The sequence below is a fragment of the Pseudaminobacter soli (ex Li et al. 2025) genome (assembly GCF_003012705.1).
Taxonomy (GTDB): Bacteria; Pseudomonadota; Alphaproteobacteria; order Rhizobiales; family Rhizobiaceae; genus Pseudaminobacter; species Pseudaminobacter soli.
Genome location: NZ_PXYL01000005.1, coordinates 1 through 355,009, shown reverse-complemented (window position 1 = coordinate 355,009; position 355,009 = coordinate 1). Strand labels below are relative to the sequence as shown.

Sequence of the window (355,009 nt, the reverse complement as noted above, 5' to 3'; positions counted from 1 at the left end):
GACCGACGAACAGATCCATGGGCATGGCTCCTTGACCAGTTAAGCTTGAGGAGCCTGCCCGCAGATTGAAATCCTGTCACCCCCGCAGCGGGAGCGCCACGGGAGCCCCAATCATCCGATCTTTTTTATGAGGTTAGTTGAAGCTTGGCGGCTTTGAGAGGTCGCTGCTCGGTGCGGGCGGGTCGATGAGCGGCGCCAACCCGGGTGCAGTGCCCTCTCCGGGCGCGCCGAGCGGCAAGCCGAGGCCGCCTCCGCCAAGGCCGGGCAAGGCCGGCATCTCGATCTTGACGTCGTCCGGGTTAATCGTCGGCCCCTTGTAGTGCATGACCATCTGCGGGAAGCTGATGACCAGGGCGACCATAAGAACCTGAATGCCCACGAAGGGAACCGCGCCCCAATATATCTGGCCCGTGGTGACCGGCTCCATGCGTCTGCCGGTGATCTTGTCGAGATAGGGCACGCGCGCCGCCACCGAGCGCAGGTAGAAGAGCGCGAAGCCGAAGGGCGGATGCATGAAGCTCGTCTGCATGTTGACGCCGAGCAGCACGCCGAACCAGATCAGGTCGATGCCAAGCTTGTCGGCCGTCGGTGCGAGCAGCGGCACGATGATGAAGGCCAGCTCGAAGAAATCCAGGAAGAAGGCGAGGAAGAAGACCAGAATGTTGACGGCGACGAGGAAGCCGACCTCGCCGCCCGGCAGCGACGTCAGCAGGTGCTCGACCCAGAGATGGCCGTTGACGCCGTAGAAGGTGAGCGAGAAGACACGCGCGCCGATCAGGATGAAGATGACGAAGGACGACAGCCGGGTGGTCGAGGCAAGCGCCTGGCGAGTGATGTCGAGCGTGAGGCGTTTCTTGCCCGCAGCCATGATGAGCGCGCCGACGGCACCCATCGCGCCACCCTCCGTCGGCGTCGCGATGCCGAGGAAGATGGTGCCCAGCACCAGGAAGATCAGCGCCAGCGGCGGGATCAGCACGATGATGACCTGCTGGGCGAGCCGCGACATCATGTTGAGGTTCATCGCCCGATCGATGATCGCAGCCGCGTAGATGATGACGATGCCGACCACGGCGCCCCAGATATCCGCGTCCACGCCGACGCTGGGTGTCAGCAGGACATGGGCCGTGTAGGCTACCGCGACGGCCACGACCAGCGCGACGGCAAGCGATGTGACGCCGTGGCCGAGCGTGCGGGCTTCAGGCGGAAGCGCCGGCATCGACCTGGGCCGGATGATCGACATGACTGCGATGTAGCAGATGTAGATGCCGGTCAGCACCAGGCCCGGTATCATCGCGCCCTTGTACATGTCGCCCACCGAGCGGCCGAGCTGGTCGGCCAGCACGATCAGGACCAGCGAGGGCGGGATGATCTGCGCCAGTGTGCCGGATGCCGCGATGACGCCGGAGGCAAGCCGGCGGTCATAGCCATAGCGCAGCATGATCGGCAGCGAGATCAGCCCCATGGCGATGACGGACGCGGCCACCACGCCGGTCGTTGCGGCCAGAAGCGCGCCGACGAAGATCACTGCATAGGCCAGGCCGCCGCGGATCGGGCCGAACAACTGGCCGATCGTGTCGAGCAGGTCCTCCGCCATGCCGGACCGCTCCAGCACGATGCCCATGAAGGTGAAGAACGGGATGGCCAGCAATGTTTCGTTGGACAACACGCCCCAAAGCCGCTCGGGCATGGCGTAGAGCAGGGGCCAGGACAGGTTGATGCTGTTGCCCGAAAAGGGGGCGAGCTCCACGCCGATGAAGAAGAAAAACAGGCCGTTGGCGGCCAGCGAGAATGCGACGGGATAGCCCAGCAGCAGAAAGACGATGAGCGAGCAGAACATGATCGGCGCCATGTTCTCGGCGATGAGATGCATCATGAGCGCACCTCGTCCGCAAGCGCCTTGCCTTCGAGCTCGGCCTGTTCATGCGCCGAAACGAACGGGTTCGGATCGTCGATGTCGCCGCGCATCACCGCGATCTTCTTAATGATCTCGGAGACGCCCTGGAAACCGAGCTGCACGAAGCCGATGAGCAGCAGCGCCTTGGCCGGCCAGAGGATCAGGCCGCCGGCACTGGAGGACATTTCGCCCGAGCGGACCGAGAGGCTCACATAGGGCACAAAATAGCAGATCATCAGGATGGTGAAGGGCATCAGGAAGAAGATATGCCCGAGCAGGTCGATCCAGTGCTGCACCCGGCGCGAGAACATGCCGTAGACGACGTCGATGCGGATGTGCTCGTTCTGCTTGAGCGTATAGGCGGAGGCGAGCAGAAAGGCTGCGCCGAACAGGTACCATTGCAGTTCCAACCAGGCGTTGGACGAGATGTTGAAAGTCTTGCGGACGACGGCGTTGCCGGCGCTGATCAGTACGGCCAGCAGGATGAGCCAGGCGACCGATCGGCCGATGAATTCATTGACACGATCTATGCATCTGGAAAGAGCAAGTAGCCCTGCCATGCGGTTCCTCCCCGGTGGTGCCGTTTGTTCCCTCCCGACGGCGCCCTTTCCGCATGGGTAAAATGGCCGGTGGCAATGCGTCAACAACGCTATGGCACAGCTGCCGATTGAGTTGTGCCAGCATGGCCGGGAATCCGCCGTTCCCGGTTTTCGTCTGCAACGAAAGTCTTAGAGGCTCTGGCGGTAGGATTGCTGCGTTTCCTGTCCGCCGAACCGCAGCACCAGCATCACCACCAGGAACAGGAATATCCACCCTTCACGCCATTCGATGGGGAAATAGCCGCTCCAGAGGGACTCGGCTATGCCGAAGCAGGCGGCGCCGGCCGCCGCCTGGATGGGGGAGCGATAGCTGCCGACGGCGGTGACGAACAGGATTTTCAGGCCGAACACCAAGCCGCTGCCGAAGCCGATATTGCCGAAGTAGAGCGCGGCGAGGATGCCGGCGAGCGCCGCGCACAGCGTTCCGAGCAAGACCGCGCCGCGAAAGACGAGGCTCGTGTCGATGCCGCACATGGCTGCGGCGGCCGGATCGTCGGACACGGCGCGCAAGTCGCGGCCGAAGCGCGTACGCGCCACCGCCAGGCCCGACGCCGCCAGCGCCGCGACTATCAGGGCGCAGTTCAGCAACTGCATGACGGTGAGCGTGACCTTGTAGCCGTCGCCCTCGGCGAAGACGACCGGGGTGGCGAGCATAGGCGGCAGCCAGAAATCATGCGTCTGGGCCGAGATGCGGGCAAGCTCGGTCAGGAACAGCAACACGCCGAGCGTGGCGACGACGATGGCATTGGGCGAGCTTTTCGCCAGCGGCTCGAATACATTGCGCGACAGCACGATGCCGGTGAGCGCCGCATAGCCGAAGGTCGCGGTTATGGCGACGGCAAGCGTCATCGGCAGCGTCATCCACAGCACCTGCCAGCCGAATACCGCGATGAGGATCATGGTCTGGCCGCTGAAGGCGAAGATCGCGCCATGGGCCAGGTTGGTCCGGTGCAGCACGCCGTTGATCAGCACATAGCCGAAGGCAAGCAGCGCATAGATCGCGCCTATGTGCAGGCCGTTGAGGAACTGCTGGAAGAAATAAAGCATGCCTCGTTCATCCGCCGCGCAGCGATGTGCATGAAATGAAGTTGCGTCCAAAGTTCTAACTTGTCAAAGGCAATTTACTGGTTAGATTTGGCCTATGACTGTTTCTTGGACCCAGCATCGTTTTTCCGGTGGCGTGTTGGCGCTCGATGCCGCCAATACGGTTGTCCTGCGCGGCGATCCGGAGCGCTCCTTCGACCGTTTCGAGTACGCAGCCGAGCTGCCGCGCTTTGCTGCTGCCGCCACGCGTTTTCGCGCGGCAGAGCTCGGCGCGCGGCAGCTTGCCGTCAGCGACGCGGAGGCAATCCTCCCCACCGTGCTCGCCATCCGCGAGACGACCGACCGGCTGTTTCGCAACGCTGTCCGGCAAGGCGGGGTGGCGACGGTGGATGTGCCGGAGTTCCTGCGCGCCTGCGGCGACGGGCTTGCCGGCCACGACGAGCATTTCGGGGCGCCGGAAAAGCCTTTCGGCGATCCCGGCAAGCCGCTGGCGTTGGAGGTGGCGCTGGCCGTTTCGGCGCTGTCGCTGATGACGGCCGACAATCTGCGTCGGCTCAGGATCTGCCCGAACTGCCGCTGGCTGTTCATCGATCGCAGCCGCAACTCGAGCCGCCTGTGGTGCGACATGGCCGTGTGCGGCAACCGCCAGAAGGCCAAACGCCACTATCGCAGGCAAAGGGAGGAGGTTTCCTATGTCTAACGCTACGCATATGCGCCCGTTTCTGGCCGCCCTGCTTGCGGCGCCGCTGCTGCTCGGCGCTTGCCGCGACACCGGCAAGCTGTTCGAGCTTTCCGGGCGGCTGGTGGTGTTCAACTACCGCGTCTCGACAGTGACCTATGTGATGACGCTGAACCCTCTCCAGCCCATCGCCGAGGGGATGATGGCCGTCACCACATTCGAGAACCCGGCCGGCGGCGAGCCGCTGGTGGTGAGCCAAAAGCTGTTTCCCAACAATCAGAAGGTGACGATTCAAAGCCCGCCGCTCGAATGCGTCGTGAAGGATCATCCCTACAAGGTTTCGATCCGCATCGAGAAGGCTGGCGGAGGCGTGCTGCAGGATATCGAGACGACCATGGTGTCGTCGCAGGACGAGAACGTGTTGCCGGACCGACCTCTGACGGTCGGGCCCGGCTACGATCCGAACCCGGAACTGGCGGGGCATCCCGACGGCCGGCTGCCAGGCGGGCGCGGCGTTTCCTGCCCGGCCGGCAGCTGAGCGGCGGTTTCAGAAAGCTGGGGAAATTCCTGACCCGAGAACTGCGCGTTTCGCGCGCTTGTCCAGTCAATCTGCGGCTGTGGTTCTTGCTCTCCGTGAACGGTGACGCTTTTCGTTTGACCTGACCATCAAGTAAAGAAACAGTAACCATGCTGTTTCGATCGCTGCGGTTGCGAGTCGCCCGGTCGCAGAGGAATGCCCCGATGACGCTGCACGACGTTGCCCTCGACGACAAATTCGACCTCGGCAAGGAACGCGTCTTCCTGTCGGGCGCGCAGGCCGTGGTGCGCATGCTTTTGATGCAGCGCGAGCGCGACCGGCTGGCCGGGCTCAATACTGCCGGCTTCGTTTCCGGCTATCGCGGCTCGCCGCTGGGCGGGCTCGATCTGCAGCTCTGGAAGGCCAAGGCGCAGCTCAAGCAATCGAACGTCGTCTTCGAGCCGGGCCTGAACGAGGAGCTGGCCGCGACGGCTTGCTGGGGCTCGCAGCAGGCGGAGATTCTCGGCGAAGGCAAGTATGACGGCGTCTTCACGCTCTGGTACGGAAAGGGGCCGGGCGTCGATCGCTCGGGCGACGTGTTCCGCCACGCCAATCTCGCCGGCTCATCGAAATATGGCGGCGCGCTCGCCCTGATGGGTGACGACCACATGGCCGAATCCTCGACCAATGCGCATGCCACGGAATTCCTGTTCGTCGACACGATGATGCCGATCCTGAACCCGGCGGGCGTTCAGGAACTGATCGACTACGGCCTCTATGGCTATGCCATGTCGCGCTTTTCCGGCACGTGGACGGCGATCAAATGCGTGAAGGACAACATCGAATCGACGGCTTCGGTGGACGCCTCGCTCGACCGGCTGAACATCGTGCTGCCGGAATTCGACATGCCGCCCGGCGGGCTCAACATCCGCAACGAGCTCGACCAGCTTGGCCAGGAAGCGCGCCTGCACGAATATAAGCGCGCGGCGGCCAGCGCCTTCATCCTCGCCAACAAGCTCAACCGCATCGTCTATTCCGGCGGCTCGAAGGCCAAGCTCGGCATCATCACCGTGGGCAAGAGCTATCTCGACGTGCGCCAGGCGCTGGACGATCTCGGCATAGACGAGCGGCGCGCCAACCAACTCGGCGTGCGCCTGTTCAAGGTCGGCGCCCCCTGGCCGCTCGATCTGGAGCACATTGCCGAATTCGTGCGCGGGCTGGAAACGGTCATCGTGGTGGAGGAAAAGCGCTCCCTCATCGAAGTGCAGGTGCGCGAAAACCTCTACAATACGGCCACGCAGCCCATCGTCATCGGCAAGAAGGACGAGCGCGGAAGCTGGCTGTTCCCGGCCAAGGGCGCGCTCGACCCCAACGACATCGCCATTGCGCTGGGCGAGCGCATCCTGAAAGTGATCGGCCCCTCGGAGGAAATTTCGGCCCATGTCAGCCGGCTGCGCCAGTTCCAGGCGATGCTGGCCGATACCAAGGACGTGGGCGCGCGCACGCCCTTCTTCTGCTCGGGCTGTCCGCACAATACCTCGACCAAGGTGCCGGAAGGCTCGATCGCCGCCGCAGGCATCGGCTGCCACTTCATGGCGCTGTGGATGGACCGCTCGACGATCGGCTTTACCGCAATGGGCGGGGAGGGCGTGCAATGGATCGGGCAGGCGCCGTTCTCCAAGCGCGACCACATCTTCCAGAATCTCGGCGACGGCACCTACAATCACTCCGGCACGCTGGCGATCCGCTTTGCGATCGCCGCCGGCACCAACATCACCTACAAGATCCTCTACAACGACGCCGTGGCGATGACCGGCGGCCAGCCGCATGAAGGTGGGCTGACCGTCGATATGATCGCGCGGCAGGTGCGCGCCGAGGGCATCGATCGCATCGCCGTGGTGACTGACGAGCCGGGCAAATATGCCGGCCACGTCGAGTTTCCGGCAGGCGTCACGATCCATCACCGCGACGAGCTCGACCGGGTGCAGCGCGAGCTGCGCGAGGTCAAGGGCGTGTCGATCCTGCTCTACGACCAGACCTGCGCGGCCGAAAAACGCCGCCGCCGCAAGCGGGGCACGTTCCCCGATCCGGACAAGCGTGTCTTCATCAACGAGCTGGTCTGCGAGGGCTGCGGCGATTGCGGCGTGCAATCGAACTGCGTGTCGATCCAGCCGGTGGAGACCGAGTTCGGTCGCAAGCGCAAGATCGACCAGTCGAGCTGCAACAAGGACTTTTCCTGCGTCAACGGCTTTTGTCCGTCCTTCGTGACGGTGCATGGTGCCAAGATCCGCAAGGCGGAAGGCATTGCCGGAAAATCCGACCCGCTGGCCGGCGTGCCGGAGCCAAAGCCGTTCGCGCTCGGCTACGGCTGGTCGTCGATCATCGATGGCGTCGGCGGCACCGGCGTGGTGACCGTCGGTGCCATCCTCGGCATGGCAGCGCATCTGGAAGGCAAGGGCTGCGGCCTCATCGACATGGCGGGCCTGGCGCAAAAGGGTGGCTCGGTATTCACCCATGTGCGCATTGCCGCGACGCCGGAGGACATCCACGCCATTCGCGTCTCGGCCGGCAAGGCCGATCTCATTCTGGGCTGCGACCTCGTCGTTTCCGGCGCCCAGAAGGTGCTGGCCGCAGTGCGCGAGGGGCACACCATCTTCGTCGCCAACACGGCAGAAGTGATGCCCGGCGAGTTCGCGCGTTCGGCCGATTTCTCGCTCCCCACCGAGCGACTGAAGAAGGCTATCCGCGACGCGGCGGGCGACGAGCGCTCGCACTTCTTCGATGCCACGCGCACGGCAACCGCGCTGTTCGGCAATTCGCTCGGTGCCAACATGTTCATGCTTGGCTTTGCCTATCAGCATGGCGGGCTGCCGCTTTCGGCCGAGGCGATCGAGAAGGCAATAGAGCTCAACGGCCAGGCGGTGGCCATGAATGTCGCCGCCTTCCGCTGGGGACGGCGTGCTGCGCATGAGCCGGAATTCGTGCGTGGGTTGATTGCCCAGCCCGGCCGGTCTGCTGGCGAGACGGCGCCGGCGCAGACGCTTGACGAGATCATCGCCCGCCGCGTCGAGTTCCTGACCGCCTATGAGAACGGGACTTACGCCGAGCGCTATCGCCAGCGCATCGAGGCGCTGCGCGCGGCTGAAGCAAAGGCCTCGCCCGGTTCCACCGTCGTGACTGAGGCTGCGGCGAAAAACCTGTTCAAGCTGATGGCGATCAAGGACGAATACGAGGTCGCGCGGCTTTACACCGACGGCTCCTTCGCGCGCCAGCTTGCGGCGCAGTTCGGGAGCTATGAGCGGCTGGAGTTTCACCTGGCGCCGCCGATCCTCGGTCGCCGCGACGCCGACGGCAAGCCGCGCAAATCGAGCTTCGGCCCGTGGATGATGAAAGCTTTTGGTGTTCTTGCGGCTCTCAAGGGCCTGCGCGGCACGGCCTTCGACGTGTTCGGCTACACCGCCGAGCGACGCATGGAACGCGAACTGCTGGTCCAATACGAAGCTGATCTCGACCTGATCGGAGGCTCGCTTTCGGCGGTGAAGATCGAGGCGGCGACAGCCCTGGCGTCGGTGCCGGCGCTCATCCGCGGCTATGGCCACGTCAAGCAGGCGAACGCTGCCAAGGCGAAAGGCGAAAGGACGCGTTTGGTCGAGCGCTTTACCGCTCCGACGGCTGCCGCGTTGCAGGCCGCCGAATGAGCCGGGGGCGCCATCTTCGGCCGTAGGCTGTGCTAAAGTGTTGTTTTCTACGCGTTTCTTTGCGTGTTTGGCCATAAGCCTTTTTTAAGGCGGCTGCAGTATTGCTAGGGTCCCAACGTGGGTTGCAGGCGTGGCAACGGCGAAGAAAAGTGACATTCCGGTCGATCTGTACATTCCGTTCGTGGAAACGCTGTTCCGCGACGGCTTGACACTAGCGGTCGGCTTTTCTGCGCAGATACTACTGATCTGCCTGGTATACTGGAAGACAGAAGATTCAATATATCTCGCACTTGCTGGCGCCATGGGCCTGCTGGCAGTTCTTCGTCTCAGGCATATCAAGAAATATAGAAAGCTACCGAGCCCAAAGGACTATAGCGAAGCGCGTCGCCGCGAGAATGATTATATTTTTTACGCGTCGCTGCATGGATCCCTTCTCGGGTCGTTTTGCTTCCTGGGTATTTACTTCGCCCATGACAATTTTGCCGAGATCGCGTCGGTTTGCGTGACTCTGGCGTCGGCTACTTCGATAGCTGGCCGAAATTACGGGTCTCCGAGGATGGTCATGATCTTCATCATGACGCTTACTTGGCCGATTTCGTTGGGATTTATTTTGCGTGGGGATGTCTATCACATCCTGCTGGGGCTTCTTTCCATTCCCTTCCTGTTTGCCATCAGGCGCTTTGCCGACATGGTTCGCGATGTATTGTTCACCGCCCTGTCGGAGGAGAAGAAGGCAAATCGCCTTGCCCAGCGCTTCAATCGCGCCCTCAACACAATGTCGCATGGCCTCATGATGCTCGGGCCGGATGGTAAGGTCCTTGTGGCGAATGCCGAGGCCGCACACCTCATGTCGGTCAAATCGCCGGATGTACTACTAGGACGATCGATCCATTCGCTACTTAAGCGCGGCGTGGCGGGGGGCATGCTGGCGCCGAGCGACTGCCGATACGTTGAGGCCCAGCTGACGCGGGCGCTTCGCGAGGGGCGGGACCGCAAGGTCCTGGTTTCATTTACGAACGGCCAGCATTACGAATTCTCGGCGCGTGAAGGCGATCAGGAACTCGGCGTCATCACCTTTGAGGATGTTACTCAACGCGTCGAGGCGGAAGAAAAAATCCGCACCATGGCTCGCTACGACAGCCTGACCGACCTGCCGAATCGCGCTTATTTCCACGAGATCGTCGCCGAGTTGATGGCGGCCGGTGACAATGAGCGTCTTTGCGCGCTCGCGGTTTTGGATCTCGACGATTTCAAGAGCGTCAACGACACGCTCGGGCATCCGGTCGGCGACGGACTCATCTATGCAGTGGCTGAGCGACTCGCGACGGTCGCCAACGAGAACATCAAGGTCAGCCGTTTCGGCGGCGACGAATTCATGATCTTCTTCAACCGTGTCGAAGACCCGAACCATCTGGGTACCATGCTCGACACAATTTTCGCCGAACTGCAGGGCGACGTCGATGTGGCCGGCCACGTGCTGCGTATTCAAGCCAGCGGTGGAGCCGTGCTTTCGCGGGTCGCGGATGGCGATGTCGATTCCATGATCGTCAAGGCGGACCTGGCCATGTACAAGGCCAAGGAGCTTGGCAAGAACGGCTGGCGGCTGTTCGAGCTGTCCATGGATGCGGCTTTCCGCGACAAGCAGCTCCTGAAAGCCGATTTGCGTAGCACCGTCGAAGCCAAGGGCCTGCGCGTGGTGTTCCAGCCGATCGTGGCGATGGAAACGATGCGCATCGCCAGTTGCGAGGCGCTGTGCCGCTGGGATCATCCGGACCTCGGTCCCATCTCGCCGGCCGTGTTCATCCCGCTTGCCGAGGAAATGGGCATCATCTCCGAGATCAGCACCTTCGTGCTGCATGCTGCCTGTCAGGAATGCATGAAGTGGCCGGAGCAGATCGGTGTATCGGTCAATCTCTCGGCCAAGGATTTCCGCTCCCGCGAAGTGGTCGAGAAGGTTGCCGCGGCGTTGGCAACGGCAGGTCTGGCGCCGCATCGACTGGAAATCGAGGTCACCGAAACCGTGCTCCTCGACGACAAGTCGCATACGCGGGCGTACATCGAAGAGATCAAGCAGCTTGGCGTGCGGATCGCGCTGGACGATTTCGGTACTGGCTATTCGAGCCTCAGCTATCTGCACAAGCTGCCGCTCGACAAGATCAAGATCGACCGCAGCTTCCTCATCGACGTGACGCGCAACAAGCGCTCGCTGGAACTGCTCAAGGGAATCGTAGACCTCTCGCGCCCTCTGGGGCTGGCCGTCACGGTCGAAGGGGTCGAGACCTTCGAGCAGCTCAAGACGCTCGCTTTGATCGTCAAGCCCGATCTCTTGCAGGGTTTCCTCTTTGGCTCGGCGCTTAGCGCCTCTGGCATCGAGACGATGTCGAGCACGATCTGGCCCTTCGCCAGCGACATGAAGAACAGCGCGCGCGGCTGATTGGTTCGGGCTTTAGCGCCGACCGTCGGGAATCGGTGCGCGGCCCATATGGAGGGCGCATCGTGCGTTCGGGCGCTTGCTCCTTTACCAAAGCTATTAACCTTAACGCTTGGTAAACAATAAGTTTTCCATTTTTACCTTTACATATAGGGAGCCGCGAGTACCCTTCGCGCAGTGCGGGGTATTACGGGGAAATCATGACTGATTATGCGGCGAACGCTGGCACGAGTGCCGGCTCTGGCCAGTCTGTTGGCGCGGAAATTTCAGCTTTTGCGCGCAATGTGTCGGCCCTTCTGGAGCGGACGGAATATCGCCGTTGCGATACGGGCGAAGATCTGGAGGACGCCTATAGGTTGCGATACAAGTCCTATAGGTTGAGCGATATGGTCTCGGAAAACAGCGACCATACGATCCATGACGCTCTCGACGAGACTCCGAATTGCTACAAGTTCGGCATCTACATTGACGGTACGCTGGTCAGCACGCTCCGCATCCATCATGTTACCGCGGAGACGCCGGAATCGCCGTCGACCATGGTTTATGGCGATATCCTTCGGCCGATGTTGGCGAAGGGGGCGAGCTTCATCGATCCGAGCCGCTTTGCAGCCGATCCGGACTGGTCTCGCGTCTATCCTCAGATACCTTATCTCACCCTGCGCCTTGCAGGCATGGCGTGCTTCCACTTCAAAGCCCCGTATTGCCTGTCGACGATCCGGGAAGAGCATGCAGGCTTTTACAAGCGCATCTATTGTTCCGAGCAGATCGGCGAGATGCGGGATTATCCGGGGCTGAACTATCAGGTCGTGCTTTATCGAGCGGATGTAAGCGCGATCCGCGAACGTTCGTTCACGCGCTTTCCGTTCTTTAAATCGACGGCGTTGGAACAGCGGATGCTCTTCCAGAAACCGGGAAAGGGCGAAGTGGCCCCGCTGACGATCCTGCCCACGGCAAAATATCTCAGCGACGCCGCCTAAGGGCGGGGGGCGGCGTGGCGCGAGCTATGCCGCCGGCTAAGTTACTCCCAGCGAAATCAGCGTTGTGGTGAACTCTTTCGCCGCTTCGACGTTTTGGTCCGGGGACGCAAGTTTGCCACTAGCGCTTTTGCACCCTTCGGTTCGGACGTTGCGACGCCGGCCTTGGCCGGCGTCCGTGAAGAGGGAAACCAGATGACCATTTCGTCTTTGGCCATAACGCCACTTGTTTCGCTGATCGCCGGCATCCTCATTTTGGTGATGCCGCGGCTGCTCAACTATATCGTTGCCATCTATCTCATCGTCATCGGCCTCGTCGGCCTGTTTCCGCATTTGGCCGGATAGCCCGCTATGAAGGGCTTACCACCGCTGCGCGTAGCTGGCGCGCAGGGTGCCGCTGGGGCGCTGGGCGGCAAGGTTGTCGATATTGGCGCTGAGATTGACGCCACGCATCACCTTCTGTTCGACGCCGACGCTCGCCTGCCATTCCTGGTCCCTGGTCGAGCGGGTGCTGCGCGCGAACAGCGCTGTTCCCTTGGTCTTGGAAAGGACACGGATGGTCTTGCTGGCGCGGGCGTCGACGCGGCGGTCGCTGGCGGTGCGGTCGTAGTCGAGGCTGTAGAGGTCTTCGATCTGCGCCGCCAGATCGGGCGTCAGGTCCAGCGAGAGTGACTTGCTCAGCCAGACGGACCGCCGGCCGGTGAGGCCGTTCAGCCTGACCTCGATCTGCGCGTCGCCGCCGTCTTTCCTGTTTGATGGCAGTCTCACCGAACTCCAGAATTTCACCGGGTTCGCCGTGCGGGCGGGAGCGAGATCGCTCTGAAAGCCAGTGAAGCTGATCTCCGCGCCGGCGCTGGCCTCCAGCTCCGTCGGCAGATGGCTGCCCATGCGCATGGCATAGGATGAGTCCGATGTCTGGCTCGGCGTCCAGATCAAGGGCGTGTCGGATGCCTGCGCCGCTTGCGCGAGCGGCAGGGTGGCGGAGGCGAGGCACATGGCGCTCGCCAGGGTGCGAAGCTTCGAATGCGTCATGCTCGTTCCAGGTGGCCACACGCTTCCTTCGGGGAGGGCAGGAGCCGATTGGTGAGATTTTCAGGAGGTCTAGCAGCTTGAGCTGGCCGGCCAAAACACGAATGCGCGAGCCGCTGCATTCCCGCTTTGGATGTTGTAGATAACACACGCAATATTTGCCGGTTTTCCTGCCTTCGGCATCGAAACGAGCTGACCGGCGTCGCGTCCGAGCGAATTTATCCGCCAGACCCGTCCTCGGCGGGGCATAGCGACATCACGGCCATTGCCCTAGCCGCCGCTTTTCGGTATGTGCGCAGAAACAGCTTTAGGAGGTTTTTTTATGGCTGACCATTCGCCTGCCGGTCCGGTCGAAACGGGCGCCCAGATGGACTATCACGAACATGAACGCACCTATGCCACGTTCCTGACGATGGCCAAGTACGGCACGCTCGTCTGCGTGGCTCTCATGATTGCGATGGCCTTCGGGTTCTTCACCACTGCCGGCTTCTTCTCCGCGACCGTTCTCTTCATCGTCATCTGTGCCATCGGCGGTTTCATCCTCCGCTAAGCAGCACAGTCTTTCGTCTTGAGGCGCTGGGCCCGGCGCCGTGCCGGGCCGCGCCGGTGGTGTTTTAGCCGAGGGGGCCCGCGCCGTGACGCAGACGATCTTTATTCCGAAGGAAATCGATCCTTCCGAGCCGCGCGTTGCGGCATCTCCTGAAACGGTGAAACGGCTGACCGGCCTTGGCTTCGACGTGATCGTCGAAGCCGCCGCTGGCCTCGGCTCGCGCATCACCGACGCCGATTTCACCACTGCCGGCGCAAAGATCGGCAAGACCGCCGACGCGGCCAAGGCCGACGTCGTGCTGAAAGTGCGCCGCCCGACCGATGCCGAGCTCAAGGGCTACAAATCCGGCGCGGCGGTCATCGCCATCATGGATCCATATGGCAACGACGCGGCGGTCGCCGCGATGGCCAAGGCCGGCATCACCGCCTTCTCCATGGAATTCATGCCGCGCATCACCCGGGCGCAGGTGATGGACGTTCTGTCCTCGCAGGCCAATCTCGCCGGCTATCAGGCGGTGATCGATGCGGCGGCCGAATATGACCGCGCGCTGCCGATGATGATGACGGCGGCCGGCACCGTGCCCGCGGCCAAGGTGTTCATCATGGGCGTCGGCGTTGCCGGCCTGCAGGCCATCGCTACCGCGCGCCGGCTAGGCGCTGTCGTCACCGCCACCGACGTTCGCCCTGCCGCCAAGGAGCAGGTCGCTTCGCTAGGTGCGAAATTCCTCGCCGTCGAGGACGAGGAGTTCAAGGCGGCCGAAACGGCCGGCGGCTACGCCAAGGAAATGTCCAAGGAATACCAGGCAAAGCAGGCCACGCTTACGGCCGAGCACATTGCCAAGCAGGACATCGTCATCACCACCGCGCTGATCCCCGGCCGGCCGGCTCCCAAGCTGGTTTCGGCCGCGATGGTCGCTTCGATGAAGCCGGGTTCGGTGCTGGTCGATCTGGCCGTCGAGCGTGGCGGCAATGTCGAGGGCGCAGTTCCTGGCAAGGTCGTGACTACCGACAATGGCGTCAAGATCGTCGGCCATCTCAACGTGTCGGGCCGTGTCGCGGCATCGGCTTCGCTGCTCTACGCCAAAAACCTCTATGCCTTCCTTGAGACCATGGTCGACAAGGGAACAAAGCAGCTGGCGATCAACCGCGAAGACGAGCTGGTCAAGGCCACCATGCTGACTGACGGTGGCAAGGTCGTACATCCGGCATTTGCCAATGTCGTCGTGGCCGAGCCTGCGGCGAAGGCCGAGCCGGAGAAGGCTGAGCCGGCAAAGCCTAAGGTCGCCAAACCGGCGGCTGCCAAGAAACCGGCGGCGGCCAAAAAACCTGCGGTCAAGAAGTCCAAGGGGGATGCGTGATGGAAAAGACCTCTCTCGAACAGGCGCTCGACCAGCTCGACCAGGCGGTCGCGGCGGTGCGCCTCGGCGTACAGGATCTGGTGCATGGACAGGGCGCGGCGGAGGCAGCCGGCGCTGCCGCGCATGCGGTTTCCGGCGGGGCGATCGATCCGTTCGTCTTCCGCTTCGCCATCTTCGTGCTGGCAATCTTCGTCGGCTACTATGTGGTGTGGTCGGTGACGCCTGCGCTGCACACGCCGCTGATGGCGGTGACCAATGCGATCTCCTCGGTGATCGTGGTGGGCGCGCTTCTGGCCGTCGGCATCGCAGCCTCGGGCCTGGCCACCGGCTTCGGCTTCGTCGCTCTCATGCTGGTTTCGGTCAACATCTTCGGCGGCTTCCTCGTCACCCAGCGCATGCTGGCCATGTACAAGAAGAAGGAAAAGTGACGTGAACGCCAACTTCGCTTCCTTCCTCTATCTCGTCTCCGGCATCCTGTTCATCCTGGCGCTGCGCGGCCTGTCGCATCCGACGACCAGCCGGCAGGGCAATATCTACGGCATGATCGGCATGGCGATCGCCATCGCCACCACGCTGGCGCTAGCCACTCCTTCGTTCGGCGGCTTTGGCCTGATCGTGCTCGGGCTTGTCATCGGTGGCTCCGTGGGCGCGGTGGTGGCCAGGCGCATCGCCATGACCGCGATGCCCCAGCTGGTTGCTGCCTTCCACAGCCTCGTCGGCTTTGCCGCCGTGATGGTGGCCGCGGCTGCGATGTATGCGCCCGAAAGCTTCGGCATCGGTTCGGCCGGTGCCATCCACGGCCAGGCGCTGGTGGAAATGAGCCTTGGCGTCGCCATCGGCGCCATCACCTTCACCGGTTCGGTCATCGCTTTCCTGAAGCTCGATGGCCGCATGTCGGGCAAGCCGATCATGCTGCCGGCGCGCCACCTCATCAATATCGCGCTGGGCGCGGCGCTGGTGGCCCTGATCGTGACGCTGGTGCTGACCCAGAGCCATTTCGTGTTCTGGCTGATCGTGTTGCTTTCGCTGGCGCTGGGCGTGCTGCTCATCATCCCGATCGGCGGCGCCGACATGCCGGTGGTGGTGTCGATGCTCAACTCCTATTCGGGTTGGGCTGCGGCAGCGCTTGGCTTCACGCTGGGCAATCTGGCGCTGATCATCACCGGTGCGCTGGTCGGCTCGTCGGGTGCGATCCTGTCCTACATCATGTGCAAGGGCATGAACCGCTCCTTCATCTCGGTCATCCTCGGCGGCTTCGGCGGCGAGACGGCTGCGGTGGGCGCTGGCGACGGCGTCGAGCGCACTGTCAAGCAGGGCTCGGCCGACGATGCGGCCTATCTGATGATGAATGCGCAGAAGGTCATCATCGTGCCGGGCTACGGCATGGCGGTGGCGCAGGCGCAGCACGCCTTGCGCGAAATGGCCGACAAGCTGAAGGCCAATGGCGTCGAAGTGAAATACGCCATCCACCCGGTCGCCGGCCGCATGCCCGGCCACATGAACGTGCTGCTGGCCGAAGCCAACGTGCCTTACGACGAAGTGTTCGAGCTCGAGGACATCAACTCGGAGTTCGCGCAGGCCGACGTGGCTTACGTTATCGGCGCCAACGACGTGACCAACCCGTCGGCCCGCGACGACAAGTCTTCGCCCATCTACGGCATGCCGATCCTCGACGTCGACAAGGCGCGTACCTGCCTGTTCGTCAAGCGCTCTCTCGGCTCCGGCTATGCCGGCATCGACAATACGCTGTTCTATAAGGACGGCACGATGATGCTTCTTGGCGACGCCAAGAAGATGACCGAAGAAATCGTCAAGGCAATGGACCATTGACGCATCGAGAAATCCTGAAGGGGTCGGCTTAGCCGGCCCCTTTTTCTTGCGCGGCGGCATTTGACAGCTTGCCGGGTCTGGATAGACATGGTTGAAATTGGCCAAGCCGGCACGCAAGACCGGTATCGAGCGTCGGGAACGCAGGCCATGAGCACAAAAATGGGAAATCGAACAATGAAACGGATTGTTGCAGCGGCAGCCGCACTGGGCTGCGTGATGGCGGGTGTCGCTTCGGCTCAGGCCGGCGAGACGCTGGATCGCGTGATGAAGAACAAGGTTCTCCTCGAAGTAACCGACCAGGCCTATCCGCCGTTCTCCTTCATGAACGACAAGGGCGAGATGGACGGCTTCGACATCGACGTGGCCAAGGAATTCGCCAAGCGCCTCGGCGTCGAGTTCAAGGTCGAGACGCCGTCCTGGGCGATCATCACCGCCGGCAACTGGAAGGGCCGCTGGGACATCTGCATCTGCTCGATGACGCCGACTAAGGAGCGCGCCGAAGTGCTCGATTTCACCAACGAGTACTATGCCGCGCCGGCCGTCATCGTCGTCAACAGCGACAACACCGACATCAAGACCGCCGCCGACCTGAACGGCAAGAAGCTCGGCGCCGAAGCCGGAACGACCTATGAGAAATACATCGAAAGGCAGCTGGTCATCGACGTCCCCGGCGTGGACCCGGTGAAGCCGGAGTTCCCCTTCGCCGACGCGACCGCCGTGCCCTACGATTCCGAGGATACCGCGTTCCAGGATCTGGCGCTCGGCAGCGGCAAGCGTCTCGATGCGATCGTCAGCGGCTATCTGACCGCCAAGGAGCGCGTCGAGAAATCCGGCGGCAAGTTCAAGATCGTGGGCGACACGCTCTATGCCGAGCCGATCTGGGTTGCCGTGGACAAGGGCGATCCGGAATGGGACGCCAAGATCAAGGAAATCTTCACGGCCATGGAGGCCGACGGCACGCTGGCCAAGATCTCCGAGAAGTGGGTCGGCAAGGACATCTCCAGCAAGCAGTAATCTGGTGGCAAGCGAGACAATCGAGGCAACCGAGGGCGGGACGCTTCTCCCGCCCAAGGTCACCGACAAGCGAGGCCGGTTCTTTCAGCTCAGGGTGGCTGGCGTCTGGGCGGTGCTGTTAGCGCTGTTCGTGCTGTTCTTCCTGAGCTTCGGTCTCGATTTTCCCTTCATCGTCGACAAGTTCCCGGCAGTCGCCGGCTTCAAGCTGACCAAGGACGGTTTTATCCAGGGCGCGGCGCTGACACTGTTCGTGTGCTTCTTCGCCATAGCGGCGTCGATCGTGCTCGGGCTTCTGTCGTCCTTGGCGCGGCTGTCGAATAGCGCCGTGTTCTACGGTCTGTCGACCTTCTACACGTCGTTCTTCCGCGGCACGCCGCTCCTGGTGCAGATCTTCCTGATCTATCTCGGCCTGCCGCAGATCGGGCCGGTGCCCGCTGCGATTCCGTCGGGCATCATTGCGCTGTCGCTGAACTATGGCGCCTATCTCAGTGAGATTTTCCGCTCGGGCATCCTGTCGGTGCCGCTGGGGCAGCGTGAGGCGGGCGCTTCGCTCGGCCTGCATCGGCTGCAGATCATGTGGAAGATCGTGTTGCCGCAGGCGATGCGCATCGTCATCCCGCCTACGGGCTCGCAGTTCATAGCCATGCTGAAGGATTCGTCCCTGATCTCGGTGATGGGCGTGTGGGAGATCATGTTCCTCGCCCAGTCCTTCGGCCGCGCCAGCTATCGCTATATCGAGATGCTGACGACGGCGGCGCTGATCTACTGGATCCTGTCCTTCATGTTCGAAATGGTGCAGGCCAGGCTCGAGGCGCATTACGGCAAGGGCTACAAGCGCTGACCTTTGACCTTTGCCCGGCCGTCAAGCGACGGCCGGTGCTCCCGGCCGCCTGATCAGGCGGACCGCCGCGCTCACGCCGATCAGCGTCAACGGCACGAAGGCGATGAAAAGCCAGCTCGCCACATGCCGCGCGGTATCGCCTGACAATCCCTCGGCAAAGCCGGCGGCATTGGCGATGATGCCGCTGGAAGCGGCGCCCACCGCATAGCCGATGCGCTGCATGGTCGGCACGGCCGAGGAGGCGACGGTGCTTTCCGCAGGCTTTGCGGCAGCGACGATGACGCGCGTGACGAACGGCCAGGCCATGCCGAAACCTCCGCCTTGCAACAGGGCGCAGAACAGGATCAGCGGGATGGAGCCCGACGGCACCGCGTAGGCGAAGCCCGCGACGCCGGCGGCGATCATGGCTGCGCCCGTCACGATGATTGTCTTCTCGCGATGCACGGGTGCGTTGGCGACGGCGATCGACAGGATGGACCAGGCGATCGACTCGGCGGCGATGATGTAGCCGCTGGTGAGCAGCGAGATGCCGTGCAGGCTGGTGAGCAGCAGAGGGCCGTAGACCGTGAAGGAACAGGTCGCGATCGAGAAGGCGGCCACCATGATCATCCCGCTGCCGACGGGCGTGTGCCAGTCGAAGGGGCGTGAAGGGAAGAGCCGCGACAGGGGCTTGCGCGCATCGAGAGCGAAGAACAGGCCGAGCCCGGCAAGGCCCAGGACGAGCAGCACGGACGAGCGTAGCAATTCGATGCGCACGCCGGCGAGCGCGATCAGCACCACGCTGGCCGCCAGCGTGGCGAGCGCTACGAAGGGGAAGGGCGGCAGCGTGCCGGTGGCGGCCTGACGGCGCGTCGCCGCAGGGCCGCGCAGCACCGCAAAGCAGGCCAGCGCCATGCCGCCGCCGCCGAAGAAGAATATGCCGAAGGCCCAACGCCAGGAAAGCAGCTGGGCGATCACTGCACCGAGCATGGGGCCGCTGAAGGCGGCGACGCCCCAGACCGCCGACATGACGCCAAAAAGCTGCGGCCAGATGTTGCGCGGAAACAGCCGCTCGACCGAAACGAAGGCCAGCGACACCAGCGCACCGCCGCCGAGACCCTCGATCAGCCGGCCGGTCAGGAACACGGGCATGGAAGGCGCCAAGGCACAGACGACGGCGCCGGTTGCGTAAAGCAGTGCCGCGACCACCATGTTGGTGCGCAGCGGCACATAGGTGACCAGGCGCCCGGCGGCAGCACCCGCCACGATGGCGCCGATCTCGTAGATCGCGAGCGACCAGCCGACGAGCTCGACGCCAGAGAGTTCGCCGACCATGGCCGGCATGACGGTCGCCACCATGGTCTCGTTGGTGGCGTGCAGCAGAATGCCAAGCGAGATGAAGACGAAGCGGGCAAGGTCGCCGCTGGCCCACAATGCCCGCCAGTCGACCTGGGTCTTTTCAGTGCTCATGCGTGGTGCCCCTCCGAGGCGGGCTGGATGCGATAGGCGCAGCGGCGCGCGCCTTCGAGGATGTAATCGATGCGTTCGACGCTGACGTCGTCGCCCAGCACCTGCCGGAAGAGGGCAAGCTCGGAGCGGCAGAAATTGCGGCAGCTGCTGGCTGCCGCGCAGATCGGGCAATGGTTTTCCGCAAGCAGCCAGGCACCGCCCGGCAGTTGCTCGGCTTCGGCGAGATAGCCTTCCTGCGAGCGGATTTCGGCCAGCGCCGCCACGCGCTCGCCTATGCCGTGCAGACCTGCAAGTGCGGCATCGTAGCGGCGCAGCATCTGGCGCTCGCGCTCGCCGATCAGCCGGTCGAGCCCATCCTCGCCGAACAGGCCGCGCACCGAATCCAGCATCTCGACGGTGAGGACGGCATGGCTGTCGGGAAAGCGCTTTTGCGCCTCATCGGTCAGCCGCCAGTAGCGCTCGGGCCGGCCGACGCGGCCGGCTCGGTCCTCGAAGGCGACGAGACCGTTTTCGAGCAGGCCGTTGAGATGCTTGCGCGCGCCTGGTGCTGTGATGTCGAGGTGGATGGCGATAGCCGCCGTCGTCTGGTCGCCGCGGAATTTCAGAAGCCGCAGGATGCGGTCTTCACTCGGACTGATGTCTGGCATGACGTCCACTCAATTAAGAAACCATTTGGTTTTTAAATCAGATGGACATTGCGGGCAATGGATGGACGATGCTGGATCAAGCGATCCGGCGTCACTGGTGCAGAGAGGGATAAAGCGCATGGCGGCCGGCTCGCTATGCCGGCCGCCATATCGCCGGATATGGGTTACTGGATGTCGCTGACCAGTTCCAGCTTGGCGGCCGTTGCCGCCGCGTTGACCCCGCTTTGGCCCTGCACGCTCAGTGGTTGCAGGGCAAAGGTGTTCCAAAGTCCGCCGACGAGCAGATTGGCGCCCACGCCTAGGCCGGCGGTCGCCTCGGCATTGGCGCCCACATACCAGCCGGCCAGCCGCCCGGGCAGATAGGCGTCCCATGTCGGGGCGATGACGCACCATACCAGCTTGCCGTAGTCCGTCAGGCCGACATCGATGCCGAGCTTGTCGATACGGCCATGGTAGGTCTCCAGCGGAAAGCTGCTGTCGATGCTCTGGAAGGTGCAGGCGACCGCCTTGCTCGAGCCTATGATGAAGCTCGCGCCGCCGCCGATCGCGCAGGTGAGCGTGCCGACCCTGAAGCCGTTGGCATGCGCCTGGGTGGTAAAAGTCGATGCGGTCACGGAGGCGGCAAGCATTGCCGCCGCAATGAGGGGGGCTTTCATCGATTTGATCCCTTCGCTTGTGAAAATCGCTAATAACAAAACCCCGGCAAATAGCGCCGATTGCGGGGATAACCCGGCAACGGCCTGCAAGGTTCCCGCCGCAAAATTCGTCGCAAACGAAAACACCCGGCAGAGGCTGCCGGGTGTTCGTCAAGGGTGAAGCTAGGGAAGAGGTTAGCCGCGTGTGCGCGCCAGGCCTTCGGTTGCCGGCTTGTAGTTCGGGTCGAGCCTGGCAGCCTGGGCGTAGGAGCGGGCGGCCTTGGCCTTGTCGCCGCGGCGCTCGTAGATCAGCGCCTGGTTGGCCCAGCTTTCGGCGATGTTGCCGTCGAGCTTGATGGCCATGTTGAAATCGGCGAAGGCGTTGTCCTCGTCCTTCATGGCGAGATAGGAGAGGCCGCGTCCGTTGTAGGGTTCGGCGGCGTCCGGTGCCAGCGAGATCGCCTTCGAGAAGTCTTCGATGGCATAGGCGTGCTGACCCTGCAGCTGATAGATCAGGCCGCGATTGTGGTAGGCGCGCGGGTCGGTGGTGTCGAGTTGGATGGCCCGCTGGAAGTCGTTGAAGGCTTCCTGGACGCGCCCGGCCTTGCGGTAGAGATTGCCGCGGCCGATATAGGCTGTGTCATAGTTCGAATTGATCTGCAGCGCCTTGCTGTAGTCGGCAAGTGCTGCGTTCTGGTCGCCGAGCGAACGCTGGATCAGCGCGCGGTTGGCATAGGCCTGGTAGAAATCCGGGCGAAGCTGGATGGCCGTGTCGAAATCCTTCAGCGCCTCACGATATTTGCCGCCGCGACCATAGGCCGAGCCGCGCACATTGTAGGCTTCCGGATCCTGCGGGTTGCGCGCGATCACCGACGATAGCGACGAGATGTTTCCGCTCGATCCCTGTGCGGTGTCGATGCTGCTGATTTCGCCGGCCGGCCCCGATTGACAGGCGGCAAGCGCCAGGCCCGAAAGCATCGTCGCGATCATGGCTGGGCCGCGCCAAATGTTCCTGCGGTCCCCGGTCACTGCTTCCATCGCTGCTTAATCCCTTCCCATTCCGCTGGAACATCACGTTCGCGCCCAGCGGCAGCATAAAGCTCATTTCCCGAACAAAACAAAAAGGTGGCGGTGACTGCGTGTCACCCCACCTTCCGCTATCCTCGGAAAAGGACGAAAACTTGGCGAGATTAACGCGCCGGACGAGCCGCAGCGGCCGGACGCGGCGTCATCGGCAGCAGGCCTTCACGCTGGGCGCGCTTGCGGGCCAGCTTGCGAGCGCGGCGAACGGCCTCAGCCTTCTCGCGAGCACGCTTCTCCGAAGGCTTCTCATAGTGGCCGCGCATCTTCATTTCACGGAAGATACCTTCACGCTGCATCTTCTTCTTGAGGGCGCGAAGCGCCTGATCAACGTTGTTGTCGCGGACGAGTACCTGCACGGGCGATCCTGTCTTTCCGGTTCGAATTCGTTAATGCGGGGCGAAAGGCTACTGCTTTCGCAGTGCTCACCACCGCGAATTGGGGCGGCTGATAGCAGAATCAAGGGGCGCTGTCGAGAGGGGATTGGACAAAAGCCCTGAAAACCCGCTGGAAAAGCACGAGTGTGATCAAACCAGTCGTCGCAACCACTATGATCCCTTCAGGGTGGAGGTCAACCTGAAATCGCTGCGATGGAATCGGGGGAGAGGACTGGCAGGCCTAATGTCGCAGACCTGCTGGCGCAAAGCGGCAAGCGCCGTCGCAAACAGCGCAAAGCTGGTCCTGGCTTTTCGCTAGTGGTACACCTCGCCCGTCTGAATCAGGCACGACTTCTTCCGGCATCCACGAGGCCAAAGCCCATGCGGAAATATTCGGTATTTGCCATCGCCCGCGAAGCCATGCGCGGCCACAAGGGCTGGGAGGAACAATGGTCCTCGCCCGAGCCGAAGGCTGAATACGACGTCATCATCATCGGCGCCGGCGGCCATGGCCTGGCCACTGCCTACTACCTTGCCAAGGAACATGGCATCACCAATGTCGCGGTGCTGGAAAAGGGCTGGCTGGGCGGCGGCAACACCGGCCGCAACACCACCATCATCCGCTCCAACTATCTCTATGACGAGAGCGCGGGCATCTACGACCACGCCGTGAAACTGTGGGACGGTCTCAGCCAGGACCTCAACTACAACGTCATGTATTCGGCGCGCGGCGTGATGATGCTGGCCCACAATGTGCACGACGTGCAGGTGTTCAAGCGCCACATCCATGCCAACCGACTGAACGGCGTCGACAATGAATGGCTGACGCCGGAGCAGGCCAAGGAATACTGCCCGCCGCTCAATATCTCCAAGGATGCGCGCTATCCGGTCGTGGGTGCTGCGCTGCAGCGGCGCGGCGGCACGGCTCGCCACGACGCGGTGGCCTGGGGCTATGCGCGCGGCGCTTCGGCGCGCGGCGTGCACATCATCCAGAACTGCGAAGTCACCGGCATTCGCCGCGCGCCGAACGGTGCCGTCACCGGCGTCGAGACCTCGCGCGGCTTCATCGGCGCCAAGAAGATCGGCGTGGTTGCGGCCGGCCATTCCTCGGTGGTGATGGGCATGGCCGATGTGCGCATGCCGCTGGAAAGCTATCCGCTGCAGGCGCTGGTGTCCGAGCCGGTCAAGCCGGTGTTCCCCTGCGTGGTGATGTCGAACACGGTGCATGCCTATATCTCGCAGTCCGACAAGGGCGAGCTGGTCATCGGCGCCGGCACCGACCAGTATATTTCCTATTCGCAGACTGGTGGGCTCCATATCCTCAACCACACGCTCGACGCCATCTGCGAGATGTTCCCCATGTTCACGCGCATGAAGATGCTGCGTTCGTGGGGCGGCATCGTCGACGTCACGCCGGACCGCTCGCCGATCCTGGCCAAGACGCCGGTGCAGGGGCTCTATGTCAATTGCGGCTGGGGCACGGGCGGCTTCAAGGCGACGCCGGGCTCGGGCCACGTATTTGCCCACACCATCGCGCGCGACGAGCCGCACCCGATCAACGCGCCGTTCACGCTGGAGCGCTTCCGCACCGGCCGCCTGATCGACGAAGCGGCCGCCGCCGCCGTGGCTCACTGATTTTGTTTGAGCATGATCTTTTCCGAAAACCGGTTTCCATTTTTCGGGATCATGCTCTGAGGAAGGGACAAAAATGCTTCTCATCCGCTGCCCCTATTGCGAGGAAGAGCGTCCGGAACTCGAGTTCCGCAATGCCGGCGAGGCGCATATCGCACGCTCGACCAACATTGCCGCCGAGAGCGACGAGGACTTCGAAAAGTTCTTCTTCATCCGCTCAAATCCCAAGGGCATCATTTTCGAGCGCTGGCGCCACATCCATGGCTGCGCGCGCTTCTTCAATGCGGTGCGCGACACCGTCAGCGACAAGTTCGTGATGACCTACAAGGCTGGCGAGCCCAAGCCTGACCTGGCCAAGATCATGAAGACCGACAAGCCGGCGGCCGTGGCCGCCGAGGTCGACCCGCAGGAAGACAAAACCAAGAAGCCGGCCGCCAAGCGCGCCGCACAGAAGGGAGACGCGTGATGGCCGCCACGCACCGCATTGCAGGCCAGGGCCGACTGACCCCGGCAAAGACTCTGCGCTTCACCTTCGACGGCCAGCAGCTGACCGGCCTTGAGGGCGACACGCTTGCTTCGGCACTGCTCGCCAATGGCGTTCATCTGGTCGGCCGCTCGTTCAAGTATCACCGCCCGCGCGGCATTCTCTCGGCAGGCGCCGAGGAGCCGAACGCGCTGGTCGGCGTCGAGCGCGACGCCACCCGCAAGACGCCGAACGTCCGCGCGACCGTTCAGGAGCTCTATGACGGGCTGAAGGCGAATTCGCAGAACCGCTGGCCGTCGCTGTCCTTCGACGTCGGCGCGGTGAACGACCTTGCCTCGCCCATGTTCTCGGCTGGCTTCTACTACAAGACTTTCATGTGGCCGAAGGCGGCCTGGAAGAACTTTTACGAGCCGAAGATCCGCGAAGCGGCGGGCCTTGGCGTGGCGCCGGACCAGCCGGATTCCGACCACTATTCCGCGCGCTACGAACACTGCGACGTGCTGGTGCTGGGCGGCGGTGCCGCCGGCATCGCGGCGGCGCTTGCTGCGGCTGAAACCGGCGCGCGCGTGATCCTCGCCGACGAGCAGGCCGAATTCGGTGGCGCACTGCGCTTCGAAGCAGGTGCTGTGATCGACGGCGCCGATGGCTGGAGCTGGGCGCAGGCAACCGTGGCCAAGCTTGCGGCCATGGACAATGTGCGCCTGCTGTCGCGCACGACCGCCTTCGGCTACTACGCGCAGAACTTCGTCGGTCTCGTCGAGCGCGTGACCGACCATGTGGCAAGCCCCGACCGCGACCTGCCGCGCGAGCGCCTCTGGCAGGTGCGCGCCAAGCGCGTGGTGCTGGCCTCCGGCGCCATCGAGCGCCACATGGTGTTTGCCGATAACGACCGGCCGGGCGTGATGCTGGCCTCGGCCGCACGCACCTATCTCAACCACTACGGCGTCGCCGTCGGCAAAAATGTCGGCGTCTACACCGCCAACGACAGCGCCTATGCGGCGGCGATCGACCTCAAGAAGGCCGGCGTCAACATCGCGGCAATCGTCGACCTGCGCGACAACCCGTCGGGCGAGCTGGTCGAACAGGCGCGCGCGCTCAACATCGAGATCAATCACGGCCGCGCGGTCATCCGCACCGCCGGCCGCCTGCGCATCTCGTCCATGACCATCCAGCCCAAGAACGGCGGCGGCGAGCGCACCATTCCGGTCGACGCGCTCTTGATGTCGGCTGGCTGGACGCCTTCCGTGCATCTGTTCTCGCAGTCGCGCGGCAAGGTGGCTTTTGACGAGGAGACCAAGCGGTTCCTGCCCGGCGCCTATGCGCAAGACTGCGTGTCGGTCGGCGCCTGCAATGGCACCGACGGCCTCTCGGCCAGCGTTGAGGAAGCCTATGCGGCCGGCGCGAAGGCCGCCAAGGAAGCGGGCGTCAAGGCCGGCAAGGGTGCAAAGCCCAAGGTCGAGGCGAGCGAAAGCTGGTCGCGCGGCATGCTGGGCGCTGGCCCCGGCGCCGGCCCGGACACGACCGTAAAGGCTTTCGTCGACTTCCAGAACGACGTGACCGCCAAGGACATTCGTCTGGCCGTGCGCGAGGGCATGCGCTCCATCGAGCACGTCAAGCGCTTCACCACCAACGGCATGGCGACCGACCAGGGCAAGACGTCCAACATGCACGGCCTGGCGATCGCCGCCGAGACGCTGGACAAGCCGATTCCGCAGGTGGGCCTCACCACCTTCCGTGCGCCCTATACGCCGGTGACTTTCGGCTCGATCGTCAACCATGGCCGCGGCGCTCTGTTCGACCCGACCCGCAAGACGGCCATGCATGGCTGGGCCGAGGCGCATGGCGCAGTGTTCGAGGATGTCGGCCAGTGGAAGCGCGCTTGGTATTTCCCGAGGGCGGGCGAAGACATGCACGCGGCCGTCAACCGCGAATGCGTGACGGTTCGCAAGTCGGCCGGTCTGTTCGATGCCTCCACCCTCGGCAAGATCGAGGTGGTCGGCCCGGATGCGGCCAAGTTCATGGAACTGCTCTACACCAATCCGTGGGAGAAGCTGGAGCCCGGCCGCTGCCGCTATGGCATCATGCTGCGCGAAGACGGTTTCATCTATGACGACGGCGTGGTTGGACGCCTGGCCGCTGACCGTTTCCATGTGACGACGACGACGGGCGGCGCCGCCCGCGTCATGAACCATATGGAAGACTATCTGCAGACCGAGTTCCCGCATCTCAATGCCTGGCTGACCTCGGTGTCCGAACAGTGGGCGGTGATTGCCGTGCAGGGCCCGAACTCGCGCAAGATCATCGAGCCGCTGGTCGAGGGCATCGACCTGTCGGACGAGGCGATGCCGCATATGTCGGTGCGCGAAGGCAAGATCTGCGGCGTGCCGACCAGGCTCTTCCGCATGTCGTTTACCGGCGATCGCGGCTTCGAAGTCAACGTCCCGGCCGATTACGGCCAGGCGGTGTGGGAAGCGCTGTGGGCCGAGGGTCAGAAGCACGGCGCCTGCGCCTACGGCACCGAGGCGATGCACGTGCTGCGCGCCGAGAAGGGCTACATCATCGTCGGCCAGGACACTGACGGTACCGTCACCTGCAACGACGCCGGGCTCGACTGGGCAGTGGGCAAGAAGAAGACCGACTTCGTCGGCATTCGCGGCATGATGCGTCCGGACCTGATCGCCAAGGGCCGGAGGCAGCTCGTCGGCCTCAAGACCAAGGACCCGAAGGAGGTGCTGGAGGAGGGCGCACAGATCGTCGCCGATCCGAAGCAGCCGATCCCGATGAAGATGATCGGCCACGTCACCTCCAGCTACTGGTCGGAGAATTGCGGCCGCTCGATTGCGCTGGGACTGGTGGCCGGCGGACGCGACCGCGTGGGCCAGACGCTGTATGTGCCGATGCCCGACCGCACCATCGAAGTGGAAGTGACCGGCACCGTGTTCTTCGACGAGAAGGGAGAGCGCCTCAATGGCTAAGGCTGCAACCACCATCACCGCGGCGCGCGCGCCGGCCCAGGCTGGCCGCGACTTTTCCGCGAAAGGCGTCAAGCTCGCCGTGCTCGCGCCCGCCGAGCGCATCTCGCTGCGCGCGCCGGAAGCATCTATCGCAGCGCTTTCCAAGGCGCTGGGCGTGACGCTGCCGCAGAAGGCGAAGACCTCCGCCACCAAGGACGGCCGCACCGCGCTGCGGCTCGGCCCGGATGAATGGATGGTCATCGACGAGAAAGGCAATGATCCGCTGGCCGATTGCGCTGGCGTGAAACAGTTGCACTCGGCCGTTGGCATCTCGCACCGCAACGTCGCCATCTCGGTGACCGGCCCGGCGGCTGCGGCCTGCATCAATTCCGGTTGCCCGCAGGACCTGTCGCTGGCGGCATTCCCGGTTGGCGCCTGCTCGCGCACCATTCTGGGCAAGTCCGAAATCCTGCTGCTGCGCACGGCGGAAGATGCGTTCCGGGTCGAGTGCTGGCGCTCGTTCTCGGATTACGTCTTCACCTTCCTGGCCCAGGCGGCGACTGACGCGGCGGCCTAGAACCGCAAGGCATTCGCGAGGCAATGCAGCCCGCTCCTCTTTTCGAAGCGGGGCGGGCTTTTCGTTTCGGAACCTTCGATGGAACGCTGGCGTTTGCCTGAGGGAAATCGAGGTAGAACTTATGCCCAGATCATCAGTTCAGCATCCGAGCCACGGCGCGAAGAAATCGCCTGCCGTGCGCTCGCTCGAGCGCGAGCAGCGCTTGCGAGCGAAGAAGAGCAAGGAAGAACAGCTCCAAGAAGGTCTCGAGGATACTTTTCCGGCCAGCGATCCGATTTCGATCATTTCGAGCAGCATTCCCGGCGGCCCGAAGAAGCGCAAGCATTAGACGAAGCGGTTTGGCGTTTCGGACATGCGCCGCCAGAGACAGCGTGAAACAGAAAAACCCCGGCAGGTTGGACCGCCGGGGTTTTCGCTTTCGGCCTTGCTCGGGAAGACTTACTTGATCGCGTTGAGATCGACGCCCTTGGTATCCCGGATGAAGATCATGCCGATGATCAGCGACATCGCCGCGATCACGATCGGGTACCAGAGGCCATAGTAGATATCGCCCTTGAAAGCGCTCATCGCGAACACCGTTGCAGGCAGCAGGCCGCCGAACCAGCCGTTGCCGATGTGGTAGGGCAGCGACATGCCGGTGTAGCGGATGCGGGTGGGGAACATCTCCACCAGGATCGCCGCGATTGGCCCGTACACCATCGTGACGTAGAGCACGAGGATGAACAGGATGAGGATCGTCAGCGGCCAGTTCACCGCAGCGGGATCGGCGATCATCTTGAAGGCGCCGCTGCTGGCGATGGTATAGACCGGCATTTCGGTCGCGCTGCCTGCTTCTTCCGCAGTGATTGCCTTGCTGGCGATCAGGTCGGCCACCGGAACCATGGTCTTTTCGCCGGCGCGGATCGTGGCCGCATCGAGCTTCAGTTCGGGATTGGCGGCGACGAAGGCATCGAGCTTGACGTCGGGAACCTTCGAAGCCTCGCGGACCAGCGGATAGCCGGCGTCGTGCAGCGCGATGTTGACCGACTTGGCGAAGGCCGCCTGCTTGGCCTTGGCCTGGTCGCCCGCGGCGATGGCATCGAAGGATTCGGTGGTCTCGTCACCGATCTTCACCGTTGCCGGGGTGCCGGGCGCGGCAGTCGCCACGATGTCATAGGGCACTGAGTTGTTGGTCAGGAACGCGGTCGCGATATCGCAGGACGTGGTGAACTTCGCCGTTCCGGTCGGGTTGAACTGGAACCTGCAGTCGCCGGGCGCTGCGGTCACCGTTGCGCGGACGTTCTGCTGGGCGGTTGCCAGCGCCGGATTGGCGGCCCAGGTCAGCGCCTTGAACAGCGGGAAGTAGGTCACGACAGCGAGCGCAAGGCCCAGCATGATGATCGGCTTGCGGCCGATCTTGTCGGACAGCCAGCCGAAGACCACGAAGAAGATGGAGCCGATGGCCAGGGCGGTCGCGATCATGACGTTGACCGAATAGGCGTCGACCTTCAGCACGTTCTGCAAGAAGAACAGCGCGTAGAACTGGCCCGAATACCACACCACGGCCTGGCCGGCGGTAAGGCCGAGCAGCGCCAGCAGCGCGATCCTGGCGTTCTTCCACTGGCCGAAGGCTTCCTTCAGCGGTGCCTTGGAGCCCTTGCCCTCTTCCTTCATCTTCTTGAAGGCCGGCGACTCGTTCAGGGTCAGTCGAATCCAAACCGAGATGCCGAGCAGCAGCACCGAGATCAGGAAGGGCACGCGCCAGCCCCATGCCTTGAAGGCGTCGGCGCCGAGCCAGCTCTGGACGACCAGAATGACGACCAGCGACAGGAACAGGCCGAGCGTGGCCGTGGTCTGGATCCACGAGGTGTAGAAGCCGCGGCGGTCGTTGGGCGCATGCTCGGCCACATAGGTGGCGGCACCGCCATATTCACCACCCAGCGCAAGGCCTTGCAGCATGCGCAACACGATCAGGATGATCGGGGCGGCGATGCCGATGGACGCCGAGCCGGGCAGCAGGCCGACCAGGAAGGTGGACGAACCCATGATGAGGATGGTGACGAGGAAAGTGTATTTGCGGCCGACGAGGTCGCCGATGCGGCCGAACACCAGCGCGCCGAAGGGACGTACCAGGAAGCCGGCGGCAAACGCCAAAAGCACGAAGATGTTGCGCGTGGCTTCCGGATATTCGCTGAAGAACGCCGCGCCGATGAAGGCCGCCAGCGAACCGTAGAGATAGAAGTCATACCATTCGAAGACGGTGCCCAGCGAGGAGGCGAAGATGACCTTCTTTTCCTCCCGGGTCATGCTGCGTGGCGCCGAGCCGGCGCTTGCTGCAATTGTCATGTGTTTGTCCTCCCAAACGTTTCACCGCAGCCGCCGACACGCAAGTATTGCGCCCTCAGCCGGCCCATTTCGGTAGCGTTAATTTTACGCTTACGTTTGGAGAGAACCATCAATCCTTTGGTTTTATGACCTTAGTATAATGCCGGCAAAGCGGTTTGCGCCTCAGGCAGCCTCGTCGATCAGCGCAACGGCAAGCTGCGACAGGAGCGTTACTGCCTCGCCGTACGTCCTCGCCTTTTGCGGATTGGAGGCGTTGCCGTCGAGCGCGCGCCTGTAGACGCCCTGGCAGATGGCGGCGAGGCGGAAGAAGGAAAACGCGAGGCAGAAGGTCCAGCCGGGAATGCCGGTGAGTCCGCGACGACGGCAATAGGCGACGACATAGGCCTCCTCGCTCGGCAGGCCAAGGGCGGCGCGGTCGATGCCTCCCAGCCCACGGAAGCCCGAAGCATGCGGCAGGCGCCATTGCATGCACTGATAGGCGATGTCGGCGAAGGGGTGACCGAGCGTCGAGAGCTCCCAGTCGAGCACGGCCACCACCTTCGGCTCGTCTGGCGCGAAGATCATGTTGTCGAGACGGTAGTCGCCATGCACCAGCGCGTGCGCCCCGTCGTCGGCCGGCATGTTCCGCTCCAGCCAGCCGATCAGTGTGTTCATCTCGGTGATGGTTTCGGTTTCCGAGGCCCGGTACTGGGTGGTCCAGCGGGCGAGCTGGCGTTCGAAATAGCTGCCGGGCCTGCCGAAATCGCCGAGTCCGACCGGTTCGACATCGATGTCGTGAAGGGCCGCGAGCGTTGCGTTCATCGCATCGTAGATCGCGGCGCGTTCGGCGTTGGAGGCAATTTCAGGCAGTGCCGGATCCCAGAAGATGCGGCCCTCGACGAACTCCATGACGTAGAACATGCGGCCGATGGGCGATTCCTCGCCCGACAGGTGCAGCACCTTCGGCACCGGCACCGCGCTGCCTGCGAGCGCCCGCATGACGCGGTATTCGCGATCCACCTGATGCGCCGACTTGAGCAAGTGGCCCGGCGGCTTGGCGCGCAGGACGTAGCGGCCGCTTTGCGCCTTCATAAAGTAGGTGGGGTTGGACTGACCGGCACCAAACTTCTCGATTGCCTGGAGACCGTGAAATCCGGGGATTTCAGCCTCCAGATAGAGCGCAAGCGCCTCGGCATCGAGAAGGTTGGGATCGCTCATTCAGACCCCATCTTTGAGGGCTCGACGAACATCAGCGTCAGCCAGCGCGCGGTCAGCGCCGGCTTTATCGAGTTCTCGAGCTCGATCGTCACGTCATGGGTGATCTGGATCCAGCCGGATGGGCGCACCTTCACATCGGCAAGGAAGAAGCGGGTGCGGATGCGCGAACCCGTCTTCACCGGCGCGACGAACTTGATGTTCTCGAAGCCGTGGTTGATGCCCATGTCGCCGCCTTCCAGCGGCGGCACCGTCTCGTAAGCCATGGTCGACAGCAGCGACAGCGTCAGGAAGCCATGCGCGATGGTGCCGCCGAAGGGTGTTTCGGCAGCTGCGCGCTCGGGATCGCAATGGATGAACTGATGATCGTCGGTCGCATCGGCGAACTGGTCGATCATCTTCTGGGTGACGACGCGCCAGGGCGAAACGCCGACCTCGGTGCCGACGCCGGACAGAAGCTGGTCAATGGTTATCGGTTTCAAGCAAGCCGCCTTTTCAAATCATTCCGTGAAGGGCGGCAGGCCGTGCTGGACAGACTGTCCGCCATCAATGGGGAGGATGGCACCGGTGACATAGGCGCCAGCCCGGCTGCACAGATACAGCGTCGCGCCGGCAATGTCATCGGGCGCGCCGATCCTGCCCAGAGGAATGCGCGCGCCCATGCGCTCGGCCTTTTCCTCTGTGCCGACGGCAAAGGCCATCATGCGGCTGGGGAAGGGGCCGGGGGCAAAGGCATTGACGGTGACGCGCCGGCCGGCGAACTCGATCGCCAGCATCCGGGTGAGGTGGTGCACCGCGGCCTTCGACGCAGCGTAGGAATAGGCGCGGTCGGCGAAGGGCTGGGTGCCCATGATCGACCCGAGATTGATGACGCGGGCGGGGTCGGCCTCGCTCGCGGCCGCTTCCATCAGTGGCAGCAGTTCGCGCGTGAGATGGAAGATGGCGGTGAGGTTGACGTTCATCACCCTGGTCCAGGCGGCGTAGGGAAAGGTCTCGTAAGCCTCGCCCCAGGAAACGCCGGCATTATTGATCAGGATGTTCAAGGCCCCGGTACGACTCTTCACTTCCTCGGCAAGCGCCAGAATGCCGTTCTCCGTGCTCACGTCGGCGGCGAAGCCTTCGGCATGGCCGGGCGCGTCGAGCGCATTCAGTTCAGCCGCGACGCTCTCGCAATCGGCGCCTTTGCGCGAAGCGATCAGCGCGCGCGCGCCCGCCCGCACCAGCGCGGTTGCGGCCATGCGCCCGATGCCGGTGGCCGCACCCGTGACCAGCGCCGTCTTGCCCTCGACCGAAAACAGTTCCTCCAGATAGGACATCCGCCTTCCCCTTTGGCGCGCAGGCGCCTGCGTTGACAACCCGCCGGGTAGAATGTTCAGCTTTCGGGTGTCCGTAAAGACCCGGCGCGACGGCAGTGCCTGCGGCAGATGGCGACGCTTGCGGCACTCGGGCCCGGTTCAAGGGGAGGAAACGCGATGTCGGAGATGGCCCTTGGCATGACGGAGCGGCTGAAGCCGATCCACGAGCGCGTGGCACGCATGGTGCGGGACGAGATCATGCCGCTCGACGAAGAGTTCCTGGCCGAGGTCGGCCGCGGCGGCGATCGCTGGGGTTTTACGCCGCGCCAGGCTGAAATACTCGATAGCCTCAAGGCCAGGGCGCGCGAGCGCGGGCTGTGGAACTTCTGGCTGACCGACTCGACGCGCGGCTACGGGCTGACGACCGTGGAATACGCCTATCTCGCGGAGGAGATGGGCAAGGCGCATCTCGGCGCGGAGACGTTCAACTGCTCGGCGCCCGACACCGGCAACATGGAGGTGCTGGAGCGCTACGGCAATGCCGAGCAAAAACAGCGCTGGCTGGCGCCGCTGCTGGAAGGCAAGATTCGCTCGGCCTATCTGATGACCGAGCCGGACGTCGCCTCGTCGGACGCCACCAACATCGCCATGCGCTGCGAACGCGATGGCGGCCACTATGTGCTGAACGGCGAGAAATGGTGGGCGTCGGGCGCGGGCGATCCGCGTTGCAAGATCTACATCGTGATGGTTCGAACCGGCGGTGATGATGTGCCGAAGCATCTCCGGCATTCGATGGTGCTGGTGCCGGCCGACACGCCAGGCATTACCAAGCTTCGGGCCATGCTGGTCTATGGCGATGACGACGCACCGCACGGCCACATGCATCTGAGCTTCCAGAACGTGCGCGTCCCCGCATCGAACTTCATCCTCGGCGAGGGCAGGGGGTTCGAGATCGCGCAGGGCCGGCTCGGGCCGGGGCGTATCCATCACTGCATGCGCGCCATCGGCCAGGCCGAGCGGGCGCTGGAGCTGATGTGCACGCGCGCGCTGCGGCGCGAGGCGTTTGGCCGCAAGCTGGCGGAGCTGGGCGCGAATTTCGACATCATCGCCGAGTGCCGCATGGAGATCGAGATGGCGCGGCTGCTGTGCCTCAAGGCGGCGTGGATGATCGACCAGGGCGACGCACGCGCTGCGGCTCCCTGGATCAGCCAGATCAAGGTCGTCGCCCCACGCATGGCGCTGAAGGTGACCGACGAGGCAGTGCAGCTGTTCGGCGCGCAGGGCATCAGCCAGGATACGCCGCTGGCCCGCGCCTGGACGCATCTGCGGACGCTGCGGCTGGCCGACGGACCCGACGCCGTGCATCGCCGCCAGATCGCGCGGGCGGAACTGCGAAAATACACGCAGGAAAAGCTCTGAGCCTTTTGGAGCGCGGTGCGTTGTAGGGCAAGCTGGTTGGTCCCACAGTCAGACACGGAGTGTTGCCATGACCATTCCCTCGGAAATGAACGCGCTGCTCCTGACCGGCGACGGTTTTGCGGACAAGCCCTCTGGCCCGGTGCTGGAAGCAATGGAGCCCTATGTCGTGCCGGGGCGCATCGGCGTGCCGACGCCGAAACCCACGCAAGTGCTGATCAAGGTCAGCCTTTCGTCGATCAACCCGTCCGATGTGTCGTTCATCAAGGGGCAGTACGGCCAGCCGCGCGTGAAGGGTCAGCCGGCGGGCTTCGAGGGCGTCGGCACGGTGGTGGCGGCCGGCGACGATCCCGCGGCGCAGAAGCTGGTTGGCAAGCGGGTGGCCTTTGCCACCGGCACAAGCAACTGGGGCGCATGGGCTGAATATGCCGTGTCCGAGGCCGCCGCCTGCATCCCGCTGATCGACGGCGTGCGCGACGAGGACGGCGCGGCGATGATCATCAACCCGATCACCGCGCTGGCCATGTTCGATATCGTGCGCGAGGCGGGTGAGAAGGCCTTTGTCCTTACGGCCGGCGCAAGCCAGCTTTCGAAGCTTATGATGGGCGTGGCGCGCGACGAGGGGTTTCGTCCCATCGCCATCGTCCGGCGTGACGAGCAGATCCCGCTGCTCAAGCAGGCCGGCGCCGCCCATGGATTGAATTCCGAGGCGGCGGATTTCGGTAAATCGCTCAAGGAGGTGATGCAGGCGGAAAAGCCGCGCATTTTCCTCGACGCCCTCACCGGGCCCGTGGCCGGTACGATCTTCGATGCCATGCCAAGGCATGCGCGCTGGATCGTCTATGGCCGGATGGATCCGGCGACCACGCCCATCCCACAGCCCGGCCAGCTCATCTTCATGTACAAGCGCATCGAAGGCTTTTGGCTTGTCGAATGGATGCGGAGCACGCCGCCCGAGCGCAAGCTGCAGGCGATCATGGAAGCGCAGAAGCGCTTTGCCGATGGCCGCTGGGTAACCGACATCACTGCCATCGTGCCGCTTTCGGAGGCGATGAAGCGCGTGCCCGAAGAACTCGCCAAGCCGAACGGCAAGGTGCTTATCCGGCCGTGAAAACCCTCCCCCCTTGAGGGGGAGGGAAGGGCGTTACTCCGCTGGCTCAGCGCTGATGTAGGCGGCTTCCTGAAGCTCGCGCTTCAGGCGGGCCTCTTCCTCGATCTTCGGCGTGATGAAGCGGCCGAGCAGGAGGTAGGCGACCGGCGTGAGGAACAGCGTCGAGAGCGTCGCCATGCCGAGACCGCCGACGATCACCCAGCCCAGCGCAACGCGCGCTTCGGCGCCGGCGCCGGAGGCGAGCACCAGCGGCAGGCCGCCGAGCACGGTACAGATCATGGTCATCATCACCGGGCGCAGGCGGATGTTGGCAGCCTCCTCGATGGCCTCGCGCACGCCCATGCCGCGGTCGCGCAGCTGGTTGGCGAACTCGACGATGAGGATGCCGTTCTTGGCCATGATGCCCACCAGCATGACCAGCCCGATCTGGCTGTAGGCGTTGAGGCTGGTGCCGGTGAAGAGCAAGGCGAATACCGCGCAGGCAAGGCCGAGCGGCACCGTGGCCATGATGATGGCGGCGCTGACAAAGCTTTCGAACTGCGCGGCCAGGACCAGCACGATGATGATCAGCGCGAAGCCAAAAACCATCAGCATGCCGCTGTTGCTTTCGTTGAGGGTTGCTGCCTCGGCCAGCGGGATGATGCGGTTGCCGGGCTTCAGCAGCGGCGCCGCGATCTCCTGCGCGCGCTTGAGCGCATCGCCCAGCGCGAAATCGGAGCGCAGGTTGGAGGTGATCGCCACCGAGCGCATCTGCTGCTCGCGCGATAGCGAAGGCGGCACGGCGCGCTCGGTCAGCTTGGCGATGGTCGACATCGGGACGTAGCGGCCGTCGCCGGTGCGCATGAAGATGTTTTCGAGGTCGGTGGGATCGTTGATCGGATTGGTGGTCGACACCAGCTTCACGTCGTAGCTGCGATCGTCGATGAACACCTTGCCGACCTTGTTGCCGTCCAGAACCGCCTGGATGGCTTGCGCCAGGCCGGTGATGTCGATGCCGAGATCGGAGGCGCGCTCGCGGTCGATCTCGACCGAAAGCTGCGGTTGGGTGGCATCGTTGGAAAGCCGCGGTTGCTGGAAGCGCGGATCCTTCTCCATCTCGGCGATGATCTTGTTGGCCGTCTCGCCGAGCTGGGCGTAGTTGTTGCCGATGATGGCGAACTGCAGGCCACTGCCGGCGCCGCGAATGCCGAGGCTGTTGGGCGCGACCGGGAAGACGCGCACGCCGGGCACATTGGTCATCAGGCCGGTGATCTGGTTCATTATCTGCTGCTGGCTGCGGTGGCGCTTCTCCCACGACGCCAGCGACATGACCATGAAGCCCGTGTTGAAGGAGCCGTTCTGGCCGGCGCTGGCGAAGGTGCTTTCGATCTCGCCGGAATCGCGCAGCGGCTGGATCAGCTTCTCGATCTTGCTGATCTGCGCGGTGGTGTAGTCGAGGCTGACGCCCTGGGGCGCCGAAAGGCGCAGCATCACCATGGAGCGGTCTTCGAGCGGCGTCAGCTCCTGTCTGATCAGGCCGAAGGCGCCGTAAGCCACGCCGGCAAATAGCACCGAGACGATGACGACCAGAGCCGGCGCATTGAGGCAGGCCCGCAGGCAGCGCCGGTAGAGGCCGGAAAGCATGCCGCCCACGCGGCCCATGACCCCGGTGTGCTCATGCTCGCCCGAATGTCCGGCAAGCATGCGCGAAGCGAGCATGGGACAGAGCGACAGCGCAACGACGGCCGACAGCGAGACCGAAATCGCGAGCACGAAGCCGAACTCGCGGAACAGGCCGCCGGTCTGGCCGGGCAGGAAGGACAGCGGAACGAACACGGCGGCAAGCGTTGCCGTGGTGGCGATGACGGCAAAGAACACTTCCTGAGTGCCCAGCACCGCGGCCGCGCGTGGGCCCATGCCCTCGTTGCGGCGGCGCACGATGTTTTCCAGCACCACGATGCCGTCGTCCACCACCAGGCCCGTCGCCAGCACGAGCGCCAGCAGGGTCAGGATGTTGACGGAGAAGCCCGCGAGATAGATCGCGGCGATGGTGCCGATCAGCGCCACCGGCATCGCAAGCCCCGGAATGAGCGTTGCGCGCCAGTCGAGCAGGAACAGGTAGATGATCAAGAGCACGATCGACACCGACAGGATCAGCGCGATCTCCACCTCGTGCACCGCGCCCTTGACGAAGGTGGCGTCGTCGCTGGTGACGCGGATGTTCATGCCGGGCGGCAGCGTCTTCTGGATGCTGGCTGCGGCGGCGCGCACGCCTTCCGAGATGTCGAGCGTGTTGGATTGGGCGGCACGGATGATGCCGAGGCCGATGCCGGTCTTGCCATCGGAGCGAAGGGAGGATGCGCCGATATCCGGACCCATTGTCACGCTCGCCACGTCGCCGAGGCGCATGTTGCTGCCGATGATGATGCTTTCGAAGGCTTGCGGCGTCGTCACCTGCGCGGTGGTGCGCACGATGATACTCTGCGCATTCGTGCTCATGGCGCCCGAGGGCGTGTCGAGCGCGATCGAGGCGAGCGAATTACGGATATCGGCGATGGACAGACCGACGCTGGCGAGCTTGGTCTGGTCGACGTCGATGCGGAAGATCTTTTGGCGGTCGCCATAGGCCTGCACGTCGGCCACGCCTGGCACGGCCGAGAGCACGTCGACGATCTGGTCCTGGACCAGCACGGTCATATCCTCGACAGACATGCTGTCGGAGGTCACTGCCAGCCGCATCACCGCGTCGGAATTGGCGTCGGCCTTGACGATGGTTGGCGGGTCGGCGTCCTCGGGCAACTGGTTGGTCACGCGGCCGACCGCGTCGCGCATGTCGGAGGCGGCGACGTCGAGGTCGACGCCGTCGTTGAATTCGACGGTGACGCGGCTGCGCCCGTAGGAGGAACTGGAGGAGATCGACTTGACGCCGCTGACGCGGGAGACCGCACCTTCGAGCGTGGCGGTCAGCTCGCGGTCGATGGTTTCGGCCGCGGCGCCGGTGTAGTTGGTGGTGATGGTGATGACCGGACGGTCGACATCCGGTAGCTCACGCACTTCGACGCCAAAGAAGGCGGCAAGCCCGGCGACAGCGATCAGCGTGTTGATGACGAAGGCGAGAACGGGACGACGCACGAAGAGCGCGGTGCTGCCCCCGTCTTCGCCCCCCTGGTTGATTTCACTCATTCGGCTGCCCCCGCTCACGAGCCGCTGCCGGCAGGCGCGGCCGGAGCCGTGGCGCTGGTGAGAAGCACGTCGCCGCCCTCGCGCACGACATGAATGCCTTCGGTGACGACAAGGTCGCCTTCCGCAAGCTTGGCATCGACCAGAACGGCCTCCGAGTTGCGCTGGACGATCTGGACGGGCGTGCGCTTGGCCTTGCCATCGCGGATGGCCCAGACGAACGGACCCTCAGTGCCCCACTGGACCGCGAGCGGGTCGACCGAGGGATAGGTGTCACCCGGAAAACCCATCACGACCTGGAAGGACATGCCGGCGCGCAGCGTGTCGCCCGGATTGTCGATGCGGGCCTGAACCCGCAAGGTGCGGCTCTTTTCATCGAGGCGATTGTCAACGGCGCTGACCTCGCCCTTAAAACTCTGGCCCGGCCGCGCCACCAGCGAAGCGGTCAGCGGCGCGCCGACCTTGACGGTACCGGCAAAGCGCTCCGGCACCCAGAAATCGACGATGATGGACGAGCGGTCGTCGATGGTGGCAACCGTCGTCTGCGTGGTCACGTAGTTGCCGGCCTCGATCGGCAGGATGCCGATGACGCCTGCGATCGGCGCCAGGATGGAGCGGTGCTCGAGCTGCAATTCGGCGTCGCGCTGGGCGAGCTTGGCATTGTTGAGCGCGACATCGGCATCGGCCAGCTGCACGACGCTTGCCGCATTCGACTGGCGCAACGTCTTGGTGCGTTCGTATTTGCCTTCGGCGTCCGAAACGGCCAGCTTGGCGCGCTCGAGCGCGATCTCCTCGGTCTGCGAATCGAGCTTTGCAATTACCTGGCCGGCCTTCACCAGAGTTCCGGAGGTGACCGTCAGCTCGATCATGCGGCCCGCCTCATAGGGCGTGACAGCCACGGTCGCATTGGCGCGGCCGGTGCCGATCGCCTGCATGCGGTCATTGATGGTTGCGGCCTTGACGGTCGCCGTCACCACGGCGGTCTGCGGGGCGGCGCTGCCGCTGGCGGGCTTGCTGGCCTGGGAGCCCGCGTCTCGCGGCGTTGCCGCATCCGCCCATTCTATGCCCCAGCGGGCAAGGATTTCGGGGGCGCCGGGGAAAAACCGCACCCATGCTGCTGCTGCCACGGCAAGAAGAACAATGGCAAAAACAATTTGTTTCCAGGCAGCCATAGGCACTCCGGGTCTTTCAATACGTTATTTTGCGTTTGCCCCGCTTTCCGCGTCCCGAGGAAGGCCAGGGCTTATCGTCGGTGCGAGGCACCGTAAGGCCAATACAGCGCCTTTATGACGATTTGCCGGCACCCGCGCACCTTAAATATCTGTAACGATTCCCGGCGGGCGAGCTTAACGCTTTGTAAACGAATGATTTTGCCGAGAAGAGCTTGCGGCTAGCGCAATTCTTCCATCTCGCGGATGCGCCTCGCGCTCTCGGCTTCCATTGCGCGGGTCAGCTCGCCAATCAGCGTCTCGGCCATGACGAAAAGGGCGGCAGACGAGTCCCACGACGAGGGAACGGCCGTGCGGCCGGCGATGACGTGACGAGCAAAACGCGCGATCGGCGACAGCCACTGGTCGGTGAACAGGACGATCTCGACCCCGCGCGCATGCGCCTTCTCGGCAAGGCGGATCAGGCTCTCCTGATAGCGGCGAATGTCGAAGATCAGGAGCACGTCGCGCTTGCCCATGTCGATCAGCCGGTCGCGCCAGGTGCTTTCCTGGCCGGTCAGGTGGAAGACATTGGAGCGCACGATGGTGAGATGCGCGGCCATGTAATGGGCGATCGGATCGGTGAAGCGGCCGCCGATCAGGAAGATCTTCGCGCGCGGATTCGCGAGGCGTGCGACGATCTCGCTGATCTGCTTTTCCGAGACATGGCGAAACGTCTCGTGAATGTTGTTGAGCGTGGCTTCCAGCACTGGCGAGGTCTTGCCGCTGTCGGGCGAGGGGGCGGTGACGGTGCGCGTCAGCGGCGATTGCAGCTGTGCGGCCAACTCGTCCTGCAGCGCGGCCTGGAACTCCGGATAATTGTGAAAGCCGAGGCGCGAAACGAAGCGCAATATGGTCGGTGAGCTCACGCCGGCCTGCTGGGAAAAGTCGGCGACGGTCTTGAGGCCGATCACCGGATAGTTGGCAACCAGCGTCTGCGCCGCGCGCCGCTCGCCGGCCGGCATGGCGTCGATGCGTTCCGCAATCAGCTCGGCGATGCTCGATGCCATGGTGCCTCTCCATTTTCTGCCGTGCCGAAGCACAAACTCATTTGACAAAGTTCCGGAATGTGTATGAAATCATCCACGAAGACGCAAAGAAATAAAATTCGTAACATACGGTACGGCGTCTTGGAGGGGGATTTCGAGCAATGGGAACTGCTCAACCCGCACTTGAGGAGGCATTTGCGCCCGTCCGCGTCAGCCGGCGGAGCGGCGCCAGCCCTTATGTGCTTGTCTGCGACCACGCGTCGAATTTCATACCCGATCGGTTCGGCACGCTCGGCCTCGACGGTTCCGAGCTGACGCGTCACATCGCCTGGGACCCCGGCGCGCTGCCGGTGGCGAGCCGCATGGCCGAGGCGCTCGATGCGACGCTGATCGAGTCTTGCGTTTCGCGCCTGATCATCGACTGCAACCGGCCGCTCGATGCGCCCGACCTGATCTCGCCGGTCAGCGAAACGACCGCGGTGCCCGGCAATGCGGACCTTTCCGAAGTTGCCCGGCAGGAGCGCATATCCGCTTCCTGGCAGCCGTTCCACGACGCGATCGCGGATGTGGTCGCCGAGAGGCTGGCCAAGGGGCGCGAGACGCGACTGGTTTCCGTCCACTCCTTTACGCCGGTCTACAAGGGGGTCGACCGCCCCTGGCACATCGGCATCATCCATGACGAGGACGACAGCCTCGCCGGGCCGATGATCACGGCGCTGCAAGGCGTGATCGGCCTGGAGGTCGGCGTCAACCAGCCCTATTCGCCGGCCGACCGCGTCTACTACACGCTCGAGCGGCATGGCCGCGCGCAGGACCTGGCCTGCGCTATGATCGAAATCCGCAACAACGAAATCGCCGACGAGGCCGGCCAGCGCAAATGGGCCGACCTTTTGTCCGCAATCCTGGCCGGCGCGAAACCGGCCAATCGCCGCCAAGCCGGCTCATGAAAACCGCAACGGGAAGGCCTTGAGGGGAAAACGACAGTGCCTGAAGCGTTGAAGTCCTATGTTCGATATGTCGATGCGCTCAACCATCGGGTTGGCCGTGTCGCCATGTATCTGATCTTTCCGATGGCGGGGATCCTGCTCTACGCAACGATCTCGCGCGCTGTCTTCGGCATCCCGGTCAACTGGGTGCTGGAAACGTCCCAGTTCATCCTCTCCGCCTACTATCTGCTCGGCGGGGCCTATTCGATGCAGCTCGACTCGCATGTGCGCATGGACCTGTTCTATGGCCGGCTGTCGCCGCGCAACAAGGCGGTGACGGATGCCTTCACCATCCTGTTCGTGCTGTTCTATCTCGGGGTACTGCTGCTCGGCGGCATTTCCAGCACCAACTACGCCATTACCTTCGGTCAGAAAAACTACTCGGCCTGGGCGCCGCCGCTGTGGCCCATCAAGATCTTCATGACCGCCGGCATCTTCCTGATGCTGCTGCAGAGCATATCCAGCCTGATCAAGGACATCGCCATAGTTCGCGGAAAGCCGATCGCATGAGCTCGGAATTCATCACCCTCTTCATGTTCGGCACCATGATGGTGCTGCTGTTCACCGGCCAGCGCGTGTTCGGTGTCATCGGCTTCGTGGGCGCCGCGGCCGCACTGTGGCTGTGGGGGAAGGGCTCGTTCGAGATGCCCTTCAACGCCAGCTTCCAGGTGCTCAACTGGTACCCGCTGATCACGGTGCCGTTCTTCATCTTCATGGGCTACATGCTGTCGGAGTCCGGCATCGCCGGCGAGCTCTACCGGCTGTTCCATGTCTGGTTCGGGCCGATCCGCGGCGGCCTGGCGCTCGGCACGATCGGCCTGATGGTGCTGATCGCGGCATTGAACGGCCTTTCCGTGGCCGGCATGGCGATCGGTGCCACGATCGCGCTGCCGCAGTTGCTCAGGCATAACTACGACAAGGTCATGGTCACCGGCGTGATCCAGGCCGGCTCTTCGCTCGGCATCCTGATTCCGCCCTCCGTCGTGCTGGTGCTCTACGCCATGATCGCCCGCCAGCCGGTGCTGCAGCTCTGGCTCGCCGGTGTCGGCCCGGGCCTGATGATGGCGGCCATCTTCGCCATCTACATCTACGTCCGCTGCCTCATCAATCCGGAGATCGGCCCGGCATTGCCGGCAGAGGAACGCGCGAGCATCACCTGGGCGGAGAAGTTCTCTCTGCTGCGCAAGGGAATTATCCCGCTCGCCATCTTCGGCATCATGATGGGCCTGTTCCTCACCGGCACCACCAGCCTGGTGGAAAGCTCGGTGGTGGGGGCCGTGCTGGCCACCCTTGCCGCGTGGGTCACCGGCAATCTCAACCGCAACGTGATGGAACTGTGCACGCGCAACACGTTGACCATCAGCTGCATGTTCATGTGGATCATCCTGGCTGCGCTGTGCTTCAGCTCGGTCTATGACGGGCTGGGCGCGGTCAAGGCGGTGAAGACGCTGCTGCTGGAGACCTGGGATCTCAGCCCCTGGGAAATCCTCATCATGATGCTGGTGTCGTTCCTGATCATGGGAACGTTCCTGGACGACACCGCCATGCTGGTGATCGTGGCGCCGCTATACATTCCGCTCATCATCAGCCTGGGCTTCAACCCGATCTGGTTCGGCGTGCTCTACACCATCACGTGCCAGATCGCCTACATCACTCCGCCCTTCGGCTACAACCTGTTCCTGATGCGCGCCATGGCACCGCCCGAGATCACGCTGCTCGACATCTACCGCTCCATCATCCCGTTCTTCTTCCTGATGGTGCTGTCGCTGATCATCATCATGGTGTTCCCGCAGATCGCGCTGTGGCTGCCTGAATATTACACGGCACACTGACGGGAGCGGAACATGAGAGGGGACCCAGACAAGAAGCAGTGAACAGGAGAGGAAAGGCCGTCGGAGGGTTCGGCGCGCTCCGGCCAAGAGGGTGAATAATCAAGCCGAAAGCACAATGGGAGATTGTGAGATGAACGACCGCATAAAGATCAGCAAACGCGACTTCTTCAAGAAGGCGGGTGCCGTGACGGCCGGCGCGGTGGGCGCGTCAACGCTCGCCATGCCGTATGTGCGGGCGCAGAGCCCGATCAAATGGCGGCTCCAGACCTATGCGGGTCCGGCGCTGGCCGAGCATGTGTGCAAGCCCGCCGTGGACGCCTTCAACAAGGCGGCAAATGGCGAGATGGTGATCGAGATGTACACTGCGGACCAGCTGGTGCCGCAGGGCGAACTGTTTCGCGCCGTGCAGGCGGGCACGCTGGACGCCGCCCAGAGCGACGACGACTCGGCGGCAGCACCCGTCGACGTTGCCGTGTTCGGCGCCTACTTCCCCTTCGCCTCGCGCTACAGCCTCGACATCCCGACGCTCTGGGAATGGTACGGCCTCAAGGAGATCTGGCAGGAAGCCTATAGCGAAGTGCAGGGCGTGACCTGGCTGAGCGCCGGTTCGTGGGATCCCTGCAACTTCGCCACCACCAAGCCGATCCGCTCGGTCGAAGACCTCAAGGGCCTGCGCGTCTACATGTTCCCGACCGGCGGCCGCTTCATGCAGCGCTTCGGCGTGGTTCCGGTCTCGCTGCCTTATGAAGACGTGCAGGTGGCGATCCAGACCGGCGAGCTCGACGGCATCTGCTGGTGCGGCATCACCGAGTGCTACACCGTCGGCTGGGCCGACGTGACCAAGTACTACCTCACGAACAACATCTCGGGCGCCTGGGCAGGCTCGTTCTTCGCCAACACCGAGAAGTGGAACGCGGTGCCGGATCATCTGAAGCAGCTGTTCCAGATGGCGATGGACACATCTCACTACTACCGCCAGCACTGGTACTGGTGGGGCGAGGCGCACTACCGCACCACCGGCGGCAAGTACGAACTCACCACCATTCCCGGTGCCGAGTGGAAGACGGTCGAAGACGAAGCGCAGAAGTTCTGGGACGACATCGCATCCCAGAGCCCGCGCTGCGCCAAGGTGGTCAAGATCCTCAAGGATTACCGCGAGACCATGGAAAAGGCCGGCCCGCCCTATCGCTACGCCTGAGCGGCGCCAATCCGCAATGCACTCAGCCCGGCCGCGTCAGTTGGCCGGGCTCACCCGTTGAAGCAAAGATTGTTGAAACACTGATGCGGCCGCGTTGGCGGCGGAGTAGAAAATGGCCGGAAATCTTTCATTCGATCAGTTGAAGAAGGCAGTGGCAGAGAACGAGATCGACACGGTTCTCGCTTGCGCCGTCGATATGCAGGGCCGTCTCATCGGCAAACGCTTCCTGGCCCGATATTTCGTCGATTCCGCGCATGACGAGACGCATGGCTGCAATTACCTCCTGGCCGACGACATCGATATGGAGCCGGTGCCGGGCTACAAGGCGGCCAGCTGGTCGAAGGGCTATGGCGACTTCGTCATGAAGCCGGACCTTGCCACGCTGCGATATGTGCCGTGGCTGGAAAAGACGGCGCTGGTGCTGTGCGACGTGCTCGATCACCACGACCATGCCGACCTGTCGCATTCGCCGCGCGCCATTCTGCGCCGCCAGGTGAAGCGCCTGCAGGAGCGCGGCTATCTCGCTTATTTCGCCTCGGAACTCGAATTCTACCTGTTCAGCGAAACCTATGACAGCGCGCGCGCCAAGCATTGGCAGAGCCTGCAGACCGCCTCTCCCTATATCGGCGACTACCTGATCGGCATCACCACCAAGGAAGAGCCCTATATGCGCAAGCTGCGCAACGACATGGAGGCGGCGGGTATCCCGATCGAGAACTCCAAGGGCGAGTGGGGCCCCGGCCAGGAAGAGATCAACGTCCGCTACGCCGAAGCGCTGGAGATGGCCGACCGCCATGTCATCCTGAAGAACGGTGCCAAGGAAATCGCCGAGGGCATGGGGCAGGCAGTCAGCTTCATGGCCAAGTACAATTACGGCCTTGCCGGCAATTCGAGCCACATCCACAACTCGCTGTGGAGCGCGGACGGCGCAACGCCGCTGTTCTTCGACAGACAAGGCGAGTACGGCATGACCAAGCTCGGCCACCAGTGGGCCGCCGGCCAGCTGAAATATGCCAAGGAATTCACCTGGTTCCTGGCGCCCTACGTCAATTCCTACAAGCGCTTCCAGGCGGGCACCTTTGCGCCGACCAAGATCATGTGGAGCGAGGACAACCGCACCGCCGGCTTCCGCCTCTGCGGCATGGGTTCGAAGGGCGTGCGCATGGAGTGCCGCATCGGCGGCGCCGATCTCAACCCGTATCTCGCCTTTGCGGCGCTGATCGCGGCGGGTCTTGCCGGCATCGACGAGAAGCTCGAGCTGCAGAAGCCTTTCGTGGGCGACGCCTATCAGGCAGCCGAACTGCCCGAAATTCCCAAGACGCTTCGCGGCGCCATCGAGACGCTGGAGAAATCGACAATGCTGCGCGAGGCCTTCGGCGAGGATGTGATCGGCCACTATCTGCACACCGCCCGCTGGGAGCAGCTCGAATATGACCGCCGCATCACCGACTGGGAGCTGCACAGAGGCTTCGAGCGGTACTAATCTCGGCGCCGCCGCGAGCGGCGGCGCCCGTGACCACCCGCATTTCGCATGAAGAAGGACTGAAACCATGACCGAGACGGTCAAGCTCAAATCCCCCATCGACGGCTCGATCTATGCCGAGCGTCCGATTGCCACCGACCAGACGCTCAACGCCGTGGTCGAGCGCGCACGTGCCGCGCAGGTCGCCTGGGCGCAGACGTCCATTGCCGAGCGCGGCAAATACATGCTCGCCTTCCTCGAAGCCCTGGTGGCGATGACCGACGAGATCGTGCCCGAGATCGCCTGGCAGATGGGCCGTCCCACCCGCTATGGCGGCGAGTTCGGCGGCGTGAAGGAACGAACCAACTACATGGTCGAGATCGCCGAGCAGGCGCTGAAGCCGGTCATGGCCTCGAACCCGAAGGACGGTTTTCGCCGCTATGTGAAGCGCGACCCGCTCGGCGTCGTCATGGTAATCGCGCCGTGGAACTATCCCTATCTCACCGCGGTCAACACCATCGTTCCGGCGCTGATGGCCGGCTCCACCGTCATCCTCAAGCATGCGGCGCAGACGCTCGTCGTGGGCGAGCGCTTCCAGCAGGCCTTCGACAAGATCGGCCTGCCCAAGGGCGTGTTCCAGAACGTCGTGCTCAACCATGCGCAGACCGAAAAGCTGCTCGGCTCCGGCAAGATTGACCACGTCAACTTCACCGGCTCGGTGGCGGGCGGCAAGGCGATCGAGCGGGCCGCGGCCGGCACCTTCATGACCATGGGCCTCGAGCTCGGCGGCAAGGACCCGGCCTATGTGCTGCCCGACGCAAAGCTCGACCACGCCATCGCCAATCTGGTGGACGGCGCCTTCTACAATTCGGGCCAGTGCTGCTGCGGTATCGAGCGCGTCTATGTGCATGAGAAGGTCTATGACGATTTCGTCGAAGGCTTCATCTCGGTGACCAAGGACTATGTCGTCGGCAACCCGCTCGACCAGTCGACCACCATGGGGCCAATGGCGCAGGCGCGCTTTGCCGACTTCATTCGCGAGCAGAAGGCCGAAGCGCTGCGCAAGGGCGCGGCCGCGCACGTCAACATGAAGGTCGACCAGGACACCGCCGGCTCGCCCTATCTGGCGCCCGAGGTGCTGACCAATGTCGACCACCAGATGAGCGTCATGCGCGAGGAGAGCTTTGGGCCCATCGTCGGCATCATGAAGGTGCGTAACGACGAGGAAGCCATCGCGCTGATGAACGACAGCCCCTATGGCCTCACCGCCTCGATCTGGACCAGCGATGTCGAGCACGCCGTCTCGCTGGGCGACCGCGTCGAGACCGGTACCGTGTTCATGAACCGCTGCGACTATCTCGATCCGGCACTCGTGTGGACGGGCGTGAAGGACACCGGTAAGGGCGCCGCCCTTTCGGCCATCGGCTACGAGAACCTGACGCGGCCGAAGTCCTTCCACCTGCGCGAACAGATTTGATCCGAAAGAGAATTCGATGTCTAAACTCGTTTCCAAATGGAATTATCCCACCACCGTCCGCTTCGGGGCCGGGCGTATTTCTGAGCTGCCGGACGCGCTGGCCGCGACCGGCATCAAGAAGCCGCTGTTCGTCACTGACCCGGGCCTGGCCAAGCTGCCGGTCGTCGCCTCGACGCTGAAAATCCTCGATGACGCCAAGATCCCTTACGGCGTCTTCTCCGATGTGAAGCCCAACCCGGTGGAATCGAATCTCACTGCCGGCATCGCCGCCTTCAAGGCAGGCAAGCATGACGGCGTCATCGCCTTCGGCGGCGGCTCGGCGCTCGATCTCGGCAAGCTGATCGCCTTCCAGGCCGGTCAGACCCGTCCGGTCTGGGATTTCGAGGATATCGGCGACTGGTGGACCCGCGCCGACGCGGACGCCATCGCCCCGATCATCGCCGTGCCGACGACGGCCGGCACGGGTTCGGAAGTCGGCCGCGCAGGTGTCGTGACCCATGAGGCGACGCACACCAAGAAGGTCATCTTCCATCCGAAGATGCTGCCGGCCATCGTGATCGCCGATCCGGAACTGACCACCGGGATGCCGCCCTTCATCACCGCCGGTACCGGCATGGACGCCTTCGCCCACTGCCTGGAAGCCTATTGCGCGCCCGGCTACCACCCGATGGCCGACGGCATTGCTGTGGAGGGCATGCGTCTCGTGCTCGAGAACCTGCCCAAGGCCTATGCCAACGGCAAGGATCTGACCGCGCGTGCGCACATGATGAGCGCGGCCGCCATGGGCGCCACCGCCTTCCAGAAGGGGCTCGGCGCGATCCATTCCATGTCGCATCCGATCGGCGCGCTCTATGACACCCATCACGGCATGACCAACGCCGTCTTCATGCCCTATGTGCTCGCCTTCAACCGCGAGGCGATCGAGGACCGCATCGTGCGGCTCACCGGCTATCTCGGCATCAAGGGCGGCTTCGACGGGTTTGCCAAGTCGGTGCTCAAGCTGCGCAAGGAACTCAAGGTTCCGCACACCCTGCCTGAGCTCATCAAAGGGCTCGACATGGACAAGAAGCGCAAGACGCTGATTGCCGACATGGCGGTGGTCGATCCGACCGCCGGCGGCAATCCGGTGAAGCTCACCAAGAAGGCGGCGTCGACGCTGCTCGACAACGCTATCGAGGGGACTCTCTAAGCCATAATGCAATAAATGAGGGGAGGGGTAATGCGGGACTGGCAGTCAGAAAAATCATTAGCCGGAAAACAACCGGCGACGATTGCCAGTCCTGCGGAAAAGTAGTTAGATTTTGCTGCTCGGGGGGAGTCCGAGGGGCAGGTTTTCACATAACTGTCATCAAATCGAGATAACCGCATCGCAGGCGTCGCAGGGCGTCAGTCAAACGGAGAGAGATATGTTCAAGTTCACGGGGAAGATCCTTTCCCTCACTGGCGCGGCCCTTATGGTGACCACGGCTATCGGCTCGGCGCAGTCGATGGACGAACTGGTCAAGGCTGCGAAGGAAGAGGGCCAGCTCACCACGATCGCTTTGCCGCATGACTGGTGCGGCTACGGCGAAGTCATCGCCGGCTTCAAGGCCAAGTATCCTGAAATCACCGTCAACGAGCTCAACCCGGATGCCGGCTCGAGCGACGAAGTCGAGGCCATCAAGGCCAACAAGGACAATAAGGGCCCGCAGGCTCCTGACGTCATCGACGTCGGTCTCTCCTATGGCCCGCAGGCCAAGGCCGATGGCCTGATCCAGCCCTACAAGGTGTCGACCTGGGACTCGATCCCTGACAGCGCCAAGGATGCCGACGGCTACTGGTACGGCGACTATTACGGCGTTCTCTCCTTCATGGTGAACAAGGACCTGGTCAAGAACACTCCGGCCGACTGGGCTGACCTGCTGAAGGACGAGTATGCCAACTCGATCGCCCTTGCCGGCGATCCGCGCGCCTCGAACCAGGCCATCCAGGGCGTCTACGCCTCCGGTCTCGCCGCTGGTGGCGCCGATGCTGCCTCGGCTGCCGAGAAGGGCCTCGGCTTCTTCAAGGAACTGAATGCCAAGGGCAACTTCGTGCCGGTCATCGGCAAGCCCGCCACGCTGGCTCAGGGTCAGACGCCTATCCTGATCAACTGGGACTACAACGCGCTTTCCGGCCGTGACAACCTGAACAACAACCCGCCCGTCGAGGTCGTCGTTCCGAAGTCGGGCGTCGTCGCCGGCGTCTACGTGCAGGCGATCAGCGCCTACGCGCCGCACCCGAACGCAGCCAAGCTGTGGATGGAGTATCTCTACTCCGACGAAGGCCAGATCGGCTGGCTGAAGGGCTATTGCCACCCGATCCGCTTCAACGATCTCGCCAAGAACGGCAAGGTCCCGCAGGAACTGCTCGACAAGCTGCCGCCGGCCGCTGCCTATGAGAAGGCCGTGTTCCCGACGCTCGACGACCAGGGCAAGGCCAAGGAAGAGATCACCAAGAACTGGGATTCGGTGGTCGGCGCCAACGTTCAGTAATCAACGCAATTCCGGGCGGCCGTTCAGGCCGTCCGGACCTTTCCGGATATAGCGCCGCATGACAGACGCAACCTTTTCCGATCCGGCCGCTGCCCGGCAATCCGTTCCGCCGGCGCGGGCGGGTGGCTTGAGGCTGCCTCTACAGTGGCTGGGCGTTGCCCCCTTCTTCATCTTCGCATTGATGTTCCTGATCTTCCCGACCTTCTATCTGGTCGTGGGCGCCTTTCAGAACGATCAGGGTGAATTCACGCTTGCGAACATCGCGTCGCTGCTCCAGCCGTCCATTCTGGCGGCCTACTGGATTTCCATCCGCGTGAGCCTGGCGTCGGCCGTGCTCGGCGCGCTGGCGGGCCTCGCCATTTCCATCGCCATCGTCCGCGGCGGCCTGCCGCGCTGGGTCCGCTCCGCCACGATGACGTTCTCGGGCGTTGCTTCGAATTTTGCCGGCGTGCCGCTGGCCTTCGCCTTCCTCGCCACGCTCGGCCGGCTCGGACTGGTCACCGTGCTGCTCAGAACCTGGTTCGACATCAATATCTACGGGCTCGGCTTCAATATTCTGTCCTTCGCGGGACTGACGCTGACCTATCTGTTCTTCCAGATTCCGCTGATGGTGGTCATCATCACGCCCGCCATCGACGGCTTGAAGAAGGAATGGGGCGAGGCCGCCGCCACGCTGGGGGCCACGCAGGTGCAGTTCTGGCGGATGGTGGTGATCCCGGTGCTGTGGCCGAGTTTTCTCGGCACCGTCATCCTGTTGTTCGCCAACGCCTTCGGTGCCATCGCCACGGCCTATGCGCTGACCGGTTCGTCGCTCAACATCGTCCCGATCCTGCTCTATGCGCAGATCCGCGGCGACGTTCTGCACAACCCGCATCTCGGCTATGCGCTGGCCTTCGGTATGATCTTCATCACCGGTCTTGCCAACGTCTTCTACATCTGGTTCCGCACTCGCAGCGAGAGGTGGCTCAAATGAAGCCTAGCCGTTTCTGGGCCTGGCTCACCTTTGCGCTGGGGGCCGCCTATTTCTTCATTCCGTTGATCGCGACGTTCGAATTCTCGCTACGCATGCGCCGCGGCGAGTATTCCTTCGACGCCTATCGCGTTGTGTTCGGCGACGTGCGCTTCCAGGAGACATTCGCCTATTCGACGATCATCGCCTGCTTCACCATCGTCATCGGTGTCCTCCTGGTGGTGCCGACGGCATATTGGATCAGGCTGCGCATGCCACAGATCCGGCCTGTGGTGGAGTTCATCACCTTGTTGCCGCTGATCATCCCGGCCATCGTCATCGTCTTCGGCTATATCCGCATGTACGGCTCCAACTCGCCGCTGCCGTTCCTGGCGACGACACGTGGAACCGACGTCTTGCTGATGATCGGTTATGCCACGCTGGCGCTGCCCTATATGTACCGCGCCGTCGACACCGGCCTGCGCACAATCGACGTGCGTACGCTGACCGAGGCCGCGCAGGTGCATGGCGCCGGCTGGACGACGATCATTGTCCGCATCATCCTGCCCAATGTGCTGATTGCGGTACTGTCGGGCGCGTTCCTGACCTTTGCGATCGTCATCGGCGAATTCACAATGGCCAGCCTGCTCAACCGCCCGGCATTCGGTCCGTATCTGCAGAATATCGGCGCCAATCGCGCCTACGAGCCGGCGGCGCTTGCGGTCATTTCCTTTGCCATCACCTGGGGCTGCATGTCGGTGATCCAGGTTCTCGCACGGTTTGCGCCGAAGTCGGCGAACAACCCAAATTGATCTGAAAGACGAAGATGTCCGAAACATTTCTCAGTATCCAGGGTGTCCGCAAGGCTTTCGGCCAGACGACCGTGGTGAAGGACTTCAACCTCGAAGTGGCCCGCGGCGAATTCGTTTCCTTCCTCGGGCCCTCGGGCTGCGGCAAGACGACGATGCTGCGCATGGTGGCCGGGTTCGAGGAGCCGACGGCCGGCCGTATCATGATCGGTGGCAAGGACGTCACCAACCTCAAGCCTAACCAGCGCAACATCGGCATGGTGTTCCAGGCCTATGCGCTGTTCCCGAACCTGACCGTTTCGCAGAACATCGGCTTCGGCCTCAAGGTGGCCGGTGCGTCGAAGGCCGAAATCACCGACCGCGTGAAGGAGATGCTCAGCATCATCAAGCTCGAAGGCTTCGGCGACCGTTACCCCTACCAGCTGTCCGGCGGCCAGCAGCAGCGCGTGGCCCTGGCCCGCGCGCTGGCGCCCAAGCCAAAAATCCTGCTGCTCGACGAACCGCTCTCGGCGCTCGACGCCAAGGTGCGCATCTCGCTGCGCGAGGAAATCCGCGCCATCCAGAAGAAGCTCGACATCACCACCATCTTCGTCACGCACGACCAGGAAGAGGCGCTGTCGATGTCTGACCGCATCGTGGTGATGTATGACGGCAAGGCCGAGCAGGTCGGCACGCCCTTCGAGATCTACAATCGCCCATCGACCAAGTTCGTGGCCAATTTCGTCGGCACGCTGAATGTGCTCGACGGCACGGTTGTGGACCCGGCGACCGCGACCGTCAGAATCAATGACCGCGACATCTCGCTGAAGAAGGGCCAGCTCAACGGCGCGAAAGCCGGCGATGTGCTGTCGCTGGCGCTGCGCCCCGAGGCCATTGTGCTTGGCAAGCAGGATGGGCGGGACACCAATCTCGGCGGCCAGATATCCGACGTCAGCTTCCTGGGCTCGGTGATCCGCGTTCGCGTCGGCCTCGGCAAGAATGCCGTCTCGCTCGACACGTTCAACTCGCCGGCAAGCCCGCCGCCGGTCGTAGGCGAGCGGACGGAGATCAGCTTCTCCTCGGACGATCTGCTCGTTCTGCACTGACGGCAACCGTGGCGAACCAGAAGGCTCGCCACGTCGCTCATGTCAGCCGATAGGGCGCCGGCTCATCATCGGCGCCGCACTTTCGCCGACACGAAGACCGGTACTTCCAATCACGATTTCGGCTGGCGCTCGCTTAATCTGCCGCTGGCGGCCTTCGGTCCCGTTGAACCCGCTACTGAACATCCAACGCATGGCCGCGATGTGTGGCTCCCACATTGCGGCTCACGCCCGATGCTTGGCAGCGGGCTTTCAGTCGGGGCCGCAGGCGTTGCGAGCGGTGCGGCGCTGCCGGCAAAATCAATGCGCGCCAGTCTGCGCCCGGCCTAGCGGCGTTGCCAGTAACTTGCGGTCACATTGCGGAGATTGCCGCCGCGGCCGTGCCTTGGTCTTCACGGCTTTGCACGAACGTGCCCGTGTCGTCTAGACATTCATGTCTACAATCGGTAGTCTTCGGCGTATCCGGAAAAGGGGCAACCCTGACGCGGCCCCCATCTGGGCATGGGACCGGGCGCGTCGCCCGGGCGGGAAGTGGAGGATTCCGTTGCAACAGGTCGTGATATCGAAAGCCGCGCTCCGGCTTGTGCGGCCATGGTGCATGCCGATGCCCGCATCATGCTGATCGCACGCCAGACAGTTTCCAGGAACGCATATCGATGACCCGCCGCTATTCCGCGCTTTCCTTGTTCAAGGAAGGTCTAGCCGGCCAGAAGGGCTGGGAGCCCGCCTGGCGCTCGCCCGAGCCGAAGAAGACCTATGATGCGATCGTCATCGGCGGCGGCGGCCACGGCTTGGCGACCGCCTATTACCTGGCCAAGAACCACGGCATCACCAATGTGGCCCTGCTCGAAAAGGGCTGGATCGGCGGCGGCAACACCGGCCGCAACACCACCGTGGTGCGCTCCAACTATTATTACCCGGAAAGCGTGGCGATCTACGATCTCGCGCACCGGCTCTATGAGGGCCTGTCCGCGGATCTGAACTACAACGTCATGCTCTCGCAGCGTGGCATGGTGTTTCTGGCGCATAGCATCAACGAGATGGAGATCACCGCGCGGACGGTGAACGCCATGCAGATCAACGGCATCGACGCCGAGATATTCTCGGTCGACGATGTGCGTCGCGTGGCGCCGCTGCTGAATTTCGCGCCCGATGCCCGCTTCCCGATCCTCGGCGGCGGCTGGCAGGGCAGGGCCGGCACCGCGCGGCACGACGCAGTGGCCTGGGGCTATGCGCGCGGCGCAAGCCGGCTTGGCGTCGACATAATCCAGAACTGCGAGATCACGGATTTCATCATCGAAGGCGGGCGCTGCCGCGGTGTGCACACCACGCGTGGCACGATCCGCGCCGACCGTATCGGCATGGCGGTGGCCGGCCATTCCTCGGTGCTTGCCGCCAAGGCCGGTTTCCGGCTGCCGGTCAATTCCTATGCTCTGCAGGCCTGCGTGTCGGAGCCAGTCAAGCCGATCCTCGACACGGTCGTGCTTTCGCCGGGCACCGGGGTCTATGTCAGCCAGTCCGACAAGGGCGAGATCGTGATCGGCGGCGCGCTCGACCGCGTTCCCTCCTATGGCCAGCGCGGCAACCTGCCGGTGCTGGAAGGCGTGATCGCGGGCCTGCTGGAGATGTTCCCGACCTTCGCCCAGCTCAAGCTGATGCGGCAGTGGGCGGGCATCGTGGACGTGGTGCCGGATTCCTCGCCGATCATCGGCGAGTCGCCGCTGCCCAACCTGTTCATCAACTGCGGCTGGGGCACGGGCGGCTTCAAGGCCATCCCGGCGGGCGGCACGCTGCTCGCGCATCTCTTGGCGACCGGCAAGCACCACGACATCAGCCGCCCATTCGACCTCGCCCGCTTCGCCTCCGGGCGGTTGCTGGACGAGGCGGCCGGCTCCGGCATCGCGCACTAGGACCCCAAACCATGCAGCTCTTTACCTGCCCTTTCTGCGGTCCGCGGGACGAGACCGAATTTCATTTTGGCGGCGAAGCCGGCAATCTGAGGCCCGATGGCGCCGATGTGACCGCCGACCGCTGGGCCAGCTACCTCTATATGCGCGACAACCCGAAGGGCGCGACGCGCGAAATCTGGGTTCACATGAATTGCGGCGAGTTCTTCGTGATGGAGCGTGACACCGTCAACCACAAGGTCGAGACGTCGATTGCGCTCGACAGCGCGGAGCATGCCTGATGACCGCCTCGCGTCTTTCCTCCGGCGGCAGCGCCATCGACCGCTCCCGGCCGATTTCCTTCAGCTTCGACGGGCGCACCGTTCAGGGCTTTGAGGGCGACACCATCGCGTCGGCGCTGCTGGCAGCGGACGTCGCGGTTGTCGGCCGCAGCTTCAAATATCATCGGCCGCGCGGCATCTGGGGCGCGGGCGTCGAGGAGCCGAACGCGCTGGTCGATGTGGCTGGCAGCGTTCGCGCCACGCCCAACACGCGCGCCACCACCGAGCCGGCGCTCGCGGGGCTGGTTGCGAAAAGCGTCAATGCCACGCCGAATGCCGCTGCGGACCGCAATGCCTTCATCGACCGTTTTTCGCGCTTCATTCCGGCCGCCTTCTACTACAAGACCTTCATGTGGCCGGATTGGCACCTGTTCGAGCCGCGCATTCGCGCCGTGGCCGGGTTGGGCAAGGTCGACCCGGACTGGAAGTCGCCCGGACCGGCCGACCAGATCAACCGCCATTGCGACGTGCTGGTGGTGGGTGCCGGCCCAGCTGGGCTCGCCGCAGCAAAGCTAGCTGCCGGCGCGGGCAAATCTGTCATCCTGGTGGACGACCAGCCTCTGCTCGGCGGATCGCTGCTCCATCGCGACGCCGAGATCGACGGCAAGCCGGCGGCTGCCTGGGTCGACGGGACGGTTGCAGAAATTGAGGGCGCGGGCCATCTGGTCCTGTCCTCGACCACTGCGTTTGGCATCTATGACCACAATCTGATCGCGCTGAACCAGCGTCATCACGACGGCCGGCCCGACACGCTGTGGCGGGTGAGGCCGCGTCAGATCGTTCTGGCCACCGGCGCCATCGAGCGGCCGCTGCCCTTCGCCAACAATGACCTGCCGCGCATCATGTCGGCGGATGCAGCACTTGCCTATCTGCGCCGCTACGCGGTGCTGATCGGCCGCCGCATCGTGGTCGCTACCAACAATGACAGCGCCTATGAAGTCGCTGGCGCGCTGGCCACGGCGGGTGCGGACGTCACGCTGGTCGAGATGCGCAAGAATGCGCTGCCGGCCGCGCCGTCGGGCGTGAAGCTGCTTGCCGGACGCGCGCTTGTGTCCGCGCGCGGCGGCATGCGCGTGGAGGGCGTGACGCTCGACGACGGCACGTCGCTTGCCGCCGACAGCGTCGTGGTTTCGGGCGGCTGGACCCCCACCGTCCATCTGTTCTGCCAGGCGCGCGGCAAGCTCGCCTGGGACGAGACGCGCGCCGCCTTCCTGCCGGGCGATCCGGTCGAGGGTATTTCGGTCGCGGGCGCGCTGAACGGCGCGGTTGCGCTGTCCGATGTTTTTTCGAGCGCCGCGAAGGCAACGTCGGCTATCGGCGAGACAAAGGCTGTGGCGCCGCGCAGCACCGGCGCGGAAGCGATCGGCGGCGTACTGGCCGCATGGCCGATCCCCAGCGCAAAAGGCCGCGTCTGGATCGACTACCAGAACGACGTGACGGCAAAGGACGTGGAACTTGCCGCGCGCGAAAACTTCGTCTCGGTTGAGCACCTCAAGCGCTACACCACGCTGGGTATGGCGACCGACCAGGGCAAGACCTCGAACCTTGCCGGCCTCGCATTGATGGCGAACATCACCGGCCGCACCGTGCCGGAGGTCGGTACCACCACCTACCGCCCGCCGTTTACGCCGGTGCCGCTGGCGAGCTTTGCCGGCGCGCTCGGCGGCGAACTGATGTCGCCCGTGCGCCGTCTGCCGCTGGAGAATGTGCATCGGGCCAATGGCGCCGTCTTCCAGGAATATGGCGGCTGGCTGCGTCCGGCTCATTATGGCGGCGCAGGGGCCGATGCCGACCGGACGATCCAGGACGAGGCGCGGCGCGCGCGCCAATCGGTGGCGCTGTTCGACGGCTCGACGCTCGGCAAGATCGAGGTGATGGGGCCGAAGGCCGCCGAATTCGTCGACTTCATCTATTACAACACCATGTCGACGCTGAAGCCGGGCCGCTGCCGCTACGGTTTCATGCTGTCGGAAAATGGCGTGGTCTTCGACGACGGCATTCTGGTGCGGCTGGACGAGAACCGCTTCGTCGTCTCCTGCTCCACCTCGCATGTGGCTTCCGTGCATGCGCGGCTGGAGGAATGGCGGCAGGATCGTTTTGGGCGTGGCGCGGTCTACATCCACAACGCCACCTCCGAAATGGCCACGTTGACCGTCTCGGGTCCGAACTCGAAGAAGCTGCTCGAAGCGCTCGATCTCGGTCTTTCGCTGGACGATGCCGAGCTGCCGCATATGGCGATAGGCGAGGGCCGGTTCGGCGAAGATGCCGTGCGCATCGCGCGCGTCAGCTTCACCGGCGACCGCAGCTATGAAGTGTCGATCCGCGCCGACCGGGCCGAGCCGCTCTGGGCGCGCATGCAGGAAACCGGCAAGGCGCTCGACGCGGTGACCATCGGCCTCGAGGCGCTGATGATCCTGCGCGCCGAAAAAGGCTACATCGTCATCGGCAAGGATACCGACGGCACCACCTTGCCGCACGATCTGGGCGTCGACGGACCGCGTACCAAGCGCAAGAACGAATATGTCGGTCGTCGCTCGCTGTTCACGGATGTGGCCATGCAGGAGAGCCGCCTCCAGTTCGTCGGCCTTTCCGTTGCCGAGGGCGAGCCGCCGCTGGCGACCGGCACCCACGCCATTGCGAAAGGCGGCGGCAAGCTCAGGAGCCAGGGTTTTGTTACCTCGAGCTACCACAGCCCGACGCTTGGTCGGCCGATCGCGCTCGCGCTGATCGAGCGCGGTGCTTCGCGTCACGGCGAGACCATCGACCTTCAGCATCTCGGCATGCTTCGGCACGCGACGATCACCGGCCCCTGCGCCTTCGACCCTTCAGGAGAGCGGCTCAATGCGTAATCTTGCGGAAAAATGGGCGGTCGTACCGGACTGGCAGACGGCCGCCATCGAGGTTCCGGGACTTGCGATCCGCTCGTTGGCGGGCCTCAGCCAATATCTCGTCAGCGGAGATTTGGACGCCTGGAGCAAGGTGTCGGGCGCTCCGGCAAAGGGCGTCGGCGCGTTCGGCAAGGCCGAGGGCGAGCGCTATGCGGCGCAGGTCGCGCGCGACCGGATGCTGGTCGTGTCGGCTGCGCCGCTTGGCATCGAGCCCGGCTGGCACGAGGAAGGTTTCGGCGTGACCGTCGTCAGCGCGGGGCTACAGGCCTTCGAGGCGGAAGGCTCCGAGACAGCCGAACTGATCGCGCGCGCGACCACGCTCGATCCGAGCGCCGGCAGTGCATCGGCAGCGCTCTCCTTTGCGGGTGCAAACGCCGTGGTCTACCGCCACGGCGACAAGCTGCGCATCCATGTCGACCGCGGGCTTGCGACCTATCTCTGGACCTGGATGGAAACGGCGGCCAGGAACATCGCGGCTGCCGCGAAGGGCTAGAGCGGCGGCCATCCTGAGGGATGTCCTTATTCCGCTCTATCTTGTTGTTTTAGCCGCATTTGTGCGACGCCAAGCGATTCCGCTTGGCTGCAAAATGCTCTGGTCAGCCCTTCGCTTCGCCTTCGCGGGAGGTGAAGCGGGCGATGAACTCGTCGAACGCGGCGATGTCCTCCGGCCCCGGCTCCTGACCGCTGAAGGCGAGCAGATATGCCGGGACGTGCGAGACCCGGATGTCGAGCGCTTCGTCCAGATCGAGCGTGTAGTGGCCGATCTGCATGAAATACAGCACGCGCGCGCGGATGAACGCGTTTTCCTCGTCATAGCCGTAGCGGCGATACATGGCCGTCAGCGCCTCGACGCGCCGCCTGTCGGCCTCGTCGATTACGGCGCGGATCGAGGGATCGCGCCGCGCCCAGATCCGAACAGCAATGTCCAGCTTCGGGTCGAAGAGCCTGTCGTCGACCCAGCATTGAAAGACGTTCAGGATGGCGCGGTTGATGTTGGGCGCCGGCCGCATGGCATGCTCGACCACGGGGTCGGTGTTCTTGCGCAGCCAGTTCTGCAGGAGCTGGTTGTGCAGATCCTGCAGGCTTTCGAAGAACCAGTAGAAGCTTGAGCGCGAGACGTTCAGCTTCTTGGCCATGACCTGGATTTTCACCTGGTCGATGCCGTCTTCGATCAGCGCTTGGATGGCAAGATTGAGCCAGTCGCTCTTGGTGGTCCTGACGTCATGAGCGCCCTGCGCGGGCGATGCGTTGGATCGCTCCGACGTGTCTTCCGATGACTGCACGATCAACCCCCACCGTTGTCTGCCATCTGTTCCATCCTCCTTATAGGGCAGGTGGTTGGCAGAAGATATTTTCTTAAGCGTCAGGATCCGAGCTGATGCCGACGCCGCAGTCGGTCGAGCGCCGGCTCGCGCAACTTTTAACTCAAAGTCCCTACGTAAACGTACAGACATGTCTAGACAGATCGCGTTTTGATTGTATTTTGTTTCCAAAAATTACCAGCGGCATTCGAGTGAGGGGACATGATGCCTGTTTTGGTGGCCGATGACGGCAAGCGCCTTGCCGTGCTGCAAATGCCGATGGTCCGGTCGGCTGCGGAGCTTTTCTCCTCTCTCTCCCTCAATCCTCGCGTCGCCCGGTAGTGGGGGAGTTCATGGACCGCGATTTCCGCGCCTCGCCCGATTTCGTTGATACGCGTGCCTTTTATTCGGCGCTGCTGGCGCCGGGCGGGCACGTCTATGGCGCCCGCATGCTGTGCGGCCACGAGAATGCTGCCTACCTTCATTTCCTCGGCCTGAGCTTTGAAGGGGCCTTCGAGGAGGGGGTGTCGAGCCGGCTCTATCGCGTTTTGCGCGAAGGCGGTCCGATCCAGCGCCTGAACGACCAGGAGACGCGCCAGATCCGGCTTTCCCCCGATGGCCAGACCCTTGCAGTGGCGAGCGCAGGTGACGAGGCCGGCGTGGACCGGATCGAGACCTGGTCCGACGGACGCCTCGTTGCCACGCAGCCAGTGCCCGGCCGTATCGAACAGATCGACTGGGCGCCGGATGGCACCAAGCTGCTGCTGGTGGTTGCCGGCACGGGCGCCGACCTTGCCGGCATCCATGGCGGCTATACCCAGAAATCCGGTTCGGGCGGACCTGCCTGGCTTCCGGAAATTCGGTCGGATGAGGGCAGCGATCTTTGGCGCACCATCTGGACCTGGGACGGGGAGGGGCTGCCGCAGCGCCTGACCCAGCAGCCGCTCAACGTCTGGGAGGCGAGCTGGTGCGGCAACGGTTCGATCGCCGCGATCGCCAGCGACCATCACAGCGAGGGTGCTTGGTACAAGGCCTATCTGTCGCTGATTGATGCGGTTTCTGGCACCGTGATGAAGGTCTTTCAGCCGGCGGACCAGCTCGGCTCGGTCAGGGGTTCGCCTGATGGCGCGTATGTCGCCTTCGTTCAGGCAATCTGCAGCGACCGCGGACTGGTTGCTGGTTTTCTTTCCATCTTCAATCCGAAAACGGGCGCCATCGAAACGCTCGATACGCCAGGGATCGATATCACCTCCGTGGAATGGCGCTCGCCGATGGTGATCCACTTCACCGGTGAGCGTGGCCACGAAACGGTCGCCGGCGACTACGATCTGGAGCACTCCGGCGCAACGGAAAGCTGGTCTTCCAGCGATCTCACCAATGGAGAGTGGGTGCCCGTCTCCTATCCAATAGGCGATAGCGGCTGCCTGTTCGTTGGCGAATCCTATGCGCGTGCTCCGTTCCTGGCCGAGGCGGCCTCCGGCACTGTGCGCGAAGTCGCATCCCTTGCCGCACCTGCCGCGCAGGAGGCGATGTTGCGCTGTGGTGCGATGGAGCCGTTTGCCTGGACCGCGCCGGATGGGCTGGAAGTCCAGGGTTGGGTCGTGCGGCCGAAAAATGCGGCCGGTCCAACGCCGCTGCTGGTCGACGTACATGGCGGGCCGATCTCGGCGCACCGCAACAGCTGGATGGCGCGGAAACGCTCGGCCCCGATCCTGGCCAGCCGTGGCTGGACGATCTTCTTCCCCAATCCGCGCGGCAGCACTGGCCGCGGCGACGCCTTCGCCCGGGCCGTGAAGGGTGACATGGGCGGCGCTGACACGTTCGACATCATCGCCGGCGTCGACGCACTGATCGCCAAGGGCTGGGTCGACGCCAGGCGGGTTGCGGCTACGGGCACCAGCTACGGCGGCTTCATGTCGGCCTGGCTGCCGTCGCAGACCGACAGGTTTGCCGCCGCCATTCCGATCTCGCCGGTCGGCAACTGGTACAGCCAGCACCGAACCACCCAGATACCCGAGTTCGACGAAATCATGCTGGATGCATCGCCCTGGGCGGAGGGTGGCGCCTATTTCACGCGCAGCCCTGCCTTCTACATGCAGAAGACCAAGGTGCCGACGCTCGTCATGGCGGGCGGGATCGACAGGAGTACGCCTGTCGGCCAGGCCGAGGAATGCCATTTCGCTGCCGTGCGCTCCGGCGCGCCGAGTTCGCTCGTCATCTATCCCAAGGCCGGGCACAGCGTTCGCAGCTACCCGGAATATCTCGACAGCGCCGCCCGCATTCTCTGGTGGCTCGGAAAGTATGTGCAGCCGGCCGAGTAGGCTAGGCGGCGACAAGGAGGAACGACAATGAATTCCACGGCAAAGCCTGGCGAAGCCAGCAAGCGGGTCGTCGTCATCGGCGGCGGCATCATCGGCTGCTGCACCGCGCTTCACCTTCTGAAGTCGGGTGCGGGCCAGGTGACGATCGTCGAGGCGCGCGACCCGGGCACTGCCACCACCGGTGCTGGCGCAGGATTCGTGTCGCACTGGTCGGCCGGCATGATTCCGCTCGGCGAAGAGGGGCGGGTGCTTCAGCAATACGGGCTCGATTTCTACAAGGAGCTTGCGGGGCTCGGGGAAGAGATCGGCTATCGCCCCAACGGCACACTCATCATGGCGCTGACCGAACAGGGCCGCGAGACATTCGTGCGGCCTGTTCTGGAATCGCCCTACGCGCCGGCCGAGATGCAGGACCTCAATGCCGCGCAGATCGGCGAAAAGATGCAGGGCCTGATCGACCCGACGCAGGTGCACTCCGGCGCATACAATCCGCTTGGCATCCAGCTCGACACCAAGATGGCGACCGGAGTGCTGGTGAAGGAGATCGTCAAGCTCGGCGGTGTCTTCCGCAATGGAACCAAGGTCACCGGTATCCAGGATCTCGGCAGCCAGGTGAAGATCGAAACGGACAAGGGCGAGATCGAGGCCGATGGCGTCGTCATCGCCGCCGGTGCCTGGAGTAACGAATTGCTGCGGGATCTCGGCTGGCATCTGCCTTTGCTGCGGGTCTTGGCAACCCGCGTCGTGACCGACGGACGCGGCCTTCCCTCGACGATCCCGACCGTCCAGTGCCGCGAGCTGCGCCTATGGCTGCGCGAAACCTTCGGCGCAATCATGTGGGGCACGGGCGGCCACTATCATTCGTACCACACGCTCGGCGACGACTGGATCGAGCCAGGCCAGCCGCACAAGGCCGACCTCATGCAGGCGATGAATGACGGCGATCTTGCCCGGCTGCAGGAAGTGTTCCCGCCGCTTCGCGGCTCGAAGTTGGCAAGCTGGGCACAGGGCGTGCCCTGCTACACGCCCGACCGCGGTTTGCTGATCGGCCATGTGCCGGGCACGACGAATGTCGTGGTGGCCGGCGGCGACAACGAGAGCGGCGTCAGCCACGGCCCCGGCCTCGGCAAGCTCGCGGCTGAATTCATGCTCGGCCAGTCTCCCTTCGTCGACCCGACCCGTTTCCGCCTCGAGCGGTTCGAACGCGACGCCTATCCCACGGAGGCGGACATCGAAGCTGCTATCCCCGCCTGGACCGGCGATCCGTCGGGGAGCGTGTTCGCATCTCCGCGGCAGGCATAGCCTCGCGGCCATGAGCGTCGATCTTGAGAGGGGCGTGAGCGTCTGATGTCGGCCCAGGAAGAGACAGTTTCCGGCCAGCCCGGAAACCAGATGTCGGCTGCGCGGCGGGGAGCACCAGCGCCGGCCGCCGGCCGAGCTGCCCGGTCGAAGAACTCACTTGGCTATCTGATCGCACGCCGCATGGCTCTCGGCATTGCACTGCTGTTTGCGGCCTCGATGCTGATCTTCGGCGGCGTCGAGGCGTTGCCGGGCGATTTCGCCACCACTTATCTCGGGCAGGAGGCCACGCCGCAGGCCGTGGCAAACATACGGGAGGAACTCGGCCTCGACCGGCCGATGACCGAACGCTATTTGAGCTGGCTGGGCGGCATCCTGCAGGGCGATTTCGGCACCTCGTGGTCGAACCACAATTCGGTCGGCGAGCAGATATGGAAGCGGCTCAGCGATTCGCTGCTGCTGGCGGGGGTCTCAGCGCTGATCTCGATCCCGCTCGCCATCGGCCTCGGCATGATCGCGGTTCTGTACCGCAACCGCATCCCCGACAAGGTCATCAGCATCCTGTCACTTGCGGCGATTTCCCTGCCGGAATTCTTCATCGGCTATCTGCTGATCCAGTTCTTCACCGTCCAACTCGGCATCAGCGAATTTCCGGCGACCGTCTATGACGGCATGAGCCTGGGCGAACGGCTTTCGGCCATTGTCCTGCCCGTGGCCACGCTGGTGACCGTCGTGCTCGCCCATATGATGCGCATGACGCGCTCGGCCATCCTGAACGTCATGTCGTCTGCCTATGTCGAGACAGCCGAACTCAAGGGCCTTTCGGCGCTGCGCATCATTGCCGAGCATGCGGCGCCGAATGCGGTCGCGCCGGTCGTGACCGTCATTGCGCTCAATCTTGCGGCGCTGGTCGTCGGCGTTGTCGTCGTGGAAGTGGTCTTCGTCTATCCGGGCATCGGCCAATACATGGTGGACGCCGTGACGGTGCGCGACATGCCGGTGGTGCAGGGCTGCGGCCTGCTGTTTGCCGCCATCTACATCGTCCTGAACATGGTCGCCGACATCGTGTCGATCCTGGCCAATCCGCGCCTGAGGCATCCGCGATGAGACTGAGATCGATGCCCATCAGCGCGCGGATCGGTCTCGCCGGCATCATGCTGGTGGCCCTGTGCGCCATCTTCGCGCCGCTGATCGCGCCGTATAGCGAGAGCGCAGTGGTCGGCGAGGTCTGGGCGCCCATGGGTGGCGACTTCATCCTTGGCACCGACAATCTCGGCCGCGACCTGCTTTCCCGACTGATCTACGGCGCGCGTGCCACGCTTTTCGTGGCACTGGCGGCGACCCTGCTGTCGTTCTCGATCGGCATGACCCTGAGTTTCACCGCCGTCGTGTCCGGCGGCATCGTCGATCAGGTCCTGTCGCGACTGAACGATCTCCTGATGTCGATCCCGGCGCTGATCCTGGCGCTGATCGTGCTCGCCGTGCTGCCGCAGAACATCGGGATCCTGATCGTCGTCATGGCGGCCATCGACTCGACCCGCGTCTACCGCATCGGCCGTGCCGTCGCGCTCGACGTCAGCGTCATGGACTATGTCGAGGCGGCCTGGCTGCGCGGTGAAGGCAAGCTCTGGATCATTTTTCGCGAGATCCTGCCCAACACGCTGGCCCCTTTGCTGGGCGAATTCGGCCTGCGCTTTGCCTTCTCGATCCTGTTTCTGTCGACGCTTTCGTTCCTAGGCCTCGGCATCCAGCCACCCGTCGCCGACTGGGGCGGCATGGTGAAGGACAACAAGGAAGGCATCATCTTCGGCGTCTCGGCAGCGCTCGCGCCGGGAGCGGCGATCGCGTTCCTCGTCATCTGCGTGAACCTGGTGGTCGACTGGCTGATCAACGCCACCGCCAGCCTGAAAGGGGCGCGCGGCGATGCCTGAGATGCTCTCGGTCAGGAACCTCCGCGTCGAAGTCACCGCGCACCAGCCGGATGGCTCGTCGTCCAGGCTGGTGCTGGTCGACGACGTTTCCTTCGACGTCAGCAAGGGTAAGGTGCTCGGGCTGATCGGCGAATCCGGGGCCGGCAAATCCACCATCGGCCTGACCGCGCTGGCCTACGGGCGGGGCGGCGTGTGCATGACCGGCGGGCAGGTGTTGCTCGACGGCGAGGACATTTCCAAGCTCGACACGCGCGGCATTCGCTCGGTGCGTGGCGCGCGGGTCGCCTATGTGGCGCAATCGGCCGCCGCCGCATTCAACCCCGCGCACAAGCTCGGGCGGCAAGTCATCGAGGCCGCGTTCCGCCATGGCATCATGACGCGGGAAGAAGCTAGGAAGCGCGCGGTCTATCTGTTCGGCGTGCTGGGACTTCCCGACCCTGAGAATTTTGGCGAGCGCTACCCGCATCAGGTTTCCGGCGGCCAATTGCAGCGCGCCATGACCGCGATGGCCCTATGCGCGAACCCGGAGCTCATCGTCTTCGACGAGCCCACGACAGCACTCGACGTGACCACGCAGATCGAGGTCCTTGCTGCGATCAAGCACGCGATCGCCGAGACGAATACCGCGGCGCTGTACATCACCCACGATCTCGCCGTGGTCGCCCAGATTTCCGACGACATCATGGTGCTGCGCCACGGCAAGATGGTCGAGTACGGGCCGACGCGGCAGATCATCGAAGCACCACGCGAGGAATATACCCGGGCGCTGGTCAGCATCCGCCAGACAAGCCGCGAAGCCGCCCGGCCGGACGGCGACGTGTTGCTGAACATCGAAGGGCTGACGGCAGGCTATTCGGACGTGGATGTCCTGCAGGATATCTCGCTGTCCCTGCCCAAGGGCCAGACTTTTGCGGTGGTCGGCGAGTCCGGTTCGGGCAAGTCGACGCTGGCGCGCGTGATCACCGGTCTTCTGCCGCCAAGGACGGGCACGATCGCCTTCAACGGCACGCCGCTGCCGCCGGCGCGCAAGGATCGCTCGCGTGAGCAGCTGCGCCGCATCCAGATGATCTACCAGATGGCGGATACGGCGATGAATCCGCGGCAGAAAATCCGCGACATCATCGGCCGGCCGCTGACGCTCTATTTCGGCACGCGCGGCCAGGCAAAGACCGGTCGGGTCAAGGAACTGCTCGAGCAGATCGAGATGGGGCCGCAGTTTCTCGACCGCTACCCCGCCGAGCTTTCCGGCGGGCAGAAGCAGCGCGTCGCCATTGCCCGCGCGCTGGCGGCGAAGCCAGAGCTGATCCTGTGCGACGAGCCGACCTCGGCACTCGATCCGCTGGTGGCGGAAGGCATATTGAAGCTTCTCCTGCGCCTGCAGGAGGAAACGGCGGTTTCCTACCTCTTCATCACGCACGACATCGCCATCGTGCGCGCAATCGCCGATCGCGTTGCGGTGATGCATCGCGGCCGCGTGGTGCGCCAGGGCGCGAAGACCGCGGTGCTCTCGCCTCCCTTCGACGACTACACCGATCTGCTGCTGCGGTCGGTGCCGGAGATGGAGATCGGCTGGCTGGAGCGCGTCCTGGAAGGACGGCGCGGCAATCAGCGGCAGTCTGCCGCGCCCATAGAGATGGAGAGATCATGAGCGAGACAATCGTCAGCGAACGCGCGCGGAACCTCTATGCCGACGCCCTGGTGTGGGACACCCACTCGGGCTTCATGCCCGATCCGATAGCAGACTTGAACAACCTGCAGATCTGGCGCGACGCCGGGGTCGACTATCTGTCGATCGATGTCGGCTTCGATCTCATGTCGTGGCAGGACACGGTGAAGACCATCGCCGCCTTCCGCCACTGGATCAACGCCCATCCGGATCACTACACGATGGTGACGAGTGCCGACGAGGCGCTGCAGGCGAAAGCCGACGGAAAGCTGGGCATCACCTTCGACATCGAGGGCATGAACGCGCTCGATGGCCGCGTCGAGATGGTCGAATTCTATCACCGGCTTGGCGTGCGCCAGATCCTGTTCGCCTATAACCGCAACAACCTCGCCGGCGGCGGTTGCCATGACGATGACCAGGGACTGACGAGCTTCGGCCGGCAGGTGATCGATGAGATGAACCGGCTCGGCATGTTCGTCGACGTGACCCATTGCGGCCATCGCACCAGCATGGAGGTCATGGAATATTCGAACCGGCCGGTGATCTTCTCGCATTCCAATCCGAAGGCGCTGTGCGGTCACGGCCGCAACATCACCGACGACCAGGTTAGGGTCTGCGCGAAGACGGGCGGCGTCGTCGGGATCGTCGGCATCAACTTCTTCCTCGGCGACGCAGATGCCAGTTCCGAGACGCTCGCCAACCATGTCGACTACCTGCTCGACGTTGCTGGCCCCGAGCATGTCGGCATCGGCCTCGACTATGCCTTTCCCGTGGAAGTTGCGGGCATCGACGAGATCCTCGCGGCCAATCCGCAGTTCTGGCCGAAGAGCGAGGGATATGGCGCCGGACCGAGCGTCTATGCCCGCCCGGCGCAACTGCTCGAAATGACGGAGATATTGCTCCGGCGTGGTCACAAGGACGACACCGTGCGTGGCGTCCTCGGCGGCAATTTCCTGCGCCTCGCAAGAGAGGTCTGGAAATAGCCGCCATGCGGCCGGGCGTGGGGCAGGCCCGGCCGCTCGCAACGTCAATGCAAGTGCAGCCAGGTTCGAACGAGCCAGCGATTGAAGAGGGACGAAAGCAGATGAGGAAGACACTGTTTGGAATGGATCTCGCGGCAAACCGGCGAGAATTCCTCAAGGGAACGGTCGGCGCAGGCATCCTTCTGGTCGGACTGAGCGCCGCGCGGGCGCAGACCGAGCAGGGCGGCACGCCGGTGACGGGCGGACACCTGAAGCTCGGGCTCGATGGCGGCTCGACCACCGACACGCTCGACCCGGCCGGCTATATCAGCGCCTTCGCCTTCGTCCTGGCGCGGAGTTTTGGCGACCATCTGGTCGAGAGCGATCCGGTGACGGGCAAGCCGGTGCCGTCCATCGCCGAGAGTTGGGAGTCGTCCGACAACGCCAAGACCTGGACCTTCAAGATCCGCAACGACGTCGAATTCCACAACGGCAAGAAGCTGACCGTCGATGACGTCGTCAAAACGCTGCAGCGGCACAGCGATGAGAAGTCGCGTTCGGGCGCGCTCGGCTTCCTGAAGGCCATCGCCTCGATCGAAGGCCATGGCAACGAGCTGGTCGTCAAGCTCTCCGAAAGCAATGTCGACCTGCCGCTGATCTTCACCGCCTATCACCTCGTGATCCAGCCGAACGGCGGCTACGACAATCCGTCCGAAGGCATTGGCACCGGGCCCTACAAGCTGGTCAATTTCGAGCCGGGCGTGCGGGCTCTGTTCGAAAAGAACAAGAACGACTGGCGCGAGCGCGGCCATGTCGACAGCTTCGAAATCATCGTCATGAACGATGCGACCGCCCGTACTGCCGCGATCACGGCCGGCAAGGTCCATTTCGTCAACAGCATCGGCGCCAAGACGGTGCCGCTGCTCAAGCGCGTGGCCGGCCTGCAGATCCTCGACACGCCGAGCCGCGGCCACTTCACCATGCCGATGCAGGTGGATAAGGCGCCGTTCGACAATGCCGACCTGCGCCTTGCCCTCAAATACGCCGTCGACCGCGAAGCCATCCTGAAGACCGCGCTTGGCGGCTATGGCACGATCGGCAACGACTTCCCGATCAACGCCACCTATCCCTACTTCCCGGCCGACATCGAACAGCGGGCCTACGATCCGGACAAGGCCGCCTTCCACTTCAAGAAGTCGGGTCATGACGGTCCGGTCGTCCTGCGCACCGCGGATGGCATTTTCTCGGGCGCGGTCGACACCGCCCTGCTGTTCCAGGAAAGCGCCAAGAAGGCCGGCATCAAGGTCGACGTCAAGCGCGAGCCGGCCGATGGCTACTGGACGAATGTGTGGCGTGCGACGCCATTCTGCCTGTCCTACTACGGCAGCCGCCTGACGCAGGACCTGATGTACGCGACCGAGCATCTTTCGGATTCGCCGGCCAACGAGACCAACTTCAACCGGCCGGATTTCGACAAGATCATCAAGGAAGCCCGTTCTGAAGCGGACGACGCCAAGCGTGCGGAACTCTATCACGCGGCAGCGGTCATGGTGCGCGACGAGGGCGGCTCGATCATCCCGGTGTTCAACAACTACCTCAACGCCGCAGGCAAGCGGCTCAAGGGCTACATCCACGACGTCGGCAACGACATGTCGAACGGCTACATCGCCTCGCGCGTCTGGCTGGAAGCCTGAGGCCTCCGGCAGGACTGTAATTCAATAGCCGGCGGTTTCGCCGGCTATTTTCTTTTGGAGCAAGCCTGCGCCGTCGGAGCGTGGGCGCCTCTCTAGGCATGATCTTGTCCGAAAAGTCTGCAACTTTTCGCTGACGCGGTCCTCCGGTTCGGGATCATGCTTTAGCGCTCCATGCTTTGCGCACGCACAGGTTCTTCCAATCTTAGCAAGGCATCGGGGGTCGGTGTTTTCGGCCCGGGTCCTTGGAGCGCGCGCAGCGCGTTGAGGATCACCGCAATATCGATCACTTCCTGCAGCAGGGCGCCGGCGACCGGCGTGATGTAACCGAAGGCGGCGACGATCATGGCGATCCCCGAAAGCGCGAGCCCCACCACGATGCTTTGCAGCGCGATCCTGCGCGTGCGCAGCGAAATGGCAAAGGCGTCGGCGACGCGGTCGACGCGATCGACGAGGATGACGACATCGGCGGCCTCGGAGGAGGCGGTAGCGCCGCGCGCGCCCATGGCGACGCCAACGCTTGCGGCGGCGAGCGCCGGCGCGTCGTTGATGCCGTCGCCGACCATCATCGACGGCTGCCGGGCCTGTTCGGCTTCCACCGCTGCGACTTTCTCGGCCGGCGTCCTGTCGGACAGGACATCGTCCAGCTTCAGCGTGGCGGCGACCACATTCGCAGCTTTGGCATCGTCGCCGGTCACCATGATGATGCGCGAAATGCCTGCTGCGCGAAGGTGCTTGAGGGCGGCCGGCGCATCCTTGCGGATCGCGTCGGCCATCTGGATGAAGGCCGAAAGGCGCCCGTCGATGGAAACGTAGATCGCCAGCGCCGAGTGTTCGGCGGCCGAGGCAACTCCCGCTTTTGCCCAGCCGGGCACCGGCCCATCGCCGAGCACGAGCGTGCGGGAGCCGGCGCGGATGTGCCTTCCGTCAACGACGCCTTCAATGCCGGAGCCGCGAAATTCGCGGACATTGGTGGGGTGCGACAGGGTCAGCCCTTTGCCGCGGACAAGTTCGATCAGCGTTTCGGCCAGCACATGGTGGGAGGCCTGCTCCAGCGAGGCGAGCAGCCGCAGAGCCTCGTCGGGTTCGATATCCGGTACGGTCTCGAAATTGGTGAGCCGCGCTCCGCCTTCGGTCAGCGTGCCGGTCTTGTCGAAGATCGCAGTGCGTATCTGGGCAAGCGCCTCCAGCGCCGCACTGCCCTTCATGAGGATGCCTTCGCGTGCCGCGCGCGAGACGCCGCTGATGAAGGCCACCGGCGCTGCAAGAATGAGCGGGCAGGGGGTAGCGACGACCAGGACCGCCAGCGCCCTGATCTTGTCGCCCGACAGCCACCAGGCCGCGCCGGCGACGATAAGGGTGAAGGGCAGAAGGAAGAGCGCGAAACGGTCGGCGACGCGGATGAACGGAGACTTGGCCGTCTGGGCGGCCTCTACCATCCTGATGATGCCCGCATAGGTGCTCTGGCTTGCGGCCGCGGACGCACGAAAACGAAACGCCTCGCCGGCATTGACCGTGCCGCTGCGCAGCAGGTCGCCGCTGCCGCGCGTGACCGGCAGGGGTTCGCCGGTAACAGTGGATTCGTCGATCGAGGCGTGAGGGTCGAGGAGGTAGCCGTCCACCGGCAGTAGTTCGCCGGCGCGTACAAGCAAGTGATCGCCGATGGCCACATCGTCGACGCCGATATCGACCAGCTCTTCGCCGATCCATTTGTGCGCTACGCGCGGCGTCCGGTCGCGCAGCGATTTCAGGTCGCGTTCGGCCTTGCCGCGGGCGTAGTCCTCGAGAACGTTGCCGCCGGTATACATGATCGCGACGACCACTCCCGCGAGGGGCTGTCCCATGGCAACGGCGGTCGCCATGGATACCAGCGCGATGGCGTCGACGCCGACGCGGCCGATCAAGAAATCGCGAATGATAGACACGGCCAGCGCCACGATAATGGGCACCGTGGCCACGCTCCAGATCAGGTTGGCTTCGGCCTGCCAGTGCAGCAGCGGCGACAGCAGTCCCGCGATCAGGCCGACGATTGCGATTGCCAGGAAGGCCAGGTGAAAGTTGCGTTCGTTCATCTGCTGGAAACCACTTTGTTGCGAGGCTTCACCTCATGGCCTCGCCTTCGTCTTCGATCGGCTTGGCGAATCGGTGCCGCCTGTGCGCCGTGACCAGGGCGTGCGCCTGTCGGGCGATGGTCATTTCCTCGTTGGTGGGAATGACGCGGACCTCGACCGAGCTGTCGGGGCTGCTGATCAGTTCACCGCTGGCCTCATTCTTGTCGAGCTTCACGCCCAGCCATCGCAGCCGGCGGCAGATCTCCTCGCGGATACTGGTGGCATGCTCGCCGACCCCGGCCGTGAACACCAGGGATTCCAGCCCTTCCATCGTGCTTGCCATTGCCGCGATGTCCTGGGCGATGCGGAAGGTGAAAAGGTCGAGCGCCTCGGCGGCATGCGGGTTGTCGCTGGCCAGCAACAGCCGGACATCACCGGAAATGCCGGATACCCCCAACAGGCCGGAGCGATAGTAAAGCATCTGCTCGACATCGCCGGACGACAGGCCGAGCGCCTGTTGCAGATAGAGGATGATGCCCGGGTCGATGGCGCCCGACCGGGTCGCCATCATCAGCCCATCGAGCGCGGTGAAGCCCATGGTGGTGTCGATGCTTTTGCCGTTCTGCATGGCGCACAGGCTGCATCCGGCGCCGAGATGCGCTGCCACAGTCTTCTTCGCGGCAAGCCCTGGCGAGATTTCGGCCAGGCGCGTGGCGATGAATTCGTAGGACAGGCCGTGGAAGCCATAACGGCGGATGCCCATCTGCTCATATTCGCGCGGTATGGCATAGCGGTTGGCCGGCGACTTCAGCGTGCTGTGGAATGCCGTGTCGAAGCAGCCGATCTGGGGGATGTCCGGCCGCAGCGCGAGAAAGGCCTTCACCGGCCGCAGGCTCGCCGGCTGGTGCAGCGGCGCGATGGGCGTCAGCGCTTCGAGCTCTTTCAGGATGTCGTCTGTCAGGCGGGTGGGTTTTACGAAGCGGCTGCCGCCATGAACGATGCGATGCCCCACCGCCTCCAAACGCTCACTGCCGAGGAAGGGATCGAGCACCACGATGAGTTCGCGCAGCAGCGTCTCGGTCGGCGGCGAGACCGCGGTCAGTGATTTGTCGACCAAAAGCTTGCCCGTTGCATCCTTCACGGAAAAGCGCGGCGTGTCCGAGAGGCTCTCGAACACGCCTCTCAGGCGCTGCTCGATCTTGCCATCGGGCTCGACTTGGTAGAGGCCGAATTTCAGGCTCGATGAGCCGGCGTTCAAGGTCAGTATGGCCAATTTGCCGGCTCCCGGATCGCGGGCGGGATGCGCCTCAGCCATAGGGCCAGACCCAGTTGCGCACCTCGGGCATGTCCTGTCCTTCCCTGCAGACATACTGCCGGTGCTCTGCCAGTTTCTCTTCGAAACGCCGCTTGGCGTCCGCCGCCTTTTCGCTCTGCCGGCTCATCCGGTTGATCGCCTCGATGGCAAGGTGATAGCGATCGAGATCGTTCATCACCGCCATGTCGAAGGGCGTCGTCGTGGTGCCTTCCTCCTTGAACCCGCGCACATGGATGTTCGGGTGGTTCCTGCGCCGATAGGTCAGCCGATGGATGAGGAACGGGTAGCCGTGATAGGCGAAGATGACCGGCCTGTCCTTCGTGAACAGCGCATCGAACTCGTCATCGGTCAGTCCGTGCGGGTGCTCGATCTGCGGCTGCAGGGCCATCAGGTCCACCACATTGACCACTCGGATCCTGAGGTCCGGCAGTTCACTGCGCAGCAGGTCGACTGCGGCGAGGGTCTCCAGCGTCGGCACATCGCCTGCGCAGGCCATCACCACATCCGGCTCGGCTTCCTCGCTTTCGGTTCCGGCCCACTTCCAGATGCCCACGCCGGCCTCGCAATGGGCGATGGCTGTGTCCATGTCGAGCCATTGCAGCTGTGGCTGCTTGCCGGCAACGATCACGTTGATGCGGTTGTAGGTCCGCAGGCAGTGGTCGGTGACCCAGAGCAAAGTGTTCGCGTCCGGCGGCAGGTAAACGCGGACGACATCCGCCTTCTTGTTCGTGACAAGGTCGACGAAGCCAGGGTCCTGATGGCTGAAGCCGTTGTGGTCCTGCCGCCAGACATGCGAGGTCAGGAGATAGTTCAGCGAGGCGATCGGCTTGCGCCAGGTAAGCTTGCGCGACGCGTCCAGCCATTTCGCATGCTGGTTGAACATGGCGTCCACGATGTGGATGAAGGCCTCATAGCAGGAGAAGAAGCCGTGGCGGCCGGTGAGCAGGTAGCCCTCCAGCCAGCCCTGGCAAAGGTTCTCGCTCAGCACCTCCATGACGCGCCCCTCATGGGCGAGATGTTCGTCATAGGGCTCGATCTCCTCCATCCAGACGCGGTCGGTGATGTCGAAGACGGCGTCGAGGCGGTTGGAGGCGGTCTCGTCGGGACCCATCAGCCTGAAATTGCGGGCGACGGCATTGAGGCTCATCACCTGTTCGAGCAGCCGGCCCATGACGCGCGTGGATTCGGCTTGCGAGCGGCCCGGCCTGTCGACCTTGACCGCCAGCTTGCGGAAATCCGGCATCTCCAGATCCTGCTTGAGCAGGCCGCCATTGGCATGCGGATTGGCGCCCATGCGGCGCTCGCCCTGGGGCGGCAGCGCCTGCAGATCGTCGATCAGGCGCCCGTTCTTGTCGAACAGTTTTTCCGGCTCATAGCTGCGCATCCATTTCTCAAGGAGGTGCAGGTGCTCTGGGTTGTTGCGCGGGTCGGTGATCGGCACCTGGTGCGAGCGCCAGAAGCCTTCGACCTTCTTGCCATCCACCTCCTTGGGACCGGTCCAGCCCTTGGGACTTCTGAGGACGATCATCGGCCAGCGCGGCGCGCGCGATGCCTTGCCCGGCCCGCGGGCCTCGCGCTGGATCTCCTTGATGCGGGTCAGCACGACGTCCAGCGTCGTGGCCATTTCCAGGTGCATCTCGTTCGGATCTTCGCCCTCGACGAAGAAGGGCTCGTAGCCATAGCCCCACATCAGGCTCTCGAGCTCGTCCTTCGGCATGCGGGCGAGGATCGTGGGGTTGGCGATCTTGTAGCCGTTGAGATGCAGGATTGGCAGCACCGCGCCGTCATGGACCGGGTTGAGGAACTTGTTGGAATGCCAGGAAGCCGCCAGCGTGCCTGTCTCGGCCTCGCCGTCGCCGATCACGCAGGCGACGATCAGGTCGGGATTGTCGAAAGCCGCGCCATAGGCATGGACCAGCGCATAGCCCAGCTCTCCACCTTCATGGATCGAGCCCGGCGTCTCTGGGGCGACATGGCTGGGGATGCCGCCCGGGAAGGAAAACTGCCGGAACAGCTTGCGCATGCCGCCCACGTCGCGGCCGATCTCCGGGTAGATTTCGGTATATGTGCCCTCGAGATAGGTGTTGGCGACCATGCCGGGGCCGCCGTGACCGGGCCCGCAGATATAGATCATGTCGAGATCGCGAGCTCGGATGACCCGGTTGAGGTGCGCGTAAGTGAAATTGAGGCCGGGCGTGGTGCCCCAGTGCCCGAGCAGGCGCGGCTTGATGTGTTCCGGCTTCAGCGGTTCCCGCAGCAACGGATTGCCGAGCAGGTAGATCTGGCCGACCGAAAGGTAGTTGGCCGCCTGCCAGTAGCGCTGAATAAGCTCGAGTTCTTTCGCATCGAGCGCGCCACGCCGGACGTTTGGAGCAAGCTGTCCCATACCGGTGTCCTCCACTTTGACCGAGGTTCTGCGGACAGACTGCTAGAATAGGTCAGCGGACGCTTTGCGCCACATCAAATGCGGTTTTCTTTTTTTCATGCGATCCGAAGGTTTCGGCGCGTTCGCTCGACCGGGGGCTATGATGCCCCGCCGCATCACTTTCCAAAGAGTGAGAAAATCTTCATTCGGGCAGTAGACATCGGACCGCCAATCGCCCAATCTCAGTTCCGGGAACATAACAAAGCGCTGCCATGACAGCGCAGCATGAACTGAATGGGCATGACCAAAGGTTGGAAACTGTACGACCCGCGGCTGGCGTGGATGCTGGTTGCGCCGGTGTTATTGCTGCTTCTTCTGTTCCTGCTGCTACCGATCGCCGTGATGGGGGTCTATACCTTCTTCACCTTCGTTACGGCAGGCGTCGAGACGAGCGCGCTGACCTTTGCCAACTGGAAGGAATTCCTCACCGACAGCTACTATCACGGCTTCCTGCTGAAGACCGTTCGCGTCGGTGCCATGACCGCGATCATCTGCGCGGTTCTCGGCTATTTCCCTGCCTATTTCATCTGGGCGACGACCTTCCGGCATAAATGGCTGCTGCTTCTGCTGCTCATCGTGCCGTTCTGGATCAGTTTCACCATCCGCACCTTCTCGTGGATCCATATCCTGGGCGAGCAGGGGATCATCAACGTCACGCTGCTCAAGCTCGGCCTGATCGACCAGCCGTTGCAGATGCTCTACACCGAGGGCGCGGTGATCATGGGGCTCCTGCATTTCCTGCTGCCCTACATGATCCTCAACGTCTATGTGAGCCTCGAAAGCATCGACCGCACGCTGATTTCCGCAGCTCGGTCCATGGGCTGCACCAGCGCGCAGGCGTTCCGTGAGGTCACGCTGCCGCTGTCGTTGCCTGGGCTCGGAGCCGGCCTGCTGCTCTGCTTCGTGCTCGCTGCCGGCAGCTATGTGACGCCGCAGCTGCTCGGCTCGGGGCGCGATGCGCTGTTCGGCAACCTGATCTACGACACCATCATGGGCCAGCTTAACTGGCCGATGGGCGCCACACTCTCCATTGTGCTGTTCGTCGTGCTCGGCTGCTTTGCGGCCGCCTATACCCGCTACATGGGCATGTCCCAGATTGTGAAGGGGCTCGGAGGATGATCGCGGGGCAACATCAGGACAAGGAAGGGCGATGGGCCTGGCGGCTGACCGGCTTCATCACGCTTTGCGTCTACATCTTCATGTTCGCGCCGATCATCGCCACTGTTGTGCTGTCCTTCAACGCCTCGATGTTCGGCGGCTTCCCGCTCACCGGCTTCAGCCTGCAGTGGTATGCCAAGCTTTTGTCCAACGAGCAGGTGCTTACCGCTTTCAGGACCTCGATGTGGATCGCGTTCGTCACGGCGGCGGTCACGACGCTGCTCGGCATCATCACGGCCTATGCCCTGGTTCGCTTCGAGTTTCCCGGCAAGGCGACCTTCGGCACGCTGGTCATTCTGCCCGCGCTGGTGCCCGAGACGATCCTGGGCGTCGGGCTGCTGGTGCTTATCAAGGCGGTCGATCAGCCGCGCAGCATGGGGCTTTTGCTACTCGGGCATATCCTGCTTGCGTTGCCCTATGTGGTGCTGATCACCCAGGCGCGCATGGTTGGCATCAGGCGTACCTATGAGGAGGCGGCGTTGTCGCTGGGGGCGTCGCGCATCTCGTCGTTCCGCGAGATCACGCTGCCGCTGCTCATCCCGGCGGTCGTCGCCAGCGCGCTCCTGGCCTTCACCATCTCCTTCGACAACACTTCGGCGAGCCTGTTCTGGCGGCCGGCCGGCGTCGAGACGATGCCGACCCAGATCCTGTCGATGCTCAAGATTTCGATAAGCCCGGAGATCAATGCCCTCGGCACGGTCATGATCCTCGTGACCGTCGGCATTCCGCTGGTCGGCGGGCTCATGTTGCAAGGCCTTACCCGGTTGAGAAAACGCGTCGATGCAAAGGGGAACGCATAATGAAAATTTCGACCACGAAGAGACTTGAACGACTGAACGAGCGATATGGGAACGGCGACATCAGCCGCCGCTCCTTCCTGACCCTGACGGCGGCCGCAGCCGCCTCGGTGGGACTTTCCACGCCCTGGATCGGCCGCGCGCTGGCAGCCGCGACCGAGGTGCGCTTCGACGGTTGGGGCGGCGTGGTGCAGGAGGCGATCGATAAATACGCCTTCCAGGCATACACCCAGAAGACCGGCATCAAGGTGGTGCAGGGCACCTTCGGCGACGAGGACGAGATCATCACCAAGATCAAGACCTCGAAGCCGGGCGACTTCCAGGTCATCCATTCTTCGGGCGTGAACTACTACATCAAATACGTGAATGCCGGCGTGAACTCGGAGATCAACGAGGCCAACATTCCCAATATGGCGAATGTTCTGGCGCCGATGATCGAGCCCTTCCGCAAGATCACGCCCAAGATCTCGGCTGTGCCTTACGACTACGGCACCACCGGTATCGCCTATAACAACAAGGTCATCTCGGACGACGAGGCCAAGGAAAAGGGCGTCGGCCTGCTATTCGACAAGAAGTATGCCGGCAAGGTGGGCGGCTATTCCGACATGACCACGCGCGTGTGGTATGCGGCGCTGCAGAGCGGCCAGGACCCCAACAACATCCAGGACATGGATGCCGTCTGGGCGAAGGTGCGCGAGAACCGGGACCTCGCCAAGAAGTTCTGGAGCTCGGGCGCCGAGCTGATGGACCTGCTTTCCAAGGGCGAGATCGTTGTCACGGACGCCTGGTCCGGCCGCGTCGCTGCGCTGCAGCAGCAGGGCCATCCGATCGGCTATATCGACCCGAAGGGCTCCTATGCCTGGATGGAGGATATGCTGGTCCTCAAGGGCTCGCCGATGCCCGAGTGCGAGGAACTGATCAACTTCATGCTCGAGCCCGCCACCTCGATTGCGGTTGCCGAAGGCCAGAACTATCCGCCGTCGCTCGACCCGACCAAGGTCAAGCTCGGCGACAAGATCCCGACGCTGCCCGCCTTCGACCCGACCGGCTCGATGAAGGCGCTGACCTTCGCCGATCCGGTCTACTGGGCAACCAACGAAGACGCTTGGAACAAGCAGTGGGACAGGATTTCGAAAGGTGCATGAGAGCCTGGAAACCTCTGCCCAGACACCCCGGCCGGAAACGGCCGGGGGACTGCCGGCCGGCGCGGCTCGCGACGGCGGGCAACTGGAAAAGCCGGCGGTCGAGTTCCGCAACATCGACATCGCCTATGGCAAGTTCGTTGCGGTGCGCAATTTCTCTCTCGCCATCCGCAAGGGCAGCTTTATCACCCTGCTAGGCCCTTCCGGCTGCGGCAAGACCACAATCCTGCGCTCCATTGCGGGGCTGGTCGATATTTCGGCCGGACAGATTTCGATTGGCGGAAAGCGCGTCGACGACGTGCCGATCTACAAGCGCAATATCGGCCTGGTGTTCCAGAGCTATGCGCTCTTTCCGCACAAGAACGTCTTCGACAATGTCGCCTTCGGGTTGAAGTATCGCAATGTGCCGAAACCGGAGATCGCGCGCCGGGTGAGCAAGGCGCTGGAGATGGTGCGGCTTCCGGGCAGCGAGAAGAAGCTGCCGTCGCAGCTCTCCGGCGGTCAGCAGCAGCGCATCGCGCTGGCGCGCGCCATCGTGTTCGAGCCCGAGGTTCTGCTTCTGGACGAGCCGCTTTCGGCGCTCGACGCCAATATGCGCGAGGAGATGCGTGTCGAGATCAAGAAAATCCAGAAGGAGACGGGCATTACGGCCATCTTCGTGACCCACGATCAGGAAGAGGCACTCTCGATGTCCGACCAGATCGTCGTCATGGATGCAGGCACGATGGAGCAGATCGGCTCGCCCGAACAGGTCTATGAGACGCCGGCAACCGCCTTCGTGGCCGACTTCCTCGGCAAGGCGAACATGCTGCCGGGCGTCGTCTCGTCGGTCGACGGGCATAAGGCAACGATCACGCTTTCGGCCGGGCAGGCCGTCACCGCGGTTTCGCCGAAGGTGCTGACGCCCGGGGCTCGTGTCTCCGTGGTGGTGCGCCCGCAAAAGCTGTCGGTCGGCGCCTCGGTCCCGGCAAACAAGCTGGCGGGGCGCGTGGTCTCGACCTCTTATCTCGGCGGCAGTGCCATCTATGAGATCGACATTGGCGAGCGGACGATCATCCGCGCCAATACGCCGATAGACGGCAAGGTCGCGCGCGAAGGCGAGGCAATCAATGTCGGCTTCGATCCGGCGGGCTGTGTGCTGCTGGATGAAAAAGGCCTACGCATCGCCTGAGACAGGTGATGCGTAGGGGCGCATTGAAGTGCGCCTGGGGCAGTTCGATCAAAGTCAGTAGACGGCGCCCTTGCTTTCGCTGTGCGACGGCTGCTTTTCGGCGCCCGCAAAGCTGGCGCGAAGGTTCGTCGTCGCCGCCACCAGAAGCCCCACATCGCTGCCGACGGCGACGAAACTCGCCCCCAGTTCGACATAGCGGCGGGCGAGCGTCTGGTCGGAGGTCAGGATGCCGGCGGCCTTGCCATGCGAGCGGATGCGGGTGAGGGCGGCTTCAAGTGCTTGTTGCACTTCCGGCGCACCGGGCTTGCCGAGATACCCCATGTCGGCGGCGAGATCAGCAGGGCCAATGAAGACCCCATCGACGCCTTCGGTCGAGGCGATGTCGTCGAGGGCGGCAAGTCCCGCCCGGCTCTCGACCTGCAGCAGCAAGCAGATCTCGTCGTTGGCACTCTGCAGATAATCCGGAATGCGGTTGAAGGCGGAGGCGCGCGCAAGGGCCGCGCCCACGCCGCGCATGCCGTGCGGTGGATAGCGGGTAGCCCGCACCAAGGCGCGCGCCTGCTCGCCGCTTTCGACCATCGGCACCAGTAGCGTCTGGGCGCCGATGTCGAGGATCTGCTTGATCAGCCAAGCTTCGCCGATTGGCGGCCGCACCACCGCGTGGCTGCTCGAGGCGGCCAACGCCTGAAGCTGCGACAGCAGCAAGGGGATGTCGTTGGGTGCGTGTTCGGCGTCGAGGACCAGCCAGTCGAACCCGGCTCCGGCGCAGATTTCGGCAGTGTAGGGGCTGGCGAGCGCAAGCCACATGCCGATCTGCGTCCGGCCGTCCCGAAGCGCCTGTTTGAAACTATTGCGAGGGGCCGGCATTCAGGACCTCATTCGAAGAAGCAGCTGATCGTCCCGTAGGGCCCGAAATCGGCGACGATCGTGTCGCCGTGGCGGGCTTCGACGGGGCGGATGAAGGAGCCGGCAAGTACGATTTGGCCGGCCTCGATGCTCTCGCCATAGGCGGCGAGGCGGTTTGCTAGCCACGCGATACCGCGCGCCGGATGATTGAGGACGCCAGCGCCAAGACCGGTTTCTTCCACCTCGGCATTGCGGGAGACGATGGCGCCCATCCAGCGCATGTCGACCTCCTGCGGGCGCATCGCGCGGCCGCCGATGACGATGCCGGCATTGGCGGCGTTGTCGGAGATGGTGTCGACGATGGTGCGGGCCTTCTTCGTTTCCGGATCGACCCGCAGGATGCGGGTGTCGAGGATTTCGAGCGCGGGCGTGACGTAGTCCGTCGCGTTGAGCACGTCGAAGACGGTGACGTTCGGCCCGCTGAGCGGGGCCTTCATGACAAAGGCGATCTCGGCCTCGATGCGCGGTTGGATGAAGCGCTCCTTCGGGATCGTGGCGCCGTCCTCGAACATCATGTCGTCGAACAGCACGCCGGAATCCGGAATGTCGATGTTCAGCGCATATTGCATCGCCTTGGAGGTGAGGCCGATCTTCCAGCCGATCACCTTGCGGCCGTCGGCGATCTTCTGCTTCACCCAGGCAGACTGGACGGCATAGGCATCGTCCATGGTCATTTCAGGATGTTTCAGGGAAAGCAGGCCCGTCTGGACGCGGCTTCGCTCGGCGTTGTCCAGTGCCTTCACCGCAGTGGTAATTTCGGCGCTTGTCAGCATGGTTCAGACCACCTCGTCAGCAATCGTATTGCGCAGAAGACCGATGCATTCGGCTTCGACTTCCACGACATCGCCGGGCTTCAGCCAGATCGGCGGATCGAAGCGTGCGCCCGCTCCCGTCGGCGTGCCGGTGACGATGACATCGCCCGGCACGAGCGTCGTGAAGGTGGAGATGTAGCTGATGATCTTGCGGAAGGAAAAGATCATCCGGCTGGTGCGGTCCTGCTGGCGCACCTCACCATTGACGCGCGTTTCCAGCTTGATGTCGACGAGTTGCGCCTCGTCGGTGAAGGGTACGAGCCATGGGCCGATGGAACCGCTGCGATCGAAATTCTTGCCCTGCGTGACATTGAACTTGCCGTGCCGCACCCAGTCGCGCAGCGTGCCCTCGTTGCAGAGCGACAGGGCGGCGATGTGGTCGAGCGCGGAGGCTTCGGGAATGCGGCGCCCGCCCTTGCCGACGACGATGACGATCTCGCCCTCATAGTCGAGCTGGGGGCTTTCCGGCGGCCTCACTAAGGCCTGCTTGTGGCCCACGAACGAACGCGGGAAGCGGATGAAGAGCGAGGGGTTGGAAGGGGCGGCCTGGCCGTCCTTGTACTCCTCGTTGCGGTCGGGGAAGTTCACGCCGACGCAGATGATCTTTTCCGGAGCCGGGACAGGAATCTCGTAGCGGATGTCGCCAAGGTCGATATCCGGGGTAAGACCCGCTGCCTCGTCGGCGAGGCGCTGTAGCGCGCCCGCCTCGATGACCTCGCGCAGCGTCGGCCATTGCTTGCCATGCCGCGCCGTGAGGTCGACGACCCCGCAATCGGTGACCAGGCCGTATCTTTGCGCCCCGGCGATGGAGAATGTGGCGAATCTTGCGCGTTCCATGTCAGTCCTTCCGCCCATCTATGCTTACGGTGCCACGATAGGCTGGGCCTTGAGGATCGATTCCCTGGCCTCGGTGCCGGCAAAATTGCTCCCTTCCTCGAACCAGGAACGCGGAGCCGGTGCGCCCCACAAGGTCTGGCGCTGCGGGTCCTTGAGGTCCCATTTGATCGGCTCCAGATCCGGATCGACCGTCTGGTAGTCGGAGCAGTAGATCTCGATGCGATGGCCGTCGGGGTCACGGACATAGAGGAAGAAGGCGTTCGAGATGCCATGGCGGCCGGGGCCGCGCTCGATATTGGCGAGCCAGCCGGAGGTGGACATCAGGTCGAGCAGGTCAATGATGTTCAGCGGCGTCGGCACCCAGAATGCGGTGTGATGCAGGCGCGGGCCGCGGCCGTTGGTAAAGGCGATGTCGTGCACGCCGCCCTTGCGGTGCGTCCAGGCCGCCCAGAGGCGCCCGGTTTCCTCGTCCTCGGTGTACTCAGTCACCCGGAAGCCGATCTCGTTGTAGAAGGCTACCGCCTCGTCGACATTCGGCGAGAAGCAGTTGAAGTGATCGATGCGCAGCGGCTTCACGCCCTTATAGAGCGCGTATTTCTGATGGATCGGCGGCAGGCGGTCCATCTTCGAATAGAATTCGAGTGGAATGCCCTGCGGATCGCGCGTGCGGAAGGTGCGCGACTGGTAGGGCCGCTCGATCCATTCGACCGGCAGGTCCTTCTGCTTGAAGAAATGCGCTGCCTTGTCCAGGTCTTCCTCGCTATAGACCTTGAAGCCGAGGTCCCGCGCCTCTGCCGTGCCCGCCTTCTTCAAGATGATGCAGTGATGGCCGCGTTCTTCCATCGCGCGCAGATAGATCGTGTCGGCCGTCTCGTCGGTGACCTGAAGGCCGAGCACGTCGACGTAGAACGCGCGCGACTTGGCAAGATCGGTGACGGCGAGCTCGATATGGCTCAGCCGCACGATGTTGAAGGGCGGATGAAGGTTCGGTTTGGGCAATGGCATGAGTGTCTCCTCCACGAGCGTTGGGCGCGGCTGTCGCGCGCTCAGACGCCGAGCCTCTGAATGGCATGCGCCGAGCTGACGAACGCCACGTTCTTGGTTTCCATGTAGAAATCGAAGGACCAGTCGCCGCCGTCGCGGCCGATGCCGGAGTTCTTGACGCCGCCGAACGGGGTCGGCAGGTGGCGCACATTCTCCGAATTCACCCAGATCATCCCGGCTTCGAGCTGATCAGTGAAACGGAAGGCGCGCGTGACATCCGACGTCCAGAGATAGCCGGCAAGGCCGTAACGGACGTCATTGGCGAGCGCGAGCGCCTCGGCCTCGTCCTTGAAGGGAATGGCGGTCAGCACAGGGCCAAAAATCTCTTCCTGTGCGATGCGCATGCCGGTGTTGGCGTCGGTGAAGAGCGTGGGTGAAACGTAGCAGCCGCCGCCCGGGCCATCGAACTTCGTGCCGCCGGCGGCGAGGGTGGCGCCTTCCTGCTGGCCGATGCCGATATATTCGAGCACCTTCTTCTCATGCACCGGATGGATGAGCGGGCCGACGACCGTTTCCGGATCTAGCGGATGGCCGATCTTGATGCGCTTGGCCCGCTCGGCGACCTTGGCGGTGAAGCCGTCGTAGATGCTTTCCTCGACCAGCAGTCGTGACGAGGAGGTGCAGCGCTCGCCATTGAGCGAGTAGATCATGAACACGGCGGCATCGGCTGCACGCTCCAGATCGGCGTCGGCGAAGACGATGACGGGGTTCTTTCCGCCGAGCTCGAAGTGGACGCGCTTCAGCGTATCGGCGCCCTGCTTCATGATCATCGAGCCCGTGCGGCTTTCGCCGACGAAGCCGATGGCCTTGATGTCCGGGTGTTCTGTCAGCGCCTTGCCGGCATCCTCGCCGAAGCCGTTGACGAGGTTCCACACGCCCTTGGGCAGCCCTGCCTCCTCGGCGATCTCGATTAGCAGCCGGGCCGTGAGCGGCGAAAACTCGGCAGGCTTGTGGACGACCGTGCAGCCGGCGGCAAGCGCGGGCGCGATCTTCCACGTAGACAGCATGAAAGGCGTGTTCCACGGCGTGATGATGCCGACCGGGCCGATGGGCACGCGCGTGGTCATGTTGATCTGGTTGCCGCCGCGCAGTGTCTTCCCATCGCGCGCCTCAGGCGCGCGGTCCGCGAAGAAGCGGAAGTTCTCGGCGCCGCGCAGGGCGGCCTTGGACATGAACTTGAGCGACTGGCCGGTGTCCATGCACTCGACGAAGGCAATCTCCTCGGCGCGCGCGACGATGGCGTCAGCGATCTTGTGCAGGAGCTTCTTGCGCGCGTCGCCGGGCATCGCCGCCCAGGCCGGGAAGGCTTCCTTGGCTGCCTTTGCGGCGAGATCGACGTCGGCGGCGCGGCCGAGCGCGACCTTTGCAATCGGCTTCAGATCGATGGGCGATATCGTATCGAACGTCTCGCCGCCGACCGCCGGCGCCGATTCACCATTGATGTGGTTGAGCACGCCATGCTGGCGGAAGCGGGCGAGGAAGCCTTCCGCCTTGGCGATATTCTCATCGAGTTTGGACATTTCATTCTCCGATGGTGGCACGCCACCCTTGCGGGCCGCGCTGGAACGTGGGTGCGAACTGGAAGGGGCTATCGCGTGTCGGCGTTGCGGAGCCGGGGATGGATCGCGTTCTTCTTCCAGCTCAGCTGCGGGTCGATCTCACGGATTTCGAGGGTGAGGGCGAAGTGAGGCGTGGCGAACAGATCCTCAAGCTCGCGCGTGACCGTCGCAAAGATGGCCTCGCCCGTCCGCTTCTTCTCGTCCTCGGAGCGGCCGCGACCGATGCGAAACGACATGTCGATGAAACCGTTTTCCGGCAAAAGGTCCGCGACCGCATAATGCTCGCTGCGGATCGTGCGCACGCGCACCGCGCCAAGCTCGAACAGCCCGGTCTGCATGATGGTTTCGTGGACGGAGCGGCAGAGGCGGTCGAAATCAACGCGCGCGTCGAGATTGGCCGAGTACTCGATCGTGAAGTGCGGCATTTTTTGCCCGATCCCCTTCGCTATATATTTAACATGTTAAAAATAATCGGTCCGCTGTCAAGCGGGATTTCAGCCCGTGTCCATGATGGCCCGGCAATTGCGGAAAGGCGAGAAATGCCGCATAGAGCACACATGAGCCGCCAGAAATCCTCAGCCGAACACGGGCAGGACGCCCTTCTTCCCCACAATACGCGCCGCTCGCTGCCGATAGCGCTTTTGAGGGCACGCGAAGCGGTGATGGGGCATTTCCGGCCGATGCTGGCGCAGCACGAGATCACCGAGCAGCAATGGCGGGTGATCCGCATTCTCGCTGAGACCGGCCAGGTCGATGCCACTGAAATGGCCGAGAAGGCCTTCATCCTGGCGCCCAGCCTGACGCGCATCATCCGCTCGCTCGAGGAGCGCGGCCTGATCAGCAAGAGCAAGGACGCCGAAGACGGCCGCAGGGTTCTGCTCGAAATCGCACCGGCGGGCATGAAGGTCATCGCCGAGGTCGGCCCCGAGAGTCGGGCCATCTATGCGACGCTCGAGGCGAAGTACGGCAAGGAGCGTGTCGAAAAACTTCTCGACATGCTGGATGATCTCGCCACGCTCGGCGTCTGATCCGCCCACCACCACCAGCCTCATTTCGGAAGCTCTTCGGCCAGGCGCAGTGCCTCGTCGGCGTAACGCGCCAGCCGCGCCGCCGCATTCGGAAACTCCGGCCGTTCCGCCAGCCAGCCGATATAGGTCACACTTCTCAATGTGAGAAATAGCGGCAGGGTGCAAAGCGCTGCATCGCTCAAATCGCGCTTGCTGCGATATCCCGCGACAAGTGCGGTCTCCAGTTGCTTGTAATGAGGTTCGATGCGGTTCTTGAGCAGGGCCGTCGCGATATCGAACATGCGATAGCCGAAGCCCGCATCGTCGAAGTCGATGAAGCCGACAGAGTTTCCGTCGATCAGCATATTCTCACGCACGAGGTCGGCGTGGATCAGGCCGTAGTCGAGGTATTCGGCGGGAATATTGCCGAGCAGATTCCGAAGACGCGTCCTGAGATCTGTGAGGGCCGACCGGTGTTCGGCGGAAAGCCCGGCGCAATCCCAGAACCGACCCCAGAGCGGCCGTTCTCCCAGGAGCCCATCGGCATCCCAGGCGGCGCGGGAGAAGCCGTCGGGAAGGCTCCAACTGTCGGTGAGATTGTGCATCTCAGCCATCGCCGCGCCGATCGCGAAGAAGATCGCGAACTGCGTATCCGGCTCGTGGGTGAGCGGGGTGCCGCTCTGCCCGAGAGGCGAGCCGTGCATCCAGGTCACGATGTCGGCGTGCTGCGCATCGAAGCCGCCGGTCGCGGGCAGATGGACAAGGACATGGCCGTCGGCCGCAGGCACTGACGAGGGCACCGCCAGCCCGCCCTCGCGCAGCGCCGTCATCCAGCGCAGTTCGGAGACCAGCGCGGCCTCGTCATGATAGCCCGGACGATGGATCCGCAACGCCGCGGGTTCGCCGTTTGCCAGCGCGATGCGGAAGACCGCGTTCTCCCGATATTTCAGCAGCTCGGGTTGCTGGCCGGCAAGGCCCCAATGCGCGAGCGCCTCGCAGGCGCGCGCGCCGAGCGCATCGACCAGTTCTTGCTGGAGATGATCCGCCATCGTCGATCACAAGGCCGCAAGAACGTCGTCGAGCACAGACAGCATCAGGTCTGCATGTTCTTTGGAGAAGGGCATGGGCGGCCTGATCTTGGTCGAGCACTGATGGATGCCGAGCTTGCCCATCAGCACGCCGCGTTCCCGCATGTCGTTGATGACCTTGGTGGCGAGGTCGGCGGCCGGCGTTTTCTCGCTCCGGTCGAGGACGAGCTCTGCGCCGAAGAACAGCCCGCTGCCCCGTACGTCGCCGATGATGCCGTGCTTCTCCTGCAAGCGCAGAAGGCCGGCGCGGGCATAGGTGCCTACCTCACGCGCATTGTCGACCAGCTTCTCGTCCTCGATCACGTCGAGAACCGCTGTGGCCGCGGCACATGAGACGGGATTGCCGCCAAAAGTGTTGAAATAGCGGAAGGCTTTACGGAACGCATTGAGCGTATCGGCGCCCGCGACGACGCCGCCGATGGGGTGGCCGTTGCCCATGGGTTTGCCCAGGGTGACGATGTCAGGCACGATGCCCGCGCGCTGGTGGCCCCACATGTGTTCGCCGGTGCGGCCGAAACCGGGCTGCACCTCGTCGGCGATCACCAGCCCGCCCGCCTTGCGTACCGCCGCCACTGCCTTCTCCAGAAACCCTTGCGGCAGGTCGGGAAAGCCCTCATTGGCGAAGAACGGGTCGATGATGAGCGCCGAGAAGCCGAAGGGGCTCTCCTGTAGCGAAGCAATGGCCTTTTCGACCTCGGCGGCGAAAGCGCTCGCAAAGGCCTCGCCCGACTCGCCGCCGAGCGGGCGATAGCTGTCGGGCGCGGGAACATGGCGCACATGGCCGCCGAAGCCGCCGACCGGCGGCATGCGGGTCGACAGTTGCGAAACGGCGGCTGTGTTGCCGTGATAGGTGTGATCGGTGGCGATCACGCCCGTCTTGCCGGTGGCCGCCTGGGCCATGCGCAGGGCGATGTCGTTGGCTTCGCTTCCGGTGCAGGTCAGGATCGCGGTGTCTAGGCTCTTGTCGAAAGTCGCCGTCAGGCGCTCGACATAGTCGAGGATGCCTTCGTGCAAGTAGCGGGTATGCGTGTTGAGGGTGGACGCCTGCCTTGCGATCGCCTCGACCACGCGGGGGTGGCAGTGCCCCACATGGGGCACGTTGTTGTAGCAGTCGAGATAGCGCCGCCCGTCGGCGTCCCAGAGCCAGACGCCTTCGCCCCGCACGATGTGTACGGGGTCCTGATAGAACAGCGACATGTTACGGCCAAGCAGCCGCTCGCGCCGGGCCAGAAGCGCGCTGTTGTCTGCCATCTCACTTGCCTCCGGCAGCGGACAGACCGGCGTCAAGTGCCGAAACGATGCGGGTGACATCCTCGGCGGTGATGATGAGCGGCGGCGAGATGATGACGTTCGCGCCCGAGGTGCGGACCATGACGCCCGCCTCATAGGCGACATCCTGGACTTTTTGGACGATGTCCTTTGCCGCGCCGGTCTTCTTCTCCCGATCGGAGACGAGCTCGATCGCGCACATCAACCCCTTGCCACGTACATCGCCGACCAGTTCGTGACGCTCATAGAGTTCCTTGAGGCCGGCGATCAGTTCCTCGCCGCGCACCTGGGCGTTGGCAGCCACGTTGAGCCGCTGCATCTCCTTAAGCGATGCAAGGGCAGCCGCTGCGCCGACCGGATGGCCGGAATAGGTGTAGCCATGGCCGATGGAGCCCATCGCGCTCTTGTTGTTCTCGAACACCTGCGCGACCTTTTCGGAGATCATCACCGCGCCGAACGGATAGTAGCCGTTGGTGATCGCCTTGGCCGTGGACATCAGGTCGGGCTTGACGCCCCACAGTCGCGAACCCGTCCAGGCGCCCGTGCGGCCGAAGGCGGTGATCACCTCGTCCGCGATGAGCAGGATGCCGTGGCGGTCGCAGATCTCCCGCATCAGCGGCATGAAGGTTTCGTGCGGCACGATCACGCCGCCGGCGCCGAGCACAGGTTCCATGATCAGCGCGGCGATGGTGTCGGCGCCCTGGAAGGCGATCTCGTCCTCGAAAAGGCGGGCAATGCCCTTGGCGATCTCCGCACCGTCGATGGTCCCAAAGGGATTGCGATAGGTGAAGGGCGAGGGGAGATGGAAGACGCCGGGCAGCAGCGGCTCGTAGTTGCGGCGGAAGTTGGAATTGCCGTTGACGGAGGCGCCGCCGAAATGCGTGCCGTGATAGCCTTTCTTAAGTGCGAAGAATTTCGTCCGCTCGGGCTGGCCGTTCAGCTTGTGGTACTGGCGGGCGAGACGCAGGCAGGTTTCCACTGAATCCGAGCCGCCGGAGGTGTAGAAGGAGCGGACCAGCCCATCTTCCTTGAACCATTCGGCCAGTTCGTAGGACAGCTCAATCAGCGGCGAATTGGTGGTGCCGCGGAAGGTCGAATAGTAGGGGAGCTGCTCGAGTTGCTGGCGGATGGCTTCCTTCACCGGGTCGCAGGAATAGCCGAGATTGACGTTCCACAGTCCGCCGACAGCATCGAGCACGCGCTTGCCATGGATGTCGGTGATTTCGACGCCTTCGCCGGCATTGACGATCCTGGGCGGCGACGCCTGCATCTCGGCCGGATGGGCCATCGGATGCCACAGATGGCGGGCGTTGTTCTCGATGAGGAAATTGGCTTCACGCATTTTTCGTTCCTGTCCGTTCAAAGGCCGAGCATGGTGAGGGCTGTCGCATAGCCCTCGGCAGGCCGGGTGACATCGAAATGGACGCAAGGAAGCTTCACCGCTTCGGCGCCCTCGATATTCTTCTTCTGGTCGTCGACGAAGACGCAGGCCTCGCGCGGCAGGTCGAGTTCCGACAGAACAAGCTCATAGGCGCGGGGATCGGGCTTCAAAATCTTGGTGTAGGTGGCGTCCACGATGATCTCGAAGAGATCGATCAGCGGGAAGCGCTTGCGGAACTCGACGCCGTAAAACAGGTCGAGCTCGTTGGAGAGAATAGCGAGCCGGATGCCGGCCGCTTTCGCCTTCAGGATCGCGTCGCGCGCTTCCGGGCGCAGCACCAGTTCGGCATCGGCTCCGCGGGCCCGCTGCACGAAGGTCTTCATGTCGGTCCATTCCTCGCCGACGAGACGGCCGACCTCCTGGGTGCGCGTCATCCAGTAATCGCGCTCGGTGATCTCGCGCTTCTGCATGGACACCCAGACCGGATCGGTCGCCGGGTCGAACGGTCCGCGCCAGGTCAGGCTGCCGGGTGCAAGTCCGAGCGCGCGTTCGGTCACGTCATGTGTCTCGAAAAGTGTGCGCGTGACGACGCCGCCGAAATCGAGGATCAGTGCGCGTCCGGTCATGGCCGGCCCCCGGGCACGATGCCGCGTGCGATCCATTCGTCGAAGATAGCGAGCGCTTTTTGCGAAAATTCCAGCTCGTTGATGTGGCTGTCAACCTCGTGCAGGCTGACGCTCCCGGGAACCGCGCGACGCATCTCGTCGATGAAGGCGTCCAGCGCTTCGGGCTCGTGCAACGGCTCGTTCTCCTGGTCCCACTCCTGGATGCCCTTGAGCGGCAGGATGAACGCGACCTCGGCGTTCGTGCCGGCCAGCTTGCCGCCGATGACGCGGGCGATCTCGCGCCGCCCTTCCGGAGCGGTGGTGACCGAGCCGATCAGCCGGTTGTGGGCGTGATAGGGCCGGTCGGCCAGGGCAGCGGGCAGTTCGCGCCAGGCCTGCAGGTCCACCATGTCGACCGCGCCGGGCGCCACCAGCTGGGGTATGCCGACGCGGCCCGCATTTTCCATGCGGTCCGGGCCGGAGGTCACCACCGTTCCATGGTGGTGGTTGCTCACCTCCTGGATGCAGAAATCGAAGACCGCGGCAAACCCCTTCTGCGCGGCAATCGCCTCGAAGGCGCGGCCGCCCATACCAGTCGCGTGGAAGACGGCGACGTCGTAACCGCGGCGCTCCAGCTCGGGCTTGAGGTATTTCATGTATTTGAGGCAGCTCGACCCCAGCGAGGTCATGCCGATGAGCGGCCGCTCGCTGCTCGGCCTGATGCCGAAGCGGGCGGCGCCGACGACCGCGCCGCAGGCCTGCGACAGTACCGAACGGCAGATGCTGTTCAGTCCGTACAACCCACCGGCCCACAGAATCATCATCAGGTCCGGCGCGATGCGTTCCGGCGGCAGAAGATGCGAATAGGCGATGGTCGATACGACGAATTTTGGCACGCCGAGCGGCAGGACGGCGGCGACGTCGAGCGCAAGGTCGGTGCCGAGCGAGCCGCCAAGGACGATGACGCCATCCACCTGGCCGGCTTCATGGAGGTTGCGGACGAGGGTGGCAGCACCAGACGCCATCAGTTCCATGGCGCTGTTTTCGTCGCCGCTGGTCGCGATCGCCTCGATGGTCTTGCCGATGGCGGCGGCAACGTCGTGCCGCGAATATTCAGGCGTGTAGGGAGGATCGCCAAGAATGCTGACGTCTACCATGACCGGCACGCCACCGGCTTCCTGAATGACGGAAGCCATGAATTCGAGTTCCTCGCTCTTTGTGTCTCCCGTTCCCAGGACAAGTATGTTGGGTAGACGGTTCATCGCATTCATCAGCCGGCCCTCCTCGCCAGCGGCTGAGCAGCAAGCTGCTCAAGTCCAAAGAATTTTTCCGAAATGCGTTTTGCGGTGGCCGCAGTGGTCGATCCGAGCCGGTGGATCGTTGCCTCGTCGGCGCGGACCAAGGGTGCGGCGACCGCGATGGTGCCGATGGGCAGGCTGTTGGGCGCCTTTATTGGTGCCGCCGTGCTGATCACGCCGCTTTCGAGGCCCTGCAGGCAGACCGAATAGCCGCGCCTCGCCGTTTCGGCCAACAGGCTGCGCAGGTCGTTTGCGGAGGTGACCGTGTTTTCGGTGAAGGCTTCGAGCGGCGCGGACAGCACGTCCTCCAGCTGTCTGGCGGAGCAGAAGGCAAGGAAGGCGAGGCCAGACGCTGTAGCGTGGAAAGGCAGAACGCTGCCGACATCGACGATGACGCGGTTTGCGCGCGGCGAGTCCTCCACCAGGATCGTCGACAACCTGCCGGCAGCATATTCCGACAGGTGCACGGTTTCGCCCGACGCCTCCGCCAGTTCCCGGACGAAGGGGGCGGCGGTGCTGAGATAGGGAAAACGGGCCTCGCGAATGCGCGCAAGCCGCACCGGCGCTCCGCCGATCCGATAGCGCCGGGTCTCGGGGTCCTGCTCGACGAAGCCGTGCTTCTCCAGCTCGACGAGGAAGCGGCGCGCGGTAGCCTTGTCGAGCCCGCAGTGCCTTGCGATCTCGGTGAGCCCGACGTCCTTCTCCAGGCGCGATACCGCGTCCAGCAAAGTCAGCGCCTTTCCGATGGTGCTCATCAATTCCTCCGCTGCTGAGCGCCGCCTGAAGTCTCCCGATACCTGTCCCCTTGTGGTGATCGCTGAGTGGCCGATTCTATCGGGCCGGGATACTTAACATGCGAAATAACTTGACAGGTAGATGCGTCCTTTGCAAGTCTATATTTGAAGCGACGGTTCAAATAATGAACCGAAATAGACAGACGGCAAGAGGAAATTCGCTGTCTCAACCCGCTTCGACGGAGGAGGCCTTTGGAGAACCGTCCAAGGGCAGATGGCAGAAGCTGCCAAAAGGGGAGCGAAAACATGGACAGTCAATCTTCGCCCGCGACCGGGGCGAACCAACTGCGCAAGAATGCGCTTGGTGTCGGCGCGGTCACGTTTCTCGTGGTTTCGGCAGCCGCGCCGCTGACGGCGGTCGCAGGCGGCGTGCCGCTTTCAATGATGCTCGGCAACGGCGCCGGCATTCCGGCCGGCTTCCTGCTGGTCACCACCGTTCTGCTGCTATTTGCGGTCGGCTATGTCGCCATGGCGCGGCATATCCGCAACGCCGGCGCTTTCTACGCATACACCGCACAGGGGCTTGGCGGCATGATGGGGGGCGCTGCCGCTCTGATCGCCATCCTTGCCTATAATTGCATGCAGATCGGCATTTTCGGCTTGTTCGGCGCCGCCACGTCGGGCTTCTTTGCTGGCCTTGGGCTGGAATTGCCCTGGTGGGTGTGGACCTATATCGGCATCGCGCTGGTTGCGGTGTTCGGCTATCGCCGCGTCGACCTTTCGGCGAAGATCCTGACCGTTCTCGTCCTCCTGGAATATGCGGTCGTGATGGTCATCAACGTCGCGATCCTCGGCAAGGGCGGTGACGGCGGTCTTGGCTTCTCGTCCTTCACGCCCACCGCCTTCTTCAGTGGCTCGCCGTCCATCGGCATTCTCTTCTGCTTCGCCGCCTTCATCGGCTTCGAGGCGACCACGATCTACAGCGAGGAAGCCCGCGAACCACACAAGACCGTGCCGCGCGCGACCTACATCTCGGTGCTGATCATCGGCCTGTTCTACATGTTCACCTCGTGGCTGATGGTGAACGGCGCGGGCGCCGACAAGCTGGTGCCTGAACTGCAGGGACTTGCCGATCCGACGACCTTCCTCTTCGGCCTGGCCGAGCGCTATGTCGGCTCCTGGCTGCCTCCGATCATGAGCCTCTTGTTCGTCACCAGCCTGTTCGCCAGCGTGCTTGCCTTCCACAATGGCGTTGCCCGCTACATGTATGTGGCCGGCCGCGAAAAGCTGCTGCCGGAATCGATCGGCGTTACCCATCGGGTCTACCAGAGCCCCCATGTCGCTTCGGTCATCCAGACGATCATTGCGGTTCTCGTCATCGGGCTTTTCGCCTTCACCGGTCAGGACCCGGTTCTGGCTCTCTTCTCCTGGCTGACGAATGTCGGCACGCTCGCCATCATGGTTTTGATGGCGCTGACGGCCTTTGCCATCGTGGTCTTCTTCGGCCGCAATCCCGGTCTTGAGCCGAGCGCACTGGTGACCAGGATCATCCCGGCGATCACCGGCCTCATCCTTCTGGCGCTGGTGATCTTCATCGCCTCCAATTTCGGCGACCTGGCGGGTGCTGGCGGCTTCCTTGCCGTCTTCCTGCCGGGCCTGGTGCTGATTGCCGGCATCATCGGCTTTGCCCTCGCGGCATCGCTCAAATCCCGAAACAGCGTTTCCTTCGCGCGCCTCGGCGCCGGCATGGAAGCCTGATAGTCATGAACCGGCGGGGGAGTTCCCCCGCCGGTTCAACCATTCTCGATACGAATTCGCCGACAGGAACCCGTCATGCAGGAAAAGATCGACCAGTTGCGTCTGAACAGTGTTCCAGCGCAAGAGCTGTTTGTGGCGGGCAACTGGCGCGAGGCTCGGTCGGGCGCGACGATGGATGTGATTTCGCCCATCGACGGAAGCCGGCTCACGACCATTGCCGACGCTGACAACCATGATGTGGATGCGGCAGTTGGTGCCGCCCGCGCTGCCTTCGAAAAGGGCGTCTGGTCAAAGGCCGCCCCTGCCGAGCGGAAGAAGGTGCTGGGCCGGATCGCCGACCTGATCGAGAAGCACGCGCTGGAGCTTGCGGTGCTCGGCGTGCGCGACAACGGCACCGAGATCTCCATGGCGCTGAAGGCGGAGCCGGGAAGTGCCGCGGGCACGTTCCGCTACTATGCCGAAGCGCTCGACAAGGTTTATGGCGAGGTCGCGCCAACGGCCGGCAACGTTCTCGGCCTTATCCACCGCGAGCCCGTTGGCGTCGTCGCGGCCATCGTACCGTGGAATTTTCCGATGATGATCGGCGCCTGGAAGGTGGCGCCGGCGCTCGCGGCTGGCAATTCGGTCGTGCTGAAGCCTGCTGAAGGGGCGTCGCTGACCCTGCTGCGACTGGCCGAGATCTGCGCCGAGGCCGGTCTGCCGGAGGGCGTTCTCAATGTCGTGACGGGCAGGGGCGCGGTGACCGGCGAAGCGATCGGCCTGCACCCCGACATCGACGTGCTTGCCTTCACCGGCTCGGGCAATGTCGGCCGGCGCCTCCTCGAATATTCGGCGCGCTCCAACCTCAAGCGCGTCTATCTGGAACTCGGCGGAAAGTCGCCCAACATCGTCTTTGCCGACGCTCCGGACCTCGACCAGGCGGCGAAAGTTTCGGCCTTTGGCATCTTCCGCAACTCCGGTCAGGTCTGCGTTGCCGGCTCGCGCCTGCTCGTCGAGCGTTCGATTTGCGAGGCGTTTTCCGAAAAGGTCGCGGCCATTGCCGCCGAGATGAAGGTGGGCGACCCGCTGCTGCTCACGACGCAAGCAGGGGCGATTTCAAGCGATGTTCAACTGCGCAAAAATCTCAGCTTCGCGGAGCAGGCTCTTGGCGAGGGCGCACGCCTCAGAACCGGCGGCAAGCGCATCCTGGAAGAAACCGGCGGGTTCTACATGGAGCCGACCGTCTTCGACGTCTCGCCGGAAATGACGCTCGCCAGGGAAGAGGTTTTCGGGCCGATCCTGTCCATCATCCCCTTCGACGACGAGGCGGACTCGCTGCGCATCGCCAACGCCACCGAATATGGCCTGGCATCGGCGGTATGGACCTCGAACCTTTCCCGCGCGCACCGCATGGTGTGCGGCATCCGCGCCGGAGTGGTGCATGTGAACACCTATGGCGGCGCGGACAACACCGTGCCGCTGGGCGGCGTCAAGCAGTCCGGCAACGGCTATGACAAGTCGCTGCACGCGCTGGACAAGTATGTGGATTTGAAGACGGCCTGGATTCAGCTGTAGGGTCGGTTGCGACAGGGATCAGTGGTAGGTCCGCCGATCCGCGTTCAGCCGCCGAAGCTACCGAGCTGCGTCGGCACGTGAACGTAGTGGCGGTCGAAGTAGAGAAGCGCGTTGCCGTCCGAGCGTGAGCGAATGTCGACCACGCGGCCGATGAAGAGGTGATGCGTGCCGACGAGCCTTGCGTCGGCCAGTTCGCAGTCCAGTGCCACGATCGCGTCCGCCAGCGCATGGCTGCCGGACTTCATTTCGACCCAGTCTGCGGCGGCATAGCGTTCGGCCATGTCCGCCGTCGCGCCCGCGAAATGGGCCGCCAGTTCCTTGTGGTCGTGGCTCAGCACATTCACACAGAAGCGCTGGTTTTCGATGAAGAGCGGACACTGCGCCGAGCGGCTGTTCATGCAGACGAGCACGCTGGGCGGATCGTCGGTGACCGAGCACATGGCGGTGGCGGTGAACCCGCCGCGCCCGGCGGGTCCGTTGGTGGTGACGACATTGACCGGCGCGCAGACCCGCGCCATCGCGTTTCGGAATTCAGTCCTGGAAACGGCCTCGCCCATGGCGTTCACCGGTCAGGACTGGCCAAGGGGCGGCAGCCAGGTGTCGTTCGTCCAGCCGTTCTGATCGTAGTCGGCCATGCAGGTGTCGACCAGCGCCTCCATTTCCTTGAGGCGCCCGCCGCGCTCGGCGCCCTTCAGCACCTGCAGCCTGACTTCCTCCGGCGCGCCGGCATAGTTGAGCTCGTAGAGGGCGTGGCGGCCGCCGAACTCGGTGCCGGTCGCGTCCCACAAGAGCTTCATGATCTTGATGCGCTCGATATGGCCCATGTCGTTGGAGCCGCGCACATATTGCGCCAGGTAGCGGTCGATCTCGTCATTGCCGAAATCCTTTGCGGACGAAGGCAGGTAGATGAGGCCCGAGGCGATGACCTTGCGGATTGTCTCGATCACGCGCGGATAGGCTTCTGACATGAAAGTCCGGTAGGAAAGTGCTGCTTCCAGATTGGGAAGCACCGCGCCATCCGCCCAGGGGATAGGGTTGTAGGCCATGGCGTTGGAGAAGCTCCAGAACATGTGCCGGAGCGCGATGACTTCGCCGAGTGCCGCCTGGTTGCCGCGGAAGGCATCGCCGCCCGTCGCCCGCAGCGCCTTGGCCAGAAGCCCGGCGAGGAAGTCGAGCTTCACCGCAAAGCGTGTGCAGCCCTGGAAGCAGTAGCCATGCATGAAGCCCGACGCCGGATGGAAGGACAGGATCTTGGCGGCGTCGCGCAGCACCAGCACGTCCTCCCAGGGCACGAACACGTTGTCGAGCACCAGGATCGCGTCGTTCTCGTCGAAGCGGGAGGAGAGGGGATAGTCGAAGGGATGGCCGACCGTGTTGGCCGTCTGCTCATAGGAGACACGGCAAAACATTTTTATCCCGGGCGCGTTCATCGGCACGATGAACATGACCGACAGCGACGGGTCTTCGGTCACGGTGGCCGAGCTCTGCGCCAGGAAATTGTAGTGGGTCAGTGCCGATGAGGTCGCCACGACCTTGGCGCCGGACACATAGATGCCGGCATCCGTCTCCTTGGTGATGTGGACGAACACGTCCTTCACGGCATCTGCGGGCTTGTGGCGATCGATCGGCGGGTTGACGATCGCGTGGTTCATGAACAGCGCGGCCTCCTGGGCCCGCTTGTGCCAGGCGAGTGCGTTGTCCTTGAAGGGGCCGTACCATGCGGCATTGGCTCCCAGCGTGTTCATCAGAGCGGCCTTGTAGTCGGCGGTGCGCCCCATCCAGCCATAGGACATGCGTGCCCACTCGGCGATGGCTCCCTGCTGCGCCGCGAGGTCGGCCGAGGACCGCGCGACGCGGAAATATTTGTGCGTGTAGCCGCCCGAGCCGGTATCGGTCGGCGACGTCAGGACGTCCTTCTTCGCCGGATCGTGCAGCGCGTCGTAAAGGCGGGCAAGCGACCTGACCGAATTGCGCATCGCCGGATGGGCGGTGACGTCCGCGACCTTTTCGCCGTTGATATAGACCTCACGCCCGTCGCGCAGGCTTTCCAGATATTCGGCGCCAGTGAACGGCCGCGCCGCGTCGGCTCGAAACTCTTCAGCTCTCATGTCACTCCTCCCGTGAGTTGCATCGAGACTAGGCATTGCGTCCGGCTGTCGCCATGGACAGAATGGCAAAATGGCTTGCACTTTTTCGGGGGGATCATGGGCGAGGCTATTCCCAGTTTCTTTGTCTATGGCGAGCCGGAGCAACCGCTCGAACCCGGCTTTTTCCATGTGGAAACGGTCATGGCACGGAAAAGCCTGCATCAGGGACAGGTGAGTGCGCACAAGCACGACCTGATGGGGCAGATCACCTACTGGATGCGCGGCAGTGGCTCCTACTTCATCGAAGACAAAAGATTGGACTTTTCCGCGCCGGCCGTGAGCTTCGTGCCGAGCGGGATCGTGCATGGATTTTCTGTCGAGCCGAGAAAGCGATGCCGTCGTCATCTCCATCGCGGACGGTGCCCTGCTGTCGGTGCGCGAGCAGACGATCCTGCCGCTCGACATGCCGGTGATGGTTTGGGCCATCGGCGAGGACAGGCTGTGGGACCGCCTCGCTCACCTGATCGACATCGCCGCCGAGGAATATGTCGGCGCCGGAGCGGGCAGCCAGATGGCGATGGCGTCCCTCACATCGGCCATCATGACGCAGATTCGCCCGCCTTGCCGCAGACCTGCCTTCCGCGGCTCATCCGCCGCATCTCGTGGTCGCGACCCAGCTGCGCCGCATGATCGATGCGCATTTCCGCGAGAACTGGAGCGTCGAGCGCTATACCGCGGCGCTCGCGACGACGCCGCACCTGCTGGCCAAGGCCTGCAAGGCCGCCTTCGGAATGCAGGTGAAGGAACTGGTCAACGAACGCCGCCTGCTTGAGGCAAAGCGGCTACTGCTGTTCACCGTCCGCCCGCTGGAAGACATCGCATACGAGATCGGTTTCAGGGACCCGGCTTACTTTTCCCGCTTCTTCCGCCTTCGCACCGGCATGGCACCCAGCGAATGGCGGCGCTCGAAGCTCATTTCATAGCCGGCCAAAGTGGCGCCGCCTTGGGCCGCGAGAGTCGTCGCCGAGGATTTCAGCGACGACTCCGCTGCATTTGCTTTTTGGCGATCGCGAACGCCTAGGAGTTCACCCGCCCATATTGGCGCATGACGTCGAGAAGCGGCTCGTGCTTGATGGCCTCGACCTTCAGCCGGTCGTGGGGCGTGCCGCCCATGTCTTCAGCGGCGAGCATGGCGTTGACCACGGCTTCCTCCACGCTGTCCACCACGGCCATGTAGACGGAGTCCAAGAGTTCATCGTTGATTATCTCGATCTGCATGCGCGGCGGCGCGCGATGCAGCATGGGGCGTGGGTTGGCGGTGGAGAAGGCGAGGAAGATGTCGCCCGAATTGTTGCCGCCGGGCGTTCCGTTGCGGCCTATGCCGATCGAGGCGCGGCGTGCCACCCGCTGCAGCTGGTGCGGCGCGAGCGGCAAATCGGTTGCGATGACGACGATGATCGACCCACGCTCCTTGAGCTGGCTTTGCGGTGTGCCGTCGCGCATGTGCTGGCCCACCGGCACGCCGCAGATGGTCAGCCAGTCGCGCTGGCCGTGATTGGCCTGGACGAGGGTTCCGATCGTGTATCGCTTGTCGTCGAGCTCGACGACGCGCGACGAGGTGCCGGTGCCGCCCTTGAAGCCATAGGTGATCATGCCGGTGCCACCGCCGCAATTGCCTTCCTGGACCGGGCCGGGCGCTGCGGCATCAAGGGCAGCCCTGACATCGGCCTCGCCGATGTGCATGCCGTTGATGTCGTTGAGCGCGCCGTCATAAGTCTCGGCCACGACGGGCATGATCCAGAGGAAATCGTCGGTGTCGTAAGTGGTGCGGTAGCGCTCCAGCATCCATTTGATCGCGCCATGGTGCGCCATGCCAATGCCATGGGTGTTGGTGATCAGGACCGGCCCGAGGAAAAAGCCGCCATCCTCGATCCAGTGCGTGCCGGTCATCTCGCCATTGCCGTTGAACCGGTGGACGCCGGCATAGACGGGAACAGGCGTCTCGGACCCGGCATGCGGGACGATAGCCGTGACGCCCGTCCGCGTGGGCTGCTTGCGCCTGGGGCGCGGGGTGTCTTCCCAAATGGTCCGGAAGCCGACGGCGATGCCTTCGACATCGGTGATGGCGTTGAGCGGGCCGGTTTTCCCACGGAAAGGCAAACCAAGGTCGCGACCGCGCGGTTTGGGCGGTGAGTTTCTGGAATTCTTCATGATCACTTTTGTCTTGAGCGGAGATAGAGGCCGATGGATGCGATGACGAAGGAGAACGTCAGCATCATCACGGCGATTGCGTTGATTTCCGGTTTGATGCCGCGTCTTAGCATGGAGAAGATGAACATCGGCAAGGTCGTCACGTCGATGCCGGCGATGAAATAGGTGATCACCAGGTCGTCCATCGAGATGATGAAGGCGAGCAGCGCACCGCCCAGTATGCCCGGCATGAGCTGGGGCAGGACCACGCGCCTGAAGGTCGTCCACTCATTGGCCCCGAGATCGGCGGATGCGTTTTCGAGTGTGCGGTCCATGCCGGCCAGCCGTGCCGACACGACGATGAAGACGTAGGAGATCAGGAAGGTGCACTGGCCGATGATGATGGTGGTGATGCCGAGGCTGATGCCGGCGTTGACGAAGAAGATGAGCAGCGCGATGCCCAGCACGATGTCGGGCATCAGCATCGGCATGAACATGACCACCCGATAAAATCCCTGCCCGACGAAATTGAAGCGGTGCAGGGCAAGCGCAATCGCCGTGCCGAAGACGGTCGCGATGATGGTCGTGGCCGTTGCGATCTTCAGGCTGTTGAGCACTGCGGCGACAAGCTGATCGGTGGATTCGATATAGAGCGCGTTCTCCGAGATCGTCGTCTTGAAGCCGAGGACCTGGGCATACCATTCGGTGGTGAAGCCGCTCCAGGTCATCATGTTGATCGGGTTCGCGTTGAACGAATAGACCACGATCAGCACGAGCGGAATGTAGATGAAGGCAAAGAAGAGCGCGGTGTAGGCGTAAAGGCTGCCGCGGAACAGCGCAGCTGCGATCCTCATCGGTTTCTCCTCAGGACAGGGCCGCGGCCGCGTTGCGGCGTCCGCTGACAAGGACATAGGCGAGCAGGAGGACCAGCATCACCGCCATGACCATCATGGCCAGCGCCGAGCCGAAGGGCCAGTTGCGCGCGGCGAGGAACTGGGTCTCGATCAAGTTGCCGAGCATCATCACCTTTGCGCCGCCCAGCACGGCCGGCACGATGAAATTGCCGAGCGCCGGAATGAACACGATGACCGCACCGCCGATTACCCCCGGGGCCGTGAGCGGCAGCACGATGCGCAGGAACGTGCGAACCGGTCCGGCGCCGAGGTCGAGGGAAGCCTGCACAAGCCGCCAGTCGAGCTTTTCGACGCTGGCGTAGATCGGCATGAACATGAACGGGATGAAGATGTAGACCATGCCGAGAATGATCGCGCCGTCCGTGTAGATCATGTTGAGCGGCTGGGCGATGATGCCGAGGGCCAGCAGGACCTCGTTGGCAAGGCCGGTCTGCCTGAGGATGAGCACCCAGACGAACAGCCGGACGATGAGGCTGCTGAAGAACGGCAGCGTGATGAGAAACAGGCAGAAACTCTTCCAGCGGTCGGGCAGGAGCGACACGCAGAAGGCCGCCGGATAGCAGACCACCAGCGTGGCGATGACGGTGAGGGCCGCGATGCGAAGCGACCGGAAGAAGATCGCCATGTAGACCGGGTCGAATTCCTCGAAGGCCGGATCGGCAAAGCCGAGGATGCGTCCGAAATTGTGCGGATAAAAGCTCCACTCCACGCCGCCATAGAGGCCAGGCGTCAAGAAGCTCGTCACGATCATGATCGTGAGAGGAACGAGGAAAAACACGATCAGGAACAGCGACACCGGGCCGAGGAGGGCGGCGAGCTGGATGCGCCGGAGAAGCCTTGCCGACATGTCAGGCGACCTCCCCCTGGATGAGATGGACCGCGGAAGGGTCGTAATACCACCGGCTCTTCTGGCCTTGCTGCAATGCGCCGATAGTTGCGCGCCTTGCCGCCGGCACATGCGCCGAAAGCCGCCGGCCCTGCTCGGTGCGGCCGAACAGCTCGAAGCTCGAGCCGACGAAGACGATTTGCTCCACCACCACATCCACGGCCGGACAGCCTTCCGTCGCATCGAGGAAAAAGTGTTCGGGCCGGATGAGCGCCGTCACGCGGCTGTTTTTGGCTCCTTCGGAGGCGTGGCGGATCGTGGTCCCTTCCGCGGTCGTCACCACATCGCCGTTCGCCTGCCCCTCGAAGAGGTTGCTGGCGCCGATGAAGCTCGCAACGAAGGTGTTGGCGGGGTGGTCGTAGATGGCCCGCGGGGTGTCGACCTGCTGGATCCGCCCGTTGGACAGGACCGCGATGCGGTCCGACATGGTGAGCGCTTCCTGCTGGTCGTGGGTGACGAAGACGAAGGAAATGCCGAGCTCGTGCTGGAGCGTCTTGAGCTCCAGCTGCATCGTTTCGCGCAGGTTTTTATCGAGTGCCGAGAGCGGCTCGTCGAGAAGCAGGAGCTTCGGGCGGGCAATCAATGCGCGTGCCAGCGCCACGCGCTGTTGCTGCCCGCCGGAAAGCTGCCGTGGACGACGATTTTCCATCCCTTCCAGGCCGACCATCCGCAGGGCGGACGCGACCCTTTCGGTCCGCTCCGCCTTCGAGACCCTGGCCACTTCCAGCGAGTAGCCGACGTTTTCGCCCACGCTCATGTGGGGGAAAAGGGCGTAGTTCTGGAAGACGGTGTTGACCGGGCGCCGATAGGGCGGGCGGTCGTTCATTTCCTGGCCGTCGATGATCACCCGGCCGGAATCGAGCTCGACGAAACCGCTGACCGCCTGAAGAAGTGTCGTCTTTCCGCATCCGGACGGGCCCAGAAGCGTGATGAACTCGTTGCGCCCCACATCGATGTCGATGCCGTCGAGCGCTTTCAGGCTTTCCCCCTCAGGAGTGGAAAAGACCTTTGTGGCCCCCTCCAGTCGGACCATCGAATTTCGCATCTGTCGTTCCCCAGAAATGTTATTAATATAACGCTTGTGCGTTTTGGATATGTGGATATCATTTCTGGGTCGAAGTCAACGCTCGACAGGCGTCCGGAAGATCGGCACCGGCACGGAGCACCGTTCGGGCGGAAAAGAAGGGGAATACTCAATGCGCAATCCGAAATCGCGGCGGGGGGAGACCCGCCGGACAACCTCGCTGGCCCGCGCCGCTCTCGCCACGATGGCGGCGCTTCTGTCCACGGCGAGCCTGGCGTTTTCCGCCGAACTCAACATCTACAACTGGGGTGAGTACATCAATCCAGAAGTTCTGAAGAAGTTCGAGGAGGAGACCAAGATCAAGGTCAACCTCTCCACCTATTCCTCCAACGAGGAAATGCTGGCCAAGATTCAGGGCGGAGCGACCGGCTACGACATCGTCTTCCCGTCCGTCCACATGCAGGACATCATGGCCAAGCTGGACCTGCTCGAGAAGACCGACATCAACCAGTATGAAGGCTTCAAGAACATCGACCCGCAGTTCCTGCGCGCCAAGAGCGACCCCAAGGGAGAATATTGCCTTCCCTACGCCTTCGGCACGGTCGGCATCCTCTACAACCGCACGGTTCTGGGCAAGGACATCACCGGCTGGCACGATCTGTTCGAGACGGCAAAGGCCAAGGGCGTCAAGTTCACGCTGCTCGACGACATGCGCGAGGTGATGGCGGTCGGCCTGATCCTGAACGGCCATCCCGTCAACTCCACCGATCCGAACGACCTGCAGCAGGCCGCCGATACCATCATCGGGATCAAGCCGGAGGTTGCCGCTTTCACCTATGATGCGCGACCCATGGTGCAGTCCGGCGACGTTGCGGCCGCGCACTTCTTCGTCGGCGGCATGGTGGATGTCTTCGGCGACCCGAAAAATCTCGGCTACGTGATCCCCGAGGAAGGGGCGACCATGTATCAGGAAGACATCTGCGTGCTGAAAACCGCGCCGAACAAGGATAACGCGATCAAGTTCCTGCAGTTCTATACGCGTCCCGAGGTCGCCGCGCTCAACATCGCGCAGCAGACGAACGGAACGCCCAACGTTCCGGCACGCCAATTGACGCCGGAGAACATCAAGAATAGCAAGGAAATCAACCCGACCGACGAGACCATGAAGCGCCTTCAGATCTTCGAGGATCTGGGTTCCGGACTGCGCCAGCTCGACCGGGCATGGACGAAGGTCAAGACCGCCCAGTAGATCAATAGCTACCCGCCTGCCCAGGCGGGTGGGTATACAGGGGAAGCAGTGTCCAATCGTATATTGAAGCTAGTCCGAAGCGAGGAACTCAGGCGGTCAAAGTCCGACCGCCTGATCGCCAATTATATCGAACGCAACATGGTAGAGCTGCCCTATGAGACAGCCCGCTCGATTGCGACCCATCTGCGCATCTCGCCGATGACGGTGGGCCGCTATCTGCGCCGCCTGGGCTTCGATGGCCTCGACGATCTCAAGAACGAACTGCGGCGAGGCCATTCCAACCCGGCCTGGCAGGTAAAGGGCCAGGTCGATCGCCTCCAGCAGGACATCCGCGATGGAAAGCTCATTGCCGGGCTCATCCAGGAGCAGGTCGACAATCTAGGGCAGATATACGAACTCACCACCTCGCCCGAATGGCAGCAGGCGATCGATCTACTGGTTTCGGCAAGCGAGGTCTATGTCGCGGCCTACCAGAATGTGCGCGGCATCGCGCAGTATTTTGCCAGCCAACTTTCATACACCCGGCCCAGGGTGCAATTCGTCGACGGGTTGAACGGCACCTATGCCGAGGTGCTCGATGGATCGGTCGAGGGCAGGGTCCTTTTCCTGCACGACGTGCGCCGGTTCGCGGCGAAAGCCCAGCCGCTTGCGCTCGAGGCGCGGCGAGCCGGGGTCAAGGTCATCCTGCTTACCGACGAGTTCTGTCTTTGGCCCAAGGAGGCTTCGGACGTGGCGCTGATCGTGCCGGGATCGCACGGACCTTTGTGGGACGGTGCCGCGACCATGACGGCGGTGATGGACCTGCTTCTGAGCAACATCATCGTGTTGCTTGGCGACCAAGTGAACGAACGCGTCGAACTACTGACCAGGCTGCAGGATACATTTGGCGATTTCGAGGCCTGAGCGGCTTGGCCGCCCGGCCAAGCGCAACTCAGGCGAAATCGTAGACCGTTTCCTCGCAGTCGACGAAACCCCGGCAGCAATAGGCGACCGGGCCGGACATGATCGCCATGTCGCCAATAAGCTCGATTCCCAACGCGCCGGCCGGGAGGTGGACGGTGAAACGGTCGCTTTTCGTCAGGCCTCTCATCCGCGCAGCGTAAGCGGCGACGCAGGCGCCGGTCCCGCATGCCTGGGTGGCGATGCCGGGGCGCTCCCAGACAGCGAGCCGAATTGTCTCAGCATCGACCAGTTCGGCCACGCCGACATTCACGCCTTCCGGAAACAGTTGATGGTTCTGGATGGGGGCTGCGACCTTCGCCAGGTCGATCTCCGCAAGGCTGTCGACGAAATAGACTGCGTGCGGATTGCCGATCCAGAGGGCGACACCGTCACGCAGCGGGCCGTTCTCGACGGGCAGCCGCGTCGTATCGACTTCCTCGGCGAGCGGAAAGTTCTGCCAATCGCCGCTGATCGGTCCCATTTCGACGCTGACCTGCATCGGCCCGGAACGCCGGCATTTCAACAGGCCGCCGCCGGTTTCAAGAAGAAGCTCGGTACCGCCGGTTTCCTCGAGCAGCAGGTGCGCCACGCATCGGGTAGCGTTGCCGCAAGCCGAAACCTCGTGGCCGTCGATGTTGAAGATGCGCATCGCGGCATCGGCGCCGGCCGCGGAGCCTTGTTCGGAAGGGTGTTCGATGGTCAGCAACTGATCGCCGCCGACGCCGACCTGTGCGTCGCAGATGCGCACGATGTCTTCCTTTGTGAAAGCTCGTCGGTCGATCCGTCGATCGAAGATCACGAAGTGGTTGCGCAGCCCGTGCATTTTCACGAAAGCACGGCTGGTGTCGCTGGCCGTTTGCGGCCGGATTTTTTCAGGGCTCATCGCGTTCAATCGATCGGGTGCTGATGGCGGCATCTGATCATTACGCGCGCGACCGGGCAAGCGACTGTTTCGGCAAGCCACAACCGCGTCTATGAGACGAGTTTCTCGAGGGTCTGCTCCACAAGACGGGAGTAGCCGGAAACCCGCGGCGATGAGGCGTGGCAATCTTGATGAATGGTACCGCAAACCGATGGCTCACGGCACCATTCCGTTTTGAAGACGGGCGAAGAATTATCTCCACCCGCGATAGTAGCCGTAGGGCCGTCGGTAGTACCCACCAAATGGGTGCGCACGGTACCCATAGCGGTAGTAGCCGTAGGGCCGTCCGTAATACCCACCAAATGGGTGTGCACGATAGTAGCCGTAGTGCCGTCGATAGTACCCACCAAATGGGTGCGCATAACCGCGGTAGTAACCGTAAGGCCGGTAATACCGGTATCCGTATCCATAGGGCCGGTAGTAACGCCCGTAGCGGCAACCGCCATACGGTCCACGCCAGCCGCCCGGTCCGCAGCCCTGCGCCACGGGTTGCAGCATAGTCGATGCGCCCGTGTCGAGGGTAGCGGGGGTTGGGAAGGCTAACGCCGAGTATGAAGAGGCGAATAGAAGGCCGATCCCGGCCACAACTTTCAGGAGCTGACTCGTCATCTCTTTTTTCTCCGAAATGAAAGACAAGCCCTTCAAAATCGGATGGCGACGCGATTGCCCGGGACAGGCGCTCGCTGCCCCATCCATGCTGGCATTATGCCCGAATTGGCGGTCGAAATGGCGGTCAGCCCAATCAACTTTTCTCGACTGAGGCGTCGTTTCGGCTTTTTCCGCATCCGACACTGCTTGCGGTTCCAAGGCGCGGCAGTGTCAGTTTGTCTGCCATTGCAGGCGCAAAGGAGTATAATATCAAAAGGTTGGCGATCTTGCGCTGGAGGCTGGGATGTCACGCCTTACAATCTATCTGAGCCGGTTGCTCGGCCTGTTCTTCCTGATTTTTACCGTGGCACTCTATGTGCAAAGGCCGACGGCCATCGAGATCGTCGGCCAACTCATGCACGATCGCTTGCTGATGTTGCTCATGGGCATGATCGCGCTTGCATGCGGCCTTGCCATCGTGCTGGCCCACAACATCTGGTCCGGCGGCGTTCTGCCTGTGGTTGTCACGATCATCGGTTGGCTGTTCGTGATCCGTGGCGTGTTGCTGATAGCGCTGCCGCCGGAGGTGTCGGCCATATTCGACCTGCTTCACTACACCAGATACTTCGATGTCTATGAACTGGTCGCGCTCGTCATCGGTGTCCTTCTGACATATGGCGGATTCAGAGTGGCGCTGCCACCGTCGGGTGCACCGCAGGACAAGCCCAACCCAGTTGATTGACGATAGGCGCACCCTAGAAGTGCTACCTCAATGGCTGGCGCTCGGTAGAGTTCTACGGGATCACGGCGACGGCGTGAGGCCGCACCATTCGGAATGGAGTTGGTGACGTTCCTGTCCGGGCTTTCCGGAAAATGCCGGTGCGGGCCATATCCACTTTCGCTCTTTGCGCCCTAAGATGGATCGGTAACGAGTCGGCCGGAGCGGGAGGTCGCCATGCTGGAGCATCCATTCGGGCGTACCGGCCTGGCCGTTTCGCGGATCGGCCAGGGCACATGGTACATCGACGAAGGTGACCGCAAGGCCGCCGTCGCGGCGCTGCGTGGCGGCATCGACCTCGGCATGACCCATATCGATACGGCGGAGATGTATGGCGACGCCGAACTGGTGGTGGGCGATGCCATTGCCGGCCGTCGCGACGAGGTGTTCGTCGTCTCCAAGGTCCTGCCGGGGAACGCTTCCTACGCCGGAACGCTCGCGGCCTGCGAGCGCTCGCTGCTGCGGCTCGGCACCGATCGGCTGGATTGCTACCTGCTGCACTGGCGCGGTCGCTACCCGTTGGAAGAAACTTTTCGCGCTTTCGAGGATCTGCGCCAGGCCGGCAAGATCCTGTGCTGGGGCGTCAGCAATTTCGACGTCGACGATCTCGATGAGGCGCTATCGGTTGCGGGAGAGGGCAGGATCGCTTGCAACCAGGTGCTCTACCATCTGCGCGAGCGCGCCATAGAGCATGGCGTTGTGCCCTGGTGCGCAGAGCATGGCGTGACGGTGGTGGCCTACAGCCCCTTCGGCCATGGCGAGTTTCCTGCCGACGCATCGGCAGGAGGGCAGCTGCTTGTCGAGATCGGCGAGGCGCATCGGGCAACGCCGCGCCAGGTGGCGCTGGCTTTCCTGACGCGCGAGGCGTCTGTCGTCGCCATCCCCAAGGCATCGACCCTGGGCCACGCGATCGAGAATGCAGGTGCGGGCGACATCAGGCTGAGCGCTGCGGAAATCGACCGCATCGATAAGGCGTTTCCGCGCGGCCGCTGGCCCGGCAGCCTGCCCATGCTCTGATCAGGCGAGGCGCTCAGGCCGGCTGCAGCCGCAGGGCACGCTGGCGCTGCCAGCGCATGAAGCCCACAAGGCCCGCAACGCAAAGCGTGCCGACGATCATCAGGAAGGCGGCCGCCGCCACCGCAGGGCTGATGTTCTCGCGGATGCTGGCGAACATCTGCCGCGCCAGCGTGCGCTGGTTGGGGCCGGCGACGAACAATGTCAGCACCACCTCGTCGAGCGAGGTGGCAAAGGCGAACACCGCGCCCGTCAGCATGCCGGGCATGATGATCGGCAGCGTCACCCGCCGGAACACGTTGAGGGGCGTGGCGCCGAGGCTGCTCGCCGCGCGCTCAAGCCAGGGGTCCATAGCAATCAGCGAACCCGACACGCTGACGATGACGAAGGGAATGCACAGCACTGCATGGGCGACGATGACGCCGAGATAGGAATTGGCGAGCCCGAGCCGGCCGTAGAGCATTTGCATGCCGACGCCCAGCACCACCGCCGGCACCACCATCGGCATCAGGAAGGTGGTGCGGATGGCATTGGCGAAAGGCAGATGGCTGCTGCGCAGCCCGAGTGCCGCTAGCGTACCGAGCACGGTGGCGACAATCGTCGCCCCCGATCCGATGATCAGGCTATTGACGATCGAACGGCGCCACACCTCGTTGTTCTGCAACTCGCCGAACCAGCGCGAGGAAAAAGTCTCGATCGGATAGTTGAGGAACACGCTCGAATTGAAGGCGAGCGGCAGGATGGCGATGATCGGCGCCAGAAGGAAGAACACGACTGCAAGCCCGAAGACGATCTGGGCGGCGCGCAGTGCGGGACTGGTCTTTCCGGCCATCGGTCAGGTCCCCACCATGGTGGGCGACCGCGACAGTCGCCCGTAGACGAGATAGAGCACGGTGGTGACGGCGAGCAGGATAAGGCCGAGCGCGCCCGCCATGCCCCAATTCGCCGTTCCTGTGGCGAAGAAGGCGATCACCGAGCTGATCATCTGGTCGTTCGGGCCGCCGACGAGGGCAGGCGTGATGTAGTAGCCGAGCGCCACCATGAAGACGAGCAGCGAACCGGACATCAGGCCGGGGAAGGCGAGCGGCAGGAGCACATACCGGAATGCCTTGAGCCGCGAGGCGCCGAGTGAGGCAGCCGCCGGCATCAAATTGGCCGGTATGGTCAGCAGCCCGCTATAGATCGGCAGCACCATGAAGGGCAGAAGCACATGCGTCATCGCGATCACGACGCCGGTGCGGTTGAAGATCAGCGGCAGCGGCTCGCTGATCAGGCCAATAGCCTTGAGCGCCTCGTTGATGAGCCCCTCGTTCTGCAGCAGGATGAACCAGGCTGCGGTGCGCACCAGAAGCGATGTCCAGAGCGGCAGCAGCACGGCAATCAGCAGCAGCGCACGCACCCAGCCTGTGGCGGATGCAGCTATCAGCGCATAGGGAAGGCCGATCAAGGCGCACAGCACGGTCACGGTCGCCGCGATCAGGAAGGTGCGCAGCATGATCTGGCGGTTCGCCGAGGCGCCGGCATCGACGGCAGCGATATTGCCGGCGGCGTCACGTTCGAGATCGGCGGCGGCCAGCAGGTAACGGTCGGTGTAGAGCGGCATGGCGTGCTTCACAGCCAGCCAGTATTTCGTCTCGCTCCAGCGCGGGTCGACCGTGGCGAGATCGAGCGCCTGGCCCTCAGGCGCATCCCTGACGGCACTGGTCGTGTGCGACATCAGCGAGCGGAACCCGGAAAGCTCGCTGTTCAGCCGTCGCACCGCATCACCAAAGGCAAGCTGGTCGACCGGCTTGCGCAGGTCGGCGACGAGAGCCTGCTGCATCTCCGGGCTCGGCGGAGTGTTTCCATCCCAGCCGGACAGGGCGGCTGCCGTCTCAGGCATTACGCCGCGCACTGTGCCGTCGGTCACCGAGGCCATCATCATGGTCGCCAGCGGCCAGAAGAAGAACACGACCAGAAAGGCTACCAGCGGGGTGATCAGCCCCAGTGCCGTCAGCCGTGCGCGCAAGGCCACTGACATCATGGCCTGATCACCGTGCATTCGTCGGGTTCGAATGTGGCGAAGGCTTCGGCGCCTACAGGCCAGGGGCGCGCCTTGCGCTCCAGCTTGGCGACCAGGTCGATGCCGCTGCCGGCCAGCCGCACGCGCAGATGGTCGCCCTGATAGACGGTGTCCAGAACCTTGACTTGGATCGAGTTGTCGGCGCCCGCCTGCTCGGCCAGCCTTACGCGCTCGGGGCGCACGCTGACGAGCGCGGCGTTCCCGGCGGTGAAATCGGTGGGAATGCTCGCTTGGACGATTGGCCCGCTTTCCAGTTTTATCCTGGCGTTCCGGCCTTCGCAGGCTTCCACCTTTCCGGTAAAGAGATTTGTCTCGCCGATGAATTCGGCGACGAAGCGCGTATTGGGCCGGTCATAGATCGCTTCCGGCGACGCCAGCTGTTCGATCCGGCCGGCATTGAACACGGCAATGCGGTCCGACATCGTCAGCGCCTCGCCTTGGTCATGGGTGACGAAAACGATGGTCAGTTCAAGCCGGCGGTGCAACTCGCGCAACTCGAACTGCATGTGCTCGCGCAGCTGCTTGTCGAGCGCGCCCAGCGGCTCGTCCATCAGCACCACGCTCGGCTCGAACACGAGCGCGCGGGTCAGCGCCACGCGTTGCTGCTGGCCGCCCGAAAGCTGGGCCGGCTTGCGATCCTTGATATGGCCGAGCTTAACCATGTCGATGGCGCGGCTGACGCGTTCGGCAGCTTCGGCCTTGGAAACGCCGCGCATCATCAGCGGGAAGGCGACGTTCTCGGCCACCGTCATATGCGGAAAGAGCGCGTAGTTCTGAAACACCACGCCCATATTGCGGCGATGGGCCGGCAGGTGGTCGATGCGCTTGTTTTCCAGCCTGATTTCGCCGCTCGTCGGTTCGATGAAGCCCGCGAGCATCATCAGGATCGTCGTCTTGCCGGAGCCGGACGGCCCGAGCAGGCTTACGAACTCGCCCTTCTCGATTTGGAGGTCCAGTTCATCGACGACCTTGAGCTGACCGAAGGCCTTGGAGATGCGGTCGAGAGTAATGAAAGCCGGCAAATTTCCCTCACTTCAGGCATTGCCTTTCCGGCGCGAGCCGGAAAGCACCTCAAGGAACCATCCCCGTCGATCGAGCTGGGCGATCGAACCGGAAAGGATGGTCGGACGGCCCGCACCTCAGGCGCGGGCCGTCCGTAGTTCCGGCGTCCTACTGAGCCAGCCAGGCGTTGAAGCGGCTGGTCAGCTCCTCGATATTGTCGACCCAGAAGGCGCCGTCGAGCGCCACGGCATCCACCATATTGGCTTCGGCCGTCGGCAGGTCGGCAGCCTCCTTGGCGGGCACGGCCGCGGCCGCTTCCTTCTGCGGCAGGCCGTAAGCGATGTAGTCGGGCAGCTTCGACTGGTTTTCCGGAGCGCTGGCAAAGGCGATGAAGTCCATCGCGTCCTGCTTGTTGGGGCTGTTGCGCAGCACCACCCAGCTGTCGATGGCGTAGATGCTGCCCGGCCAGACCACCTTGAAGTGCTTGCCTTCGGTCTTGTTGATGCCGGAGATGCGGCCGTTATAGGCGGTCGTCATCACCACTTCACCCGAGGCGAGCAGTTGCAGCGGCTGCGCGCCGGCTTCCCACCAGACGACATCCTTCTTGATCTCGTCGAGCTTCTTGAAGGCGCGGTCCACGCCCTCGGGCGTGCGCAGCACCTTGTAGACGTCGGCCGGTTTCACGCCGTCGGCCATGAGCGCGAATTCCAGCGAGTATTTCGGGCCACGGCGCAGGCCGCGCTTGCCCGGAAACTTCTTGGTGTCCCAGAAGTCGGCCCATGAGGTCGGCACATTGTCCTTCAGCTTGTCGCTGTCGTAGCTCAGCAGGGTCGACCAGACGATGGCGCCGACGCCGCAGTCATGCGCCGCAGCCGGCAGGAACTTGTCCTTGCCGCCGAGCTTGCTCCAGTCGATCTTTTCGTAAAAGCCGTCGGTGCAGCCGAGTTCGAGTTCCTCGGTCTCGACCTGCACCACATCCCAATTCGGCTCGCCGGCCTTCACCTTGGCGGCGATCACGCCGACGCCGCCGTCCCAGCTCTCGTCGAGCACCGGCTTGCCGAGCTTCTTGGCGAATGGCTCGAAATAAATCTTCTTCTGTGCATCCTGGTAATTCCCGCCCCAGGAAACGATGGTCAGGTCGCGCGCAGCCGCCGCGCCCGCTGCAAGCGAAAGCGCCAAAGCTGCCCCGCCGATCGTGCTGATTGTCCTCTTGAAAGCCATTTTATTATCCTTGTTCCACCTCTGGACAGAATAACAAAAGCACATCTCTGGTTGGTGCAACAGTGCTGATGCCGTTAGGTCAGGTGCTGGTTAATATATCGACCAGTTTTGAGGTCCGGTCTGCTGTTCAATATGTCGGCGGGGTCACCGCGCTGACGATTTGGCTTGGCTCGCCGCTCACATTGCGGAACCGGTGAGGCAAGCGGCTGTCGAAATAGTAGCCATCGCCCGGCTTGAGCACGCGGCGGTCATTGCCGACCGTGATCTCGACGGCGCCGGACATTACGAAGCCGGCTTCCTGCGCCTGATGGCTGAACGCTTCTCCCGTGTCCGCGCCGGGCGCATAGGTTTCGTGCAACATCAGAATGGAGCGGTTGGGAAAGTTGACGCCCAGCATCCGGTAGGAAATCGAACCATTATTGCCGATTTCGATGCAATCCCGCGCGGAATAGAAGGGTGAGGAGGGAACGGACGACATTAAGCCGGAAAAGAAGCCGGTCAGCGTCGTGCCCAGCGCGTCCAATATGGCGCTCAGCGTATCCACCGATGGGCTGATGCGGTCGCGCTCGATGAGCGAGATCGTCGAATGCGAAATTCCTGACCGCACCGCCAGCTCCCTGATGCCGAGATGTCGGCGCCGCCGCAGTTCGCGCAGGTGTGCTCCGATTTGCGACATGGCATCCCCCTCCCTGGATTTCTTGCGCCGAATGGTAGCAGCGACTGGTCGGAATACTAGACAGGTCTTTCCGGTCCGATTGTCTGGCAGGCACGCGTCCGTCACTCTCTGCGCGACCCCATTCATTCGGAACACAAAAATGTCGCTGCCTGCCGAACTTGTTGCCCGCACCCGCTTCCTCAAGGCGCCCAGCCCCGCCGCCATTGCCGATACCGGCGAGATCGAAAAGACGGTCAAGGAGATCCTGACCGCCGTGCGCGAGCGTGGCGACGAGGCACTGCGCGAATACAGCCGCGTCTTCGACCGCGCCGAGGTCGAACACTTCGAGGTAAGCATGGCCGAGCGCGAGGCGGCGGTGGCCGCCCTCGACCCGCAGACGGCTGCCGACACGCGCTTTGCCATCGAGCGCGTGCGCGTTTTTGCCGAGGCGCAGCTTGGCACCATGCTGCCGCTCGAGGTCGAACCGCTGCCCGGGCTGCATCTCGGCCACCGTGTCATTCCCATCGCCCGCATCGGCGCCTATGTGCCGGGCGGCCGCTACCCGCTGCTGTCGGCGCCGGTCATGACCATCGTGCCGGCAAAGGTCGCCGGTTGTGACGAGGTCATTACCTGCCTGCCGCCCAATGCGCACCAGGCGATGATCGCAGGTTGCCACCTGTCAGGCGCCGATCGCATCTTCCGCGTCGGCGGCGCGCAGGCCATCGCGGCCATGGCCTATGGCACCGAAACCATCCCCGCCGTCGACAAGATCGTCGGTCCGGGCAATGCCTATGTGAACGAGGCCAAGCGCCAGGTGTTCGGGCCGGTCGGCATCGACCAGCTGGCAGGGCCGAGCGAGATCTTCATCGTCGCCGACTCTTCCGGCGATGCGGCGATGATCGCCACCGATCTTCTGGCGCAGGCCGAGCATGATGTGCGCACCCGCGTCGGCCTGATCACGACGGATGCCAAGCTGGCTGAGGCTACGCTGGCCGAGGTCGAGCGGCAGCTCGCGGGCTTGCCCACGGCGGCAGTTGCCGGGCCAGCCTGGCGCGATTTCGGCCAGATCGTCGTCTGCGAGGATGAGGCGGCAATGATCGCCTATTCGGACTTCATCGCCGCCGAGCATCTGCAGGTCCACACTGTGGACCCTCAGGCAACGGCGAAGAAGCTGCGCAATTACGGCTCGCTGTTCATCGGCCCGATGGCGAGCGTGGTCTATTCGGACAAATGCTGCGGCACCAACCACACGCTGCCGACCATGGGAGCGGGCCGCTACACCGGCGGACTCTGGGTCGGCTCCTATGTCAAGGTCTGCACGTATCAGTGGCTCGAACGCGCGGGCGTCGAGGCGGTGGCGCCGCCCGCCATCCGACAGAGCGCCAGCGAGGGGCTCGAAGGCCACCGCCGCGCCGCCGCGCTGCGCATGGAGCGGATGCAGCTTGGGTGAACGGCGCTGCGGCCGGCTTGGCCGACTGTAAGCGGCTCTCAGCTATTCGCCTTCATCTCTTCTGCCCGGCGGCCTCGAGTATGAGTTGCGTGATCTCGTCGGGATGGGAGATCAACGAGAGGTGGCTGGACTTCAATTCGATCGTCTTGGCGTCCATCCGTTTCGCCATGAAGCGCTGGAGGTCCGGATTGATCGTCCGGTCCTCGGTGGAAACGGCATAATAGGTCGGCTTTTCCCGCCAGGCCGCGTGCGCGGCCTTGCCGTCGAGCAGAGCCTTGTGGAATGGTTCCTGGACCGCATAGAGCACCTTCGCCTTCGCCTCCGGCAAGTCGCCGGCGAAATCCCGCAGGAAAGCTTTCTCAGAAAGACGCCCTTCGTCGCCGTCGAAGACGATGCCGGCCGATGCCGGTGGCGCCGGATAGCGTTTGGCAAGGGCGGTGTAATCCTCGTCCGCGTCCGGCGCGCGTGCCGCCACGTAGACGAGCGCAGTGACATTCGGCTCGATACCCGCCTCGGTGACGATCATGCCGGAGAAGGAATGGCCGACCAGAACCGTCGCACCGGCCTGTCGCTCCAATACGCGCTGCGCCGAAGCGACCGCTTCGGGCAAGGTCGTCAGCGGGTTCTGCACGGAAGTGGGGTTGAGCCCGGCCGCCTGCAGGCGCGCGATCACATCGGCCCAGCAGGATCCGTCGGCGAACAGGCCGTGCACCAGCACGATGTTTTGTGCCTGTATTTGTCTTTGGGCGGGGGCTGCCGCTACGCTGGGCCTTGAGATCAATGGAGCAGCCGCGGCTGCGAGCAGTGTTGAGGAAAAGGTACGTCTGTTCATCAACATGGTTTTGTTCCTTCATCCATACGAGGCAAGGCTGGAGGGGGACGACGGGATATCGATGGCGGACGGTTTCAGCGCTGTCCGGGTCCAGTCGGCTTCACGCCGGCAGGGGGGGGTGCCGAGCCTAAGGAGGCCGCTTCGACGGGTCCCGATACTCATGGCACGCTGCTCCAGCGCGCAGAACGGCTGCGGGACCCAATCCGTTCCCCGTGCCGCTCTCGACATTTCCGTGTCTCTTGCCGGGGATCCCTCCGGGAAACTGTTGATCCGATTGACGCCGGGACGTATTTCTCATGTCGACAAGAGGGATGCCTGATGACTACTGCCGACACCAAATCCATTCCCGAACGCAAGCGAGGCTCGGGCGTGAGGATGGTCTATGACCTGCTGCGCGACGAGATCCTTGATCTGGTCCTGCCGCCGGGCAGCCCGATCGACGAGGTGCAGCTGGCCGAGCGTTTCAAGATGTCGCGCACGCCCATTCGCGAGGCCCTGGTGCGGCTGGCGGGCGAGGGGCTGATCGACACGCTGCCCAATCGATCGACCATGGTGTCGAACATCGACTTCCTGAACATGCACACCTATTTCGATGCGCTGGTTCTGATGTACCGCGTCACGACGCGACTGGCGGCCGAGCACCATCGCGCCGAGGATCTCAAGGTGATCCACGCCCGTCAGGCCGAATTCGCTGCTGCCGTGCAGGCGCAGGACGCGCTGGCGATGATCGCCACCAATGCGGCTCTCCATTCGGCGATCGCGGAGGCAGGGCGCAATCCGTATTTCACCGGCCTGTTCAACCGGCTCCTGGACGAGGGGCGGCGGATCCTGCGGCTCTACTACCAGTCCTACAATGACCGACTGCCGCAGCGCTTCGTCGATGAGCATGAGGACATGATCGCCGTCATTGCCGCCCGCGATGTCGATGCTGCCGATCGTCTCGCCAAGGCGCATGCCGAGCAGATCGTTCACCAGATCCAGAAGCTTTTTACCCGCAACGAGCGGCTGGATATGGCGCTGTGAGTTCCCGTCGATTTCTTGTCGACAAATAAAATGCAAAGCGTATAATCAGTGTCGAGGGCACGGATACGGCGTCGTTTTGGCGTGGCGATCCCTGCCGAAATGACAGGCCCCAGAGGAGTTTGAGATGAAGGCCAAGATTTTCTCCGGCGTAATTCCCGCACTGATGACCCCCTGCAAGGAGGACCGCACCCCCGACTTCGACGCGCTTGTCCGCAAGGGCAAGGAGCTGATCGCCAAGGGCATGTCGGCGGTGGTTTACTGCGGCTCCATGGGTGACTGGCCGCTCCTGACCGACGCCCAGCGCCAGGAAGGCGTGGAACGCCTGGTCAAGGCTGGCGTGCCGGTCATCGTCGGCACCGGAGCAATCAACAGCGCTTCGGCCGTGGCGCATGCCGCACACGCCCAGAAGGTCGGCGCCCAGGGCCTGATGGTCATCCCTCGCGTGCTGTCGCGCGGCTCGGTCATCGCTGCCCAGAAGAACCACTTCAAGGCGATCCTGTCGGCCGCGCCAGACCTGCCGGCCGTCATCTACAACAGCCCCTATTACGGCTTCGCCACGCGCGCCGACCTGTTCTTCGCGCTGCGCGCCGAGCACCCGAACCTCATCGGCTTCAAGGAATTCGGCGGTAATGCCGACATGCGCTATGCGGCCGAGAACATCACCAGCCGCGACGACGAGGTCTCGCTGATGATCGGCGTCGACACCTGCGTCTTCCATGGCTTCGTCAACTGTGGCGCGACCGGCGCCATCACCGGTATCGGCTGCGTGCTTCCGAAGGAAGTCATCCACATGTGCAACCTGGCGCAGGCGGCCGCCGCCGGTGACGTAGATGCCCGCCAGCGCGCGCTGGAGCTGGAATCGGCGCTCGCCATCCTCTCTTCGTTCGACGAAGGCCCGGACCTCGTTCTCTACTTCAAGCATATGATGGTGCTGAAGGGCGACAAGGAATACACGCTGCACTTCAACGAGACCGACGCACTGACCGAGAGCCAGCGCGGCTATGTCGAGACCCAGCTGAAGCTGTTCGACACCTGGTATGCCGAGTGGAGCAAGCTCCCCGGCGCGGTGCAGAAGTATAAGGGCTGATCCCGAGCAATCGCCTGATATGGCAAGGCCCTCCCGTTGGGAGGGCCTTTTCTTTTTGTCCAAGGCGGATGCGAGGGCGTTGGGCTTGGCCGGCGCCAAGAGCGAGATGACTCCTTTCGGGGCGCCATCTCGCTCTGGGTTTTTGCCCTACGAAACCGCGTCGAGCCCGAGTGCGAGCAGGCGGTCGAGCTGCTCGATTTCGGCGGCGGTCAGGACGATGCCTTCGGCCTCGGATCTGGCGCGCGCGGCGTAGCGGCGCTGCGACGGCAGGCGGGCGCCCTGGCCGGCGATCTGCTCAAACAGCGTCTCCGCGCGGGCGAACGGGTCGCCGGGGCGGCCGGCCGAGAAGGCCTGAGGCGAAAAGGCGAGGATGAGCTCGCCGTGGGGCGGGGCCAGCGTCGTGGTGCCGAGATATTCGAGCACTTCCGGGCTGGTCAGGTCGCCGATCATGATGCCGGCCAGAAGTTCGACCATTGTGCCGATGGCCGAGCCCTTGTGTCCGCCGAAGGGCAGCATGGCGCCGGCCAGCGCGGCTTCCGGATCGGTGGTCGGATTGCCGTCGGCATCGATGGCCCAGCCTTCGGGCAGCGGCTTGCCCGCACGGCGATGCAGCTCGATCTCGCCGCGTGCGGCGACCGATGTTGCAAAGTCGAAGACGTAAGGCGACTTGCCCATACGCGGCCAACCGAAGGCGATGGGGTTGGTGCCGAGCAGCGGCTTGTTGCCGCCGGTGGGCGCGACGGTCGAATAACTGGGGCACATGACAAGCCCGGCAAGGCCCTGCTCGGTCAGTGCTTCCACCTCCGGCCAGAGGGCGGAGAAATGCGTGCAGTCGTTGATGACGAGCGCGGCAAGGCCGCAAGCGCGGGCGCGGTCGGCGAGCGCCGGTACGCCGAGTTCGAAGGCCGGATTGGCAAAACCGCACTTGGCATTCACCCTGACGATCGCCGAGCCTTCCTGAAGCACGAGTTCCGGCACCGCATCCGGCTTCACCTTGCCGGCCTTGACCGTGCGCAGCGTGCCTTCGATGCGGTAGATGCCGTGCGATTTGCAGGCGTCGCGTTCTCCGGCCGTGATCACCCGGGCAAGCGCGCCCGATTGAATGGCATTGAGCCCTGCCTTGCGGAAGATCGCCTCGACGCGCTCGTGAAGCGCGCTGATGGGCAGGGCGGTAGTATTACTCATCTCGTCTCTCTCGTGGCTGAGCCCGACCGGAACGGGCAGTGCGGTTGAAGTTTTGCATACATAGAGTATACAAATACTCGACAAGTGCAAACGACTGCGGGTCGATCGCTGGCGATCTGCGCGCCGGATCATCGAGAAAGGAACCTCATATGGTCTTCACCCCAAAAGGAAAACACCTCGTCGCGGGCGAATGGCTCGATGGCGCCGGCACGTTCGCGAGCGCCCCGGCGCATGGCCCCGTGCATCACTTTGCCGCCGGCACCGTCGAGCTGGTGAACCGCGCCTGCGAGGCCGCGGAAGAAGCCTTCTGGAGCTATGGCTATTCCTCGCGCCAGGAACGCGCGGCCTTCTTGCGCGCCATCGCTGACGAGATCGAAGCCCGCGCCGAGGCGATCACCGAGATCGGCAGCCAGGAAACCGGCCTGCCCGAAGCGCGGCTGCAGGGTGAACGCGGTCGCACGACCGGCCAGCTCAGGCTGTTTGCCGACCACATCGAGAAGGGCGACTACCTCGATCGCCGCCTCGATGCGGCATTGCCCGAGCGCCAGCCGGCGCCGCGCCCGGAAATCAGGCTGATCCAGCGGCCGGTGGGACCGGTTGCGGTGTTCGGTGCCTCGAACTTCCCGCTCGCATTTTCGACCGCAGGCGGCGACACAGCTGCGGCGCTCGCTGCCGGTTGCCCGGTGGTGGTGAAGGGCCATTCGGCGCATCCCGGCACCGGAGAGATCGTGGCCCAGGCCATCGAGGCGGCGATTGCCAAGACCGGCGTACATCCCGGCGTGTTTTCGCTGATCCAGGGTGGCAGCCGCCAGGTGGGTCATGCACTGGTGCAGCATCCGCTCATCAAGGCCGTAGGCTTCACCGGCTCGCTCGCCGGCGGCCGCGCGCTTTTCGATCTCTGTGCGGCACGGCCGGAGCCGATCCCGTTCTTCGGCGAGCTCGGCTCGGTCAATCCGATGCTGATGCTGCCCGAGGCGCTTAAGGCGCGGGCCGAGTCGCTGGGCCAGGGCTGGGCGGGTTCGCTCACCATGGGCGCCGGCCAGTTCTGCACCAATCCCGGCATCGCTGTGGTAATCGACGGCGCCGACGCCGACCGCTTCATCGGCTCTGCGGTCGAGGCGCTCGGCAAGGTTGGTCCGCAGACCATGCTGACCGACGGCATCGCCAAGGCCTATCACTATGGACAGGAACGCTTCGCGACGCGAAACACCATCAAGCCGCTGCTCGTGACCGAGTCTTCCGGCCGGGCCGTCACCCCCAATCTCTTCGAGACGACGGGCGCGCAGTTCCTGTCCGATCATGCGCTGGGCGAGGAGGTGTTCGGGCCGCTCGGTCTGGTGGTTCGGGTGGGCTCGCTCGACGAGATGGAGCAGATCACGCGCGGGTTCGAGGGCCAGCTGACCGCGACCATCCACATGGATGCGGGCGATCTGGAAGCCGCTCGCCGCCTGCGTCCGGTGCTGGAGCGGAAGGCGGGCCGAGTGCTGGTCAATGGCTTCCCGACCGGGGTCGAAGTGGTCGATTCCATGGTGCATGGCGGGCCCTATCCGGCCTCGACCAATTTCGGCGCCACCAGCGTCGGCACCATGTCCATCCGCCGTTTCCTGCGGCCGGTCTCCTACCAGAACATGCCTGAAGGCCTGCTTCCCGAAGACTTCTTGGCCTGATCCTTTGGGCGAGATGACTTCTCTTCGACCAGCCATCTCGCCCAAAGTATGCGATTTTGCCGCATGATCTTGCCCAAAAGTCTCCCACTTTCTGGGCTCATGCGCTGAGCCGATAAGGGTGGGCTTTCCATTGGGGAAGGTCCACTCTTGCGGCGCGACAAATGCGCCGTTGCCATATACTTTTTGTATACGCCTTGTATTTTTGAATTGATTTACGCTCTCCGACGCGAAATAGTGCGCCGCCGTCAACAGACAGACCTACTCAGGGAGAGAGTGTAAGAATGAGAATTTCGGTCCTCGCCTTCGGCCTCATGGCCGCCACCGCACTGACTGGCCAGGCTCACGCCGACAAGCTGGACGATATCATCGCCTCGGGCACGCTGCGCTGCGCCGTCGTGCTCGACTTCCCGCCGATGGGCGCACGCGACGAGAATAACAACCCGATCGGCTTCGACGTCGACTACTGCAACGATCTGGCCAAGGCGCTTGGCGTCACCGCCGAGATCGTCGAGACGCCGTTCCCCGAGCGCATTCCGGCGCTGATGTCGGGCCGCGTCGACGTGGGCGTCGCCTCGACCTCCGACACACTGGAGCGTGCCAAGACCGTCGGCATGACGGTTCCCTACTTCGCCTTCGAGATGGCGGTCACCGCCAACGACAAGTCGGGCATCAAATCCTTCGAGGACATGAAGGGCAAGGTCGTGGGTGCCACCGCCGGCACGTTCGAAGCCATCGCGCTCGAAAAGTCGGTCAAGGAATGGGGTGTCGGCGAATTCCGCCCCTACCAGACCCAGGCTGACGTCTTCCTCGCGCTGAGCCAGGGCCAGATCGACGCCACGGTCTCCACCTCGACGGTTGCCCAGTCCAATGTCAAGAGCGGCAAGTTCGCTGGCATTTCGGTCGTCGGCAAGGCTCCGTATGACATCGACTATGTCGCGCTCTTCACCAACCGTGAGGAATACGGCCTCATCAACTACCTCAACCTGTTCATCAACCAGCAGGTTCGTACCGGCCGCTATGCCGAGCTCTATGAAAAGTGGGTTGGCGGCGAGGTGCCGTCCCTGACGGTGAATGGCGTCTATCGCTAATCGGACCGTTTCTTTGACGGCGCGAGGCAAAAACCTCGCGCCGTTTATCCTTCCCAAGGTGAGACGGTAATGTTCCACTACACCTTCCATTGGAACCAGGCGCTCAAGGCATTGCCGCAGATGCTCGATGGCGCGTTGGTCACGCTGCAGATCGCGCTTCTGTCCATGGCAATCGGGCTGGCAGTGGCCATCGCCCTGACCCTGTTCCGGCTATCCGGCAGCCGCATCCTAGGCGCCCTCGCCACCGCCTGGATCGAAGTGGCGCGAAACACACCCGCGCTGTTCCAGATCTACATGGCCCATTTCGGGCTCGGCAATTTCGGCATCCACCTGAGCCCCTTTACGTCGCTTCTGGTAGGTATCGCGTTCAACAACGCGGGTTATCTGGCCGAGAATTTCCGTGGCGCGCTCAAGGCAATCCCTGACACGCAGGCACGGGCAGGCCGCTCGCTCGGCATGACTTCGCTGCAGGCTTTCCGGCTCATCGTCATGCCGCAGATGCTGCGCGTTGCCTTCCTGCCGGTCACCAACCAGATGGTTTGGGCAATCCTGATGACCTCGCTTGGCGTCACCGTCGGCATGAACACCGACCTCGCCGGCATCACGCAGGAGCTGAATGCCCGTTCCTTCCGCACCTTCGAGTTCTTCGCGATCGCCGCAGTGATCTACTACGTCATCGCCAAGGCCGTCACGCTGGCCGCCCGGGCCTTCGCCTCGCGCATGTTCCGCTACTGAGAGAGGTGAGAGAGATGTTCAACACTGCCCTCTCCTGGAGCGATCTCGTCTTCCTTGCGCATGGCGCGGGGATGACGCTTGCCGTCACCGCCGTGTCTGTCGCCGCCGGCACCGTGCTCGGCGTCCTGTTCGGCGTGATCCGCTTCCAGCTCGGCCCCTACTGGGCCGCGCCGCTGACCTTCGTGCTCGACGTGTTCCGCTCGGTGCCGCTTCTGATCCAGCTCGTGCTGGGCAATGCCCTGCAGTCGATCATGAAGCTGGGCTGGCCGCCGTTCACGACCTCCTGCGTAGTGCTGTCGCTCTATACGGCGGCCTATTGCACCGAGATCGTGCGCGGCGGCATCGACTCCGTGCCGACAACCACCCGTCGCGCAGCCCGCTCGCTTGGCATGAGCTGGTTCCAGGACATGCGCTACATCGTGGCGCCGCTCGCCATCCGCGTTTCGCTGCCTTCGTGGATCGGGCTGACGCTCGGCGTCATGAAGGACTCTGCGCTCGTGCTCTGGCTCGGGCTGATCGAGCTCCTGCGTGCCTCGCAGATCCTCGTCACCCGTCTGCAGGAGCCGCTGTTCATCCTGCTGATCTGCGGTGCCATCTACTTCATCATCAGCCTTCCCATCGCCAGACTTGGCGGGTATCTCGAGAAACGGTGGTCCCCCAATGATTGAGATCGAAAACGTCCGCAAATCCTTCGGCCAGCTGGAGGTCCTCAAGGGCATCAACCTCACCGTAAAGAAGGGCGAGGTCGTCACCGTCATCGGCGGCTCCGGCTCGGGCAAGTCGACCCTGCTCACCTGCATTAACGGCCTTGAGCCGATCGCGTCGGGCAAGGTGATGATCGACGGCACCGATGTGCATGCCAAGAGCACCGACCTCAACAAGCTGCGCCAGAAGGTGGGCATCGTTTTCCAGCAATGGAACGCCTTCCCGCATCTGACCGTGCTGGAGAACGTCATGCTCGCGCCCCGCAAGGTGCTCGGCATGTCGAAGCAGAAGGCCGAGGAGATCGCGGTGAAGCAGCTGACCCATGTCGGGCTCGGCGAGAAGCTGTCGGTCTATCCCAACCGCATGTCGGGCGGCCAGCAGCAGCGCATGGCCATTGCGCGTGCGCTCGCCATGTCGCCAGAATATATGCTGTTCGACGAGGTGACCTCGGCGCTCGACCCCATGCTGGTAGGTGAGGTATTGGATACGCTTCGTATGCTCGCTTCCGAGGGCATGACCATGATCTGCGTGACCCATGAAATGAAGTTCGCCCGCGAGGTCTCCGACCGCGTGGCCTTCTTCCATCAGGGTGTCATGGCCGAAATCGCGGCGCCGGAACAGCTGTTCGACGCGCCGGAGCACGCCGAGACCAAGAAGTTCCTGGCCGCAACGCATTGAGGGCATGATGAAAGAGCAGGCTCAGGCCGACGTCATCGTTATCGGGGCAGGGGTCGTCGGGCTCTCGGCGGCGATTGCCGCGCAGGCGAGGGGGCTTTCGGTCACCGTTCTGGATCGCGAGGGCCCTGCAGCCGGTGCATCGGCCGGCAATGCCGGAGCCTTTGCCTTCACCGATATCCTGCCGCTGGCCTCGCCGGGCATCCTGAAGAAGGCGCCCAAATGGCTGCTCGATCCGCTCGGCCCGCTGGCGGTGCCACCGGCCTATGCGGTGCAGATTGCACCCTGGATGTTCCGCTTCTGGCGTGCCTGCTCGCCGAAGCGCGTGGCTCATTCCACCACGGCGCAGACTGCGTTGATGGATTTGTCGAAGGTGGAGCTGGAGCCTTTCCTGCAGCAGAGCGGCACGCTGCCGATGCTGCGCAAGGAGGGCAATCTTCAGGTCTATGAGGGCGAAGCCGAGCTCAAGGCTTCGCTTCCCGGCTGGAAGGCGCGGGAGGAGCACGGGATCGAGTTCCGACACCTCAACGCGGCGGAGATGGCCGAGATCCAGCCCGGCCTCGCGCCACGCTTCACCCATGGCACCTTCACGCCCGGCTGGTACTCCATTGCCGACCCCAAACTCTATACGATCGCCTTGGCCGACCACTTCCGCGCATCGGGCGGACCGATCGAGCGCGCCGAGGTTACGGCGCTGCGCCCGGTCGACGGCGGAGTCGAGGTGCTGACCGCCGATGGCGGCGTGCGCCGCGCGGGCAAGGTGGTGCTAGCGGCGGGTGCCTTCTCACACCGGATCGCCCGGACGATCGGCGAGAGCATCCCGCTCGAAACCGAGCGCGGCTACAACACCACGCTTCCCTCCGACGCCTTCGACCTGCGTACCCAGGTGACGTTCGGCGGTCACGGCTTCGTTATTTCCCGCCTGTCGACCGGCATCCGCGTCGGCGGCGCTGTGGAGCTCGGCGGGCTGAACCTGCCGCCGAATTTCCGGCGGTCCGAGGCGATGCTCAAGAAGGCGCAGACCTTCCTGCCGGGACTCAAGCCAGGCGGCGGAGTGCAGTGGATGGGCTTCCGCCCGTCGCTGCCCGACAGCCTGCCCGCAATCGGTGCGGCCCGCGCCACGCAGCGCGTCATCTACGCATTCGGCCATGGCCATCTCGGCCTGACCCAATCGGCAGGCACTGCCCGGATCGTTGCCGATCTCTTGACCGGCAAGGCGTCCGCCATCGACATTACATCTTTTTCGCCTCAAAGATTCTGACAGGGGTCTCGGCCATGGCCAACCATACTTTCTCTTGCATTGACGGACACACTTGCGGAAATCCCGTCCGCCTCGTTTCGGGCGGCGGCCCCCGCCTCGAGGGCGCGAACATGCTGGAAAAGCGCGCGCATTTCCTGCGCGAGTTCGACTGGATCCGCACCGGTCTGATGTTCGAGCCGCGCGGCCATGACATGATGTCGGGCTCGATCCTCTATCCGCCGACGCGGCCTGATTGCGACGTGGCGGTGCTGTTCATCGAGACCTCGGGCTGCCTGCCCATGTGCGGCCACGGCACCATCGGCACCATCACGATGGCGATCGAGAACGGCCTGATCACCCCGCGCGAGCCCGGCAAGCTGTCGATTGACACGCCCGCCGGCAAGGTCGACATCACCTACCGCCAGGAAGGCCGCTACGTCGAGGAAGTGCGCCTCACCAACGTGCCCGGCTTCCTCTATGCCGAGGGACTGACTGCCGAGGTCGAGGGCCTGGGCGAGATCGTCGTCGACGTCGCCTATGGCGGTAATTTCTACGCCATCGTCGAGCCGCAGAAGAATTTCCGCGATATGGCCGACCACACGGCTGGCGAACTGGTGGGCTGGAGCCCGAAGCTGCGCGCGGCACTCAACGCCAAGTACGAATTCGTCCACCCCGAGCATCCGCAGATCCAGGGCCTCAGTCACATCGAGTGGACCGGCAAGCCGACGGTCGAGGGCGCGCATGCCCGCAACGCGGTATTCTATGGCGAGAAGGCCATCGACCGCTCGCCCTGCGGCACCGGCACTTCGGCCCGCATGGCCCAGCTCGCCGCCAAGGGCAAGCTGAAGGTCGGCGACGAATTCGTCCATGAATCGATCATCGGCTCGCTGTTCAAGGGCCGGGTCGAGGCGGCGACGAAGGTAGCCGGCCGCGATGCGATCATTCCCTCCATCGCGGGCTGGGCGCGGCAGACCGGCATCAACACGATCTTCATCGATGACCGTGATCCCTTCGCGCACGGCTTCGTGGTGAAATGAGCCACGCAGTGCCTGCTCGCAGTATCCTTGGGGGCACGGCTAACGGCCCCATTATCGTCGCCGAAGAGGCGCTGAGCTTCTGGGGCGGGGTCAACCCCGCCACCGGCAGCGTGATCGACGTGCACCACCCGCTGCACGGGGTCTGCCTCACCGGCAGCATCCTGATGATGCCATCGAGCCGTGGCTCCTGCACCGGCTCGGGCGTGCTGCTTGACCTCGTGCTGACCGGGCGCGCTCCTGCGGCGCTGGTCTTTTCCGAAGCCGAGGATGTGCTGACGCTTGGCGCGCTGATTGCATCCGAGCTGTTCGGCAAGCCACTGCCGGTTCTGCGCCTCGCCCCCGACGCTTTTGCGGCCTTGTCGCGTGCGAAGTCGGCGCGGATCACCGATACGGCCATCGAGGCCGATGGCCTGACGCTGCCCGTCAGCCCGCCGGCGACCTCGGCGCTCGACCTTACCGAGGCCGATCGCGCCATGCTTGACGGCCAGGAAGGCGTGGCGGTGCAGCAGGCCATGCGCATCATCTGCGCCATGGCCGCGCAGCAGGGCGCGCTGGGTCTCGTGGATGTTGCGCAGGCCCATATCGATGGCTGCATCTATGCCAGCCCGGCAAACCTGACCTTTGCTGAAAAGATGGCCGAGATGGGCGCGCGCGTCCGCGTGCCAACGACGATGAATGCCATTTCGGTCGATCGAGCCAACTGGCAGGCGCAAGGCGTGCCGGACTCGTTCGGCGACCCGGCGGCGCGTCTCGCCGATGCCTATGTCCGCATGGGGTGCCGGCCGACATTCACTTGTTCGCCCTATCTCCTCGACAGCGCGCCTCGTGCCGGCGAGCAGATCGCCTGGGCGGAGTCCAACGCCGTGATCTTTGCCAACACCGTGCTCGGCGCGCGGACGGCAAAGCACCCCGATTTCCTCGATCTCTGCATCGCGCTGACGGGGCGTGCGCCGCTGTCCGGCGTCTATCTCGACATCCATCGCAAGGCCCGGCGCGTCATCGACGTGGAATTGCCCGCCAACGTGGACGATTCCTTCTGGCCGCTGATCGGCTATCTCGCCGGTCGCGCGGCGCCCGACCGCATTCCGCTGCTGCGCGGTCTTGGCGATGCTCGGCCTTCGCGCGATGACCTCAAGGCGCTCTGCGCCGCATTCGGCACCACTTCCGCCGCGCCGATGCTGCATGTGGAAGGGGTGACGCCCGAAGCCGACGGCGCTGCAGCCGAAGGCGCCGACACTGTTGTCATCACCCGGGCCGATATGGCTGCGGCGTGGAAGATCCTGAATGCAGGGCCGGAACAGGTGGAACTCGTCGCCATCGGCAGCCCGCATGCCTCGCTCGATGAGTGCCGGGCGCTAGCCACCGCACTTGGCGGCCGCAAGCGCAGTCCCGGCGTGTCGGTTATCGTCACTGCCGGCAACCAGGTGATCGCCGACGCGCGTTCAGACGGCACGCTTACGCGGCTGGAAGAGAGCGGCGTGCAGGTTCTGCCCGACCTTTGCTGGTGCTCGATCTCTGAGCCAGTGTTCCCGACGCGGACCCGCGCGCTGATGACGAATTCCGGCAAATACGCCCACTACGGTCCGGGTCTTTCGGGCCGCGCGGTGCGCTTCGGCAACCTGGCCGATTGCGTGACCGCCGCGCTCACCGGGCATGTTCCCGAGCGCCTGCCGGACTGGCTTTCCTAAATCGAGATGACGTCTCTCCGAGTCGCCATCCAGATCTAAGTTATTGTTTTGCAAAATGCTCTGAGGAGGAGCACCCATGCGCAGTACGAAAACCATTCACGTGATCTCCGCCCACGCCGAAGGCGAGGTGGGCGATGTGATCGTTGGCGGTGTCACGCCGCCGCCGGGAGCGACGCTTTGGGAGCAGAGCCAGTGGCTCATGCAGGACGAAACGCTCCGCAATTTTGTCTTGAATGAGCCGCGCGGCGGCGTTTTCCGTCATGTCAATCTGTTGGTGCCGCCGAAGCATCCGGAAGCCGATGCGGGCTTCTTGATTATGGAGCCTGCCTATAACCCTCCGATGTCGGGCTCGAACTCGATCTGTGTGTCCACGGTGCTGCTGGACAGCGGCATCCTGCCGATGCAGGAACCGGTGACACACCTGACCCTCGAAGCCCCTGGCGGCCTCGTCCGCGTGCGGGCGGAGTGCCGGAACGGCAAGGCCGAACGCATCTTCGTACAGAACTTGCCGAGTTTTGCCGATCAACTCGATGCCAAGCTGGAAGTTGAGGGACTGGGCACGTTGACGGTCGACACGGCCTATGGCGGCGACAGCTTCGTCATCGTCGATGCGGCGGCGATGGGCTTCAGCCTCAAGTCCGACGAAGCGCATGACATTGCGCGCCTGGGCGTGAAGATCACCAACGCGGCCAATGCCGCGCTCGGCTTCCACCATCCCGAAAACCCGGACTGGAAGCATTTCTCCTTCTGCCTCTTCGCCGGTCCCGTCGAGCGCACCGCCGAAGGCCTGCGCGCTGGTGCTGCCGTGGCGATCCAGCCCGGCAAGGTCGACCGCTCGCCCACGGGCACGGCGCTTTCGGCGCGGATGGCGGTGCTGCACGCCCGCGGTCAGATGGGGCTGGAGGATCAATTGACGGCCGTATCGGTGATCGGCTCGACCTTCACGGGCCGCATAGTCGGCACCACCGAGGTCGGCGGCCGGCCCGCGATCCAGCCGGAAATTTCAGGCCGCGCCTGGATCACCGGCACGCATCAGCACATGCTCGACCCGTCGGATCCGTGGCCCGAGGGCTACCGGCTGACCGACACTTGGGGCGCGCGCTGACCCGATAGGGGAGGCGACAAGAGCACTAGATCGAGCGGCGTCAATGGGCGCCGCTTTCGTCTGTGCGCCGGATCATCCCCGTCCGCGGTAGGGCGGAACGCCCTGCTCGGGGATCCAGACGTCGGCCGGCGCCGTGCCGGTCTGGTAAAAGACGTCGATCGGAATTCCGCCGCGCGGATACCAGTAACCGCCGATCCTGAGCCATTCGGGCTCCAGACGGTCGACGAGCCGTCTGGCGATCGACACGGTGCAATCCTCGTGGAAGGCACCGTGGTTGCGGAAGGACGTCAGGAACAGTTTTAGCGACTTGCTTTCGACCAGCCACTCGCCGGGAACGTAGTCGATCACCAGATGCGCGAAGTCGGGCTGACCCGTCATCGGGCAGAGTGAGGTGAATTCGGGCGCGGTGAAGCGGACGCAATAGCGAGTGCCGGCCTGCGGGTTGCGCACCCGTTCCAGTACGGCGGTCTCCGGACTGGCGGGGATCGGCGTGTCTTTGCCGAGTTGGGTGAGTTCTGAGTAGATGTTGGATTGCGACAAGTGTGAGTGCCTTTCCAATAAGGCCCCCAACGCAGTCACATCGCACGGGCTGCGACGTGTGATGACTATCTCGGTGTCCTTGTTTTGACCGGGTAGGCTGCGACCGGAGGCAGTGATGCCACTGCCTGCGAGATACCAGTTCGCCTTCCCGGCGTAAAGATCGACCGCTTCCTTGGTAAGGTGATGGCCCAGCTATGCGACTTAGCCCTGGGCCAACTTCTCGATCAGATATTTGCCGAGGACTTCGACGCGTTTTGGCAGCGGCCCCTCGGGCGGCGTCACCCAGTGGACAGCGCCCGGTGGGATAGACCAATCAGGCAGCAATCGCTCTAGCTGATTGGACTGAAGCGCCTCGCCCAGCAGAAATTCCGGTAAGATGCCGACGCCAATGCCCGCGATCAGTGCCGGCAGCATGGCATCTCCATTGTTCACCCGAAGCGGACCCGAGGGGCGCACGCTGACGGATTTACTGCCCTTCGTGAAGCGCCAGATCTCCGTGGTCATGGTGTAGCTGTAGCTGATGCAGCGGTGCTGCGAGAGGTCGAGCGGTTGTCGCGGTCTCCCGTGCTTATCCAGGTAAGCGGGCGAGGCGACCAGGTGGCGCGGCATCTCGCACAGCCGCTGTGCAACGAGCGAGGCGCCGGGCTGGACGGCGATGCGGATCGCAGCGTCGAAACCTTCCCCGATGAGGTCCATCATTGCGTCACTCAAATGGAGATCGATCGATATGTCGGGGAAGGCGGAAAGAAACTCCGGAAGTAGTGGGGCCACCCGCAACATGCCGAAGGACATGGGAGCGGTCAGCCGCGCCAATCCGCTCGGAGTTCTAGCCTGGGCCTTGGCAACATCCTCGGCTGTTTCCCCCTCGGAAAGGATGTGGGCAGCGCGGCCCACGAGCAGTCGTCCGGCATCTGTCAGCTCGAAGCGGCGAGCCGTGCGGATGATCAGCCGCGCGCCGAGCCGCGCCTCAACCCTGCTGACCGCCTTTGATACGGTCGCTTTCGAGAGCCTCAGCTCAGCGGCTGCTTCGGCGAAGGAGCGGCACTCCGCAACCTTCGCGAAAATGGCGAGCCCTTCAAGGTCCGGCAGTCTGGCCATGATGATAAACTTCGAAACCTTGGGTTTCGATAGTTTCTATTTCTAAATCGAGCCGCTGTCCATAAACTCGGATTGAGCGGAACCCGTTGCATCCTGCGATACCCGCGGAACAGCGATTGGCCGCTTCGAGCTTTCCCCCTTCTTCAGGTCGTATAGAGTTTTGGTAGGTGGAAGATGAACGTCAAAACAGCAGACCAGATCCGCAATGAGCAACTGATCCGCAGCCTGTACCATTACGCCGAGGCTGACTCCAAAGACACGCCGAAATTTGTCTCGCTCTTTGCGGACGGCGGCTACTTCTATGATGTGGCCGGCGGAAAGAAGTACTATGGCTCCGACATCGGCATCACGGTCGACGTCTATGCCGCCGCTTTCCCCGACATGCACAGGGAGCTCAATAGCCTCTATTTCTACGAGAATGTCGTCATCGTCGAATTGTCGCTGAATGGCACGCATAAGGGCGATCTGGTGATGCCGGCTGGGACAATTCCTCCGACAGGGAAAGAAATGCACACGCCGTGCTGCGACGTCTTCCACGTGGAAGGCGGGAAAGTCACGTCATTTCACTGCTACGTCGCGGTTCCCATTCTTCTGGCACAGCTTGGTGTGCTCATGAATCTCGAAGCAGCCTTCAGACACTGACCAGGCACATCCGCGATGTCCTTCTGCGAACACGCAAAGGACATCGCCATCTCTCTGGGGCAGCGGCTTCCGAGCGTGCAGCAGCCGCCAGCATTGGAAAGTTGAAGGCGGCGGCACAGTCCCTCGATGCCATCGGTGCTTTCCTTGCCGAGAGGCTGCAGGGGCGTGCGAGTTCGTAAATCGCCCTAGATTGAGATCACAAGCGCCAATACCCGATCTGAACCCCATTGCGCCCGGCACCACGCTCGGCCGCCAAAATGGAGGATCCAAGATGCCCAATGCCAATGAACGGATGCAGGTTCTTCTGGACCGGGTCGCAAGCGGGCGACTGAGCAGGCGCCGTTTCCTGAGCGTCGCCAGCGCTGCCGGTCTTACCCCCGGGCTTTCGCCCGCCATGTCAGATCACGCGTTCGCCGCCGGCGACAATCAGGCGGCCAACCAGGCCAAGCTCGGGGGCGCCTACGACTACATCGTCGTGGGTGCAGGCGCCTCGGGCTCGATCGTTGCCGGCGAGCTGTCAAAGACCGGCGCCAAAGTTCTGGTCATTGAATCGGGCGGCGCTGATACGGCACCCACGATCAGCAATCCCAGTATCTGGTTCTATAATGTCAGCGGTCCCTTGGACTGGAATCTACCGATCGCACCCGTTCCCCAGCTCAACAACCGAAAATTCAACATGGCGCTTGGTCACGTGCTGGGTGGCGGCAGCTCCATCAACGCGATGGTGTGGTCGCGCGGACTGGAGCGCGACTACGACGCCTGGGAGGCAGGCGGCGCGAAGGGATGGGGCTTCAAGGACGTCTTGCCGACATACAAGGCCCAGGAGGATTGGGAAGGCGGCGCGAACCAATGGCGCGGCGTCGGCGGACCCGTTCACATCCGGATACCCGGCGATCCCCATCCGACGGCCCCAGCCTTCCTGGAGGCTGCGCGTCAGATGGGTTTTCCCATCATCGACGACATGAACGGCCCGATGCGCGCTGGGGCCGGCTATATCAATATGAATATCGCCGCTGATGGCTCACGGGTGAGCGCGTCGCGCGCCTTCTTGCAGCCGAACCTCGACCGTCCCAACCTCACTCTGCTCCTCAACAGCACCGTCACCAAGGTCGTCTTCGAGGGCGATCGTGCAAGCGGCGTGGAACTTGTCACCGCCGATGGTGCCAAAAGCGTCAGGGCAAGTCGTGAAGTGATCCTCGCGTCCGGCACGATCCATAGTGCGAAGCTTCTCATGTTGTCCGGCGTGGGTGACGCCACGCAGCTTCGAAAACTCGGCATCGAGCCGGTCGCGAATTTGCCGGGAGTCGGCCAGAACCTGCAGGATCATGTCCTGGTCTCCGGCGTCGTCTACCAATACAAGGGCAAGATGCCGGAGCGCCCCGCGGACAGCAATGCGGTGGAGGCCGAAATCTACTTGTCGAGCGGCGTCGACGGCCATCCGACCGATATCAACCTTGTGCTGGAGCAGCTTCCGCTCGCGACGCCGGAGGCAGCGGCCCGTTTCGGCGCTCCCCCGACGGAAGGTTTTACGATCGCGCCCGCGCTCGTTCAGCCGACCAGTCGCGGCCATGTGCGGCTCGCCAGCGCGGATTGGCGCGATGCGCCCATCATCGAAGGCAATCATCTGGGTACGGACCGCGATCTCGCGGCAATAGTGCGGGCGATCGAAGCGGCCCGCGAGCTCGGCAACAAGGCTGCGCTCGACGGCGTCCGTGAAGCAGAGGTCGTACCAGGTCCCAAAGCCACCAGCCGGCAGGACTTGATCGACTTCGCGCGGACCGCGTCTGCCAGTTTCGGTCACGCGGTAGGCACGGCCAAGATTGGTACCGGCGCCGATGCCGTGGTTGACAGCGAGCTTCATGTCCACGGCCTGCGCGGCCTGCGCGTGGCGGACGCATCTGTCATGCCGTCGATCATTTCGGGTCCGACCAATGCCCCGGCCTTCATGATCGGCGGCCGCGCCGCCGAGCTGATCAAAGCCGCCAGATAGTGAAGGTTGGCCGCTCGTAACGCCGCGCAACGCCAAACGGAATCGGAACGCCTATGGTGGTGGTAGACCGGTCGACGTATGCCATCGAGCGGCGGCACCGGCTCCTACGGAAAGCGGTGTCTCGCTGGTGCTCAAAAGCCGACGTCTGACGATTGCGCCTGACGCTAAGTACTTGATTTTCTGGGTGGATGGTGGGCGTGACAGGGATTGAACCTGTGACCCCTACGATGTCAACGTAGTGCTCTCCCGCTGAGCTACACGCCCATCCGACGAGGCGGCATAGACCACTTTTGGCCTGGGCCGTCAATAGCGAGAAATGGGAAAAGTTGCAGTTTTTTGACCAGCCTTTCCCAAAGCCCGCAAATCCGCCTCAGGCGGCGTGCAACATTTTTTCGACCTCGGTGACGAGGTCGCGCAGATGGAAGGGTTTCGACAGAACCTTGGCGTCGCGCGGCGCTTTCGAATCGGGATTGAGGGCCACGGCCGCGAATCCGGTGATGAACATCACCTTCAAATCGGGGTCGATTTCGGTGGCGCGGCGGGCGAGCTCGATGCCGTCCATTTCCGGCATGACGATATCGGTCAGCAACAGCGAGAAGGGCTCTTCGCGCAGGCGCTCATAGGCGCTGGCGCCGTTGTCGAAATCGCTTACGTCATAACCGGCGCGTTCCAGCGCCTTCACCAGAAACCGACGCATGTCGTCGTCGTCTTCCGCCAGAAGAATGCGTGCCATCGTATCCTGTCCGAATCACTCCGCGGGACCCGCTGTGCAGGAGCCCCGTTAACCATCCCGTATATGAAGCGCGGAGGGTAAACATCAAGTGAATGCCGCCCGCAGCGTCATCCGGCGGCATCGCGCCGCCAACTTGCGAATTGCTGGACTTGCCGCCCGCCTGATGGCACCTTCGTGACATGAGACAGCGTGCTTGCCAGCCTGGATATGCGCCATGACGGCCAATGACGACTTTTCCGTGGTGGCGCCCTTCGAAGTTCGGGCGAGCGCGGAACAGCGGGTGCCCTTCGTCTTCAACTCGCCGCACAGCGGCCGGCACTATCCCGAGCGCTTCCTTGCCATGGCGCGGCTCGATCGCGACGCCATCCGCCGTTCGGAAGACTGTTTTGTCGACGAGCTGTTCGGCGGAGTGGTCGGGCTCGGCGCGCCATTGCTGGCGGCGAATTTTCCGCGCGCCTATCTCGACGTCAACCGCGAGCCCTGGGAGCTCGATCCGCGCATGTTCGTCGAGCCGGTGCCGCCCTTCGCCAATATCCGCTCGGCGCGGGTGGCCGGCGGGCTCGGCACGGTGCCGCGGCTGGTGGGCGAGGGGCTCGACATCTATCCCGGCAGGCTGCCGCTGGCGGAGGCGATCTGCCGTATCGAGGCGATCTACAAGCCATATCATGACACGCTGAAGCGGCTGCTCACGCGCACCCATGCGCGTTTCGGCTTTGGCGTGCTGATCGACTGTCACTCCATGCCCGCCAGTGTGCGCAGCGGCGAAAACGGCATTCGGCCGGATTTCATCGTCGGCGACCGCTTCGGCACATCAGCCTCGCGCGCTCTCACGGAGGCGGCGATCGGCTTGCTGATCTCGATGGGCTACACGGTTGCACACAACAAGCCATATGCCGGCGGCTTCATCACCGAACATTACGGCCGCCCGCCGCGCAATCTCCATGCGCTGCAGATCGAGATCAACCGCGGCCTCTACATGAACGAGCGGACTTTTCAGCGCTCGGCGGGCTTCGATGCGCTGGCCGACGATCTCAGCCGCTTCTGCGCCGACCTGATGTCCATTCCCGACGACGACATCCGCGATCTGCCACTCGCCGCCGAATAGCGGACGCGACCCAACCGACCAGCTGAAGCCAAGACATCTCAAAAAAAACCGCGCCGTTCGCACAGCGCGGTCGAAGTCTAGGGAGGAAACGCCCAAGGAGGGCATTGGACAGCCAGGCTGTCTGACTGAAAGGTTATTGTGCACTGCACAAAAGTCAAGCGACATTCACGCTTTTTTAAGCCGCTGCACTGTGGCAAATCGTATGCGAACAGGAACCATGCTTGCGCAGGATCAGGAGGGGCGATTGCCAGTCACGGTGGATTTCATGCGGCGGATCGCCGAAGCTGCGGCGGCGGAGACCTTGCCGCGATTTCGTCGGCAGAACACTGTCTCCAACAAGGAGGCAGGCGGTTTCGACCCGGTGACGGAGGCCGACCGCGAGGCCGAACGTGCCATTCGCGCGCTGATCAACGCGGAATATCCGGCGCACGGCATTCTTGGCGAAGAGCACGGCAACGAGAATGTCTCGAGCAGCCATGTCTGGGTGATCGATCCGATCGACGGCACGCGCGCCTATATTTCCGGCCTGCCGGTGTGGGGCACGCTGGTGGGGCTCACGGTGGATGGCGATGCGGTTGCCGGCATGATGTCGCAACCGTTTACGGGCGAGCTGTTCTATGCCGATGCCAACGGCTCCTACTATGAGGGGCCGGGCGGCACCCGCAAGCTTTCGACGCGCAAGACAACCTCACTTGCCGATGCGACGCTCTTCACTACCACGCCTGCGCTGTTCAAGGGCGAGAAGCGCGCGCTGTACGACCGGCTGGAAAAGCAGGTGCGCCTCGCACGCTACGGGACCGATTGCTATGCCTTCGCCATGGTGGCCGCCGGCCATGCCGACATCGTCACCGATCCGGGCCTGCAGCCCTATGACATCGTTGCGCTGATCCCGATCATCGAGAAGGCGGGCGGCGTGGTCACTACCTTCACCGGCGAGCCGGCCGAGAAGGGCGGCGACATTCTTGCGGCCGCCACGCCGGAACTGCATGCCGCGGCTATGGAGTATTTGCGGGGCTGACCAGCCAGTCGCAGGCGCCAAGCCGCGGATGAGAAAACCTCACATCACCGGCGCGTCGCTGCCGGGCACGAAGGCATCGAAGGCCGCGAGCAGCTGCTCGCGGTAGATGTCGGCTTCCTGCAGCAGTTCGTGGCGTGCGCCGCGTATGGTCAGCATCGAGCCGACGCGCAGCCGCGCGGCATAGGCCTCGATGGCATAGCTCGAAACCACCGCATCGGCACCGGCGGCGACCAGCAGCATGGGGATCTGCAGTCGCGCCATGAAATCGGGCTCCTGCGCACGGGCGATGGCGTTACTGGCGGCACGGATCCAGGCCAGCGTCGGGCCGCTGACGGCCAGTTGCGGATAGGTCTCGTAGAGAAGGCTGTTGCGCTCGTAGCGCCTTTGGTCACTGGTCAGCTTGTTCTGGTCGAAAGGCTCGGCTTTTCGCGTGTCGCGCCCGCCGGGCGCATAGAGCCGACCGAGCCCGGCCCCGCAACAGAAGGAAGCAAAGCGTCCCAGAGCCTGCATCGATAACGGTGACTTGGCGAGCGCCAGAAACGGCGCCATCAGGACCATGCGGCGGATGCGGTTCACCAGGGAGGGAGCGGCGAGCAGCGCAACCAGCGCCCCGGTCGAATGCGCAAGCAGGTAATAGGGGCCGCGGCAGTCGGGCAGCACGACCTCGGAGAAGAACTGCTCGAGATCACGCTCGTAGTCGTCGAAGCTGCGAACATAGCCGCGTGCGCCGTCGTGCAGCAGGCGATCCGAGGCACCCTGGCCGCGCCAATCCAAAGTGGCGACGCCGAACCCACGCGCGGCGAGGTCGCGGATGGTCTCGAAATATTTCTCGATGCTTTCGTTGCGCCCGGCCAGCAGCACCACCGTGCCGTTCAGCGGCCGCGCTGTTGGGGGGAAATGGGCATAGCGAAACTTCTTGCCGTCGCGTGCCGTGAGGAAGCCGCAGACGCCGCCGTCCGGCCTGGGATTTCCGGGGATGTCGTAAAAGAGATCCGTCATCGCTTCGGCTGCGTGAGAGAAGGGGCGCCACTGTACGACCTAAAGCTGTAGCAGCGAAAAGCAAAGAAATTCCGACCGTCGGCGGGGAAAATAGAGGCCGGAAGCAGCAGACCTACTTCCGGCCTTAGTCGATCCGGGAGGAAGGGACGTGACACCCGGGGTCGGACCTCTCGACTGGGGTTCTGGGAACCGCAATCGCGATGTCGAGAAAACACTAGCGCGGCCGGCCTGAACGCAGCCCGAAGACGTGGTTCATGCTGCGTTCATCGAGGCCCGGGCTTGGTGCACTGGCCTGGGAAGCCCGTCGTTTGCGGCACTGCTTTTGCAACGAAGACGAGCCCTTGAAACCTCGCAGGGCGCCACCCAAATGACTGGAGCGGTCGCCGACAACCGGGGCCGCTGACCGCACCGAAACGCCATAACGGGTTTCATGCAGGCCACACGCAAACCATGTTGCTCAACTGGAGAACAGAACCATGCGTCACGTTGATTTCTCGCCGCTTTATCGCTCGACCGTCGGTTTCGACCGGCTTTTCACCATGCTCGATTCCCTTGGTCAGCCTGAAAGCGGCCAGACCACCTATCCCCCCTACAATATCGAGCGTACGGGCGAAGATTCCTATCGCATCAGCATGGCTGTAGCCGGCTTTTCGGAGACCGACATCGCCATCGAGGCCCATCGTAACGTGCTCAGCATCAAGGGCGAGCGCAAGGATGAAGGCACTGGCGAAGGCTCCGAAATCCTCTATCGCGGCATTGCCTCGCGCGCTTTCGAGCGCCGCTTCCAGCTTGCCGACCATGTCGATGTCGTCGGCGCCAAGCTGAAGAACGGCCTGCTGCACATCGACCTCAAGCGGACGATCCCCGAGGAACTCAAGCCTCGCAAGATCGAGATCGGTTCCGTGGACAAATCGGCCAAGCAGATCGAGGCCAAGGCCGCGCACTAAAATCTGAAGCGCTCCTCCCGAGCAAGGCGGCGCCCATTGGGCGCCGCCTTTTTTTTCTTGCCGGCCGATTCCGGATCAGGCGATCAGCGCGCCGAAACGGTCCACTTCCTCGGCGGTCGTGGCGAAGCTGGTGACGAAGCGGCACATGGTCTCCTCGGCGCCGATCGGGTCTGTGTAGCTGCGCGGCGTGTTCCAGGGATAGAACACAGCGCCGGCGTCGTTGAGTTCCTTCATGGTCGTCTTGGGCATGACCGCGAAGACCTCGTTGGCCTGCGGCCGCCAGGCAAGGCGAACCCTGCCGGAAGCCGCGATGGCATCGGCAAGCTTGGCGGCCATCGCGTTGGAGTGACGCGCGTTGTCCAGCCACAGGCCGTCGGCCAGATAGGCGTCGAACTGCGCGGCGATGAAACGCGACTTCGAGAAAAGCTGCGCCGCCCGCTTGCGCAGGAAGCCGAATTCGCGCGCTTTCGACGTGTCGAACAGGACGACCGCCTCGGCGCACCAGCAGCCGTTCTTGGTGCCGCCGAAGGAAACGATGTCGACGCCGCGCTTCCAGGTCATCTCGGCCGGCGTCGTGTCCAGTGCCACCAGCGCGTTGGCGAAGCGCGCGCCGTCCATATGCAGCGGCAGGCCGCGCGTCTTGGCGACGGCCGAGATCGCGTCGAGCTCGGCCAGGCTGTAGACGGTGCCGACTTCGGTGGCCTGCGTGACGGAAACCGCCATCGGCCGGCCCGAGTGGACGGATTCCGGTTCGAAATGGGCCATGGCGTGTTCGAGGTTTTCGGCCGTCATGCGGCCGAGCGGGCCATCGACGGCGCGCAGCCGCGAGCCGCCGGTCAGGAATTCGGGCGCGCCGCACTCGTCTTCGAGCATGTGCGCCTCGCGATGCATGAAGGAGACGCCGCCAGGCTGGTTGAAGGCCGCTAGCGACAGCGAGTTCGCCGCCGTTCCGGTGCCGACGAAGAACACCGAAACCTCGCGCTCGAAGATCTCGTTGAAGCGCTCGCCGACCTTCCGGTCGATGTCGCTGGTGCCATAGGCCGAGGCGAAGCCCGCGGTGTGGGCCGAAAGGCCGTCCGCGATCTTGGGATGGGCGCCGGCCCAGTTGTCAGAGGCAAAAAACATGTTCTTGTTCCGGGGGATGCGAGTTGAAAACCGGGCCGACCTTGGCCGGTTTCGGGGCGATTTCGCAAGAGCTAACGCATAACCCCAAAAATCGAAAACGATTTTTGGAAAGGATTATGCGTGGATTCAGAGTCTACAGCGCCCTTTGCGCGCCCTTCGGCGCGCGGCGCTGTAGAGCATAAAATTCCGAATGCCCGGCTACGCCAGCCCAGAATGGCCTCAAAAATGGCCGGGCGGAAAGTTTCGCCTCATCTTCATTGGAAGAAATTTTCTTTCGCGCATCGCGCTGATTTTTTGTGAATCGGTCTTGTGTGACGGAAAGAATTCTGCGATAAGCAAATTAGGACAGCAGTGCTGTCTTATTTTCCGCGCAAACACCTGCCGGACTTGGGCTATAGTGCCTGGTCCGGCTGTCGCTGCGTCTGATGTGTGGAACATCGGCCCGATTGGCCCGTTTCGCGCATCTGCCGGGGATGGCATGCGATCCAATCGACATGCCTGTGCCGGGGAACGTCTATAACGGCTGCTGCCGACCTTCGGATGAGACCGACAGCCTGGCAGCGTATGTGAAACGCCCGCGAGGGCAGGAGAGATCGAAAGAAGAAGACGATGACGGACATGACGACATCTGTGACGACGCAGCCTTTGGCGCACGCGCAGACGAAAGCCATGGCCGCCAAACGTACTACCACCCAAACTACCCTGCGAACTCCCACCGGCCTCAATGCGCAAGGCCTTTATGATCCGCGCAATGAGCACGACGCCTGCGGCGTCGGCTTCATTGCCAACATGAAGGGTCAGAAGTCGCACAAGATCGTCGAGGACGGTCTGTTCATCCTCAACAATCTCACCCATCGCGGCGCGGTGGGCGCCGACCCGCTGGTCGGCGACGGCGCCGGCGTGCTGGTGCAGATTCCCGACCGCTTCTTTCGCGAGGAGATGGCGGCCCACGGCGTCGAGCTGCCGCCCGCCGGCCACTATGGCGTCGGTCATTGGTTCATGCCGCAGGATGCGGCCATGCGCGATCATATCGACGACATCATCCGCGAGTCGGCGCAGTCCGAAGGCCTGCCGGTCCTCGGTTTCCGAGACGTGCCTGTAGACAACTCCTCGCTGTCGAAGGCGCCGAACATCGTCGCCGCCGAGCCCCATCACCGCCAGGTGTTCATCGGCCGCACGCCCGATATCGATGACGACGAGGAATATGAGGCCCGGCTCTATCTGCTGCGCAAGGTGATCTCGGGCCGCATCTATGCCGAAAACGACAACAAGGACGTCGGCGCCTACTGCGTGTCGCTGTCGGCGCGCACCATCGTCTACAAGGGCATGTTCCTGGCCAACCAGGTCGGAGCCTATTACAAGGACCTGTCGGACCCGCGCTTCGAGACGGCGCTGATCCTCGTTCACCAGCGTTTTTCGACCAACACCTTCCCTTCGTGGAAGCTGGCGCATCCCTATCGCATGGTTGCGCATAATGGTGAGATCAACACCGTGCGCGGCAACAACAACTGGATGGCGGCGCGCCAGGCTTCGGTCGACTCGGAGCTGTTCGGCAACAACATCTCCAAGCTCTGGCCGATCTCCTATGAGGGCCAGTCGGACACGGCCTGCTTCGACAACGCGCTCGAGTTCCTGTTCCAGGGCGGCTACACGCTGGCGCACGCCATGATGATGCTGATCCCGGAAGCCTGGGCCGGCAACAAGCTCATGGATGACGACCGCAAGGCCTTCTACGAGTATCACGCGGCCCTCATGGAGCCGTGGGACGGCCCGGCGGCGGTTTGCTTCACCGACGGCCGCCAGATCGGCGCCACGCTCGATCGCAACGGGCTTCGCCCCGCGCGCTACATAGTCACCGACGACGACCGGGTGATCCTTGCCTCGGAGGCCGGCGTGCTGCCGGTCGAGGAAAAGCACATCGTCCAGAAGTGGCGCCTTCAGCCAGGCAAGATGCTGCTCATCGACCTCGAGAAGGGGCGCATCATCTCCGACGAGGAGATCAAGTCGGAGATCGCGGCCAAGCATCCCTATAAGAAGTGGCTCGCCAACACCCAGCTCATCCTCGAGGAGCTGAAGCCGGTGGCGCCGCGCGAACTGCGCAAGGATGTCTCGTTGCTCGATCGCCAGCAGGCCTTCGGCTACACGCAGGAAGACCTGAAGCTCCTGATGTCGCCCATGGCCACCACCGCACAGGAAGCGGTGGGCTCGATGGGCACCGACACGCCGATCTCGGCAATGTCGGACAAGGCCAAGCTGCTCTACACCTATTTCAAGCAGAACTTCGCGCAGGTGACCAACCCGCCGATCGACCCGATCCGCGAGGAGCTGGTGATGAGCCTTGTGTCCTTCATCGGACCGCGGCCCAACATCTTCGACCTCGTCGGCACGTCGCGCCGCAAGCGGCTGGAAGTGCGTCAGCCTATCCTGACCAATGGCGACCTGGAGAAGATCCGCTCCATCGGTCACACCGAGGATCGCTTCGACACCAAGACCATCGACATCACTTACGCGGCTAACGAGGGCGCTGCCGGCATGCCGGCAGCCATCGAGCGGCTGTGCGAGCGTGCCGAGGCGGCGGTGGCCGGCGGCTACAACATCATCGTGCTTTCGGACCGCCAGGTCGGGCCGGACCGCATCGATATCCCGACGCTGCTGGCGACGGCAGCGGTGCACCATCACCTGATCCGCAAGGGCCTGCGCACCGCGGTCGGTCTCGTGGTCGAGTCGGGCGAGCCGCGCGAGATCCATCACTTCTGCTGTCTTGCCGGCTACGGCGCCGAGGCGATCAACCCGTATCTCGCCTTCGACACACTGGTCGACATGCACCGCCGCGGCGAGTTCCCGCCGGAGGTCGACGAGCACGAAGTGGTGGGCCGCTACATCAAGTCGATCGGCAAGGGCATCCTGAAGGTCATGTCCAAGATGGGCATCTCGACCTACCAGTCCTATTGCGGCGCGCAGATCTTCGACGCCGTCGGCCTGAAGTCGGACTTCGTGGACAAGTATTTCACCGGCACCGCCACTCTGATCGAGGGCGTGGGGCTTGAGGAAATCGCCACCGAGACGGTGCGCCGTCACGCCGATGCCTTCGGCGACGACCCAATCCTGCGCAACTCGCTCGAAGTAGGCGGCGAGTACATGTACCGCATGCGCGGCGAGGCGCATATCTGGTCGCCGGATGCGGTCGCCTCGCTGCAGCACGCCGTGCGCAAGGGCTCGTGGGAAACCTTCAAGGAATTCTCCGAGCAGATCGACTGCGAGACTGCGCGGGCCCAGACCATTCGCGGCCTGTTCGACATCAGGCTCGCCGAGCAGACCGGCCGCAAGCCGGTGGCGCTCGACGAGGTGATGCCGGCTGCCGAGATCGTCAAGCGCTTCTCCACGGGCGCCATGTCGTTCGGCTCGATTTCCCGCGAGGCGCACACCACGCTGGCGCGTGCCATGAACACGATCGGCGGCAAGTCGAACACCGGCGAGGGCGGCGAGGAACCGGACCGCTACCTGCCGCTGCCCGACGGCAAGCCCAATCCCGAACGTTCGGCCATCAAGCAGGTGGCTTCCGGTCGCTTTGGCGTTACGGCGGAATATCTCGTCAATTCCGACATGATGCAGATCAAGGTCGCGCAGGGCGCCAAGCCGGGCGAGGGCGGCCAGCTGCCCGGCCATAAGGTCGACGCGACGATTGCCAAGACCCGTCACTCTACGCCGGGTGTGGGCCTGATCTCGCCGCCGCCGCACCATGACATCTATTCGATCGAGGATCTGGCACAGCTGATCTACGATCTGAAGAACGTCAATCCGGCGGCCGACGTGTCGGTCAAGCTCGTCTCCGAAGTCGGCGTCGGCACGGTCGCCGCCGGCGTCGCCAAGGCGCGCGCCGACCACATTACCATTGCCGGCTATGACGGCGGCACCGGCGCGTCGCCGCTGACCTCTCTGAAGCACGCCGGTTCTCCGTGGGAGATGGGCCTTGCCGAGACGCACCAGACCCTGGTGCTGAACGGTCTGCGCAGTCGCGTGGCGCTACAGGTCGACGGTGGCTTGCGTACCGGCCGCGATGTCGTCATCGGCGCGATGCTGGGAGCAGACGAGTTCGGCTTCTCCACCGCCCCGCTGATCGCGGCGGGCTGCATCATGATGCGCAAGTGCCATCTCAACACCTGCCCGGTTGGCGTCGCCACCCAGGACCCGGTCCTGCGCAAGCGCTTCAAGGGCACGCCCGAGCACGTCATCAACTACTTCTTCTATGTCGCGGAAGAGGTTCGCGAGCTGCTCGCCAAGATGGGCTACACCCATCTCGATCAGATCATCGGCAACACCGATCTTCTGGAGAAGCGCGCCGTCATCGAGCACTGGAAGGCACGCGGACTGGACTTCAGCCGCATCTTCTACAAGCCCATGGCGTCGGCCGAGCAGATGCACTGGACCGAGCGGCAGAAGCACCCGATCGACGATGTGCTCGACCGCAAACTGATCGAAATGGCCAAGCCCGCTCTCGACGCGCGCCAGCCGGTGACCATAGAGACGGAAATCCGCAACGTCGATCGCTCGACCGGCGCGATGCTGTCTGGCGAGGTGGTCAAGCGCTTCCGTCACAAGGGTCTGCGCGAGGACACCATTTCGGTGAAGCTGACCGGCACCGCCGGGCAGTCCTTCGGTGCCTTCCTTGCGCGTGGCATCTCGTTCGAGCTGATCGGCGACGGCAATGACTATGTCGGCAAGGGCCTTTCGGGCGGCCGCATCGTCGTCCGTCCGCCGGAAGACACCAAGATCGTGCCCGAGGAATCGATCATCGTGGGCAACACGGTGCTTTACGGCGCAATCGAGGGCGAGTGCTACTTCCGCGGCGTCGCCGGCGAACGTTTCGCCGTGCGCAACTCCGGCGCGGTGACGGTCGTCGAGGGCGTGGGCGATCACGGCTGCGAGTACATGACGGGCGGCGTGGTGGTCGTCATCGGCAAGACAGGGCGCAACTTCGCGGCCGGCATGTCGGGCGGCGTGGCCTATGTGCTGGACGAGGAAGGCGATTTCGCCGAGCGTTGCAACATGGCCATGGTCGAGCTCGAACCGGTTCCGGAAGAGGACGACATGCTCGAGAAGCTGCATCACCATGGCGGCGACATCGCGCACAAGGGTCGCGTCGACGTTTCCGGCGACATGTCCAGTCACGACGAGGAGCGCCTCTACCAGCTCATCTCGAACCACGTGCATTACACGGGCTCGACGCGCGGCAAGCAGATCCTCGACGATTGGACGACCTTCCGGCCGAAATTCCGGAAAGTCATGCCGGTCGAGTATCGCCGCGCCCTCATCGAGATGGAGCGTATGCGCATGGGCATGGCGGCGGAATAACGCCAGCCTTCGCTGTCGACGACGGGCGGCAGAGGTGCCGCCCGATGCCGTCGCCTCCACCGAGATTGCGTTGATGCCGCGTCATTGCGGCCACCCACGAACAAGAGCTTTGAAATGGGTAAGGTTACAGGTTTCCTCGAGATCGACCGGCAGGTGCACAAGTACCAGCCGGCCTCCGATCGCATTCGCCACTTTCGCGAATTCACGCTGCCGATGTCCGACAAGGAGGTCGAGAAGCAGGCAGCCCGCTGCATGGATTGCGGCATACCGTTCTGCCACGGCCCGACCGGCTGTCCGATCCACAACCAGATCCCGGACTGGAACGACCTCGTCTATAATGGCGATTGGGAGAATGCGATCCGCAACCTCCATTCGACCAACAACTTCCCCGAATTCACCGGCCGCATCTGCCCGGCTCCTTGCGAGGAGGCATGCACGCTGAACCTCGAGGACATTCCGGTCGCCATCAAGACGATCGAGCAGGCGCTCGCCGACAAGGCGCATGAGCTGGGCATGATCCGTCCGCAACCGCCGGAAAAGAAGACGGGCAAGCGCGTCGCCATCATCGGCTCCGGGCCGGCCGGTATGGCCGCGGCCCAGCAGCTCGGCCGCGTCGGACATGAAGTGCACGTCTATGAGCGCGAAAGCCGCCCCGGCGGCCTGCTGCGCTACGGCATTCCGGACTTCAAGATGGAGAAGCACCACATCGACCGCCGCGTCGAGCAGATGAAGGGCGAGGGCGTGACCTTCTTCTGCAACGTCAATATCGGCGTCGACAAGAAGGTGTCGGAACTGCTCGCCGAGTACGACGCCGTGCTCTACTGCGGCGGTTCGGAAACGCCGCGCCCGGCTAACATCCCCGGCGGCGATCTTGAAGGCGTGCACGACGCGATGCCTTTCCTGGTCCAGCAGAACAAGCGCCTGGCGCAGGAGGACATCGGCTCGGTGGCCTGGAATGCCGAGCCGATCATCGCCAGCGGCCAGCATATCGTGGTGGTGGGCGGCGGTGACACCGCTTCCGACTGCATCGGCACGGCGTTCCGCCAGGGCGCTGTCCGCGTGACCCAGCTCGACATCCGCCCGCAGCCGCCGGAGAAGGAAAACAAGCTCGCGGTCTGGCCCTATTGGGCGACCAAGATGCGCACCTCCTCCAGCCAGGCCGAGGGCGCCGAGCGCGAATTCCAGGTCGCCACGCTGGAGTTCATCGGCGAGGAAGGCCAGCTCACCGGCGTGAAGTGCTGCGAGGTGGACGACAAGCGCAAGCCGATCGCCGGCACGGAATTCGTCATCCGCGCCGATCTTGCCTTTATCGCCATCGGCTTCGCCGGTCCGATTTCGGGTGGCGTCACGGCGGAATTGGGTGAGGCGCTGAAGACCCACTTCGACAGCCGCCGCTCGACCAATGTCGAGGCAAATGACCGCGACTATCGCACCAGCGTCGATCGCCTCTATGTGGCGGGCGACGTGCGGCGCGGCCAGTCACTGGTGGTGTGGGCCATCCGCGAGGGCCGTCAGGCCGCACGTTCCATCGACGAAGCGCTGATGGGCACCACCGTCCTGCCGCGCTGACAAGGTCCGGCATGCGAACACGAAAAAGGGCGCCATTGGCGCCCTTTCTCATTTGTGTGAGAGGCGGTACTGCCCCCTTGGATCAGTGAGCGACGGCTTTTGCCCCATCTGGCGCGGCAGGTTTGGCCACGGTCCTCATCGGCGGGGGAGGACCAGGCTCAGCGACTGCCGGCGAGGAAAAATCGTCGGCGCGGCCTGGTGAGGCGGCGGGTGCGATGCCCTGGATCAACAACTTGTCGCTGGGCGTATCCGGGTCCGGCTTTCCGCGCTTGGGACCGATCTGTGCCCCGAGCAACTCGCCGTCGCCGTCAAGCGCCGGATCGTTCAGCGAGATCGGCGGCGTGCGGTCGACCGGAGCGGCCTTTTGGTGGCTTTGGGCCGGCGAGGGGATGTTCGGTCCGCCGCTGTGCGGGCCGGGCATGTTGGTGACGCCGAGGATCTTGTTCAGCGGCTTTTCGGCATAGAAGGCGAGCTTGCGTTTGCCGGCCTTGGTGAAGTTGATGCCGTCGTCCGAGCGCAGGCGAACCGGCTGGCCGTCCACGTCTGGACCTGTTGCGACGAAGGTGCCGTTCTCGTCGACGAAGCCGTCCCACACATCGATGAATTCGGCCCCCGCGCCCTCGGCGGCGGCGCGGTAGACGTCGTTGAAGGCCAGCATGTCGGCGGTCATCTTGGAGAATTTGAAAGCCGGCGTGCCTACCCAGATGAAGGGGACCTTCTTGTCGGTGAGGGCCTTGGCGAGTGCCTGGGCGCGGTGTTCGTATTCCTTGTCCCAACCTTCCGTCCGAGGCGCCTCGGAAACGTTGCCGACGCGCATTTGCTGGCGGTCGTTCGAGCCCAGCATGACCACTACAACCGACGGCTTCTCGGCATCGATCAGCGCGCCGGCCTGCTTGGGCCAGTCGTAATAATCCTCACGCACGAAGCCGGACGAGCCCTTGGAGCGATCAACGACCTTCACCTTCGCGTTCGCGGCATAGACGGTGGTCAGGCCCTCGGCGATGCCGCTGCCCATGAAATCGCCGATGACCAGCACGACCTTGGCATCGGCCTGCTTTTCCACCACAGGGGTCGGCGGTTCGGCCGGAACGACCCGATGCGGCTTGGCGGCGCCTTCGGGGGCTTTGTGCATCTTTGGCTTGATGGGCATTCTTGGCCTGACGGGAGGCATCTCGCCCGGGGGCGGCTCGTAGTAGCGCGGTTCGCGGCGCTGGAAGAACGGGGAGAAAAGATTGCGCAGTGTCCAGGGGCGATAGTAGGGGTCCTGCGCATGAGCAGGAGGAACAGCCGCACCCAAGCCGGTCGCAACCACGGCCAGGGCCAGAAGCAGCGCAGGCACCCAGGCTGGAACGACAAACCGTTTCCTTGGCAGCAATGCCGGCTCCCTTGCGTTCGGATCTCACGGCGCTGCGCTCGATCGCTACGCGCCGTGAGATTCTGAATTTAGGCCAAATCCCTCGAAAATCGATGTCGATTTTCGAGAAACGCGCCTACTGTCTCCGCAGCAGCGACAGCACTTCCATGCTCGGGTGGCCGTCCTGCTCCATGCCGGCCCTGGCCTGGAAGGCCATGATGGCGTTGCGCGAGGCTTCGCCTATCTTGCCGTCGAACTTGCCCTGGTAATAGCCATGCGAGGAAAGGCGCTGCTGCAGTTCCTGCTTTTCCACGAAGCTCAGCTTGGTGAAAGGCCGATTCCAGTCGCGCACCAGCCCGCCATAGCCGGCGATCTCGTCGGCAAGCAGGCCGACGGCCAGCGCATATTTGTCCGAGCTGTTGTAGCGCTTCAGAACCGAGAAGTTCTTGGTCATCAGGAAGGCCGGTCCATTGCGCCCGTCCAGCACCTTAAGCTCGGCCATCTCCGAGCCGTCGCGGAACGGTTTTCCACGCGCGCGGGTGATGCCCAGGCCCTGCCACTTGGCCAGCGGCAACGCGCGGTTCGGGAACTTTCCGGTCGCCGGCAGTGTAACCTCGTAGCCCCAGGTGCGACCGCTCTGCCAGCCATTCTTGGCAAGCAGGTTGGCGGCGGTGGCAAGCGCATCCGGTACCGAATTCCAGATATCGCGCTTACCGCTGCCTTCGATGTCCACAGCATAGCGCTGGTAGCTGGTCGGGATGAACTGGGTGTGGCCCATCGCGCCAGCCCACGAACCCATCAGGTGGCTTTCGTCGATGTCGCCGGTCTGGAGGATCCTCAGCGCCGCGATCAGTTGGGTGCGGGCATATTTGGAGCGCTGCTGGTCGCCATAGGCGAGCGTCGCCAGCGAGCGCACCACATTGCGCATGACCTTGTCGTTCTTGAGCGTCTCGCCATAGTTCGATTCCATCGACCAGATGGCGAGCAGAATGTTACGGTCGACGCCGAAGCGGTGTTCGATTCGGTCGAGCCAGGGCTTCCACTGCCGCGCCATGGCGCGGCCAGTTGCCACAGCCTGCTCATGCACGCGGTTGTCGAAATAGTCCCAGACGGGCGCGGTGAATTCAGGCTGGTAGCGCGCCTTTTCCAGCACTTCAGGGTCGATGTCGCGCACGTTGCGGAAGGCGCGGTCGAAGGTTGCGCCCGAAATGCCGCTCTCCATGGCGGTGCTGCGGAAGCCGGCGACCCAGCGCTGGAAAGCGGCGTCGGCCGAGGCAGGGCTTGCCGAAAGGAACAGGGCAAGCGACAGGCCGGCAGCTGCTACGGCACCCGCGAAGCGCTTTGCGGTCTTGCGAACGAACATATGTCCCTCCTTGTGGATCTTAGGAAGACTCATTCATCGCCCAGTGCGGTTATCAATTCGTTTACCATGGCGATGTTCATGGGATGAAGCCGTCCCCAAGCCTCGGTTGGCGTCGTCATTGACGATGGCGTGTTCAATATTCATCAATTTCGACATGAAAATGTCTTATCTCGTGATAGGAGACGACGGCGTACGACTCGGATGAGTGATCCTATGAAAAAAGTTCGCAAAGCTGTTTTCCCGGTTGCCGGCCTTGGCACCCGTTTTCTTCCTGCCACCAAGTCCATTCCCAAGGAGATGCTGACGGTCGTCGACCGCCCGGTGATCCAGTATGTGGTCGATGAGGCGCGCGAGGCAGGCATCGAGCACTTCATCTTCGTGACCGGCCGCAACAAGGCCGTCATCGAGGATCATTTCGACGTCCAGTTCGAGCTCTATGACACGCTGGCGCAGCGCGGCAAGGACGACCAGCTCTCGCGCCTGCAGCGGCTGCAGCCGTCTCCGGGCCAAACCAGCTTCACGCGCCAGCAGGTGCCGCTGGGCCTCGGCCATGCCGTCTGGTGCGCGCGCGACCTCGTCGGCGACGAGCCTTTCGCGCTCCTGCTGCCCGACATGATCATGCAGATGGATCAGAGCTGCCTGAAGCAGATGGTCGAGCTCTATGAGCAGACGGGCAACAACATCATTGCCGTGCAGGAATGCGACCCGGCCGAGACCCACAAATACGGCATCGTGGGACGCGGCGCCGACGTGCATTCGGGCTTCGAAATCACCGGCATGGTGGAAAAGCCCACGCATGGCACAGCGCCCTCGAACCTCTACATCAATGGCCGCTACATCCTGCAGCCGGAGATCTTCAAGATCCTGGAAGGTCAGGAAAAGGGCGCCGGCAACGAAATCCAGCTGACCGACGCCATGCTGAAGCTGGAAAAGCAGCAGCCCTTCTATGGCTATCACTATCAGGGCCGCACCTTCGACTGCGGTTCGCCGGAAGGCTTCATCGAGGCCAATGTCGCCTTCTCGCTGTGGCGCCCCGACATGCATGACAATGTCGTGGACATGCTGGCACGTTCGCTGCGGGATCTTCGTCCGATCGAACGGCGCAAGATGCCGAGGTAATGGACTAAACCCTCCCCATCGAGGGGAGGGGGTCCCTATCGCTGAACCGTCACGCCGAGGAACACGCTGTTGGCGTCGTAATCGCGGTAGGGCAGGTTGCTGCGCAGCCGTTCATGCCGGAGCCGGCCGGTCAGGCCGGCATAGCGGTTCATCCACCAGACCGCGCCGAGTTCGGCGTTGAAGATGTTGTCGTAGCCATTCGAGCCGGCATAGTCGCGATAGCCAAAGCCGAGCGCGGCGTTGGCGGTCAGGTCGGCGCGGATTTCGCGCACGGCCGACAGCTGTGCCGCATGCAGGATCGAGCCGCTTTCGCCGGCTCCAGTCGCCCCCTCTGCGGTGGTCGTGGCCGTGAGGTTGACGATTGTGCCGCGTTCCGGCGACCAGGCCAGCGCCGCCGCGATCGCGGGGCCCGAGATCGGTGTCAGCCGGTCGTCGTCAAAGGTCTCGCGCAGCCAGCCGGCGGAGAATTCGCCGGACAGTTTTTCGCCCATGTCGAGGGCCAGGCCAGCCCGCGCGCCTAGCAGCGTTGACGAGCGTTCATAGCCGCCCGCATCGACTCTCTGATCGTAGAAGCGCCGCCCGATCTCGGTTTCGACGAAGGGCGTCAGCGCTGGCGCGATCTGGTAGCCGCCGCGCAGTACCAGCGCGGCGAGCGTCGAGTCGCGATCCCTCTGCGAAATGCTGCCACCACCGGAAAGCTCGGCGTCGCCATACATGTCGTGCTGGAGCCGGCCAGCGATGCCGAAGCGGGCGTTGCCAACCGCCTTTTCGAGACCGGCGCTGCCGGTCAGGGTCTGCCGGATCGGCTGCGAGAGCGTGCCGGCCACGGCGGCGGGAGAGGAGGCGGATTCGGGACGCCGCAGATAGCCGAGCGTGCCGAAGGCGCGCAACTCGTCGCCGAGGTCGAGATCGAGCCGGGCGTCGACGCCGATCTCGCTGTCCTTCACCTCTTCGCCTGAAAGCGTGCGACGCAGATTGCCATGGGCATTGACGACCGCCGCATGCCGGCTCCAGTCGGAGACGGCGTTGAGGCGAAGAGCGGTTTCCGACAGGACCGCGCTCGAACCGCCATAGCTGGCATTGGCGTTGCTTGTAGCCGTCAGGCCCTGATCCAGCGAGGACCGCAGCACGAAAGAACCGACGCGCATGCCGACCGGGTCGAAGGGACGGTCGTCTTGCCGCCGGCGCAGGCCTTCGATCGCCTGCACGCGCTGGGCGCGCTGGTCGGTGTCATCATTGTCCATGGTGTTGACGTTCGTCATGCGCACCGCGGACGTTCTGAGGTCCTCGTCCACAGTGTCGACACGCATGTTCTCGCGGACGGGCCGCGGCGGCTCATTTGCTGCTGGAACGGGTGCCTGCGCGCTCGGGCGGGCGACCGAAGGCCTGCGCCTATTCGTCGGCGGAGTTTCGCCGGCAAACGTGTCTTCGGCATTCGCAGGCAGAGAATACAGGTTTTGGTCGATGACGTTCGGATCGGCCTGATCCAAGGGGGGAATAGCACCCGTGCTGGTGGGGTCGTATTGCGGCTGCGCATCCTGCTCCGCATCGCCGGACTGGTCTTGCACCGATGGTTGCGCAGCACTCTGTACAGGGGCCGAGCCGCCGGTGCCGGTGGCGCTGAGGCTTCCCCGCAGGCCGGTGTCCTGTGCCTCAGCCGGAAGCGTGCAAAACATCGCCGCCGTCGACATGCAGAGCATGGCCGGCAGCGCCCATCTTGCTGAGCGGCTTCTCTTTTCTGGGCGAACCCGGGGCATTCTCACCTGACTGCATGTTCGGCGCGGGTGCGCCATACTTACCGAACCGTAAATGCGCTTGGTTAATGGAGCGTTGAGGCAAGGCAGGTGTATTAGCGCCAATGGTATGGACACACTTGCTGCGACACGCTAATCGCTTCGTCCATGCACGCAGGATCCTTGAAGAGTCGTCCCGACAGGCAGGAATCGATCGCTTCGGCGATGCGAACCGTGAGCACCGAACGCGCCGGCATCGAGGCGCTGGTTGAGGCGCTGGAGAACGGTTTGGCCGAACCGCTGGCGGAAGCGGTGGAAATCCTGGCCGGCATTACGGGCCGGGTGATCGTCACCGGCGTCGGCAAGAGTGGCCATATCGGCGCGAAGATCGCTGCGACCCTTGCTTCGACTGGCACGCCAGCCTTCTTCGTCCATCCCGCCGAGGCCAATCACGGCGATCTCGGCATGATCGCGCGCGACGACGCCATCGTTGCCATGTCCTGGTCGGGCGAAACCGCCGAGCTCAAGGGCATCATTGCCTATGCGCGGCGCTTTTCCATTCCGCTGATTGCGGTGACGTCGGGCGAGACCTCGGCGCTGGGGCGCGAAGCCAATGTGGTGCTGAAGCTGCCCAAGGCCGCCGAAGCCTGCCCGCACGGCCTTGCGCCCACCACCTCTACGGTTCTGCAACTCGTCATAGGTGATGCGCTAGCGGTCGCGCTGCTTGAGGCACGCGGCTTCACGCCGGAGCATTTCCGCACCTTCCATCCCGGCGGCAAGCTCGGCGCAAATCTCATGCGCGTCGGCGAAATCATGCATTCGGGCGAGGCCATGCCGGTCGTCAAGCTTGGCACGGATCTGCCCTCCGCCATAACCGAACTGTCGCGCAAACGCCTGGGCTGCGTCTGCGTGGTCGATGGAGACGGTAGGCTTGCGGGCATCGTGACCGACGGCGACCTTGCCCGCAACCTGCACCGCAGTCTTAGCGAACTCGCCGTCGAGGACATCATGACGCGCAAGCCCAAGACCGTCGGTCCGCGCATGATGGCAAGTGCTGCCATCGGCATGCTGAACGACAACAATATCAATGCGCTGATCGTCGCCGAGGATGATCGTCCCCTCGGCGTCCTGCATTTCCACGACCTGCTGCGCATCGGCGTGGTCTGAACAAGTCAGGTCTTTCGTTCAGGCGACCTGCTTGCGTGCCATGCGTGCAAGGGGCATGCGGCCCGAGAACTGCTGATCGGCGTCGCTATCGGCGCCTTCCAGCCCGAAAATCTGCTCTACCGGCTTGGGGCGCCCGAGGAAGAAGCCCTGCGCTTCGTCGCACAGTTCGGTCTGCAGGATCGTCAGCTGGTCGTCGGTTTCGACGCCTTCGGCCAGCACAGGGATGTTCAGGCTCTTGCCCAGCGTCAGCACCGCGCGCACGATTGCCTTGGCCTGCGGGTTTTCCTCAAGCTCGCTCATGAACGAGCGGTCGAGCTTGATCTTGTCGAAGGGGAACGAGCGCAGCGTGTCCAGCGACGAATAGCCGACACCGAAATCGTCGAGGGCGATCGTAACGCCAAGTTCCCTTATCCTGCGCAGGGTCTGCAGCGTGCGCACCTTGTCGGCGATGATGGTCGATTCGGTGATCTCAAGTTCCAGCCGGCGGGCATCGAAGCCGGTCTCTGTCAGGATGTTCTTGACGAGGCTCGCCAAGTCGGGATGCGCGAACTGCACCGGCGATAGATTGACCGCGATCTTGTAAGGCTTGTCCCACGACGCCGCCTGCCGGCAAGCAGTGCGCAGCACCCATTCGCCAATCGCCATGATCAGCCCGTTTTCCTCGGCGATCGGGATGAATTCGGAAGGCGGCACATGCCCGCGTTCGGGATGCGTCCAACGCAGCAGTACCTCGAAGCCGCGGATTTCGCCGGTGCTGACCGACGTCTGGACCTGGTAGTGAAGTTCAAGTTGGTCGAGCTCGAGGGCCCGGCGCAGGTCGCGCGCCAGGGTCTGCCGGGTGCGTGAGGCCTCGTCCATGCGAAGCTCATAGAAGCAGATCGCGCGTGTGACGTCGGCTTTTGCACGATACATGGCAAGGTCGGCATTGCTCACCAGCCGTTCCTGGTTCTCGCCGTCCTGCGGATAGACGGCCACGCCGATGCTGGCACCAGTGGCGCAGTCGAAGTCGTCGATGCGCATCGGCTGGAAGAGAGTGTCCTTCAGCCGAGCCACGAAATCGAGCAGGTCCGCCTGCTCGGTGAAGCGTTTCATTGCCGCAAATTCGTCGCCGCCGACACGGGCGACGAACTCCCCGTCGCCGAGCATCCGGGTCAGCCTCCGCGCAACCAGCTTCAGAGCCTCGTCGCCGGCCTTGTGGCCGCGCAGGTCGTTGATCTCCTTGAAGCGGTCCAGGTCGATACCGATGACGGCCAGCTTGCTATCATTTTCCTTCGCCCGCTCGATCTCGTTGTCGAGATGGCTGCTGAAGCTGGTGCGGTTGGGAAGTCCGGTCAGCGCGTCGTTCAGCGCCATATGCTGGAGCCGTCGATAGGATTCCTCGCTGGTTTGCGCGTCGATGATGTAGCTGACCACGCCGGTGCCGACAATCATCATGCCGACCACCGCGACAGCCACGGCCATGGCCTGGAGGATAGCAGGCTCGGTGAAGGCCATGCGCGTCGACATCGGCGTTACCGATACGGCCGCCATCGCGGTGAAATGGAGCGACACGATCGCGAGAGTGAAAAGGCCAAGCCCGGCCCAGGCGGAGAATTTCCGCGAGCGACGCACTGCCTGTCCGATGGCGAGGGAGGCGAAGACGACCGACATGGCGACGGAGGCAATCACATAGTTCGTATCCCAGTCGACAATGCCGTCGACGCGATAGGCGAGCATGCCGGTGTAATGCATGGCTGCGATCGCAACGCCCACCGCAGCGCCGCCGAATTCGGGCGCCAGCCGGATCTTGCGAGACAGCGCGGCAGCAAAACCATAGCCGCAGCCACCAACGGCTATGACCAGCGAGATCATGGTCAGGATGGGATCGAAGGATATCGGCGCGCCGGCATCGAAAGCGAGCATGGCGATGAAATGCGTGCACCATATGGATGCGCCGGCCGCCACTGCGGTCAGGAAAAGCCAGCCGCCCTTCTGGACGCCGCGGTTCTCTCCGGCCTTTCGCAGTAGGCGCAGTGCCACCGCGACGCCGCTTACGCAGACAAAGGCCGCAAGGAGAACCAGCCACAGATTGTGCTCTGTAGCGATGCAGGAAATCACGCGCATGAATGCCACCGCTTCGTTCAAAGGGCGGCCATGTCCGGAAAGTCTATCGCTGCACCCTGCTAAAACAGCTAAGGCTCAGGTAAAAACAAATCGTGAAATTCGGACACGCGGATGTGGACACCGGCGGCGACGCGGACGCGCATCGGCTGCGATGGTTGCCAAAAGGTTACCGCCAGTCTGACGTCGCTGGGGTACGTCGTCGAGGTCAGAGGGCCTCGACCACCAGTTCCGAATCTTCGGCCGCGACAACGCGGACGCGTGCGCCCGCCGGCAGGTCCGGACCGGACACGCGCCACATCGTGTCCCCAAGCTTGATGCGGCCGCGGCCTTCGCTGATCGGCTCGGTCAGGGTCGCGGTGCGGCCGATCATCTGTTCGCTGCGGCGGTTGAGCAGCGGCTGGTCGCTGTCGTTGCGCTGTGCGGCCATGATCTTGCTGCCGACATAGGCCGACAAGAGCGACAGCACCAGAAAGACCAGGACCTGAACCTGCCAGGTCCAGAAGCCCATGGTCCACAGCTGCAGCGATAGCGTGCCGACCAGTATCGCTGCGATCCCGATCCACAGTAGGAAGATGCCGGGCAGGAACAATTCGAATATGAGCAGCGCCGCACCCAGCGCCATCCAGTTCCATGGCCCCAGTTCTTGGATCAGGCTTGCGATCATGGCTGTCTTTCCGTGGCGGGATCAGTCCTGGCTGCGCGTTATCGGCGGCCGGGCGGAAGAACGCTGCGGCGCTGCCGCCGACTGATCGCCAAACACTTCCTTCGCGATGGCGCCGATGCCGCCCAGCGAGCCGATCAGCGACGAAGCCTCCATAGGCATCAGTACGATCTTGCTGTTGCCGGCCGAACCGATCTTGCCCAACGCTTCGGTGTATTTCTGCGCGACGAAGTAGTTGATCGCCTGCACGTCACCCTTGGCGATGGCTTCCGACACGACCTGGGTGGCACGTGCCTCCGCCTCTGCCGAACGCTCGCGCGCCTCGGCATCGCGGAAAGCGGCTTCCTTGCGGCCTTCGGCTTCGAGCACCTGAGCGGCTTTCAGGCCCTCGGCTTCGAGGATCTGGGCGCGCTTGTTGCGCTCGGCCATCATCTGCCGGGCCATCGACTCGACCAGATTGGCCGGCGGGTTGATGTCCTTGATCTCGACGCGCGTGATCTTGATGCCCCAGGGATGGGCTGCCTCGTCGACCACACGCAGCAACCGCTCATTGATGGCGTCGCGATTGGAAAGCAACTCGTCCAAGTCCATCGAGCCCATGACCGTGCGGATATTCGTCATGGTCAGGTTGAGGATCGCGTTCTCCAGCCCGGAAACCTGGTAAGCCGCCTGCGGCGCGCTCAACACCTGGTAGAATGCCACGCCGTCGACGCCGACAATGGCGTTGTCGCGGGTGATGACCTCCTGCGTCGGCACGTCGAGCACCTGCTCCATCATGTTCATCTTGGCGCCGATGCGGTCGATGAAGGGGAGGATCAGGTTGAGGCCGGGAGAAAGCGTCTTCGTGTACCGGCCGAAGCGCTCGACCGTGTAGTTGAAACCCTGCGGCACGGTCTTGATACCGGCAAACAGGAACAACAGCACGAGAACGACGAGGATCGGAATCAGTAAATCGGAACCGGTAAACGGCATGCAGTTCTCCCTCTCAATGGGCGCGCGCTGAAATTACGGCCGCGCGCTCACGAATTACTTAAGGGGCTTTCATGACGGTTACAATCACGCCGCGAGTGGCCGGCAATCATGCAGGGACACCCACGTGTCTGTGACGTCTGGAAGCGCTCTGATTTACGCGGTTGGGTTCAGACCCAGCCCATCAGTTCGCGGCGTGCGATCGCCTCGATGACGGCCATGCCCTCGGCGCTGTCGTTCAGGCAGGGAATGTGGGAAAAGTTCTTGCCGCCGGCGTGATGAAATATCTCGGCGTTCTCGCCGGCGATCTCCTCCAGCGTCTCGATGCAGTCCACCGAAAAGCCGGGATTGACGATGGCGATGGATTTCACGCCCTCCTTGGCCAATCGCTCGACTGTCTTGTCCGTATAGGGCTGGAGCCATTCCTGCGCGCCGAAGCGGGACTGGAAGGTGGTGATGAGTTTCTTGTCGCTCATGCCCAGCCGCTCGCGCAGCAAGCGCGTCGTCTTCACGCAGTGGCAGTGGTAGGGGTCGCCCTTCTCGAAATAGGGCTTTGGGATGCCGTGATAGGAGGCGAGGATGACCTCCGGCTCGAAGTCGAGCCCGGCGAGATGCTGCTCGATCGAGCGCGCCAGCGCTTCGATATAGACCGGTTCGTCGTAATAGGCCGGCACGGTGCGGACAGACGGCATGGCGCGTATCTTCATCAGGGCGCGGAACAGCTGGTCGCTTGCCGTGGCCGTGGTGGTGGCCGAAAACTGCGGATAGAGCGGGAACATGACGATGCGCTCGCAGCCTTGCGCCATCAGCTTCTCGACCGCGTCTGCTGTTGACGGATTGCCGTAGCGCATGCCCCATTCGACGATCACATCGGGCAGGTCGCGCAGCGCTTCCGCTAGCTTTTCGGCCTGCGAGCGCGTGTAGGTGCGCAGCGGGGATTCGTCGCGTTCGGTGTTCCAGATCTTTTTATAGTTATCGCCCGACTTCCTGGGGCGCGTGTTGAGGACGATCCCGTGAAGGATCGGATACCAAAGCAGCTTTGGCATCTCAATGACGCGCGGATCGGACAGGAACTCCCGCAGGTAGCGACGCATCGACTTGGTGTCGGTGCCGTCGGGGGTACCGAGGTTGAGCAGGAGCACGCCGACCTTGCCCTTGCGCACCGCCGGGTGGCCGGCTGGAAGCGGGCCGAGCGCCTTGCTGGTCTTGTCATCGATCGTGGTGGTCATGTCCATTCGGTCTCTCCGCAACGCGCCAATAGGTAATCGAATGGCGCAAGCATTCAATGTCGCGTCTGGCCGCACCACAATGCGAAAACCCGCCCGATTGGTTGCGGGCGGGTTCTGCCTATGGGCTCGTTCCAAGCGCCTACTGCGCGGCCGGAATGTTCAGCGTCGCGCCCACGGGCAGGCGCCGCGCCGGATAATTGTTGGCCTTGGCGATGGTCCGCCATTTGCCGCCATTGCCATAGGCCGCCTTGGCGATGTCCCAATAGGTGTCGCCGGCGGCGATCACATGGCTGTCGCCGGCCTTTGGTCCGGCTTCCACGGGCTTGATAACTGCCGCAGGCTGGATTGCCTCGGCAGGCTTGGTGGCTTCGGTAGCCGGTGCCGTTTCCGCCGGCTTGGCCTCGGTCGGCGCGGCCTGGGCCACCTCCGTGATGCGGCCCTCGACCTTGGGCGTGTAGGGGCGGTGCGCGGTCAGATAGTCGGCCACCGTCTGCTCCAATCCCGGGCCGTAGTCATAGGCGTTCTTGGCCTTTTCGGCGAAGATCTTGTAGCCGTCGCCGCCTTGGCGGACATAGTTGTTGGAAGCGACCAGATAGTCCTTGTTCGGGTCGATCGGCGCCCAGTTCCCGTTTTCCTGAACCTCGACGGACTTCACGCGGCTCTGCGGCGGGGCCGACTTGTCGAAGGAATATTTCAGGCCGGCAACCTGCGCGAAGCGGCCACCGCCTTCCTCGAGCTGGCTCACGCCGTTCTCGAGCGCTGCGACCAGGTCCTTACCCGAAATCTGGAAGGTGGCGACGGTGTTCTGGAAGGGCAGAACGGTCAATACTTCGCCCATGGTAACGGGGCCCTGGTCGATCGAGGCGCGCAAGCCGCCGCCATTGGTGATGACGATGCTGACGCCCTGGCCCTTCACCCGTTCGAGCACCGCGTCCGAAACGAGGTTGCCCATCTCGCATTCCCTGGCGCGGCAGTTTTCACGGCTGCCGTCGATGGGGGTGGTCGTCTCGCCGACTTCCTTGGACTTGAGTTCTTCGATCGGTGCGCCGAGTTCCTCGATGCGCTTCAGTACGCCCTCGTCGGGCTTGATCTTGGCGTCGAGATAGATCGGGTCGCCGCTGGCTTCCTTGACGACGCCGTTGTCGTCGAACACCACCTTGAACTCGCCAAGATATTTCGAATAGGAGGCCGCCTGCGTGACCGGCACCTTGTAGCCGCCGGGGTTGTCGATCATCGTCGGGTAGGGGCCCTCGGCCTTGGGATCGGTGTTCGACAACAGCGAATGCGTATGGCCGCCGACCACCACGTCGATGCCCGGAATCTTGGCGATCATCTCCTTGTCGCGCGGATAGCCGACATGGGTGAGCGCGATGATCTTGTTGACGCCCTCAGCCTTCAGCTTCTCGACCTCGGCGGTGATGGTCTTGATGTCGTCCTCGATGGTGATGTTGGGGCCGGGCGAAGAAATCTCCGGCGTTTCGGTGGTCACCGCGCCGATGATGCCGATCTTCTGGCCGCCTACCTCGAGCACGACGGAAGGCTTGATGCGATCGCCTACTTTGGCCGCAGCACTCGCCTGCACGTTGGCGCTTAGCACCGGAAACTGGATGACATCCAGGAAGGGCGCCAACGCATCCTCGCCATCGTCGAACTCGTGGTTGCCCACGGTCATGGCGTCGAACTTCATCTGGTTCAGGAACTCGGCCTCGGCCTTGCCCTTGTAGGTGGTGTAGAACAGCGAGCCCTGGAAATTGTCGCCGCCATTCAGCAGCAAGACGTTCTCACCCTCCAGCTTCTTGCGCTCCTGGGCGATTGCCGTGACGAGGCGGGCCGCGCCGCCGATGCATTCGTCCTTGGCCTCTTCCTCGGCCGAACAGGTCGATTCATATTTGTTGTTGGATTCGATGCGGCTATGCCAGTCGTTGATGTGCAGGATATGCAGTGTGTAGTCGGCAAAGGAGGCGCCCGTCGAAAGGGCGAATGCCGACGCAGACAAGGCCACTAAGGCCGCGAATCTTTTCATGATCTGTCTCCCCGGGTGATGCTGAAAATATAAAGCCCGCCCATGACCGTAATGCTACGGCAGGCCGGCATGTTCACATCGGGGTCTGGCTGATGCAAGCGGATTTGCGCGCGGGCGGGCCGATACACATTCCGTCGCGCGACCGTTTCGGCCACGCGACGAAAGACACCGTCAAAGCAGGGGAGGGGTCAGGCCTCGAAAGGCGGTGCGGCCTCCCCGGTGCGGGGAGGCGCAGATATTCCGGCGTTTCGGTCAGCCCGTGATCGGGCGACGCGTCATCACGAACTGCTGGCCGCTGGAGCTGGTGCAGTTCAGCTGGTTCGGAGCCACCAGCGCGCAGTTGACGTTGCTCGTGGTCTGCCGGATCAGCGAGCGCATGGTGATTTCCACATTGCGGGCATCGACCATGCGGTAGCTGCCGTCGGCCAGCTTGTTGCCGGTGTCGAGAGCATTGGTCTCGAAGGCGCCGCCGGAGAAGCGCGAAACGGCAACGCCGTCCGTGCTCAGCCACTCACCTTCCACGCCGCCACGCGGCGCAACGCCCACCGGGCCGCCATTGATAACGTCCGGTCCGGCACCCACGCAGCCGGCGAGCGCCGCTGCCGCTACCGCAATCGCGGCGACTGAAATCAGATTGCGCGCAATCGTCATGGTTAAAAAATCCTCTCCTCAGTCCGCATCGAAATGAGCAATCGCCCGATTTCCGGGCGATTGCAAGGAATAGCTGGTATGCCCGCTTGTTGGGTCCGGATTAACGGACGAGAATGTTACGGAACTGCCACGGGTCCTGGGTGTCGATATCTTCCGGGAACAGGCCAGGGCGGCCCTCCAGCGGCGTCCAGTCGGTATAGACCCCGGTTACCGTTCCCAGGTACTGGCGCTGCACCTCGAGGCAACGGTGGTAGTCCATCGCGTCGGTGTCGACGATGCCGGCTTCCGGATTCTCCAGCGCCCAGACCATGCCGGCGAGAACCGCCGAGGTGACCTGCAGGCCGGTCGCGTTCTGGTAGGGGGCAAGCTTGCGCGCCTCTTCGAGCGTCAGCTGCGAGCCGTACCAATAGGCGTTCTTGCCGTGACCGTAGAGCAGCACGCCGAGCTCGTCCTTGCCTTCGACCAGTTCGTCCTCGTCGAGAACATGCTGCACCGGCTGCGCCTTTCCGGCTGCGCCGAACATCTCGTACATCGAGAGGATCGCGTCGTTGCAGGGGTGGTAGGCGTAGTGGCAGGTCGGGCGATAGGCGACCGCGCCGTCAGCTTCGCGCACGGTGAAGAAGTCGGAGATCGAGATCGCCTCGTTGTGGGTGACGAGAAGGCCGTACTGCTCGCCGGGCGTCGGGCACCAGGTGCGCACGCGGGTGTTGCCGCCGGGCTGTTCCAGATAGATCGCGGCCTGACAGCCGGTCTCGTGCTGCTTGGCGTTCTGCGGCATCCACTTCTCATGCGTGCCCCAGCCGAGTTCGGACGGCTGCAGGCCTTCTGAGATGAAGCCTTCCACCGACCAGGTGTTCCAGAACACGTTGAGCGGCTTGGGATTGCGGGTCAGCTGGGTATCGCGCTCGGCAATGTGGATGCCCTTCACGCCAGCTTTCTGCATCAGCTTGGCCCAGCCATCACGGTCGTTTGTTGCCGGTTCGGCGAATTCGAGGCCGAGATCCTTGGCGAGGTTGATCAGCGCCTGCTTGACGAACCACGACACCATGCCCGGATTGGCGCCGCAGCAGGACACCGCGGTGGTGCCGCCCGGACGGTCAAGGATTTCCTGGCGCACGGTTTCGCGCAGCGCATAGTTGGTGCGGGAGGCGTTGTCGGCGGTGGTATCGAAATAGAAGCCGAGCCAGGGCTCCACGACGGTGTCGATGTAGAGCACGCCGAGCTCGCGGCAGAGGCGCATCAGTTCCAGCGACGAGGTGTCGACCGAGAGGTTGACGCAAAAGCCCTGGCCGCCGCCCTTGGTAAGCAGCGGCGTCAGCAGCTCGCGATAGTTTTCCTTGGTCACCGCTTCCTGGACGAAGGCGATGTTGCGCTCGTCGAGGAGCCTGCGATCGGTATCGCGCGGATCGATGACCGTCATGCGCGACTTGTCGAATTTGAAATGGCGCTCGATGAGGGGAAGTGTTCCCCGGCCGATCGATCCAAAGCCGATCATTACCACGGGACCGCTGATTTCACCGTAAACGGGCCATTTGTCATTCGCCATTCTTTATCCACTCCATTGGGGGTTCGCGCAGCCGGCTCGCCTGTCTGGCCGGCCGCAATTGCCAGAACACAGAATGTCGTCACAATAAAGGGGAAATCGTTGACCCACTTATGACGACGCGGCGATTTTCCCCAGTACCGCAACCAGCCGATCGCGGTCGGCGGTCAGGCCCTTGTAGTCGAGCTGGGCTTCGTCGAGCGCTGCGAGCTGGCTGGCAAAGGACGCGGCTATGCTCGCGCGGTCCGGATGGCGGGACAACACGGTCAGCGGATCGAGATAGATGCGGATGGTGAAGAGGATGTCACGCGAATTGGGTAGCTTGCGCAGCGTCTGTCGCTCGATGCGCATGAAGGCCTGGGCGGCAAGCTCGTCGTCGCTGAATTTCGACGGCCGGTTGGTGGCGCGGTCGATGCGCTGCGCGTGCGAGAAAGGCAGATAGAGGTCGTTGCCGGCCTGCAGCGACCAGTTGAAGCGCTGCACCGGCTGCTCGACGGCGAGATTGTCGAAGATGCGCTGGATGAGATCGGCGGTGCGGGTGCCGCGGCCGAAGGCGGGTACCGGCTCGTGGATGTCCTGCAGCGAGCGCCCGAACTTTTCGCCGAGCGACCAAGAGGATGGGAAGCAGAGCGAGCCTGCCGCGAGCCGCCAGCCATCGTCACTCCGGCGCATCAGGATTAGGTCTTCCGGCACCAGAAGCGAAGCGGCGCGCAGCGGCGACAGAGACGGCTGCGACGTCTCGACGTGCCGGCTAGTGCCGACGATCTCGATGCCTGTTCCATTCCGGCGATATGTCTCGGGAAAGCGCTCGACCAGATAAGGCGCCAGCATGTCCAGCACCTCGCGCTGCGCCGGGTGCGTGTCGGGCTCCTCGACAAAGACCTTGTCGGGCAGGGTCGCGTAAAGGCGGTCTTTTTCGGCCAGATAGGTTTCGAGGTCGGCGTCGAGTTCGATCCAGTCCGTCGGGTCGAGCGTCTTCAGTGCGATGGTGAAGGGCTTGGTCGACCCGTCATAGGGCGTATGTCTGGGCATTTCGTTCAAGGCTATTTGTTCTCCCTCTTGGAGCGACATGTCGCTCCAAATATCGTTTTTGAAGCATGATCTTGTCCGAAAAGTCTGCAACTTTTCAGGATCATGCTCTTTGCGCGAGCGAGATAAGCAGCCCTGCAAAAAGGGTGCAAGCCGGAGACGGCTAGGCCAGCCGGGCGGAGATCAGGCCACGCAGCGAATTGCCGACATAGAGCGCCCGGGCCTTGCGCAGGTCATCCGGGGTGAGCACGGCTTCCGTCGCCTTGCCGATATCGAGCATTTCGGCGCGCAGGACGCCGGAGAGCAGGCCGCAGCCGAGCCGTGGTGTCCTGAAGGGGCCGTCGCCTGTGTCGGCGAAGATCGAGGTGATCGTCCCCTCGCAAACCTCGCCCGCTTCGTTGAGCAGGATCACTTCGTCCGCCTCGTCGCGCGAAAACTCGGCCCTTGCTGCCTCGTAGGCCCCGCGTTTTGTCGTCTTGTGGCGCAGAAGGGCATCGGCGGAATCAAGGCGCGTGCCTGCAATTGCCAGCGCCCAAACTGTGTTTGCCGGCAGGGGGATAAAAGGCTGGATGGTGACGTTGGGCTGTCCGGTCCGGTCGAGCGTCAGCCTCACACGCAGCGGCGCGTCGCCACCTACGCTGCGCACGAGCGCTTGTTCCACCGCCGGCCTTTCGAAGGCAAAACCGAGCGCGCGTGCGGACTCCTCCATGCGGGCCAGATGCCGGACGATGCGCACGAAGCCTTCGGCCGGCTCCCAGCGCAGCGTCTCGATCAGCTCGAAGCCGGCGGGGTTCCCGTCGCGAAGCGGGCTTTCAGAAGACATTCCGCATATTCCTCCTGCGCCGTGGAATCGAAGACCACGCCGCCGCCGACATTGTAGATCGCTTCGCCGTCCGGGTAGAGCGAGATGGTGCGGATGGCGACCGAGAAGCGCATAATGCCGCTTGGGGCGATCCAGCCAATGGCGCCGCAATAGGCGTCGCGCGGGGTGCCCTCCAGCTCGCGCAGGATCTCCATCGCCCGGATCTTGGGTGCTCCGGTGATCGAGCCGCAGGGGAACAGAGCGGCGAAGATGCGGGCGATCGGCAGGTCCGGTAGCAGCTTTGCGCGCACGCTGCTCACCATCGTGTGCAGCGTGGGGTAGGTTTCGATCTTGAAGAGTTCGGGCACGTCGAGCGAGCCGACCTCACTGATCAGCGAGATGTCGTTGCGCAGCAGATCGACGATCATCCGATTTTCGGCCTGGTTCTTCGGGTCGTTGCGCAGGAACTCACGCTGCGCCTCGTCCTCGGCCGGGGTCTTGCCGCGTGGAGTGGTGCCCTTCATGGGATGGGTTTCTATCCACCCATCCGCGTCGACCTGGAAGAACAGTTCCGGCGAACGCGACAGCACGACCGGATTTCCGAGCGAAACCAGCGCGCCATATTTCACCGGCTGGCGCTCGGTCAGCGCGTCGAAGGCGGCCAGCGGGTCGCCCGACCATTGAGCCTCTATCGGAAAGGTCAGGTTGCCCTGGTAGCAGTCGCCCAGTCGCAAGTGCCGGTGCAGGTGCGCAAACCGGCTCTCATAGTCGGCCTGCGACCATGTCGCCCTCGCATCGAAGATCGGGCCGTTGCTGGCGGATCCGCGCGAACTGGCCAGGTCGGTTTCCGACGGGCCGTCGAACACGCCAATACATATCAGAGGCGCGCGGCGCCCCTCGGGCAGGATCGGGCGCAGCTTGGGTTCGAGCAGATAGCCGGCCTCGTAGGAAAAATAGCCGGCAAGCCATTTGCCTGCATCATGCGCCGCCTGCATCGCGTCCAGCGCCGGAAAGAAGCTTTCCGGCGTGTCGGCGAGGATGATCTCGTGCGGCCGGTCGAACAGCAGTTCGTGACCGGCGGGATCGTCGCGGAAAAGGACGAACGGTGCTGCAGGCATTGGCTATTCCGTGAAGGCGGCCGGAAGCTGCCTTACTCCAGGGCTTCCAGCTCGTCGATGAGATTGCTGATGACGCCAAGCCCGATCTGCCAGAAGCCGGGGTCGGAAGCATCCAGGCCGAACGGCCTCAGCAGCTCGGAATGATGCTTGGTGCCGCCGGCGCGCAGCATGTCGAAATACTTCTCCTGGAAGCCGCGCTCCGCATTCTGGTAAACCGCATAGAGCGAGTTCACCAGGCAATCGCCGAACGCATAGGCGTAGACGTAGAACGGCGAGTGGATGAAGTGCGGGATATAGGTCCAGAAGGTCTCGTATCCGTCGCGCAGCTTGATTGCGGGTCCGAGGCTCTCGGACTGCACTTCCAGCCAGAACTGGCCGACACGGTCCGAGGTCAGCTCGCCATTGCGGCGCTCGGTGTGCACCTTGCGCTCGAATTCGTAGAAGGCGATCTGGCGCACGACCGTGTTGATCATGTCCTCGACCTTCTGGGCGAGCATGGCCTTGCGTTCGCGCTTGTCGGTGGTCTGCTCCAGCAGAGAGCGGAAGGTGAGCATTTCGCCGAACACCGAGGCGGTCTCGGCCAGCGTCAGTGGCGTCGATGCCATCAGCGCGCCCTGGCCACCGGCCAGCACCTGGTGCACGCCGTGCCCAAGCTCGTGCGCGAGCGTCATCACGTCGCGCGGCTTGCCCATGTAGTTCAACAGCACATAGGGGTGCGCCGAGGGCACGGTCGGATGCGCGAAGGCACCCGGTGCCTTGCCGGGACGCACCGGCGCGTCGATCCAGCGGCGATCGAAGAAGGTGCGCGCAATGCTGGCCATGTCGGGCGAAAACCGCCCATAGGCCGACAATACCGTATCCTTCGCCTGGTCCCATCCGATTGTCGCCTGCGGTGTTTCGGGCAGCGGCGCGTTGCGGTCCCAGTGGTTCATGGTCTCCATGCCGAGCCAGCGCGCCTTCATCGCATAATAGCGGTGCGACAGACGCGGATAGGCTTCGCGAACGGCGGATGCCAGCGCATCCACGACGCTGCGTTCGACGCGGTTGGCAAGGTGGCGGGAGTCCGCGATGTCCTCGAAGCCGCGCCAGCGGTCGGAGATTTCCTTGTCCTTGGCGAGCGTGTTGGTGATCAGCGTGAAGGTGCGCAAATTTTCCTTGAAGGTCTTGGCCAGCGCCTCTGCCGCCTTGTGGCGCACCTCGCCATCAGGGTCCTGCAGCCGGTTGAGGGTCGGCTCCAGTGACAAATCCTCGCCGTCGATGTCGAAGCGCAGGTCGGTCATCGTCTCGTCGAAGAGACGGTTCCAGGCGCCGCGGCCGGTGATCGACTTTTCGTGGAACAGCTGCTCGATGCGGTCCTCGAGCTGGTAAGGCTTGTCCTTGCGCAGGTCGAGCACCCAGGGCCGGTAGTGGCCGAAAGCCGGGTCTGCGTCGAGCGCGGCAAGGAGCTGCGCGTCCTCGATCAGGTTGAGTTCCAGCGCGAAGAACAGAAGATGCGCGCTGGCATCCGTCATCTTTTCCTGCACGTCGCCGTAGAGCTTGGCGCGCTGCGGGTCGGCGGTGTTGCCGGCATAGACGAGCCCGGCATAGGAGGCGATGCGGCCGATCAGTTCCTCGATCGCCTCATAGGTGCGCAACGCTTGCCCGAGCTTGCCTTCGCTGCCCTTCTGCGCCTCGGTGGCCAGCTTGCCCTTCCACTGCGTCTCGAAGGCGACAGCGTCGTCGGCCGCCTTCTGCAGGTCGCGCTTCAGCTCGGGCGCGTCCATGCTCGCGTAGAGGTCGGTCAGATCCCATTCCGGCAGGTCGCCCAGATCCGTTGCGCCGTGACCGGAGACCAGGGGAGCGGCGTTCCGCTCCGGAACTATGCGCATCGCGTTACCTTCCAATTTCAAGACGGGGAAAGACCGGAGAAATCATAAGGACTTCATTCACCGGCTTTTTTGAAACCTTATTTAGAACCCTGTGCCAGGATGATCCATACGGCAACAACGGTCTCTATCGCGATTCTCCGAATAATTCATGTCTGCTTGCGTACTCATAGTCGATGACGATCCGGTGCAGCGGCGCTTGCTTGAAGCGGCCGTGACCAAATTTGGCTATCGGGCGATCGTGGCGGATGGCGGCGAGGCGGCGCTGAAGGTGCTTGACGGCGCGGATGCGGGCAACGTCTCGGTGGTCATCCTCGACCTTTCGATGCCCGGCATGGACGGGATCACCGTCCTGCAGACGATGCGCAAGCGCGGCATCCAGCTGCCGGTGATCGTGCAGACGGCGCAAGGCGGAATCGAAACGGTGATTTCGGCCATGCGCAACGGGGCTTTCGACTTCGTGGTCAAGCCGGCATCGCCGGAGCGGCTGAAGACGGCGGTTGCCAACGCGCTGAAGGTCGAGGCACTCGGCGGCGAGGCGCCGCGCTCGACGCGCAGCGGCGGCGTGCTGACCTTCAAGGACATGGTGACTGGAAGCCCGGCGATGGAGCGGGTGATCCGGCTTGGGCAGAAAGCCGCGGCCTCCAACATCCCGATCCTGATCGAGGGCGAATCCGGTGTCGGCAAGGAACTGGTCGCGCGAGCGATCCAGGGCTCAAGTGGGCGACGGTCGAAACCGTTCGTTACGGTGAACTGCGGCGCGATCCCGGACAATCTGGTCGAGAGCATCCTGTTCGGCCACGAAAAGGGCTCGTTCACGGGCGCGACCGAAAAGCACGCCGGCAAGTTCGTCGAGGCGCATACCGGCACGCTGTTCCTGGACGAGATCGGCGACCTGCCGCTGGACGTGCAGGTAAAGCTGCTGCGCGCGGTGCAGGAGGGCGAGGTCGATCCCGTGGGCGGGCGCTCGACGGTGAAGGTCGATATCCGGTTCATCTCGGCGACGCACCGCAACCTGCTGCAGCAGGTGAAGGACGGAAAATTCCGCGAAGACCTGTTCTATCGCCTTAACGTTTACCCCATCTTCGTGCCGCCGCTACGTGAACGGCGCGAGGACGTTCCCGCCCTGGTGCGGCATTTTCTCGCAAATGTCGCGCCTTCGCAGCCGCGCGGCCGCATCATGGACATTTCCGCCCGCGCGCTTTCGATGCTTCAGGCCTATGACTGGCCCGGCAATATCCGCCAGCTCGAAAATGCCGTCTTCCGCGCGTCCGTGCTGTGCGAAGACAATGTGCTGACCGAGGAGGAATTCCCCCAGATCAGGGCGCAGGTGGAAGGCGTGGTCGTGTTGAGCGAGCGGTCCGCCGACGCAGCACCGCTGCCGCCTGAAATAGCCCCGCTGCCGGTGGAGACGAGCCGCGATACGTCGCCTGCGGAACCCATAGCCCGCAACGGTTTCGGGATGCTGAAGGCGATGGACGAGCGCGGCAATGTCCGCTCGCTTGCCGATGTGGAACTGGACATGATCAGGCTGGCCATCGACCATTATAATGGCCAGATGAGCGAGGTGGCCCGCAGGCTGGGCATCGGCCGCTCGACCCTTTATCGCAAGCTTAAGGAGTATGGCATCGATCCGGAAACTGGACGGGCAGAAAGGCTGGCCTCGTAGAATCGATATAGCCCTTCGTGGGGCGGGCCTTTTAACTGGTCGTTTACCGTGATTTGTACGGCTATGATTTGCCGGGATAACGCCTTGGTGTCACCGCATTTGGACTTCAATAAGCAGTGATTAACCATTAGAATTGATATTCGGACGACAAAGCACTCGTCGTCCGGGGTTCAAATCCGGGGACAATCGGCACTCTATAGGGCCTTTTGATTTGATAAGCATCGAGCGACCCAAAAACAGGCGCGGTCTCGAAACGTTTGGCTGGCGCAAGCTGCTGGCCTCTTCGATGGCCGCCTTCGGTTTCCTTACGATGGTGGCCTCGGCGGCCAGCGCCGAGACCAGAAGTCTGAAGCTCTATTTCGTACATACGGGCGAGAAGAAGGAAATCACCTTCAAGCGCAACGGGCGGTTCGATCCGGCAGGCCTTGCCGATCTCAACCGGTTCCTGCGCGACTGGCGCCGCAACGAGCCCACCAAGATGGATCCCAGGCTGTTCGACCTGATCTGGGAAGCCTATCGGGCTTCGGGATCCCACGAATATATCCACGTGGTGTCGGCCTATCGTTCGCCGACTACCAACTCGATGCTGCGCAGCCGCAGCAAGATGGTCGCCGAAAAGAGCCAGCACATGCTCGGCAAGGCGATGGATTTCTATCTCCCCGACGTGCCGCTCAAGAGAATGCGCGAGATCGGCCTCAAGATGCAGGCCGGCGGTGTCGGCTATTATCCGACCTCCGGTTCGCCCTTCGTGCATTTCGACGTCGGCAATGTGCGTCATTGGCCGCGCATGAGCCGCCAGGAACTCGTCGCGCTGTTCCCGAACGGGAAGACCCTGCACGTGCCGAGCGATGGCAAGCCATTGCCCGGCTTCGAGGAAGCCCTGGCCGCCTATGAAGCCCGCAAGGGTAGCGGTGGCGAGCTCGCCGTTGCCATGGCGAGCGGCGGCAGCAAGAGCACCAAGCGCTCCGGCGGACTTCTGGCTGCCCTGTTTGGCGGTGGTGGATCGGACGACGAGGAGGACAGCGCTCCGGTCGTCGCCTCGGCCGCGCCGGCTCCGAAGGCCATCACCAGGCAGGTGCCTGCCGCGACCGTGGTGGCTGCCCCGGCCAAGGGTGGCATCCAGATCCTGTCGCCTGACGAAGCGCAGCGCGCCGAGATCCCGGGCGTGGATGCGGCCGAGCCGCAGCCTGCCCAGGCGCCTGAAACCATCGTTGCCGCGCTGCCAGCGCGCGGGGTGCCGCTGCCGGCGCTCGCGCCGCGGCCGAAGGGCGAGCTGGGCAACGCCGTGGCGGTTGCCGAGGCTGCCCCCGAAACTGTTCCTTTTGGCATGGCGCAAGACCCGCTCCAGGGAACGCCCGGCGCCCAGGCGCAGGCCGTGGCCCTCAATATTCCGTTGCCGACGCATCGGCCCGACTACACGCCTCCGGCCGAACCGGCGAAGCCGACTCAGCAGGAAGCGATGCTGCTGGCTCTGGCCGAGACGGACAAGGGCAAGCTCGCCAACATTCCGCTGCCGGTCAGCCGTCCCACGACGGTCTCGGAAAGCAGCGACATGGTGGTGGCGGCCCTGCCGCAGGCACGTCCGACCCTGCCGGAACCGGCCAAGGTGGCTCAGCCTGACGAGGCAGCAGCCGTCCAGGCCGAGATCAAGGCGAGCAAGGAGCGCATGGCTGCCTTGGCCACCGCAGCCGCCGAGCCGGCCGCTATGGTCGCCGATGTCCCGGTCGAGCCTGTCGCGCCGACGTCTGGCGCCAAGACTACGCCCAAGACCGCGCGCGCCGCGGCCCAGGATGCCAAGCCTGACCGCAAGTCGGTGACGCTGGCCGCCGCTCCCGATGCTGCGCGCTGGGTCCTGCACAAGGATTATGTCGCGAAGGCTTCGGAAGGCACCACGGCGCCGTCCTTCGCCTACAACATCGTCCGCACGGCGCCGCGCGAGGTCTATACGGCTGGCTTCCAGAAGGGCAGCCAGGTGGCGGATGCGAGCCGCTTCACGGGCAAGGCCGTGCAGTTCCTGTCGGTGGCCCGCTTCGAGACCAATTGACGGGCTTCGCCTGACACAAGAACAAAAAAAGCGCCGGCAAGTCCGGCGCTTTTTCGTTTTGGCCGATGTTTTCCCAATTGCGGAAAGCCGGCTCAGGCCTTCCGCAGGCCAGTGGCCTCGCGTGCGAGAGCTTCGATTCCAGCCCAGTCGCCGGCCTTGACCATGTCGTCCGGCGCCACCCAAGAGCCGCCGACGCAGATGACGTTGGGCAGGGCGAGATAGCTTGCGGCATTGCCGGCCGACACGCCCCCCGTCGGGCAGAAGCGGATGCCTGCGAAAGGCGAGGCAAGCGCCTTGAGGAAGGCAGCGCCACCCGCCTGCTCGGCCGGGAAGAATTTCAGGAAATCGAGCCCCGCATCGCGCGCGGTCATGATCTCGCCGGGCGTAATGGCGCCGGGCAGCAGCGGAACCGGGCTGTCGCTGGCGGCAACGAGAAGCTCGCGCGTCACGCCCGGGCTGACGATGAACTTCGAGCCGGCCTTGGCGGCCTGTTCGAAATGGCGCGGGTCGAGGATGGTGCCGGCGCCGACGATCGCGTCCTCGACCTCACCGATAACGCGCCGGATCGCCTCCAGCGCGTCCGCCGTCCTCAGCGTGATCTCGATGGCGCGCAGGCCGCCTTTCGCCAACGCGCGGGCCAGCGGCACGGCGTCGGCCACATTGTCGATCTTCAGCACCGGAATGACCGGCTGGCCATCGAGGAGGGAGAGGAGCGTGTCGGTCTTGCTGGACATGGGGTTCTCTGAAGCTTGACAGGAATTTCAACCGATTTAGCAGAGGCGGTCCCGCAAGTCACGGAGACAAAGTCGTCACCGTCGCAGCAGGATTGCCTTGAGCCCACGCAACCAACCGCCGAGGGCGCTCTGCGGTTCCGGCGCCCGACCCGGCAAGGCCACGGATGGCGAGATGTTTCGGCCGGCATCGGGGGCGCTGATCGGAGGCAGGTTGTTGGGCCGTGTTTGGCCGACCCCACCGCCGCTTGTCTTGTAGCGCCGGTAGGCGGCGGCGATTTTCGTATGGTAGCTGTTCTTGCGGTAGTCCGGGCCGTTGTAGCCACGGGCAAAGGCGGTCCAGTCCCGGTCCCGCAGTGCGGTACTCAGTCCGGCTTTGTCGATGTAGCACGCCATCAGGCGCACCTGTCCGGCGACGCCGCTGCGCGCCTCGGCGACCAGCGCATCGACATTCGCATAGCCCAGCCATGCCCAGTGGGCGCCCATGACCTGGCCGACGCCCCAGGAAACCGACTCATAGGCCGCCTTGCGGTCGATCTCGGCCGCGCGGGCCAGAAGCCTCCACCGCGCCTCTTGCGTGCGAGGATTGGCAATCGCGCCGGCGACCGACGCAGAGAGGCCGAGCGCCCGCGCCCTGATCTGGTTGGCGGTCGAAAGGCGCCGGTCGAAATAATGTCCTTCGAAACGGATCAGCGGTTCGTTGCGCCCCTCCACGCGGGCATAGGCCTGGCCGCCGCTTTCCACTTCCGCAATCGCCAGCAGCGCTTCGGCCTCGATGCCGAGCGACCAGGCGGCAGTCCGGATTTCGTCGATGATTTCCTGCGTGAACATGATCTTGGCGTCTCCCTGTGGCGCGCCAATTCTGCTTCTGCGCCGGCGGCGGGGGATGAAATCCGGCCCACGCGCGGGACGTTGCCAGATTGGCCGCTTCGCCAAGCCGTTGCGGCAAAAGGCTTTCTCGAGGCGTCTTGAAACAAATCTCCGCAGGCGCTACTGCCGCATGCAATGAATTCATCCACGCTCCAGCAAGATTTCCGTGTTGCCGCGCTCTACCGGTTCTGCCGGCTCGAAGCGTTCGAGGACCTGCGTGCGCCGCTCACCGCCTTCTGCTGCTCGCACGGCATCAAGGGCACGCTGCTGCTGGCGCGCGAGGGCGTCAACGGCACGGTCGCCGGCACCGACGAGGCGATCGACGCCCTGATCGCCTGGCTGGAAGCGGTTCCCGAATTCGCCGGGCTGGAGGTCAAATACAGCCGCGCCGCCGAAATGCCGTTCCACCGCATGAAGGTGCGGCTGAAGCGCGAGATCGTGACCATGGGCGTCGAGGGTATCGACCCGCTGGAAGGCACTGGCGCCTATGTCGAGCCGCAGGAATGGAATGCGCTGATCGCGGACCCGGGCACTATCATCATCGACACGCGCAATGACTACGAGGTCTCGATCGGCACCTTCCGTGGCGCGGTCGACCCCAAGACCAGCAGCTTCCGCGAGTTTCCCGACTGGGTCGAGCAGCACCGGGGCGAGCTTGAAGGCCGCAAGGTGGCGATGTTCTGCACGGGCGGCATTCGTTGCGAAAAGGCGACCGCCTATGTGAAGTCGCTCGGCATCGAGGACGTGTTCCACCTCAAGGGCGGCATCCTGAAATATCTGGAAGAAGTGCCGGCCGAGCAAAGCCTTTGGGAAGGCGAGTGTTTTGTCTTCGACGAGCGCGTGGCCGTGTCGCATGGGCTGGAGCAGGGGAGTGCCGTGCTCTGCCGTGCCTGCCGTCATCCGCTGACGCCTGAGGAGCAGGCTTCGCCGCAGTTCCACGAGGGCGTCTCCTGCCCGCATTGCCATGAAGTGCGCACCGACGAGGACCGCGCGCGCTATGCAGAGCGGCACCGCCAAGTGGAACTCGCGGCCAATCGCGGCATTCGGCACATCGGCAGCTGACCGGGCCAACTCTTCTTTCATAGGCAGCTCGCGGTCACAAATTGTCGCCGCCGCATTGCAATGCCACTTTGCGCTGCCTACTTCACCGGCACCCGACACCGTCCGCCAGCCGCGGACCCGAATTCCGGAGGCCTGAATGTTGGATCCCAAGAAGCTGCTTGACGATCTGCTTGGCTCGAAGGTGCCCGGCACCGAGTCGACCGTACACGAAAAGACCGACCAGGCAGTACAGCTTGCAAAGGACAACCCACTGGCAGCCGGTGCGCTGGTGGCGGTGCTGCTGGGAACCGGCGCCGGGCGCAAGCTGACGGGTTCGGCCGTGAAGCTCGGCGGTTTGGCTGCGGTGGCTGGCCTCGCCTACAAAGCCTACCAGAGCTACCAGAACGGCGGAAAGCCGACGCCGGCGGATGTGCGCGAGCCGGAATTGCTGCCGGCGCCGGAAGACACGAGCTTCCATCCCTCGCAGGCCCCGCAAGGCGAGAGCGAGTTTGCGCTGGCGCTGGTGCGCGCCATGATCGCCGCCGCCAAGGCCGACGGCCATGTCGATGACGAAGAGCGTCGCAAGATCGCCGAAAAGATCGCCGGCTCCCACATAGGGCCGGATGCGGAAAGCTTCCTGCTTGGAGAGCTGGCCCGGCCGCTCGACATCGAGGCCCTGGTCACGGCCGCTCACACCGATGCCCAGAAGATCGCGCTCTACACTGCGGCGCGGCTGACCATCGAGCCGGACACGCGCGCCGAGCGCGGTTTCCTGGACATGCTGGCGGGCCGGCTCAAGCTGCCGGATGCGCTGGTCGACCACATCGAGGCGACGGTTTCCGCCGCCAAGGTGCCGGGCGGGGTCGAGCAAAGGGCGGCGAGCGCCTGATTGCCGCGATTTACGCGTTAAGATTCGGTTAACCTTTCAAGCGCATCATTTTCATCATTCGGATCCGCTTTCCTCCTCCCATGCGGAAATCCCAGCTTAGGGCGGTCGCCAATGACCGCCCTTTTTGTCAGCCGACATTACTTCTATCGCTTGCCTGACCGGCCCTCTTTTGCGATGCCTCGCTGCTGAAAGGGAGGCTCGAAATGTCAAACGGCAAGATCGCAATCGTCACCGGCGCAGGCACCGGCATCGGCAAATCCGTCGCAACCGCACTTCTGAAGGCAGGCTGGAACACGGTTTTCGTCGGCCGCCGGAAATCGGTTCTCGAAGAGGCGATCGCTGCGGCGGGCCCTTGCGAGGCAAGGGCGCTGGCCGTTGCCTGCGACATTTCCAAGGCCGATCAGGTCGATGAACTGTTTGCCGAAGTGATCGCCACGTTCGGCCGCGTGGACCTGCTCTTCAACAATGCGGGCGTCGGCTACAAGTCGACCCTGATCGACGAGATCCCCGTCGATGTGTGGGAGGACGTGGTCGGCGTCAATCTCACCGGCTCGTTCCTGTGCGCGCGGGCGGCCTTCGGCGCCATGCGCCGGCAGAACCCGCAGGGCGGCCGCATCATCAACAACGGGTCGGTCTCGGCCCATGCGCCGCGTCCCGGTTCGGTGCCTTACACGACGACCAAGCACGCGATTACCGGGCTCACCAAGACGCTGGCGCTCGACGGGCGGCCCTTCGATATCGCCTGCGGGCAGATCGATATCGGCAACGCGCTGACCGAGATGGCCGTGCCGATGACCCAGGGCGTGCCGCAGGCCAATGGAACCATCGCGCCGGAAGCGGTGATGGATGTGGAACGCGTTGCCGAAGCCGTGCTCTATATGGCCGGGTTGCCGCTCGACGCCAATGTGCTGTTCATGACGGTGATGGCAACCAATATGCCCTATGTGGGGCGCGGCTGACCGAGATATTTTAATCATAAAATTTCATGCTTGAAATGTAATCCCGGGAGTGCGATCCTTCCCAAAAATAAGGGGAAGGCGGGCTCCGCCAAATAGGGACGAGTTGCATGACGCAATCTGACAATCCTGGCCAGGGCGCCCAGATGGAGTTCCGCGGGCGCATGTCCTATGGCGACTATCTCCAGCTGGACAAGGTGCTGACCGCCCAAGAACCGCTGTCGACCGCGCATGACGAGCTCCTGTTCATCATCCAGCACCAGACCTCAGAACTCTGGATGAAGCTCGCCATCCACGAAATCCGTTCGGCCATCGTGGCGATCCGCGAGGACCGCCTGCAGCCGGCCTTCAAGATGCTGACCCGCGTGGCGCGGATTTTCGAGCAGCTGAACAGCGCCTGGGACGTGCTGCGCACGATGACACCCAGCGAGTACACGCAGTTTCGCGGCTCGCTCGGCCAGTCGTCCGGCTTCCAGTCCTATCAATACCGGGCGATCGAGTTCCTCGCCGGCAACCGCAACCTGCCGATGCTGAAGCCGCATGAGCACAAGCCCGAGGTCATCGCCGCTCTGGAGGAGATCCTTGCAGGACCCAGCCTCTATGACGAGGCGCTGCGCCTTCTGGCACGCCAGGGTTTTGACATCGGTGCTGAGGCAGATCGCTCCGACTGGCGCGAGACACGGACGGAAAGCGAGCAGGTGCTGAACGCCTGGAAGGAAGTGTACCAGGACCCGGAACGCTACTGGATGCTCTATGAGCTGGCCGAGAAGCTGGTCGACTTCGAAGACTATTTCCGGCGCTGGCGCTTCAACCACGTCACCACCGTCGAGCGCATCATCGGCCTCAAGCGCGGCACCGGCGGCACCTCGGGCGTATCCTATCTGCGCAAGATGCTGGAGGTCGAGCTGTTCCCGGAACTCTGGAAGGTGCGCACCGCGCTCTAGGACTATTGCCCGGAGGAGGGCAGGGAGGCCTGGCGATCCAACGCCATCATCAAAGACGAAGATCTGAAATCGGAGACTATTCATGACCACCGCCCCCATTCACGAAGTGCTGCATCCGGCAAATTGGAAGCCGGCCAAGGGCTATGCGAATGGCATCCTTGCGGATGGCCGAGTCGCCTATCTCGGCGGGCAGATCGGCTGGAATGCCGATCAGGTCTTCGAGGAGAAGGATCTGGTGGGCCAGACCCGGCAGACGCTCCAGAACATAGTCGATGTGCTGAGGGAGGCCGGCGGCCGGCCCGAGCACATCGTCAAGCTGACCTGGTACATCACCGACAAGAAGGAATATCTCGCCAATCTGCGCGAAATCGGCGCCGCCTATCGCGAGGTGCTGGGCAAGCATTTCCCGGCGATGGCGATGGTGCAGGTTGTGGCGCTGATGGAAGACGAGGCCAAGGTCGAGATCGAGGCGACGGCGGTGCTGCCGCGCTGAGTGGTACGCTTAGGCTAGGGACAACGATTTGCGGCGGGCGTGTCCCGCCGCTTTTGTTTTTAACGCAGCCAATCGGCCAGCGAGGGGCGGAAATTGCCGGCGCGGCCTTTCATGGCTTCCGCCGCGCACATCGAATTCAGCACCGCTTCCTGCGTGGCCTCGGTGGCGGCGCGGAACAGCTTGTCGATGCGGTTCTCGTTCAGCGCGCGCATCGAGAAGAGGTCGCTCTTCTCGTCGTGGTCGATGGTCGTCGCCGTGGTGAAGCCGATTGAGATGTCGCCGCTGCCGTGGCCCCAGAAGGCGCCCAGACGGGCAAGGCCGGCGCCGCAGCGACGCGTCACGCGCTTGAGCTGGCGGTGTTCCAGCGGAACATCGGTGGCGAGAATGATGATAACCGAGCCCTTTTCCGCCTCCTTGGCGGTGCGGGGCGAGGGCTGGCGGCCGTCCGGCAGCATGAGGTCGCCGGCGCGGCCGAAATTGGACAGCACCAGAGTGCCGACATGGTAAGTCTGGCCATCGAGCTCGAACCGACGCGACGAGGTGCCGATGCCGCCCTTGAAGCCGAAGCAGGTCATGCCCGTGCCGGCGCCGACATTACCTTGCTCGACCGCGCCTTCGTGTGCGTTTGCCAAGGCAAGGCGCGCATGTTCCTCGGTGACGGCCATTGCCTGGATGTCGTTGAGCGGACCGTCATTGCACTCGCAGACTACGGGGTTCACCGTTGCGGTCTGGCGGCCGATGTCCGGGTTGGCGGCGATCGCCTCGCGGATCAGCGCGTTGGCGCAAGTGCCGACGCCAAAAGTGTTGGTGAGCAGGATCGGCGTTTCCAGCGTGCCGAGTTCGTCGATCTGCACGAGACCGGTGCTCTTGCCGAAGCCGTTGATGACGTCGCTCGCGGCAAGCACCTTCTTGCGATAGAGGTTGCCGGCATGCGGCAGCACTGCCGTCACGCCGGAGTTGATGTCGCCTTCGCGGATCGTGTGGTGGCCGACGCGCACGCCAGGCACATCGGTGATCGCGTTCTTTTCGCCCGTGGGAAGAATTCCGCAGACGATGCCAAAATCCCGTGCGTTCACCGATGCTACCTCGATTTGTTCCAGTCTTTCCGGCTACTAAAGCCAATCTTCCTGTTTGAGCATGATCTTTTCCGAAAACCGGTTCCCACTTTTCGGGATCATGCTCTAGAGGCGGCCGGCTTCCACGATGCGCTTGAGGAAGGCTTGCGTGCGCTCGCCCTGTGGCTTGCCGAAGATCTGCTCCGGCGGGCCTTCCTCATAGACCTTGCCGGCCTGCAGGAAGCAGACCTTGTCCGCGACCTCGCGGGCAAAGCCCATTTCGTGCGTGGCGAGCACCATGGTCATGCCGTTCTTGGCCAGATCGCGCACGATGTCCAGAACTTCCGAAACCAGTTCGGGGTCCAGCGCCGAGGTGATCTCGTCCAGCAGCAGCAGCGTCGGGTCCATCATCAGCGCGCGTACGATTGCCACGCGCTGCTGCTGGCCGCCGGAAAGACGGTCGGGATATTCGTCCGCCTTGTGTCCCAGCCCGATGCGGGCAAGCAGCGCCTTGCCCTTTTCGACCGCTTCGGCCTTGGACATGTTCAGCACCTTGGTGGGCGCCAGCGTGACGTTCTCGATCACGCTCATATGCGGGAATAGGTTGTAGCCCTGGAAGACGATGCCGATCTCGCGGCGCAGGGCGTCGAGGTCCACGCCGGGACCGGTCACCCGGTCGCCGTGCAGGCGGATCTCGCCTTCGTTGATCGTCTCCAGACGGTTGATGCACCGCAGCAGGGTTGATTTTCCGCAGCCCGAAGGGCCGATCAGGCAGACCACCTGATGCTCCTCGATGTCGAGCGAGATGCCGGAGAGAACCTCGACTGCGCCGTAGCGCTTGTATGCCTTGTCGATTTCGACCAGTGCCATCTTCTTCAATCCATCCGTTCGAGGGTCAGGAGCGCATCTTCTTGCGGTCGCGTTCAATCAGCTTGTCGACGAAGCGAGCCTGCGGGATCGTGAGCACGATGAAGAGGATGGCGACGGTAGTGACGGCGGAGAGGTTGAAGTTGTTGCTGGCGATGATCTTCGACTGGTTGAAGGCGTCGATCGTGCCGATGATGGCAACGAGCGCAGTGTCCTTCTGCAGGCTGATGCAGTTGTTCATCAGCGGCGGGATGATGCCGCGCACTGCCAGCGGAACGACCACGTAGCGCATCGTCCTGAAGTAGGACAGGCCAAGCGAGCGCGCCGCCGCGATCTGGCTCGGGTGCACGCTTTCGATGCCGGCGCGATAAACCTCGGAGGTGTAGGCACCATAGGTCAGCGTCAGCGCGATGATGGCATAGGCGTTGGAGGACAGGTCCTTCAGGATCGGCAGGCCGGTCAGCGGCAGGCCGAAGCCAATGAGATAGATGGTGATGATCGCCGGCAGGCCGCGGAACAGGTCGCCATAGATGATGGCGAGCGTGCGGATCGGCTTGCCTGCCTCGCCGGGCAGGGTGCGCGCGATAGCGACGACGAGCGCCCAGACGAGGATCAGCACGCCGGAGACGACGAAGATGAAGATGTTGGTGCCGAAGGCCCTAAGCACGGCCCAGGCTGACTTCGTGATAAGCTGAAGGTCGAAGAACGTGCGGCTGACGGCGGCGTCGTTGACGACGAGGAACCACGACAGCGAGCAGACGATGAGCAGCGCCGCGGCGTAGGACAGCGCCTTCCACGAAGCGTCCGAGGCTTTGGCGCCCAGTTCGCGTCCCAGGTAGATATCGGAAGCCTTACCCGCCTGCGACGACCACGATACGGCGCGGGTGGCAAGCGCCACGACAGCCAGCGGCAGGAGGCAGGCAAGGGCCGCGACCACGGTCACCGGGGTTGCCGACCAGCCTTCCGCGATCACGAAGGTGCGGATGTAGTGGGCGGTGTAGGCGAGCGCAGCGAGGGTGAGGAGGGTGAACAGCAGAACGCCGAAGGTGCGCTTGCTATAGGTTCGGACCTGGTTGCGAGCGCGCCATCTGCTGGCGCGCTCGTCCTTGGCTTCGAGAGCCGATGTGGACATGAAGTTTCTCTACCCTTGGCTCACGGCTTCCAGGTCGGGACGTCGTCGGGCGACACGCCGCCGTAGGACTCGAGCAGATAGGCCGTCTCGAGCTTCTTGAGCGTGCCGTCGGCCTTCAGGTCCTCGATGATCTTGTTGATCGTCTCGGCGTTGGGCGAACCCTTCTGGTAGATGCCGGCGGTCTGGGTGTCATCGAGATATTTTCCGACGACCTGCAGTTTGCCGCCGGAATTGGCGACCTGGCCGAGCACGATGCCGAGATCGGTCATCACCGCATCCACCTTGCCGGCTGCGGCAGCGGTGAACATGGAGGCCGTGTCATCGAACACGTCGACGTTGGAGATGCCAAGCGTATCCTGTGCGAAGGACACCAGGGTGGTGCCGGCCTGCGTGCCGACATGGGCCTGCTTGATCGTCTCTTCGGTCAGGGTCGAGCCGGCCTTGGCGGCAACGCCGTGGGCGGAGGCGAGGTACGGCGCCGAGAAGTCGACGACCTTCTTGCGCGGCTCGGTGACCGAGATCAGCGCGAGCGCGATGTCGAAGTCCTTGTTCTGGCCGGCGACGATCGAGTCGAAGGAGGCGTTGACCAGCTTGACCTTGTCGAGGCCCAGACGGTGAGCGATGTTCACCGCCATGCAGAACTCATAGCCGTCCTTGATGGTCTCAGGCGTGTCGCCATTGAACTGACCGACAGCCGGCAGATTGATGATGACGGTGAACTGGCCCGGAACCGCCGGGGTGATGGAGGCCGAGCCCTTTTCGCCGGTCAGCGGGCAGTCGCCGTAGCCTTCCGTCGCCATCGCAGCCCCGCCGGCGGCGACCGTCAATGCGGTTGCCAGCAAAGCGCTCTTCGCGAGCTTTGCCGTGGTGTTGAAAATCGTCATAGTTCTCCTCCTCGAAAATGTTGGGTGGTTTCCGTTCTCCACTGAAGCCGGCTTAGTTGCGGGCCAACTCCAGATAGATGGTTTGCAGGCGCTTGGTCAGCGGGCCGGGCGTGCCGTCGCCGATGACGTGGTCGCCGATACGAATGACGGGCGTGACGAGGCTCGATGCGCTGGTCAGGAAGGCTTCCTTGGCCTCCTGCGCTTCCTCGACCGTGAACAGCCGCTCCTCGACGCGAAGCTTCTGTTCCTCGGCGATCTTCATGACCGCGCGCTTGGTGCAGCCGGGCAGCACCGCATGCGAGTTCGGCCGGGTGACGATCACATCGTCCTTGGTCAGGATGAAAGCGGTAGACGAGGCGCCCTCGGTGACGAAGCCGTCTTCCACCAGCCAGGCTTCATGGAAGCCCTTTGCCTTGGCGGCCTTCTTGGCCAGAACCTGCGCCAGCAGCATCACCGTCTTGATGTCGCGGCGGGCCCAGCGGGTGTCGGGCGTGATGTCGACGGCAACGCCATTCTTGACCGAATTCGCGTTGACGAGGTTTTTCGCCTGGGTGAAGGCGATGAAAGTCGGCTTCATGTCGTCGGCATAGCCGAAATCGCGATCCGCCGCGCCGCGGGTGACCTGCAGGTAAACGACGCCTTCCTCAAGGGAATTGCGCGCGATCAGCTCGCGTTGAACCTTGATGATCTCTTCCGTCGGCAGAGGAAGCGGAATTGAAATCTCCTTCAGCGAGCGTTCGAGCCGGCTGAGGTGGAGATCATTGTCGATCAGCTTGCCGTCGATGACGGCCGATACTTCGTAGATTCCATCGCCAAAGATGAAGCCGCGGTCGAAAACCGAGATATTGGCTTCGGTTTCAGAGACATAGTCTCCGTTCACATAAACTATTCTATTCAACTCGGGCCCCGAAAACTTCAGACAGGCGACGCTAAAAAATCCCCCTTGTTTCGTCCAATGCATTGTTTTCTAATCCCTATGCAAATTTTGCATAAGGCTTTCCGAGCGCATTACGCCGGATTGCATCCGGCGTCGGGGAATCACCCTCGGCAGGCTCAGGAGGTAGGTTGATGGAACTGAAATGGCTGGAGGATTTCGTCTGCCTTGCCGGCACGCTGAGCTTTTCTCGCGCGGCCGAGGAAAGGCGCATCACGCAACCGGCCTTCAGCCGACGCATCAAGCAACTCGAAGCCTGGCTTGGCGTAACGCTCGTCAGCCGGGTCACGTTTCCCGCCGAGCTGACGAAGGAAGGCAAGTCGTTCCTGCCGGTGGCGCAGGAAGCGATCAGGAATTTCTACAGCACCCGAGAGGCGTTGCAGCCGCCAAGGACGCAGAAGGACCAGACGCTGACCTTTTCCGCCCTGCACACGCTGACGGTGGTGTTCTTTCCGCAATGGCTGCAGCAGATGCAGGCCCGATTCGGGAGCTTGCGCACGCGCATGAGCCCCGACAAGGGCGGCATCGAAGAGAATATCGGCACGCTGGTCGAAGGAGAGGCGGACTTTCTGCTGACCTACGCCCACGCTTCCGTCCCGTTCCTGCTGGACAGTTCGCGTTTTCCCTATCTGGTTCTCGGCACCGAGCGCCTTCTTCCAGTCAGCAGTCCGGCTCCTGAAGGCGCACTCCTGGATCACGCCATCAACAATGGCGTTCCGGTTCCCTATCTCAGCTATGGCGATTTTTCGTTCTTCGGCGTCGCCCTGTCCAAGCTGTTTGCAAACAAGCCGCGTTTCGAGCGGCGGGTGGTGCACCAGAACACGATATCGATCGGCCTCAAGACGATGGCTGTCGCCGGCTGGGGTGTCGCCTGGCTGCCTGAAGGGCTGATCCGCGAAGAGCTCGAGGCGGGCACGCTGGTGCGGGCGACCGATGATCCGTCATGGGACATCGAGGTGGAGATTCGCATCTACCGTCATGCCTCCTCCTCGCGCGTAATCGTCGACGAGTTCTGGCGAGCCGTGGGTGAAAATCTCCGTCGGGTCGGCGGCAAGTAGTGCCGATTTCAAGCGTGCCGGCTCGATGCAAGTGGATGGCCGGCTGCTTCGGGCCGGATCGTCATGAAACCGTTATCGAAGGTCCGTATCGGCAGGCCATCGTATGAAACGCCGTTGGCTCTATCGACGAGCCGGCAAAGCGTTCCTCTTGGTGAAGCTTGACGGATACTGGCATGAACGAAACGACCGCAGCCGACCGCTTCGAAATCGCTCGCGCCGCCACGCTCGAAGCCGGCGCGCTGGCGCTGTCCTATTTCAACGACCTTGCGTCTCTCGACATCGAGACCAAGGCCAACGGCCAGGATGTCGTCAGCGTGGCTGACCGCGAAGTGGAAACGCTGCTGCGGGCGCGCATCGCCGAAGCTTTTCCCGACGACGGTTTCCTGGGTGAGGAATTCGGCCTGACCGAAGGCTCTTCCGGCTATACCTGGGTGATCGATCCCATCGATGGCACCAGCCCGTTCCTGCACGGCATGGTCAGCTGGTGCGTTTCGGTGGCCTTGATGCACGGTCGCGAGACGCTGGCGGGCCTGATCTACGCGCCGCGCGTTGACGAGCTGTTTTCCGCGCAAAAGGGCGAGGGGGCGTTCCTCAATGGCCGGCCGATCCGCGTCGAGCAGCACCGCAATATCCAGACCGGCCTTCTCGGCGTCGGCGCCAGCCTGCGGGTTTCGCCGCGTGTCGTCTCCGGCCTGGTCCATGGACTTCTGGAGCGCGGCGGCATGTTCATTCGCAACGGGTCGGGCGCGCTGGCGCTGGCCGACGTCGCCTGCGCCAGGCTGGCCGGCTACTACGAGCCGCACATCAACGCCTGGGATTGCATGGCCGGGCTTTGTCTCGTGCGCGAGGCGGGCGGCTGGACCAGTGAATTCGGCGCCGACGACCTGACCTTGGGCGGCCCTGTCATCGCCTGCGCGCCGCAATTGCGCGCCGACCTTCTCGACCTCATCGAAAACGTCGCGACGGAGAACGCATAGTCATGAAGCTCATCCAAGTCACCGACCTGCATCTGGTCAATCCGGGCGAAAAGCACTTCGGCCTCGATCCGCTGGCGCGTCTCGAAGCCTGCATCGCCGACATCAATCGCAACCATGCCGACGCGGATCTGGTTGTCTTCTCCGGCGACCTCACCGACCGCGGCGAGGCGATCGCCTATGAAGCGCTCAAGCAGCGCCTGGCAACGCTCGTGCCGCCCTATCGCCTGATGATCGGCAATCACGACGACCGCGCGGTTTTCCTCGAGGCATTCCCGGAAGCCGCCGACGAGAACGGTTTCATCCAGACCCATCTCGACCTGCCGCATGGCCGCGTGCTTCTGCTCGACACGGTGGAGCAGGGGCAGATTGAAGGCCGCCTTTGCGACAGCCGGTTGGCCTGGCTGGACGAGCGGCTGGGTGAGGCAGAAGGCCGTCCGGCCTATGTGTTCACGCACCATCCGCCCTTCGACATCCACATGCCGACGCTCGACGAACTCAAGCTCATGGACCACGCGGCGCTCTACGATGTGCTGGCCCGGCACGGCGCCGTCCGCCACATCTTTTCCGGTCACGTCCACCGTCCGGTTGGCGGAAGCTGGCGCGGCATTCCCATCAGCACAATCCGCGGCACCAACCATCAGTCGGCACTGGTGTTTTCAGGCGATTACCAGACTAGCACGGAGCCGCCGGCCTATGCGGTGATCATTGCGAGCGAAGATAGCGTGGTGGTTCATCATCATGATTTTCTTCAGGGCGCGGCGGCCTAGTTCTTTCGCTCCGCAAATCGAATTGTTCGGCAAGGCGCGCGGGTACAAGCCCGCGCGCCTTTTATTCGTCCCCGCTTGACAGCAGCTGTCGGCATCCATAACGCTAGGATGTCAGACCAATTTCGGTCGGCATGAAGTTGGGAGGCTTCATGGCGGGGATGATCGACAGGCCGCAGATTTTGCCGCTTCCGCCGGTCGATCGTGCGCGCCAGGTCACCGAAGCCCTCGCCACCTATATCGACCAGGCCAGCCTCAAGGCCGGCGATCGTCTCCCCGCCGAGCGCGAGCTGATGGCCGCTCTTGCTGTGGGCCGTTCGACCATCCGCGAGGCGATTCGGCATTTTCAGGCCCTCGGCGTCATGGAGACCCGCAAGGGCAGCGGCACCTATCTGCTGAAACCCGTTTCGACCGCTACCATCCATATGCCGCTGTCACTCGATCCCACGCATCTGCGCGATGCGCTGTTGCAGACGCTGGAGGTGCGCCGCGGCATCGAGGCCGAAGCCGGCATGGTGGCGGCGCGCAAGCGCACTGCCGAGGACATCGCCAATATCGAGGCCAAGCTGAACGAGATGGAGCGCGTTCATATCGCCAAGGGAAGCTCGGGCCCGGAAGACCTCGCTTTCCATCTGGCGATCTACGAGGCTACCCACAACCCGCTGTTCGGGCAGCTTCTGGAGCAGATGCGCGAGGCTTTCGAGAGTTTCTGGCACGAACCCTTCAATCGCTCCGACTTTGCCCGCCGCTCCTTCCCGTTTCATCGCACGCTGTTCAACGCCATCGTCGCGCAGGACGCCGAGGCGGCGCGTCGCGAAACGCTCAAGATTCTCGACGTGGTCGAGGAAGACATCAAGGAAATGTCCAAATGAACAATGGCGTCGAGCCGTTCGACCTCGCCTCACTCATCGTCGCCCACGACGACGCAAACGCCTTCGATGCAGTCGTGCCGCCCATCGTGCAGACCTCGCTCTTCACCTTCCCCAACTATGACGAGATGGTCGCCTCCTATCGCGGCGAGAAGGTGCGGCCGATCTATACGCGCGGCCTGAACCCTACCGTGCGCGCCTTCGAGGAAATGCTTGCAAAGCTCGAAGGCGGCGAGGATGCGCTGGGTTTTGCCAGCGGCATGTCGGCGATTTCCTCCACTGTGCTGTCCTTCGTCGAGCCGGGCGACCGCATCGTGGCCGTTCGCCATGTTTACCCCGATGCCTACCGGCTGTTCGGCACGCTGCTCAAGCGCATGCGCGTCGAGGTCACCTATGTCGACGGCCGCGACGAGGAACAGGTAGCCAAAGCACTGCCGGGCGCAAAACTCTTCTACATGGAAAGCCCGACGAGCTGGGTGATGGAGGCGCATGACGTCGGCGCGCTTGCAGCGCTGGCAAAGCGCCATGGCGTGGTCAGCGTCATCGACAATAGCTGGGCGAGCCCTGTCTTCCAGCAGCCGCTCTTGCTCGGCGTCGATTTGGTGCTGCATTCGGCCTCAAAATATCTCGGCGGCCATTCGGACGTCGTGGCCGGCGTAGTCGCGGGCTCGAAGGACCTCATCGGCCGCATCCGCTCCGAAGCCTACCCTTATTTGGGCGGCAAGCTGTCACCCTTCGATGCCTGGCTGCTGGTGCGCGGCATGCGCACGCTGCCGATCCGCATGAAGGCGCATGAGGGCTCCGCACTTGCCATCGCCAAGCGCCTGCAGGACCTCGATGTGGTGGAGAAGGTCTGTCACCCGGCGCTGGCCAACCGCCTGCCGGCCGGGCTCAACGGCACGTCCGGCCTGTTCTCCTTCGTCTTCCGCGACGGCGTCGACGTCCGCCGCTTCACCGATCATCTCAAGCTCTTCAAGCTGGGCGTCAGCTGGGGCGGTCACGAAAGCCTGATCGTGCCGGCCGAAGTCGTGCTCCAGCAGAAGGCTCAACCGAATTCCGCGCATGCCTTCGGCATCGATGCGCGGTCCGTGCGTCTCCATGTCGGCCTCGAGGGAACCGAGGCCTTGTGGAACGATCTCGAGACGGCGATCGCCGTCTCGCAATCCTGAAAGCAATGAAAAGAAACCCAACCAAAGGGGAACTGCAATGAGGAGACTTGTTACCGCCGCCATCTTCACCGCGATGATGGCCGGTACGGCGCTTGCCGACACCACGCTGAAGCTCGTGGAGGTGATCACCAGCCCCGAGCGCACCGAAACGCTGAAATCCATCGTCGGGAAATTCGAGGCCGCCAATCCGGGCACCAAGGTGGAGATCATCTCGCTGCCCTGGGGCGAAGCCTTCCAGAAATTCGCCACCATGGTTTCGGCCGGCGAAATCCCGGACGTCATGGAGATGCCCGACACCTGGCTGTCGCTCTATGCCAATAACGGTATGCTCGAAAGCCTCGAGCCCTACCTGGCCAAGTGGGAACACACCGCAGGCCTGACGCCGCGCGCGCTCGAACTCGGCCGTGATGTCAAAAACACCGCCTACATGCTGCCCTACGGCTTCTATCTGCGGGCTATGTTCTACAACAAGAAGCTCCTGCAGGAGGCGGGCGTTGCCGAGCCGCCGAAGACGCTGGAGGAATTCACGGCCGCTTCCGAGAAGGTTTCGAAGGTTCCGGGCAAGTATGGCTACTGCATGCGCGGCGGCCCCGGCGGCCTCAATGGCTGGATGATCTTCGCCGCCTCGATGGCGGGCTCCAACAAGTACTTCAACGAAGACGGCACCTCGACCATGAACAGCCCCGGCTGGTCGAAGGGCATCGAGTGGATGGTCGATCTCTACAAGAAGGGCTATGCGCCCAAGGACAGCGTGAACTGGGGCTTCAACGAAGTGGTCGCCGGCTTCTATAGCGGCACCTGCGCCTTCCTCGACCAGGACCCGGATGCGCTGATCGCCATTGCCGAGCGCATGAACAAGGACGACTTCGGCGTCATGCCGCTGCCGAAGGGACCGGACGGCAAGTCCTTCCCGACGATCGGCTTTGGCGGCTGGTCGATGTTCACCGCGAGCAAGGACAAGGATCTGGCCTGGAAGCTGATCGCCACGCTCGAAGGCCCGGAGGGCAACATCGAGTGGAACAAGCGCATCGGCGCTCTGCCGGCCTATACCGCGGCCGAGAAGGATCCGTTCTATGCGGGCGACCAGTTCAAGGGCTGGTTCCAGGAACTGGCTGATCCGAACACGGTCCCCACTGTGATGCCGACCTACCTCGAGGAATTCGCCTTCTTCAAGGACTCGCTGGTGATCAAGACCTCGCAGGAAGCGCTGCTGGGCGACATCACGGCCGAGGACCTGGCCAACCAGTGGGCCGACTATCTGACCAAGGCGCAGCAGAAGTTCCTCGCCAAGAAATAGCGAGGCCATTCGCGGGAGGCGGAGCTTTTCCGCCTCCGGAAGCGCGGGATGAGGAGCCGGCGGCGGAGAGTTCCGCCCCCGGCGCCGCACCCTCGCATATCAAGCCGGCTTGCCGGGGTTGGCACGTCGGGCTCGGGACCGTTTCGTGATGGACGCATCTGTAATTTCCTATGACACGCGCCCGGACAGGCGCCCGCTGCTGCAGCGGATCGCGCATGCTTCCGAGCCGTATCTCTACAGCGCGCCTGCGCTGATCCTCATCGTTGCGGTCATGCTGGTGCCGCTGGTGCTCGGCATCTCCTATGCCTTTCGCGACATCCAGATTCTCAATCCGTTTTCGGGCGGCTTCATCGGCCTCGACCACTTTCGCGAGCTGTCGAAGGACCAGTCCTTCTACCGCGCGCTGAAGAACACGCTGTGGTGGACGGGCGGGTCGGTCTTCCTGCAGTTCATCTTCGGGCTTATCCTGGCGCTGCTGCTCGACAAGCCGTTCTACGGACGCGGTCTGGCACAGGCGCTGGTCTTCCTCCCCTGGGCGGTGCCTACCTTCCTTGCCGGTCTCAACTGGGCCTGGCTGTTCAATCCGGTCATCGGACCGTTGCCACACTGGCTCTATGCGCTAGGCATCCTGAGCGCGCCCAACAACATCCTGTCCGACCCGCAGCTCGCGATGTGGGGGCCTATCGTCGCCAATGTCTGGTGGGGCATCCCCTTCTTCGCCATCACGCTTCTGGCGGCGCTCCAGGCGATCCCGCGCGACCTCTACGAGGCGGCGGCAATCGACGGCGCAGGCCCCGCGCAGCGCTTCATGTCGATCACGCTGCCTTTCCTCGCCCCCACCATCGCCATCACGGTACTGCTGCGCACGGTGTGGATCTCCAACTTCGCCGACCTCATCGTCGTCATGACCAATGGCGGGCCGGCAGACCGGACGCAGATCGTCGCCAGCTACATCTTCACCCAGGCCTTCAAGCGGCTGGACTTCGGCTACGCCTCGGCGATCGCGCTGGTGCTGCTGGTGCTGCTGCTCGTCTACTCAATGCTGATCGTGCTTCTGCGCCAGACGCTGCTGAACAGGGGCTGAGACCATGCGGACCAAAAAGCTTCTTCTCACCGGCGCGCATAGGCTTGCCATCCTTGCCTATATCGTCTTTGCGCTGTTTCCGCTGTTCTGGCTGCTGAAAGTCTCGGTCACGCCAAACGACCTCCTCTATACCGAAGGGGTAAGGCTCTGGCCTTCGCGCACGACCTTCGAGCACTTCGAGTTCGTGCTGACGCACAGCGCCTCCCCGATCTTCTTCCGCAACAGCCTGATCGTGTCGGGCGCTACTGCCCTGGTGGTGACGATCCTTGCCTCGCTGTCGGGCTATGCGCTGTCGCGTTTCACCTTCCGGGGGAAATACTGGATCGTCGCTCTCATGCTGGTCACCCAGATGTTCCCGCTGGTCATGCTGGTGGCACCGATCTTCAAGATGCTCTCGCCGCTCGGCCTCACCAACAGCCTGACCGGACTGGTGATCGTCTACACCGCCTTCAACATGCCTTTCGCCACCTTCCTGATGCAGTCCTTCTTCGATGGTATCCCTAAGGATCTGGAAGAGGCGGCGATGATCGACGGGGCGACCCAGTTCATGGCTTTTCGCCAGATCATCCTGCCGCTGACGCTGCCCGGCATTGCGGCGACGCTCGGCTTCGTCTTCACGGCTGCGTGGAGCGAGCTGTTGTTCGCGCTGATGCTGATCTCGGGTAACGACGCGGCCACCTTCCCGGTCGGGCTTTTGACCTTCGTTTCGAAATTCGCGGTCGATTTCGGGCAGATGATGGCGGCAGGCGTTATGGCGCTCATCCCGGCCTGCCTCTTCTTTCTCCTCATTCAACGTTATCTCGTCCAGGGCCTGACGGCCGGCGCGGTCAAGGGCTAGGAGCTTCCAATGGCATCCATAGACATCCGCAACATCCGCAAGAGCTACGGCAGCTTTCCGGTGCTGCACGGCATCGATCTGGCGATCGGCGATGGCGAGTTCATCGTGCTGGTCGGGCCGTCTGGCTGCGGCAAGTCCACGCTTCTGCGCATGATCGCGGGGCTGGAGGAAGTGACCGCGGGCGAGATTTCCATCGCCGGCAAGCGGGTCAACGAGCTTGCACCCAAGGACCGCGACATCGCCATGGTGTTTCAGTCCTATGCGCTCTACCCGCATATGAACGTCGCCAACAACATGAGCTACAGCCTGCGCCTGCGCAAACAGGCGAAGGACAAGATCGCCAGTGCGGTCAATGGCGCGGCGTCCAAGCTCGGGCTCGATCCGCTGCTGGAACGCCGACCCAAGGCGCTGTCGGGCGGGCAGCGCCAGCGCGTCGCCATGGGCCGCGCCATCGTGCGCCAGCCCAAGGCCTTTTTGTTCGACGAGCCGCTGTCCAATCTCGATGCGCGCCTGCGCGAGCAGATGCGCGCCGAGATCAAGAAGCTGCATGGCGATCTCAAGGCGACCTCGATCTATGTGACGCACGACCAGATCGAGGCGATGACGCTGGCCGACCGCATCGTCGCCATGCATGGCGGGGTGGTGCAGCAGGTGGGCACGCCGCTCGATCTCTACGACAGGCCGGCCAACCTGTTCGTCGCAGGCTTCATCGGCTCGCCGGGCATGAATTTCCTTGAAGGCACCCATCTGAAGAATGGCGGCAGCGCCGGCGTCCGGCTATCCGGCGACACGATGGTGACGCTCGACAGGCGTGCAGCGCTCGAAAACTCCGCGCCGGTCACCGTGGGCATCAGGCCCGAGCATGTGGTCCTGTCGGAAACCGGCGGCATGGAAGCCACCGTCGATCTCATCGAGCCGACCGGCTTCGGCATCATCCTGCATCTTTCCCTGCACGGGCTGCCGTTCAAGGTCTTCACGCTGAACCGCGATGCGCTGAATGCGGGCCCGACCGTGCGGGTGGAGTTCCCCACAAAACACCTTCATCTTTTCGACAGCGCCGGGAATCGGGTCGAGGCCGGCTGAGGCTCTGCCGGTCGACGATTGCAAATCGATCAGGGCGCGGCGCTGGCAACCAGCTTGGCCGGGGGCGGCGGCGGGGCGCCCACCGGGAACGTCAGTTCCCAGCCGCCGCCGAGCGCCTTGAACAACTGCACCAGATAGAGCGAGACATTGGTGTTGCTCGTCGCCTGCTGCTGCGAGGCATCCAGCAGCGTCCTTTCCGCATCGAGCACGGTGAGGAAATCGGACACGCCTTCGATATAGCGGTCGCGCGCGAGGCCTAGTGCTGCCCGCGCGTGCTCCACCTGTGCCGAGAGGCGGCCGCGCCGCTCCCGCTCGAGGCGGTACGAGACCATGGCGTTGACCACTTCGTGCCACGCCTGCAGCACCGTCTTGCGATAGGCGATGGCCGCTTCCACCTGCTGCGCCTTGCGCAGTTCCAGCGTGCTCTTCAGCCGGCCGCCGGCGAAGATCGGAACCGATATCGTCGGCCCCACCGTGTATTGCAGCGAGCCGGGGCTAAACAGGTTGTTGAGGTGGAGCGAGTCGTAACCGATCGTGCCGTTGAGCTGTATCGACGGGTAGAAGGCGCCGACGGCGACGCCGATGTCGGCGGTCGCGGCATGCAGCTGCGCTTCGGCTGCGCGAATGTCCGGCCGCCGCCGGGCGAGTTCGGAGGGCACGCCAACCGGCACGCGCGCCGGCGCCGGCGGCACCGCCTTGGGGCGGCCAAGCTCGGCTTTCAGCGCTCCCGGCTCCCGGCCAAGCAGCAGGCTGAGCGCGTTGATATTTTGCACTTCCTGCTGCTGCAGTGCCGGAATCTGTGCGCGAACGCTTTCGACCTGCGCGGCCGCACTTTCGACGTCGAGCCCGTTCTGGATGCCCTTCTTGTGGCGCTCGTTGACCAGATCGAGGATATCCTTGGCGATCTTCAGATTGTCGTTGGCGATCCTGATCTGGGTTTGCACGCCACGCAGCTGGATGTAGTCGCGCGCAAGTTCGGCAAGGTTCGAGACGAGCGCGTCGCGTTGCCGCTCGGCGGCCTGGTCGACCTGGGCGCTGGCGGATTCCACCTGCCGGCGGACGCTGCCCCATAGATCGAGCTGCCAGGAGGCATCGAGGGTGACGGTGTATTCGTTGATCGGGGTGATCGTGAAGGGAGGGCTTCCCTGCGCGACGAGCAGCTTTTCGAGAAGGCTGGCAATGCCGTTATTGCTGTAAAGCTCGCGCACATATTTGGCGTTGGCGTTCACCGAGGGCCACTGGGCGGCGGCCGCGATGCCACGCTGGAAGCGGCTTTCGGCAAGCCTGACGGTCGCGGTCTGCACGTCGAGATTGGAGTCGGCGATCTGGCTTGCGAGATTGGTCAGGATCGGATCGCGAAACGTCGCCCACCACAGCGGGTCCGTAGGTAACGGCAGCTGCTTGTCGCGGACGTCATCCGTGAACGAGGTTTCGGGCAATTGCGGGTTCGGCGGCACGAAGTTCGGGCCAACCATGCAACCGGCAAGCAGTGACATTGCAGCCAGCGCCGTGGTCGTTCGCCACATTCCGCCCCCCGTCAGTGCATTCCGCCAGGAGCTCCTTCTCCGGGTTTGCCCGGCGACAGAAGAAAGCAGAATGGAATCGTGATGAATGCAACTATCGCGCAGTAGAAGAACACGTTGGAATAGGCCAGTACAACGGCCTGTATACGAAACTGTTGATAAACGTGCCCGACCGCCATGTCGTGAGCCACGGTGCCCACCTTGCCCATGGCTCGAAGCGCCTGCTCGTAAGTATCGATCAGATCCTGGAACGGCTGGTGGCTCGGGGTCGCCCATTTCGACAGATATGACTGGTTTATCTGCGTTCGTTGCGTGACCTCGGCCGTCGCAAGCGAAATGCCGATGGAGCCGAACACGTTGCGGAACATGGAAAACATCGCCGCGCCGTCGCCTCGCAGCTCCCGCGGCAGCGTCTGGTAGGTGATGGTGCTGATCGGCACGAACAGGAAGGCGAGTGCCGCCGACTGGAACACCCGCATGATCACCAGCGTGCGGAAATCGATGTTGGGCGCGAGACCGCTCGCATAGTAGAGCGCAAACCCCATGACCGTGAAGCCGATGGCGATGACGTAGCGCGTCTGGATCATATTCATCAGCCGGCTGATCACCGGGATCAGCAGAATGACGGCAACGCCTCCGGGTGAAAGCACGAGGCCGGCCCATGTCGCCGTGTAGTTGAGGGTCTGCTGGGCAAGCTGGGGTATCAGCACCGCGCTCGCATAGAGAAGCGCGCCCGTTGCCCCGATCATCAGGCAGCCGGGGGCGAAGTTACGATCCTTGAACACCGAGAGCCTGACGATAGGGTGGGGAGCTATCAGCAGCCATCCGATGGCGCTCAAGATGCCGACGAATGCGAGCAGGGCCATCAGCTTGATGAAGTTCGAGTCGAACCAGCCTGCGTCCTCGCCGCGATCCATCATGATCTGCAAAGAGCCGAGACCGATGATGATGAGCCCAAGGCCGATATAGTCGACACGGCGCGGCTTCACATTCGCTACCCAGGGCGGATCCTCGACCAGAATCGATACGAAGAACACGGCCATGATGCCGATCGGCACGTTGAGGAAGAATATCCAGCGCCATGACACCACGTCGGTGATGTAGCCGCCGAGCGTGGGGCCCAGCACCGGGGCTACGACGATGGCAATTGCCGCCACGCCGAAGGCAGCTCCCTGCTTCTCCGGCGGAAACGAGTCGAGGATGATCGCCTGTTGCGTGGGCTGGAGTCCGCCGCCGAAGAAACCCTGGGCGAGGCGGAAGATGATGAGTTGCGGCAGGCTGTCGGCGATGCCGCAGAGGAACGACGTGACCGTGAACATCGATATGCAGATCAGGAAGTAGCGCTTGCGGCCGAACAGGTCGCTGAGCCAGCCCGAGATCGTCAGCACGATGCCGTTGGCGACCAGATAGGAGGTCAGCGCCCAGGTCGCTTCATCGCTGCTCGACGAGAGGCTGCCGGCGATGTGGGGCAGGGCGACATTGACGATCGTCGTGTCGAGCACTTCCATGAAGGCGGCGATGGTGACGACGATGGCGACCAGCCACGGATTGGAGCGAGGCTTCCAGGCTGCGCCGGCCGCGGGCAGGGTGGCCTCGGCGCTGCTCATCTTACCGTCACCGTCGGCACGACCGAGATGCCGAGCGGCAGCGGCACCTTAGGATCGAGGCCGCTGTCGATGACGATCTTGACCGGCACGCGCTGCACCACCTTGACGAAATTGCCGGTAGCGTTTTCCGGCGGGAAGGCCGTGAACTTCGAGCCCGAGCCGAGCTGGATGCTGTCGACATGGCCGCGCAGGTCGAGCGAGGGATAGGCGTCCACGCTGATCTGCACCTTTTGTCCCGGGCGCATGTCGGCCAGCTGGGATTCCTTGAAGTTGGCCGTGATCCAGACATCGGGCGTCACGATGGACATGATCTGCTGGCCGGCGGCGACGAAGTTGCCCTTTTCCACGTTGCGCTTCGTCCCCCAACCGCTCTGCGGCGCGTTGACGACCGTCCAGGACAGGTTGAGGTTCGCTTGATCGAGGCGCGCCTGCGCCTGCTCGACCTGCCCCTGAAGCTGTCCGACCTGCGCATCCGTCTCACCGATGCGCTGCGGAACGGGAGAGTTTTGGACTGTCTGCGCGTTGGCGAGGGCAACCTGGGCCTGCGCCTGCTTCAGCGCGGCCTTGGCGGCATCCACTTCCTGCTGGGAGGTAGCCTGCTTGGACAGGCTGGCCTGTCGGTTGAAGTCGGCCTGCGCCTTGGCGAGTGCTGCGTTGGCGCTTGCCAGCTGTGCCTTGGCCTGGTCGAGCAGGGCGGGAAAGTTCTTGCGAGCGATCTCGGCGCCGAGTTGCTGGCCTTGATATTGGGCTTTCGCCGTTACCAGCGCGCCCTCGGCCAACTCGCGGTCGTTTTCATATTGGCGCGGATCGATGTGAATGAGCGGGTCGCCCGCATTCACGAACTGGTTGTCGGTCACGTCCAGCGACACCACCACGCCCGAGACCTGCGGCGCGATGGAAACGACGCGACCGTCCGTATAGGCGTCGTCCGTGCTTTCGACGTTCCAGGTCGACAGGTAATAGTAGTAGCCGCCCGCAATCAGCAGGGCCAGGACGATCAGGCCTATGGTGAATACCCAGGGACGCCGCCGCCTGCGTCGCGCCACACCTTCTGCATCCTCGCCGGTGGCCGCGCCGCTGTCGGCGGGTGTCTCGTCCGGTTTCGGCTGCTGGTTGCCCTGCTCGGCGTGCGGCTTTTCGGCAACCTCATCGTCGATCGTGCTGTCGGACATGAAGATTCCGCTCCGCAGTCCAGGCATGATGCCGAACCGCCGTTGCGCAGTCGGAGTGCGACGAAGGTCCGGCATTCCCGTTCAATGTGGATTTGAAGGGCAGTTTCGCAATAAATCGCACCCAGAGGATGCAGATATTGTCAGGCTGGCAAAAGTCTAGGCGCGGTCAGGTCACGTTGTCTTGCGTATTGCCCGGCACCCCTTCGCGCCGCAGGGCGCGACAAAGCGGCGCGCAGCCGCGTCGGACGCGAAATTCTGGCGGCGGTGTCCGCAGCCTTGACCTTTCCAATGGGTATTCCAGCTGTTAAAGCGGGAGCGAAGGGAGACGAGGCGCGTGTGCAACTTCCGACATAAAGGTTGGAACATTCTTGTTGCGCTTGTCGCCGCCTATCTGCTCGTCCTGCAGTCAGCGGTAGGTGCCCTCGCGCTCGGCGCGAGTTCGAACTCGCTGCAGCTCGACGCCTTCGGCAATCCGATCTGCTCGTCAGGAATGGACAGCAAGGGCGAGAGCCCCGCTGGCAAGGACCATAAAAATATGCCGGACTGCTGCACCGTTGCGTGCAGCATGTTCGCGCCGGTTGCCGCCATTGACCGCACTGCCGCTTTCGTCGCCAAGCCGGCCAGGTCCGTTTCCGTCAGCCTGCCGGCGCACTTTGAAGGCAGCCCTGCCTCCAGACTGGATCACGACCCCGGACGTCCCCGCGCTCCTCCATTGATGGCCTGAAGCACGCCGCCATTCGCGGCGCCTGCTTTCGCATATCCGTCAATGCGCGCCTGACCTGCCGACCTGCGGCAACGGGCGCCAATCAGGAGCACTACAATGCATTCAAATTCACGCAGTTTCGCGCGCGCCGTCGCCTATCCATTCAACCGTTCCCGCTCGCTCGAAGAGCGTCTGGGCATCCTCGCCCTCGCAATCGCCTTGCTCTTTGCAATGTCTCATTCGCTGTGGGCGCATGAGTTCAAGGCCGGCGATATCGAGATCGTTCATCCCTGGTCGCGCGCCATCCCGGCGGGCGCGAAGGTGGCGGCGGGTTACCTTACCCTCAAGAACGACGGCTCGACGGCCGACCGGCTCGTTTCGATCACCAGCGAGATTGCCGGCAAGTCGGAGGTCCATGAGATGGCCGTCGACGCCAATGGCGTCATGACCATGCGTCAGGTTCCCAATGGCGTCGAGATTCCGGCCGGTGGCGAAGTCGAGCTCAAGCCCGGCGCGTACCACATCATGTTCATGGACCTGAAGCAGGCGCCCAAGAAGGGTGAGTCATTCAAGGCCACGCTGACCTTCGAGAAGGCCGGCAATGTTGATGTGGAGTTTTCCGTCGGCGACATGGGCGGCGAAAACGATCACAGCGGCCACGGGGGCTGACATGGCTGCGAAATCGGGGCGCGCGGCGCTGGTGGCGATTGCCGCCGGCGCTGTGCTGCTGGGCGCGGGCACGGTGTATCTGCTTAGCCCGAACAGCCCCTTGCGGGAGCAGCAGTCGGCCGTTGTCGAGATCGGCGGGCCGTTCAAGCTGACCACGCAGGACGGCAAGCCGCTGTCGAACGAGGATCTCAAGGGATCCCCCTTCGCCGTGTTCTTCGGCTTCACCCACTGTCCGGAAGTCTGTCCGACGACGCTTTGGGAAATGTCGGAGGCGCTGAAGGCGTTGGGCGACAAGGCCGACAAGCTCAAGGTGCTCTTCGTCAGCGTCGACCCGGAGAGGGACACACCCGAGTTCATGTCCCGCTACCTCAAGTCGTTCGATCCGCGCATCATCGGATTGACCGGAAGCCAGGAAGCGATCGATGCCGTTGGCAAGGCCTATCGAGTCTATTCGAAGAAGGTTCCGACCGACGGCGGCGACTACACGATGGACCACACGGCGTCGGTCTATCTCATGGACGCGGAAGGCCGCTTCAGCGGGGTCATCTCCTATGAAGAAGACTCGAAGGTCCGGCTGGCGAAGCTCGAAAGGCTGGTGAACGGCTAAACGCCGGGCACTGCCCTCGCATCCCATCCCACGAAATTCCGATTGGCGAGAACGCCACTCGGCTGAACGCCCCATGCCGGGGCACCTAATCCCTATGGAGAGAGAAAAAATGTTCAAGAAACTCATTGCCGCGACCGCGCTGCTCACGCTCGGAAGCACGGCCGCCATGGCCCATGTTACGCTGGAGGGCAAGGAAGCGCCGGTCGGCTCGACCTACAAGGCGGTGTTCCGCGTGCCGCACGGATGCGACGGCAAGTCGACCAATGTCGTGCGCGTGCAGATCCCCGAAGGCGTGATTTCGGTCAAGCCGCAGCCGAAGGCCGGCTGGAAGCTCGAGAAGGTGCGTGCCCCCTACGGCAAGACCTATGACTACTACGGCACTCCGACCAGCGAAGGCGTCAAGGAAATCATCTGGAGCGGCGGCAATCTGGGCGACGACGAGTATGATGAATTCGTCCTGCGCGCCTTCCTCACGCCCGACCTGAAGGCCGGCGAAACGCTGTACTTCCCGATCGTCCAGGAATGCCCGGAAGGCGCCGTTGAGCGCTGGATCGAGATCCCTGCGGCTGGACAGACCTCGGACGATCTGGAACTGCCGGCTCCCGGCGTGAAGCTTCTGGAAAAGGCCGCTGGCCACTGACGACAACAAGGGCCGGCGCGTATAGCGTCGGCCTCCCTTTGGGGACGGGGAGATCGGATCATGGCAGGGTTTCGCATGACCAATATTGGCTTCGACATGCGCAAGCTTGCGCTCGCCATTCTGCTATGGCTGGGCCTGGCTTCGGTGGCGGCCGCCCATGCTTCCCTGACGGCGACCGAGCCGCAGGACGGGGCCGTGGTCGATGCGCCGCCAGCCCGCTATGCGCTCACTTTCAGCGAGCCGGTGTCGCCGATCTCGCTGCAACTGATCAAGCCCGACGGCACTTCCCTGTCACTCGACAAATTCGTCTTGCGCGACCGCACCCTCGACATCGAAGCTCCGACAGATCTCAAGCGCGGCACGCACATACTGTCCTGGCGCGTCGTCTCCGAAGACGGTCATCCGGTTGGCGGTTCCGTCGTTTTCTCGATCGGGGAGGCAAGCGCCGCACCGCCGCCCGTGCCTGAACTGGTGGACTGGCAGGTGCGCAGCGGCCTCTGGCTCACCAAAGTCGCGCTCTATATTGGCCTTTTCATCGGCATCGGCGGCGTCTTCGCGTTCCGCTGGTTCCTGGTTGGGTCGCGGGCTGGCACGACGCTGGCCGGTTTGGCGCTTGGCATCGGGCTTCTTGGAACCATCGCTTCGGCCGGTTTCCAGGGACTTGACGCGCTCGGCGCGCCTGTCTCGCGCTTCTTCGATCCGGTCATATGGTCAACCGGTATGGGCACCAGCTTCGGCAGGACGGTGGTCGTCATGATCGGCGCAATTATCCTGTCGGGTCTTGCACTGCTTGCGCGCTCGGAGGCCATCTCGCGTTGGCTGGCGTTGGCGGGCCTTCTGGCCGGTGCGCTGGCGCTCAGCCTTAGCGGTCATGCGAGTGCCGCCGAGCCGCAATGGCTGACGCGTCCGTCGGTGTTCCTCCACGCTTCCACAATCGCCATCTGGACGGGCGCCCTGCTGCCGCTCGGCCTTAGCCTCCGGGCGGGCGATGCGGGCAGCGTGACGGCTCTTCGGCGCTTCTCCGCCTGCATTCCGTTTGCCGTGGTAGTTCTCTTGGTCGCAGGCACCGCGCTTGCCGTCATTCAGGTGCAGGCGCCGCAAGCGCTCCTCGACACGGCCTACGGCAGCGTCTTGCTCGTCAAGCTCGCGCTTCTGGTCTTGCTGTTCGGACTGGCCGCGATCAATCGCTGGCGGCTGACCAGGCCCTCGGAAGCGGGCGATGCCCAAGCCGTTCGCGATCTCGTCCGCTCCATTGCCGCAGAGACGGCGATCGTCTTGATGGTCTTCGCAATAGCTGCCTATTGGCGCTTTACGCCTCCGCCGAGGGCGCTGGCGATTGCCGCCGCGCAGCCGGCCTCCACGCATATCCACACGGAAAAGGCCATGGCCGATCTTACCGTGGCGCCGGGCCGGGCAGGGCCGGTCACGGTCTCTGCAGCCATCATGACAGGCGACTTCGGGCCGCTCGACGCCAAGGAAGTGAGCTTCGTATTTTCCAACCCGGCAGCGGGCATCGAGCCGATCAAGCGCAAGGCCATGAAGCCGGGCGACGGTACCTGGCGGGCCGATGATCTGGTGCTGCCGCTTCCGGGCACCTGGAACGTTCGCGTCGACATTCTGGTCAGCGATTTCGACATCGCGCGGCTCGAAGGCAAGATCGAGATCAGGCCCTGAGGGGGGTCAGTGCGCCGCCGTGGCTACCTGCTTGGGAATGAGCACGCGGGCGGCGAGCACGCAGAGCAGCACGGTGAAGATGAGGATCAGCGCTACCAGCGCGTTGATGTCGGGCGAGAAGCCGAGCCGCATCATCGCCCAGAGCCTGACCGGCAGCGTGCTCTGCGTGCCGGTGACTAAAATGGTGATCATGGTTTCGTCGAAGGACAGCGCGAAGGCGAGGATCGCGCCGCCGGCCATGGCGCTCGACAGATTCGGCATAAGAACGCGCCAGAAGGTTTGCCAGCCGGTGGCGCCGAGATCGTAGGACGCCTCCACCAGCGAGCGGCTCAGCGATTGCAGGCGGGTCAGGACCGTGCGGTAGACGATGGCGAGCACGAAGACCGTGTGCCCGATGACCACCGTCAGCAGTGAGCGCTCGAGCCCGACTTCGCGGAAGAAGATCAGCAGCGCCAGGCCGCTGATGATGGGCGGCATCAGAAACGGCAGGAAAATGATGAACTGCAGCGCGCCGCGACCGCTGCGGCGGCCATGATAATAGAGCGCTAGCAAGGTTCCGCCGCCCACGGACAAAAGAACCGTGCAGGCGCCGACGATGAGCGTAGCGCGCAGGGCAGTCAGGATCTCCTTGTTCCCCGCCAGCGACACATAGGCCGCAACTGTGGGAGAAGACCAGACGACCTCGCCATGCGCCACCGTGAAGAACGACGACACGATCGGCACGAACAGCGGGCTGTAGAGCAGCACGGCGACAAGCGCCGTGACCGCAGCCAGAAATATGGTGGAGGGCCGGGCGGTCATACCGAAGCTCCCCGATTGCGGCCAAAGCGTTCGCCGAGCAGGATCGCGGTGACAACCACGGCGGCGAGTGCCACCGACAGCGCGGCTCCGAACGGCCAGTTGTAGGCGGTGCCGAACTGGCTGTAGAGCACGCGGCCGAATGTGAAGCCGCTGACCCCGCCGACCATCTGCGGCGTGAGGAAATCGCCGATCGCCAGCACGAAGACGAAGCTGGCAGCGGATGCCACACCCGGCAGGCTGAGCGGCAGGGTGACGCGCATGAAAGTCTGTGCCGCGCTTGCGCCGAGATCGTCGGATGCCTGGCGCAGGATCGGCGGGATGCGCTCGAGCGTGAGGAAGATCGGCAGGATGGCGAAGGGGATGAGCAGTAGGGTCAACGTCAGCAGGATCGCATTCATGTTGAACACGAACAGCGAGGACGGCTCCTGCAGAATGCCGAGACTCACCAGCGCCTTGTTGAGAAAGCCGTTGAGGCCGAGAATGCTGCGGATCGCGTAGATCTTGATGACGTAGCTCATCAACAGCGGCACCATGAGCAGCATCAGCAGCATGTAGCGCCAGCGCCCCTTGAGCGTGGTCAGGAAATAGGCCGCCGGATAGGCCAGCAGCACGCAGATGATCGCCACCGAAAGGCACAGCACGCAAGTGTTCCAGAACACCGGCAGGAAGATAGGGTCACTCAGGAAACGCACATAGTTGGCCACCGTCAGCGTATAGTCGATCTCGCCGTGATCGACGCTGAAGAAGCTGTAGCCGAGGAAGATCGCCAGCGGCACGAGAATGAAGATCACCGGCATGGCGAAGGCCAGCAGCGTCACCAGCCGCCGCGGCCACCGGGTGGGCGCTCTCGCTGAGCCAGTGCCAGTCACGAAAGCACCAGATGCGCTTCGCGCGGTGCAAACGACAGCGCCACCGTCTCTGACGCGCTCAGGGCGCTGCCGCTGAAGCGGCTCGGAAGGCGCATGCGCAGCCGCGGCGCCGACCTGTCCTCGCCCACAGCGATGATGGCAACCGTCGAAGAGCCGGCAAAGGCGACGTCGACTATCTTTCCGGAAAAGTGGTTCTTGCCGTCATGCACTTCCGAGACGTGCAAGGCCTCGGGGCGAAACATAGCAAAGGCGCAGGCGCCTTCCGGCGCGTTCTTCAAATGCGGCTGGCCGGCGACCGAACAGATCAGGCGTCCGAGGGCGGTATCGATGGAGCGCAACTCGCCCTGAACCTGGCCGAGTGTGCCGGGCACGAGATTGTTCTCGCCGAAGAAACGCGCCACGAATTCGCAGTTCGGCTTGTAGTAGAGCTCGTGCGGCGTGCCGAGTTGACGAATGCGGCCGGCCTGCATCACGCAGATGCGGTCCGACATGCCGATCGCCTCCTCCTGGTCGTGGGTCACGAACAGGAAGGTGGTCTTGATCTCGCGCTGGATGGATTTCAGAAATTCCTGCATTTGCCGGCGCAACTCCAAATCGAGCGCGGCCAGCGGCTCGTCGAGCAGGATGAGGCGCGGCCGGCAGATCAGCGCACGCGCCAGGGCCACGCGCTGCCGCTGCCCGCCCGAAAGCTGCGTCGGATAGCGCTTGGCAAAGCTGCCCAGCTGCACCAACTCCAGCGCTTCGGCCACCCGCCGTGCGATCTCCTTGCGCGGCACATGGCGGACGGAAAGCCCGTAGCCGACATTGCCGGCGACCGTCAGGTGCGGAAACAGCGCGTAGTCCTGAAAGACGGTGTTGAACGGTCGCCGGTTGATCGGCATGCGGCTTATGTCCTGGCCGTCGAGCCGGATTTCGCCCGAGGTCATCGGCTCCAGCCCGCCGATGAGCCGGAGCACCGTGGTCTTGCCCGATCCTGACGGGCCGAGAACCGTGAGGAACTCGCCGTCGCGGATCGCGAGGTTGACGTCGTGGAGCACCGGAACCGCGCCGTAAGACTTCGACACGGAACGCAGTGTAAGCAGGTCTGACTTTTCGTTCATGCTAGGCCCTTGCCGGCGGCCGGGGAGCCCGGACCGCCGTAACAGAAGAAGGGAGTCGCGCCCGGACATCAGGGCGCAGCCTTGACCTCGTTCCACAGATCCGAACGCTTGAGCGGATCTTCCACGAGCTGGAGCCAGACCAGCTTGTCGTTGGGGTTCGCGCTGTCGGTTTCCGTCACCGTGTTGCCGAAGCCGGTGCGCTCGGAAAGCTCGCCGCCGATCTTCTTGCTCAGCATGAAGTCGATCCACTTTTCGGCGGCTGCCTTGTCCCGCACGCCTTTCGAAATGACCCAGTTGTCGAGCCAGGCCAGCGCGCCTTCGCTCGGGTTGACGTAGGCGACATGGGCGCCGACCTTCTGCAGGGCTTTGACCTGCTGCTGGCCGTAATTGGCCCAGATCAGCGCCACGTCATTGTTCTGATAGATCTGCTGGGCCTCGTCGGCCGTGGTGTAGAAGGTCAGCACGTTGTGCTTCAGACCGACCAGCTTCTCCTTCACCGCCGCCATCTGCTCGTCGGTGAGATGGAAGGGGTCCTTGTAGCCGAGCGTAAGCGCGGTGAAGGACACGTTGTGCTCGCCATTGTCATAGGCCAGCACCTTGCCCTGATAGGCTGGGTCCCACAGCACGGACATCGATGTCGGCGCGGGCTTAACCTTGTCGGTGTCGTAGATGAGGCCGATCGAGTCGAAGCAGAACGGGATGCCGTAGACCTTGCCGCCGCTGGTCACGCCGCCGACCGCTTCCAGGTCGCGGAAACGCGGCAGCACACCCTTCTGGTTGGGCAGTTGGCCGACGTCGATCGGGTCGACCAGATCGGCCTGGATGTAGCGCTGCAGCTGAGCCGTGTTGACGGCGAAGACGTCAAAATCCTTGCCGGCGCTGCCCTTGATCTTGGCCCAGATCTCGTCATCGCTACCAATGAAGACGACATCCACGCCGATGCCGGTGGTGTCGGTGAATTCCTTGACCCAGTCCTGATCGGCATAGCCGTCCCAGGCAAGAACCCGAAGATTTTCGGCAAGGGCAGCTGATGTCATCAGGCCGACACCTAAACCGATCATGGCAATTTGCTGAAGTCGTCTAAGAAATCCCATTAAACTAACCTCCCTTGATCACTCGTGTTGAGCCGCAATACATCGGACTTGGGTCCTTGCCGCTGATGTCAGCGGCCTCGCCTCTGCAATCGGCCCGGTTCATTCGTGCATGCTTGGTTCCAGCGAGGGGGCTTATTGTTCGGCATGATCTTTGGCTGGGTGGATCGATACAGGCACGGCTCCGCGCCGCTCCTCGCGGCCGGAAACGCGCAATCCCGCGCGGTGTCATCGATCAAGTGCAGTCCCAGCGTCGCGCTTGCCATGTCTATTGACGCCTTCCCTCATCCCCTATAAAAATTATTATATGAATAATATGAAGAATACAACAGCCTCACAAAAGTCCTGGCCCTCTCTCGCTGCGCAGGCGAGGGCGATGGCCTCCCGCCCGACAGGATCGGCCTCGGGAAGCCTGCACGCAATGGTGCTGAACCAGATTGGCCTCGGCATCGTCCGGGGCGAGTTCGCGCCGGGCGATCCGCTGCCAAATGCCGATGACTGGAGCGCGGCGCATGGCGTCAGCCGCACGGTCTTGCGCGAGGTCATCAAGGTGCTCGCCGGCAAGGGCATGGTGGAATCGCGGCCAAAGACCGGCACGCGGATCCGTCCGCGCTCGGAATGGAATTTCCTCGATCCGGATGTGCTGGCCTGGCGCTATTCCGGCACGATCAGCGGCGAGGACGTGCGCGAGCTGTTCGAGCTGCGCCGCGCGATCGAGCCGATGGCAGGTGCGCTGGCCGCCGAGCGCGCCACCCCCGAGCAAGTTGCCGAGTTGGAAGCGGTGCTGGCCGAGATGGAAAAATTCGCCGACGACGGCGATCGGTTTGCAGAGCCCGACCTCGTCTTCCATCAGGCCATATTGCGCATGACCGGCAATGAGCTGATCGGCTCTCTGGCAGCGCTGATCGAAACCGCGCTGCTGTTGAGCTTTCGCCTGTCCAACGACAACCCGCGGGGCCAGCGGCACTCGATGCCGCTGCATCGCGAGGTCGCAAGCAACATCGCCGCGGGCAACGGCGAGGGCGTGCGCAAGGCGCTGCTCGCGCTGCTCGATGACGCGGAAGAAGACGTTCGCCGGGCCATTGCGGCGCGGCGCGGCCAACACGAATAGCGACGGGGGCGGGCATGTCGGAGCGAAGGAAGTTGCGGTCGACCGCCTGGTTCGGGGGAGCCGGCAAGAATGCCTTCATGTACCGCAGCTGGATGAAAAACCAGGGCTTGCCCGACGACATGTTCGACGGCCGCCCGGTGATCGGCATCTGCAACACCTGGTCCGAGCTGACGCCCTGCAACGCCCACTTACGCAACCTGGCGGACCATGTGAAGCGCGGGGTCTACGAGGCCGGCGGCATGCCGGTCGAGTTTCCGGTCATGTCGCTCGGCGAATCCAACATGCGGCCGACGGCCATGCTGTTCCGCAACCTCGCCAGCATGGATGTCGAGGAATCGATCCGCAGCAATCCGATCGACGGCGTCATCCTGCTGGTCGGCTGCGACAAGACAACGCCCGCGCTGCTCATGGGTGCCGCAAGCTGCAACCTGCCCACCATCGCGGTGTCCGGCGGGCCGATGCTCAACGGCAATTTCCGTGGCCAGACCATTGGCTCGGGTACGCATGTGTGGAAGTTCCATGAGGACGTGAAGGCGGGGCGCATGTCCATCGAGGACTTTCTCGCCGCCGAGCAGGGACAGAGCCGTTCGGCCGGCAGCTGCATGACTATGGGCACTGCCTCGACCATGGCAAGCATGGTGGAGGCGCTGGGCATCGGCATGCCGGACAATGCTGCGATCCCCGCAGTGGATTCCCGGCGCGGTGTGCTCGCGCAGCTGGCCGGCCGACGTATCGTCGAGCTGGTCGAGCAGGACGTGACGATGTCGCGTATCCTGACGCGCGCCGCCTTCGAGAACGCCATCCGTGTCAACGGCGCCATCGGCGGCTCCACCAATGCGGTCATTCATCTGATCGCGATTGCGCGCCGCATCGGTGTCGATCTCGACCTTGGGGACTGGGACCGGCTCGGCCGCAACGTGCCGACGATCGTCGACCTGATGCCCTCGGGGCGCTTTCTGATGGAAGATTTTTACTATGCGGGCGGCCTGCGCACGGTGATGCGCATGCTCGATGAGGCGGGGCTGCTCAACCGCGATGCCGAAACAGTTGCCGGCGGCACCATCGGCGAGATCGTGAAGGATGCGCCGAACTACAACACCGAGGTGATCCGCCCGCTCGATCGCCCGCTCACGGAAAATGGCGGCATCGCCGTGCTGCGCGGCAATCTCGCGCCTGATGGCGCGGTGATAAAGCCGTCTGCCGCGACGCCGAAGCTGATGCAGCATCGCGGCCGCGCCGTGGTGTTCGAGAGCATCGAGGATTACCACGCCCGCATTGATGATCCGGAGCTCGACATCGACGCCGACTGCGTGATGGTGCTCAAGAACTGCGGGCCGCGCGGCTATCCCGGCATGGCCGAGGTGGGCAACATGGCGCTGCCCGCCAAGCTCCTGAAGCAGGGCGTTTCCGATATGGTGCGGATTTCCGACGCCCGCATGAGCGGCACGGCTTACGGCACCGTGGTTCTTCACACCGCACCCGAGGCGGCGAGCGGCGGCACGCTGGCCCTGGTGCGCGATGGCGATTTGATCGAGCTCGATGTCGCCGGGCGGCGGCTCGAACTGCTGGTCGATGACAGCGAGCTCGCCGCACGCCGGAAGGACTGGTCACCTCCACCTGTGCCTTCCGGCGGCGGTTATCAGAGCCTGTTCGTTGAGCGCGTGTTGCAGGCCGACCAGGGCTGCGACTTCGACTTCCTTGTCGGCCGCCGCGACGCCGGCATCCCCCGCCACTCCCATTGAGGCCGATTATGACGGGCGAAATCGAAAACGGCGCGATCTATCCGAGCCTCAAGGACCGCAGCGTGTTCATCACCGGCGGCGGCAGAGGCATAGGCGAAAGCCTGGTCGAGCATTTTTGCGCACAGGGCAGCCACGTCGCCTTCGTCGACATTGCCGAGGAGCCGTCGCGGCGGCTTGTGGAGCGCATTGGTGCCAAGGGCGATCCGGCACCGCATTTCATCCCCTGCGACCTGCGCGACATCGAAAGCCTGCGCAAGGCAATCGCGGAAGCAGCCGAGCGGAACGGCCCGATCCGCGTGCTCTGCAACAATGCCGGCAATGACGACCGTCACCGCACCGAGGATGTCAGCGTCGACTATTGGGACGACCGCATGGCGGTCAATGTGCGACACCAGTTCTTCGCCGCGCAGGCCGTTCGTCCGCATATGAAGGCGGCAGGCGGCGGCTCGATCATCAATTTCGGCTCGATCACATGGATGGTCGGCGATCCCGATTGCCCGGCCTATGTCACCTCCAAGGCAGCGATCACCGGCATGACTCGCGCGCTGGCGCGCGAATTCGGCCCGGAGCGCATCCGCGTCAATTGCATGATCCCCGGCTGGGTGATGACCGAGCGCCAGGTTCGGCTCTGGCTCAACCCGGAGGGCGAACGCCAGATCGCGGAGCGCCAGTGCCTGCCCGACCGCCTCTACGCGCCCGACATCGCGCGCATGGCGCTGTTCCTGGGGGCCGACGACAGCCGCATGTGCTCGTCCCAGCAGTTCATCGTCGACGGGGGCTGGGTGTGAACGACTTCAAAACGACAAGGGGAATATGATGCGTCTCGTTCAATATACCGATGCTGCGGGCAACAGGGCGGTCGGCCTGGTCGCCGAGGATGGAAACCATCTCCACCCGCTCGCCGGCGTGTCGACGGTCTTCGAGCTCGCCAATCGCGCCATCGCCACCGGCACGCCGCTTGCCGATCTCGCGCGTGCGGCGGCGACGGAAGAGCGCGTCGATTACGATGCGCTTCTGAAGGCCGGCCAGGTCCTGCCGCCGCTCGACCATCCGGAACCCAGCCGCATGCTGGTGACGGGCACGGGGCTCACCCACATCGGAAGTGCGGCCGCACGCAACAAGATGCATCAGCTGACCCATGGCGACGATGCCGACGAGTCGGACTCGATGAAGATCTTCAAGATGGGCATCGCCGGCGGTAAGCCCGCGCCCGGCCAGCTGGGCGTGCAGCCGGAATGGTTCTTCAAGGGCGTGGGCACCTGCGTCGTACGTCCGGGTGATGCCCTGCCGCTGCCTGCGTTTGCGCTCGCCGGCGCCGAGGAAGCTGAGATCGTCGGCCTCTATCTCGTCGGGCCGGATGGAGCGCCGTTCCGTATCGGCTATGCGCTGGGCAACGAGTATTCCGACCACGTGACCGAGGCCAAGAACTACCTCTACCTCGCCCATTCCAAATTGCGGTCGTGCTCGTTCGGTCCGGAACTACTGGTCGGCGAGTTGCCGGAGGAAGTGCGCGGCACCTCGCGCATCCGCCGCGATGGCGCGGTGGTCTGGGAGGAAGAATTCCTCTCCGGCGAAAAGCACATGTCGCACTCGATCGCCAATCTCGAGCACTACCACTTCCGCTACCCGATGCATCGTCGGCCCGGCGACCTGCACGCCTACTTCTTCGGCGCCGCCGTCATGAGCTTTGCCTCGGGCGTGGCGACCCAGGCCGGCGACGAATTCGAGGTCTCGGCACCGGTGTTCGGAAAGGCGCTGCGCAACCGGATGGAACAGGTCGCCGACGAAGGGCTCGTCACCGTCCGCGCCCTCTGAAGGGCGCCAACGGACAGGGGTGAGGCAGCGCCTCAGCCCTGCCTTTCGGGAATGCGCACCACGAGGCCGTCCAACTCGTCGCTCACCTTGAGCTGGCAGGACAGGCGCGAGGTCGGACCCGGCTCCCAGGCGAAGTCGAGCATGTCGGCTTCCATCGGGCCAGCCTCGCCGACGATCTCCGCAAAGGCAGGATCGACATGGACATGGCAGGTGGCGCAGGAGCAGGCGCCGCCGCATTCGGCTTCGATGCCGGGCACGGCGGCACGGACGGCCGTTTCCATGACGGACGCGCCATTGGCGGCTTCGATCTCGAAGCGCTGCTCGTCATGGGTGATGTAGATGATGCGCGGCATTGATGGGCCTTTCGAATTCCAGTTTGTCGTGTCGCGGCGGCTAGGCCGCGTATGTCGGGGCGCCGGGCTGGGGGCCGGGCGTTGATCTTTCGTCGTTGAAGAGCGGATTACTGCAGGCCGCAGGCGCGCAGGAAGAGGGCGGTCACCTCCTCCTCGACGCGCACCATGTCGAGCTCCTCATTGTCGCTCAGCTGCATGAAGCTGCGGATCTGGACCTCGAAGTCGGCATAATGCTGGGTCACGGCCCAGATGTGCATCTGGAACAGCAGCGGATCGACGGGTCGGATGAGCCCCTGGTCGACCCATGACTGGATCAGCTTCACCGCCTGTTGGGTCGAGGCCTGGTACTCTGCCCAGTGCCGGCTGAGGAATGGCGCGCCATTGGCGATCTCGGTGGTGAACAGCCGCGACGCCTTGGGGTTCTTCTGCCCGTATTCCAGCTTCTTGTGGATGTAGGCGCGGATGATCTGAGCCGGGTTGTCGCCCGTCGAGGCGCTGATGAACAGCTCCTGCCACTCGTCCAGAATGTAGACGAGAATATCCTCGTAGAGTTCTTCCTTGCTGGAGATGTAGTAGTGCAGTTGCGGCTTGGTCAGGCCGGCGCGCTGGGCAATGGCCTGCGTGGAGGCACCTATCAGCCCCTTGCTCGCAAACTCGTCGATCGCCGCATCCCTGATGGCTGCCTGTATGCGACGGCGGCGGTCGAGAACCTTCTCGCGCGCGCTCAGCTCGCCACTCTCTGGAGTTTCTGCGTTGTCTTGACTCATCGCCAGATCGTTTCCGGCGAGGGGCCGGTGAGCCCCTCGCTTCCTTGTTGTATCGATTACGGATTCAACTGCTTCTTGATGTCGAGGCCAACGCCCTTGTTGACAAAAGCGTCGGTGGCGACCTTCGAAATGTCGATCTTGTCGCCGGTCACGATGCCGGCCTTGACCGCCAGTTCGTAAAAATCCTTGACCCGATCCATCGAGATGGCGCCGATGCCCTTTTCCAGAGTGTCCCCGCTGTCGATCAGCTCCAGCTTCTTGAGCATCGCCAACTCGCCGTCGAGCGTCTCGGCGCTCATGTCCGGGTTGTCCTTCTGGATCAGCTCATAGGCCTTGCTGTGATCGCCATAGAGGAAGTTATTCCAACCCACGATTGTCGCGTCAACAAAACGCTGCACAAGATCCGGGTTCTTGTCGATCAGTTCCTGGCGGGTTTCCAAGGTGTTGGCATAGGTGCTGTAGCCGTGATCGGCGAGCAGATAGGTCGTGACCTTCGCGCCCTGCTTCTCGGCATAGATCGGCTCGGCGGTGGCATAGGCCTGCTGAACCATCTTCTCGTCGCCGAGGAACTGGGCAAGGCTGTAGCCATAGGGGCGGATCTGCTCGTCCTTGAAGCCGAAGTCGTGCACCAGCCACGGGAAGAAACCGTACTGGCTGTCCTTGGCCAGCAGGATGGTCGGCGCGTTGATGAGGTCGTTGAAGTCCTTGTAGGCGCCTTCATGCGCCATCAGCACCTGCGGGTCCTTCTGGTAGAAGGCCGCCACGACCGTGGTCGGGATGTTGTTGGCGACGTTGTGGTAGGACAAAAGCAGGTTGCCCGTCAGCAGGAAGTCGAGCCGTCCCGCCGCCAGCATCGGCCGGTTGTTGACCTGCGGGCCGCCCATTTCGATGGTGACGTCGAGGCCGTATTTCTCATAGGTGCCGTCTGCCAGCGCCTGATAGAAGCCGCCATGGCCGGCCTGTGCGAGCCAGTTGGTTCCCACAGTCACCTTGTCGCCCGCGTCCGCGAGCTGCGCCGACATGGCCAGCGAAAGAGCGGCGATCGCCGCTCCGAGCAAGTTCTTCATCTGAAATTTTCTCCCATTTGATTTCAGGTTCAGCCTTTGGCGACCATCTCGGCCGTCCAGCCTCGCGTCTTCCCCGGATTGAGGAGGCCGAAAGGATCTGCTTGTTTCTTGAAGTCGATCTGCACCGTGTCGATCTGCTTCATGCCGCCGTCCTCGATGGTGTAGGCGTGCGGATCGTAGATGTCGCAGCCGTCCAGCTGCTCGAGTTCGCGGATGACCCGGTAGGTGTCTTCGCGGCTGTGGTAGCGCACCAGCGGGAGGCCGAAGATCTGCACCTCGCCCTCCAGTCGCGCCATCTCATGGTGCATGTACTGCTCGTCGCCGTAGCGTTCCATCTGGCGACGGACGACCTCGGGGTCGAAGGGGCGCGCATAGGCCACCTGAAGGTAGGTCCAGCCGGGCTCGGCCTTGAGTGCCTGCAGCGTGGTGTGGTTCCAGCCGCATTCGTAAGCCGGCTGCAGGCCCTTGGCGTGCAGCTCCTCCTTGGTCATGGCGAAGGAAACGCGGCCGCCGAATTCGGCAACAAGGGCCTCGAACTTGGCCATGTCGTCCGGCGCGATCATCGCAAAGACGGCGTCGCGGTCGGAGGGGAAGAGTTCGCCGAACTTGGTGTAGAAGCGCGCGAAGCGGCGGTCGACCGTCGTCAGAAGGTAGCAGTCGAGGCTGTCTTCCAGCGCCTTGAGGCAGAAGCGCAGCGTGGCGTCGTAGCTTTCGAAGAGTGCGGCGGTGTGGACCCAGTCGGTCGACTTGGTGAGCCCGATCTCGAGCTCCAGCACGATGCCGTTGGTGCCGTAGGCGTGCTGGACCTTCTGGATGTCGCGGCCGTGCAGCTCGATGATCTGCGGCTCTTCCTCGACCGTCATCACCTTGACCGAATAGATGTTGCCGTCGTCGCGCAGCATGCCATGGCGCAGCGAGCCGATGCCGCCCGAGCCGCCGGTGAAGAAGCCGCCGATGGTGGCGATGCGGCGCGTCGAGGGGTACATGAGCAGTTCCTGCCCGGTCTCGCGCACGGCGTCGTCCAGGCGTGCAATGCGGGCGCCGGCTTCTACGCGCACCCGTCCGGGCTCGATCGAAAGCACCCGGTCGATCTTGGTCATGTCGAGGATGATGCCGCCTTCGAGCGGCACGCACTGGCCGTAATTGCCGGTGCCGCCGCCGCGCACGGTGATGGGGATGCGCAGCCGCGCCGCCGCGGCCGCCACGCGCCGGACTTCGTCCTGATCCTTCGGGATCACCACCAGATCGCCGACGAAGTGGCCGATGTCCTCGCTCAGGATCGGGCTGTACCAGAAATAGTCGCGCGAGCGCAGTTCCACCTGCTTGGGATCGTCATAGACGCGGATACCGTCGATCTCGGCGCGGAAGGCCGCCCAGTCATAGGCCCGCGTTGGCTTGGTGGCCACGTTCATGCGTTTCTCCAGTCTTGGTTGCTTGCCGGCAGCGGCTCGCCGTCCCGATAGACGATGCGCTGTGCCTGAGGCCGGCTGATCATGTCGCCGAGGTCGTTCGCGGCATGCCAGACGAAGTTTGCCGGCATGCCCTTCGCTACGGGCGTTGCGATGCTGCTTGTGCACCAGCGCGCGGGCAGGGTGGTGATGCTGTCGAGCCAGTCTTCGGGCTCGAGATGGCCGGCGGGAGCCGCCAGCCGCAGGACCGAAAGCGGGTCGTAATCGCCGTAGGGATAGAAGGCGTCGCGCACATTGTCGGAGGCGAGCATCACCGTCATGCCGGCCTTTCGCGCCTCCTTCAGCGGGGCGATGCCGCGCAGGCGCGGGGAGCGCCCGGTCGCGCGGTCCTGCAGATAGAGATTGGTGGTCGGCAGCGAAACCAGCGCCACGCCGGCTTTTGCCCCAGCCGCAAGAGTGCGCTCCAGCTCGTCGGCGGCGCGCAGCGTCAGCGAGCAGGCGTGGCCGCACAGCACGCGGCCTACCATACTGTGGCGGCTCGTTGCCTCGATGATCAGCGACAGGCCATCGGCCTCTACATCGAGCCCTTCATCGACATGGAAATCGAGGTCGAGATCGTGGGCGCCCGCCAGCGTGAACATCGTCTCGACTTTCGCCGCGAGATCCGCGTTGCGATAGAAGAAAGCGCCGAAGACGGCCTGGTCCTGCTTCACGCGCGCGGCGATTGCTGCGCCGGCCTCCGGCACGACGTCGCCATGGATCAGTGCCGCCAGCTGGAGGTCGATGCGACCCTTCCACTCGTCCCGCAGTTCTACGAGCACGGGCCAGGCTTCGGGCACATCGGGTGTTACCCAGTCGATATGCGTGCGCATGGCGCCGACGCCCTGCCGATAGGCCGCTTCCAGCGCAAGGCTGGCGCGGGCGCGGATATCGGCCGCCGTCCAGTTCGGCCGATCCTGCTCCATCAGCGCAATCGCATCGAACAGGCACTCGACCCGGGCGTTCGCCTCCGCGCCGATGCGGGAAATGGTGTAGGTCTTGTCGAGGTGCACATGCACGTCGGCAAAGAGCGGCGTGACGACGCCGCCCTTGGTATCGCGGGAGGGAACGAGATCGGCGATCCGGCCGCCTGCGACGACGAGATCATAGCGGCCTGGCTGGCCGGGCAGGCTCACACCGGACAGCCGCAAGGGCTGTTCCGATGCGATCGCGTGGTCGCGAACCGTTTCGTTCCCGCCGGACACGCTCAGGACTCCCGACGGATTTCGCTCTCGTGCCAGCGGCCGAGGACGGCGCGCGACAGCCAGCTGGTCGCCAGGAAGATCACGATGCCCAGCACCGACACCAGCAACAGCGCGGCGAACATGCGCGGGATCTCGTTGCGGAAGCTCGATTCCAGGATACGCGAGGCAAGGCCGGTGCTCTGGCCGGCGGTGCCGGCGACGAACTCGGCAACCACCGCGCCGATCAGCGACAGGCCGCCGGCGATCTTCAGCGCTGCCATGAAATAGGGCAGGGCGCTCGGGGCCAGCAGATAGCGCAGGCGCTGCAGCGGCGTTGCCTGATAGAGCTTGAACAGGTCGCGCAGATTGTGGTCGGCGCTGCGCAGGCCGATCACCGTGTTCGACAGGATCGGGAAGAAGGCGACGATCCAGGCGCAGATCAGGAGGGCGGTGAAGGTGTCGCGCACATAGATGAGGATCAGCGGCGCGATCGCCACCACCGGCGTCACCTGCAGGATGACCGCGAAGGGGAAGAAGCTCATCTCGACCGTGCGCGACAGCGCAAAGATCATGCCCAAGAGCACGCCGCCGACGATGGCGCATGTGAGCGACAGCATGGTCAGCTTGATCGTGAAGAGCATGGAGCTCATCAGCGACGGGCCGTCCTTGATGAGCGTTTCGGCGACCAACGAGGGCGCCGGGATCAGGTAGTGCGGAACCTCGTAGTAGCGAACCAGGCCTTCCCAGACGAGAAGCGCAATCGCGATCGCCAGGGTCGGCATGATGACGGCCTTGCGCCGCTCGATGCGGGCGCGGCGGTTCTGCTCTGAATTGAGGATGGGGGTCTCGGTGCTCATGGCCAAGCCTTCAATGATCGATGTCGTCGGTGCCGAGCGTCTCGTTCAGCGCGTCGGACACGATTTGGCAGCTGTCGGTGTATTCCTTGGTCGTGCGGAAGTTTTCCGCGCGCGGATAGGCGCCGGGGACGGCAATGTCGGCGACGACCCGGCCCGGCCGGGCAGCCATTACCACCACGCGGTTCGACAGGTAGACGGACTCGTAGACGCTGTGGGTGACGAAGATCACCGTCAGCCCATGTTCCTGCCACAGCCGCAACACGTCGTTGTTGAGCTTGAAGCGCGTCATCTCGTCGAGTGCGGCGAACGGCTCATCCATCAAGAGCAGGCGCGGGCGCGTCACCAGCGCGCGGGCGATGGAAACGCGCATCTTCATGCCGCCCGACAGCTCGCGCGGATAGGCCTTGGCGAACTTGCTCAAGCCCACCTGCGCCAGCACCTCCTCGATGCGCGGCGCGGCGTCTTTGCGCGACATGCCGCTCAGGCGCAGGGGCAGATAGACGTTTTCGAACACGGTCGCCCAGGGCATCAGCGTCGGCTCCTGGAAGACGAAGCCGATGTCGTGCGGGCCGCTGCCATTGCCGGGCGCATGGCCGTTGACGTGGATCTTGCCGGCCGAAACCTCGGAGAGGCCGGCGATCATGCGTAGTGCTGTGCTCTTGCCGCAGCCCGAGGGTCCGAGGAAGCTGACGAACTGACCTTGCTCGATGGTCAGCGACATGTCGCGGACCGCGACGACGCCGGTGCCGTATTGCTTGTAGACGTTCTCGATCTCGATCAGCGGCTGCGCCGACGCGGAAGGAGTAGCGACCATGTTCATTCTTTCACCTCACCAGGCGGGGCTGTTGTCGAGCCAGGACAGCGGTGCGCGCTCGACCTCGGCCAGGAGTTCGACAAGGCGGTCGGCGGCGAAGTCGATGGTCTTGCGGCCCTTCTCGGCCGTCGCCGCCGCGGCGTTGCCGGCCGCGCCAAATGGATTGATGTCCTGGATCTGCCAGCCGGGCTTGGCGCCGGAAAGCGAGATGTGCTGGAAGTCCCGGGCGAAGGTCTCGGTGAGCGTGGCGAAATTCTGCGCCTTGCTCATGTTGACCAGGTCGGGATGCAGCTCGAGCATGACCGAGGTTTCCATGTCGCCGGCATGAATACCGTGGCGCATCTCATGGTCGGTGTAGACGCCTTCCGGCATGCCCAGGCCGAACCAGTTGACCGAAAACACCATCATGTTGTGCTTGATGCGCAGCTCGCGGGCGACGATGTCCATGGTGCTGATCTGCCCGCCATGGCTGTTGAGAAGCACAAGCTTCTTCACGCCGCTGGCGGCCACGCAGTCGCCGATCTCGCACCACATGGCGATCAGGGTCTGCGCCGAAAACGTCAGCGTGCCGGGATAGCGGCCGTGCTCATTGCTCTTGCCGATCGGCTGCGTTGGGAGGAACAGCGCCTTGCTCGATTCGGGCAGGCGCTCGACCGTTGCCGCGACAATGCCGCTGGCGATTGCCGCATCGACCGACAGCGGCAAATGAGGGCCGTGCTGCTCGGTGGCGCCGACGGGCAGAACCGCCACGATCTTTTCGCGGTCGAGCCGGGAAAATTCCTCGCTCGTGTAATCGGACCAGTATCTCTTCACGTTGCCAATCCCTCCCTCTCGATCGGTGGCGCGTCGCCGCGTCAGTGCCCGCGAAGGCATCCGCCGGATGGATATGCACGAACCATCCCAGGCGCTGCCTTTTCGCCCTCAGCCGAGGGCGGCGAAAATTCTGGAAGTCCGGAACAGTCCGGCGAAAGGCGAGCTGAGGTGATGCGCGGTGACGCGTTTTCCCGCTCGTCTCATCGTTGATCCCCTCCCGATTTCGCCCGGACCTGCCGGCGACATCGGCGTACTACTAACCGATCTGACCGATCGGTCAAACTAATTGTTTAAATCCCTGTGGAGATATGCAACAAAATTGCGAGCCGTTCGAGTCGGGGGAGTTTTTGCGCGCGTTTTTCGCGTGCGGACCGGAGAGCGGAGTTGTCTTGCGAGAGCATTTCGATCGCGCAAGGCGCGGCCGACTGGCGTCGGACGGTGGAGTATGTGGAGGGGACATGGGCGATAGATGCATCATCGTCGGCGCGGGGCACGCCGGCTCCCAGGCCGCGGTCAGCCTTCGTCAGGAAGGCTACGCGGGGGATATCGTCCTGATCAATGACGAGACGGATCTTCCTTATCACAAGCCGCCGCTTTCCAAGTCCTACCTGAAATCCCCCGACTCGGGCGGCCTCGTGCTGCGCCCCGAAGCCGTCTATCGCGACAATGCAATCGAGCTGATGCTTGGCGCTCGTGTCGAGAAGATCCGCCTCGACGACCGCAGGCTCGTGCTTGCCGATGGACAGGAACTCGACTGGACGCATCTTATTCTCGCGACCGGCGCGCGGGCACGAATTCCGGATCTGCCGGGCGTCGACCTCGACGGCGTCGTCACGCTGCGCAACATGGACGATGCGCGCCGCATCCGCGAAATGATGCCCGAGGTGCTGAACGTAGTCATCGTCGGTGGCGGCTTCATCGGCATGGAAATGGCGCATAGCTGCCTGGCAATGCGCAAGGTCACGACGCTGATCGAGGCCGGCCCTCGCGTGCTCGCGCGATCGGTGGCGCCGATGGTGTCCGCCCATGTCGAGAAGCGGAGCCGTGCCGCCGGCATCGACATCTTCACCGGTGTGCAGCTTGCCGTCATCGAAGGCGAGGGCGGGCGTGTAAAGGCGGTCGCAACTGCCGATGGTCGCAAGTTCGAGGCCGACATGGTGGTTCTGGGCATCGGCGCGGTGCCCAATGTCGAACTCGCCGCGGAAGCCGGCCTGCTGGTCGATAACGGCGTCGTCGTCGACGGGCACATGCGCAGCTCGGCGCCGCATGTCTACGCGATCGGCGATTGCGTGAGCTACGACCATCATCAGGTGGGCCGGCGCGTGCGGCTGGAATCGGTCCAGAACGCGACCGACCAGGCAAAGCATGTCGCGCGCTCCATCCTTGGACGCTCCGACGCTTACGCCGAAGTCGCATGGTTCTGGTCCGATCAGGGGGACATGAAGCTGCAGACAGCAGGTCTCTCGCTCGACGCCAACCATTGCGTGGTCTCCGGCAATCCGGAGGAGAACGCTTTCTCGGTCTTTCATTTCCAGGGCGCGCGCCTCGTGGCCGTGGACTCCATCAACAAGCCGTCCGACCATATGATCGCGCGCCGGCTACTGGCGGCCGGGCTGAGCCCGAGCGAAGCCGACATTGCAGCAGGGCAGCAGCATCTGAAGCAGCTGGCGAGCGGGAAGGGGATGGTGCCGGCCTGAGGCCGGGCTTTTCATCCAATATCATATTCAGTCGAGGGCGGGCAGCGAACAGGCAGCCCGCCTTCGACCCAAGCGTAAAACTCTGGTTCGGGATCAGGACAAAATGGTTCACTGTCTCATCATCGGCGCGGCCGGCATGCTCGGCGCGGGGCTGGCCAAGCGCCTCATCGAGGACGGCGCGATTGCCGGCAAGGCCGTTTCGCGGCTGACGCTTTTCGACATCGCGGTGCCGAGCACGCTACCCGAGGGTGGCAAGGTCGTGGTCGAGTTCGAGGCCGGCGACATCTCCTCGCCCGAGACTGCCGAGCGCCTCGTGGCGACGCGTCCCGATGTGATCTTCCACCTCGCGGCCATCGTGTCGGGCGAAGCGGAACGCGATTTCGACAAGGGCTACCGCATCAATCTCGACGGCACGCGGCATCTGTTCGACGCGGTGCGCAAAGCGCATGAGGCGGACGGTTATTATCCGCGCGTGGTCTTCACCTCGTCGCTGGCCGTCTTCGGCTCGCCGCTGCCTGATGTCATCGACGACGACTACATCATCACGCCGCGCTCGAGCTACGGCACGCAGAAGGCGATCGGCGAACTGCTTCTGGCCGACTACAGCCGCCGCGGCTTCTTCGACGGCATCGGCATCCGCCTGCCCACCATCTGCATTCGCCCCGGCAAGCCCAATGCGGCGGCCTCGGGCTTCTTTTCCAACATCCTGCGCGAGCCGCTGGCGGGCCTGCCTGCCACGCTGCCTGTGGAGCCGTCCGTGCGGCACTGGTTCGCCAGCCCGCGCGCGGCCATCGGCTTCATCGCGCATGCCGCGGCGGTGGATGGCGCGCTGCTCAAGGAGCGCCGCAACATGACCATGCCAGGCGTTTCGGCGACCGTGGCCGACGAGATCGAGGCGTTGCGCGCCATCGCGGGCGACGACGCGGTGAAGCTCATCCGTCAGGAAATCGACCCGGCAATCGTCGCGATCATCTCGACCTGGCCGAAGGCCTTTGAGGCCAGCCAGGCTGAAAAGCTCGGCTTCAAGGCCGATCAGTCCTTCGAGGCGATCATCCAGGCCTATCTTGAGGACTATGCGCCCAAGGCGGAGAAGCAGGCATGAGCGCCGAACCCTCCGCCAAGCCCGGCCGGCATTTTCTGCTCATCGGCCTCGGAGCCATGGGCTATGGCATGGGCCAGTCGCTGCTCCGTAGTGGTCTCGCCGTCGATGGCTTCGACCTCAATGCCGACGCCCAGATGCGTTTCCGGGCCGAGGCCGGCCTTGACCGTGACCTTGACCAGGCGAGTGCCGAAGCCGATGGCGCCATTCTGGTCGTCGTCAACGCGGCTCAGACGGAAGATGCGCTGTTCGGCGCGCGCGGCTTGGCCGAGAAGTTGAAGCCGGGCGCGGTCGTCATCAGCTGCGCGACCATCGACGCGCAGAAGGCGGTCGAGTTCGAAACCCGCCTTGCCGAGAAGGGCATACTCTATCTGGACGCGCCGATTTCCGGCGGTTCGGCGCGCGCCGCAAAGGGCCAGCTCAGCATCATGGCATCCGGCACGCCCGATGCCTTCGCGCGCTCCCAGCCGGCGCTCGATGCCATGGCCCAGACCGTCTTCCGCCTGGGCGACCGCGCCGGGCCGGGCTCGGCGATGAAGAGCGTCAATCAGTTGCTCGCCGGCATTCATATCGCCGCCGCCGCCGAGGCCTTCGCCTTCGGCCTCGCGCAAGGCGTCGACGCCGACCAGATCATGCAGGTGATCCCGCATTGCGCCGGCTCGTCGTGGATGTTCGAAAACCGTGGGCCCTACATCGCCGATGGCGACTACCGGCCGCATTCGGCCGTCGACATTTTCGTCAAGGACCTGGGCATCGTCACCGGCGCGGCGAAAGAAACCTCGCTTGAGCTGCCGGTCGCGCAGGCCGCACTTGCCCGCTTCAGGGCCGCGTCCGAGGCCGGCCTTGGCCGCGAGGGCGACGTGGCGGTGGTCAAGCTCTATGCGGAGACAAGCGGCATCAGCCTTCCCGCGAAACGTTACAAGGAGAGCTGATCATGCTGCTCGGCTGTATTGGTGACGATTTCACCGGCTCGTCGGACCTTGCCAACACGCTGGTCAAGGGCGGCATGGCGACGACACAATATTGCGGCATTCCGCAAGGCAAGGCCGATGCGGATGTGGAAGCGGGCGTCGTTGCGCTGAAGACGCGCAGCGTGCCGGTGGAAGAAGCCGTGACGCAGTCGCTGCAGGCGCTGGAGTGGCTCAAGGAACAGGGCTGCCGCCAGTTCTTCTTCAAATATTGCTCGACCTTCGATTCCACCAAGGCCGGCAATATCGGCCCGGTGGCCGAGGCGCTCAGCAAGGCGCTGGGGGCGAGCCAGGTCATCGTCTGCCCGGCTTTTCCGGGAGCGGGTCGCACCATCTATCAGGGCCATCTCTTCGTCGGCGACCGGCTGCTGAACGAGTCCGGCATGGAGGCTCATCCGCTGACGCCGATGACCGACCCCGACATTCGCCGCTGGCTGCAATATCAGACCGCGCTTTCCGTGGGACTTGTGCCGTTTTCCGATGTCCGCCGTGGCGCCGAGGCAATCGCCGAAGCGATGCGGCGGCAGGACCAGGCAGGCCACAAGCTTCTGGTGGTCGATGCGCTGCAGAACGAAGACCTGTTCGCAATCGGCGAGGCGGCCGCCGACCTGCCGCTGATCACCGGCGGCTCGGGCGTGGCACTCGGCCTGCCGGAAAATTTCCGCCGCAAGGGGCTGATCGGCAATCGCCAGGTGGCATGGCAGGGCATCGACGGACCGGGCGCCGTGCTTTCGGGCTCCTGCTCGCGCGCCACGCGCGGCCAGGTGGCGCACTATCGTGCCAATCACCCAGCTCTCGAGATCGACGCTGATGCGCTGATGGCCGGCGACATGACGGTGGCGAAGGCATCCGCCTGGCTGGCAGAAAATCTGGCCGCAGAGCCGCTGGTGTTTTCCTCCGCCGAGCCGGAAGTGGTCGGCAAGGCGCAGCAGAAATACGGGCTTGGCGAACTCGCCCACAGGATCGAGACCTTCTTTGCCGAGCTTGCCGCCGAAGCGCGGCGGCATGGAGTCAGGCGTCTGGTGTCGGCCGGCGGCGAGACTTCTGGCGCGGTCGTGCAGGGGCTTGCCTGCGAGGCGTTGCAGGTCGGTCCCGAGATCGATCCGGGGGTTCCCATGTTGCGCGTTGGCGGGCAGGATTTCGGCCTGGCGCTCAAATCGGGTAATTTCGGCGCCGAGGACTTTTTTGCCAAGGCGCTGGGCATGCTCAAGGGAACAGCAGGGTGAGCGAAGAAGCGAAGCTGCGCGAGACGATCTGCCGGATGGCGCGCTCGATCTTCGAGCGCGGCCTGACCGGCGGTGCGTCCGGCAACATTTCCGCGCGCCTCTCCGACGGTCGGCTTCTGGTGACGCCCACCGGCTCCTCCTTCGGCGATCTCGATCCGGCGCGGCTGTCGCTGATCGACGAGACCGGCAGGCTGGTCGGCGGCGATGCGCCGACCAAGGAAATGCCGCTGCATTCCGCCTTCTACGATACACGCGGGGCGAAATCCGGCGCCATCGTCCATCTCCACTCCACCCATTCGGTGGCGCTGTCCATGCTGCCGGAAACCGACCCGGACAATGTGCTGCCGCCGTTGACACCCTATTCCATCATGCGGCTCGGCAAGGTGAAGCTGCTGCCGTATTTCCGGCCGGGCGATGCTGCCATCGGCGACGCGATCCGCGGCCTTGCGGGCAAGCGCAGCGCCGTGCTTCTGGCCAATCACGGGCCGGTGGTCGCCGCCAAGGATCTGGAAGCCGCGGTCTATGCCATGGAAGAGCTGGAAGAGACGGCGCGGCTTGCGCTGCTCACGCGCGGCATGAAGCCAAAAATGCTGACGCCCGAACAGGTTCGCGATGTCGTGGACCATTTCAACATCGAGTGGGATTGAACATCATGGCCCTTTCGTATTCTGCCAATCTCGGCTTCCTCTGGACCGAGCTTGCGCTTCCCGATGCCGTGCGCGCGGCGGCCAAGGCCGGCTTCGACGCGGTCGAGCTGCACTGGCCTTATGCCGTCGAGCCGTCGCTGCTGAAGCAGGCATTGGCCGAGAGCGGCCTGCCGGTTCTGGGGCTGAACACCTCGAAGGGCAATGTCGACGCCGGCGAGTTCGGGCTTTCCGCCTTGCCAGGGCGCGGGGACGATGCACGCGCTGCAATTGACCAGGCGCTCGCCTATGCGACCGCGATCGGCGCCACCGCGATCCACGTCATGGCCGGCAAGACGAATGCGCTGGAAGCGCGCGACACCTTCGTTGCCAATCTGCGTTATGCGGCCGACCGGGCCGCGCCAGCCGGCATCACCATCCTGCTGGAGCCGCTCAATCTCCACGACGTGCCGGGTTATTTCCTGCACGACAACGCCACGGCCGCATCGATCATCGAAGAGGCCGGGCGCGACAACATCCGCATCATGTTCGACTGCTACCATGTCGGCCGTTCCGGCAAATCCATTCTGGAAGAATTCGACGCGCATCGTGAGCGGATCGGCCATGTGCAATTCGCTGCCGTGCCGGATCGTGGCGAGCCCGATGCCGGCGAGGTCGATTTTGCGACCGTGCTGCCCGAGCTGGCCGCGCGCGGCCATGCCGGGCATTTTGGTGCCGAATACAAGCCGCGCCGCTCGACCGACGAAGGGCTGGGCTGGCTCGCCGCCTGGCGCTGAATTCAATCCATTTCTCCGGAGGCATGCCATGACCGATCGCGCTTCGAACCTCGACCATCTCGTGCCGGATACCATGCCGGCGCCCTTTGCCGCCTACAGCCACGGCGTGGTGGTTCGGACCGGATCTGACATGGTCTTCTGTTCCGGCCAGCTCGGCATCGGCCCTAATGCGCATGTGCCCGAGGATGCCGCGGCCCAGGCCGAGCTCTGCTTCGAGAATGTGCGCTCGATCCTCACCGCCTGCGGCATGAGCTTTGCCGACGTGGTGCGCATCAATGCCTTCGTCACCGACCGCGCCTATATGCGCCCCTATATGGACGTGCGCGACCGGCTGTTCCCGCAGCCGGCGCCGGCCTCGACGCTGATGATCGTGTCGGGCTTCACGCGCGAGGAATTCAAGGTTGAGGTGGAAGTCATCGCTGCACGGCCGGCCAAGGCTTAGCTAACCCAGCCGCTGGCGCATCATGCAGGCAAGTCTGTAGTAAAGAACTCGCGCGGCTGTCCGGCATATGATAAGCGACAGCTCAGATTGAAACTTTACTTGTGGCATGATGCATTCGAGCAGATCTCGCGGACTGGCAGGTCTTCGTCCCTGCTTTGAACCATTTTGGCGCGAGAAGCTCAACCAAGCCGGCGTCAAGCAATGAGCGCGCCGGCGTCGCTGCCCAGCTCGGTTCTGGATACTTCGGGCCTGCCCACCAAGGCGGCGATCTCCGCTTGGCAGGAGAGCGTCAGCGTGATGTTCGACGTCAGGCCGCGCCAGACGTCCGATGACGCCTTCCACGCCCGCGTCGAAGCCTTCATGGTCGGCCAGCTCGCGCTTGGCGCCTGCAGCTCGAACGCGCAATCCTTCGACCGCTCCCGGCGCCGGATCGAGCGCGACGATCTCGATCACATCGTCCTCCAGTTCTACATGCGAGGAAGCTGCGGCCGCCGCGATGGCAGCGCCGACGAGAAGACGAACCCCGGAGATCTCTGGATTTCGGATCTGGCCATGCCGCTGGCCACGGGCGTGACCGATTTCGACAACGTCAACCTGGTCGTACCCCGTCGCCTGCTGGCGCCGCAGCTGAAGATGCCGGAGGGGCATCATATGAGCATCCTTCCCGGGGTACCGCTTTGGATGTGAAGACAAACTCACCGGCTACTTTGTCGGCTGCAGCAATCGTCCAGTCGGGTAACCACAACACTGCAACCAATATTCAGGGTGGCTCGGTCCCGGCCGGTTCGTTGTTGGGCGTCAACTTCAACCTGCCGGGTCCGGCAGCGGGGTCGCTGGCTGGAATCGCCCAGTTCGGCGACGAAAACGTTGCGGGAACCGTTCAGATCGCCTCGATCGGCGCTCTGGCCGGCACGGTTCAGATCGGTGATCTGAACGAGGCCGGCACCGTACAGACTGGTGTAGCAGCAGCCGCTGCTGCGACCGTTCAGAACGGCAACCACAACAAGGCCGGTACCGCGCAGACGACCGCAATCGGCACCACCGCGCTGACGATCCAGAACGGCCACGACAACGTCGCCGCCACCTCGCAGACCGGCATGGGCAGCTCCTCGCTGATCCTGCAGAATGCAAGCAACTCCGTCGCTGGCGTGCTGCAGACCGGCACGTCGCATAGCTCGGCCGTCATCCAGAGCGGTGATTACAGCTTCGCCTATGTCGATCAGAGCGGTTCGTCGAACAACTCGCTGATCCTGCAGAACGGCACGGGCGGCGGTGCGTCGGCCAATATAGCCTCGGTCAAGCAGAGTGGCTCCGGCCAGAACTCGCTGGTCCTGCAGCAGGGTCGCGGCAACATAGCTTCCGTGGTTCAGAGCAACTAAGTCGAACGACGGTTGGCGGGGCGCGCGCATCAAGCGCGCCCCGCATCTCTCCAGGCAAGAGCGGGAGCAGGGCATGTCCATCAAGCCGCATTTCTTCGCAGCTCTCGCGCCTGTTCTTTTGTCTACTGCAAGCGAAGCTTCGATGAGCGACCAGGTCATTTCTGGTGAAATCCTAGACAATCGCATCACTGCATGCGGTGTCAGTATCGATGACGGTCAGATGGCAACTCTCAGGCCGTTCATCGAAACTTCGGCGAACATTTCAGGCATTTTTCGCGTCAGCGTGACGAAGAGATCGGTGTCTGGAACGAGCATGATGAATCAGGACAACGCGTTTTCGGCTGGAAGCCTGGGGAACGTGCGTCTGGTTGTCGACCGTCCCTCGAAACTGTCGATCCAGATGATTGTCAATGACGCGGACGGAAGGGCGCTTTGCCGGCTTGCCGCTGAGATAGATCTGAAGCCGGCAGAAGTACGCACGTAAGCATCACAAGACGGGAGTGGGAGATCATGATGATCGGACGGGCCGTGAAAGTAGCAAAGGCGCTCGCAACGGGCGCTGCCCTTTTGGTCCTGTCGGCCGGCAGTGGCTCGGCGCAACAGTTCGAGACGTTGACCTTCGAGACCAATCAGGCAGACGTCAACGCGTTAATCGAGCCTATCAGGCCGCTGATAGCGGGGAATGCACAGTCGACGACCTCCATCACGCAGATCGGCGAGATGAACCAGGCCAATTCGGGCATCGTCGGACGCGGTAGCTTGTCGGTGATCCAGCAATCGGGAAGCAACAATCGAGCTGTCCAGTCGATCGAGGGGAACAATTCGGCGCTACTGCTCGTCCAGGGCGGCACCAACAACAACGTGCTTCAGGCGAGCCGCGGCGATCGCAATTTCCAGTTGGTCGGCGTATCGGGCAACAATAACGATGTTGCCTACATCCAGGCGGGAAATGATCTGGCCGGCGCTCTCGACGTTCGCGACTCGCAGAATTCGACCGTGCTCGCACTGCAGACCGCTCAGTCAGGACGCTATCTCATGCCGTCTGGCCTGAGGGGACTCGAAAACAAGATCGTTGTAGTCGTCCCTGGACGCATGTACGTATTGAACAAGTAGGAAGCGAGACTGAAAAGCGCCCTGAAAGAGGATCAAGCATGAAATCATATCGCGCATTGTTGGCGTTTACTGCAATCTCGCTGCTTGGTGCGACAGCTCTCGCGCCGGCGTCCGAGCTCGTCTATCGCCCTATAAATCCCTCCTTCGGTGGTGACCCGTTGAACGGCAACTGGCTTCTGTCGCAGGCCACGGCACAGACCAAAGGTGGCGGATCTCCGGGCTTCACGATCGACTTCCCGGACTTTGGTGGAATTCCGCAGGAGCCCGGTGACGGGACAGGGCTCCCACCTGTAACCCCCGGGAACAATGGAACACCATAACCAGAAGGCCGGCGCTAGACGCCGGCTTTCTTGTCTGTCAGCGCTCAGCGCTGGCTGATGATCGCGGTGTTGTTACGGCCCTGCTGGAAGATCATGGCCTGATGTCCGTTCCCGACCTGGTGGATCGCTGCGTTGTTGTTGTACCCGATCTGCCTGATCAGGCCGACATTGCTTGAGCCCTGCTGATCAACCGAAGCGTTGTTGAATTCGCCCTCCTGCCAAACCAGCGCAAGGTTCGACGGGCCAGGATTGAGTTGTGGCAACTGCTGGGCGATCTGCATCAAAGGCGCCACGATGGCTGCAGTGTCCATTTTCGAGAATCCGGCACCATCCAGCTGATTGATGTATACGGAAGAGCTCAAGTCAAGTGGAGATGCAATAGATGCCGAAGAGAAAGAAAGTACAAAAGCAAAAGAAGTCAAAATGTGTTTCATAGTTGCGCCCCCGCGTTTTCGTTATGTGGCACTTATAAGGGCGCGCGCAGAAATTATCGGTGAAGGAACGCAGTGTATTTCGGCAAAATAGTTCCTATAGAAATTTTCATTCTATCGCAATGTTTCGTTAACTATATAGCTGCCCAACCAAGCTGGACGCAAGGAACTCAAATTTCTGTTGCTTTGATAAGGATCGATAGTCCGGTCGGCTCTCGGACAGCGATATGCCCTAATCTGGCCCTGCAACCTTGGCGCCGACTCTCAGATCCCAAAGTGGCGACGTTGCTCCGTGGAATTTCTTTGATTCCATCCCGATGGAGAAGCCTTCGCTGTCATTGACATAACGATCTCCGCGCTTGAAGCGATCACAAGGGCGCGTGCCTGTCGCGGATTTGCTCATTGAACGGAATTGAGGGAGTTTGCCGCCTGCGCCATTGAGGACCGGAGGAGGGGGACGCAACCGCAAACAAGGAGGATAGCGGCCCAACTGGCGCACCCGACAGGATTCGAACCTGTGACCTCTGCCTTCGGAGGGGAGAGGTCGAAACGGCTATTTCTTCTTTGTTTTCTTGTCGTTATCGTTACCTCCGCCAAGCGCTTGTACGCGTCCTGTACGGAGAGCCTCTTGTACCTTGTCCGTCGCGTTCTCGTCATGCATGTAGGTTTTCTGCATCAGCGCGCGGTCTGACCAGCGTCCAGCCTTTGCCACTGTGGCGGCGTCGAGCTTGTGCCTGACGAGCATTTCCGTAGCGAAGCCATGGCGCCCGGCGGCGTGCGGCATGATCTCTTCGATGCCGGCTTTCTTGCACGCGGTCTTCCATGCCTTGTAGACGCCGTCCTTAGCCTGATAGCCGAACACGCGATGTTCCTTCGGCCGCGTCTTGCCATGCGGGCCCTTGCGCGGTCGCCTTGGCTTGAGGTTCGCCAGTTCGATAACGAGGTCCATGGAGATCGTCACCCATTGGGCTTCAGTCCCCTTGGCCTCTGGCATCCAGACTTGCGCGTTCTGCAGATCCAGATCAGCCGGGGTAATAGCGGCGGCCTGACTGATGCGGGCGCCCGTCTCGAACATGAATAGCGCCATGGCCCCGAGGTACGGGTTCGCCTTCGCGCGGAATGCGAGAATCCATTCCCATGATCCGGGGGTTTTCTCGACGCGGCTTGACTTTCCTCTTGCTCGATCCTGATCCAGCCGCTCCTGCTTGGAATAGGTTGTGACCCTGATCGGCGGGCATTTGCCGAGGCGGTGCGCATTGTTGATGACGGCTCTGACCGGTGTCACGACATGGCGCTGCCAGGAATCGGTCGAGCTGTTCGGGTAGAGCTTTGGCCCTAGGTTGCTAACCTCCTGCGGGGTTATCTTCGCAACTGGCCTGTCCCCGATCAGCGGAACGATTTTCAACAGGTCTGCTGCCTCCAGCGTACCTGCCGGATACAGCAATACGGCCTCCGAAAACGTTATGGCCTGCTCTTCGCCAATGTAATGACGTTTGAACTCTTGCTCTTCGAATCGTGCGATTTCGCGGTAGGCTTCGCCTTTGTCTGCCGCTGAAGGTATGCCAGAGCTTTGTCGGTAGTATTTGCCGCCCGGTATCCTGTCGATCCGGCCCTTGAACCACCACCATCCATTTCGCTCGTAGAGTTCGAGTGGCACTGTGATGGCTCCTGAAAAATAGTGTCGATGTGCTCGGGCATGATTATCATCGTTTTCCCGAACATTCGGCAAGCACCCGCCTTGCGCGCGGTATGGCGAAGGGCGCGGGCGGATATGGATATGCCGCGCTGTGCGAACTCGGCAACCCATTCCTCTGGGGTTCTGCCTATGTCGAGAATGGCGCTATTGGTCATCCGGCGCCTCCCGCGTCATGCGACCATTGATGCGATCACACCAATCGAGATACGCCCATCGGTCAGCCAGCGGCGAGCGTTCGCGGCAGGAGTTCGCGTCTATCTCTCGGTCTGTCGTGCGGTTGATCCGGTCGATGAACGCGCGGTATGCCTCAAAGTCGGTCGTGTCCCTCATTCCCGCCCCTCCGCCTGTAGGGCTGCGCGGCCGGCTGGGGTGATGCGGTAGTTGGGGCCGCGCGTGCAAAGGCCTCGGTCGGCCAGAAACTCCAGTGCCGCTGACATTGCCGCGCCCCATGGCAATTCGGGGCCGCCGTCCATCATTCTCAGGACTTCGATTTCGTATTCGCACAGCTTAGGCATCACGCCCTCCTGCTTCGAGAGCGCGGAGAGCCGCGATGCTGCGCGCGCGTCGTTCTGGCGAAAGCGTGTGGTCGCCAGCCCAATAGGTCGAATCGCGTCCGCCTTTGGACGTGTAGATGACCTTGGTGCCGGCATCATTGACCCGGATAGACGCATAGAAGCGGTCAGGCTTAAACAGAGCAATCTCAACCAAGATGTCTGTTTTGTTGCACGGCTTCGTCAGCCCCTCCAGTCTCGCAATAAGGTCAGAGGTCATTGGTGGCTCCTTCGGCTTTGGAGATGGCGGCGCGCACCACTTGCAGAACGCGCTCCTGCTCTTTGTCTGCGGGTGGAACCTGATAGAGCTCGCCTTCCGCCTCTTTCAGCGCCGCCAGCATGTCCGCTGCGGCATCACGAATGCGCTGGTCGCGTGCAAATGCCGCACGGCTGTTCGCAAAGAAGCGCCTGAACTCGTCGCGATCGTGCGTGCATTCCTCGTTCGGGCAGAAATCCTCCCAGACTGGAGCGCCAGTGTTCTCGCGTGGGGTACCGCATGACGGGCAAAGCCTCGGAGCATGCTTGTTGTTCGGTTCGGTCCCCATCTCACGCGCCTCCCTTCGGCCGGGAGGAGAGCGGAGCGGCGGGGAGAGACTGCCAAAACGATGGCAGATGATAGTTGGCCTCCCTCACCGGGTCGGTGTGATAGTCGCCATGGCTCGTCCCGGCCCACCACCAATCTCCACCAGCGTAATTCTCTGGGTCGAAATAGGCCTCTCCGATGATGTAATCGTCCATGTCCTTGGTCGGAACGGCTATGATGACGCTGGTTTTGTCCTTCGGCGCGGTCTCTATCGGCTGCCACCCAGCCTGCACCGGCATATGGAGAGAGGAAATGGCGGCGCGAAGCTTGGTGGCCTCCGTTTCGGCGCCACCTTCAAGCTGCTCCCCGTGCCATTTCGTGGCTGCTGCAAGAAGATGGCCTTGCCCGAACTCATCCGGCTTGGACTGCTGCCACTGCCATTCGATGCCGTATTCTCGCGGCTCGGTGTACCCGTCGCCGTAGCTGTATGCGCATTCGTTGTAGAGGTATTCGCCAACCTCGGCCAAGCGCATAGCTTCTTCGAGCCCATCCACCGCCTTCTCCACCCCTCCAGTGGGAACGATGGTGTAGCCGGCGGCGGCGAGGGCTTCGAGTATGGCATCCACGAGTTCGTATTCGCTCGGGAGCCCAACGCCGTCGGCAATCACGGCCCGCGCTATCGTGTCTCTGGCGCTCATTTCGGCTGCTCCTTGGAGATGAGGGCGGATGCGTGCGCTGCCTTCGAGCTTTGAATGTGCCGCAGCGCTCTGGCTTTCGACCGGCCGTCTGCGATCATCAGGCATTCGGGGGCATCCTCGAACAGCGGCCCGTCATGATCCACGGTGACGACCGATATGAAGGCAGTCGGTCGCGCATCCATGAACTCGCGCAACACTTCGGCGGTGCGGGATTTGAGAAACGGCCCCTTTCGCTGCGGGACACGGTTCGGCTCGCGGAGTTCTAGCCAGAAACGGTTGTCCATCTATTCCCCCTCCCTTTCTGCCAGCTTGTCGGACGTGCCGAGGGCGGCGAGATGCTTGATGATGATTTCTGCGCCTTCGGGCCAGTCGATCCAGATCACCACATCTCCGGAGACCGGCCAGTACGATTGATCTTGTAATTCTCCGGGGGAGCCGACCGGTATGTGTTTATCGCGAGGGCGCAAGAGTATTCCGGAGCGTCCTTGCCAAGTGATGGGTCCGACATCGACCAAGCCATGGCCCATGGAAATCTCGACTGCCTCCATTTGCACCTTGTCGGCAGGGGTGGCTGTGGACGCGCCGGATAGGGCGGCGCGGGCTGCGTCGTAGCGCGGTATCTGGCCATGGCGCGGGTGTGCGCCTACGTCATCGGCAACCCACGTCCGGTAGCTGTCCAGTATTTGTTCGCAGGCTCCAGTCAGTGCCTCCACCAGCCGCGCCTTGTCGGCGGCAAGGGCGTTGCGCTCGGCTTCGGCTTTCTCAGCGCGTTCCGTTATGGATTGCAGACGCTCACTTGCGCCCGTGGCGTCGCCGCCAAGAGCGACACGAGCCCTGTCCCACAAATCCTGCGCGCCGGTAACGAAGGCGTGATAGGCTTCGCTCGGCTGACCAGCATAGGCGCAATAATTGCCGTGCCTACCAACAAGTTCAGAGAGTGCGCGCCGGACGCGGTATTCTTCCGCCCGCGCCTCGTCTAGCTCGCGCTCCAGACGCGCAAAGTCGGCTTCCGCGCTTGCAATCCAGCGCGCCTTTTCGGCTTCATAGCTTGCAATCCAAGCCCGCGCCTCGTCTAGCTCGCGCTCCAGATCGGAGGGGGCGGATACCAGAGCAGAGCGAATGCGGGCTTCATAATCGGCTTGGGCAGCGGCCTTGGCGGCGTCAAGGCTTGGCCAGTCTTGGCCGATACATCTCCACTGACCTTCATAGCGGGATGCGACGTAGTTTTCGCCAAAACCATTAGGCGCCAGCCAGGAGTTTTCGCGTATGGGGCTTGCGTGCCACTCCAGCGGCTTCACTGCCACTGGCTCGGACGGGGCGGGGTGGGCGCAGAGGGGGCGGGCCTCAAGGTCTTCCCAATAATACGGCCACGTCCAGTTGCTCGGGTCCGATTCCGAGACCATCCAATCAGACCATCCGCCTCTGGTGCCTTTCCAGCGATACTGCCAAGCCACCGGCTCGCCACCGGCGCGGAGGGCGGCTACATCGGCGCGGAGATATTCGGTGCCCATGCCATTGATGGAGAACCAGCGCTTTTCGCCTGTTTCGGGATCGCTCTCGGCCCAAATCCGTTCTGGTGCGTCAGACATTGCCAGCCTCCTTAGCTACGGAGCGGGCGGCGCGGAGATGGCCGTATCTCAACCCGACACGGTCAAAGCCCCAAACGGCGTGGTCATCCGGCTTTCCGGCGTTCATCTCGCGACCATCTTCATCGACGCGGAAAACGGCGCCTGCAATCACTGCAAACGGCTCCAGCGCCGCCTCAAGCTCCCTCACGCGGGCTTCTGATGCTTCGGCGCGGGCGCGCCATGCTGTCCCCTTACGGAGGATTTCCACTCGTTCGTCGGCCCATGCGTCCCGGCCCTCCCTCAGCCTCTCATTATCGGCAGAGAGGGCGCTGATAAGCGCGGCGGCTTCGCGGAGCAGAGGTATGCCGCTTAAGCTCTCGCGATCGCCCTCGCAGTGGGCCTGTATCCGAGCCACCACTCCAGCCACATCGGCAGGCAGGGAGGCGGAGAGGTAGGCGGTGCAGCGCTTGGCGCAGTCGGCAACCGCCGCAGCCTTGGCCGCATCGAGACTGTCCAGCGCCTTGGCAACATCGGCATAGTCATACTCGACCGAATAGCCGTCATGCAGGAGCGCGATGCCGTAGTAGGTGTTGAACGTCGTCTCGGCATCCCAGCGTTCAGGATTGCCCTGCTCGTCGTGGTATTCGTTCCATTCCAGCGCGGTGATGACGCGCCCTTCCTTGTTCAGCACAGGGGTGGTCATGGCTTCCTCGCAAACGTGTTGGCGCTCCGCAGCGGGCGCGATGGAATCTTGGATTTCTTCTTCGGCCGGCGCTTGGCCGTTGCCGGATCGATGGGAAGGATGATCAGCCCGGACTTGATCCAGTGCGCCCAGGTGCGCTGCATCGCGCGCAGGCTGTAGAAGAGCTCGTCCAGTTTCGAGAGCCGATGCTGGTCGATAGCCTCATGGCAGGAGAAGCAGGCGAAGCCGGCCGAATAATCCGCGGCCTTGTTCCCCATGCCCTTGGACTCATCACCGATATGGGCAAGGACGGTCGTTTCCGGGTCGTAGCAGCAGATGCCGGGGATCTGGAACGTGCACGGTTGCCCCTTGGCGCTGTTGCGCAGCTTGGCGGAGATCATGGCCATCAGTGCCTCCCCGCCTTGAGCGCCTGCCATTCCGGATCAGCCTTGACGGCCCGCTCACATTCGTCAGCAAGCGCAAACATGCAGGCGTCGATCCTGCCGTCATCGGTCGAGAGGAAAGCAGACAGAGCCGCATGGTTGGCTGCCATTGCTTTGGCGGCTGGGTTTACCGGAGCGCGGCGGGTGTGAGAGGTGATGTGCAGGAGCTTGGTCATGCTGCCACCTCAAGCGCATCGATGTTCCGGTGCTCGACCGTGAAGGAGACGGCGACAACCCAAGGATTGGCGTACCAGCCGAAGCCGCGAGGGGCGTTAAGTTTGTTCCAAAGAAGGCAGAAGCTCGCCCGGCCGTATCCCTGCCAGCTATCAACCTCAGGGTGCGGCGGGTCATATGGCTTCCCATCCCAACTTACGGGGCAGCCTTCTGCCCTCGCATCCGCCTCGCTGATCTCCTGCAACCGCTGCACGCGAACGTCGGTGACGGTCAGCGTGAGGCGGGATGCCCAGCGCGGCATATGGATGGAAGGCTTCGGCTTGGTGAAGTCGCCAGATGATGGATTGCCATCGGCCCAATACCAAGGCGGCATGAAGCCATTGCGGTCGACGTCTAGGCTCTCATAGGAGAATACTTCGCGCACCCAGAGGCGGTCGCCGACAGCGAAGCGAACGCTTGGCTCCTCATACTTTCGGCATTCTTCTGCCGGAGGGCCGTCGTTGTTGCCGATGAACTTGTCGTTGGCGTCAAAGAACCGAATAAGATCCTGGAGCGGATCGAAATCGTGAAACGTTCCAATGACGCGCCGCGTCTGGGTCTTGCGGCCGTCGAGGAGTGCGCGGACCATTGGCGAGGAAAAGAGGATAGGGCGATCCGTCACAGCAAGCCCTCCAGATACTTCCGCGCGTCATCGGCACCGAGTTCGCCCTTGGCGACCTTGTCGCAGTTCGACAGGCAGGCGCGCACGAACTCGAGATCATTCGGAAGCGCTTCCTTCCACCAGCCTTTCGACTGCTCGAGGAGATCACGGCGTTCGGTGACGGTCAGGTCCTTGTCGGTCGCTGTTGTCATGAAGGCCTTGAGGCAGTCGGCGCGAGAATAGGTGGAGGCCGACGCTGCGGACTGCCCATCAGCCGCTTCCGCGCCGGCCTCCTCATCGCCCGTCTGGGCGGATAGATCGGCAGCGGCTCCATCTGGGGACGGGATAGAGTCGCTGCCTACGTCGGTGGAGGGGGCCGACGATTCCTTGTGTTCGATTGTGGGCTCGCTGGCGGATGCTGCAGGCTCGTCAACGATTGGCGCGCTAACGGGCTCATCGGCCAGCGGGTCGGCAATCTTCTGGTGATCCGAAACAGGCTTGACGGTGCCGACGAACATTTCCTCGACCGTAGCTTCGCCATTCTTCAGCGCGGAATACATGCCGCGCAGGGTGGCGATATGATCGACGCTGATATCCTCGACGCCTTCGATGCCGAGCGACTGGTAGACCTGTTCCGGCTTCACTCCGAAGGCGGCAAGCGCCTTGAATGCCTTCTCTCGGTTTTCTGACAGGGTTGTCACGTCGCCGGTGATCGTCGCCTGGATAGTCTCATATGCCTTACGCCAGAGCGGCTTAGGAATTCCGTCGAGGATTGCATTACGCTTGGCGATGGCACACGCGGCGTTGCCGGTCACAATGATCATGTCATCATTGAAGACCTTGCCGCGGCGGTCGCTAATCCGGCGGCGAACGCGTGTGGTCGTTGCCGAGTTGGTTTCGAGGTCGTGGAATACGCCCTCTGCCTCGACGAACATCTCAATGCGGTCTACGTGAACGACGCGTGCTGCTGCGCGGCAGTTGCCATAGGCTTGTTTCAGGATTTCGGCAAAGCGGACAGATGGTCCCTTAATAGGCTTGCCGCCACGCGGAAGTGCATACATGCACTCCTCGGCACTTTCCTCATCCAGTGTCGCCATCGACATGATTGCTGACTGGACGCGTTTCAGCGACCGCGGGAAGGCGTGCGCCGTGGTGATCTGCTGGTCGATCTCGGCCTTCTGAAGCTGGACCGCCATGCTGGACGATGGGGCCTGCACCTGCATGCCCTCGATGACTTCGCCGTCTTGGGTGATGATCTCGTTCATGGCTTCAGCCCTTCAATTGCTTCTGCTGCCACCAGATGGGCAGTTCGGTTTCATCGAGTTCTTCAAGGGGAGTGGATGGCACCCAAGCGATTTTGGTGCCGAATTTCTCCATGAACTGGCGGTAGTTCCAGACGGCCTTGGCGATGCTCTGCTTGGCGCTGTCGAGGATCGGGTTACCGGGAGAAATCTGAAAGCCGTGGGAGATTGGCGCACCTTCGGCCTGCCAGAAGACGAACACGAAGGCGAATTCGCGTTGACCAGCCACCTGGATCAGCCACGACCGGAAATTCTCGCTGTCGGGCGCACCGTACACCTGACCGGCCTTGACGAACGCGCCCATGCGCTGGCGCCCGTCCATGTAGTGGGCGGCAGAGATTACGTAGTCGAGCCCGGCGATCCGGTCCCGGCAGGCTTGTACGAACGACTTATTCAGCGGGTTGCGGATCGACTTGAGGTCCGCGACGGCTCGCATCTTGAGGTAGTCGAATCTGGCCTTGAACCTGATGCCATCGGCGGTCCAGAAAACCGATACTTCTGGTTGGCCACCTGTGAAGGCATCGCGCAATGTCGCATTGGCTCGGATGAACGCAGAGGCGGCAACGATCCGATTGTACTCGTCACGCTTGAGCGGCAGTTTGCCTGCAGCCTCAACTGCCTCGCGCTCCTCCTTCCCGGCCTTGATGTTGCCGGGGTGCTCGCAGGGGGAATAGAGCGCATCGAAAGCGGCGCGGCCTTCCAGTACGCATTTATGGACAGCGCGGCCGAATATCTTGGCTGGCGTTTCCTTGTCAGGCTCGCGGGCCGGGTTCATCCAGCTCGACCACCAGAAGTCAGGCGCATTGTCGATCAGGTCTTTGAGACCCGTCGAGCCAAGCGCCGGATCGCCGTGATAGGCATCCTCGGACAGTCCGAAATGAATGCCATCGGGAATGAGTTCGGCGGTGGCGGAAACGATAGAGTGCGCCTCGACGCCAATGGGCTGCATGTTCATGCCGCGCTCCTCTGGGTTCTGGTTGCTTCGTCGTTGATGATTTCGGCCATGCGCTGCCGGGCACCTTCAAATCCGTGGACGCGACACAGATCACGGAAGTAAAGGCGAGCCTGGTATTCGATGCGAGCGATGGGGTCGGAGCCGACCGGCGTTTCAAGCGCGGCAACGGCGTTCGCGATGTAGGATTGCTCGGGGCAGTGCGAGGTCACGACGCACCTCCATCGCGCTCGACTTGGCGAGCCGCTTTGTTGAGGTCGTCAGCGAGCTCGCGCGCCTCTTCCGGCGAGAGCGAAGCCCATGCGTCAGTCGAGAGCGAACCGAAGTTGCGCATCACGCCAAGCTCGAGCGTGACTTCACCTCTGTGGGTGCCGACCTCGATTGCGCTGCCCTTGTCCTCTGGGCGCGGATGGTTGCGGTAGCTCATGCGAAAACCCCAATCCAAATGCCGGCGCCGATCAGAAAGACCGTGATCGACAGGCCAGCGAGAACGTCTTGAACCGTGCCGGCAATCGTCGCCGGCTCGTCAGGTGATGGAGTGCGGAGGAGGGCTCGCATGTCAGGCGGCCTCCTCGTCGCCGTAGCTGTCGATCAGATCGCGGACAGCTTCGTCCTCGGTCGCGCCGTAGCCATATTCCCCGCGCTCCTCTTCGCCATCGAAGTGGGCGCTCCAGTCCATCGAGCGGGCGGGGATTGGCGGGCAAACGTGAGTGGTGATGATCTTGCGCATGTCAGGCGGTCTCCGCGAGAATGGACTTGGCCTTTTCCAGTCGTTCGACTTGACCCTTGCCGAGCCCTGCCGTGTAACGAACGGCCTCACAAATGCGGATGACGTCTCCGAGACGGGCGCGAAGCAGCGCCTTGTCGCCGGCCAACTTCTCGATGCGCTCGTTGGCGTACTGGTCAGAAGTCATCGTAATCGTCTCCGTGGTCGTGGTTCTCCGCGATGTACGCAGACCACTTCTCGGCTTCGTCGTCGGTACACACGACGGGACCGGCATCGTTAAAAACCTTGATGATCTCGACCTCGCCGCCTTCTGGTGGATAGCAACTCTCGGCCGGGCCATAGGTGTTGCCGGGGTCGTAGGCGCTGATCGTGTATTCGACCGAAACTTCGGTCTCATCGGCGCGCTCAAAGTCCATGAAGTAGGTGCGGGCCATCTAAAGCTTCTCCTGATCCAGGTAATGGCTGTAGCCGTCGGGGCTGTGCTGCTGGTCCGGTGCCGTGTCTCGACGGGCCACGCCGACCATCTCGAATTCGTCGCTCAGGAAGTCGGTGAAGTCTTTCCAGATGCGGAAGTCGGTTTCGGTGATGGAAGCGACGTAGAAGGTCCCGCCGCTGACTGCGATCTGAACCGCACTGGCGACACGGCCGAGTGCATCCCGCCGTTCGGCATCGATCTCGGCATAGGCATCCATGGCCTGAGAGACGCTGACGCGCTTGACTGGCGTCAGGGCGCGGGCCAGATCGGTGAAGGTGACGGAGAGCGCTGACATCTAGCGGGCCTCGGCTTTGGCGATGGCGGCGCGAATGGTACGCCACACCTCCAGCGTGTCGTCAGTTAGCGCAACCAAGCCGCCGAGAGTGGCAGGGTCGCCGTCAGGGCCTTCAGGGTGATGTTCGGTCCAGAAGGCGTCCATTGCCTTCAGCGCCGCCAGTAAGTGGCTGTGTGCATTCCAACGATGCACAAGTTGCGCTGCGATGGCCTCCGTCTGCGCTGGATAATTGAACACGCGCACATGCTGGCCGCGAATGGTGACCGGATCGGCGTCGGCCACACTTCCAAAAGTCGGGATGCCGTGGGATGCATCGGCTAGGTAGAAGCCGTCATAGTTGACGCCCTTCCCGTAGACGATATCGCCAGAACAGATGTTGTGCGGCCACGGCCCCGCCGTATGCCTGCTCTTCTCTTCGCTAAGGTTCTGCATCAAATCCTCCATGGGAGTGAGAGCCTCGGGAAACGGCCAGCTAGTGGCCGAAACCGGAAGTGCTCACAGGACGGCGTTGATCGCGTTGTTGATGTCGCGGAAGATGTCCTTGGCGCTGCGAACCGCCCATGTCCCGGCTTGCGGGTGGTAAACATTGAAGTGGGCAGCCTCGCCGAACGACTTAGACACACAGTCGCAACGGCTCTGGACGGACTTCAGCGTCTGCTCCAGCAACTCAATCCGTCGCTGCGCCGCTTCCATCGCGGTCTTGGCGCCGATCATGCGGGCGACGGCTTCCTTGTCCTTGGCGATCTGCTCTTCGGATTTCTCGATTGGCGTCACGGTCATTCCTCCATTGGTCAAGCATTCAGGAAACCCGCCCGGAGGCGGGAAACCGGAAGGCTCAGGCGGCGACCTTCGCGCGGGCCCCAGCCTCGACGAGAGGCCCGTGCAGCCAGTCGAAAATGCGGAGCAAGGATCGGCCGAAGTAGGTGCAGGCGTTGAACCCGTCTTCGCCCTTGACGCAGACCTTCGCACAGGCACCGATGCTCAGAAGCTCATCGCGATCTGACTTGGAGATCACATCACCGTCCCAGAGCGGGCCGCGCGAATGAAGCTGATAGAGTTGTTCGTGCAGTCGCCGGTTTTGCTTGGCGAAGTCGAGCATGTGGATCAGCTCGACAAGCTCATCCTTGTCGTCCAAATCCGGCCGCTCATTGAGCGGGATGCTTGTCTGCCTGTCTTTCGCGAATTCCATCTGGTCACTCCATCGTGGTTGTTCGACGGCGCTGCTCACTCGGCCCGGTTCGCCGCCGGTTGTTCCGGGCGGTGGTTCACATGGCTCCCCTCCGTGCCCGCTTGGACTGCAATGGGGTGAAGAATATCCGCTAAAGAGGATATGTCAAGCCAGTGTCCGCTAAAGAGGATATAAAATTTGACAGGTGTGGGAATCGCGGCGTATGTGTATGGCCGTCGCAGCCATGCTGGCAGTCACGCTCACCAGGTGAGGGATGCGATGCGCGGGGGTCGAAAGTCCTACGGCGCGCCTGGAAACTGAGGACGGATTAGCCGAGAGGCGTCCTGCGAAAGCGATAGCGACCGATCGATGGTTGAAGCAGCTCGAGCACAAGCAGACTCCTCCCATCCTCCCGTTCTTCTGAATGGGGGGTTGGGGGGTCTTTGCTTCGCTCCGCTTCCCTCTCTCAGGTTGAAACGGGAAAGAGCTAAATTCTGAGAATACGGGAGATCAGAAAAGATAGTTCTGAAACGATGAAAGGAAGAAGATCTACGAGGCTTAGATCTTCAGCTTCTTTCCCTTCCAAGTTTTCGGCGGCGGCGCAGCTTCATGGCATTGCGCCAGCGTTTCGAGCCAGGCGGCAAGACTAGCCGGTATAGGTTCGGTGCCATCGGCCCATGCCTCGACCAGAAGCAGGTCACATTCGAGCGTCGCGGCTAAGCCGACATCGGTCCAGTGCAAAGCCGAAAGACATTCATTGAACGTTCCGGCGTCATCCAAAACCCTTCTGTGGGTTTGTTATTCCTTATTGCCCCTGTCTAGCAACGAGAGAGCTTCGGCGAGCAGTCTTACTGCCCTCTCGCGGTCTTGGTCTTCGGCGACGAAAGACCGTTCCAGCCGCGCCAGAATTTCAACAGTCATGCTGCGCCCGTTCTCTACGGATGCAAGCTTTATCCGCTTCAATAGATCCGGCGGAACTCTGACGTGAAAGCTGGGGTGGTCTGACTTCGACATGCCGAACTTATGGCCGAAACCACCACAACCTGAAATGGTCCCACTAGTGGGGTAAATGTCCCACGCATGTCCCATATTCGATGTTATCCACAGCGAAACCGTGGATTTTGGGCGCAGTTGTTAATGCTTCATTAAGAATCGAACGCGCCACCATGGTTGACATGGCGTTTCGGACGATGTTCCTTTTATGTTCTAGTTTTTAAGCGTGGGCCTGGGAGGTGGACTTTGGCGGAAGTGAATACCGAAGACCCGGATGCTGTAGCTGGCAACTCGGTTGTAAAAGAGCTTCGCGTTGCAGAATTTCTTAAAATAATGGGGCAGCTAACCCGCGAGGAAAAGGTCCGCCTTATTCAGCGGTTTCGGGAGTGTCTGTCGCGCGAAGAAGCTGCAGCAAGCTGTCCCGCTTCTTCTTCGAGCTTTCGAGTAAGCGAATAATCTCCTCGGTCTCCGGCGACATCTCAACGCCGTAGAGCACATAGTAAAGACTGATCCCGGCTGCGTCGCACACCTTTATCAAGTTGTCGATCGTCGGGTCTTTCCCCCCTTTAATGAGGGAATTCACATAGCCAGGTGCCATGCCGGCGGCGAGCGATACCGCTCGCTGAGTCTTGTCTTTGGCTTTGATGCCTTCTTCGAGGCGCTTCTTCCAGTCGTCGGACATGACCGGAATATCCGCTATTTCGGACGTTTTCGCACGTCCTTCATAGAGGACGCTTGACGTATCCGCTATAGAGGATATAGTGGGCGACATGGCAAACGATCTCCTCACCGAAATTCGAGCCTTCCTCAACCGCTCCGGAATGGGGCGGTCCTATTTTGGCAAGGCGTCATGTGGAAACTCTGAACTCGTCGACCGCCTCGAATCTGGCGGAACCGTGACGCTCGTCACGGCAGAAAAGATCCGGGCGTTCATCGCTGAAAGGACAGCGGCGCAAACCTCCGGAGCGGCGGCATGACCGGGTTCATCTACGCCATAGAGTGCGCGAGCCGTATCAAGATCGGCTTTTCCAAGAGCCCTCTTAGACGGTTTACGAAGATCGTTTCGGATGCGCCACTTCATTGCGACTTCCTCGGCTGTTGGCCGGGTTCCGTGTCGGATGAGATGGAAATCCACGCCATGTTCAGCGACATCCGCGAACATGGAGAATGGTTCCTGGCCACCGACGAAGTTCGGTCGTTCATCGTTGATCGCGCCATCCAAATCGACATTGGCAAGCGCAAGAAGGACGGGGGCCAGCTCGCCGAACACCTCAGCGCCACTGGAACAACCGATGCGGCCCTAGCTGCGAAGGTCGGTTGCGACAGGTCGATGATCACCAAGATCAGAGCCGGGAAGGCCACTCCATCCCTGCCGCTCGCTCTTGCCATTACGCGGGAGACTGGCGTTCCGGTTGAGGCGCTTCTGCCTGCAGGAGCTGCAGCATGATCGAGTTCGAGCCAGACGCAGCGCCGGTCGCCAAAGTCAATTCCAAGTCGGAGAAGCCCGTGAACGTCACCACCATGACGGCAGACATCACCGATGTTGCCACCGTCGAGCAGCAGATAGAGCAGCACGCGCAAACCGTAGAACGCATCCAGCGTGAAGCGATTTACGAAATTGGTCGTGAGTTCTCTGCCATCCAAGACCTGCATCGCTATCGGCGAGGCGGGGAGGGGTTTCAGGAGTTCGTCGGGCGCCGGTTCCCCACCATGCCCATTCGCAGCATCTATCAGGCCGTTGAAGTCTTTAAGGGGCTCGACCCGGAATTGTGTGCAAATTTCGCACACATTTCTATCAGCGCACAGACCGAAATAGCCAAAGCTGAGCCCGATATTCAGGCCATCATCGCGGAACGCGTCGAGGCTGGCGAAGTTTTCACCGCCGCTCAGGTCAAGGAGATCAAGGCAAAGGCAGCGCAGGAGGCTATCACCCAGATCAACGCGGACGCAGAGCAGGCGCGCGGCGAACTGGCAGCGCTGAAAAAGCAGGTCGACGACAAGGACATCAAGTCCGCCGCCGAGGTTCGTGACCTCCAGCAGAACATCGCCGATCTGTCCGCCAAGCTCAAAGGCTACGAGGAACAGGTCGAGAAGTTCCAAAGGTCCTTGCCCAAGCCCGCCAAAGCGAAAGAGCAGGCAGCCGAAACCGGCGCTGTAGTGCTCGGCAGTGACGGCAAGTTCCATTCTGGCTCGTCTGCCGAACAGAAGCGGATGCACGACGCGTTCATGTTCGCCTTCGACAAGGCTCTGGACCTCACCGAAAACCCGCCGTCCCCAGATCGTGTCATTGCCGGTTGCCCAGATGGCGATCGCGCCCGTCTGGCCGAACTGTGCGTTGGCGCTGCCGACTACTTCATCAAGATAAGGGCCGCACTCCATGGCAAGTGAACTCGCTGACAAGAAGGTTGCAGAACTCATCTCGGAGTTCATCTCTGCGGAACTCAAAGCGCATGGCGAAACCAAGCCAGGCGCAATCGGCCCACTCATCAGAGCGAAGTATCCGGAAGCCGCCGCAACGTACGCTGCGGAATTGTTCGACGGAACCGTGTCGCGCAAGGCCGCAGCCCAACTCAAGAGCTGGTTCACCGTGAGCTTGGCAGGCGAGACGCAACTTTTCCTGCCAGGCATTCCGGTTGATGTGCTGGCGGAAATCCCGCCGACTATCACCGTGCCTGACGGCAAAAACGAGCCGCGCCACGTCCTCCTGAGCCGCGTAACGGTTGGGGAGTTCCGCGCCTGGGAACAGATGCTTTTCAAGCAGATCGAAGACGACAAGCGCAAGCACAAGGCTGCCCGGTACATCGTTGCCAAGATCAGCGGCCTTCCGGACGATGCATATTTGCGCGAAGCCTTCGGCGTTCTGGAGGCGGCTGAATAGTCATGTCCTCCGCTCGCGCCTCCGACATGCTCATTGCGATCTGGTCGTTCTGCGAACCGGAAGACCGTGAGGCTTTCGTGTCGTACTTGGTCACGACGGGCGTTGCGATCGCCGCATTTAATTCGCCGGAAACGGCAACGAAATCGGAGGGTGTTGAAGAAGGATGCGCTTCGTCTTCTCCGTGTCCAGATAGCGCTGAACACTTCAACACCGTGGCAAGCGCGCCCGCCGAGAGCGCGTCCGATGAAATCTCGGCAATCATTTCCCCTGACCCGCATCTTCCGTTGGGCGCGACGGCCGTCCAAGAACACCAAGTCCCGAAGCTTTCCGGCGCAAAAAGCGATGTTCCCCACGTCGTTGGTCAGGGCTGCGCCACGCAGGTACGACATTTCGGACATTCGGGACATGAGGATGCCAGCGCAGCGCAGGCCGGCAATGAGGCCGGAAGCGCAAGCGAGGCTACCGTCACCAATTCCAAGATCAATCCTCATTGCCAGCGTCCTGCTTCCTGCAGTTTGGCGCATTCCTTGGCGTCCTGCTCGAGCTGCGCGAACGCGGCGATGAAAAAGAGGATAGCGTAGATGAACACGCGCGAAGGGTGGTGGTTCCGGGCGAGCCACGAGCAACGGATGGCCCAGCTCGATGCCGCTATCAGTCTTGATATGACGGCACGCCAGCTTGCCTGGAACTGCGGCGGTACGGTTGGCTCTGTCGCTGAATTTGCCGCCCGCAATGGTCGCCGCTTCAACGGATATTCGGTGACGCAAATTGAAGCGCGCGCCACCGGCACAGCATCGATCACTCGACGCCGCACTGTCGCAAAGCTCAAGGCCGCATACATGGCCGGCGAACCAGTCGAAATGTGGGGTGCCCAATGATCCCGGCGTTTGCACTGGCCTCACTTGCCGCCGCCGTGAATTTCGAGGTCTGGCACCTCACGGGCAGCATCTTTCCCAAGTTCGTCTTCGGCGCCTGCACGGTCATGGCAATTCTCACTCTCATCAATGGGGTGACGGTATGAGCTGGGATTTTCACGTTGGGCAGAGGGTCGTTTGCGTCATTGGCGGAGGTCATGGCTACCATCCGGACGTAAAGTGCCTGACAGAGGGGCGCGTCTACACGATCAGGGCCATCAGGCTTAACCCAGAGACGGGAATTCTGAATGTGCACCTTGAGGAGATCGTCAACAGCGCACGCGACTGTCTCGAGGAGTATGGGGAGCCGTACTATAGCGCCTCACGCTTCCGCCCTGTCGTCCAGCGCGAGACCGACATCGAAGTTTTCCTCCGCATGCTCAATCCTTCCAAGCAGAGGGTGGACGCGTGATGTTCTTCGACCATTCCAATTCTCACGCATCGGTATGGGCCGCGATCGATCGCATCGCGTCAGACTATGACCTCACCGCCTCTGGCCTCGCCATTGAGCTCGGGATGCACCCTACCGCCTTCAATAAGTCGAAGCGGACGGGTCCTGGCGGGCGACTTCGCTGGCCTTCTTCCGAGACAATCGCGCGCATCCTGGCGCGGGTAGGGATGACGTTCTCCGAATTCGGTGCGCTGGTCGACGAGGTGGCAGCATGACCATGCTCTGGCTTCTCTCACTGATCGTAGCATTCGGAGCCGGCTGGGCCGGATCGCGCTATCGCGTCCGCAAGGCTCAGGCTCCCGGTGCTGTATCGCGAGACATGTCGGCGCCGTGGATGCCGTTTGCCGGCATCATTGACGCCGAGGTTATCGACGCGGCCGTGCGAGGTGACCTGTGATGCGAATGGGTCATTCGAGTTCGCCGGCCGCGCCTTCCAAAACGGAAGTTCAAGCTGCCCTGAAACACTCACTTCCCGGTGCAGTTTCAGGCGCATCTTTTACCTCCTTCATCCCTGCTTTCGATTTCCAGATGCCTGGCATGGTCTCTGGGTTTGCTGCCGGATCGACCGGCACAACCGCCGTGTTCGACCGTCACGAACCTAGCGCGGAGGCACTTCCCGATGACGGAAAAACAGAGGCGCGTCAGAGAAATCTCACGGCGCGAAGCGGAAATGTATCGAGTTGAAGCGATCCAAGCAGAGATGGCCTCAGCTATCCGCCTCCTTGGTGGTGACGGATCAGCCAAGGACCAAAACAGGAAGGCGGCCACAGCCACCGGCCTGTCGATAACCACCGTGGAGCGGCTGCGGTGGAAGAAGATCAAGCGACCATTCACGGACATCTCAGACGCGGTTCGCGAGGCCGTGAAGCGTCACAACGAGGGGAGCCTGAAACGTGCAGCGCACGAAGTATTCATCGCCCAACAGCAAGCAGCCGTCCTCCGGGCTCGGCTTGAAGAACTCGATCCGGCTTTCGCTGGGTCGTACCCTGGTCTTGACCGGCGGACAAATGCAGATGTGGGGGGCTGACCTCATCTCCAGAGCAAAGACAAACGACCCGCTGAAACTGCATTGGCGGGTCGGCTTCTACGGAATGATCGGGGCCGCCGCGGCCATCCTCATCGCGGTCTGCGCCTACGACGCCAGCGGAACAGCAATCAATGATCGACCGAAAATCCAGCGCGCCAAGGCGTGGTGAACAGGAGACGAGATGACAGCGACTGCAGGACATAACAGCAATGAACTGACGGAGAACGAGCGCAAGGCTCTGTTCTTCCATCACCTCCGCAAGCGCATGGAGCACAACGCCAACCTAGCGGAAATCAATGCCGAGAAGAAAGCCGACGCCAAGATCGCGCAGGCTGACGGGCAGGTAATCGGCGATATCGACTATGCCATCAAGGCTTTGAACGCCGACGACAAGGCCACGGTGACCGATCGCTTCATCGCGGCCGGTGAAATCCTTAGCTGGCTCGGCCTGACGCCCGGCTTCCAGTCCGACATGTTCCGCGACCGCGCGCCGGCCGTCGACCGGATCGAGAAGGACGGCGAACTAGCCGGCCTCGCGGGCAGGGACCCGAAATCCCCTTACGACACCGGCAGCAACGAAGACTTGGCTTGGATGCGCGGCTGGGACAACGGCCAGCAGATCATGCGCGACAACCTCGAAGCCGCGATGACGAAGCGCAACGCCGCCAAGTCCGGCGACGAATTGATCCAGGGCGGCGCAGACGACGGCGACCCGTTCGAAATGGAGGATGCCGCATGATGTCCACCTACGACCGCGTCAAGAAAATCATCGTCGAACACATCGGCGCCGATCCCGACAAGATCACGGAGGAAGCCAGCTTCGAGGACGATCTTGAAATGGACAGCCTCGACCGCGTCGAACTGGTGCAGGCTGCCGAGGCAGCATTCGGCGTCGAGATCGAAGATGACGAAGCCGAGGCCTTCCAGAAGGTCAGCGACGCCATCAAGTGCATCGATGGCAAGCAGACCGTGACTGCACGTCCCGCCACTGACAAGCTGGCAGATGCCGTGAGAGCTGCCAATGAACGCCTTGCTGCGCTTTCACCGGAAGAACAGAAGGCACATTGGCAGGCGCAGCGCGAAAGCTTCGTGCGCGGCCAAATTGACATGGGAAATGACAAGCAAGAGGCGGAGGCGCGCGCCGCCTATCGTAGCGGTGGTTGAGCGCGCCAAGCTTCCAGCACGTCTGTCTGACCACCTGTGAGTGGCCCGCCCGGAGCCTAATCCGGGCATCTCCCCCAATAAGGAGCGCTTCATGCCTCGCAGAAACTCATCCGAGTTGAGCAGTCGTTTTGCCAGTGCAGGCCTCTTGTCAGCCGCTGTTGTGTTCGTGCTGTTCATGACGGTGGTGAGATGAGCGGCTACGCCGAGTTCCTCTCCCGCAAGCGCATCATTGACCCGGCGACTGGTATTGCGCAGCGCGTCGAGCTCCCCGAGTTCCTGTTTCCGCATCAGCGCGACATTACGCAGTGGGCGCTGCGCCGCGGTCGTGCCGCAATCTTCGCCGGCACAGGCCTGGGCAAGACGCTGATGGAACTGGTCTGGGCTAACGAGGTCTCACGCCACACCCATAAGCCTGTCCTGCTTCTGGCGCCGCTCGCCGTTTCCCACCAGCATCAGCGCGAGGCATCGCAGTTCGGTATCGCGGCTCAGGTGGTGACGACGCGATCCGAAGGCGCGATCGACGTCACCAACTATCAGAAGCTCGACCGGTTCAATATCGATGAGTTCGGCGGTGTGGCGCTGGACGAAAGCTCCATCCTCAAGAGCACCGACGGCAAATACCGGAACAAGCTGATCGAGGATTGCGCCCAGGTGCCGTTTCGTCTGGCGGCCACCGCGACGCCGGCGCCGAACGACTTCATGGAATTGGGCAATCATGCCGAGTTCCTCGGCATCATGTCATATACGGACATGCTGGCGACGTTCTTCACCCACGACGGTGGAGATACGCAGAAGTGGCGGCTCAAGGGCCACGCCGAGGCCGAGTTCTGGAAGTGGACGGCTTCATGGGCGGTCATGCTCCGCAAACCGTCCGACCTCGGATATTCGGATGCCGGGTATGATCTGCCGCCGCTCAAGCGGCATCAGCATGTTGTCTCGGTCGACTATGCGCCAAGCATGGATACCGGGCTCTTGTTCCCGATCGAGGCGCGCACCCTGCAAGAGCGCATCGCGGCCCGGCGCGATACCGTCGAGGAACGGGTATCGATCGCATCCCAGAACACGCCTGCCGACCGCCCGTTCGTGTGGTGGTGCAACCTCAATTCCGAGAGCGAGGCGCTCGCCAAAGCCATTCCCGGTGCCGTCGAGGTTCGTGGCTCGGACGACGACGCGGCCAAGGAACGGAAACTGGAAGCGTTCACGGCAGGAGAAATCCGCGTCCTGATCACGAAACCATCGATAGCCGGCTTTGGGATGAACTGGCAGCACTGTGCCGATACCGGGTTCGTCGGGCTCAACGACAGCTTCGAGCAGATTTACCAGGCAGAACGCCGGTTCTGGCGTTTCGGCCAGAAGAAGCCCGTCAACGTCCATTTCATCGCGGCGGAGACAGAGGGCGCCGTCGTCGCCAACCTCAAGCGCAAGGAAGCCGACGCCGAGCGCATGGCCGCGGCAATGGTCATGCACATGGCTGACCTTTCGAGCGCGACAGTGCGCGGCATGGTCCGCGACCGGCCCGATTATGCCCCCACCAAACCCGTCATCCTTCCTGATTTTCTGAGGGCAGCATGAAACAGCACGAAAGCATCATGGCCGTCGATCAGGTGATTACACCTGACTATGCGATTTACCAGGGCGACGCCTGCGAACTGATCCGCGCCATTCCGGCCGGCAGCATCCATTTCGGCATCCACTCGCCGCCGTTCGAGGGGCTCTACCGGTTCAGCAACTTCGACCGGGATATCTCCAACAACGACGGCGATGGCTTCTGGCAGCACTATGCCTTCCTGATCCAGGAATTGCTGCGCGTCACCATGCCGGGCCGCATCCATGCCGTTCATTGCATGCAGCTTCCCACATCGAAGATCAGGCACGGCCATATCGGCATGCGTGATTTCCGCGGCGAGGTTGTCCGCGCCTACGAGGATGCGGGTTGGATCTTCCATTCCGAGGTCTGCATCTGGAAAGACCCCGTCGTCGCCCAGCAGCGCACCAAGTCAATCCGCCTCCTTCACAAGCAGATCGAGAAGGACAGCACGATCAGCGGGCAGGGGCTTGCAGACTACATGCTCATGTTCCGCAAGCCGGGCGACAACCCTGAGCCGGTCGCCGGCCGGTTCGATCGGTATGTCGGGTTCGGCAATGCGCCGGTGCCGGCCGAACTGCGCACCGACAAGGATATCGAGGCCGCCAAGCGCTGGTACTCGATCGAGGTCTGGCAACGCTACGCCTCGCCGGTCTGGATGGATATCAATCAGACCCGCACCCTGCAGTATCGCGGCGGGCGGGATGAGAAGGACGAACAGCACATTTCGCCGCTGCAACTCGACGTGATCGAGCGCTGCATCGAGCTTTGGAGCAACCCCAGCGACGTGGTGCTGACGCCGTTCCTCGGCATCGGCAGCGAGGTTTATGGCGCCGTAGCAGCCGGCCGCAAGGGCATCGGGTTCGAGCTCAAGCCGTCATACTTTCGGCAGGCCGTTCGCAACCTGGCCGAACTGTCAGAGGCCAAGACCGACAACCTCTTTCAGATCGAGGCCGCCGAATGAGCATCATCCTCGGTCTCGACATTGCCACCACCACCGGCTTTGCCTGGTATGAGCCCGGCCAGTCGCTGTCATCGATCAAGACCGGCCTTATCAAGGCAGAAGGCGACAGCCCGGAAGAAAAGGCAGCTTCGCTCGCCGATCAGCTACGCGTGATGCTCAAGGATGATCGCCCCGGCTTCGTGGCCATCGAGGAGCCGCTACGCAACATCAAGGCCTATAAGAAGACGATCCAGACGCTTTACGGCCCGAAGGTCGTTCACACTGTCAACCCAAACCAGATGCTTCTGCCGGGGCTCATCGGCGCCGCTGTTGGTATCACCAGCGCGTATCGCCTGCCGTGGCAGACAATCCCCTCGGCTACTTGGCGGAAGTTCTTCTTCGGCACCGGCTTCAAGCCTCCGATCAAGATAGTTGAGAAAGAGGGCGAAGACCCAACCGAGGAAAAGCAATGGAAGAAGGCCGCCGTTGATCGCTGCCGAATGCTGCGGATCATGGTGAGAAACGCGGATGCTGCCGAAGCAGTCGGGATCGCGATGGCTGGAGAGGCTTGCCAGCGGTTCAAGTCATTGCAGGCGAGGAGGGCGGCTTGAACCATGTGGCTCTATGTCCCGAACACCTCAACATCCTCTCCATCTGCACCGGCGGCGGAGGACTTGATCTCGGCGTCGAGTTGGCAATTCCATGCGCTCGAACGGTCTGCATGGTCGAGAGGGAAGCCTACGCAGTCGCGCAACTGGTTTCAGCGATGGAAGAGGGGCTTATGGCTCCAGCGCCTATTTGGAGCGATGCCACATCCTTCGATGGCCGACGCTGGCGTGGATGCGTGGACGGCCTCATTGGCGGCATCCCGTGCCAGCCTCATAGCCTCGCCGGCAAACGTGAAGGCTCCGACGACGAGCGCGACCTCTGGTCAACAGCCCGTCGCATCATCGTCCAGTCCGGCGCATGGTTCGTCCTCATCGAAAACGTCACAGGTATGCTCTCGGCGAAGCCCGGCCTCGATCCGGGCGCGCTACGGGTCTGGCGTGACCTACAGAGATTGGGTTTCGACGTTGAGGGAGGATTGTTCACGGCGGCAGAGGTCGGCGCGAGCCACGAAAGAGAACGCGTCTTCATCCTCGCTGTGGCCGACGGCAACCACCAGCAATGGCGGAGACAACACCAATTCATTGGCGGTGAAGGAGCGCGGGCACGGAAACAATCTGGTGGGGATTGCATCGGCATTTCAGGCGTCGGCCTGGCCGACGCCTACTGCGAACGACTGGAAGGGCAGCGGCCCGACGCTGGAGCGTGCGGACGGCAAGATGCGGGGCGACCGGCTGGACTATGCGACGGAACAGCTTTGGTCGACGCCGCGAGCGTCGGACGGCGAGAAGGGCGGGCCGAACCAAGCCTTCGGCGCGGGGGGCATACCTCTGCCTGCCCAGACGGCGCAATGGGCAACGCCATCGGTCGCGGACACAACGGGCGGGCGAATGACCAGATCGGGGGATCGCGCAGACGATCCCCTGCTCAAGGGGCAGTCCGCAGCCCTCTCTTCCCGCCTCCACCCGATGCTCTATCCAGTTGGGCAGGTGTCCTCGCATCCGCGCCGGAGCTTGAACCCGCTGTTCGTCGAGTGGCTGATGGGCTGGCCTCCCGGCTGGACATTGCTCGCGTGGACCGACTTCGCCTGCTCGGCAACGGCGTTGTTCCACTGGAAGCAGCGTATGCGGTTCGCACTCTCGCAACTCGCCTCGCCGCAAGCGGCTCCGCCGGCGCAACTCGCCTTGTTCGGATGATGGAGATTGCCGGGTGAAACACGTCAGAGAGTTGACCGACCAAGACCTGCGGGTCGCCCTCGAACGGAATGCGACGAAAATCGCTGAGGTGACGATGGCGTTGCTCGAACTGCGAGAGCATGTCGAGACTGCGCCAGTCCTCCTTGAGAGCGCAATCATCCAGCGGATAGACGCCATCTTGCTCGGAGGCGCACAATCATGAACGTGCCCTACAGCTCCCAAGATTTCCGCCCCGCGCTTCCCGATGCCATTGAGGCCGAGCAGGCGTTGCTTGGCGCCATCCTCATCAGCGCCGATGCCTATTGGCGTGTGGCCGGGTTCCTGAAGCCGCAACACTTCCATGAGCAACTGCACGGCCAGCTATACGAAACCATCGGAACGCTCATAGCCGAGGGCAGGGCGGCAACACCAATCACGGTGAAGCCCTATCTGCCGGCCGATCGCATGGTCGGCGAAATGACCCTGTTCGAATACATCGTCCGTCTTACCTCCGAGGCTGTCACTGTTTCCGGCGCCTATGACTTTGCCCGCGCCATCATCGAAATGTGGGCCAGGCATCAACTTATCGGCGTCGCTCAGGATCTCGACACTCTGGCGCGCAACATGCCGATCGACATGACGCCGGAGAAGATCATCGCATCGTCAGCCGACCAGCTGACCCGGATTGCGCAGGAAGGCAACGAGCGCGCCGGTGCCACGAAATACGGTGTGCTGCTGCCCAATGCCGTCAGCAAGGCAGCCCAGGCCAGCACCGACACCGCAGCGCGCATTCCGTGGTTCCTTCCCGAGATCACCGAGGCGCTGGGAGACATCCGCCGCGGCAACCTGATAGGCCTGATGTCGGATTCGGGCGGCGGCAAAACCTCGTTTTCGCTCCAGCAGTGCCGGCACGCCGCGTCCAAGGGGTTCCGCAGCGCGTTCTTCTCGATCGAGATCACCGAGGAGGAATCCGCGCTGCAAGCCGCGGCACAGCAAAGCCAAATCAGCCTCGGCCGGATCGACGCCTACACCCTCAATTCCAAGGAGGCGGCCGATCTGGAGACCGAGATGTCGAAGGCGGTCGACCTGCCGTTCTACATCGTCGGGTTCGGCGAGTGCTCCCTGTCCGACATTCGCATCAAGGCCGAGGCGATGGTGAAGAGCCAGGGGCTCGATCTGATCGTCATCGACCATGCCAAGATGATCACCCTGCCCAATCCCAAGGACATGTTCGCCGAGCGTATCAACGCGCTCTATCGCGGGCTCAAGGCGCTGGCCAAGTCGCTGAACATCGGGATCGTTATCCTCATCCAGCGCAATGACGACTGGAAGCAGCGGTGGCGGGCTGGTTCTGAACTCCGCCCAGTCATGGGCGACGCCTACGGCGGCGGCTCGATCAAGCAGAGCCTCGACGTCTGGTTCTCGCTCTATCGACCGGAGCCGCTTTATCGCGAGCTCATCCCCACCATGCCGCCCGAGTACCTGAGCAAAGCGCAGAAAGAAGAGGGCAAAAAGACCCGCAAGGAAGAGATGATCCAAAAGCTCGAGCAGTGCAGGGGCCGCGCCTGGGTCATCAATCATAAGCGCCGGCGCGGCGAGCCCGGTCGGTCACCAGAAATCGCGTTCGACGGGGAATACACGATGTTCAAGTCGGCTGGCGCTGAGTTGCCGCCGGCATTCGAAGGCTTCGAGGGGTTCTGATGGCCGACTTCCTCCCAGAATATCGCTACCTGCCATGGAAGGGCGGCTATCGGCCCATGTTTCGGCTGTTCACGTCAGACCGGTGGAAGCTGGTGCGCAAGGACGGCGAGCCCGTCAGTTGCAACACCGCCAGCCAGGCGCTTGCCGAAGCCAAGGAATGCGTGCGGCGCATCCTCAATCCCGAGATCAGGGCGGAGACGGCCGACACCGATCCCGCAATCCCCGACTTCCTCGACAGCGATGAATGGCGCCGTGAGCGAGCCGCACGGACGGCCGAGGAGCAGCAGGAGGCATTCGGCACGATCTTCGTCAGAAGCAAGCCGGTGACGATCGAGTACGTGAAGAGGAGGGCAAGAGTCTGATGCCAGCTTATCGAAGCTCAGCAGAGGCAGAAGTCCGAGATGCCGTCGTGGCCCGCATCCGCGAGCGGCGGCCCAATGCTCGCATCATCCATGAGATCAATGTCAGCACCTACGGGCCGAACCGGATCGACGTGCTGGCAGTGGACCGGGCAGAAATCATCTCGGTTGAGATCAAGTCGGCCAAGGACAAGCTGGACCGGCTGCCGGCGCAAATCGAATCCATGAACCGTGTCGCGCATCACGTCGTCGCGGCGCTGCACGAAAAGTTCCTTGTCGAGCAGGAAACCAATCAATGGGCGGCTCACTATGAGCGAGACGGCAAATTCTATCTTCGGCGCGTCCCAGACGGGATAAAAGACGCTGAGGTGTGGGTATATCCCGAGATACGTCGGGCTATGCCGATCGCCGAACACGATGGCTTGGCGCGCTGGCGTTTCCCCGACCAGAGGGTTGAGACCTCCTTGCCATCGGCGGCGCTCGATATGTTGTGGCGCGATGAACTCTATGAGCTTTGCGGGATGTTCCGCATCTCGGCAACCCGCCGCTCGAATATGTCGGAAATGATGGCGGCGCTTCGCTGGAACTGTACCGGCAAGGATCTCACGCGCGGCGTCTGCTGGATGTTGCGGGCGCGACGATGTGTGGAGGCCGACCCCGAGATTGTCGAGAGGATCGCTGCATGACCCTCGCCGTCTCCTCCAAGCACACCATGGCCGGAGCCCAGCGCGTCGTTGTCGATGACGGGTTCCGGTTGAAGCGTCTGTATCGCAGGCAAAGGGTTACTCTCTTGTCTCTCCGCTGGCTGGCGGCACAGGAAGCTCTAGGCAGGACAGCCGCCGCCGTCGAGGCGATTGAACAGCCAGACGAGCCAGAGGACAACGGGCCGAATCCTGAAGAGATCATTGCTGCCGTCGCCGCAGAGCATGGCGTCGAAGTGCGCGGTATCCTGTCCACTTCACTCCGGAGCGATATCGTTGCCGCGAGAGGTGATGCCGTTGCTGCCGTCTACCTCAACTGCCAGATCGACGGCCGGCGCTACACCCTGACTGAGTTGGGGCGCGTATTCGGCTTTGATCGCACCGCAGTGCGCCGCATGCTCCAGAAGAGGGGGCTCAAATGAATAGGCCACACTTGCATTGCCCAACCTGCGGCCAACCAACCCGGCATGATGACTTAGAAGGTGTCATCATCGACCGCGGCCTGACGAGGTCGCAGGCAGAAATCCTGCGCGCTATCGTCGGCGCCAAAGGGCGAACCGTGACGCACGACCATATCCTCGACGCGCTTTACCGGGACGATCCCGACGGCGGCCCGGAGTATGCTCGGACCATCGTCACAGTCTTCATCAGCCAGTTGCGGAAAAAGCTGGCCGGCACCGGCATCGATATCATGACGGTGTGGGGCGTTGGCTATCGGCTGGACGCGGCAAAGGCAAGGCTACCACGATGAGCCGACCTAAGGGCCAACTCGACGCATTGCTCGACGGGCTGGGCATCCGACTGGTGCCGATCTACCGCCGGCGTGAGGCTGCGCAGAGCCATGCCCGCGGTACGATGCATGAGATCCGGAATGAATACGGCGACGGTCATCTGATCTTCGTGCTCCGCTGCATCAAGCAGACCAAGAACAACCGGGATGAGCTCTGGTCGGAGACGATCGGCGCCATATCCGACATTCTGATCCAGCGGCCGGATTGGGCACTGGAGCGCGCCGGGGACGTGCTGGAAGCCTTCGACCAGATACCCCTTGGCGTGTTGCGCGGGGAAGCCGTAGCCCGTCGTCCCTGGCCGGTGCGCGCCTCCCTGCGAATGCTTATCTACAAGAGCCTTGAATCCATCCTCGATGAACCGGAGCAACGCCTTGCAGTATGATTATACCGAAGCCGCGGCGCTCGCCGATCTGATCACCATCGTGAAGGCTCGCTTCATCGAGGCGGCTGACACCATCGCGCATATGGACGTGAGGCAGTTGAGGCCGGCAAAGGTCCGATCTCTGTGGCCAGCGCTGCAGGTCGAGACCGTCGGCGTCGGCGGCCATCATCCCGGCTATGGCATCAACGGCAACCATGTCCCGTATCGCCCATCCAGCAAGGCCATATCGCGCGCCGAGGAAGTCATGTACGGTTGGCTGATCGACTATGCCGGCGACGATGAAAGCCGCATCCTGCTCGGCAACTGGTCGATGTGCATGGCGGCACCACGTCTGGCCGGTTCATTCCGCCAGTTCTGCAAGAAAACGGGCCGTTCGCGTAGTACGGCAGATCGCCGCCTAGACGATGCATTCGAACGCGTTGCGCGTCAAATCCTTAAAAATGCTCAATCGTTACAAGGCCCTAGCTGGTCGAGGGTGGTGCCAATGATGCCAAATCAGCGTATAGATTTGGATAACCTGGCCACAGTCACACACTGGATGGCCGACGACGCCAAGCCGACCCATCGAGCGGACCTGCTAGAGCCGATGTTGGGGCAGCGCAAGGCAGCATAACCCAGAGAGTTTTGCAGGGCAGGGGAAATGGTGGCCGTAATTCCATCCACTCCCAACGGCTGGGTAGCCTCCCTCCCTGCAACCAGTTCCCGGCCGTGCGGGTAATCGCGGCAAATCCAACCGAAAGGAACCCTGATGGTTCGAACCTTCCGAAGTCTCTTCTTCGGCGGCCTCGCCATGCTTGCGGCTGCCATCATCTTCAGCATGCCGGCATCTGCCGTCAGTCGCGACACCGGCATCTATAACCTGACCTATGAGCCGCCGGGCTATATCGTGCCGGACCTCATGAAGGTCGCCGCGATCAATCCCGAGCGCGAGGCCGTGCCCAAGCCCGGAGATGCTCCATTTGATCTCGTTTACACTCGTTCGAACCAGTCGCTGACCGCCTGGCGCATCGCCGTCGATGCTTACTCGCACATCGATCCGCACATTGCGCAGGCATAAGTCTTAAAAGGCCGTCGTCCTACAGCGGGCGGCGGCCACCGGCCCAAGCATGTCCATTTCTGCTCCCTCAACCGAGGGCGAAGATATGCACATCGAATTGCCCGCCAGCGCTTCCTCACCCTATGAGCCAGATGGTCAGCGGTTAGCCAGTGCGGGCAAGCCTATAGGCGACGGGCGCTGCGGCCCGTCCTGATCCCTACATCAGCAAAGAGCGGAGAGCGCGCGGGCTAGGAGTACGGCTCAAGCCGATGGAGAAGGGCGCGGCAGGCAAGGGCGGTTCTAACGTCAGCCCCGCGCTTCTTCATATCAACGACCGAGTTTGCGGATATGCCAAGAAGGCGCGCGCACTCGGCATCGGAGCGGCCAAGGCCCGCCGACTTCATGTCAGCGAGCCAGCGGGTGAAGGCGTCAGGGGTCATTTCAAATACTCCTGAATGCGCTTTGCTTCAGAGTCGAACTGAGCCGCGCTGTTGCGATACTCTTGGTATCTGTCGAGCGCGTGGAGCGCATCTAGGAACCGACGCTTCTTCTTCAGCCCGATGTAGTCTTTGCGCTTTTGGCTTGCCCATTCGCGGAAGCGGTCGCGCTCAGCGCGGACCCTTGCGAGGTCCGCCTTATATTGAGCTTTGACTTCGGGGCTCATGCGGCCTCCAGCTCTTCGCAGAAGGCCACAAACTGATCTTCTGGCATCTTGGCCATCAGCGCATCGAGAGTGGCAGAGAGAACGATATCTGCCTCGGCGCGGGTGTCCACGATCAACTTCGTAGCCATGTCCTTGAGCATCGCGACGTTGAGTTTGCTGACCTTGGCGTTGAGTTTCTGCTGAGCGGTCATGTCGATCTCCCTTGTTGTTGAGATCAATCTATCCAAGTAACTTGTATGTGTCAACATCAAAATACAAGATAGTTGGATAAAAGTGGCGCATGGCATACAGGCAGCTTGTAACGGGGCTGACGAAGACCTGGTAGGCAGCCGGCCCAATGGGCGTCGAGTAGGGCGGACAATCCCGGCATTTGAATTCGCCGCCGGAAATCAAACGGAAATCAAACATGGCAGGCAAATCGCGCGGAGGGCATCGCCCAGGCGCAGGAAGGCCGTCAGGGGCGCGATCGAGGGCGACGGCGGCACACAAGGCCACGCTATCCGACCTTGCCCGTGCGCATACGTCCACGGCCCTGCAGGTGCTGGTTAATGTCGCCAAGGACGGTGAGAGCGAAAGTGCTCGGGTTGCGGCAGCCAATGCCTTGCTTGACCGAGCCTATGGAAAGCCTCGCCAGTCTCATGAGCATTCCGGCCCCAACGGCGGCCCCATCACGTCCGTGGACCTGACCAAGTTGAGTGGTGATGAACTCGCGCAGCTCGAATCCATCTTCGGTCCGCTTGCCGGATCCGGCGACGATGATGCGCCTGATCAGGGCGGAGAAGGCGCGTAGGGCGGCAGAGGCTGAACGGGAGCGTATAGCCAAGGATGCCGAGCGTATCCGCGCGCGGTGTCAGTCATCACTGGCGGCATTCGTCCGAGAAGCCTGGCATGTCCTTGAACCTGGCAGCGACTATGTTCACGGCTGGCATATCGATGCGATCTGCACACACCTCGAGGCCATAACCGAAGGGCGGATCAACCGGCTTCTGATCAACGTGCCGCCGGGCACGATGAAGTCTCTGATTGTCTCGGTGTTCTGGCCAGCGTGGGAATGGGGTCCGCGTGGCCTTTCCTGGATGCGCTACCTGACGACCTCCTACTCGGAGAACTACGTCAAGCGCGACAGCCGGCGCATGCGCGACCTGGTGTCTAGCGAATGGTATCGGTCGCTCTGGCCCGAGGTTGCCCTTGTCCGTTCGGGCGAGGCGTCATTCGCCAACTCGGCAACGGGGTTTCGTGAAGGTGTCCCTTTCGCTAGCCTCACCGGCGGCCGTGGTCACCGTGTCCTAATCGATGACCCGCATTCGACCGAAACTGCTGAAAGCCCGGCCGAGCGCCAGCGGACGACGCGCATCTTCCGCGAGTCCGTGCCGTCTCGTCTGGTCGACCCGAAGACCTCGGCCATTGTCGTCATCATGCAGCGGCTGCACGAAGATGACGTCTCTGGCCAGTGCATCAAGCTCGGGCTTGGGTATGAGCATCTTATGCTCCCCATGGAGTTCGAGCCTGAACGCCGGTGCCGGACGGTGATCGGTTTCACCGACCCTCGCACATACGAAACCGAACTGCTGTTTCCAGAGAGGTTCCCGCGTGAGGTTGTGGATCGCGATAAGAAGCCTATGGGCTCTTACGCTGTGGCTGGCCAGTTCCAACAGCGTCCTGTTCCTCGAGAGGGCGGCCTGTTCAAACGGGAATGGTTCGAGGGTAAATTCATCTCAGTGGCACCAGCCGGCACCAAATGGGTCCGACATTGGGACTTGGCGGCAACGGCCAAGGCCACGGCTGCGCGGACCGCCGGCGTCAAGCTTGGCAGGACGCCTGACGGTAGGTTCATCGTCGGGCATGTCGTGAAGACGCAGGCCGAAGGCAATGAGGTCCGCAAAGTGATCAAGGCCACGGCCGAGGCCGACGGCAAGGATGTCGAAATCAGCCTCCCGCAAGACCCTGGACAGGCTGGCAAGGTGCAGGCCAAGGACTTCGTCGCCATGCTCGCCGGCTTTGTCGTGAAGGCCGAGCCGGAAACAGGCGACAAAGTCACCAGAGCCGAACCGTTCTCCGCTCAGTGCGAGGCCGGCAACGTCTTCATCGTCCTCGGTGATTGGAACGCCGACTACATCGACGAGCTCTGCCTGTTCCCGGGCGGCTCGTTCAAGGACCAGGTCGACGCATCGTCCGGAGCATTCGGGCGGCTATTGAAGCCTAGAGCATCCACCAGCACCGCAACTGTTTCAGGGCTATATTGATGACGGACGCGGTAGACACCAGACATCCAGACTGGACCGAGCGCGCCGAAGAATGGCGGCTCATGCGGGACAGCAACCGCGGCGAGACGGCAATCAAGGACGCCGGGAAGGTCTATCTCCCGCAGCCGTCCGGTTTCGCAAAGCAGGCAGACGGCGGTGTTGCGCTCTATGCCGCCTACCAGAAGCGTGCGCAGTTCGCCGAGATCGTTTTGCCGGCTGTCATGGCAATGGTTGGCGTCATCCACCAGGCCGAGATCAAGGTCGTCATCCCCGACAGTATGGCAAAGCTCTGGGAACGCGCCACGGCTGACGGGTTGCCACTTGAGGCCTTCCACCGCCGGATCACCGCCGAACTGCTCCTGATGGGGCGCTATGCCGTTCTGGTCGACGCCCCGAGTTCCGGCGACCTTCCTTGGCTGGCCGGCTATCAGGCGGAATCGCTGATCAACTGGGCCGAAGACCGCTCCATGTTCGTGCTCAATGAGAGCGGGCTGGTACGCAACGGCTTCGAATGGACCGACAGAAAGCAGTATCTGGCGCTGCTCCTTGAGAACGGGAAGTATGTCGGTCGCCGGTATGATGGCGACGGCAATCCGATCAAAGACAAGGAAGGCGAGCCGACTACCGCCAAGGGCGACAACCTCACGGAAATCCCTATCGTTGTCATGGGGCCGCGCGACCTATCACTGAAGCCTGAAACACCGCCATGCATCGGCATCGCGCGTTCGGCCGTCTCGATGTACCAGCTTTCGGCAGATTACCGCTGGCAACTGTTCATGACCGGCCAGGAGACGTTCGTCGTCATCAATGGCGAAGCGCCGGAAACTGTTGGCGCTGGCGTGGTGATCTCTCTGCAAGGCAATGGCGAAGGCAAGCAGCCAGACGCCAAGTATGTCGGCCCTGCCGGAACGGGCATTGCAGCTCACCGCGTGGCCATTACCGACGAACAGCAGAACGCAGCCAATGCCGGTGCCCGCCTGTTCAACAGCGGCCAGAAGACGGCCGAGAGCGGCGATGCGCTGCGCATCCGGTACACCTCGGAGACCGCTTCGCTGATCAGCGTTGCCCATGCCAGTTGTGCCGGGCTTGAAAAGGCTCTCCGCTACGCCGGCCGCATGATGGGCCTCGGCGAAACCGAGATCGGCAACATCGTCGTCACGCCGCCCAAGACACTGGTCGAGCGCACGATAACGCCGCAGCAGATGACCGCGATCATGGGGCTCTGGGAAAAGGGCCTGATCAGCGGCGAGACGGCCTATGAGAACCTGCAGGCCGGCAACGTCGCCAGCGCGGAACGCGATTGGGCCGAAGAACAGGACATGATCGCCAAGGAGCAGCTTGGAGCGGCTGCCGACCAAATGGCGGCAATGACGCCGCCCGACGTCACGCCCGCCGCAAAGTAGGGATCGCAAATGGCAACCCGCAAACAGGCTGCTAAGGCGGCCCCAAAGCCAGCTAAGCAGAAGACGCCTCAGCGTTCCGCATCGAAGGCCAAGGCAGTTGAAGTGGCGCCGTCAGCGCCGCGCACCGAAGAACACATGAGCATCCGCAAGATCAGCAACGGCTATGTCGTGCGGGAATCGTGGACCGAGGGCAAGGGCGCGAGCTCCAAGTATCTGGAGCGCGAGACTTTCACCAAAACCAAGCCGACCATCAAGATCTGATCGGCATCTCAACGCCCGGCAGTGACCGGGCCAATCATGGAGCAAGCCAGTGGCTTTGAAAGCTATTCTGGACAGCCTCGATAGTGTCGACGCTGCCCTGCATGACCACTACAAGGAAGTCGACGGCAAGTTCGTCCTGCAGATCGACGGCGTCAGGGATCATCCCGAAACGCAGGCTCTCAAGGCCGCGCTCGAGCGGGTCCGCAAGGAAAAGAAAGACCTGGTTACCGAGCATGAGGAGGCAGTGGCTCGCCTTGAAGGCCTGCCGGATGACTTCGATGCCGATGCCTATGAGGCGCTGCGCGCCGCGGCTGATGGCAAAGAGCCTGGTAAATCCGACGACCGGCTCGTCCAGGTCCGTGAGCAGTTGGAACGCAAGCACGCCGATGCGATCGGCAAGAAAGACACCGAGATCGCCAAGCTGCGCGGCACCATCGAGCGCCTGACCATCGACGACGGTCTGTCCCGCGCCATGGATGACGCCAATATCGACGCCAAGCACAAGAAGAAGCTGGCGCCGTATCTGAAGGCCATCGGCAAGATCAAGCTGGAAGAGGGCGACGACGGCTTCTCCGCTCAGGTCGATACCGACATGGGTCCTGTCTCGCTCGCCAAGTTCGTTTCGGACTGGGCCGGTTCCGACGATGGCAAGGAATATGTAGGCAAGCCCAAGGGCCTCGACACCAAGGGATCTGATGGCCGTCACGTCGACGTCAACCCGTGGGCCAAGGACACCGCCAACCTCACCAAGCAGGGCGAGGTCGTACGTGCCGATCCCGGCAAGGCCCGCCGCATGATGGCAGCTGCTGGCCTCTCCGAAGCACAGATCAATCAGCGGCTCAACGCCGCCTGACACTCGCGGGCAGTGCTCGCACAAACCCGCAGCCGTGCCAGTGGCCGGCTGATTTCACTTTGAAACCAGCCAAACACAGGAGATTCCCCAATGGCCGGTACCAAAATCGCGGACGTGATCGTCCCGTCCGTCTTCAATCCGTACGTCATCGAGCGCACCGCCGCTCTTTCGGCTCTTTACCAGTCCGGCATCATCGCGACCGTTCCCGGCCTCGACGTGCTCGGCGCCAAGGGCGGCACGACCATCGCCATGCCGTTCTGGCAGGACCTGACCGGTGCCGACGAGGTGCTGTCCGACTCCGGAGCTCTGACCGTCAACAAGATCCAGGCCGATCAGGACGTTGCAGTCCTCCATACCCGCGGCAAGGCCTGGGGCGTCAACGATCTGGCCAAGGCGCTGTCGGGTGACGACCCCATGGCTGCGATCGGCGACCTCGTGGCCGCCTACTGGGCACGTCGCTGGCAGGACCTGACCATCGCCACGCTCAAGGGCGTGTTCGCGGCCTCGTCCATGTCCGGCAACGTCCATGACATCAGCGGCGGGACCGGTGGGGCTGCGGTCATCGGCGGCGATGCCGTCGTGGATGCGCTCTACAAGCTCGGCGATGCCGCTGGCGGCCTGACCGGCTTTGCGATGCACTCCAACACCGTCGCCACGCTGGTCAAGCAGGGTCTCATCGACTTCCGCCCCGACGCCGAAGGCAACCCGACGCTGCCCTACTACATGGGCAAGCGCGTCATCGTGGACGATGCCATGCCGGTCGCTTCCGGTGTCTACACCTCGTACCTGTTCGGCGCCGGTGCGCTCGGCCTGGGCGAGGGTAACGCGCCGGTCCCGACCGAGACCGACCGTGACAGCCTCGCCGGCGAAGACATCCTGATCAACCGCCGTCACTTCGTGCTTCATCCCCGCGGCGTGAAGTGGAAGGGCACCAAGGCCGGTACGTCCCCGACCAATGCCGAGCTTGGCACCAGCAACGCCTGGGAGCGCGTCTACGAGGCCAAGAACGTCCGCATGGTGCAGTTCAAGCACCGCAACGTCGCGGCCTAACCAGACAGGGCGGGGCTTCCGGTCCCGCCCATCCCCTTCACCAGACATAGGAGGCCGATATGGCTATCCCTGAAATTCAGCGCGGCAAGATCGGTTCGCGCTCGCAGCGCAAGGCATTCGCCACGGCGGAAGCGCTTGCGTCCTATGCCGTGGCTGCGCTGCCGGATGCGGCCAAGAGCGCTGGGCAGATGGTCTATTGCTCGAACGGTGCATCGGGCCAGCCATGCCTTGCCTATTCCAATGGCACATCGTGGCTGCGCATTACGCTCGGCACCGCCGTCTCGGCTACGTAAGGAGGGCCAGATGGGTCTCGCATCATTCAACCGCATGCGCCGGGAAATGGCGGAAAAGGCCAAGGGCGATCCCCTCGACCACGACCATGACGGCAAGAAGGGCGGCTCGACCAAGCAGGAGCCGAGCACGGAACTTTCCGAACTCCGCGCTGCATATCAGGCCAAGCTCGGCAAGAAGCCGTTCGGTGGCTGGGATGCCGAGACGCTGAAGGCGAAGATCGCAGAGGCGGCCGGCGCGTGAGCAATGTCGTCAAGTTTGAGCCGATCGAAGTCGGCGACGATTTCCGGTTTGACCCGGACGAGATCCTCGAGACCGCCAAAGGGCAGGGGTTCCAGACCATCGCCATCCTCGGCCAACTTGAAGACGGAACGTTCTGGGTCAGTGGCAGTGCAAATGCTGGCGAAACGCTCGTTCTCATGGAGCGAGCCAAGCGCCAGATCGTATTCGGCGAGGACTGAACTATGCCACTCACCATCACGCCCGGCGCATCCGATACCGACAGCTACGTCGATGTTGATGCCTTCAAGACCTATTGCGAGCGCATCGGCTATGACGTGACCGGTAAGGCCGACACCGATTTGGAACAGGCGCTTCGCCGCGGCACGCGTGGGCTGGATGGCATCTACGGGCAGCGTTTCATCGGCTCACCAACATCTGCCGATCAGGCGCTTGAATGGCCGCGCACAGGGGCTGCGTGGCGCGGTTCCGACATCCCGGGCGACATTGTGCCCCAGAAGGTCAAAGACGCTGCCTGTGAGGCTGCCTGGCGGGAATTGACGGTGCCTGGTTCGCTGTCTCCCGATCAGGAGCGCGGCGGCCGGATCAAGCGCAAGCGCGAAAAGGTCGAAGGCGCCATTGATGAAGAAACCGAGTGGATGGATGGCGCGCCGGCCGAAACCACGTTCAGCGCCATCGAAGGGCTGCTGTCCGGTCTGATCACGCGCAAGGCTGGCGGCACGACATTCGGCTTCGTGGCGAGGGCATAGGCCAATGGCTGACCGCTACGCGCCCAAGCAAGCCACGGCAACGCGGCTGCTGAAGAAGTGGAAGCAGGGTGTCGTTCAGCTTAGGCGCATCGTTCCCGGCGTTCGCCCACCTGACCTTCCATCCTGGGATCCGGACCCAGAAGGAGAGCCGGTAACCTACGAGCTCGCAGCCACGGTCAAACGCCTCCACCAGCGCTATGAGAACGGCGTCCTAATCGTCCAGACCGGCGACATGGTGACGTTTGCGGTGCCGGAGGTTGTGCCTGTCCTGACCGATCTGCTCGTCATCGACGGTGCCGAGCGTGTCATCACCAATCTGACGCCAATCCCGCCGGCAGGAACTGTCGTGGCCTACAGGGCTTGGTGTGCGGCTTAGGAGATCAATATGAACCGACGTGCATTCCTCGGGGCCATCGGCCTCGCTCCCGTTGCTGCGGTCGCTTCCGTGGCGAAGCCTGCTTACGCCTCTGGCGGATATGTCGGCGAGCGGGGCCCGGAGGCCATTGTACCGCTGAAGCGGAAGGCTGCTACCGCCTCGCTTGGGTTTAAGGTCGACACTGAAGAGATGCGCCGCAGCATCAACGAGATGGTCAAGCAGGCCGTGGACGATTGCATGGCTTCCTCCCGCACATCGAAGGCAGAAGCCGCGAGGATGATCATTAGGCGCATGGCCGTCTAACCAGCCATGCTGAAACGCCTCACTCCCCGCGAGCAGTTCGAGCAACTGGTCGCCAACTTCGAGCCGCTGATCCGCAAGGCGTTCGAGGATGCTATCGAGGATATCAAATCGCGGGCAGAGATCGGGCGGATCGTCGAGCGATTGGAGCGCCGCGACATTGATGGCACCATGAAGGCGCTGCACCTCGATCCGGCTGCTTTCCGACCGCTCGACACAGCCATTTCCAACACCTTCAACGGCGGTGGCGTGGCAACGACGGGCAGGCTTCCGCCGCTCCGAGAGCCTGGTGGCGGACAGGTCATCATCCGTTTTGACACGCGCAACGTGCGCGCCGAAGACTGGCTGCGCGACCACTCCGGCCAACTCATAACCAATATCGTGGATGACCAGCGCATCGCGATCCGCACGGCAATGGTGAGCGGGTTGGAGCGTGGCCTAAATCCCCGCTCGACGGCCTTGGACATAGTTGGCCGCATCAACCGCGTTTCTGGGGTCCGAGAAGGCGGCATCATCGGTCTGACCGCGCAGCAAGAGCGGTTCGCGGCCTCATACCTTGAGGATTTACTGTCGGGCGATCCGGCGCGCATGCGCTCGACCCTTGATCGCGCTAGGCGAGACAAGCGGTTTGATCGGTCCGTGATGAAGGCGATCAATGAAGGTCGGTCGGTCGATGCCGAATTGGCCGGCCGCATGGTTGGCAGATATCGTGATCGGCTTCTGCAGTTGCGTGGTGAGACCATCGCCAGAACCGAAACGATGGCTGCGCTCAACGAGAGCCAGATGGAGGCTATGCGGCAGGCGGTCGACGGCGGAGTTGATCCGACCACCATTGTGAAGGTCTGGCATTCCGCCCATGACAACCGCGTCCGCGACAGCCACAGGGAAATGCACGGCCAAGAGGTCGGACTGAACGGAAAGTTCATCAGTCCCTCAGGCGCAATGCTTGCCTATCCAGGAGATCCATCGGCGCCGGCAAACGAGATTATCAATTGCCGATGCTGGATGGAAACAAAGATCGACTTCCTAGCAGGGCTTGAGTGATGGCACCGACCACCGGCATTCACGTCAGCCCCAATAACCGGCTGTCGAGAGGGCAGGCGCGCTTTTCTGGCCAGATCGATGAATGGGTACTGGCGACAGAACAGCGCCTTACCGCCGTGATGCGCGAGAGCGCGCGCCGTACCATCGAAGTCATGCAAACGCCGGTCAGCGAAGGCGGCAACATGCCGATCGACACCGGGTTTCTGCGCGCATCTCTGACCGTGGTGATCAATGGCAAGCCTCCGCAAGCCCTACGGGTCAGCGACGGCCAGAAGCACATGTACAACGCCTCGGCCATCGTCCTTGAAATCGCGAAGTTCAACGCCGGGGATAGGCTAGTCGCGGGCTATACCGCCAACTATGCCCTTCATGTCGAGTATGGCGCGCGAGGCAGGGAAGGACGCGGTTTTACGCGCCTTGCCGCGCAGCAGTGGAGCCAGATTGTGCGGGATGTCACGGCCGAAGCAAAGGCACGTGTCGCGGCTCGAGCAGCGCGATAAGGGGGAGGCCGTGGCAACCGTTCAATCCAGCATCGAGGCGGCGCTGTTCGCCCGAGTGAACACGCTCGTCTTGTCGCCGGCCTTGCCGATCGCGTGGCCGAACTTCGCTTTCCCAGGCGTTGACGCACAGGGTAGGGAAAAGCCCAAGCCGGCGTCTTATCTCCGCGTAATGCACATGCCTAACGCGGCCTACCGCCTATGCATCGGCTCTGGCTCGCCGCACCAGCGCCAAGGCCTTCTGCAACTGGACGTGTTTCAGCCCCTGAACAAAGGCGCCACTGCGGCAACGGAACTGGCCGAGACGGTGGCGGAGCATTTCCCGACCGACCTGAAGCTTAGGAGCGGGACGGTTACGCTCCGGGTGACGAAGTTTCCGGACATCGCCCAGGCATTCTCCGACAGCACGCATTGGCAGGTGCCGGTTACCGTCGCCTACGAGTGTTTCGCATAGCCGCACCGCCCTTCGGCAAGGCACCCACTGACACCCCACACAACCTGAAAGGAGGTCGCCATGAGCGACTTGTTCGCCGTTGCCGGCGCGAAAATCTTCATTGGCTCGGCCGCCATGGCCGCACCTACCGTTGACGTCATCCCGTCCGACTTCGCGGCTGTTGCCTGGACCGAGATTTCCGATTGGACGCAGTGCGGCTCGATCGGTGACGCCGCCCAGCTGATCACCACGCAGGTCATCAGCCAGAGCCGCGACAAGAAGCAGAAGGGCACCCGCAACGCGGGCTCGATGCAGAACGTCTTCGCCATCAACTCCAGCGACCCCGGCCAGATCGCAGTGATCGCGGCTGAGAAGACCGGCAACAACTATCCCTTCAAGATCGAATGGAACGATGCCCCCGGCGGCGCTTCGTTCCCGGTGGCCATCACCATCGCTAGCCCTGGCGTCATCACCAAGACAGCGCACGGCCTCACTGTCGGCCGCAAGGTCAAGTTCTCGACCACCGGTGCTCTCCCGACCGGCCTCACTGCTGGGGTCGAGTACTACGTCAAGACCGTGCCGGATGCCGACACCTTCCAGGTCTCCGCGACCCCGACCGGCACCGCCATCGCCACCACGGGCACCCAGAACGGCACGCACACCGTCATCGTCACGCCGATCGGCACGGTGAACTACTTCATCGGTCTGGTCATGTCGGCACAGCAGGCCGGCGGCGGCGCCAATACGGTTCGGTCGCTGAACGCCACAGTCGAGGTCAACTCGAACCTCGCCACAGTCCAGCCGTCGGCTTAAGGAGCCCACTGAATGACCAAGAGCAAAGCCGCGCTCGGCGCCGGCAATGTGGAAATTGAACTCGATGGGGAGACGGTCACACTCCGTCCGTCTCTCCAGGCGGCGCAGACGATCTCGCGGCAGGCTGGTGGTATCTCATCGGCCCTTTCTGCCGTGGGGCGCTTCGAGTTCGACACCATTGTTACGGTGGTCACGCTTGGCCTAGGCCTCACCGGCAATGACGCCAAGGAGGTCCCTGGCCGCGTCTATCGCACCGGCCTTTCCGATCTGATCGCCCCCCTGTCCATCTACCTCGCCAACATCGCCAATGGCGGCCGTCCCGCTGCGGGAGGAGAGGAAGACCAGGACCCTCGCAGCGAGTAAGCCACGTCGAATTCTATGACGGGCTCGCCGAAATTGCCCTTGGCTGGCTTGGCTGGACCGAGGAACAGGCTCTTCGGGCCGACGTGAACGCCATCATCGTCGGCTACGAAGGCAAACGCGATCTGTTCGAGACCATCGGCTACCTGAAACCAGCCGAAGAGGTCGAGGCGCCCAAAGAGCAGGCGCCTCTGCCCGAAATGAACCCGCAGCTCTTCCAAGCCCTCTTCGCCAAACAGTAAACCGGATCGCCGCCCATGTCCGTTGCCGAACTCGGATTTGCGATCGACTCCTCGCAGGCCGTTACTGCGAAGTCGAATCTCGACAAGATGTCGGCGGCGGCTGGTGCTGCGGAGCAGGCACAGCAGAGGCTGTCGGCTGCATCGTCGGGGGCGAATGCTGCCCTGACTCGCATCGCTTCGGGCGTCGATCAGGCCAATGTCATGCTGGCCAAGCTGGTTGCAGCGGTCGAGGCCGGCAATACCGCGCAGACGAAGTTCGCCGCATCGGCGTTGAGGGTCGAAACGGCGAACATCGCCACGGCTCGGACGGCCGAGGTGGCTACTGCAGCCATGCGCCAGAGCACCATTGCCACGGACCAGGCAACGCAGGCCTTGGAGCGCCAGAACGCGGCTGTCATGGCTCAGGCGGCAGCAGCACGCGCTCGGGCGGCATCTGGTCTCGATGCGTGGGGAAACCCGGCGAACTCGAACCAGCAGGCCGCATCTGGTTCGTCGCGCGCTCCTACCATGGGTTCGTTCCAGGCCGGCGCCGGCGCAGTCCGCATGTTCACGACTGGCGCGGCCTCCACTACAGCCTTCGCAACGGCAATCGGGGCAATTCTCAACCCGGCAATGGCCGTGCACTTCGCGCTGTTCGCGATTGGCGGCGCGGCGGTCGAGTATTTCCGGCGCAGCCGTGACGGCGCAGATCAGCTTGGCGAAGCGCTCAAGAAGAACAAGCAGGCCGTCACCGAACTCGCGGATGCTTACAAGCTCGTCGGTTTCAATATCGACGAGGTGACGCGGAAATCTGTCCTCATGGCCGAGGCCGCAGAGCGGCAGTCGCGCAGGCAGACCCAGAAGGAACTCGACAAGAGTCTAAAGAGCCTTCTCGGCGACACGTCGAACATGAGCATGGGCTTCCTGTTCCCTGAATGGATGCGAAGCTCTGACGTTACGCTGGTGTTCGATCCTTTCCGCAGCGCTATCGATGGGCTGCGCAAGGGCCTTGCCGCGGGTCATCCTGATTTCGAGACGTTCCAGAAGCAGGTCGACCGGATCGCACAGACAGATCCTGGCAAGCTCCGTCTCTGGGCCGACGTTCTCCTCGATATGCAGGCGGAGGCAGCCGCCACAGCAAAGCAGTTGGGGGTGCTTGACGAATTCAATCGAAATGGCCGCACCGGCAGGCTTGTCGGCCCTGCTGGGATGGATGATCGGCAGGCATCCGGACGGCAGATCATAGATCAGCAGCGCCATGAGCGCGAACTGAAGCTTGCGATGGAGCGGGAGCAGTTCGAGGCTCATCTGGAGCAGCAGAGGGCCCGGACCAATGCCGAGAAGCTCGCAGCCGCCGAACGAATAGCGCGTGCAGGAGCAAGCGGCGCTGCGGCTGACCTTCGTGCGGAGCGTGCGCGCAGAGAGGAACTCCAGCGCCAGGAAATGGAGCGCCGCGACGCCGAGACCGAGCGTCACCGTGCCCAGCTTCGCAGCATCGAGGCCGCCAAGGAAGAACTGTCGCTCATTGGTGCGACCACTGGCGAAACGACCAGACTGCAGTACCAGTTCTCGGAAATCGCCCGGCTCAAGGAAGAAGCCGCGAGGAAAGGCGAACTCGTCAGTACCGCCGAAGTGGAGCGCATCAAGCAGACGGCGGCCGAGCTCGGCAAAGTTGCGGATGCGGCGGCGCGTCTCAATCTGGCCCGCGATCTCCAGTTCGAGCGCGAACAGTTGTTCCGCTCGCCGGAGCAGCAGGAAATCGCTGGCCGACTTCACAGCGCTGGCCTGCCCGTCGATTTCAACTCGGTCGAGGCCGGTCTGATCCGGGCGAATATCCAACTCGACCGCATGAAGTCGACTTGGGAATCGATCTTCGAGACGGCCAATAATGGCGTCGACACCCTAGTTGACGCGCTATTCGATGGCACCTCTAGCATCGAGGATGCGCTGAAGAGTATCGGCCGCGATTTTGCCCGCCAGATGTTCGACCTAGCGGTGACGAACCCGTTCAAGAACTGGCTGACCGGTGGGAACCTTCAATCCATTGCCGATCTTGGCATCTTCGGCTCGGGCGCGTCGAGTGGCCAAGGCGGAGGCTTTGGCGGTGTTCTCGGCAACCTACTTGGGGCTCAGAAGGCCGTCAGTGCCATGCAGGTGCAGGCTGCCAGCGTCATCGTCAACGGCTCGGTTCTCGGAGGTATGGGTGGCCTTGGAGGCATTCCCGGCGTCGGTGGTGGCTTCTCGCCGAATACCACGCTGAGCCAGTTCCTTGGCGGTTCTGCGGCCAATGACAACAAGTCCATGCCGATGGCGCTCTCCGGCATCGGTTCGCCTGTCGGTCAGATGGCCTATGGCAACGACCTCGCCTCCAACATCAAGACGCTGGCGGGCAAGATCGGGGCAAATCCTCGCGATCTCGCCGCGGTCATGTCGTTCGAAAGCGGCTTCCGTCAGAATATCTGGGGTGGGGCCAATAACGGCTACTACGGTCTGATCCAGGCCGGTGCATCCGAGCGCGCGAACTACGGCATCACGCCGGGCGGATCGCTGTCCGATCAGTTCGCCGGGATAGAGAAGTTCTTCAAGGCCCGTGGCTTCAAGCCCGGCATGTCCGGGATGGATCTCTATTCCACGGTCAATGCCGGCAGCCCGGGCCGCTACAATGCCTCGGATGCCATGAACGGCGGGACCTGGGGCACTGTCGCCGACAAGTGGAACTACCAGATGTCGCCGCATTTCGCGAAAGCGGATGCGCTGCTCGGGCCCACGAACAAGGCATCCGACGCCTTGGACAAGCTGGCAACCAGTTCGACTAGCACCGCAAGCGGTCTCGCCAGCGGGCTCGGCAGCCTTACCGGCGTGACCCAATCGACCATGCAGGCGCTGGAGCAGTTCGGTATCGGCGCCGGCAATCTCGGTTCAATGCTGCAGAACCTGATGAACACAGGCGGCGGCTTCGGAGGCAACTGGTTCTCGAACCTCGCTGGCATGTTCGGCGGGTCAGGGGGCGCGCTCAACTACATGAACAGCATCTCGCCAGCAGCGACGGCGAATATCCTGAAGGGCGGCGTCGGTCTGTACGCCAATGGTGCGCCCTTCTCGGCTGGTAATGTGATCCCATTCGCCAATGGCGATGTCTTCTCGTCTCCGGCTTTGTTCCCGATGTCCGGCGGAAAGACCGGGATGCTCGGTGAAGCTGGCCCGGAAGCCATCATGCCGCTTCGGCGGGGCAGTGACGGGAAGCTCGGTGTTGCGGCTCAGACTGGCTTCACAGCGGCTCCCGGCATCAGCGCCGGACAGATCGAAAGCATCGTCGGAGCGATCAGCAAGAAGCTCTCACTGAACGTCAAGAATGTGACTGTCCTCGATCCGTCAGTCGTCGGCGACTACCTGCGCACCGATGAAGGCGAGCAGGTGGTCATGAACATCATCCGGCAAAACAGGGCGGCCTAAATGGCATATCTCCACGACCGCGTTTTGGACAACGGCCTGACCGTCCTGACCACCGAGACCAAGGCCGTCCATTTCTGTTCCGCGCAGCCGGCAACCTATGCGGAGGCAACGACAACGCTGTCGCTGGGGAGCAAGGCAACGCCAACGGTAGGTTCCCCGTCGGCGAGGCTGCCCAATGGCCGCAAGGTGACGGTGGCGGCGATCAGCGATGCCAATGCGACGGCTGCGGGCATCATCTCGCATTACGCCTTGGTTGATACCACCAACTCGCGGCTTCTGGCGGCTGGCTCATTGTTGGCCGCCAAGAGCGTCACTAGCGGCGATAAGATCACCTCTGCCGCATTTGACATCGGCATTCCTGGGCCCGCCTGATGGCCACGGTAGACGTTTCCCCGGTTGGTATCTCGACCGGGGCACCACTTCTTGATTCGATGTCGGACGGCGTGTTTGTGGCGCCCGTTGGAATCGTGGCCGGCCCTCCCGTCCTCGATAGCGCCAACGTCGTCGTCCTGCCAGAGCTATGGGGCTTTCACGCCATGGTGCCGGTCACCGAGACGCTTGAATGGCTAACCGACGTGCTCGGCAGCCGTACCGGTGAACAGCGCATCGCATTGCGGAGCGCGCCACGGCAGACGTTCTCGTTCAGCGTGCGGCTTTCGGATGCTGAATATGCAAGGGCGAGGGGATTCGCACGGCGACGGGCCCATACCATCGTTGGCGTTCCGGTCTGGGCCGAGGCGATCAATCTTGCCGTCGGTGTGGCTGCCTCAGACAGCAGCATTGCAATGGATACCACCTCCGGCGACTGGCGCGTCGACGGCGGTGTGGTGATCTGGGAAAGCCCCGACAAGTTCGTCGTCACCCGGATTGTCTTGGTCGCGGCCGGCTCTCTTGGCCTCCTTGCACCGGTCGGCGTTGATCTGCGCAAGCCGAAGATTATCCCGCTGCGCTCCGCACTGGTGCCGGAAGGGTTCTCGGTCGATCGGCAGGCCACCTACAGCGACGTCGGGGTGAAGTTCCTGGTCACCGACAATATCGACCTGGCGGCCTCCTACGTCTCCACCTATCCGAAATATCAGGGGCTCGACGTGGTGACCGAGGCGCCGGTCCTAGTGGCCGACGTCTCTGACAGCATCGTCCGATCGATGGACCTGATCGACAACGGGACTGGACCCGTCGTGGTCGAGACCCTGCGCAACTACGTAGACTTCGGCCAGACCGTCTCTTTCATGGAAAGCCGCCCCTCTGGCGTCTGGAAGCGCCGCAAGTGGCTGCATTCGCTCCGGGGCAAGCAGAAGCCGTTCTGGCTGCCGACATTCAACCGTGACCTCTCCTTGGCGGCGTCGGCGACCTCTGGCGCCACCACGATCCAGGTCAAGGCAAACGGTCCCGTCGCCAATCTGATCAACCGGCATGTGATGTTCCACCTCACGGATGGAACGCGCCTGTTCCGGCAGATCGCGAGTGCGACGGTGATCGATCCCGACACGACCGAAATCATCATCTCGAGCGCGCTGGGGCGAGCCGTAGCCCCCAAGGACATTGCGATGATCTGCTTCGTCTCAAAGGTCAGGCTGAACGCCGACGCCGTGACGATCAGCCATCAGTTCACCGCCGATTCCGTCGTCAACATCCCCGTCATGGAAGTCCCGGCATGAGCTACGACACGCCGGAAACATCGGTCGACCAGGGCCAGCCGTATTTCCTCTATCTGTTCGACAATGGCGTGTCGCAGGTCAGGCTGGCGTCCGATGCGACCGATCTGAGGAAAGATCCAGAACTCTCCGGCGAGGCAAAGACCTGGACGGGATCGCCGATCAAGCATGAAAATATCAAGCAGACCGGCAACATCGAGAAGAACTACGTCGATCTGATCTTTCCTTTATCGGACCCCTACGGCCGCACGCTGCTCTCGCCCGCGCCTCAGATCACCACCGTCACGATCTGGCGCGGCCATCACACGGACCTGTCGGAGCAACACCGCGTCGTCTGGAAAGGCCGAATTGTCGGCACCAAGGAAGTCGGGCAGACGATCAGGGTGACGGTCGAGAGTATTTTCACCTCGATGCGCCGGCCCGGCTGCCGGGCACGCTATCAGCGGACCTGCCGGCATGCGCTCTACTTCCCCGGCTGTGATCTGAACATCGCCGATTTCAAGGTACCGGCGACAGTGACGGCGGTGAACAGCCTTGCCCTGACCGTGGCCGCTGCTGCCTCGAAAGAGGACGGCTACTACAAGGCCGGCGTTGTCGTCTTCAACGGCCTCTTCGGCTGGGTCGAGAAGCATGTCGGCAACCAGCTGACGCTGGTCACTTCGATCAACGGGCTGGCCGAAGCGGTGGCCAAATCCGGCTCGGCCGCAGTCGAAATCGCGCCGGGCTGCGATCTCTCGAACAAGACCTGCAACGCCAAATTCAACAACCGGCTGAACTTCGGCGGCTTTCCTTACATGACCGACGAAAACCCGTTCTCGATCAGCATCGTCTGAGGTACAGCCGACATGTTCTGGAACCTCGTTATCGGGCTGGCGTCCTTTGCGCTCAACCTGATCCTGACGCCTAAGCCGCAGGATGCGAAGCCGGCATCCCTTTCGGACTTCAAAGCACCGACGGCGGATGAAGGCCGTGAAATCCCGGTTGCCTTTGGCACCAATGATTTCGCCGATCCGAACGTGGTTTGGTATGGCGCGCTTGGCACGGATGCGATCAAAGGACCGCGCCGCTATGGCTTTTTCGGGCCGCGCCAGACGCTCGGCTACAAGTATTACCTCGGCATGCATCTGGGCCTCTGCCACGGCCCGGCAGACGAGCTCCAGGAGATCCGCGTCGGCGATAAGGTAGCGTGGAAGGGTGCTTTCCGCGGCGGGCGGATGGGGATCAACAAGGAGAACCTGTTCGGCGGACAGGACCGCGAAGGCGGCATTTCTGGCAAGCTCGATGTTGAGATGGGCACCCAGGATCAGGGCCGGAATGACTATCTTGTTTCCAAGCAAGGTCCGGATACGCCCGCCTATCGCGGCATCGTCGGTATCGTTCTGCGCGGCGTGTATCTCGGCACCAGCCCTTACATCAAGCCGTGGGCGTTCAGGATCAAGCGCATCTTCAAGCGTTCCGATGGCTCCGCGCAGTGGTATCCGCAGACGGCAGAGGTTGCTGCGCCGATCGACACGACGAAAGGCAATCCCGGTCTTGACCTTGGGATTCACATCGGCAGCAGCAGCAATTGGGATACCTACGGAGATTATATCCTCTGGGCGAACTATAACGGCGGCGCGATCGTCTGGTCGATCCAGACTGGCAAGCACATCACAATACCTCAGGAGGGTGCCTGGGAGATTGGTGATCGCGGCCACATCACCGGCGATATGGAGATCGTGCTGCAGCAAGGGGGCGGCCCTGCCGGAACCTCTCTAAAGTTCTATAAGCCGGACACGGGCACTCTGGTTCAAAGCATCGAGATCCCCGGAAGCCATGGCAACTATGGCTTCCTGATGGACGACATTGAAGCGGAAGATGCCAAATGGGGGATGGCAAGAACCCGCGGGTTCAGCACCGACCTTAATCGGTGGAACCTCCTGAAAAAGGAGGCCGGCGGCGCTTGGTCTCTTGCATGGTCTGAAGCCGGAACCAGCGAGCGGCTGAATTCGATCTCCATGGGGCGCAACTACGCCTATTGCGCCCTTTCTGATGATCCATCCAAAATCGTCCGCGTGGCGTGGCCCTCCTTCGCGGAGAATATCGTCACGCCTGCTGGGCTGACGGCTGACATACGCAGCTGCCACTATTCCCGCGACACGGACGAAGTCATCATCGTCTGCTCAAACGGGGATATCCGCGTCTATTCCGCTGACCTCTCAACGCTCAAAAGGTCGGCTCCTGGAATCGTAAGCGGCAGCAGCACGAGTTTCTTGACCTCTAAGCGGATGAAAAGTGGCCCGGGGACCATTGGTCTTTTCATCAACGCATCTGGCGCAGTGAGAATCCACCAGATCGGCGTATCGACGCTGGAAATTCTGCACACAACGATTGTCGCCAGCACCAATTTCGTCGGGAAAAACGACCCTTCGCTCGGCTCCGGCGGAGTGGGGTTCAACGAAGAGCATGGCGGCATCCTGGTAACTGGCGGCCCCCTTCGCTCCCTCTTCTGGTACTTCACCGGTGCCTCATCCGGCGACATGAACCCGGCCCACATCATTCGCGAGTGCCTGACCGACAGGACGTGGGGGATGGGCTACAATGACGCCGACATCGACGATGCGAGCTTTCGAGCGGCGGCGGATATCTTCTACGCCGAAGGCTTCGGTCTCTCGCTGAAATGGTATCGCCAGGAGGCAATCGAGGACTTCGTTTCCCGCATTCTGGCGCATGTCGACGCCTATCTCTTCGTCGATCGCTCGACCGGCAAGTTCAGGCTGAAGCCGATCCGCAAGGACTACGACATCAACACCATTCCGGTGATCAATGAAGATGTCGTGACCGACTGGACCGAGATCGAGCGGCGCCAGACCGCTGAAGCGGTCAATCAGGTCATCGTCAACTATTACAACCGGGAGAAGCGCAAGACCGGTTCCCATGCCGTGACGAACATTGCCCAGGCGATGCAATCGACCAGCGGCATCGTTTCCACAAGCCGCGAATACCCCGGCATCAACCATCGTGACCTCGCAATACGAGTGGCGACGCGCGATGTTCTCTCGCTTGGTGCCGGGATCATTTCAGGTCGCATTTCGTGCAAACGCACCGTCGAGAAGTTGAACCCTGGAGATCCATTCCGGCTCGTATCTGACCGGCACTCGCTTTCCGGGCAGGTCATGCGCGTGGTCGACCAGGACTTCGGTGATGGGCGATCGAACAAGATCGTCATGAAGTTCGTGCAGGACGTGTTCAATCTCGGCGCTGCGGTTCTGGTGGATAGTTCTGCCGAGGATGTTCCGGACACCCCCACGGCACCGGTATCGCCGCGGCTGGTCTGGGAGATGCCTTATCGAGAACTTCGGCAGATGATCGGCGACTCCGATCTGGCCGCCATGCTTTCTGCCGATCCGAAAGCCGGCTTGCTCCAGATCGCAGGCGGGAGGCCGTCAGGTGACGCACTCAATGCCATAATCCAGGTTGGCGGCGGCAGCACCTACCGCGACGCGGGCTCTCTCGACTTCGCACCCAGCGCGGTTCTGGATGCGGCAATCTCCGCTGACGCAACCGACGTTGCCGTGTCCGGTGAAATCGGGCTCGGAAATGTCTCCATCGGCTCGCTGGCGGTGATATTCGGCGAAACCAGGACAGAGGTCGTGCGCATCGATGCAATAGGCAGCGGCACGATCACCATTGCGCGCGGCTGCCTTGATACGGTTCCGCGCAGCCACACCAAGGGTACCGCAATCCTGTTCTTTGACGACTTCTCAGAATCGGATTTTCAGAAGCGGACGAACGGTAACAATGTGTCGGTACGGCTTCTCACCGTTACAAGTCGCGATGTGTTGGAGGAAATCGAGGCGCCGGTCGATACGGTGACTTTCGCCAACCGAGCCGTTCGCCCATACAGACCCGCCAATGTGAAGGTGAACGGCAGTTCGGCGGGTCCAGTTGATGCAATCTCGATCGATCCAATTCCCGTTACCTGGGCGAGGCGGAACCGGCTGACAGAGGCAACTCCGATTGATTGGACCGCTGCCGATCAGACGCCAGAAGTAGGGCAGACAACATCCGTAACGCTGACCGATCTGAGCGGTACTGTGCTTCGCACCTACTCCGGGATTACGGGAACCTCGCAGAACGTTGCCAAGGCCGATTTCGGCGCGGTTGAGCAGGGCTACATCGTCGTTTCGGCCGAGAGAGATGGGTACTCGTCGTGGCAGTCACGCCGACTCCAAATCGTTCTCTCGACGCCAGGCCCCTCGGACATTCTCATCTCGAACGACACGGTTTCGGTCAGCGCCACGTCGGGATCTGTCGTCGGCAAACTCTCAACGGTCGGTGGGGCTGCACCTATCACGTTCGAGATCACCACTTAAAGGACATGCAAGATGACGGTCTTTTTTCAGGGCGCTGAGTTGCAGGACTTTCCAGTCAAAGTCGGGAATGTCTCGCATAGCACGAATGCTGGGTCCTACAATGCCAGTAACGCACGCTGTTCCATCAACGTGGCAGGTGCCGCTGAGGGAACAAACTATCTCGAGACCAGCACGTATTCATCGGCAGAACTTTGGTTTCACGCCCTGGTGAACTTCGGCAGTACGACACCATTCAATCTGAATTTCCTGAAATGGTATTCAGGTGGCGCGGAACGTCTGGCTCTTAGATTCTCACAGAGTTCCCCAGCGCGCCTTGAAATCCGCAAGCTCGACGGAACGTATTCCTCACTTGGCGTTTCCGGCGATGTCACAATCGGTGCCGCTCAAAGCTTTAAGCTCGACATTCTCGTAAAGCTCGGCAACCCAGGAAGTGTTCGCGTCTATCTCGATAATATTCCGGTCATTGCCAACGATGCCGCCAATCTAACTTGGAGTGGCGTCTCGGTGCTGGACAAAATGCGGCTCGGAAACATTGATACATCAATGTCCAGCGGCGCGGTGAGGTGGTCAGAAATCATCGTTGCTGATTGGAACACAATCAATTCGAAGCTCGTAACCAGAATCCCAAACGCAAACGGGACATACTCGGAATGGTCTGGAGCCGGATACACAGCGCTCAACGAACTGACGCCGGCTGCTACCTATATGACCAGTGGCACGGCTGATCAGCGGGTTTCCGTTGGCCTCACCTCGTTCCCAGCGCTCGCGGGCGGGGAGAGGATCGAGAGGGTACAGGTCGCGGCCAATGCTCTGCGCGACGCGTCTGGCCCACAGAAAGAGAACATTTTCTACCGAGTGGCTGGTGCCGACAACCACAGGAGCGACCGTACGCTGACGGTATCTGCTGCCGACTATACCGAAGCATGGGACATGTCCCCCGCTACATCGACGTATTGGACGCCAACGGAACTCAACGCATCAGAGCCGGGCATGCGGTCGAGGGCATAAGCCATGGGTGTCAGCCTCGACAAACTCCACGGTACAGCGGCCTATCGCGACCAGAACGCCAGCGATTTCGTCGACAAGCAGCGGCTTGAAAAGCTGCATGTCACGGCAATCTACCGAGACACCAAGGCCGGATATACCAATCAGGTCCTGTTCGACAAAGTCCACGTCACCGCTGTTTACAGATTTCAGGCGGCGGCGTTTTCAATCGTTGGCGATGAACTTCGAGTTGCTGGTGGACTAACGGTCGGCACGCACAACGTCACAGTCAAGGCGACGGACGCCAACGGCAAGAGCTTCACAAAGGTGATCCCGATCACCGTAACGCCGTGAGGTGGTAATCGCCCGCCTCGGCAACATGCGGCCTTGGTGGATCAAATCTAACCCTTAAATGATCGGAAAGCGTCACATAAGCATACACGCCGATGGAAACACCAGTGGCAAACCACACCGCATGAAGCGTGAACCTCTTGCTCTTCGCCGACCACATCGGATTGCATCTCCTCAAGGTGCGAAAGGACCCGGCTCTCGAAGCGGCCACCGATGAAAATAGCCTTTGATGCTTCGATCGCCGAGTCCTCTGGTTCCGGGGCGGAACCATGCCAGCACGGGGCAGTTCATGAAAACCCGTGCCAACCGAAGGAGCCTCCCTGATTCTCAAAGCGGGGAGACTTAGATAACGCTGTTACCCCGGGCTGCAGGTGCTGCCGGCGGCACCATTGGTGCCCAATTTGGTGCAAAGGCCGGAGAACTGGTTGCCAACCCAGCCGCCGATCGCGATGATCGCGGTGATGGAGGCAGCAGCGACGATGCCGATCAGAATCGAGTATTCCACCATAGCAGCGCCGTCTTCTTCTTCACGGAACTGCCGAGCAATGCTCATGAGCTTGTTCATTCGAGATCCCCTGATTTAAACCCAACGCAATACGAGATGGGAGGTCCCCCGTTTCTCGTGATTGTGATCATATGACTGCGATTATTTTGCCGTCAACTGCATCTTAAGGGTTTGTTAACCGATAGGTACTTAGCGCGAAAACATGCGTTGTCTCCAGCGCCATGAAATTGCTCACGAATTTGGCAAATTAACTGTTTCTTAAGAAGAGCGTTTCGGCGGCAATGCTTGCAGGTCTTCCGCCTATTCTTTGGCCGTAGCCAGCCCGCCAAGTACTCACCCAAAAGGATCAAGCAATGCGTCTCGCACCTAACTGGCGGGCGGTGCTTCGGCATGCCTGGAGCGTCCGGCTCATCGCATTGGCGGCGCTGCTGTCCGGTCTCGAGGTCGCATTGCCGTTCCTCGACGGATTCCTTCCCATCCCTACCGGCGTCTTTGCCGGCCTTTCAGCACTCACCACGGCGGCGGCATTCATCGCCCGCCTTGTCGCGCAATCCAAAATCTCAGGAGATCCAGAATGAGCCGCTTGAAGAAGAGCGGGGCCTTGCTGGCCGCCGCTGTGGCCCTTGTTGGCTCATGGGAGGGCCTGCGGACCGTTGCCTACCGTGATGTGGTAGGCATCCCAACTGTGTGCTTCGGGGAGACCCGTGGCGTGAAGATGGGCGATCGGTACACCGTCGATGAATGCAAGGCGATGCTGGGCGATGCCTTGGTCGAGTTTGAGACCGGCATGCGCCGGTGCCTGAAAGCGCCTGACGCGATCCCTGCCAAGTCCTACGTGGCTTTCCTCTCGCTATCCTACAACATCGGCACGACTGCTTTCTGCGGCTCCACCGTCGTGCGCCGGGCCAATGCTGGCGATATCCGCGGCGCCTGTGATGCCATCTCGGCATGGAACCGGGCCGGCGGTCGCGTTGTCCAAGGGCTTGTCAACCGCCGTGCCGAGGAGCGCCGCATCTGTCTCGAAGGAGTAACGCTATGATCGCCCGATCAGCTTGGTTTTGCCCATCTTGCCAAAAGCATCACGCGCCGCACGTCGAGACGTGTCCTGGGCCGGTCGATGCGATCAGCGCGACGCCGATGCCGACCTACCCACTGACGATCCCATACAGTCCGGCACCATACCCTGACTACCTGAAACGTTTGAATGTGACGAACCCGTGCGACTGCAAGGGCGCATGCGGGAATGTGGCCTGCCCGAACCGACCGCAAATATGGTCTGGCATAGCACCCACGACTGCCACTGGTGTGGTTCAATGATCTCCACCATCGCCCGCGCGCTCGGGCTCAACGCGCTCGCCGTCTACGCCATCATCGCCGTGGCCCTGATTGGCTCTGTCTGGGGCTACGGGCATCTCCGATACCGCGCCGGCCTGTCCGAGGGTGCGCTCACTGAACAAGTCAAATGGCTCGACAAGATGGCCGAGGTCCGGGCCGAAAACGAGCGCAAGCGGCAGGCTGCTCAGGCCCAGATCAATCGCATCGAATCCGAATTCCTTTCCCAGCAGAAGAGGGCCGCCGAAGCGGAAACAGCCCTAGAGGAGATCATTCATGAAATTGAAACTGATGCTCCTCTCGGGGCTCTGCTTCCTCGCAAGCTGTCAAACCAACTCAACGCCACTGGTCGTTGAGCCTCCCAATCTGGCGAGCGTCCCGATGTCGCTGAAACAGGAATGCCAGAGCGTCGTCGACATTCCCAATCGTGACCTGACCGTGTCCGAGGTTGCCCGTCTCTGGGGCAAGGATCGGCTGGCGCTTGGGGAATGTGCTCGACGTCATGACGGGCTGTCCAAGGCCGTCGAAGCTCTTGAGGGGCAGGGCAAATAATCAAGAGCGGGCCGGGTGGCTGTTAGCGCAGCCGCACCGACCCTGACCAGCAATGATCTACCGGGATCACCGTGGCTGTAACAGGCGATAGCCGCCAATGGTTCCCTTTTCATTAAGCGCAGCACAGGGACCTAGACGCCATGAGCGATACCACAGACACCCGCGACCGCGTTATTCGCCTCGAGGCTGAGGTTGCCCACCAGACCAAGACCATCGAGGCCATGGACACCAAGGTCACCGAAATGCATGACCTTCTGATGGCTGCCAAAGGCGCCCGGTGGGCCATCATCGCCGCAGCATCTGTCGGCGGGTTCATCGCCGCAAAGCTCTCCTTCTTCTTTCCCTGGTTCCCCAGCAAATAAGGAGTTCGGCATGACCACGACACGGGCATTGATCTTCTCTCTGTCCATGCTTGTCCTGTCCATCGGTGGTTTGTTGTTCATGGCGGCACAGGCGAAGGCACAGCGGGCCTCATGCTTTTATCTGGAGCGGATCATCAGCGACTTGCATGAACTGCGCGGCGAGGAACTCGCTTGGTCCGGCACTCAACGGGTCAACGGCGCGACGATCCGCACGATGCTGTTTCAGTCTCCTCATCTGACGTGGACGCTGGTCGTCTCTCAGCACACGACCGGTTGCATCATCGGTCAGGGCTCGGGCGCCAGTCCCGTTATCATCGGGAGGGATGCCTGATGGCCAACCCCGACGGTGTGACCAAGACCGACCCCGAAGACCTCCTCCGAATCCGCCAGCTTCTCCCAGAGTTCACCCGCCTCGATCAGTCCGTGAATTACAACGGCCTGGCGAAAGCTGCCGGCATAAACCGGATGACAGCCAGGCGGCGGATCCAGATGATCACGGAAGCCGACAGGAAGACCAATCAGGAGGCGTATACTCCTGACGTCGAGCCGGACACCTTTAAGGCGCGCGTCCGCGTCAGGGCCTACAATCCGAACGTGGTCAAAGACATCCCGGCCCGCAAGGTGATCGCCATCGGCGACCTGCATATCAAGCCGGGCATGGATTTCGAGCACATGCGCTGGATCGGCCGCCACGTCGCGGCAAGACGACCGGACAACGTCGTCCAGATCGGCGACTGTTTCGATATCGGGAGTTGCGAATTCCACAGCGCCCCCGGCTCTGCCAGCCAGCTAGAGCGCCCAGCCTTCCAGGACGAGATCGGAGCCGGCGAGGAGGCCTTCGACATCTACCATTCGGAGGTGGGTGCCGGCGAAATCCCCCATGACGAGATTTTCGGCAATCACGAGTTTCGCGTCTGGCGGCTCGAGGAGTTGGCGCCGAACCTTGCCGGAACGCTCACGCTGCAGCTGGAGCAGTTCTTCGCGCGCTACCGCTGGCGCACGACGCCATATCGGCATTGGCTGTTCCTGGAGGGCGTCGGTTTCACCCACGTCCCGCATTCGATCATGGGCAAGCCAATCGGCGGTCGCTACCCAGAGAACACGATCGGCAACCAGGCCACGCATTCCATCGTATTCGGGCATACCCACCGCAATAACCACGTCACGGTGCCAAAGATCGGCATCAACAACTCGATCACGATCACCAATCTCGGAAGCGCAATGCCGTATGGCTACACGCCGAAATACACGGACGGCGCGACGACCGGCTATACCTACGGCATTCACGAGCTTCGGCTGCGTGGTGGTCGCGTCGAGTCGGACAAGTTCATTTCCATGCTGGAGCTTGAAGAGCTCTACGCGTGAACTGGCTGCTGTTCCTGCTCATCCGCTGGAACATCCATAGATATGAGACCAAGAGGCGTAGATGAACCGTTGCCTCATGCTGCCGCGGGTATGGCAGCCGCGTGATCCAGAAACCGTATGCACCCGAATCCAAACAGAAGGACCGAGCGTCTATTTCGAGATCACGCTGACGCCAGAAGAGGCCGAGGCCCACGCGCTAGACCTCCTCAACGACGCGCAGCGAGCGAAGCAGGCAAGGGCATCAAGGATATGGCGGGAGGCGATAGAGGATAGGCCCCCGGCAGACTGATCACTTTCCCAGCATCAAATCATCAGCCCGTCGTCTCTCCGGAGGCGGCGGGCGTCTTTTTTGCGTTTCAGGCACCAACGCAGCTTGACTCCAAAGGGCGCGCGTTCCTAATTCGTTCTCATGTACAAGGTCATTGACACAATCGGCGTTCTGATAGACGACGGCTGATGGGAACAGACCGCGATTCCGTGTACGGGATTTGTACGGGACGGGCCGGAATGTTCCACTCTTGTTCTCGCATCAACCTGCAAGTGGCGCCTTATGCGGTAGCGCTAATGTTCGGCTAACCATTGATTTTGCTTGAGGTTTTTGGCGCACCCGACAGGATTCGAACCTGTGACCTCTGCCTTCGGAGGGCAGCGCTCTATCCAGCTGAGCTACGGGTGCCTGGCCGAAGCTGAAGAATCGCTTCGACGAAAATCAGTCGCTGGCCGACCGATCCCGCGCTTCATAGCCGATGCGTTCGCAGGCATCAACGGGGAAATGGAAAAGCTTGTTCGGCCCGATGCGGATTGCCTCTTGCCGCCAGCCGCGATACTCAACTTGCATGTCGCTTGAATCCGTTCGTTCCTTCTTTGCAGCCAATGCGCCGGACATAGCCGTGATCGTCACCGATGCGAGTTCGGCGACGGTCGCGCTGGCCGCCGAGGCGCATGGGGTTTCGCCGGAGCAGATCGCCAAGACGATCTGCCTGCGCGCAGGCGATACGACCATGCTGATCGTGGCGAGCGGAACCGCCCGGCTCGACAATCGCAAGTTCAAGGATCGTTTTGGCGCCAAGGCGCGGATGCTGGGGCCGGAGGAGGTGGCGGAAGCCACGAGCCATCCGGTCGGCGGCGTCTGCCCGTTCGGCTTGCCGCAGCCTTTGCCGGTCTATTGCGATGTCAGCCTGAAGACTTTTGGCGAGGTCGTGCCGGCTGCTGGCGCCACCAATGCCGCGGTGCGGCTCACCCCGCAACGCATGGCTGACCTTACTGCCGCCGAATGGGTAGACGTCTGCCAGTCGTAATTCGCTCCTCGCGCTGGAATTGCGGCGGCGGGGAGCCGGTGCGCTTCCAGCGAACGGCCGGCTCCCGGCAGCACGTTGAGGGTCAAGGCTCGCAGTTCGAATTCGCAAGATGGTTGGAAGCATGTTCACCCTCGACAGCATCGAGACCTTCGAACAGGAGATCAAGAAAAGCCGGTTTCTTGCCGTCGCCGGGCCGATTGCGAGCGAGGCGGCTGCGAAGGAGTTTTTCGCCGCGCATTCCGACCCGGCCGCCAACCACAATTGCTGGGCCTGGCGCATTGGCCAGAGCTATCGCTTCAACGACGATGGCGAGCCGAGCGGCACGGCGGGCAAGCCTATCCTGCAGGCGCTGGACGGCCAGTCGCTCGACAATGTCGCCGTGGTCGTCACACGCTGGTTTGGCGGCATTTTGCTCGGCAGCGGCGGGCTGGTACGCGCCTATGGCGGCACGGCGGCCGCTTGCCTGCGCACGGCCTCGAAAGTGCCGATCATTGCCACGATAGAGGCGCACATCGCCTGCGGCTTCGGCGATCTCGCGCTTGTGCAGGCGCGGCTGGCTGCGCGGCCGGGCGTACAGATCACTGCCGAAACTTTTGACGCGGATGGGGCCGAGCTTGCGGTGACGCTGCCCGAGGCGGATGCGCAGGAGATCGTCCGCATGGTGACCGACATCACCAGTGGCCGGGCCGTAATCAAGCTGCCGGATAAGAGGCCGTCCTGACACGGCCGGTGAATGTCGGCTACGCGGCCTTGCTCTGCAGGAAATCGCCGATCCGCTCCAGGGCGCGCAGGATGTTCTCCTCCGAATTGGCGTATGAGAGGCGGATATAGCCTTCGCCAAGCACGCCGAAATCCGGCCCGCCGATCAGCGCCACGCCCGCGTCCTCCAGAAGCGCGCTGGCGAGCTTCTTGGATTTCCAGCCCGTGCCACTGATGTTGGGGAAGGCGTAGAAGGCGCCCTTGGGCGTGATGCAGGATATGCCTGGCAGGGCGTTCAGCCCCTCGACCACCAGTCTGCGGCGCCGGTCGAAGGCGCGCATCATCTTTTCGACCTCGTCCTGCGGGCCGTCGATCGCCGCGATGCCGGCCCATTGGCTCGGCGCGTTGACGCAGGACCAGCAGTTCACTGCAAGCTTGCGCACCTTGTCGTAGAGGTGCGCGCCTTTCTCGCCATTCGGCCAGATCGACCAGCCCATGCGCCAGCCGGTCATCGCCCAGGTCTTGGACCAGCCGTTCAGCACGATCAGCCGGTCGCGGATTTCGGGGAATTGCAGCAGCGAGCAGTGCTGCTCGCCGTCATAGGTCATGACGTCGTAGATCTCGTCGGAGAGGATCGCGACATGCGGATGCGCCGCCAGCCCCTTCACCAGCTTCTCGATCTCGGCGCGCGGCGTGACGCCGCCGGTCGGGTTGGCCGGCGAGTTGAGGATCAAAAGCCGCGTCTTCGGCGTGACCAGCGACAGTGTCTCCTCGGCCGAGAAGGCAAAGCCGTTCGCCTCGCGCATTGGCACGGGGATGGGCGCGGCACCCGTGAACTCGATCATCGAGCGGTAGATCGGAAAGCCCGGATCGGGGTACAGGATTTCGGTGCCCGGCTCGCCAAACATCAGGATCGCGGCGAACATGGTTGGCTTGCCGCCGGGCATGATCATGACGCTCTCGGGCGACACTTCCACGCCGGTGGTGGCGAGCGTGCGCCGCACCACCGCCTCGCGGGTGGCGAGCAAGCCGTTGGCTGGTGTGTAGCCGTGGTGGCCGTCGCGCAGTGCCTTGATCGCCGCTTCCACGATGTGCTCGGGCGTGCGGAAATCCGGCTGGCCGATGCCGAGATTGACGATGTCGCGGCCTTCATGGGCAAGCTGCGTGGCGCGTGCCAGCACGGCAAAGGCATTTTCTTCGCCGAGGCGGTCGAAGGCGGCAATCGTTTGGAGCATGGTTCACGCCTGTGTGGTTCTTTTGTACAGAATGCGTTTTTGTGAGGCTTTCGGCCAAGGAAAGTCAATCATAAGGGAACATGGGATGACGATCGATCTGGCAAACTGGCAGCCGCGGCCGCGGCCCGCGCGGAAGGTGCTCGAAGGCCGCTATGTGCGGCTCGAGCCGCTCGACCCGGCAAAGCACGGCGACGGGCTGTTTGCGGCATCGTCGGTGCCGGATGCCGGCGACCGTTTTCGCTGGCTGCCGGAATATCCGCCGGAAACCCGCGAAGGCTTCCAGCCCTGGCTCGACAAGGCGACTGCGAGCGAGGACCCGCTCTATTTCACCGTCATCGACAAGGCGAGCGGCGAGATCGCCGGCCGGCAGACTTTGATGCGCATCGATCCGGCCAATGGCGTCATCGAGATCGGCAACATCTATTGGGGGCCGGTGATCTCGCGCAAGCCCGCCGCCACCGAGGCGCAGTTCCTGTTCATGCAATATGCCTTCGACGAGCTCGGCTATCGCCGCTACGAGTGGAAGTGCAACAACGCCAACCTGCCGTCGAAGCGGGCGGCCGAGCGTTTCGGCTTCAAATTCGAGGGGATTTTCCGCCAGCACCTCGTCGTGAAGGGCAAGAATCGCGATACGGCGTGGTATTCTGTCATTGACGGCGAATGGCCTGCGCTGAAACGCGCCTATGAGAACTGGCTCGATCCGGCTAATTACGACGCCGATGGTCAGCAGAAGAAGCGGCTGGAAGATTTTCGCTAGGTGACACGCCCGAGCATTTTGCAGCCAAGCGGAATCGCTTGGCGCCGCAGAAATGCGGCTAGGACAATGAGCTAGAGCGGAGTAAGGGCATCCGTCAGGATGACCGCCGCTCTAGCGAACGGACAGGATTGGAATTGATGATGGATACAGGCAACCGCAACTCAATGATCGCCGCGCTGGTGATCATGCTCGGGTTCGGCGTGTTCGCCTATTTCCTGCCCGCCATCATGCTCGCGGCCAGCGCCATTTCTCCGGTGGCGGGGGTCGCCGTCGTGGTGCTTTTCATCATGTGTTTCTTCATCATCTTCTGGCTGCGGGCACGCAGCCAGAGACGCAAGCAGGACTGACCTGGCGATAGACCTATAGTCAGCCGACCGCCTGCAAGTCCCGGGCGCGCGGCAGCGTCAGCGTCACGCGCAGGCCTCCCTCGGGGCGGTTGCGAAGAGTTACTTCGCCGCCAAAACTGCGCGCCGTGTTGCGGGCGATGGTCAGGCCAAGGCCGAAGCCCCCGGTCTCGCGGTTGCGCGAGCGTTCCACGCGCATGAAGGGGCGGAACACCTTGTCCATCTGATCGTCCGCTATGCCGGGGCCGTCGTCGTCGATGGTCAGCACGATGTTGCCGGCTGTCTGAGAAAGGCTGAGGCGCGCCGTGCCGCCATATTTGATCGCGTTCTCCACCAGGTTGGTGACACAGCGGCGCAAGGGAACGATGTGGCCGAGGCAGATCAGGCCGCGCGCTGGCTTGGGCTGATCGAAGACGACATTGGGGTTGTCGTCGGCGATCGAGTCGACCACCGACCAGAAGTCGATCCGTTCAAGCTCGTCCTCGCTGTTGGGGGTGGCGAAGTCGAGCACGGACGACGAAATGGCCTCGATGTCGGCGAGATTCTGCATCAGCGCCGTCTTGAGCGGCGACTTGCGCAGCAGTTCGAGCCGCAGGCGGATGCGGGTCAGCGGGGTGCGCAGATCATGCGCAAGCGCCGCAGCCAGTAGCTCGCGATCCTCGACATATTCGCGCAGCTTGGCCTGCATGGTGTTCACCGCCCGCGCCGTCGATTTGTATTCGCTGCTGCCTTCCTCGGGCAAAGGAGGGCTCTTCAGGTCCTCGCCGATGCGCTCAACCGCGCTTTCGAGCGTGCGATATGGGGCCGTGAGCCGCCGCAGCAGCCAGATCGACAGCAGCACCACCGCCGCTGCCGCCGAGGCAAAGAGCGGCAGGTTCTGGATGGTCAGCACCGGGCTGAGCGGGGTCGAGGGCATGATGAAATTCAGCCACTGCCCGTCGTTGAACTGGATCGAGGCGATCAGCGTGTCGCTCTTGGTGAAGTCGGCGGCAAGGTCTAGCAGTTCGCGCTCGATGCTGCCGACGTCGTCCCGGTCCAATGGCTTGTGCTGGTGACTGGCGCCGTCCGGCTTCACCGGGGACTCGCGCTGCACCCGCGCTTCCTGCACGCCGTACTTCGCGAGCCGGCCGACGATGATGTCCTCCATCTCGGCCATCTCGTCGTCGTCGGGAATCGTGGTGGTGATGGCCGGCGTGTCCGACATCGTCAGCACATAGGGCGGCACCGAAAGCCCGGCCGCCACCTTCTTGCGCTCGTCCGGCGTCGCCGCATACATCAGCTTGACCAGCGATTGAGACCGGTCGTTGAGCCGGAAGAGGTCGAGAACGTTGTTGGAGGCCACGCGCTCGCGGGCGACGATGGAAAGCGTTAGCACCTGGATAGCCACGAGACCCGCGATGACGATCAGCAGGACCCAGGCAGGCAACGAGCGGGGCAGCAGCCACTTCATTCGGCGGCGACCTCGGGCACGAACTGGTAGCCGCCGCCGCGCACGGTCAGGATCAGCTTGGGCGCGCGCGGATCGTCTTCCATCTTGCGGCGCAGGCGGCTGACGAGAATGTCGACGCTGCGGTCGTAGCTGTAATCGCCGTTCTGGTTCGACAGCTCGATGAGCTGTTCGCGGCTGAGTACGCGCTGGGCGCTCTTGGCCAGAGTCAGCAGCAGGTTGAACTCGGCCGTGGTCAGCTCGACCCGCACGGCTTCGGGGTTGAGCAGCCGGCGGCGCCCGGAATCCAGCGTCCAGCCGGCGAATTTGAAGATCTGCTGCATGGGCTTGTAGCTGGCGCCGGGCTCGGCGCGCCGGCGTAGCACCGCGCGTGTCCGCGCGAGCAGTTCGCGCGGATCGAAGGGTTTTGGCACATAGTCGTCGGCGCCCATCTCCAGCCCGAGCACGCGGTCGATCGTTTCGGTGACGGCGGTCAGCATGATGATCGGCACGGTCGAGTGCGTGCGCAGCTCGCGGCAGATGTCCAGCCCGCTCTTGCCCGGCAGCATCACGTCCAGGATGATCAGGTCCACCGGCGCGCGCCGCAGCGCCGCCTGCATCTCGTCCTCGTCGCGGGCCGCCGAGACGCGAAGCCCGTGCTTCTGGAAATATTCCTGGAGCAGGTCGCGGATTTCCTTGTCGTCGTCGACGATCAGGATGTGGGCATCGGTTTTCAAATTGTCATTCCGTGGTCGCGGTAAAATCCGCAGCGCAGAATAGAGCCATTCACGGTCAGATTGAAACGGTTCTCTTGCCTCGTTGACGCAGCGACTTGGCCGGCCAAGCGGCTGTTACAATCCAGAAACAAAATACTGCAGAGCAGAAAAACGCGGGACATGGCGACCGATCATAAAGACCATGCTGCAAAACACCGGTTCAGGGATCGCCATGAGGAAGTTAGGGACCAGTTCGATCGTCGTTCTGCTCGCCGCGCTTTCGCTTGGCGCCACGTCCGAACAGCCCCTGGCGGGGACGACATCTAGGATGGATCAGTGCAACCGGCTGCAGCAGCAATTCGCCCATGCGATTACCGAGCACGCGGAGGCAAAACGGGCCGCCGAAGCGAAAGCTCTTCAACGGAAGGCCGCCAAGTTCTGTTCCAGCAAACGGCAGGCACAGGGCATACGCGCCTACGCCAACGCTCTGAAGATGCTCGGTGTTCAACCGGTCGAACCCTGATCGGCTGAGTACAACCCCCAGGCCCCTGTCAAAAGGAAACTATTATGACCCTCTCCAAGTCCCTGATCTCGGCTCTCGGCCTGACCGTTGCTCTGGCCTTCTCGGCTCCGATGTTTGCCGCCACCAGCGCCAACGCTGCCGGCACGACCGCCACCCAGACGGACACCAACGCCCCGGCTCCGGCTCCGATGAAGGAAAAGAAGCATCACAAGAAGCCGGTCCACAAGCATCACAAGAAGAGCGAGGCCAAAAAGTCGAGCTACTAATCGGCAAAGCCGGTTTAGCCGGTTAGCTGACAGGGCTGAGACGCCCAATTCGCTCTGGTCGCTGCCACGACCAGAGCGAATTTCTTTTGGCAGGCGGTTTTCGAAGCGCGGCCCTTGGATTGGGCGGCACTTGAGTTCGACTATCGTTTTGGTGCGTCCTTCGAGGCTCGCTTCGCGAGCACCTCAGGATGAGGAAGGTTGCACCAACGGCTCTCATCTTGAGTTGCTAGCCCGCAGGGAAGCCTAGAAGGGCGCACAGGCCGAGCACCTCAGGATGAGGAAGGTTGCGCCAACGGCTCTCATCCTGAGGTGCGAGCCCGAAGGGCGAGCCTCGAAGGACGCGATGAGCTCAGGCGCTGAGGCTCGCCGTCAGCAAAAGCAGGCCAAGCACGAAGACCAGACCGGCGCCGCCGATCTCGAAGGCCGCGTGCACCCGGTTGCCCATCCGCCCGTCGCCGGCAAAGGCGACGGCCCAGTTCTTGGCCGTGACGGCCATGATGGCCAGCGCCGAGACCGTGATGGCGGTGCCGACAGCCATGGCGAGCACCGATAGGATGCCGCCGGCCCAAAGGCCGTTGAGGAAAGCAAAGGTCAGCACGATCAGGGCGCCCGAGCAAGGGCGCAGGCCCACGGCGGTCACGGCCGACCAGGCGGTCTTCCAGCTGAAATTGTCGCCCGAGATCATTGCCGGGTCCGGCAAATGCGAGTGGCCGCAGCTGGAGCACACCATGCCGGCGCCATGGTCATGCGCATTGTGCGAATGATCGTGGTGGTGATGGTCGTGGTGGTCGTGGCTGCAATGGCTGTGATCGTGATGATCATGATGATGGTCATGCGCCGGGTGATCGTCATTGGCATGCACGAGCGCGTGCGCATGCGAATGCGAATGGTGGCTGCAGCTGTGGTCGTGATGGTCGTGCGCATGCGCATGGGCATGCGCTGCCGAAAGGCTGTGAGCCGGATTGGCGCCGATCAGCCCGCGCAGCCGCGGCCAGGCCTTCTGCCAGAGCAGCCATGCGCCGAACATGCTGATCATCACATAGCTTGCCACCTCGAGGAACCAGGTCGCGTTGGTCATCGAAACGGACGTGCCGCGCAGCACCAGGAACAGCAGCGCCATCATGACGATCGCCGTTCCCGCCTGCAGGAAGGCCGAGACGAAGGACAGCATGACGCCGCGCCGCAGCGCCACCTCGTTGGCCAGCAGGTAGGAGGAGATGACTGCCTTGCCATGGCCCGGCCCGGCGGCGTGGAAGATGCCATAGGCGAAGGACAGGCCGACCAAAACCCACATCTGGTTGCCGTCCTCGCGCATCGCCTTCAGCGAGGTGGTGAGCGAACGGTAGAATGTCTGCTGCTGGACATTGATCCAGTTCATCAGGTGGGCAAAGAGGCCTGTCGAGGGGATGGTCGCCTCGTTGGCCCCGATGCCGAGCGAACTTTGCGCATGCGCGTGGGGGGCAAGCTGGGTGAGCACGCAGACCGCTATCAAGGCGGTCAGCAGTACGCGTCCGGTCGTCTTGTTCACGGGCTCTATCCTTGGGCTGGGCAGTTGAGTTCCAGTCGAGTGGCGAAAATCTTGCTCATGTCCGTGCCCGTCGGATCGTTGAAAAACGCGTCCGTCAGCTTGGACTGGTTCTGCTTGATCGCCTCGTCGGGGTCGGGACGGACGACGGTGCGTGTGCATTCCGAGGGCAGGTTTTCGACCGCCATGTTGGCGTCGTCGGTGAAGTCGATTGCCGTGTAGAAGGACGGGTCATAGACGCCGAAATCGACCTTGCCGGAGAGTTTCAGCGGCTTCTTCGGCTCGGATTCGAACGCGATGATGAGCTGGTCGTGGTCGTAATTCGCGATCAGCTTTGCCGGCGGCTTCATCTCCACGTCCTTGTCGTTGACCGTGACCATCTGGAAATAGCCATATACGGCAAGCGACTTGTAGACGGTGTCCGCGACGTCCTTCAGTTCAGCGTCGTCGAGCTTGAGGTCGGAGTTCTTGTCGAACTCCATCAGCACGGTGGAGGAAAACAGCTCGTCGAAGCGCCAGACGTGACGCAGCGATTTCACGGTGTGGTCGGGATTGACGACGACGTCGAGGCGCGCCTCGGCAAAGACATGCGGATGAACGCGTGCCGGGATCGTCGAAGCGAGGAGGGTGGTGGTGGCCGTGGCCAGAATCGCCATTCTCATTCTGACGTTCATAGGCGGTAGCGTTCCTGTGGGGATTCGGATTACCGAGCGTTAACAGAATCCCGGCGAAATTGGGACCAGCCCGCCGCCAAACGCTTCGTTTCCAAGGCCGTAGCCGGCTTCGGGACGAAATTATGCCTTGATTTCAGAATGTTATAATATGTGTTGCGCGGCGCCAAAAAAGGTCAGCCGCGCTCCTTCGGCTTGAACCAGTGCACTAGGTAATCGACGAAGACGCGCACCTTGGCCGGCAAATAGCGCCTGTGCGGGTAGACCGCGAAGATGCCGCCGCCGGGCAGGATGCGCTCGTCGAGCACTGGAACCAGCCGTCCGGCCTCGATGTCCGGGGCGGCGATGAAATCGGGCAGGATGGCGAAGCCGAGACCCGAAAGGGCCGCCGCGCGGGTGGCCATCGGGCTGTTCACTTCCATCTGCCCGGCAACCGAGATGCTGACCGTCTCGCCGCCGTCGCCGAGGAAGGGCCAGTTCGACAGCCAGCGGCCGTTGGTGTCGATGACGCAGGGCATGCCGGCAAGGTCCTGCGGGCGCATTGGGCGCCCGTGCTTTTCGATCAGCTCTGGCGAGGCGCAGATCCTGACCGAGAAGGGCGCCAGCCGTCGCGCGATCAGCGAAGAGTTTTCGAGCCGCGAAATGCGAATGGCGAGATCGAAACCTTCCTCGACCAGATCGACGAAGCGGTCGTCGAGCTGGATTTCGAGCACGATGTCGGGGTGCTCCTTGGCGAAGTCGATCAGCGACTGGCCGATCGGCGCGTCCGCAAAGGTGCGCGGCGCCGAAAGTTTTATGCGGCCCTTCACGTCGCCCGAGGATTCGCGCACCGCATCAGCCAGGCTGTCGACCTCGCGGATGATTTCCGAAGCGCGCCTATAATAGGTGTGCCCGGCCTCGGTGAGCGAGAACTGGCGCGTGGTGCGGTTGAGCAGCAGCGCGCCCAACTCGTCTTCCAGCTCGCGCACATATTTGGAAAGCAGCGCCTTCGAGCGGCCGATCTTGCGCGCGGCGGCCGAAAACCCTTCCGCCTCGACGACGTCGATGAAGGCGCGCATGCGGGTCAGCGTGTCCATTGGTTCATTCCTTGGTTTCGAGAATGCGCCGGCCCAGCGCAATGAGCTGCCGGTCGCTGCCGGCGGGGCCCAGCAGCGACAGCCCGAAGGGCGCGCCGTCAATCGTCCCGAGCGGCAGCGTGATCTGCGGGAAGCCGGAAAGGCCGGAGAGGCATAGCAGCCGCAAGGCGCGCTCGCGATAGGCAAGCAGGCTGTCGGCCGCCTCGGTCTTGAGCGGCGCTGCGCCAGGAACAGTCGGCAGCACGAGATAGCCGTCTTCACCCAGCAGCGCGCCCAGCTCTTCGCGGAAGGCGCCGCGGAATTCGCGCGCTTGCGCCAGCGCGGCATCGTCCACCGTCTGGCCGAAGCGGAAGCGGTCCTCCACACCCCTGTCGAGGCTGCCGGGGTGCTCCTCGATCCAGTGGCCCCGGCTCTCCCATGCCTCGCGCGCCTGGATCCTTCTGAAGGACCAGTAGAGCTCGTCGCTGGACTGGCTGAGCGGGGCGGCTGTCGTTGCCTCGCCGAGCGCGGCAGTCACGAAGCCTAGCATGCGGCGATATTCGGCGGCCTCCGCTGGACCGAAGACGAGTTCGTCCAGCGCGGCGAGGCGGAACAGGCGAGGGGCGGTGCTGTCGCCCTGCTCGCTGTGCGACGAGGGTGCGAACATCACCTTGGCCACCGCCTCATAGACATTCATATCCCGCGCGAACCAGCCGACGGTGTCGAGCGAGGGGGCCAGCGGCATCACGCCGTCGAGCGAAATGCGTCCATGCGTGGTGCGCAGGCCGATCAGGCCGCAGAAGCTGGCCGGTGCCCGGATGGAGCCGCCGGTGTCCGAACCGAGCGCGATGTCGGCCAGCCCGCCGGCCACCGCCGCCGCCGAGCCGGAGGACGAGCCGCCCGTCACGCGGTCGGGGGCGGCCGAATTCACCGGATGCGGAAAATGCGCATTCTGCCCCATCAGCGAGAAGGCGAATTCGTCGGTCTGCGTCTTGCCGAGGAAGTGCGCGCCGGCGTCGAGAATCACCTGCACCGCAGGCGCGCTCCGCGTGGCGGGCGAGCCTTGCGAATAGGCATCAAGGTTGCCGCAGCCGGTGCGATAGCCGGCCACGTCGTAGATGTCCTTCACGCCAAGGCCAAGCCCCGCCAGCGGGCCTGATTGTGCATTGGAAACAGCCACTTGGGGGTAGTCAAGGAAAGCATTCAGGCTGTCGCGCATCGGGCCCATCGTTCAACAAATCGTCGGCTTTGCGCCAGCTTCGTTCGACGCTCGGCATTTTACAAGCGGCCTTACGATTTTTGTTGATTGTGACAGGCCCTAACCCTATATGCCCGCTTGCCCAAAGTCGCACGTGCCTGTGGGCGTCCCCCGACCCTCGAATGGCGAGGTAATCGGGACGGTACCTGGGAAGTAACGAGCCCAGTTGGTTTAGCGGCCAACCGCAAAGCCAAGGACGCCTTGAAGCAACGACGGTGCGGGCCTTTCTGGTGTCTGCCGATCGTCCATAGATCGGGGTTACTGAAGAGGCACACCTTCATTGCCGGCAGTGCGGACTGGGTCTCCCAATCCAAGCCAAGGCAGACAAAGCGAGCAGATGCCGCAAGGCACGAGCTCATCGCCGCGTGAAAGCGTTTTTGCGTTTCGGGATCTCCACCGCCCGGCTCGCTGACTCGCATTCATGCCTTTGTCCATAGCGGCACATGCGATCGAAGGGGATCGCGCCGCAGCTTGATTTAAGCGTGGGGAAACCCGCGCCAAGGAGAGATTCATGGCCACCCAGCGCATCCTCGATTTCCTCGCCACCCGACGTCCCGATGGCCCGTGCCTGGTTCTGGACCTCGACGTCGTGCGCGACAACTACAATGCCTTCGAGAAGGCCCTGCCGAATTCGAAGATCTATTACGCGGTGAAGGCCAACCCCGCGCCGGAGATTCTGCGCCTGCTCGCCCAGCTGGGCTCGTGCTTCGACACCGCCTCGGTAGCCGAGGTCGAGATGGCGATGAATGCTGGTGCCACGCCCCACCGCATCTCCTATGGCAACACTATCAAGAAGGAGCGCGACATCGCGCGCGCCTATGAGCTCGGCATCCGTCTCTTTGCGGTGGACTGCGTCGAAGAGGTCGAGAAGATCGCCCGCGTCGCCCCCGGCGCGCAGGTCTTCTGCCGCGTGCTGACCGATGGCGAAGGTGCGGAGTGGCCGCTGTCGCGCAAGTTCGGCTGCGTGCCGGCGATGGCCGTCGACGTGCTGCGCCATGCCAAGGCGCTTGGTCTCGACGCCTATGGCGTGTCGTTCCATGTCGGCTCGCAGCAGACCGACCTCGTCGCCTGGGATCGCGCGCTGGCCGACGCCAAGGCCGTGTTCTCCGCGCTGGCGCAGGAAGGCATCACGCTGCGCATGGTCAATATGGGCGGCGGTTTCCCGACGCGCTACCTGAAGGACGTGCCGACCGCCCAGGCCTATGGCCAGGCGATCTTCGACGCGCTCTCCAAGCACTTCGGCAACTGCATCCCGGAAACCATCATCGAGCCGGGCCGCGGAATGGTGGGCAATGCCGGCGTCATCAAGTCGGAAGTCGTGCTGATCTCCAGGAAGGCCGACAACGACAATGTGCGCTGGGTCTATCTCGACATCGGCAAGTTCGGCGGTCTCGCCGAGACCATGGACGAGGCGATCCGCTACCCGATCGTCACCCCGCGTGACGGCGATGCGGCCGAGCCGTGCGTGCTGGCGGGCCCGACCTGCGACTCCGCCGACGTGCTCTACGAGAAGGCGCCTTATCCACTGCCGCTGTCGCTGACCATCGGCGACGAGGTGCTGATCGAGGGCACCGGCGCCTACACGACGACCTACTCGGCCGTCGCCTTCAACGGCTTCGAGCCTCTCCGATCCTACGTGATCTGACGGCTCGTTACGGGCGCCCCAAAAGGTGTCCGGCAGCCGCCAGATCATCCTGCCCGCCGGCGTTTCTCGTCGGCGGCGGGTTCGCTCGTGGAAAAACCTCCGCTTGTGAAGGATCGCGGAAATGGAAAATACAAACTGGATTGCCAAAGGCGGCAACGCTGATGATTGGCTGATCTCCCCCCTTGTGGGGGAGATGGGCGGTAGCCCAGAGGGGGGTGCTGCCTCTCTACCGGGGATTCAGGTCACGCAGCAGGATAACGAGCATCCGGGCGATGTACGCTCGATGTTGCCCCCCTCTGCCCTGCCGGGCATCTCCCCCACAAGGGGGGAGATTGGCAGTTGCGTGGCTTTCACCATCGCTGCCGAAACTCCGTCCGATGTCGCTGCGCGCGAGGCGCTGCTCGACCGCGCCATGGGCCCACAGCGGCGGCGCAAGTCGTCGGAAAAGCTGCGCCGCGGCCGTCTGCCGTCGGCGGGGCTGGCCTTCGTCGCGCGTGATGCGGCCGGCGCCGTGCTCGGTACCGTACGGCTGTGGGATGTCAGGCTCGGCGAGGGAAGGGCGCGGGCGCTGCTGCTCGGCCCGCTCGCGGTCGAGCCGTCTCTAAAGGGTGCCGGCGTTGGTTCGGCCCTGATGTGTCATGCGATTGCCGAGGCCGAAAGTCTCGGCCATCGGGCGATCCTGCTGGTGGGCGACGCGCCTTACTATGCACGGTTCGGCTTCTCGGCCGACAAGACCGGCTCGCTTGCGATGCCCGGCCCCTATGAGCGGCACCGCTTCCTGGCGCTGGAACTGGTCGAAGGCGCGCTCGATGGCGCATCCGGCGTGCTGAAGGCAGCCGGGCGCCGCCAGCGTTCCACCGGCTTGGAGACTGCGGCCTGAAGCCCCAAAAAGAAAAAGCCCGGCGCTCAAAACGCCGGGCTTTTCGTTGGCTAATTGTTGTCCGGATCAGATGATCTGGCTGAGCGCCATGGCGACCGACATGTCGCCTTCGACCTTGATCTTGCCGGTCATGAACGCCATCGTCGGGTTCAGGTCGCCGCTGATCAGCGACTCCAGATCGTCGAGGCTGATCTTGATGGTGCAATCGGCCGGAGCGTCGGTGGTGGAAATGCTGGCGCCGTCGATGACGATCACGCCGTCGCCGCCGGTGTCGAACTTCACCGAACGGTCGAAACCGGAACTTTCCACGCGCGACCGGATCTTTTCGACAACCGCTTCAACGCCCATGACAACTCTCCCTGATCTCCTGAGGCGACGCGATCGCTCCCTCTGGGGCAACCGGTCTGGTTGTCACTCGTATAACCTCTCGTTGACGTAAACGTCAATGCCGACGACGCGCCCTCGAGTCAGTGTTCGGCCGAATCCGGCGCGGTTGCGGCTGCCGCATCCGCCTGCTCGTTGCGACGCCGCACCGCCCTGTCGCGGGTTTCGTCACGGTTCAGGAAATCGATCTGCTCGACGATCACGTCGTGGATCATCTCCTGGCCGATCCGGCTGTTGACGGTCTCGCGGATCCCGTTCCTGAACGCGTCGAGATCGAGGTTGTCGCGCTTGGAGTAGTCGATTTCCGGGTTCGCGTAGAGATAGGTGTAGACCTGGTCGGTGATCAGGGAATCGACCGGGACGGTCAGCTTCTTCAGCTCCTTCGGATCAGCCGTGTAGACCAGCCGGGCCAGGAAGTAGCCTTCGACGCTCGCCGCCTTGTTGAAAAGGGGAACGGTGATGACGTTCGTCTTCACATATTTCAACCCGCCGAGAAGCGGCGGCGGAGACGCCGCGTCGGCCTGCGGGTGGGGTGTCTTGAACGAATAAAACACCGCCCCAAGCGTGACGAGGCAGATCCAGACCGCAGCGCCGATGAATTTGATCAACGGGCCCAACCGAATTCACCCTCGGAATAGGTGCCGTCGGCTTCGGCACGCTGGATGACGTTCTGCATCAGCTTGGCCACCTCGCTGACGGCGCCCATATGCGCGCGGATCACGGATTCGTTGATCGTCAGGCGGTCGCGCAGCTTTTCCAGGCTCTCCCGGTGCTCGGCCAGCACCTCGGCGTCTTCGATGCCCTTGGTGGCGCGGGTGAGCTCATAGAGATAGCGGCTCTTGCGCGCATTGGCGGATTTGAGGTCGAAGCCGACGCCGGAGCGGATCGAAGCGGTTTCCTCGTCCACGGCCTCGATGATGCGGCCGATGATCGCCGACAGATTGCCCAGCCGCGCAGTCTGCGCGGCTGTTGCCCGCGTGCTCTGCGCCGGCAGGTTCTCAAACGTCGGCTTCGGTTCGGTCATGTCGATCTGTCCCTTGGTGTTATCGTTTTCGGGGTTTTAGATTTTCGTCTTGGCCGCCAGTGCGGCCTGGTCGCCGGTCAGTTCGCGCGTCAGCTTCATTTCCAGCTGCTGGACGAGCGCGGTCGAAAGCCGGTTGTTCTCATCGGCCTCCGCCTTGCCGGGGCCGCCGGAGACGGGGCCCACGGCGACCTTTTCCTTGCCGTCCATATAGTGGTCGCCGAGCACCCGGTCGGCGATGCCGATGCCGCCGCGTTCGGCCATCACGTCGGCGATCTTGCCGGCCATCATCGACTTCCACATGTCGCCGGCCATGCCCTTGCCGTAGACGTTCTCGGCATCCTTGGGCATCATGTTCTGGATGAAGGTCTGCAGAACCATGGCCTCGAACTTCTTGAAGGTATCGGGCGCCTTGACGTCCGCCGACGCACTGGCGCTTTTGCCGTATCTACCGACATCGCCGACCGAGAAGGTCGCCGACATGCCAGCTGCGGCGGCGCTGCCACGCTTGGCAAGCTCGGCGCGCGCGGTTTCCATGCCCGACGGCTCGACGGCGCGGGCAACGTCAAGAACAATGTCGCTGGGTGGAGAAATCGCCAAGGAAAACGTTCCCTTATCCGGGTTTCGTAGGGTCCAATCTTGAACCAGTAAGCTTGTGGCAACCTTACCGGGAGCTCTGGTCGGGATCGGAAGCGCTCTTGCGCTCGATCATGTCCAGCCTCTCGCGGTCGGCGGTGAGGCGGTCGTCCCACTGGCGCGCCTCGCGATAGGCGCGTTCGACCATGTTGGAGCGGGCGGTGGCGACGGCCACCTTCTCGGCCTCGTCGCGCGCAAGTTGTGCCTGCTCCTGCTTTCGCGCGAAGGCCTTGCCGATGCGGCGGTGATAGATGTCGGGGAACATGCCCGACATCGAGCCCTCGGCGTCGAAGCGGTTCACCAGCTCGACGGCCTCGTTTTCGGCCGCGGCCGCTTCCGACAGGAAGCCGGCATGACGCGTCTCGTGCAGCGCCTTCAGCTGCGCCTGCACCCGCACCAGCTTGGCCAGCCTTTCCTTGCGCGAGGTCATGCTCATCTCCCGATGGTGGTTGTGGCAAAGCCGTCGGCGAACAGGCTGACCATGGTGCCGACGCCGAAATAGAAGATGAACAGCCCGCCGGCGAGGACGAAGGGCAACGAGATGAAGTAGACCGGTATCTGCGGCACCAGCTTGTTCACGAAGCCGATGGTCAGGTTGACCAGTATGGCATAGGCGATGAACGGGCTGCCCAGGCGCAGCACGATCAGAAAACTCTCAGACAGCGTGTCGGTGATATCGACCAGCGCCTCGCGCGGGTTGAAGAAGACGTTGAGCGGGGCGACCTCATAGGAGTTCACTAGCGCCTTGATGATCTCGTGATGAAAGTCGAACACGAACATCAGCATCAGCGCCGAGAAGGAGACGATGGTGGCGAGTGGCGCCTGCGGCTCGGATTCTTCGATGGCCGTTCCGCCCATGCCGCCATAGCCGATCAGCATGGCCATGGCCGAGCCAATGAAATGCAGCGCCATGACGTAGAGCCGCGCCAGCCCGCCGATCAGGCCGCCGATCATCAGCTCCGAAACGATCATCGGCGCCAGCACCTGCGGCCGGCGGTCGATATAGGGCACGATGTGGTCCCACAGATGCACGAGCAGCGCGCCGGTCGCCGCGACCGCCACGAACAGCCTGATCTGGACCGGCACGCGCGCGCTCGAAAGCCCCGGCATGAACAGGAAGCAGGCGCCGATCCTGCAGAAGGCGACGAAGGCCGCCAGAATGACGGTTTCGGGCGCGACGGTCACGAAATGGTTCCGAGCACCTTGATTTCGACGCCCTTGGCGATTTCGACATGGCTGAGCACCGGCAGCGTGGTGAACAGCCGCTCGATGATCATGCGCACATAGGGGCGTGAATCCGGCGCGGTGACGATGACGAAGCGCTCGCCCGCTTCCAGATGACCGCGAATGACCTTGGTGGCTTCCTGGCCGAATTCCTCGAGCTGGCGCGGGTCGATGTCGAACTCGCGCACCTCGCCCTTGGCGTCGCGCTTGAGGGCCTGGTGGAAGGCGAGATCCCAGCGGTTGCCGAGCCGCAGCACTTTCAGCACGCCGCCCTCGGTCACGTCGCCGCAGATCTGCTGGGCCATGCGCACGCGCACATGCTCGACGATCTGCTCGGTGCGGCGCACATGCGGCGCGATTTCGGCGATCGCCTCGATGATGAGATGCAGGTTGCGGATCGATACGCGCTCGGCGAGCAGCAGCTTCAGCACCGCCTGCAGGCCCGGGTAGGAGATGTGCTGGGTGCAGATCTCGTCGGCCAGCTTGCGGTATTCGGGGTCCTGCCGTTCCAGCAGCGCCTTCATGTCCTTGTAGGAGAGCAGCTGCGGCAGGTTGTTGCGGATCACTTCCGACAGGTGCGTCAGCAGCACCGACATGTTGTCGGCGAAGGTGAACTGTTCGCGCTTCAGGTCTTCGCTGAACATTTCCGGCACCGAGTAGGCGCGCATGCCGAAGGCCGGCTCGCGCACTTCCTCGCCCGGAATGTCGGGGATGTCGCGCTGGCCGAGCAGCACCATCACCTCGCCGACGCGCATCTGGTGCTCGGCCACCACCGTGCCGTGAACCTTGATCTGGTAGGTCTTGCCGGGCAGGCTGAGATCGTCGGTCAGGCGAACTTCGGGCACCACGAAACCATATTGCTGGGCAAACTTCTTGCGCATCTTGCCCATGCGGAAGGCCAGCTCCTGGTGCGAGACGAGCAGCTTGGTGGAAAGCTGCTTGCCGATCAGAAGCTCGATCTCGGCGGTCTTCAGCGAATTCTTGACCGAGTTCTTTTCCTCTTCCTCCTTGGCTGCCTGCACCTGCTTTTCGGCAACCTTGGCCTCTTCGGCGATCTGCTGCTGGCGACGGGGAATGACGTAGCCGATTGCGGCCATGGCGCAAGCCAGCACCATGAACGGGAAGAGCGGGAGGCCCGGCATGAGCGCCAGAACCGTCAGCAGCACGGCTGCCACATAGAGCGCGCGCGGATGAGCGCCGAGCTGGCCGAACACGGCCTGGTTGGCCGAGCCGCGCACGCCGCCCTTGGAAACCAGCATGCCCGCGGCCAGCGAGACGATCAGCGCCGGGATTTGGGTCACCAGGCCGTCGCCGACCGACAGCTTGATGAAGACGTCGCCGGCCTTGCCGATGTCCATGCCATGGCGGAAATAGCCGATGGCGATGCCGCCTACGATGTTGATGGCGGTGATGATGAGGCCGGCGATGGCGTCGCCGCGCACGAATTTCGAGGCACCGTCCATCGCACCGAAGAAGGAGCTTTCCTCTTCCAGCTCGCGGCGGCGCAGCTGCGCGGTCTTGTCGTCGATCACGCCGGCCGACAGATCGGCATCGATCGACATCTGCTTGCCGGGAATGGCGTCGAGGGTGAAGCGGGCGCCGACTTCCGCGATACGGGTGGCGCCCTTGGTGATGACGATGAAATTGACGACGATCAGGATCAGGAAGACGATCAGACCGATCACGAAATCGCCGCTCATGACGAGCTGGGCGAAGCCGCTGATGATGTAGCCGGCGGCATGGGTGCCGACATTGCCTTCCGACAGGATCATGCGGGTGGTGGCGATGTTGAGCGACAGGCGCAGCATCGTGGCGATCAGCAGGACGGTCGGGAAGGACGAGAATTCCAGCGGCCGCTGGATCCACAGCGACACCATCAGGATCAGCACCGACAGCGCAATGGAGAAGGCCAGGCCGATGTCGATCATGAAGGCCGGGATCGGCAGGAACAGGACCGCCAGGATGACGATGATGCCGAGCGCGAAGAAGATGTCGCGGCCGCTCTTGGCAGCGTTGCCCGACGGCATTGTTTCTGCGATGGCCACTTGCTTCTCCGTGCTCATTGCCCGCTGGCGCGAAGTGCGGGCGCTGCAACCTTAGAATTCCAAGCTTGCGCGAGCATGGGAGGGTGGAACCGGGGCGCGCCGGCGTCTCCCTCCCCCTCGAGGGGAGGGTGGCCGCGAAGCGGCCGGGAGGGGTCGGTTCATGCCGCGCTCGGCCGCAGCGCGCCGGTGCCTACAGAAAGGGGGATAAACCTGGCGCGCTTTCAAGCTCAACCGCTTGATAAAATTGAGAACCAGAGAAAATCGCCGCCTGCTTCATCCCCCACCTTCCCGCCTCCCGCATAATCGCGGGCATCGGCCTCACCGGGAACACGGGTCATGAACCGGATGAGCGTGGAGGGCGACGATGTCCGGGCTGGTGGTGCTAACGGTAGCGCTGCTGGATGATGAATCCCCAAGTCCGGGCCCAGGGTGTGGCTGGCCGCGCGAATGCGGAGGCGAACAAACCCAGGCAAGAGCATCGAACGGGCGGTCGAAGGGCCGCAGATATTACTTAGATGAGCGTGTCCGACGATCGCCCGTCTTCCCACGTTCCCTCATCCTGAGCTTGCCGAAGGATGACAATGGCCAGACGGTGCAAACCGGGCGTGGCAAGGATGAAGCGCGGGATTATCCCTCCCCCTTGAGGGGGGGAAGAGTGGTTGCCGCAGGCCACGAAAAGCCAACGATTTGGCTTTTCGAACGACGAACGCCCGGAGCCATAGCGGAGGGCCGGCAGGTGCCGAGCGAAGCGAGGTGGGAGGGGTCGGTCCATGCCGAGCACTGCCGCCATGACCTCACCCGCGCCTGCGGCGCGACCTCCCCTCAAGGGGAGGTAAGACGCTGCGCTGCTCCCTCAGCGGATGACCGCGTGGACCGACACGGCCTTGAGCTTGATCGACGGTTTTGCGCCCGGCGTGTTGGGGAGCTCGCTGTCGATGGCCGAGGCGATGCCCTCGACCGAATAGCTGATCGGTGCGCCGCCAAAATCCATCGCCGCGTTGATCGCCTTGCTGTCGATGCTGATGGTTTCGTTCTTGTCGATGCGTTTGTAGGTGAGGTCGGTGTCGACCGCCTGGCTCTTCATGCCGAGCTGGGTGACGTGACCGTCGAGCTGCATCCGGATGGCGTTGGTGTCGGTGTTCACCGAAGCGAAGTCGCCATCGAGGCTTGCCTCGAGCGCGCTCTGCTTGATGGTGACGTTGCCCTTCGGCAGGATGTTGGCGTCGATCTTGAACGAGCAGTTCACGGAAGACTGCGCTGGCGCGATCGAGATGACCAGCGCCTTGCCTTCGACATTCGCCGAGACGAGCGCCATGCAGTCTTCGAAATATTTGTCGGAAGGCGTGACGCCGGAGCCGGGGTCGCGGACTTCGATGGTAGCGCGATTGGGCTGGCCGCTGGTCGTCGTCAGCTTGAGCTCGCCGGCCGGGCTGTCGATGCGGACGTCGGAAACGTTCGGCAGATCGAGCGTTTTCGGGGCGGGCTTGGCGTGAGCGGCGCCCGCTGCGAGGAGAGGGGCCACAAACACGAGGGACAGAAGCGAAGCTTTCGACATGCAATGCCTCCCGCTCCGGATGCTTCATCCGGAGGATCGTTGGGAAGACAGCGGACCGCTATCCGTCGCCTTCGGGTTGCGTGAGCCCCCCTTACACGTGTCTGCAATGGTTATAGTCTACGCACAGTCCCGGCGAAATTGCGACAGGGATTTTAGAATCCGTGTTCGATGCGCTCGAAGATGACGTTGGTGAAGGACGAGATCTGGGCGCCCATGAAAGGCGCGGTGAACGCAACCATCAGCATGATGGCGACGATCTTCGGCACGAAGGTGAGCGTGACTTCCTGGATCTGGGTCAAGGCCTGGACCAGGGCGATGCCGACGCCAACCGCCATCGCGACCGCCACGGCGGGGCCGCAGGCGGTCAGGACCGTCCAGATGGCATACTGGACGATGTCGAGGGCATCTGCCTCGTTCATGCTTCCACGGGCGTCGGCTGGACGGTGATGCCCGGGCCGATGACGATCTGACTGCCGTCCTTGAGGGTCGCGATGATGCCGTCGGAGTAGAGCTTGACCGAGGCAACCTCGCCGGTCACCGTGCCGTCGGCCGAGGTGATCGTCCGCCCGATGAGGGCGTCGGCCTGCGACAGCGTCTGGGACGTTAGAAGATCGTTCAGCTTGCTGTTGATCTGCACTGATTGCTCGACCTGCGAGAAGGAGGCCAGCTGGGCGACGTACTGCGTCGAATCCATCGGCTTGGTCGGGTCCTGGTTTTTCATCTCGGCCACGAGGAGACGCAGGAACGACTGGTAGTCGACGGCCGTCTTCGAAGTGCCGTCGGTGGAGTTGCCGGTATTGGTCGTGCCGCTCTGCACGGTGGGTACGGTCAGGCCCATTGCTATTCTCCTACGGCGAGAGGGCGAGGCTGCGGCTCAGGCGCCGCATCGTTAGAGAGGACTTTATCCTCGAGGCGGTAGAGCGTACGCAGCGACTTCAGCGCTTCGTAGATGCGGTCCTCGCCGACCATGCGGTCGATCTGCTTCAGGCCCGCGCGAATTTCCTGATCCTCGAAGCTGGCCAGGGTCCGGGGCAGCGACTGGCGGAACAGCGTGCGCGCGGCGGACGCGCCGGCAGGGTCCATCAGCATGACCTGGAGCATGAAATAGAGCTGGCGCAGGGGCGTCGAGGCGTCCTCGGGCTGCAGTACATGGCTTTCGAGCAGGAACTGCACGTCGTTCAGCAGCTCCATGGTGACCTTGCGGTCGACCTTTATGACGGCGCCGTTGAGGTAGATCTTCTCGTTGGGCTTCAGCGAGATCTTCAGCGTGCTCTTCATTGAATGCCGTCGTGGATTATCTGCGACACCTCGATCAGACCCTCGAAGTTGTCGGAGCGCCCCTGGCGCACTTCTTCGGCTTCACGCAGCAACCAAAGGCCGATCGAGATCAGATTGGCGCGCAGCTCTTGCGGCAAGGCGTTCTCCGGGCTGCCGAGATCTTCGATGAAGGTGGTCCACAGTCGGTTTGCGAAGTGGAGCGCCCTTACCGCTTCGAGTGAGCCGGCGCCGACATCCCGCGCTGTCATCAGCAGTTCGATCGACCGGCCGAGAAGCTGCTTCTCGCGATCCTTCGCGTCGGCAACCGAATCGCTCTGAATGTCGGCATAGGAGAATTGGTACATGATGCTCCCGATCAACTCAGAAATTTGAGCAGGCTAAGCTGCTGGATGCGCGCGGTAATCGAGTAAGCCGTTTCAATATGCGACAGCAGGTCGGAGACTCGCGTTGCGGCTTCGTAGGCGTCCACCCCCTCGGTCTTGAGGATGTGCTTCTCTATCACGCCGGTCTGCAACTCCAACTGGTCGCTGGCATCCGACACGCGCTTCTCCAAGAGACCGGTTGTCGAGCGGAGATTGCCAAAATCGATGACGGCGTCGCTGACGATGGCGAAGGCACGCTGAGTCAAAGATCTGCGCACGTCTTCATTAAGGTTGCCGCCCAGCAACTGCTCCATCATCACGCCGGCCATAGCCAGTTTCTGAACGCCACTGTTGTTGGCGCTGACCGACGTGTCGGTCGTTTCGCTCAGCGAAATGCGACTGCTAATCGCCTGATCAGATGCGTTCGACCAATTGCTCCAACCACCTCCGAGGAACTGCGGTTCGACCACATTGGTGATGAAGTCGTCCATGTCTGTCGCTGTTATCGAAGCAGCCGCAGGGTCCGATGTCGAGAAACCGAAATGTGCGACGAAGGCGCTCTCGAAAGCGGTGACGCCGGCCGAAGAAGGGTCCGAGAAATCGCCAATCGGTTTTACGTCAGTGTTGATGCCGGCAAACAGATACTCTCCGTTCGCGCTGGAATTGAGCAGGGTGGCCATGGTCGCCAAGGTTTCCTTGGCGATCTTCTGCGTCGTGGATGCAGAAGAGTCGGAGGTAGCCGGGATCGTGAGGGCGGAAAGGAAGGTTTTGGCGGCGTCTTCAATTCCGCTTATCGCCGCTTGGGTGCCTGAAAGGCGCGTAGATGCTGTCGCATTGGAGTCGATAATGCCCTTCATCCGCTCCAGTTCGCGGTTGAAGGTCACCGACTGCGAGCTGCGCGCACCAAGGACCAAGCCTTTGTCGGCGTAAAAGCCCGTCGACTGCTCCTTTTGCGCATTGACGAGGGACGCCTGCGTCTTCATCAGCGAATAACGCATGGCCTCCGATATGGCGGCGGTGGAAACGGAACTGGCTTTCATTGCATTACCTCACTGCATCCAGCAGGGCCGACAGCATGTCGTCGACTGCCTGGATGAGACGCGCCGACGCTTGATAGGAGTGCTCGAGATCGAGCAGGTTCGACATTTCCATGTCGACATTGACACCGGTCTCGTTGGACAGCGCCTCGGCGGTGCGAGTCGCCAGCGCTTCCTTGGTATCGGACGCTGTCGAGGCATCCTTGCGCAAAGCCTGAAACCAGCCCACCGAATTGGCGGAGTAGCCATTCAGGCTCGCCTTGTCGCCATTGCCTGCCGCAGGATCGAAAGTCATGGGTTGATCGAGGCGCTCGCCATAAGAGATCAGCAGGTCGGCATAGGAAGAGCCGCCGCCGGAATTCTGCACATAGGCTGCGCCATTCGCTCCGCCATCGCGCAGCAGTTCGGGATTGCTGACGAAAGCGCTGTTGAGCGAGATCTGGCCAGCCAAACCGTCGATCAGCGTGCCATTCGCGGGAATAGCGGGCGCGCCGGACCACGTGAATAGCCCTGCAGCATCGGGATTGGCCCCAGAGGGGTCCTTTTCGGCAAAAGCGGTGATCAGGCCGCGTGCGACCTCGTCAAGCTGGCGCTGCATGGTGACGGCAACGCCATCACGCAGTTGCAGCAGGCTGGCGAGCTTGCCGCCGGCATTGGTGTTGCCGCCGGTGCCCATCGAGACCGGCACGCCATCGATGTAGATCTGGTTGCCCGCGGCTCCGGATGCATAGGCCGGGGAGGCCTCGAACGTAACGCTGCGCGGCACGGTCTCGAACAGCGTCATGCCGTCGGTGGTCGTGATGACCATGTCGTTGTCGCCGCGGTTGAAGGTGGAGATCGGAACATATTCCGAAATCTTCTTTAAAAGCGCGTCGCGCTGGTCTAGCGCGTCATTGACGTCACGCCCCATACGCGTGCCGGCAACGACCTCGTTGTTGACGTCCTTGAACTGGGCAAGGAGCGAATTGAGGTCATTGACGGAGGTGGCGATTTCCTGGTCTGTCTCAGAGCGGAATGTCTGGATGGCAGCTGCGCCGTTGTTCAGGCTGGCCACAAGTTGTCGTGCCGCATTGATCGCGTTGTCGGCCAGCGTGCGATTGGAGGGCGTGGCCGAGTAGATCTGCAAGGCCTTCTGCAATTCGGTGATCGCCGTCGCCGCCGTCGAGGCGCCGTCGACGCCGTTGACCGACAGATCGAGGCGGTCCAGGCCGGTGACGAGCGTGCTTTGAGCGCTCCAGGCGGACGTGGCCGAGAGATTTTGACGAAATAGCTGTTCGCTGGTGGCGCGCTGTATCACTACAACGCGCGCACCGGGGGCCAGGCTGGTTAGCACCGCCGTGCGTTGGGAATAGTCGCTGTTCTTCGCGTTCATCACATTCCGCGAAACAACGCTGGTCTGGATGCTGGTGTTGAGAAGCGACGATTGCGCAATGTTTAGTGCGGTGGCTAGCGACATGCCTTATTCCTGTTTGGCGGCCTGGCTTACCTTTTCAGGTTGACCAGAATGTCCATGAGATCGGAGCCGGTCTGGAACACTTTCGAATTCGCAGTGTAACTGCGCTGCGATTCGATCATGTCCGTGAGTTCCTGCGCGATATCGACGTTGGAGTTTTCGAGGGCGCCGGCGACGATCTTGCCTCTGCCACCTTCGTTCGGGAAACCCAATTGAACCGCACCGGAGTCGCCCGTGGGGACGAAGACGTTTCCAGACTGGACCTGCATAAGGTCGGGGCTCGGCACGTCGGCGATGGGGATGCGGAAGATCGGCTTCAGCGCGCCGTTCTCGTATTGGGCGTATACGATGCCGTCCGCCGCGATCTGGACGCCTTTGATCCCGGCTGGGGCCGCACCATCGACCTTTGCGTCGACGATGGTGTAGCTCTTGTCGAGCTGCGTCATCTTGGAGAGGTCGATATCGATCGACTGCGAGGGCGGTCCAGGGATGGTCGCGGTGACGGACAAAGGCGTCGTGGCCAGCTTGCCGTTGGACGGATCGAAGGTCAGGGTCTGCGTGCCGATCAGCCCATCGCCGCCATAGGGGAACGAGGTGTTCGGCGATGCATCCGACTGCTTGTAGATCGCGACTTCCCAGGTGTTGTCGCCGGTCTTGGTGTAATAGACGTCGAGGAGCTGCTCGCCACCCAGACTGTCGTAAGTGACCAGCGAGGACTTGGCCGAATAGGTCGCAGTGGTGCCGTTTGCAGAGGGTAGGTCGGCGGCCGCGACGATGTCAGCATTGGCGGGCAGGTTGGCGGTAAACACGCCCTTGGAGGAGGCGATAGCCACCAGATCGGTCTGCGAGATGGTGACCGGAACGAGGCCGCCGAGGCCGTTCGCCACGACGCTCGGATCGCCGTTGTCGTAGCTGTAGCCCATGAGCTGGAAGCCAGCAGCGTTGACGAGACGGCCCTGCGCGTCCGGCACGAAGGAGCCGGCGCGCGTGAGCACCGGCGCACCCCCGCCCGTGCTCTGCACGACGAAGAAGCCAGAGCCGTTGATGGCGAGGTCACTGCCCGAGGTGGTGTATTTGAGATCGCCCTGCTGGCTGATGGCGTTGCGGATCGTCGTGGTCACGCCGCCGGACGTGTAGTTGCCGGAGACGGTGGGAATGACGAGCGAGGAGAATTCCGTGCTCGCGCGCTTGTAGCCGGTCGTGTTCGAGTTGGCGATGTTGTCGGCAACGGTCGACAGGCGATTGGCCTGTGCGTTCATGCCGGACACGCCGGTGCGCATCATTCCATACAAGCTCATAGAAACGTCTCCTGATTTTCCGGGCTCTGGCCAGGCAGGGTAGATTTCCTGACTTGCGTGAGGCTGGCGCAGCCGGACTCGGCGTGGTCAAATCGTCCAGCGAAGTCGGGATGCGCCAAAACCATCAGACAACCAGGCGATAGCCAAGGAAACGCTTGGAATCGATGGGATCGAAGCCCAGCTTCTCGCGCAGCTTCTTGCGCAGCTTGCTGATGTGGCTTTCGACGACGTTCTCCTCGACCTCGTCGTCGAAGATGCCGTAGATCGCGTTGAAGACCTGGGTCTTGGTGACGCGACGGCCGCTGTTGGTCGCTAGATATTCGAGAATGCGGCGCTCGCGCCGAGGCAGAGGCATCGGCTCGCCGTTGATTTCGGGGTCGCGGCCATCCATGAAGATGCGCATCGGGCCAATCTCGGTGTAGTTGGCCTCTTCCTGGGTGCGACGGCGGATCGCCGTGATGCGCGCCAGAATCTCGCGGATGTGAACCGGCTTATGGACCACATCGTCCACGCCGGATTCAAAGAGCTTGAGGGTGTTTTCCAGCGAATGATGCTCGCTGAGCGCGATCACCGGCGCGCCGCTGCGGTCGCGAAGCCGGCGCGGGGAAATCTTATCCTCGCCGCAATCGCCGATCAGAAACGCACTTACCGACTTGAGATCGGATTCGGCCGCGCTTTCGACCCATTCGCCGAATTCGTCCGAGCGAAACCCTGCGCTCGCGACGCCTTCCCGGTCGAAAAGCGACGAAAAACCTTTTTTGACGAGCTCTCGCTCGTCCACGATCACGATCATCGGCCCGCCCTCCGAATCAGCTGTAATGCCTGAACGGGTCAAGTCGTAGACGCTGGCGGGAATCCTGAAAAACCATCAAATCTTGTGGATGGTTTCTTGGGAGTCAGGAATCGCATGGGTTGCAATTCCCTAGAGTCAGCCACGTGGGCTCCCCGAATCGCCAACGCCAGTGTTCACAACGCTTTCAGACTCTGCCCCCGTATGTTGGCTGGCAAACGATGCCACTATGGATTGCAAAAGGAGCGGGCGTTGCTCGTCCACTTCCCAAAACCGGTGGCAACCATGTTGGCGATGACACGGCACACATAGCGTTTTTGGGCTGGATCGTTGTCCGGACCGGCGTGGTAACGGGCCACCGCCATCGACCATGTCATATGGCGAGCATGCAGGCTCACAAGGAAACGAGCGGCGTAGTCGACGTTGCGACGAGGATCGAGCATTTCCTCGACGCTGCGGAAGTGATCGCCATGGTAATGATGGTTGATCTGCATGCAGCCGAGGTCGATGAGCTTGGCGCCGCTGCGGCGGGCAGCGTAGAAAGTCGTCAGCGCCTCTTCGGGCGAGCGTGGAAAAACGGCCTTGCCTTCGATGTTCAGGGCGTTCGGCTGCAAGCTTCCCTTGCGGCCGGTTTCGGTCAGGCCGACAGCATAGAGAATCCCCACCGGCACGCCGTACCGGTCGGCGGCGCGCAGGATCTCAGGTTCGCACGGATTGCCGGATGCGGCAGCTAGGCCGGCACCGGCGCTAGATATAAACGCCGCCGTCAGTAGGGTTCGCAGAAGCCGGTGCAGCGTTCTCGGACCCGTATGCGCCGTCATTGTCGTTCCTTGCGAATTGCTGTCCGCCGGTATCGTTGCCATTGCCGCCCGATCCTGCGGAGCTGAAGGATTGCTGGTCGCGCGGGCCAAAGCCGGCGGAGGCGTTGTTGCCGTCGGCTCCGCCTTGTGCCGAGGAGGACGACTGCGGCTGCTGGATGGTGACCTGGTCGATGCTCAGTCCCATGGAGCGCAGCGACTTGACGATCGTGTCGCTGTCGGCCGTCAGCCGGCGGTAGGCCTCCGCGTTTTCCACGCGCAGTTCGACGGTCAGCTGATCGCCGCTGAAGCGCAGGTTGGCCGTGACCATACCGAGCTCGGCCGGGTGCAACTGGAGCTTCAGCGTGTGCGCGGATGTCAGGCCTGGCTGAGCGCCAACCTGCTGGAAGGGGTGCGCGGCGGGCGAGCGCCAGCTGGGATCGGCCGAGATGAGATTGGCCAGCGCGGTTGCGGTGGATGCACCTGGCTGCGCCACTGGAGCCGGTATGTTCTGCTGGGCAACGACGGTAACGCGCTCGTTCTTTGCGTCTGGGCGTCGGCCGAAGCCGTCGGCCTGCGACCGGCCGCTATTGTTGTTTGCTGCGAGCGTGCGGAGGAAATCGCGGTCGGGCGAAAGGGCGGGATCGGTCGGCGCAGAAGCCGCTTCGTTCTGGCTTGCGGCCGGCGTCAGCGACAAGGTGAGGGCGGCTGCGCTCGATACACGACCGTTCCCAATCCGAGCTTCGCGCTCGGCAGCGGTCGATCCTGCGGTTTCAGTGTTGGCGGCGAGAACATTGCCGGTGGGCGCGTTGCTGTTCGGCATTGCGGTCCGGCCTGCTTCGCCTCGTGCCGCGCGTTCGGCTGCCGCGACCGATGCGGGATCAAGGTCGATCTTGATGTCGGGCTCGTGGCCTGCCACGTCGCCGCGCGTGGGTTGGCGCGAGCCGGTGGCGTCAGCGCGTCCGCCTGTTGCGGCGCGCTCCGTGCGCATATCCAGCTCTCGAGCGACCATCAACGCCGAAAGCGGAGTGCCGGCAGTCTTCGTCTGCGAGCTCACATTGCTGGCGTCGGGCTCCTCGGTCGCTTCCTTGCTGTCGACGCCGTCTTGATTACGCCCGGCGGTCTTCACGCCGACCCCGCCGTGACGCGACCAGCGTCCGGTCTGGTGCTCGGCGCCCACGGTTTCCTCACTGCGTTCGTCGTCGGCCTTGGAGTTGGCCTCATCGAGGGCGGTAGAGAAATCCGCATCGTCGCCGTGGGTTTTCGCGCCGGATTTGTCCGCTTTGGCCGAATTCGGCATCGGCACGGGGAGGGCCTGATTGACGCCTATCGTCATTGAACATCTCCCAACAGTTTGTCGATCTCGTCGAGTTTGCGGCGCGTCTCCAGGACGATGTTCGCGGAATCGTCAGCGGCAGGTGCCGTGGCGCTCCCGACGGCCGGTGCCGCTTGTGGAGCGAGCGCGGGATTTTGCTTTGCCGGCGCGACTGGCGCAGCGTTTGCCTCCGCGATCGGCTGTTCCTGATCTGCCGACACTACCTCGGGCTCGGTTTGTGTCGAGGCTTCAGGTGACAGCGCGGGCGGGGTCGCCGTCAGCTTCGCCGCAACGTCGCTGACTGCGTCGAGCAGTTCCTGGTCGCTTTGCGACAGCCGGCGCCGATCGATCTTTGCAAGCTTGGCGTTGATTTCGTCGGACGTGCCCGAAGGCACGGCGGCCAGGCTGGAGTAGAGCAGCGCGCGCGGATCTTCGGTTTCGGTGCTAGGGCCGTGATCCTCGGCCTTGGCGGAGGCAAAGGCCGACAGTTCGGTCAAGCCGTCGATGCCGGCTCGCCGCGCAATACGCAGATAGATGATACGCTCCTGCTCGGGGTTCATCATGGCGGTGATGGCGCCGACGGTGGCGAGATCGAGCGAGGCATGCAAGGCGACGACGCCGGCCACGAATGCGTCGGCGAATTGGGGAGCGTAGGGCGAGCGCAGATAGCGCCCGGCATATTGCGTCGAGGCGAGCGCGAAGCGGTCGGCGTCTCCGACAGTGGCGGCAAGCGCGACGGAGCGGCGCAGCGCGCCCTCTTCGACAAGCGTGCCGGGGCCCAGCAGCCGTGCCTGGTCGAGCAGCTTCAATGCTCCCTGCTGATCATCACCGGCGCTCACCGAGCCTTTGACAAGGGCAACGAATGCGCCGAGGTCGGGCGACAAGGTCATCGGATCGACCGATGCAAGCGCAACGCGAGCCTCGGGTGCCTGGCCGTTCAGGTAATGCAGCAGGCCCTTGCCGATCTCGCGGTCGACGCCGTTGAGATCGAGCCGCGAAAGTAGCATGCTGATCGTCGCCGGATTGCCGCCGCTCATGGCATAGACGAGCATGGCGCGCAGGTTTCGCTGGTCAGCGAAATCCTGGCTGCTTCCCTTGCGCAGCCTGCCGTCCATGATCTCCAGCAGCTTGTGCTGCATCGGCATGATGGCGACGTCGCCGATGGCGATACGGTCCTGCACCACCTGCAGCGAGCGCACGATCTGGTAGGGCTGCAGCGTGGTTCCGCTCTCGGCATGAGCCGGCGCCTGCAACGCGCCCGTGAGCAACGTCAGTCCGACGAACCCGCTAAGGCGCGAAGCGCGGATCATTGCGGCAGCTCCAGATGGATCTCGATGCGGCGGTTGACCGCCGACAGGGGCTGGCTCGTATCCTTGAGCTTGCGGTCGGCATAGCCCGACACCTCGGTCACGCGATGCTCGTCCAGGCCGCCGCGCACGAGCATGTAATAGGCGGAGTGGGCGCGGGCAGTGGACAGCCGCCAGTTGTCGTAGTTCTGGCTGCGGAACGGCCGGGCATCGGTGTGACCGCTGATGGTGACCGAGCCCGGCCGCCCGCTGAGCGCCTTGCCGATCTTCTCCATCGCCAGCACCAGCTCGCGCCTCGGCACGGCCGAGCCGATTTCGAACATGCCGAAATCGAGCTGATCGGTGATCGAGATGGTGACACCGTCGCTGGTGGCCTTCACCGAAATGCCCTCGTAGAGCTTGTCGCTAGGCGGGAAGGCGGCGTTGAGTTCCTTCGTCAGCTTCTGTGCTGCCTGCTCGGCAGCCGGAGTCGGCTTGTCGTTCGTCGGCGCGGGTGCGGTCTCGTCAGCCTTGGCCTGCGCATCGAGCCTGGCCGCATTCTCGGCCTTGGCCAACTCCTGTAGCGGAGACGTGTCCTCAGGCGCCTTGAGGTCGCCGGACAGGGGCGGGGTGGCGTCGCTGCTTTCGACCGGCCTTATCTCGTTGTTCTCGGTCGACTTTGCCTCGGCCTCGACCTTCGCGCGTTCCGCGCTCGCTTCGGCAAGCGGTGTTGCAACCTGCTGAGACCAGAAGTCGGGCGCGAAGGGGTCGCGGTAGGATTCACCGCCTGACGCGCCGGTGGCGGGGCCGGATTCCTGGGCGCCGCCATCACCCTTGTCGCTGACGTTCTGGCGCACGCCGGAGTTTGCTGCGATTTCGGCAAGCACCGCGTAGGGATCGGCAAAGAGATGCTCGTCGGAGCGGTTCACTGCGTCCGGCGACGCCGAGGAATCTTGCTCTGTGGACGGGCCCGATGTGCCCTTGCCCTCGGAGCCGGCCCCGGCATTGGCCGGCTGCGGCCCTTCGGGAGCACGGCCGATGGCGTTGGTGTCGCTGACATCCTCGAGATTCTTGCGGCTCGAGTTCTTGTCGACCAGCTGAACAGGATTGAAGTAGTTCGCCACGGCTGCTTTCGTGTGCTCGTCGGCAACGCTGATGAGCCACATGACGAGGAAGAAGCACATCATCGCCGTCATGAAGTCGGCAAAGGCGATCTTCCAGACGCCGCCGTGATGCGCTTCCTCGCCGTCGCCATAGCTGCGGCGAACGATGACGATCTCGTGCTTGACGTCGCCGATGTCGACAGTGTTCACGACAGAATCTCCGAAAGCGTAGCGGACCATTCCGAAAGACGCGTTTCGAAAATGTCCTCGTCAATGGCGACCGTCAGGTCGAAACCCGGAGCTTCGATGTGGTCGAAGCTGGCGGCCCGTTCGGGCAATGCTTCTGCCAGGGCTTCGAACAGGGAGAGCGGCGAACTGACCTTGATGCGCACTGCCTCGCGATCGGCCGTCGCTTCGCGGATCGAGCGGGCAAGGCTTTCCAGCGAGCGGCTAAGAACGGTGTCGCTCAATATTCCGCTGACGATGCGTGCGGTAGCTGTCGTCGTCAGTTCGCTGATGCGCTCTTCCATCTCAGCCAAGCGTGCGGACATGGTTGCCGCAGCCTCTTCGCCGAGGCGGCGGGCGAGTGCGTCCATCTCGGCTGCGTGGTGCTCGCGTTCCGCATTGAGCGCTTCGGCGTGCTCTTGCTCGAGACGCTCGGCCAACGCGGCCTCGGCGCGCGCCACCTCTTCCGCGATGATCTCAGCCTGGTCGGGGGCGGGATCCGGCTCGATGAAGCTGTCGATGATGTTGTGGCGGAGGGCGCTTGCAGAGGTGGCTTCACCCGCGCGTGGCGGGTGTTTGCCGAAATCCTGCAGCAGATCGGAAAGTGCCAATGCGGACATCTGAACGTCTTAACCTGCGGCTTCCTGATGGGCCCACTTGCGCAGGATGAGCGCAGTGCGTTCCTCGTTGAGATCGACCATGCGGGCCAGGCGTTCCTGCGGCGCCGGCTTGAGCTTCCAGCGCAGGTCGTCCACCGGGTTATCGTCGAGCGGGGGCAGCTGGAACGGCTGGCCACCACCCAAATTCGCGAGACCCGGCAGAGGCAGCGGCATATCGTCGAAGCCAGGAGCCGGGAGTTCGAACGCTGAGCTGCTGCTGTTGCCGGTCAGGCTGGCAACCATCGGACGCAGGCCGAAGAAGGCTACGAGGAACACCACGACAACGAAGGCGGCGGCGTTGATGATGGTGCCGATGTGCTGGCCGAGCGCGTCGAGCATGCCCGGCTGCGGCACCTGCACGCCATCCAGCCCGTCGATGAACTCGACTGCCGACACGTTGATGAGGTCGCCGCGACCCTGGTCGAAGCCGGTGGCGGAGGCCACGACCTTCTGGATGTCGGCGACACGCTGGGCGATCATATCAGGCGTGGCATCCTTGCCTAGGATCTCCGTCAGGCGCTGCTGGTTGACCACGACCGCGATCGACATCTTGGTGACGGTGTAACCGTTGCTGACGGTGGCGATGCGCTTGGAGTTGATCTCGTAGTTGGTGGTCTCTTCCTTGCGCTCGTTCTGCTCGGAAGATTGCGGGCCTTGAGCCGGCGCGAGGTTGGCGTCCGGCAGGTTCTGCTCGACGGTGGCCGGAGCTGCGGCATCGCGACGGTTCGAATTCTCGTTGGCGCGCACCACCTGCACGGAACGTTCGACGCGCGACTCCGGATCGAAGATGGTCTCTTCGGTCTGTTTGGAGTCGGTGTTGATGTCGGCCTTGACGCTGGCGCGGAAGTTGTCAGGCCCGAGATAAGGGGCCAGCGCGCGGCGGATGTTTTCCGCGATTTGCGTCTCGACGGTGTGCTCGACGCCGAGCGAGCGGCTGGCGCTGGAATTGATCGGGTCGTCGCCCGTGGCAAGCAGGTTGCCGCTCGAATCGAGAACCGTAACCTTGTCGGCGCTCAGTCCGGGCACGGCGGCGGCGACGAGCTGGCGGATCGACATTGCGCTCTTAATGGAGTCGATATCGTTGGAAGCGCGGATGACGACCGAGGCTGAAGGCGGCTGCTCTTCGCGGCGGAAATTTGCGCGCTCGGGCAGAACGATGTGGACGCGCGCGGCACGAATGCCGTTGATCGACTGGATCGTGCGGGCGATCTCGCCTTCCAGCGCACGCACGCGGGTGATCTGCTGCATGAAGGAGGTCAGGCCGAGCGAACCGACATTGTCGAACAGCTCATAGCCGGCATTGGTGCTGGTGGGCAGGCCCTTTTCGGCGAGCAGCATGCGCGCATTGGCTGTCTTGCCGACGGGAACCAGCACCGAGGTGCCGTCCGAACCGATGTCGAAGGGAATACCTGCCTCGCCGAGGACGACCCCGATCTGGTTCACGTCGGAGCGTTCAAGCCCGACATAGAGCGTCTCGTAGGCGGGGCGGTTGAGATAGACGGCGCCGATGCCGATCACGGCCAGCACGATGGCGGCCACCGCGGCCATCATCCCAAGCTTGCGTGGGCCAAAGCTCTGCAGATTCGAGATGATTGTCTGAAGTTGCTGCGGCACGGTCGGACGGCTCCTGCATGTCTATCCGCCGGGACAGTAGAGGCCGAAGCTTGTGCGAAAATGAATCGGGCCGCACCCCGAAGAGCGCGGCCCGAAGTCTGTCAGCGATACGAGATCGATTAGCCGCGGAAGAGCGACAGGATCGACTGCGTGCTGGAGTTGGCGATCGACAGCGCCTGGATGCCGAGCTGCTGCTGGGTCTGCAGAGCCGAGAGGCGAGCCGATTCGGCATTCATGTCGGCGTCGACGAGCGAGCCAATGCCGCGGTCGACAGCGTCCATCAGCTTCGAGGTGAAGTCGAGCTGCGAGTCGATGCGGATCTTGGAAGCGCCCATGTCGGCGGCAGCTTCGCGCATGGCCTTGAGCGTCGACTCGGCGGTCCCGAGGTCAGAGAAGTCCGCCGCTTCGAGGTCGTAGGCGGCCACCGTGATCGTGTCGGCCGTACCCGAATCCTTGACGTAGCCGGCGAGAACGGTCAGGTCGCCACCACCAGTCTTCAGCAGGTTCTGGCCTTCAAAGTCGGCCGACTTGGCGATCTGCGCGATCTGGTCCTTGAGCGCGGTGATTTCCTTGTCGGTGGCGCCGGTATCGATGCCGCCCTGCTCGTTGGAAGCCAGCTTCGCGAGAATCTTCGTGCCGAGCTCGATAGCCGAGTTGAGGCCAGTGTACGCCGTATCGACGACGGCCGAGCCGAAGCCCAGCGATTCCTTGACCGACTGGTTGACGGCGTTCTGCGCCTTCATGCCGGTCGAGATCGACCAGTAAGCGGCATTGTCCGAAGCGGTCGAAACGCGGAGACCGGTCGCGATGCGGTTCTGGGTGGTGGCGAGGTTCTTGTTGGTCTGCGACAGCGTCTGCAGAGCGGTCATTGCGGACGCGTTGGTGAGAAGGCTCGACATGTGAATTGCCCCTTAAAGCAATGAAATTCTGGAGGGACATGCCGGGAGCTACCGGCCAGGATGGAGCGGCATCATGCCTGTGGCCTAGTCAAGCCACCCTCCCTGTATGACTATCTTTATGGAGGGGATTTCCTACCAAAAGACTAACGCATAGACCCAAAAACAAGAAATCGAACTTTGACTGGGATTTTGCGTAGATTCAAGGTGTTACAGGCACGCATACGCGAGCGATCGACCGGCGATGCAATGTCGAAAGGAAATCAAGAGAACGACCTCACGAGGCTGCCCACGAGCAGGTTCCAGCCGTCGATAAGCACGAAGAACAGGATCTTGAAGGGCAGCGACACGACGGTCGGCGGCAGCATCATCATGCCCATGGCCATGGTGATGGTCGCGACGATCAGGTCGATGACCAGGAAAGGCAGCACGATCAGGAAGCCGATTTCGAAGCCGCGGCGGATTTCCGAGATCATGAAGGCCGGCACCAGCACGCGAAGATCGACATTCTCGCGCGAAATCGTCTGGCCCTTTTCGCGGGCTAGATCGGCGAAAAGGTCGAAATCCTTGTCGCGCACATGCTTGACCATGAACTGGCGGAACGGATCGGAGATGCGCTCCAGCGCCTGCTGCTGGGTGATCTCGTTGTTCATCAGCGGCCGCACACCGTTGTTCCATGCCTGGTCGAAGGTAGGCGACATGACATAGAAGGTCATGAACAGCGAAAGGCTGATGAGGATCAGGTTAGCCGGCGTCGATTGCAGGCCCATGCCAGAGCGCAGGATCGAGAAGGCGATGACGAAGCGCGTGAAGCTCGTCACCATGATGAGCAGGCCAGGCGCCACCGAGAGCACGGTGAGCAGGCCGAACATCTGGATGATGTAGCCGACGGTCTGTCCGTCGGCCTGGCCGATGGCCCCAAGGTTGATCTGCTGTGCGCTCGCGGCCGATGCGGTCGCGATCAGGGTAAGGGCGGTAAGGGCGAGTTTTTTCATTCGAACAGCAGCGTTTGTATGAGCACCTGCTTGACGTGGCCGTCGCTGCGGATCCTGGCCCGATCCTCAAGATCGGCCTTCAGGTTGCGGAGGCCCGTGGCTCCTTCGATCTGATAGACGCGAAGGGTGCGCAGATAGGCGAGGAAGTCCTGATGGATATCATCGGCGAGCGCCTGCGGCGCCGGCCCGTCGAGCACGATGGAAGCTTCGATGCGCAGCCACATGTCGCTCGGCACAGCGAGGTTGGTGGTCAAAGGGGCGAGCTTGATCTCGACACGCTTTGCTTCCGCTTCCGCTGGTTTCTCGGCCGCGTGGCCGTCATGCGACGCGGCCTCTTCCGTTTTGGTGGCCTGGTCGCTGTACAGATATTGACCGGAAACCCAGCCAAGCCCGACCGCGGCCAAAGTCATGGCAAGCAGCACTGCGCCCTGGATGAGTAGGGAAGGCCCTTTGGCTTTGGGATCTGCTAGCTCGATCATCGACATGGCGTATGGTTCCCAGGTCTAGAAGGGCAGCACGTTGTCGAGGACCTGCTGGCCGTAGGGCGGCTGCTGGACCTCGGTCAGGCGCCCGCGACCGCCATAGGAAATGCGCGCCTCGGCGATGCGGTCGTAGGGAATGGTGTTGTTCGGCCCGATGTCTTGCGGCCGGACGATGCCGGCGATGGTCAGCACGCGCAGCTCCGCGTTCACGCGCACTTCCTGCGAACCGCTGATGACCAGATTGCCATTGGGCAGCACGTCGCCGACGACCGCGGCAACCGACAGTTCGATAGTTTCCGAACGCTCGGTCCTGCCTGAGCCCTTGGTTGAGGTGTTGGAATTCACATTGGCGTCGAAGGAGCCGCCCTGCTTGGCACCATTCCAGCCGAAATTCATGCCAGCGCCGAGCGTTCGGCCTACCTTGCGGTCGCGGTCGGATTCATTCTTGAAGCGGGCGCGGTCGTTGATCTCGATCTTGACGGTCAGGATGTCGCCCGGCGCCAGGGCGCGCGCGTCGGTGAACAGCCTCTGCGCGCGGTCGTTCCAAAGCGAATAGCGCTTGCCCGGCGTGGTGGGCTGCTGGGGATAGCTGTAGAGTTCGGGCGGCCGTCCCAGCCCCGCACCGACGGGGGTGAGGGCAGGCTCCTTGCCGATCTCTTCCGGCCTGGTCGCGCAGCCGGACAGGGCCGTCACGGCCAGGGCAACAAGGGCGAGGCGTTTCATGAAGGGTCTTCCTTGCGCGTGGCGCTGGCCATGATGGCGGTCAGCGCGGCGGCGGCTTTGCTATTCATTTCGTTGAGGATCACGCCGGCCTTGCGGGCGTCGAGCTTCATCAGGATGCCGGCAGCGACGAGCACGTCCACCGACGCCAGCCGCTCGGCGGCGGCATCGGGCTTCATGGTCGAGTAGATCTTGACGACATTGTCCTCTGTCTTCGACAGGAAATCGTTGCGCCGCCTCAGCCAGCCTTCGTATTCGGCGCGCTTTTCCTCCAGCAGCTTCATGCGCTGGTCGATGTCTTTCTGCAGCGCCTCGAGTTCCTGCCGCTGCAGCGCATAGCGACGGTCGCGGGCGGCGTCGGTGATGTTGGAGCAGAAGCGCTCGATCTCGGTCTGCTGCGGCTCGGCGCCGGCGGGTGGGACCGTGCCTGTGGTTTCGGCGCTTGCCGGCTCCGCCGCGGCTTCCTCGTTGGAGGCCATTTCGGCGGCCGCCGGGCTGGCGCACAGCAGCAACGTTGCCGCAATGCCCGCCAGCAGCCGGCTCTGAAGCGTCGGGATTTTGGAAGGAGGAAGCGCGGTCATTGGCGGTCCACCTATTGCAGCACGAGGTCGGCCTGCAGGGCGCCGGCAGATTTGATGCCCTGAAGGATGGCGATGATGCCCGCCGGCTTCACGCCGAGCCGGTTGAGGCCTGCCACCAGCGTTTCAAGGTTCGGTCCGTCGAGGATGGCAACCTTGGCGTTCGGCTGTGCGATGTCGATGGCCGTGGAAGGCTCGACCGCCGTGACACCGCGCGAGAACGGCTCAGGTTGCACGACCTTGGGCATCTCGGTGACGCGCACCGTCAGCGTGCCGTGGCTGATCGCGACGCGAGAGATCCGCACGTCCTGGCCGATCACGATGGTGCCGGTGCGCTCGTCGACGACGACGCGAGCCGGGGCATCTGTTTCGACCACCAGGTTCTCGAGTTCCGCATAGAAGCGGGCCGTGGAGATGCCTTGCGGCCGGCGGATCATGACCGTCCGCGCATCCTGCTCAGCCGCAACACGCTTGCCGAAGCGCGCGGAGGAATATTCGTTGATCACGTCCGCGACGCGCACCGCAGTCGAGTAATCTGCATTGCGCAGCTGCAGCGTCAGCACGGCCTGGTCGCCGAGTGCGGCCTGCACCTGGCGCTCGATGATCGCGCCGTTGGGCACGCGGCCGGCAGTCGGCACGCCCTGCGTGACGCGTTCGGCCTGGCCCTGTGCGTCGAAGCCGGAAATGAAGACCGGCCCCTGCGCCACGGCATAGATTTCGCCGTCTGCCGCCTTCAGAGGCGTCATGATCAGCGTGCCGCCCTGGAGAGAGGTTGCGTCGCCCATCGAGGAGACGCTGACGTCGATGCGGGTGCCGGATTGCACGAAGGGCGGCATGTTGGCCGTGACGATGACGGCGGCGACGTTCTTGGCGCGCGTGCGGCCGCCTTCGCTGGCGATGCCGAGATTTTCCAGCATGGCGCGGATGGACTGCTCGGTGAAGGGTGCGTTGCGCAGGCTGTCGCCCGTGCCCTGCAGGCCGATCACGAGACCGTAGCCGACCAACTGGTTGTCACGCGAGCTCTGAAGCTGCGCAATGTCCTTGATGCGCGAGATCGGGCCGCCCGAGCCGGGGATATGGCTCGTGGCATAGCGGCTGTCGGTGGTGACGAAGCCGCCACCGTCGATATCACCGGCGCCCGGCGCGGTTGCACCGGCGACGGGACCCTTCAAGGTGCCCGGAAGCTGGCCCTCGGGGCCGTCCGCGAAGGCAGGCTGCAATCCGAGGAGAACAGCGAGAGTAAGAGTGAATGCGCGGATCATAGATCGCTGACCCGAATTGTGCCGTCGGCCATCACGGTGCCGCTGATGATCTTGCCGCTGTCGATGTTGCGAACCTTCACGAGATCTCCGGCGGATCCTGGCTGAAGCGTGACCGCAGCCGCTGAAATGGTAAGCGGACCCGAGATGAAAACCATCTGAACCGATGCGCCCTGTTCGACCAGCCAGGCGTCGCGCACGGCTGCCATCGCGATGTAGCGTCCGGGCAGCAGCGTGCGGCGGGCGATCTTGCCTTCGATGTCGTTGATCGACATCGCGACGGCGGAAGGCGGCACCTTGCCGTCGCGCAGTATCACTTCCCTCAACGCATCGGCCGGAATGGCCTCGCCGGGATAGATGACGCGATTGGTGACCGCCACCGTCTCTCCGGACATTGCCGGCGCGGCGCCCGCAATCAGCGTCAGGCCGGCTGCGGCCGCGACGACGAGACGGTGAAAGGCGCGCAACGTCATGCTCTTACCTGATGTTCTTCGAAACGACCGCTGCCATCTCGTCGGCGGCCTGAATGACCTTCGAGTTCATTTCATAGGCACGCTGGGCCGAGATCAGTTCGGTGATTTCCTTGACCGGATCGACGTTGGAGGCTTCCAGATAGCCCTGCTGAACCTGGGCGAAGCCGGGATCGCCGGGTACGCCGACATTGGCAGGGCCGGAGGCTACGGTTTCCTGGAACAGATTGTCGCCAAGCGGAGCAAGACCTGCTTCGTTGACGAAATTGGCAAGCGTCAGCTGGCCCAGCTGCTGGAGATCGGTCTGGCCGTCGAGCCGCGCGAAGACTTGACCCGACTTGTTGACGATGATTTCGACAGCGTCGGTGGGAACCGTGATTGCCGGCAAAACGGTAAAGCCGTCAGCGGTGACCAACTGGCCCGTGCCGTTGATGTTGAAGGCGCCCGCGCGGGTGTAGAGCGTCTGGCCATCCGCGCCTTCGACCTGGAACCAGCCCTTGCCGGTCAGCGCGAGATCGTAGGAATTGCCGGTGTTGGTGAGCGATCCCTGGATGTGGACGTTGCGCACCGCCGCGGTCTTGACGCCAAGACCGATCGAAGCACCCTCGGGCACAACGTTGGCATTGGCGCGGTTCGGCACGCCCTGCAGCCGGTCGACCTGGTAGATCAGATCCGAAAACTCGGCGCGTGCGCGCTTGTAGCCGGTGGTGTTGATGTTGGCGATGTTGTTGGCGATGACCTCGAGATTGGTCTGCTGGGCGTTCATGCCGGTGGCGGCGATGGCGAGCGCTTTCATGATACCGGCTTCCCTCAGATGGCCATGCGGCTGATTTCGAGATAGGCGGTGACGATCTTGTCGCGGATCGCGACTGCCGCCTGCAGCGACTGCTCGGCATTCATGACCGCGTCTGCGACCTGGCGCATGTCGGCGTCGCCCTGCAGCGCCTTGACCGAGACCTGCTCTGCGTTCTGGAGCGTCCCGATGGTGCGATCTGCCACGTCCGAAACCATGGCCGCGAAGGACTGGCCTGCATCGATGCCGGTGGGAGCGCCGGTCGGGGACATGCCGGTGACGCTGCCGGCATCCTTCGACAGGATCTGGTTTACTGCGCCGACGCCGCTGATCATGATTGGCCTTTCATAAGATCGATGGTCATGGAAATGAGGTCGCGCGCCTGTTTGACGACCTGGAGATTGGCTTCGTAGGAGCGGTTGGCCTCGGTCATGTCGGCCATTTCGACCAGCACGTTGACGTTGGGCATCTTCACGTAGCCCTTGTCGTCCGCGGCTTCGTGACCGGGCAGATACTCGGTCGGGTATGCCGAGTGATCGCGGTCGATCGAGGCGACATTGACCAGGGAGGCTCCCACCTGGCGGTCGAGCGCGGCGGAGAAGATGATGGTCTTACGCTGATAGGGTTCCGAGCCCGGCGTGCTGCCGGTCGACTGGGCGTTGGCCAGGTTTTCCGAGACGATGCGCAGTCGTTCGGATTGGGCGGTCAGGCCGGAAGCGGCGACCTTGAGCGTGGCGGAAAGCGCGTCCATGCCGGTCAGCCCTTCACGCTCAGCATCATCATGCGATGAAACGATTTGACGATCGCCGTGTTGAGCTCGAAGGTGCGGCGCACGTCGCCGGCCTTCATCAGTTCGTTCTCAAGCACGACCGAGTTTTTCGACGGCAGCACAGAGTTCGTGGTGTTTTCGTTGCGCACGGCAAAGGCCGCATTGGTGACGCCGGCGGCGAAGTGGCCTTCCTGCGTGGCGGTCAGCCCGACGCTCTTGTTGTTGAGAACCTTCTCGAAAGGCTCAACTTCGGCGGTGCCGTAGCCGGGCGTGTTCACATTGGCGATGTTGCCGGCAATGGCCGACTGGCGAACGGAAAGCCACTGCGATTGCGTGGAAGCGAGATTGAATAAATTGACAGGCTGCATAGAAATCTCCGGCAGATTTCCAGACTGTAGGCAGCCAGTCTTGCGCGGGCCTTGCGCCGATTCAGGAACTGTTAACCCTTGATCGAGGTGGCGCGGCGAAACGCGACGGTTGAAGCGGTGTCCGACATGGAAGCCAGATGCCGCTTTAACCAGGATGATGGCCGTGCTTAGCGCGAGAGTTCCACGACCTTGTCGGCGCTGGTGACCATGATCCATTTGCCGGCGCGTTGCTGGATGGAGGCAACGCGACTGTTATCGGGCAGCAAAGCGCCCGGCTGGACCACCCAAAGGCCAGCTTCGTCCTCGATGAGAGCCCGACCGTTGACGGCATGGACCATGCGATAAGGCATTTCCACGACAGGGAACGGCTGGTTGGGCACCGCCACGCGCTCGTCCTTGTCGGGAAGCGTGCCGGTGGGGAAAAAGTCGATCTTGTCGAGCGCCGCGATGTCATCCGATGGGAAGTCGTTACCCGCCAGCCTATGGGAGATCGAGGCGACCGGCCTGCGCCCGCCATGACCGTCTCCACCGAACTTCAGAGCCTGAACGCCGAACTTGTCGGGGTTGAAGAAGATGTACCAGGGAAACAGCGCGCAGACGAGGCCGAGGGTGATGCCCATTCCGGCGATGATGAGATCGCCGCGACGGTCCGCCTTGCGTGCGCCTTCCGAACCGACGCCCCAGCGCTCGAGCAGCCGCAGCACCCTGAAGCGCTTCCTGCGCTCCTGACGCGCCTGCATTTCAACTTCCTGCTCCTTCTCGAGCATCTGTTGAAGGGTTTGCTCAATCTGGCTGAGCTGCATTGGGCTTGTCCTTCGCTCTGAGGTGGCGGGCCAGATCGGCCAAAGGGTCGGTCGAAGGCTGGTCGGCCGGCGATTGCGTCAGCACTTCGTAGACCAGCGGCACCTGGCGCACGGCCATGTCGAGTTCGGCGTCCATTCCGGGCTGATAGGCACCGAGCAGGCGGATGTCGCGAGTGTCCTCGAAGCGCGAAATCATGGCTTTGAGCCGTGTCACCAGCATTCGCTCGTCCTCGCTCCAAGCCTTGCCGGCAAGGCGCGAGATGGAAGCCAGAGGGTTGACCGCGGGGAAGCGGCCTTGCTCGGCAATGGCGCGGTCGAGCACGATGTGCCCGTCGAGAATACCGCGCACCGAATCCGCCACCGGATCGTTATGATCGTCGCCATCGACCAGCACCGAGATGATGGCGGTGATGGAGCCCGATCCCTCCACGCCGGGGCCGGCGCGCTCCAGCAGCTTGGGCAGATCGGTGAAAACCGAAGCAGGATAGCCCCGCGCGATCGGCGGCTCGCCTGTGCCGATGGCGACCTCGCGCAGGGCATGGGCAAAGCGGGTGATCGAATCGAGCACCAGCAGCACGCGATCGCCGCGTTCGCGAAAGCACTCGGCCACCCGCATGGCGGTGTCCGGCGCGCGCCGGCGCATCATGGCGCTCTCGTCGCTGGTGGCCACCACGGCCACCGTCTTGGCCATGCCGGCCTTGCCGATGGTGTCTTCCAGGAATTCGCGCACCTCTCGGCCGCGTTCGCCAACCAGCGCCACGACGACGGTATCGAAGGCCTCGGCGCTGGCCAGCATGGCCAGAAGCGTCGACTTGCCGACGCCGGAGCCGGCGAAGATGCCCAGGCGCTGGCCGAAGCAGATCGGGGTGAAGATGTCGATGACACGCACGCCGGTGAGGAACGAGGTGGCGACGCGCTGGCGGGCGAGGGCAGCCGGCGGCGTGGCATCGCCGACTTCGTGGGACTCGCCCTCGATCAGCGCCGGGCCGCCGTCGATCGGGCGGGCGAGCGAGTCGATCACGCGGCCGCGCCAGGAAGCATGAGGAGCAATAGCGAAGGGGCCACGATTGAAGACGAGATCGCCAACGCCGGCGTCCGCGGTACGCTCGAAGGGAGCGATGAGCACCTCCTCGGCGTCGATCTGTATGATCTCACCGCGCCGCGTACCCGTGTTGCCCCGATGTTCGACAATGTCGCCGAGCCGAGCCGTGCTCGAAAGACCGTGCGCCCGATAGTTGGTCGGCGACACTTCCGTTATGCGTCCGCCGCGCTTGACGAGCGTGCGCTCGTCGGCAATGCGCCGGAAGCTTCGCTCAAGGATCGTCAGCCGGTTGTTCCGTTGGTGCTCGGACGTGTCAGTCGGGGTAGCCGCAACCGGCAAGGCGTTCGACATCTGTCGTGCTTACTTCGAGCCCAACGTGCGAACGGCTTCGCTGAAGGTCTGGTCGGAGCTGCGCATCAGGGCGGCGGTGTTTTCGAACGCGCGCTGAACCGTGATCAGATGCGTCATCTCGAGAACCGGATTGACATTGGACTCTTCGATGAAGCCCTGGGCCACGCCGACGTCGACGCGGTCGACGACCGGTTCGGGCTGGCCGTTGGGAATGATGCCGGAGTTGGCGTAGCGGGTGAAATTGAGACCCGGGTCGAAATTGTAGAGGCCGAGTGCGCCGACCGCGTTGCCGTTCTGGCGCAGCATGCCATCGGCGCTCGCTTCCGGCACGCCTTCGCGCGGATCGAGCTGGATCGGCGCGCCGCCAGCGTCGAGCACCGGGTAGCCTTCGACGGTGACCAGTTCGCCGTTCTCCGTCAGGGTGAAGCGGCCGTCGCGCGTCATGACGGTGCCGGCTGGCGTCTGGATGCCGAACCACGCGTCGCCCTTGATCGCAAAGTCGAGCGGGTTGCCGGTTTGGCGCAGCCCTCCGGATTGCGTCGACAGATAGGTGTCTCCGGTGGAGACGAATGCCATCGATTTCTGGCCGAGACCGGACACGACATCTTCGAACTTCACGCCGGTGGCGCGAAAGCCGACGGTTGACGCGTTCGCGACGTTGTCGGCGATCGTGTTTAGCCGGCGCTCCAGCGCGATCTGCGACGAAAGGGCGACGTAAAGACCATCCTGCACGTACTTGTCCTCATCTCTTCATTTTCTGGATTGCCAGCATCAGGTTGGTCGACACACCGTATTCGACGGGCTGGAACAGGACGCTGAGCGAGGTCTGTTCGGTCGTGGACGGGTTGTCCATCTCCCACATGGTGGTGAATCTCGTGAGCAGCTTGTCCAGCGCCTTCGGGTCAGAAAAATCGCTGATCTTCAATCGCTTTTCTAGATACTGGGCCTGCTTGTCTATGTCCGTCTGAGCGAACGAATCGGGTAGGCCGAGCATGGTACGAACCACCTGGGAGAGCGCGGTATCGCCCAGAATCTGGTAGAAGCTGGTGATTGTTGGAGCCTTGCGCTGGAAATAGAGCGCCAGGCGCACGCCCTCATTGTCCTTGCCGGCGTCCTCTTCCAGAGTCTGTCTGAAGTATTTGGCGGTGGCCGGCTGTTGCGCCGCGTTGTAGGTAGTGGCGCTCTCGCCGAGCGCCTCGAAATTGTAGGCGGTCACGAAGGCTTTGAGCCGCGTATTGTCCGACTTGTTGGCAAGGCTTTTGGTGTCGCGCACCCCGCCTTCCAACATCTTTCGCATGTCTTCCTTGCTAAAGTCGCTAGTGCTCAACCCGAAAGCCTTCATGGCATATTGGTAGAGCCTGTCGTTGGACAGCAGGCCGTCGATGGACGTCACTTTGACGATGTTCGCCAGATAGTAGTTAGTCTCTGCCTTGACGGCATCCGAATTCGGATCGATGCCGTCGATCTTCACCTGGGTGGCGTAGTTCTGGGTCGCGAGCTGCTGCGCCATATTGTAGACGGTCGCTTGCTCGCCATATGCGGCGAAGTTAAAGGCTTTGACGAATTCGGCGTAGCGCTTGTCGGTAAGCTTGTTGGCAAAGCTGTTGGGGTCGGAGACGCCTTCCTTGAGGGCCTTGACCATGAAGGCCTTGGCGTAGGCCATGTCCTCGAGGCCGAAGGCCTTCATCGCGTATTTGAACAGCCGATCGTTCTTGACGAACTCGTCGATCGACTTAACCTTGGTGATATTCTCAAGGTAGTACTTCGTCTCGCGGTCCACCAAGGGCTGCTTTTGGACGCGGTTCAGCGACTTGTCGATGTCTCTCGTGATCAGCTGATAGCTGGCATAGGTGTTGAGCACTTGGCAGTCTCCGCCCGAACTTATCCGACGAGGCTATCCCAACTTCCTTGCGCGAAACTGAAGCTTGATCGTCGAATTGTCCCTTGTGGTGGAGACAGCACTGAACAGTGATTCAAGCCTCACACAAGGCACGGTCGCTACTGCTCGGATGGAAGTCGACTCGCGGAAGGACTGACGGTGGGCATTCTTATAGGTATCGTTGTGACCCTGGGCTGCGTGCTTGGTGGGTTCATGGCAATGGGCGGGCACGTCAACGTCCTCGTGCAGCCCTGGGAAGCTGTCATCATCATGGGTGCTTCGATCGGCACGTTCCTGGTCGCCAACCCGCTCTCGACGGTCAAGGACACTGCCAAGGGCTGCATGGAAGCCTTCAAACAGGCCGTGCCGAAGGAGCAGGACTATCTCGAGACGCTCGGCGTGCTGCACAGCCTGATGCGCGAGCTGCGCTCCAAATCGCGCAGCGAGGTGGAAGCCCATATCGACAACCCTGAAGGTTCGGTCATCTTCCAGGCTTTCCCGAGCGTCCTGAAGAAGACGGATCTCACGCATTTCATCTGCGACTATTGTCGCCTCATCATTATCGGCAGTGCGCGGCCGCACGAGATCGAAGCGCTGATGGATGAGGAAATCCACACCATCCGCGCCGACAAGCTGAAGCCCTATCACGCGCTGACGGCGATGGCCGACGGCCTGCCGGCTCTCGGCATCGTTGCTGCGGTGCTTGGCGTCGTGAAGGCGATGGGTGCGCTCGACCAGTCTCCCGAAATCCTCGGCGCGCTGATCGGCGCGGCCCTGGTCGGTACCTTCCTCGGCATCTTCCTGTCCTACGCGGTGGTCGGGCCGATCGCCACCAAGATCAAGATCGTGCGTGAGAAGAACAACCGTCTCTATGTGATCGTGAAGCAGACGCTGCTGGCCTATCTCAACGGCTCGCTGCCGCAGGTGGCCATCGAGTTCGGCCGGAAGACCATCTCCTCTTATGATCGCCCGTCGATCGACGCGGTCGAGCAGAGCACGATGAACACCAACTTCGACACGAAGAAGGCTGCGTGAGGACCGACGTGAGCGACCGGAATAGGGGGCAGACATGGTGAGCCCTGCGAGCCCAGCAGAAACACGCGCATTCATCATCGAGCGTCTGGTCGGCGATACCGGCGAGCCCGATCGCGTCATCTCCTCCGCGAAGGCACTAACCGAAAGGTCGCTTTCGGCTGTCATGCAGGGGCTGAACGGCAAGCTCGCTTCGCCGCTCGACATCGAGGTCCAGTCGGTGGAGCTGGGACGCTTCGCTCAGGCCCGCCCGTCGAACAGTCGCCATGCCATGACCATTGCGGCATCGGTTTCCTCGCCCGATGCCCTGATCCTGTCGATGGATCCGGCGGCGGTCGCGCTTGTCGTCCACGCTCTTTTCGGCGGCGATGTCGAACGGCCTGTCCAGCCGATCGATCGCGATTTGTCGCCCACTGAAGCCGAAGTCGCGACCATGGTGTTCGAAGAGATCGCCAAGGCCATGAACGGCACCGGTCCACGGGCGTTCGAGTTCCGGCTGCCATTGCCGGCGGCGATCACAGGCGGCGAACTTAAGCGGCACATCCTGCGCGATGGTCCGGCCGTGCGCGTGGTTTTCTCGATATCGGCGGGCGTGAACGCGGGGCTGATCGTTCTGACCATGCCACAGCGCGTGCTGCTCAAGCATCGCGGCGACGCTGGCGTAAAGGCCGAGAATGCCGAGCCGGAGGCCGAATGGCAGGAGCGCTTCGGCGAAGAAGTGAGGCGCTCGACCGTCACCCTGGAGGCGACGCTGCCGGTCGCTCGCATGACACTCGGCGAGATTGCCTTGCTGCAGGAAGGCCAGATCATCGAACTCGAAGAAGCGGCGCAGTCGCAGGCCCGGCTTTCTGCGCGCAACATGACGCTGTTTGTGTGCGAATTCGGTAAATTAGGGCAGAATTACACGGTCCGAATCAGGCATCCTTTCGATGCCGGCCAGGACCTCATGGATACGTTGTTGCCGGAATGACGCCTGGCGTTGTTTCGAGGTGGCCCGAAGTGGAGAGGCAGATGAACGAGATCGGCGCAGAAGTAGACGGCGATATCCCGGAGGACCAGCTCAACCGGGCAATCGAGGAACTGCGCGGAGCTCTCCACGAGGAGGACAAGCGGCCGCAGGAGAAGGCGAAGCCGGAGCGTCCGGCCTCGAACGCCGCTGTCATCATGAACATCCCGGTGGAAGTGCAGACCGTGCTCGGCAGCGCGGACATGCAGGTGTCGGAACTGATGGCCTTGCAGAAGGGGTCGACCGTGGCGCTCAACCGGCGCATCGGTGAGCCGGTCGACGTGGTGGTCAACGGCCGCAGGATCGCGCGCGGCGAAATCACCGTCCTGGAAAACGACCCGTCGCGCTTCGGCATCAAGCTGACGGAAATCATCACGGCGGCAAAGCCGGCATGATGCAGCATAGCGCCTCACTAGCCTTAGCAGGAATACTTTCGGCATGAATACGCTGGCCTCGCTGACGCGCGCGCAGAAGGCCGCGGCCATTCTTGTCGCCATGGGCAAGCCGTCGGCGAGCCGTATGCTGAAGTTCTTCAAGCAGGAGGAACTCAAGGCGCTGATCGAGGCCGCGCGGCTGCTGCGCACAATTCCGCAAGCCGATCTGGAGCAGATCGTCGCCGAGTTCGAGGCCGAGTTCATGGAAGGTGCGGGCCTGCTCGACTCTGCCGACGACATGAACGCGATCCTCACCGAGTCGCTTTCGCCCGAAGAGATGAACGCCATCATGGGGCGTGGCGGGTCCGGCATGCAGGAAGTGCTGACGCCGGTCTGGCCTGAAATGCAAAGGGTCGATCCGGCCCGTGTCGCAGATTTCCTGAACGTCGAGCATCCGCAGACCTCGGCAGTCATCATGTCGAAACTGGCGCCGTCGGCCGCAGCCAATGTGCTGCTGGCTCTCGAAAAGCCGCTTCGGGGCGAGATACTGAAACGCATGATGTCGATGGGTGTCATTCCCGACTCTGCGACGCAGATCGTTGAAAACCAGCTTCGCAGCCGCGTTCTTTCGGAGCGGGCAAACAAGGACATCTCTGCCGGCCAGAGCCGGGTCGCCAGCCTGCTCAACGAAATGAATAAGGATCAGGCCGACGAGGTCATGCGGGATCTGGAGCTGGAAGGCACCAGCGATCTCGATGGCATCCGCGCCCGCATGTTCTCCTTCGAGGACGTCGTCTTCCTTTCCCAGAAGGCGCGCGTTGCGCTGTTCGACGGACTGTCCACCGAAACGCTCACGCTCTGCCTGCGCGGCGCACCAGCCGAACTGGCCGAGGCGGTTCTGTCGTCCATCAGCGCGCGTACACGGCGCATGATCGAGTCCGAGCTTGGTCAGGGAGCAGACGAAGTGACCATGTCCGACGTGATCACCGCGAGGCGGGCCATCGCCTCCCAGGCGATCCGCATGTCGCTGGAAGGTGCCTTCGAACTGCCCAGCGCCCAAAGCGCAGCCTGAGCTGCGGCCTGAGGCAATCGCGCCATGTCCGAGGGTGCTGACAAAGAGAGCAAAACAGAAGAGGCCACAGAGAAGAAGGTTCGAGATACGATCGAGAAGGGCAAATTGCCGGTCTCGAAGGAAATTTCGATCTTCGCCTCCTTCATCGCCATCCTGGTGTTTGCGACGTTTTTCGCCCAGGGCAACATCACCCAGCTTGGCTGGTTCCTCGGAATATTCCTGGAGAAGCCGGAGGCCTGGCCGCTGGCGAACGCGCAGGACGTCATCGAGCTTTATCGGGTCGTATTCCTGCAGATCGCCAAGCTGCTCGGCACGATGATGGTGCTATTGGTAGTCGCGGGCGTCGCGGCTTCAGTTCTCCAGAACATGCCACAATTCGTTGCCGAGCGCATTCGCCCGCAGGCGTCGCGGATTTCACTCGCGAAAGGCTGGAGTCGGATGTTCGGCGTCCAGGGATTCGTGGAGTTCCTGAAGTCGCTGGGAAAGCTCGGCTTCGTGGTTCTCGTGCTGATCTTCACGCTGAAGGGCGAGTATCGCGACCTTCTGGCTGGGATGATCACCCATCCGACGGCATTCGTTCTGACGGTGCGCAGCATCCTTATCCATATCCTTGTGTCTATCGTGGTCGTGATGGGCGTGATCGCGACGGCCGACCTTGTGTGGTCGCGCTTCCACTGGCGCCAGGAACTCAAGATGACCAAGCAGGAGGTCAAGGACGAGCTGAAGCAGTCCGAAGGCGACCCGATCATCAAGTCCCGTCTGCGCTCGCTCGGCCGTGACCGGGCACGGCGGCGCATGATGGCGGCGGTGCCAAAGGCGACGCTGGTGATCGCAAACCCGACCCACTATTCAATTGCCCTGAAATATGTGCGTGACGAGGATCAGGCGCCCGTCGTGCTGGCCAAGGGGCAGGATCTGGTTGCGCTGAAAATCCGGGAAATCGCCGAAGAGCACAATATTCCGATATTCGAAGACGTTGCGCTTGCTCGCTCCATGTACAAGCAAGTTTCGGTGGATAATGTTATCCCGACTAAATTCTACCAGGCAGTCGCGGAATTAATCCGCATCGTCTACAGCAACAAGGCGCGCAAAGTCGTTTCATGATGAAACAACCGCATGCATCATCTCGCGAGATCATAGTCGCGAACGCAATAAAAGAGGTAGTCAGCGAGCTCCGGCTCGTCGACGTCGCGGATTATATTTCATATATTCGTCTTGAGCAGTTCGGCTGTATTTCCGATATTGTGGACTCGGCTGCCGAACTGTTTTTCATGCCCGGCGCTCTGAAGCTCGGGCATGGCGGAGAGGCGCATGTCACCTGGATCGACGCGCCTCGCATCGAGCTCGATCTTGAGTTGAGACCCGCCGGCGTCACTGTCTATTTCACACTGACGCTGACGGCCCTGCATGCCTCGGTCGAGATCAATTACGTCGCCTTCGATAAGCCCGACGGTGATCCCGAACGGAACACGGCATTCCTGGAAGCCGCGGTCGAACGGACGCGGATCCGGCCCACGGTTCCGATGGTCTGACCTATTCTATCAGGCCGAGGCGCAAGCCCTTGGCGACCGCATGCATGCGGTTGACCGCGTTGAGCTTCTGCGTGGTGTTGGTGAGATACTGGTTGGCCGTGTGCACGGAAAGCTTCAGCCGGCTGGCGATCTCTTCGCTGGTCAGCCCATTCGCGGTCAGTTTGAGGCACTCCAGCTCTCGCTTGGAGATGGAGGGGAGCCTGCCGCTGTCTTCGGTCTGCATGCGTGCGACGGCTGAAAACAGGGCGAAGCAGCGCGCGTGGATGCCGGGAAGCTGTTCGGCCGAAAGCCTGATCTCGGCGCCGGAGAAGATCACCAGGCCGCACTGGCCGCGTTCGGCATAGGCGGGGAAGGCGATGCCTGATCCTTCAGAGCCCACCGGCGTGATCCGGGTTGTCCAAGTGAGTGCGGCAAGATTTGTCGCAGAGACGGAGCCGTTGTCGCTGCTCCACCAGCAGGGCAGCGTGGAGACGCGAGCGTGCCGCGTCAGCTCCTCGCAGCTCTCGCCGCAGATGAGTTTTGTGAAGCCTGTGGTGCGGGGATAATCCGCGTCGAAGCAGGGCGCCAGGCGGGCCCGTTCCGCCGAAGGGTTGACGAAGAACACGCCGAAGCTGCTGGCGTTTAGGTCGACGGCGATCCAGCGGCAGCGGCGCGCGGCGTCAGGAATGGTCACGGCCGGATGCTGCTCGAGGCCGGGAGTGGCGAAGCCAAACGGATTCTTGGGTTCGGAGGAAGCCGGAGTGGCGTTATGTGCGGCTGCGCGTGTCAAATGATGCCGCTCCTGATTGCAGTCGCCACCGCCATGGCGCGATTGCTGGCCGAGAACTTGCGAATTGCGTGTGTGATGTAGCTGTTGACCGTGTTCGAGGAGACACCGAGGATTACCGCTACTTCGTCGGTGGTCTTGCCCTCGGAGACCCAAAACAGGCACTCGCGCTCACGATCCGAAAGCGGATCCTGCATGACGGCGGCACCCAGCACCTCGGACATGCGCGACAGCCCGTAACAGCACTCGAACTGTGCCTGGATCAATGCCGCGAGATCGATGCGCGCGATCGAAGCGGCGGAGAAAAGCAGAAACAGGGGCTGGCGGCCGACAAAGAGTTTTAGCGCGTAGATCTCGCTGTGGCCGAGCACGTCGAGGAGCTTGATGTCTTCGCCGCCAATGCCTTCGAGGGCTGGCGCTGCGGCCGTCACGATCGCGCGCGGCCTACCGCCCGGAGAGGCGGCAAAGGAGCTCTGCGCCAGGGTTGCGATCAGCTTCTGGCCGGCGAGTTGGATCGCGTCGTAGATCCAGTTCGAGGCGATGATCCGAGCGTCCGATTGGTCCTGGTCGTGCACGACAGCCACGAGCATGTAGGCGTCGGCGCCCACCGCCTCGGTCTGCTCCATGAGAAAGGTTGTCAGGTCGCCGCGCGTTGCCGGCTTGGCGGCAGGGGGCTCGAATGAGCTTTTTTCAACGGCGAGACTTGTCATTGCCATGCAATTCGGGGGCTCGGGATGGCCGGAATCTGTCTGCATGCCCGAGCACTGACCTAGTCAGTAACCGAGCCTGAAAACGCCTTTACTTGTTACGAAAACACGCACCAGAACACGGTGGTGTCACCGGCTGCCTCAATATCGGGCGAACGCCAATACCTTCCCGCAGATGGGGTCTATTGGGCGCCGAACCATTCGCGGCCGGTTGATTCGTAGCGAATGTAACCCACGGGATTCCAACAGCAAACCTGAAAATTTAACACGTTGTTAACTTTCGCGAGGCGGGCGTCTATGTCGCAGGCGGCAGTTGGGTGAAGGGCGTGCGGTCCGCGTCCGGAGTTTGATTTCCCCCTGGCTTCACTCGAACTGGCCAAGTTTTCACTATTGCTGCCCTTAGCAGTTCTCCCGTCTGCCTGGTCGGTTCCGCGGTGCGAACGATTTCCCCAGAAATCGCCAATCGGAGTCCAATAACGTCTATTGAAATCGATTTCATTTCGGATAATCTCGCCTCGGTTCAGTTTTTTTGGGAGGGAACTCATGAAAAAGTCCACGATGTTTGCCTTGACCACCGTTGCCGCGATGGCGGTGTCGGTGTTTTCGACGCATGCAGAGGATTTCAAGATCGGCTTGAGCAATGGCTGGGTAGGCAGCGAGTGGCGCACCCAGATGATTGATGAGGCCAAGGCTGCGGCCGAAGCCTGGAAGGCCAAGGGCGTCAATGTCGAGGTCGTGGTGCAGAGCGCCAATGTCGACGTGCCGGGCCAGATCGCCCATGTGCGCAATTTCATGAGCCAGGGCGTCAACGCCATCATCATCAATCCGAACAGCCCGACGGCCTTCGATCCGATCTTCAAGCAGGCCAAGCAGCAGGGCATCCTTGTGATTGCCACCGACGCCGAAGTGTCGTCGAAGGACGCCACCTATGTCGGCATCGACCAGAAGGGCTGGGGCGCTGCCGGCGCCAAGTGGCTGGCCGAGACGCTGGGCGGCAAAGGCAATGTGGTCGCCATCAACGGCGTCGCCGGTCATCCGGCAAACGAGATGCGCGTAGCCGGCTACAAGGAAGTGTTCGGCCAGTATCCCGATATCAAGGTCGTCAACGAGGTGAATGCGAATTGGGATCAGGCGCAGGGCCAGCAGGCCATGCAGAACCTGCTCGCGACCTATCCGGACATCAATGGCGTCTGGGTGCAGGACGGCATGGCCGCTGGCGCCTGGAAGTCGATCATCGATGCCAAGAAGGGTTCGTCGATCGCCGCCACCGGCGAAATCCGCAAGGACTTCATCGACATCTGGAAGGCTGACAAGCTGAACTCCGGCGCGTCGGTGAACCCGCCCGGCGTGATGGCCAGCGCGCTCAACGTCGCTGTGCTGATGCTGCAGGCCAAGGAGCTCAAGGAGCCGGCGACAGCTGGCCAGTATGGCAACGCCATGTATCTGCCGATCCCGTTCATCGACAACAAGAACCTCGATGAAGCCGCCCAGGCGGTCGACGGCAAGCCTGGCTACTATTCCTACACCAGCCAGCTTTCCATCGAGGACGCTGAGAAGCTGTTCAAGTAATTCCTCCCTGCGAGAGCGCCTTCCTCCTTCCTTTGGAACGCGCTCTCGCGACCGCTAGGCCGCGATAGGGCCAGCGCTAAGGCTCTGCGCTCGCGATGTCTTGCACCCGATTGGACGCAAGGCGATGCTGCGGGGCAGTGAATAGGGTAGAGGGGCATCCGCAACGGATGAACCGCTCGATAGGAACCGAAACAATGTCCGAGCTGCTGATACGCGGCGCGCGCAAGGCCTACGGCGCGACGCTCGCCTTGCGCCGTGGCGACCTTCATCTGCTTCCCGGCGAAGTCCATGTGCTGATCGGCTCGAACGGGTCGGGCAAGAGCACGCTGTGCAAAATCGTTGCCGGCAGCGTGAAGCCGGATGCGGGCGAGGTGCTGCTCGACGGCAAGCCGGTCACCATTGCCGGTCCGCAGGCGGCGCGCGAACTCGGCATCGGCATCTTCTACCAGGAACTTTCGCTGGCTGCCCGGCGCACGGTGGCCGAGAATATCTGCATGCCCGCGTTGCCGGTGAAGGGCGGCGTGTTCGTCGACCGCGCCGCGCTGGAGGCAAAGGCCGCGCGCATCATCGAGGCATTCGCCGATGTCGCCGGAGAGGGTTTTTCGGCCGACGCGCCGGTGAACACGCTGCGTGCCGATCAGCGGCAGCTGGTCGAGATCATGAAGGCGCTGGCCACCGAGGCATCCATTCTCATCTTTGACGAGCCGACCTCGGCTCTCGATCGGGCGCAGGTCGATCGCTTCTTCGAAATACTGCGCCAGCTAAAGGCGGAAGGCCGCGCCATCGTCTTCATCTCGCACCGCATGGACGAGATTTTTGCCATTGGCGACCGCGTGACCGTGATCCGCGATGGCGAGACTGTCGGTACGTCGAAGATTTCCGAGACCGACCAGGCGTCAGTCATCCGCCAGATGGTTGGCGAGCGCGACGATCTGGCAACGCCTGCGGTGGCGCCGCCTGCTCATCAAGCGCAGCGGTCGGCCGTGCTTTCGGTGTCGGGGCTGAGCGGGCCCGGTTTCCGCAATGTCAGCTTCGAGGTCGCCAAGGGCGAAATCCTCGGCTTCGGCGGCCTGCACGGGCAGGGACAGTCGGCGGTGATGCGCTCGATCTTCGGTGCTGACGCGCATCATACCGGCACGATCGCCTTGAACGGCAAGCAGATCGCGATGAAGTCGCCGCGCGAGGCGATCGCGCATGGCTGCGCCTATGTCTCGGGCGATCGCAGCCGAGATGGCATCCTGCAGGGACGGCCGATCTTCGAAAACGTCACGCCGATCCATTTCCTGCGCAACCAGCTGGCGCTGGCGCGTCCGGCCTCCCTGCGCGAGCGGGCTATGCGGCCGCTGCAGGCGCTCAAGACAAAGTTCCAGGGGCTGGAGCAGCCGATTAATTCTCTCTCCGGCGGCAACCAGCAGAAAGTCGTCATCGCACGCTGGCTGATCGATAGGCCGGACGTGCTGCTGCTCGACGATCCGACCAAGGGCATCGACCTCGCGGCCAAGACCGATCTTTTCGCGCTGATCCGCAAGCTGGCGGAGAATGGCATGGGTATCGTGCTCTATTCGTCCGAGGACGCCGAACTGCTCAACAATGCCGACCGCATCCTGGTCTTCAACAGCGGGTCGGTCACACGCGAACTCACCGGCGCGGACCGAACGCGCTACAATCTCTATCACGCCGCCTACGAGGCCGCCTGATGCAACAGATCATCTCTACTCCTGCGATGAATACCAGCCCGCTCAAAAGCGTGCTGCAGCGCTTTCCCTTTGTGCCGGCCCTCATCATTCTCATTGCATTGGTGGCGCTCAATGGCTTCTTCCAGCCGCGTAGCCTGAGCTTCGGCTCCATCACTGGCCTGTTCAGCACCTATCTGGCGCTGATGCTGCTGGCGGTGGCTCAGACCTATGTCGTGTTCTCCGGCGATATCGACCTTTCGGTCGGCAGCATCGTTTCGCTCGTCAATGTCGTCATCATCGTGCTGATGGAGAAGTGGGGCGGCGGCGGGCTGACGGTCATCGCCGCCTGCCTGGTCGGCATCCTGACGGGCCTTGCCTGCGGCGTCGCCAACGGCATCATGATTGCAGGGCTGAGATTGCAGGCCATCGTCGCCACTTTCGCGACCAGCATCTTCTTCACCGGTCTTGCTCTCTACGTCCTGCCGGTGGCGGGCACGCCGGCGCCGGAGGCTTATTGGATGACCTATGGCGGCACTTATTTCGGCATCCCTTTCGTGTTCTACGTGGTGGCGGCAGTCGCCATCGTGCTCGGCGTGCTGGCGCGCATGAGATTGACCACTCAGATGCTGGCGGTTGGCGATGACGCCATGGCCGCCTTCCAGACCGGTCTGCCGGTCACGCTGATCCGCATCAAGGGCTATGTGCTGTGCGGGCTGTTTTCGGCGCTCGCAGCGCTTTGCATCACAGGCGACACCGCAAGCGGCGATCCGCTCGTCGGCGGCAAGATGACGCTCTACAGCGTCGCGGCCGTGGTGCTCGGCGGCTCGGCTCTGTCGGGTGGGGCAGGGACGGTGACGGGTTCGCTGATCGGCGCCCTCATCATCGGCCTCATCAACTCGCTGGTCTTCTTCGTCGGCACGCCGTCTGAATGGCAGAACCTTGTGCAAGGCCTCGCTATCCTGACTGCGCTGATGGCCGGCATCCTCGTCAGCCGGGGAGCGCGCGCATGAGCACCGAGACGGCAGTCTCCGTTACCGCCGCTCCTTCGAAGGCGATTGAGTTCCTGAAGCGCCCGCTGGTCGTCGCGCTGATCCTGATCGTGGCGCTCTTGGCGCTCGGCGAAGCATTGTCGCCGGGCTTTGCCTCGGCCGAACAGATCCTGCGCCTGCTGGTCGTCGCATCGGTCATGGGTATCGTCGCAGCGGGCCAGAACCTCGTCATCATTGGCGGGCGTGAAGGGATCGATCTTTCGGTCGGCGGCATCGTCTCGCTGGCCGCCATCCTGGCCGGCAATGTCATGAACGGAGCCGAAAGCGGCATCTTGCCGGCGGTTCTGGTCGCGGTCAGCGTCGGCGCGCTCTTTGGCCTGTTCAACGGGCTTGGCATCACACTGCTGCGCATTCCGCCGCTGGTGATGACGCTCGGCATGCTGGGCGTGCTTCAGGGGCTTCTCGTCGTCATCCGCAACGGCATTCCGTCCGGCCGCGCAGCGCCAGCTCTGTCCCAGTTCGTGACACAGCCCTTGCTCTTTGGTCTGCCGGGCATCATCTGGCTCTGGATCGCCATCGGCCTCTTCATGGCGTTCCTGCTCAAGCGCACCGTGTTCGGCTACCGCATCTACGCAATCGGCTCCAATGAGCAGGCGGCTTTCATGGCCGGCGTCCCGGTGAAGACCATCCGCGTCGGGCTGTTCGTGCTGTCGGGAGTCTTTGCGGCGCTCGCCGGCGTCTGCCTGCTCGGCTATTCCGGCTCGTCCTTCTCCAATGTCGGCGAGCAATACATGCTGCCTTCCATCATCGCGGTGGTGCTGGGCGGCACGCCATTGGCAGGCGGCAAGGGCGGCTACACCGGCACTATGGCGGGTGCGGTGCTGCTGGTCATCCTGCAGAGCATCTTGACCACCGTCCATATCGACGAATCCGGCCGCCAGATGGTGTTCGGTGCGACGCTTCTGGTGCTGATGCTGTTCTACGGCCGCGGCCGGGCCATGCGGGGCTGACGTGGACAGGCGAGCCAAGATCAAGGACATCGCGCTGCGTGCCGGCGTCTCGCCGGCGACGGTGTCGCGCGCCCTGTCGGATTCCGGCCTTGTCGCCGAGCCGACATTGTCGCGCATCCGCGAGGCGGCGCAGTCGCTAGACTACCGGCCCAATGTCCGGGCCCGAAACTTGCGCACGCAAAAGTCGATGGCGGTGCTGTTGGTCGTGCGGGACGTCAGCAACCCCTTTTATCTCGAGATATTCAAGGGCGTGGAGGCGACCGCGCGCGAGGCTGGCTATTCCGTGCTGATGGGCAACACGGAAAACCATCCCGATCGCGAGCTTGAATATTTCGACATGCTGCGCGATGGCCATGCCGACGGCATGGTCCTGATGAACGGCAGGCTGCCTTCAAGCCATGCCCGCGACGCCGAGCAACTGGCACGGTTGCCGATCGTGGTGGCGCTGGAAATCATCGAAGGCTGCCCGCTGCCGCATGTGCAGATCGACAACGCCGCGTCCGCCTACGGGGCGGTGAAGCACCTTTTGTCGCTCGGCCACCGGCGCATCGCCCATATCTGCGGCCCGGTTCCCGAGGTGATGAGCGTGCTGCGCCGTGAAGGCTATCGCAAGGCTATGGCCGAGGCCGGGCTTGCTGTGCCGGAAGGCTATGAGCCGATCGGCGACTACACCATCCCCTCCGGTGCCGAGCTTTGCCGGCAGCTGTTTTCGCGGCCCGACAAGCCGACGGCGCTGTTCGTGGCCAATGACGAGATGGCCTTCGGCGCCATCAACGAACTCAGGAAGCTCGGCCTCGACGTGCCCGGCGATGTTTCGGTCGTCGGCTTCGACGATCTGTTCCTCAGCGAATGTTTCTATCCGCCGCTGACTACTGTCAGCCAGCCGCGCGCCGACATCGGCAAGCAGGCGATGAAGCAACTGCTCAGAGTGATGAACGGCGACGACAGCGTCGAAGCGCTGGTCGAGATGCCAACGACGCTGAAAATCCGCGGGTCGACCGGCCCGGCCAAGACATCCGACAATTGAAAGGAAGGCATCCATGACCAATCTGCCGAAAGACAGGCTGCGCGTAGGCTTTGTGGGCACCGGCTTCATCGCCCAGTTCCACCTGAAGTCGATGGTCGGTGTGCGCAACATCGACGTGGTGGGCGTCTACAGCCGCAAGCCGGAAAACCGCGCGCACTTCTCGGCTATGGTTTCCGAACTGGGCCTCGGCTCCTGCAAGAGCCACGACAGCCTGGAAAGCCTGCTGCGCGACGAGAATGTCGACGCGATCTGGATCCTTTCGCCCAACTATACGCGCCTCGACGTCATGCGCACGCTGCATGCCGAAGTGACCGCCGGCCGCAGCAAGGTCTTTGCAGTCGCCTGCGAGAAGCCGCTGGCCCGCACCGTTGCCGAGGCGCGCGAAATGCTGCGCCTTGCCACTGACGCCAAGCTCAACCACGGTTATCTGGAGAACCAGGTGTTCTCCACGCCCGTGCTTCGCGGCAAGGAGATCGTCTGGCGGCGTGCTGCTTCGACCACGGGCAGGCCATATCTGGCGCGCGCCGCGGAAGAGCATTCCGGCCCGCACGAAGCCTGGTTCTGGCAGGGCGACAAGCAGGGGGGCGGCGTGCTGTCGGACATGATGTGCCATTCGGTTGAGGTGGCGCGCCACCTGCTGACCGAGCCGGGTGCTGCGCGCAAGTCGCTCAGGGTCAAGTCGGTCAACGGCACCGTCGCCAACCTCAAGTGGACGCGCCCGCACTATGCCGACCAGCTCAAGCAGCGCTATGGGGGCGGCGTCGACTACCGCAATCATCCGTCTGAGGATTTTGCGCGCGCCACCGTGTCGCTCGAGGACGAGCAGGGCAACGATCTGATGATCGAGGCGACCACTTCATGGGCCTATGTGGGCGCGGGCCTGCGCATCCAGCTTGAGCTGCTGGGGCCCGAATATGCGATGGAATTCAATTCGCTGAACACTGGCCTTAAGATATTCATGTCGCGCGCCGTCACGGGTTCCGAAGGCGAAGATCTGGTCGAAAAGCAGAACGCCGAGCAGGGCCTGATGCCGGTGTTGGAAGACGAGGCCGGCGTCTATGGCTATACCGACGAGAACCGCCACATGACCGAGTGCTTCCGCAAGGGCGAGACGCCGCTCGAGACCTTTGAGGACGGGCTTGCAGTCGTGGAAATCATGATGGGCCTTTACCGCTCGGCGGAAATAGGCGAGACGGTGCACTTCCCGGCGCCGGAACTCGAAAACTACGTGCCGGTCGTCGCACGCCACATCAGCTAAGTAGCCATGCCCATACCGCCGCTCCTCATCCTCGGAAACGTCAATGTCGACCTCGTCATGGGGGAGGTCGACGGCTGGCCAGCCATCGGCACCGAGGTCGTGGTGCCGCGCAGCGAGATGCGGCCGGGCGGATCGGCCGGCAATACCGCGCTGGCGCTGAGCGGCATGGGCTTTGCGCACCGCCTGCTCGCCAGCGTCGGCAACGACGCCATGGGCAGCTGGCTTGCCGGCAGTTTCGATGAGGCCTGCTCGACCTGGGTAATCGACGATTCCGACACGACCATCAGTGTCGGCATTGTCCACAAGGGCGGCGATCGCGTCTTCTTCACCGCGCCGGGCCATCTGCATCACGCCCGGCTCGAAGACCTGCTCGCCCATATCCCGGCCGCGCCGACGGCGGCGAGCTTTGCCTGCATTTCCGGCGGCTTCCTCATGCCGTCGCTGATCGAGGGGACGAGCGAACTGCTGCGACTGCTGAAGCAGCGTGGCTGGCAGACGGCGATCGATCCGGGCTGGCCGCCGGAGGGTTGGAGCGAGGCCAACAAGATGCGATCGCTGGAATGGCTCTCCCTGGTCGACTACGCGCTGCTGAACGCCGAAGAGGTGAAGGGCCTGGGCGAGAACGACAATCTCGGCACAGCCGCCATAACGCTTTCAGGTCGGCTCGGCGCTGGCCAGACGCTGGTGATCAAGAACGGCCCGGACGGTGCTTCGGCCATCCGCGACGGCAACTCGGTTTCGGCCAAGGCGCCGCCGGTCACCGTCATCGACACCGTTGGCGCCGGCGACACCTTCAACGCCGCTTTCCTAGCCGGATTGAGCCTGGGCGACAGCTTGCAGGCGGCGCTCGAACGCGGTGTTCGCGCCGCTTCCCTGGCGATCTCGACCTTTCCGCGCCGATACACGGCCTGACCTTTTGCAGGGCTATTCGAGGCCTTGCACGATTCGTCGCAGCAAACGTGCAATGCGTGAGAAATGCTTGAATTTCCCGCCATTACCGCGTACGGGAAATAAAAAAATTCACTATCAGTAAAAATTTAACGTGGCGGGTGAGCGAAGTGGCGAAGACATCGACACCGGCGGCAGAGCCGCGCAAGCAGAGCAAACGCAGAAGCGAGGCCGTGCAGGCGATTAAGTCGCTGGCAAAGGACCTCAACGCCTCCAAAAGTCTGAACCAGAACCCGCATGCGGTTCGCGATACGCGCGAGAACGTGCTGGAAGTTGCCATCGGGCGCGAAGTTCGCGCCTTCCGCAAGAAGCTCGGCATCACCGTGGCGGATCTGGCCGCGGCCACGAACATCTCGCTCGGCATGCTGTCCAAGATCGAGAACGGCAATACTTCGCCGTCGCTGACGACGCTTCAGTCCTTGTCGCGGGCGCTGGGTGTGCCGCTGACGGCGTTTCTGCGCCGCTTCGAAGAGGAGCGCAACGCGGTGTTCGTGAAGGCCGGGGAGGGCGTCGATGTCGAGCGGCGCGGTACGCGCGCCGGGCATCAATACACGCTGCTCGGTCACATCGGATCGAACACCAGCGGCGTGACCGTCGAGCCCTATCTCATCACGCTGAGCGAGGATTCGGACGTGTTTCCGACCTTCCAGCACGACGGCATGGAGTTCCTCTATATGCTGGAGGGCGAAGTGGTCTATCGGCACGGCAACAATCTCTACACGATGCTGCCGGGCGACAGCCTGTTCTTCGACGCCGATGCCCCGCACGGCCCTGAACAACTGACCAAGCGGCCGATACGCTATCTGTCGATCATCTCCTACCCGCAAGGCAGCGGCAGCGACTGAGGACAAGCTCGGTCGTCCGAGTCGGCGCGATATCGGCGTCCGGCCTTCGCATAGCAATGGTCATGAAACGGCGGTCTGGCGATCGCGCGTGACCCTTTTTACTTGCCCAGCTTATTGAGCCAGCGCGCGCTTTCGACACAAGCAGCGTGCCGTTTCGGGCTGGATTCTACCAGCCCGAAACCGTCCCGGGCACTGCTCTGCCACCCCTGATTGTCCTCTCTGCAGCTCCTCACCCAACGTCACTCCACGCTTGACAAGCCTTATGGTGAATGTTTCTCATAAGGTAATTAATTTGCCTGGCAGTATATAAAAATAGACGGGGAACAGCGTCCCGCCAGGCTCGATGGACGCTCGAAAAGGGAAAGAAATGCCAAACCTCAATCGACGGATTGGGGTCATGGTCCATGCTGTCCTGCGTGGTCTGTGGCCGCCGACGGTGCACCCATTCGAATGGAGGAGATTCGATGGCTGAACGAACAAAGATTTCCGAGACGGAAGGAATAGATCGCTTCATCGAGATCATCTCGGGAAGCCGGGCGGGCATGACACGGGAGGTCATCAAATGAGCCAGGCTGGATCAGAGGCATTAGACGTTCTTGACTACGAACACGGCAATCTACAGACCGGCACCAATTGGTGGGGAGCATTTGTAATCGGTCTTGCCGGTACCATTCTCGTCACCGGGGCCGCGCCCGCATTCCTCACGGTTTTCGGTGCTTCCTACATTCCTTTCATAACCTTCTTCACTCTTACCGGCGTCGTTCTTTGCCTGCTTCTGGCGGAGCTTTCGGCAATGATGCCGGGGCGCACGGGTGGCTCGCCCTCCTACGCCTATCCCGCCTACAAGGAGCGCTGGCCGCGACTTGCACCCCATGTGAACGGCATCACCGCATGGATGTATTGGGTAGGTTGGATGCCGGTTGCGCCGCTCAACATGATCCTGGCGTCCTTCTACATCACGCATCTGTTCGGTCTGGATGCCACGCATGGCATCACGCCGGTCAGCACCTTCATTCCTTACTGGACGCTGGCGATCACGGCGGTCGGCCTGATCGTTCTCTCCATTCCCGCCTATCTCGGCATCCGCTTCGGCACGTCCATGGCAACGGTGCTTGCCGTGCTTTCGATGATCCCGCTGACTTTCCTGTCGATCGGTTTCATCTTCAATCTCGACGCGGCGAACTGGAGCGAACTTGCAGGCTTCCGGCATCTGGATGGCTCGAGCTTCTTCAGCCCGGTCGGCGGATATCCGGCGTGGATGATGTATGTCGCTTATGCGTTCCCGTTGCTTTGGACGGTGATCGCCTATGAAGCGGCTGCCTGCTACATCGGCGAATGCAAGCATCCGGGGCGCGATGCCAAGATCGCGATGACGCTCGAAGGCGGCTATGGCGTGTTCGTCTACACCATGCTGCCGATCTCCTTCGTGGTGGTGCTCGGCGCCAAGGCCATCTCGGACCCGGCCCTGGTCGATCCCAAGACGATGTTCGTTACCTTCGCCAGCAACATCTTCCCCGGCGTCGCCGGAACGGTGATGGAATGGCTGATGGCGGCGATGCTGATCGTGGCACTCGTGCTCTCGGCGCTGAACTCGCTGATGGGCTGCTCGCGCTCGCTCTACCAGATGTCGCTCGACGGGCAGTTCCCGCGCTTCTATCAGCACCTGAACAAGCATCATGTGCCGGATCGCGCCATGATGACCAACGTGGTCGCCAGCCTGGCCATCGCCTTCATGGGCGGTGCGATCGAGATCTATTCCTTCTCCAATGTGGGATATCTCGGTTCGTTCGTGCCGGTGCTGATCGCCTACTATCTGCTGCGCAAGGATCGGCCGAATGTCCATCGTCCGTTCCGTCTGCCCGAATATTTCAAGTATATCGCGCTAATGTTGGCCGCGCTGTATTTCTTCGTTTGGCTGGTTGGCGGTCTGATATATTCGTATATCGGCGGTCAGGCGATCTACTACTTCCTCGGTGTCGCTACCATTTTCATGTACCTTCCGCTCTATTGGTATCGCATGTGGGAAGACCGGCGTGCCGGCTTCGCGCCTGCGATGGCAGTCGGCGGGAACTGAGGAGCGCGGTCGAAAATGATCCGGACTCCGTTCGGACGCCCGCATGAAGCCGGCAACCCGCTCGAGGTCAGCAATGTGCTGGTCGCGTCGGAGGGGCGGCGGTTCAGCCAGGAGGTGATCGATCTGGCCGTGCGCCTGGTGCACAGCCAGGGAGGTCGCGCCCAGGTTCTGACCGTGGCCCGGCTTTGGGGAACAGGTTTCGGCCTCCCCAATCCGGGCCTGCGTCCCAGTCGGCGCGAAATGGCAGAGCAGGAAGAAAACATCATCTGGGCGATCACCCAGCTGGAGAATGCCGGCGTGGAGGCCGATGGCCACATCGTCACCACTCGCAATCCCTGCCGGAGCATATTGAGCGAGGCGAAGCGCAAGAAGTGCGATGCCATCGTCATGGGGGCGGACCCGCGCCGCAACTGGCTCGTCCGCAGCATGATGTGGAGCCAGGAACCCTATCGCGTTCGTGGCCGCACCAAGGTGCCCGTTCATCTCGTTTGTCCGGCCGGGCAACATTGAACTTCTGCTGCCGCCTGCGGATCGCAGGCGGCAGTCTCTCTGGCCCGATCGTGGCCAGAACAATTGGACGACATGGACCAATCTTTTCTATAAGGAAAAAAACATTCATGTCAGTTGAATTCAAAATTTGGACCTGCTAGCTTTCATTGCAGGCAGAAAACAAACGAGGTGAACGCCATGTGTGGCATTGTGGGGCTGTTTCTGAAGGACAAGTCGCTGGAGCCTCAATTAGGCGCCATGCTGTCGGAGATGATGGTCTTGCTGACTGATCGCGGTCCCGACAGCGCCGGCATCGCGATCTACGGATCGTCGGCCGAGGGCCAGGGCAAGCTCACCATTCAGTCGCCGGCGCCAAAGCGCGATTTCGCGGGGCTGGATGCTGAGCTCTCCAAGAAGATCGGTGCGCCGGTCGCCATGACTGTGAAGTCCACGCATGCAGTGTTCGTCATGCCGGCCGACAAGCTCGAGGCCGCGCGTGAGGCCATCGCGGAACTCCGGCCGGCCGCACGCGTCATGGGCATGGGCGAGGCGATCGAAATCTATAAGGAAGTGGGCTTGCCGGAGAAGGTGGCCGAGCGCTTCGAGGTTTCGAAGATGAGCGGCACGCATGGCATCGGCCACACCCGCATGGCCACTGAGTCCGCTGTGACGACCATGGGCGCGCACCCGTTCTCTACGGGTCCCGACCAGTGTCTCGTTCATAATGGCTCGCTGTCCAACCACAACAATGTCCGTCGCGAGCTGCGGCGCGAAGGCATGACCTTCGAGACCGAGAACGACACGGAAGTGGCGGCAGCCTACCTGTCGCACAAGATCGCCGGCGGCATGGACCTCGGTCAGGCTCTGGAATCGAGTCTCAGCGACCTCGACGGCTTCTTCACTTTCGTAGTCGGCACCAAGAACGGCTTTGGCGTGGTGCGCGATCCTATCGCCTGCAAGCCGGCAGTCATGGCCGAGACCGACCGCTACGTCGCGTTCGGGTCCGAATACCGCGCGCTGGCCAATCTGCCGGGCATCGAACAGGCCAGGGTTTGGGAGCCCGAGCCCTCAACCGTCTATTTCTGGGAGCATTGAGACGATGGCTACATCCAATCTTGCCAAGGCGCCAGCGCCGGAGACGCAATATGCGGCGAGGGTGTTCGACCTCGCCAAGGTCCCGCTGCGCGAACTCAACCAGGCGCTGCATGATGTGACGGATGGCTCGAACGAGACCGCTTGGGAAGTTCTGAATCCGAAGGGCAATCACGCAGTTGCTGTGGGCATCGATGCGGCCATCAATGTCGATGTGCATGGCAGCGTGGGCTACTACTGCGCCGGCATGAACCAGAAGGCCAACGTCACCGTGCACGGCTCGGTCGGACCGGGCGTGGCCGAGAACATGATGTCGGGCGCCGTCATCGTGAAGGGCGACGCCAGCCAGTATGCCGGGGCCACCGGTCGCGGCGGCCTGCTGGTCATCGAGGGCAACGCCTCGTCGCGTTGCGGCATTTCGATGAAGGGCATCAACATCGTCGTGCGCGGCAATGTCGGGCACATGTCGGCCTTCATGGCGCAGTCGGGCAATCTCGTTGTCCTGGGCGATGCCGGCGATGCGCTTGGCGACTCCATCTACGAGGCGCGGCTGTTCGTGCGTGGCTCGGTCAAGAGCCTCGGCGCCGACTGCATCGAAAAGGAGATGCGGCCCGAGCACATCGAAATCCTGAAGGACCTGCTCGAGCGGGCCGGAATGACCGATGCGAAGCCCGAAGAGTTCAAGCGCTACGGTTCGGCGCGCACGCTCTACAACTTCAACATCGACAACGCCGACGCGTACTGAGGTAAGACATGACCTATCACAATCCTCCGACCACGCCGCGCAGATCCGCAACGTTCGACGAATATACGATGTCGGAAATCCGGCGCGCCGCCGCAACCGGCATTTATGACATCCGCGGCGCGGGCGCCAAGCGCAAGGTGCCCCACTTTGACGACCTGCTGTTCCTTGGCGCCTCGATCTCGCGCTACCCGCTCGAAGGCTACCGTGAGAAATGCGAGACAAAGGTCGTGCTCGGCTCGCGCTTCGCCAAGAAGCCGATCGAGCTGAAGATCCCGATCACCGTCGCCGGCATGAGCTTCGGCTCCCTGTCCGGTCCGGCCAAGGAGGCGCTGGGTCGTGGTGCGACGATCGCCGGCACCTCCACCACCACCGGCGACGGCGGCATGACGGAAGAAGAGCGCGGTCACTCCCAGACGCTGGTCTACCAGTATCTGCCGTCGCGCTATGGCATGAACCCGCGTGACCTGCGCCGCGCCGACGCGATCGAGATCGTGGTCGGCCAGGGCGCCAAGCCCGGCGGCGGCGGCATGCTGCTCGGCCAGAAGATTTCCGACCGCGTCGCCGAAATGCGCACCTTGCCCAAGGGCATCGACCAGCGCTCGGCCTGCCGCCATCCCGACTGGACCGGTCCGGACGATCTCGAGATCAAGATCCTCGAAATCCGCGAGATCACCGACTGGGAAAAGCCGATCTATGTGAAGGTCGGCGGCGCGCGCCCCTATTACGACACCGCGCTCGCGGTGAAGGCCGGTGCCGACGTCGTGGTGCTCGACGGCATGCAGGGCGGCACTGCCGCTACGCAGGAAGTGTTCATCGAGAATGTAGGCCAGCCGACGCTCGCCTGCATCCGTCCCGCGGTCCAGGCGCTGCAGGATCTCGGCATGCACCGCAAGGTGCAGCTGATCGTGTCCGGCGGCATCCGCAATGGCGCTGACGTCGCCAAGGCGCTGGCTCTTGGCGCGGACGCCGTGTCCATCGGCACAGCCGCGCTGGTCGCGCTCGGCGACAACGATCCGCGCTGGGAGGCCGAGTATGAAAAGCTGGGCACCATCGCTGGCGCTTATGACGACTGGCATGAAGGAAAGGACCCTGCAGGCATCACGACGCAGGACCCCGAACTGATGAAACGTGTGGATCCGATCGCGGCGGGGCGTCGCCTGGCCAACTACCTGAAGGTCATGACGCTGGAAGCGCAGACCATCGCGCGCGCCTGCGGCAAGAACCATGTGCACCACCTCGAACCCGAGGATCTGTGCGCACTCACGATCGAAGCCGCCGCCATGTCAGGCGTGCCGTTGGCGGGCACCAACTGGATACCGGGGAAAAACAACTTCTAACAAGAATAATTAAAACAAGCCGAGAGGAACAAATAAATGGGAACGGCTTTCGATACAAAAATTGAGAACAAGACGACGACCGACCTCGCAGAGTTCGCGAGGGCAAGGGACGTCAAGTACTTCATGGTTACCTATACCGACCTGTTTGGGAGTCAGAGGGCCAAACTCGTTCCGGCGCGGGCCATTGCCGATATGCAGAAAGACGGGGCCGGCTTTGCCGGCTTCGCGACGTGGATGAACCTGACCCCAGCCCATCCGGACATGCTCGCGGTGCCGGATCCGAGCTCGGTGATCCAACTGCCGTGGAAGCCGGAAGTTGCTTGGCTGGCTTCCGACTGCGTCATGGAAGGAAAAAGCGTCGAGCAGGCGCCGCGCAACACGCTGAAGCGTCTTATCGCTGAGGCGGCTAAGGAAGGCCTTCGTGTCAAGACCGGTATCGAGCCGGAATTCTTCCTGACCACACCCGACGGCAAGATGATTGCCGACTCATATGACACCGCGACCAAGCCCTGCTACGACCAGCAGGCGGTCATGCGCCGCTACGACATCATCGCCGAAGTCGCCGACGCCATGCTCGACCTCGGCTGGGAGCCGTATCAGAACGACCACGAGGACGCCAACGGGCAGTTCGAAATGAACTGGGCCTACGACGACACGCTGGCGACCGCTGACAAGTACTCGTTCTTCAAGTTCATGATGAAGACCGTTGCCGAAAAGCACGGTCTGCGCGCCACTTTCATGCCCAAGCCGTTCCCGACGCGTACCGGTAATGGCTGCCATGCGCATATCTCGGTCTGGGACCTCGACGGCCAGGTGAACATGTTCGCCGACCGCAATTCTTCGGACGGCCTGTCGGAGAAGGGCATGCACTTCCTGGGCGGCATCATCAAGCACGCCCCGGCGCTCACCGCGATCACCAACCCAACCGTGAACTCCTACAAGCGCATCAACGCCCCGCGTACGACGTCGGGGGCGACCTGGGCGCCCAACACGGTGACCTGGACCGGCAACAACCGCACGCACATGGTGCGCGTGCCCGGCCCCGGCCGCTTCGAGCTCCGCCTGCCTGACGGCGCGGCCAACCCCTATCTGATGCAGGCTGTCATCATCGCGGCCGGCCTCAGCGGCATCCGCGCCAAGGCAGATCCAGGCCCGCGCAGCGATATCGACATGTACAAGGACGGCCACACCGTGACGCACGGCTCGAAGCTGCCCCTGAACCTGCTCGACGCCCTGCGTGAACTTGACAAGGACACGGAGCTGAAGGGGCTGATGGGCGAGGAGTTCACGAGCGGCTTCATCAAGCTGAAGACGCAGGAGTGGAACTCCTACGCGAGCCAGCTCACCCAGTGGGAACTCGACAACACCCTCGACTGCTAACTTGCCTCGGAAACGGAAATCGCAGGCCTTTTCGCGGAAAACACAGTGATGAAGTACTCAATTTTTTCGCTCGCGAAGGCGGCGCTTACCGGACACAAGGGTTGGGGTCGCGCTTGGCGCGATGCCGCACCCAAGGCACATTATGACGTCGTGATCATCGGCGGTGGCGGCCACGGCCTCGCCACCGCCTACCACCTGGCGGAGCGCTACGGCATCCGCAATGTGGCGGTGCTGGAAAAGGGGTGGATCGGGTCCGGCAATGCCGGCCGCAACACCACGATCATCCGGTCCAACTACGGCCTGCCCGGAAACACAGGCTTCTATGAGCTTTCCATGAAGCTCTGGGAGCGGATGGAGCAGGATCTCAACTACAACACCATGGTGAGCCAGCGCGGCATCATCAATCTCTACCATTCCGATGCGCAGCGCGATGCCTTTGCCCGGCGTGGCAACACCATGCGCATCAACGGCATCGATGCCGAACTGCTCGACAAGGCGGCAGTCCGCAAGATGCTGCCCTTCCTCAATCACGACAACGCCCGTTTCCCGATCATGGGCGGCCTGGTGCAGCGGCGCGGCGGCACGGCGCGCCACGACGCGGTGGTGTGGGGTTATGCCCGCGCCGCCGACAGGCTCGGCGTCGACATTATCCAGAACTGCGAAGTCACCGGCTTCGTGCGCGATCACAACGGCCGGGTCGCCGGCGTGGAAACCTCGCGCGGTCGGATTGGCGCCGGCAAGGTCGGCATGGCAGTTGCGGGCAACTCGTCCCGCGTCGCGGCGATGGCCGGCCTCAGACTGCCGATCGAGAGTCATGTGCTGCAGGCCTTCGTGTCGGAGGCGATCAAGCCGCTGATCCCGGGCGTCATCACCTTCGGCGCCGGCCACTTCTACGTCAGCCAGTCCGACAAGGGCGGCCTCGTCTTCGGCGGCGACATAGACGGTTACAACTCCTATGCCCAGCGCGGCAACATGCCAGTAATCGAGGATGTCTGCGAGGGCGGCATGGCGCTGATGCCGATGATCGGGCGCGTGCGCATGCTGCGAAACTGGGGTGGCATCATGGATATGTCGATGGACGGCACGCCGATCATCGACAAGTCGCCGGTGGACGGTCTCTATGTCAACGCCGGCTGGTGCTACGGCGGCTTCAAGGCGACGCCTGCCTCCGGCCTGGTCTTCGCCCATCTGATGGCGACCGACACGCCGCATGAAGAGGCCCGGCGCTTCCGGCTGGACCGCTTCGAGCGCGGCGCGATGATCGACGAAAAGGGCCAGGGCGCCCAACCCAATCTGCACTGAAAGCGAGGCAGGCGAAAATGCGTATTGCATGCCCCTTCTGCGGCGAACGCGAGAATGGCGAATTCACCTATCTGGGCGACGCCAAGCCGAAGCGTCCGTTCGTCGCCGTCATCGAAGACGGCAAGGGAGCCGAAGGCGAACAGGACGCCTTCTATGAATATGTCTATCTGCGCGACAACGTCGCCGGCGAGATGAGCGAATACTGGTACCACGGCGGTGGCTGCCGCTCATGGCTGGTCGTCAAGCGCAACACGCTCACCCACGAAATCCTCTCCGTTGCAGCCGCGCCCGGAACCGGCGCGGCGGTGGTTGATGTCGCAATGGCCAAGGCAGGTACGGAATAATGGCGTCGCAGCAGGCAAACCGGCTGGCCGCAGGCGGCCTGATCGACCGTACGACTCCGCTGAGGTTTTCCTTCGACGGCAAGACCATGACCGGCTATGCCGGCGATACGCTGGCCTCCGCTCTGGTGGCGAACGGCGTGAAGCTGGTCGGCCGCTCCTTCAAGTATCATCGTCCGCGCGGCATTCTCACCGCAGGCTCGGAAGAGCCGAACGCGCTGGTCGAACTACGCTCCGGCGCGCGGCGCGAGCCGAACACGCGCGCCACCACCATCGAGCTCTATGACGGGCTCGACGCGCTGAGCCAGAACCGCTGGCCCTCGCTCGGCTTCGACGTCATGGCGGTCAACTCGCTTCTGTCGCCGATCTTCGTCGCCGGCTTCTACTACAAGACCTTCATGTGGCCGGCGAAGTTCTGGGAGAAGATTTACGAACCTGCCATCCGCCGCGCCGCCGGCCTCGGCCGCCCCAGTGGCGTTGCCGATCCCGACCACTACGACAAGGCCTGGGCGCATTGCGACGTGCTGATCGTGGGCAGCGGCCCGGCCGGCCTGGCGGCCGCGCTTGCGGCTGGTCGCGCCGGCGCGCGGGTGATCCTTGCCGAAGAGGATTCGCTCGTTGGCGGCCGGCTGAACAGCGACGGCGGCGAGATCGACACCATCCCCGCCGCCGAATGGGCGGATGCCGCGCTCGGCGAACTTCGATCGATGCGCAACGTTCGCGTCATGACGCGCACCGCCGTCTTCGGCGTCTATGACGGCGGCACCTATGGCGCGCTGGAACGCGTCAACGACCATGTGCCGGTGCCGCCCAAGCACCAGGTGCGCCAGCGCCTGTGGCGCATCGTGGCCAAGCGCTGCATCCTCGCAGCCGGCGCGACTGAGCGGCCGATCGTCTTCCCCGGTAACGACACGCCCGGCGTGATGATGGCCTCGGCCGTCCGCACCTATATCGAGCGTTTCGCGGCGGTGCCCGGCAAGCGGCTGACGCTCTTCACCAACAATGACGATGGCTGGAGGACGGTCGAGAGCGCCTTGCAGGCCGGCGTGGAAATCGCCGCCGTCATCGATGCGCGCAAGGATGTGCCGGCGCGTTGCAAGGCGCTGGCGGAAGATGACGGTTTTGCGCTCTATAGCGGCAATGTCACCGGCGTGCGCGGTGGCAAGGCGGGCATCAGCCATGTCGACATTGGGCTGGCCAATGGGCGCCGCACGACAGTCTCTGCCGACACGCTTGCCATGTCGGGCGGCTGGAATCCTTCCGTAGGACTTGCCTCGCATCACCGCGGCCGTCCGAAATGGCAGGCCGAGATCGCCGCCTTCGTGCCGGATGGCTGCCCGCCGGGCATGACCGTCGCGGGTGCGGCCAATGGCGAGCTGTCGCTGGGCGCCTGCCTGCGTAGCGGCCATGAGGCGGGCGCTAGTGCTGCAGCGGACTGCGGCCATGCCGGTGCAAAGCACACAGCGCCGGCAGCGACGGACGAAAGCGTCGCCATTGCCCCGCTCTGGCATGTAGAAGGCAAGCAGAAGGCCTTTGTCGATTTCCAGCACGACGTCACTGCCTCGGACGTGGCGCTTGCGCAGCGCGAGGGCTTCGAGTCGGTCGAGCACCTGAAGCGCTACACCACGCTCGGCATGGCGACCGATCAGGGCAAGACCTCGAACGTTACCGGCCTTGCCATCATGGCGCAGCTCACCGGTCGTTCCATCCCGCAGACGGGAACGACGATCTATCGCCCGCCGCAGGTTCCGGTGGCGATTGGCGCATTCGCCGGACACCATCGCGACGAGAATTTCCATGCAACACGCCTGACGCCCTCCCACCATTGGGCGGCCGAGCGCGGCGCAGTGTTCGTCGACACGGGACTCTGGAAGCGCGCGCAGTGGTATCCGCAGCCGGGCGAGAATGACTGGCTGGAGTCGGTCAGCCGCGAGGTGCTGGCGGTGCGCAACGGCGTCGGTTTCTGCGACGTCTCCACGCTCGGCAAGATCGACGTGATGGGCAAGGATGCCGGCGTTTTCCTCGACCGCGTCTACCTCAATGCCTTCTCGTCGCTTGGGGTAGGCAAGGCCCGTTATGGCCTGATGCTGCGCGAGGACGGCATCGTCATGGACGACGGCACCACCTCGCGGCTGGCCGAGGACCACTACTACCTCACCACCACAACGGCCAAGGCCGGGCCGGTGATGCAGCATCTCGAATTCTGCCGGCAGGTGCTGTGGCCGGAGCTCGACGTGCAGATCACCTCCTGCACCGACCAGTGGGCGACGTTCTCGATCGCCGGGCCGAAAACGCGCGATCTGCTGCGGGAAATAGTCGACCCGGCGGAAGACCTGTCCAACGAGGGCTTCCCCTTCATGGGCGTGCGCGAGGTCCAGCTTCGCGGCGGCATGGTCGCACGGCTGTTCCGGATTTCTTTCTCGGGTGAGATGGCTTTCGAGATCTCCGTGCCTGCCCGCTATGGCGATGCGCTGGCGCGCAACCTGATGATTGCCGGCAAGCCCTTCGGCGTCACGCCCTACGGCACCGAGGCTCTCGGCGTCATGCGCATCGAGAAGGGCCATGTCGCCGGACCGGAACTAAACGGCACCACCACGGCCGCCGATCTCGGCCTCGGCAAGATGATGTCCAAGAAGAAGGACTTCGTCGGCCGCGTTATGGCTGGGCGAGAGGCGCTGGTCGCACAGGACCGTCAGGTGGTGGTCGGTATCAAGCCGCTCGACAAGACAAGGCGGCTGCGTTCAGGGGCGCATATCATCCCGAGGGGGACCATGGTTGGGCCGGAGACGGACCAGGGCTATGTCACCTCCGTCTGCTACTCGCCAATCGTTGGCCAGTGGATCGGGCTTGGCCTGGTCGAGCGCGGGCGCGAGCGGATCGGCGAAATCGTGCGTGCGCACGACCCGCTGCGCGACGAAGACTATGAAGTCGAAATCTGCAATCCGTGCTTCTACGATCCCGAAGGAGGACGTCAGCGTGGTTGATTTTGTCTGGAACGTCCGTTCACCGCTGCAGCAGGCGGTCATGCCCGGCAGGGCAGGGGCGATTGTCCCATTCGCTGGCGTGAAACTCGCCGAGATCCGCGATTTCGATCTGGTGCAGATATTTGCCCGGCGCGGCCAGCGGGAGGCGACTGCGAAGGCGGTGAAAAAGCACTATGGCGTCGACGCACCGGCGCCGCGGCAGGCAGTGTCCGCAAAAGGGGCCACGCTGATCTGGTCCGGTCCGGATCAGCTCATGGCATTGTCGGCGCGCAAGCCCGGCACGTTCCGGCCGGTGGATGCGCTGCGCGAAAGCTTCGAGGGCATCGCCTCGCTATCCGACCAGTCGGACGGCCGCTGCCTGATCCGCATGAGCGGCCTCCAGGCTCGCGCCATGCTGGCGAAGCTGACTTCGGTCGACCTGCATGACAGCGTTTTCCCCGTCGGCACGGCGGCTACAACGTCGATCGATCATACCGCGGTCAATCTTTGGCGTTCTGAGAACTCCGAAGACGGATCGCCGGTGTTCAACGTTCTGGTCTTCTCCAGCTTTGCCGACAGCATCTGGCACACGATTGTCGATGCCGCGGCCGAATACGGCATCGAGATCGAAACCCGGTCCGCCGCATCGGTATAGTGCCGATCCATCCTCCCAAATGACGAGCCGGCATCGGTTGCCGCCGATGCCGGCAATTTCTATGGTTTGCCCAACGAGCCGATCCCTGTCGGAGCGGGAGGTGCAAGTGTTTTCAAGTCGGGTGCTTTCCCGCAATAAGCGCAACGGCGCATGCCGTGCGATCGCCCGCCAGGCCGGCCTCTCTGCAATTGGCGGATTGTTTCTCTGTTCGATCGCCCTGCCGGCCGCGATGGCGGAAAGCCCGCCGTCACTGGCGCTTTCAGGCTTCTTCCTGCTCGATACATCGGGCGAGCAGCGCGACCAGACCGCCGAGCACAATGCACGCCTGGCCCGTTTCGACGGCATCATGCGCGACGAACTCTCGAAGAGCGGCAAGTTCGCTCTGGTGAATATGAACTGCCCGCAGCCGGGCTGCACCGCGCAGTCCGTGAAGCTCGATCAACTGCTCGAAAGCGCCAAAGCTGCCGGCGCACGGTTTCTTGTCATCGGTGCGGTCGAGAAGATGAGCACGCTCGTCCTCTGGGCGCGGCTCGAGGTCTATGACGTTGCGAGCCGCCAAATGGTCTTCAATCGGCTGTTCACCTTCCGGGGCGACAACGATGAAGCCTGGCAGCGCGCGGCGCATTACATTGCCAACGAACTGATCAAGAACGCGCCGGCAAACTGATTGGCGGGCCTGATCTCATAACAAAACGCCGCGCGAACATCTCCGCGCGGCGCCAATGGTGTCGAGTGGCTGCGGGCCGTGGCCCGCGACGCTCGGCTTAGAAAAGGCCTTCGATCTGGCCGTGCTCGTTGAGGAAGATCTTCTCCGACGACGGCACCTTGGGCAGGCCGGGCATGGTCATGATCTCGCCGCAGATGGCGACGACGAAGCCCGCACCCGCCGACAGCCGGACCTCGCGCACCGGCACCGTGTGGCCGACAGGCGCACCGCGCAGATTGGGGTCGGTCGAGAACGAGTACTGGGTCTTGGCCATGCACACCGGCAGGTGGCCGTAGCCCTGCGCCTCCCAGGCGTGCAGCTGGTCGCGCACCGACTTGTCGGCGATCGCCTCCGAGCCGCGGTAGATGCGCTGCACGATGGTGTTGATCTTGTCGAACAGGCCCATCTCGTCGGCATAGAGCGGCGCAAACTGCGAGGCGCCGCTTTCGGCGAGGC

At 63.0% G+C, this 355,009-nt stretch carries 367 protein-coding genes, 2 tRNA genes and 2 pseudogenes; 203 read left to right on the top strand and 168 right to left on the bottom strand.

Annotated features, from left to right (window positions below; genetic code table 11):
* Positions 1-133: 133 nt before the first annotated feature.
* From C7I85_RS13250 to C7I85_RS13240, 3 genes are all read right to left on the bottom strand, one after another.
* Positions 134-1,873 carry a TRAP transporter large permease gene (locus C7I85_RS13250; protein WP_106724456.1) on the bottom strand — a complete coding sequence of 580 codons (1,740 nt, stop codon included), beginning with the start codon at positions 1,871-1,873 and terminating at the stop codon, positions 134-136.
* The gene (locus C7I85_RS13245) at positions 1,870-2,454 is read right to left on the bottom strand and encodes a TRAP transporter small permease subunit (protein ID WP_106724455.1); all 585 of its coding nucleotides are present in this window, start codon (positions 2,452-2,454) and stop codon (positions 1,870-1,872) included. The genes C7I85_RS13250 and C7I85_RS13245 overlap by 4 nt, the downstream gene beginning before the upstream one ends.
* 168 nt (positions 2,455-2,622) lie before the next feature.
* Positions 2,623-3,540: a branched-chain amino acid ABC transporter permease gene (locus C7I85_RS13240; RefSeq protein WP_106724454.1), complete on the bottom strand. Its 918-nt coding sequence runs from the start codon at positions 3,538-3,540 to the stop codon at positions 2,623-2,625.
* 94 nt (positions 3,541-3,634) lie between these two features.
* On the opposite strand from C7I85_RS13240, the gene C7I85_RS13235 reads away from it, so the two are divergent.
* The 6 genes from C7I85_RS13235 to C7I85_RS13210 all read left to right on the top strand — a co-directional run bounded on the left by C7I85_RS13235 (position 3,635) and on the right by C7I85_RS13210 (position 12,181).
* A complete protein-coding gene (locus C7I85_RS13235; RefSeq protein WP_106724453.1) occupies positions 3,635-4,237 on the top strand; it encodes a CGNR zinc finger domain-containing protein in 603 nt (200 codons plus the stop codon).
* Positions 4,230-4,754 carry a hypothetical protein gene (locus tag C7I85_RS13230; protein ID WP_106724452.1) on the top strand — a complete coding sequence of 175 codons (525 nt, stop codon included), beginning with the start codon at positions 4,230-4,232 and terminating at the stop codon, positions 4,752-4,754. The genes C7I85_RS13235 and C7I85_RS13230 overlap by 8 nt, the downstream gene beginning before the upstream one ends.
* Positions 4,755-4,903: 149 nt before the next feature.
* The gene (locus C7I85_RS13225; RefSeq protein WP_106724451.1) at positions 4,904-8,431 is read left to right on the top strand and encodes an indolepyruvate ferredoxin oxidoreductase family protein; all 3,528 of its coding nucleotides are present in this window, start codon (positions 4,904-4,906) and stop codon (positions 8,429-8,431) included.
* Positions 8,432-8,993: 562 nt separating this feature from the next.
* Entirely contained in the window at positions 8,994-10,865 is a 1,872-nt protein-coding gene (locus C7I85_RS13220) for a putative bifunctional diguanylate cyclase/phosphodiesterase (RefSeq protein ID WP_428832852.1), read from the top strand.
* Between the two features lie 197 nt (positions 10,866-11,062).
* The gene (locus tag C7I85_RS13215) at positions 11,063-11,839 is read left to right on the top strand and encodes an N-acyl amino acid synthase FeeM domain-containing protein (RefSeq protein WP_245444921.1); all 777 of its coding nucleotides are present in this window, start codon (positions 11,063-11,065) and stop codon (positions 11,837-11,839) included.
* Between the two features lie 192 nt (positions 11,840-12,031).
* Positions 12,032-12,181, top strand: a complete 150-nt coding sequence (locus C7I85_RS13210; protein WP_106724449.1) for a DUF3096 domain-containing protein — start codon at positions 12,032-12,034, stop codon at positions 12,179-12,181.
* Between the two features lie 15 nt (positions 12,182-12,196).
* On the opposite strand, the gene C7I85_RS13205 is transcribed toward C7I85_RS13210, so the two are convergent.
* The gene (locus tag C7I85_RS13205) at positions 12,197-12,868 is read right to left on the bottom strand and encodes a hypothetical protein (RefSeq protein ID WP_106724448.1); all 672 of its coding nucleotides are present in this window, start codon (positions 12,866-12,868) and stop codon (positions 12,197-12,199) included.
* 319 nt (positions 12,869-13,187) lie between these two features.
* On the opposite strand from C7I85_RS13205, the gene C7I85_RS13200 reads away from it, so the two are divergent.
* The 6 genes from C7I85_RS13200 (at position 13,188) to C7I85_RS13175 (ending at position 18,457) form a co-directional block, all read left to right on the top strand.
* On the top strand, positions 13,188-13,415 hold the full coding sequence (locus C7I85_RS13200) for an aa3-type cytochrome c oxidase subunit IV (RefSeq protein WP_106724447.1): 228 nt from the start codon (positions 13,188-13,190) through the stop codon (positions 13,413-13,415).
* 85 nt (positions 13,416-13,500) lie between these two features.
* The gene (locus tag C7I85_RS13195) at positions 13,501-14,772 is read left to right on the top strand and encodes a Re/Si-specific NAD(P)(+) transhydrogenase subunit alpha (RefSeq protein ID WP_106724446.1); all 1,272 of its coding nucleotides are present in this window, start codon (positions 13,501-13,503) and stop codon (positions 14,770-14,772) included.
* A complete protein-coding gene (locus C7I85_RS13190; RefSeq protein WP_106724445.1) occupies positions 14,772-15,200 on the top strand; it encodes a proton-translocating transhydrogenase family protein in 429 nt (142 codons plus the stop codon). Before C7I85_RS13195 ends, C7I85_RS13190 begins: the two co-directional genes overlap by 1 nt.
* Position 15,201: 1 nt before the next feature.
* Complete coding sequence (locus C7I85_RS13185; RefSeq protein ID WP_106724444.1) at positions 15,202-16,602, top strand: NAD(P)(+) transhydrogenase (Re/Si-specific) subunit beta; 1,401 nt, start codon at positions 15,202-15,204, stop codon at positions 16,600-16,602.
* A gap of 174 nt (positions 16,603-16,776) precedes the next feature.
* Positions 16,777-17,616 (top strand): transporter substrate-binding domain-containing protein, encoded by an 840-nt coding sequence (locus tag C7I85_RS13180; RefSeq protein WP_106724443.1) that lies wholly within the window; start codon positions 16,777-16,779, stop codon positions 17,614-17,616.
* A 4-nt stretch (positions 17,617-17,620) separates the two neighbouring features.
* Positions 17,621-18,457 carry an amino acid ABC transporter permease gene (locus C7I85_RS13175; protein ID WP_210203039.1) on the top strand — a complete coding sequence of 279 codons (837 nt, stop codon included), beginning with the start codon at positions 17,621-17,623 and terminating at the stop codon, positions 18,455-18,457.
* A gap of 21 nt (positions 18,458-18,478) precedes the next feature.
* On the opposite strand, the gene C7I85_RS13170 is transcribed toward C7I85_RS13175, so the two are convergent.
* From C7I85_RS13170 to rpsU, 5 genes are all read right to left on the bottom strand, one after another.
* Positions 18,479-19,906 carry an MFS transporter gene (locus C7I85_RS13170; RefSeq protein WP_106724442.1) on the bottom strand — a complete coding sequence of 476 codons (1,428 nt, stop codon included), beginning with the start codon at positions 19,904-19,906 and terminating at the stop codon, positions 18,479-18,481.
* The gene (locus C7I85_RS13165; protein ID WP_181257165.1) at positions 19,903-20,553 is read right to left on the bottom strand and encodes a helix-turn-helix transcriptional regulator; all 651 of its coding nucleotides are present in this window, start codon (positions 20,551-20,553) and stop codon (positions 19,903-19,905) included. Before C7I85_RS13165 ends, C7I85_RS13170 begins: the two co-directional genes overlap by 4 nt.
* Positions 20,554-20,717: 164 nt before the next feature.
* On the bottom strand, positions 20,718-21,209 hold the full coding sequence (locus tag C7I85_RS13160; RefSeq protein ID WP_181257164.1) for a DUF992 domain-containing protein: 492 nt from the start codon (positions 21,207-21,209) through the stop codon (positions 20,718-20,720).
* Positions 21,210-21,383: 174 nt separating this feature from the next.
* Positions 21,384-22,226 carry a tetratricopeptide repeat protein gene (locus tag C7I85_RS13155; protein WP_106724441.1) on the bottom strand — a complete coding sequence of 281 codons (843 nt, stop codon included), beginning with the start codon at positions 22,224-22,226 and terminating at the stop codon, positions 21,384-21,386.
* 152 nt (positions 22,227-22,378) lie between these two features.
* Positions 22,379-22,627: a 30S ribosomal protein S21 gene (gene rpsU / locus C7I85_RS13150; RefSeq protein ID WP_106724440.1), complete on the bottom strand. Its 249-nt coding sequence runs from the start codon at positions 22,625-22,627 to the stop codon at positions 22,379-22,381.
* 399 nt (positions 22,628-23,026) lie between these two features.
* Here rpsU and C7I85_RS13145 point away from each other — a divergent pair, with 399 nt between their 5' ends.
* The 5 genes from C7I85_RS13145 to C7I85_RS13125 all read left to right on the top strand — a co-directional run bounded on the left by C7I85_RS13145 (position 23,027) and on the right by C7I85_RS13125 (position 28,620).
* A complete protein-coding gene (locus C7I85_RS13145) occupies positions 23,027-24,280 on the top strand; it encodes a sarcosine oxidase subunit beta (RefSeq protein ID WP_106724439.1) in 1,254 nt (417 codons plus the stop codon).
* Between the two features lie 73 nt (positions 24,281-24,353).
* Positions 24,354-24,743, top strand: coding sequence for a sarcosine oxidase subunit delta (locus C7I85_RS13140; RefSeq protein ID WP_106724438.1), 390 nt, complete (start codon positions 24,354-24,356; stop codon positions 24,741-24,743).
* The gene (locus C7I85_RS13135; RefSeq protein WP_106724437.1) at positions 24,743-27,736 is read left to right on the top strand and encodes a sarcosine oxidase subunit alpha; all 2,994 of its coding nucleotides are present in this window, start codon (positions 24,743-24,745) and stop codon (positions 27,734-27,736) included. Before C7I85_RS13140 ends, C7I85_RS13135 begins: the two co-directional genes overlap by 1 nt.
* Entirely contained in the window at positions 27,729-28,292 is a 564-nt protein-coding gene (locus tag C7I85_RS13130) for a sarcosine oxidase subunit gamma (protein ID WP_106724436.1), read from the top strand. Before C7I85_RS13135 ends, C7I85_RS13130 begins: the two co-directional genes overlap by 8 nt.
* A gap of 175 nt (positions 28,293-28,467) precedes the next feature.
* Entirely contained in the window at positions 28,468-28,620 is a 153-nt protein-coding gene (locus tag C7I85_RS13125) for a hypothetical protein (protein WP_342587305.1), read from the top strand.
* Positions 28,621-28,730: 110 nt separating this feature from the next.
* Here the strand turns inward: C7I85_RS13125 and C7I85_RS13120 are convergent, their stop codons facing one another.
* From C7I85_RS13120 to C7I85_RS13105, 4 genes are all read right to left on the bottom strand, one after another.
* Positions 28,731-30,617, bottom strand: coding sequence for an MFS transporter (locus C7I85_RS13120; RefSeq protein WP_106724434.1), 1,887 nt, complete (start codon positions 30,615-30,617; stop codon positions 28,731-28,733).
* Between the two features lie 162 nt (positions 30,618-30,779).
* Positions 30,780-31,814 (bottom strand): phosphotransferase, encoded by a 1,035-nt coding sequence (locus C7I85_RS13115; RefSeq protein WP_106724433.1) that lies wholly within the window; start codon positions 31,812-31,814, stop codon positions 30,780-30,782.
* Positions 31,811-32,266 (bottom strand): MaoC family dehydratase, encoded by a 456-nt coding sequence (locus C7I85_RS13110; RefSeq protein ID WP_428832855.1) that lies wholly within the window; start codon positions 32,264-32,266, stop codon positions 31,811-31,813. The genes C7I85_RS13115 and C7I85_RS13110 overlap by 4 nt, the downstream gene beginning before the upstream one ends.
* Before the next feature lie 45 nt (positions 32,267-32,311).
* On the bottom strand, positions 32,312-33,127 hold the full coding sequence (locus tag C7I85_RS13105; protein WP_106724431.1) for an SDR family oxidoreductase: 816 nt from the start codon (positions 33,125-33,127) through the stop codon (positions 32,312-32,314).
* Positions 33,128-33,283: 156 nt separating this feature from the next.
* On the opposite strand from C7I85_RS13105, the gene C7I85_RS13100 reads away from it, so the two are divergent.
* Both C7I85_RS13100 and C7I85_RS13095 read left to right on the top strand, forming a co-directional pair.
* Positions 33,284-34,525 (top strand): acyl-CoA dehydrogenase family protein, encoded by a 1,242-nt coding sequence (locus tag C7I85_RS13100; RefSeq protein ID WP_106724430.1) that lies wholly within the window; start codon positions 33,284-33,286, stop codon positions 34,523-34,525.
* A 67-nt stretch (positions 34,526-34,592) separates the two neighbouring features.
* Positions 34,593-35,633, top strand: coding sequence for an alcohol dehydrogenase catalytic domain-containing protein (locus C7I85_RS13095; protein WP_106724429.1), 1,041 nt, complete (start codon positions 34,593-34,595; stop codon positions 35,631-35,633).
* A gap of 33 nt (positions 35,634-35,666) precedes the next feature.
* Here the strand turns inward: C7I85_RS13095 and C7I85_RS13090 are convergent, their stop codons facing one another.
* From C7I85_RS13090 to C7I85_RS13080, 3 genes are all read right to left on the bottom strand, one after another.
* Entirely contained in the window at positions 35,667-38,795 is a 3,129-nt protein-coding gene (locus C7I85_RS13090; protein ID WP_106724428.1) for an efflux RND transporter permease subunit, read from the bottom strand.
* Positions 38,796-38,809: 14 nt separating this feature from the next.
* A complete protein-coding gene (locus C7I85_RS13085) occupies positions 38,810-39,964 on the bottom strand; it encodes an efflux RND transporter periplasmic adaptor subunit (protein WP_106724427.1) in 1,155 nt (384 codons plus the stop codon).
* A gap of 218 nt (positions 39,965-40,182) precedes the next feature.
* Positions 40,183-41,010, bottom strand: coding sequence for a MurR/RpiR family transcriptional regulator (locus C7I85_RS13080; protein ID WP_106724426.1), 828 nt, complete (start codon positions 41,008-41,010; stop codon positions 40,183-40,185).
* Positions 41,011-41,150: 140 nt separating this feature from the next.
* On the opposite strand from C7I85_RS13080, the gene C7I85_RS13075 reads away from it, so the two are divergent.
* The 15 genes from C7I85_RS13075 (at position 41,151) to C7I85_RS13005 (ending at position 58,905) form a co-directional block, all read left to right on the top strand.
* On the top strand, positions 41,151-41,936 hold the full coding sequence (locus C7I85_RS13075; protein WP_106724425.1) for an N-formylglutamate amidohydrolase: 786 nt from the start codon (positions 41,151-41,153) through the stop codon (positions 41,934-41,936).
* Between the two features lie 36 nt (positions 41,937-41,972).
* Positions 41,973-42,485: a TRAP transporter small permease subunit gene (locus C7I85_RS13070; protein WP_106724424.1), complete on the top strand. Its 513-nt coding sequence runs from the start codon at positions 41,973-41,975 to the stop codon at positions 42,483-42,485.
* Positions 42,482-43,807 (top strand): TRAP transporter large permease, encoded by a 1,326-nt coding sequence (locus C7I85_RS13065; RefSeq protein WP_106724423.1) that lies wholly within the window; start codon positions 42,482-42,484, stop codon positions 43,805-43,807. Before C7I85_RS13070 ends, C7I85_RS13065 begins: the two co-directional genes overlap by 4 nt.
* A 130-nt stretch (positions 43,808-43,937) precedes the next feature.
* Positions 43,938-45,005, top strand: a complete 1,068-nt coding sequence (locus tag C7I85_RS13060) for a TRAP transporter substrate-binding protein (protein ID WP_106724422.1) — start codon at positions 43,938-43,940, stop codon at positions 45,003-45,005.
* 112 nt (positions 45,006-45,117) lie between these two features.
* Positions 45,118-46,488 (top strand): glutamine synthetase family protein, encoded by a 1,371-nt coding sequence (locus tag C7I85_RS13055; protein ID WP_106724421.1) that lies wholly within the window; start codon positions 45,118-45,120, stop codon positions 46,486-46,488.
* A gap of 67 nt (positions 46,489-46,555) precedes the next feature.
* Positions 46,556-47,944 carry an aldehyde dehydrogenase family protein gene (locus C7I85_RS13050; protein ID WP_106724420.1) on the top strand — a complete coding sequence of 463 codons (1,389 nt, stop codon included), beginning with the start codon at positions 46,556-46,558 and terminating at the stop codon, positions 47,942-47,944.
* Positions 47,945-47,960: 16 nt separating this feature from the next.
* On the top strand, positions 47,961-49,133 hold the full coding sequence (locus tag C7I85_RS13045) for an iron-containing alcohol dehydrogenase (RefSeq protein WP_106724419.1): 1,173 nt from the start codon (positions 47,961-47,963) through the stop codon (positions 49,131-49,133).
* A 217-nt stretch (positions 49,134-49,350) separates the two neighbouring features.
* Positions 49,351-50,457 (top strand): ABC transporter substrate-binding protein, encoded by a 1,107-nt coding sequence (locus C7I85_RS13040; RefSeq protein WP_106724418.1) that lies wholly within the window; start codon positions 49,351-49,353, stop codon positions 50,455-50,457.
* 181 nt (positions 50,458-50,638) lie between these two features.
* Positions 50,639-51,430: an ABC transporter permease gene (locus tag C7I85_RS13035; RefSeq protein WP_245444929.1), complete on the top strand. Its 792-nt coding sequence runs from the start codon at positions 50,639-50,641 to the stop codon at positions 51,428-51,430.
* A complete protein-coding gene (locus tag C7I85_RS13030; RefSeq protein WP_106724416.1) occupies positions 51,427-52,218 on the top strand; it encodes an ABC transporter permease in 792 nt (263 codons plus the stop codon). The genes C7I85_RS13035 and C7I85_RS13030 overlap by 4 nt, the downstream gene beginning before the upstream one ends.
* 14 nt (positions 52,219-52,232) lie before the next feature.
* Positions 52,233-53,300, top strand: coding sequence for an ABC transporter ATP-binding protein (locus C7I85_RS13025; RefSeq protein ID WP_106724415.1), 1,068 nt, complete (start codon positions 52,233-52,235; stop codon positions 53,298-53,300).
* 653 nt (positions 53,301-53,953) lie between these two features.
* On the top strand, positions 53,954-55,207 hold the full coding sequence (locus tag C7I85_RS13020; protein ID WP_106724414.1) for a sarcosine oxidase subunit beta family protein: 1,254 nt from the start codon (positions 53,954-53,956) through the stop codon (positions 55,205-55,207).
* Between the two features lie 11 nt (positions 55,208-55,218).
* A complete protein-coding gene (locus C7I85_RS13015) occupies positions 55,219-55,485 on the top strand; it encodes a sarcosine oxidase subunit delta (protein WP_106724413.1) in 267 nt (88 codons plus the stop codon).
* On the top strand, positions 55,485-58,373 hold the full coding sequence (locus C7I85_RS13010; RefSeq protein ID WP_106724412.1) for a sarcosine oxidase subunit alpha family protein: 2,889 nt from the start codon (positions 55,485-55,487) through the stop codon (positions 58,371-58,373). Before C7I85_RS13015 ends, C7I85_RS13010 begins: the two co-directional genes overlap by 1 nt.
* Entirely contained in the window at positions 58,366-58,905 is a 540-nt protein-coding gene (locus C7I85_RS13005) for a hypothetical protein (RefSeq protein ID WP_106724411.1), read from the top strand. Before C7I85_RS13010 ends, C7I85_RS13005 begins: the two co-directional genes overlap by 8 nt.
* Positions 58,906-59,008: 103 nt before the next feature.
* On the opposite strand, the gene C7I85_RS13000 is transcribed toward C7I85_RS13005, so the two are convergent.
* Positions 59,009-59,695: a TetR/AcrR family transcriptional regulator gene (locus C7I85_RS13000; protein WP_106724476.1), complete on the bottom strand. Its 687-nt coding sequence runs from the start codon at positions 59,693-59,695 to the stop codon at positions 59,009-59,011.
* Positions 59,696-60,066: 371 nt separating this feature from the next.
* Between C7I85_RS13000 and C7I85_RS12995 the strand changes: the two genes are divergently transcribed.
* The 7 genes from C7I85_RS12995 to C7I85_RS12965 all read left to right on the top strand — a co-directional run bounded on the left by C7I85_RS12995 (position 60,067) and on the right by C7I85_RS12965 (position 69,586).
* On the top strand, positions 60,067-62,034 hold the full coding sequence (locus tag C7I85_RS12995; RefSeq protein WP_106724410.1) for a prolyl oligopeptidase family serine peptidase: 1,968 nt from the start codon (positions 60,067-60,069) through the stop codon (positions 62,032-62,034).
* Positions 62,035-62,061: 27 nt separating this feature from the next.
* Positions 62,062-63,336 (top strand): NAD(P)/FAD-dependent oxidoreductase, encoded by a 1,275-nt coding sequence (locus tag C7I85_RS12990; RefSeq protein ID WP_106724409.1) that lies wholly within the window; start codon positions 62,062-62,064, stop codon positions 63,334-63,336.
* A 45-nt stretch (positions 63,337-63,381) separates the two neighbouring features.
* Positions 63,382-64,440: an ABC transporter permease gene (locus C7I85_RS12985; RefSeq protein ID WP_106724408.1), complete on the top strand. Its 1,059-nt coding sequence runs from the start codon at positions 63,382-63,384 to the stop codon at positions 64,438-64,440.
* A complete protein-coding gene (locus tag C7I85_RS12980) occupies positions 64,437-65,264 on the top strand; it encodes an ABC transporter permease (protein WP_106724407.1) in 828 nt (275 codons plus the stop codon). Before C7I85_RS12985 ends, C7I85_RS12980 begins: the two co-directional genes overlap by 4 nt.
* Positions 65,257-66,912, top strand: a complete 1,656-nt coding sequence (locus tag C7I85_RS12975) for an ABC transporter ATP-binding protein (RefSeq protein WP_106724406.1) — start codon at positions 65,257-65,259, stop codon at positions 66,910-66,912. Before C7I85_RS12980 ends, C7I85_RS12975 begins: the two co-directional genes overlap by 8 nt.
* Positions 66,909-67,913 carry a dipeptidase gene (locus C7I85_RS12970; RefSeq protein ID WP_106724405.1) on the top strand — a complete coding sequence of 335 codons (1,005 nt, stop codon included), beginning with the start codon at positions 66,909-66,911 and terminating at the stop codon, positions 67,911-67,913. The genes C7I85_RS12975 and C7I85_RS12970 overlap by 4 nt, the downstream gene beginning before the upstream one ends.
* Before the next feature lie 122 nt (positions 67,914-68,035).
* Positions 68,036-69,586: an ABC transporter substrate-binding protein gene (locus tag C7I85_RS12965; RefSeq protein ID WP_245444920.1), complete on the top strand. Its 1,551-nt coding sequence runs from the start codon at positions 68,036-68,038 to the stop codon at positions 69,584-69,586.
* A 161-nt stretch (positions 69,587-69,747) separates the two neighbouring features.
* Here C7I85_RS12965 and C7I85_RS12960 read toward each other — a convergent pair whose 3' ends face one another.
* From C7I85_RS12960 to C7I85_RS12950, 3 genes are read right to left on the bottom strand one after another with little or no spacing between them, the layout of a single operon-like run.
* Positions 69,748-71,655 (bottom strand): heavy metal translocating P-type ATPase, encoded by a 1,908-nt coding sequence (locus tag C7I85_RS12960; RefSeq protein ID WP_106724403.1) that lies wholly within the window; start codon positions 71,653-71,655, stop codon positions 69,748-69,750.
* Positions 71,656-71,683: 28 nt separating this feature from the next.
* Positions 71,684-72,907 carry an acetate/propionate family kinase gene (locus C7I85_RS12955; RefSeq protein WP_245444919.1) on the bottom strand — a complete coding sequence of 408 codons (1,224 nt, stop codon included), beginning with the start codon at positions 72,905-72,907 and terminating at the stop codon, positions 71,684-71,686.
* 34 nt (positions 72,908-72,941) lie between these two features.
* Positions 72,942-75,335, bottom strand: a complete 2,394-nt coding sequence (locus C7I85_RS12950) for a phosphoketolase family protein (RefSeq protein ID WP_106724401.1) — start codon at positions 75,333-75,335, stop codon at positions 72,942-72,944.
* 279 nt (positions 75,336-75,614) lie between these two features.
* Between C7I85_RS12950 and C7I85_RS12945 the strand changes: the two genes are divergently transcribed.
* From C7I85_RS12945 to C7I85_RS12930, 4 genes are read left to right on the top strand one after another with little or no spacing between them, the layout of a single operon-like run.
* Positions 75,615-76,493, top strand: a complete 879-nt coding sequence (locus C7I85_RS12945; RefSeq protein WP_106724475.1) for an ABC transporter permease — start codon at positions 75,615-75,617, stop codon at positions 76,491-76,493.
* Positions 76,490-77,332, top strand: coding sequence for an ABC transporter permease (locus C7I85_RS12940; protein WP_106724400.1), 843 nt, complete (start codon positions 76,490-76,492; stop codon positions 77,330-77,332). Before C7I85_RS12945 ends, C7I85_RS12940 begins: the two co-directional genes overlap by 4 nt.
* On the top strand, positions 77,332-78,474 hold the full coding sequence (locus tag C7I85_RS12935; RefSeq protein ID WP_106724399.1) for an extracellular solute-binding protein: 1,143 nt from the start codon (positions 77,332-77,334) through the stop codon (positions 78,472-78,474). Before C7I85_RS12940 ends, C7I85_RS12935 begins: the two co-directional genes overlap by 1 nt.
* Entirely contained in the window at positions 78,467-79,642 is a 1,176-nt protein-coding gene (locus C7I85_RS12930) for an ABC transporter ATP-binding protein (RefSeq protein WP_106724398.1), read from the top strand. The genes C7I85_RS12935 and C7I85_RS12930 overlap by 8 nt, the downstream gene beginning before the upstream one ends.
* A 54-nt stretch (positions 79,643-79,696) precedes the next feature.
* Here the strand turns inward: C7I85_RS12930 and hpaI are convergent, their stop codons facing one another.
* From hpaI to C7I85_RS12900, 6 genes are all read right to left on the bottom strand, one after another.
* Positions 79,697-80,509: a 4-hydroxy-2-oxoheptanedioate aldolase gene (hpaI, locus tag C7I85_RS12925; RefSeq protein WP_106724397.1), complete on the bottom strand. Its 813-nt coding sequence runs from the start codon at positions 80,507-80,509 to the stop codon at positions 79,697-79,699.
* Between the two features lie 8 nt (positions 80,510-80,517).
* Positions 80,518-81,321: a 2-oxo-hept-4-ene-1,7-dioate hydratase gene (hpaH, locus tag C7I85_RS12920; protein ID WP_106724396.1), complete on the bottom strand. Its 804-nt coding sequence runs from the start codon at positions 81,319-81,321 to the stop codon at positions 80,518-80,520.
* Positions 81,322-81,324: 3 nt separating this feature from the next.
* A complete protein-coding gene (locus tag C7I85_RS12915) occupies positions 81,325-82,197 on the bottom strand; it encodes a fumarylacetoacetate hydrolase family protein (RefSeq protein ID WP_106724395.1) in 873 nt (290 codons plus the stop codon).
* 24 nt (positions 82,198-82,221) lie between these two features.
* Positions 82,222-83,202 carry a 3,4-dihydroxyphenylacetate 2,3-dioxygenase gene (hpaD, locus tag C7I85_RS12910; protein ID WP_106724394.1) on the bottom strand — a complete coding sequence of 327 codons (981 nt, stop codon included), beginning with the start codon at positions 83,200-83,202 and terminating at the stop codon, positions 82,222-82,224.
* A 41-nt stretch (positions 83,203-83,243) separates the two neighbouring features.
* The gene (hpaE, locus tag C7I85_RS12905) at positions 83,244-84,761 is read right to left on the bottom strand and encodes a 5-carboxymethyl-2-hydroxymuconate semialdehyde dehydrogenase (protein WP_106724393.1); all 1,518 of its coding nucleotides are present in this window, start codon (positions 84,759-84,761) and stop codon (positions 83,244-83,246) included.
* A gap of 68 nt (positions 84,762-84,829) precedes the next feature.
* Positions 84,830-85,225, bottom strand: a complete 396-nt coding sequence (locus C7I85_RS12900) for a 5-carboxymethyl-2-hydroxymuconate Delta-isomerase (RefSeq protein ID WP_106724392.1) — start codon at positions 85,223-85,225, stop codon at positions 84,830-84,832.
* Positions 85,226-85,339: 114 nt separating this feature from the next.
* Here C7I85_RS12900 and hpaR point away from each other — a divergent pair, with 114 nt between their 5' ends.
* Entirely contained in the window at positions 85,340-85,828 is a 489-nt protein-coding gene (gene hpaR / locus C7I85_RS12895) for a homoprotocatechuate degradation operon regulator HpaR (protein WP_428832851.1), read from the top strand.
* Positions 85,829-85,848: 20 nt separating this feature from the next.
* Here the strand turns inward: hpaR and C7I85_RS12890 are convergent, their stop codons facing one another.
* From C7I85_RS12890 to C7I85_RS12865, 6 genes are read right to left on the bottom strand one after another with little or no spacing between them, the layout of a single operon-like run.
* Positions 85,849-86,856 (bottom strand): phosphotransferase enzyme family protein, encoded by a 1,008-nt coding sequence (locus C7I85_RS12890; protein ID WP_106724390.1) that lies wholly within the window; start codon positions 86,854-86,856, stop codon positions 85,849-85,851.
* 6 nt (positions 86,857-86,862) lie between these two features.
* Positions 86,863-88,146, bottom strand: coding sequence for an aspartate aminotransferase family protein (locus tag C7I85_RS12885; protein WP_106724389.1), 1,284 nt, complete (start codon positions 88,144-88,146; stop codon positions 86,863-86,865).
* A gap of 1 nt (position 88,147) precedes the next feature.
* A complete protein-coding gene (locus tag C7I85_RS12880) occupies positions 88,148-89,506 on the bottom strand; it encodes an aspartate aminotransferase family protein (RefSeq protein WP_106724388.1) in 1,359 nt (452 codons plus the stop codon).
* Positions 89,507-89,523: 17 nt separating this feature from the next.
* Positions 89,524-90,171 carry an HAD-IA family hydrolase gene (locus C7I85_RS12875; RefSeq protein WP_106724474.1) on the bottom strand — a complete coding sequence of 216 codons (648 nt, stop codon included), beginning with the start codon at positions 90,169-90,171 and terminating at the stop codon, positions 89,524-89,526.
* Complete coding sequence (locus C7I85_RS12870; RefSeq protein WP_106724387.1) at positions 90,168-91,421, bottom strand: Tm-1-like ATP-binding domain-containing protein; 1,254 nt, start codon at positions 91,419-91,421, stop codon at positions 90,168-90,170. The genes C7I85_RS12875 and C7I85_RS12870 overlap by 4 nt, the downstream gene beginning before the upstream one ends.
* Positions 91,421-92,203, bottom strand: coding sequence for an IclR family transcriptional regulator (locus C7I85_RS12865; protein WP_106724386.1), 783 nt, complete (start codon positions 92,201-92,203; stop codon positions 91,421-91,423). The genes C7I85_RS12870 and C7I85_RS12865 overlap by 1 nt, the downstream gene beginning before the upstream one ends.
* A 285-nt stretch (positions 92,204-92,488) precedes the next feature.
* Between C7I85_RS12865 and C7I85_RS12860 the strand changes: the two genes are divergently transcribed.
* Both C7I85_RS12860 and C7I85_RS12855 read left to right on the top strand, forming a co-directional pair.
* Positions 92,489-93,940: an APC family permease gene (locus C7I85_RS12860; RefSeq protein WP_106724385.1), complete on the top strand. Its 1,452-nt coding sequence runs from the start codon at positions 92,489-92,491 to the stop codon at positions 93,938-93,940.
* 75 nt (positions 93,941-94,015) lie between these two features.
* Positions 94,016-95,494, top strand: a complete 1,479-nt coding sequence (locus C7I85_RS12855) for an aldehyde dehydrogenase (protein WP_106724384.1) — start codon at positions 94,016-94,018, stop codon at positions 95,492-95,494.
* A 44-nt stretch (positions 95,495-95,538) separates the two neighbouring features.
* Here the strand turns inward: C7I85_RS12855 and C7I85_RS12850 are convergent, their stop codons facing one another.
* Together C7I85_RS12850 and C7I85_RS12845 are read right to left on the bottom strand one after the other, a co-directional pair.
* Positions 95,539-96,051, bottom strand: coding sequence for a flavin reductase (locus C7I85_RS12850; protein WP_106724383.1), 513 nt, complete (start codon positions 96,049-96,051; stop codon positions 95,539-95,541).
* 12 nt (positions 96,052-96,063) lie between these two features.
* Positions 96,064-97,602, bottom strand: a complete 1,539-nt coding sequence (locus C7I85_RS12845) for a 4-hydroxyphenylacetate 3-hydroxylase N-terminal domain-containing protein (protein WP_106724382.1) — start codon at positions 97,600-97,602, stop codon at positions 96,064-96,066.
* A 641-nt stretch (positions 97,603-98,243) separates the two neighbouring features.
* Between C7I85_RS12845 and C7I85_RS32140 the strand changes: the two genes are divergently transcribed.
* Positions 98,244-98,564 (top strand): helix-turn-helix domain-containing protein, encoded by a 321-nt coding sequence (locus tag C7I85_RS32140; RefSeq protein WP_342587302.1) that lies wholly within the window; start codon positions 98,244-98,246, stop codon positions 98,562-98,564.
* A gap of 94 nt (positions 98,565-98,658) precedes the next feature.
* Here C7I85_RS32140 and C7I85_RS12835 read toward each other — a convergent pair whose 3' ends face one another.
* Genes C7I85_RS12835 through C7I85_RS12820 form a run of 4 tightly spaced genes read right to left on the bottom strand, consistent with a single transcriptional unit; the run spans position 98,659 to position 102,616 of the window.
* Positions 98,659-99,792: a P1 family peptidase gene (locus C7I85_RS12835; RefSeq protein ID WP_106724381.1), complete on the bottom strand. Its 1,134-nt coding sequence runs from the start codon at positions 99,790-99,792 to the stop codon at positions 98,659-98,661.
* Positions 99,793-99,794: 2 nt separating this feature from the next.
* Entirely contained in the window at positions 99,795-100,625 is an 831-nt protein-coding gene (locus tag C7I85_RS12830) for an ABC transporter permease (RefSeq protein WP_106724380.1), read from the bottom strand.
* A 10-nt stretch (positions 100,626-100,635) separates the two neighbouring features.
* Positions 100,636-101,532, bottom strand: a complete 897-nt coding sequence (locus C7I85_RS12825; protein WP_106724379.1) for an ABC transporter permease — start codon at positions 101,530-101,532, stop codon at positions 100,636-100,638.
* 1 nt (position 101,533) lies between these two features.
* Entirely contained in the window at positions 101,534-102,616 is a 1,083-nt protein-coding gene (locus C7I85_RS12820) for an ABC transporter ATP-binding protein (RefSeq protein ID WP_106724378.1), read from the bottom strand.
* A 223-nt stretch (positions 102,617-102,839) separates the two neighbouring features.
* Between C7I85_RS12820 and C7I85_RS12815 the strand changes: the two genes are divergently transcribed.
* The gene (locus C7I85_RS12815; RefSeq protein ID WP_106724473.1) at positions 102,840-103,844 is read left to right on the top strand and encodes a polyamine ABC transporter substrate-binding protein; all 1,005 of its coding nucleotides are present in this window, start codon (positions 102,840-102,842) and stop codon (positions 103,842-103,844) included.
* A gap of 48 nt (positions 103,845-103,892) precedes the next feature.
* The gene (locus C7I85_RS12810; protein ID WP_106724377.1) at positions 103,893-104,747 is read left to right on the top strand and encodes a MurR/RpiR family transcriptional regulator; all 855 of its coding nucleotides are present in this window, start codon (positions 103,893-103,895) and stop codon (positions 104,745-104,747) included.
* A 28-nt stretch (positions 104,748-104,775) separates the two neighbouring features.
* Here the strand turns inward: C7I85_RS12810 and dapF are convergent, their stop codons facing one another.
* Positions 104,776-105,834 (bottom strand): diaminopimelate epimerase, encoded by a 1,059-nt coding sequence (gene dapF, locus C7I85_RS12805; RefSeq protein ID WP_245444918.1) that lies wholly within the window; start codon positions 105,832-105,834, stop codon positions 104,776-104,778.
* 66 nt (positions 105,835-105,900) lie between these two features.
* Complete coding sequence (locus C7I85_RS32275; RefSeq protein WP_428832854.1) at positions 105,901-106,206, bottom strand: GCG_CRPN prefix-to-repeats domain-containing protein; 306 nt, start codon at positions 106,204-106,206, stop codon at positions 105,901-105,903.
* A gap of 394 nt (positions 106,207-106,600) precedes the next feature.
* Here C7I85_RS32275 and C7I85_RS12800 point away from each other — a divergent pair, with 394 nt between their 5' ends.
* On the top strand, positions 106,601-107,038 hold the full coding sequence (locus C7I85_RS12800) for a hypothetical protein (protein ID WP_106724375.1): 438 nt from the start codon (positions 106,601-106,603) through the stop codon (positions 107,036-107,038).
* A 213-nt stretch (positions 107,039-107,251) separates the two neighbouring features.
* The gene (locus C7I85_RS12795) at positions 107,252-108,091 is read left to right on the top strand and encodes an aldo/keto reductase (protein WP_106724374.1); all 840 of its coding nucleotides are present in this window, start codon (positions 107,252-107,254) and stop codon (positions 108,089-108,091) included.
* Positions 108,092-108,104: 13 nt separating this feature from the next.
* Here the strand turns inward: C7I85_RS12795 and C7I85_RS12790 are convergent, their stop codons facing one another.
* From C7I85_RS12790 to C7I85_RS12770, 5 genes are all read right to left on the bottom strand, one after another.
* Complete coding sequence (locus C7I85_RS12790; protein WP_106724373.1) at positions 108,105-108,920, bottom strand: ABC transporter permease; 816 nt, start codon at positions 108,918-108,920, stop codon at positions 108,105-108,107.
* 3 nt (positions 108,921-108,923) lie between these two features.
* Positions 108,924-110,111 carry an ABC transporter permease gene (locus C7I85_RS12785; RefSeq protein ID WP_106724472.1) on the bottom strand — a complete coding sequence of 396 codons (1,188 nt, stop codon included), beginning with the start codon at positions 110,109-110,111 and terminating at the stop codon, positions 108,924-108,926.
* Complete coding sequence (locus C7I85_RS12780) at positions 110,108-111,172, bottom strand: ABC transporter ATP-binding protein (protein ID WP_106724372.1); 1,065 nt, start codon at positions 111,170-111,172, stop codon at positions 110,108-110,110. Before C7I85_RS12780 ends, C7I85_RS12785 begins: the two co-directional genes overlap by 4 nt.
* Positions 111,173-111,320: 148 nt before the next feature.
* Positions 111,321-112,373, bottom strand: a complete 1,053-nt coding sequence (locus tag C7I85_RS12775; RefSeq protein WP_106724371.1) for an ABC transporter substrate-binding protein — start codon at positions 112,371-112,373, stop codon at positions 111,321-111,323.
* A gap of 127 nt (positions 112,374-112,500) precedes the next feature.
* Entirely contained in the window at positions 112,501-113,049 is a 549-nt protein-coding gene (locus C7I85_RS12770) for a cupin domain-containing protein (protein WP_106724370.1), read from the bottom strand.
* A gap of 139 nt (positions 113,050-113,188) precedes the next feature.
* Here C7I85_RS12770 and hisD point away from each other — a divergent pair, with 139 nt between their 5' ends.
* Positions 113,189-114,478, top strand: coding sequence for a histidinol dehydrogenase (hisD, locus tag C7I85_RS12765; protein WP_106724369.1), 1,290 nt, complete (start codon positions 113,189-113,191; stop codon positions 114,476-114,478).
* Positions 114,479-114,530: 52 nt separating this feature from the next.
* Here the strand turns inward: hisD and C7I85_RS12760 are convergent, their stop codons facing one another.
* Entirely contained in the window at positions 114,531-115,316 is a 786-nt protein-coding gene (locus C7I85_RS12760; protein ID WP_106724368.1) for an alpha/beta fold hydrolase, read from the bottom strand.
* A 312-nt stretch (positions 115,317-115,628) separates the two neighbouring features.
* On the opposite strand from C7I85_RS12760, the gene C7I85_RS12750 reads away from it, so the two are divergent.
* A complete protein-coding gene (locus tag C7I85_RS12750; RefSeq protein WP_106724366.1) occupies positions 115,629-116,333 on the top strand; it encodes a GntR family transcriptional regulator in 705 nt (234 codons plus the stop codon).
* 124 nt (positions 116,334-116,457) lie between these two features.
* Positions 116,458-117,420, top strand: coding sequence for a dihydrodipicolinate synthase family protein (locus C7I85_RS12745; protein ID WP_106724365.1), 963 nt, complete (start codon positions 116,458-116,460; stop codon positions 117,418-117,420).
* A gap of 147 nt (positions 117,421-117,567) precedes the next feature.
* Here the strand turns inward: C7I85_RS12745 and C7I85_RS12740 are convergent, their stop codons facing one another.
* Complete coding sequence (locus C7I85_RS12740) at positions 117,568-118,605, bottom strand: Ldh family oxidoreductase (RefSeq protein WP_106724364.1); 1,038 nt, start codon at positions 118,603-118,605, stop codon at positions 117,568-117,570.
* A gap of 149 nt (positions 118,606-118,754) precedes the next feature.
* Between C7I85_RS12740 and C7I85_RS12735 the strand changes: the two genes are divergently transcribed.
* The 9 genes from C7I85_RS12735 (at position 118,755) to C7I85_RS12695 (ending at position 128,545) form a co-directional block, all read left to right on the top strand.
* Entirely contained in the window at positions 118,755-120,272 is a 1,518-nt protein-coding gene (locus C7I85_RS12735; RefSeq protein WP_106724363.1) for an aldehyde dehydrogenase (NADP(+)), read from the top strand.
* A gap of 281 nt (positions 120,273-120,553) precedes the next feature.
* On the top strand, positions 120,554-121,360 hold the full coding sequence (locus C7I85_RS12730) for a transporter substrate-binding domain-containing protein (RefSeq protein WP_106724362.1): 807 nt from the start codon (positions 120,554-120,556) through the stop codon (positions 121,358-121,360).
* Positions 121,361-121,429: 69 nt separating this feature from the next.
* A complete protein-coding gene (locus C7I85_RS12725) occupies positions 121,430-122,095 on the top strand; it encodes an amino acid ABC transporter permease (RefSeq protein WP_106724361.1) in 666 nt (221 codons plus the stop codon).
* A gap of 14 nt (positions 122,096-122,109) precedes the next feature.
* Positions 122,110-122,763 carry an amino acid ABC transporter permease gene (locus C7I85_RS12720; RefSeq protein ID WP_106724360.1) on the top strand — a complete coding sequence of 218 codons (654 nt, stop codon included), beginning with the start codon at positions 122,110-122,112 and terminating at the stop codon, positions 122,761-122,763.
* Positions 122,756-123,478 (top strand): amino acid ABC transporter ATP-binding protein, encoded by a 723-nt coding sequence (locus C7I85_RS12715; RefSeq protein ID WP_106724359.1) that lies wholly within the window; start codon positions 122,756-122,758, stop codon positions 123,476-123,478. Before C7I85_RS12720 ends, C7I85_RS12715 begins: the two co-directional genes overlap by 8 nt.
* Positions 123,479-123,485: 7 nt before the next feature.
* Positions 123,486-124,736 (top strand): NAD(P)/FAD-dependent oxidoreductase, encoded by a 1,251-nt coding sequence (locus C7I85_RS12710; protein ID WP_106724358.1) that lies wholly within the window; start codon positions 123,486-123,488, stop codon positions 124,734-124,736.
* Between the two features lie 14 nt (positions 124,737-124,750).
* Positions 124,751-125,752: a 4-hydroxyproline epimerase gene (locus C7I85_RS12705; protein WP_106724357.1), complete on the top strand. Its 1,002-nt coding sequence runs from the start codon at positions 124,751-124,753 to the stop codon at positions 125,750-125,752.
* The gene (locus C7I85_RS12700; RefSeq protein WP_106724356.1) at positions 125,749-127,440 is read left to right on the top strand and encodes an aconitase X; all 1,692 of its coding nucleotides are present in this window, start codon (positions 125,749-125,751) and stop codon (positions 127,438-127,440) included. The genes C7I85_RS12705 and C7I85_RS12700 overlap by 4 nt, the downstream gene beginning before the upstream one ends.
* 76 nt (positions 127,441-127,516) lie before the next feature.
* Positions 127,517-128,545 carry a trans-3-hydroxy-L-proline dehydratase gene (locus C7I85_RS12695; protein ID WP_106724355.1) on the top strand — a complete coding sequence of 343 codons (1,029 nt, stop codon included), beginning with the start codon at positions 127,517-127,519 and terminating at the stop codon, positions 128,543-128,545.
* 72 nt (positions 128,546-128,617) lie between these two features.
* On the opposite strand, the gene queF is transcribed toward C7I85_RS12695, so the two are convergent.
* Entirely contained in the window at positions 128,618-129,085 is a 468-nt protein-coding gene (queF, locus tag C7I85_RS12690) for a preQ(1) synthase (protein ID WP_106724354.1), read from the bottom strand.
* A 201-nt stretch (positions 129,086-129,286) separates the two neighbouring features.
* The gene (locus C7I85_RS12685) at positions 129,287-130,183 is read right to left on the bottom strand and encodes a LysR family transcriptional regulator (protein WP_106724353.1); all 897 of its coding nucleotides are present in this window, start codon (positions 130,181-130,183) and stop codon (positions 129,287-129,289) included.
* Between the two features lie 174 nt (positions 130,184-130,357).
* On the opposite strand from C7I85_RS12685, the gene C7I85_RS12680 reads away from it, so the two are divergent.
* Together C7I85_RS12680 and C7I85_RS12675 are read left to right on the top strand one after the other, a co-directional pair.
* Entirely contained in the window at positions 130,358-130,825 is a 468-nt protein-coding gene (locus C7I85_RS12680; RefSeq protein ID WP_106724352.1) for a nuclear transport factor 2 family protein, read from the top strand.
* 271 nt (positions 130,826-131,096) lie between these two features.
* Positions 131,097-132,815, top strand: coding sequence for a GMC family oxidoreductase (locus C7I85_RS12675; RefSeq protein ID WP_106724351.1), 1,719 nt, complete (start codon positions 131,097-131,099; stop codon positions 132,813-132,815).
* A 189-nt stretch (positions 132,816-133,004) separates the two neighbouring features.
* Here the strand turns inward: C7I85_RS12675 and C7I85_RS12670 are convergent.
* Positions 133,005-133,079: transfer RNA gene (locus C7I85_RS12670), tRNA-Val, on the bottom strand.
* Between the two features lie 106 nt (positions 133,080-133,185).
* Positions 133,186-133,548 carry a cell cycle two-component system response regulator CpdR gene (gene cpdR / locus C7I85_RS12665; RefSeq protein WP_106724350.1) on the bottom strand — a complete coding sequence of 121 codons (363 nt, stop codon included), beginning with the start codon at positions 133,546-133,548 and terminating at the stop codon, positions 133,186-133,188.
* Positions 133,549-133,762: 214 nt separating this feature from the next.
* Here cpdR and C7I85_RS12660 point away from each other — a divergent pair, with 214 nt between their 5' ends.
* A complete protein-coding gene (locus tag C7I85_RS12660; RefSeq protein ID WP_106724349.1) occupies positions 133,763-134,653 on the top strand; it encodes an N-formylglutamate amidohydrolase in 891 nt (296 codons plus the stop codon).
* A 217-nt stretch (positions 134,654-134,870) separates the two neighbouring features.
* Positions 134,871-135,671 carry a histidinol-phosphatase gene (gene hisN / locus C7I85_RS12655; protein WP_428832850.1) on the top strand — a complete coding sequence of 267 codons (801 nt, stop codon included), beginning with the start codon at positions 134,871-134,873 and terminating at the stop codon, positions 135,669-135,671.
* Positions 135,672-135,710: 39 nt separating this feature from the next.
* On the opposite strand, the gene C7I85_RS12650 is transcribed toward hisN, so the two are convergent.
* Positions 135,711-136,670, bottom strand: coding sequence for an alpha/beta fold hydrolase (locus C7I85_RS12650; RefSeq protein WP_106724348.1), 960 nt, complete (start codon positions 136,668-136,670; stop codon positions 135,711-135,713).
* Positions 136,671-137,146: 476 nt separating this feature from the next.
* Between C7I85_RS12650 and C7I85_RS12645 the strand changes: the two genes are divergently transcribed.
* Positions 137,147-137,617 (top strand): Hsp20 family protein, encoded by a 471-nt coding sequence (locus tag C7I85_RS12645; RefSeq protein ID WP_106724347.1) that lies wholly within the window; start codon positions 137,147-137,149, stop codon positions 137,615-137,617.
* Positions 137,618-137,692: 75 nt separating this feature from the next.
* On the opposite strand, the gene C7I85_RS12640 is transcribed toward C7I85_RS12645, so the two are convergent.
* Positions 137,693-138,742 (bottom strand): threonine aldolase family protein, encoded by a 1,050-nt coding sequence (locus tag C7I85_RS12640; protein ID WP_106724346.1) that lies wholly within the window; start codon positions 138,740-138,742, stop codon positions 137,693-137,695.
* Positions 138,743-139,351: 609 nt separating this feature from the next.
* Between C7I85_RS12640 and gltB the strand changes: the two genes are divergently transcribed.
* Both gltB and C7I85_RS12630 read left to right on the top strand, forming a co-directional pair.
* Positions 139,352-144,094, top strand: a complete 4,743-nt coding sequence (gene gltB, locus C7I85_RS12635; RefSeq protein ID WP_106724345.1) for a glutamate synthase large subunit — start codon at positions 139,352-139,354, stop codon at positions 144,092-144,094.
* Positions 144,095-144,208: 114 nt separating this feature from the next.
* Complete coding sequence (locus C7I85_RS12630; protein WP_106724344.1) at positions 144,209-145,663, top strand: glutamate synthase subunit beta; 1,455 nt, start codon at positions 144,209-144,211, stop codon at positions 145,661-145,663.
* An 82-nt stretch (positions 145,664-145,745) separates the two neighbouring features.
* On the opposite strand, the gene C7I85_RS12625 is transcribed toward C7I85_RS12630, so the two are convergent.
* Positions 145,746-147,038 carry an SGNH/GDSL hydrolase family protein gene (locus C7I85_RS12625; protein ID WP_245444917.1) on the bottom strand — a complete coding sequence of 431 codons (1,293 nt, stop codon included), beginning with the start codon at positions 147,036-147,038 and terminating at the stop codon, positions 145,746-145,748.
* A 115-nt stretch (positions 147,039-147,153) separates the two neighbouring features.
* Positions 147,154-148,380 (bottom strand): lytic murein transglycosylase, encoded by a 1,227-nt coding sequence (locus tag C7I85_RS12620; RefSeq protein WP_106724343.1) that lies wholly within the window; start codon positions 148,378-148,380, stop codon positions 147,154-147,156.
* Positions 148,381-148,593: 213 nt separating this feature from the next.
* Between C7I85_RS12620 and galU the strand changes: the two genes are divergently transcribed.
* Positions 148,594-149,499: a UTP--glucose-1-phosphate uridylyltransferase GalU gene (gene galU, locus C7I85_RS12615; RefSeq protein ID WP_106724342.1), complete on the top strand. Its 906-nt coding sequence runs from the start codon at positions 148,594-148,596 to the stop codon at positions 149,497-149,499.
* A gap of 35 nt (positions 149,500-149,534) precedes the next feature.
* On the opposite strand, the gene C7I85_RS12610 is transcribed toward galU, so the two are convergent.
* The gene (locus tag C7I85_RS12610; protein WP_106724341.1) at positions 149,535-151,199 is read right to left on the bottom strand and encodes an outer membrane beta-barrel protein; all 1,665 of its coding nucleotides are present in this window, start codon (positions 151,197-151,199) and stop codon (positions 149,535-149,537) included.
* 201 nt (positions 151,200-151,400) lie between these two features.
* Here C7I85_RS12610 and C7I85_RS12605 point away from each other — a divergent pair, with 201 nt between their 5' ends.
* Positions 151,401-152,399: a KpsF/GutQ family sugar-phosphate isomerase gene (locus tag C7I85_RS12605; RefSeq protein ID WP_106724340.1), complete on the top strand. Its 999-nt coding sequence runs from the start codon at positions 151,401-151,403 to the stop codon at positions 152,397-152,399.
* A gap of 18 nt (positions 152,400-152,417) precedes the next feature.
* On the opposite strand, the gene C7I85_RS12600 is transcribed toward C7I85_RS12605, so the two are convergent.
* From C7I85_RS12600 to C7I85_RS12550, 11 genes are all read right to left on the bottom strand, one after another.
* The gene (locus C7I85_RS12600; protein WP_106724469.1) at positions 152,418-154,502 is read right to left on the bottom strand and encodes a putative bifunctional diguanylate cyclase/phosphodiesterase; all 2,085 of its coding nucleotides are present in this window, start codon (positions 154,500-154,502) and stop codon (positions 152,418-152,420) included.
* Between the two features lie 205 nt (positions 154,503-154,707).
* Positions 154,708-155,166 carry an NfeD family protein gene (locus C7I85_RS12595; RefSeq protein WP_106724339.1) on the bottom strand — a complete coding sequence of 153 codons (459 nt, stop codon included), beginning with the start codon at positions 155,164-155,166 and terminating at the stop codon, positions 154,708-154,710.
* A gap of 21 nt (positions 155,167-155,187) precedes the next feature.
* On the bottom strand, positions 155,188-156,135 hold the full coding sequence (locus C7I85_RS12590) for an SPFH domain-containing protein (protein WP_106724338.1): 948 nt from the start codon (positions 156,133-156,135) through the stop codon (positions 155,188-155,190).
* Between the two features lie 167 nt (positions 156,136-156,302).
* Entirely contained in the window at positions 156,303-157,367 is a 1,065-nt protein-coding gene (hemH, locus tag C7I85_RS12585) for a ferrochelatase (RefSeq protein WP_106724337.1), read from the bottom strand.
* Between the two features lie 133 nt (positions 157,368-157,500).
* On the bottom strand, positions 157,501-159,384 hold the full coding sequence (locus tag C7I85_RS12580; RefSeq protein WP_106724336.1) for a 5'-nucleotidase C-terminal domain-containing protein: 1,884 nt from the start codon (positions 159,382-159,384) through the stop codon (positions 157,501-157,503).
* A gap of 252 nt (positions 159,385-159,636) precedes the next feature.
* The gene (locus C7I85_RS12575; RefSeq protein ID WP_106724335.1) at positions 159,637-160,035 is read right to left on the bottom strand and encodes a hypothetical protein; all 399 of its coding nucleotides are present in this window, start codon (positions 160,033-160,035) and stop codon (positions 159,637-159,639) included.
* 100 nt (positions 160,036-160,135) lie between these two features.
* Positions 160,136-161,581, bottom strand: coding sequence for a homospermidine synthase (locus C7I85_RS12570; protein ID WP_106724334.1), 1,446 nt, complete (start codon positions 161,579-161,581; stop codon positions 160,136-160,138).
* Positions 161,582-161,689: 108 nt separating this feature from the next.
* Positions 161,690-162,610, bottom strand: coding sequence for a heme-dependent oxidative N-demethylase family protein (locus C7I85_RS12565; RefSeq protein ID WP_245444927.1), 921 nt, complete (start codon positions 162,608-162,610; stop codon positions 161,690-161,692).
* 160 nt (positions 162,611-162,770) lie between these two features.
* A complete protein-coding gene (locus C7I85_RS12560; protein ID WP_106724468.1) occupies positions 162,771-163,430 on the bottom strand; it encodes an aminotransferase class IV family protein in 660 nt (219 codons plus the stop codon).
* Positions 163,379-164,527, bottom strand: coding sequence for an aminodeoxychorismate synthase component I (locus C7I85_RS12555; RefSeq protein WP_106724332.1), 1,149 nt, complete (start codon positions 164,525-164,527; stop codon positions 163,379-163,381). Before C7I85_RS12555 ends, C7I85_RS12560 begins: the two co-directional genes overlap by 52 nt.
* A gap of 32 nt (positions 164,528-164,559) precedes the next feature.
* A complete protein-coding gene (locus tag C7I85_RS12550; RefSeq protein ID WP_106724331.1) occupies positions 164,560-166,395 on the bottom strand; it encodes a M3 family oligoendopeptidase in 1,836 nt (611 codons plus the stop codon).
* A 148-nt stretch (positions 166,396-166,543) separates the two neighbouring features.
* Between C7I85_RS12550 and C7I85_RS12545 the strand changes: the two genes are divergently transcribed.
* Both C7I85_RS12545 and C7I85_RS12540 read left to right on the top strand, forming a co-directional pair.
* Positions 166,544-168,061, top strand: a complete 1,518-nt coding sequence (locus C7I85_RS12545; RefSeq protein ID WP_106724330.1) for a sigma-54-dependent transcriptional regulator — start codon at positions 166,544-166,546, stop codon at positions 168,059-168,061.
* A 286-nt stretch (positions 168,062-168,347) separates the two neighbouring features.
* Complete coding sequence (locus C7I85_RS12540; RefSeq protein ID WP_106724467.1) at positions 168,348-170,105, top strand: DUF882 domain-containing protein; 1,758 nt, start codon at positions 168,348-168,350, stop codon at positions 170,103-170,105.
* 92 nt (positions 170,106-170,197) lie between these two features.
* Here the strand turns inward: C7I85_RS12540 and C7I85_RS12535 are convergent, their stop codons facing one another.
* Together C7I85_RS12535 and C7I85_RS12530 are read right to left on the bottom strand one after the other, a co-directional pair.
* Complete coding sequence (locus tag C7I85_RS12535) at positions 170,198-170,839, bottom strand: 2-dehydro-3-deoxy-phosphogluconate aldolase (protein ID WP_106724329.1); 642 nt, start codon at positions 170,837-170,839, stop codon at positions 170,198-170,200.
* A gap of 75 nt (positions 170,840-170,914) precedes the next feature.
* Positions 170,915-171,667, bottom strand: coding sequence for an N-acetylmuramidase family protein (locus C7I85_RS12530; protein ID WP_106724328.1), 753 nt, complete (start codon positions 171,665-171,667; stop codon positions 170,915-170,917).
* 174 nt (positions 171,668-171,841) lie between these two features.
* Between C7I85_RS12530 and C7I85_RS12525 the strand changes: the two genes are divergently transcribed.
* The 5 genes from C7I85_RS12525 to C7I85_RS12505 all read left to right on the top strand — a co-directional run bounded on the left by C7I85_RS12525 (position 171,842) and on the right by C7I85_RS12505 (position 176,029).
* The gene (locus C7I85_RS12525; RefSeq protein ID WP_106724327.1) at positions 171,842-172,768 is read left to right on the top strand and encodes a rhodanese-related sulfurtransferase; all 927 of its coding nucleotides are present in this window, start codon (positions 171,842-171,844) and stop codon (positions 172,766-172,768) included.
* A gap of 136 nt (positions 172,769-172,904) precedes the next feature.
* Entirely contained in the window at positions 172,905-173,636 is a 732-nt protein-coding gene (locus C7I85_RS12520) for a tellurite resistance TerB family protein (RefSeq protein WP_106724326.1), read from the top strand.
* Between the two features lie 203 nt (positions 173,637-173,839).
* Positions 173,840-174,595: an SDR family oxidoreductase gene (locus C7I85_RS12515; RefSeq protein ID WP_106724325.1), complete on the top strand. Its 756-nt coding sequence runs from the start codon at positions 173,840-173,842 to the stop codon at positions 174,593-174,595.
* Between the two features lie 107 nt (positions 174,596-174,702).
* Positions 174,703-175,536: a tryptophan 2,3-dioxygenase gene (gene kynA / locus C7I85_RS12510; protein ID WP_106724324.1), complete on the top strand. Its 834-nt coding sequence runs from the start codon at positions 174,703-174,705 to the stop codon at positions 175,534-175,536.
* An 82-nt stretch (positions 175,537-175,618) separates the two neighbouring features.
* Positions 175,619-176,029, top strand: coding sequence for a RidA family protein (locus C7I85_RS12505; RefSeq protein WP_106724323.1), 411 nt, complete (start codon positions 175,619-175,621; stop codon positions 176,027-176,029).
* A gap of 59 nt (positions 176,030-176,088) precedes the next feature.
* On the opposite strand, the gene C7I85_RS12500 is transcribed toward C7I85_RS12505, so the two are convergent.
* The 5 genes from C7I85_RS12500 to C7I85_RS12475 form a co-directional block, all read right to left on the bottom strand.
* Complete coding sequence (locus C7I85_RS12500; protein WP_106724322.1) at positions 176,089-177,105, bottom strand: P1 family peptidase; 1,017 nt, start codon at positions 177,103-177,105, stop codon at positions 176,089-176,091.
* A 105-nt stretch (positions 177,106-177,210) separates the two neighbouring features.
* Complete coding sequence (locus C7I85_RS12490) at positions 177,211-177,954, bottom strand: amino acid ABC transporter ATP-binding protein (protein WP_106724321.1); 744 nt, start codon at positions 177,952-177,954, stop codon at positions 177,211-177,213.
* Between the two features lie 25 nt (positions 177,955-177,979).
* Positions 177,980-179,083, bottom strand: coding sequence for an amino acid ABC transporter permease (locus C7I85_RS12485; RefSeq protein ID WP_106724320.1), 1,104 nt, complete (start codon positions 179,081-179,083; stop codon positions 177,980-177,982).
* Between the two features lie 20 nt (positions 179,084-179,103).
* On the bottom strand, positions 179,104-179,967 hold the full coding sequence (locus C7I85_RS12480; RefSeq protein ID WP_106724319.1) for an ABC transporter substrate-binding protein: 864 nt from the start codon (positions 179,965-179,967) through the stop codon (positions 179,104-179,106).
* A gap of 52 nt (positions 179,968-180,019) precedes the next feature.
* Positions 180,020-180,865, bottom strand: a complete 846-nt coding sequence (locus C7I85_RS12475; protein WP_106724318.1) for a D-amino-acid transaminase — start codon at positions 180,863-180,865, stop codon at positions 180,020-180,022.
* Between the two features lie 170 nt (positions 180,866-181,035).
* Here C7I85_RS12475 and C7I85_RS12470 point away from each other — a divergent pair, with 170 nt between their 5' ends.
* The 9 genes from C7I85_RS12470 (at position 181,036) to C7I85_RS12430 (ending at position 190,040) form a co-directional block, all read left to right on the top strand.
* Positions 181,036-181,959, top strand: coding sequence for a LysR family transcriptional regulator (locus C7I85_RS12470; RefSeq protein WP_106724317.1), 924 nt, complete (start codon positions 181,036-181,038; stop codon positions 181,957-181,959).
* A 173-nt stretch (positions 181,960-182,132) separates the two neighbouring features.
* A complete protein-coding gene (locus C7I85_RS12465) occupies positions 182,133-182,936 on the top strand; it encodes an inositol monophosphatase family protein (RefSeq protein WP_106724316.1) in 804 nt (267 codons plus the stop codon).
* Positions 182,937-182,938: 2 nt separating this feature from the next.
* Positions 182,939-183,703: a phosphodiesterase gene (locus C7I85_RS12460; protein WP_106724315.1), complete on the top strand. Its 765-nt coding sequence runs from the start codon at positions 182,939-182,941 to the stop codon at positions 183,701-183,703.
* Positions 183,704-183,852: 149 nt separating this feature from the next.
* The gene (locus tag C7I85_RS12455) at positions 183,853-184,572 is read left to right on the top strand and encodes a FadR/GntR family transcriptional regulator (protein WP_428832849.1); all 720 of its coding nucleotides are present in this window, start codon (positions 183,853-183,855) and stop codon (positions 184,570-184,572) included.
* Positions 184,569-185,738 (top strand): PLP-dependent transferase, encoded by a 1,170-nt coding sequence (locus tag C7I85_RS12450; RefSeq protein ID WP_106724313.1) that lies wholly within the window; start codon positions 184,569-184,571, stop codon positions 185,736-185,738. The genes C7I85_RS12455 and C7I85_RS12450 overlap by 4 nt, the downstream gene beginning before the upstream one ends.
* A gap of 37 nt (positions 185,739-185,775) precedes the next feature.
* The gene (locus C7I85_RS12445) at positions 185,776-187,035 is read left to right on the top strand and encodes an ABC transporter substrate-binding protein (protein ID WP_106724312.1); all 1,260 of its coding nucleotides are present in this window, start codon (positions 185,776-185,778) and stop codon (positions 187,033-187,035) included.
* 148 nt (positions 187,036-187,183) lie between these two features.
* Positions 187,184-188,119 carry a carbohydrate ABC transporter permease gene (locus tag C7I85_RS12440; RefSeq protein ID WP_106724311.1) on the top strand — a complete coding sequence of 312 codons (936 nt, stop codon included), beginning with the start codon at positions 187,184-187,186 and terminating at the stop codon, positions 188,117-188,119.
* Between the two features lie 4 nt (positions 188,120-188,123).
* A complete protein-coding gene (locus tag C7I85_RS12435; protein WP_106724310.1) occupies positions 188,124-188,957 on the top strand; it encodes a carbohydrate ABC transporter permease in 834 nt (277 codons plus the stop codon).
* Positions 188,958-188,966: 9 nt separating this feature from the next.
* Positions 188,967-190,040, top strand: a complete 1,074-nt coding sequence (locus tag C7I85_RS12430) for an ABC transporter ATP-binding protein (RefSeq protein ID WP_106724309.1) — start codon at positions 188,967-188,969, stop codon at positions 190,038-190,040.
* A gap of 29 nt (positions 190,041-190,069) precedes the next feature.
* Here the strand turns inward: C7I85_RS12430 and C7I85_RS12425 are convergent, their stop codons facing one another.
* From C7I85_RS12425 to C7I85_RS12415, 3 genes are read right to left on the bottom strand one after another with little or no spacing between them, the layout of a single operon-like run.
* Positions 190,070-191,566, bottom strand: coding sequence for an efflux transporter outer membrane subunit (locus C7I85_RS12425; RefSeq protein WP_106724308.1), 1,497 nt, complete (start codon positions 191,564-191,566; stop codon positions 190,070-190,072).
* Between the two features lie 11 nt (positions 191,567-191,577).
* The gene (locus C7I85_RS12420) at positions 191,578-193,170 is read right to left on the bottom strand and encodes a DHA2 family efflux MFS transporter permease subunit (protein ID WP_106724307.1); all 1,593 of its coding nucleotides are present in this window, start codon (positions 193,168-193,170) and stop codon (positions 191,578-191,580) included.
* The gene (locus tag C7I85_RS12415) at positions 193,167-194,342 is read right to left on the bottom strand and encodes an HlyD family secretion protein (RefSeq protein WP_106724466.1); all 1,176 of its coding nucleotides are present in this window, start codon (positions 194,340-194,342) and stop codon (positions 193,167-193,169) included. Before C7I85_RS12415 ends, C7I85_RS12420 begins: the two co-directional genes overlap by 4 nt.
* Before the next feature lie 334 nt (positions 194,343-194,676).
* Between C7I85_RS12415 and C7I85_RS12410 the strand changes: the two genes are divergently transcribed.
* From C7I85_RS12410 to C7I85_RS12390, 5 genes are all read left to right on the top strand, one after another.
* Positions 194,677-195,066, top strand: a complete 390-nt coding sequence (locus C7I85_RS12410; RefSeq protein ID WP_106724306.1) for a DUF2946 family protein — start codon at positions 194,677-194,679, stop codon at positions 195,064-195,066.
* A gap of 96 nt (positions 195,067-195,162) precedes the next feature.
* Positions 195,163-195,714, top strand: a complete 552-nt coding sequence (locus tag C7I85_RS12405) for a copper chaperone PCu(A)C (protein WP_106724305.1) — start codon at positions 195,163-195,165, stop codon at positions 195,712-195,714.
* 1 nt (position 195,715) lies between these two features.
* Positions 195,716-196,321 carry an SCO family protein gene (locus C7I85_RS12400; protein WP_106724304.1) on the top strand — a complete coding sequence of 202 codons (606 nt, stop codon included), beginning with the start codon at positions 195,716-195,718 and terminating at the stop codon, positions 196,319-196,321.
* Between the two features lie 109 nt (positions 196,322-196,430).
* Entirely contained in the window at positions 196,431-196,961 is a 531-nt protein-coding gene (locus tag C7I85_RS12395) for a YcnI family protein (RefSeq protein ID WP_106724303.1), read from the top strand.
* Positions 196,962-197,021: 60 nt separating this feature from the next.
* On the top strand, positions 197,022-198,635 hold the full coding sequence (locus tag C7I85_RS12390) for a CopD family protein (RefSeq protein WP_106724302.1): 1,614 nt from the start codon (positions 197,022-197,024) through the stop codon (positions 198,633-198,635).
* 6 nt (positions 198,636-198,641) lie between these two features.
* Here the strand turns inward: C7I85_RS12390 and C7I85_RS12385 are convergent, their stop codons facing one another.
* The 4 genes from C7I85_RS12385 to C7I85_RS12370 form a co-directional block, all read right to left on the bottom strand.
* Positions 198,642-199,436: an ABC transporter permease gene (locus C7I85_RS12385; protein ID WP_106724301.1), complete on the bottom strand. Its 795-nt coding sequence runs from the start codon at positions 199,434-199,436 to the stop codon at positions 198,642-198,644.
* The gene (locus C7I85_RS12380; RefSeq protein WP_245444916.1) at positions 199,433-200,254 is read right to left on the bottom strand and encodes an ABC transporter permease; all 822 of its coding nucleotides are present in this window, start codon (positions 200,252-200,254) and stop codon (positions 199,433-199,435) included. Before C7I85_RS12380 ends, C7I85_RS12385 begins: the two co-directional genes overlap by 4 nt.
* 47 nt (positions 200,255-200,301) lie before the next feature.
* A complete protein-coding gene (locus tag C7I85_RS12375; protein WP_106724299.1) occupies positions 200,302-201,405 on the bottom strand; it encodes an ABC transporter ATP-binding protein in 1,104 nt (367 codons plus the stop codon).
* Between the two features lie 68 nt (positions 201,406-201,473).
* Positions 201,474-202,442 (bottom strand): ABC transporter substrate-binding protein, encoded by a 969-nt coding sequence (locus C7I85_RS12370; protein WP_245444915.1) that lies wholly within the window; start codon positions 202,440-202,442, stop codon positions 201,474-201,476.
* 430 nt (positions 202,443-202,872) lie between these two features.
* Here C7I85_RS12370 and C7I85_RS12365 point away from each other — a divergent pair, with 430 nt between their 5' ends.
* From C7I85_RS12365 to araD1, 4 genes are read left to right on the top strand one after another with little or no spacing between them, the layout of a single operon-like run.
* Positions 202,873-203,607 (top strand): FadR/GntR family transcriptional regulator, encoded by a 735-nt coding sequence (locus C7I85_RS12365; RefSeq protein WP_245444914.1) that lies wholly within the window; start codon positions 202,873-202,875, stop codon positions 203,605-203,607.
* 14 nt (positions 203,608-203,621) lie between these two features.
* Positions 203,622-205,349, top strand: a complete 1,728-nt coding sequence (locus C7I85_RS12360; RefSeq protein ID WP_106724296.1) for an IlvD/Edd family dehydratase — start codon at positions 203,622-203,624, stop codon at positions 205,347-205,349.
* Positions 205,350-205,357: 8 nt separating this feature from the next.
* Positions 205,358-206,137 (top strand): SDR family NAD(P)-dependent oxidoreductase, encoded by a 780-nt coding sequence (locus C7I85_RS12355; RefSeq protein WP_106724295.1) that lies wholly within the window; start codon positions 205,358-205,360, stop codon positions 206,135-206,137.
* A 25-nt stretch (positions 206,138-206,162) separates the two neighbouring features.
* Complete coding sequence (gene araD1, locus C7I85_RS12350; RefSeq protein WP_280954358.1) at positions 206,163-207,164, top strand: AraD1 family protein; 1,002 nt, start codon at positions 206,163-206,165, stop codon at positions 207,162-207,164.
* A gap of 32 nt (positions 207,165-207,196) precedes the next feature.
* Here araD1 and C7I85_RS12345 read toward each other — a convergent pair whose 3' ends face one another.
* The 8 genes from C7I85_RS12345 to C7I85_RS12310 form a co-directional block, all read right to left on the bottom strand.
* On the bottom strand, positions 207,197-207,517 hold the full coding sequence (locus tag C7I85_RS12345; RefSeq protein ID WP_106724293.1) for a 2Fe-2S iron-sulfur cluster-binding protein: 321 nt from the start codon (positions 207,515-207,517) through the stop codon (positions 207,197-207,199).
* A 107-nt stretch (positions 207,518-207,624) separates the two neighbouring features.
* Positions 207,625-208,284 (bottom strand): TetR family transcriptional regulator C-terminal domain-containing protein, encoded by a 660-nt coding sequence (locus C7I85_RS12340; RefSeq protein WP_106724292.1) that lies wholly within the window; start codon positions 208,282-208,284, stop codon positions 207,625-207,627.
* A 56-nt stretch (positions 208,285-208,340) separates the two neighbouring features.
* Positions 208,341-209,351 (bottom strand): ABC transporter substrate-binding protein, encoded by a 1,011-nt coding sequence (locus C7I85_RS12335; protein WP_106724291.1) that lies wholly within the window; start codon positions 209,349-209,351, stop codon positions 208,341-208,343.
* Between the two features lie 29 nt (positions 209,352-209,380).
* Positions 209,381-210,763, bottom strand: a complete 1,383-nt coding sequence (locus tag C7I85_RS12330) for an FAD-binding oxidoreductase (protein WP_106724290.1) — start codon at positions 210,761-210,763, stop codon at positions 209,381-209,383.
* Positions 210,760-212,004 (bottom strand): amidohydrolase family protein, encoded by a 1,245-nt coding sequence (locus tag C7I85_RS12325; RefSeq protein WP_245444913.1) that lies wholly within the window; start codon positions 212,002-212,004, stop codon positions 210,760-210,762. Before C7I85_RS12325 ends, C7I85_RS12330 begins: the two co-directional genes overlap by 4 nt.
* 2 nt (positions 212,005-212,006) lie before the next feature.
* Positions 212,007-212,840, bottom strand: coding sequence for an ABC transporter permease (locus C7I85_RS12320; protein ID WP_106724289.1), 834 nt, complete (start codon positions 212,838-212,840; stop codon positions 212,007-212,009).
* Positions 212,841-212,850: 10 nt separating this feature from the next.
* Entirely contained in the window at positions 212,851-213,660 is an 810-nt protein-coding gene (locus C7I85_RS12315) for an ABC transporter ATP-binding protein (RefSeq protein WP_181257163.1), read from the bottom strand.
* 9 nt (positions 213,661-213,669) lie between these two features.
* A complete protein-coding gene (locus C7I85_RS12310) occupies positions 213,670-214,467 on the bottom strand; it encodes a creatininase family protein (RefSeq protein WP_106724288.1) in 798 nt (265 codons plus the stop codon).
* A 458-nt stretch (positions 214,468-214,925) separates the two neighbouring features.
* On the opposite strand from C7I85_RS12310, the gene C7I85_RS12305 reads away from it, so the two are divergent.
* The 12 genes from C7I85_RS12305 to C7I85_RS12250 all read left to right on the top strand — a co-directional run bounded on the left by C7I85_RS12305 (position 214,926) and on the right by C7I85_RS12250 (position 224,131).
* Positions 214,926-216,164 carry an NAD(P)/FAD-dependent oxidoreductase gene (locus C7I85_RS12305; protein WP_106724287.1) on the top strand — a complete coding sequence of 413 codons (1,239 nt, stop codon included), beginning with the start codon at positions 214,926-214,928 and terminating at the stop codon, positions 216,162-216,164.
* Between the two features lie 103 nt (positions 216,165-216,267).
* On the top strand, positions 216,268-217,266 hold the full coding sequence (gene denD, locus C7I85_RS12300; protein ID WP_106724286.1) for a D-erythronate dehydrogenase: 999 nt from the start codon (positions 216,268-216,270) through the stop codon (positions 217,264-217,266).
* Positions 217,263-218,195, top strand: a complete 933-nt coding sequence (ltnD, locus tag C7I85_RS12295) for an L-threonate dehydrogenase (RefSeq protein ID WP_106724285.1) — start codon at positions 217,263-217,265, stop codon at positions 218,193-218,195. Before denD ends, ltnD begins: the two co-directional genes overlap by 4 nt.
* Before the next feature lie 2 nt (positions 218,196-218,197).
* Positions 218,198-219,457: a 3-oxo-tetronate kinase gene (gene otnK, locus C7I85_RS12290; RefSeq protein WP_106724284.1), complete on the top strand. Its 1,260-nt coding sequence runs from the start codon at positions 218,198-218,200 to the stop codon at positions 219,455-219,457.
* Positions 219,454-220,104, top strand: a complete 651-nt coding sequence (locus C7I85_RS12285; protein WP_106724283.1) for an aldolase — start codon at positions 219,454-219,456, stop codon at positions 220,102-220,104. The genes otnK and C7I85_RS12285 overlap by 4 nt, the downstream gene beginning before the upstream one ends.
* 5 nt (positions 220,105-220,109) lie before the next feature.
* Positions 220,110-220,877, top strand: a complete 768-nt coding sequence (locus tag C7I85_RS12280) for a hydroxypyruvate isomerase family protein (RefSeq protein ID WP_106724282.1) — start codon at positions 220,110-220,112, stop codon at positions 220,875-220,877.
* A gap of 28 nt (positions 220,878-220,905) precedes the next feature.
* A complete protein-coding gene (locus tag C7I85_RS12275) occupies positions 220,906-221,319 on the top strand; it encodes a RidA family protein (protein WP_106724281.1) in 414 nt (137 codons plus the stop codon).
* A gap of 201 nt (positions 221,320-221,520) precedes the next feature.
* Positions 221,521-222,006, top strand: coding sequence for a hypothetical protein (locus C7I85_RS12270; RefSeq protein WP_106724280.1), 486 nt, complete (start codon positions 221,521-221,523; stop codon positions 222,004-222,006).
* Positions 221,997-222,698, top strand: coding sequence for a hypothetical protein (locus C7I85_RS12265; RefSeq protein ID WP_146148872.1), 702 nt, complete (start codon positions 221,997-221,999; stop codon positions 222,696-222,698). The genes C7I85_RS12270 and C7I85_RS12265 overlap by 10 nt, the downstream gene beginning before the upstream one ends.
* A 73-nt stretch (positions 222,699-222,771) precedes the next feature.
* A complete protein-coding gene (gene csgH, locus C7I85_RS12260) occupies positions 222,772-223,182 on the top strand; it encodes a curli-like amyloid fiber formation chaperone CsgH (RefSeq protein ID WP_106724278.1) in 411 nt (136 codons plus the stop codon).
* A gap of 26 nt (positions 223,183-223,208) precedes the next feature.
* Complete coding sequence (locus C7I85_RS12255) at positions 223,209-223,811, top strand: hypothetical protein (protein ID WP_146148871.1); 603 nt, start codon at positions 223,209-223,211, stop codon at positions 223,809-223,811.
* Between the two features lie 38 nt (positions 223,812-223,849).
* Positions 223,850-224,131, top strand: coding sequence for a curli assembly protein CsgF (locus C7I85_RS12250; RefSeq protein WP_106724276.1), 282 nt, complete (start codon positions 223,850-223,852; stop codon positions 224,129-224,131).
* Between the two features lie 44 nt (positions 224,132-224,175).
* Here C7I85_RS12250 and C7I85_RS12245 read toward each other — a convergent pair whose 3' ends face one another.
* The 27 genes from C7I85_RS12245 to C7I85_RS12120 form a co-directional block, all read right to left on the bottom strand.
* A complete protein-coding gene (locus C7I85_RS12245) occupies positions 224,176-224,565 on the bottom strand; it encodes a hypothetical protein (protein WP_106724275.1) in 390 nt (129 codons plus the stop codon).
* A gap of 550 nt (positions 224,566-225,115) precedes the next feature.
* Entirely contained in the window at positions 225,116-226,219 is a 1,104-nt protein-coding gene (locus tag C7I85_RS12240; RefSeq protein ID WP_106724274.1) for a tyrosine-type recombinase/integrase, read from the bottom strand.
* Between the two features lie 183 nt (positions 226,220-226,402).
* Complete coding sequence (locus tag C7I85_RS12235) at positions 226,403-226,588, bottom strand: hypothetical protein (protein ID WP_106724273.1); 186 nt, start codon at positions 226,586-226,588, stop codon at positions 226,403-226,405.
* Positions 226,585-226,773, bottom strand: coding sequence for a hypothetical protein (locus C7I85_RS12230; protein ID WP_106724272.1), 189 nt, complete (start codon positions 226,771-226,773; stop codon positions 226,585-226,587). The genes C7I85_RS12235 and C7I85_RS12230 overlap by 4 nt, the downstream gene beginning before the upstream one ends.
* Positions 226,766-227,029, bottom strand: a complete 264-nt coding sequence (locus C7I85_RS12225; RefSeq protein WP_106724271.1) for a hypothetical protein — start codon at positions 227,027-227,029, stop codon at positions 226,766-226,768. The genes C7I85_RS12230 and C7I85_RS12225 overlap by 8 nt, the downstream gene beginning before the upstream one ends.
* Positions 227,019-227,354 carry a hypothetical protein gene (locus C7I85_RS12220; RefSeq protein WP_106724270.1) on the bottom strand — a complete coding sequence of 112 codons (336 nt, stop codon included), beginning with the start codon at positions 227,352-227,354 and terminating at the stop codon, positions 227,019-227,021. The genes C7I85_RS12225 and C7I85_RS12220 overlap by 11 nt, the downstream gene beginning before the upstream one ends.
* A gap of 1 nt (position 227,355) precedes the next feature.
* On the bottom strand, positions 227,356-228,030 hold the full coding sequence (locus tag C7I85_RS12215) for a hypothetical protein (RefSeq protein WP_106724269.1): 675 nt from the start codon (positions 228,028-228,030) through the stop codon (positions 227,356-227,358).
* The gene (locus C7I85_RS12210; RefSeq protein WP_106724268.1) at positions 228,027-228,314 is read right to left on the bottom strand and encodes a hypothetical protein; all 288 of its coding nucleotides are present in this window, start codon (positions 228,312-228,314) and stop codon (positions 228,027-228,029) included. The genes C7I85_RS12215 and C7I85_RS12210 overlap by 4 nt, the downstream gene beginning before the upstream one ends.
* The gene (locus tag C7I85_RS31345; RefSeq protein ID WP_210203041.1) at positions 228,315-229,619 is read right to left on the bottom strand and encodes a hypothetical protein; all 1,305 of its coding nucleotides are present in this window, start codon (positions 229,617-229,619) and stop codon (positions 228,315-228,317) included.
* The gene (locus tag C7I85_RS12200) at positions 229,612-230,301 is read right to left on the bottom strand and encodes a hypothetical protein (protein WP_106724267.1); all 690 of its coding nucleotides are present in this window, start codon (positions 230,299-230,301) and stop codon (positions 229,612-229,614) included. Before C7I85_RS12200 ends, C7I85_RS31345 begins: the two co-directional genes overlap by 8 nt.
* Positions 230,298-230,687, bottom strand: a complete 390-nt coding sequence (locus tag C7I85_RS12195) for a nuclease domain-containing protein (RefSeq protein WP_106724266.1) — start codon at positions 230,685-230,687, stop codon at positions 230,298-230,300. Before C7I85_RS12195 ends, C7I85_RS12200 begins: the two co-directional genes overlap by 4 nt.
* A complete protein-coding gene (locus tag C7I85_RS12190) occupies positions 230,687-230,899 on the bottom strand; it encodes a hypothetical protein (RefSeq protein ID WP_106724265.1) in 213 nt (70 codons plus the stop codon). The genes C7I85_RS12195 and C7I85_RS12190 overlap by 1 nt, the downstream gene beginning before the upstream one ends.
* The gene (locus C7I85_RS12185) at positions 230,896-231,558 is read right to left on the bottom strand and encodes a hypothetical protein (RefSeq protein ID WP_106724264.1); all 663 of its coding nucleotides are present in this window, start codon (positions 231,556-231,558) and stop codon (positions 230,896-230,898) included. The genes C7I85_RS12190 and C7I85_RS12185 overlap by 4 nt, the downstream gene beginning before the upstream one ends.
* Positions 231,555-232,802 (bottom strand): hypothetical protein, encoded by a 1,248-nt coding sequence (locus C7I85_RS12180; protein ID WP_106724263.1) that lies wholly within the window; start codon positions 232,800-232,802, stop codon positions 231,555-231,557. The genes C7I85_RS12185 and C7I85_RS12180 overlap by 4 nt, the downstream gene beginning before the upstream one ends.
* Before the next feature lie 4 nt (positions 232,803-232,806).
* On the bottom strand, positions 232,807-233,793 hold the full coding sequence (locus tag C7I85_RS12175) for a PD-(D/E)XK nuclease-like domain-containing protein (RefSeq protein WP_106724262.1): 987 nt from the start codon (positions 233,791-233,793) through the stop codon (positions 232,807-232,809).
* A complete protein-coding gene (locus C7I85_RS12170; RefSeq protein WP_106724261.1) occupies positions 233,790-234,002 on the bottom strand; it encodes a hypothetical protein in 213 nt (70 codons plus the stop codon). Before C7I85_RS12170 ends, C7I85_RS12175 begins: the two co-directional genes overlap by 4 nt.
* Entirely contained in the window at positions 233,999-234,217 is a 219-nt protein-coding gene (locus C7I85_RS12165; protein ID WP_106724260.1) for a hypothetical protein, read from the bottom strand. Before C7I85_RS12165 ends, C7I85_RS12170 begins: the two co-directional genes overlap by 4 nt.
* Entirely contained in the window at positions 234,214-234,348 is a 135-nt protein-coding gene (locus tag C7I85_RS32015; protein WP_280954357.1) for a hypothetical protein, read from the bottom strand. Before C7I85_RS32015 ends, C7I85_RS12165 begins: the two co-directional genes overlap by 4 nt.
* Position 234,349: 1 nt before the next feature.
* Positions 234,350-234,520: a hypothetical protein gene (locus tag C7I85_RS30960; RefSeq protein WP_181257162.1), complete on the bottom strand. Its 171-nt coding sequence runs from the start codon at positions 234,518-234,520 to the stop codon at positions 234,350-234,352.
* 1 nt (position 234,521) lies between these two features.
* Positions 234,522-234,704: a hypothetical protein gene (locus C7I85_RS12160; RefSeq protein WP_106724259.1), complete on the bottom strand. Its 183-nt coding sequence runs from the start codon at positions 234,702-234,704 to the stop codon at positions 234,522-234,524.
* A complete protein-coding gene (locus C7I85_RS12155; protein ID WP_106724258.1) occupies positions 234,694-234,951 on the bottom strand; it encodes a hypothetical protein in 258 nt (85 codons plus the stop codon). Before C7I85_RS12155 ends, C7I85_RS12160 begins: the two co-directional genes overlap by 11 nt.
* Positions 234,952-235,287 carry a hypothetical protein gene (locus tag C7I85_RS12150; RefSeq protein WP_106724257.1) on the bottom strand — a complete coding sequence of 112 codons (336 nt, stop codon included), beginning with the start codon at positions 235,285-235,287 and terminating at the stop codon, positions 234,952-234,954.
* The gene (locus C7I85_RS12145; protein ID WP_106724256.1) at positions 235,288-235,719 is read right to left on the bottom strand and encodes a hypothetical protein; all 432 of its coding nucleotides are present in this window, start codon (positions 235,717-235,719) and stop codon (positions 235,288-235,290) included.
* Between the two features lie 63 nt (positions 235,720-235,782).
* Positions 235,783-236,061, bottom strand: coding sequence for a hypothetical protein (locus tag C7I85_RS12140; RefSeq protein ID WP_210203037.1), 279 nt, complete (start codon positions 236,059-236,061; stop codon positions 235,783-235,785).
* A 61-nt stretch (positions 236,062-236,122) separates the two neighbouring features.
* Positions 236,123-236,515 (bottom strand): hypothetical protein, encoded by a 393-nt coding sequence (locus tag C7I85_RS12135; RefSeq protein WP_146148870.1) that lies wholly within the window; start codon positions 236,513-236,515, stop codon positions 236,123-236,125.
* Between the two features lie 738 nt (positions 236,516-237,253).
* Positions 237,254-237,469: an Arc family DNA-binding protein gene (locus tag C7I85_RS32270; protein WP_181257161.1), complete on the bottom strand. Its 216-nt coding sequence runs from the start codon at positions 237,467-237,469 to the stop codon at positions 237,254-237,256.
* A 346-nt stretch (positions 237,470-237,815) separates the two neighbouring features.
* The gene (locus C7I85_RS12120; protein WP_245444912.1) at positions 237,816-238,130 is read right to left on the bottom strand and encodes a helix-turn-helix domain-containing protein; all 315 of its coding nucleotides are present in this window, start codon (positions 238,128-238,130) and stop codon (positions 237,816-237,818) included.
* A gap of 79 nt (positions 238,131-238,209) precedes the next feature.
* Between C7I85_RS12120 and C7I85_RS12115 the strand changes: the two genes are divergently transcribed.
* The 27 genes and pseudogenes from C7I85_RS12115 to C7I85_RS12000 all read left to right on the top strand — a co-directional run bounded on the left by C7I85_RS12115 (position 238,210) and on the right by C7I85_RS12000 (position 253,182).
* Positions 238,210-238,425, top strand: a complete 216-nt coding sequence (locus C7I85_RS12115; RefSeq protein ID WP_146148869.1) for a hypothetical protein — start codon at positions 238,210-238,212, stop codon at positions 238,423-238,425.
* Entirely contained in the window at positions 238,422-238,895 is a 474-nt protein-coding gene (locus C7I85_RS12110) for a helix-turn-helix domain-containing protein (RefSeq protein ID WP_106724249.1), read from the top strand. Before C7I85_RS12115 ends, C7I85_RS12110 begins: the two co-directional genes overlap by 4 nt.
* Positions 238,892-239,836: a hypothetical protein gene (locus C7I85_RS12105; protein ID WP_106724248.1), complete on the top strand. Its 945-nt coding sequence runs from the start codon at positions 238,892-238,894 to the stop codon at positions 239,834-239,836. The genes C7I85_RS12110 and C7I85_RS12105 overlap by 4 nt, the downstream gene beginning before the upstream one ends.
* A complete protein-coding gene (locus C7I85_RS12100) occupies positions 239,826-240,326 on the top strand; it encodes a hypothetical protein (RefSeq protein WP_106724247.1) in 501 nt (166 codons plus the stop codon). The genes C7I85_RS12105 and C7I85_RS12100 overlap by 11 nt, the downstream gene beginning before the upstream one ends.
* Before the next feature lie 2 nt (positions 240,327-240,328).
* Positions 240,329-240,907 (top strand): hypothetical protein, encoded by a 579-nt coding sequence (locus tag C7I85_RS30560; RefSeq protein WP_146148868.1) that lies wholly within the window; start codon positions 240,329-240,331, stop codon positions 240,905-240,907.
* Positions 240,908-241,204, top strand: a complete 297-nt coding sequence (locus C7I85_RS12095; protein WP_146148867.1) for a hypothetical protein — start codon at positions 240,908-240,910, stop codon at positions 241,202-241,204. It abuts the gene before it with no gap.
* Complete coding sequence (locus C7I85_RS30955; RefSeq protein ID WP_181257160.1) at positions 241,201-241,347, top strand: hypothetical protein; 147 nt, start codon at positions 241,201-241,203, stop codon at positions 241,345-241,347. Before C7I85_RS12095 ends, C7I85_RS30955 begins: the two co-directional genes overlap by 4 nt.
* The gene (locus tag C7I85_RS12090) at positions 241,344-241,652 is read left to right on the top strand and encodes a hypothetical protein (RefSeq protein ID WP_106724245.1); all 309 of its coding nucleotides are present in this window, start codon (positions 241,344-241,346) and stop codon (positions 241,650-241,652) included. Before C7I85_RS30955 ends, C7I85_RS12090 begins: the two co-directional genes overlap by 4 nt.
* Complete coding sequence (locus C7I85_RS12085) at positions 241,649-241,906, top strand: helix-turn-helix transcriptional regulator (protein WP_181257159.1); 258 nt, start codon at positions 241,649-241,651, stop codon at positions 241,904-241,906. The genes C7I85_RS12090 and C7I85_RS12085 overlap by 4 nt, the downstream gene beginning before the upstream one ends.
* Positions 241,903-242,088, top strand: a complete 186-nt coding sequence (locus tag C7I85_RS12080) for a hypothetical protein (RefSeq protein ID WP_106724243.1) — start codon at positions 241,903-241,905, stop codon at positions 242,086-242,088. The genes C7I85_RS12085 and C7I85_RS12080 overlap by 4 nt, the downstream gene beginning before the upstream one ends.
* Positions 242,089-242,641: 553 nt before the next feature.
* Positions 242,642-242,887 carry a hypothetical protein gene (locus C7I85_RS30555; protein WP_181257158.1) on the top strand — a complete coding sequence of 82 codons (246 nt, stop codon included), beginning with the start codon at positions 242,642-242,644 and terminating at the stop codon, positions 242,885-242,887.
* Positions 242,888-242,899: 12 nt separating this feature from the next.
* Positions 242,900-243,457, top strand: coding sequence for a hypothetical protein (locus C7I85_RS12065; RefSeq protein ID WP_106724240.1), 558 nt, complete (start codon positions 242,900-242,902; stop codon positions 243,455-243,457).
* Positions 243,454-243,675 (top strand): annotated as a pseudogene (gene acpP / locus C7I85_RS31645) (acyl carrier protein); the annotation flags it as partial. The gene C7I85_RS12065 and the pseudogene acpP, both read left to right, overlap by 4 nt.
* Positions 243,676-244,071: 396 nt before the next feature.
* On the top strand, positions 244,072-245,454 hold the full coding sequence (locus C7I85_RS12055; protein WP_106724238.1) for an SNF2-related protein: 1,383 nt from the start codon (positions 244,072-244,074) through the stop codon (positions 245,452-245,454).
* On the top strand, positions 245,451-246,431 hold the full coding sequence (locus C7I85_RS12050; protein WP_245444910.1) for a DNA-methyltransferase: 981 nt from the start codon (positions 245,451-245,453) through the stop codon (positions 246,429-246,431). The genes C7I85_RS12055 and C7I85_RS12050 overlap by 4 nt, the downstream gene beginning before the upstream one ends.
* Positions 246,428-247,021 (top strand): hypothetical protein, encoded by a 594-nt coding sequence (locus C7I85_RS30550; RefSeq protein WP_146148865.1) that lies wholly within the window; start codon positions 246,428-246,430, stop codon positions 247,019-247,021. The genes C7I85_RS12050 and C7I85_RS30550 overlap by 4 nt, the downstream gene beginning before the upstream one ends.
* A gap of 5 nt (positions 247,022-247,026) precedes the next feature.
* Positions 247,027-247,563, top strand: a pseudogene (locus C7I85_RS32265) (DNA cytosine methyltransferase); the annotation flags it as partial.
* A gap of 73 nt (positions 247,564-247,636) precedes the next feature.
* A complete protein-coding gene (locus C7I85_RS31640; RefSeq protein WP_245444909.1) occupies positions 247,637-248,212 on the top strand; it encodes a hypothetical protein in 576 nt (191 codons plus the stop codon).
* A 13-nt stretch (positions 248,213-248,225) separates the two neighbouring features.
* Positions 248,226-248,414, top strand: a complete 189-nt coding sequence (locus C7I85_RS12040; RefSeq protein WP_106724236.1) for a hypothetical protein — start codon at positions 248,226-248,228, stop codon at positions 248,412-248,414.
* Positions 248,411-249,892 carry a DnaB-like helicase C-terminal domain-containing protein gene (locus C7I85_RS12035; RefSeq protein ID WP_106724235.1) on the top strand — a complete coding sequence of 494 codons (1,482 nt, stop codon included), beginning with the start codon at positions 248,411-248,413 and terminating at the stop codon, positions 249,890-249,892. The genes C7I85_RS12040 and C7I85_RS12035 overlap by 4 nt, the downstream gene beginning before the upstream one ends.
* Entirely contained in the window at positions 249,892-250,254 is a 363-nt protein-coding gene (locus C7I85_RS12030) for a hypothetical protein (protein WP_106724234.1), read from the top strand. The genes C7I85_RS12035 and C7I85_RS12030 overlap by 1 nt, the downstream gene beginning before the upstream one ends.
* Before the next feature lie 47 nt (positions 250,255-250,301).
* Entirely contained in the window at positions 250,302-250,937 is a 636-nt protein-coding gene (locus C7I85_RS12025) for an NERD domain-containing protein (RefSeq protein WP_245444908.1), read from the top strand.
* Positions 250,934-251,374, top strand: a complete 441-nt coding sequence (locus C7I85_RS12020; protein ID WP_181257156.1) for a hypothetical protein — start codon at positions 250,934-250,936, stop codon at positions 251,372-251,374. Before C7I85_RS12025 ends, C7I85_RS12020 begins: the two co-directional genes overlap by 4 nt.
* The gene (locus C7I85_RS12015) at positions 251,371-251,703 is read left to right on the top strand and encodes a winged helix-turn-helix domain-containing protein (protein ID WP_106724231.1); all 333 of its coding nucleotides are present in this window, start codon (positions 251,371-251,373) and stop codon (positions 251,701-251,703) included. The genes C7I85_RS12020 and C7I85_RS12015 overlap by 4 nt, the downstream gene beginning before the upstream one ends.
* Positions 251,700-252,125 (top strand): hypothetical protein, encoded by a 426-nt coding sequence (locus tag C7I85_RS12010; protein WP_106724230.1) that lies wholly within the window; start codon positions 251,700-251,702, stop codon positions 252,123-252,125. Before C7I85_RS12015 ends, C7I85_RS12010 begins: the two co-directional genes overlap by 4 nt.
* Entirely contained in the window at positions 252,097-252,738 is a 642-nt protein-coding gene (locus C7I85_RS12005) for a hypothetical protein (protein ID WP_146148864.1), read from the top strand. Before C7I85_RS12010 ends, C7I85_RS12005 begins: the two co-directional genes overlap by 29 nt.
* Positions 252,739-252,873: 135 nt before the next feature.
* Entirely contained in the window at positions 252,874-253,182 is a 309-nt protein-coding gene (locus C7I85_RS12000) for a hypothetical protein (protein WP_106724228.1), read from the top strand.
* Between the two features lie 227 nt (positions 253,183-253,409).
* Here C7I85_RS12000 and C7I85_RS11995 read toward each other — a convergent pair whose 3' ends face one another.
* Genes C7I85_RS11995 through C7I85_RS11985 form a run of 3 tightly spaced genes read right to left on the bottom strand, consistent with a single transcriptional unit; the run spans position 253,410 to position 254,016 of the window.
* Positions 253,410-253,601 (bottom strand): hypothetical protein, encoded by a 192-nt coding sequence (locus C7I85_RS11995; RefSeq protein WP_106724227.1) that lies wholly within the window; start codon positions 253,599-253,601, stop codon positions 253,410-253,412.
* Positions 253,598-253,825: a hypothetical protein gene (locus C7I85_RS11990; RefSeq protein WP_106724226.1), complete on the bottom strand. Its 228-nt coding sequence runs from the start codon at positions 253,823-253,825 to the stop codon at positions 253,598-253,600. Before C7I85_RS11990 ends, C7I85_RS11995 begins: the two co-directional genes overlap by 4 nt.
* The gene (locus tag C7I85_RS11985) at positions 253,822-254,016 is read right to left on the bottom strand and encodes a hypothetical protein (protein WP_106724225.1); all 195 of its coding nucleotides are present in this window, start codon (positions 254,014-254,016) and stop codon (positions 253,822-253,824) included. The genes C7I85_RS11990 and C7I85_RS11985 overlap by 4 nt, the downstream gene beginning before the upstream one ends.
* Before the next feature lie 215 nt (positions 254,017-254,231).
* Between C7I85_RS11985 and C7I85_RS11980 the strand changes: the two genes are divergently transcribed.
* From C7I85_RS11980 to C7I85_RS11870, 25 genes are all read left to right on the top strand, one after another.
* Positions 254,232-254,615, top strand: coding sequence for a hypothetical protein (locus C7I85_RS11980; RefSeq protein WP_106724224.1), 384 nt, complete (start codon positions 254,232-254,234; stop codon positions 254,613-254,615).
* Entirely contained in the window at positions 254,581-256,068 is a 1,488-nt protein-coding gene (gene terL / locus C7I85_RS11975) for a phage terminase large subunit (protein ID WP_106724223.1), read from the top strand. Before C7I85_RS11980 ends, terL begins: the two co-directional genes overlap by 35 nt.
* Positions 256,068-257,471: a DUF4055 domain-containing protein gene (locus tag C7I85_RS11970; RefSeq protein ID WP_106724222.1), complete on the top strand. Its 1,404-nt coding sequence runs from the start codon at positions 256,068-256,070 to the stop codon at positions 257,469-257,471. Before terL ends, C7I85_RS11970 begins: the two co-directional genes overlap by 1 nt.
* Positions 257,472-257,480: 9 nt before the next feature.
* On the top strand, positions 257,481-257,732 hold the full coding sequence (locus C7I85_RS30545) for a hypothetical protein (protein ID WP_146148862.1): 252 nt from the start codon (positions 257,481-257,483) through the stop codon (positions 257,730-257,732).
* Positions 257,733-257,781: 49 nt separating this feature from the next.
* On the top strand, positions 257,782-258,585 hold the full coding sequence (locus tag C7I85_RS11965) for a hypothetical protein (protein WP_146148861.1): 804 nt from the start codon (positions 257,782-257,784) through the stop codon (positions 258,583-258,585).
* Between the two features lie 90 nt (positions 258,586-258,675).
* Positions 258,676-259,635 (top strand): major capsid protein, encoded by a 960-nt coding sequence (locus C7I85_RS11960; protein WP_106724220.1) that lies wholly within the window; start codon positions 258,676-258,678, stop codon positions 259,633-259,635.
* A 59-nt stretch (positions 259,636-259,694) separates the two neighbouring features.
* The gene (locus C7I85_RS11955) at positions 259,695-259,928 is read left to right on the top strand and encodes a hypothetical protein (protein WP_106724219.1); all 234 of its coding nucleotides are present in this window, start codon (positions 259,695-259,697) and stop codon (positions 259,926-259,928) included.
* Between the two features lie 10 nt (positions 259,929-259,938).
* Entirely contained in the window at positions 259,939-260,169 is a 231-nt protein-coding gene (locus C7I85_RS11950) for a hypothetical protein (RefSeq protein WP_106724218.1), read from the top strand.
* Entirely contained in the window at positions 260,166-260,387 is a 222-nt protein-coding gene (locus tag C7I85_RS11945) for a hypothetical protein (protein ID WP_106724217.1), read from the top strand. Before C7I85_RS11950 ends, C7I85_RS11945 begins: the two co-directional genes overlap by 4 nt.
* Positions 260,388-260,390: 3 nt before the next feature.
* Complete coding sequence (locus C7I85_RS11940; RefSeq protein WP_106724216.1) at positions 260,391-260,915, top strand: DnaT-like ssDNA-binding protein; 525 nt, start codon at positions 260,391-260,393, stop codon at positions 260,913-260,915.
* Between the two features lie 4 nt (positions 260,916-260,919).
* Complete coding sequence (locus C7I85_RS11935) at positions 260,920-261,291, top strand: hypothetical protein (RefSeq protein WP_106724215.1); 372 nt, start codon at positions 260,920-260,922, stop codon at positions 261,289-261,291.
* A 9-nt stretch (positions 261,292-261,300) separates the two neighbouring features.
* Positions 261,301-261,594: a hypothetical protein gene (locus C7I85_RS11930; protein ID WP_106724214.1), complete on the top strand. Its 294-nt coding sequence runs from the start codon at positions 261,301-261,303 to the stop codon at positions 261,592-261,594.
* A 6-nt stretch (positions 261,595-261,600) separates the two neighbouring features.
* Positions 261,601-262,635 (top strand): phage minor head protein, encoded by a 1,035-nt coding sequence (locus C7I85_RS11925; protein WP_106724213.1) that lies wholly within the window; start codon positions 261,601-261,603, stop codon positions 262,633-262,635.
* Entirely contained in the window at positions 262,635-263,135 is a 501-nt protein-coding gene (locus C7I85_RS11920; protein WP_106724212.1) for a hypothetical protein, read from the top strand. The genes C7I85_RS11925 and C7I85_RS11920 overlap by 1 nt, the downstream gene beginning before the upstream one ends.
* Positions 263,110-263,586, top strand: coding sequence for a DUF4128 domain-containing protein (locus C7I85_RS11915; RefSeq protein WP_245444907.1), 477 nt, complete (start codon positions 263,110-263,112; stop codon positions 263,584-263,586). The genes C7I85_RS11920 and C7I85_RS11915 overlap by 26 nt, the downstream gene beginning before the upstream one ends.
* A 60-nt stretch (positions 263,587-263,646) precedes the next feature.
* A complete protein-coding gene (locus tag C7I85_RS11910) occupies positions 263,647-264,378 on the top strand; it encodes a hypothetical protein (RefSeq protein ID WP_106724211.1) in 732 nt (243 codons plus the stop codon).
* A 12-nt stretch (positions 264,379-264,390) separates the two neighbouring features.
* On the top strand, positions 264,391-264,741 hold the full coding sequence (locus C7I85_RS11905) for a hypothetical protein (RefSeq protein ID WP_106724210.1): 351 nt from the start codon (positions 264,391-264,393) through the stop codon (positions 264,739-264,741).
* 83 nt (positions 264,742-264,824) lie between these two features.
* Positions 264,825-264,980, top strand: a complete 156-nt coding sequence (locus C7I85_RS30950) for a hypothetical protein (RefSeq protein ID WP_181257154.1) — start codon at positions 264,825-264,827, stop codon at positions 264,978-264,980.
* Positions 264,981-264,995: 15 nt separating this feature from the next.
* Positions 264,996-268,412 carry a hypothetical protein gene (locus C7I85_RS11900; RefSeq protein WP_106724209.1) on the top strand — a complete coding sequence of 1,139 codons (3,417 nt, stop codon included), beginning with the start codon at positions 264,996-264,998 and terminating at the stop codon, positions 268,410-268,412.
* Positions 268,413-268,784, top strand: coding sequence for a hypothetical protein (locus C7I85_RS11895; protein WP_106724208.1), 372 nt, complete (start codon positions 268,413-268,415; stop codon positions 268,782-268,784).
* A gap of 77 nt (positions 268,785-268,861) precedes the next feature.
* The gene (locus C7I85_RS11890; RefSeq protein WP_146148860.1) at positions 268,862-270,070 is read left to right on the top strand and encodes a hypothetical protein; all 1,209 of its coding nucleotides are present in this window, start codon (positions 268,862-268,864) and stop codon (positions 270,068-270,070) included.
* Positions 270,067-270,900 (top strand): phage BR0599 family protein, encoded by an 834-nt coding sequence (locus tag C7I85_RS11885; RefSeq protein ID WP_106724206.1) that lies wholly within the window; start codon positions 270,067-270,069, stop codon positions 270,898-270,900. Before C7I85_RS11890 ends, C7I85_RS11885 begins: the two co-directional genes overlap by 4 nt.
* Before the next feature lie 12 nt (positions 270,901-270,912).
* Complete coding sequence (locus tag C7I85_RS11880) at positions 270,913-274,422, top strand: phage tail protein (RefSeq protein ID WP_106724205.1); 3,510 nt, start codon at positions 270,913-270,915, stop codon at positions 274,420-274,422.
* Between the two features lie 12 nt (positions 274,423-274,434).
* Positions 274,435-275,430, top strand: coding sequence for a hypothetical protein (locus tag C7I85_RS11875; protein WP_106724204.1), 996 nt, complete (start codon positions 274,435-274,437; stop codon positions 275,428-275,430).
* Positions 275,431-275,433: 3 nt separating this feature from the next.
* On the top strand, positions 275,434-275,760 hold the full coding sequence (locus C7I85_RS11870; protein ID WP_106724203.1) for a hypothetical protein: 327 nt from the start codon (positions 275,434-275,436) through the stop codon (positions 275,758-275,760).
* A gap of 352 nt (positions 275,761-276,112) precedes the next feature.
* On the opposite strand, the gene C7I85_RS11865 is transcribed toward C7I85_RS11870, so the two are convergent.
* Positions 276,113-276,322, bottom strand: a complete 210-nt coding sequence (locus tag C7I85_RS11865; protein ID WP_106724202.1) for a Flp family type IVb pilin — start codon at positions 276,320-276,322, stop codon at positions 276,113-276,115.
* A gap of 293 nt (positions 276,323-276,615) precedes the next feature.
* Between C7I85_RS11865 and C7I85_RS11860 the strand changes: the two genes are divergently transcribed.
* The 7 genes from C7I85_RS11860 (at position 276,616) to C7I85_RS11835 (ending at position 279,873) form a co-directional block, all read left to right on the top strand.
* Positions 276,616-276,840 (top strand): hypothetical protein, encoded by a 225-nt coding sequence (locus tag C7I85_RS11860; protein ID WP_106724201.1) that lies wholly within the window; start codon positions 276,616-276,618, stop codon positions 276,838-276,840.
* Positions 276,837-277,301: a lysozyme gene (locus C7I85_RS11855; protein ID WP_210203036.1), complete on the top strand. Its 465-nt coding sequence runs from the start codon at positions 276,837-276,839 to the stop codon at positions 277,299-277,301. Before C7I85_RS11860 ends, C7I85_RS11855 begins: the two co-directional genes overlap by 4 nt.
* Positions 277,302-277,575: 274 nt before the next feature.
* On the top strand, positions 277,576-277,950 hold the full coding sequence (locus C7I85_RS11850) for a hypothetical protein (protein WP_106724200.1): 375 nt from the start codon (positions 277,576-277,578) through the stop codon (positions 277,948-277,950).
* A 25-nt stretch (positions 277,951-277,975) separates the two neighbouring features.
* A complete protein-coding gene (locus tag C7I85_RS30945) occupies positions 277,976-278,146 on the top strand; it encodes a hypothetical protein (protein ID WP_181257153.1) in 171 nt (56 codons plus the stop codon).
* Positions 278,147-278,286: 140 nt separating this feature from the next.
* On the top strand, positions 278,287-278,508 hold the full coding sequence (locus tag C7I85_RS11845; RefSeq protein WP_106724199.1) for a hypothetical protein: 222 nt from the start codon (positions 278,287-278,289) through the stop codon (positions 278,506-278,508).
* Between the two features lie 10 nt (positions 278,509-278,518).
* The gene (locus tag C7I85_RS11840) at positions 278,519-278,839 is read left to right on the top strand and encodes a hypothetical protein (RefSeq protein WP_106724198.1); all 321 of its coding nucleotides are present in this window, start codon (positions 278,519-278,521) and stop codon (positions 278,837-278,839) included.
* The gene (locus C7I85_RS11835; RefSeq protein WP_106724197.1) at positions 278,839-279,873 is read left to right on the top strand and encodes a hypothetical protein; all 1,035 of its coding nucleotides are present in this window, start codon (positions 278,839-278,841) and stop codon (positions 279,871-279,873) included. The genes C7I85_RS11840 and C7I85_RS11835 overlap by 1 nt, the downstream gene beginning before the upstream one ends.
* Before the next feature lie 599 nt (positions 279,874-280,472).
* Here C7I85_RS11835 and C7I85_RS11825 read toward each other — a convergent pair.
* Positions 280,473-280,549 (bottom strand) — tRNA-Arg (locus C7I85_RS11825).
* 160 nt (positions 280,550-280,709) lie between these two features.
* Between C7I85_RS11825 and C7I85_RS11820 the strand changes: the two genes are divergently transcribed.
* Positions 280,710-281,171, top strand: coding sequence for a YbaK/EbsC family protein (locus C7I85_RS11820; RefSeq protein ID WP_106724195.1), 462 nt, complete (start codon positions 280,710-280,712; stop codon positions 281,169-281,171).
* A gap of 121 nt (positions 281,172-281,292) precedes the next feature.
* Entirely contained in the window at positions 281,293-281,892 is a 600-nt protein-coding gene (locus C7I85_RS11815; protein ID WP_106724460.1) for an IMPACT family protein, read from the top strand.
* A gap of 19 nt (positions 281,893-281,911) precedes the next feature.
* Here C7I85_RS11815 and C7I85_RS11810 read toward each other — a convergent pair whose 3' ends face one another.
* Positions 281,912-283,105, bottom strand: a complete 1,194-nt coding sequence (locus C7I85_RS11810; RefSeq protein ID WP_106724194.1) for a pyridoxal phosphate-dependent aminotransferase — start codon at positions 283,103-283,105, stop codon at positions 281,912-281,914.
* Between the two features lie 85 nt (positions 283,106-283,190).
* Between C7I85_RS11810 and C7I85_RS11805 the strand changes: the two genes are divergently transcribed.
* Together C7I85_RS11805 and C7I85_RS11800 are read left to right on the top strand one after the other, a co-directional pair.
* Positions 283,191-283,862, top strand: coding sequence for a GNAT family N-acetyltransferase (locus C7I85_RS11805; protein WP_106724193.1), 672 nt, complete (start codon positions 283,191-283,193; stop codon positions 283,860-283,862).
* Between the two features lie 164 nt (positions 283,863-284,026).
* Positions 284,027-284,209 carry a hypothetical protein gene (locus C7I85_RS11800; protein WP_245444906.1) on the top strand — a complete coding sequence of 61 codons (183 nt, stop codon included), beginning with the start codon at positions 284,027-284,029 and terminating at the stop codon, positions 284,207-284,209.
* Between the two features lie 19 nt (positions 284,210-284,228).
* Here C7I85_RS11800 and C7I85_RS11795 read toward each other — a convergent pair whose 3' ends face one another.
* Together C7I85_RS11795 and C7I85_RS11790 are read right to left on the bottom strand one after the other, a co-directional pair.
* A complete protein-coding gene (locus C7I85_RS11795) occupies positions 284,229-285,656 on the bottom strand; it encodes an ATP-binding protein (protein ID WP_106724191.1) in 1,428 nt (475 codons plus the stop codon).
* On the bottom strand, positions 285,653-286,369 hold the full coding sequence (locus tag C7I85_RS11790) for a response regulator (protein ID WP_106724190.1): 717 nt from the start codon (positions 286,367-286,369) through the stop codon (positions 285,653-285,655). Before C7I85_RS11790 ends, C7I85_RS11795 begins: the two co-directional genes overlap by 4 nt.
* A gap of 181 nt (positions 286,370-286,550) precedes the next feature.
* On the opposite strand from C7I85_RS11790, the gene C7I85_RS11785 reads away from it, so the two are divergent.
* Both C7I85_RS11785 and C7I85_RS11780 read left to right on the top strand, forming a co-directional pair.
* A complete protein-coding gene (locus C7I85_RS11785) occupies positions 286,551-286,871 on the top strand; it encodes a hypothetical protein (RefSeq protein ID WP_245444905.1) in 321 nt (106 codons plus the stop codon).
* Between the two features lie 44 nt (positions 286,872-286,915).
* Positions 286,916-287,137: a hypothetical protein gene (locus C7I85_RS11780; RefSeq protein WP_106724189.1), complete on the top strand. Its 222-nt coding sequence runs from the start codon at positions 286,916-286,918 to the stop codon at positions 287,135-287,137.
* A 349-nt stretch (positions 287,138-287,486) separates the two neighbouring features.
* On the opposite strand, the gene C7I85_RS11775 is transcribed toward C7I85_RS11780, so the two are convergent.
* The 4 genes from C7I85_RS11775 to C7I85_RS11760 form a co-directional block, all read right to left on the bottom strand.
* Positions 287,487-288,665, bottom strand: a complete 1,179-nt coding sequence (locus C7I85_RS11775) for a nickel/cobalt transporter (protein ID WP_106724188.1) — start codon at positions 288,663-288,665, stop codon at positions 287,487-287,489.
* Positions 288,666-288,670: 5 nt separating this feature from the next.
* On the bottom strand, positions 288,671-289,336 hold the full coding sequence (locus C7I85_RS11770; protein WP_106724187.1) for a DUF1007 family protein: 666 nt from the start codon (positions 289,334-289,336) through the stop codon (positions 288,671-288,673).
* 173 nt (positions 289,337-289,509) lie between these two features.
* Positions 289,510-290,409 (bottom strand): LysR family transcriptional regulator, encoded by a 900-nt coding sequence (locus tag C7I85_RS11765; RefSeq protein ID WP_106724186.1) that lies wholly within the window; start codon positions 290,407-290,409, stop codon positions 289,510-289,512.
* Positions 290,410-290,413: 4 nt separating this feature from the next.
* Positions 290,414-291,616, bottom strand: coding sequence for an amidase (locus C7I85_RS11760; RefSeq protein WP_106724185.1), 1,203 nt, complete (start codon positions 291,614-291,616; stop codon positions 290,414-290,416).
* A gap of 541 nt (positions 291,617-292,157) precedes the next feature.
* Between C7I85_RS11760 and odc2 the strand changes: the two genes are divergently transcribed.
* Positions 292,158-293,291, top strand: coding sequence for an ornithine/lysine decarboxylase (gene odc2, locus C7I85_RS11755; protein WP_106724184.1), 1,134 nt, complete (start codon positions 292,158-292,160; stop codon positions 293,289-293,291).
* 283 nt (positions 293,292-293,574) lie between these two features.
* Positions 293,575-294,171: a GNAT family N-acetyltransferase gene (locus C7I85_RS11750; RefSeq protein WP_106724183.1), complete on the top strand. Its 597-nt coding sequence runs from the start codon at positions 293,575-293,577 to the stop codon at positions 294,169-294,171.
* Between the two features lie 66 nt (positions 294,172-294,237).
* Here the strand turns inward: C7I85_RS11750 and C7I85_RS11745 are convergent, their stop codons facing one another.
* From C7I85_RS11745 to C7I85_RS11560, 37 genes are all read right to left on the bottom strand, one after another.
* Positions 294,238-294,519, bottom strand: a complete 282-nt coding sequence (locus C7I85_RS11745; RefSeq protein WP_106724182.1) for an SCP2 sterol-binding domain-containing protein — start codon at positions 294,517-294,519, stop codon at positions 294,238-294,240.
* Between the two features lie 119 nt (positions 294,520-294,638).
* Positions 294,639-295,163 carry a hypothetical protein gene (locus C7I85_RS11740; RefSeq protein WP_181257152.1) on the bottom strand — a complete coding sequence of 175 codons (525 nt, stop codon included), beginning with the start codon at positions 295,161-295,163 and terminating at the stop codon, positions 294,639-294,641.
* On the bottom strand, positions 295,160-295,579 hold the full coding sequence (locus C7I85_RS11735) for a hypothetical protein (protein WP_106724180.1): 420 nt from the start codon (positions 295,577-295,579) through the stop codon (positions 295,160-295,162). The genes C7I85_RS11740 and C7I85_RS11735 overlap by 4 nt, the downstream gene beginning before the upstream one ends.
* A 36-nt stretch (positions 295,580-295,615) precedes the next feature.
* Positions 295,616-296,176: a rod-binding protein gene (locus C7I85_RS11730; RefSeq protein WP_106724179.1), complete on the bottom strand. Its 561-nt coding sequence runs from the start codon at positions 296,174-296,176 to the stop codon at positions 295,616-295,618.
* A 64-nt stretch (positions 296,177-296,240) separates the two neighbouring features.
* Positions 296,241-296,642 (bottom strand): hypothetical protein, encoded by a 402-nt coding sequence (locus C7I85_RS11725; RefSeq protein ID WP_106724178.1) that lies wholly within the window; start codon positions 296,640-296,642, stop codon positions 296,241-296,243.
* A 2-nt stretch (positions 296,643-296,644) separates the two neighbouring features.
* Positions 296,645-297,397: a flagellar biosynthetic protein FliR gene (fliR, locus tag C7I85_RS11720; protein WP_106724177.1), complete on the bottom strand. Its 753-nt coding sequence runs from the start codon at positions 297,395-297,397 to the stop codon at positions 296,645-296,647.
* Positions 297,394-299,463, bottom strand: a complete 2,070-nt coding sequence (flhA, locus tag C7I85_RS11715) for a flagellar biosynthesis protein FlhA (RefSeq protein ID WP_245444925.1) — start codon at positions 299,461-299,463, stop codon at positions 297,394-297,396. The genes fliR and flhA overlap by 4 nt, the downstream gene beginning before the upstream one ends.
* Before the next feature lie 871 nt (positions 299,464-300,334).
* Positions 300,335-301,036: a hypothetical protein gene (locus C7I85_RS11705; RefSeq protein WP_106724174.1), complete on the bottom strand. Its 702-nt coding sequence runs from the start codon at positions 301,034-301,036 to the stop codon at positions 300,335-300,337.
* 152 nt (positions 301,037-301,188) lie between these two features.
* A complete protein-coding gene (gene fliQ / locus C7I85_RS11700) occupies positions 301,189-301,455 on the bottom strand; it encodes a flagellar biosynthesis protein FliQ (RefSeq protein WP_106724173.1) in 267 nt (88 codons plus the stop codon).
* Complete coding sequence (gene flgD / locus C7I85_RS11695; protein ID WP_428832853.1) at positions 301,452-301,868, bottom strand: flagellar hook assembly protein FlgD; 417 nt, start codon at positions 301,866-301,868, stop codon at positions 301,452-301,454. Before flgD ends, fliQ begins: the two co-directional genes overlap by 4 nt.
* An 8-nt stretch (positions 301,869-301,876) precedes the next feature.
* Complete coding sequence (flbT, locus tag C7I85_RS11690; RefSeq protein ID WP_106724171.1) at positions 301,877-302,314, bottom strand: flagellar biosynthesis repressor FlbT; 438 nt, start codon at positions 302,312-302,314, stop codon at positions 301,877-301,879.
* Positions 302,311-302,658, bottom strand: a complete 348-nt coding sequence (flaF, locus tag C7I85_RS11685; RefSeq protein WP_106724170.1) for a flagellar biosynthesis regulator FlaF — start codon at positions 302,656-302,658, stop codon at positions 302,311-302,313. Before flaF ends, flbT begins: the two co-directional genes overlap by 4 nt.
* Before the next feature lie 11 nt (positions 302,659-302,669).
* Entirely contained in the window at positions 302,670-303,716 is a 1,047-nt protein-coding gene (locus tag C7I85_RS11680; protein ID WP_106724169.1) for a flagellar hook-associated family protein, read from the bottom strand.
* Between the two features lie 4 nt (positions 303,717-303,720).
* Positions 303,721-305,169 carry a flagellar hook-associated protein FlgK gene (gene flgK, locus C7I85_RS11675; RefSeq protein WP_106724168.1) on the bottom strand — a complete coding sequence of 483 codons (1,449 nt, stop codon included), beginning with the start codon at positions 305,167-305,169 and terminating at the stop codon, positions 303,721-303,723.
* A 26-nt stretch (positions 305,170-305,195) separates the two neighbouring features.
* Positions 305,196-306,464: a flagellar hook protein FlgE gene (locus C7I85_RS11670; protein ID WP_106724167.1), complete on the bottom strand. Its 1,269-nt coding sequence runs from the start codon at positions 306,462-306,464 to the stop codon at positions 305,196-305,198.
* Positions 306,465-306,588: 124 nt separating this feature from the next.
* A complete protein-coding gene (locus C7I85_RS11665) occupies positions 306,589-307,257 on the bottom strand; it encodes a response regulator transcription factor (RefSeq protein ID WP_106724166.1) in 669 nt (222 codons plus the stop codon).
* Positions 307,258-307,481: 224 nt separating this feature from the next.
* Positions 307,482-308,075 (bottom strand): transglycosylase SLT domain-containing protein, encoded by a 594-nt coding sequence (locus C7I85_RS11660; protein ID WP_245444903.1) that lies wholly within the window; start codon positions 308,073-308,075, stop codon positions 307,482-307,484.
* On the bottom strand, positions 308,002-309,387 hold the full coding sequence (locus tag C7I85_RS11655; protein ID WP_106724165.1) for a flagellar hook-length control protein FliK: 1,386 nt from the start codon (positions 309,385-309,387) through the stop codon (positions 308,002-308,004). The genes C7I85_RS11660 and C7I85_RS11655 overlap by 74 nt, the downstream gene beginning before the upstream one ends.
* Positions 309,384-310,676: a chemotaxis protein MotC gene (locus C7I85_RS11650; RefSeq protein WP_106724164.1), complete on the bottom strand. Its 1,293-nt coding sequence runs from the start codon at positions 310,674-310,676 to the stop codon at positions 309,384-309,386. Before C7I85_RS11650 ends, C7I85_RS11655 begins: the two co-directional genes overlap by 4 nt.
* On the bottom strand, positions 310,673-311,965 hold the full coding sequence (locus C7I85_RS11645; protein WP_245444902.1) for a MotB family protein: 1,293 nt from the start codon (positions 311,963-311,965) through the stop codon (positions 310,673-310,675). Before C7I85_RS11645 ends, C7I85_RS11650 begins: the two co-directional genes overlap by 4 nt.
* On the bottom strand, positions 311,962-312,600 hold the full coding sequence (locus C7I85_RS11640) for a hypothetical protein (RefSeq protein WP_106724162.1): 639 nt from the start codon (positions 312,598-312,600) through the stop codon (positions 311,962-311,964). Before C7I85_RS11640 ends, C7I85_RS11645 begins: the two co-directional genes overlap by 4 nt.
* Positions 312,601-312,609: 9 nt before the next feature.
* On the bottom strand, positions 312,610-314,253 hold the full coding sequence (fliF, locus tag C7I85_RS11635) for a flagellar basal-body MS-ring/collar protein FliF (RefSeq protein ID WP_106724161.1): 1,644 nt from the start codon (positions 314,251-314,253) through the stop codon (positions 312,610-312,612).
* A gap of 119 nt (positions 314,254-314,372) precedes the next feature.
* Positions 314,373-315,152, bottom strand: coding sequence for a flagellin (locus C7I85_RS11630; RefSeq protein WP_106724160.1), 780 nt, complete (start codon positions 315,150-315,152; stop codon positions 314,373-314,375).
* Between the two features lie 260 nt (positions 315,153-315,412).
* On the bottom strand, positions 315,413-316,144 hold the full coding sequence (gene fliP / locus C7I85_RS11625) for a flagellar type III secretion system pore protein FliP (protein ID WP_106724159.1): 732 nt from the start codon (positions 316,142-316,144) through the stop codon (positions 315,413-315,415).
* Positions 316,141-316,629, bottom strand: coding sequence for a flagellar basal body-associated FliL family protein (locus tag C7I85_RS11620; RefSeq protein WP_106724158.1), 489 nt, complete (start codon positions 316,627-316,629; stop codon positions 316,141-316,143). The genes fliP and C7I85_RS11620 overlap by 4 nt, the downstream gene beginning before the upstream one ends.
* 18 nt (positions 316,630-316,647) lie before the next feature.
* On the bottom strand, positions 316,648-317,349 hold the full coding sequence (gene flgH, locus C7I85_RS11615) for a flagellar basal body L-ring protein FlgH (protein WP_106724157.1): 702 nt from the start codon (positions 317,347-317,349) through the stop codon (positions 316,648-316,650).
* Positions 317,346-317,927, bottom strand: a complete 582-nt coding sequence (locus tag C7I85_RS11610; RefSeq protein WP_106724156.1) for a MotE family protein — start codon at positions 317,925-317,927, stop codon at positions 317,346-317,348. The genes flgH and C7I85_RS11610 overlap by 4 nt, the downstream gene beginning before the upstream one ends.
* A gap of 11 nt (positions 317,928-317,938) precedes the next feature.
* A complete protein-coding gene (locus tag C7I85_RS11605; protein WP_106724155.1) occupies positions 317,939-319,186 on the bottom strand; it encodes a flagellar basal body P-ring protein FlgI in 1,248 nt (415 codons plus the stop codon).
* Positions 319,183-319,656: a flagellar basal body P-ring formation chaperone FlgA gene (gene flgA / locus C7I85_RS11600; protein WP_106724154.1), complete on the bottom strand. Its 474-nt coding sequence runs from the start codon at positions 319,654-319,656 to the stop codon at positions 319,183-319,185. Before flgA ends, C7I85_RS11605 begins: the two co-directional genes overlap by 4 nt.
* Before the next feature lie 4 nt (positions 319,657-319,660).
* Positions 319,661-320,449, bottom strand: coding sequence for a flagellar basal-body rod protein FlgG (gene flgG / locus C7I85_RS11595; protein WP_106724153.1), 789 nt, complete (start codon positions 320,447-320,449; stop codon positions 319,661-319,663).
* A gap of 14 nt (positions 320,450-320,463) precedes the next feature.
* A complete protein-coding gene (locus tag C7I85_RS11590) occupies positions 320,464-320,781 on the bottom strand; it encodes a flagellar hook-basal body complex protein FliE (protein ID WP_106724152.1) in 318 nt (105 codons plus the stop codon).
* A complete protein-coding gene (gene flgC / locus C7I85_RS11585) occupies positions 320,778-321,197 on the bottom strand; it encodes a flagellar basal body rod protein FlgC (RefSeq protein WP_106724151.1) in 420 nt (139 codons plus the stop codon). Before flgC ends, C7I85_RS11590 begins: the two co-directional genes overlap by 4 nt.
* Positions 321,198-321,202: 5 nt before the next feature.
* Positions 321,203-321,583 (bottom strand): flagellar basal body rod protein FlgB, encoded by a 381-nt coding sequence (gene flgB / locus C7I85_RS11580; protein ID WP_106724150.1) that lies wholly within the window; start codon positions 321,581-321,583, stop codon positions 321,203-321,205.
* Positions 321,584-321,750: 167 nt separating this feature from the next.
* Positions 321,751-322,386, bottom strand: a complete 636-nt coding sequence (locus tag C7I85_RS11575) for a hypothetical protein (protein ID WP_106724149.1) — start codon at positions 322,384-322,386, stop codon at positions 321,751-321,753.
* Positions 322,367-323,779: a flagellar protein export ATPase FliI gene (fliI, locus tag C7I85_RS11570; protein ID WP_106724148.1), complete on the bottom strand. Its 1,413-nt coding sequence runs from the start codon at positions 323,777-323,779 to the stop codon at positions 322,367-322,369. The genes C7I85_RS11575 and fliI overlap by 20 nt, the downstream gene beginning before the upstream one ends.
* Positions 323,780-323,788: 9 nt before the next feature.
* On the bottom strand, positions 323,789-324,511 hold the full coding sequence (gene flgF / locus C7I85_RS11565; RefSeq protein WP_106724147.1) for a flagellar basal-body rod protein FlgF: 723 nt from the start codon (positions 324,509-324,511) through the stop codon (positions 323,789-323,791).
* A 10-nt stretch (positions 324,512-324,521) separates the two neighbouring features.
* On the bottom strand, positions 324,522-325,640 hold the full coding sequence (locus C7I85_RS11560; RefSeq protein ID WP_106724146.1) for a DUF1217 domain-containing protein: 1,119 nt from the start codon (positions 325,638-325,640) through the stop codon (positions 324,522-324,524).
* A 177-nt stretch (positions 325,641-325,817) separates the two neighbouring features.
* Between C7I85_RS11560 and motA the strand changes: the two genes are divergently transcribed.
* From motA to C7I85_RS11530, 6 genes are read left to right on the top strand one after another with little or no spacing between them, the layout of a single operon-like run.
* Positions 325,818-326,693 (top strand): flagellar motor stator protein MotA, encoded by an 876-nt coding sequence (motA, locus tag C7I85_RS11555; protein WP_106724145.1) that lies wholly within the window; start codon positions 325,818-325,820, stop codon positions 326,691-326,693.
* 34 nt (positions 326,694-326,727) lie between these two features.
* On the top strand, positions 326,728-327,660 hold the full coding sequence (locus C7I85_RS11550; RefSeq protein WP_106724144.1) for a FliM/FliN family flagellar motor switch protein: 933 nt from the start codon (positions 326,728-326,730) through the stop codon (positions 327,658-327,660).
* A gap of 41 nt (positions 327,661-327,701) precedes the next feature.
* The gene (fliN, locus tag C7I85_RS11545; protein ID WP_106724143.1) at positions 327,702-328,091 is read left to right on the top strand and encodes a flagellar motor switch protein FliN; all 390 of its coding nucleotides are present in this window, start codon (positions 327,702-327,704) and stop codon (positions 328,089-328,091) included.
* A 43-nt stretch (positions 328,092-328,134) separates the two neighbouring features.
* Complete coding sequence (locus C7I85_RS11540) at positions 328,135-329,142, top strand: flagellar motor switch protein FliG (RefSeq protein WP_106724142.1); 1,008 nt, start codon at positions 328,135-328,137, stop codon at positions 329,140-329,142.
* Between the two features lie 24 nt (positions 329,143-329,166).
* Complete coding sequence (gene flhB, locus C7I85_RS11535; protein WP_106724141.1) at positions 329,167-330,246, top strand: flagellar biosynthesis protein FlhB; 1,080 nt, start codon at positions 329,167-329,169, stop codon at positions 330,244-330,246.
* A complete protein-coding gene (locus C7I85_RS11530; protein ID WP_106724140.1) occupies positions 330,243-330,674 on the top strand; it encodes a hypothetical protein in 432 nt (143 codons plus the stop codon). The genes flhB and C7I85_RS11530 overlap by 4 nt, the downstream gene beginning before the upstream one ends.
* Position 330,675: 1 nt before the next feature.
* Here the strand turns inward: C7I85_RS11530 and C7I85_RS11525 are convergent, their stop codons facing one another.
* Both C7I85_RS11525 and C7I85_RS11520 read right to left on the bottom strand, forming a co-directional pair.
* Entirely contained in the window at positions 330,676-331,443 is a 768-nt protein-coding gene (locus C7I85_RS11525) for a helix-turn-helix transcriptional regulator (RefSeq protein WP_106724139.1), read from the bottom strand.
* Entirely contained in the window at positions 331,440-332,150 is a 711-nt protein-coding gene (locus C7I85_RS11520; RefSeq protein WP_181257151.1) for a helix-turn-helix transcriptional regulator, read from the bottom strand. Before C7I85_RS11520 ends, C7I85_RS11525 begins: the two co-directional genes overlap by 4 nt.
* A 540-nt stretch (positions 332,151-332,690) precedes the next feature.
* Between C7I85_RS11520 and C7I85_RS11515 the strand changes: the two genes are divergently transcribed.
* From C7I85_RS11515 to C7I85_RS11425, 19 genes are all read left to right on the top strand, one after another.
* Complete coding sequence (locus tag C7I85_RS11515; protein ID WP_106724138.1) at positions 332,691-333,716, top strand: substrate-binding domain-containing protein; 1,026 nt, start codon at positions 332,691-332,693, stop codon at positions 333,714-333,716.
* Between the two features lie 194 nt (positions 333,717-333,910).
* A complete protein-coding gene (locus C7I85_RS11510) occupies positions 333,911-335,413 on the top strand; it encodes a sugar ABC transporter ATP-binding protein (RefSeq protein ID WP_106724137.1) in 1,503 nt (500 codons plus the stop codon).
* Positions 335,413-336,402: an ABC transporter permease gene (locus C7I85_RS11505; protein WP_106724136.1), complete on the top strand. Its 990-nt coding sequence runs from the start codon at positions 335,413-335,415 to the stop codon at positions 336,400-336,402. Before C7I85_RS11510 ends, C7I85_RS11505 begins: the two co-directional genes overlap by 1 nt.
* Positions 336,399-337,391 carry an ABC transporter permease gene (locus C7I85_RS11500; RefSeq protein WP_106724135.1) on the top strand — a complete coding sequence of 331 codons (993 nt, stop codon included), beginning with the start codon at positions 336,399-336,401 and terminating at the stop codon, positions 337,389-337,391. Before C7I85_RS11505 ends, C7I85_RS11500 begins: the two co-directional genes overlap by 4 nt.
* 1 nt (position 337,392) lies before the next feature.
* Positions 337,393-338,418, top strand: coding sequence for a LacI family DNA-binding transcriptional regulator (locus C7I85_RS11495; protein ID WP_106724134.1), 1,026 nt, complete (start codon positions 337,393-337,395; stop codon positions 338,416-338,418).
* A gap of 13 nt (positions 338,419-338,431) precedes the next feature.
* Positions 338,432-339,676: a Gfo/Idh/MocA family protein gene (locus tag C7I85_RS11490; RefSeq protein WP_106724133.1), complete on the top strand. Its 1,245-nt coding sequence runs from the start codon at positions 338,432-338,434 to the stop codon at positions 339,674-339,676.
* A gap of 6 nt (positions 339,677-339,682) precedes the next feature.
* On the top strand, positions 339,683-340,588 hold the full coding sequence (locus tag C7I85_RS11485) for a carbohydrate kinase family protein (protein WP_106724132.1): 906 nt from the start codon (positions 339,683-339,685) through the stop codon (positions 340,586-340,588).
* Between the two features lie 209 nt (positions 340,589-340,797).
* Positions 340,798-341,469 carry a helix-turn-helix domain-containing protein gene (locus C7I85_RS11480; RefSeq protein WP_245444924.1) on the top strand — a complete coding sequence of 224 codons (672 nt, stop codon included), beginning with the start codon at positions 340,798-340,800 and terminating at the stop codon, positions 341,467-341,469.
* Between the two features lie 562 nt (positions 341,470-342,031).
* Entirely contained in the window at positions 342,032-343,543 is a 1,512-nt protein-coding gene (locus C7I85_RS11475) for an APC family permease (RefSeq protein WP_106724130.1), read from the top strand.
* A 15-nt stretch (positions 343,544-343,558) separates the two neighbouring features.
* Positions 343,559-344,053, top strand: coding sequence for a universal stress protein (locus C7I85_RS11470; RefSeq protein WP_106724129.1), 495 nt, complete (start codon positions 343,559-343,561; stop codon positions 344,051-344,053).
* A 177-nt stretch (positions 344,054-344,230) separates the two neighbouring features.
* The gene (locus C7I85_RS11465) at positions 344,231-345,127 is read left to right on the top strand and encodes a class II glutamine amidotransferase (protein ID WP_106724128.1); all 897 of its coding nucleotides are present in this window, start codon (positions 344,231-344,233) and stop codon (positions 345,125-345,127) included.
* A 4-nt stretch (positions 345,128-345,131) separates the two neighbouring features.
* Positions 345,132-345,869, top strand: coding sequence for a GXGXG domain-containing protein (locus C7I85_RS11460; protein ID WP_106724127.1), 738 nt, complete (start codon positions 345,132-345,134; stop codon positions 345,867-345,869).
* 8 nt (positions 345,870-345,877) lie between these two features.
* Complete coding sequence (locus C7I85_RS11455) at positions 345,878-347,206, top strand: FMN-binding glutamate synthase family protein (protein WP_106724126.1); 1,329 nt, start codon at positions 345,878-345,880, stop codon at positions 347,204-347,206.
* Positions 347,207-347,242: 36 nt separating this feature from the next.
* Entirely contained in the window at positions 347,243-348,586 is a 1,344-nt protein-coding gene (gene glnT, locus C7I85_RS11450; RefSeq protein WP_106724125.1) for a type III glutamate--ammonia ligase, read from the top strand.
* Between the two features lie 48 nt (positions 348,587-348,634).
* The gene (locus tag C7I85_RS11445; protein ID WP_106724124.1) at positions 348,635-349,888 is read left to right on the top strand and encodes a sarcosine oxidase subunit beta family protein; all 1,254 of its coding nucleotides are present in this window, start codon (positions 348,635-348,637) and stop codon (positions 349,886-349,888) included.
* A gap of 17 nt (positions 349,889-349,905) precedes the next feature.
* Positions 349,906-350,232 carry a sarcosine oxidase subunit delta gene (locus tag C7I85_RS11440; protein ID WP_106724123.1) on the top strand — a complete coding sequence of 109 codons (327 nt, stop codon included), beginning with the start codon at positions 349,906-349,908 and terminating at the stop codon, positions 350,230-350,232.
* The gene (locus C7I85_RS11435; protein WP_106724122.1) at positions 350,232-353,213 is read left to right on the top strand and encodes a sarcosine oxidase subunit alpha; all 2,982 of its coding nucleotides are present in this window, start codon (positions 350,232-350,234) and stop codon (positions 353,211-353,213) included. The genes C7I85_RS11440 and C7I85_RS11435 overlap by 1 nt, the downstream gene beginning before the upstream one ends.
* On the top strand, positions 353,206-353,847 hold the full coding sequence (locus C7I85_RS11430; protein ID WP_106724121.1) for a sarcosine oxidase subunit gamma: 642 nt from the start codon (positions 353,206-353,208) through the stop codon (positions 353,845-353,847). The genes C7I85_RS11435 and C7I85_RS11430 overlap by 8 nt, the downstream gene beginning before the upstream one ends.
* Positions 353,848-353,893: 46 nt before the next feature.
* A complete protein-coding gene (locus C7I85_RS11425; protein WP_245444923.1) occupies positions 353,894-354,514 on the top strand; it encodes a DUF2380 domain-containing protein in 621 nt (206 codons plus the stop codon).
* Between the two features lie 97 nt (positions 354,515-354,611).
* Here C7I85_RS11425 and C7I85_RS11420 read toward each other — a convergent pair.
* Positions 354,612-355,009 (bottom strand): formate--tetrahydrofolate ligase (locus tag C7I85_RS11420; protein ID WP_146148858.1); only part of this gene is annotated, 398 nt, incomplete at its 5' end.

What these genes read in the sequence shown, in the direction of transcription:
- C7I85_RS12435 (WP_106724310.1), top strand. Translation starts at nt 188,124, where the DNA reads ATGCGGACCAAAAAGCTTCTTCTCACCGGCGCGCATAGGCTTGCCATC.
- C7I85_RS12995 (WP_106724410.1), top strand. Translation starts at nt 60,067, where the DNA reads ATGGACCGCGATTTCCGCGCCTCGCCCGATTTCGTTGATACGCGTGCC.
- C7I85_RS12515 (WP_106724325.1), top strand. Translation starts at nt 173,840, where the DNA reads ATGTCAAACGGCAAGATCGCAATCGTCACCGGCGCAGGCACCGGCATC.
- C7I85_RS11780 (WP_106724189.1), top strand. Translation starts at nt 286,916, where the DNA reads ATGACCCTCTCCAAGTCCCTGATCTCGGCTCTCGGCCTGACCGTTGCT.
- C7I85_RS12445 (WP_106724312.1), top strand. Translation starts at nt 185,776, where the DNA reads ATGAGGAGACTTGTTACCGCCGCCATCTTCACCGCGATGATGGCCGGT.
- hpaR (WP_428832851.1), top strand. Translation starts at nt 85,340, where the DNA reads ATGCCGCATAGAGCACACATGAGCCGCCAGAAATCCTCAGCCGAACAC.
- flgC (WP_106724151.1), bottom strand. Translation starts at nt 321,197, where the DNA reads ATGGACGCGCTTTCCGCCACGCTCAAGGTCGCCGCTTCCGGCCTGACC.
- C7I85_RS13155 (WP_106724441.1), bottom strand. Translation starts at nt 22,226, where the DNA reads ATGGAAGCAGTGACCGGGGACCGCAGGAACATTTGGCGCGGCCCAGCC.
- C7I85_RS12630 (WP_106724344.1), top strand. Translation starts at nt 144,209, where the DNA reads ATGGGTAAGGTTACAGGTTTCCTCGAGATCGACCGGCAGGTGCACAAG.
- C7I85_RS11800 (WP_245444906.1), top strand. Translation starts at nt 284,027, where the DNA reads ATGATCGCCGCGCTGGTGATCATGCTCGGGTTCGGCGTGTTCGCCTAT.
- C7I85_RS12735 (WP_106724363.1), top strand. Translation starts at nt 118,755, where the DNA reads ATGGTCTTCACCCCAAAAGGAAAACACCTCGTCGCGGGCGAATGGCTC.
- C7I85_RS12740 (WP_106724364.1), bottom strand. Translation starts at nt 118,605, where the DNA reads ATGAGTAATACTACCGCCCTGCCCATCAGCGCGCTTCACGAGCGCGTC.
- C7I85_RS11655 (WP_106724165.1), bottom strand. Translation starts at nt 309,387, where the DNA reads ATGACGATAGGCGTCAATCAGGCCCTCCCCGTGCCGATGCCGAATTCG.
- C7I85_RS11925 (WP_106724213.1), top strand. Translation starts at nt 261,601, where the DNA reads ATGCTGAAACGCCTCACTCCCCGCGAGCAGTTCGAGCAACTGGTCGCC.
- C7I85_RS12110 (WP_106724249.1), top strand. Translation starts at nt 238,422, where the DNA reads ATGACCGGGTTCATCTACGCCATAGAGTGCGCGAGCCGTATCAAGATC.
- C7I85_RS12000 (WP_106724228.1), top strand. Translation starts at nt 252,874, where the DNA reads ATGGTTCGAACCTTCCGAAGTCTCTTCTTCGGCGGCCTCGCCATGCTT.
- C7I85_RS11770 (WP_106724187.1), bottom strand. Translation starts at nt 289,336, where the DNA reads ATGAACGTCAGAATGAGAATGGCGATTCTGGCCACGGCCACCACCACC.
- C7I85_RS11650 (WP_106724164.1), bottom strand. Translation starts at nt 310,676, where the DNA reads ATGATCCGCGCTTCGCGCCTTAGCGGGTTCGTCGGACTGACGTTGCTC.
- C7I85_RS12565 (WP_245444927.1), bottom strand. Translation starts at nt 162,610, where the DNA reads ATGCCCAGACATACGCCCTATGACGGGTCGACCAAGCCCTTCACCATC.
- C7I85_RS11470 (WP_106724129.1), top strand. Translation starts at nt 343,559, where the DNA reads ATGATCCGGACTCCGTTCGGACGCCCGCATGAAGCCGGCAACCCGCTC.
- C7I85_RS12425 (WP_106724308.1), bottom strand. Translation starts at nt 191,566, where the DNA reads ATGTGGCGAACGACCACGGCGCTGGCTGCAATGTCACTGCTTGCCGGT.
- C7I85_RS11745 (WP_106724182.1), bottom strand. Translation starts at nt 294,519, where the DNA reads ATGGGCGTTGAAGCGGTTGTCGAAAAGATCCGGTCGCGCGTGGAAAGT.
- C7I85_RS12455 (WP_428832849.1), top strand. Translation starts at nt 183,853, where the DNA reads ATGGCGGGGATGATCGACAGGCCGCAGATTTTGCCGCTTCCGCCGGTC.
- C7I85_RS13240 (WP_106724454.1), bottom strand. Translation starts at nt 3,540, where the DNA reads ATGCTTTATTTCTTCCAGCAGTTCCTCAACGGCCTGCACATAGGCGCG.
- C7I85_RS11795 (WP_106724191.1), bottom strand. Translation starts at nt 285,656, where the DNA reads ATGAAGTGGCTGCTGCCCCGCTCGTTGCCTGCCTGGGTCCTGCTGATC.
- C7I85_RS30955 (WP_181257160.1), top strand. Translation starts at nt 241,201, where the DNA reads ATGATCCCGGCGTTTGCACTGGCCTCACTTGCCGCCGCCGTGAATTTC.
- C7I85_RS12180 (WP_106724263.1), bottom strand. Translation starts at nt 232,802, where the DNA reads ATGAACGAGATCATCACCCAAGACGGCGAAGTCATCGAGGGCATGCAG.
- C7I85_RS12035 (WP_106724235.1), top strand. Translation starts at nt 248,411, where the DNA reads ATGAACGTGCCCTACAGCTCCCAAGATTTCCGCCCCGCGCTTCCCGAT.
- C7I85_RS11640 (WP_106724162.1), bottom strand. Translation starts at nt 312,600, where the DNA reads ATGTCCGCATTGGCACTTTCCGATCTGCTGCAGGATTTCGGCAAACAC.
- hemH (WP_106724337.1), bottom strand. Translation starts at nt 157,367, where the DNA reads ATGGACATGACCACCACGATCGATGACAAGACCAGCAAGGCGCTCGGC.
- C7I85_RS12885 (WP_106724389.1), bottom strand. Translation starts at nt 88,146, where the DNA reads ATGGCAGACAACAGCGCGCTTCTGGCCCGGCGCGAGCGGCTGCTTGGC.
- C7I85_RS13230 (WP_106724452.1), top strand. Translation starts at nt 4,230, where the DNA reads ATGTCTAACGCTACGCATATGCGCCCGTTTCTGGCCGCCCTGCTTGCG.
- C7I85_RS13180 (WP_106724443.1), top strand. Translation starts at nt 16,777, where the DNA reads ATGAAACGGATTGTTGCAGCGGCAGCCGCACTGGGCTGCGTGATGGCG.
- C7I85_RS12175 (WP_106724262.1), bottom strand. Translation starts at nt 233,793, where the DNA reads ATGAACATGCAGCCCATTGGCGTCGAGGCGCACTCTATCGTTTCCGCC.
- C7I85_RS12355 (WP_106724295.1), top strand. Translation starts at nt 205,358, where the DNA reads ATGACGGGCGAAATCGAAAACGGCGCGATCTATCCGAGCCTCAAGGAC.
- C7I85_RS13095 (WP_106724429.1), top strand. Translation starts at nt 34,593, where the DNA reads ATGACCATTCCCTCGGAAATGAACGCGCTGCTCCTGACCGGCGACGGT.
- C7I85_RS12645 (WP_106724347.1), top strand. Translation starts at nt 137,147, where the DNA reads ATGCGTCACGTTGATTTCTCGCCGCTTTATCGCTCGACCGTCGGTTTC.
- C7I85_RS11930 (WP_106724214.1), top strand. Translation starts at nt 261,301, where the DNA reads ATGAACCGACGTGCATTCCTCGGGGCCATCGGCCTCGCTCCCGTTGCT.
- C7I85_RS12790 (WP_106724373.1), bottom strand. Translation starts at nt 108,920, where the DNA reads ATGGCCGGAAAGACCAGTCCCGCACTGCGCGCCGCCCAGATCGTCTTC.
- C7I85_RS12100 (WP_106724247.1), top strand. Translation starts at nt 239,826, where the DNA reads ATGGCAAGTGAACTCGCTGACAAGAAGGTTGCAGAACTCATCTCGGAG.
- hpaI (WP_106724397.1), bottom strand. Translation starts at nt 80,509, where the DNA reads ATGCCGGCCCCTCGCAATAGTTTCAAACAGGCGCTTCGGGACGGCCGG.
- C7I85_RS11910 (WP_106724211.1), top strand. Translation starts at nt 263,647, where the DNA reads ATGAGCGACTTGTTCGCCGTTGCCGGCGCGAAAATCTTCATTGGCTCG.
- C7I85_RS12845 (WP_106724382.1), bottom strand. Translation starts at nt 97,602, where the DNA reads ATGAGAGCTGAAGAGTTTCGAGCCGACGCGGCGCGGCCGTTCACTGGC.
- C7I85_RS11840 (WP_106724198.1), top strand. Translation starts at nt 278,519, where the DNA reads ATGACCACGACACGGGCATTGATCTTCTCTCTGTCCATGCTTGTCCTG.
- C7I85_RS11670 (WP_106724167.1), bottom strand. Translation starts at nt 306,464, where the DNA reads ATGAGCTTGTATGGAATGATGCGCACCGGCGTGTCCGGCATGAACGCA.
- C7I85_RS12640 (WP_106724346.1), bottom strand. Translation starts at nt 138,742, where the DNA reads ATGTTTTTTGCCTCTGACAACTGGGCCGGCGCCCATCCCAAGATCGCG.
- C7I85_RS12935 (WP_106724399.1), top strand. Translation starts at nt 77,332, where the DNA reads ATGAAAATTTCGACCACGAAGAGACTTGAACGACTGAACGAGCGATAT.
- C7I85_RS12255 (WP_146148871.1), top strand. Translation starts at nt 223,209, where the DNA reads ATGATGATCGGACGGGCCGTGAAAGTAGCAAAGGCGCTCGCAACGGGC.
- C7I85_RS13170 (WP_106724442.1), bottom strand. Translation starts at nt 19,906, where the DNA reads ATGAGCACTGAAAAGACCCAGGTCGACTGGCGGGCATTGTGGGCCAGC.
- C7I85_RS12595 (WP_106724339.1), bottom strand. Translation starts at nt 155,166, where the DNA reads ATGATCGCAAGCCTGATCCAAGAACTGGGGCCATGGAACTGGATGGCG.
- C7I85_RS11905 (WP_106724210.1), top strand. Translation starts at nt 264,391, where the DNA reads ATGACCAAGAGCAAAGCCGCGCTCGGCGCCGGCAATGTGGAAATTGAA.
- C7I85_RS12750 (WP_106724366.1), top strand. Translation starts at nt 115,629, where the DNA reads ATGACTACTGCCGACACCAAATCCATTCCCGAACGCAAGCGAGGCTCG.
- C7I85_RS11785 (WP_245444905.1), top strand. Translation starts at nt 286,551, where the DNA reads ATGCTGCAAAACACCGGTTCAGGGATCGCCATGAGGAAGTTAGGGACC.
- C7I85_RS12095 (WP_146148867.1), top strand. Translation starts at nt 240,908, where the DNA reads ATGAACACGCGCGAAGGGTGGTGGTTCCGGGCGAGCCACGAGCAACGG.
- flgH (WP_106724157.1), bottom strand. Translation starts at nt 317,349, where the DNA reads ATGAAACGCCTCGCCCTTGTTGCCCTGGCCGTGACGGCCCTGTCCGGC.
- C7I85_RS12880 (WP_106724388.1), bottom strand. Translation starts at nt 89,506, where the DNA reads ATGCGTGAAGCCAATTTCCTCATCGAGAACAACGCCCGCCATCTGTGG.
- C7I85_RS12605 (WP_106724340.1), top strand. Translation starts at nt 151,401, where the DNA reads ATGCACGCAGGATCCTTGAAGAGTCGTCCCGACAGGCAGGAATCGATC.
- C7I85_RS11605 (WP_106724155.1), bottom strand. Translation starts at nt 319,186, where the DNA reads ATGATCCGCGCATTCACTCTTACTCTCGCTGTTCTCCTCGGATTGCAG.
- C7I85_RS13250 (WP_106724456.1), bottom strand. Translation starts at nt 1,873, where the DNA reads ATGATGCATCTCATCGCCGAGAACATGGCGCCGATCATGTTCTGCTCG.
- C7I85_RS12795 (WP_106724374.1), top strand. Translation starts at nt 107,252, where the DNA reads ATGCTGGAGCATCCATTCGGGCGTACCGGCCTGGCCGTTTCGCGGATC.
- C7I85_RS13065 (WP_106724423.1), top strand. Translation starts at nt 42,482, where the DNA reads ATGAGCTCGGAATTCATCACCCTCTTCATGTTCGGCACCATGATGGTG.
- C7I85_RS13160 (WP_181257164.1), bottom strand. Translation starts at nt 21,209, where the DNA reads ATGAAAGCCCCCCTCATTGCGGCGGCAATGCTTGCCGCCTCCGTGACC.
- C7I85_RS12980 (WP_106724407.1), top strand. Translation starts at nt 64,437, where the DNA reads ATGAGACTGAGATCGATGCCCATCAGCGCGCGGATCGGTCTCGCCGGC.
- C7I85_RS13115 (WP_106724433.1), bottom strand. Translation starts at nt 31,814, where the DNA reads ATGAGCGATCCCAACCTTCTCGATGCCGAGGCGCTTGCGCTCTATCTG.
- C7I85_RS13015 (WP_106724413.1), top strand. Translation starts at nt 55,219, where the DNA reads ATGCAGCTCTTTACCTGCCCTTTCTGCGGTCCGCGGGACGAGACCGAA.
- C7I85_RS12405 (WP_106724305.1), top strand. Translation starts at nt 195,163, where the DNA reads ATGCATTCAAATTCACGCAGTTTCGCGCGCGCCGTCGCCTATCCATTC.
- C7I85_RS12340 (WP_106724292.1), bottom strand. Translation starts at nt 208,284, where the DNA reads ATGAGTCAAGACAACGCAGAAACTCCAGAGAGTGGCGAGCTGAGCGCG.
- C7I85_RS12440 (WP_106724311.1), top strand. Translation starts at nt 187,184, where the DNA reads ATGGACGCATCTGTAATTTCCTATGACACGCGCCCGGACAGGCGCCCG.
- flaF (WP_106724170.1), bottom strand. Translation starts at nt 302,658, where the DNA reads ATGTACCAATTCTCCTATGCCGACATTCAGAGCGATTCGGTTGCCGAC.
- C7I85_RS13090 (WP_106724428.1), bottom strand. Translation starts at nt 38,795, where the DNA reads ATGAGTGAAATCAACCAGGGGGGCGAAGACGGGGGCAGCACCGCGCTC.
- C7I85_RS30560 (WP_146148868.1), top strand. Translation starts at nt 240,329, where the DNA reads ATGTCCTCCGCTCGCGCCTCCGACATGCTCATTGCGATCTGGTCGTTC.
- C7I85_RS11935 (WP_106724215.1), top strand. Translation starts at nt 260,920, where the DNA reads ATGGCTGACCGCTACGCGCCCAAGCAAGCCACGGCAACGCGGCTGCTG.
- C7I85_RS12505 (WP_106724323.1), top strand. Translation starts at nt 175,619, where the DNA reads ATGACCACCGCCCCCATTCACGAAGTGCTGCATCCGGCAAATTGGAAG.
- C7I85_RS12245 (WP_106724275.1), bottom strand. Translation starts at nt 224,565, where the DNA reads ATGAAACACATTTTGACTTCTTTTGCTTTTGTACTTTCTTTCTCTTCG.
- C7I85_RS11820 (WP_106724195.1), top strand. Translation starts at nt 280,710, where the DNA reads ATGTCGCTTGAATCCGTTCGTTCCTTCTTTGCAGCCAATGCGCCGGAC.
- C7I85_RS12940 (WP_106724400.1), top strand. Translation starts at nt 76,490, where the DNA reads ATGATCGCGGGGCAACATCAGGACAAGGAAGGGCGATGGGCCTGGCGG.
- C7I85_RS12675 (WP_106724351.1), top strand. Translation starts at nt 131,097, where the DNA reads ATGCCCAATGCCAATGAACGGATGCAGGTTCTTCTGGACCGGGTCGCA.
- C7I85_RS12610 (WP_106724341.1), bottom strand. Translation starts at nt 151,199, where the DNA reads ATGCTCTGCATGTCGACGGCGGCGATGTTTTGCACGCTTCCGGCTGAG.
- C7I85_RS12715 (WP_106724359.1), top strand. Translation starts at nt 122,756, where the DNA reads ATGATTGAGATCGAAAACGTCCGCAAATCCTTCGGCCAGCTGGAGGTC.
- C7I85_RS11680 (WP_106724169.1), bottom strand. Translation starts at nt 303,716, where the DNA reads ATGAAAGCCAGTTCCGTTTCCACCGCCGCCATATCGGAGGCCATGCGT.
- C7I85_RS12215 (WP_106724269.1), bottom strand. Translation starts at nt 228,030, where the DNA reads ATGAGCGCCAGAGACACGATAGCGCGGGCCGTGATTGCCGACGGCGTT.
- C7I85_RS11665 (WP_106724166.1), bottom strand. Translation starts at nt 307,257, where the DNA reads ATGATCGTGATCGTGGACGAGCGAGAGCTCGTCAAAAAAGGTTTTTCG.
- C7I85_RS30545 (WP_146148862.1), top strand. Translation starts at nt 257,481, where the DNA reads ATGGCAACCCGCAAACAGGCTGCTAAGGCGGCCCCAAAGCCAGCTAAG.
- C7I85_RS12555 (WP_106724332.1), bottom strand. Translation starts at nt 164,527, where the DNA reads ATGCCTGCAGCACCGTTCGTCCTTTTCCGCGACGATCCCGCCGGTCAC.
- C7I85_RS11590 (WP_106724152.1), bottom strand. Translation starts at nt 320,781, where the DNA reads ATGATCAGCGGCGTCGGCGCAGTAAACCAGATCCTGTCGAAGGATGCC.
- C7I85_RS12520 (WP_106724326.1), top strand. Translation starts at nt 172,905, where the DNA reads ATGTTGGATCCCAAGAAGCTGCTTGACGATCTGCTTGGCTCGAAGGTG.
- C7I85_RS13055 (WP_106724421.1), top strand. Translation starts at nt 45,118, where the DNA reads ATGGCCGGAAATCTTTCATTCGATCAGTTGAAGAAGGCAGTGGCAGAG.
- C7I85_RS12825 (WP_106724379.1), bottom strand. Translation starts at nt 101,532, where the DNA reads ATGTCGGCAAGGCTTCTCCGGCGCATCCAGCTCGCCGCCCTCCTCGGC.
- C7I85_RS13135 (WP_106724437.1), top strand. Translation starts at nt 24,743, where the DNA reads ATGGCCGCCACGCACCGCATTGCAGGCCAGGGCCGACTGACCCCGGCA.
- C7I85_RS11805 (WP_106724193.1), top strand. Translation starts at nt 283,191, where the DNA reads ATGACGATCGATCTGGCAAACTGGCAGCCGCGGCCGCGGCCCGCGCGG.
- C7I85_RS12165 (WP_106724260.1), bottom strand. Translation starts at nt 234,217, where the DNA reads ATGAGCTACCGCAACCATCCGCGCCCAGAGGACAAGGGCAGCGCAATC.
- C7I85_RS12730 (WP_106724362.1), top strand. Translation starts at nt 120,554, where the DNA reads ATGAGAATTTCGGTCCTCGCCTTCGGCCTCATGGCCGCCACCGCACTG.
- C7I85_RS11900 (WP_106724209.1), top strand. Translation starts at nt 264,996, where the DNA reads ATGTCCGTTGCCGAACTCGGATTTGCGATCGACTCCTCGCAGGCCGTT.
- C7I85_RS13130 (WP_106724436.1), top strand. Translation starts at nt 27,729, where the DNA reads ATGGCTAAGGCTGCAACCACCATCACCGCGGCGCGCGCGCCGGCCCAG.
- C7I85_RS12915 (WP_106724395.1), bottom strand. Translation starts at nt 82,197, where the DNA reads ATGGAACGCGCAAGATTCGCCACATTCTCCATCGCCGGGGCGCAAAGA.
- C7I85_RS11920 (WP_106724212.1), top strand. Translation starts at nt 262,635, where the DNA reads ATGGCACCGACCACCGGCATTCACGTCAGCCCCAATAACCGGCTGTCG.
- C7I85_RS12705 (WP_106724357.1), top strand. Translation starts at nt 124,751, where the DNA reads ATGGCCAACCATACTTTCTCTTGCATTGACGGACACACTTGCGGAAAT.
- glnT (WP_106724125.1), top strand. Translation starts at nt 347,243, where the DNA reads ATGGGAACGGCTTTCGATACAAAAATTGAGAACAAGACGACGACCGAC.
- C7I85_RS12155 (WP_106724258.1), bottom strand. Translation starts at nt 234,951, where the DNA reads ATGGCCCGCACCTACTTCATGGACTTTGAGCGCGCCGATGAGACCGAA.
- C7I85_RS11850 (WP_106724200.1), top strand. Translation starts at nt 277,576, where the DNA reads ATGATCTCCACCATCGCCCGCGCGCTCGGGCTCAACGCGCTCGCCGTC.
- C7I85_RS12305 (WP_106724287.1), top strand. Translation starts at nt 214,926, where the DNA reads ATGGGCGATAGATGCATCATCGTCGGCGCGGGGCACGCCGGCTCCCAG.
- fliN (WP_106724143.1), top strand. Translation starts at nt 327,702, where the DNA reads ATGAACGAGATCGGCGCAGAAGTAGACGGCGATATCCCGGAGGACCAG.
- C7I85_RS12420 (WP_106724307.1), bottom strand. Translation starts at nt 193,170, where the DNA reads ATGAGCAGCGCCGAGGCCACCCTGCCCGCGGCCGGCGCAGCCTGGAAG.
- C7I85_RS12975 (WP_106724406.1), top strand. Translation starts at nt 65,257, where the DNA reads ATGCCTGAGATGCTCTCGGTCAGGAACCTCCGCGTCGAAGTCACCGCG.
- terL (WP_106724223.1), top strand. Translation starts at nt 254,581, where the DNA reads ATGATGCGCCTGATCAGGGCGGAGAAGGCGCGTAGGGCGGCAGAGGCT.
- C7I85_RS12370 (WP_245444915.1), bottom strand. Translation starts at nt 202,442, where the DNA reads ATGACATCAGCTGCCCTTGCCGAAAATCTTCGGGTTCTTGCCTGGGAC.
- C7I85_RS12785 (WP_106724472.1), bottom strand. Translation starts at nt 110,111, where the DNA reads ATGATGTCAGTGGCCTTGCGCGCACGGCTGACGGCACTGGGGCTGATC.
- fliQ (WP_106724173.1), bottom strand. Translation starts at nt 301,455, where the DNA reads ATGAACGAGGCAGATGCCCTCGACATCGTCCAGTATGCCATCTGGACG.
- C7I85_RS13005 (WP_106724411.1), top strand. Translation starts at nt 58,366, where the DNA reads ATGCGTAATCTTGCGGAAAAATGGGCGGTCGTACCGGACTGGCAGACG.
- C7I85_RS13100 (WP_106724430.1), top strand. Translation starts at nt 33,284, where the DNA reads ATGTCGGAGATGGCCCTTGGCATGACGGAGCGGCTGAAGCCGATCCAC.
- C7I85_RS12660 (WP_106724349.1), top strand. Translation starts at nt 133,763, where the DNA reads ATGACGGCCAATGACGACTTTTCCGTGGTGGCGCCCTTCGAAGTTCGG.
- C7I85_RS12275 (WP_106724281.1), top strand. Translation starts at nt 220,906, where the DNA reads ATGACCGATCGCGCTTCGAACCTCGACCATCTCGTGCCGGATACCATG.
- C7I85_RS13120 (WP_106724434.1), bottom strand. Translation starts at nt 30,617, where the DNA reads ATGACAATTGCAGCAAGCGCCGGCTCGGCGCCACGCAGCATGACCCGG.
- C7I85_RS11970 (WP_106724222.1), top strand. Translation starts at nt 256,068, where the DNA reads ATGACGGACGCGGTAGACACCAGACATCCAGACTGGACCGAGCGCGCC.
- C7I85_RS11940 (WP_106724216.1), top strand. Translation starts at nt 260,391, where the DNA reads ATGCCACTCACCATCACGCCCGGCGCATCCGATACCGACAGCTACGTC.
- C7I85_RS11835 (WP_106724197.1), top strand. Translation starts at nt 278,839, where the DNA reads ATGGCCAACCCCGACGGTGTGACCAAGACCGACCCCGAAGACCTCCTC.
- C7I85_RS11610 (WP_106724156.1), bottom strand. Translation starts at nt 317,927, where the DNA reads ATGACCGCGCTTCCTCCTTCCAAAATCCCGACGCTTCAGAGCCGGCTG.
- C7I85_RS11705 (WP_106724174.1), bottom strand. Translation starts at nt 301,036, where the DNA reads ATGTCGAAAGCTTCGCTTCTGTCCCTCGTGTTTGTGGCCCCTCTCCTC.
- C7I85_RS12365 (WP_245444914.1), top strand. Translation starts at nt 202,873, where the DNA reads ATGGCCTCCCGCCCGACAGGATCGGCCTCGGGAAGCCTGCACGCAATG.
- C7I85_RS12580 (WP_106724336.1), bottom strand. Translation starts at nt 159,384, where the DNA reads ATGAAAAGATTCGCGGCCTTAGTGGCCTTGTCTGCGTCGGCATTCGCC.
- C7I85_RS12815 (WP_106724473.1), top strand. Translation starts at nt 102,840, where the DNA reads ATGGCGGCGCTTCTGTCCACGGCGAGCCTGGCGTTTTCCGCCGAACTC.
- hisD (WP_106724369.1), top strand. Translation starts at nt 113,189, where the DNA reads ATGTCGCTGCCTGCCGAACTTGTTGCCCGCACCCGCTTCCTCAAGGCG.
- C7I85_RS12450 (WP_106724313.1), top strand. Translation starts at nt 184,569, where the DNA reads ATGAACAATGGCGTCGAGCCGTTCGACCTCGCCTCACTCATCGTCGCC.
- C7I85_RS12850 (WP_106724383.1), bottom strand. Translation starts at nt 96,051, where the DNA reads ATGGGCGAGGCCGTTTCCAGGACTGAATTCCGAAACGCGATGGCGCGG.
- C7I85_RS13010 (WP_106724412.1), top strand. Translation starts at nt 55,485, where the DNA reads ATGACCGCCTCGCGTCTTTCCTCCGGCGGCAGCGCCATCGACCGCTCC.
- flhA (WP_245444925.1), bottom strand. Translation starts at nt 299,463, where the DNA reads ATGCCGTCGGGCAACGCTGCCAAGAGCGGCCGCGACATCTTCTTCGCG.
- C7I85_RS12560 (WP_106724468.1), bottom strand. Translation starts at nt 163,430, where the DNA reads ATGTCTTCTGAAAGCCCGCTTCGCGACGGGAACCCCGCCGGCTTCGAG.
- C7I85_RS12160 (WP_106724259.1), bottom strand. Translation starts at nt 234,704, where the DNA reads ATGACTTCTGACCAGTACGCCAACGAGCGCATCGAGAAGTTGGCCGGC.
- C7I85_RS12335 (WP_106724291.1), bottom strand. Translation starts at nt 209,351, where the DNA reads ATGAAGAACTTGCTCGGAGCGGCGATCGCCGCTCTTTCGCTGGCCATG.
- C7I85_RS13220 (WP_428832852.1), top strand. Translation starts at nt 8,994, where the DNA reads ATGATCTTCATCATGACGCTTACTTGGCCGATTTCGTTGGGATTTATT.
- C7I85_RS12960 (WP_106724403.1), bottom strand. Translation starts at nt 71,655, where the DNA reads ATGAACGAACGCAACTTTCACCTGGCCTTCCTGGCAATCGCAATCGTC.
- C7I85_RS12415 (WP_106724466.1), bottom strand. Translation starts at nt 194,342, where the DNA reads ATGTCCGACAGCACGATCGACGATGAGGTTGCCGAAAAGCCGCACGCC.
- C7I85_RS13035 (WP_245444929.1), top strand. Translation starts at nt 50,639, where the DNA reads ATGTTCCTGATCTTCCCGACCTTCTATCTGGTCGTGGGCGCCTTTCAG.
- C7I85_RS12865 (WP_106724386.1), bottom strand. Translation starts at nt 92,203, where the DNA reads ATGAGCACCATCGGAAAGGCGCTGACTTTGCTGGACGCGGTATCGCGC.
- C7I85_RS12720 (WP_106724360.1), top strand. Translation starts at nt 122,110, where the DNA reads ATGTTCAACACTGCCCTCTCCTGGAGCGATCTCGTCTTCCTTGCGCAT.
- C7I85_RS12330 (WP_106724290.1), bottom strand. Translation starts at nt 210,763, where the DNA reads ATGAACGTGGCCACCAAGCCAACGCGGGCCTATGACTGGGCGGCCTTC.
- C7I85_RS12375 (WP_106724299.1), bottom strand. Translation starts at nt 201,405, where the DNA reads ATGAACGAAAAGTCAGACCTGCTTACACTGCGTTCCGTGTCGAAGTCT.
- C7I85_RS12315 (WP_181257163.1), bottom strand. Translation starts at nt 213,660, where the DNA reads ATGAACATGGTCGCTACTCCTTCCGCGTCGGCGCAGCCGCTGATCGAG.
- C7I85_RS32015 (WP_280954357.1), bottom strand. Translation starts at nt 234,348, where the DNA reads ATGCGAGCCCTCCTCCGCACTCCATCACCTGACGAGCCGGCGACGATT.
- C7I85_RS11865 (WP_106724202.1), bottom strand. Translation starts at nt 276,322, where the DNA reads ATGAACAAGCTCATGAGCATTGCTCGGCAGTTCCGTGAAGAAGAAGAC.
- C7I85_RS12065 (WP_106724240.1), top strand. Translation starts at nt 242,900, where the DNA reads ATGACAGCGACTGCAGGACATAACAGCAATGAACTGACGGAGAACGAG.
- flgG (WP_106724153.1), bottom strand. Translation starts at nt 320,449, where the DNA reads ATGAAAGCGCTCGCCATCGCCGCCACCGGCATGAACGCCCAGCAGACC.
- C7I85_RS13210 (WP_106724449.1), top strand. Translation starts at nt 12,032, where the DNA reads ATGACCATTTCGTCTTTGGCCATAACGCCACTTGTTTCGCTGATCGCC.
- C7I85_RS12860 (WP_106724385.1), top strand. Translation starts at nt 92,489, where the DNA reads ATGGACAGTCAATCTTCGCCCGCGACCGGGGCGAACCAACTGCGCAAG.
- C7I85_RS12890 (WP_106724390.1), bottom strand. Translation starts at nt 86,856, where the DNA reads ATGGCGGATCATCTCCAGCAAGAACTGGTCGATGCGCTCGGCGCGCGC.
- C7I85_RS12875 (WP_106724474.1), bottom strand. Translation starts at nt 90,171, where the DNA reads ATGACCGGACGCGCACTGATCCTCGATTTCGGCGGCGTCGTCACGCGC.
- C7I85_RS12485 (WP_106724320.1), bottom strand. Translation starts at nt 179,083, where the DNA reads ATGTCCACATCGGCTCTCGAAGCCAAGGACGAGCGCGCCAGCAGATGG.
- C7I85_RS13030 (WP_106724416.1), top strand. Translation starts at nt 51,427, where the DNA reads ATGAAGCCTAGCCGTTTCTGGGCCTGGCTCACCTTTGCGCTGGGGGCC.
- C7I85_RS12685 (WP_106724353.1), bottom strand. Translation starts at nt 130,183, where the DNA reads ATGGCCAGACTGCCGGACCTTGAAGGGCTCGCCATTTTCGCGAAGGTT.
- C7I85_RS12015 (WP_106724231.1), top strand. Translation starts at nt 251,371, where the DNA reads ATGAATAGGCCACACTTGCATTGCCCAACCTGCGGCCAACCAACCCGG.
- cpdR (WP_106724350.1), bottom strand. Translation starts at nt 133,548, where the DNA reads ATGGCACGCATTCTTCTGGCGGAAGACGACGACGACATGCGTCGGTTT.
- C7I85_RS13050 (WP_106724420.1), top strand. Translation starts at nt 46,556, where the DNA reads ATGACCGAGACGGTCAAGCTCAAATCCCCCATCGACGGCTCGATCTAT.
- C7I85_RS12525 (WP_106724327.1), top strand. Translation starts at nt 171,842, where the DNA reads ATGAATTCATCCACGCTCCAGCAAGATTTCCGTGTTGCCGCGCTCTAC.
- C7I85_RS12770 (WP_106724370.1), bottom strand. Translation starts at nt 113,049, where the DNA reads ATGTCGCAAATCGGAGCACACCTGCGCGAACTGCGGCGGCGCCGACAT.
- C7I85_RS11460 (WP_106724127.1), top strand. Translation starts at nt 345,132, where the DNA reads ATGGCTACATCCAATCTTGCCAAGGCGCCAGCGCCGGAGACGCAATAT.
- C7I85_RS12620 (WP_106724343.1), bottom strand. Translation starts at nt 148,380, where the DNA reads ATGTTCGTTCGCAAGACCGCAAAGCGCTTCGCGGGTGCCGTAGCAGCT.
- C7I85_RS12360 (WP_106724296.1), top strand. Translation starts at nt 203,622, where the DNA reads ATGTCGGAGCGAAGGAAGTTGCGGTCGACCGCCTGGTTCGGGGGAGCC.
- C7I85_RS12230 (WP_106724272.1), bottom strand. Translation starts at nt 226,773, where the DNA reads ATGCCTAAGCTGTGCGAATACGAAATCGAAGTCCTGAGAATGATGGAC.
- C7I85_RS12745 (WP_106724365.1), top strand. Translation starts at nt 116,458, where the DNA reads ATGAAGGCCAAGATTTTCTCCGGCGTAATTCCCGCACTGATGACCCCC.
- C7I85_RS13075 (WP_106724425.1), top strand. Translation starts at nt 41,151, where the DNA reads ATGGGAACTGCTCAACCCGCACTTGAGGAGGCATTTGCGCCCGTCCGC.
- C7I85_RS12590 (WP_106724338.1), bottom strand. Translation starts at nt 156,135, where the DNA reads ATGCCGTTTACCGGTTCCGATTTACTGATTCCGATCCTCGTCGTTCTC.
- C7I85_RS12235 (WP_106724273.1), bottom strand. Translation starts at nt 226,588, where the DNA reads ATGAGGGACACGACCGACTTTGAGGCATACCGCGCGTTCATCGACCGG.
- C7I85_RS12030 (WP_106724234.1), top strand. Translation starts at nt 249,892, where the DNA reads ATGGCCGACTTCCTCCCAGAATATCGCTACCTGCCATGGAAGGGCGGC.
- C7I85_RS11880 (WP_106724205.1), top strand. Translation starts at nt 270,913, where the DNA reads ATGTTCTGGAACCTCGTTATCGGGCTGGCGTCCTTTGCGCTCAACCTG.
- C7I85_RS32275 (WP_428832854.1), bottom strand. Translation starts at nt 106,206, where the DNA reads ATGCTGCAACCCGTGGCGCAGGGCTGCGGACCGGGCGGCTGGCGTGGA.
- hpaD (WP_106724394.1), bottom strand. Translation starts at nt 83,202, where the DNA reads ATGCCATTGCCCAAACCGAACCTTCATCCGCCCTTCAACATCGTGCGG.
- C7I85_RS11520 (WP_181257151.1), bottom strand. Translation starts at nt 332,150, where the DNA reads ATGACAAGTCTCGCCGTTGAAAAAAGCTCATTCGAGCCCCCTGCCGCC.
- hpaE (WP_106724393.1), bottom strand. Translation starts at nt 84,761, where the DNA reads ATGTCCAAACTCGATGAGAATATCGCCAAGGCGGAAGGCTTCCTCGCC.
- C7I85_RS12020 (WP_181257156.1), top strand. Translation starts at nt 250,934, where the DNA reads ATGACCCTCGCCGTCTCCTCCAAGCACACCATGGCCGGAGCCCAGCGC.
- C7I85_RS11875 (WP_106724204.1), top strand. Translation starts at nt 274,435, where the DNA reads ATGACGGTCTTTTTTCAGGGCGCTGAGTTGCAGGACTTTCCAGTCAAA.
- C7I85_RS11425 (WP_245444923.1), top strand. Translation starts at nt 353,894, where the DNA reads ATGCCGGCAATTTCTATGGTTTGCCCAACGAGCCGATCCCTGTCGGAG.
- C7I85_RS12650 (WP_106724348.1), bottom strand. Translation starts at nt 136,670, where the DNA reads ATGACGGATCTCTTTTACGACATCCCCGGAAATCCCAGGCCGGACGGC.
- C7I85_RS11435 (WP_106724122.1), top strand. Translation starts at nt 350,232, where the DNA reads ATGGCGTCGCAGCAGGCAAACCGGCTGGCCGCAGGCGGCCTGATCGAC.
- C7I85_RS11860 (WP_106724201.1), top strand. Translation starts at nt 276,616, where the DNA reads ATGCGTCTCGCACCTAACTGGCGGGCGGTGCTTCGGCATGCCTGGAGC.
- C7I85_RS11955 (WP_106724219.1), top strand. Translation starts at nt 259,695, where the DNA reads ATGGCTATCCCTGAAATTCAGCGCGGCAAGATCGGTTCGCGCTCGCAG.
- C7I85_RS12700 (WP_106724356.1), top strand. Translation starts at nt 125,749, where the DNA reads ATGAGCCACGCAGTGCCTGCTCGCAGTATCCTTGGGGGCACGGCTAAC.
- C7I85_RS11960 (WP_106724220.1), top strand. Translation starts at nt 258,676, where the DNA reads ATGGCCGGTACCAAAATCGCGGACGTGATCGTCCCGTCCGTCTTCAAT.
- C7I85_RS12400 (WP_106724304.1), top strand. Translation starts at nt 195,716, where the DNA reads ATGGCTGCGAAATCGGGGCGCGCGGCGCTGGTGGCGATTGCCGCCGGC.
- galU (WP_106724342.1), top strand. Translation starts at nt 148,594, where the DNA reads ATGAAAAAAGTTCGCAAAGCTGTTTTCCCGGTTGCCGGCCTTGGCACC.
- C7I85_RS11660 (WP_245444903.1), bottom strand. Translation starts at nt 308,075, where the DNA reads ATGACGGCGCATACGGGTCCGAGAACGCTGCACCGGCTTCTGCGAACC.
- C7I85_RS12225 (WP_106724271.1), bottom strand. Translation starts at nt 227,029, where the DNA reads ATGACCTCTGACCTTATTGCGAGACTGGAGGGGCTGACGAAGCCGTGC.
- C7I85_RS12105 (WP_106724248.1), top strand. Translation starts at nt 238,892, where the DNA reads ATGATCGAGTTCGAGCCAGACGCAGCGCCGGTCGCCAAAGTCAATTCC.
- C7I85_RS11870 (WP_106724203.1), top strand. Translation starts at nt 275,434, where the DNA reads ATGGGTGTCAGCCTCGACAAACTCCACGGTACAGCGGCCTATCGCGAC.
- C7I85_RS12695 (WP_106724355.1), top strand. Translation starts at nt 127,517, where the DNA reads ATGCGCAGTACGAAAACCATTCACGTGATCTCCGCCCACGCCGAAGGC.
- C7I85_RS12545 (WP_106724330.1), top strand. Translation starts at nt 166,544, where the DNA reads ATGTCTGCTTGCGTACTCATAGTCGATGACGATCCGGTGCAGCGGCGC.
- C7I85_RS12055 (WP_106724238.1), top strand. Translation starts at nt 244,072, where the DNA reads ATGAGCGGCTACGCCGAGTTCCTCTCCCGCAAGCGCATCATTGACCCG.
- C7I85_RS11500 (WP_106724135.1), top strand. Translation starts at nt 336,399, where the DNA reads ATGAGCACCGAGACGGCAGTCTCCGTTACCGCCGCTCCTTCGAAGGCG.
- C7I85_RS11575 (WP_106724149.1), bottom strand. Translation starts at nt 322,386, where the DNA reads ATGCAGCTCAGCCAGATTGAGCAAACCCTTCAACAGATGCTCGAGAAG.
- C7I85_RS30550 (WP_146148865.1), top strand. Translation starts at nt 246,428, where the DNA reads ATGAGCATCATCCTCGGTCTCGACATTGCCACCACCACCGGCTTTGCC.
- C7I85_RS12570 (WP_106724334.1), bottom strand. Translation starts at nt 161,581, where the DNA reads ATGGCGAATGACAAATGGCCCGTTTACGGTGAAATCAGCGGTCCCGTG.
- C7I85_RS12490 (WP_106724321.1), bottom strand. Translation starts at nt 177,954, where the DNA reads ATGGCACTGGTCGAAATCGACAAGGCATACAAGCGCTACGGCGCAGTC.
- C7I85_RS30945 (WP_181257153.1), top strand. Translation starts at nt 277,976, where the DNA reads ATGTCGCTGAAACAGGAATGCCAGAGCGTCGTCGACATTCCCAATCGT.
- C7I85_RS13040 (WP_106724418.1), top strand. Translation starts at nt 49,351, where the DNA reads ATGTTCAAGTTCACGGGGAAGATCCTTTCCCTCACTGGCGCGGCCCTT.
- C7I85_RS11505 (WP_106724136.1), top strand. Translation starts at nt 335,413, where the DNA reads ATGCAACAGATCATCTCTACTCCTGCGATGAATACCAGCCCGCTCAAA.
- C7I85_RS11510 (WP_106724137.1), top strand. Translation starts at nt 333,911, where the DNA reads ATGTCCGAGCTGCTGATACGCGGCGCGCGCAAGGCCTACGGCGCGACG.
- C7I85_RS13140 (WP_106724438.1), top strand. Translation starts at nt 24,354, where the DNA reads ATGCTTCTCATCCGCTGCCCCTATTGCGAGGAAGAGCGTCCGGAACTC.
- C7I85_RS11855 (WP_210203036.1), top strand. Translation starts at nt 276,837, where the DNA reads ATGAGCCGCTTGAAGAAGAGCGGGGCCTTGCTGGCCGCCGCTGTGGCC.
- odc2 (WP_106724184.1), top strand. Translation starts at nt 292,158, where the DNA reads ATGGCCACCCAGCGCATCCTCGATTTCCTCGCCACCCGACGTCCCGAT.
- C7I85_RS12950 (WP_106724401.1), bottom strand. Translation starts at nt 75,335, where the DNA reads ATGGGACAGCTTGCTCCAAACGTCCGGCGTGGCGCGCTCGATGCGAAA.
- C7I85_RS11475 (WP_106724130.1), top strand. Translation starts at nt 342,032, where the DNA reads ATGAGCCAGGCTGGATCAGAGGCATTAGACGTTCTTGACTACGAACAC.
- C7I85_RS12220 (WP_106724270.1), bottom strand. Translation starts at nt 227,354, where the DNA reads ATGGGGACCGAACCGAACAACAAGCATGCTCCGAGGCTTTGCCCGTCA.
- C7I85_RS12775 (WP_106724371.1), bottom strand. Translation starts at nt 112,373, where the DNA reads ATGGCTTTCAAGAGGACAATCAGCACGATCGGCGGGGCAGCTTTGGCG.
- C7I85_RS12575 (WP_106724335.1), bottom strand. Translation starts at nt 160,035, where the DNA reads ATGACGATTGCGCGCAATCTGATTTCAGTCGCCGCGATTGCGGTAGCG.
- C7I85_RS11630 (WP_106724160.1), bottom strand. Translation starts at nt 315,152, where the DNA reads ATGTCGAGCCTTCTCACCAACGCGTCCGCAATGACCGCTCTGCAGACG.
- C7I85_RS13020 (WP_106724414.1), top strand. Translation starts at nt 53,954, where the DNA reads ATGACCCGCCGCTATTCCGCGCTTTCCTTGTTCAAGGAAGGTCTAGCC.
- C7I85_RS12900 (WP_106724392.1), bottom strand. Translation starts at nt 85,225, where the DNA reads ATGCCGCACTTCACGATCGAGTACTCGGCCAATCTCGACGCGCGCGTT.
- C7I85_RS12710 (WP_106724358.1), top strand. Translation starts at nt 123,486, where the DNA reads ATGAAAGAGCAGGCTCAGGCCGACGTCATCGTTATCGGGGCAGGGGTC.
- C7I85_RS13165 (WP_181257165.1), bottom strand. Translation starts at nt 20,553, where the DNA reads ATGCCAGACATCAGTCCGAGTGAAGACCGCATCCTGCGGCTTCTGAAA.
- C7I85_RS13060 (WP_106724422.1), top strand. Translation starts at nt 43,938, where the DNA reads ATGAACGACCGCATAAAGATCAGCAAACGCGACTTCTTCAAGAAGGCG.
- C7I85_RS11735 (WP_106724180.1), bottom strand. Translation starts at nt 295,579, where the DNA reads ATGACCGAACCGAAGCCGACGTTTGAGAACCTGCCGGCGCAGAGCACG.
- C7I85_RS12345 (WP_106724293.1), bottom strand. Translation starts at nt 207,517, where the DNA reads ATGCCGCGCATCATCTACATCACCCATGACGAGCAGCGCTTCGAGATC.
- C7I85_RS11455 (WP_106724126.1), top strand. Translation starts at nt 345,878, where the DNA reads ATGACCTATCACAATCCTCCGACCACGCCGCGCAGATCCGCAACGTTC.
- C7I85_RS12540 (WP_106724467.1), top strand. Translation starts at nt 168,348, where the DNA reads ATGGCCGCCTTCGGTTTCCTTACGATGGTGGCCTCGGCGGCCAGCGCC.
- csgH (WP_106724278.1), top strand. Translation starts at nt 222,772, where the DNA reads ATGTCCATCAAGCCGCATTTCTTCGCAGCTCTCGCGCCTGTTCTTTTG.
- C7I85_RS12835 (WP_106724381.1), bottom strand. Translation starts at nt 99,792, where the DNA reads ATGAAGAATTCCAGAAACTCACCGCCCAAACCGCGCGGTCGCGACCTT.
- C7I85_RS11530 (WP_106724140.1), top strand. Translation starts at nt 330,243, where the DNA reads ATGATGAAACAACCGCATGCATCATCTCGCGAGATCATAGTCGCGAAC.
- C7I85_RS12800 (WP_106724375.1), top strand. Translation starts at nt 106,601, where the DNA reads ATGTCACGCCTTACAATCTATCTGAGCCGGTTGCTCGGCCTGTTCTTC.
- C7I85_RS12190 (WP_106724265.1), bottom strand. Translation starts at nt 230,899, where the DNA reads ATGACCAAGCTCCTGCACATCACCTCTCACACCCGCCGCGCTCCGGTA.
- C7I85_RS12820 (WP_106724378.1), bottom strand. Translation starts at nt 102,616, where the DNA reads ATGCGAAATTCGATGGTCCGACTGGAGGGGGCCACAAAGGTCTTTTCC.
- C7I85_RS12965 (WP_245444920.1), top strand. Translation starts at nt 68,036, where the DNA reads ATGGATCTCGCGGCAAACCGGCGAGAATTCCTCAAGGGAACGGTCGGC.
- otnK (WP_106724284.1), top strand. Translation starts at nt 218,198, where the DNA reads ATGCTGCTCGGCTGTATTGGTGACGATTTCACCGGCTCGTCGGACCTT.
- C7I85_RS12195 (WP_106724266.1), bottom strand. Translation starts at nt 230,687, where the DNA reads ATGGCCATGATCTCCGCCAAGCTGCGCAACAGCGCCAAGGGGCAACCG.
- flgK (WP_106724168.1), bottom strand. Translation starts at nt 305,169, where the DNA reads ATGTCGCTAGCCACCGCACTAAACATTGCGCAATCGTCGCTTCTCAAC.
- araD1 (WP_280954358.1), top strand. Translation starts at nt 206,163, where the DNA reads ATGATGCGTCTCGTTCAATATACCGATGCTGCGGGCAACAGGGCGGTC.
- C7I85_RS11810 (WP_106724194.1), bottom strand. Translation starts at nt 283,105, where the DNA reads ATGCTCCAAACGATTGCCGCCTTCGACCGCCTCGGCGAAGAAAATGCC.
- ltnD (WP_106724285.1), top strand. Translation starts at nt 217,263, where the DNA reads ATGAGCGCCGAACCCTCCGCCAAGCCCGGCCGGCATTTTCTGCTCATC.
- C7I85_RS13215 (WP_245444921.1), top strand. Translation starts at nt 11,063, where the DNA reads ATGACTGATTATGCGGCGAACGCTGGCACGAGTGCCGGCTCTGGCCAG.
- C7I85_RS12080 (WP_106724243.1), top strand. Translation starts at nt 241,903, where the DNA reads ATGACCATGCTCTGGCTTCTCTCACTGATCGTAGCATTCGGAGCCGGC.
- C7I85_RS11985 (WP_106724225.1), bottom strand. Translation starts at nt 254,016, where the DNA reads ATGACCGCTCAGCAGAAACTCAACGCCAAGGTCAGCAAACTCAACGTC.
- kynA (WP_106724324.1), top strand. Translation starts at nt 174,703, where the DNA reads ATGACGCAATCTGACAATCCTGGCCAGGGCGCCCAGATGGAGTTCCGC.
- hisN (WP_428832850.1), top strand. Translation starts at nt 134,871, where the DNA reads ATGCTTGCGCAGGATCAGGAGGGGCGATTGCCAGTCACGGTGGATTTC.
- C7I85_RS11490 (WP_106724133.1), top strand. Translation starts at nt 338,432, where the DNA reads ATGACCAATCTGCCGAAAGACAGGCTGCGCGTAGGCTTTGTGGGCACC.
- C7I85_RS12280 (WP_106724282.1), top strand. Translation starts at nt 220,110, where the DNA reads ATGGCCCTTTCGTATTCTGCCAATCTCGGCTTCCTCTGGACCGAGCTT.
- C7I85_RS13190 (WP_106724445.1), top strand. Translation starts at nt 14,772, where the DNA reads ATGGAAAAGACCTCTCTCGAACAGGCGCTCGACCAGCTCGACCAGGCG.
- C7I85_RS13200 (WP_106724447.1), top strand. Translation starts at nt 13,188, where the DNA reads ATGGCTGACCATTCGCCTGCCGGTCCGGTCGAAACGGGCGCCCAGATG.
- C7I85_RS12985 (WP_106724408.1), top strand. Translation starts at nt 63,382, where the DNA reads ATGTCGGCCCAGGAAGAGACAGTTTCCGGCCAGCCCGGAAACCAGATG.
- C7I85_RS12480 (WP_106724319.1), bottom strand. Translation starts at nt 179,967, where the DNA reads ATGACGATTTTCAACACCACGGCAAAGCTCGCGAAGAGCGCTTTGCTG.
- fliI (WP_106724148.1), bottom strand. Translation starts at nt 323,779, where the DNA reads ATGTCGAACGCCTTGCCGGTTGCGGCTACCCCGACTGACACGTCCGAG.
- C7I85_RS13225 (WP_106724451.1), top strand. Translation starts at nt 4,904, where the DNA reads ATGCTGTTTCGATCGCTGCGGTTGCGAGTCGCCCGGTCGCAGAGGAAT.
- C7I85_RS30960 (WP_181257162.1), bottom strand. Translation starts at nt 234,520, where the DNA reads ATGCGCAAGATCATCACCACTCACGTTTGCCCGCCAATCCCCGCCCGC.
- C7I85_RS11765 (WP_106724186.1), bottom strand. Translation starts at nt 290,409, where the DNA reads ATGGACACGCTGACCCGCATGCGCGCCTTCATCGACGTCGTCGAGGCG.
- C7I85_RS12320 (WP_106724289.1), bottom strand. Translation starts at nt 212,840, where the DNA reads ATGAGCACCGAGACCCCCATCCTCAATTCAGAGCAGAACCGCCGCGCC.
- C7I85_RS11540 (WP_106724142.1), top strand. Translation starts at nt 328,135, where the DNA reads ATGAATACGCTGGCCTCGCTGACGCGCGCGCAGAAGGCCGCGGCCATT.
- C7I85_RS11550 (WP_106724144.1), top strand. Translation starts at nt 326,728, where the DNA reads ATGGTGAGCCCTGCGAGCCCAGCAGAAACACGCGCATTCATCATCGAG.
- C7I85_RS12760 (WP_106724368.1), bottom strand. Translation starts at nt 115,316, where the DNA reads ATGTTGATGAACAGACGTACCTTTTCCTCAACACTGCTCGCAGCCGCG.
- C7I85_RS11885 (WP_106724206.1), top strand. Translation starts at nt 270,067, where the DNA reads ATGAGCTACGACACGCCGGAAACATCGGTCGACCAGGGCCAGCCGTAT.
- C7I85_RS11750 (WP_106724183.1), top strand. Translation starts at nt 293,575, where the DNA reads ATGTTGCCCCCCTCTGCCCTGCCGGGCATCTCCCCCACAAGGGGGGAG.
- flgA (WP_106724154.1), bottom strand. Translation starts at nt 319,656, where the DNA reads ATGACGTTGCGCGCCTTTCACCGTCTCGTCGTCGCGGCCGCAGCCGGC.
- C7I85_RS13080 (WP_106724426.1), bottom strand. Translation starts at nt 41,010, where the DNA reads ATGGCATCGAGCATCGCCGAGCTGATTGCGGAACGCATCGACGCCATG.
- C7I85_RS12120 (WP_245444912.1), bottom strand. Translation starts at nt 238,130, where the DNA reads ATGTCCGACGACTGGAAGAAGCGCCTCGAAGAAGGCATCAAAGCCAAA.
- C7I85_RS12830 (WP_106724380.1), bottom strand. Translation starts at nt 100,625, where the DNA reads ATGAGGATCGCAGCTGCGCTGTTCCGCGGCAGCCTTTACGCCTACACC.
- C7I85_RS13105 (WP_106724431.1), bottom strand. Translation starts at nt 33,127, where the DNA reads ATGTCCTATCTGGAGGAACTGTTTTCGGTCGAGGGCAAGACGGCGCTG.
- C7I85_RS11980 (WP_106724224.1), top strand. Translation starts at nt 254,232, where the DNA reads ATGGCAGGCAAATCGCGCGGAGGGCATCGCCCAGGCGCAGGAAGGCCG.
- C7I85_RS11465 (WP_106724128.1), top strand. Translation starts at nt 344,231, where the DNA reads ATGTGTGGCATTGTGGGGCTGTTTCTGAAGGACAAGTCGCTGGAGCCT.
- C7I85_RS12530 (WP_106724328.1), bottom strand. Translation starts at nt 171,667, where the DNA reads ATGTTCACGCAGGAAATCATCGACGAAATCCGGACTGCCGCCTGGTCG.
- gltB (WP_106724345.1), top strand. Translation starts at nt 139,352, where the DNA reads ATGACGGACATGACGACATCTGTGACGACGCAGCCTTTGGCGCACGCG.
- C7I85_RS11620 (WP_106724158.1), bottom strand. Translation starts at nt 316,629, where the DNA reads ATGTCGATGATCGAGCTAGCAGATCCCAAAGCCAAAGGGCCTTCCCTA.
- C7I85_RS12145 (WP_106724256.1), bottom strand. Translation starts at nt 235,719, where the DNA reads ATGCAGAACCTTAGCGAAGAGAAGAGCAGGCATACGGCGGGGCCGTGG.
- flbT (WP_106724171.1), bottom strand. Translation starts at nt 302,314, where the DNA reads ATGAAGAGCACGCTGAAGATCTCGCTGAAGCCCAACGAGAAGATCTAC.
- C7I85_RS12550 (WP_106724331.1), bottom strand. Translation starts at nt 166,395, where the DNA reads ATGCGCATAGTTCCGGAGCGGAACGCCGCTCCCCTGGTCTCCGGTCAC.
- C7I85_RS12270 (WP_106724280.1), top strand. Translation starts at nt 221,521, where the DNA reads ATGAGCGCGCCGGCGTCGCTGCCCAGCTCGGTTCTGGATACTTCGGGC.
- C7I85_RS12430 (WP_106724309.1), top strand. Translation starts at nt 188,967, where the DNA reads ATGGCATCCATAGACATCCGCAACATCCGCAAGAGCTACGGCAGCTTT.
- C7I85_RS12855 (WP_106724384.1), top strand. Translation starts at nt 94,016, where the DNA reads ATGCAGGAAAAGATCGACCAGTTGCGTCTGAACAGTGTTCCAGCGCAA.
- C7I85_RS13085 (WP_106724427.1), bottom strand. Translation starts at nt 39,964, where the DNA reads ATGGCTGCCTGGAAACAAATTGTTTTTGCCATTGTTCTTCTTGCCGTG.
- C7I85_RS12600 (WP_106724469.1), bottom strand. Translation starts at nt 154,502, where the DNA reads ATGCGCGTGATTTCCTGCATCGCTACAGAGCACAATCTGTGGCTGGTT.
- C7I85_RS12050 (WP_245444910.1), top strand. Translation starts at nt 245,451, where the DNA reads ATGAAACAGCACGAAAGCATCATGGCCGTCGATCAGGTGATTACACCT.
- C7I85_RS13235 (WP_106724453.1), top strand. Translation starts at nt 3,635, where the DNA reads ATGACTGTTTCTTGGACCCAGCATCGTTTTTCCGGTGGCGTGTTGGCG.
- C7I85_RS13025 (WP_106724415.1), top strand. Translation starts at nt 52,233, where the DNA reads ATGTCCGAAACATTTCTCAGTATCCAGGGTGTCCGCAAGGCTTTCGGC.
- C7I85_RS11990 (WP_106724226.1), bottom strand. Translation starts at nt 253,825, where the DNA reads ATGAGCCCCGAAGTCAAAGCTCAATATAAGGCGGACCTCGCAAGGGTC.
- hpaH (WP_106724396.1), bottom strand. Translation starts at nt 81,321, where the DNA reads ATGCTGACAAGCGCCGAAATTACCACTGCGGTGAAGGCACTGGACAAC.
- C7I85_RS11895 (WP_106724208.1), top strand. Translation starts at nt 268,413, where the DNA reads ATGGCATATCTCCACGACCGCGTTTTGGACAACGGCCTGACCGTCCTG.
- C7I85_RS12870 (WP_106724387.1), bottom strand. Translation starts at nt 91,421, where the DNA reads ATGAATGCGATGAACCGTCTACCCAACATACTTGTCCTGGGAACGGGA.
- C7I85_RS12150 (WP_106724257.1), bottom strand. Translation starts at nt 235,287, where the DNA reads ATGTCAGCGCTCTCCGTCACCTTCACCGATCTGGCCCGCGCCCTGACG.
- flgB (WP_106724150.1), bottom strand. Translation starts at nt 321,583, where the DNA reads ATGCAGCCTGTCAATTTATTCAATCTCGCTTCCACGCAATCGCAGTGG.
- C7I85_RS11515 (WP_106724138.1), top strand. Translation starts at nt 332,691, where the DNA reads ATGAAAAAGTCCACGATGTTTGCCTTGACCACCGTTGCCGCGATGGCG.
- C7I85_RS12200 (WP_106724267.1), bottom strand. Translation starts at nt 230,301, where the DNA reads ATGACCACCCCTGTGCTGAACAAGGAAGGGCGCGTCATCACCGCGCTG.
- C7I85_RS13045 (WP_106724419.1), top strand. Translation starts at nt 47,961, where the DNA reads ATGTCTAAACTCGTTTCCAAATGGAATTATCCCACCACCGTCCGCTTC.
- C7I85_RS12465 (WP_106724316.1), top strand. Translation starts at nt 182,133, where the DNA reads ATGAACGAAACGACCGCAGCCGACCGCTTCGAAATCGCTCGCGCCGCC.
- C7I85_RS11845 (WP_106724199.1), top strand. Translation starts at nt 278,287, where the DNA reads ATGAGCGATACCACAGACACCCGCGACCGCGTTATTCGCCTCGAGGCT.
- C7I85_RS12385 (WP_106724301.1), bottom strand. Translation starts at nt 199,436, where the DNA reads ATGACCGCCCGGCCCTCCACCATATTTCTGGCTGCGGTCACGGCGCTT.
- C7I85_RS12725 (WP_106724361.1), top strand. Translation starts at nt 121,430, where the DNA reads ATGTTCCACTACACCTTCCATTGGAACCAGGCGCTCAAGGCATTGCCG.
- C7I85_RS12010 (WP_106724230.1), top strand. Translation starts at nt 251,700, where the DNA reads ATGAGCCGACCTAAGGGCCAACTCGACGCATTGCTCGACGGGCTGGGC.
- C7I85_RS32270 (WP_181257161.1), bottom strand. Translation starts at nt 237,469, where the DNA reads ATGTCGAAGTCAGACCACCCCAGCTTTCACGTCAGAGTTCCGCCGGAT.
- C7I85_RS12395 (WP_106724303.1), top strand. Translation starts at nt 196,431, where the DNA reads ATGTTCAAGAAACTCATTGCCGCGACCGCGCTGCTCACGCTCGGAAGC.
- C7I85_RS11760 (WP_106724185.1), bottom strand. Translation starts at nt 291,616, where the DNA reads ATGGGCCCGATGCGCGACAGCCTGAATGCTTTCCTTGACTACCCCCAA.
- C7I85_RS12970 (WP_106724405.1), top strand. Translation starts at nt 66,909, where the DNA reads ATGAGCGAGACAATCGTCAGCGAACGCGCGCGGAACCTCTATGCCGAC.
- C7I85_RS12210 (WP_106724268.1), bottom strand. Translation starts at nt 228,314, where the DNA reads ATGGACAACCGTTTCTGGCTAGAACTCCGCGAGCCGAACCGTGTCCCG.
- C7I85_RS12535 (WP_106724329.1), bottom strand. Translation starts at nt 170,839, where the DNA reads ATGTCCAGCAAGACCGACACGCTCCTCTCCCTCCTCGATGGCCAGCCG.
- C7I85_RS12250 (WP_106724276.1), top strand. Translation starts at nt 223,850, where the DNA reads ATGAAATCATATCGCGCATTGTTGGCGTTTACTGCAATCTCGCTGCTT.
- denD (WP_106724286.1), top strand. Translation starts at nt 216,268, where the DNA reads ATGGTTCACTGTCTCATCATCGGCGCGGCCGGCATGCTCGGCGCGGGG.
- C7I85_RS12005 (WP_146148864.1), top strand. Translation starts at nt 252,097, where the DNA reads ATGAACCGGAGCAACGCCTTGCAGTATGATTATACCGAAGCCGCGGCG.
- C7I85_RS12390 (WP_106724302.1), top strand. Translation starts at nt 197,022, where the DNA reads ATGGCAGGGTTTCGCATGACCAATATTGGCTTCGACATGCGCAAGCTT.
- C7I85_RS12460 (WP_106724315.1), top strand. Translation starts at nt 182,939, where the DNA reads ATGAAGCTCATCCAAGTCACCGACCTGCATCTGGTCAATCCGGGCGAA.
- C7I85_RS11445 (WP_106724124.1), top strand. Translation starts at nt 348,635, where the DNA reads ATGAAGTACTCAATTTTTTCGCTCGCGAAGGCGGCGCTTACCGGACAC.
- C7I85_RS13205 (WP_106724448.1), bottom strand. Translation starts at nt 12,868, where the DNA reads ATGACGCATTCGAAGCTTCGCACCCTGGCGAGCGCCATGTGCCTCGCC.
- C7I85_RS12945 (WP_106724475.1), top strand. Translation starts at nt 75,615, where the DNA reads ATGACCAAAGGTTGGAAACTGTACGACCCGCGGCTGGCGTGGATGCTG.
- C7I85_RS11950 (WP_106724218.1), top strand. Translation starts at nt 259,939, where the DNA reads ATGGGTCTCGCATCATTCAACCGCATGCGCCGGGAAATGGCGGAAAAG.
- C7I85_RS31345 (WP_210203041.1), bottom strand. Translation starts at nt 229,619, where the DNA reads ATGTCTGACGCACCAGAACGGATTTGGGCCGAGAGCGATCCCGAAACA.
- C7I85_RS13145 (WP_106724439.1), top strand. Translation starts at nt 23,027, where the DNA reads ATGCGGAAATATTCGGTATTTGCCATCGCCCGCGAAGCCATGCGCGGC.
- C7I85_RS12090 (WP_106724245.1), top strand. Translation starts at nt 241,344, where the DNA reads ATGAGCTGGGATTTTCACGTTGGGCAGAGGGTCGTTTGCGTCATTGGC.
- C7I85_RS12680 (WP_106724352.1), top strand. Translation starts at nt 130,358, where the DNA reads ATGAACGTCAAAACAGCAGACCAGATCCGCAATGAGCAACTGATCCGC.
- C7I85_RS12990 (WP_106724409.1), top strand. Translation starts at nt 62,062, where the DNA reads ATGAATTCCACGGCAAAGCCTGGCGAAGCCAGCAAGCGGGTCGTCGTC.
- C7I85_RS11815 (WP_106724460.1), top strand. Translation starts at nt 281,293, where the DNA reads ATGTTCACCCTCGACAGCATCGAGACCTTCGAACAGGAGATCAAGAAA.
- flhB (WP_106724141.1), top strand. Translation starts at nt 329,167, where the DNA reads ATGTCCGAGGGTGCTGACAAAGAGAGCAAAACAGAAGAGGCCACAGAG.
- C7I85_RS11995 (WP_106724227.1), bottom strand. Translation starts at nt 253,601, where the DNA reads ATGACCCCTGACGCCTTCACCCGCTGGCTCGCTGACATGAAGTCGGCG.
- C7I85_RS11485 (WP_106724132.1), top strand. Translation starts at nt 339,683, where the DNA reads ATGCCCATACCGCCGCTCCTCATCCTCGGAAACGTCAATGTCGACCTC.
- C7I85_RS13245 (WP_106724455.1), bottom strand. Translation starts at nt 2,454, where the DNA reads ATGGCAGGGCTACTTGCTCTTTCCAGATGCATAGATCGTGTCAATGAA.
- C7I85_RS11440 (WP_106724123.1), top strand. Translation starts at nt 349,906, where the DNA reads ATGCGTATTGCATGCCCCTTCTGCGGCGAACGCGAGAATGGCGAATTC.
- C7I85_RS12470 (WP_106724317.1), top strand. Translation starts at nt 181,036, where the DNA reads ATGGAACTGAAATGGCTGGAGGATTTCGTCTGCCTTGCCGGCACGCTG.
- C7I85_RS11725 (WP_106724178.1), bottom strand. Translation starts at nt 296,642, where the DNA reads ATGACCTCGCGCAAGGAAAGGCTGGCCAAGCTGGTGCGGGTGCAGGCG.
- fliP (WP_106724159.1), bottom strand. Translation starts at nt 316,144, where the DNA reads ATGAAAAAACTCGCCCTTACCGCCCTTACCCTGATCGCGACCGCATCG.